General features: G+C 72.2%; 392 protein-coding genes, 2 rRNA genes, 5 pseudogenes and 3 riboswitches (1 of these 402 running past the window's edge). Of the genes and pseudogenes, 198 read left to right on the top strand and 201 right to left on the bottom strand.

Annotated elements, in window-relative coordinates; all coding sequences use genetic code 11:
- From ACZ3OF_RS15550 to ACZ3OF_RS15495, 12 genes are all read left to right on the top strand, one after another.
- Positions 1–94: ribosomal RNA gene (locus ACZ3OF_RS15550) — 23S ribosomal RNA — on the top strand; the annotation flags it as partial.
- A gap of 85 nt (positions 95–179) precedes the next feature.
- Positions 180–296 (top strand): 5S ribosomal RNA (gene rrf, locus ACZ3OF_RS15545).
- A gap of 151 nt (positions 297–447) precedes the next feature.
- On the top strand, positions 448–1,056 hold the full coding sequence (locus ACZ3OF_RS15540; protein WP_116162104.1) for a CDP-alcohol phosphatidyltransferase family protein: 609 nt from the start codon (positions 448–450) through the stop codon (positions 1,054–1,056).
- A 116-nt stretch (positions 1,057–1,172) separates the two neighbouring features.
- On the top strand, positions 1,173–3,668 hold the full coding sequence (locus ACZ3OF_RS15535) for a mannose-1-phosphate guanyltransferase (RefSeq protein ID WP_361677980.1): 2,496 nt from the start codon (positions 1,173–1,175) through the stop codon (positions 3,666–3,668).
- Between the two features lie 100 nt (positions 3,669–3,768).
- Entirely contained in the window at positions 3,769–4,698 is a 930-nt protein-coding gene (locus ACZ3OF_RS15530) for a DUF881 domain-containing protein (protein ID WP_361677983.1), read from the top strand.
- On the top strand, positions 4,695–5,027 hold the full coding sequence (locus ACZ3OF_RS15525) for a small basic family protein (protein ID WP_015032176.1): 333 nt from the start codon (positions 4,695–4,697) through the stop codon (positions 5,025–5,027). The genes ACZ3OF_RS15530 and ACZ3OF_RS15525 overlap by 4 nt, the downstream gene beginning before the upstream one ends.
- Before the next feature lie 5 nt (positions 5,028–5,032).
- Positions 5,033–5,923: a DUF881 domain-containing protein gene (locus ACZ3OF_RS15520; RefSeq protein WP_467304965.1), complete on the top strand. Its 891-nt coding sequence runs from the start codon at positions 5,033–5,035 to the stop codon at positions 5,921–5,923.
- 82 nt (positions 5,924–6,005) lie between these two features.
- The gene (locus tag ACZ3OF_RS15515; protein ID WP_361678295.1) at positions 6,006–6,923 is read left to right on the top strand and encodes an FHA domain-containing protein; all 918 of its coding nucleotides are present in this window, start codon (positions 6,006–6,008) and stop codon (positions 6,921–6,923) included.
- 29 nt (positions 6,924–6,952) lie between these two features.
- Positions 6,953–7,696 carry a transcriptional regulator FtsR gene (gene ftsR / locus ACZ3OF_RS15510; protein ID WP_361677988.1) on the top strand — a complete coding sequence of 248 codons (744 nt, stop codon included), beginning with the start codon at positions 6,953–6,955 and terminating at the stop codon, positions 7,694–7,696.
- Positions 7,697–7,749: 53 nt separating this feature from the next.
- Complete coding sequence (locus tag ACZ3OF_RS15505) at positions 7,750–8,223, top strand: bifunctional nuclease family protein (protein ID WP_158985224.1); 474 nt, start codon at positions 7,750–7,752, stop codon at positions 8,221–8,223.
- Positions 8,224–8,403: 180 nt separating this feature from the next.
- Positions 8,404–9,081 (top strand): MerR family transcriptional regulator, encoded by a 678-nt coding sequence (locus tag ACZ3OF_RS15500; protein WP_361677991.1) that lies wholly within the window; start codon positions 8,404–8,406, stop codon positions 9,079–9,081.
- 154 nt (positions 9,082–9,235) lie between these two features.
- Positions 9,236–10,615 (top strand): DNA polymerase IV, encoded by a 1,380-nt coding sequence (locus ACZ3OF_RS15495; RefSeq protein ID WP_467304963.1) that lies wholly within the window; start codon positions 9,236–9,238, stop codon positions 10,613–10,615.
- Positions 10,616–10,674: 59 nt separating this feature from the next.
- On the opposite strand, the gene ACZ3OF_RS15490 is transcribed toward ACZ3OF_RS15495, so the two are convergent.
- On the bottom strand, positions 10,675–11,043 hold the full coding sequence (locus ACZ3OF_RS15490) for a PRC-barrel domain-containing protein (RefSeq protein WP_361677997.1): 369 nt from the start codon (positions 11,041–11,043) through the stop codon (positions 10,675–10,677).
- Between the two features lie 114 nt (positions 11,044–11,157).
- Positions 11,158–11,256, top strand: a riboswitch (glycine riboswitch).
- A riboswitch (glycine riboswitch) is annotated at positions 11,257–11,374 on the top strand. It begins immediately after the preceding riboswitch.
- Between the two features lie 61 nt (positions 11,375–11,435).
- Here ACZ3OF_RS15490 and gcvP point away from each other — a divergent pair.
- Complete coding sequence (gene gcvP, locus ACZ3OF_RS15485; RefSeq protein WP_361678000.1) at positions 11,436–14,321, top strand: aminomethyl-transferring glycine dehydrogenase; 2,886 nt, start codon at positions 11,436–11,438, stop codon at positions 14,319–14,321.
- Between the two features lie 118 nt (positions 14,322–14,439).
- Here gcvP and ACZ3OF_RS15480 read toward each other — a convergent pair whose 3' ends face one another.
- Together ACZ3OF_RS15480 and ACZ3OF_RS15475 are read right to left on the bottom strand one after the other, a co-directional pair.
- Positions 14,440–14,646 (bottom strand): DUF5999 family protein, encoded by a 207-nt coding sequence (locus tag ACZ3OF_RS15480; protein WP_053648929.1) that lies wholly within the window; start codon positions 14,644–14,646, stop codon positions 14,440–14,442.
- Positions 14,647–14,974: 328 nt separating this feature from the next.
- The gene (locus tag ACZ3OF_RS15475; protein WP_361678002.1) at positions 14,975–15,574 is read right to left on the bottom strand and encodes a hypothetical protein; all 600 of its coding nucleotides are present in this window, start codon (positions 15,572–15,574) and stop codon (positions 14,975–14,977) included.
- 479 nt (positions 15,575–16,053) lie between these two features.
- Between ACZ3OF_RS15475 and ACZ3OF_RS15470 the strand changes: the two genes are divergently transcribed.
- Complete coding sequence (locus ACZ3OF_RS15470) at positions 16,054–17,553, top strand: glutamate-cysteine ligase family protein (protein WP_467304957.1); 1,500 nt, start codon at positions 16,054–16,056, stop codon at positions 17,551–17,553.
- A gap of 121 nt (positions 17,554–17,674) precedes the next feature.
- A complete protein-coding gene (locus tag ACZ3OF_RS15465) occupies positions 17,675–18,496 on the top strand; it encodes a CPBP family intramembrane glutamic endopeptidase (RefSeq protein WP_467304955.1) in 822 nt (273 codons plus the stop codon).
- 65 nt (positions 18,497–18,561) lie between these two features.
- On the opposite strand, the gene ACZ3OF_RS15460 is transcribed toward ACZ3OF_RS15465, so the two are convergent.
- Positions 18,562–19,371, bottom strand: a complete 810-nt coding sequence (locus tag ACZ3OF_RS15460; protein WP_467304953.1) for a PhzF family phenazine biosynthesis protein — start codon at positions 19,369–19,371, stop codon at positions 18,562–18,564.
- Between the two features lie 148 nt (positions 19,372–19,519).
- Here ACZ3OF_RS15460 and ACZ3OF_RS15455 point away from each other — a divergent pair, with 148 nt between their 5' ends.
- A complete protein-coding gene (locus tag ACZ3OF_RS15455; protein WP_361678014.1) occupies positions 19,520–20,149 on the top strand; it encodes a PadR family transcriptional regulator in 630 nt (209 codons plus the stop codon).
- A gap of 78 nt (positions 20,150–20,227) precedes the next feature.
- Here ACZ3OF_RS15455 and ACZ3OF_RS15450 read toward each other — a convergent pair whose 3' ends face one another.
- Both ACZ3OF_RS15450 and ACZ3OF_RS15445 read right to left on the bottom strand, forming a co-directional pair.
- A complete protein-coding gene (locus tag ACZ3OF_RS15450; protein ID WP_361678017.1) occupies positions 20,228–20,656 on the bottom strand; it encodes a type II toxin-antitoxin system Rv0910 family toxin in 429 nt (142 codons plus the stop codon).
- Between the two features lie 69 nt (positions 20,657–20,725).
- Complete coding sequence (locus ACZ3OF_RS15445; RefSeq protein ID WP_361678020.1) at positions 20,726–20,935, bottom strand: hypothetical protein; 210 nt, start codon at positions 20,933–20,935, stop codon at positions 20,726–20,728.
- A 197-nt stretch (positions 20,936–21,132) separates the two neighbouring features.
- Between ACZ3OF_RS15445 and ACZ3OF_RS15440 the strand changes: the two genes are divergently transcribed.
- The 3 genes from ACZ3OF_RS15440 (at position 21,133) to ACZ3OF_RS15430 (ending at position 23,840) form a co-directional block, all read left to right on the top strand.
- Positions 21,133–21,675: a peptidase gene (locus ACZ3OF_RS15440; RefSeq protein WP_467304949.1), complete on the top strand. Its 543-nt coding sequence runs from the start codon at positions 21,133–21,135 to the stop codon at positions 21,673–21,675.
- A gap of 41 nt (positions 21,676–21,716) precedes the next feature.
- Positions 21,717–22,703, top strand: coding sequence for an EamA family transporter (locus ACZ3OF_RS15435; RefSeq protein WP_467304947.1), 987 nt, complete (start codon positions 21,717–21,719; stop codon positions 22,701–22,703).
- 195 nt (positions 22,704–22,898) lie between these two features.
- Positions 22,899–23,840 carry a DMT family transporter gene (locus tag ACZ3OF_RS15430; protein WP_361678297.1) on the top strand — a complete coding sequence of 314 codons (942 nt, stop codon included), beginning with the start codon at positions 22,899–22,901 and terminating at the stop codon, positions 23,838–23,840.
- A gap of 19 nt (positions 23,841–23,859) precedes the next feature.
- Here the strand turns inward: ACZ3OF_RS15430 and ACZ3OF_RS15425 are convergent, their stop codons facing one another.
- Positions 23,860–24,498, bottom strand: coding sequence for an FMN-binding negative transcriptional regulator (locus tag ACZ3OF_RS15425; protein ID WP_361678029.1), 639 nt, complete (start codon positions 24,496–24,498; stop codon positions 23,860–23,862).
- A 10-nt stretch (positions 24,499–24,508) separates the two neighbouring features.
- Entirely contained in the window at positions 24,509–25,174 is a 666-nt protein-coding gene (locus ACZ3OF_RS15420) for a pyridoxamine 5'-phosphate oxidase family protein (protein ID WP_361678032.1), read from the bottom strand.
- Between the two features lie 35 nt (positions 25,175–25,209).
- Here ACZ3OF_RS15420 and ACZ3OF_RS15415 point away from each other — a divergent pair, with 35 nt between their 5' ends.
- Positions 25,210–26,541, top strand: a complete 1,332-nt coding sequence (locus ACZ3OF_RS15415) for an aminotransferase class I/II-fold pyridoxal phosphate-dependent enzyme (RefSeq protein WP_467304944.1) — start codon at positions 25,210–25,212, stop codon at positions 26,539–26,541.
- Between the two features lie 75 nt (positions 26,542–26,616).
- On the opposite strand, the gene ACZ3OF_RS15410 is transcribed toward ACZ3OF_RS15415, so the two are convergent.
- Entirely contained in the window at positions 26,617–27,723 is a 1,107-nt protein-coding gene (locus ACZ3OF_RS15410) for a DMT family transporter (protein ID WP_467304942.1), read from the bottom strand.
- Between the two features lie 73 nt (positions 27,724–27,796).
- Between ACZ3OF_RS15410 and ACZ3OF_RS15405 the strand changes: the two genes are divergently transcribed.
- Complete coding sequence (locus ACZ3OF_RS15405) at positions 27,797–28,702, top strand: LysR family transcriptional regulator (RefSeq protein WP_361678041.1); 906 nt, start codon at positions 27,797–27,799, stop codon at positions 28,700–28,702.
- A gap of 37 nt (positions 28,703–28,739) precedes the next feature.
- On the opposite strand, the gene ACZ3OF_RS15400 is transcribed toward ACZ3OF_RS15405, so the two are convergent.
- Positions 28,740–29,198: a pyridoxamine 5'-phosphate oxidase family protein gene (locus ACZ3OF_RS15400; RefSeq protein ID WP_467304939.1), complete on the bottom strand. Its 459-nt coding sequence runs from the start codon at positions 29,196–29,198 to the stop codon at positions 28,740–28,742.
- A 119-nt stretch (positions 29,199–29,317) separates the two neighbouring features.
- On the opposite strand from ACZ3OF_RS15400, the gene ACZ3OF_RS15395 reads away from it, so the two are divergent.
- A complete protein-coding gene (locus ACZ3OF_RS15395) occupies positions 29,318–29,977 on the top strand; it encodes a cysteine hydrolase family protein (RefSeq protein ID WP_361678047.1) in 660 nt (219 codons plus the stop codon).
- Here ACZ3OF_RS15395 and ACZ3OF_RS15390 read toward each other — a convergent pair.
- Positions 29,964–30,383, bottom strand: coding sequence for a Rieske (2Fe-2S) protein (locus tag ACZ3OF_RS15390; protein WP_361678050.1), 420 nt, complete (start codon positions 30,381–30,383; stop codon positions 29,964–29,966). The genes ACZ3OF_RS15395 and ACZ3OF_RS15390 overlap by 14 nt on opposite strands.
- A gap of 85 nt (positions 30,384–30,468) precedes the next feature.
- Positions 30,469–32,760 carry an alpha-N-acetylglucosaminidase gene (locus tag ACZ3OF_RS15385; protein ID WP_467304936.1) on the bottom strand — a complete coding sequence of 764 codons (2,292 nt, stop codon included), beginning with the start codon at positions 32,758–32,760 and terminating at the stop codon, positions 30,469–30,471.
- Between the two features lie 507 nt (positions 32,761–33,267).
- Between ACZ3OF_RS15385 and ACZ3OF_RS15380 the strand changes: the two genes are divergently transcribed.
- The 12 genes and pseudogenes from ACZ3OF_RS15380 (at position 33,268) to ACZ3OF_RS15325 (ending at position 53,428) form a co-directional block, all read left to right on the top strand.
- Complete coding sequence (locus ACZ3OF_RS15380; RefSeq protein ID WP_467304934.1) at positions 33,268–33,882, top strand: exonuclease; 615 nt, start codon at positions 33,268–33,270, stop codon at positions 33,880–33,882.
- A 9-nt stretch (positions 33,883–33,891) separates the two neighbouring features.
- Positions 33,892–34,002 (top strand): annotated as a pseudogene (locus ACZ3OF_RS15375) (HipA family kinase); the annotation flags it as partial.
- Positions 34,003–35,119: 1,117 nt separating this feature from the next.
- Positions 35,120–45,655, top strand: a complete 10,536-nt coding sequence (locus ACZ3OF_RS15370) for a LamG-like jellyroll fold domain-containing protein (RefSeq protein WP_467304933.1) — start codon at positions 35,120–35,122, stop codon at positions 45,653–45,655.
- 35 nt (positions 45,656–45,690) lie between these two features.
- Entirely contained in the window at positions 45,691–46,227 is a 537-nt protein-coding gene (locus ACZ3OF_RS15365; RefSeq protein WP_361678061.1) for an SMI1/KNR4 family protein, read from the top strand.
- A gap of 531 nt (positions 46,228–46,758) precedes the next feature.
- Positions 46,759–47,158: pseudogene (locus ACZ3OF_RS15360) on the top strand (DUF5655 domain-containing protein); the annotation flags it as partial.
- 247 nt (positions 47,159–47,405) lie between these two features.
- On the top strand, positions 47,406–48,248 hold the full coding sequence (locus tag ACZ3OF_RS15355; protein ID WP_361678299.1) for a HipA family kinase: 843 nt from the start codon (positions 47,406–47,408) through the stop codon (positions 48,246–48,248).
- A complete protein-coding gene (locus ACZ3OF_RS15350; RefSeq protein ID WP_361678067.1) occupies positions 48,245–48,628 on the top strand; it encodes a DUF3037 domain-containing protein in 384 nt (127 codons plus the stop codon). Before ACZ3OF_RS15355 ends, ACZ3OF_RS15350 begins: the two co-directional genes overlap by 4 nt.
- Before the next feature lie 166 nt (positions 48,629–48,794).
- Positions 48,795–49,556 (top strand): 3-oxoacyl-ACP reductase FabG, encoded by a 762-nt coding sequence (fabG, locus tag ACZ3OF_RS15345; RefSeq protein ID WP_361678069.1) that lies wholly within the window; start codon positions 48,795–48,797, stop codon positions 49,554–49,556.
- Between the two features lie 26 nt (positions 49,557–49,582).
- Positions 49,583–50,350 carry an SDR family oxidoreductase gene (locus tag ACZ3OF_RS15340; protein ID WP_361678071.1) on the top strand — a complete coding sequence of 256 codons (768 nt, stop codon included), beginning with the start codon at positions 49,583–49,585 and terminating at the stop codon, positions 50,348–50,350.
- A gap of 148 nt (positions 50,351–50,498) precedes the next feature.
- Positions 50,499–52,076 carry an ABC transporter substrate-binding protein gene (locus ACZ3OF_RS15335; protein ID WP_361678074.1) on the top strand — a complete coding sequence of 526 codons (1,578 nt, stop codon included), beginning with the start codon at positions 50,499–50,501 and terminating at the stop codon, positions 52,074–52,076.
- Positions 52,077–52,171: 95 nt separating this feature from the next.
- Entirely contained in the window at positions 52,172–52,840 is a 669-nt protein-coding gene (gene ung / locus ACZ3OF_RS15330; RefSeq protein ID WP_361678302.1) for a uracil-DNA glycosylase, read from the top strand.
- A gap of 114 nt (positions 52,841–52,954) precedes the next feature.
- Positions 52,955–53,428, top strand: a complete 474-nt coding sequence (locus ACZ3OF_RS15325; protein WP_361678305.1) for a hypothetical protein — start codon at positions 52,955–52,957, stop codon at positions 53,426–53,428.
- Between the two features lie 29 nt (positions 53,429–53,457).
- On the opposite strand, the gene ACZ3OF_RS15320 is transcribed toward ACZ3OF_RS15325, so the two are convergent.
- Together ACZ3OF_RS15320 and ACZ3OF_RS15315 are read right to left on the bottom strand one after the other, a co-directional pair.
- On the bottom strand, positions 53,458–53,913 hold the full coding sequence (locus ACZ3OF_RS15320; protein ID WP_467304930.1) for a hypothetical protein: 456 nt from the start codon (positions 53,911–53,913) through the stop codon (positions 53,458–53,460).
- 118 nt (positions 53,914–54,031) lie between these two features.
- Entirely contained in the window at positions 54,032–54,631 is a 600-nt protein-coding gene (locus tag ACZ3OF_RS15315) for a TetR/AcrR family transcriptional regulator (RefSeq protein WP_361678080.1), read from the bottom strand.
- Positions 54,632–54,711: 80 nt separating this feature from the next.
- Between ACZ3OF_RS15315 and ACZ3OF_RS15310 the strand changes: the two genes are divergently transcribed.
- The gene (locus ACZ3OF_RS15310; RefSeq protein WP_361678083.1) at positions 54,712–55,899 is read left to right on the top strand and encodes an FAD-dependent monooxygenase; all 1,188 of its coding nucleotides are present in this window, start codon (positions 54,712–54,714) and stop codon (positions 55,897–55,899) included.
- A 62-nt stretch (positions 55,900–55,961) separates the two neighbouring features.
- The gene (locus tag ACZ3OF_RS15305) at positions 55,962–56,867 is read left to right on the top strand and encodes a Gfo/Idh/MocA family protein (protein ID WP_361678087.1); all 906 of its coding nucleotides are present in this window, start codon (positions 55,962–55,964) and stop codon (positions 56,865–56,867) included.
- Here ACZ3OF_RS15305 and lnt (ACZ3OF_RS15300) read toward each other — a convergent pair.
- Together lnt (ACZ3OF_RS15300) and ACZ3OF_RS15295 are read right to left on the bottom strand one after the other, a co-directional pair.
- Positions 56,791–58,530 carry an apolipoprotein N-acyltransferase gene (gene lnt / locus ACZ3OF_RS15300; RefSeq protein ID WP_467304927.1) on the bottom strand — a complete coding sequence of 580 codons (1,740 nt, stop codon included), beginning with the start codon at positions 58,528–58,530 and terminating at the stop codon, positions 56,791–56,793. The genes ACZ3OF_RS15305 and lnt (ACZ3OF_RS15300) overlap by 77 nt on opposite strands.
- 125 nt (positions 58,531–58,655) lie before the next feature.
- On the bottom strand, positions 58,656–59,093 hold the full coding sequence (locus ACZ3OF_RS15295; RefSeq protein WP_361678092.1) for a nuclear transport factor 2 family protein: 438 nt from the start codon (positions 59,091–59,093) through the stop codon (positions 58,656–58,658).
- Positions 59,094–59,175: 82 nt separating this feature from the next.
- Between ACZ3OF_RS15295 and ACZ3OF_RS15290 the strand changes: the two genes are divergently transcribed.
- Positions 59,176–59,775 carry a flavin reductase family protein gene (locus ACZ3OF_RS15290; RefSeq protein WP_467304925.1) on the top strand — a complete coding sequence of 200 codons (600 nt, stop codon included), beginning with the start codon at positions 59,176–59,178 and terminating at the stop codon, positions 59,773–59,775.
- A gap of 31 nt (positions 59,776–59,806) precedes the next feature.
- Here the strand turns inward: ACZ3OF_RS15290 and ACZ3OF_RS15285 are convergent, their stop codons facing one another.
- The 3 genes from ACZ3OF_RS15285 to ACZ3OF_RS15275 form a co-directional block, all read right to left on the bottom strand.
- Positions 59,807–60,022: a hypothetical protein gene (locus tag ACZ3OF_RS15285; RefSeq protein ID WP_467304924.1), complete on the bottom strand. Its 216-nt coding sequence runs from the start codon at positions 60,020–60,022 to the stop codon at positions 59,807–59,809.
- 52 nt (positions 60,023–60,074) lie between these two features.
- A complete protein-coding gene (locus ACZ3OF_RS15280; RefSeq protein ID WP_361678097.1) occupies positions 60,075–60,950 on the bottom strand; it encodes an undecaprenyl-diphosphate phosphatase in 876 nt (291 codons plus the stop codon).
- Between the two features lie 109 nt (positions 60,951–61,059).
- Positions 61,060–61,521, bottom strand: a complete 462-nt coding sequence (locus ACZ3OF_RS15275) for a winged helix-turn-helix transcriptional regulator (protein ID WP_361678100.1) — start codon at positions 61,519–61,521, stop codon at positions 61,060–61,062.
- A 117-nt stretch (positions 61,522–61,638) separates the two neighbouring features.
- Between ACZ3OF_RS15275 and ACZ3OF_RS15270 the strand changes: the two genes are divergently transcribed.
- Complete coding sequence (locus tag ACZ3OF_RS15270; protein WP_467304919.1) at positions 61,639–62,808, top strand: thiolase family protein; 1,170 nt, start codon at positions 61,639–61,641, stop codon at positions 62,806–62,808.
- Between the two features lie 165 nt (positions 62,809–62,973).
- Here the strand turns inward: ACZ3OF_RS15270 and ACZ3OF_RS15265 are convergent, their stop codons facing one another.
- Positions 62,974–63,759 (bottom strand): TVP38/TMEM64 family protein, encoded by a 786-nt coding sequence (locus tag ACZ3OF_RS15265; RefSeq protein WP_467304917.1) that lies wholly within the window; start codon positions 63,757–63,759, stop codon positions 62,974–62,976.
- A 68-nt stretch (positions 63,760–63,827) separates the two neighbouring features.
- On the opposite strand from ACZ3OF_RS15265, the gene ACZ3OF_RS15260 reads away from it, so the two are divergent.
- The 4 genes from ACZ3OF_RS15260 (at position 63,828) to ACZ3OF_RS15245 (ending at position 66,984) form a co-directional block, all read left to right on the top strand.
- Positions 63,828–64,535: a DNA alkylation repair protein gene (locus tag ACZ3OF_RS15260; protein WP_361678109.1), complete on the top strand. Its 708-nt coding sequence runs from the start codon at positions 63,828–63,830 to the stop codon at positions 64,533–64,535.
- Between the two features lie 59 nt (positions 64,536–64,594).
- Entirely contained in the window at positions 64,595–64,738 is a 144-nt protein-coding gene (locus ACZ3OF_RS15255; protein ID WP_361678112.1) for a hypothetical protein, read from the top strand.
- A 94-nt stretch (positions 64,739–64,832) separates the two neighbouring features.
- On the top strand, positions 64,833–66,002 hold the full coding sequence (tuf, locus tag ACZ3OF_RS15250; protein WP_361678114.1) for an elongation factor Tu: 1,170 nt from the start codon (positions 64,833–64,835) through the stop codon (positions 66,000–66,002).
- A gap of 136 nt (positions 66,003–66,138) precedes the next feature.
- Positions 66,139–66,984, top strand: a complete 846-nt coding sequence (locus ACZ3OF_RS15245) for a spermidine synthase (RefSeq protein ID WP_361678117.1) — start codon at positions 66,139–66,141, stop codon at positions 66,982–66,984.
- A gap of 3 nt (positions 66,985–66,987) precedes the next feature.
- Here ACZ3OF_RS15245 and ACZ3OF_RS15240 read toward each other — a convergent pair whose 3' ends face one another.
- A complete protein-coding gene (locus ACZ3OF_RS15240) occupies positions 66,988–68,313 on the bottom strand; it encodes an MFS transporter (RefSeq protein ID WP_361678120.1) in 1,326 nt (441 codons plus the stop codon).
- An 84-nt stretch (positions 68,314–68,397) separates the two neighbouring features.
- Positions 68,398–69,486: a DUF8017 domain-containing protein gene (locus ACZ3OF_RS15235; RefSeq protein ID WP_361678123.1), complete on the bottom strand. Its 1,089-nt coding sequence runs from the start codon at positions 69,484–69,486 to the stop codon at positions 68,398–68,400.
- A gap of 107 nt (positions 69,487–69,593) precedes the next feature.
- Between ACZ3OF_RS15235 and ACZ3OF_RS15230 the strand changes: the two genes are divergently transcribed.
- The gene (locus tag ACZ3OF_RS15230; RefSeq protein WP_467304910.1) at positions 69,594–70,055 is read left to right on the top strand and encodes a DUF4442 domain-containing protein; all 462 of its coding nucleotides are present in this window, start codon (positions 69,594–69,596) and stop codon (positions 70,053–70,055) included.
- A 93-nt stretch (positions 70,056–70,148) separates the two neighbouring features.
- On the opposite strand, the gene ACZ3OF_RS15225 is transcribed toward ACZ3OF_RS15230, so the two are convergent.
- From ACZ3OF_RS15225 to ACZ3OF_RS15215, 3 genes are all read right to left on the bottom strand, one after another.
- Positions 70,149–71,390, bottom strand: a complete 1,242-nt coding sequence (locus ACZ3OF_RS15225) for a vWA domain-containing protein (protein WP_467304908.1) — start codon at positions 71,388–71,390, stop codon at positions 70,149–70,151.
- Entirely contained in the window at positions 71,387–72,628 is a 1,242-nt protein-coding gene (locus ACZ3OF_RS15220; protein WP_467304985.1) for an AAA family ATPase, read from the bottom strand. Before ACZ3OF_RS15220 ends, ACZ3OF_RS15225 begins: the two co-directional genes overlap by 4 nt.
- Before the next feature lie 73 nt (positions 72,629–72,701).
- Positions 72,702–74,102 (bottom strand): hypothetical protein, encoded by a 1,401-nt coding sequence (locus tag ACZ3OF_RS15215; protein ID WP_467304906.1) that lies wholly within the window; start codon positions 74,100–74,102, stop codon positions 72,702–72,704.
- 196 nt (positions 74,103–74,298) lie between these two features.
- On the opposite strand from ACZ3OF_RS15215, the gene ACZ3OF_RS15210 reads away from it, so the two are divergent.
- Positions 74,299–74,982, top strand: coding sequence for a DedA family protein (locus ACZ3OF_RS15210; RefSeq protein ID WP_361678135.1), 684 nt, complete (start codon positions 74,299–74,301; stop codon positions 74,980–74,982).
- A gap of 78 nt (positions 74,983–75,060) precedes the next feature.
- Here ACZ3OF_RS15210 and ACZ3OF_RS15205 read toward each other — a convergent pair whose 3' ends face one another.
- The gene (locus ACZ3OF_RS15205) at positions 75,061–75,588 is read right to left on the bottom strand and encodes a gamma carbonic anhydrase family protein (protein ID WP_361678138.1); all 528 of its coding nucleotides are present in this window, start codon (positions 75,586–75,588) and stop codon (positions 75,061–75,063) included.
- A 120-nt stretch (positions 75,589–75,708) separates the two neighbouring features.
- Between ACZ3OF_RS15205 and ACZ3OF_RS15200 the strand changes: the two genes are divergently transcribed.
- Positions 75,709–76,452, top strand: coding sequence for an acyltransferase (locus tag ACZ3OF_RS15200; RefSeq protein WP_361678141.1), 744 nt, complete (start codon positions 75,709–75,711; stop codon positions 76,450–76,452).
- A 167-nt stretch (positions 76,453–76,619) separates the two neighbouring features.
- On the opposite strand, the gene ACZ3OF_RS15195 is transcribed toward ACZ3OF_RS15200, so the two are convergent.
- Complete coding sequence (locus tag ACZ3OF_RS15195; RefSeq protein ID WP_361678144.1) at positions 76,620–77,489, bottom strand: DMT family transporter; 870 nt, start codon at positions 77,487–77,489, stop codon at positions 76,620–76,622.
- Positions 77,490–77,606: 117 nt separating this feature from the next.
- On the opposite strand from ACZ3OF_RS15195, the gene ACZ3OF_RS15190 reads away from it, so the two are divergent.
- On the top strand, positions 77,607–78,179 hold the full coding sequence (locus tag ACZ3OF_RS15190) for a helix-turn-helix domain-containing protein (protein WP_467304900.1): 573 nt from the start codon (positions 77,607–77,609) through the stop codon (positions 78,177–78,179).
- A gap of 44 nt (positions 78,180–78,223) precedes the next feature.
- Positions 78,224–78,781 (top strand): YbaK/EbsC family protein, encoded by a 558-nt coding sequence (locus ACZ3OF_RS15185; RefSeq protein WP_467304898.1) that lies wholly within the window; start codon positions 78,224–78,226, stop codon positions 78,779–78,781.
- A gap of 11 nt (positions 78,782–78,792) precedes the next feature.
- On the opposite strand, the gene ACZ3OF_RS15180 is transcribed toward ACZ3OF_RS15185, so the two are convergent.
- Positions 78,793–79,215: a CoA-binding protein gene (locus ACZ3OF_RS15180; protein WP_361678150.1), complete on the bottom strand. Its 423-nt coding sequence runs from the start codon at positions 79,213–79,215 to the stop codon at positions 78,793–78,795.
- 237 nt (positions 79,216–79,452) lie between these two features.
- Between ACZ3OF_RS15180 and ACZ3OF_RS15175 the strand changes: the two genes are divergently transcribed.
- The 4 genes from ACZ3OF_RS15175 to ACZ3OF_RS15160 all read left to right on the top strand — a co-directional run bounded on the left by ACZ3OF_RS15175 (position 79,453) and on the right by ACZ3OF_RS15160 (position 85,383).
- On the top strand, positions 79,453–80,079 hold the full coding sequence (locus ACZ3OF_RS15175) for a YigZ family protein (RefSeq protein WP_361437610.1): 627 nt from the start codon (positions 79,453–79,455) through the stop codon (positions 80,077–80,079).
- A 102-nt stretch (positions 80,080–80,181) separates the two neighbouring features.
- A complete protein-coding gene (locus ACZ3OF_RS15170; RefSeq protein ID WP_361678152.1) occupies positions 80,182–81,360 on the top strand; it encodes an exonuclease SbcCD subunit D in 1,179 nt (392 codons plus the stop codon).
- Positions 81,357–84,365 carry an AAA family ATPase gene (locus tag ACZ3OF_RS15165; RefSeq protein ID WP_467304895.1) on the top strand — a complete coding sequence of 1,003 codons (3,009 nt, stop codon included), beginning with the start codon at positions 81,357–81,359 and terminating at the stop codon, positions 84,363–84,365. Before ACZ3OF_RS15170 ends, ACZ3OF_RS15165 begins: the two co-directional genes overlap by 4 nt.
- Positions 84,366–84,645: 280 nt before the next feature.
- Entirely contained in the window at positions 84,646–85,383 is a 738-nt protein-coding gene (locus ACZ3OF_RS15160; RefSeq protein WP_361678156.1) for a hypothetical protein, read from the top strand.
- Between the two features lie 80 nt (positions 85,384–85,463).
- Here the strand turns inward: ACZ3OF_RS15160 and ACZ3OF_RS15155 are convergent, their stop codons facing one another.
- The 7 genes from ACZ3OF_RS15155 to pdxR form a co-directional block, all read right to left on the bottom strand.
- A complete protein-coding gene (locus ACZ3OF_RS15155) occupies positions 85,464–85,910 on the bottom strand; it encodes an Lrp/AsnC family transcriptional regulator (RefSeq protein ID WP_361678308.1) in 447 nt (148 codons plus the stop codon).
- 136 nt (positions 85,911–86,046) lie between these two features.
- Positions 86,047–87,750, bottom strand: coding sequence for a DUF885 domain-containing protein (locus tag ACZ3OF_RS15150; protein WP_361678159.1), 1,704 nt, complete (start codon positions 87,748–87,750; stop codon positions 86,047–86,049).
- Positions 87,751–88,257: 507 nt separating this feature from the next.
- On the bottom strand, positions 88,258–89,649 hold the full coding sequence (locus tag ACZ3OF_RS15145; protein WP_361678162.1) for a GNAT family N-acetyltransferase: 1,392 nt from the start codon (positions 89,647–89,649) through the stop codon (positions 88,258–88,260).
- 76 nt (positions 89,650–89,725) lie between these two features.
- The gene (locus ACZ3OF_RS15140; RefSeq protein WP_467304891.1) at positions 89,726–92,473 is read right to left on the bottom strand and encodes a DUF7824 domain-containing protein; all 2,748 of its coding nucleotides are present in this window, start codon (positions 92,471–92,473) and stop codon (positions 89,726–89,728) included.
- On the bottom strand, positions 92,470–93,915 hold the full coding sequence (locus ACZ3OF_RS15135) for an SWIM zinc finger family protein (protein WP_467304889.1): 1,446 nt from the start codon (positions 93,913–93,915) through the stop codon (positions 92,470–92,472). Before ACZ3OF_RS15135 ends, ACZ3OF_RS15140 begins: the two co-directional genes overlap by 4 nt.
- A gap of 75 nt (positions 93,916–93,990) precedes the next feature.
- On the bottom strand, positions 93,991–95,580 hold the full coding sequence (locus ACZ3OF_RS15130; protein WP_467304887.1) for an alkaline phosphatase D family protein: 1,590 nt from the start codon (positions 95,578–95,580) through the stop codon (positions 93,991–93,993).
- Between the two features lie 101 nt (positions 95,581–95,681).
- Positions 95,682–97,133, bottom strand: a complete 1,452-nt coding sequence (gene pdxR / locus ACZ3OF_RS15125) for a MocR-like pyridoxine biosynthesis transcription factor PdxR (protein ID WP_467304885.1) — start codon at positions 97,131–97,133, stop codon at positions 95,682–95,684.
- 207 nt (positions 97,134–97,340) lie between these two features.
- Between pdxR and ACZ3OF_RS15120 the strand changes: the two are divergent.
- Positions 97,341–97,697: pseudogene (locus ACZ3OF_RS15120) on the top strand (EamA family transporter); the annotation flags it as partial.
- A gap of 522 nt (positions 97,698–98,219) precedes the next feature.
- Here ACZ3OF_RS15120 and ACZ3OF_RS15115 read toward each other — a convergent pair.
- Complete coding sequence (locus ACZ3OF_RS15115) at positions 98,220–99,050, bottom strand: alpha/beta fold hydrolase (RefSeq protein WP_467304883.1); 831 nt, start codon at positions 99,048–99,050, stop codon at positions 98,220–98,222.
- Between the two features lie 114 nt (positions 99,051–99,164).
- Between ACZ3OF_RS15115 and ACZ3OF_RS15110 the strand changes: the two genes are divergently transcribed.
- Both ACZ3OF_RS15110 and ACZ3OF_RS15105 read left to right on the top strand, forming a co-directional pair.
- Positions 99,165–100,049: an RNA polymerase sigma-70 factor gene (locus ACZ3OF_RS15110; RefSeq protein ID WP_361678179.1), complete on the top strand. Its 885-nt coding sequence runs from the start codon at positions 99,165–99,167 to the stop codon at positions 100,047–100,049.
- A gap of 270 nt (positions 100,050–100,319) precedes the next feature.
- Positions 100,320–101,060, top strand: a complete 741-nt coding sequence (locus ACZ3OF_RS15105; protein WP_361678182.1) for a GntR family transcriptional regulator — start codon at positions 100,320–100,322, stop codon at positions 101,058–101,060.
- Positions 101,061–101,208: 148 nt separating this feature from the next.
- Here ACZ3OF_RS15105 and ACZ3OF_RS15100 read toward each other — a convergent pair whose 3' ends face one another.
- Positions 101,209–102,366: an ROK family transcriptional regulator gene (locus ACZ3OF_RS15100; RefSeq protein ID WP_361678185.1), complete on the bottom strand. Its 1,158-nt coding sequence runs from the start codon at positions 102,364–102,366 to the stop codon at positions 101,209–101,211.
- 143 nt (positions 102,367–102,509) lie between these two features.
- Between ACZ3OF_RS15100 and ACZ3OF_RS15095 the strand changes: the two genes are divergently transcribed.
- A complete protein-coding gene (locus tag ACZ3OF_RS15095; RefSeq protein WP_361678188.1) occupies positions 102,510–102,878 on the top strand; it encodes a hypothetical protein in 369 nt (122 codons plus the stop codon).
- Here the strand turns inward: ACZ3OF_RS15095 and mug are convergent.
- The 7 genes from mug to katG (ACZ3OF_RS15060) all read right to left on the bottom strand — a co-directional run bounded on the left by mug (position 102,856) and on the right by katG (ACZ3OF_RS15060) (position 111,205).
- Positions 102,856–103,440, bottom strand: coding sequence for a G/U mismatch-specific DNA glycosylase (mug, locus tag ACZ3OF_RS15090; RefSeq protein ID WP_467304983.1), 585 nt, complete (start codon positions 103,438–103,440; stop codon positions 102,856–102,858). The two genes, ACZ3OF_RS15095 and mug, sit on opposite strands and share 23 nt — an antisense overlap.
- Complete coding sequence (gene purB, locus ACZ3OF_RS15085) at positions 103,437–104,879, bottom strand: adenylosuccinate lyase (protein ID WP_260227254.1); 1,443 nt, start codon at positions 104,877–104,879, stop codon at positions 103,437–103,439. The genes mug and purB overlap by 4 nt, the downstream gene beginning before the upstream one ends.
- A gap of 89 nt (positions 104,880–104,968) precedes the next feature.
- Positions 104,969–105,748 carry an SGNH/GDSL hydrolase family protein gene (locus ACZ3OF_RS15080; RefSeq protein ID WP_361678191.1) on the bottom strand — a complete coding sequence of 260 codons (780 nt, stop codon included), beginning with the start codon at positions 105,746–105,748 and terminating at the stop codon, positions 104,969–104,971.
- A gap of 145 nt (positions 105,749–105,893) precedes the next feature.
- Positions 105,894–106,913 (bottom strand): hemolysin family protein, encoded by a 1,020-nt coding sequence (locus tag ACZ3OF_RS15075; protein WP_361678194.1) that lies wholly within the window; start codon positions 106,911–106,913, stop codon positions 105,894–105,896.
- On the bottom strand, positions 106,910–108,250 hold the full coding sequence (locus tag ACZ3OF_RS15070; RefSeq protein WP_361678196.1) for a hemolysin family protein: 1,341 nt from the start codon (positions 108,248–108,250) through the stop codon (positions 106,910–106,912). The genes ACZ3OF_RS15075 and ACZ3OF_RS15070 overlap by 4 nt, the downstream gene beginning before the upstream one ends.
- Before the next feature lie 142 nt (positions 108,251–108,392).
- Positions 108,393–108,830 (bottom strand): GNAT family N-acetyltransferase, encoded by a 438-nt coding sequence (locus ACZ3OF_RS15065; RefSeq protein WP_361678198.1) that lies wholly within the window; start codon positions 108,828–108,830, stop codon positions 108,393–108,395.
- 152 nt (positions 108,831–108,982) lie between these two features.
- Complete coding sequence (katG, locus tag ACZ3OF_RS15060) at positions 108,983–111,205, bottom strand: catalase/peroxidase HPI (RefSeq protein WP_361678201.1); 2,223 nt, start codon at positions 111,203–111,205, stop codon at positions 108,983–108,985.
- Between the two features lie 264 nt (positions 111,206–111,469).
- On the opposite strand from katG (ACZ3OF_RS15060), the gene ACZ3OF_RS15055 reads away from it, so the two are divergent.
- The 3 genes from ACZ3OF_RS15055 (at position 111,470) to ACZ3OF_RS15045 (ending at position 112,546) form a co-directional block, all read left to right on the top strand.
- Positions 111,470–111,880 carry a Fur family transcriptional regulator gene (locus ACZ3OF_RS15055; RefSeq protein WP_361678204.1) on the top strand — a complete coding sequence of 137 codons (411 nt, stop codon included), beginning with the start codon at positions 111,470–111,472 and terminating at the stop codon, positions 111,878–111,880.
- A 70-nt stretch (positions 111,881–111,950) separates the two neighbouring features.
- On the top strand, positions 111,951–112,178 hold the full coding sequence (locus ACZ3OF_RS15050) for an antitoxin (RefSeq protein WP_361597563.1): 228 nt from the start codon (positions 111,951–111,953) through the stop codon (positions 112,176–112,178).
- Positions 112,175–112,546: a fic family toxin-antitoxin system, toxin component gene (locus ACZ3OF_RS15045; protein WP_361437663.1), complete on the top strand. Its 372-nt coding sequence runs from the start codon at positions 112,175–112,177 to the stop codon at positions 112,544–112,546. Before ACZ3OF_RS15050 ends, ACZ3OF_RS15045 begins: the two co-directional genes overlap by 4 nt.
- Before the next feature lie 12 nt (positions 112,547–112,558).
- Here ACZ3OF_RS15045 and ACZ3OF_RS15040 read toward each other — a convergent pair whose 3' ends face one another.
- The 5 genes from ACZ3OF_RS15040 to bioB form a co-directional block, all read right to left on the bottom strand.
- A complete protein-coding gene (locus ACZ3OF_RS15040; RefSeq protein ID WP_361678207.1) occupies positions 112,559–113,224 on the bottom strand; it encodes a class I SAM-dependent methyltransferase in 666 nt (221 codons plus the stop codon).
- Between the two features lie 75 nt (positions 113,225–113,299).
- Entirely contained in the window at positions 113,300–113,644 is a 345-nt protein-coding gene (locus tag ACZ3OF_RS15035) for a VOC family protein (RefSeq protein WP_361678210.1), read from the bottom strand.
- An 18-nt stretch (positions 113,645–113,662) separates the two neighbouring features.
- On the bottom strand, positions 113,663–114,361 hold the full coding sequence (gene bioD, locus ACZ3OF_RS15030) for a dethiobiotin synthase (protein WP_361678213.1): 699 nt from the start codon (positions 114,359–114,361) through the stop codon (positions 113,663–113,665).
- Positions 114,362–114,661: 300 nt separating this feature from the next.
- Positions 114,662–115,942: an adenosylmethionine--8-amino-7-oxononanoate transaminase gene (locus ACZ3OF_RS15025; RefSeq protein WP_361678216.1), complete on the bottom strand. Its 1,281-nt coding sequence runs from the start codon at positions 115,940–115,942 to the stop codon at positions 114,662–114,664.
- On the bottom strand, positions 115,935–117,224 hold the full coding sequence (gene bioB / locus ACZ3OF_RS15020) for a biotin synthase BioB (protein ID WP_361678219.1): 1,290 nt from the start codon (positions 117,222–117,224) through the stop codon (positions 115,935–115,937). Before bioB ends, ACZ3OF_RS15025 begins: the two co-directional genes overlap by 8 nt.
- 144 nt (positions 117,225–117,368) lie before the next feature.
- On the opposite strand from bioB, the gene ACZ3OF_RS15015 reads away from it, so the two are divergent.
- Entirely contained in the window at positions 117,369–118,535 is a 1,167-nt protein-coding gene (locus ACZ3OF_RS15015; RefSeq protein ID WP_361678222.1) for an 8-amino-7-oxononanoate synthase, read from the top strand.
- Between the two features lie 158 nt (positions 118,536–118,693).
- Positions 118,694–119,152 carry an ATP-binding protein gene (locus tag ACZ3OF_RS15010; protein ID WP_467304874.1) on the top strand — a complete coding sequence of 153 codons (459 nt, stop codon included), beginning with the start codon at positions 118,694–118,696 and terminating at the stop codon, positions 119,150–119,152.
- 217 nt (positions 119,153–119,369) lie between these two features.
- On the opposite strand, the gene ACZ3OF_RS15005 is transcribed toward ACZ3OF_RS15010, so the two are convergent.
- From ACZ3OF_RS15005 to ACZ3OF_RS14995, 3 genes are all read right to left on the bottom strand, one after another.
- Positions 119,370–119,846: a C40 family peptidase gene (locus tag ACZ3OF_RS15005; protein ID WP_361678228.1), complete on the bottom strand. Its 477-nt coding sequence runs from the start codon at positions 119,844–119,846 to the stop codon at positions 119,370–119,372.
- A gap of 3 nt (positions 119,847–119,849) precedes the next feature.
- A riboswitch (cyclic di-AMP (ydaO/yuaA leader) is annotated at positions 119,850–120,023 on the bottom strand.
- Positions 120,024–120,363: 340 nt separating this feature from the next.
- The gene (locus tag ACZ3OF_RS15000; RefSeq protein WP_467304872.1) at positions 120,364–120,669 is read right to left on the bottom strand and encodes a hypothetical protein; all 306 of its coding nucleotides are present in this window, start codon (positions 120,667–120,669) and stop codon (positions 120,364–120,366) included.
- 7 nt (positions 120,670–120,676) lie between these two features.
- A complete protein-coding gene (locus ACZ3OF_RS14995; protein WP_361678234.1) occupies positions 120,677–121,300 on the bottom strand; it encodes a ClpP family protease in 624 nt (207 codons plus the stop codon).
- Between the two features lie 55 nt (positions 121,301–121,355).
- Here ACZ3OF_RS14995 and ACZ3OF_RS14990 point away from each other — a divergent pair, with 55 nt between their 5' ends.
- Positions 121,356–121,640 (top strand): type II toxin-antitoxin system Phd/YefM family antitoxin, encoded by a 285-nt coding sequence (locus ACZ3OF_RS14990; protein WP_361678237.1) that lies wholly within the window; start codon positions 121,356–121,358, stop codon positions 121,638–121,640.
- Positions 121,641–121,750: 110 nt separating this feature from the next.
- On the opposite strand, the gene ACZ3OF_RS14985 is transcribed toward ACZ3OF_RS14990, so the two are convergent.
- Positions 121,751–122,752, bottom strand: coding sequence for an ABC transporter permease (locus ACZ3OF_RS14985; RefSeq protein WP_361678240.1), 1,002 nt, complete (start codon positions 122,750–122,752; stop codon positions 121,751–121,753).
- 105 nt (positions 122,753–122,857) lie between these two features.
- On the opposite strand from ACZ3OF_RS14985, the gene ACZ3OF_RS14980 reads away from it, so the two are divergent.
- The 7 genes from ACZ3OF_RS14980 (at position 122,858) to ACZ3OF_RS14950 (ending at position 128,103) form a co-directional block, all read left to right on the top strand.
- The gene (locus ACZ3OF_RS14980; RefSeq protein ID WP_361678243.1) at positions 122,858–123,478 is read left to right on the top strand and encodes a TetR/AcrR family transcriptional regulator; all 621 of its coding nucleotides are present in this window, start codon (positions 122,858–122,860) and stop codon (positions 123,476–123,478) included.
- Positions 123,479–123,619: 141 nt separating this feature from the next.
- Positions 123,620–123,922, top strand: coding sequence for an urease subunit gamma (locus ACZ3OF_RS14975; RefSeq protein WP_361678246.1), 303 nt, complete (start codon positions 123,620–123,622; stop codon positions 123,920–123,922).
- A gap of 16 nt (positions 123,923–123,938) precedes the next feature.
- Positions 123,939–124,250 carry an urease subunit beta gene (locus ACZ3OF_RS14970; RefSeq protein WP_361678249.1) on the top strand — a complete coding sequence of 104 codons (312 nt, stop codon included), beginning with the start codon at positions 123,939–123,941 and terminating at the stop codon, positions 124,248–124,250.
- Entirely contained in the window at positions 124,243–125,964 is a 1,722-nt protein-coding gene (locus tag ACZ3OF_RS14965) for an urease subunit alpha (RefSeq protein WP_361678252.1), read from the top strand. Before ACZ3OF_RS14970 ends, ACZ3OF_RS14965 begins: the two co-directional genes overlap by 8 nt.
- Positions 125,964–126,653, top strand: a complete 690-nt coding sequence (locus ACZ3OF_RS14960) for an urease accessory protein UreF (protein ID WP_467304867.1) — start codon at positions 125,964–125,966, stop codon at positions 126,651–126,653. The genes ACZ3OF_RS14965 and ACZ3OF_RS14960 overlap by 1 nt, the downstream gene beginning before the upstream one ends.
- A gap of 20 nt (positions 126,654–126,673) precedes the next feature.
- On the top strand, positions 126,674–127,363 hold the full coding sequence (gene ureG / locus ACZ3OF_RS14955) for an urease accessory protein UreG (RefSeq protein ID WP_361437699.1): 690 nt from the start codon (positions 126,674–126,676) through the stop codon (positions 127,361–127,363).
- The gene (locus ACZ3OF_RS14950) at positions 127,360–128,103 is read left to right on the top strand and encodes an urease accessory protein UreD (protein WP_361678258.1); all 744 of its coding nucleotides are present in this window, start codon (positions 127,360–127,362) and stop codon (positions 128,101–128,103) included. Before ureG ends, ACZ3OF_RS14950 begins: the two co-directional genes overlap by 4 nt.
- A gap of 137 nt (positions 128,104–128,240) precedes the next feature.
- On the opposite strand, the gene ACZ3OF_RS14945 is transcribed toward ACZ3OF_RS14950, so the two are convergent.
- The 3 genes from ACZ3OF_RS14945 to ACZ3OF_RS14935 all read right to left on the bottom strand — a co-directional run bounded on the left by ACZ3OF_RS14945 (position 128,241) and on the right by ACZ3OF_RS14935 (position 130,766).
- Positions 128,241–128,768 carry a hypothetical protein gene (locus ACZ3OF_RS14945; RefSeq protein ID WP_361678260.1) on the bottom strand — a complete coding sequence of 176 codons (528 nt, stop codon included), beginning with the start codon at positions 128,766–128,768 and terminating at the stop codon, positions 128,241–128,243.
- A gap of 166 nt (positions 128,769–128,934) precedes the next feature.
- On the bottom strand, positions 128,935–129,969 hold the full coding sequence (locus tag ACZ3OF_RS14940; RefSeq protein ID WP_467304863.1) for an NAD-dependent epimerase/dehydratase family protein: 1,035 nt from the start codon (positions 129,967–129,969) through the stop codon (positions 128,935–128,937).
- Positions 129,970–130,034: 65 nt separating this feature from the next.
- Positions 130,035–130,766: a lysophospholipid acyltransferase family protein gene (locus ACZ3OF_RS14935; RefSeq protein WP_361678266.1), complete on the bottom strand. Its 732-nt coding sequence runs from the start codon at positions 130,764–130,766 to the stop codon at positions 130,035–130,037.
- 85 nt (positions 130,767–130,851) lie between these two features.
- Here ACZ3OF_RS14935 and ACZ3OF_RS14930 point away from each other — a divergent pair, with 85 nt between their 5' ends.
- Positions 130,852–131,880: a DUF3048 domain-containing protein gene (locus ACZ3OF_RS14930; protein WP_361678269.1), complete on the top strand. Its 1,029-nt coding sequence runs from the start codon at positions 130,852–130,854 to the stop codon at positions 131,878–131,880.
- A 66-nt stretch (positions 131,881–131,946) separates the two neighbouring features.
- Here the strand turns inward: ACZ3OF_RS14930 and ACZ3OF_RS14925 are convergent, their stop codons facing one another.
- The 5 genes from ACZ3OF_RS14925 to ACZ3OF_RS14905 all read right to left on the bottom strand — a co-directional run bounded on the left by ACZ3OF_RS14925 (position 131,947) and on the right by ACZ3OF_RS14905 (position 136,490).
- On the bottom strand, positions 131,947–132,156 hold the full coding sequence (locus ACZ3OF_RS14925; protein WP_361678314.1) for a hypothetical protein: 210 nt from the start codon (positions 132,154–132,156) through the stop codon (positions 131,947–131,949).
- A gap of 62 nt (positions 132,157–132,218) precedes the next feature.
- Positions 132,219–133,187, bottom strand: a complete 969-nt coding sequence (locus ACZ3OF_RS14920) for a cytochrome c oxidase assembly protein (protein WP_361678272.1) — start codon at positions 133,185–133,187, stop codon at positions 132,219–132,221.
- Between the two features lie 105 nt (positions 133,188–133,292).
- A complete protein-coding gene (locus tag ACZ3OF_RS14915) occupies positions 133,293–134,318 on the bottom strand; it encodes a 6-phosphofructokinase (protein WP_361437713.1) in 1,026 nt (341 codons plus the stop codon).
- Positions 134,319–134,494: 176 nt separating this feature from the next.
- Positions 134,495–135,223, bottom strand: coding sequence for a type 1 glutamine amidotransferase (locus tag ACZ3OF_RS14910; RefSeq protein WP_361437715.1), 729 nt, complete (start codon positions 135,221–135,223; stop codon positions 134,495–134,497).
- Between the two features lie 19 nt (positions 135,224–135,242).
- Positions 135,243–136,490 (bottom strand): Mur ligase family protein, encoded by a 1,248-nt coding sequence (locus ACZ3OF_RS14905; RefSeq protein WP_361437717.1) that lies wholly within the window; start codon positions 136,488–136,490, stop codon positions 135,243–135,245.
- Positions 136,491–136,616: 126 nt separating this feature from the next.
- Here ACZ3OF_RS14905 and def point away from each other — a divergent pair, with 126 nt between their 5' ends.
- Entirely contained in the window at positions 136,617–137,177 is a 561-nt protein-coding gene (def, locus tag ACZ3OF_RS14900) for a peptide deformylase (RefSeq protein WP_467304856.1), read from the top strand.
- A 14-nt stretch (positions 137,178–137,191) separates the two neighbouring features.
- Here the strand turns inward: def and ACZ3OF_RS14895 are convergent, their stop codons facing one another.
- Complete coding sequence (locus ACZ3OF_RS14895; RefSeq protein WP_361678278.1) at positions 137,192–137,839, bottom strand: TetR/AcrR family transcriptional regulator; 648 nt, start codon at positions 137,837–137,839, stop codon at positions 137,192–137,194.
- Positions 137,840–138,002: 163 nt separating this feature from the next.
- Between ACZ3OF_RS14895 and ACZ3OF_RS14890 the strand changes: the two genes are divergently transcribed.
- Positions 138,003–139,232, top strand: coding sequence for an acyl-CoA dehydrogenase family protein (locus ACZ3OF_RS14890; protein WP_467304854.1), 1,230 nt, complete (start codon positions 138,003–138,005; stop codon positions 139,230–139,232).
- 140 nt (positions 139,233–139,372) lie between these two features.
- Here ACZ3OF_RS14890 and ACZ3OF_RS14885 read toward each other — a convergent pair whose 3' ends face one another.
- The 3 genes from ACZ3OF_RS14885 to ACZ3OF_RS14875 all read right to left on the bottom strand — a co-directional run bounded on the left by ACZ3OF_RS14885 (position 139,373) and on the right by ACZ3OF_RS14875 (position 140,776).
- Positions 139,373–139,666, bottom strand: a complete 294-nt coding sequence (locus ACZ3OF_RS14885; RefSeq protein WP_361678284.1) for an SHOCT domain-containing protein — start codon at positions 139,664–139,666, stop codon at positions 139,373–139,375.
- A gap of 40 nt (positions 139,667–139,706) precedes the next feature.
- A complete protein-coding gene (locus ACZ3OF_RS14880; RefSeq protein ID WP_361678287.1) occupies positions 139,707–140,156 on the bottom strand; it encodes a DUF6325 family protein in 450 nt (149 codons plus the stop codon).
- 152 nt (positions 140,157–140,308) lie between these two features.
- Positions 140,309–140,776, bottom strand: coding sequence for a VOC family protein (locus tag ACZ3OF_RS14875; RefSeq protein WP_361678290.1), 468 nt, complete (start codon positions 140,774–140,776; stop codon positions 140,309–140,311).
- Positions 140,777–140,911: 135 nt separating this feature from the next.
- On the opposite strand from ACZ3OF_RS14875, the gene ACZ3OF_RS14870 reads away from it, so the two are divergent.
- Entirely contained in the window at positions 140,912–142,291 is a 1,380-nt protein-coding gene (locus ACZ3OF_RS14870) for a cytochrome P450 (RefSeq protein WP_361678292.1), read from the top strand.
- Between the two features lie 56 nt (positions 142,292–142,347).
- On the opposite strand, the gene ACZ3OF_RS14865 is transcribed toward ACZ3OF_RS14870, so the two are convergent.
- From ACZ3OF_RS14865 to ACZ3OF_RS14850, 4 genes are all read right to left on the bottom strand, one after another.
- Positions 142,348–143,136, bottom strand: a complete 789-nt coding sequence (locus ACZ3OF_RS14865; protein WP_467304851.1) for a putative protein N(5)-glutamine methyltransferase — start codon at positions 143,134–143,136, stop codon at positions 142,348–142,350.
- Between the two features lie 184 nt (positions 143,137–143,320).
- Positions 143,321–143,806 carry a glutathione peroxidase gene (locus ACZ3OF_RS14860; RefSeq protein ID WP_361672729.1) on the bottom strand — a complete coding sequence of 162 codons (486 nt, stop codon included), beginning with the start codon at positions 143,804–143,806 and terminating at the stop codon, positions 143,321–143,323.
- A gap of 49 nt (positions 143,807–143,855) precedes the next feature.
- Positions 143,856–144,719 carry an acyl-CoA thioesterase gene (locus tag ACZ3OF_RS14855; RefSeq protein WP_361672732.1) on the bottom strand — a complete coding sequence of 288 codons (864 nt, stop codon included), beginning with the start codon at positions 144,717–144,719 and terminating at the stop codon, positions 143,856–143,858.
- A 12-nt stretch (positions 144,720–144,731) separates the two neighbouring features.
- A complete protein-coding gene (locus tag ACZ3OF_RS14850; RefSeq protein WP_467304848.1) occupies positions 144,732–147,305 on the bottom strand; it encodes a DEAD/DEAH box helicase in 2,574 nt (857 codons plus the stop codon).
- A gap of 71 nt (positions 147,306–147,376) precedes the next feature.
- Between ACZ3OF_RS14850 and ACZ3OF_RS14845 the strand changes: the two genes are divergently transcribed.
- Positions 147,377–148,168 (top strand): metal-dependent hydrolase, encoded by a 792-nt coding sequence (locus tag ACZ3OF_RS14845; protein ID WP_361672736.1) that lies wholly within the window; start codon positions 147,377–147,379, stop codon positions 148,166–148,168.
- Between the two features lie 153 nt (positions 148,169–148,321).
- Here ACZ3OF_RS14845 and ACZ3OF_RS14840 read toward each other — a convergent pair whose 3' ends face one another.
- Both ACZ3OF_RS14840 and ACZ3OF_RS14835 read right to left on the bottom strand, forming a co-directional pair.
- Positions 148,322–150,103: an ABC transporter ATP-binding protein gene (locus ACZ3OF_RS14840; RefSeq protein WP_361672738.1), complete on the bottom strand. Its 1,782-nt coding sequence runs from the start codon at positions 150,101–150,103 to the stop codon at positions 148,322–148,324.
- The gene (locus ACZ3OF_RS14835; protein WP_361672740.1) at positions 150,100–151,911 is read right to left on the bottom strand and encodes an ABC transporter ATP-binding protein; all 1,812 of its coding nucleotides are present in this window, start codon (positions 151,909–151,911) and stop codon (positions 150,100–150,102) included. The genes ACZ3OF_RS14840 and ACZ3OF_RS14835 overlap by 4 nt, the downstream gene beginning before the upstream one ends.
- Positions 151,912–152,079: 168 nt before the next feature.
- On the opposite strand from ACZ3OF_RS14835, the gene ACZ3OF_RS14830 reads away from it, so the two are divergent.
- On the top strand, positions 152,080–153,708 hold the full coding sequence (locus ACZ3OF_RS14830) for a peptide-N4-asparagine amidase (RefSeq protein ID WP_361672743.1): 1,629 nt from the start codon (positions 152,080–152,082) through the stop codon (positions 153,706–153,708).
- Positions 153,709–153,768: 60 nt separating this feature from the next.
- Here the strand turns inward: ACZ3OF_RS14830 and ACZ3OF_RS14825 are convergent, their stop codons facing one another.
- The 3 genes from ACZ3OF_RS14825 to ACZ3OF_RS14815 all read right to left on the bottom strand — a co-directional run bounded on the left by ACZ3OF_RS14825 (position 153,769) and on the right by ACZ3OF_RS14815 (position 158,835).
- Positions 153,769–155,199, bottom strand: a complete 1,431-nt coding sequence (locus ACZ3OF_RS14825) for a Gfo/Idh/MocA family protein (RefSeq protein WP_361672745.1) — start codon at positions 155,197–155,199, stop codon at positions 153,769–153,771.
- Between the two features lie 228 nt (positions 155,200–155,427).
- Positions 155,428–158,355, bottom strand: coding sequence for an FAD-binding and (Fe-S)-binding domain-containing protein (locus ACZ3OF_RS14820; RefSeq protein ID WP_361672747.1), 2,928 nt, complete (start codon positions 158,353–158,355; stop codon positions 155,428–155,430).
- A 36-nt stretch (positions 158,356–158,391) separates the two neighbouring features.
- Positions 158,392–158,835: a MarR family winged helix-turn-helix transcriptional regulator gene (locus tag ACZ3OF_RS14815; protein WP_361672749.1), complete on the bottom strand. Its 444-nt coding sequence runs from the start codon at positions 158,833–158,835 to the stop codon at positions 158,392–158,394.
- Between the two features lie 96 nt (positions 158,836–158,931).
- Here ACZ3OF_RS14815 and ACZ3OF_RS14810 point away from each other — a divergent pair, with 96 nt between their 5' ends.
- Complete coding sequence (locus ACZ3OF_RS14810) at positions 158,932–160,767, top strand: ABC transporter ATP-binding protein (protein ID WP_361672751.1); 1,836 nt, start codon at positions 158,932–158,934, stop codon at positions 160,765–160,767.
- Positions 160,768–161,090: 323 nt separating this feature from the next.
- Complete coding sequence (mltG, locus tag ACZ3OF_RS14805) at positions 161,091–161,966, top strand: endolytic transglycosylase MltG (protein WP_467304842.1); 876 nt, start codon at positions 161,091–161,093, stop codon at positions 161,964–161,966.
- A gap of 1 nt (position 161,967) precedes the next feature.
- Here the strand turns inward: mltG and ACZ3OF_RS14800 are convergent, their stop codons facing one another.
- From ACZ3OF_RS14800 to ACZ3OF_RS14775, 6 genes are all read right to left on the bottom strand, one after another.
- Positions 161,968–163,071: an NAD(P)-binding domain-containing protein gene (locus ACZ3OF_RS14800; RefSeq protein ID WP_361672757.1), complete on the bottom strand. Its 1,104-nt coding sequence runs from the start codon at positions 163,069–163,071 to the stop codon at positions 161,968–161,970.
- Positions 163,072–163,128: 57 nt separating this feature from the next.
- Positions 163,129–164,340, bottom strand: a complete 1,212-nt coding sequence (locus ACZ3OF_RS14795) for an LLM class flavin-dependent oxidoreductase (protein ID WP_467304840.1) — start codon at positions 164,338–164,340, stop codon at positions 163,129–163,131.
- Positions 164,340–165,377 (bottom strand): ABC transporter substrate-binding protein, encoded by a 1,038-nt coding sequence (locus ACZ3OF_RS14790; protein ID WP_361672761.1) that lies wholly within the window; start codon positions 165,375–165,377, stop codon positions 164,340–164,342. Before ACZ3OF_RS14790 ends, ACZ3OF_RS14795 begins: the two co-directional genes overlap by 1 nt.
- A gap of 168 nt (positions 165,378–165,545) precedes the next feature.
- Positions 165,546–166,277: an ABC transporter ATP-binding protein gene (locus ACZ3OF_RS14785; RefSeq protein ID WP_361672763.1), complete on the bottom strand. Its 732-nt coding sequence runs from the start codon at positions 166,275–166,277 to the stop codon at positions 165,546–165,548.
- Entirely contained in the window at positions 166,250–167,116 is an 867-nt protein-coding gene (locus ACZ3OF_RS14780; protein ID WP_467304837.1) for an ABC transporter permease, read from the bottom strand. The genes ACZ3OF_RS14785 and ACZ3OF_RS14780 overlap by 28 nt, the downstream gene beginning before the upstream one ends.
- 104 nt (positions 167,117–167,220) lie before the next feature.
- The gene (locus tag ACZ3OF_RS14775) at positions 167,221–167,304 is read right to left on the bottom strand and encodes a putative leader peptide (RefSeq protein WP_351816447.1); all 84 of its coding nucleotides are present in this window, start codon (positions 167,302–167,304) and stop codon (positions 167,221–167,223) included.
- 91 nt (positions 167,305–167,395) lie between these two features.
- Between ACZ3OF_RS14775 and ACZ3OF_RS14770 the strand changes: the two genes are divergently transcribed.
- On the top strand, positions 167,396–167,815 hold the full coding sequence (locus tag ACZ3OF_RS14770) for a YjbQ family protein (RefSeq protein WP_361672768.1): 420 nt from the start codon (positions 167,396–167,398) through the stop codon (positions 167,813–167,815).
- Positions 167,816–168,189: 374 nt separating this feature from the next.
- On the opposite strand, the gene ACZ3OF_RS14765 is transcribed toward ACZ3OF_RS14770, so the two are convergent.
- On the bottom strand, positions 168,190–170,355 hold the full coding sequence (locus ACZ3OF_RS14765; protein ID WP_361672771.1) for an MMPL family transporter: 2,166 nt from the start codon (positions 170,353–170,355) through the stop codon (positions 168,190–168,192).
- A 406-nt stretch (positions 170,356–170,761) separates the two neighbouring features.
- Between ACZ3OF_RS14765 and ACZ3OF_RS14760 the strand changes: the two genes are divergently transcribed.
- From ACZ3OF_RS14760 to ACZ3OF_RS14750, 3 genes are all read left to right on the top strand, one after another.
- Positions 170,762–171,943: a sensor histidine kinase gene (locus tag ACZ3OF_RS14760; RefSeq protein ID WP_467304834.1), complete on the top strand. Its 1,182-nt coding sequence runs from the start codon at positions 170,762–170,764 to the stop codon at positions 171,941–171,943.
- Positions 171,940–172,617, top strand: coding sequence for a response regulator transcription factor (locus ACZ3OF_RS14755; RefSeq protein ID WP_361672776.1), 678 nt, complete (start codon positions 171,940–171,942; stop codon positions 172,615–172,617). Before ACZ3OF_RS14760 ends, ACZ3OF_RS14755 begins: the two co-directional genes overlap by 4 nt.
- 355 nt (positions 172,618–172,972) lie before the next feature.
- A complete protein-coding gene (locus ACZ3OF_RS14750; protein ID WP_361672779.1) occupies positions 172,973–173,872 on the top strand; it encodes a formylglycine-generating enzyme family protein in 900 nt (299 codons plus the stop codon).
- A gap of 22 nt (positions 173,873–173,894) precedes the next feature.
- Here the strand turns inward: ACZ3OF_RS14750 and ACZ3OF_RS14745 are convergent, their stop codons facing one another.
- The 4 genes from ACZ3OF_RS14745 to ACZ3OF_RS14730 all read right to left on the bottom strand — a co-directional run bounded on the left by ACZ3OF_RS14745 (position 173,895) and on the right by ACZ3OF_RS14730 (position 179,295).
- Positions 173,895–176,132 carry a sulfatase-like hydrolase/transferase gene (locus ACZ3OF_RS14745; RefSeq protein WP_467304833.1) on the bottom strand — a complete coding sequence of 746 codons (2,238 nt, stop codon included), beginning with the start codon at positions 176,130–176,132 and terminating at the stop codon, positions 173,895–173,897.
- 288 nt (positions 176,133–176,420) lie between these two features.
- Positions 176,421–176,969, bottom strand: coding sequence for a rhodanese-like domain-containing protein (locus ACZ3OF_RS14740; RefSeq protein ID WP_467304832.1), 549 nt, complete (start codon positions 176,967–176,969; stop codon positions 176,421–176,423).
- A 212-nt stretch (positions 176,970–177,181) separates the two neighbouring features.
- The gene (locus ACZ3OF_RS14735; protein ID WP_467304830.1) at positions 177,182–178,429 is read right to left on the bottom strand and encodes a PP2C family protein-serine/threonine phosphatase; all 1,248 of its coding nucleotides are present in this window, start codon (positions 178,427–178,429) and stop codon (positions 177,182–177,184) included.
- 101 nt (positions 178,430–178,530) lie between these two features.
- Positions 178,531–179,295 (bottom strand): IclR family transcriptional regulator, encoded by a 765-nt coding sequence (locus ACZ3OF_RS14730; protein WP_361672786.1) that lies wholly within the window; start codon positions 179,293–179,295, stop codon positions 178,531–178,533.
- A gap of 86 nt (positions 179,296–179,381) precedes the next feature.
- On the opposite strand from ACZ3OF_RS14730, the gene ACZ3OF_RS14725 reads away from it, so the two are divergent.
- From ACZ3OF_RS14725 to ACZ3OF_RS14715, 3 genes are all read left to right on the top strand, one after another.
- Positions 179,382–179,702, top strand: coding sequence for a S8 family serine peptidase (locus ACZ3OF_RS14725; RefSeq protein ID WP_361672789.1), 321 nt, complete (start codon positions 179,382–179,384; stop codon positions 179,700–179,702).
- Positions 179,703–179,730: 28 nt separating this feature from the next.
- Positions 179,731–179,865: a DUF8189 domain-containing protein gene (locus ACZ3OF_RS14720; protein WP_361672792.1), complete on the top strand. Its 135-nt coding sequence runs from the start codon at positions 179,731–179,733 to the stop codon at positions 179,863–179,865.
- Positions 179,866–180,267: 402 nt separating this feature from the next.
- Complete coding sequence (locus ACZ3OF_RS14715; RefSeq protein ID WP_467304827.1) at positions 180,268–182,184, top strand: FHA domain-containing protein; 1,917 nt, start codon at positions 180,268–180,270, stop codon at positions 182,182–182,184.
- A gap of 60 nt (positions 182,185–182,244) precedes the next feature.
- On the opposite strand, the gene ACZ3OF_RS14710 is transcribed toward ACZ3OF_RS14715, so the two are convergent.
- The 4 genes from ACZ3OF_RS14710 to ACZ3OF_RS14695 form a co-directional block, all read right to left on the bottom strand.
- Positions 182,245–182,916 (bottom strand): DUF4389 domain-containing protein, encoded by a 672-nt coding sequence (locus ACZ3OF_RS14710; RefSeq protein WP_361672796.1) that lies wholly within the window; start codon positions 182,914–182,916, stop codon positions 182,245–182,247.
- A 122-nt stretch (positions 182,917–183,038) separates the two neighbouring features.
- Complete coding sequence (locus ACZ3OF_RS14705; protein WP_467304825.1) at positions 183,039–183,512, bottom strand: VOC family protein; 474 nt, start codon at positions 183,510–183,512, stop codon at positions 183,039–183,041.
- Positions 183,513–183,594: 82 nt separating this feature from the next.
- The gene (locus ACZ3OF_RS14700) at positions 183,595–185,190 is read right to left on the bottom strand and encodes a mucoidy inhibitor MuiA family protein (protein ID WP_467304823.1); all 1,596 of its coding nucleotides are present in this window, start codon (positions 185,188–185,190) and stop codon (positions 183,595–183,597) included.
- Between the two features lie 6 nt (positions 185,191–185,196).
- Positions 185,197–187,329, bottom strand: a complete 2,133-nt coding sequence (locus ACZ3OF_RS14695) for a DUF4139 domain-containing protein (RefSeq protein WP_467304821.1) — start codon at positions 187,327–187,329, stop codon at positions 185,197–185,199.
- Between the two features lie 168 nt (positions 187,330–187,497).
- On the opposite strand from ACZ3OF_RS14695, the gene ACZ3OF_RS14690 reads away from it, so the two are divergent.
- Entirely contained in the window at positions 187,498–188,040 is a 543-nt protein-coding gene (locus ACZ3OF_RS14690; RefSeq protein ID WP_361672804.1) for a nitrobindin family protein, read from the top strand.
- Between the two features lie 7 nt (positions 188,041–188,047).
- On the opposite strand, the gene ACZ3OF_RS14685 is transcribed toward ACZ3OF_RS14690, so the two are convergent.
- Positions 188,048–188,866, bottom strand: coding sequence for an SDR family NAD(P)-dependent oxidoreductase (locus ACZ3OF_RS14685; protein ID WP_361672807.1), 819 nt, complete (start codon positions 188,864–188,866; stop codon positions 188,048–188,050).
- A gap of 472 nt (positions 188,867–189,338) precedes the next feature.
- On the opposite strand from ACZ3OF_RS14685, the gene ACZ3OF_RS14680 reads away from it, so the two are divergent.
- Complete coding sequence (locus tag ACZ3OF_RS14680) at positions 189,339–190,265, top strand: MurR/RpiR family transcriptional regulator (protein WP_467304817.1); 927 nt, start codon at positions 189,339–189,341, stop codon at positions 190,263–190,265.
- A 199-nt stretch (positions 190,266–190,464) separates the two neighbouring features.
- Here the strand turns inward: ACZ3OF_RS14680 and ACZ3OF_RS14675 are convergent, their stop codons facing one another.
- The 3 genes from ACZ3OF_RS14675 to ACZ3OF_RS14665 form a co-directional block, all read right to left on the bottom strand.
- Entirely contained in the window at positions 190,465–191,664 is a 1,200-nt protein-coding gene (locus tag ACZ3OF_RS14675; RefSeq protein WP_467304815.1) for a cysteine desulfurase-like protein, read from the bottom strand.
- Between the two features lie 203 nt (positions 191,665–191,867).
- Positions 191,868–193,451: a M28 family peptidase gene (locus ACZ3OF_RS14670; protein WP_467304813.1), complete on the bottom strand. Its 1,584-nt coding sequence runs from the start codon at positions 193,449–193,451 to the stop codon at positions 191,868–191,870.
- 79 nt (positions 193,452–193,530) lie between these two features.
- A complete protein-coding gene (locus tag ACZ3OF_RS14665) occupies positions 193,531–194,265 on the bottom strand; it encodes a MerR family transcriptional regulator (protein ID WP_467304811.1) in 735 nt (244 codons plus the stop codon).
- Positions 194,266–195,185: 920 nt separating this feature from the next.
- On the opposite strand from ACZ3OF_RS14665, the gene ACZ3OF_RS14660 reads away from it, so the two are divergent.
- The 3 genes from ACZ3OF_RS14660 to ACZ3OF_RS14650 all read left to right on the top strand — a co-directional run bounded on the left by ACZ3OF_RS14660 (position 195,186) and on the right by ACZ3OF_RS14650 (position 199,192).
- Entirely contained in the window at positions 195,186–196,004 is an 819-nt protein-coding gene (locus ACZ3OF_RS14660; protein WP_467304809.1) for a sensor histidine kinase, read from the top strand.
- Positions 195,988–196,713 (top strand): LuxR C-terminal-related transcriptional regulator, encoded by a 726-nt coding sequence (locus ACZ3OF_RS14655; RefSeq protein WP_467304807.1) that lies wholly within the window; start codon positions 195,988–195,990, stop codon positions 196,711–196,713. The genes ACZ3OF_RS14660 and ACZ3OF_RS14655 overlap by 17 nt, the downstream gene beginning before the upstream one ends.
- Before the next feature lie 475 nt (positions 196,714–197,188).
- A complete protein-coding gene (locus tag ACZ3OF_RS14650) occupies positions 197,189–199,192 on the top strand; it encodes an AfsR/SARP family transcriptional regulator (protein ID WP_467304805.1) in 2,004 nt (667 codons plus the stop codon).
- Here the strand turns inward: ACZ3OF_RS14650 and ACZ3OF_RS14645 are convergent.
- The 9 genes from ACZ3OF_RS14645 to ACZ3OF_RS14605 form a co-directional block, all read right to left on the bottom strand.
- A complete protein-coding gene (locus tag ACZ3OF_RS14645) occupies positions 199,179–200,498 on the bottom strand; it encodes an MFS transporter (RefSeq protein WP_361672824.1) in 1,320 nt (439 codons plus the stop codon). The two genes, ACZ3OF_RS14650 and ACZ3OF_RS14645, sit on opposite strands and share 14 nt — an antisense overlap.
- Positions 200,495–201,310 carry a thioesterase domain-containing protein gene (locus ACZ3OF_RS14640; protein WP_361672827.1) on the bottom strand — a complete coding sequence of 272 codons (816 nt, stop codon included), beginning with the start codon at positions 201,308–201,310 and terminating at the stop codon, positions 200,495–200,497. Before ACZ3OF_RS14640 ends, ACZ3OF_RS14645 begins: the two co-directional genes overlap by 4 nt.
- Positions 201,307–203,745 carry a non-ribosomal peptide synthetase gene (locus tag ACZ3OF_RS14635; protein WP_467304801.1) on the bottom strand — a complete coding sequence of 813 codons (2,439 nt, stop codon included), beginning with the start codon at positions 203,743–203,745 and terminating at the stop codon, positions 201,307–201,309. Before ACZ3OF_RS14635 ends, ACZ3OF_RS14640 begins: the two co-directional genes overlap by 4 nt.
- The gene (locus ACZ3OF_RS14630) at positions 203,742–205,211 is read right to left on the bottom strand and encodes a serine hydroxymethyltransferase (protein WP_467304799.1); all 1,470 of its coding nucleotides are present in this window, start codon (positions 205,209–205,211) and stop codon (positions 203,742–203,744) included. Before ACZ3OF_RS14630 ends, ACZ3OF_RS14635 begins: the two co-directional genes overlap by 4 nt.
- Positions 205,204–208,377: a non-ribosomal peptide synthetase gene (locus tag ACZ3OF_RS14625; protein WP_467304797.1), complete on the bottom strand. Its 3,174-nt coding sequence runs from the start codon at positions 208,375–208,377 to the stop codon at positions 205,204–205,206. The genes ACZ3OF_RS14630 and ACZ3OF_RS14625 overlap by 8 nt, the downstream gene beginning before the upstream one ends.
- A gap of 307 nt (positions 208,378–208,684) precedes the next feature.
- Positions 208,685–209,797: a pyridoxal phosphate-dependent aminotransferase gene (locus ACZ3OF_RS14620; protein ID WP_467304796.1), complete on the bottom strand. Its 1,113-nt coding sequence runs from the start codon at positions 209,795–209,797 to the stop codon at positions 208,685–208,687.
- Complete coding sequence (dapF, locus tag ACZ3OF_RS14615) at positions 209,794–210,720, bottom strand: diaminopimelate epimerase (protein ID WP_361672839.1); 927 nt, start codon at positions 210,718–210,720, stop codon at positions 209,794–209,796. Before dapF ends, ACZ3OF_RS14620 begins: the two co-directional genes overlap by 4 nt.
- A gap of 74 nt (positions 210,721–210,794) precedes the next feature.
- On the bottom strand, positions 210,795–211,481 hold the full coding sequence (locus tag ACZ3OF_RS14610) for a 2OG-Fe dioxygenase family protein (RefSeq protein ID WP_467304793.1): 687 nt from the start codon (positions 211,479–211,481) through the stop codon (positions 210,795–210,797).
- 100 nt (positions 211,482–211,581) lie between these two features.
- Entirely contained in the window at positions 211,582–212,625 is a 1,044-nt protein-coding gene (locus ACZ3OF_RS14605; RefSeq protein ID WP_361672844.1) for an iron-containing redox enzyme family protein, read from the bottom strand.
- 248 nt (positions 212,626–212,873) lie between these two features.
- Between ACZ3OF_RS14605 and ACZ3OF_RS14600 the strand changes: the two genes are divergently transcribed.
- The 3 genes from ACZ3OF_RS14600 to ACZ3OF_RS14590 all read left to right on the top strand — a co-directional run bounded on the left by ACZ3OF_RS14600 (position 212,874) and on the right by ACZ3OF_RS14590 (position 215,583).
- A complete protein-coding gene (locus tag ACZ3OF_RS14600; protein WP_467304791.1) occupies positions 212,874–214,016 on the top strand; it encodes an ABC transporter substrate-binding protein in 1,143 nt (380 codons plus the stop codon).
- Positions 214,017–214,047: 31 nt separating this feature from the next.
- Entirely contained in the window at positions 214,048–214,761 is a 714-nt protein-coding gene (locus tag ACZ3OF_RS14595; protein ID WP_361672848.1) for a hypothetical protein, read from the top strand.
- 105 nt (positions 214,762–214,866) lie between these two features.
- Entirely contained in the window at positions 214,867–215,583 is a 717-nt protein-coding gene (locus ACZ3OF_RS14590; RefSeq protein WP_361672850.1) for a class E sortase, read from the top strand.
- Between the two features lie 13 nt (positions 215,584–215,596).
- On the opposite strand, the gene ACZ3OF_RS14585 is transcribed toward ACZ3OF_RS14590, so the two are convergent.
- The 6 genes from ACZ3OF_RS14585 to ACZ3OF_RS14560 all read right to left on the bottom strand — a co-directional run bounded on the left by ACZ3OF_RS14585 (position 215,597) and on the right by ACZ3OF_RS14560 (position 222,492).
- A complete protein-coding gene (locus ACZ3OF_RS14585; protein ID WP_467304788.1) occupies positions 215,597–218,380 on the bottom strand; it encodes a fumarate reductase/succinate dehydrogenase flavoprotein subunit in 2,784 nt (927 codons plus the stop codon).
- 64 nt (positions 218,381–218,444) lie between these two features.
- A complete protein-coding gene (locus ACZ3OF_RS14580; RefSeq protein WP_361672854.1) occupies positions 218,445–219,200 on the bottom strand; it encodes an ABC transporter ATP-binding protein in 756 nt (251 codons plus the stop codon).
- Positions 219,197–220,078 carry an ABC transporter permease gene (locus ACZ3OF_RS14575; protein WP_467304787.1) on the bottom strand — a complete coding sequence of 294 codons (882 nt, stop codon included), beginning with the start codon at positions 220,076–220,078 and terminating at the stop codon, positions 219,197–219,199. The genes ACZ3OF_RS14580 and ACZ3OF_RS14575 overlap by 4 nt, the downstream gene beginning before the upstream one ends.
- Positions 220,075–221,442 carry an ABC transporter substrate-binding protein gene (locus ACZ3OF_RS14570; protein WP_467304785.1) on the bottom strand — a complete coding sequence of 456 codons (1,368 nt, stop codon included), beginning with the start codon at positions 221,440–221,442 and terminating at the stop codon, positions 220,075–220,077. The genes ACZ3OF_RS14575 and ACZ3OF_RS14570 overlap by 4 nt, the downstream gene beginning before the upstream one ends.
- A gap of 14 nt (positions 221,443–221,456) precedes the next feature.
- Entirely contained in the window at positions 221,457–221,684 is a 228-nt protein-coding gene (locus tag ACZ3OF_RS14565; protein ID WP_125741086.1) for a 4Fe-4S dicluster domain-containing protein, read from the bottom strand.
- 40 nt (positions 221,685–221,724) lie between these two features.
- A complete protein-coding gene (locus ACZ3OF_RS14560; protein ID WP_361672860.1) occupies positions 221,725–222,492 on the bottom strand; it encodes a GntR family transcriptional regulator in 768 nt (255 codons plus the stop codon).
- A 328-nt stretch (positions 222,493–222,820) separates the two neighbouring features.
- Between ACZ3OF_RS14560 and ACZ3OF_RS14555 the strand changes: the two genes are divergently transcribed.
- Both ACZ3OF_RS14555 and ACZ3OF_RS14550 read left to right on the top strand, forming a co-directional pair.
- Positions 222,821–223,750: an LLM class F420-dependent oxidoreductase gene (locus ACZ3OF_RS14555; protein ID WP_361672863.1), complete on the top strand. Its 930-nt coding sequence runs from the start codon at positions 222,821–222,823 to the stop codon at positions 223,748–223,750.
- Positions 223,751–223,879: 129 nt separating this feature from the next.
- The gene (locus tag ACZ3OF_RS14550) at positions 223,880–224,197 is read left to right on the top strand and encodes a hypothetical protein (protein ID WP_361672865.1); all 318 of its coding nucleotides are present in this window, start codon (positions 223,880–223,882) and stop codon (positions 224,195–224,197) included.
- 54 nt (positions 224,198–224,251) lie between these two features.
- On the opposite strand, the gene ACZ3OF_RS14545 is transcribed toward ACZ3OF_RS14550, so the two are convergent.
- Genes ACZ3OF_RS14545 through ACZ3OF_RS14535 form a run of 3 tightly spaced genes read right to left on the bottom strand, consistent with a single transcriptional unit; the run spans position 224,252 to position 227,087 of the window.
- Positions 224,252–224,905: a LutC/YkgG family protein gene (locus ACZ3OF_RS14545; RefSeq protein ID WP_467304782.1), complete on the bottom strand. Its 654-nt coding sequence runs from the start codon at positions 224,903–224,905 to the stop codon at positions 224,252–224,254.
- On the bottom strand, positions 224,902–226,335 hold the full coding sequence (locus tag ACZ3OF_RS14540) for a LutB/LldF family L-lactate oxidation iron-sulfur protein (RefSeq protein ID WP_467304779.1): 1,434 nt from the start codon (positions 226,333–226,335) through the stop codon (positions 224,902–224,904). The genes ACZ3OF_RS14545 and ACZ3OF_RS14540 overlap by 4 nt, the downstream gene beginning before the upstream one ends.
- Positions 226,332–227,087: a (Fe-S)-binding protein gene (locus ACZ3OF_RS14535; RefSeq protein ID WP_361672872.1), complete on the bottom strand. Its 756-nt coding sequence runs from the start codon at positions 227,085–227,087 to the stop codon at positions 226,332–226,334. Before ACZ3OF_RS14535 ends, ACZ3OF_RS14540 begins: the two co-directional genes overlap by 4 nt.
- A gap of 139 nt (positions 227,088–227,226) precedes the next feature.
- On the opposite strand from ACZ3OF_RS14535, the gene ACZ3OF_RS14530 reads away from it, so the two are divergent.
- Complete coding sequence (locus ACZ3OF_RS14530; RefSeq protein WP_467304777.1) at positions 227,227–227,967, top strand: class I SAM-dependent DNA methyltransferase; 741 nt, start codon at positions 227,227–227,229, stop codon at positions 227,965–227,967.
- Between the two features lie 409 nt (positions 227,968–228,376).
- Entirely contained in the window at positions 228,377–229,330 is a 954-nt protein-coding gene (locus ACZ3OF_RS14525; RefSeq protein WP_361672878.1) for a hypothetical protein, read from the top strand.
- A 149-nt stretch (positions 229,331–229,479) separates the two neighbouring features.
- On the opposite strand, the gene ACZ3OF_RS14520 is transcribed toward ACZ3OF_RS14525, so the two are convergent.
- Positions 229,480–229,803 (bottom strand): hypothetical protein, encoded by a 324-nt coding sequence (locus ACZ3OF_RS14520; RefSeq protein WP_361672881.1) that lies wholly within the window; start codon positions 229,801–229,803, stop codon positions 229,480–229,482.
- A gap of 203 nt (positions 229,804–230,006) precedes the next feature.
- On the opposite strand from ACZ3OF_RS14520, the gene ACZ3OF_RS14515 reads away from it, so the two are divergent.
- Complete coding sequence (locus ACZ3OF_RS14515) at positions 230,007–231,245, top strand: hypothetical protein (RefSeq protein ID WP_467304775.1); 1,239 nt, start codon at positions 230,007–230,009, stop codon at positions 231,243–231,245.
- A gap of 42 nt (positions 231,246–231,287) precedes the next feature.
- On the opposite strand, the gene ACZ3OF_RS14510 is transcribed toward ACZ3OF_RS14515, so the two are convergent.
- The 6 genes from ACZ3OF_RS14510 to ACZ3OF_RS14485 all read right to left on the bottom strand — a co-directional run bounded on the left by ACZ3OF_RS14510 (position 231,288) and on the right by ACZ3OF_RS14485 (position 238,389).
- Positions 231,288–232,115 carry an ABC transporter ATP-binding protein gene (locus ACZ3OF_RS14510; RefSeq protein WP_467304773.1) on the bottom strand — a complete coding sequence of 276 codons (828 nt, stop codon included), beginning with the start codon at positions 232,113–232,115 and terminating at the stop codon, positions 231,288–231,290.
- Positions 232,112–233,128, bottom strand: coding sequence for an ABC transporter ATP-binding protein (locus tag ACZ3OF_RS14505; protein WP_361673318.1), 1,017 nt, complete (start codon positions 233,126–233,128; stop codon positions 232,112–232,114). The genes ACZ3OF_RS14510 and ACZ3OF_RS14505 overlap by 4 nt, the downstream gene beginning before the upstream one ends.
- A 5-nt stretch (positions 233,129–233,133) precedes the next feature.
- Positions 233,134–234,012 (bottom strand): ABC transporter permease, encoded by an 879-nt coding sequence (locus ACZ3OF_RS14500; protein WP_361672889.1) that lies wholly within the window; start codon positions 234,010–234,012, stop codon positions 233,134–233,136.
- Positions 234,009–234,962 (bottom strand): ABC transporter permease, encoded by a 954-nt coding sequence (locus ACZ3OF_RS14495; RefSeq protein WP_467304770.1) that lies wholly within the window; start codon positions 234,960–234,962, stop codon positions 234,009–234,011. The genes ACZ3OF_RS14500 and ACZ3OF_RS14495 overlap by 4 nt, the downstream gene beginning before the upstream one ends.
- Complete coding sequence (locus ACZ3OF_RS14490; protein WP_361672894.1) at positions 234,959–236,593, bottom strand: ABC transporter substrate-binding protein; 1,635 nt, start codon at positions 236,591–236,593, stop codon at positions 234,959–234,961. The genes ACZ3OF_RS14495 and ACZ3OF_RS14490 overlap by 4 nt, the downstream gene beginning before the upstream one ends.
- Before the next feature lie 161 nt (positions 236,594–236,754).
- Entirely contained in the window at positions 236,755–238,389 is a 1,635-nt protein-coding gene (locus ACZ3OF_RS14485; protein ID WP_467304768.1) for an amidohydrolase, read from the bottom strand.
- A gap of 99 nt (positions 238,390–238,488) precedes the next feature.
- Between ACZ3OF_RS14485 and ACZ3OF_RS14480 the strand changes: the two genes are divergently transcribed.
- On the top strand, positions 238,489–239,184 hold the full coding sequence (locus tag ACZ3OF_RS14480) for a TetR/AcrR family transcriptional regulator (RefSeq protein WP_361672898.1): 696 nt from the start codon (positions 238,489–238,491) through the stop codon (positions 239,182–239,184).
- 116 nt (positions 239,185–239,300) lie between these two features.
- Here the strand turns inward: ACZ3OF_RS14480 and ACZ3OF_RS14475 are convergent, their stop codons facing one another.
- Entirely contained in the window at positions 239,301–239,975 is a 675-nt protein-coding gene (locus tag ACZ3OF_RS14475) for a sigma-70 family RNA polymerase sigma factor (protein ID WP_361672900.1), read from the bottom strand.
- Between the two features lie 147 nt (positions 239,976–240,122).
- A complete protein-coding gene (locus tag ACZ3OF_RS14470) occupies positions 240,123–240,773 on the bottom strand; it encodes a hypothetical protein (protein WP_361672902.1) in 651 nt (216 codons plus the stop codon).
- A gap of 144 nt (positions 240,774–240,917) precedes the next feature.
- Between ACZ3OF_RS14470 and ACZ3OF_RS14465 the strand changes: the two genes are divergently transcribed.
- Both ACZ3OF_RS14465 and ACZ3OF_RS14460 read left to right on the top strand, forming a co-directional pair.
- Positions 240,918–242,120: an MFS transporter gene (locus ACZ3OF_RS14465; protein WP_467304765.1), complete on the top strand. Its 1,203-nt coding sequence runs from the start codon at positions 240,918–240,920 to the stop codon at positions 242,118–242,120.
- Positions 242,117–243,427: a sugar ABC transporter permease gene (locus ACZ3OF_RS14460; RefSeq protein ID WP_467304763.1), complete on the top strand. Its 1,311-nt coding sequence runs from the start codon at positions 242,117–242,119 to the stop codon at positions 243,425–243,427. Before ACZ3OF_RS14465 ends, ACZ3OF_RS14460 begins: the two co-directional genes overlap by 4 nt.
- On the opposite strand, the gene ACZ3OF_RS14455 is transcribed toward ACZ3OF_RS14460, so the two are convergent.
- Positions 243,414–244,583, bottom strand: coding sequence for an acyl-CoA dehydrogenase family protein (locus tag ACZ3OF_RS14455; RefSeq protein WP_361672908.1), 1,170 nt, complete (start codon positions 244,581–244,583; stop codon positions 243,414–243,416). The genes ACZ3OF_RS14460 and ACZ3OF_RS14455 overlap by 14 nt on opposite strands.
- Positions 244,584–244,743: 160 nt before the next feature.
- Here ACZ3OF_RS14455 and ACZ3OF_RS14450 point away from each other — a divergent pair, with 160 nt between their 5' ends.
- Together ACZ3OF_RS14450 and ACZ3OF_RS14445 are read left to right on the top strand one after the other, a co-directional pair.
- Positions 244,744–246,555 carry a CoA transferase gene (locus ACZ3OF_RS14450; protein WP_467304760.1) on the top strand — a complete coding sequence of 604 codons (1,812 nt, stop codon included), beginning with the start codon at positions 244,744–244,746 and terminating at the stop codon, positions 246,553–246,555.
- Positions 246,552–248,543 carry a class I adenylate-forming enzyme family protein gene (locus ACZ3OF_RS14445; RefSeq protein WP_467304758.1) on the top strand — a complete coding sequence of 664 codons (1,992 nt, stop codon included), beginning with the start codon at positions 246,552–246,554 and terminating at the stop codon, positions 248,541–248,543. Before ACZ3OF_RS14450 ends, ACZ3OF_RS14445 begins: the two co-directional genes overlap by 4 nt.
- A gap of 55 nt (positions 248,544–248,598) precedes the next feature.
- Here ACZ3OF_RS14445 and ACZ3OF_RS14440 read toward each other — a convergent pair whose 3' ends face one another.
- From ACZ3OF_RS14440 to ACZ3OF_RS14430, 3 genes are read right to left on the bottom strand one after another with little or no spacing between them, the layout of a single operon-like run.
- Positions 248,599–249,411, bottom strand: coding sequence for a metal ABC transporter solute-binding protein, Zn/Mn family (locus ACZ3OF_RS14440; protein ID WP_467304756.1), 813 nt, complete (start codon positions 249,409–249,411; stop codon positions 248,599–248,601).
- Positions 249,369–250,232, bottom strand: a complete 864-nt coding sequence (locus tag ACZ3OF_RS14435) for a metal ABC transporter permease (RefSeq protein ID WP_361672917.1) — start codon at positions 250,230–250,232, stop codon at positions 249,369–249,371. The genes ACZ3OF_RS14440 and ACZ3OF_RS14435 overlap by 43 nt, the downstream gene beginning before the upstream one ends.
- The gene (locus tag ACZ3OF_RS14430) at positions 250,229–250,864 is read right to left on the bottom strand and encodes a metal ABC transporter ATP-binding protein (RefSeq protein ID WP_467304755.1); all 636 of its coding nucleotides are present in this window, start codon (positions 250,862–250,864) and stop codon (positions 250,229–250,231) included. Before ACZ3OF_RS14430 ends, ACZ3OF_RS14435 begins: the two co-directional genes overlap by 4 nt.
- A 181-nt stretch (positions 250,865–251,045) precedes the next feature.
- On the opposite strand from ACZ3OF_RS14430, the gene ACZ3OF_RS14425 reads away from it, so the two are divergent.
- The gene (locus tag ACZ3OF_RS14425; protein ID WP_467304753.1) at positions 251,046–256,040 is read left to right on the top strand and encodes a CHAT domain-containing protein; all 4,995 of its coding nucleotides are present in this window, start codon (positions 251,046–251,048) and stop codon (positions 256,038–256,040) included.
- A gap of 43 nt (positions 256,041–256,083) precedes the next feature.
- Here ACZ3OF_RS14425 and ACZ3OF_RS14420 read toward each other — a convergent pair whose 3' ends face one another.
- Together ACZ3OF_RS14420 and ACZ3OF_RS14415 are read right to left on the bottom strand one after the other, a co-directional pair.
- Positions 256,084–256,266: a hypothetical protein gene (locus tag ACZ3OF_RS14420; RefSeq protein WP_361672924.1), complete on the bottom strand. Its 183-nt coding sequence runs from the start codon at positions 256,264–256,266 to the stop codon at positions 256,084–256,086.
- On the bottom strand, positions 256,241–256,939 hold the full coding sequence (locus tag ACZ3OF_RS14415; protein ID WP_361672927.1) for a DUF6338 family protein: 699 nt from the start codon (positions 256,937–256,939) through the stop codon (positions 256,241–256,243). Before ACZ3OF_RS14415 ends, ACZ3OF_RS14420 begins: the two co-directional genes overlap by 26 nt.
- A gap of 337 nt (positions 256,940–257,276) precedes the next feature.
- Between ACZ3OF_RS14415 and ACZ3OF_RS14410 the strand changes: the two are divergent.
- A pseudogene (locus tag ACZ3OF_RS14410) lies at positions 257,277–258,628 on the top strand (ATP-binding protein).
- A gap of 186 nt (positions 258,629–258,814) precedes the next feature.
- On the top strand, positions 258,815–259,198 hold the full coding sequence (locus ACZ3OF_RS14405) for a VOC family protein (RefSeq protein ID WP_361672929.1): 384 nt from the start codon (positions 258,815–258,817) through the stop codon (positions 259,196–259,198).
- A 29-nt stretch (positions 259,199–259,227) separates the two neighbouring features.
- Here ACZ3OF_RS14405 and ACZ3OF_RS14400 read toward each other — a convergent pair whose 3' ends face one another.
- Positions 259,228–260,097, bottom strand: coding sequence for an ABC transporter ATP-binding protein (locus ACZ3OF_RS14400; protein WP_361672932.1), 870 nt, complete (start codon positions 260,095–260,097; stop codon positions 259,228–259,230).
- A 288-nt stretch (positions 260,098–260,385) separates the two neighbouring features.
- Here ACZ3OF_RS14400 and ACZ3OF_RS14395 point away from each other — a divergent pair, with 288 nt between their 5' ends.
- The 3 genes and pseudogenes from ACZ3OF_RS14395 to ACZ3OF_RS14385 all read left to right on the top strand — a co-directional run.
- The gene (locus ACZ3OF_RS14395; RefSeq protein WP_260227397.1) at positions 260,386–260,607 is read left to right on the top strand and encodes a hypothetical protein; all 222 of its coding nucleotides are present in this window, start codon (positions 260,386–260,388) and stop codon (positions 260,605–260,607) included.
- Positions 260,608–260,697: 90 nt separating this feature from the next.
- Complete coding sequence (locus ACZ3OF_RS14390) at positions 260,698–261,057, top strand: ArsR/SmtB family transcription factor (protein WP_361437920.1); 360 nt, start codon at positions 260,698–260,700, stop codon at positions 261,055–261,057.
- A gap of 90 nt (positions 261,058–261,147) precedes the next feature.
- A pseudogene (locus ACZ3OF_RS14385) lies at positions 261,148–262,461 on the top strand (MFS transporter); the annotation flags it as partial.
- Here the strand turns inward: ACZ3OF_RS14385 and ACZ3OF_RS14380 are convergent.
- From ACZ3OF_RS14380 to ACZ3OF_RS14360, 5 genes are all read right to left on the bottom strand, one after another.
- Positions 262,452–265,505 (bottom strand): alpha-mannosidase, encoded by a 3,054-nt coding sequence (locus ACZ3OF_RS14380; RefSeq protein WP_361672934.1) that lies wholly within the window; start codon positions 265,503–265,505, stop codon positions 262,452–262,454. The pseudogene ACZ3OF_RS14385 and the gene ACZ3OF_RS14380 overlap by 10 nt on opposite strands.
- A gap of 34 nt (positions 265,506–265,539) precedes the next feature.
- On the bottom strand, positions 265,540–266,844 hold the full coding sequence (locus tag ACZ3OF_RS14375; protein ID WP_467304747.1) for a glycoside hydrolase 5 family protein: 1,305 nt from the start codon (positions 266,842–266,844) through the stop codon (positions 265,540–265,542).
- A 17-nt stretch (positions 266,845–266,861) separates the two neighbouring features.
- Entirely contained in the window at positions 266,862–267,716 is an 855-nt protein-coding gene (locus tag ACZ3OF_RS14370) for a carbohydrate ABC transporter permease (RefSeq protein ID WP_361672938.1), read from the bottom strand.
- A 2-nt stretch (positions 267,717–267,718) separates the two neighbouring features.
- Positions 267,719–268,591 (bottom strand): carbohydrate ABC transporter permease, encoded by an 873-nt coding sequence (locus ACZ3OF_RS14365; protein ID WP_361672940.1) that lies wholly within the window; start codon positions 268,589–268,591, stop codon positions 267,719–267,721.
- Between the two features lie 79 nt (positions 268,592–268,670).
- Complete coding sequence (locus tag ACZ3OF_RS14360; protein WP_467304744.1) at positions 268,671–269,957, bottom strand: ABC transporter substrate-binding protein; 1,287 nt, start codon at positions 269,955–269,957, stop codon at positions 268,671–268,673.
- A gap of 124 nt (positions 269,958–270,081) precedes the next feature.
- Here ACZ3OF_RS14360 and ACZ3OF_RS14355 point away from each other — a divergent pair, with 124 nt between their 5' ends.
- The 3 genes from ACZ3OF_RS14355 (at position 270,082) to ACZ3OF_RS14345 (ending at position 274,723) form a co-directional block, all read left to right on the top strand.
- Positions 270,082–271,113 (top strand): LacI family DNA-binding transcriptional regulator, encoded by a 1,032-nt coding sequence (locus ACZ3OF_RS14355; protein WP_361672944.1) that lies wholly within the window; start codon positions 270,082–270,084, stop codon positions 271,111–271,113.
- A 167-nt stretch (positions 271,114–271,280) separates the two neighbouring features.
- Positions 271,281–273,707, top strand: a complete 2,427-nt coding sequence (locus ACZ3OF_RS14350) for an endo-beta-N-acetylglucosaminidase (RefSeq protein ID WP_467304742.1) — start codon at positions 271,281–271,283, stop codon at positions 273,705–273,707.
- 215 nt (positions 273,708–273,922) lie between these two features.
- Positions 273,923–274,723, top strand: coding sequence for an HAD-IIA family hydrolase (locus tag ACZ3OF_RS14345; RefSeq protein ID WP_361672949.1), 801 nt, complete (start codon positions 273,923–273,925; stop codon positions 274,721–274,723).
- A gap of 57 nt (positions 274,724–274,780) precedes the next feature.
- Here ACZ3OF_RS14345 and ACZ3OF_RS14340 read toward each other — a convergent pair whose 3' ends face one another.
- From ACZ3OF_RS14340 to ACZ3OF_RS14330, 3 genes are all read right to left on the bottom strand, one after another.
- Positions 274,781–275,233, bottom strand: coding sequence for an SRPBCC family protein (locus tag ACZ3OF_RS14340; protein WP_361437937.1), 453 nt, complete (start codon positions 275,231–275,233; stop codon positions 274,781–274,783).
- Between the two features lie 168 nt (positions 275,234–275,401).
- The gene (locus tag ACZ3OF_RS14335; RefSeq protein WP_361672952.1) at positions 275,402–276,097 is read right to left on the bottom strand and encodes an HAD family hydrolase; all 696 of its coding nucleotides are present in this window, start codon (positions 276,095–276,097) and stop codon (positions 275,402–275,404) included.
- A 41-nt stretch (positions 276,098–276,138) separates the two neighbouring features.
- Positions 276,139–276,621, bottom strand: a complete 483-nt coding sequence (locus ACZ3OF_RS14330; protein ID WP_361672954.1) for an Lrp/AsnC family transcriptional regulator — start codon at positions 276,619–276,621, stop codon at positions 276,139–276,141.
- 312 nt (positions 276,622–276,933) lie between these two features.
- Between ACZ3OF_RS14330 and ACZ3OF_RS14325 the strand changes: the two genes are divergently transcribed.
- Both ACZ3OF_RS14325 and ACZ3OF_RS14320 read left to right on the top strand, forming a co-directional pair.
- Positions 276,934–278,436: an FUSC family protein gene (locus tag ACZ3OF_RS14325; RefSeq protein WP_361673323.1), complete on the top strand. Its 1,503-nt coding sequence runs from the start codon at positions 276,934–276,936 to the stop codon at positions 278,434–278,436.
- Positions 278,437–278,760: 324 nt separating this feature from the next.
- Positions 278,761–279,807 carry a lactonase family protein gene (locus tag ACZ3OF_RS14320; RefSeq protein WP_467304738.1) on the top strand — a complete coding sequence of 349 codons (1,047 nt, stop codon included), beginning with the start codon at positions 278,761–278,763 and terminating at the stop codon, positions 279,805–279,807.
- Between the two features lie 63 nt (positions 279,808–279,870).
- On the opposite strand, the gene ACZ3OF_RS14315 is transcribed toward ACZ3OF_RS14320, so the two are convergent.
- The 5 genes from ACZ3OF_RS14315 to ACZ3OF_RS14295 form a co-directional block, all read right to left on the bottom strand.
- Complete coding sequence (locus tag ACZ3OF_RS14315) at positions 279,871–280,794, bottom strand: sirohydrochlorin chelatase (RefSeq protein ID WP_361672960.1); 924 nt, start codon at positions 280,792–280,794, stop codon at positions 279,871–279,873.
- Positions 280,795–280,881: 87 nt separating this feature from the next.
- Positions 280,882–281,859 carry an N-acetylglucosamine kinase gene (locus ACZ3OF_RS14310; RefSeq protein WP_467304735.1) on the bottom strand — a complete coding sequence of 326 codons (978 nt, stop codon included), beginning with the start codon at positions 281,857–281,859 and terminating at the stop codon, positions 280,882–280,884.
- Positions 281,856–282,533, bottom strand: a complete 678-nt coding sequence (locus tag ACZ3OF_RS14305) for a uracil-DNA glycosylase (RefSeq protein WP_361672965.1) — start codon at positions 282,531–282,533, stop codon at positions 281,856–281,858. Before ACZ3OF_RS14305 ends, ACZ3OF_RS14310 begins: the two co-directional genes overlap by 4 nt.
- A 34-nt stretch (positions 282,534–282,567) precedes the next feature.
- Entirely contained in the window at positions 282,568–283,653 is a 1,086-nt protein-coding gene (locus ACZ3OF_RS14300; protein WP_361672968.1) for a WD40/YVTN/BNR-like repeat-containing protein, read from the bottom strand.
- Positions 283,654–283,870: 217 nt separating this feature from the next.
- On the bottom strand, positions 283,871–284,953 hold the full coding sequence (locus tag ACZ3OF_RS14295) for an NADH:flavin oxidoreductase/NADH oxidase (RefSeq protein ID WP_361672971.1): 1,083 nt from the start codon (positions 284,951–284,953) through the stop codon (positions 283,871–283,873).
- A 119-nt stretch (positions 284,954–285,072) separates the two neighbouring features.
- Between ACZ3OF_RS14295 and ACZ3OF_RS14290 the strand changes: the two genes are divergently transcribed.
- Positions 285,073–285,420 (top strand): ArsR/SmtB family transcription factor, encoded by a 348-nt coding sequence (locus ACZ3OF_RS14290; protein WP_467304731.1) that lies wholly within the window; start codon positions 285,073–285,075, stop codon positions 285,418–285,420.
- 29 nt (positions 285,421–285,449) lie between these two features.
- On the opposite strand, the gene ACZ3OF_RS14285 is transcribed toward ACZ3OF_RS14290, so the two are convergent.
- Together ACZ3OF_RS14285 and ACZ3OF_RS14280 are read right to left on the bottom strand one after the other, a co-directional pair.
- The gene (locus ACZ3OF_RS14285) at positions 285,450–286,829 is read right to left on the bottom strand and encodes an FAD-dependent oxidoreductase (RefSeq protein ID WP_361672976.1); all 1,380 of its coding nucleotides are present in this window, start codon (positions 286,827–286,829) and stop codon (positions 285,450–285,452) included.
- Positions 286,830–286,941: 112 nt separating this feature from the next.
- A complete protein-coding gene (locus tag ACZ3OF_RS14280) occupies positions 286,942–287,568 on the bottom strand; it encodes a DUF305 domain-containing protein (protein ID WP_361672979.1) in 627 nt (208 codons plus the stop codon).
- A 228-nt stretch (positions 287,569–287,796) separates the two neighbouring features.
- On the opposite strand from ACZ3OF_RS14280, the gene ACZ3OF_RS14275 reads away from it, so the two are divergent.
- Complete coding sequence (locus ACZ3OF_RS14275) at positions 287,797–289,353, top strand: LVIVD repeat-containing protein (RefSeq protein ID WP_361672981.1); 1,557 nt, start codon at positions 287,797–287,799, stop codon at positions 289,351–289,353.
- On the opposite strand, the gene ACZ3OF_RS14270 is transcribed toward ACZ3OF_RS14275, so the two are convergent.
- The 4 genes from ACZ3OF_RS14270 to ACZ3OF_RS14255 all read right to left on the bottom strand — a co-directional run bounded on the left by ACZ3OF_RS14270 (position 289,305) and on the right by ACZ3OF_RS14255 (position 292,458).
- Entirely contained in the window at positions 289,305–290,003 is a 699-nt protein-coding gene (locus tag ACZ3OF_RS14270; RefSeq protein WP_361672984.1) for a TetR/AcrR family transcriptional regulator, read from the bottom strand. The two genes, ACZ3OF_RS14275 and ACZ3OF_RS14270, sit on opposite strands and share 49 nt — an antisense overlap.
- Positions 290,004–290,132: 129 nt before the next feature.
- On the bottom strand, positions 290,133–290,825 hold the full coding sequence (locus tag ACZ3OF_RS14265) for a phosphatase PAP2 family protein (RefSeq protein ID WP_467304727.1): 693 nt from the start codon (positions 290,823–290,825) through the stop codon (positions 290,133–290,135).
- A 55-nt stretch (positions 290,826–290,880) separates the two neighbouring features.
- Positions 290,881–291,816, bottom strand: coding sequence for a M56 family metallopeptidase (locus tag ACZ3OF_RS14260; RefSeq protein ID WP_361672990.1), 936 nt, complete (start codon positions 291,814–291,816; stop codon positions 290,881–290,883).
- A gap of 87 nt (positions 291,817–291,903) precedes the next feature.
- A complete protein-coding gene (locus tag ACZ3OF_RS14255) occupies positions 291,904–292,458 on the bottom strand; it encodes a DUF5134 domain-containing protein (RefSeq protein WP_361672993.1) in 555 nt (184 codons plus the stop codon).
- A gap of 144 nt (positions 292,459–292,602) precedes the next feature.
- Between ACZ3OF_RS14255 and ACZ3OF_RS14250 the strand changes: the two genes are divergently transcribed.
- Positions 292,603–293,154 (top strand): GNAT family N-acetyltransferase, encoded by a 552-nt coding sequence (locus tag ACZ3OF_RS14250; protein WP_361672996.1) that lies wholly within the window; start codon positions 292,603–292,605, stop codon positions 293,152–293,154.
- Positions 293,155–293,180: 26 nt separating this feature from the next.
- On the opposite strand, the gene ACZ3OF_RS14245 is transcribed toward ACZ3OF_RS14250, so the two are convergent.
- The gene (locus ACZ3OF_RS14245; protein ID WP_467304724.1) at positions 293,181–293,864 is read right to left on the bottom strand and encodes a glycerophosphodiester phosphodiesterase; all 684 of its coding nucleotides are present in this window, start codon (positions 293,862–293,864) and stop codon (positions 293,181–293,183) included.
- A gap of 363 nt (positions 293,865–294,227) precedes the next feature.
- Here ACZ3OF_RS14245 and ACZ3OF_RS14240 point away from each other — a divergent pair, with 363 nt between their 5' ends.
- The 4 genes from ACZ3OF_RS14240 (at position 294,228) to ACZ3OF_RS14225 (ending at position 298,386) form a co-directional block, all read left to right on the top strand.
- Positions 294,228–295,634, top strand: a complete 1,407-nt coding sequence (locus tag ACZ3OF_RS14240; protein WP_361673003.1) for a DUF6421 family protein — start codon at positions 294,228–294,230, stop codon at positions 295,632–295,634.
- 29 nt (positions 295,635–295,663) lie between these two features.
- Positions 295,664–296,422: an SDR family NAD(P)-dependent oxidoreductase gene (locus tag ACZ3OF_RS14235; protein ID WP_361673006.1), complete on the top strand. Its 759-nt coding sequence runs from the start codon at positions 295,664–295,666 to the stop codon at positions 296,420–296,422.
- Positions 296,419–297,498 carry a threonine aldolase family protein gene (locus ACZ3OF_RS14230; protein ID WP_361673326.1) on the top strand — a complete coding sequence of 360 codons (1,080 nt, stop codon included), beginning with the start codon at positions 296,419–296,421 and terminating at the stop codon, positions 297,496–297,498. The genes ACZ3OF_RS14235 and ACZ3OF_RS14230 overlap by 4 nt, the downstream gene beginning before the upstream one ends.
- Before the next feature lie 195 nt (positions 297,499–297,693).
- Positions 297,694–298,386, top strand: a complete 693-nt coding sequence (locus ACZ3OF_RS14225) for a B3/B4 domain-containing protein (protein WP_361673009.1) — start codon at positions 297,694–297,696, stop codon at positions 298,384–298,386.
- A 126-nt stretch (positions 298,387–298,512) separates the two neighbouring features.
- Here the strand turns inward: ACZ3OF_RS14225 and ACZ3OF_RS14220 are convergent, their stop codons facing one another.
- Positions 298,513–299,235, bottom strand: coding sequence for a lysophospholipid acyltransferase family protein (locus ACZ3OF_RS14220; RefSeq protein ID WP_361673012.1), 723 nt, complete (start codon positions 299,233–299,235; stop codon positions 298,513–298,515).
- A 226-nt stretch (positions 299,236–299,461) separates the two neighbouring features.
- Between ACZ3OF_RS14220 and ACZ3OF_RS14215 the strand changes: the two genes are divergently transcribed.
- From ACZ3OF_RS14215 to ACZ3OF_RS14195, 5 genes are all read left to right on the top strand, one after another.
- Positions 299,462–299,851 carry a TlpA family protein disulfide reductase gene (locus tag ACZ3OF_RS14215; RefSeq protein WP_361673014.1) on the top strand — a complete coding sequence of 130 codons (390 nt, stop codon included), beginning with the start codon at positions 299,462–299,464 and terminating at the stop codon, positions 299,849–299,851.
- Between the two features lie 198 nt (positions 299,852–300,049).
- Positions 300,050–300,565, top strand: coding sequence for a flavin reductase family protein (locus ACZ3OF_RS14210; protein ID WP_467304719.1), 516 nt, complete (start codon positions 300,050–300,052; stop codon positions 300,563–300,565).
- Between the two features lie 189 nt (positions 300,566–300,754).
- The gene (locus tag ACZ3OF_RS14205; RefSeq protein WP_361437985.1) at positions 300,755–301,540 is read left to right on the top strand and encodes an electron transfer flavoprotein subunit beta/FixA family protein; all 786 of its coding nucleotides are present in this window, start codon (positions 300,755–300,757) and stop codon (positions 301,538–301,540) included.
- A gap of 57 nt (positions 301,541–301,597) precedes the next feature.
- A complete protein-coding gene (locus tag ACZ3OF_RS14200) occupies positions 301,598–302,560 on the top strand; it encodes an electron transfer flavoprotein subunit alpha/FixB family protein (protein ID WP_361673020.1) in 963 nt (320 codons plus the stop codon).
- 152 nt (positions 302,561–302,712) lie between these two features.
- Positions 302,713–304,011 (top strand): DUF6986 family protein, encoded by a 1,299-nt coding sequence (locus ACZ3OF_RS14195; RefSeq protein ID WP_361673023.1) that lies wholly within the window; start codon positions 302,713–302,715, stop codon positions 304,009–304,011.
- A gap of 235 nt (positions 304,012–304,246) precedes the next feature.
- Here the strand turns inward: ACZ3OF_RS14195 and ACZ3OF_RS14190 are convergent, their stop codons facing one another.
- Entirely contained in the window at positions 304,247–305,227 is a 981-nt protein-coding gene (locus ACZ3OF_RS14190) for a LacI family DNA-binding transcriptional regulator (protein ID WP_467304978.1), read from the bottom strand.
- Positions 305,228–305,407: 180 nt separating this feature from the next.
- Between ACZ3OF_RS14190 and ACZ3OF_RS14185 the strand changes: the two genes are divergently transcribed.
- On the top strand, positions 305,408–306,337 hold the full coding sequence (locus ACZ3OF_RS14185; protein ID WP_361673025.1) for an ROK family protein: 930 nt from the start codon (positions 305,408–305,410) through the stop codon (positions 306,335–306,337).
- A gap of 357 nt (positions 306,338–306,694) precedes the next feature.
- Complete coding sequence (locus tag ACZ3OF_RS14180) at positions 306,695–307,732, top strand: NUDIX hydrolase (protein ID WP_361673028.1); 1,038 nt, start codon at positions 306,695–306,697, stop codon at positions 307,730–307,732.
- 227 nt (positions 307,733–307,959) lie between these two features.
- Here the strand turns inward: ACZ3OF_RS14180 and ACZ3OF_RS14175 are convergent, their stop codons facing one another.
- Together ACZ3OF_RS14175 and ACZ3OF_RS14170 are read right to left on the bottom strand one after the other, a co-directional pair.
- Positions 307,960–308,640, bottom strand: coding sequence for an MBL fold metallo-hydrolase (locus ACZ3OF_RS14175; protein WP_361673031.1), 681 nt, complete (start codon positions 308,638–308,640; stop codon positions 307,960–307,962).
- A 69-nt stretch (positions 308,641–308,709) separates the two neighbouring features.
- Positions 308,710–310,074, bottom strand: a complete 1,365-nt coding sequence (locus ACZ3OF_RS14170) for a M20/M25/M40 family metallo-hydrolase (protein ID WP_467304713.1) — start codon at positions 310,072–310,074, stop codon at positions 308,710–308,712.
- A 157-nt stretch (positions 310,075–310,231) separates the two neighbouring features.
- On the opposite strand from ACZ3OF_RS14170, the gene ACZ3OF_RS14165 reads away from it, so the two are divergent.
- On the top strand, positions 310,232–311,803 hold the full coding sequence (locus ACZ3OF_RS14165) for a geranylgeranyl reductase family protein (RefSeq protein WP_467304711.1): 1,572 nt from the start codon (positions 310,232–310,234) through the stop codon (positions 311,801–311,803).
- Here the strand turns inward: ACZ3OF_RS14165 and ACZ3OF_RS14160 are convergent.
- Entirely contained in the window at positions 311,787–312,248 is a 462-nt protein-coding gene (locus tag ACZ3OF_RS14160) for a nitroreductase family deazaflavin-dependent oxidoreductase (protein WP_361673040.1), read from the bottom strand. The genes ACZ3OF_RS14165 and ACZ3OF_RS14160 overlap by 17 nt on opposite strands.
- A gap of 146 nt (positions 312,249–312,394) precedes the next feature.
- Between ACZ3OF_RS14160 and ACZ3OF_RS14155 the strand changes: the two genes are divergently transcribed.
- The 3 genes from ACZ3OF_RS14155 to ACZ3OF_RS14145 all read left to right on the top strand — a co-directional run bounded on the left by ACZ3OF_RS14155 (position 312,395) and on the right by ACZ3OF_RS14145 (position 315,223).
- Positions 312,395–313,096: a TetR/AcrR family transcriptional regulator gene (locus ACZ3OF_RS14155; RefSeq protein ID WP_361673043.1), complete on the top strand. Its 702-nt coding sequence runs from the start codon at positions 312,395–312,397 to the stop codon at positions 313,094–313,096.
- A gap of 187 nt (positions 313,097–313,283) precedes the next feature.
- Entirely contained in the window at positions 313,284–314,561 is a 1,278-nt protein-coding gene (locus ACZ3OF_RS14150; RefSeq protein WP_467304708.1) for a sensor histidine kinase, read from the top strand.
- On the top strand, positions 314,558–315,223 hold the full coding sequence (locus ACZ3OF_RS14145; RefSeq protein WP_361673045.1) for a response regulator transcription factor: 666 nt from the start codon (positions 314,558–314,560) through the stop codon (positions 315,221–315,223). Before ACZ3OF_RS14150 ends, ACZ3OF_RS14145 begins: the two co-directional genes overlap by 4 nt.
- 37 nt (positions 315,224–315,260) lie before the next feature.
- Here the strand turns inward: ACZ3OF_RS14145 and ACZ3OF_RS14140 are convergent, their stop codons facing one another.
- The 3 genes from ACZ3OF_RS14140 to ACZ3OF_RS14130 all read right to left on the bottom strand — a co-directional run bounded on the left by ACZ3OF_RS14140 (position 315,261) and on the right by ACZ3OF_RS14130 (position 318,117).
- Positions 315,261–316,019, bottom strand: coding sequence for a maleylpyruvate isomerase family mycothiol-dependent enzyme (locus ACZ3OF_RS14140; protein ID WP_467304976.1), 759 nt, complete (start codon positions 316,017–316,019; stop codon positions 315,261–315,263).
- 124 nt (positions 316,020–316,143) lie between these two features.
- Positions 316,144–317,361: an MFS transporter gene (locus ACZ3OF_RS14135; protein WP_361673048.1), complete on the bottom strand. Its 1,218-nt coding sequence runs from the start codon at positions 317,359–317,361 to the stop codon at positions 316,144–316,146.
- 114 nt (positions 317,362–317,475) lie between these two features.
- Positions 317,476–318,117 carry an endonuclease gene (locus tag ACZ3OF_RS14130; RefSeq protein ID WP_467304705.1) on the bottom strand — a complete coding sequence of 214 codons (642 nt, stop codon included), beginning with the start codon at positions 318,115–318,117 and terminating at the stop codon, positions 317,476–317,478.
- 84 nt (positions 318,118–318,201) lie between these two features.
- On the opposite strand from ACZ3OF_RS14130, the gene ACZ3OF_RS14125 reads away from it, so the two are divergent.
- Together ACZ3OF_RS14125 and ACZ3OF_RS14120 are read left to right on the top strand one after the other, a co-directional pair.
- Complete coding sequence (locus tag ACZ3OF_RS14125) at positions 318,202–319,428, top strand: ROK family protein (protein WP_361673054.1); 1,227 nt, start codon at positions 318,202–318,204, stop codon at positions 319,426–319,428.
- Positions 319,429–319,550: 122 nt separating this feature from the next.
- Complete coding sequence (locus ACZ3OF_RS14120) at positions 319,551–320,315, top strand: SAM-dependent methyltransferase (protein WP_361673056.1); 765 nt, start codon at positions 319,551–319,553, stop codon at positions 320,313–320,315.
- Here the strand turns inward: ACZ3OF_RS14120 and ACZ3OF_RS14115 are convergent.
- Together ACZ3OF_RS14115 and ACZ3OF_RS14110 are read right to left on the bottom strand one after the other, a co-directional pair.
- Entirely contained in the window at positions 320,288–320,899 is a 612-nt protein-coding gene (locus ACZ3OF_RS14115) for a DUF4865 family protein (protein WP_467304702.1), read from the bottom strand. The two genes, ACZ3OF_RS14120 and ACZ3OF_RS14115, sit on opposite strands and share 28 nt — an antisense overlap.
- Positions 320,900–320,996: 97 nt before the next feature.
- Entirely contained in the window at positions 320,997–321,560 is a 564-nt protein-coding gene (locus ACZ3OF_RS14110) for a TetR/AcrR family transcriptional regulator (protein ID WP_361673062.1), read from the bottom strand.
- Positions 321,561–321,733: 173 nt separating this feature from the next.
- Here ACZ3OF_RS14110 and ACZ3OF_RS14105 point away from each other — a divergent pair, with 173 nt between their 5' ends.
- From ACZ3OF_RS14105 to ACZ3OF_RS14095, 3 genes are read left to right on the top strand one after another with little or no spacing between them, the layout of a single operon-like run.
- The gene (locus ACZ3OF_RS14105) at positions 321,734–322,015 is read left to right on the top strand and encodes an SHOCT domain-containing protein (protein WP_361673065.1); all 282 of its coding nucleotides are present in this window, start codon (positions 321,734–321,736) and stop codon (positions 322,013–322,015) included.
- On the top strand, positions 322,012–322,803 hold the full coding sequence (locus ACZ3OF_RS14100; protein ID WP_467304699.1) for an ABC transporter ATP-binding protein: 792 nt from the start codon (positions 322,012–322,014) through the stop codon (positions 322,801–322,803). The genes ACZ3OF_RS14105 and ACZ3OF_RS14100 overlap by 4 nt, the downstream gene beginning before the upstream one ends.
- Entirely contained in the window at positions 322,800–325,352 is a 2,553-nt protein-coding gene (locus ACZ3OF_RS14095) for an ABC transporter permease (protein ID WP_467304697.1), read from the top strand. The genes ACZ3OF_RS14100 and ACZ3OF_RS14095 overlap by 4 nt, the downstream gene beginning before the upstream one ends.
- A 137-nt stretch (positions 325,353–325,489) precedes the next feature.
- Here the strand turns inward: ACZ3OF_RS14095 and ACZ3OF_RS14090 are convergent, their stop codons facing one another.
- Complete coding sequence (locus tag ACZ3OF_RS14090; protein WP_361673074.1) at positions 325,490–326,089, bottom strand: ATP-binding protein; 600 nt, start codon at positions 326,087–326,089, stop codon at positions 325,490–325,492.
- 205 nt (positions 326,090–326,294) lie between these two features.
- Entirely contained in the window at positions 326,295–326,654 is a 360-nt protein-coding gene (locus ACZ3OF_RS14085; RefSeq protein WP_361673076.1) for a hypothetical protein, read from the bottom strand.
- 176 nt (positions 326,655–326,830) lie between these two features.
- Between ACZ3OF_RS14085 and cds1 the strand changes: the two genes are divergently transcribed.
- A complete protein-coding gene (gene cds1, locus ACZ3OF_RS14080; protein ID WP_361673078.1) occupies positions 326,831–327,967 on the top strand; it encodes an L-cysteine desulfhydrase Cds1 in 1,137 nt (378 codons plus the stop codon).
- Here the strand turns inward: cds1 and ACZ3OF_RS14075 are convergent.
- Genes ACZ3OF_RS14075 through ACZ3OF_RS14065 form a run of 3 tightly spaced genes read right to left on the bottom strand, consistent with a single transcriptional unit; the run spans position 327,927 to position 329,790 of the window.
- Positions 327,927–328,427 carry an SRPBCC family protein gene (locus tag ACZ3OF_RS14075; protein WP_467304693.1) on the bottom strand — a complete coding sequence of 167 codons (501 nt, stop codon included), beginning with the start codon at positions 328,425–328,427 and terminating at the stop codon, positions 327,927–327,929. The genes cds1 and ACZ3OF_RS14075 overlap by 41 nt on opposite strands.
- A 56-nt stretch (positions 328,428–328,483) precedes the next feature.
- Positions 328,484–328,921 (bottom strand): SRPBCC family protein, encoded by a 438-nt coding sequence (locus tag ACZ3OF_RS14070; RefSeq protein ID WP_467304691.1) that lies wholly within the window; start codon positions 328,919–328,921, stop codon positions 328,484–328,486.
- The gene (locus tag ACZ3OF_RS14065) at positions 328,918–329,790 is read right to left on the bottom strand and encodes a DeoR/GlpR family DNA-binding transcription regulator (RefSeq protein WP_467304689.1); all 873 of its coding nucleotides are present in this window, start codon (positions 329,788–329,790) and stop codon (positions 328,918–328,920) included. The genes ACZ3OF_RS14070 and ACZ3OF_RS14065 overlap by 4 nt, the downstream gene beginning before the upstream one ends.
- 137 nt (positions 329,791–329,927) lie before the next feature.
- Between ACZ3OF_RS14065 and ACZ3OF_RS14060 the strand changes: the two genes are divergently transcribed.
- Positions 329,928–332,411 carry a hypothetical protein gene (locus ACZ3OF_RS14060; protein ID WP_361673087.1) on the top strand — a complete coding sequence of 828 codons (2,484 nt, stop codon included), beginning with the start codon at positions 329,928–329,930 and terminating at the stop codon, positions 332,409–332,411.
- Here ACZ3OF_RS14060 and ACZ3OF_RS14055 read toward each other — a convergent pair.
- From ACZ3OF_RS14055 to ACZ3OF_RS14040, 4 genes are all read right to left on the bottom strand, one after another.
- Complete coding sequence (locus tag ACZ3OF_RS14055) at positions 332,381–334,795, bottom strand: right-handed parallel beta-helix repeat-containing protein (protein ID WP_467304686.1); 2,415 nt, start codon at positions 334,793–334,795, stop codon at positions 332,381–332,383. The genes ACZ3OF_RS14060 and ACZ3OF_RS14055 overlap by 31 nt on opposite strands.
- An 81-nt stretch (positions 334,796–334,876) precedes the next feature.
- Positions 334,877–335,485 carry an Rv1733c family protein gene (locus ACZ3OF_RS14050; protein ID WP_361673091.1) on the bottom strand — a complete coding sequence of 203 codons (609 nt, stop codon included), beginning with the start codon at positions 335,483–335,485 and terminating at the stop codon, positions 334,877–334,879.
- 150 nt (positions 335,486–335,635) lie between these two features.
- Complete coding sequence (locus tag ACZ3OF_RS14045) at positions 335,636–336,460, bottom strand: MOSC domain-containing protein (protein ID WP_467304684.1); 825 nt, start codon at positions 336,458–336,460, stop codon at positions 335,636–335,638.
- Between the two features lie 36 nt (positions 336,461–336,496).
- Entirely contained in the window at positions 336,497–336,967 is a 471-nt protein-coding gene (locus ACZ3OF_RS14040) for a DUF6643 family protein (RefSeq protein WP_361598041.1), read from the bottom strand.
- A gap of 265 nt (positions 336,968–337,232) precedes the next feature.
- Here ACZ3OF_RS14040 and ACZ3OF_RS14035 point away from each other — a divergent pair, with 265 nt between their 5' ends.
- A complete protein-coding gene (locus ACZ3OF_RS14035; protein WP_361673336.1) occupies positions 337,233–338,525 on the top strand; it encodes a TerD family protein in 1,293 nt (430 codons plus the stop codon).
- A gap of 19 nt (positions 338,526–338,544) precedes the next feature.
- Here ACZ3OF_RS14035 and ACZ3OF_RS14030 read toward each other — a convergent pair whose 3' ends face one another.
- Positions 338,545–339,825, bottom strand: coding sequence for a glycosyltransferase (locus tag ACZ3OF_RS14030; protein ID WP_361673095.1), 1,281 nt, complete (start codon positions 339,823–339,825; stop codon positions 338,545–338,547).
- Positions 339,826–339,883: 58 nt separating this feature from the next.
- Between ACZ3OF_RS14030 and ACZ3OF_RS14025 the strand changes: the two genes are divergently transcribed.
- Both ACZ3OF_RS14025 and ACZ3OF_RS14020 read left to right on the top strand, forming a co-directional pair.
- Positions 339,884–340,669: a glutamate racemase gene (locus tag ACZ3OF_RS14025; protein WP_361673097.1), complete on the top strand. Its 786-nt coding sequence runs from the start codon at positions 339,884–339,886 to the stop codon at positions 340,667–340,669.
- 64 nt (positions 340,670–340,733) lie between these two features.
- Entirely contained in the window at positions 340,734–341,318 is a 585-nt protein-coding gene (locus ACZ3OF_RS14020) for a hypothetical protein (RefSeq protein WP_361673099.1), read from the top strand.
- Positions 341,319–341,335: 17 nt separating this feature from the next.
- Here ACZ3OF_RS14020 and ACZ3OF_RS14015 read toward each other — a convergent pair whose 3' ends face one another.
- On the bottom strand, positions 341,336–342,403 hold the full coding sequence (locus ACZ3OF_RS14015; RefSeq protein ID WP_361673101.1) for an O-antigen ligase family protein: 1,068 nt from the start codon (positions 342,401–342,403) through the stop codon (positions 341,336–341,338).
- 236 nt (positions 342,404–342,639) lie between these two features.
- Here ACZ3OF_RS14015 and lnt (ACZ3OF_RS14010) point away from each other — a divergent pair, with 236 nt between their 5' ends.
- From lnt (ACZ3OF_RS14010) to ACZ3OF_RS13995, 4 genes are all read left to right on the top strand, one after another.
- Entirely contained in the window at positions 342,640–344,241 is a 1,602-nt protein-coding gene (lnt, locus tag ACZ3OF_RS14010; RefSeq protein ID WP_467304679.1) for an apolipoprotein N-acyltransferase, read from the top strand.
- 78 nt (positions 344,242–344,319) lie between these two features.
- A complete protein-coding gene (locus tag ACZ3OF_RS14005; protein WP_361673104.1) occupies positions 344,320–344,802 on the top strand; it encodes an NUDIX hydrolase in 483 nt (160 codons plus the stop codon).
- Positions 344,803–344,857: 55 nt separating this feature from the next.
- A complete protein-coding gene (locus tag ACZ3OF_RS14000; RefSeq protein WP_361673106.1) occupies positions 344,858–345,724 on the top strand; it encodes a 3-hydroxybutyrate dehydrogenase in 867 nt (288 codons plus the stop codon).
- Positions 345,725–345,777: 53 nt separating this feature from the next.
- A complete protein-coding gene (locus tag ACZ3OF_RS13995) occupies positions 345,778–347,670 on the top strand; it encodes a helix-turn-helix domain-containing protein (protein WP_361673108.1) in 1,893 nt (630 codons plus the stop codon).
- 61 nt (positions 347,671–347,731) lie between these two features.
- On the opposite strand, the gene ACZ3OF_RS13990 is transcribed toward ACZ3OF_RS13995, so the two are convergent.
- Complete coding sequence (locus ACZ3OF_RS13990) at positions 347,732–349,102, bottom strand: MFS transporter (RefSeq protein ID WP_361673110.1); 1,371 nt, start codon at positions 349,100–349,102, stop codon at positions 347,732–347,734.
- Between the two features lie 240 nt (positions 349,103–349,342).
- Here ACZ3OF_RS13990 and ACZ3OF_RS13985 point away from each other — a divergent pair, with 240 nt between their 5' ends.
- From ACZ3OF_RS13985 to ACZ3OF_RS13970, 4 genes are all read left to right on the top strand, one after another.
- Entirely contained in the window at positions 349,343–350,812 is a 1,470-nt protein-coding gene (locus tag ACZ3OF_RS13985; RefSeq protein ID WP_467304674.1) for an aldehyde dehydrogenase family protein, read from the top strand.
- Positions 350,809–352,356, top strand: coding sequence for an APC family permease (locus ACZ3OF_RS13980; protein WP_361673115.1), 1,548 nt, complete (start codon positions 350,809–350,811; stop codon positions 352,354–352,356). The genes ACZ3OF_RS13985 and ACZ3OF_RS13980 overlap by 4 nt, the downstream gene beginning before the upstream one ends.
- Positions 352,357–352,402: 46 nt before the next feature.
- Entirely contained in the window at positions 352,403–353,965 is a 1,563-nt protein-coding gene (locus tag ACZ3OF_RS13975) for a GMC family oxidoreductase (RefSeq protein ID WP_467304672.1), read from the top strand.
- Between the two features lie 301 nt (positions 353,966–354,266).
- Complete coding sequence (locus ACZ3OF_RS13970; RefSeq protein WP_467304670.1) at positions 354,267–356,702, top strand: polysaccharide lyase 8 family protein; 2,436 nt, start codon at positions 354,267–354,269, stop codon at positions 356,700–356,702.
- Between the two features lie 36 nt (positions 356,703–356,738).
- Here the strand turns inward: ACZ3OF_RS13970 and ACZ3OF_RS13965 are convergent, their stop codons facing one another.
- The 8 genes from ACZ3OF_RS13965 to ACZ3OF_RS13930 all read right to left on the bottom strand — a co-directional run bounded on the left by ACZ3OF_RS13965 (position 356,739) and on the right by ACZ3OF_RS13930 (position 367,492).
- A complete protein-coding gene (locus ACZ3OF_RS13965; RefSeq protein WP_467304668.1) occupies positions 356,739–358,244 on the bottom strand; it encodes an HAD-IA family hydrolase in 1,506 nt (501 codons plus the stop codon).
- A gap of 84 nt (positions 358,245–358,328) precedes the next feature.
- Positions 358,329–361,214: a glycoside hydrolase family 2 TIM barrel-domain containing protein gene (locus tag ACZ3OF_RS13960; protein ID WP_467304666.1), complete on the bottom strand. Its 2,886-nt coding sequence runs from the start codon at positions 361,212–361,214 to the stop codon at positions 358,329–358,331.
- Between the two features lie 87 nt (positions 361,215–361,301).
- Entirely contained in the window at positions 361,302–362,279 is a 978-nt protein-coding gene (locus ACZ3OF_RS13955; RefSeq protein WP_361673341.1) for a hydroxyacid dehydrogenase, read from the bottom strand.
- Between the two features lie 86 nt (positions 362,280–362,365).
- The gene (locus ACZ3OF_RS13950) at positions 362,366–363,301 is read right to left on the bottom strand and encodes a carbohydrate ABC transporter permease (RefSeq protein WP_361673127.1); all 936 of its coding nucleotides are present in this window, start codon (positions 363,299–363,301) and stop codon (positions 362,366–362,368) included.
- A complete protein-coding gene (locus ACZ3OF_RS13945) occupies positions 363,298–364,284 on the bottom strand; it encodes a carbohydrate ABC transporter permease (RefSeq protein ID WP_467304663.1) in 987 nt (328 codons plus the stop codon). The genes ACZ3OF_RS13950 and ACZ3OF_RS13945 overlap by 4 nt, the downstream gene beginning before the upstream one ends.
- A gap of 87 nt (positions 364,285–364,371) precedes the next feature.
- On the bottom strand, positions 364,372–365,679 hold the full coding sequence (locus ACZ3OF_RS13940) for an ABC transporter substrate-binding protein (RefSeq protein WP_467304661.1): 1,308 nt from the start codon (positions 365,677–365,679) through the stop codon (positions 364,372–364,374).
- Between the two features lie 126 nt (positions 365,680–365,805).
- Complete coding sequence (locus ACZ3OF_RS13935) at positions 365,806–366,897, bottom strand: substrate-binding domain-containing protein (protein WP_361673133.1); 1,092 nt, start codon at positions 366,895–366,897, stop codon at positions 365,806–365,808.
- 112 nt (positions 366,898–367,009) lie between these two features.
- On the bottom strand, positions 367,010–367,492 hold the full coding sequence (locus tag ACZ3OF_RS13930) for a hypothetical protein (RefSeq protein WP_361673135.1): 483 nt from the start codon (positions 367,490–367,492) through the stop codon (positions 367,010–367,012).
- 368 nt (positions 367,493–367,860) lie between these two features.
- On the opposite strand from ACZ3OF_RS13930, the gene ACZ3OF_RS13925 reads away from it, so the two are divergent.
- The 15 genes from ACZ3OF_RS13925 to hypE all read left to right on the top strand — a co-directional run bounded on the left by ACZ3OF_RS13925 (position 367,861) and on the right by hypE (position 382,870).
- Positions 367,861–369,594 (top strand): hydrogenase maturation protein, encoded by a 1,734-nt coding sequence (locus ACZ3OF_RS13925; protein ID WP_361673137.1) that lies wholly within the window; start codon positions 367,861–367,863, stop codon positions 369,592–369,594.
- Positions 369,595–369,652: 58 nt separating this feature from the next.
- On the top strand, positions 369,653–370,735 hold the full coding sequence (locus tag ACZ3OF_RS13920; protein WP_361673139.1) for an NADH-quinone oxidoreductase subunit B family protein: 1,083 nt from the start codon (positions 369,653–369,655) through the stop codon (positions 370,733–370,735).
- A 105-nt stretch (positions 370,736–370,840) separates the two neighbouring features.
- On the top strand, positions 370,841–372,625 hold the full coding sequence (locus ACZ3OF_RS13915; protein ID WP_361433696.1) for a nickel-dependent hydrogenase large subunit: 1,785 nt from the start codon (positions 370,841–370,843) through the stop codon (positions 372,623–372,625).
- Complete coding sequence (locus ACZ3OF_RS13910; protein ID WP_361673141.1) at positions 372,622–373,209, top strand: hypothetical protein; 588 nt, start codon at positions 372,622–372,624, stop codon at positions 373,207–373,209. Before ACZ3OF_RS13915 ends, ACZ3OF_RS13910 begins: the two co-directional genes overlap by 4 nt.
- On the top strand, positions 373,206–373,862 hold the full coding sequence (locus ACZ3OF_RS13905) for a DUF5947 family protein (protein WP_361673143.1): 657 nt from the start codon (positions 373,206–373,208) through the stop codon (positions 373,860–373,862). Before ACZ3OF_RS13910 ends, ACZ3OF_RS13905 begins: the two co-directional genes overlap by 4 nt.
- Complete coding sequence (locus ACZ3OF_RS13900; protein ID WP_467304654.1) at positions 373,859–374,497, top strand: DUF6084 family protein; 639 nt, start codon at positions 373,859–373,861, stop codon at positions 374,495–374,497. Before ACZ3OF_RS13905 ends, ACZ3OF_RS13900 begins: the two co-directional genes overlap by 4 nt.
- A complete protein-coding gene (locus tag ACZ3OF_RS13895; RefSeq protein WP_467304652.1) occupies positions 374,494–375,891 on the top strand; it encodes a hypothetical protein in 1,398 nt (465 codons plus the stop codon). The genes ACZ3OF_RS13900 and ACZ3OF_RS13895 overlap by 4 nt, the downstream gene beginning before the upstream one ends.
- Positions 375,888–376,433, top strand: a complete 546-nt coding sequence (locus ACZ3OF_RS13890; protein ID WP_361673149.1) for a hydrogenase maturation protease — start codon at positions 375,888–375,890, stop codon at positions 376,431–376,433. Before ACZ3OF_RS13895 ends, ACZ3OF_RS13890 begins: the two co-directional genes overlap by 4 nt.
- On the top strand, positions 376,430–376,570 hold the full coding sequence (locus tag ACZ3OF_RS13885; RefSeq protein ID WP_361673151.1) for a DUF6893 family small protein: 141 nt from the start codon (positions 376,430–376,432) through the stop codon (positions 376,568–376,570). The genes ACZ3OF_RS13890 and ACZ3OF_RS13885 overlap by 4 nt, the downstream gene beginning before the upstream one ends.
- 148 nt (positions 376,571–376,718) lie before the next feature.
- The gene (locus tag ACZ3OF_RS13880; protein WP_361673153.1) at positions 376,719–377,114 is read left to right on the top strand and encodes a hydrogenase maturation nickel metallochaperone HypA/HybF; all 396 of its coding nucleotides are present in this window, start codon (positions 376,719–376,721) and stop codon (positions 377,112–377,114) included.
- A gap of 2 nt (positions 377,115–377,116) precedes the next feature.
- Positions 377,117–377,812 (top strand): hydrogenase nickel incorporation protein HypB, encoded by a 696-nt coding sequence (hypB, locus tag ACZ3OF_RS13875; protein WP_361673156.1) that lies wholly within the window; start codon positions 377,117–377,119, stop codon positions 377,810–377,812.
- Positions 377,809–380,310 (top strand): carbamoyltransferase HypF, encoded by a 2,502-nt coding sequence (gene hypF, locus ACZ3OF_RS13870; RefSeq protein ID WP_467304648.1) that lies wholly within the window; start codon positions 377,809–377,811, stop codon positions 380,308–380,310. The genes hypB and hypF overlap by 4 nt, the downstream gene beginning before the upstream one ends.
- Before the next feature lie 25 nt (positions 380,311–380,335).
- A complete protein-coding gene (locus ACZ3OF_RS13865) occupies positions 380,336–380,656 on the top strand; it encodes a HypC/HybG/HupF family hydrogenase formation chaperone (RefSeq protein ID WP_361433718.1) in 321 nt (106 codons plus the stop codon).
- Complete coding sequence (gene hypD, locus ACZ3OF_RS13860) at positions 380,653–381,792, top strand: hydrogenase formation protein HypD (RefSeq protein WP_361673161.1); 1,140 nt, start codon at positions 380,653–380,655, stop codon at positions 381,790–381,792. Before ACZ3OF_RS13865 ends, hypD begins: the two co-directional genes overlap by 4 nt.
- Positions 381,793–381,796: 4 nt before the next feature.
- Positions 381,797–382,870: a hydrogenase expression/formation protein HypE gene (gene hypE, locus ACZ3OF_RS13855; RefSeq protein WP_467304645.1), complete on the top strand. Its 1,074-nt coding sequence runs from the start codon at positions 381,797–381,799 to the stop codon at positions 382,868–382,870.
- Positions 382,871–382,873: 3 nt separating this feature from the next.
- On the opposite strand, the gene ACZ3OF_RS13850 is transcribed toward hypE, so the two are convergent.
- Positions 382,874–383,110, bottom strand: a complete 237-nt coding sequence (locus ACZ3OF_RS13850) for a hypothetical protein (RefSeq protein WP_361673165.1) — start codon at positions 383,108–383,110, stop codon at positions 382,874–382,876.
- Complete coding sequence (locus ACZ3OF_RS13845) at positions 383,094–383,345, bottom strand: DUF6400 family protein (RefSeq protein WP_361673168.1); 252 nt, start codon at positions 383,343–383,345, stop codon at positions 383,094–383,096. Before ACZ3OF_RS13845 ends, ACZ3OF_RS13850 begins: the two co-directional genes overlap by 17 nt.
- A 338-nt stretch (positions 383,346–383,683) precedes the next feature.
- Between ACZ3OF_RS13845 and ACZ3OF_RS13840 the strand changes: the two genes are divergently transcribed.
- The 3 genes from ACZ3OF_RS13840 to ACZ3OF_RS13830 all read left to right on the top strand — a co-directional run bounded on the left by ACZ3OF_RS13840 (position 383,684) and on the right by ACZ3OF_RS13830 (position 385,529).
- A complete protein-coding gene (locus ACZ3OF_RS13840) occupies positions 383,684–384,247 on the top strand; it encodes a DUF7010 family protein (protein WP_361673170.1) in 564 nt (187 codons plus the stop codon).
- Between the two features lie 118 nt (positions 384,248–384,365).
- Positions 384,366–384,863 (top strand): pyridoxamine 5'-phosphate oxidase family protein, encoded by a 498-nt coding sequence (locus ACZ3OF_RS13835; protein WP_361673343.1) that lies wholly within the window; start codon positions 384,366–384,368, stop codon positions 384,861–384,863.
- Between the two features lie 120 nt (positions 384,864–384,983).
- On the top strand, positions 384,984–385,529 hold the full coding sequence (locus ACZ3OF_RS13830) for an MOSC domain-containing protein (protein WP_467304641.1): 546 nt from the start codon (positions 384,984–384,986) through the stop codon (positions 385,527–385,529).
- Between the two features lie 69 nt (positions 385,530–385,598).
- On the opposite strand, the gene ACZ3OF_RS13825 is transcribed toward ACZ3OF_RS13830, so the two are convergent.
- Complete coding sequence (locus ACZ3OF_RS13825) at positions 385,599–386,534, bottom strand: calcium-binding protein (RefSeq protein ID WP_467304639.1); 936 nt, start codon at positions 386,532–386,534, stop codon at positions 385,599–385,601.
- Between the two features lie 223 nt (positions 386,535–386,757).
- Complete coding sequence (katG, locus tag ACZ3OF_RS13820) at positions 386,758–388,947, bottom strand: catalase/peroxidase HPI (protein WP_467304637.1); 2,190 nt, start codon at positions 388,945–388,947, stop codon at positions 386,758–386,760.
- Between the two features lie 220 nt (positions 388,948–389,167).
- Between katG (ACZ3OF_RS13820) and ACZ3OF_RS13815 the strand changes: the two genes are divergently transcribed.
- Complete coding sequence (locus ACZ3OF_RS13815; RefSeq protein ID WP_361673176.1) at positions 389,168–390,646, top strand: glutamate-cysteine ligase family protein; 1,479 nt, start codon at positions 389,168–389,170, stop codon at positions 390,644–390,646.
- A 40-nt stretch (positions 390,647–390,686) separates the two neighbouring features.
- Positions 390,687–392,327: a phospholipase D family protein gene (locus ACZ3OF_RS13810; RefSeq protein ID WP_467304635.1), complete on the top strand. Its 1,641-nt coding sequence runs from the start codon at positions 390,687–390,689 to the stop codon at positions 392,325–392,327.
- A 40-nt stretch (positions 392,328–392,367) separates the two neighbouring features.
- On the opposite strand, the gene ACZ3OF_RS13805 is transcribed toward ACZ3OF_RS13810, so the two are convergent.
- Entirely contained in the window at positions 392,368–393,459 is a 1,092-nt protein-coding gene (locus ACZ3OF_RS13805) for an aromatic ring-hydroxylating dioxygenase subunit alpha (protein WP_361673181.1), read from the bottom strand.
- 531 nt (positions 393,460–393,990) lie between these two features.
- Between ACZ3OF_RS13805 and ACZ3OF_RS13800 the strand changes: the two genes are divergently transcribed.
- Positions 393,991–395,277 carry a serine hydrolase domain-containing protein gene (locus ACZ3OF_RS13800; protein WP_467304632.1) on the top strand — a complete coding sequence of 429 codons (1,287 nt, stop codon included), beginning with the start codon at positions 393,991–393,993 and terminating at the stop codon, positions 395,275–395,277.
- A 412-nt stretch (positions 395,278–395,689) separates the two neighbouring features.
- Here ACZ3OF_RS13800 and ACZ3OF_RS13795 read toward each other — a convergent pair whose 3' ends face one another.
- Positions 395,690–396,055: a GNAT family N-acetyltransferase gene (locus ACZ3OF_RS13795; RefSeq protein ID WP_361673185.1), complete on the bottom strand. Its 366-nt coding sequence runs from the start codon at positions 396,053–396,055 to the stop codon at positions 395,690–395,692.
- Positions 396,056–396,308: 253 nt separating this feature from the next.
- On the opposite strand from ACZ3OF_RS13795, the gene ACZ3OF_RS13790 reads away from it, so the two are divergent.
- Positions 396,309–400,364 carry a molybdopterin-dependent oxidoreductase gene (locus ACZ3OF_RS13790; protein WP_467304973.1) on the top strand — a complete coding sequence of 1,352 codons (4,056 nt, stop codon included), beginning with the start codon at positions 396,309–396,311 and terminating at the stop codon, positions 400,362–400,364.
- Between the two features lie 53 nt (positions 400,365–400,417).
- On the opposite strand, the gene ACZ3OF_RS13785 is transcribed toward ACZ3OF_RS13790, so the two are convergent.
- From ACZ3OF_RS13785 to ACZ3OF_RS13770, 4 genes are all read right to left on the bottom strand, one after another.
- Entirely contained in the window at positions 400,418–402,382 is a 1,965-nt protein-coding gene (locus ACZ3OF_RS13785) for an ABC transporter permease (protein ID WP_467304629.1), read from the bottom strand.
- 84 nt (positions 402,383–402,466) lie between these two features.
- Positions 402,467–403,285 (bottom strand): molybdate ABC transporter substrate-binding protein, encoded by an 819-nt coding sequence (modA, locus tag ACZ3OF_RS13780; protein WP_361673191.1) that lies wholly within the window; start codon positions 403,283–403,285, stop codon positions 402,467–402,469.
- A 104-nt stretch (positions 403,286–403,389) separates the two neighbouring features.
- The gene (locus tag ACZ3OF_RS13775) at positions 403,390–403,785 is read right to left on the bottom strand and encodes a TOBE domain-containing protein (RefSeq protein ID WP_361673194.1); all 396 of its coding nucleotides are present in this window, start codon (positions 403,783–403,785) and stop codon (positions 403,390–403,392) included.
- Between the two features lie 103 nt (positions 403,786–403,888).
- Positions 403,889–404,377, bottom strand: coding sequence for a molybdopterin-binding protein (locus tag ACZ3OF_RS13770; RefSeq protein ID WP_467304626.1), 489 nt, complete (start codon positions 404,375–404,377; stop codon positions 403,889–403,891).
- Between ACZ3OF_RS13770 and ACZ3OF_RS13765 the strand changes: the two genes are divergently transcribed.
- Entirely contained in the window at positions 404,273–404,743 is a 471-nt protein-coding gene (locus ACZ3OF_RS13765) for a hypothetical protein (protein WP_467304989.1), read from the top strand. The two genes, ACZ3OF_RS13770 and ACZ3OF_RS13765, sit on opposite strands and share 105 nt — an antisense overlap.
- Before the next feature lie 16 nt (positions 404,744–404,759).
- Positions 404,760–404,945, top strand: coding sequence for a PucR family transcriptional regulator (locus ACZ3OF_RS13760; RefSeq protein WP_467304624.1), 186 nt, complete (start codon positions 404,760–404,762; stop codon positions 404,943–404,945).
- Positions 404,946–404,962: 17 nt separating this feature from the next.
- Here ACZ3OF_RS13760 and ACZ3OF_RS13755 read toward each other — a convergent pair whose 3' ends face one another.
- Both ACZ3OF_RS13755 and ACZ3OF_RS13750 read right to left on the bottom strand, forming a co-directional pair.
- Complete coding sequence (locus ACZ3OF_RS13755) at positions 404,963–405,361, bottom strand: TOBE domain-containing protein (RefSeq protein ID WP_361673198.1); 399 nt, start codon at positions 405,359–405,361, stop codon at positions 404,963–404,965.
- A 24-nt stretch (positions 405,362–405,385) separates the two neighbouring features.
- Positions 405,386–405,871, bottom strand: coding sequence for a VOC family protein (locus ACZ3OF_RS13750; protein WP_361673201.1), 486 nt, complete (start codon positions 405,869–405,871; stop codon positions 405,386–405,388).
- Between the two features lie 312 nt (positions 405,872–406,183).
- On the opposite strand from ACZ3OF_RS13750, the gene ACZ3OF_RS13745 reads away from it, so the two are divergent.
- Positions 406,184–406,912, top strand: a complete 729-nt coding sequence (locus tag ACZ3OF_RS13745) for a DUF6215 domain-containing protein (protein WP_467304621.1) — start codon at positions 406,184–406,186, stop codon at positions 406,910–406,912.
- A 10-nt stretch (positions 406,913–406,922) separates the two neighbouring features.
- Here the strand turns inward: ACZ3OF_RS13745 and ACZ3OF_RS13740 are convergent, their stop codons facing one another.
- The 3 genes from ACZ3OF_RS13740 to ACZ3OF_RS13730 form a co-directional block, all read right to left on the bottom strand.
- A complete protein-coding gene (locus tag ACZ3OF_RS13740) occupies positions 406,923–407,537 on the bottom strand; it encodes a GNAT family N-acetyltransferase (protein WP_467304619.1) in 615 nt (204 codons plus the stop codon).
- Between the two features lie 61 nt (positions 407,538–407,598).
- Complete coding sequence (locus ACZ3OF_RS13735) at positions 407,599–408,135, bottom strand: MarR family winged helix-turn-helix transcriptional regulator (protein ID WP_361673208.1); 537 nt, start codon at positions 408,133–408,135, stop codon at positions 407,599–407,601.
- Between the two features lie 160 nt (positions 408,136–408,295).
- Complete coding sequence (locus ACZ3OF_RS13730) at positions 408,296–409,663, bottom strand: MFS transporter (RefSeq protein WP_467304617.1); 1,368 nt, start codon at positions 409,661–409,663, stop codon at positions 408,296–408,298.
- 238 nt (positions 409,664–409,901) lie between these two features.
- Here ACZ3OF_RS13730 and ACZ3OF_RS13725 point away from each other — a divergent pair, with 238 nt between their 5' ends.
- The 11 genes from ACZ3OF_RS13725 (at position 409,902) to ACZ3OF_RS13675 (ending at position 420,033) form a co-directional block, all read left to right on the top strand.
- Positions 409,902–411,386: an aldehyde dehydrogenase family protein gene (locus tag ACZ3OF_RS13725; RefSeq protein WP_467304615.1), complete on the top strand. Its 1,485-nt coding sequence runs from the start codon at positions 409,902–409,904 to the stop codon at positions 411,384–411,386.
- Positions 411,387–411,502: 116 nt separating this feature from the next.
- Positions 411,503–412,447 carry a VOC family protein gene (locus ACZ3OF_RS13720; RefSeq protein WP_467304613.1) on the top strand — a complete coding sequence of 315 codons (945 nt, stop codon included), beginning with the start codon at positions 411,503–411,505 and terminating at the stop codon, positions 412,445–412,447.
- Positions 412,444–413,247, top strand: coding sequence for an aspartate dehydrogenase domain-containing protein (locus ACZ3OF_RS13715; protein ID WP_361673216.1), 804 nt, complete (start codon positions 412,444–412,446; stop codon positions 413,245–413,247). Before ACZ3OF_RS13720 ends, ACZ3OF_RS13715 begins: the two co-directional genes overlap by 4 nt.
- Positions 413,244–414,095 carry an alpha/beta fold hydrolase gene (locus ACZ3OF_RS13710; RefSeq protein ID WP_467304610.1) on the top strand — a complete coding sequence of 284 codons (852 nt, stop codon included), beginning with the start codon at positions 413,244–413,246 and terminating at the stop codon, positions 414,093–414,095. Before ACZ3OF_RS13715 ends, ACZ3OF_RS13710 begins: the two co-directional genes overlap by 4 nt.
- Entirely contained in the window at positions 414,086–414,607 is a 522-nt protein-coding gene (locus ACZ3OF_RS13705; RefSeq protein ID WP_467304608.1) for a cupin domain-containing protein, read from the top strand. The genes ACZ3OF_RS13710 and ACZ3OF_RS13705 overlap by 10 nt, the downstream gene beginning before the upstream one ends.
- Positions 414,600–415,340 carry an SDR family oxidoreductase gene (locus tag ACZ3OF_RS13700; protein ID WP_361673220.1) on the top strand — a complete coding sequence of 247 codons (741 nt, stop codon included), beginning with the start codon at positions 414,600–414,602 and terminating at the stop codon, positions 415,338–415,340. Before ACZ3OF_RS13705 ends, ACZ3OF_RS13700 begins: the two co-directional genes overlap by 8 nt.
- Positions 415,341–415,359: 19 nt before the next feature.
- Positions 415,360–416,148 (top strand): SDR family oxidoreductase, encoded by a 789-nt coding sequence (locus ACZ3OF_RS13695; protein ID WP_361673222.1) that lies wholly within the window; start codon positions 415,360–415,362, stop codon positions 416,146–416,148.
- Positions 416,149–416,157: 9 nt separating this feature from the next.
- Positions 416,158–417,783: a thiamine pyrophosphate-binding protein gene (locus tag ACZ3OF_RS13690; protein ID WP_361673225.1), complete on the top strand. Its 1,626-nt coding sequence runs from the start codon at positions 416,158–416,160 to the stop codon at positions 417,781–417,783.
- Between the two features lie 36 nt (positions 417,784–417,819).
- Entirely contained in the window at positions 417,820–418,758 is a 939-nt protein-coding gene (locus tag ACZ3OF_RS13685) for a PDR/VanB family oxidoreductase (RefSeq protein ID WP_361673228.1), read from the top strand.
- 31 nt (positions 418,759–418,789) lie between these two features.
- The gene (locus ACZ3OF_RS13680) at positions 418,790–419,014 is read left to right on the top strand and encodes a recombinase-like helix-turn-helix domain-containing protein (RefSeq protein ID WP_361673230.1); all 225 of its coding nucleotides are present in this window, start codon (positions 418,790–418,792) and stop codon (positions 419,012–419,014) included.
- A 2-nt stretch (positions 419,015–419,016) separates the two neighbouring features.
- On the top strand, positions 419,017–420,033 hold the full coding sequence (locus tag ACZ3OF_RS13675) for a Rieske 2Fe-2S domain-containing protein (RefSeq protein WP_467304605.1): 1,017 nt from the start codon (positions 419,017–419,019) through the stop codon (positions 420,031–420,033).
- Between the two features lie 12 nt (positions 420,034–420,045).
- Here the strand turns inward: ACZ3OF_RS13675 and glsA are convergent, their stop codons facing one another.
- A complete protein-coding gene (glsA, locus tag ACZ3OF_RS13670) occupies positions 420,046–421,161 on the bottom strand; it encodes a glutaminase A (RefSeq protein WP_361673235.1) in 1,116 nt (371 codons plus the stop codon).
- Between the two features lie 115 nt (positions 421,162–421,276).
- On the opposite strand from glsA, the gene ACZ3OF_RS13665 reads away from it, so the two are divergent.
- Complete coding sequence (locus ACZ3OF_RS13665) at positions 421,277–421,765, top strand: DUF1269 domain-containing protein (protein WP_361673237.1); 489 nt, start codon at positions 421,277–421,279, stop codon at positions 421,763–421,765.
- 178 nt (positions 421,766–421,943) lie between these two features.
- Here ACZ3OF_RS13665 and ACZ3OF_RS13660 read toward each other — a convergent pair whose 3' ends face one another.
- Positions 421,944–422,510 (bottom strand): SRPBCC family protein, encoded by a 567-nt coding sequence (locus ACZ3OF_RS13660; protein ID WP_467304604.1) that lies wholly within the window; start codon positions 422,508–422,510, stop codon positions 421,944–421,946.
- Positions 422,511–422,574: 64 nt separating this feature from the next.
- Positions 422,575–423,669, bottom strand: a complete 1,095-nt coding sequence (locus tag ACZ3OF_RS13655; protein WP_361673243.1) for a baeRF3 domain-containing protein — start codon at positions 423,667–423,669, stop codon at positions 422,575–422,577.
- A 240-nt stretch (positions 423,670–423,909) separates the two neighbouring features.
- Between ACZ3OF_RS13655 and ACZ3OF_RS13650 the strand changes: the two genes are divergently transcribed.
- The 7 genes from ACZ3OF_RS13650 (at position 423,910) to ACZ3OF_RS13620 (ending at position 430,499) form a co-directional block, all read left to right on the top strand.
- Positions 423,910–424,362, top strand: coding sequence for an SRPBCC family protein (locus ACZ3OF_RS13650; RefSeq protein ID WP_361673246.1), 453 nt, complete (start codon positions 423,910–423,912; stop codon positions 424,360–424,362).
- Between the two features lie 164 nt (positions 424,363–424,526).
- Entirely contained in the window at positions 424,527–425,141 is a 615-nt protein-coding gene (locus ACZ3OF_RS13645) for a nucleotidyltransferase family protein (protein WP_467304600.1), read from the top strand.
- Positions 425,138–425,392 (top strand): hypothetical protein, encoded by a 255-nt coding sequence (locus tag ACZ3OF_RS13640; protein ID WP_361673251.1) that lies wholly within the window; start codon positions 425,138–425,140, stop codon positions 425,390–425,392. The genes ACZ3OF_RS13645 and ACZ3OF_RS13640 overlap by 4 nt, the downstream gene beginning before the upstream one ends.
- Positions 425,389–426,174 (top strand): metallophosphoesterase family protein, encoded by a 786-nt coding sequence (locus tag ACZ3OF_RS13635; protein ID WP_361673254.1) that lies wholly within the window; start codon positions 425,389–425,391, stop codon positions 426,172–426,174. Before ACZ3OF_RS13640 ends, ACZ3OF_RS13635 begins: the two co-directional genes overlap by 4 nt.
- Before the next feature lie 220 nt (positions 426,175–426,394).
- Complete coding sequence (locus ACZ3OF_RS13630) at positions 426,395–428,665, top strand: FdhF/YdeP family oxidoreductase (protein WP_467304597.1); 2,271 nt, start codon at positions 426,395–426,397, stop codon at positions 428,663–428,665.
- A 29-nt stretch (positions 428,666–428,694) separates the two neighbouring features.
- On the top strand, positions 428,695–429,678 hold the full coding sequence (locus ACZ3OF_RS13625) for a Dyp-type peroxidase (RefSeq protein ID WP_361673257.1): 984 nt from the start codon (positions 428,695–428,697) through the stop codon (positions 429,676–429,678).
- A gap of 5 nt (positions 429,679–429,683) precedes the next feature.
- Entirely contained in the window at positions 429,684–430,499 is an 816-nt protein-coding gene (locus ACZ3OF_RS13620; protein WP_467304594.1) for a family 1 encapsulin nanocompartment shell protein, read from the top strand.
- 59 nt (positions 430,500–430,558) lie between these two features.
- On the opposite strand, the gene ACZ3OF_RS13615 is transcribed toward ACZ3OF_RS13620, so the two are convergent.
- Complete coding sequence (locus tag ACZ3OF_RS13615) at positions 430,559–431,035, bottom strand: GreA/GreB family elongation factor (protein WP_467304592.1); 477 nt, start codon at positions 431,033–431,035, stop codon at positions 430,559–430,561.
- Between the two features lie 146 nt (positions 431,036–431,181).
- On the opposite strand from ACZ3OF_RS13615, the gene ACZ3OF_RS13610 reads away from it, so the two are divergent.
- From ACZ3OF_RS13610 to ACZ3OF_RS13600, 3 genes are all read left to right on the top strand, one after another.
- The gene (locus tag ACZ3OF_RS13610; RefSeq protein WP_361673265.1) at positions 431,182–431,817 is read left to right on the top strand and encodes a DUF1345 domain-containing protein; all 636 of its coding nucleotides are present in this window, start codon (positions 431,182–431,184) and stop codon (positions 431,815–431,817) included.
- A gap of 458 nt (positions 431,818–432,275) precedes the next feature.
- Positions 432,276–432,479 (top strand): cold-shock protein, encoded by a 204-nt coding sequence (locus ACZ3OF_RS13605; RefSeq protein WP_015031667.1) that lies wholly within the window; start codon positions 432,276–432,278, stop codon positions 432,477–432,479.
- 83 nt (positions 432,480–432,562) lie between these two features.
- On the top strand, positions 432,563–433,951 hold the full coding sequence (locus ACZ3OF_RS13600; RefSeq protein ID WP_467304590.1) for a DEAD/DEAH box helicase: 1,389 nt from the start codon (positions 432,563–432,565) through the stop codon (positions 433,949–433,951).
- On the opposite strand, the gene ACZ3OF_RS13595 is transcribed toward ACZ3OF_RS13600, so the two are convergent.
- Positions 433,948–434,559 carry a hypothetical protein gene (locus ACZ3OF_RS13595; RefSeq protein ID WP_361673270.1) on the bottom strand — a complete coding sequence of 204 codons (612 nt, stop codon included), beginning with the start codon at positions 434,557–434,559 and terminating at the stop codon, positions 433,948–433,950. The genes ACZ3OF_RS13600 and ACZ3OF_RS13595 overlap by 4 nt on opposite strands.
- Positions 434,556–436,202 carry a protein kinase domain-containing protein gene (locus ACZ3OF_RS13590; protein ID WP_467304587.1) on the bottom strand — a complete coding sequence of 549 codons (1,647 nt, stop codon included), beginning with the start codon at positions 436,200–436,202 and terminating at the stop codon, positions 434,556–434,558. The genes ACZ3OF_RS13595 and ACZ3OF_RS13590 overlap by 4 nt, the downstream gene beginning before the upstream one ends.
- A 385-nt stretch (positions 436,203–436,587) precedes the next feature.
- Here ACZ3OF_RS13590 and ACZ3OF_RS13585 point away from each other — a divergent pair, with 385 nt between their 5' ends.
- Complete coding sequence (locus ACZ3OF_RS13585) at positions 436,588–438,651, top strand: phosphocholine-specific phospholipase C (RefSeq protein ID WP_361673275.1); 2,064 nt, start codon at positions 436,588–436,590, stop codon at positions 438,649–438,651.
- Between the two features lie 29 nt (positions 438,652–438,680).
- On the opposite strand, the gene ACZ3OF_RS13580 is transcribed toward ACZ3OF_RS13585, so the two are convergent.
- Positions 438,681–439,481, bottom strand: a complete 801-nt coding sequence (locus ACZ3OF_RS13580) for a DeoR/GlpR family DNA-binding transcription regulator (RefSeq protein WP_467304584.1) — start codon at positions 439,479–439,481, stop codon at positions 438,681–438,683.
- Between the two features lie 116 nt (positions 439,482–439,597).
- On the opposite strand from ACZ3OF_RS13580, the gene ACZ3OF_RS13575 reads away from it, so the two are divergent.
- Both ACZ3OF_RS13575 and ACZ3OF_RS13570 read left to right on the top strand, forming a co-directional pair.
- Complete coding sequence (locus ACZ3OF_RS13575; RefSeq protein ID WP_361673280.1) at positions 439,598–440,593, top strand: SIS domain-containing protein; 996 nt, start codon at positions 439,598–439,600, stop codon at positions 440,591–440,593.
- Complete coding sequence (locus ACZ3OF_RS13570; protein ID WP_361673283.1) at positions 440,593–441,462, top strand: class II fructose-bisphosphate aldolase; 870 nt, start codon at positions 440,593–440,595, stop codon at positions 441,460–441,462. Before ACZ3OF_RS13575 ends, ACZ3OF_RS13570 begins: the two co-directional genes overlap by 1 nt.
- Here the strand turns inward: ACZ3OF_RS13570 and ACZ3OF_RS13565 are convergent.
- The gene (locus ACZ3OF_RS13565) at positions 441,445–443,181 is read right to left on the bottom strand and encodes a VanW family protein (protein ID WP_467304581.1); all 1,737 of its coding nucleotides are present in this window, start codon (positions 443,179–443,181) and stop codon (positions 441,445–441,447) included. The two genes, ACZ3OF_RS13570 and ACZ3OF_RS13565, sit on opposite strands and share 18 nt — an antisense overlap.
- 170 nt (positions 443,182–443,351) lie before the next feature.
- Positions 443,352–443,772 carry the 3' portion of a GNAT family N-acetyltransferase gene (locus ACZ3OF_RS13560; RefSeq protein ID WP_467304579.1) on the bottom strand. It continues 116 nt past the right edge of the window, so the window shows 421 of its 537 coding nt (coding positions 117–537); its start codon lies off the right edge, out of view; the stop codon is at positions 443,352–443,354.

Genomic DNA, 443,772 nt, shown 5'->3' with positions numbered 1-443,772 from the left:
AGGCTCCCAGTAGACGACTGGGTTGATAGGCCGGATGTGGAAGCCCAGTAATGGGTGGAGCTGACCGGTACTAATAGGCCGAGGGCTTGTCCTCAGTTGCTCGCGTCCACTGTGTTAGTTCTGAAGTAACGAACACGCCCCCCACTTGGTCGGGGCGCGGCGGTTCAACTTCATAGTGTTTCGGTGGTCATAGCGTTAGGGAAACGCCCGGTTACATTCCGAACCCGGAAGCTAAGCCTTTCAGCGCCGATGGTACTGCAGGGGGGACCCTGTGGGAGAGTAGGACGCCGCCGAACAATTTTTAGCCTCAACCCCCGGACCTTGTCCGGGGGTTGAGGCATTTTTGCGTTTCCAGGGCAGATCTCGGACCCCTGTGCACTCGGCCGTCGTGGCTGAGGGTAAGGTCAGGGGGCATCATTGGCACGTTCCAGCACAGGAGGCCCCCGGGTGGAGGTCCAGGAGACTCGCGTTCAGACGGACCGGGTCCTCACCATCCCCAACATCCTGAGCATGGCTCGTCTCGTGGGTGTGCCGCTCTTCCTGTGGCTGATTCTCCGACCTGTGTTCGGCGGGCCCAACAGCGATGGCTGGGCCCTGCTCGTGCTGATGCTCAGCGGTGTGAGCGACTATCTCGACGGGAAGCTCGCCCGGCGCTGGAACCAGATCAGCAACCTCGGCCGGCTGCTCGACCCCGCCGCCGACCGGCTGTACATCGTTTCCACGCTCATCGGGCTGACCTGGCGCGAGATCCTGCCGCTCTGGCTGACCGCCGCCCTTTTCGCCCGCGAGTTGATGTTGCTCGTGATGGTGGGAATCCTCCGCAGGCACGGCTATCCGCCGCCGCAGGTGAACTTCCTGGGCAAAGCTGCGACTTTCAACTTGATGTACGCCTTCCCCTTGCTGCTGCTCAGTGACGGAACGGGCTGGCTTTCGTCACTCGCCGAAGTTTTCGGGTGGGCCTTCGCCGGATGGGGTACAACTCTGTATTGGTGGGCAGGGATCCTCTACGTGGTCCAGGTCCGTCGACTCGTGAAGGCGGATACCGCGGCCGATTGAGCCCATCCGTCCTGTGCCGTGCAGCGTCGCCGGCACGATCGAGGATGCCCGAGGCCCACCGCACGGGCAGGTGAAGTCGGCTGGACCGTCGTCTCTTCAAGGAGGACGCTTCCGACATGAAGGCCGTCGTGATGGCCGGTGGCGAAGGAACACGACTTCGCCCGATGACCTCGAGCATGCCCAAGCCTCTCCTGCCGGTGGTGAACCGGCCGATCATGGAGCACGTCCTTCGACTGCTCAAGAGGCACGGACTCACCGAGACCGTCGTGACCGTGCAGTTTCTGGCCTCTCTGGTCAGGAACTACTTCGGTGACGGCGAAGAGCTCGGAATGGAGCTCACGTATGCCAACGAGGAGAAACCGCTCGGCACCGCGGGGAGTGTGAAGAACGCCGAGGAGGCACTGAAGGACGATGCCTTCCTCGTCATCTCGGGGGACGCGCTCACCGACTTCGACCTCACCGATCTGATCGCCTTCCACAAGGAGAAAGGCGCCATGGTCACCGTCTGCCTGACCCGTGTGCCGAATCCGCTGGAATTCGGCATCACGATCGTGGACGAGGAGGGAAAGGTCGAGCGCTTCCTGGAGAAGCCGACCTGGGGGCAGGTCTTCTCGGACACCGTCAACACGGGCATCTACGTGATGGAGCCCGAGGTCTTCGACTACGTCCAGGCCGACACCTCCGTCGACTGGTCGGGTGACGTCTTCCCCCAGCTCATGAAGGAGGGCAAGCCGATCTACGGCTATGTCGCCGAGGGCTACTGGGAGGACGTCGGGACCCACGAGAGCTACGTCAAGGCGCAGGCCGACGTGCTCGAAGGAAAGGTTCAGGTCGAACTCGACGGATTCGAGATCTCGCCCGGCGTATGGGTCGCGGAGGGCGCGGAGGTCCACCCCGACGCCGTGCTCCGCGGGCCGTTGTACATCGGCGACTACGCCAAGGTCGAGGCCGGCGCCGAGGTGCGCGAGCACACCGTCATCGGGTCGAACGTGGTCGTCAAGAGTGGCGCCTTCCTTCACAAGGCCGTCGTCCACGACAACGTCTACATCGGCCAGCAGAGCAATCTGCGCGGCTGTGTCATCGGGAAGAACACCGATGTCATGCGGGCGGCCCGGATCGAGGACGGGGCGGTCATCGGCGACGAGTGTCTCGTCGGAGAAGAATCGATCGTTCAGGGGAACGTACGGGTCTACCCCTTCAAGACGATCGAGGCCGGCGCCTTCGTCAACACCTCCGTCATCTGGGAGTCGCGCGGGCAGGCCCATCTCTTCGGGGCGCGGGGCGTCTCCGGGATCCTCAACGTGGAGATCACACCCGAGCTGGCCGTGAGGCTCGCGGGTGCGTACGCCACGACGCTGAAGAAGGGCTCCACGGTCACCACCGCGCGTGACCACTCCCGGGGCGCCCGTGCCCTGAAGCGGGCCGTGATCTCGGCGCTGCAGGCGAGTGCCATCGACGTACGCGATCTGGAGAACGTACCGCTGCCCGTCGCACGGCAGCAGACCGCCCGGGGAAGCGCGGGCGGGATCATGCTGCGGACCTCGCCCGGAGTTCCCGACTCCGTGGACATCATGTTCTTCGACGAGCGCGGTGCGGATCTCTCACAGGCCGGGCAGCGCAAGCTGGACCGGGTCTTCGCACGTCAGGAGTACCGGCGAGCGTTCCCGGGCGAGATCGGGGACCTCACCTTCCCGGCGAGCGTCTTCGACTCGTACACCGGCTCGCTGCTGCGGAACGTCGACACCTCGGGGATCGCCGAGGCCGGCCTCAAGGTCGTCGTGGACGCCTCCAACGGTAGCGCGGGGCTCGTTCTGCCCAGCCTCCTCGGTCGTCTCCAGGTGGATTCGCTGACGATTAACCCGGGCCTCGACGAGTCGCGGCCCACGGAGTCGGCGGAGACCCGGCGGGCCGGGCTCGTGCGGCTCGGGGAGATCGTCGCCTCGGCGCGTGCCGCGTTCGGGGTGCGGTTCGACCCGGTGGGCGAGCGGCTGTCGCTCGTCGACGAGCGCGGCCGGATCATCGAGGACGACCGTTCGCTCCTGGTCATGCTCGACCTGGTGGCCGCCGAGCGGCGATCGGGGCGGGTGGCGCTGCCCGTGACGACCACGCGGATCGCCGAACAGGTCGCTGCCTACCACGGCACGCAGGTGGAGTGGACGACGACGTCGCCGGACGATCTGACCAGGGTCGGACGGGAGGAGTCGACGATCTTCGGCGGTGACGGCCGGGGCGGGTTCATCATTCCCGAGTTCAGCAGCGTCTTCGACGGTGCCGCCGCCTTCGTGCGGCTCATCGGTCTGGTGGCGCGGACCCAGCTCACGCTGAGCCAGATCGACGCACGTATCCCGCGGGCGCACGTCCTGAAGCGGGATGTCGCGACGCCATGGGCCGTGAAGGGGCTCGTCATGCGCCGTGTGGTGGAGGCGGCCGGCGAGCGGTCGGTGGACACCACCGACGGCGTACGGGTCGTCGAGGCCGACGGGCGCTGGGTCATGGTGCTGCCCGACCCGGCCGAGGCCGTCACCCATCTGTGGGCCGAGGGCCCCGACGACGCCTCCGCGCAGGCGCTCCTCGACGAGTGGTCGAGCGTGGTCGACAGCGCAGGTCACTGAACGGAAGGGACGTGTGAGCCGGGTGGTGTCCGTCGGACGCCGCCCGGTCTCCGGTGGGGCCATTCGGCGGTAGCGGCGGCGACGTGCGACGATGTGCGGCATGTCGCAGCAGCACCCCGTTCGGAGCACCGGAACCCCACCCCCGCGTCCGGACGCGTCCATGTCGCTGCTGAACAACGTGATGGACCACGCGCTCGACGACGGCTACGCCGAGGCCTCGGCCCGGCGCGAGGCGGAGGGCGGGGGTCTGCCCCGTACGCTCCGGGCCAAGCTCGGGCTCGCTGCCGGCCTCGTCCTCGCCGCCGCGGTGGTCACGGTGGGAGCGGCGGAGGCGCGGATCTCCGCGCCGGTCGTCGCCAAGGAGCGGCAGGAGCTGATCGGCCGGATCGACGCGGAGACGTCGGCGGCCGACAGGCTGGAGCAGGACGTCGAGAAGATCCGCGCCGAGGTGGGGGAGCGGCAGCGCAAGGCGCTGGAACAGCACGGTGGTGACCAGGCCGAGCTGGTGGCTCTGCTCTCCGGTGCGACGCCGGTGCACGGTCCCGGTGTGAAGCTCGTCGTCGACGACGCCAAGGGCACCGAGGAGGGCGGCGGGGGTCCGCGCGAGAGCAGCGGCTTCTCCGACACCGGCCGGGTCCGTGACCGCGACATGCAGCGGGTCGTCAACGGACTGTGGGAGTCGGGTGCCGAGGCCGTCGCGATCAACGGGCAGCGGCTGACGTCACTGTCGGCGATCCGGGCCGCCGGTGACGCCATACTGGTCGACAACAAGCCGCTGGTGCCGCCGTACACGGTGCTCGCGGTGGGGGACGGGCAGCGGTTGAGCACCGCGTTCCAGGACAGCGCCGACGGACAGTACCTGCACGCGCTGCAGGAGAACTTCGGGATCCGCACCAGCATCTCGGCCGAGACCGAGGTGCGTCTGCCGGCCGCGCCGAGCCTGATCGTACGTACAGCAGAGCCGAGGGGAGCCGGGGCCACCAAGCCCAGCGGGCAGGCCACGGCCGACACAGGGAAGGGCACATCTTGATCGCCGTACTGGGCCTGATCGTGGGAGTCGTGGTCGGACTGTTGGTCCGTCCCGAGGTTCCGGCGGTGGTCGAGCCCTATCTTCCGATCGCCGTGGTCGCCGCCCTCGACGCGGTCTTCGGCGGCCTGCGGGCCATGCTCGACGGAATCTTCGTCGACAAGGTCTTCGTGGTCTCCTTCCTGTCGAACGTCGTCGTGGCCGCGCTGATCGTCTTCCTCGGCGACAAGCTGGGCGTCGGCGCGCAGCTGTCCACGGGTGTCGTGGTCGTCCTCGGCATCCGGATCTTCTCCAACGCGGCCGCCATCCGGCGGCACGTCTTCCGGGCGTGACACCGATGAGCGACGCAACGAACCCGGAGACCCCCGAGAACCCGGACGGCGAGCAGCCGAAGCCCGCAGGGCCCGCAGAGTCCTCCGCTCCCGCCGCCCCCGCGGCCCCCGCCGGCCCGGACGCTCCTTCCGGCTCGGACGCTCCCGCCGGCCCCGACGCTCCCGAGGCGCGGCAGCAGACCGGCCGCCAGCGGCTGGCCGCCGGGCTCTGGCCACCGAGGGCGAGTCGGGCCCAACTGATCGTGGCCGTGCTGCTGTTCGTCCTCGGCCTGGGTCTCGCGATCCAGGTCCGCTCCACCAGCGACAACAGCGCGCTGCGCGGGGCGCGCCAGGAGGACCTGGTCCGTATCCTCGACGAGCTCGACGACCGCACACAGCGGCTGGAGGACGAGAAGGCGCGCCTGGAGACCCAGCGCTCGGAGCTTGAGTCCAGCTCCGACCAGGCCGAGGAGGCGCGCAAGCAGACCCAGGAGAAGGAGCAGCAGCTGGGGATCCTGGCCGGAACCGTCGCCGCGGAGGGGCCGGGTATCACGCTGACCATTCGCGGGGCCGCCGCGGCCGTCGAGTCGGACATGCTGCTCGACGCCATCCAGGAGCTGCGGGCCGCCGGTGCCGAGGCGATTCAGGTCAACGACGTACGGGTCGTCGCGGACAGCTACTTCTCGGGAAGTGGCGCCGACATAGAAATCGATGGAACGAAGGTGACCGCTCCGTACGTCTTCAAGGTCATCGGCAAGCCCGAGGATCTCGAGCCCGCGCTCAACATCCCTGGTGGCGTCGTGCAGACGTTGGAGAAGGAGCAGGCCACCGCGACCGTGGCCCGGTCCCAGAAGATCGTCGTGGATGCCTTGCGACCTGCGAAGCGGCCTGACTACGCTCAGTCGTCCTCGCAGTGAGGCGGGGGCGCATGGCGGTCGCGCGACAAGGGGAAGACGTTGCGGGGGGTCGCCGCACCACAAGCGTGGTGCGTGGTGGAAACTGTCGGGTGGATACGGACGTTGTGAGGGTGTCCGGGTCGGCAGGTGTGTTCATTCAGGGTTCGTCCTGCCCCACGGGCGGGTCTGTTTCGGTCAAGGGGAATCGCCCGTGAGTTTTTTTGCGAAGTTGTTCGGCAAGAGCGCACGCGAGGACGGCGGCAACGCCAAGCACCGCGCGCCGCGCCACGCCCAGAGCGAGGAGCAGGGTGGCGAACGCCCGCTCTTCCGTGACGAGGTCGACGACCATGGCGCGTCGTCTGTTGACCGTGCCGGTGCCGGGCGCATAGGTTTCGGAGAACCATCAACCTCAGGTACGGGTGGAGGGTTCACCCCCGACCCGTATGCGACACAGACCTCCGCGGGTCAGCCGCGGCAGGAGGACGCGTCCATGCCGGTGTGTACGAGGTGCGGTCACCGCAACGCCGCGGACAGCCGTTTCTGCTCCCACTGCGGCACGCCGCTGCGGGGCGGGGCGCCTGTGGAGCGCGCGTCCGAGACGACGTCGACGATCTCGATCTCCGGCCTCGAGGCGTACGACGCCGAGGTCACCGGCCAGACGGCGATGCCGTCGCTCTCGCCCGAGGCCCTGGCGGCCGTCGAGGCGCTGCCGGCCGGATCGGCGCTCCTCGTCGTGCGACGCGGCCCGAACTCGGGCAGCCGCTTCCTGCTGGACGGCGAGCTGACCACGGCCGGCCGTCACCCGCAGAGCGACATCTTCCTCGACGACTTCACCGTGTCGCGGCGCCATGTGGAGTTCCGGCGGGCGCAGGACGGCAGCTTCACCGTCGCCGACGTCGGCAGCCTCAACGGCACGTACGTCAACCGTGAGCCGATCGACTCGGCCGTTCTGTCCAACGGCGACGAGGTGCAGATCGGCAAGTACCGGCTGGTCTTCTACTCGAGCCAGCGAGGCATGTGACGCCTCCGGGAAGCCTTCAGGGAAGGTCCATGCTGCGAACACCGACGGGCGGTGCCGGTCACGGCACCGCCACAGCGGGCGACCGGCTGGTGAGCATCGGGACGGTGCTGAACCAGCTGCGTGACGAGTTTCCCGAAGTGACCATCTCGAAGATCCGGTTCCTGGAGGCCGAGGGGCTCGTCGAGCCCCGGCGGACGGCCTCCGGGTACCGGAAGTTCAGCCCGCAGGACGTGGAGCGGCTCGCCCAGATCCTGCGGATGCAGCGCGATCACTATCTTCCGCTGAAGGTCATCCGGGAGCATCTCGACGCCCTCGCCCGTGGCGAGCAGATCAGGCTTCCCGCTCCCAGCCCCCAGCGGGACCTGCTCGACGGGGCGTGGGACGCGGAGAACGGGCGTCCGACCGCCGCACGCGTGGGGCGGGCCGAGCTGCTGGCCGCCGCCGAGGTGACCGAGGAGGAGCTCGCGGAGTGGGAGTCGTACGGACTCATCGCCGCGGGACCCGAGGGCGGCTACGACGCCGAGGCCGTCACCGTGGCCAGACTTGTCGCGGATCTGGGGAGATTCGGACTGGAACCGCGCCACCTCCGGGCGGTCAAAGCAGCCGCCGATCGTGAGGCCGGGCTGGTCGAACAGGTCGTCGCTCCGCTGCGCCGGCACCGTAATCCGCAGACCAGGGCCCATGCGGAGGCCACCGCCAAGGAACTCGCCGGCCTCTCCGTACGGCTGCACGCGGCACTGGTCCAGACCGCACTCGGGCTTCGATTGCAGTGATCTTGTTGGGGCCCGACTACCCAAACCGGTCGGGCACGTCCTAGGGTTGCTGTGTGAACGAGCTCGACGTTGTGGGTGTCCGGGTGGAAATGCCCTCCAACCAACCGATCGTGCTCCTGCGTGAAGTGGGAGGCGATCGGTACCTCCCCATCTGGATCGGACCGGGTGAGGCGACCGCGATCGCCTTCGCCCAGCAGGGCATGGCCCCTGCCAGGCCGCTGACGCACGACCTCTTCAAGGACGTCCTTGAAGCGGTGGGCCAAGAGCTCACCGAGGTCCGCATCACCGATCTCCGTGAAGGTGTCTTCTACGCGGAGCTGGTCTTCGCCAGCGGCGTCGAGGTGAGCGCCAGGCCGTCCGACGCGATAGCGCTGGCCCTGCGCACCGGGACGCCGATCTTCGGCAGTGACGGCGTGCTGGACGACGCCGGTATCGCGATTCCGGACGAGCAGGAGGACGAGGTGGAGAAGTTCCGCGAGTTCCTCGACCAGATCTCCCCCGAGGACTTCGGGTCCAGCAGCCAGTGAGATCCGGCCGCTGTTCACGGGGCGCCGTCAGCGCATTCGGATAGCCTTTCCCCGGAGAGGGGCACGAGAAACCACTCTCAGGGTGATTATCACTCGGCGTGCCGAGTGTGGCGATCGTTGACGCACCCCGAGCGACTGCCTACCTTCGTGTGGGCAGGTCAAGGACGGAGGGTCGGCGTGATGAGCAGCGGCGACGGTACGGCAGGGGGCTCCCTCGGGCGCGCGCCCGGGGAGCGCGGTCCGTATCCGCTTCACGGCAGTGTGGGCGACTTCGGAGCGGACACGAACGCGGGCGTGGGGGCGGCGCCGAACGCCACTTCCGGCGCGACGGCGGACGGGACGGACAGGGCGGAATCCGGTACGGACACCGTGGGATACCGCGGTCCGACGGCATGTGCGGCGGCGGGGATCACCTACCGCCAGTTGGACTACTGGGCCCGCACCGGGCTCGTCGAGCCGAGCGTGCGGCCGGCGTACGGATCCGGGACACAGAGGCTGTACAGCTTCCGTGACGTCGTCGTTCTCAAGATCGTCAAGCGGTTCCTGGACACGGGGGTCGCGCTGCAGAACATTCGGGCCGCCGTCCAGCATCTGCGGGCCCGTGGTTTCCGCGACCTGGAGCGGATGACGCTGATGAGCGACGGGGCGACGGTCTACGAGTGCTCCTCGCCCGACGAGGTCGTGGATCTGCTCCAGGGCGGCCAGGGCGTCTTCGGGATCGCGGTCGGCGTGGTCTGGCGCGATGTGGAGGCGGCGCTCTCCCAGCTGCACGGGGAGCGGATCGACACAGGCGAGACGCTGGTCGGGCACAACCCGGGCGACGAGCTCGCGCGGCGGAGGCGGGACCGGGCGGTCTGAGGGTCGGGTGGGCCGGGGGCGACAGGTCCGAGGCCGATCGGTCCGGGTGTTCCTCCGGCTCCGGGCGGCGATCGCTTCCGGGCGTGCTTCCGTCTCCGGCGCGGCCGTACGTGCGCGCGGTCGATTGTCAGTGGCGTAGGGCAGCATCGGAGATGTGAGAGCCGCGCCGACGATTCTGCATCTCGACATGGATGCCTTCTTCGCCGCCGCCGAGCAGGCGGCGAAACCCAGTCTGCGTGGAAAGCCGGTGGTCGTCGGCGGCCTCGGCCCGCGCGGGGTCGTCGCCACCGCCTCGTACGAGGCACGGCGCTTCGGTGTCCACTCCGCGATGCCGATGGCGCAGGCGCGGCGGCTGGCGCCCAACGCGGCCTATCTCGTGCCGCGCTTCGGCTTCTACCGGTCGATCAGCGAGCAGGTCATGGAGCTGCTCGGGCGGCTGTCGCCGCTCGTCGAGCCGCTGAGCCTGGACGAGGCCTTCGTGGACCTGGAGGCCGGGGGTGTGGCCGAGGACCGCGCCGGCGCCCTGGAGGCCGGTGAGCGGCTGCGCAGGGACATTCTCGCCACCACGGGGCTGACGGGGTCGGTGGGGCTCGCGGGGTCCAAGATGCTCGCCAAGATCGCCTCCGAGGAGGCCAAGCCGGACGGCCTGGTGCTCATAGAGCCGGGGACCGAGCGGGAGCTGCTGGGGCCGAAGTCGGTACGGATCCTGCCGGGGGTCGGGCCGGCCACGGGGGAGCATCTGCGGCGGGCCGGGATGACGACGGTGTCGGACCTCGTGGAAGCGGGCGAGGACGAGCTTGTACGGCTGCTGGGGCGGGCGCACGGGGCGTCCCTGTACCGAATGGCCCAGGGGTACGACGATCGGCCCGTGGTGGCCGAGAGGGACGCGAAGTCGGTGTCGGTCGAGGACACCTTCGACGTGGACCTGCACGACCGGGTGCGGATCCGGATCGAGGTGGAGCGGCTTGCCGAGCGGTGCGTGGGGCGGCTGCGGGCGTCGGGGCACTCGGGCCGCACGATCGTGCTGAAGGTGCGGCGCTTCGACTTCTCGACGCTGACGCGCTCGGAGACGCTGCGCGGGCCCACGGACGATCCGCTGGTGGTGCGGGAGGCGGCCGGGCGGCTCCTCGAGGGCGTGGACACCACGGGTGGGGTGCGGCTGCTCGGTGTGGGGGTGAGCGGGCTCGCGGACTACACGCAGGAGGATCTGTTCGCCCAGGCGGCGGAGGATGCGGGGAGTTCGGGCGGCCCGGGCGGCGCGGCGGAGGAGGTGCCCGCGGCCGAGGCCGTACCCGAGCCGGAGGAGCCGCAGGCCGCCGAGCGGAGATGGGCGCCCGGGAACGACGTACGGCATGCCGTGTACGGGGCCGGGTGGGTGCAGGGGAGCGGGGTCGGGCGGGTCACCGTGCGCTTCGAGGAGCCGCAGTCACCGCCGGGGCGCGTGCGGACGTTCCTCGTCGACGATCCGGAGCTGGAGCCGGGGGAGCCGCTGCCGCTGGTGAGGCGTGCGGGAGGTGAGGCGGCGGTCGCCTAGCGGGGTGAAGCCCGACGAAGCCCGGCCCTCAGCCGGGCTTGCCGTACCCGCCTCGGGCGTCAGCTGTCCTCCTGGCCCGCCAGGCGGCCGAAGTCGTGGTCCATCGGGGGTGGGGGTGGGAGCGCCAGGCTGTAGTGGCGGTAGAGCTGGAGCTCCTGCTCGGGGGAGAGGTGCCGGCCCACGCCGAAGTCCGGTGCGTCCTTGATCAGGGCGCGTTCGTACGGGACGTGGAGGCCGTCCTCGACGAGTTCGCTCGGCTCCAGAGGGACGAACGCGTCCCGGCTGAAGAGGCCCGTGCGGACCGCCGCCCATTCGGGGACCCCCGTCGCGTCGTCCAGGTACACCTCGTCCACGGTGCCGATCTTGTGCCCGTTGCGGTCGTACGCCTTGCGGCCGATCAGGCTGCGCGGATCGATGTCGGTCTGCACGGTCCCTCCAACTGGTCGCAACTGCTCTACAAAGACTACGAAAGTGCACATCTGGGATGTCGGCCACTTGAGCGATGAGTCCGGGAACCGCGCTGGTAGGCTGGCTGTGGCTGTCGACACCGTGCGGGAGAGTCCTCCGGAGAAACCTTTCGGAGGCGCCGAAGGAGCAAATCCTCCCCGGAATCTCTCAGGCACCTGTACCGCACGGGCGAGGTCACTCTGGAAAGCAGAGCGGAGGTCCGACGGCATTCGCTCTCACCGACGGTGAAAACCGGCGCGCCACTTCGGCATGCCGGTGAAGCTCTCAGGTTGAGATGACAGAGGGGGAGGCCGTCCGGGCACCCGCGCCGTGGTGCCCCTCGCAGGTCGTGACGACCAGGAGGCCTCCGTACATGACCGCCCACCGCATTCCGCTCTCCGAACTCGAACAGGGCATCCCGTTCGAGCAGCGGCACATCGGGCCCGACGCCGAAGCACGGGCCAAGATGCTCGCGCAGGTCGGCTACGGCTCCCTCGACGAGCTCACGGCCGCCGCCGTGCCGGACGTGATCAAGAACGCCGAGGCGCTCGGCCTGCCCGCGGCCCGCACCGAGGCCGAGGTCCTCGCGGAGCTGCGTGAGCTCGCCGACCGCAACCAGGTCCTCGCCCCGATGATCGGCCTCGGGTACTACGGGACGTTCACGCCTCCCGTGATTCTCCGCAACGTCATGGAGAACCCCGCCTGGTACACGGCGTACACGCCCTACCAGCCGGAGATCTCGCAGGGCCGCCTCGAGGCGCTGCTCAACTTCCAGACGATGGTCGCCGACCTCACCGGTCTGCCCACCTCCGGCGCCTCCCTCCTCGACGAGGGCACCGCGGCCGCCGAGGCCATGGCCCTCTCCCGCCGTGTCGGCAAGGTCAAGAACGGCGTCTTCCTCATCGACGCCGACGCGCTGCCGCAGACCATCGCGGTCATCGAGACCCGCGCCGAGCCGACCGGTGTCGAGGTCGTCGTCGCGGACCTGTCCGAGGGCATCCCCGCCGAGGTCGCCGAGCGTGGTGTCTTCGGCGTGCTCATCCAGTACCCCGGCGCCTCCGGTGCCGTCCGTGACATCAAGCCGCTCATCGACGCGGCCCACGAGCTCGGCGCCGTCGTCACCGTCGCCGCCGACCTGCTCGCGCTGACGCTGCTCACCTCGCCCGGCTCGCTCGGCGCCGACATCGCCGTCGGAACGACGCAGCGGTTCGGTGTGCCCATGGGGTTCGGCGGTCCGCACGCCGGCTACATGGCCGTCCAGGACAAGCACGCCCGCTCGCTGCCCGGCCGCCTCGTCGGCGTCTCCGTCGACGCCGACGGCAACCGGGCGTACCGACTGGCCCTGCAGACCCGCGAGCAGCACATCCGCCGCGAGAAGGCCACCAGCAACATCTGTACCGCGCAGGTGCTGCTCGCCGTCATGGCCGGCATGTACGCCGTCTACCACGGCCCCGACGGCCTCGAGGGCATCGCCCGGCGCACCCACCGGTACGCCACGATCCTCGCCGCGGGCCTGAAGGCCGGTGGCGTCGAGGTCGTCCACGGAACCTTCTTCGACACCGTCACCGTGCGCGTGCCGGGCAAGGCCGCCGAGGCCGTCGCCGCCGCCCGTGAGGCCGGCGTCAACCTGTACCTCGTCGACGCCGACCACGTGTCGGCCTCCTGCGACGAGACCACCGGCCGGGCCCAGCTCGACGCCGTGTGGAGCGCCTTCGGCGTCACCGCCGACATCGAGGCCCTGGACGCCGCCACCGAGGACGCGCTGCCCGCCGGCGTGCTGCGCTCCGACGCGTACCTGACCCACCCGGTCTTCCACGCGCACCGCTCCGAGACGTCGATGCTGCGCTACCTGCGCAAGCTCGCCGACCGCGACTACGCGCTCGACCGCGGCATGATCCCGCTCGGCTCCTGCACCATGAAGCTGAACGCGACCACCGAGATGGAGCCGGTGACCTGGCCGGAGTTCGGCCAGATCCACCCCTTCGCCCCGGTCGAGCAGGCGCAGGGCTACCTCACGCTCATCACCGAGCTGGAGGAGCGTCTCGCCGAGGTCACCGGCTACGACAAGGTGTCGATCCAGCCCAACGCCGGTTCGCAGGGCGAGCTGGCCGGTCTGCTGGCCGTCCGCGCCTACCACCGTGCCAACGGCGACGAGCAGCGCACCGTCTGCCTCATCCCGTCCTCCGCGCACGGCACCAACGCCGCCTCCGCGGTCATGGCCGGCATGAAGGTCGTGGTCGTCAAGACCGCCGACGACGGCGAGGTCGACGTCGCGGACCTGCGCGCCAAGATCGAGCAGTACCGCGACGAGCTGTCCGTGCTGATGATCACCTACCCCTCCACGCACGGTGTGTTCGAGGAGCACGTCGCCGACATCTGCGCCGAGGTGCACGAGGCCGGCGGTCAGGTGTACGTCGACGGCGCCAACCTCAACGCGCTGGTGGGTCTGGCCAAGCCGGGCAAGTTCGGCGGCGACGTCTCGCACCTGAACCTGCACAAGACCTTCTGCATCCCGCACGGCGGCGGCGGCCCGGGCGTCGGTCCGGTCGGTGTGCGCGCGCACCTCGCGCCGTACCTGCCGAACCACCCGCTGCAGCCGACCGCGGGTCCGGAGACGGGCGTCGGCCCGATCTCGGCCGCCCCGTGGGGCTCGGCGGGCATCCTGCCGATCTCCTGGTCGTACGTGCGTCTGATGGGTGGCGAGGGCCTCAAGCGCGCCACGCAGGTGGCCGTCCTCGCGGCGAACTACATCGCCAAGCGCCTGGAGCCGCACTACCCGGTGCTCTACACCGGTCCGGCCGGGCTCGTCGCCCACGAGTGCATCGTCGACCTGCGCCCGCTCGCCAAGGCGACCGGTGTCAGCGTCGACGACATCGCCAAGCGCCTGATCGACTACGGCTTCCATGCGCCGACCATGTCGTTCCCGGTGGCCGGCACCCTGATGATCGAGCCGACCGAGTCCGAGGACCTGACCGAACTCGACCGCTTCTGCGACACGATGATCGCGATCCGCGGCGAGATCGAGAAGGTCGCGTCGGGCGAGTGGCCCGCGGACGACAACCCGCTGCGCAACGCCCCGCACACCGCGGCGGCGCTCGGCGGCGAGTGGAAGCACGCGTACACCCGTGACGAGGCGGTCTTCCCGGCCGGTGTCTCGGCCGCGGACAAGTACTGGCCACCGGTCCGCCGTATCGACGGCGCGTTCGGCGACCGCAACCTCGTCTGCTCCTGCCCTCCGATGGACGAGTACGACAACTGAGCGTGAGCCGCGCCTGAGCGGCCCCCGCCGCGTATGAGTCAGGGCCGGTTCGGAGACTTCTCTCCGGGCCGGCCCTTGCGTGTTCCCTCGTACGTTGCGTGCCCGACGTGCCCCGGTGTCAGGCGGCGGTCGTCACCCGGCCCGCCGTCAGCGGGCGGTGCGGGGCGATGATCTGGCCGTCCGGCAGCAGTTCACCGGTGTCCTCGAAGAGCAGGACCCCGTTGCACAGCAGGCTCCAGCCCTGCTCCGGGTGGTGTGCCGTCAGACGGGCCGCCTCCCGGTCGGCGGAGTCGGCGGTGGGACAGGCAGGCTGGTGCTGGCACATGGATGGGTTCTTTCGCTGCGTCGTGGCTTCTGTCGTCCTGCGGCTCGATGCGGTGCTCATGGCCGCCCCCCGTTGTCGGTTCGGTTGGTCCAGTGTTCCCCTACGGAAGGCGATCCGCAGGGATTTCACGGCAGCTCTTCCTACTGCATGAAGACGTATCACCCGCGCGGGCGGTTCAACTCAACTGGGCGGTCACTTCGGGTGGTTCGGGGTAGCCCCTGTGGGCTAGTCCGTACGGGGCGGGGTGTTCGAGGCGGCCGTTCGGACAGTGTGACGCCCCGCGGCCCGTTCCCGGCCGCGGGGCGTGGGGTGCCTCGGCAGAGGTGGTTCAGGCCGGCGCCGGGGTGCCGAAGAGCGGTGGGGGAGCCAGTCGCAGGGTGAGGACGGGCAGCAGGTCGGCGACCCGGTGCGGCCGGTGGGCCGCGATGCCGGGCGGTGCCGGGGCGAGCGGGACCAGCAGATCGGCCGGGTCCGGCGAGGAGGACGCTCCGTCGGCGTCCGTGTCGCCGTGCAGCCAGAGCGTCAGCATGTACAGCTCCGGTACGGAGAGCAGCCGCGGTTGGTACATCGTGGGCAGCGACTCGGCCTGGAGCAGGGCGCGTTCGGTGGCCGTGACGTACGGACCCTCGAAGAAGTGCGAGAAGGACCAGCCGTCGGGGGTGAGCATGGTGTCGGCGGCGGCCACCGCCCGGTCGGTGCCCCGGATCAGGAAGCGCCAGCCGGCCAGCCGCGTACGCGGCGCCTGCCCGGACGGGACGACCTGCTCCCGTACGTCGAGGACGTGGACGGGCAGGGGCGCCTCGGGGCTCAGTGGCCCTTGGGCGGCTCGCAGGGCGGGAGTTCGCGCCTCACGGACGGCGGTGGGGGAACCGAGGGCCGCGAGGACACTGCGCAGGGCCGGCGCGGGGGCCGGGGAGGGTCGGAGCATGATGGGTCGCCTCTCACTCAGGAGACACGGTGACGCGTGGGCAGGTACGACGGCGCTGTGGGCTGCCGGGCCGAGGGGGCCATGAAGCCATGGCCGGGCGCCAACACTCTGCCTCGTTCGCGGAGTTTATACGAGACGTGTTCACGCGTTGTTTCCTCTAGCGGTCGCCGATATTGCCGACAAGGCGCCATCCGGCCTTGCTGTGGAGGCGATTCATCGTATTTGCGACGCACGCAGGTCATCTGCCTGCGAGGACTTCACCGATGCGGACGGCCGGATATCGACCCCATGCTTTCGATGAATATGGCCGCGGAATATGTCCTTTGCAGATGCCCTCGGGACGTGCCGGATGATTGCCCGACCCAGCCTATCGTTCAACGAAGCCGTCCCGCAGGCGTTATGGATCAATCGGGGTGGGCATCATCGTCCGTGACACGCGCGGCCGTCGCCGTGGCCGCCCGATCGGGAGGGACGCTTCCATGGGGGAGAAGGTCGTGGCAGACGGGTTCGACCTGTCCGATCGGCAGAGATACCGCAGGAAGCTCCAGCAGTGCCTGGCGGGGCTCGCGAGGCTCCTGGCGGAGAAGAGGTTCGACCGGCCGCGCAATCTGATGGGGCTGGAGATCGAACTCAATCTCGCGGGCGCCGACGGCATGCCGAGGATGGTGAATGGCGCGGTCCTCGAGCGCATCGCGAGCACGGATTTCCAGACGGAGCTGGGAATGTTCAACCTCGAAGTGAACATCGCTCCGCACCGGCTCGGAGGCCGTGTTTTCGACCGGCTCGCGGAGGAACTCAGAACCGGTCTCGGATATGCCGACCGCAAGGCCCGCGAAGTCGACGCCGGCGTCCTCATGATCGGAATTCTGCCCACGCTCGCACAGGACGATCTCGTCTCCGAGAACCTCTCGGCCGTCGACCGGTACACCCTCCTCAACGACCAGATCGTCGCCGCCCGCGGCGAGGACTTCACGCTCGACATACATGGCGTCGAGGGGCTCACCTGCACGGCCACGTCGATCGTGCCCGAAGCGGCCTGCACCTCCGTGCAACTGCACCTCCAGGTCACGCCCGCCCGGTTCGCCGCCGTGTGGAACGCGGCCCAGGCCGTGGCCGCGGTCCAGATCGCCGTCGGGGCCAACTCGCCGTTCCTCTTCGGCCGGGAGCTGTGGCGCGAGTCCAGGCCCCCGCTGTTCACCCAGGCCACGGACACCAGGCCGCCCGAGCTCCAGGCCCAGGGGGTGCGGCCGAGGACCTGGTTCGGGGAGCGATGGGTGGACTCCGCGTACGACCTGTTCGAGGAGAACCTGCGCTACTTCCCAGCCCTGCTGCCTATCTGCGACGAGGAGGACCCGCTCCTCGTCCTCGACCAGGGCGGGGTGCCGCGGCTGCAGGAGCTCGTCCTGCACAACGGCACGGTCTACCGCTGGAACCGGCCGGTCTACGGCTGGGTGGACGGCGTCCCGCATCTGCGCGTGGAGAACCGGGTGCTGCCGGCCGGTCCGACCGTCACCGACGTCGTCGCCAACGCGGCCTTCTACTACGGACTGGTACGGGCACTGGCGGAGGACACCCGCCCGATCTGGAAGCGGCTGCCCTTCGAGGACGCTGCCGCGAACTTCGACACCGCCTGCCGCCACGGCATCGAGTCGGAGCTGCGCTGGCCGCGACCGGGCCGCTCGGGCGCGGTGGCGACCGTCCCGGCCGTACGTCTCGTCCTCGACGAGCTCCTGCCGCTGGCCGCGTCCGGGCTCGACGCCTGGCACGTCGAACCGGCGGACCGGGACTTCTACCTCGGGGTGATCGAAGAACGCTGCCGGGGGCGGGTCAACGGCGCCTCCTGGCAGGCCGACACCTTCCACAAGGCGCTGGAATCCGGTCTCGACCGGGAGGCGGCCCTGGCGGCCACCACCCGCAGATACGCCGAGCTGATGCACGGCGGCGAGCCCGTGCACCGATGGCCCGTGGGGATCGACTAGCCACTCGGAACGGCGCGCGCCCGCCCGGCACCACCGGAAACGGCGCGCGCCCCCGCCCGTCGGCCACCGGGAATGGCGCGCGCCCCCACCCGTCACGCATGATCTCCGTACCCGGAACGCGATGGGGAAGTGGAGAACAGGTGTGGTGTCGGATCAACGAGTGGTGCCCGCTGCCCTTCCGCCCGACGGCCTGCCGCGCCGGGTCCTGAGGTCCGAGACGCTGATCGTGCTGGCGCTGTCGCTCGGCGCCAGCGCCCTGTCGTCCCTGATCAGCTTCACCGGCGCGCTGACCAAGGCGGGCGGGCTGAAGGAACAGGCGGCGACGCTCAACGGCTCGTACACGCCCGGGCGCCCCTGGCTCGATCTGGCCTGGCAGCTCTTCGGCATCGCCTCGGCGCTCGTGCCGGTCGTGCTCGTCGCCCATCTGCTGCTGCGGGAGGGCTCGGCGATGCGCGCCATCGGCTTCGACCGGACGCGCCCCTGGCCCGACCTCGGCAGGGGCGCGCTGGTCGCGGCGGGGATCGGAAGCGCCGGGCTCGCGTTCTATCTGGTCGCGCGAGGGGCCGGGTTCAATCTGACCGTGGTCCCCGAGTCGCTGCCGGATGTGTGGTGGAAGTACCCGGTGCTGATCCTGTCGGCGGTGCAGAACTCCGTACTGGAGGAGGTCATCGTCGTCGGTTATCTGCTGCGCCGGCTCGGGCAGTTGGGATGGTCGCCGACGGCGGCCCTGGTGGCGAGTTCGGTGCTGCGCGGCTCGTACCACCTCTACCAGGGCATCGGCGGCTTCGTCGGCAACGTCGTGATGGGCGTCGTCTTCGTCTACCTCTACCGCCGCTGGGGGCGCGTGGGTCCGCTGGTGGTGGCGCACGCGCTGCTCGACATCGTGGCCTTCGTCGGATACGGCCTGCTGGCCGGGAGGGTGGACTGGCTGCCCACCGTGTAGACGGAGGCGGGAAAGGGGCGTACGGCGACGGCCGCACGCCCCTTTCCCGCTGTTCGGAGAAGGTCTCAGGCGTTCAGCTCGCCGTCGATGACCGTGATCGCGTGGCCCGTCAGCAGGGTGCGGTCGCCGCGCAGCCGGGTGTGGACGATCCCCGTGCGCGCGCCGCCCTGGAATCCGGTGAGGTCGTCGCGGCCGAGGCGCGCCGACCAGAAGGGGGCGAGCGCGGTGTGCGCGCTGCCGGTGACCGGGTCCTCGTCGATGCCGACGCGGGGGAAGAAGCCGCGGGACACGAAGTCGTAGCCCCGGTCGGGCTGTTCGGCAGCGGCGGTGGCGATCACTCCGCGCTCGGAGAAGCCGGCCAGGGTCGCGAGGTCGGGCGCCAGGGAGCGGACGGCGGCCTCGTCGCCCAGCTCGACGACGAGGTCGCCGACGTGGGCGGCGGTGTCGTGGACGGAGACGATCTCCGCGCCGAGGGCCTTCTCCAGCCCGTCGGGGGCCGTGACGGGGGTCAGCGACGAGGTCGGGAAGTCCATGGTGATGGTGCCGTCCGGCCCCGCCGTGGTGGTGACGACACCGCAGCGGGCGGCGAAGCGGACGGTCCCGGTCGCTGCGCCCGTGGTGTGCAGGACGTGAGCGGTGGCGAGTGTGGCGTGGCCGCACATGTCGACCTCGGTGGCGGGCGTGAACCAGCGCAGCGCCCAGTCGGCCTCGCCGCCCGGGGGGAGCGGGTGGGCGAAGGCCGTCTCGGAGAGGTTGACCTCGGCTGCCACCTTCTGGAGCCAGTGGTCGTCGGGGAAGGAGTCGAGGAGGAGGACCCCTGCCGGGTTGCCGGAGAAGGGGCGGTCGGTGAACGCGTCGACGATTCGGATCCGCATGGCACGGACCGTATCGGGGCCGCAAAGCCGCAGGCCAAGGCCAATCCGGGACGACTGGACCGGTCGGGTGTTGGCAAACGAACTGTTCCGATATATCGTTGAGGCATCGCGACAGTTCAACGATGTACCCGATGGAAGGAGCGTTGCGATGCGTTCACATGGACACGAACACGGACATGGAGACTGCGGACCCGGCCCTCGTGGTCGGGGAGGCCCTCGCGGTGACTTCGAGGGGCGGCGTGCCGCCTTCGGGCAGTTCGGACCGGGCTTCGGCGGCGGACCGTGGGGCGGAGGCCCCTTCGGAGGCGGACGGGGCCGCGGAGGCGGCGGCCGGGGACGGGCGCGGCGCGGAGATGTGCGCGCCTCGATCCTCACGCTGCTGAAGGACCGGCCGATGCACGGCTACGAGATGATCCAGGAGATCGGCGAGCGCAGCGGCGGGGCGTGGAAGCCCAGCCCCGGCTCGGTCTACCCGACCCTCCAGCTCCTCGAGGACGAGGGTCTGATCACCAGCGAGAGCGAGGGCGGCAAGAAGCTGTTCACGCTCACCGACGCCGGCCGGACCGAGGCCGAGTCGGGGCCGGACGCCCCCTGGGAAGAGGCCGGGCGCGGTGTCGACTGGGAGGCCGTCAACGAGATCCGGCAGGCCGGCTTCGGTCTGATGGAGGCGTTCGGCCAGGTCTGGAAGACCGGCAGCGCCGAGCAGCGGCAGAAGGCCGTCGCGGTCATCAACGAAGCCCGTAAGAAGCTGTACCTGATCCTGGCCGACGAGCACTGAGTGCCCGAAAGCCCGTAGGGCCCCGCGGCGATGGCCGCGGGGCCCTGCGTGTCGCGTCGGCCGGAGGTGCGGACCCGGTCAGGCCACCAGACCGGCCAGGTTGCGGAGGGACTCGTTCAGCGCGGCTGTCGCCGAGTCCTTCAGCTTGCCCGCCATCAGGGAGACGGCCGCGCCGGTGAACTCGCCGTCGATCCGTACCGTGGTGGAATCCCCCTCCGGGGCCAGCGAGTACCGCGTCCCGACGACGACCCCCATCGGGCCCTTGCCCCGGATGGCCAGCACCCGGGTGGTCTCCAGCTCCTCCACCGTCCAGGTCACCTCGGCGGGGAAGCCCATCAGCTTCATGTTCTCCGCGAACGTGGCGCCCGTCTCCAGGGAAGCCGGTCCGCCGCTCGGGAAGTTGGTGTGGGTGGCGTTCCACTCGCCGTACGACGAGAAATCCGTGAGCTGCGCCCAGACCTTCTCGGCCGGCGCCTCGATCCGTGCCTCCGCGCTGACTTCGGCCATGCGACCCACCCCTTCACGCGTTCCGTCCGACTGTGGTGTCGCGGAACGTAGCCGGGTGGCCGCGAACATTCAATACTGATGAACCGTCAGTTCTTCGACGTCGCCGATCCACCAGATCTGCGCCGCGTCGAACCAGTCGGAGGCGCGCGGTCCGCCGCCCTCGTCGTGGCAGTGGAACGCGGCCCAGAAGAGATCGGCCGGCAGCGCATCCCGCGGTGCGTACACGCGATAGACGTACTGCCGCCCGTCCAGTGCGAGCAGGGCGACCATCCAGAACATGTCCAGGAGACGAAAGGAAGGAGCGCCGTGGTTGCGTTGGGGGCGCAATGCAAGGCGGCGCGCGCCCCCCGGGCGTGATGGGGCGCAATCTCCTCCTGAAGGAGGAGATACCGCTCGCCTGTGCCCAACCTCGGTGGGATGCGCACATGCTTCTCGCCGGGGATGCTCCGGCCGCCGGAGGCTGATGAGGTGGGAGGGTGCAAAACCCTGTCCCACGCGTGCCTCAGCAGCCCCCAGCCCGCCGCCCGGAGATCCACCTCGGCCGATTCACCGCCGAACTGGCGACGGTCGTGGCGAGCGCGCGCCGCCGAGCCCTGCGCGACGGGGACCGGCAGATCGACACCGCCCATCTGCTGCACTCCCTCATCGAGTCCGACCCCGAGGTGGGCGCCGCCTTCGAGGGCGGCCCGCCGCAGCTCGCGCGCGTGCTCGGCTATCTCGTCCAGCGTTCCATCGGCTACGGCCTGCGCTGGCGGGGCTCCGTCGAGGACTCCGGCGCCCTGAACGTCGTACGGGACACGGAAGCCGCGGCGGCCGGCTGGTCGCCCGCGGCGGCCGCCGCGATGGACGGCGCGTGGGAGCGGGCCGAACTCCGCGGGGACCAGCGGGCCCGTGGCCTCGATCTCCTCGCCGTCATCGCCTCCGATCAGGAGAGCCGGGCCGTCGAGGTGCTCCGCCGGGCGGGCGTCGATCCGCTCTCCCTGACCGACCGGATCGGGAAGCTGTCTCAACAGGTGTGACAGGGGTGACGCTCCTGACGTCGCCCTGTCATGATGGCCGGATGCACGCGTCTCAGGGGAGAAGCGCCGGCCTGGGACTCGCCCTGGCCTCGGCCTTCGCATTCGGCGGTTCAGGTGTGGCGGCGAAGCCGCTCATCGAGGCGGGACTCGACCCGCTCCATGTGGTGTGGCTCCGGGTGGCGGGGGCCGCCCTCGTCATGCTTCCGGTGGCCTGGCGCCACCGCGATCTCCTGCGGCGCAAGCCCGCCCTCCTCGCCGGCTTCGGTCTCCTCGCCGTCGCCGGTGTCCAGGCCTTCTACTTCGCCTCGATCTCCCGCATCCCGGTCGGCGTCGCGCTGCTCATCGAGTACCTCGCCCCCGCCCTCGTCCTGGGCTGGGTGCGCTTCGTCCAGCGCCGGCCCGTCACCCGCGCCGCCGCGCTCGGCGTCGTCCTCGCCGTCGGCGGTCTCGCCTGCGTCGTCCACGTCTGGTCCGGGCTCACCTTCGACCTGCTGGGGCTCCTGCTCGCGCTCGGCGCGGCCTGCTGCCAGGTCGGCTACTTCGTCCTCTCCGACCAGGGCGGCGACGAGTCCGACCCGGCCGACCCCCTGGGCGTCATCGCGTACGGCCTGCTCTTCGGCGCGCTCGTCCTCACCGTCGTCGCGCGGCCGTGGGGCATGGACTGGTCGGTCCTCGCCGGCAGCGCCGACATGAACGGCACCGACGCGCCCGCCTGGCTGCTCATCGGCTGGATCGTGCTCATCGCCACCGTCCTCGCCTACGTCACCGGTGTCATCTCGGTGCGCCGGCTCTCGCCGCAGGTGGCCGGTGTCGTCGCCTGCCTGGAGGCCGTGATCGCGACCGTCCTGGCCTGGGTGCTGCTCGGCGAACATCTGGCGGCGCCGCAGATCATCGGCGGCGCGGTGGTCCTCGTCGGCGCGTTCATCGCCCAGTCGTCGACGCCGAAGGCGGCCTCGGTCGAGCCCGTGGCCGGGTCCGAGCAGGGCGCCCGCGAGGCCGAGTTGTCGGCCGGGCGCACGGCCCCGTAGGGTGCCGATCATGCATTCGACCGTCCTTCCGCCTCCCGCCGCCTAGGCGCGGGCGGCACTCTCCCTGACGAAGACCGGGCTCGGGCAGTCCCCGAGCGGTTCGTCGCTGCCCGCGCGCGGAGTCGAGCGACCACACCACCCCGTCTTCACACGGAGAAGCACGTGTCGAATTCCTCCTCCGCGTCCGCGGCAGCCATGCCTGCCGTCGGGCGGAGCCTCCTCTACCTGATCGTCGCCGGAATCGCCTGGGGCACCGCCGGTGCCGCGGCCTCGCTGATCTTCCGGGTCAGCGACATGGGCCCGCTGGCGCTCTCCTTCTGGCGCTGCGTCGGCGGCCTGGTGCTGCTGCTGGGGGCGCTGGCCCTGCGCCCCCGGCCGCGCAGGACCACCGCCGCGCCGGCGGAACCGCGCCGGCGCCGACTGATCCGCATCCTCGGTACGGGGATCGGGCTGACCGTCTTCCAGAGCGCCTACTTTGCCGCCGTCGAGGCCACCGGCCTCGCGGTCGGCACCGTCGTCACCCTCGGCGCGGGCCCCGTCATGATCGCGCTCGGGGCGCGGCTCACCATGGGCGAACGCCTCGGTGGCGGCGGCGTCGCAGCCGTCGGCGGGGCGCTCGCCGGACTGGCCGTGCTCGTGCTCGGCGGCGACAGCGGTGAGGTGAGGCCGCTCGGAGTGGCTCTCGCGGTCCTCTCGGCGGCCGGGTACGCGGCGATCACCCTGCTCACCCGGTGGCTCGGGCGGGACGGCGGCGGCTCGGACGCCCTCTCGACGACCACCTGGGCCTTCGCGATCGGCGCGGTCGGGCTGCTGCCCATGGCCGCGGCGGAAGGACTGCTCCCGCACACCGGGCAGCCCGTGGAGGTGCTCGGACTGCTGGTGTACGTGGCGGCGGTGCCGACGGCGCTCGCCTACGCGCTCTACTTCGCCGGGGCGGCGGTGGTGCGCGCGGCGACCGTCTCCGTGATCATGCTGCTCGAGCCGGTGAGCGCGGCGGTCATCGCGGTCGCGGTGCTGGGGGAGGAGCTGACCCCGGCGACGGTGGCGGGCACGCTGCTGCTGCTCACCGCGGTGACCGGGCTCGCCTTCGCGGAGGCCCGGGACGCCGCCGTCCGACGCGAGGAGGCGGCGGCCTAGCCCGGGCCGCCCCCACCCCCTATGCGCGGCGGCGCACTTGGTGGGCCGCCGCCTCGGCGTCCCCTCGGTTCGCGCGGGCCGTCAGTCCCTCGACGATCCGGTCCTGGACCGGCTCCGGCTTGTGGTTCGCGTACTTGAACTTCGCCCGGACCTCGGTCACGTCGAGGCGCAGCACCCGCAGGCCCGGCAGAAGGCGGCCGAACGGGACCTCGCCGGCCGTGACCGGGGCGGTGCCGCCCTCCGGCTGGAAGTGGGCGACCTGGCGGTTCAGGAGCCGGGCCTTCTCCGCCGGGTCGTCGATCACCTGCGCCGTGCAGCGCAGCTGGACGGCGGCGTAGAAGGAGGTGGGGGTCCCCTGCTCCGGCGGGGCGCCCTCCGGGGCCGCCCACGGGCCGGGCACGAAGGCGTAGTCGTCGACCACGCTCAGCAGGACCGTCGGGTTCGCCTCCAGCGCGGGCCACAGGGGGTTGGGGCGGGCGAGATGGGCGATCACCTGCCCGTGCGGGCCGGGCTCGGAGTCGTACCGGAAGTGCATCGGCTGGACCCACGGCGGCTCGCCGGGCAGTCCGTTGACGGCGAGCTGGCCGAAGTCGTGGCGGGTCAGCCAGTCACGCCACTCGCCGGAGTCGTGGGCGGCGTCCCAGGGATGGATCAGCACGGCACGGCCCTCAGACGGCGGTGAGGTAGGCGGGCAGGGCGACGGAAGGATCGAGATCCTCGGCCGGGACCGGGGTGTCGTACGCCCTGCGTACGGGGATCACACCGGACCAGTGGGGGAGGGTCGCGTCCTCCGGCTCGTCGTTCGGACCGCCCGTGCGGACCTTGGCGGAGACCTCGTCGAGGTCGAGGCGGAGGACGGCGGTCGCGGCCAGCTCCTTGGCGTTGGCCGGGCGGGAGTCGTCCGCGCGGCCGGGGACCACGTGGTCGACGAGGGCGTCGAGGGCGGTGCGCAGCTCCTCGGGGTCGGTGACCTGGTGGGCGGCGCCGTGGACCACGACCGAGCGGTAGTTGATCGAGTGGTGGAACGCCGACTTGGCCAGGACCAGGCCGTCGACATGCGTCACGGTGAGGCAGACCGGCAGTCCCGGGGCCTCGGCGCCCGGGCCTCCCGCCATCCGCAGGGGGCGCGAGCCCGTGGAGCCGTGGACGTAGAGCCGGTCGCCGATCCGGCCGTAGAGGGTCGGCAGCACGACCGGGGCGCCGTCGCGGACGAAACCGAGGTGGCAGACGTACGCCTCGTCGAGTATCGAGTGCACCAACGCGCGGTCGTACGAGGCGCGGTGGCGGGAGCGGGTGGGGATGGTCCGCTCGGTCGGCTCGTAGGAATCCGTCATTGCGCTCTCCATTGCACTAGTGCATAATTTCTTTTGTGCTAGGAGAGTATCGGATCGAAGGCCGCCGTGCATCGGAGATTGCCGCCAGCGTCGAACGCGGGGTCGGTACGGGTGCCCTGGAGCCCGGGCAACTGCTGCCTCCCATGCGGGAGTTGGCGCTCACGCTCGGGGTGAACCCGAACACGGTCGCGGCCGCCTACCGGACCCTGCGGGAGCGTGGGGTCATCGAGACGGACGGCCGGCGCGGCAGCCGGGTGCGGCCGAGGCCCGCCACGACGGCCCGCGGCTCGATCCGGGTCGAGGCTCCGGCCGGAGTGCGGGACGTCAGCAAGGGCAACCCAGACCCGGACCTGCTGCCCGCGCTCGGCGCTGCGCTCGCCGAGGCGGGGCGGCGGGCGGCCGAGCGGCCCGGGATGTACGGGGAGGCTCCCGTCGACGAGGAGTTCGCGCGGCTCGCCCGCGCCGCGCTGGACGCGGACGGGGTCCCCGACGGGCCGATCGCCGTCACCTCGGGGTCGCTCGACGCGATCGAGCGCGTGCTCGCGGTCCACCTCAGGGCCGGTGACGCGGTCGCCGTCGAGGACCCCGGGTGGGGCAGCCTGCTCGACCTCGTGCCCGCGCTCGGACTGCGGCCCGTGCCGATCACCGTCGACGACGAGGGGCCGCTGCCCGCGGCGGTGGCGGGGGCGCTGCGGGACGGCGTGCGAGCGGTGATCATCACCGACCGCGCCCAGAACCCGACCGGTGCGGCCGTCGGCGCGGACCGTGCCGCCGCCCTGCGCCACGTCCTGGCCGCCCACCCGGACGTGCTGCTCATCGAGGACGACCACGGGCACGGCATCGTCGACCTGCCGCTGTCCCCGCTGGCCGGGGTGACCCGCCACTGGGCCTTCGTACGCTCGGTCGCCAAGGCGTACGGCCCCGATCTGCGGATCGCGTCGCTGACCGGCGACGCCGAGACCGTCGACCGGGTCCTCGGGCGTCAGCGGCTCGGGCCCGGCTGGGTCAGCAGACTCCTCCAGCACTCGGTCGCGCACCTGTGGGCGACGGGCGCCGTGGACCCGGTGGCGGTCGCTCGGGCGTACGCGGAGCGGCGCGACGGGCTCGTACGGGCCTTGGAGCGGCGTGGTGTGGAGGCGCACGGGCGGAGCGGGATGAACGTGTGGGTGCCGGTCTCCGACGAGACGGGCGCGGTGACCCGGCTGCTGGGCGCGGGCTGGGCCGTCGCCCCCGGAGCCCGCTTCCGGATGACGGCCGGCCCGGCCGTCCGCGTCACCGTCTCCGGCCTGACATCGCGGGACATCGAGCCTCTGGCCGACGCGCTGGCGATCGCGTCGGGCCCGGCGCCGGCGCGGAGTTACGGCTGAGGGTCCGCCTGGCGGAGGCGTGGTCCAGCGCCGGAGTGCGGAGCGCGGGGTGGGGTGGTCGCGCTCCGACGTGTGCTACGGGCGTGCGGCCGGGTGGTGATCCGTCGAGAGGGCCGGGGGCGTGGCCGGAGAGCCGGCCGGAGTGTCGGCGGGGGTGACGGCCGGGGTGACGGCGTGAGCTGCGGCTCGGGACGCCGTCGGTGATGTGGTGGGCGGCGCGGTCGGTGCAGCGGTCGGCGTCGCCGTCGCTCGGATCGTGCCCTGCGACTTTCTCGACGGGCCACGGCGCTGGGTCAGGGCCGCGCCCGCGAGGACGATGACGGCGCCGACCGGGGTGTTCCAGCCGAGGTGTTCGTCCAGGACGGCGACGCCCGCCGCCGTGGCGATCACCGGGATGAAGTACGTGACCATCGCCGCCGTCGTCGGGCCGACCTCGGCCACGACTCCGTACTGCAACAGCATCGCGTACCCCGTGCCCAGCGCGCCCAACGCGATCACGGCGAGCAGCGGAACGACCTCGATCGACGACGGGAGCGAGGTGAACATCGGCGTCACGACCGCCAGTTGCAGCGTCGCGATGCCGACCTGGGTGCCGGCGAGCGAGAGGTTCGACGCTCCGTTGCCGGCCAGCGTGCGCCGCACGTAGATCCAGCCGACCGCATAGCTGAACGAGGCCAGCAGAGCCAGCGCGGTACCGGTGACGTCGAGCCCCGAGAAGCCCTGCCAGGCTCCGAGCACGGTCAGGACCCCGACGAAGCCGATGCCCAGGCCCGCCGCTCGCACCCGCGTCGGCCGGTCCTCGGAGAGCGCGACCAGGGAGAGGACCATGCCCCACAGGGGTGTCGTGGCGTTGCAGATGCCCGCCAGCGTCGAGGGGATGGTCAGCTCGGCGTACGAGAAGAGGGAGAACGGCAGCGCGTTCAGCAGGAACGCGGCCACCGTCAGATGGAGCCAGGTACGCCCGCCGCGCGGCAGTCGCTCGCGCTTCACCAGCATGGCGACGGCCAGCACCGCCGTACCGAACAGCAGCCGGCCGAAGGTCACCTGGAACGGCGCGAACCCCTCCGTGCCGACCTTGATGAAGAGAAAGCTGAAGCCCCAGATCAGGGCCAGGACGCCGAAGCGGATCCGCCAGTCGACCAGACGTGGGCGGCGGGCGGCGGGGGAGGTCGCGGAGCTCATGCCCCCAGAGTGACCGCTCCCATGTCTTAGAACAAGCGAGATTAAATGAAGCCCTTCGCTTAGTATCGCTTACATGTTGAACCTGGAGCGCCTCCGGACCCTGGACGCCGTCGCGCGGCACGGATCGGTGAGCGGCGCGGCCGACGGCCTGCACGTCACCACGTCGGCCGTGTCCCAGCAGCTGTCCAAGCTGGAGCGGGAGATCGGCCAGCAGCTGCTCGCCAAGAACGGCCGGGGAGTACGCCTCACCGACGCCGGTCTGCTGCTCGCCCAGCACGCGGCACGCATCCTGTCGCAGGTGGAGCTCGCCCAGTCGGACATCGAGGCTCAGCGCGGCCAGGTCGTCGGCGAGGTACGGATCGCGGCCTTCCCGACGGCGGCGCGCGGGCTCCTGCCCGGCGCCCTCGCCGCGCTGCGCGCCGCCCACCCCGACCTCCGGGTGAGGACCACCGAGCTGGAGCCGGAACAGGGCATCCGCGAGGTGTTGCGCGGCGATGCCGACCTCGCGATCGTCCTGGACTGGAGCAACAAGAAGGCCCCGGTGCCGGGCGGGCTCGAGCGGGCCCACCTCCTCGACGACGCGGCCGATGTCGCCGTACACGCCGGTCATCCGCTGGCCGCACGGGACGAGGCGGATCTCGTCGACTTCGGCGACGAGGACTGGGTCTCCTGGCCCGAGGGCGAGTTCTGCCACGACTGGCTGATGTTCACCCTGCGGTCGCAGGGCATGGAGCCGCGCATCGCCCATCTCGCAGCGGAGCACCACACCCAGCTCGCGCTGATCGCCGCCGGGCTCGGGGTGTGCGTCACCCCGCGCCTCGGCCGCGGTCCCACGCCGGACGGGGTGGTGCTGGTGCCCGTACGGCAGAAGGTGAAGCGGCACATCTACGCGACCTGGCGCAGCGACGCCGACCGGCGGCCGTCCATCAGGGCGGCGGTCGAGGCGCTGCGGAGCGTCGGGGCACCGTTGAGCAGCTGACGGGCAGGCGCCGGGGGCCGGTCGCGCGGTCGAGAGCCTAGATCTTGCGGAAGTCCCAGGACACGACGGCGTCCGGGTTCAGCCTCAGCCAGGCGTGCCGGCCGTCGTGCGGCATTGCGTCCATGCCGAAGTTCTTGGCGGCGAAGAGCCGTTCGGGTACGTCGAGTTCGGGGCACGGCTCTCCGGTGCGCGGTGCCTCGCCGACGAAGACCGCGGTGCCCGACAGCTCCGCGCCGCGCAGCTCGCCGTACTCCTCACCGTCGTCGACGACCACCGCGATGCGCGGATCGCCGCGCAGCTCCGCCCAACGGCGGCTCCGGGTGAGGGAGTAGAGCCAGAGCGAGGTCCCGTCCCAGACGAACCAGAGCGCGCCGACATGGGGACGGCCGTCCGCGGAGACGGTCGCGACCCGGCAGGTGCGCTGCTCGGTCAGGAAGGTGTCCAGCTCGGCCGGGGTCATCATGATCCGGCGTCCACGGCGCTGTGCGACGGCCATCGACCGCCCCTTTCCAGAAGTCTGATGCAGTGTCAGAAATCATGGGGGCTCTTCCCTCCTGGGGCAAGGGTGGCTAGCCTCGCCCGCCCGGAGTACGGCGATGCGGGACAGGGGAGACCATGACCAGCGCGACACAGTGGGCCCAGCTCCAGGAGCAGCTCGAACCGTCCGGCACGGTGCTGCTCACCGTCGAGTGCCAGCAGGGCGTCGTGGGTGGCAACAGTGCCCTGCCCGAACTCGCCACCGCCGCCCGGTCGTCGGGCGCGCTGACCAACGTCGCCCGGCTCGTCGCGGCAGCCCACGAGGCCGATGTACAGGTGATGCACGCCGTCGCCGAGCGCAGGCCCGACGGGCGCGGAGCCAACAGCAACGCCCGGCTCTTCCGGGCCGCCGCCCGGCTCCCCGTCCAGCAGCACAGCGGCAGCACGGCGGTACGGATCGCCGAACCCATCGAGGTCGCCGACCAGGACATCGTCGTCCGACGGCTGCACGGGCTCTCGCCCCTCGCCGGCACCGACGTCGACCCGCTGCTGCGCAACCTCGGCTGCCGCACCCTCGTCGTCACCGGCGTCTCGGCCAACGTGGCGATCCCCAACGCCGTCTTCGACGCCGTCAACCTCGGATACACCGTGGTCGTGCCCGGCGACGCCATCGCGGGGGTGCCGGCCGACTACACCCCCGCGATGATCCGTCACACGCTCGCGCTCGTCTCCACCGTCGCCACCACCCAGGAGGTGCTGCGCTGCTGGAAGAGCCCGAGGCGCGTCACGCGAGCGTGATCGAGTCCCCGTCCACCTTGATCGGCGTCGGCGGCAGCGAGGCGGTGGCGGGTCCGCCCTTCACGCTGCCGTCCGAGGCGTCGAACAGGCTCTGGTGGCACGGGCAGGTGATGACCCCGTCGGCGACACCGCTGACGGCGCAGCCCTGGTGGGTGCACTTCGACGAGAAGGCCTTGAACTCGCCGGCCTTCGGCTGGGTGATCACCACTCCCTGACCGTCGATGACCTTGCCACCGCCCACCGGGATGTCCGCGGTCTTCGCCAGCGGTGTCCCCGCCTCCTTCGGGGCGTCACCCGAACCGCCACCCGACGACCCGCCGTCCGAGGCGCCGCAGGCGGTGAGCGCGGCCACCAGACCCATGCCACCCGCCGCCGAGACGACCGTCCGACGCGCTACTCCACTCATCGCACTCCCCTTGCGTTCCGATCACATCGACGCGATCACGTTGGTAGGAGGGAGTACGAACGGGAGCGCCGAAAGGTTCAACGAGCTACGAACCCGATCGCAGGGCCTCCAGGACCTCACCCGCCAGCGCCACCGGGTCGCCCGCCGGACGGGTGGGGTACGAGGCGTGACCGCGCGCCCAGGCGTCGTCCACCGCGAACCAGTCGACGGCGGCCGGAGCCGTACCGTTCACCAGGGCATCGTCGAGATGCGCGAAGTACGCGGCCCACCTCGGGGCGTAGAGATCCTGGATCAGCCCGGACCACTCACGGTTGGCGTAGTCGCGCAGACCCCGCTCGCTCTGCACCCGGTCGCCCCAGGTCGTCAGGATCGAGCGGGCGTCGTACTCCAGCCGGTCGCGCTCCGCGGCGTCCGCTCCCCAGGACCGCGCGGCGGCGATCCACCGCCCGACCAGGAAACGGGGATCGGAGCCGACGAGCCGGCCGAGCAGCCCCGCGTCGGCGTTCCACTCGTCGACCAGCGCCCGGAAGGCCGTCAGATCCCGCGCCTCGTACGCCGTCCTGATCCGGGGGAGGAGCACGCGGCTGCGGTTGGTGAGCGCCTGGCGTGCCACGTCGACCAGATCGAAGCGGTACGCGTCCGTGGTCCGCAGTTCCGGAGCCACCTGGAGCAGCTCCGTGAGCGCGTTCTCCACCCTCGTCGCGTCGTAGCGCATCGCCGTCGGGCTCCAGCGCGCGGCGCGCACCGCCGTCAGGCTCGGCCGCGCGGTGAACAGACTGTCCTGCGGCTCGCTCCAGCCGCTGGACGCCATGCTGTAGGGGCCGAGGCGCAACTGCTCCCACGCGGCGGCCGCGTGCGGATCCTCACCGCCGTAGCGGCGGGAGGCGTAGGCCGAGAACCATGCCGCCCGGTCGACCGGGCCCGGCTGCCAGGCGAGTTCGGTGAACAGGTCGAAGGCCGCGGGGCTGGCCCCGGTCGCCTCCGGCAGATACGCGATGCCGCGCAGCGCGCTGTCGGGCTTCGCCAGCCATGCGTGGAAACGGTCGACCCACGCGCCGGTGTTGGCCCCGACACCGGTGTGGCCGCCGAAGTTGGGGATCGTGCCGAAGGCGTACGGTGTCCCGCCCCACTGTGTCTCCCGGTCCAGGTTGTCGTACCGGTCCGAGAGCCCGTCGACGATGAGGACCCGGCTGCGGTCCACGCCGCTCAGGACGGCCGGGGACGGGTTGCGCTGCCAGCCGAGCATCACCCAGGTGGCACCGGGGCGCGCGGTCTCCAGGGCCCGTTGGACGGCGCCCGCCGCGCTGGGGACGTCCACGGAGCCCGGGGTGCCGCCCTCGTGCAGCAGGTCCATCTTGACCATGTCGGTGTCGCCGAACTTCCGCTGCTGGACCTGGTAGTAGGTGGCGGCGAGCCGGTCGAAGACCGGACCCGTCGGATCCAGCCAGTCGGGGCGGTCGAACCCGATCCATGTGCCCTGCGGGATCGTGATGGCGCCCGGGTTGCGGTCGGCGAAGCCCGGCGGGACCGTGCCGAAGAAGCCCGGCAGGACGGGCGTCATGCCCAGCGAGCGCAGCCGGTCCGCGATCCGCCGGCCGAGCGCGGCGCGTGCTTCGACCAGCTGCCGGGAGACCGGACCGGCGAACCCCGAGAGGTTCTGCAGCAGCCACCAGCCTTGATGGGCCGGGGCGGGGATCCACGAGCGCAACTCGGCTTCGCTGTAGCCGAAGTCCTGGAGCGCGCGGTAGTACGTGTACTCGGCGCCCGTCGGGACGAAGACCTCGTTCACCCCGTGGAGGGCCAGCAGATCGATGTCGCGCTGGTAGGAGGCGAAGTCGCGGTACGGGCCGGAGTAGCCCTCGTCGGTGTCGTTCAGCGCGTAGCGATGGGGCACGCTCGCCGCGCGCGTGACCTCGCCGTCGACGGCGGGGAGCCTGGCGGGCAGCCGGCCGATGCTGTCGCCCGGCCAGCCGATGTCGACACCGGCGACATGCTCCAGGTACCAGCCGACGCCAGTGAGCAGGGTGGCGGGGGAGGTGCCCCGCACCCGGATCGCGCCCGGTCCGCCGGAGACGGAGAAGTGGTCGCCGGAGGCGGTCGCCGCGACCGGGACCAGGGTGAACTGCGAGGCCCGGGAGGGCAGCAGCCGCTGCAGACTCGCCCTGGCGGGCGCGGGGTCGAAGGCGGGGGCGGTGGTATGGGTCACGGTGTGGGGTGGGGTCGTGGGGACATGGGTGCGAGGTGGGGCGACGGTGTGGGGTGGGGCGGCGTTCCGCGCGGCCGAGGCGGTCGTGCCCGGAAGCGCCAGCACGGTCGCCGTGGCCAGCGCCACGACGGCAAGAGTCCTGAGACGTCGGATGACCGGGGGGCTGCCCATCTGGCTCCCTGCTCGGAGTGGTTGACGCATGGTCCGCCCACTGTCCGACGCCCGGCCGGTCCGGCGACGCAGGCGGAGCCGGGGAAAGGAGGGCGCTCATCCGTGCGGGTGCAGGGAAGAGCTGAGCCGACGGCCTGCCGCACGAGCGCGGTGACCTGCCTCTCCACTTCGGGCGTCACCTCGTCAGGCGGCGAACCCGGCGGCCCGCATCGAGCCGCAGCCGGCCGCGAACGGTTCGTACGGCGCGAGTGGTTCGTAGGGTGCGTACGGCGTCCGTCGGTCGGACAGCCGCAACCTCCGGTCCTGTCCTGACCGCAAGGTGCAGTTGATCCTTTAGCATGACGCGAATGATGACTGGCTGATGTCCCTCCCGTACGAGCGTGATCCTGTGCCGGCCGAGGAAGCGGCAGAGGTACGCCGGAACATCGTGGACGTAGCTGCGCGCAGGGCTGACGATCACCGCCCAGCGCCCGTCGTAGCCGCGGAACGCGGAGACAAGGACAGACAATGGCGAAAGCTGAGTTCTACGTGTCGGCCGACGTGGAGGCCGACGGTCCGGTGCCCGGGCCGTTCTCGATGTCGAGCTTCGGGCTCGCGGTCGCGGGGGTCCACGACGGTGCAGTGTTCAAGGCCTGTGATCCCGCCGAGCGGACGTTCTACGCCGAGCTCAAGCCGATCAGCGACACCTACGACCCGGAGGCCCTGGCGGTCGGCGGCCTGGACCGCGGCCGGCTGGAGCGGGAGGGCCAGGACCCTGCGCGGGCCATGAACGCCGCGGCCGCCTGGCTCGTGGGCGTGTCCGAGGAATTGGACGCCGCTCCGGTGTTCGTCGCCTATCCGCTCGGCTACGACTGGATGTGGATGTACTGGTACTTCATGCAGTTCGCCGACGGCGGGTCCCCCTTCGGCCATTCCCGCTGCATGGACCTCAAGACGCTCTACGCCGCCAAGGCCGCTGTGCCGCTCAAGGACGCGACGAAGCGGTCGATGCCAGGCCATCTCCTGTCCTCGCGCCCCCACACGCACAACGCCCTGGACGACGCGATCGAACAGGGCGAGCTGTTCCAGAACCTGATGCGCTGGGACGGGGACGTCCGAACTCCGCAGCTCGGTGCCCGATAGCCTGGGGAAATGCTTTCAGAAGTGATCGCGACCCGCTACGTCACGCCCTTGCGCGAGGGCGGCTCGCTTCCCGGGATCGTCGAGGCCGACGATCTCGGTACGTACGTCATGAAGTTGTCTACCTGGTGGCGCTGACCTGCATCGATGCGGCGGCGCGCGCCCCTGACGTGGGCGGATGAGCCTTTCAGCGTCTTTCAGGGTTGTGCTGCGTTGCGCGGTCGATTCTCCCCACGCGCTCCCCAGAGCCGTCGATACTCCCCAGATTCCCCCCAGGAGGAGCTCCTGCGGCGGGCTGTGTGGCGCGGAGGTCAGCCCATAGCAAGCACCTCCTTGAGTACGGTGAGTGACTGCCCGGCGGGGCTAGCAGAAGCCTGGCCCGCTGTCGGGGCCTCATCACAGCACCCTGCTGGGCCCCGAATCCGGCCATGAACAGCCAAATGCCGATGTGGAGGCCGTGAGCGCGGCCGCCGCGCAGCTGAAGGGGCGCTGCCCCAAACTTTGGGGCGGCGGCAGGAGACGGCTCCGCGGCACGCCCCGGGTGGCGCGCCCGCCGGCGGCCCGCCGCCGCGCGGGGCACGCCACCGGAGCCCGGGTTGGCCGAGCTCGACACGGCCTGGCAGCGCAGCTTCACCCACGCCTGAGCCTGCGCTTCTCCCACCAGCGGGCCGCGACAGGAGTTTCTGCGGTATGGCACCAGCGGCGGGATCCGCCGTCGTCGCCCTATTGGACCCGTCGCATGAATGCGGACGGCATGTCTCCAGCGGCCCTCTTCCACAGCCGTGCTCCGCCGATCTCAGCCACCTGCTCGGGCTCAACGAGATCACCAGCGTCTCTCGCCCCCATCCGGCGGAGAACGTCCACCTCGCCAGGCGTGCTCGGGGGCAGCTGGCTACGAGACCGGACTCCACCTACGGGGCGATGTCATCCGCCCCTGAACGGTTGACCTGAGCTCGGCGAACAGCCCGGTGAGCTCGTGGGCGGCACGCGCACGGCCACGGCAAACCTGTCGACCCCGCAGGGTCGGGGTGACCTTCGTCACGGGTCCGGCCGTCGTCGGCGGTGAGTTCGATGAATCCATCACGACATGAGCCTTTTGGTCGCACTCCCGGCCTGGGATCCAGTTCGTCAGGTCTCGGGCGGAGTTTGTGCATTTCCTGTGAGCCCGGATAGGACTGCTCCTCTGATCAATTCTGTGGGGGCCACAGCGGTGCGTATCACCCGAACACTCGTCATATCCATGGCGATCACCATGACCGTGCTCGCGGGCACGGAACAAGCAGCGCAGGCCGTCGGCCTGTGGTCTGCTTCCAGATCCGGCCCGAGCGCCGGCGAACTACCCGAACAGGGCTGGGGGTCGGCCCGCGGGCGCGGCCACGCCGCCTCCGGCGACGCCACCGACGCGAACGCGTCCGGCGGCCGCACCGGCGCCCTGAAGGGGCGCGGCGAACTCGCGCCGGACTCCGGCACCACCCGGCTGAAGCTGGGCAAGGCGCCTAAGACGCAGGTGCCGTCCTACCGCAAGGTCCCGTCGCCGCGCCGGGCCTTGCCCAAGGGGTTCGACCCCAAGGCCAGTGCGGAAGTGCCCGGCAAGCGGGCCGCCGATGCGCGGACGTTCGCCAACCCGGACGGCACCTTCACGACCCGCTACTACAACGAGCGGGTCAACTTCCTCGGTGACGACGGCAAGTGGAAGGCGATCGACACCCGGCTGGCGAAGTCGTCGCCACTGGCGCTGACGGAGGAGACCCCGGGATCCGGCTGGCAGGCCAAGTCGACCGAGGACAAGATCTATTTCTCCGAGTTCGCCGATGCGGAAACGTTTGTCCGCCTGGGTACCGGCATCGACGACAGCACCGCGGTCGGCTACTCGATCGAGGGCGCGGCCCGCTCGCAGGGCCGTGTCAACGGCAACGTGATCACCTACCCGGACGTCCGTCCTTCGACGGACGTGGAACTGATCGCAGGAAGCGACTCCGTCAAGGAGACGCTGATCCTCAAGGACAAGAAAGCGCCGACCGAATGGCGCTTCCCGCTGGCCCTCAAGGGCCTGACGGCCAAGCTCGACGGCCTCGGCGGCGTCGTCTTCAACGACGCGGCGGGCCGTAAGCAGGGCTGGATGCCGGCCGGCTGGATGGAGGACTCGAAGAAGGCGCCGAACTCCGACGAGGGCGTCATCTCCTCCGGCGTCACCTACGGTCTCGCGCGGCAGGGCGCCCGCCAGATCCTGGTCGTCAAGCTGGACCAGAAGTGGCTGTCGGCCCCCGAGCGGGTCTTCCCCGTGAAGGTCGACCCCTCGGTGAACGGTCTGGAGGCGGCGTCCGGCACGTACGTCGAGTCGCCGTACACCCAGAACTTCTCCAGCTCCACCGAGCTCAAGGTCGGAACGTACGACGGCGGTGCCCACAAGGCGGCCTCGTTCCTGAAGTTCAACGGCCTGGACACCACCCTCAGGAACGCGTTCGTCATCAACGCGAACCTGAGCCTCTACAACACCTACTCCTACTCCTGCACCGCACGCCCGGTGACGGTCCACGAGATCACCTCGAACTGGTCCGAGGGCAGCACCAACAGCTACCCCGGCCCCGCGACCGGCGGCGCGCTGGGCTCCAAGTCCTTCGCGCACGCCTGGCGCCAGGACGGCAACTCCCCCTGGCACTGCGGCGCCGCCACGTGGGAGTCGATCCCGCTCGGCGACGCCGGCCGCAAGCTGGTCGACGACTGGACGCACGGCCGCAAGGCCAACTACGGCCTGGCCGTGAAGGCGGCCACGGACGACTCCAGGACCTGGAAGAAGTTCGGCTCCGACAACTACCCGAACGGCAAGCCCAGCCTCGACGTCACCTGGTCGAAGTACGGGGCCGCGTACGAGCTGGGCGGCTTCGTCCAGCCCCCGACGGCCACTGCCGACGGCATCTTCAAGGTCACCGTCACCAACCAGGGCCAGCAGACCTGGGGCAAGAACAGCAACTTCAAGCTGCGCTACGACCTGTTCGACGCCAACGGCAACAAGGTGGGCGGTGACTACTGGAGCAAGATCCGGTGGACGGACATGCCCTACGACGTCGGGCCCGGAGGCTCCGCCACCGTCGACGCGCACATCGCCCCGCTGGCACCCGGCACGTACACGCTCCAGTGGACCATGGACGAGTACGGCGTCCGCAGCTTCGTCGACGACGGAGTGCCGGGCCCGACCGTGCGTTTCGACGCAGTCAACGCCCCGCCGTACATCACCGGCGCAGCTCCGCCGAGCGGCACCGTCGTCGACACCCTCACCCCGACGCTCTGGGCCACGGCCACCGACCAGGACAAGTCCCCTGGCGCGCTGACCTACCAGTTTGAGGTCTGCGAGGTCGAGGGCAAGGACCTCCGCAAGAACTGCCGGGGCAACACGCACGCCGCGTCAGAGAGCTGGACCGTTCCGTCGGACTGGCTGAAGTGGGCGAAGACGTACGCCTGGTATGCCTACGCGAACGACGGCAAGGACCAGTCCTCGCGCACCGCACCGTCGATCCTGACCACCCAGGTACCGCAACCCGTCATCACTTCTCACCTCGGCGGCGCCGACAGCGGCCGCACCTTCGGCGAGCGGGCCGGTAACTACGCCACCGCCGCCACCGACGCAGCCGTACCGAGCGCGGGCCCCGAGCTCGCGGTCACGCGGACGTACAACTCGCAGGACCCGCGCCAGACGAACGCCTTCGGCGCCGGCTGGGCCACCCGCTGGGACATGCGGGCGGTCGCCGAGCCCGACGGCAGCGTCGTCGTCACCCTCGACAGCGGCAGCCAGGTCCGGTTCGGCCGCAACGCCGATGGCACCTACAGCGCGCCGGCCGGTTCCGTGGATGTCCTCTCGGAGGTTGCCGGCGGCGGCTGGACGCTGCGCGACGCGGCGGCCACGGTTCACACCTTCGACGCGACGGGCCGCCTGACGAACGTCAGGGACGGCCACGGGCGCGAGCAGACGCTCACCTACACGGCTGGGAAGCTGACGAAGGCCACGGACGCGCTGTCGAAGCGGGCGCTGACCTTCACCTGGTCGGGCGCGCACGTCGCGTCGGTGTCCACCGACGCGGTCGGCCCGATCGCTCCGGCGCTCACCTGGTCATACACCTACGACGGCGACCGCCTGGTGAAGGTCTGCCCGCCGGACTCCGCCACCGCGTGTTCCACCTACGCGTACACGGCCGGCTCGTACTACCGGGGCCTGGTGCAGGACGCGGGCCCGGTCGGGTACTGGCGGCTGAACGAGGCCGAGGGCGAGTCCGCGGCCAGCGAGGCGGTCTCCCGCACGGGCATGAACGCCGGCCACTACCGCGACGTCACCCTCGGGGCCGCGGGCGCGCTGGGCGCGACCGGCAACAAGGCGGCCTCCTTCGACGGCACCAACTCCTCCATCGAGCTGCCGGGGACCTCCCTGTCCGCCTCGACCGTCCTCTCGGTCGAGCTGTGGTTCAAGACGGACCGGGCGGGGACGCTCGTCGGCTTCCAGGACAAGCGACTGTCGGAAGGCCAGCCCATCCGCTGGAACCCGGTCCTGGGCATCAACCAGGCGGGCAAGCTGCACGGCGGCTTCGAGCTCAAGGGCATGGGGACCACCCCCGTCACCTCGCCCGGCACGGTCACCGACAACGCGTGGCACCACGCCGTCCTGACCGCCACGGGCACCGAGCAGGTCCTCTACCTCGACGGCGCGCGCCTGGGCGCCATCCCCGGAGTGGTCGACCACTTCGGCAAGACCTACACCTACCTGGGTGCCGGCTACTCCAACCCGAGCTGGGACGGCGGCCCCGCGGGGGTACGCCGCTTCACCGGTGCCATGGACGAGGTCGCGGTCTACCACCGCGCCCTCGACGCCGGGGCGGTCAAGGCCCGTTTCGAGGCTCGTGCGGGATCGTCGAAGCTGACCGGTTCCACCCTGCCGTCGGGCCGGGTGAGCGCCCAGGTCGAGTACGACGGCGACACCGGCCGCGCGACGAAGGTCACCGACGAGAGCGGTGGCCTCTGGCAGATATCCGAGCCCCGCTACGCCGCCGGCTCGCAGGCCTACAGCGACGCCGTCCGGGCATCGGGCCCGGTCAACTACTGGCGCCTCGGTGACAGCGGCGGTGCCTCGGCGGCGGACGAGATATCCGGCGGCGGCAACGGCTCTTACCGGGACGGTGTCGCGCTCGGCGGCGTCGGGGCGTTCCTCGACGGCGACGACGGCGCGGTCACCCTCGACGGGACCAAGGGCGTCATCGAAGTACCGTCCGAGTCGATCAGCGAAGCCACCGCATTCTCCGCGGAGCTGTGGTTCCGCACGGACAAGCCCAGCGGTGTGCTGCTGGGTCTGCAGAACACCGAGCTGGGCACCACCCCGACGATGTGGAACGCCAGCCTCCTCGTCGACGGCGAGGGCAAGCTGCGCGGCCACCTGTGGGACGGCCCCTCCGCGGGCTGGCCGGTCATGGGTGGCGCCAAGGTCACCGACAACAAGTGGCACCACGCCGTCATCACCGGCGGTCCCGCCGGTCAGTCGTTGTACCTCGACGGCGTCAAGATCGGCTCCAAGGCCGGCGTGGTCAAGCCGGAGACCCTGGTCCACGCCTACCTGGGCGCCGGCTACTCCAGCGAGGAGTGGGACGGCCAGGCCCGTGCGACCCGCTACTTCAACGGCCAGCTCGACGAGGCCGCCTTCTACACGAAGGAGCTGGACGCGGCGACCGTCGCAGACCACTTCAAGGCCCGCAACCGCCTGGTGTCCGGCAACGGCGACCAGTACGAGGGCGTCGTGATGGCGGACGCCCCTGCCGGCTACTGGCAGCTGGACGAGACCGGCGGCACGACCGTCGTCAACAAGGTCGCCGCCGCAGGCGCCAACGGCACCTACACCAAAGCGACGCTGGGCAACTCCGGCGCGTTCGGCACAGGCGACGGTACCGCCGCCGAGTTCAAGGGCGACGGGTGGGCCGAGCTGCCCGGCGGCCATCAGGCGAGCACCGACCTGTCGACCGAGCTGTGGTTCAAGACCACCAAGCCCGGCGTGCTCTTCAGCGACCAGGAGAAGCCGCTCCCGGACGCCTACAGCTACGCGCCGGTCCTGTACGTCGGCTCGGACAACAAGCTCCACGGCCAGTACTTCACCCGAGGTACCGAAGCGACCAACACCTCGCCGAACACGGTCACGGACAACGAGTGGCACCACGCCGTGGTGACGGCGCAGGGGTCCACCCACACGCTGTACCTCGACGGCGCCCAGGTCGCCCAGACCACCACCGTGCCGGTCACCCACGAGACCAACCAGCGCACGTACATCGGCGCCGGCTACACCAGGTGGTGGCCTGCGTCCCCGGGCGACGGCGTGCAGTACTTCACCGGCCAGATCGACGAGGTCGCGGTCTACCCGCGCGCCCTGACCGGTGACCAGGTCGCGCGCCACTACGGCGCCCGCGCCCAGGCCTCGGGTTCCTCGCTGTCGGCGACGGTGACGGTCACCGACCCGACGGGCGCGAAGACGTCCAGCACCTTCGACGCGGTCCGCGGCCAGCGTCGTACCGCCTCGACGAACGCGGACGGCGGTGTCACCACGTACGCGTACGACACCGGCGGCTTCCTGCACACGGTCACCGACCCCAACGGTCACGCGACCATCACCGGTCACGACGAGCGCGGCAACACCGTCTCGACCACGACCTGCCGGGACGCGAACTCCTGCTGGACCTCCTTCGCGGAGTACTACTACAACCCGGCGGACAAGCTGGACCTGCGCAACGGCAAGCAGACCGCGATCCTCGACGGCCGCTCCTCGGGGCCGGCAGACACCCGCTACCGGACGACGACCTCCTACACGGACCTCGGCCTGACCGACACGGTCACCTCGGTCGACGGCCGTACGGCGAGGACCACCTACACCACGGGCACCGAGCCCGCGGTCGGTGGCGGAGTGACGCCGAAGGGTCTGGTCGCCACGAAGAAGTCCACCGGCGGCGCCACCGTCTCGTACGCATACTTCGAGAGCGGCGACCTGGCCAGGACGACGGCGCCCTCCGGCGCGGTCACGACGTACACCTACGACGGCATCGGCCGGAAGCTGACCGAGACCCAGGTCTCCGACGCCAACCCCGCCGGCGTCACCACGACGTACGCCTACAACGCCATGTCCCGCGTCACTGCAGAGACCGGCCCGGGCGTGAAGAACGAGATCACCGGCGTCACCCACACCGCCCGCATCAGCCGCACCTACGACGCGGACGGCCACCTACTCACCGAATCCACGGAGGACACCACCGGCGGCGACGCCACCCGCACCACCACCTACCGCTACAACATCCGCGGTCTCAACGACAGCGTGACGGACGCGGCCGGAAACGAGTCGACGTACGCCCACGATGCCCTGGGCCGAGTGATCAGTGCGACGGACCCCGCGGGCAACGTCGTCACGACCACTTACACCAAGCGCGGCCAGGTCGCCGAAACCGTCCTGAAGAACTGGACCGGCGACCCCTCCGGCCAGACCCGCGACCTGGTCCTGGAGTCGAAGGCCTACGACCCGGCGGGCCGCCTGGCCTCGACCACGGACGCGATGGGCGCCACGACCGCCTTCACCTACTACGACGACGGCCTGACGGCCTCGACGACGGCGAAGCAGGTCACCCAGGCCAACGGCTCCAAGAAGGACATCGTTCTCGGGTCGACGGTCTACGACGGCGCGGGCAACCCCGTGTCGGCCACCGCGAGGGGCGGGGCTACGACCGTGAACACGGTCGACGCCCTGGGCCGCACCACCCGCTCGGTGTTCGACCCCAACGGTCTGAACCGGGTCTCCACTTTCGCGTACGACGCGGAGGACCGGCTCACCGAGCAGACCCAGTCCATCGACGGCACCGGCAAGAAGATCACGTCCAACACCGAGTACGACGCGGCGGGCAACCCGACGAAGCAGACCGTCACCGACGGCACCACCACCCGGGTCTCCTCCGCAACCTTCGACCAGCGGGGGCTCCCCCTCACCCAGACCAGCCCGCGCGGCATCACCAGCACGGGCCGGTTCGACGAGCTGGGCCGCCTGGTCGAGCAGACCGCGCCGCAGGTGCAGGCCGAGGAGAACGGAGGCGCGGCTGCGGCCGTCACCCCCAAGGCCCTCGTCGGCTACAACACTTTCGGCGAGACCACCGAGTCGCGCGACCCGCGCGGTCTGGTGACCAGGACGGAGACCGACAAGCTCGGCCGGACCGTCGCGCTCACGCTGCCCGACTACACCCCGCCGGGCGCCACCGCGGCCATCACCGCCGTCTCGCGCACGACGTACGACAAGGTCGGCAACACGGCCTCCACGACCGACCCGCTGGGCCGCGTCACGTACTACGGCTACGACCAGCTGAGCCAGCTGGTCAGCAAGACCGACCCGGCGATCGCCGGTACGCAGGGCCTGACGGCCCCGGGCGCCGCGAACCTCAACGGGACCTCCACCACCCTGTCCGGCGGCGGAATCTCCACCTACACCTGGACCCCGACCGGTCTTCCGCTCTCCGCGACCGACCCGACAGGAGCACGCACCGAGTCCACCTACGACGAACTGGGCCGCAAGCTCACCGCCACCACGATCGAGCGTAAGCCCGCCCTGCAGAACCTCGTCTCCCGATTCACCTGGGACGACGCGGGCAACCAGGTCTCCTCGACCTCGCCCGGCGGACGGGTCACGAGCGCGACCTACGACAAGGCCGGCCAGACCCTGACGGTCACCGACCCCGCCGGCGGCACCAGCAGCGCCGTCTACGACGGCCTCGGCCGCCAGACCGAGAGCAAGGACGCGACCGGCCGCAAGACCGTCACCGCGTACGACCTCGCGGGTCAGCCGGTGTCCGTGACGGACTACGGCACGGGCACGACCGGCCTGCGCACGACCACCACCGAGTACGACGCCGACGGCAATGTCACCGCGTCGGTATCGCCCGGCGGTGCGCGCACCAAGTACACGTACGACGCGCTGGGCCAGCTCACCAAGCAGGTCGAACCGGTCACGGCCACGGACTCGATCACGACGACCTTCGGCTACGACGCGGCGGGCAACCGCACGCGCCTGACCGACGGCCGCGGAAAGATCACCTACTACACGTTCAACAGGTGGGGCCTCCCCGAGTCGACGATCGAACCGGCCACCACCCAGCACTGGAACCCCGACGTCCGCACCTGGACGAACGTCTACGACGCGGCCGGTCAGCTCGTCACCGAGCTCCTGCCGGGCAACGTCAAGCGCCAGAAGACGTACGACGCGCTCGGCCGAATGACCGCCGAGACGGGCTCCGGGACCTCCGTGGCCACCCGCCCCCGTTCCCTGTCCTACGACCTCGCCGGCCGGCTGACCGGCGTCGGCGGCGACGGAGTCCTGGCGAACAACACCTACACCTACAACGACCGCGGCCAGCTGCTCTCCACGGACGGTCCGGGCGGCACCTCCTCCTACGCGTACGACGCAGACGGCAAGATGACCTCCCGCACCGACGCGGCGGGCGCGACGGCCTTCACCTACGACACGGCCGGACGTCTCGACACCACGACCGACCCGCTCACCGGCACCCAGGTGCGCAGCGACTACGACGCGGCCGGACGCCCGACCGCCGACGAGTACGCACGCCCCGGCGTCGGCGGCACCTGGACGATCGGCGCGAAGCGCTCGTACACCTACGACTCCCTCGGCCGCCTCGCGGACGACAGCGTCAAGAAGACCGGCACGGGTGCCGCGGTACAGGGCACTGCCTACGAGTACGACCTCGACAACCGCCTGGTCAAGAAGACCACCTCGGGCACGGCCGGGGCGGGCGCGGAGACGTACGCCTACGACCTCGCCGGGCGCATGACCTCCGAAACCAGCGGGGGCACCACCACCGGCTACGAGTGGGACAAGGCCGGAAACCTCACCAAGAAGGGAGACATCACCGGCACCTACGACTCCCGCAACCGGGTCACGGTCTGGGGCACCCAGACCTTCGACTACTCCGCGCGCGGAAACGTCCAGGGGGTCACCGACGGCGGTACCACCCGCACGATCAAGTCCGACGCCTTCGAGCGGACCGTCACCAACGGCACGAGCACCTTCACGTACGACTCGCTCGACCGCGTCATGACCCACAACGGCGCCGCCTTCAGCTACGACGGCGGCTCAAACAACCTGGTCAAGGACGGCACGTCCACCTACAGCCGCACCCCCGGCGGCACGCTGCTCGCCAGCGCCACCACCGGGACGCCCGGCTCGGCCGGCCTGACCGTCACCGACGGCCACACGGACCTGGTTGCCAGCCTGTCTCCGGACGGCACATCGGTCACCTCGTCCCGCGCCTATGACGCGTACGGCAAGGTGACCGCAAGCAACGGCTCCACCCCGTCGGTCGGCTACCAGTCGGGCTGGACGGACTCGTCCACGGGCGAGGTCAACATGGCGGCCCGCTGGTACCAGCCCGGCACCGGCGGCTTCACCAGCCGCGACACATGGCAGCTCGACCCCAGCCCCTCGGTCCAGGCCAACCGCTACACGTACGCCAACGCGAGCCCGATGAACGGGATCGACCCGTCGGGCCACCTGGTGTGGGATTGCTTCGACCTGAGGAAGAACACCAAGAGCCTCTGGGTCAAGCGGCTTGCCGGAGGACCCTACGGGATGGCCGGGTGTGTCTTCTGGGAGGCCTGGACCGCCGGGCACGACAGCGGCGGCAACGGGAACCGGTGCGGCAAGGGCGTCGCCTCGTGCTACACCCCCGATCCGCCGACGCGACGCACCGACTGCGTGCTCATCCCGTGGCAGGCCAAGTGCAAGGGCGGCGGTGGCTCCACGTCGTCGCCGACTCCACCCCGCGGCAACCACAACTACTCGGGCGGCGGACGCAACGGAGGAGGAACCACCACACGCACCCGCCCGACCGCACCCCCCAAGCCGCCCATCCCGCAGAACCCCTACGCGGGCAAGAACCCGCCGCCGGCACCGAAGCACATCCCCAAGCCGGACTGGAACCCGACCACGGCCGTCTGGGATGCCACCAAGGCCGTCGACATGGTCGTCAGCGGCGCTAACCTCCTCGCGATGCTCACAGGCGGCGCCGCCACGGTCCTCACCCCGGACCAGGTTCCGGACACCCAGACCGCCCCCGGCGCGGATCCGGGGTCAGGCGGCAGTGACGACGGGGCGCAGGACTGCAGGCGTGGAGGCAAGGGTTGGGTCGATCCCAGTCCTGTCGACAGCAAGAACGGGAATCGAGCCACCGGGGTGGAGGCATGCCTCGACCTCTCCTATGTAACCGCCAACCCCGGCACCCCCACCGAGACTCGTGCCGGAATCAAGCCACCTGGGTATGACTGGGCCCGGTCCTACGTCGGATATTTGGGAGGGAGGCCCCGCGACGTCAACGCCTGCCATCTCCTCGGCGCCCAGCTGAGCGGATCGGGGACCGACCTGGCCAACCTTGCGACCTGTGGAACTGACGCGAACTCCTACGTAGGCAAGCCCCAGTCGCCGATTCCTCCCATGGACAGCATGCTGAACTTTGAGGACACAGTCCGGTCCCTCATTGATTCAAAGCATGTTGTGCGATACAAGGTGACACCGGTCTACAAAGACGGCCGAACTGTGCCCTACGAATTCCGCATGTCCTACACGGCATGGGACAGCAAGGGGCGCTACGTGGGCTCTGATGCCACAGCAGTATCCAACCTGATTTACACCGCTGGCCGGGGTTGGAAGAATCTGGGCACCGCGATCGACAGCCGCACCGGTGGAGACGTGCCCCTCCCGGGGCAGCCATGAGATGGCCTTCCACCACCACGCGAAGGAAAACTGATATGCCTCACCGCGCTGTCGCGCGCCTGCGTGAAGTTCTCCCGCCGCCCGTCTCCGGCGGCGACTCGATCGACTGGCAGGAAATTGAGCGGACGGCAGGTCTGACGTTTCCTGTCGATTACCGCGAGTTCGTCGAGTCGTACGGAGGTGGAGAGATCGACGAGTACCTGTCCATCAGTACGCCGCCCGTCCCCGGGTCGGCGTACGGAGACCTCTTGGACAGAAGAGATTCCGTCCTCTCGCCCCCGGACAGTGAACATCTCATTGCGCTCCTGCCAGGAAGTGAGCTGCCGTCACTGCTGCCCTTCGCGGACTCGGCGAGCAGCGATGTGGCATTCTGGCTGTGCGAGGGCGCTCCCGACGACTGGCGCGTGGCCATCTTTCGGAGGCAGACGCCGTACGGGATGAACCGCTGGACCGTGTTCGATGGCGGAATGGCGTCGTTCTGCGTGGCGGTCCTGACTGGCAAGGTGAACCCGTTCAGCGAACGGCTTTCAGCGGAGGACCGGCACGAGTTCCTGACTTGGCGTCGGGTGTAAGGCCAGATCACAGTGACAGGTTCCATCCCTTCCCTGAGGGGCTGTGAGACCCGATCCACTGGGGTAGTGGCGTGACAGAGTCCCTGGATGTCGGCGGTGACGATTGCGTTGCACACCACCGACAGCCCGGGGGCTCTGTTGCTTCCGTCTCACTACAGTAAGAGCGGCTGGGGCATGCTCAACCTGAGCGGAGGTGTCGTCGCAGCCGGCAAGGAGTGGACGGACGATGGCTCGGTCCACGAAGTGCACTCCTTGAAGCGGCGAGCCGTCAAGGTCACGCGTCCCGTGCCGATACCGCCGGCGTTCGTGCACACACTGCGAAACCACATCGATCGCTTCGGCATTGCGCCAGGCGCTTTTCGCCGAAAGGCCCTATGACCTCCGGCGCGCCGGGATTTCGTTCGCCTCCAGCATGGGAAGGGTCGTGCGCTCCAAGAAGGCGCCTGACCCGGGGGCAGCGGAGAGCCGCCCGTCCAACCGGAATGACATTCGGCTGGAGGGCGGCTTTTTTGCTGTGGGCCCCCCTTGGAGCTGTTGGGGGTCCGGTTCCTGGCGTCCGAGTACGGCACGGGCCCGGTTCATGCCGGCCGAATCGATTCACTGGGACTCGACGCGAACGGGACTCCCCTGGCGAAAGCGGCGGACGAGATCCTGCTCGGTCTCGGCGACGGGATCACGAAGGTCCAGCGTAAGCAGTACAGCGCGTACCACCGGCTACAGAACTCTTGCGAGTCTCTGCCCGCCGCAGCGGACGAAAGTCCACGTGTGTCTCTCGCTCGACCCGGCCGAGGTTGACCTCGTGTCTGACTTCACCAGGAACGTTGCGGACCTGGGGCATCACGGAACGGGCGACCTGGAGGTGCGGCTGCGTACCGGACGGGACTTGGAGCGTGCCCATGACCTGTTCCGTGCAAGCTATGCGGCGGCGTAGGCGGCTAAGTAGCTCGGGCGCTCCTCACCGGCGATCACTCTCGGTTACTATGCTCACTTCATGCCGGAAGCTGGCAGCAAGGGGCGTGGCACCATCGATGGTCTGCTTGGGGGAGCGGGGATGAATGGCCCGCCGGCCGAAGCTCCCCAGAATCTCCCCAGCACGGTTGACCGGTGAACTGCGCCTCCACACTCCGGATGAGTTGCCGTGGATTGCAAGGTTGAAGAGATGGGTGGCCTGCGAAGTGTTGCAAGAGGTCGTAGCGACCCGCTATGTCACGCCTCTGCGTGAAGGTGGATCGCTCCCCGGGATCGTCGAGGCCGACGATCTCGGTACATATGTCATGAAGTTCACCGGAGCCGGGCAGGGGCGGAAGACCCTCGTCGCCGAGGTCGTCTGCGGGCAGCTCGCGCGGCGGCTCGGGCTGCGGGTGCCCGAGTTGGTGGGGATCCAGCTCGACCCCGTCATCGGGCTCTCCGAGCCCGATCAGGAGGTGCAGGAGCTGCTGAAGGCCAGCGGTGGGCTGAACCTCGGGATGGACTATCTGCCGGGGTCCCTGGGGTTCGATCCGCTGGCGTACGAGGTGGATCCCAAGGAGGCGGGGAAGGTCGTCTGGTTCGACGCGGTGATCAACAACGTCGACCGGTCCTGGCGCAACCCCAACATGCTCGTCTGGCACGGTGACCTCTGGCTGATCGACCACGGCGCCACCATGATCTGGCACCACAACTGGCGCGGCGCCCAGGCCTCCGTCGCCAAGCCCTACGACGCCTCCGACCACGCCCTCGCCCCCTTCTCACCGGACGTCGCCGCCGCCGCGGCCGAGCTCGCGCCCCTGGTCACGCGGGAGCTCCTGGAAGCGGTCGCCGCCGACGTCCCCGACGAGTGGCTCGTCGACGAGCCGGGCTTCGACAGCACCGACGCGCTGCGCCAGGCCTATGTGGACGCCCTGCTGCCGCGCGCCGCGACCATCCACGAGCGCATCACCCTCGGCCCGCGCGTCGAGCGCCGGCCCGCGCAGCCGCCCGGCTGGCTGGCCGACCGCCTCGCCCCCCGGCCGCACTCCACCCAGAAGGACCGCACCACGTGACCGACCGCGATGTCTTCGAGTACGCGCTGCTGCGCGTGGTGCCACGCGTCGAGCGCGGCGAGTTCTTCAACGCCGGCGTGGTGGTCTACTGCCGCGCCAAGTCCTACGTCGCCGCGCGCACGCACCTGGACGAGACCAAGCTCCGGGCGCTCGACCCCGGTGCGGACGTCATCGGCGTACGGGCGGCGCTGCACGCCGTCGAGGGCGTCTGCCTGGGCGGGGAGGACGCCGGACAGGCGGCGCGCGACGACGCAGGGAGGCGCTTCCGCTGGCTGATCGCGCCCCGCTCCACCGTCGTCCAGCCGGGCCCGGTGCACACCGGTCTGACCGCCGATCCCGAGGCCGAGGTCGAAAGGCTGCTCGATCTGCTGGTGCGCTGAGCCCCGGTGGGCGGCGCGGAGTGATCCGGTGCACCCGGTGGGCCGTTGACACCGGGTGCCAGGGCTTCTAGCGTCTCGTCTGCGGAAGGTACTAAGCGGTCGCTCATGTGTGGGACGCACCGTGTGAGCCGCATCCATGGATGATCCAAGGGCGAGGAGAACCAGCATGTCGACCACCGAGCAGCGCGTAGCCGTCGTCACCGGCGCGGCACGGGGCATTGGCGCCGCGACCGCCGTACGGCTGGCCGCCGAGGGCCGTGCCGTCGCCGTACTCGACCTGGACGAGGCGGCCTGCAAGGACACCGTCGAGAAGATCACCGCCGCCGGTGGCACCGCCATCGCCGTCGGCTGCGACGTGTCCGACAGCGCCCAGGTCGAGGCCGCCGTCGCGCGCGTGGCCGCCGAGCTCGGCGCGCCGACGATCCTCGTCAACAACGCGGGCGTGCTCCGCGACAACCTGCTCTTCAAGATGTCCGAGGCCGACTGGGACATGGTCATGAACGTCCACCTCAAGGGCGCGTTCCTGATGGCCAAGGCCTGCCAGAAGCACATGGTCGACGCGGGCTTCGGCCGGATCGTCTCGCTCTCCTCGTCCTCCGCGCTCGGCAACCGCGGCCAGGCGAACTACTCGGCCGTCAAGGCCGGTCTGCAGGGCTTCACCAAGACCCTCGCCAAGGAGCTCGGCAAGTTCGGCATCACCGCCAACGCCGTCGCCCCGGGCTTCATCGTCACCGAGATGACCGCGCAGACCGCCGAGCGCGTCGGCATGGGCTTCGAGGACTTCCAGGCCGCGGCCGCCTCCATGATCCCGGTCCAGCGGGTCGGCAAGCCGGAGGACATCGCCAACGCCATCGCCTTCTTCACGGGCGACGACGCCGGCTTCGTCTCCGGCCAGGTCCTGTACGTGGCCGGCGGCCCGCTCAACTGACGCCCGCGCGGGAAGAGGAGACGTACATGAGCACGAAGGAACTGCCCGAGCTGTCCGGCAAGGTCGCTCTGGTGACCGGTGCCAGCCGGGGCATCGGCTACGGCGTCGCCGAGGCGCTGGTCGCCCGCGGCGACCGGGTCTGCATCACCGGACGGGGCGAGGAGGCCCTCAAGGAGGCCGTGGAGCGCCTCGGCTCCGACCGGGTCATCGCGGTGCCCGGAAAGGCCCACGACGAGGCCCACCAGGCCGCCGCGGTCGAGGCGACCATGGAGGCCTTCGGCCGGGTCGACTTCCTGGTGAACAATGCCGGAACCAACCCGGTTTTCGGCCCGATCGCCGAGCTCGACCTGAATGTCGCCCGTAAGGTCTACGAGACGAATGTGATCTCCGCTCTGGGATTCGCCCAGCTGACCTGGCGCGCCTGGCAGAAGGATCACGGCGGCGCGATCGTGAACATCGCCTCGATCGCCGGCATCTCCGCTTCGCCGTTCATCGGGGCATACGGGATGAGCAAGGCGGCCATGGTCAATCTGACCCTCCAGCTCGCCCATGAATTCGCGCCGGTGGTCCGCGTCAATGCGATCGCCCCCGCCGTCGTCAAGACCAAGTTCGCCCAGGCTCTCTACGAGGGCCGGGAGGCGGAGGCCGCCGCCGCGTACCCGCTCGGCAGGCTCGGGGTCCCGGAGGACATCGGAGGGGCCGCCGCCTTCCTCACCTCCGCCCAGTCGGACTGGATCACCGGCCAGACGCTGGTGGTCGACGGAGGACTTTTCCTCAACTCCGGCGTCGAGTGACCGGTATCCGGACACTTTCTTGAATTCCTGACCGGTTTGACCCCGGTTAAGCATTGAATGCCTCAAGTGCCCCGTCAGGGTCGAACATTGACCTGACGGGGCGCTGCGGTATGGTCGGCCGACCCATGGCTGAACGAGGAGCGTGCACGTGTTCAACCGGACCAGTCTGCAGGCCGCTGCAGCCCTTGCGTCCATATCCCTGGTGTCCGGATGCAGCCTGTTTTCGGACAATGCCTCCGCCGGGGAGCAGAGAATCGTCGTCGGCACGACGAGTTCTCCCACCACGCTTGATCCGGCAGCCGCCTGGGACAATTCCTGGGAGCTGTTCCGAAATGTCTTCCAGACGCTGGTGAGTTTCCCGACCGGCAGCACCTCCCCGCAGTCCGATGCCGCGGACTGTCAGTTCACCGACACCGCCAGCCGCGTCTTCGAGTGCAAGCTCGAAGAGGGCCTGACCTTCTCGAACGGGAACAAACTGGACGCCAAGGCGGTCCAGTACTCGATCGAGCGCATCCGCAAGATCGACGCCGAGGGCGGCCCGAACGGGATGCTCGGCTCGCTCGACACGATCGAGACCGTGGACGACCGTACGGTCGTCTTCAAGCTGAACAAGCCCGACGCGACCTTCCCCTTCGTCCTCGCCACTCCCGCCATGTCCCTGGTGGACCCGGCCGAGTACCCCGCCGACAAGCTCCGTGAGGACGGCGGGCTCACCGGCTCGGGCCCCTACGTCCTCGACTCGTACACCGAGGGCGACAAGGCCGAGATGACCAAGAACCCCTCCTACAAGGGGTTCGCGGACCGCAAGAACGACGGCGTGACCATCCGGTACTTCAAGGAGTCCGAGCCGATGGTCGAGGCGCTGAGGAAGAAGGAGATCGACGCCACCTACCGCGGCCTCACCGCCGAGGAGGTCGTCCAGCTCCAGGACGGCAGCGACGCCAACAAGGAGCTCCAGCTCGTGGAGTCGACCGGCGCCGACATCCGCTACCTCGTCTTCAACGCCCAGGACCCCGCGGTCGCCAAGGAGCCGGTCCGCAAGGCCATCGCCCAGCTCGTCGACCGTGAGGAGCTGGTCGCCAAGGCCTACAAGGGCACCGCGGAGCCGCTGTACTCCATGGTCCCCAAGGGCATCGTCGGCCACACCACCGAGTTCTTCGACCGCTTCGGCGAGCCCAGCGTCCCCAAGGCGCGCGACATCCTGCGCGAGGCCGGGATCAAGAAGCCCGTCGAGCTCACCTTCTGGTTCACCACCGACCGGTACGGCTCCGGCACCGCGCTCGAGTTCGCCGAGCTCAAGCGGCAGCTGGACGCCTCCGGGCTCTTCGAGGTGACCCTGAAGAGCAAGCCGTGGAAGGAGTTCGCCGCCGGCTACCAGAAGGGGCAGTACCCGGTCTTCGGCCGAGGCTGGTTCCCCGACTTCCCGGACGCGGACAACTTCATCGCCCCGTTCGTCGGCAAGCAGAACGCGCTGGGCACGCCGTACCTGAGCCCCGAGATCACGGACGAGATCCTCCCGAAGTCGCGGCGCGAGAGCGACCGCGGGGCGGTCGTGGCCGAGTTCCGCAAGGCCCAGGAGATCATGGTGGAGGACGTCCGGCTGCTCCCGCTGTGGCAGGGCAAGCTCTACATCGCGGCGAGCGAGGACATCGGCGGCGCCGAGCGCGCGCTCGACCCGCAGACCGTCATGCAGATGTGGGAGCTCAACCGCCGAACCAGCTGGTAGGCGGCCCGAGCGGCGCAGTTGTCAGTGGCCCCCGGTAGGTTCTTGGCCGTACAGGAGATCGCCTACCGGAGGTTGTTGACGTGACCGACACCGACATGCTGCCCGAGTCCTGGCGCGGCGTCCTCGGCGAAGAGCTGCAGAAGCCGTACTTCAAGCAGCTGACCGAGTTCGTCGAGGAGGAGCGGGCCAAGGGGCCGGTCTACCCGCCGCGAGACGAGGTGTTCGCCGCCCTGGCGGCGACGCCGTACGACAAGGTGAAGGTCCTGGTCCTCGGCCAGGACCCGTACCACGGCGAGGGGCAGGGGCACGGCCTCTGCTTCTCGGTCCGTCCGGGCGTCAAGACGCCCCCCTCCCTCCGGAACATCTACAAGGAGATGCAGGAGGAGCTCGGCCACCCCGTGCCGGACAACGGCTATCTGATGCCGTGGGCCGAGCAGGGCGTGCTGCTGCTCAACGCGGTCCTCACCGTCCGGGCCGGCGAGGCGAACTCGCACAAGAACCAGGGCTGGGAGAAGTTCACGGACGCGGTCATCGGCGCGGTGGCCTCCCGGCCGGACCCGGCGGTCTTCGTGCTCTGGGGGAACTACGCGCAGAAGAAGCTCCCGCTGATCGACGAGGAGCGTCATGTCGTCGTGAAGGGCGCGCACCCCTCGCCGCTGTCGGCGAAGAAGTTCTTCGGATCCCGCCCGTTCACGCAGATCGACACGGCGATCGCGGCCCAGGGCCACGAGCCGATCGACTGGCGGATCCCGAACCTCGGCTGAGGGCGGTGAGCCCGCCCGGCTGACAGGCTCGGGGTACCACCCGAGCCTGTGCCGGATCGGGGGCCGCGACGGTTAGCGTCGGAGCCCCTGGACGGAGAGCGTGTGGAGGCCGCAGTGACCGAGCAGCAGCAGGTGTCGGACGACGGCGTCATGACCCGGATCGGGCAGGCGACGATGCTGCTCCACGGCGGTGACCGCGAGGAGGCCCGCAACCGGTTCGTCGAGCTGTGGGCGCAGATCGGCCCCGACGGCGACCCCCTGCACCGCTGCACGCTCGCGCACTACATGGCGGACGCCCAGGACGACCCGGACGCCGAGCTGGCCTGGGACCTGCGGGCCCTCCTCGCGGCCGAGGGGCTGAGCGAGGAGCGGCTGGCCGCGCACGAGGCGGCGGTGGCGCTCCGGGCCCTGTACCCCTCGCTCCATCTCAACCTGGCCGCCGACTATCTGAAACTCCAGCAGCCCGACGCGGCGCGGGTCCATCTGGACCGGGCCCGCGCGGCCTCGGACACCCTGGACGACGACGGATACGGCAACGGGGTCCGCGCCGCCATCGACCGCCTGGAGGTGCGGCTCCGCTCGCGGTAGCCGGCGGCCCGCCGCTTCCCCGCTGCGTCTCAGCGCCCGTACGCGTCCTTGCAGATCGTCGCCTGCACGCTCTCGGGGTGCCAGCCTCCGTACTGCGCGCCCAGCCGGCACACATCGGCCCGCGAGCGTGGCGGCTCCGGCAGTCCGGGCGGCCGTGGCGGCTTGGTCCGCTCCTTCTCGCGTGGTGTGCTCGACTGCCGCTGCGGGGAGCCCGTTCCGTTCCGTACGGTGGTCCCGTTCTGCTGCCTGGGCTTTCTCGGCGTCGCCCGGGGCGACGGCGGCGCGGGAGCCGGGAGCGCGGCCTCCAGGGCCTCGCGGGCCGGGCCCTCGACGATCTGCGGAGCCACGTCCACGTGCGGGGAGGGGCCGCTCACCTCCAGGGGCGGCGGGGGCGCGGCGGGCGGCGGATCGACCGAGACGCAACCGGAGAGCGCGGCGATCGCCGCCCCGGCCAGGAACGTCGCTGTGGTTCTCGTTGCATGCACCCGCGCAACTCTGCTGGCCGCGCGGTGATTTTCGCGCCCCTACCGGCGGGGAATGCCCCGCACGGGTGACGCCCCCGATCCGGATGACCCCGCTTCCGTCCGGCGCGCCCGTGGGGCTTCACCCGCCGAGCATGCCCCGCAGCAACTCCTCGAACCCTGTCCGCAGTTCCGTCGGACCGGGCACGGCGGAGTGGAAGGACCCGGCGGCGCAGGAGAACATCAGCCCCTCAGACCAGGCGATCAGGGACAGGGCGTGCCGCTCGGGGGCCGAGGAGCCGGCCCCCGCCATCATCGCGATCAGCGGCCCGTGGAACGCCGCCGACCCCGCCGCGTCGAAGAACGCGCGCAGCTCGGGGCGGCGGGTGGCCTCCAGGGCCAGTTCGTAACGCGAGACGAGCAGTGCCCGGTGGTCGGTCAGGTACCGGTGCAGGGCAAGAGCCAGCGCGTCCACCAGGGCGTCGAGCCCGCTGCCGGGCCCCGGCATCTCGTGCGGGGCGAGCACGCGCGATTCCAGCTCGACCTGCCGCCGTACCGCGGTCTCCAGGAGGGCCTGACGGGTGCGGGCGTGGTTGGAGGTCGATCCCTGGGGCAGTCCGGCCCGCTCGTCCACGGCGCGGTGGGTCAGCCCGCGCATCCCTCGCTCGACGAGCAGTTCGAGCGCCGCGTCACCGACGCGTGTGGTGCGGGAAGGGGCGGAGGCGGGGGTGCGGGCGGTCATGAGGACAACCTACTACCGGTCGAACTACAGCTGTAGTACCGTCGAGCCGAGTCACTACACTTGTAGTTCGAGGAGGAGTCATGGACCAGCACCGTGCCGTCGTCGTCGGAGCGGGCATCGGCGGTCTCACCGCCGCCGTCGCCCTCCACCAGGCCGGCTGGGACGTCACCGTCCTGGAGCGCGCGGCCGCCCTGACCCCCGTGGGAGCCGGCATCGGCCTCGCTCCCAACTCCCAGCGCGCACTGGACGTCATCGGCCTCGGCGACCGCGTCCGCGAGCTCTCCGCCTGGCAGGGCGACGGCGGCATGCGCGCCCCCGACGGCCGCTGGCTCGCCCGTACCAGCGCCAAGGCCGCCGCAGACCGCTTCGGCGGCCCCCTCGTACTGCTGCACCGGGCCACCCTCGTCGAGATCCTCACCTCCGCGCTCCCCGACGGTGTCGTACGGACCGGAGCCGCCGCGTCCCTCGTCGACCCCGGCGACGACGAACGGCCCGCCGTCGTCCGCACCGCGGACGGAGACATCGAGGCCGGCCTGGTCATCGGCGCCGACGGCATCCGCTCCACGCTCCGCCGTGCCCTCTTCCCCGGCCACCCCGCCCCCGCCTACTCCGGCTTCACCACCTGGCGCGTGGTCGTCCCCGCCCCCGACCGGCCCTTCGCCCCGCACGAGACCTGGGGCGGCGGCCGCCTCTGGGGGACCCAGCCCCTCAAGGACGGACGGATCTACGCGTACGCGATGGCCGCGGCCCCGGAAGGCGCCCACGCTCCCGACGACGAGCGGGCCGAACTCATCCGCCTCTTCGGCGCCTGGCACCACCCGGTCCCCGAGATCCTCGCCGCCGTCGAACCGGCCGCCGTCCTGCGCAACGACGTCCACCACATGATCGACCCGCTGCCCGCCTTCCACCGCGGCCGTGTCGCCCTGCTCGGCGACGCCGCCCACGCCATGCAGCCCACCCTCGGCCAGGGCGGCAACCAGGCCATCGAGGACGCGATCGTCCTCGCCCACCACGCCGGCCGGGGGCTTCCGCCGAGCCGTGCCCTCGCCTCGTACACCGCCGACCGGCTGCCGCGCACCACCGCGATCGTCCGCAAGGCCGCCCGCACCGGCCGGCTCACCCTGATGTCCGCCCCGCCCGCCGTCGCCCTGCGCAACGCGCTCATCGCCGCCGTCTCGCGGTTCGGCCCCGGACTCGTCCTGCGTGGCTTCGACGGCATCGCCGACTGGCGGCCCCCGCTCGCCGACGAGCGGTCCCGCGTAAGCTGACCAGCGCGAACGGCAGGTCGTACGCCGTCGAAGGGCACACCAACAAGCGCTAGGGAGACCCCGTGAAGGTCGGCTGCATCGGACTCGGCGACATCGCGCAGAAGGCATATCTCCCCGTCCTCGCCGCCCTCCCCGGGGTCGAACTCCACCTCCAGACACGGACGAAGACCACCCTGGACCGGGTCGCCGAGATCCACCGAGTGCCCGCGCCCCAGCGCCACGGCGACCTCGACTCGCTGCTCGCCGCCGGGCTCGACGCCGCCTTCGTGCACGCACCGACGGACGTGCACCCCGAGATCACCGCCCGGCTCCTCCAGGCAGGTGTCCCGACGTACGTCGACAAGCCGCTGGCGTACGAATACGCCGAGTCCGAACGGATCGTGGAGCTCGCCGAGGCGCGCCGCGTGAGCCTGGCCGTGGGCTTCAACCGCAGGCTCGCCCCCGGCTACGCGCAGTGCCTGGACCACCCGCGCGAGCTGATCCTCCTGCAGAAGAACCGCGTCGGCCTGCCCGAGGACCCGCGCACGCTCGTCCTCGACGACTTCATCCACGTCGTCGACACCCTGCGCTTCCTGCTGCCCGGGGACGTCGAGCACACCGACGTACGCGCCCGGATCCGCGACGGGCTCATGCACCACGTCGTGCTCCAGCTCTCCGGCGACGGCTTCACCGCCATCGGCATGATGAACCGGATGAACGGCTCCACCGAGGAGATCCTCGAGGTCTCGGGCCAGGACACCAAGCGTCAGGTCCTCAACCTCGCGGACATCGTGGACCACAAGGGGCAGCCGACGGTCCGCCGGCGGGGGGACTGGGTGCCGGTGGCCCGTCAGCGCGGTATCGAGCAGGCCGTGCTCGCCTTCCTCGACGCGGTACGGGACGGCAGGACCCTCAGCGCTCGTGACGCCCTCGCCACCCACGAGCTGTGCGAGCGCGTGGTGCGCGAAGCTCTGACGCAGGCCTCCTGAGGGTCCCCATGCCCTCGGCGGCACAGAGCGCGGCCAGGACGGACAGGGCGCCGTACAACACCCAGTCGCCGTACCGGACGTAGCCGGTCGTCGACCGTGCCAGGGGTACGTCGTAGACGGCGGCCGCGCTCCGGTCGGTGCCCAGGGGAGTGCCGACCCGGCCGCCGTCCGGGCCGTACGCGGCGCTGATTCCGGTCAGCGTCGCGTGCACCATCGGGCGGCCCGTCTCCGCCGCCCGCAGCGCCGCCAGCGAGGCGTGCTGGGCGGGCGCCCAGCTGTCCTGGAAGGTCGAGGTAGCCGACTGGGCGATGAGCACATCGGCGCCGTCGCGGGTCAGCCGGCGGCTCATGTCGGGGAACGCCGACTCGAAGCAGACCAGCGGTCCGATCCGCAGCGCCGCCTCGCCGTCCTTGGGCGGCAGGGTCATCACCACCGGTTCCGTGCCGCGCCGCCGGTCCTCGTTCGCCGCCTTGCCGACCGACGTCACCCAGCCGAGCACCGGGCGGGCCGGGATGTACTCGCCGAACGGCACGAGCCGCATCTTGTCGTACCGGTCGCCGGTCGGCCCCTCCGCCCCTATCAGGACACTGCTCTTGAAGATGCCCGGCCGGTCGGAACGGCGGGCGTCCACGTTGACGAGGATCGGCGCGTCCACGGCACGCGACAGGGCGGCCAGCCGGGCCGCGAGGTCGGGGCGCGCGGTCAGATCGGAGCCGACGCTGCTCTCGCCCCAGACGACCAGATCGAGGTCCTGGCCGGCGAGCTCCCGGGTGAGTTGCTCACCGCGGTCGAACCTCCGCTCGGCGCCGACCGCCCCGTCGTACACCCCTGGCTGCACGACGGCGATCCGTGCGGTGCCCTGCTCGCGCGGTGGTGCGACGCCCCACCAGACCACGCCCACGGTGAGCGCGCACACCACAAGGCCGACCAGGGCCGTCATCCGTACGACAGCCGCCGACACCACAAGGAGAGCCACGGCGGTGTTGACCGCCACCACGAGCAGGGAGACCAGCCAGACGCCGCCTACGGACGCGAGGCGGAGCGCCGGTGCGACCTGCCACTGGCTGGCACCGAGGAGTCCCCAGGGCCCGCCCAATCCCTCCCAGGAACGGGCGAGTTCGATGAGCAGCCAGCCGGAGGGCACGACGAGTATCGCGGCGGCGGCGCGCGGGCCGGTGGGCACGTCGCCGAGCATCGCGCGAACGAGCCATCCCCACGGCAGCCACAACAGCCCGAGCAGGGCGGTGACGACGAGGATGAAGACGTGCAGGCTCGGCATCAGCCACTGGTGCACGGCGAGCGTGAACCCCACGCCGCCCAGCCAGCCCTCCAGGGCGGCCCGGCGCGCGGTGGGCGCGGTGCGGAGCAGCAGCAGCCAGGGGACGAGCGCGACATAGGCGAACCACCACAGCGCGGGCGCCGGGAACGCGAGCGCGGGCAGGGCGCCGGCGACGACCGCGAGGCAGGCCCGGGCGACGCGATGCTGCGTCACGGGCGCCCGGGGCGTGCCTGCGCCGGTGCCCGTGCCGCGTGCGCCGCCGCCCGTACCGGTGCTGCCCGTGCCGGGGCCCGTGCCGTCGTCGGTGTCGGGCCCCGTGCCCGTGCTGCCCGTGCCGTTGCCGGGCGCGGCCGCGGTGTCGCGACGGCCGAACGGATTCCGCATGCGGCGTCGCCTCCAGGTCTCGCCTCCAGTGTGCGCCGGACGACCGCCTCAGCCGTACGGGCGCCACGGCCGTTCGACCCCTACGGCCGTATGCGAGCCACCGCCGCAGGAGACGCGTACCACCGTCAGAGGCGGCGCCACTTCTCCTCCACGACCACGGAACGCAGCCGCCAGCCGGCGTCCGTCCGGAGCAGCGTGAACGTGTAGCGGCCGCCGCAGACGAAGTCCTCGCCCGACTCGAAGCGCATCGGGTTCACGTAGTCGGCGCGGACGTCCGCGCCGTCGCCCGGGTAGCCACCGAGGTCCTGGATCCGGACCCGGCGGTTCACGATGAGGTGCTGGCGCACCGGGAAGATGCGCATCGTCTCCGCCAGCCAGTCGGCGACCTCGGCCGCCGGGCCCTCGACACCACCGGAGCCGCGGTAGTCGGCCCGGCCGTCGCGGGTGAACAGCGCCCGGTAGCCCGCCCAGTCGGAGTCGTCCACGGCCACCGCGTACCCGGTGACGAGGTCGTCGATGGCCATCCGGTCCATCACGGTCGCGAGATCCACGCGCTGCGTCATCGCCTCAGTGTCGGGCAGCGGAGGCGGGGCGCCAAGAGCCGTGCGACGGAGGCGTGGTCGGATACCGGTCATACTTCTCGGCATGCGTATCGACTTCGATCCCGACCGCACCGACCGGAACAGTTTCTACCGACTGCTCACCGCCACCGTCGTACCCCGGCCCATCGCCTGGATCTCCACGACCTCGGCCGACGGGACCGACAACCTCGCGCCGCACTCGTTCTTCACGATCTCGTCGGTCGCGCCGCCCGTGGTCCAGTTCACGTCGGTGGGTCGCAAGGACTCGCTGCGGAACATCGAGGACACGGGCGCGTTCGTCGTGAACCTGTCGCCCGAGCCGCTCTTCGACCAGATCAACGCGACGGCGACGGACTTCCCGCGCGGTGTGAGCGAGTTCGACGTGTGCGGGGTGGAGCGCGAGCCGAGCCTGCGGGTCAAGCCGCCGCGGGTGGCGTCGTCGCCGGTCGCGCTGGAGTGCGAGCTGCACAGCACGCTGCGGATCGGGGACTCGACCGTCGTCTTCGGACGGGTGGTGCACGCGGCGGTGGACGAGTCCGTGATGGTGGACGGTCACCCCGAGATCACGCTCATGCGCCCGCTGACCCGGCTCGGCCGGAACGAGTGGGGGACCCTGGGCGGCATCCGCGAGATCGCCCGGGTCCCGTACGACCCCGAGTCCTGACGACCCCGGGCGGCACCGGAAGAGGCGCCGCCTAGGCGGCCTCCCAGCGGTGCGGGCGGCCGCCGCGCCACTCCACCAGGTGCGGATCGTCGAGGATCATGTCGGCGTCCTCGAGCCCCGCTCGGCGCAGGAACTCGACGAGATCGGTGTCGTTGTGCGCCAGGCCCACGATCTGGCCGCGGACCGTGACGCGCCGCCCGCCGCCGGGGGACGGGCGGTGCACGACGATGGGTGGTTGCCAGGCCATGGTTCCAGGGTGCGGCGCGCACCCGAAGATCGCCCGGCGGGATCGGCCGGGATCAGCCCCCGGACTCGCCCGCGTGGGGGCTGAGGGTGTCCGTGCCGACCAGGATGAAGAGCAGGATGCCCAGCGCGATCCGGTAGATCACGAACGGCATGAAGCTCTTGGTCGTGATGAACTTCATGAACCAGGCGATGACGGCGTAGCCGACGGCGAAGGCGATGATCGTCGCGAAGATCGTCGGACCCCACGACACATGGCCGCCCTCGGTGGCGTCCTTGAGCTCGAAGACGCCCGAGGCGAGCACGGCGGGGATGGCGAGCAGGAACGAGTAGCGGGCCGCCGCCTCACGGGTGTAGCCCATCAGCAGACCGCCGGAGATCGTCGCGCCCGAGCGGGAGACACCGGGGATCAGGGCCATCGCCTGGCACATGCCGAAGATCAGACCGTCCCGCACGCCGAGGTCCTTGAGCGTCTTGCGCTCTCGTGCCGCGCGGTGCCGGCCGCCGGCCTCGTCACGGGCGGCGAGCCGGTCCGCGATGCCGAGGACGATGCCCATCACGATGAGCGTCGTGGCGATCAGCCGCAGATCGCGGAACGGGCCCTCGATGTGGTCCTTCAGCGTCACGCCGAGCACGCCGATCGGGATCGAGCCGACGATGACGAGCCAGCCCATCTGCGCGTCGTGGTCGCCGCGCATCGACTTGTCGCGGAGCGAGCGGAACCACGCCGAGACGATCCGGGCGATGTCCTTGCGGAAGTAGATCAGGACGGCGGTCTCCGTGCCGATCTGGGTGATCGCGGTGAAGGCCGCTCCGGGGTCCTCCCAGCCGGCGAACGCGGCGGTGAGGCGAAGGTGCGCGCTGGAGGAGATGGGAAGGAACTCCGTCAGCCCCTGGACGAGTCCGAGGATGAATGATTCGAACCAACTCATGGGGCTAGGGCCGTCCCGAATGTGCTCGTGCGGTCAGAAGAGGCGGTCGGATCGGAGATCGCCCGCCGGTCGTTGCGCAGCGTACCGTCCTTGGGTGACGGCCTTGATCTCAGGTCTCCACAGGGCCCTTCGTCGTCCAGCCGGCCGACCGCACATGGTGGGTCAGGCTGGCGGGCTCCGCCTCGCCGCCGCAGCAGGCGCAGATCACGCGGGGGCTGAGCACCTCGCCGCAGCTGTGCTCCAGGAGCACCGGACGGTCCTCGCTGTTCAGATGGCGGTCACCCCAGGCCATCAGCGTCAGCAGGACGGGCTGCAGCTCCTGCCCGGCGGCGGTGGCTCGGTACTCATAGCGCGCCGGGCGCTCGTTGTACTGCACCTTCTCCAGGATTCCGGCCTCCACGAGCCGCTTCAGGCGCGCGGTGAGGATGTCGCGCGGGGCGCCGGTGTTCCGCGCGATGCGGTCGAAGCGGCGGACGCCGAGCGAGATCTCGCGCAGGACGAGCAGGGCGTACTTCTCACCGACGAGCGCGAGGGTGTCGGCGATCGAGCAGGGGCGGGGGGCGGCCTTCATGCGCCCAGCCTAAGGGAGTCCCGACGAGATGGTTTGAAAATCAAACTGACTGGGCTATGTTACTCGCAGGTGTTGGTCCAGTTTTCCAACTCATCAGGTGATCGAGGAGCCGTCATCATGCGCGACGCCGTCATCGTCGAAGCAGTCCGTACGCCCATAGGCAGAGGGAAGGCCAACGGCGCCCTCTCCGAGGTCCACCCCGTCGCCCTGCTCTCCCACACCCTCGAGGCGCTGATCGAGCGCAGCGGCATCGACCCGGCGCTCGTCGACGACGTCATCGGCGGGACGGTGGACCAGGTCGGTGAGCAGGCCATGAACACCACCCGGTACGCCTGGCTCGGCGCCGGCTTCCCCGAGTCCGTGCCCGCCACCACCGTCGACCGGCAGTGCGGCTCCTCCCAGCAGGCGGTGCACTTCGCGGCCCAGGGCGTGCTGTCGGGGGCGTACGACATCGCCGTCGCCTGCGGGGTCGAGTCGATGAGCCGGGTCCCGATGTGGTCGAACGTCCCGCCCGGCGCGGACCCCTTCGGGCCGGGCGTCGCCGAGCGGTACCCGGAGGGCCTGGTGCCACAGGGCATCAGCGCGGAGCTGATCGCCGCGAAGTGGTCGATCGGACGCGAGGCGATGGACGAGTTCGCCGCCGCCTCGCACGCCAAGGCCGCGCGGAGCTGGGAGGCCGGGCTCTTCGACGCGGAGGTGGTTCCGTACGGAGACGTCCGACGGGACGAGTCGGTGCGGCCCACGACGACCACCGAGATCCTCGCCGGGCTGAGGCCCGCGTTCCAGGACCCCGGCTTCGCCGAGCGGTTCCCGCAGATCGACTGGTCGGTGACGGCCGGCAACAGCAGCCCGACCAACGACGGAGCCTCCGCCGTGCTCGTCATGGCCGCCGAGACCGCCTCGCGCCTCGGCCTGCGCCCGCTCGCCCGGCTGCACAGCTTCGCGGTGACCGGTTCCGACCCCCTGCTCATGCTCACCGGCGTCATCCCCGCGACGGAGAAGGTGCTGCGCCGGGCCGGGCTCGGTCTGGACGACATCGATCTCTTCGAGATCAACGAGGCGTTCGCCAGTGTCGTGCTCGCCTGGCAGCAGGAGACCGGGGCGGACCCGGCCAAGGTCAACGTCCACGGCGGCGCCATCGCGCTCGGCCACCCGCTCGGCGCGAGCGGCACCCGCCTGACGGCCACCCTGGTCCACGCCCTGCGCGCGCGGGGAGCGCGGTACGGCCTCCAGGCGATGTGCGAGGCGGGCGGCCTGGCGAACGCGATGATCGTCGAGGCGCTCTGAGGACGGGCGGGTCTGTGGCGCGGGCGGGCCTGTCGCGCGGGGCGGCCTTGAGCGTGGGCAGGCCCTGAGGACGGGCGGGTCTGTGGCGCGGGCGGCCCTGAGGGTGGGTGAGTCCTGAGGGCGGGCGGGCCCGTGGCGCGGGCGCGCCGGGGTGGGGCGCTCGGGCTACGGGACCTTCGGCGCTCCCGCCGGTTCCAGCGTCCGCTCCGGTGCGACCTCGGCGGTCGACGCCGCTCCACGCGCCGCCGCGCGCGCCCGCAGGCCGTGGCGCTTGCGCCAGGCAACGGCCGCCGCGACCAGGCCGGACACGACGATGAAGCCCATCGAGATCAGGAACGCGGGTGAGGTCGGCGACCCGGCCTGGCTGCCCGCCACCACGTACGCCGCCGTGTTCGGGATCGACCCGAGCCCGGTGGCCAGCAGGAACGGCGCGTACCCCATACGGGAGACCGCCGCGCAGTAGTTGGCCGCCGCGAACGGCACCCCCGGGAAGAGCCGGATCGCGAGCATCGAGCGGAATCCGTGCCGGCTCAACTGCCCGTCCGCGGCCGTCAGCCAGCGGCCCCGCAGCAGCGGCCGCAGCGCGTCCTGCCCCAGCAGCCGCCCGAGCGTGAACGAGATGCCCGCCCCGAGGACCGTCCCGGCCAGTGCGGCCGCGAGCCCGGCCTGCGTACCGAAGAGCGCGCCCGCCGCCAGGTTCAGGATCGGCCGCGGTACGAAGGCGGCGGTGCACACCCCGTACGCCAGACCGAACAGCACCACCGCGCCCGCGCCGCTCGTCTGCGGCGGCCAGCCGGCCGCGAGCAGCCGCTGTGGCTCGTACAGCACCACGGTCGTCGCCGCGGTGACGAGCAGCGCGGCGAGCAGGGACAGCCGCGACCAGGGCGAGAGCAGAGCCCGGGAGCAGCGCAGAGCGAGAGAGCCCGGCGGCCGGGTGACGGGGTCGAGCATCCGGGGAGAGTAACCGAAGCACCCATGTGATCGCCGTAATGTCCGTCATCCGCCGTACTGTGAGCCGCATGACGTCCGCGCCGCCCGCCGTCCCCGCCAGCGCCCTCGCCGACACCGTGCTCGCGCGCCTCACCGAGGTCTACCCCGCCGCCGGTGACCCGTTCCGGGCCCAGGAGATGGTCGCGTACATGAAGGGCGTCGCCCCCTTCCTCGGCATCCGCACCCCTGAGCGGCGCACCCTGTCCCGTACCGTCCTGGAGGGCACGCCACGCCCCGACGAGGCCGACTGCGCGGCCGTCGCGCTGCGCTGCTTCGCCCTCCCGGAGCGCGAGTACCACTACTTCGGCGTCGACTATCTGCGCCGCCACGTCGGGCGCTGCTCGTCCGGCTTCCTGCCCGTCGCCCGGCACCTCGTCACCACCGAATCCTGGTGGGACACCGTCGACCACCTCGCCGCCCACGTCGTCGGCGGGCTCGTGGCCGCCGATCCGGGGCTCGCCGCGCGGATGGACGAGTGGATCGAGGACGACGACCTGTGGGTCGCGCGCACCGCGCTGCTGCACCAACTCCGGTTCAAGGGCGCCACCGACGCCGAGCGGCTGTTCGCCTACTGCCTGCGCCGGGCCGGGGACACCGACTTCTTCCTCCGCAAGGCGATCGGCTGGGCCCTGCGCGAGTACGCCAAGACCGGCCCCGACGAAGTGCGCGCGTTCGTCGAGGCCAACCGGGAACGGCTCGCCCCGCTCTCCGTGCGCGAGGCGCTCAAGCACCTCTGAACTCCCCCTCGGCAGAAAATCGTTCGACGCGGAGCGCCCGTCCCGGGATGATCGTGGACATGTTCCGGTACGCCTTCCTCGCAGCACGGCCCGCAGTCGCGGCCGCGCCGAAGGCTGCCGTCTCCGATCTCACGTTCCTCGCCGCCGCAGCGCTCGCAGCCGACGCGCTCGCGGCCGTCGCACTCGACGGCGCCCGAAGCTGACCCTCCCCGGATCGTCCGGCGGACCCCGCAGGGGGAGGGTCGGTCCGGCCCCGGGGTCCCCTCACACGCTTCGAGCTCAAGGAACGAGCGAACCATGTCCAAGACGGCGTACGTGCGCACCAAGCCGCACCTGAACATCGGCACGGTCGGGCACGTCGACCACGGCAAGACCACCCTCACCGCCGCCATCACCAAGGTCCTCAGCGAGCGCGGGACCGGCACCTTCGTGCCCTTCGACCGCATCGACCGCGCGCCCGAGGAGGCCCAGCGCGGCATCACCATCAACATCGCGCACGTCGAGTACGAGACCGACACCCGTCACTACGCCCATGTCGACATGCCCGGCCACGCCGACTACATCAAGAACATGGTCACGGGGGCAGCGCAGCTCGACGGGGCGATCCTCGTCGTCTCCGCGCTCGACGGGATCATGCCGCAGACGGCCGAGCACGTGCTCCTCGCCCGCCAGGTCGGTGTCGACCACATCGTCGTCGCGCTCAACAAGGCCGACGCCGGGGACGACGAGCTGACCGACCTGGTCGAGCTGGAGGTACGGGAGCTGCTGACCGCGCACGGCTACGGCGGCGACACCGTCCCCGTCGTCCGGGTGTCCGGGCTCAAGGCTCTGGAGGGGGACCCGCGTTGGACCGCGTCGATCGAGGCGCTGCTCGACGCGGTGGACACGTACGTACCGATGCCGGTGCGCTACGTGGACGCGCCGTTCCTGATGTCCGTCGAGAACGTGCTCACCATCACGGGCCGCGGCACCGTCGTCACGGGTGCGATCGAGCGCGGGACGGTGCGGGTCGGTGACCGCGTGGAGGTGCTGGGCGCGGAGACCGAGACGGTCGTCACCGGGGTCGAGACCTTCGGCAAGCCCATGGAGTCCGCCGAGGCCGGTGACAACGTGGCCCTGCTGCTGCGCGGCGTCGCGCGCGACACGGTCCGCCGCGGACACGTGGTGGCGGCGCCCGGCAGCGTGGTCCCGCGCCGCCGGTTCACCGCGCAGGTCTACGTCCTGTCGGCGAAGGAGGGTGGTCGCACCACTCCCGTCTCGACCGGCTACCGGCCGCAGTTCTACATCCGGACCGCGGACGTCGTCGGCGACGTCGACCTCGGAGAGACGGCCGTCGCGCGCCCGGGCGACACGGTCACCATGACCGTCGAGCTCGGCCGTGACGTACCGCTGGAGCCCGGCCTCGGCTTCGCGATCCGCGAGGGTGGCCGCACGGTCGGCGCGGGCACGGTCACGACGGTGGACTGAGCGCACGCGCACGGGCGGGGCCCGCATTCCGTACCCCACGGAGTGCGGGCCCGTCGCCGTGCGCGCACGGGGCACCCACACCCCGGGCCGCCGCCCGCGGCGGAGGCGGCCGGCGCCCTGCGGGCACAATGAGAGCGTGAACGAGCAGATACCCGTCATCCGGGACGTCGACCAGGGCACCGCCCGGCTCATGCCCGATGTCGACCGGGAGCGGGCCTGGCTGCTCACGGTCGACGGCGCACCGCAGTCGTACATCGACCTGGACGATCCGACGTACCTCGAGTTCGAGTACGCGCGCCGGCTCGCCCATGTCCTCGACAGCGCCACCGGCGAGGGCGAACCGCTCTCCGTCCTCCACCTCGGCGGCGGGGCGCTCACCCTGCCCCGGTACGTCGCGTCCACCCGCCCCGGCTCCCGGCAGGACGTGGTGGAGGCCGACCGGGGGCTGCTCGACCTGGTCGCCGAGCACCTTCCGCTGCCGGACGGCTCGGGCGTCACCGTGCACGGCGCCGATGCCCGGACCTGGCTGGAGGGCGCGCCCGCCGCGTCGGTGGACGTGCTCGTCGCCGATGTCTTCGGGGGCTCGCGGGTCCCCGCGCATCTGACCTCCGTGGAGTACGCCCGCGCGGCCCGGCGGGTGCTGCGGCCGGACGGGATCTACGCCGCCAATCTGGCCGACGGAGCGCCCTTCGCTTTCCTCCGCTCCCAACTGGCCACCTTCGCGGCCGTCTTCCCCGAGCTGGCGCTGATCGCCGAGCCCGCGGTGCTGCGCGGCCGCCGCTTCGGCAACGCCGTCCTCGTCGCCTCCGGCCGGGAGATCGACACGGCCCGCCTGGCCCGGCGCGCGGCGGCGGACGCGTTCCCCGCGCGCGTGGAGTACGGCGAGACCCTCACGCGCTTCACCGGTGACGCCCGGCCGGTGAGCGACCCGGACGCGGTGCCCTCTCCCGTACCGCCGGACGGCGCGTTCAGCGTGGGGTGACGGTCAGCGGACCGTGTCCGCGCCCTGCGCCGTGGGCGCGGGCTTCGTGGGACCCGGTGCCGGGACAGCGGGTCCGGAGGCGATCTCCTTCGTGCGGCGCGTCAGGTTCCGGACGTCCGGGACGAGCAGCACCAGCGCCGTCACCACCACGATCAGGACCGCCGAACCCCACAGCGCCTGACTGCGGCCGAAGACGCTCTCCGCCGGGCCGGCGAGCGCCGTGGACAGCGGGAGCATGGCCGTCGATCCGAACCAGTCGTACGCGGCGACCCGGGACAGCTTCTCCTCCGGGATCTCCTGGTGCAGTGTCGTCATCCACGCCACACCGAACACCTCGATGGCGACCCCGCTGACGAACATCGCCGCCGAGAGCCCGACGACGTCGAGCGGCACCGCGAGCGCCGCCGAGGGCAGGGCGATCGGGAAGACGCCCAGGGTGCCGACGAGCAGCATCCGGCGCGGCTTCCAGCGCATCATCAGCAGCGCGCCGCTGAGCGTGCCGACGCCGAACGCGGCGAGCGCGAGCCCCCATGGCCTCGCTCCGCCCAGCTCGTCCCGGGCGACCAGCGGTCCGTACACCGACTCGGCCGCGCCGACGAGGGCCACGACGATCGAGAACTGGGCCACGATCGACCACAGCCAGGGCCGCCCGACGAACTCCTGCCAGCCCTCGCGCAGATCGGCGAGCAGTCCGCCGCCCGGCTCGCGTTCGCGGATGTGGCTGACGTCGAGGAAGGCGCGCAGCGCGCCGGCGACGGCGAAGGCGGCCGCGTCGATGGCGAGGACCCAGCCGGGGCCGACGGCGGCGATCATCGCGCCGCCGAGCGCGGCGCCGCCGATGCCCGCGCCGTGCATCGCCATCCGGAAGAGGGCGAAGGCGCGGCTGACCTGGTCGCCGCTGACACTGGACATCAGCATGCCCTCGGCCGCCGGGCTGAAGAACGCCTGGCCCGTTCCGCACAGCGCGGTCAGCAGCATCATCTGCCACAGCTGCGGGTCCCCGGCGAGGACGAGAACGGCGAAGGCGCCCTGCGAGACGCAGTTCAGCGCGTTGGCGGCCACCATCACGCGGTGCCGGGGTATCCGGTCGGCGACGGCGCCGCCGATGAGGAGGAAGAGGACGAGCGGCAGTGTCCGGGCCGCCGCCACGAGGCCCACGTCACCGCCGTCGCCGCCGGTCTGGATCACCGCGAACGCCGCCGCGATCAGGGCACCGTGGGTGCCCAGATTGGTGACGATCGCGGCGGCGGTCAGCAGGATGTAGTTGCGGCCGGCCCATTCGGGGCGGCGGGAGCGCGGGGGGTGGGGGGAGGCGGCGGCAGTACTCACTCCGGGACTATCCCCGGCACCACCGCCTCCTGCCAAACGGATTACCCGTCAGCTTCTCGCCGCTCGGTCGCGCGCCCCCGCTCGTCAGGAAGCGGCCGGAGCCAGCCGCACCGTCGCGAGGATCTTCTGGATCGTGGCGTCCGCCAGCTCGTCCTTGACACCGTCGGCCCCGTAGAGCACGAAGGACGAGAAGTCGCCCTTGGCGTTCTTGAAGGAGAACGCGATGGACTTGCCGTCCGACTCGCAGGTGTTCCGCTTCTTGATCCCCGGGGCGGTCGCCGTCGAGACGTGGCCGGCGAGTCCGGACGTGGTGGTGTACGGCACCGCCTTGGTGATCTTGATGGTCCCCTTGGGCATGTGCTGGGCGTAACCGGCCCACACCCAGTTGCCGGCCTCGTTGAACGCCGCCTCGGCGGTGTCCTTGGCGCCCTGGCCGCCCTTGGTGCCGGCGCTGCTCAGGCCCCAGTGCTCCTCGGAGCCGTCCTTGTTCGTGTCGAGCGTGCACCACTTGCTCTTGTAGCGCACGGGCGCGGACATGGTGACGACCGGAGTGCCGTCGCCCTTCTTCTCGTCCTCGAAGAACGTGACGGAGCCGGGCTTCAGGAGCTCCCAGTCGCCCGGCACGTCGAAGAGCGTGCCGTACTTCGGGTTGTGGACGACCTTCCAGCCCGGGATCGTCGGCTGCAGCGCGGCGTCGTCGCGCGGGTTGTCGAGCGAGGGGGACGTGGAGGGCTCGCCGGAGCCGGATCCGCCGGAGGCGGGTGCGGAGGCGGTGGGCTTCGGGTCGTCGCCCGCCTGGGTGTTCTTGTCGTCGTCGCCGAGGACCAGGAACCCGGTGACACCGGCGGCGACGACCACGGCGGTCGCGGCGACGATGGCGATCAGGGTCGTCTGCTTCTTCTTGCCGTCGTCCGGCCCGCCCTGTGGTGCTCCCGGCACCGCGTACTGCGGCACGGTCGGCTGCTGGTACGGGTTGGGCTGCTGGAAGCCGGGCTGCGCGGGCTGCTGGGGGTAACCCGGCTGCGTGGGCGGCTGTTGCGGGTACCCGGGCTGCTGCGGGTAGCCGGGCTGTTGGTAGGGGTTCGGCTGCTGGTACCCCGACTGCTGGTAGGGGTTCTGACTCTGGTCCTGCGGGTTCTGCTCGCCCCCGGGCGGCTGCTGTCCTGGCCACATGGCCAGTAACCATAGAGGTGCGGCCGGAACCGTGCTACGCCCGCCCCCGTACGGGCGGGCGGCGGACGGGGATGGCCATCGCTGCTACTCGCGGGTAACATCGGCGCATGAGCGCAGACCAGATGTCCGTCGGCGAGATGCTCGCCGCGACGGTTCCCATGGCCAGGACCCTCAACCTCGAGTTCCTGGAGACCACTTCCGAGCGTGCCGTGGTCCGCCTGCCGGACCAGGCCGACTACCACAACCACGTCGGCGGTCCGCACGCCGGAGCCATGTTCACCCTGGCCGAGTCGGCCAGCGGCGCGATCGTCCTGGCCGCCTTCGGCGACCAGCTGAACCGCGCGGTCCCGCTCGCGGTCACCGCCGAGATCGGCTACAAGAAGCTGGCCATGGGCGTCGTCTCCGCCACAGCCACCCTGGGCCGCCCGGCCGCCGAGGTCGTCGCCGAACTCGACGCGGGCGAGCGTCCGGAGTTCCCGGTCCACATCGCGATCACCCGCGAGGACGGCGCCGTGACGGGCGAGATGACGGTCGTCTGGACCCTGCGCCCGAACGGCCAGGGGAAGTAGCCCACGGCTCCACCGCGGCACGGCGGCCGGCCGGACCCGGTCGGACCGCCGTGCCGCGCCCCCGAGGCCGGCCCGCCTCGGAAGAGCTCCCGCCTAGCCGATGGTGACCACGCGGGCCCACGCCGGCGGCGTGTCCGGAACGTGGTCGGGGTCGCTCTCGTCGTACGCCCGGGAACGTCCCGCACGGGGGAAGAGCCCCACCACCGTCCGGCACGGGGGTGGGGCGCTCGGCCACGGGGTCTGGCCGTCCGTCAGGGCGACGATCACGTCCGGGCGGGGCTGCGAGCGGAGCGCCCTGGCGAAGCCCGCGCGCAGATCCGTACCCCCGCCGCCCACGAGCGGAATGCCCTCCGCACGGCACAGCGGATGCGCGACCCCGGCCGCCGCGTCGCACGACACCACGGTGACCAGATCGCGTCGGCCACCCACGGCGCGGGCGATCGCGGTGACCTCCAGGAGCGCGCTGCCCAGTTCGGCGTCGCTGACCGAGCCCGAGGTGTCGATGACCACGGTGACCCGTGGCGGCGTACGCCGCAGGCTCGGAAGCACGATCCCGGGCAGCGACGTCGAGCGCCGGGAGGGACGCCCATACGTGTAGTCGTCGCCCGCGCCCGGTCCCGAGGCCGCCGAACGGAGCGCCGCGCCCAGCAACTCCCGCCACGGCTGCGGCGGGTGGAACACCTCCTCCGCCCAGCGCTGCCACCCCTTCGGGGCATCCCCCGGCCGCCCCGAGATGCCCTGCGCCACCCGGAACCGCACCGCGTCCCGCTCCTGCGCGCTGAGACCGTTCGCCCCCTCGGGCCCCAGGTCCCACTCCCGCGCTCGGCCGTCCGCGCCACTGCCGCAGTCCAGCCAGGCAAGGCCCTGAGTCCACGGCCCGAGCCGGAACTGCCGTAGGTAGTCCTCCATCAACTCGCCCTCCGGCAGGTCCAGGGACGCCGGCACGACAGCGCCCTCGGGGCGGACGAGACCGTCACCGAACACGTCGTCGTTGATCTCCAGGTCCGCGGCGATGTTCATCCGCAACCGCTCCCCGGGACCGGTCAGACCGCGCTCCCGCGCCACCCGGTCGCCCCGCGCGTGGTGGTCGCGCAGCAGGTGGGACACCTCGTGCACCCACACGCCCGCCAGCTCCTCCACCGGGGTCCGGTCCACGAACCCGGGCGAGACGTAGCACCGCCAGTGCCGGTCCACCGCCATCGTCGGCACCTGGCGCGACTCCACCGTGTGCAGGGCGAACAGCGCCGTCGCCAGATACGGCCGGGCCCGTGCGGCATGAAGCCGGGCCGCGTACAGCTTCTCGAGGTCCAGCGCCCCCGCCACCGCGCCCGTCATCGGCTGCCCTTCGTGGCCAGGGCCGCCCGAGCCGCCCGGGCCGCCGCGTCGTCCGCCCGCCGCGACAGGGAGACCACGCCCGCGAGGCTCTCGATCGACGCCGGGACGTCCCAGTCCCCCTGGCGCAGCGAGGCGAGCGTCGTCGCGGGGACGACCACCAGGTCCGGCGCCCCGGTCTCCAGCGCCCGCACCAGAACCGCCCAGGCCGCGTCCCACCGGGCCTCGTCCGGCCGCGCGCGGACCGCGGCCACCACACCGTCCAGTACGGCCTGACGCAGATCGCCCCGCTCGGGGAGCTCGGCTGCCGACGGGTCGGCGAGCAGCACCTCGGGGTCCGGGAGGTCCAGGCGGTCCAGGCTCGCCATCAGCTCGAGGCCCGGACCGTCGCCCACCGCGCCCCGGACCAGCTGGGCCAGCACCTCGCGGGACGCGTCCGCCGCCGTCGCGAAGGCGATCAGACGGAGGGTCATCTCCCAGCTCCGGGGCGACGGCCACGGGCCGCCCCGGAGCGTCTCGCTGCCGGGCAGCCGGTGCACGAGCGCCGGCCTCGCGGTCAGCAGGCCGCACACCGCACGCCGGGCGAACTCCACGGCTCCCGGCAGCTTCTCCGGGTCCAGCCGGGGCAGGGTCGCCCGGGGCCATGTCCCGCCGAGCCCGCGGACCACGACCTCCTGGTCGTGGGACCACTGGAGATGAACGAACCGGTTGGCCAGGGGAGGGCTCAGCTCCCAGCCGTCGGCCGCCGACGACCGCGGGTTGGCCGCGGCCACGATCCGTACCCCGGGAGGCAGTCGGAGGGAGCCGATCCGCCGCTCCAGGACCAGCCGGAGCAGAGCGGCCTGAACGGACGGCGGCGCCGTGGACAGCTCGTCCAGGAACAGCAGCCCCCGCCCGGCCCTGACCAGACGCACGGCCCAGTCCGGCGGGGCCATCGGAACACCCTGTTCGGCGGGATCGTCGCCGATGACCGGAAGCCCCGAGAAGTCGGACGGCTCGTGCACGCTGGCGATGACCGTCGTCAGCGGAAGGTCCAGCTCCTCGGCGAGGCGCGTCAGGGCCGCCGTCTTGCCGATGCCCGGCTCGCCCCACAGGATCACCGGAAGGTCGGCCGCCACGGCCAGCGTCAGGGCCTCCAGCTGGGGGTCGGGACGCGGTTCGGTGACGGTGTCGTTCAGCAGGGCCAGCAACGTGCCGGCGACGTCGAGTGGGGAATCGGGGGCAGGGGCGTACGCGGACATCGTGGGCATGAGTGATCACCTTGGGGTTCGTGGGTGAGAAGTGGGTGCGGGGACGCAGCCCCGGGCGCGGGCGTCAGCGCGCGGTGCGCGCGTGGCGGGGGTGGGGGCGGTGGTCGCGGGGTCGGGCAGGCGCCGGACAGGCTCGGTGCGGGGCGGGGTCGGCCAGGCCGGCCCTGAACAGCCCGTAGGCGATCCGCCGCTCGGCCGCCGCCTCCAGCGCGTCGCGCAGCGCGCCGCCGCGGAGCATCGCCTCCGGGCCGAGCAGGCCCTCGACCACGGCCAGCGCACCGGCGATGTCACCGTGGTGCAGGCGTTCCCGGACACCGACCAGGCAGTCCGGGCGGCGGTGCGCCTCGTCGATCGCCCGCAGACAGGGCAGCGGGGTACCGCCCAGCGCCACGAGCAGTTCCTCACGGCGGATCTCGTCCGAGTCGTGGTCCAGGGCGGTCAGTGCGCCGTCGACGAGGCCGATCCGATGGCGGGCTCCCCGGCACTCCACGAACCGCGGTCCCGCGACCTCGTCCTCCCTCCGGTCGGACGGATCGGACCGCACGTGATCCGGTACGAGTGCGGAGGCGACCAGCGGGTGCAGCCGATCGGCCTCGATCGCACCGGCGCGGAGGAGGTCCAGATCGGGCAGCACCCAGGTCGCCGCGTCCGGCAGGACGGGCAGCGCGGAGCCGCCGCTCTCGGGGGAGGCCGAGACGATCCGCCACGCGGGCGCGGCGGCGGCACCGCCCCCGGACACGTCCAGGATCAGCGGGCGCCGGGGCCCGATGCGTACGGCGACGCGACCACCGGACCGGCCCTCGGCCCGGAGCAGATGCCCGGCCTCGGCGGCCCACCGTTCGACGGCGCAGCGGTAGCCCTCCGAAGCCGGAACCGGAACTTCGGGCCCCGCCGCCGGTGACCGGTCGGCCCCGGAGCGGATCCGCAGCTCGTCGGCCCTGCCCGCGTCCCACAGATGCCGATGCAGGTCGAGGCGGAACCTCCGGCTGGGCCGCGGGTGCGGATGGCCTCGGGCGGCGGTCTCGCGCGAGCCCGCGTCCCACAGGGCGAGGCTGATCCGCTGACCTCCGTCCGCCCACGCGGGCGGAGTGCGGGCGACGAGATGCACCGGGCCCGCGCGACCGGGCCCCGCCCCCTCGTACCGCGCCAGTGGGATCGTCAGCCCCGGGCGCAGCAGGCCGTGCGGAGCGATCCTCGGCAGGTGCCAGCGCAGCAGGTCAGGAGCCAGATGGCGGAGATCGCCCCGGACCCGGGTGGCGAGGTCCCGGCCATGGGTCCGGGCCACGGACCGCAGGTCGAGATCGACGTCCACGCGTGCGGCGGCGCACGCCCCGGCCCAGTCCCCGGCCTCGCGGCGGGCGGTCGCGGTCTCGATCATGGAGGGCGGCACGGCGAACTCGCGCACGCGCAGCCAGAAGGACAGAAAGGAAGGGCGGGAATCCCCGTACGCGGTGTGAGTGGACATCAGCACTCACCTTGCGCGGACGGGACCCCCCAACTCTGTACGGAGTGAGTCGTCATCGCGGCGGAGCGTATCGCGCCCCGCCGGGGCCGACCAGCCATTTACGCACTCGGCGGGCGGCCGGGGGTCTTCGTGCGACCAGGTAGGCTGCCCCGGCGCGCGCGACGCGGCGCGCGCCTCGACACGGGAGGAATCCGCGTTGCACGTCCAGGAATGGCTGGAGACGATCCCCGCGGGCGCGATCTACGCGCTGGTGGGAGTGGTGATCGGGCTCGAGAGCCTGGGGATCCCGTTGCCCGGCGAGATCGTCCTCGTCAGCTCGGCCCTGCTCGCCTCCCAGCACGGTGACATCAATCCGTACGTCCTCGGTGCCTGCGCCACCGCCGGGGCGATCATCGGCGACTCGATCGGGTACGCGATCGGCCGCAGGGGCGGGCGTCCGCTGCTGGCCTGGCTGGGCAAGAAGTTCCCGAAGCACTTCAGCGAGGGCAACATCGCGCTCGCGGAGCGGTCCTTTGAGAAGTGGGGCATGTGGGCCGTCTTCTTCGGCCGCTTCGTCGCCCTGCTGCGGATCTTCGCCGGCCCGCTCGCGGGTGTGCTGAAGATGCCGTACTGGAAGTTCCTGATCGCCAACGTCTTCGGCGGCATCCTCTGGGCGGGCGGTACGACGGCCGTCATCTACTCGGTGGGCATCGTCGCCGAGGCGTGGCTCAAGCGCTTCTCGTGGCTGGGTCTGGTGCTCGCCGTCCTCGTCGGCGTGACCTCGATGCTGGTCCTGAAGAACCGCGCCAAGAAGGCCGCGGCCCAGACCGGGACGCAATCGGGGGCGAAGGCGGAGAGCGAGACGGCCGCGGAGCCGGTGCCGGTGCCGGTGGCGGACTGACCGGGAGCACTCCGTATCTCGGCGCGGACGCGCAAGGGCGCGGTGGCCTCACGGCCGCCGCGCCCTTCTGCGTCGGTCTCAGTCCTGGAAGGCCTCGGCGTGGCCCTTGGCCAGGTGGAGGTACATCTCGGCGTTGAGGCGGATGCCCGCCTGCTCCTCCTCCGTCAGGGGGCGCCGGACCTTCGCCGGGACGCCGGCCACGAGCGAACCCGGCGGGATCTCCATCCCCTGCGGGACGAGCGCCTGCGCGGCGATCAGCGAACCGGCACCGACACGGGCCCCGTTGAGGACCGTGGCGCCCATGCCGACCAGGACGTCGTCCTCGATGGTGCAGCCGTGGACGGTCGCGTTGTGGCCGACCGTCACGCGGTCGCCGATCGTGACCGGGAAGCCCGGGTCGACGTGGACGGTGCAGTTGTCCTGGATGTTGGAGTCCTCGCCGACGACGACGGGGCCGCAGTCCGCCCTCAGCACCGCGTGGTACCAGACGCTGGCGCGGGCACCGAGCGTGACGTCACCGAGCACGACGGAGGTCGGCGCGGTGAAGGCCGTCGGATCGACCTGCGGCACCTTGCCGCCCACGGCCCTGATCAACGCCTCTGTCATGGTTCGCTCCTGATCCCTCGTGATTGCGTCGCGCCTCCACGGCACCCTAGTCGTGGCCCATGACGGACATCACAGGGCACCCCACTGATCAGGCACGACAGTGCCGACTACCGTGTGTGGGTGCCCAGGAACAGAAACACGTTCTCCTCTCTCACCGCCTGGCGGCGCCGCGTTCTCGCCCGCGCCGTGCAGGGCGGGTGGCGCTGGGTGCAGGAGGCCGGTGCCGTGACCGCCGACAGCCCGGGGCGGCTGCGCTTCAAGCGTCTCGGCGCGGGCACCCGGCTGGCCTTCCCGCAAGGGACGGTCTTCGGTGAGCGGTGGATCGAGATCGGCGAGTGCTGCATCATCGCCGAGCAGGTCACCCTGACCGCCGGGATGCTGCCCGGACTCGACCTCGGTCCCGACACGGTCCTGACCCTGGGGAACGGCGTCGTCCTGGGGCGCGGCAGCCATGTCATCGCCGACACCTCGGTGACGATCGGCTCGGACACGTACTGCGGGCCGTACGTCTACATCACCTCGACCAACCACAGTTACGACGACCCGGACGAGCCGGTCGGCAGGCAGTGGCCGCGCTCCGAGCCCGTCGAGATCGGGCCGGGCTGCTGGCTGGGCACGGGCGCCGTGATCCTGCCCGGCGCCAAGCTCGGCCGGAACGTGGTGGTCGCGGCGGGCGCGGTCGTACGGGGCGAGGTCCCGGACCACTCGGTGGTGGCCGGGGCTCCGGCGAAGGTGGTGCGCAGCTGGGACCCGGAGCGGGGCTGGCAGCCGCCGCTGCGGACCCCGGCGCCGACGCCGGTTCCGGACGGTGTGACGCACGAGCAGCTCGCCGCGCTCGCCGCCTGGGACCTCGCGGAGGGCTGACCCGACGCGGAGGCTGACCCGACGCGGAGGGCTACCCGCGGCGGAGGCCCGACCCGAGGCGTGGCTGCCCCCGCGCGTGGATGCCCCCGCGCGTGGCCGACCCGAGGGCGTGGGCTGACCCGAGGTTCCGCCCGGGCGCCGGGGAGGAGCGACGGAGTACGTCCTCGTCAGCCCGTCGCCAGCAGCACCGTGCCGACCAGGGCAAGACCCGCGCCCGCCGCCTGGACCGCGCGGAGCCGCTCCTTCAGCACCCCGCGCGCGGCCAGCGCCGTGACGACCGGGTAGAGGTTCGCCAGCACCGCCGCGACGGTCACGGGCCCGTTCTGCGCCGCGATCGAGTACGTACCGTTGGCGGCGACGTCCGCGAGGCCGACGAAGGCCAGCGCCGGGAGGGCCGCCCACACGACCTTCATCCCGCCACCGTCCTCGGGCAGCGCCCGTCCGCCACGCTTCACGGAGACGAACAGCGCGCCGCCGCCCACCGCCACGTTCGTCACCCGCTGGACGAACAGGGCGAGGAACAGGCCGGTCAGGGTCGAGGACGCCTCCGCGATCAGGGCCATCACCGAGCCGAACCCGAAGGCCGCGACCAGCGTGAGGAGCACCGCCTGACGCTGCACGGGCGCGCCGCGCAGCTCGGGCCCGCCGGCGAGGACGATGCCGACGATCGCCACACCGATCCCGGCGAACTGCAGAAGCCCGGGCCGGTCGCCGATGAGCAGGCCCACCGAGACCGGGACGACGACACCGAGCGAGCCGAGCGGGGAGACCACGCCCATCGGGCCGAGCGCCAGGGCCTTGTAGAAGGCGAGCATCGCGACCGGACCGACCAGGCCCGCCGCGACGGCGTACCAGAGCTCGGGGCCCACCTCGCGCCAGGCGCCGGTGGCGATCACGATCGCGCCGAGGACGACGACCGCGATCGTCTGCGAGACCACGACCACCGTGAGGGCGGGCATGCGCCGGGTGAGCAGCCCGCCGCCGAAGTCGGCCAGGCCCCAGAGCAGGGCGGTGGCCAGGGCGAACAGCGCAGTCATGGATCCTCGCAGGGTGGCGGTCTCGCAGTACAGTGCGGTGGACAGCTGAGTACACCGCGATAGACCACACCGTAGTTCAGTCTGTTGAACTCTGTCATTCAAAATATTGGACGGAATGTGTCGGACCTCGATCAGCTCACGCAGTCGCTCGCGCGGAATCTGAAGCGGTGGCGCAATGAACGCGGTTTCACGCTGGACGCGCTCGCCGCACGGGCGGGCGTCAGCCGCGGCATGATCATCCAGATCGAGCAGGCCCGGACGAACCCCAGCGTCGGCACGACCGTGAAGCTCGCGGACGCGCTCGGCGTCTCGATCACCACCCTCCTCGACTACGAGCAGGGCCCCCATGTCCGCCTCGTCCCGCCCGGCCAGGCCGTGCGCATGTGGTCCACGTCGACCGGCAGCCACACGACCCTTCTCGTCGGCACCGAGGCCCGCGGCCCGCTGGAGCTGTGGTCCTGGACGCTGATGCCGGGCGACGGCAGCCCCTCCGACCCGCACCCCGACGGCACCACCGAGCTGCTGCACGTCACGGCCGGGGAACTCACCCTCGTCGTCGAGGGGGAGGAGCACCGCATCCCGGCCGGCACCTCCGCCGTCTTCGAGGCCAACGTGCCGCACGCCTACCGCAACGACGGCACGGAGACAGCCGAGATGACCATGGCCGTCTCCATCCCGCCCGCACGCTGAGACGCTCCCGTCGGGGGAGCGCCCCACTTGTTAGCGTGGCCGGCGTGCGCGCACCCATCGGAGACTTCGACCACGCCGTTCCCGCCCCCGAGTGCCTGGACCGGCTCACCGAACCGGTGGCCGCCGCCGTACGCGCCTGGCGGGGAGCCGTCCCCGCCGATCAGCTGCTGTACGTCGACACGGATCCGGACATCGCCGACACGGCCGTCTTCGTCGAGACCCACGGCCGTGAACTCCTCGACCAGTCCGCGAACTGCGTGATCGTCGCCGGAAAGCGCGGCGATGTGACGACTCTCGCCGCCTGCGTCGTGCGCTCCGCCACCCGGGTCGACGTCAACGGAGTCGTCCGCAAGCACCTGGGCGCACGGAAGGTGAGCTTCGCGCCCATGGACACGGCGACCGGCGAGAGCGGGATGGAGTACGGCGGCATCACCCCGATCGGACTCCCGGCGGACTGGCCCGTCCTCGTCGACGCGGCCGTCGTCGACATCCCCTGGGTCCTCGTCGGAAGCGGCCGGCGGCGCGGCAAGCTCATCGTGCCGGGCAAGGCCTTCGCCCAACTGCCCGGCGCCGTGGTCCTGGAGGACCTGGGCGTGGCCTGACGCGCCGAGCCTTACGGGAGCAGGGGGATCTCGATGGCGGGGCAGCGGTCCATGACCATGTCCAGCCCCGCCTCGCGGGTCCGTTCGTACGCCGCCTCGTCGATCACGCCGAGCTGGAACCACACCGCCTTGGCGCCGACGGCGACCGCCTCGTCGGCGACCTGTCCCGCGTGCTCGCTGTTGACGAACACGTCGACCACGTCGACCGGGAACGGGATGTCCGCGAGCGAGGCGTAGCCCCGCTCGCCGTGGACCGTCTCCGCCTTCGGGTGCACGGGCACGATCCGCTTGCCGTACCGCTGGAGCACGGCGGCGACCCCGTAGGCCGCGCGCCTCTGATTCGACGAGAGGCCCACGACCGCCCACGTGTCTCCCGTGGTGGTCAGGATCTTCCGTACGATCTCCGACTCCGTGGCCGCCGTACCGACGCTCATCCGCTGCCTCCCGTGGCTCGTCCTCCTCCACAACGAGCCACGGCCACCGGTGATTCCCGCGGATGCGGACCCTCCCGCCCAGCCGGGCGGGCGCGGGCCGCTCCCGTGAGTCGCGTAACACTCGCCTCGGCCGGCCCCCCGCCCCCGCGGGCCCTGCCGCCCGCGGACCTCGGCGAGGAGCGGCCGGAGCGGTCGGCCGGGGGCGGAGGCGCGTTCCCGGGCGCATAGGGTGGCGGGATGCAGGAGCAGTACCGCACGCTCGCCCGCGAGGGCGTGCACGAGACCGAGATCAACCGCTCGCGCTTCATCTGCGCGCTGGCACCGGTGGCGACCGAGCAGGAGGCGCAGGACTTCGTCGCGCGCATCCGCAAGGAGCACCCGACCGCCACGCACAACTGCTTCGCGTACGTCATCGGCGCCGACGCCTCCGTCCAGAAGGCGAGCGACGACGGCGAGCCCGGCGGTACGGCCGGTGTCCCGATGCTCCAGATGCTGATGCGGCGCGAGGTGCGGTACGTCGCCGCCGTCGTCACCCGCTACTACGGCGGCGTGAAGCTCGGCGCGGGCGGTCTGATCCGGGCGTACGGCGGGGTCGTCGGCGAGGCCCTGGACGCGCTCGGCACCCTCACCCGGCAGCGCTTCCGCCTCGCCACCGTCACCGTCGACCACCAGCGCGCGGGCAAGCTGGAGAACGACCTGCGGGCGACGGGCCGCAGCGTGCGCGACGTGCGCTACGGCGAGGCCGTCGCCATCGAGATCGGACTCCCGGACGCCGACGTGGAGGCCTTCAGGGCCTGGCTCGCCGACGTCACGGCCGGCACCGCGCGCGTGGAACTGGGCGGCGAGGCGTACGGCGATGTCTGAGCGCCCGGACCGGGTGGTGACCACCGTGCGCGCGGTCCCGAGCGCCCCCGGATCTCCCCAACCCCCGGCGGTTGTCCGACCCCACCGATACGCTCCTCGATCATGAGATTCCTGCATACGTCGGACTGGCACCTGGGACGGTCGTTCCACCGGGTGAGCCTGCTCGACGCCCAGTCCGCGTTCCTGGACCACCTGGTGGCCACGGTGCGCGCGCGTGACGTGGACGCGGTCCTGGTCGCCGGGGATGTCTACGACCGGGCCGTGCCGCCGCTCACCGCCGTCGAGCTCTTCGACACCGCCCTGCACCGGCTCGCCGAGGCCGGAGTGCCGACCGTCATGATCTCCGGCAACCACGACTCGGCCCGCCGCCTCGGCGTCGGCGCCGGTCTCATCGAGCGGGCCGGCATCCACCTCCGTACCGACCCGGCCGGCGTCGGGACGCCCGTCATGCTCGACGACGCCCACGGATCCGTGGCGCTCTACGGCCTGCCGTATCTCGAACCGGCCCTCGTGCGTGAGCGGTTCGGCGCCGCCAAGGCAGGGCACGAGGCGGTGCTCTCCGCCGCCATGGACCGCGTCCGCGCCGACCTCGCCACACGGCCCGCCGGCACCCGGTCGGTCGTCCTCGCACACGCCTTCGTCGCCGGCGGCGAACCGAGCGACAGCGAACGGGACATCACGGTCGGCGGTGTGGCCGCCGTCCCCGCCGGAGTCTTCGCCGGCGTCGACTACGTGGCCCTGGGCCATCTGCACGGCAGCCAGACCGTCACCCCACGCGTCCGGTACTCCGGCTCACCCCTCGCGTACTCCTTCTCCGAGGTCCACCACCGCAAGAGCACGTGGCTGATCGACCTCGGGGCCGACGGGGCCATCGAGGCGGCCGAGCGCGTCGACTGCCCCGTGCCCCGGCCCCTCGCCCGGATCCGCGGCCGGCTCGACGACCTGCTCGCCGACCCCGCGCTCGTACGGCATGAGGAGTCCTGGGTCGAGGCGACCCTCACCGACCCCGTGCGCCCCGCCGAGCCCATGGCCCGGCTCGCCGAACGCTTCCCGCACACCCTGAACCTCGTCTTCGAGCCCGAGCGCACCGAGAGCGACCCGCTCGCCTCGTACGCCCAGCGGCTGCGCGACCGCAGCGACCAGCAGATCGCGGAGGACTTCGTGGCCCATGTGCGGGGCGGCGCCGGACCCGACGACACCGAACGCACCGTGCTGTACGGCGCCTTCGACGACGTACGGGTGGACAGCGCCGTACAGGAGCGCGAGGTGGGCGTCCGGTGAGACTCCACCGCCTCTCCGTCACCGCCTTCGGACCGTTCGGCACCACCCAGGAGATCGACTTCGACGCCCTGTCCAGCGCGGGCCTCTTCCTGCTCCACGGCCCCACCGGCGCGGGCAAGACCTCCGTTCTCGACGCCGTCTGCTACGCCCTGTACGGAGCCGTGCCCGGTGCCCGGCAGTCGCCCGGCACCTCGCTGCGCAGCGACCACGCCCCGGCCGGCACGTACACCGAGGTGACGCTCGAACTGACCGTGGGCGAGCGGCGGTTGGAGATCACCCGGCGGCCCGCCCAGCCACGCCCGAAGCGGCGCGGCGGCGGCTTCACCACCGAGAAGGCGCAGAGCTGGCTGCGCGCGTACGACTCCGGCACCGGCGCGTGGGCCGAGCTCAGCCGCTCCCACCAGGAGATCGGCGAGGAGATCACCCAGCTCGTCGGCATGAGCCGGGACCAGTTCTGCCAGGTCGTGCTCCTGCCGCAGGGGGACTTCGCCCGCTTTCTGCGGGCGGACGCGGAGGCGCGCGGCAAGCTGCTCGGGCGGCTCTTCGACACCCGCCGCTTCGCGGCCGTGGAGGAGCGGCTCGCCGATCTGCGGCGCGCTGCCGAACAGCAGGTACGGGCCGGGGACGAGCGGCTGCTCGCGCTCGCCCACCGGATCGCGCAGGTCACCGGCGGCGCGGTCGTCGACGAGCGGCCCGGCGAGCCCGGGCTCGCCCAGGCCGTCCTGAGCCTGGCGGCCGTGGCGCGCTCCGAGGCGCGCGAGGCCGTCGACATCGCCGACTCGGCCGTCCTCGCCGCCGAGTCGCGGCAGGCCGCCGCCCGCCGGGTGCTCGACGCCGAACGGGACCTGGCGGCCCGTCAGGCACGGTACGCCGAGACGCGGCGGCGACAGGAGGCGCTGGAGGCGAGCAGGCCCGGGCGGGACCGCGCGCAGGCGGTGCTCGACCGGTCCCGCAAGGCCGATCTCGTCGCGCCCGCCCTCGGCCTGCGCGCCGACGCGGAGCGCGAGCACGCGGCCGCGCGTGCCGCCCGGGAGCAGAGCCGGGGCCGCCTGCCCGCGGACCTCGCCGACGCGGGAGCCGAGCAGCTCTCCGCCCTTGAACGGCGGCTGCGCGAGGAGCTGGGCGGGCTCGAGTCCGCTCGCCGCGCGGAGCGGCGCAGCGCCGAGATCTCCGGGGAGCGCACGGACCTGAAGCGGCAGGCCCGCGCCGACGACGAGATCCTCCACGAAGCGGCCGACTGGCTCGGCGGCTGGGAACGCCGCCGGGCGGAGCTGACCGCTCGGATCGAAGCCTCCCAGGAGGCCGCCGCCCGCGCCGAGCATCTGGCCGGCCGGCTCGAACCGGCCCGGCGACGGCTGTCCGCCGCCCGCCGCCGTGACACGCTCGCCGCGCAGGCCGCCACCGCCGAGTCCCGGCTGACGGCCGCCCGCGAGCGCCGCAACGAAGCCCACGAGGCGTGGCTGGACGTCAAGGCCCGCCGCCTCCAGGGCATCGCCGCCGAACTGGCCGCGGCCCTCACCCCCGGCGCGCCCTGCCAGGTCTGCGGCTCCGCCGACCATCCGGCCCCCGCCCGCACGGGCACCGACCATGTCGACCGCGCCACGGAGGACGCCGCCTACGAGGCCTTCAGCCGCGCGGAGGAGTCCCGCACGGCGGCCGAACGGGACACGGCGGCCACCGCCGAAGCGTGGGCGGCGGCCCGCGCGGAGGTCAGGGAGGGAGCCGCGGACACCACCGAGCCGACGGTCGGCGAACTGGCCGGCGAGGTCGACGAGCTGACCCGCCTGCACGCCGACGCCCACGCTCTCGCCGCGCAGACGCACGGCATCCGGGAGACCCTCGCGCGGGCCGAGAGGGAGTACGAGAGCCGGGTCCGCGCACAGCGGGACGCCGAGCGGCGCGTCGCCGCGCGGACCTCGCAGCGGGAGGCGCTCGACCGGGAGCAGGCCGCCCTGGACGCCGAAGTGGCCCGGGGGCGCGGCGAGTCCGGGAGCGTCGCCGAACACGCCTCACGGCTGGAGCGGAAGATCGCCATCCTGGTCGACGCCGCCGAGACCGTACGCTCCGTGGAGCTCGGCGCCCAGCGCCTGAAGGAGGCCGACGACCGGCTCGCGAACGCCGCCTTCCGCGCCGGGTTCGACACCCCCGCCGAGGCTGCCGGCGCGCTCCTGGCCGACGGCGAACACCGCGCGCTCCAGCAGCGCCTGGACGCCTGGCAGGCGGAGGCGGCCGCGATCGCCGACCGGCTCGCCGAGCCGGAGACCCGGGCCGCCGCCGAACGCCCGCCCGCCGATCCTTCGGCGGCCGAGGCAGCGCACACCGCCGCCGAACGTGCCCTGCGGGACGCCACGTCGGCCCTCGCCGCCGTCCGCGACCGAGCCGCCGAACTGGCGCGGCTCTCCCGGCAGGCCGACACCGAGGTCCGCCGCCTGGGACCGCTGCGCCAGGAGTACGACCGGGTCGCCCGCCTCGCCGGGCTGACCGCGGGCACCTCCGCGGAGAACGAACGCAAGATGCGTCTGGAGTCGTACGTCCTGGCGGCCCGGCTGGAGCAGGTCGCGGCCGCAGCCACCGCCCGGCTCCAGCGCATGTCCTCAGGCCGCTACACCCTCGTGCACTCCGACGCCCGCTCCGGCGGCAGGCGAGCGGGCCTCGGCCTCCACGTCGTCGACGCCTGGACGGGCAACGAGCGGGACACGGCCACTCTCTCCGGCGGCGAGACCTTCTTCGCCTCGCTGGCCCTCGCGCTCGGCCTCGCCGACGTCGTCACCGACGAGGCGGGCGGCGTCCGGCTCGACACCCTCTTCATCGACGAGGGCTTCGGCAGCCTGGACGACCAGACCCTCGACGAGGTGCTCGACGTCCTCGACTCCCTCCGCGAACGGGACCGCAGCGTCGGCATCGTCAGCCACGTCGGGGACCTGCGCCGCCGCATCCCTGCCCAGCTGGAGGTGGTCAAGGAGCGGACGGGGTCGGTCGTCCGGCAGAAGGGGGCCGGTGCCTGACCCGCAGGTGTCGGCGGCACCGTGCCATTGCTTGAGGCGGTGGCAGCCGGCGTTCGACGACGTTGCGCCGTCGGTGAGCGGTCTTGCCGAACGTGCGGGGCGGGGGTGATCCGGTCGCGCCACGGCAACGGCCGGGCAGCGGCCCGGCGACGAGCCGGGCCCGACGCTGCCCGTCTCCGCGAGGCCGACAGAATCCTCGTGCGGCTGACGTCGTGTGGCCGAGTTCCCGGCGACAGGGGGGCCGCCGGCTTTACCCACAACTCGGATCAGGGGGCAACAGATGGACGCGAGTGTCACTTCGGCCTTGATCGGGGCCGTCGCCGTGGGCGGCACGGCTCTGGGAACGGTGCTCGGCGGATGGGTCCAGGCCCGTGGCGGCCAGGCTCAAGCCAAGGCTGCCCGGCAGGCCGCCCAGATAGCGGCGGAGGCTACGCACCATCAAGCTCTGTACGACCGCCGCTGGTCGCTCCTGGCGGCTTACCTGCGAGCCGCCAGCGAATGCATGGAGGGTGCGGACCAGCTCTACACCACGGACTCTCTGCCGGAGGCCCGGCGGCGCTGGCACGCGTTCACGCTCGCCCATGCCGAGGCCGAACTCGCGGCGCCTGCGGCGCTTCTCGATCCCATCGACGAACTCCGTAAGGGCGTAGGACGCATGTACTGGACGGCTCAGCAGTCCGCCCCCGCCAAGCGGGCGCTGAACGAGCTGCGCAGGCGGGCGAAGCAGGGGGAAGCGGCAGCGGTCCAGGCGCGGGAAGCGGTCGAGAGACTCTGGGAGGTGGATCATCACGTACCCCTTGCGCAGCGGGAATCGTCTCCGGAGTACAGGGACGCGGGGCAGGCTCTCGACGACCTTCCCGGATTCGGCAGCGAGCAGGCGGCTCTCCTGCTGAACAGGACGCAACAGCAGTGGGAGGCCGCCGGCCGCGACAGGGAGACGCGGAAGGAGGACCACCATCTGGCGCGCCGGGAGCTGGTGTCGGCCGCGCGGAACGTGTTCGGCACGGACCGCTTCTGATGAACTCTTCAGGCGCCACGATGCGCCGCGAGCCAGGCAACCGGTCGGCCTCCGTATGAACGGCCCCAGCCGGTACTCGGTCAGCGGCTGACGGCGCGTCGGGGGAGAGGTGAGGAGTACACGACGCTGGTCGTCACCGAACCCAGCGTGCCGACCTTCCCGGAGATCTCCTCCAGGTGCTTCATGGACCGCGCGGCGACCTTGAGCACGAAGCAGTCGTCGCCGGTCACATGGTGCGCCTCGAGGACCTCCGGAGTGGAGGCGAGAAGATCGTGGAACGGCTTGTAGTTGCCGTTCGGGTAGCGCAGCCGGACGAACGCGAGGATCGGGAGCCCGAGCCGCTCCTGGTCGATCACGGCCGTGTAGCCGGTGATCACCCCGGCCTCCTCCAGCCTGCGCACGCGCTCCGTCACCGCGGAGGCCGACATGGAGACGGCGCGGGCCAGCTCGGTGAAGCTGGCCCGGCCCTGGGCCTGCAGGGCGTCGAGGATGCGCCAGTCGGTGGCGTCCGGGGTGTACTCGGTCATGGCGGTCATGACCGAGATGGTGCAGGGGAATCCCCGGCCGATCAAGCGATCCCCGGGGAGTTCTCACGGTCCGGGACGCGGACCGGGCGAGATTCCTCGCCGGGCCCGCTCCCGTGCCGGGATCCTCGCCGGGCGGTCAGAGGCGCGAGATCTCCTCCACGAGGTCGTCCAGGCCCAGCGGGCCCTGCGACAGAGCTGCCATGTGCCACGCCTTCGCGTCGAACGCGTCGCCGTGCGCCGCCTGCGCGTTGGCGCGCCCGAGCAGCCACGCACGCTCGCCCAGCTTGTAGCCGATCGCCTGCCCCGGCATCGAGAGATAGCGGGTCATCTCGCTCTCGACGAAGGCCGGCGGACGGCTGCTGTGCCGCTGGAAGAACTCCTGCGCCAGCTCCGGCGTCCACTGCTCACCCGGGTGGAACGGCGAGTCCGCCGGGATCTCCAGCCGCAGGTGCATGCCGATGTCCACGATCACCCGGCAGGCGCGCATCATCTGCGCGTCCAGGTAGCCGAGGCGCCGCTCCGCGTCGGGGAGGAAGCCGAGTTCGTCCATCAGCCGCTCCGCGTAGAGGGCCCAGCCCTCCGCGTTGGCGCTGACCCCGCCGATCGTCGCCTGGTAACGGGAGAGCTGGTCGGCGACGTGCACCCACTGGGCGATCTGGAGATGGTGGCCCGGCACGCCCTCGTGGTACCAGGTCGACACCAGGTCGTACACGGGGAAGCGGGTCTGGCCGTCGACCGGCAGCCAGGTGCGGCCGGGCCGGGAGAAGTCCTCCGACGGGCCGGTGTAGTACGGCGCGGCGGCGCCGCCCGGCGGGGCGATGCGCGACTCCACCTTCCGTACCCGCTCGGCGAGTTCGAAGTGGGTGCCGTCCAGCGCCTCGATCGCCTCGTCCATCAGGTTCTGCAGCCAGACCCGGACCTCTTCGACGCCCTCGATGTGGGTGCCGTGGACGTCGAGGTGCGCGAGCGCCTCCCAGGGGCCGGAACCCGGCAGGATGCGCTCGGCCTCGGTACGCATCTCACCCAGGAGCCGGTGGTACTCGGACCAGCCGTACGCGTAGGCCTGGTCGAGGTCCAGGTCGGTTCCGTTGAAGTAGCGCGACCACCGCTGGTACCGCTCGCGGCCCACCGTGTCCGGCGCGCCGGCGACGGCGGGGGCGTACACGTCGCGCATCCAGTCCCGCAGCGCCACGACCGCGCCGGTGGCGCCACGGGCCGCCGAGGCCAGCTCCGTACGCAGCTCCGGGCCGAGGGCGTCGGGAGCCGCGGCGGCGAACTCCTCGAACCAGCCCGGGCCTTCGCCCTCCCCGCCCGACCACTCCGTCAGCTGCCCGACGAAGGTCGCGGTCGGCCGCGGTCCGCCCAGGAGCTTGCGCTCCAGGCCGAGCGCCAGCGAGGCGCGGTAGCCCTCCAGCGCCGTGGGAACCGCGCGCAGCCGCTGTGCCACGGCCTCCCAGTCCTCCTCGGTCCCGGTCGGCATCACGGTGAACACCATGCGCACGCTGTGCGCGGGGGACCGCATGTTGCTGACCGCGCAAAGGCCCTCATCGGCCTCGTGGACGGCGAGCTCGGCCGTCAGACGTTCCCGCAGCAGACGGGCGCAGCGCCGTTCGGCGTCGCTGTCCGCGCCCGGCAGCCGCTCGGCCTCGTCGAGCCGGGCGAGGGTGCGGCGGGCGAGGTCGGCCACCACTTCCTGGCCTGCCGGTGAGAAGTCGGGGAGGAGGCCCGCGCTCTCTTTGACTCCCAGGTATGTACCGGTGATCGGGTCGAGTTCGATGAGAGCGTCGACGTAGCTGTCGGCGACCTGGCGGGGCAGCGCGCTGCTGGAAGTCTCTGGCATGAGGTTCATCCTGGGCCCTCCACGGTCCTCGCGTCACCCTCAATCGATCTCACTAGGCCGACAAATGAGCGCTCGGAACGGGTGGTCCGTACCGGTTCCGTGAGGGGCCCGGCCGGGAGTCGACGCGCGTCACCCGCGCTTGCGCTCGACGGACGGGCCGATCAGTTCGCGCCGGGACGGACGCACCTGGCGGGTACGGAACCTTCAAGCCCTCGACCGACTTTGGCCGGATCCTGTCGGCGGCGGGGCTCCGGCGGGGGACGGCGGGTGCCTCGCCCACCTCGGCGGCGAGCTCGCGGTGGGCGGTCGGGTGTCGGTCGGGGAGGCGGAGAACGTACGGCTCGGGCCGGGGCCGGTGGAAGGTATCCGGCCACGTGCCGTGGGTCGCTTTTTCGACACCCCGGGTACACCCCGGCTCAGGCGTCCCCTCCGGCCCCTTCCGCCCCTCAGGCCTCCGCCCCTCCGGCCCCCTCCGCCCCTCCGGCTCGGCCTCCGGCCCTCAGGTCCTCAGCGCTCGCCCAGCGGCAGACGGCTCCGCCTCGGAGCCGAGGAGAGGCGGGCGGTGATGACCAGGGTCCCGTCCTCGATCTGGTAGTCGAGGGGGAGGTTCAGGGCCCGCATCGCGGCCACCATGCCGGTGTTGGACGACTGCGTCACGGCGTAGACGCTCTCGCAGCCGGCCTCGACGGCCATCGCGACCAGTCGGCCGAGGAGCTCGGAGCCGATGCCACGGCGCTGCCAGTCGTCTTCGACCATCAGGGCGACCTCCGTCTCGTCGCCGTCCCAGAGCAGATGGCCGAGGGCGACCAGCCGGCCGGAGGTCGTCTGCACGGCGAGGGTGCGGCCGAAGCGGGGGCTGAGCAGGTGGTCGAGGTAGCGGTCGGCGTCACCGACCGGGCCGTGGTACCGCAGGCCGAGCGTCCGCTCGGAGCAGCGGTCGTGCATGGCGCGCGCGGCGACGAGGTCGCGCTGGTCGGCGCGGCGGACGGTGATCTCGTTGCCCTCGGGCAGAGTGAGGACGTCCTGGCTGCGCGGGATGCGCGGACCGAGCCGGGCGTCCAGCTCGACGAGCGCCCGGGCGCGGGCGAACTCGGTCGGGGTGAAGGGCAGATAGGGCCGCTCGATCGTGATCACGCCGCCGTTCGGGTCGCGCAGGCGCATCACCGTCTCCTCCAGTACCCCCTCGACGGGTGCGGTCTCGCCCGTGGGGCGGCCGGTGAGGGAGACGGCGGGAAGCGAGTGGATGGAGCAGCGGCCGAGGAGCTGGCGCAGGGCGAGCGGGAGTTCGGCCGCGTCGAGCGCGGTCCTGGTGGCGAGTCCGAGCAGCCGGGTCGGGGTGTCCACGAGGTCATGGGCGTCGGCGCGCTCGATCCAGGTGTGGGTGCCGCCGGCCCTCGCGATCTCCCGGGTCAGGTCGCTCGCCTGGAGGCCGGCGGGGGCGCGCAGCAGGAACTCGTCGACGGTGCCCTCGGCGAGCGGGTGGGTCTGGAGGGTCAGGATGTCCACGTCGTGATGGGCCAGTGCCGTGCACAGCGCGGCCAGACTGCCCGGGGTGTCGCGGACCGTGGTCCGCATCCGCCAGAGGGCCGTCTCGACGGACTCACGCTCCGGTGAAGAGGCGTCCGTGGCCGCCGACAGCGGGGTCGGCCCGCTGCCGCCGGGATCACCGATGGGCGGCGCATGACTGTGGCGCCGAGCCCACCAGGTGTGGAAGGTGGCCGTGGCGATCAGCGCGATCGCCGAGAACACGAGCATGTACGGACCGTCGGCGCCGCGGACGACGGTCTTGGCGATGGTGTCGGCCACCACCACGGCGGTGAAGAGGGCGGCGAGTTCGATCAGGTCCCGCCGCCAGTGGTGCGGGCGGCGGGAGCTCTTCGCAGAAGTCACATCGGTCATGACCTCACTGTGACCCAGCGGTGTTGCGTGATCACGAACGCTTTGTGACTGACGGGTTAAGCGCCGATCTGGGGGCTTACTGGTCGTTTTCGGCCACTTGTGTCGTCTCCTGATCGGTCTCCTGAGGGGTGTCTGACGCACCCGCACGGAGTGCCTTCCGCAGCCGCCGGGCCTGGACGACGAGCTGGGAGGAACCACGCCGGTCCGCCACCGCGTCCAGTCCCGCCGGCTCCCCGCCCGCCCCGCACCGCTCCACGCAGTCGGCGGCGACGGCAAGCAGGTCACCGAGCCCTCGCACCGGCTTCCCGGCCGCGAGCAACGCGGGGAGGAGGGGCGCCAGTACGGACCAGGTCGTGCCGTACGCGCCCGTCGCCGCGGCCGTGCGGGCCGCGTCCGCGAGGCGGCTGGTCTTGACCGTGCCCTCGCCGACCAGCCCGGCCAGCGTCCCGCCGAGCCGGAGCGGATCCAGATCGCCGCGCGCCGCCAGGACGAGCAGCGTGTCCACGGCGTTCAGTCTGTCCTCCGTGTGCCGGCAGCCGAGCGCCAGCGCCAGGGCGAGGTGGGTCGCCGCACCGACCGGGCCGTCGGCCTCGGCCAGGGCCGCCATGCCCCAGGACGTGCCGCGTTCGTCCCAGTCGACCCCGCCCGCGAGCACGGGCAGCAGCCAGGTCGCCAGGGTCTCCCGGTCGTCCGGCACGACACCCGGCCAGTTCCGCCGTTCCCCGATCCAGTGGTGGCAGCGGCCGTGGGCCTCGGTCTCGGTGCCGCCGAGCCACCGGAACACGGGCGGGAACTCCTCCCGTACCGTCCGGCGCTCGCGGATCCTCAGGACGAACCGGTCCGTCAGCGACGCCGTGCCCTCCTTCACGGCCTGTCCCCGGGCGAGGAACCGCAGACCGGGGGCGAGGGAGACGTCCGCCTTCAGCCAGTCGGCGAGGCGGTCCCCGGCCCGGGTGCCGAGCACCGAGGCGCCGACCGCCGCCTCCGTGGCCGACGGGTCGCCCCTACGGACCCGCAGCAGTGCCTGCGCGAGGTCGGTGGGGGCCGGCTCGACGCCCGCGTCACGGTAGGCGCGCAAGCGCTCCACCAGTACGGAGGGCTCGATCGCCCCGGTGTGCCAGGTGGGCGCGGCGAGAAGGAACGGCAGCCTGTCCGTGCCGATGAGGGCCGCGACCTCCCACAGCCGGGCGTCGACCACCGCGTCCAGGGCGCCGTGCACGCAGGACGAGGGCGACCGGCCGCGGACCCGGGCGTCATGGATACGGGACGGCCGCACCCGGCCCATGAGCGCGGCCATCACCACGTCCACGCCGTGCGTCGCGTGGGCGAAGTGGTCCCGCAGGTCGCCCTCGTCGCCCGCCCACCAGGCATCGGCGAAGGTCCTCGCCACGGCCGCGGTCAGCTCCTCGCGGTCGCGGTGGGCATGGCGCACGAGCCCGTCGAGGGCCCGCTCGAACTCCTCCGGCGTCGCGTCCGCCCGGCCCTTGGAGACGGTCACCAGATCCTCGACCAGCTCCGCGACCGTGGCGGCCGGAGCCGCCACCCGCCTCGGCTCCGGCACGGGGGGCAGCGTCTCCTCGTACGGAAGGTCGTCGGCGAGACCCGTGGCGCCGAACAGCTCCGCGGCCGCCTCGCGATGTGCCGGGCTCAACACGGCTGCGGCGCCCGCCAGTTCCTCCCGCACCTGCTCGTCCACCTCGGGGAGGTACCGTCCGACGAGCTTCAGCGCCCGCTCCTGGATCCCCGTGTCCTCGTGCCCGAACGCCTCCGCGACCACGGGCAGCAGCTCGGCCGCCGCACCCGGGGCCTTCCGCAGCTCCTTCGTCAGAAGCGTCAGTTGCGCCCGGACGAGTTTCTTCTCCGTACGGAACAGCACCTGACCGGACATCTCGGCCAGCTCCGCCGTCGCCAGCTCGCCGACCCCCGCGAGTCCCGCCAGGACCTCCTGCGCGTACGCGGCGACCGGCGACGGCGCGTCCGCGGCCATCCCCATCCAGTCCGCTGTCCGGCCCCGCCGTTCCCCGGGTGTCAGGTCCAGGAGCTGGAGCAGGGCGAGCGGGAAGCGCAGATCCCGCGCCCGGCCGCCGCGCAGCAGCCGCGCCACGCAGCCGTCCACCAGGGACGCGCGGTCGAGCACGCCCTCCGCGGCGAGCTTCGCGAGCGCCGTCGGCCAGTGCGTGGGGGCCCCGGGGTCCACGGACCAGGTGAGCCGGTCCGGAGTCTCGATCATGTCCAGGATGCGGGGCACCAGCAGCGGTGTGTGGGGGTCGGCACGGAGCTCCTCCAGGAGCCGTCGCCCGCTCACCGCGCCCGTCCAGCCGAGGACATAGCCGTCCGTCGTCGGCACGGCACAGCCCGAGCGCGTCACCAGCTCGCGCACCAGCCGGTACTCGCCCTCCGTCACGGCCGGCCGCTCGGCGAGCCGCTGCGCGACGTCACCCAGCCAGACCGGGTCGCGGTCGGCGAGCACGTCCAGGACGAAGTGGCTCGTGCCCCGGGCCCAGTTGTTGAGGTCCCGGCCCCCGATCCAGGCGGCGGCCGCCGCCGCGCCCGTATGGCAACCAGCCCCGGCGACCCGGAGCGCCTTCTGGACCGGAACCTGCTCGTTCCACCGGCTCCAGCTCCAGCCGCGGACCTCGGTCCGCAGAGCCTTGAGTTCCACGAGGGCCGTCTTCCGGTCGTCGGCCCCCAGCTCCTTCAGCAGCCCGGGAACGTCCTGGACCCGCCCCGCCCGTACAGCGGTCAGCAGCTTGTTCACCGCACGTCCCTCCCGCGCCGCGGTCAGCCGCGCCTTCAGCGCGGTCGGGTCGAATCCGTCGCTCATCGCGCACCACCGAAGGACTCGACTCCGGCCGTCGCGGAGACGGCTGCCCCGGTCACGGCGTCGTTCACGGCAGCCGTCGCCGCCCCGGCCACCGCACTTCGCCGGGCCATCCGCACCGCGAGCGCGTGCTTGCACGGGCCGCGGCGGCCCCGGTAGTCCGCCCACCACTGGCAGGTGCAGGTCAGCGTCCCGTCCGACTCCCGCACCTGGTAGCGCCGTTCACCCGAGGCGACCGTGGCCAGGGCGCCGTCGAGGACGACCGCCCCCTCCGTCACGAGGGCGCGGGCCGCCACGAGCCGGGGGTTGTGCCGCTCGGCGCGGTCCGCGTCGTACGGCAGCTCCCGGTGGAAGTAGGCGGCGTCGGCCACGTCGTACCCCACGCGTCCGGCGGTCCCCAGCCGGGTCAGCGCGGCCCGCACGCGGTCCACGGGAAGGCCCGACCGGTCCCCCAGCTCGGCCAGGTCGATCTTCGGCTCCCATGAGAGCAGTACCGAGAGCAGCTCGGCGTCCTGCGCGGCCTCCTCCGTGGCCAGTGCTTCCAGGACCCCGCCCTCTCCGGAGAAGCCCCGCGAGGCGTCGGGCGAGAGCGTGAGCGTCAGGCGCATCCCGGGCAGCGTCACCTCCCAGGCGCTCGCCGTCGCGACACCGTCCGGAACCGGCCCGTACACCCGAAGCGCCGTCGCGTGGCGCAGCACCCGCTCCAACGCCCCCAGTCGATCGGGCCCCGGCAGACAGACCGCCCCCGCGACCGGCCGCGTCGTCGGCCGCAGCGTCCGGCCGGACTGGACGACCCAGAGCGGCCCCCGCCGCCCCGCCCCCTGCGAACGCGGCAGCGAGCGCAGGAACCGCACCGCCTCCGCGCCCGTCAGCTCGGCCCGCAGATCGAAGCCCGCCGAGGCCACCTGCGCCTCCGCGAAACCACGCAGCCAGCGGTCCGGCAGCGGAACCTTCTTCTCCACGACCGCGCCCTCGATCGTCGTCACCGCCAGCTCCTCCGGGCCGACCCGCAAGTGCAGCGGATCGCTCCCCGTCATCCGCGACAGGGCCTCGCGCAGCGGGTTGTTGACATCCACATTGGTGGTGCCGTGCCCGGTCGTGGCGCCGTCGAGCCCTTCGCTCAGGACGTCGAGCCGGGCGTAGACCCCGCCGCAGCCGGAGAACGACTCGAACCGCAGCCGGTCGCCGTTCCCCGTCACCACCGGGTCGAGTGATCCCGGCCGTATCCGCTGGTGGTAGCGGGCGGCCGCCACGTCCGCCACCGCCAGCAGACCCCGCGCGGCGATCTGCGGGGACGTCAGGAACCCGGCGAAGAAACGGGGGTGCGCCTCGGCGCCGGCGGGCGTGAGACCCCCGGAGGTCTCCAGGCCGAGGAGCTGTCCGTCCCCGGAGGAGCGCAGGGCGGACGGGCGTGAGTAGGCGAGCGCCTGTACGGATCGCGTCATGACGAAAACGCTAGGACCCACCACTGACAACGGCCCCGAACACCTGCCGGGGACAGGCACCCCGTCCCGGGCCGCCTACTGCCCGACCCGCCCCGGCCGGAGCACCTTGCTGAAGAGGACCGTCCCGCCCTCCGCGCGCAGCCGGACCGTCAACTCCCCGCTGCCGCCGTCGATGTCGACCTCCCCGAAGTACTGCGGTGACTCCATCGGCGACTGGTTCGCCCGCTCCGGCGCCCGTACGAAGACCCGCTCCGGCCCGAAGGTGGAGTCCAGGGCGTTGGCCGGGAAGCCGCCCGCGGCCAGCGGACCCGAGACGAACTCCCAGAACGGCGCGAAGTCCTTGAAGGCGGCGCGCTCCGGGGCGTAGTGCTGTGCGGAGGTGTAGTGCACGTCTGCTGTCAGCCACATCGTGCCGGTGATCCGGCGGTGCTTGATGAACCGCAGCAGCTCCGCGATCTGCAGCTCCCGGCCGAGCGGCGCGCCCGGATCGCCCTGGGCGATCGCCTCGATGTTCGCCGAACCGTCGGGGACGACGAGGCCCAGCGGCATGTCGGCGGCGAGCACCTTCCACACCGCCCGGGAGCGGCTCAGCTCCCGCTTCAGCCAGGCCAGCTGCTCCGCGCCGAGGATGCCCGTCGTGTCGTCCGCCTGCCGGCCGGGGGAGTTGGCGTTGCGGTACGAGCGCATGTCCAGGACGAAGACGTCCAGCAGCGGGCCGTACCGCACCACCCGGTGCATCCGGCCCTCGGCGCCGCCACCGCGTGCGTGGAGCGTGGAGACCGGGAAGTACTCGGCGAACGCCCGGGAGGCGCGGGCCGCGAGCACGTCCACGTCCTTCTCCGCGTAGCGGGCGTCGTCCAGGATCTGGCCGGGGTACCAGTTGTTGCGGACCTCGTGGTCGTCCCACTGGACGATCGACGGCACCTGCGCGTTGAACGCGCGCACGTTGTGGTCGAGCAGGTTGTAGCGGAAGTTGCCGCGGTACTCGTCCAGGGTCTCGGCGACCTTCGCCTTCTCCGGCGTCGTGACGTTCCGCCAGATCCGGCCGTCCGGCAGCGTCACGCTCGGCTGGAGGGGGCCGTCCGCGTAGATGGTGTCGCCGCTGCACAGGAAGAAGTCCGGGTTCAGCCGGCGCATCTCCTCGTACGCCCGGAAGCCGCCGATGTCCGGGTTGATGCCCCAGCCCTGCCCCGCGATGTCGCCCGACCAGAGGAAACGCACCCCGTCGCGCCGCCGTGCCGGGGCCGTACGGAACGTGCCGACGACCGGTTCGCCGGTACGGCGCGGGTCGTCCGGGTCCGCGAGGGTGACCCGGTAGTGGATCTGCTCGCCCGCGGGCAGCCCGCGCAGCGCCGTCGTCCCGGTGAAGTCGCTGCCCGTCCCCAGCAGGGGCCCGACATGGCGCTGCGTACGGCGGAACGCTTCGCTCGACGACGTCTCCACGATCATCCGGGCGGGCCGGTCCGAACGGACCCAGACCAGACCCGAGGAGGCGGTCACATCACCCGTCTGCACCCCCCAGGCGGCCCGCGGCCGCCCCGAGAGCGCCAGTGCAGGGGCGGCGGCCGCGGCGCCGCCGAGGGTGAGCGCCGCCGACGCGGCGAGCGAGCCGCGCAGCACGCTGCGGCGGGCGGGTGACGGGCCTTCGGGGACGGAGCTGGACATCGAGGCGCCTCCAAGTGCGGTACGGAGTAGGTGCGTTGTGCCGCCCCATGCCTAACGGCCAGGAGCGGCGCGGACACGAACCCGGGGTGAACACCCCGGAGTCACCCCCCGTTCGGGCCAGGTGCGCCCTCGGCCGGCCCGGGCCCGGGGGCCGCGCCGCACGCCTCCGCCGCCAGGCGCACTCCGCGCCCGATCTCGGACGGCGTCAGATGGGCGTAGCCGAGGACCAGCCGGACCGCGCCGTCCCTCGGCCGCGCCGTGCCGAAGTCCTCCAGGGGGCGCAGCGCCACCCCCGCGCCCGCCGCACGGGCCACGAAACGCGCCGTGGGGCCGTAGCGCTCCGGCACGCGCGCGATGATGTGCAGACCGGCCGCGATGCCACTCACCGACGTACCGGGGAAGGACTCCGTGAGCGCCGTCACCAGGGCGTCCCGCCGCTCCCGGTACGCCCGCTGGCAGCGGCGCAGCTGCCGGTCGTACGCCCCGCGCGTCACGAACTCGGCCAGCAGCGCCTGGTCCAGGGCCGGATTCCCGAGGTCCATCGTCCGCTTGCGCTCCACGACCTCGGCGAGCAGCTCCCGCGGTACGAGCATCCAGCCGAGCCGCAGCCCGGGGGCCAGCGACTTGCTCACCGACCCGGCGTAGACGACCCGCTCCGGATCGAGACCCTGGAGCGCGCCGACCGGAGCCCGGTCGTAGCGGAAGTCGCCGTCGTAGTCGTCCTCCAGGACGTACCCGTCCACCGCCCGCGCCCAGTCGAGCAGCGCGGCCCGGCGCGCCGCCGAGTACGCGATCCCGGTCGGGAACTGGTGGGAGGGGGTCGTCACCACCGCCCGTACCCCCGACGCCGTGAGCGGACCGGGCCGCAGCCCCTCCTCGTCCACGGGCAGCCACAGGGTGTCCAGGCCGGTGGAGGCGAACAGCCGCCCGTGCTCCGGGCTGCCGGGGTCCTCGATCCCGACGGTCCGCAGGCCCCGCGCCCGCAGCACGAAGCCGAGCAGCGTCGACGCCTGGGCGACCCCCGAACACACCACCAGCCGTTCCGGATCGGCCACCGCCCCGCGCCGGCGGGCGAGCATCCCCGCGAGCGCCGTCCGCAGCTCCGGCAGCCCGCGCGGGTCCGGGTAGCCGAGCGCCCGGTGGGGCAGCGAGGACAGCACCGACCGCTGGGCCGACGCCCAGGCCGCGCGTGGGAAGAGCGCGAGGTCGGGCGTACCGGGGCGGAAGTCGACCCGTACGCCTGGCGGGCGCGGCGCCGCGTCGCCGCCCGCACGGTCCGTGGCCGCCCGCACCGCCTCCCCGACCCAGGTACCCGAACCGCGGTCGCTGCGCAGGTACCCCTCGGCGGTCAGCTGCTCGTACGCCTCCGTCACCAGGCCGCGCGAGACCCCGAGATCGGCGGCCAGTTCACGGCTCGACGGCAGCCGGGTCCCGGCCGTCAGCCGCCCGGTGCGGACCGCTTCCCGCAGCGTCTCCTGAAGCGCCCGGCCGCGCCGCCGGGCCGGTGCGGCGGCCGCGGGGAGCAACAGCTCCCAGGCCGGTGTGGGTTGCATGCGCGGGGCTCCCTCCCTGGTCACGCGGCTCGGCACAGCGCGGTGGAGAGTACCGCGAGGAGGCGGCACGTGATCATGAATTCGGATGAGCGGGAGGACCTGCCTCCCGTCAGGCTGCCCCGACGTGGGGAAGGAGCGAAGTGGTCCACGAAGACGTGAGGAAAGTGGTCCTTAAACCGGACCGGCGTGCTTCCTAGCGTCGGAGGCATGAACGCGAACTCCCTGCGAGGAGCCCTCCTCGTGACCGTCGCCTATGCCCTCGTGGGCGCCTCCTTCACCGCCAACAGCCTTCTCGGCGACTATCCGTACGCGGGCGGCCAGGCCCTGCGCTACGGCGCCGCCTGCCTTCTCCTGCTGCCCCTGCTCGGCCCCGGCGGGCTCGAGCCGCTGCGGGGGTTCGGGGCCCGCGGATGGACCCGGCTCGCCGTGCTCGCAGCCGTCGGCATGGTCGGCTTCAACCTGGCGGTCCTCGCCGCGGAACGTACCGCCGAGCCTGCCGTCCCCGGCGTCCTCGTGGGCTGCGCCCCGATCGTCGTGGCCGTGATCGTCCCCCTCCTGGAGGGACGCAGGCCCAGCCGGCCAGTCCTCTACGGGGCGCTCCTGGTGGCCGCCGGAGCCTTCACCGTCCATGGCTGGGGCCGCACCGACCTGGCGGGCCTCTCCTACTCCGTAGGAGCACTGGCGGGCGAGGTCGGGTTCACGGTCCTCGCCGTACCGGTGCTCCGTCCCCTGGGGCCGAAGCTCCTGACGGCCGTCGTCTGCGGGATCGCCGCCGTCGAGTCGGCGCTGCTCGGCCTCGCCGTGGACGGCGGTGCGTTCCTGCGGATGCCGACGGCCGTGGAGACGGGCGCCCTGGTGTGGCAGGCCGTCCTGGCCACGGTCGTCGGGTTCGTCCTGTTCTACATGGGCGTCCAGCGGATCGGCATGGAGCGCGCCACCCTCTTCACCGGCGCGATCCCGGTCGCCGCGGCCGCGACCGCGGCGCTCGTCGCGACCGGCGGCTTCGGCCTTCCGCAGGCCGCCGGCGGCCTCCTCGTCGGTGCCGGAGCGGCCCTCGGTACCGGGCTCTTCACCCGCCGGAAGCCGTCAGCGGCTGCCGTCCAGGATCACCCGGGCGACGAGAGCCGGGTCGTCGCTCATCGGAACGTGCCCGCAGCCGGGCAGCCGGACGAGCCGCGCCCCGGGGACGGTCTGCTTGGCACGGACGCCCTGGCGGCGCAGCAGCAGCCGGTCGCGGGTGCCCCAGGCCACGGTCACGGGCACCGCGGTGACGTCGTCGCCGAACATCACCGTCCGGCCGGCCTCCAGGGTCTGGCGGAAGCCGGTGGCCTCCCGCAGCGCGAGCGTCTCGGCGACCACCGCCTCGGGTGAACGGCGCCCGGGGCGTGCGTAGATGGTGCTCGTCAGCGCCATCCGCCCGGCGGCGCTGCGCGACAGCCGCTCGATCAGAGGCACCGGCATCGACAGCGCGGCCGCCCGCATCGCGCGCAGCGTCCCGAAGGCGTACCGCCGTTCGCTCTCCGACCAGAACCCGGCCGGGGAGAGCGCGGTGACCGACCGCACGAGCTTCTCCCGGCCGAGCTCCAGGGCGAGCAGCCCGCCCAGCGAGTTGCCCGCCACGTGCGGCCGTTCGAGACCGAGCGCCTCGCAGAAGGCGCCCAGGACCGGAACGACCGTCGACAGGTCGTACGCGCAGCCGTCCGGCAGCGCGGGCGAGGTGCCGAAGCCCGGCAGGTCCACGGCCACGACGTCCCGCTCGGTGGCCAGGATGTCGAGCACCGGCTCCCACGCCTGCCAGTGGTGGCCGATGCCGTGCAGCAACAGGAGCGGCTCGCCGGCGCCCCTGCGTTCGTACGTCACGGAGACCGTGCCTGGACCCGCCGGGGTCTGGACCGTGAACGAGATCTGTGCGGACATACGTCTGCTCCTTGACTTAGACACCCTGTCAGCAAGAATTACCGCTCAGTAGATACGAGTTCAAGGGCGCGGACGGAACTGGACAGAGCGCGGCGCGTCGGCTGGGATGGGGGAGTGGTGACCGACACGCTGACCGACGTCTTCCAGGAACACCGGCCGATGCTCATCGGGGTGGCCTACCGCATGCTCGGCCGCGCCGCCGACGCCGAGGACGTGGTCCAGGAGGCATGGCTGCGCTGGTCCTCCGCGGACCGGGACGACGTCCGCGAACCGCGCGCCTATCTCGTACGGATCACCACCCGGCTGGCCCTCGACCGGCTCCGCCAGGTCCAGGCGCGCCGCGAGTCCTACGTCGGGCCCTGGCTGCCCGAACCCGTCGTCACCGACTTCGGGCCGTCCGTCCCCGACACCGCCGAGCGCGCGATGCTCGCCGACTCCGTCTCCCTCGCGGTCCTCGTCGTCCTCGAATCCCTCTCGCCGCTGGAGCGCGCGGTCTTCGTGCTCCGTGAGGCGTTCGGTTTCCCGTACGGGGAGATCGCCACCGCGCTCGACCGCTCCGAGGCCGCCGTCCGCCAGCTCGCCGGCCGCGCCCGCCGCCATGTCGACGAGGGCAGGCCCCGCTACGACGTCGACCCGGCCGAACGCCGTGACCTCACCGAGCGTTTCCTCGCCGCCGCGGCCGGCGGCGACCTGGAACAGCTCCTCGCCCTCCTCGCGCCGGACGCCCGGCTCGTCGGCGACAGCGGCGGCAAGGCGAAGGCGCCCCTCCGGGTCATCGACAGCGCGGACAAGGTCGGCCGCTTCCTCATCGCCGTCGCCCAGGGCGCCGAGGCGGCCTTCGAGTTCCGCTTCCTGGAGGTCAACGGCGCACCCGGACTGCTGGCCCTCGCCGACGGCAAGCCCGACTCGGTCTTCCAGATCGAGGTGCGCGACGGGCGCGTCCAGTGCGTCTACATCGTGCGCAATCCCGAGAAGCTCCACGCCGTCGACCCCGGCTGACCTGCGCCGGTGCCGAGAGGCACCGTGCAACGTGCCCCTGTGCCCCGTCTCCTCCCTGGAGGCGGGGCACTTTGCTGCGCACGGCACACAACGGTGCGAACGTCCTGTGAACGATCTACGTCAGAGGGCCGCAATCGGGGGCATCCGGGTCACGATTGGTCTTGACCAAGTACGTGCGCCGCCTTATGGTCGCAGAGTTAGTGCAGGAACCTTTAATAAACAAGGGCGCGGAAAACCGCCGCGGGACACGGCGAATTGCGGAGGATCAGGGTGGGGACCACGCAGCTGGAATCGGCTCCGGAGCCGAAGTACTGGCACCTCAAGACCGTGATCGGCGAGGCACTCGACTCCGACTTCGCCGTCGGTGAGATCCTGCCCAACGAGCGTGATCTGGCCGCGCGTTTCGGCGTCGCCCGGGCCACGCTCCGCCAGGCACTGGAGCAGCTGGAGCTGGAGGGCCGCCTGCAGCGCCGCCGCGGTGTCGGTACCACCGTCGCACCGCCGCGCATGGGCGTGGACGTCTCCACGACGCAGCACGTCTGGCCCGGCGTAGCCGAAGAGACCTGGCAGTCCGTGGACTCCGGCCGCGACACCGCCCCCGCGGCCGTCGCCCGGCTCCTGGACCTCGGCCCCGACGAGCAGGTGCACATCGTGCGCCGGCTGCGCGTCACGCACGGCCAGCCGGTCGCGGCCGAGCTCCTGTACGTGCCGTCATCCTCGGTCCCCGACCTGACCGCGATCGACACCCCGGCCGGCCCCGCCCGCGCCCGTGGCGTCCTGCGCGAACTCCAGCGCCTCGCCCTGGACGGACAGGACCGCGCCGTGGAGCTCGGCTCGGCCCGCGCGGACGACGCCAAGGAACTGGACCGCCTTCCGGGCGCCCCGGTCCTCGTCGTCACGACCCGCTACCTCTCCGAGGGCCGCACCGCCGCGGTCTCGGTGGCCACCTACCGCGCCGACACCTGCCGCCTGACCTTCGGCGACTCGGGCGACCTGGTGATGGCGTCCTGACGGGACCCCGACGAAACCTTCGTAACCGGCCGAGCCCGGATGGGACCGCCACGGCGGCCCACCCGGGCTCACCGCTGTCGACGCCCCGCGCCCGCCCGCACGGCGGCCCGCCGTCCCGACCGCCGCGGGGCGCCGGCCCCGGCCGCCCTCAGCGGCGGGCCGTCGCCGTGCCCTCCACCGCGAAGAGCTGCTCCTCCACGTGGTCCAGGGCCAGTCGCAGCGCGCCCGTGCCCACCGCCGCCTCGCCCAGCATCGACAGGACCACGCGGGGCGGGCGCAGGCAGAACCGGGCCAGCTCGTCGCGGAGGGGCTGCAGGACACCGTCCAGGCCCGCCGCCCAGCCGCCGATCACGACCAGCTCGGGGTCCAGCGCGAGGACCAGCGCCGCCACGTCGTGGACCAGGCGCTGCGTGAAGCGCTCCACCGCCGCCTCCGCGCGGGCGTCGCCCCCGCGGGCCAGCGTGAAGACCTCGGCCACCGCCTGCTCGTCCAGCGGATGAAGCGGCTCGTCCGTGGTGGACAGCAGGTGCTCGGGCGTGACCCCCCGGCCCAGCAGATGCAGCGCGCCGATCTCGCCCGCCGCGCCGCCGTACCCCCGGTGCAGACGCCCGCCGATCAGCGATCCCGCACCCGGGCTCAGCCCGGCCAGGACGAAGACGATGTCGTCGGAGTCGGTCGCCGCACCCTTCCAGTGCTCCGCGACCGCCGCCGCGTTGGCGTCGTTCTCCACCAGCACAGGGCACTTGAACGACCGCCGCAGCCGCTCCCCGAGCGCAAGGCCCGTCCAGCCGGGCAGCGCCGTACCGAGCCGTACCGTGCCGTCCGCCTCGACGATCCCGGGCGTACCCACGCCGACCGCCCGCAGGTTCGACCGCGCGACCCCGGCCCTGCGCAGCACGTCCGCCACGACCGTACGGACCCGTTCCAGGCGCTCGTCCTCAGGAGCCGTCTCCGAGACGTCACGGGACCCCGCGCCGATGATCCGGCCGTCCAGACCCGAGAGCAGCGCGGCGACCCGGTGCGGGCCGATCTCGATCCCCAGCAGATGCCCGGCCTCCGCCCGGAAGCGGAACCTCCGGGCAGGCCGGCCCTGTCGCCTCGCCTCGCCCTCCTCGGCCGCCGCCTCGACGACCAGACCTCCGACGATGAGCCCCTCCACGACGCCCTCGACGGTCGGCCGGGACAGCCCGGTGATCCGCGTCAGGTCCGTGAGCGTGAGCGCGTCGGCGCCCCGCAGAGCATGGAGTACCACCGCGGAATTGATCCGCCGCAGCAGCGACGGATCCCCGCCGGTCAGCCGCCCCACCGTGTGTCCTCCCAGCTCGTGCGCATGTCTGCCGGATGTTACTCAATGGACAGAGGTGCGGCGAGGTCCGCCCGCACTCCACTGTGGCGAACCGGGCTCCTGACGGAGCATCGGCTGTCAGAGCCTGCCGGTTTACTGAACCCATGACGCTCGCCCAGCATCTCGCCGCCCTCGATCTGCTGCGCGCCCGCGCGTTCCCCGAAGAGGGCTACCACCTCACGGAGTTAGCCGCCGAGGAGCCGACCGAGGAGCAGGCGGAGGCGGAACGGGAAGCCCTCGCCCTGCTCCTGGAAACCCGGTGGGGCCCGCCCCGGCTCGTCAGCCTCTACTCCCTGCTCGCCCGCGCCGGAGCGGGAGAGGAGATACCGGAGCCGTGGGCGCTGATCTGCGCCTCCGTGCCCGACATCCAGCTCTGGCGGGTGGACACCCACTGGATCGCGCTCGGACTCACGCGCCGTGGCGAGGACGGCCACGGACTCCTCGCCTGCGTCACGGACGTGGATCCGCCGTGACGTCGGGCCGCCGGTCCGGCACCCCCGCCGCCTCACGCAGCCGCGCGAACTCCTCCGCCATCGCGCCCACCGTCCAGTGCGCGTTCAGCCCGCTCGGATTGGGCAGCACCCAGATCCGGGTCTCCCCGATCGTCCGCTCCTGCTCCCCGACGGCCGCGCGCTTCTCGCCGAACGCCGTCCGGTACGCCGTGATGCCGACCACCGCGAGCAGGCGGGGACGCAGCCGCTCCACCCGCTCGGTCAGCAGCCGGCCGCCCTCCCGGAACTCCTCGGCGCTCAGCTCGTCGGCGCGCGCGGTCGCCCGCGCCACCACGTTCGTGATGCCGAGACCGTACGCGAGCAGCTCCTCCTGCTCCGACGGCTTCAGCAGACGGGGCGTGAACCCGGACCGGGCGAGCACGGGCCAGAACCGGTTGCCGGGGCGCGCGAAGTGGTGGCCCGTCGCCGCCGACATCAGACCCGGGTTGATACCGCAGAAGAGGACCGAAAGGCCGCCCGCCACCACGTCGGGGATGACGCGGTCGCGAGCGGCCTCCAGCTCCTGCGGCGTGAACCTGGTCAGAGGATCGACCCCGGGGTGTACGCGGCGGCCTCCGGGTGCTGCTTGACGATCTCCTCGATGCGGGAGACGACGGCGGCGACCTGGTCGGCGGCGGCCCCGGTGAACGACAGCTTGTCCGCCATCAGGGCGTCGAGCTGCGCGCGGTCCAGCGGGATCCGCTCGTCGGCGGCCAGCTTGTCGAGGAGCTCGTTGCGCTCGGCACCCTGCTCGCGCATGGCGAGGGCGGAGGCGACGGCGTTCTCCTTGATGGCCTCGTGGGCGAGCTCACGGCCGACCCCGGCGCGGACGGCGCCCATGAGGACCTTGGTGGTCGCCAGGAACGGCAGGTACCGGTCGAGCTCGCGCGCGACGACCGCCGGGAACGCGCCGAACTCGTCGAGCACGGTCAGGAAGGTCTCGAGCAGGCCGTCCAGGGCGAAGAACGCGTCCGGCAGGGCGACCCGGCGGACCACCGAGCACGACACGTCGCCCTCGTTCCACTGGTCGCCCGCCAGCTCACCGGTCATCGAGGCGTACCCGCGCAGGATGACCATGAGGCCGTTGACGCGCTCGCAGGAGCGGGTGTTCATCTTGTGCGGCATCGCGGAGGAGCCGACCTGACCGGGCTTGAAGCCCTCGGTCACCAGCTCGTGACCGGCCATCAGACGGATCGTCTTGGCGATGGAGGACGGCGCGGCGGCCAGCTGCACCAGGCCGGTGACGACGTCGTAGTCGAGCGAGCGCGGGTAGACCTGGCCGACGGAGGTGAAGGCGTGCGCGAAGCCGAGGTGACCGGCGATGCGCTGCTCCAGGTCGGCGAGCTTGGCCGCGTCGCCGCCGAGGAGGTCCAGCATGTCCTGCGCGGTGCCGACCGGGCCCTTGATGCCCCGCAGCGGATAGCGGGCGATGAGCTCCTCCAGGCGGCCGAAGGCGACGAGCAGCTCGTCGGCGGCCGTGGCGAAGCGCTTGCCGAGGGTGGTGGCCTGGGCGGCGACGTTGTGGGAGCGGCCGGCCATGACGAGCTCGGCGTACTCGCCGGACAGCTTGCCGAGCCGGGCGAGGACGGCGACCGTGCGGTCCCGCATCAGCTCCAGCGAGAGCCGGATCTGCAGCTGCTCGACGTTCTCGGTGAGGTCGCGCGACGTCATGCCCTTGTGGACGTGCTCGTGTCCGGCGAGGGCGTTGAACTCCTCGATCCGGGCCTTCACGTCGTGCCGGGTGACCTTCTCGCGCTCGGCGATGGAGCCGAGGTCGACCTGGTCGAGCACGCGCTCGTAGTCGGCGAGGGCGGCGTCCGGAACCTCGATCCCGAGGTCCTTCTGAGCACGCAGTACGGCGAGCCACAGCTGACGCTCCAGCTTCACCTTCTGCTCGGGGGACCAGAGGACGGCGAGCTCCGCGGAGGCGTAGCGGCCGGCCAGGACGTTGGGGATACGGGGCTTCGCAGTCACAGCAGTCACGTGGACAGATTCTACTGGCGGTTTCTGCAGGCCAGCGCCACGGCCGGGTTTGTCTCTTACTACGAGACGCCCGTCACGCGCGCGTCGGGTCAGGCGCTCGGCGGCTCGTACGGGAGCAGCTCCGGCCGCTTCGCCGGGCGGCCGTCGCCCGAGGACCGGCCGGTCAGGCGCCGTCCTATCCAGGGGCCGAGGTGCTCCCTCGCGAACTGCGCGTCCGCGACGCGGCGGGTCACCCAGCGCGGGGGCAGGGCCGACGGCAGCGGTGTCCGCCAGTCGGCCTCGGGCGCGAGCCCGAGCGCCTGCCACACGGCCTCGGCCACCCGCCGGTGCCCCTCGCCGGTGAGGTGGAGCCGGTCGACGTCCCACAGGCGCGGGTCGCCGAGCGCGGGTGCCCCGTAGAGGTCGACCACCAGGGCGCCATGGCGGGCGGCGAGCTCGTCGACGTACCCGAAGAGCTCCTCCATACGGGGCCGGAAACGTTCCATCACGGGTCCGTTGCGGCCCGGGCTGCGCATCAGGACCAGCTGCCCGCAGGAGGGTGCCAGCTTCTCGACGGCCTCGGTGAGCAGGCCCCGTACCCGCCCCATGTCGACTTTCGGCCGCAGGGTGTCGTTCAGGCCGCCGACCAGGGTCACGACGTCCGCCTTCATCTCGGCGGCCCGGTCCACCTGCTCCTCGACGATCTGGCCGATGAGCTTGCCCCGGACGGCGAGGTTGGCGTAACGGAAGTCGGGGGTGCGGGCGGCGAGGCGCGCCGCGAGGAGGTCGGCCCACCCCCGGTAGGTACCGTCGGGCAGTCGGTCCGACATGCCCTCGGTGAAACTGTCCCCGACCGCGACAAGACTGGTGTAGGTGGCATTCATCTCCATGGCGGAAGAGATCATACCGCGCGGTATGCGCGCGTTCCTCCTGAGCCCGGGAGGGGGCCGCGGGCGGCGGCGAGGCGACGACACGACGGGGCCCCGGAGCGCTGGACGCGCTCCGGGGCCCCACTGACCACGGCTTCCCGGCGTCCTACGGCGCTGTCTGCCGTCCGACCAGCTCCCGCAGCACGTCCTCCATCGTGACCAGACCGGCCAGCTTGCCGTCCTCGTCCAGGACCGCCGCCAGGTGCGTACGGCTGCGGCGCATCGCCGTCAGGACGTCGTCCATCGGCGTGGCCGCCCGGACCCGGGCGATCGGCCGCATGGCCGAGACCGGGAAGGGCAGGTCGCGCGGGGTCGCGTCGAGGGCGTCCTTCACATGGAGATAGCCCAGGATCCGGCGGCCCGAGTCGACCACCGGGAAGCGGGAGAAGCCCGACTCCGCGGAGAGGGCCTCCAGCTCCTCGGGCGTCGTCCCGACCGCCGCGTACACGACCTTCTCGACCGGCATGACGACGTCCCGCACCGGTCGGCGACCCAGCTCCAGGGCGTCGTGCAGCCGCTCCGCCGCACGGTCGTCGAGCAGACCGGCGACGCCCGCGTCGGTCACCATCCGGGCCAGCTCGGCGTCCGAGAACGTGGCCGAGACCTCGTCCTTCACCTCCACCCGCATCAGCTTCAGGAGTGCGTTGGCGAAGGCGTTGATCGCGAAGATCACCGGGCGCAGCGCCCGGGCGATCGCGACCAGCGGCGGGCCGAGGGCCAGTGCCGAGCGGGTCGGCTCGGCGAGCGCGATGTTCTTGGGGACCATCTCGCCCAGCAGCATGTGCAGATACGTCGCCACGGAGAGTGCGATCACGAACGAGATCGGGTGCACCAGACCGTGCGGAACGCCGATCGCGTCGAAGACCGGTTCGAGCAGGTGCGCGATGGCCGGCTCGGCGACGATGCCGAGCACCAGCGTGCACAGTGTGATGCCGAGCTGCGCCGCGGCGAGCAGCGCCGAGACGTGTTCCAGGCCCCAGATGACGCTGCGCGCCCGCCGGTTGCCGGCCTCCGCCTCGGGCTCGATCTGACTGCGGCGTACGGAGATCAGGGCGAACTCCGCGCCGACGAAGAACGCGTTGACGACCAGCGTCAGCGCACCGATGAGCAACTGGATCGCGGTCATCGGCCCGCCTCCTGGGTCGTGCCGGACTCTTCGAGCGGCGGCACGTGCATCAGCACCCGCGCGGCCCGGCGTCCGGACGCGTCGACCACGTCGAGGCGCCAGCCGGCCAGCTCCACCCGGTCACCGACCGACGGGATCCGGCCCAGCTCGTTGGCGATGACCCCGGCCAGGGTCTCGTACGGTCCGTCCGGCACGCGCAGGCCGATCGCCTCCAGCTGGTCGGTGCGCGCGGCGCCGTCGGCGGACCAGAGCTCGCGCCCGTCCGCGTCCACGCCCGCCCGTGCCAGGTCGGGGGTCTCGTGCGGATCGTGTTCGTCGCGCACCTCGCCGACGACCTCCTCGACGATGTCCTCCAGCGTCGCGACGCCGGCCGTACCGCCGTACTCGTCGATGACGACGGCCATGGTCTGCTTGCCGGACAGCCGGTCCAGGAGCCGGTCCACGGTCAGCGTCTCCGGGACCAGCAGCGGCTGGCGCAGCATGTCCCCGATGCGCCGGCGGCGCCGCTCGTCGGCCGGTATCGCCAGCACGTCCTTGATGTGGGCGATGCCGACGACGGAGTCCAGGCTGCCGCGGTAGACCGGGAAACGGGACAGGCCGGTCGCGCGGGTCGCGTTGGCGACGTCCTCGGCCGTGGCCTGCACGTCGAGGGCCGTGACCTGCACGCGCGGGGTCATCACGTTCTCCGCGGTCAGCTCGGCCAGCCTGAGGGTCCGGACGAACAGCTCCGCGGTGTCTGCCTCGAGGGCGCCCTGCTTGGCGGAGTGGCGGGCCAGCGCCACCAGCTCCTGCGGGGAGCGGGCGGAGGCCAGCTCCTCGGTCGGCTCCATGCCGAGCCGGCGCAGGATCCGGTTGGCGGTGTTGTTGAGATGGCTGATCAGCGGCTTGAAGGCGGCGGTGAAGATCCGCATGGGGGTCGCCACCCGCTTCGCGATCGTCAGCGGCGAGGAGATGGCCCAGTTCTTGGGGACCAGCTCGCCGACGACCATCAGGACGACGGTCGACAGGGCGGTGCCGAGGACGAGGGCGATCGATGAGGCGACCGAGGGGGAGAGGCCGAGGGCCTCGACCGGGCCGCGGATCAGCTTGGCGATCGACGGCTCGGCGAGCATGCCGACGATCAGGTTGGTGACGGTGATGCCGAGCTGAGCGCCGGAGAGCTGGAAGGTGAGCGACTTGACGGCCTTGAGGGCGCTCGACGCACCCCGCTCCTCCCGCTCGACGGCCTTCTCGAGCTCGGAGCGTTCGACCGTGGTGAGCGAGAACTCGGCCGCCACGAAGGCGCCGCACGCCAGCGAGAGCAGCAGCGCCACCACGAGCAGAAGCACTTCGATCATCGGTTCACCTCCGTTCCATGATCAGTCACGGACAGAGGTATCGCTCGCTTGGTACTGGGAGGCTCGCCCATGGGCGGACGCTCACACCTTTCGATCGTGCGGGGTTGAAGGCACCCATGGTAAAGGACGGGCAAAGCCGTTCTCAGCCACGGGGGGCGTTCGACAGCGGCTTCACCCAGCGGGTCCACTGCTGCTGGGGGTCGTACGCCGCCGCCCGCCAGGCGTGCTGTCCGAGCTCATTGTGGTCGAGGACCATCGCGTCGGCGCGTCGGCCACCCAGCCGTACGAAACGTTCCTCCGCCGCCGCGAGCAGCGCGCCGCCCACCCCCCGGCGGCGATGGTCCGGGTGCACGGCGAGCCGGTAGAGGTGACAGCGCCACCCGTCGAAGCCGGCGATCACCGTGCCGGCGAGTTCGCCGTCGCGCTCGGCGAGGAGCAGGGCCTCGGGGTCGCGGGCGACGAGCCGCTCGATCCCGTCACGGTCGTCGCTGATGCTGGTGCCCTCGGCGGCGATCTTCCAGAAGGCGAGGACGGCGTCGAGGTCGGCCGGCACGGCGGCCCGGATGCGCGGTTCGGTCATGAGCCGCATCCCACCACCGGCTCCATCCGTCCGTCGACCGTGTTTCGGGATGTGGGCGCGGAGCAGTCCAGGCCTGCCCGAACGGGCAGGCCTGGACATCACGGCGGGGGCCTCAGAGCCGGGGCCCGCGATCAGGGGGCCCGGGTTCCGCGTCAGACGAGGTCGAAGCGGTCCAGCTCCATGACCTTGTTCCACGCCGCGACGAAGTCGTTCACGAACTTCGCCTTGGCGTCGGCGCTCGCGTAGACCTCGGCGAGCGCGCGCAGCTCGGAGTTCGAGCCGAAGACGAGGTCGGCACGGGTGCCGGTCCACTTGACCTCGCCGGTGGCGAGGTCGCGGCCCTCGAACTCGTCCTGCGCCGAGGACGTCGACTTCCACGCCGTGCCGAGGTCGAGCAGGTTGACGAAGAAGTCGTTGGACAGCGTGCCCGGCCTGTCGGTGAGGACGCCGTGCTTGGACTGGCCGTGGTTGGCGCCCAGGACGCGCAGACCACCGACGAGGACCGTCAGCTCGGGCGCGCTGAGGGTCAGCAGGTTCGCCTTGTCGACCAGCAGGTACTCGGCCGGCAGGCGGTTGCCCTTGCCGACGTAGTTGCGGAAGCCGTCGGCGGCCGGCTCGAGCGCGGCGAACGACTCGACGTCCGTCTGCTCCTGCGCGGCGTCGACACGGCCCGGCGTGAACGGCACCTCGACGTCGAAGCCGCCGTCCTTGGCCGCCTTCTCGACGGCCGCGGAGCCCGCGAGCACGATCAGGTCGGCCAGCGAGACCTGCTTGCCGCCCGCGGAGTTGAAGGACGCCTGGATGCCCTCGAGCGTACGCAGCACCTGCGCCAGCTCGTCCGGGTTGTTGACCTCCCAGTTGCGCTGCGGCTCCAGGCGGATACGGGCGCCGTTGGCGCCGCCCCGCTTGTCGCTGCCGCGGAAGGAGGAGGCGGCGGCCCAGGCCGTGGAGACCAGCTGGGTGACCGTGAGGTCCGAGCCGAGGACCTGCTCCTTGAGGGAGGCGATGTCCGCCGCGTCGATCAGCTCGCCCTCGCGCGCCGGCAGCGGGTCCTGCCACAGCAGCGTCTCGGACGGGACCTCGGGGCCGAGGTAGCGCACGACCGGGCCCAGGTCACGGTGGGTCAGCTTGAACCAGGCGCGGGCGAAGGCGTCCGTGAACTCCTGCGGGTTCTCGTAGAAGCGCCGCGAGATCTGCTCGTAGACCGGGTCGAAGCGGAGCGACAGGTCGGTGGTGAGCATCGTCGGGAGGTGCTTCTTCGACGCGTCGTGGGCGTCGGGGATGATCGCCTCGGCGTTCTTCGCCACCCACTGGTGCGCACCGGCCGGGCTCTTCGTGAGCTCGTACTCGTACTCGAAGAGGTGCTTGAAGAAGTCGTGGCCCCACTGCGCGGGCGTGGTGGTCCAGGTGACCTCGAGGCCACTGGTGATCGCGTCGGCACCCTTGCCGGTGCCGTACGTGTTCGCCCAGCCGAGGCCCTGGGCCTCCAGCGGCGCGGCCTCGGGGTCGTCGCCGACGTTGTCCGCCGGGCCGGCGCCGTGGGCCTTGCCGAAGGTGTGGCCACCGGCGATGAGGGCGACGGTCTCCTCGTCGTTCATCGCCATGCGGCGGAACGTCTCGCGGATGTCGCGGGCCGCGGCGATCGGGTCCGGGTTGCCGTTGGGGCCCTCGGGGTTGACGTAGATGAGGCCCATCTGGACCGCGCCGAGCGGGCTCTCCAGCTCGCGGTCACCCGTGTAGCGCTCGTCGCCGAGCCATGTGGTCTCGGGGCCCCAGTACACGTCCTCGTCGGGCTCCCACACGTCGGCGCGGCCGCCGGCGAAGCCGAAGGTCTCGAAGCCCATCGTCTCCAGGGCGACGTTGCCGGTGAGGATCATGAGGTCGGCCCAGGAGATGGACTGGCCGTACTTCTGCTTGACCGGCCACAGCAGACGGCGGGCCTTGTCGAGGTTGCCGTTGTCCGGCCAGCTGTTGAGCGGCGCGAAGCGCTGCTGACCGGTGCCGCCGCCACCGCGGCCGTCGCTGATGCGGTACGTACCGGCGCTGTGCCAGGCCATACGGACCATGAGCGGGCCGTAGTGGCCGAAGTCGGCGGGCCACCAGTCCTGGGAGGTGGTCAGGACCTCCGCGATGTCCTGCTTCACGGCCGCCAGGTCGAGCGCCTTGAAGGCCTCGGCGTAGTCGAACTCCTCACCGAGCGGGTTCGCCACGGCGGGGTTCTTGGCGAGGATCTTCAGATTGAGCCGCTCCGGCCACCACTGGCGGTTTCCGCCGCCCTGGGTGGGGTGCGCGGCGCGCGCGGTGTGCGCGACCGGGCAGCCACCCGCTCCCTCCGCTTTCGCGTCGGTGACGAGTGCATCGTGGTTCTCGGACATGGGAATCCTTCCGGACGGGGCGGATCGCGGTGCTCAGCCGGGGCGCCCCGGGAAGGCGGTCGTGTCGCCCGTCCGGAGCCGTGTTGTCCCTTGGCTATTGCCGGAATCGATCCTACGATAGACAGAGTCCAAGTCAAGAAGCCCGCCAATCCTCTATCGCATCGGGAGTCCGGCCGCCCCGGGTGAACATCGCGTGCCGCCGAAGTCCGACCCGACGTCGGAGCTGATGACCGAGCCGAAGTCCGAGCTGAATGGGTGAACCGAATGAGCGACCTGCTGGAGCGACTGCGAGGACGTGGCTGGCGTATGACCTCCCAGCGGCGTGTCGTCGCCGAGGTTCTCGACGGTGACCATGTGCACCTCACGGCCGACGAGGTGCACGTTCGCGCGGCGGAACGGCTGCCCGAGATCTCCCGGGCGACGGTCTACAACACGCTGGGCGAGCTGGTCTCCCTCGGTGAGGTCGCCGAGGTCTCCACCGACGGCCGGGCCAAGCGCTACGACCCGAACACGCACAGCCCCCACCATCACCTGGTGTGCTCGCGCTGCGGCACCATCCGCGACGTCCACCCGACCGGGGACCCGCTGGCCGACCTCCCGGTGGGGGAGCGGTTCGGCTTCGCGGTGTCCGAGGCCGAGGTCACCTACCGGGGACTCTGCCCGTCCTGCGCCTAGGCGGGGTGCTCGGGCGACGCCCTGGCGGCTCCCCTTGTCGGCGCTAGCGCGGCGGCGCTAGCGTGGTGGTGTGGCCAAGACTCAGCTGAACGTACGCGTGGACGAGAACACCGCCGACACCGCGCGCAGGCGGGCACAGCAACGCGGCATGAGCGTCAACCGCTACATCGAGGAACTCGTCCAGCAGGACGCGGGGGAGTCCGGGCGCGCCTTCGTCGAGGCCGCGGCCGACTTCATGAAGCAGTACGAAGCCGTGTTCGCCGAGGAGTTCGGCACGGAGCGCGACCGCACCGCATGAGCCTCACGGTCGACCTCTCCTGGCTGCTCATGGTGGCCGAACACCAGACGCCCGGCGACCCCCAGGTCACCGACTGGGGTGCGCTCGTCGCCGCCGTCGGCCGGCACGACGCCGAGATCTTCGGCGTGCCCGTGTACAGCGACCCGCACGCCCGCGCCGCCGCCCTCCTCCAACTGCTGCTGCACGTACCGGCGTTGGAGCACTCCAACGCCATGTTCGCCTCCGCCGTCGCCTACGGCTACCTGGTCGCCAGCGGCCTGAAGGTCGTCACCTCGCCCGAACAGGTGCGGGATCTGGCCCGCTTGGTGAAGAGGGGCGAGGCCGACGTACGGGTCATCGCGGACGAGCTGCGCCAGTGGAGCCGCTGAGCCGACGGCTCCTCAGACCTTGCGCGCCGTGCCCAGCACGCAGTACGAGGAGGGGAGCCGGGGCCCGTTCTCCGGTACGTCGAAGTGGCGGTACGTGACGGGCTCGAAGCCTGCCGCCTCGATCGCCGCCAGTGGGTCCCGGGCCGTGTGGCAGCCGCCGAACAGCCGCGGCCACACCGTGCGGTCCAGGGCGCGCTGAGCCCGGGCCATTCCGGGGGACGGCGCCAACCCGTGCTCGAAGAAGCGGAGTTCGCCGCCCGGACGCAGGACGCGGTGCAGCTCGGCGAGTGCCCGGTGGACATCCCGTACGGTGCACAGCACCAGTGAGGCGACCGCCGCGTCGAAGGCCTCGCTCTTCACCGGCAGCGCCTCCGCCGCGCCCGGGACGACGTCCACGGGCACGTCGGCGCGCAGGGCGGCCTCCGCCGCCAACTGCCGCAGATGGCGCTCCGGTTCGATGGCCACGACCTCGGACACGGCGCCGGGGTAGTGCGTGAAGTTCAGTCCGTTCCCGGCGCCGATCTCGATCACCCGGCCGGAGAGGCCCGTCAGCAGTTCCGTACGGAGGGGGCCGATTCCGCCCTTCGTATCGGCCGAGACGCTGAACCGCGCGTAGAAGCGCGCGAAAAGGGGATGGTGGACGGCATCCCGGGGGACCCGGGTGGAACGCGATGACATCGCGGACCTCCTCCTCCGACGCTCGACGTCGCAGACGCGGACGGACGGAAGGATTCTGCCCCCGTTCCGCCCGTCTCAGCCCGACACGAAGCAGAACTCGTTGCCCTCCGGGTCACGCATCACCTGAAAGGCCCCTTGCGGGTCCGTGACGACGCCGCCGACCCGGGCCGCGCCGAGGGCGGTGGCCTCGTCGGCCGCCGTGTCGAGCTCCGGCGCCTCCAGATCCAGATGGAGCCGGTTCTTCACGGCCTTGCCCTCGGGGACCTGCTGGAACGCGATCCGTACGAACCCGGGCGGCTCGACGTACGACCAGTCGGGGCCGCGGTCGACCGGCTCCCCGCCGAGGATCGCGGCCCAGAACCGTACGAGACCCGCCGGATCGGCGCAGTCGAAAACGATCTCCGAAACGTGTGCGCGCATGGATCCAGCCTACGGACGTCAGAGCGTGCCGGCGTCCCAGGACCCCCCGAGCGCCGGGGCCAGCCATGCGCCCGCCCGCGCCCGGAACTCCGCCGGGTCCAGCGCGCCCGCGCCCTCCGGCACGGCCCCGAGGAGCGGCGCGCCGGCCATCTCCGGCAGTTCGGCCACGTTGCAGCGCGAGGCCAGGTCCGGAACGGCGGGCCAGCTGCCGATCACCACGCCCAGCTGCTCGATGCCGCGCGCCGCGAGCGCCTCGGCGGTCAGCTGGGTGGTGTTGAGCGTGCCGAGCCCGGCGGGCGTCACGACGAGCACCGGGGCGCCGAGGAGCCGGGCCGCGTCGGCCAGCGTTCCGCCCTCGTCGTCGAAGCGGACGAGGAGCCCGCCCGCGCCCTCGACCAGCACCAGATCGTGCTCGGTGGCCAGCTTCGCGGCCGCCTCGGCGACCGCCCGCGGCCCGACCGGCGCCATCCCGGCCCGCCGGGCGGCCGTGGCGGGCGCCAACGGCTCGGGAAAGCGCGCCAGTTCCTCGGAGGCCGCCGCTCCGGAGAGCCGTACGACCTCGTCCGCGTCTCCCCGCTCACCGGGCGCGAGCCCGGTCTGCGCGGGCTTGAGCACGGCGACCGACCGCCCCTGAGCGGCGGCCACGGCGGCCACGGCGGCGGTCACGATCGTCTTCCCGATCTCCGTCCCCGTACCGCTGACGACGATGACGGTCATGGTGTCTCGAGTCCTCTCTGTGTCCCCGCGCCCACAGGGGCCGCGGGGTGATCCGCTGCACCGACCCGCACCCGAAGCCCCCGAGGGGGCCCCGGACGCGACCGGCCGTCTGGTGAACCGGCCCGCAGCCCGCCCCGAGGGCGGACTACGGGCCGGAGTGTTCGTGCGCCGGCCACACTGGCCCCTCAGGGGCGCGTGGACGGCAACGGCCGCAGCCCGCCCCGAGGGGCGGACACGGGCCCGGAGGGGGCCCGGACACGGACCGGTCGCCCGGCGCCCCGGAAGGCGCCCGCCCGGGCCTCAGCCCGCCGTCGCCGCCGCGCGCGCCGCGGCGCAGATACGGGCCAGGTCGTCGTCGCCCGTGACGAACGGCGGCATCGTGTAGATCAGGTCGCGGAACGGGCGCAGCCAGACGCCCGCGCGGACCGCCGCCTCCGTCGCCGCGGCCATGTCGACGTCGTGGTCCAGCTGGATCACGCCGATCGCGCCGAGCACCCGTACCTCCCGGACACCCGGCAGGGCGGCCGCGTCCGCGAGGCCCTCGCGCAGACCCGTCTCGATCCGCTTGACCTCCAGCGCCCAGTCCTGGGACATCAGCAGGTCGATCGACGCGCAGGCCACCGCCGAGGCCAGCGGATTGCCCATGAACGTCGGCCCGTGCGCGAGCACCGGGACCTCGCCGCGCGAGATCCCCTCGGCGATCCGCGTCGTGCAGAGCGTCGCCGCCATCGACAGATAGCCGCCGGTCAGCGCCTTGCCCACACACATCACATCGGGCGAGATCCCCGCGTGGTCGGCGCCGAACAGCGTGCCCGTGCGGCCGAACCCGGTCGCGATCTCGTCGAAGATCAGGAGCACTCCGTGCTCGTCGCACGCCTCGCGCAGCACCCGCAGGTACTCGGGCGGGTGGAACCGCATCCCGCCCGCGTTCTGCACCACCGGCTCCACGATCACCGCGGCGACCTCGTCCGCGTGGAGCGCGATCTGCTCCCGCAGCATGTCGGCGTACGACTCCTCGTACGCGGCCGGTGGCGCGTCGACGAAGACCTGGCGCTGGAGCACGCCCGACCACAGCTGGTGCATCCCGCCCTCGGGGTCGCACAGCGACATCGGCTGCCAGGTGTCCCCGTGGTACCCGCCGCGCCACGTCATCAGCAGCTGCTTGCCGGGCTTGCCCACCGACCGCCAGTACTGCAGACACATCTTCGCCGCGACCTCGACGGAGACCGAGCCGGAGTCGCTGAGGAAGACGTGCTGGAGCGGCTCAGGGGTGATCTCCACCAGGCGCGTGGCGAGCCGGACGGCCGGCTCGTGGGTGAGTCCGCCGAACATGACGTGACTCATCCGGTCCAGCTGACCGTGCGCCGCCTCGTTGAGCACGGGGTGGTTGTAGCCGTGGATCGCGGACCACCACGAGGACATGCCGTCGATCAACTCGCCCTGTCCGTGGACGGGTTCGGCGAGCTGGAGCCGCACCCCGGACGCGGACGCGACGACCATCGGATCCGTACGGCCCGGCATGGGGCCGTACGGATGCCAGACGTGCGCCCGGTCCAGGGCGAGCAGTTCGTCGTTACGCATTCGGCGCGAGCTCCGTCCCGGCGCCGCGACGGCGTACCGCCACCAGGTCCGTACGCGCCCCCGGCACGCCCTCGGCGGCGCTCTCGGACTCCGGGCCCGCCTCCGGGGCCGTCCCGGCGACCGGCGCGTGGCCGCCGCACGGCCCGCAGCCGCCACCCGCCTCGGCATGCGAACCGCAGCCGCCACCCGCCTCGGCGTGCGAGCCGCAGCCCCCGCCCGCCGACGCCGTGGAGCCGCAGCCGCCGGCCGCAGCGGCACCCGCCTCCGCGAGCGCGTCCGCGCGGTGCTTGGGCAGCGTCGTCGTGCCCGCGCCCTCCACCTCGAAGCCCGCGTCCGCGATCATGTCGAGGTCCGCCTTGCCGGCCTGGCCCTCGCTGGTCAGGTAGTCGCCGAGGAAGATCGAGTTCGCGATGTTCAGCGCGAGCGGCTGCATCGAGCGCAGGTGCACCTCGCGCCCGCCCGCGATCCGGACCTCCACGTCCGGGCAGACGAACCGCACCATCGCGAGGATCCGCAGACACCGCTGCGGGGTGAGGTTCCACTCCTTCGCGAGCGGTGTGCCCTCGAACGGGATCAGGAAGTTCACCGGCACCGAGTCCGAGTCCAGCTCGCGCAGCGCGTAGACGACGTCGACCAGGTCCTCGTCGCTCTCGCCCATGCCCGCGATCAGTCCGGAGCACGCCGACAGGCCGGCGGCGTGCGCCTTCTGCACGGTGTCCACCCGGTCCTGGTACGTGTGGGTGGTGGTGATCTCGCCGTACGTCCCCTCGGACGTGTTCAGGTTGTGGTTGTACGCGTCGGCGCCCGCCGCGCGCAGCCGCTCCGCCTGGCCGTCGGAGAGCAGGCCGAGGCACGCGCAGACCTCGACGCCCTCGTTCTGCTCCTTGATCGCCTCGATGGTCTTGCCGACGCGGTCCACGTCCCGGTCCGTCGGCCCGCGGCCGCTCGCCACCAGGCAGACCCGCTTCGCCCCGCCCGCGACACCGGCGGCGGCCGCCTGCGACGCCTCGTCCGGCTTCAGCCAGCTGTACTTGAGGATCCCGGCCGTCGAGCCGAGCCGCTGGGAACAGTACGAGCAGTCCTCGGGACACAGCCCCGACTTCAGATTGACCAGATAGTTCAGCTTCACGCGCCGCCCGAACCACTGACGGCGCACCTTGCCCGCCGCGGCCACCACATCGAGCAGTTCGTCGTCGGAGGTCGCCAGTACGGCGAGCGCTTCTTCACGGCTCGGCAGCTCGCGCCGCAGCCCCTTGTCCACCAGCGTGTTCAGCAGGTCCATAAGGGCTGATCCTCGCCTACGGCACACCTCGCGGCCAAGGAGGATCTGAACAAACGAGCCGGTTTGAGGTGTGTGCATGGCCACACCCTGTCCCCGGGCACGGAGGGTTAGGGTCTGTGCGCTGCCTACAAAAGGATCTGCCCCATGCACCGGGACGAGGACACCCGCCGGACGCCGTTCGACTGGACCGACGCGGAGGCGCGCCGCCGCGCGGAGGCGGGGCTCGTCCGTACGCTCCGGCCACGGGAGGCCGAGTCGGAGCTGCTCGACCTGGCGAGCAACGACTACCTCGGACTGACCCGCCTCCCGGAGGTCACGGAGGCGGCGGCCGAGGCGGCCCGCCGCTGGGGCGCCGGGTCCACCGGTTCGCGGCTCGTCACCGGCACCACCCGGCTGCACACCGGCCTGGAGCGCGAACTCGCCGCCTTCTGCGGCTTCGAGGCGGCCCTCGTCTTCTCCTCCGGCTACACCGCCAACCTCGCCGCCCTCACCGCGCTGAGCGGCCGTGACGCGCTGATCGTCTCCGACGCGGGCAACCACGCCTCGATCGTCGACGGCTGCCGGCTCTCTCGCGCCGAGACGGCCGTGGTCCCGCACGCCGACCCGGAGGCGGTACGCAAGACCCTCCAGGCCCACCCGGGCCGCCGGGCCCTCGTGGTCTCCGACTCCGTCTTCTCCGTGGACGGCGACCAGGCCCCGCTGGCCGGGCTGGCCGACGCCTGCCGTGCCCACGGCGCCGGGCTCGTCGTGGACGACGCCCACGGTCTGGGCGTGCTCGGGGACGGCGGGCGGGGCGGGCTGCACGCCGCCGGGCTCGCGGGCGACCCGGACGTCGTCGCCACCGTCACGCTCTCCAAGTCGCTCGGCAGCCAGGGCGGAGCCGTCCTCGGCCCCGCCCGGGTGATCGAGCACCTGGTCAACGCGGCCCGTACGTTCATCTTCGACACCGGTCTCGCCCCGGCCGCCGCGGGCGCCGCCCTGGCGAGCCTGCGGCTGATCGAGGGCGACCCCGGCCTCGCCGAACGCGCGCGGACAGTCGCCACCACGCTGCACCGGCTGCTCACCGCGGCCGGACTGACCGCCGTACGTCCGGAGGCGGCCGTCGTCTCCGTCCGCGCGCCCTCGCCCGAGGCCGCGCTGCGGTGGGCGGCGGACTGCCGTGACCAGGGGCTCGTCGTCGGCTGCTTCCGCCCGCCGTCCGTCCCGGACGGCGTCTCCCGGCTGCGGCTCACCGCCCGCGCGGATCTGACGGACGCGCAGATCGAGCAGGCCGTCGCCACGATCGTGAGGACAGCACCTCCGGCCCACTGAGCGCAGCCCAAATACGGTCTCTCGTAGCAGAGTTCACCGCTTCGAGCGACAAATATGCACATATCTTGGTGGATCGCCATACGGGGCGCCACGATCGGTGGCACTCTGACGCGTAGCGCAATCCGGGCCGGGCCCGGTGGGAAAGGGACAGCGTCGCCATGGCAGACCACCAGGAAGCAACCGTCACTCTGCCGAGCGATCCCGCCTCGGTCTCCGCCGCCCGAAGATACGTCGCCGACGTCCTGACCGGCTGGGGGCTCGCGGAGGCCGGCGACACCGCCGACACCGTCCGGCTCATCGTCTCCGAACTGGCCACCAACGCCGTCCAGCACACCTTCGGGCAGTCGCCCACCTTCACCGTCGACGTCCGGCTGGAGCGCGAGGAGCAGCTCCACATCGGCGTCACCGACAGCCACCCCCGCTGGCCCAAGCGGCTCCCGGCGGCGGTGCAGCAGGACAACGGCCGGGGGATGGTCATCATCCGTTTCCTGACGGCCGAGGCCGGGGGTCGGCTCTCCGTCACGCCGACCAGCGAGGGCGGCAAGACGGTCTGGATCAACCTTCCCTGGACCGCCGCGCCGCACCAGGCGCTCGCCGCTCAGCCCGCCGGCTCCTAGCCGGCACGAACCCGCCGCGCGGCCGGGCGGGGTGGGTAGCCCGGACGAGTGATGACGCTCGGCCGAGGCGGTGGGGGAGCGGGCGGCAGGCGCGCCCCCCTCGGGGTGAAGCGCTCGTGTCCCCAGGGTGCCGAGGGCGAGGGGTGCGGCGGCGCCACCGCACCCACCCGCCGCGTCAGCTCACATCACAACACGGCGCGTCGGCTTCGGCGCGGCGTCAGCGGACCCGGCCGTAATACACCTTGGACGACCAGATCTTGTCGAGCTTCACCCAGGAGCCGGTCTTGGGCGAGTGCCAGATCTTGCCGCTACCCGCATAGATCCCCACGTGGTAGACCCTTCCACCCGAGTGGAAGAAGACCAGGTCCCCCTTCTGCCGGCTGGAGGCCGAGATGTGCCGGGTCTTGTTGTACTGCTGCTGCGCGGTACGAGGCAGCGACTTGCCCGCCTTCTTGTACGAGTAGAGCGTGAGCCCCGAGCAGTCGAACCTGGTCGGTCCGGACGCTCCGTACTTGTAGGGCGATCCCTTCTTGGAGGCGGCGATGTTCAGCGCCTTGCCGGCGTGCGACGTCGCGGCCTGGGCCTCCGGTGCGGCGCCTGGCGCCAGCATCGTGCCGCCGAGGGCGGCGAGGGTGAGAGCCGAGACGGCTCCGGCCCGGGACAGCATGGACGGGACATGAATCTGCGCACTCATGCGCAACCCTTCGTCAGCCGCCTGTGAAGGATGACCTGTCGGGTTCGGGCTGGCGAAGTTGCCCGGCCGCGGCTGCGGCTTCACCCCGAGGAACGGCCCTCACTGGGCGGCCGTCCCGTACTGCTCGGGTCCTCCACTCCTGCCGATCCACTCCTGTCGACCAGACATCCGGGACAGCGGCAGGACTCGGCGTCCGCCCGGACCGCCCCGCCGCGGTGGCGGGGGCTTGTCGTCGTGAGGGATCTTGACCCACAACCAGGGCGAAATCCGAGTCGAAACGGCGTTATGTGAGGCTCCTCACGACTGATCCATTCGAGTGGACAGGCAGGTTTCGTGATCTTCGGAGGTTTGGCCGACGAGTCCCGGACCAGGGGTGGAGTGGCCCGATTCCGCCAGATGCGTACACCTGTTGTGCAACTCACCCCACACATATGTCGATTCGTCGACTACGCCGAACGGGGGAGCGATTCTGCGGCTCCGCTGCTCCGAGTGGACCTCGACACGACACGGGGATATGTCAACTCGCCGGTTTCTCCGGCACGGTGACCCGGCGCGCCCGGCGCTCCCCGTCCAACAGCCGCAGCGCGCGGGTCAATGTCTCCGCGTGGACCTCGCTCTCACCGCGGACATGCATCACCGTCAGCGCGTCGCGCAGGGCGTTCGCCTTCCCCACCAGGGCCTGTGCCGCGCGCAGCGCCCCATACGTATGCGATCCCTTGGATGGATTGATCCGTCCCAGCAGGTCGACGACTTCGAGATAGGCGTCGATGAACTCGCCCTCGGCACGCGTCAGGGCGGGCAGGGGTGGCAGCTCGGGAACCATGTCCGGCTCACCGGGCCCCGGCGCCGCCCGACGCCCCGCGGTTCTGGATCACGTGGTCCACCAGGCCGTACGCGGTGGCGGCCGGTGCGTCGAGGACGGTGACGCGGTCGATGTCGGCGTCGATCCGCTCGCGGCTCTGCCCGGTGTGGGTGACCAGGATGCCGGCCAGCATCGCGCGGAGCCGGATCAATTCCCTTGCCTGGATGTCGAGATCGCTCGGCTGTCCCTGCAACGGCTCGTCCGTCGTGGGCTGCTGGAGCACGACCCGGGCGCCGGGCAGCGCGAGCCGCTTCCCGGGCGCGCCCGCCGCGAGCAGCACGGCGGCGGTCGAGGCGGCCTGCCCGAGGCAGGTGGTCTCCACGTCGCAGGTGACGATCTGCATCGTGTCGTAGATCGCGGCCATGGCGCTGACCGAACCGCCGGGTGAGTTGATGTAGAGCGAGATGTCCCGGTCCGGGTCGGCGTACTCCAGGTGCAGGAGCTGGGCGATGACGTCGTTGGCCGAGGTCTCGTCGATCGGGGTGCCGAGGAAGACGATGCGCTCCTCGAGCAGCTTGGAGTACGGGTCTAGGGTCCGGCTCCCGGAGCTGGTGCGCTCGGTGAACTCGGGCAGGACGTAGCGGGCGCGCATGAGCATCACTCCTTGTAAAAAATGTACAGGACGTACAGGTCGTAAGATGAGGAGCATGGCCTACGAGATTCCGGTGACGCAAGCACGTGCAGAGCTCGCCGACCTGATCAACCGCGTGGTGTACGGCAACGAACGCGTCGTCGTGACCCGCCACGGCAAGCCACTCGTCGCCTTGGTCTCGGCCGCTGACCTGGAACGACTCGAAGCGGAGCACGAGGCTGTCGAGGACCTCGCGGTCAGCTCGGTCTCCGAGGTCCGCCCCGTCCCGTCCGCTCCGGGTGAACAGGGCCGCTTCGGTATCGCGGCCCGCCACCGCGCCCCCGGCACCCCCGGCACATGACAGAGCCGCGTGCCCCCGTCCGCTACAGCGGGGGCACGCGGCCGTTCGAGAAGGGTGTCGGCCCAAGGGCGTCGGCCCAAGGGCCTCTGCCCTCGGCGTCGCCGCGAGCGTCAGCCCACGGGTGCCGGTGACGGCGCGGGTACGGGAGCCGGTGCGTCCCCTGCCGCGTCCGCGCTCCTGTCCCGCCGTCCGCCGAGCAGGAGCGCGGTCATGCCGGCGGCCGCCCAGACGCCGAGGACCAGCAGCGCCGGGCCCGCGCCCGCGCCGTCGAAGAAGGCGACCGAGCGCAGCGCGGTGCCGCCCGCGCCCGGCGGCAGCCACTGGCCGAGCGCGCCCGCCGGTGCGGGCAGCAGCTCCGGCGCGCTCGCCACGCCCGAGAACGGGTTGCCCAGCAGCACCATCAGCAGCGCTCCGATGCCGATCCCCGGCTTGCCGATCAGCGCGGCGAGCCCCGCGATCGTCGCGCCGATCGCGAGCACGGTCAGTCCGAGGACGCCGGCCTCGGCCCACCAGTCACCGGTGAGCGCGCCGAGCCAGCTGTCGCCCAGCGAGACACCGACGACGCCCGCGAGCGTGGCGGCGCCGATCAGGGCGAGGGCCGCCCGGCCCCGGCGCAGCTGGAGGACGGTCACCACGATGCCCGCGGCGGCGCCGGCGAGGACCAGTGGGAAGAGGCTCGCCCCGAACGCGCTGCCCCGGGGGTCGCCCGCGGGGGCGGGGACGACATCGGTCACCGTGATCCGGCTGCCGGCCGGGACCTGGGCGGTCACGGCCTCGCGCAGCAGTCCGGCGACCACGGGGCTCGCGGCGGAGGCGGTCAGCAGTTCGGGGCCCTGCGGTGTGACGACCACCGCGCCGTATACGACCCGGTCCTCGATCGCCGTACGGGCGGCGGCCTCGGAGTCGTACCGGTGGACCTCGAAGGCCCCGTCGTGCTCGGCGAGCCGCTGCTCCAGCGGGGCGGTGGCGGTCGCGGGACCCGCGACACCGATGGGCAGGTCGCGGGGGGCGATCCGGGCGGCGGGCCAGGCGAAGGCCCACAGGGCCAGGGCCACGACGACCGGGATCAGCACCATCACCGCGAGGGTCTTGCGGGTGGCGGTGGCAGACATGACGCTCTCGATTCAAAGAGAAGGATCGTTCGTTTTACGCGTGGGGCCACTGTCCCGCCGAGGGGCTCGCTTGTCAAGAATGAATGTTCGTTTTAGATTTCGGGCATGGCTCGTGTCTCCCAGGAACACCTCGACGCCCGCCGCCGTCAGATCCTCGACGGCGCCGCGCGCTGCTTCGCCCGCAACGGCTTCCACGCCACGTCCATGGCGGATGTGCTGACTGAGGTGGGACTGTCCGCCGGAGCGGTGTACCGCTACTTCCGCGGGAAGGACGAGCTGATCGCGGCCATCGCGGCGGAGGCCTTCGCCGGAATCCGCGGCGCCTTCGAGGAGGCGTCCCGTACGACCCCGCCGCCCACGCCCGACGTGCTGCTCGGCGCCGTCCTGCGCCTCTTCCTCGAAGAGCGCATCGCGGGTGCCGATCGACAGGCCTTCGCCCGGCTCATCCTCCAGGTCTGGTCGGAGACCCTCCGCAACGAGCAGCTCTTCCGGACGCTCTCCGAGGGGTACCACGGCATGCGCGAGGCCTGGGCGAAGCTCGTGGAGGCCTACCGCGCGAACGGGATCATGACGGCCGACGTACCCGCCGACCGGGTCGCGCGCACCCTCATCGCCACGGCCCAGGGCTTCATAGCGCAGCAGGCGCTCTTCGGCGACGTGGAGGTCGACGTCCTTCAGGACGGCCTGCGCGGGCTGATGTCCATGGAGATGCAAAGCCCGAGTTAACGCGTCGGAAAAACTTCCGCCTTAACGTGCAATGTCTGGCCGAGCGGCCCATCACCGCAGCTCAACAGAGTGTTGACGATCGGTAGGGTCCGCTGCTGTCCGGGGAGAGAACTGCCCGGTGGACGACTGTGAGGTGGAAGCGTGCAACTGACCCCGCACGAGCAGGAGCGACTGCTTGTTCATGTCGCGGCGGACGTGGCCGAGAAGCGCAGAGCACGCGGAGTGAAGCTCAACCACCCCGAAGCCGTCGCCCTGATCACCACACACATCCTGGAAGGAGCACGCGACGGACGCACCGTGGCGGAGTTGATGGCCTCCGGCCGCAAGGTGCTCACCCGCGACGACGTGATGACGGGGATCCCCGAGATGATCCACGACGTCCAGGTCGAGGCCACCTTCCCGGACGGCACCAAGCTCGTCACCGTCCATGACCCGATCGTGTGACGGGGGAGCGCTGCCGATGATCCCCGGAGAGACTCTCTACGGTGAAGGTCCCGTCGCCCTCAACGAGGGCCGGCCCGTCACCCGCCTCACCGTCCTCAACGCCGCCGACCGGCCCGTCCAGGTCGGCTCCCACTACCACTTCGCCGAGGCCAACCCCGGCCTGGACTTCGACCGCGCCGCCGCGCGCGGGCAGCGGCTGCACATCGCCGCCGGCACCGCCGTGCGCTTCGAGCCCGGCATCCCGGTCGAGGTCGAACTCGTCCCGCTGGCGGGGCGCCGTGTGGTCCCCGGACTCCGCGGTGAGGTCGGAGGTGCCCTCGATGCCTGAGCTCCACCGTGCCGTCTACGCCGACCTGTTCGGGCCCACGACCGGTGACCGTATCCGGCTCGCCGACACCGACCTGCTCGTCGAGATCGAGGAGGACCGCTCCGGCGGCCCCGGACGCGCGGGCGACGAGGCCGTGTTCGGCGGCGGCAAGGTCATCCGCGAGTCCATGGGCCAGTCCCGTACCACCCGGGCCGAAGGCGCGCCCGACACCGTCGTCACCGGCGCCGTCATCATCGACCACTGGGGCGTCGTCAAGGCCGACATCGGCATCCGCGACGGCCGCATCACCGGCATCGGCAAGGCCGGCAACCCCGACACCATGGACGGGGTCCACCCCGACCTGGTCATCGGCCCCGAGACCGAGGTGATCGTCGGCAACGGGAAGATCGTCACCGCCGGTGCCGTCGACGCCCATGTCCACTTCATCTCGCCCACGGTCGTCGAGCAGGCCCTCGCCACCGGAGTCACCACGCTCGTCGGGGGTGGCACCGGACCGGCCGAGGGCACCAAGGCCACCACCATCACCCCGGGCCCCTGGCACCTCGCCCGGATGTTCGAGGCGCTGGACACCTTCCCCGTCAACATCGGACTGCTCGGCAAGGGCAACACGATGTCCCGCGAGGCCATGCACTCCCAACTCCGGGGCGGCGCACTCGGGTTCAAGATCCATGAGGACTGGGGGGCCACCCCGGCCGTCATCGACGCCTGTCTGAGCGTCTGCGACGAGACCGGCGCCCAACTCGCCATCCACACCGACACCCTGAACGAGGCGGGCTTCGTCGGCGACACCCTCGCCGCGATCGCGGGCCGCACCGTCCACGCGTACCACACCGAGGGCGCCGGAGGCGGGCACGCCCCCGACATCATCACCGTCGTCTCGGAGCCCTACATACTGCCCAGCTCCACCAATCCGACCCGGCCGCACACCGTCAACACCATCGAGGAACACCTCGACATGCTGATGGTCTGCCACCACCTCAACCCGGCCGTCCCCGAGGACCTCGCCTTCGCCGAGTCCCGTATCAGGCCCTCCACCATCGCCGCCGAGGACGTCCTGCACGACCTCGGCGCCATCTCGATCATCTCTTCCGACTCCCAGGCCATGGGCCGCGTCGGTGAGGTGATCATGCGCACCTGGCAGACCGCGCACGTGATGAAGCAGCGCCGCGGCGCCCTGCCCGGCGACGGCCGCGCGGACAACCACCGGGCGCGTCGGTACGTCGCCAAGTACACGATCAACCCGGCCGTCGCGCAGGGCATGGACCACCTCATCGGCTCGGTCGAACCCGGCAAGCTCGCCGACCTCGTCCTCTGGGAACCGGCGTTCTTCGGTGTGAAGCCGCAGACGGTGCTCAAGGGCGGTCAGATCGCGTACGCGCAGATGGGCGACGCCAACGCGTCCATCCCCACCCCGCAGCCCGTCCTGCCCCGCCCGATGTTCGGCGCACTCGGCAAGGCCGCCGCCGCGGGTTCGTTCAACTTCGTCGCCGAGGCGGCGATCGAGGACGACCTCCCCCAACGAGTCGGCGTCCAGAAGGAGTTCACGCCCATCCGCAGCACCCGCGGGGTCACCAAGGCCGACATGCGGGAGAACGACGCCCTGCCCCGGGTCGAGGTCGACGCCGACACCTTCACCGTCACCATCGACGGCGAAGCGGTCGAGCCCGCACCCGCAGCGGAACTGCCCATGGCCCAGCGCTACTTCCTCTTCTGATGACGGCCACGACGACACCGGGCACCGTCGGCCGCGCCGCGCTCCTCGTCCTCGCCGACGGGCGCTTCCCGGCCGGCGGGCACGCCCACTCCGGTGGGGCGGAGGCCGCCGTCAAGGCCGGGCGGATCACGGACGCGGCGAGCCTGGCCGCGTTCTGCAGGGGCCGGCTGCACACCGCCGGGCTCACCGCGGCGGGTCTCGCCGCCGCGGCCGCGCTCGGTCACGACCAGTGCGTGCTCGACGCGGCCGCCGACGCCCGCACCCCGTCACCGGCCCTGCGCGCGGTCGCCCGCAAGCTCGGCCGGCAGATGATGCGTGCGGCCCGCGCCACCTGGCCGTGCGCCGAACTCGACGCGCTCGCCACGGCGTTCCCGCGCGGCGCGCACCAGCCGATCGTCCTCGGCGTCGCCGCACGCGCGGCGGGACTCGGCCCCGAGGACGCCGCGCACTGCGTCGCGTACGAGACGGTCAGCGGCCCGGCGACCGCCGCCGTACGCCTGCTCAGCCTCGACCCCTTCAGGGCCACCGCAGTCCTCGCCCGCCTCGCCCCCGAGATGGACCGGGTCGCCGAGCGGGCCGCCGCGGCGGCCCGCCAGGGCGTCGACGCCCTCCCGGCCGCCTCCGCACCCCTCCTCGACATCACCGCCGAACAGCACGCGGCCTGGCCCGTCCGCCTCTTCGCGTCCTGAGAAACCCCAGGAGCCGTCCCATGCACCTCGACCACTCCCACGACCACATCGGCGCGGTCTCCGCCGACGCCCACCGGCCCGACGGAACCCGGCGCGCCCTGCGGGTCGGACTCGGCGGCCCCGTCGGCTCCGGCAAGACCGCGACCGTCGCCGCGCTCTGCCGGGCGCTGCGCGACCAGCTCTCGATCGCCGTGGTCACCAACGACATCTACACCCGGGAGGACGCCGAGTTCCTGCTCCGCAACGCCGTCCTGCCGCCCGAGCGCATCCAGGCCGTCGAGACCGGCGCCTGCCCGCACACCGCGATCCGCGACGACATCTCCGCCAACCTCGAAGCCGTCGAGGACCTGGAGGACACGGTCGGCCCGCTCGACCTGATCCTCGTCGAGTCCGGCGGCGACAATCTGACCGCCACCTTCTCCAAGGGCCTCGTCGACGCCCAGATCTTCGTCATCGACGTCGCGGGCGGCGACGACATCCCCCGCAAGGGCGGCCCGGGCGTCACCACGGCCGACCTGCTCGTCGTCAACAAGACCGACCTCGCCCCGTACGTCGGCTCCGACCTGGAGCGGATGGCCCGTGACGCCAAGGCGCAGCGCGGCGACCTGCCCGTCGCCTTCACCTCGCTCACCGGCGAGCACGGCGTCGCCCCCGTCGCCGACTGGGTCCGCGAGCGGCTCGCCGCCTGGACCACGACCGTCGCCGTATGAGCCTGCGCGCCACCGCCCGGATCGTCGCCGACGCCGACGGGGGACTGCCGGTCCTGCGCGGCGACGGCCCGCTCGCCCTCCGCCGGACGCGTACCACCGGCGCGTACACCCGCGTCACCGTCGTCGGCGCGATGAGCGCCCCGCTCGGCGGTGACCGGCTGGCGATCGAGACGGAGGTACGGGACGGGGCGCGGCTCCTGGTGGACTCGGCCGCCGCGACCGTCGCCCTGCCCGGCCGCGGCGCCGAATCCGCCACCTACGACCTCCGGACGAGTGTCGGCGACGGCGCGGTGCTGCGCTGGCTCCCCGAGCAGCTCGTCTCCGCCCGGGGATCCGACCTGCGGATGCACACCGTCGTCGAACTCGCCCTCACCGCACGGCTCGTGCTCCGCGAGGAGCAGATCCTCGGCCGCCACGGCGAGGAGACCGGCACCCTCACCACCCGCCTCACCGTGCACCGCGCCGGCCGACCGCTGCTCGACCAGGAGCTGGCGTACGGACCCGGCGCCCCCGGCGGCTGGGACGGCGGAGCGGTCCTCGGCGGACACCGCGCGACCGGGCAACTCCTCGTCGTGGACCCCGCGTTCGAGGAGAAGCCGGTGGAGCCACGGCCACTCGCCGAGAACGCCGTCCTCGCCCCGCTCGCCGGTCCGGCGGCCCTGGTCACCGCCGTGGCCCCCGACGCCCTCCAGCTGCGCCGCATCCTCGACGAGGCGCTGGACATCCTCGCGCCGTCGTAGGGCGTGCGCTCCCAAGATTGGGCCCCGTGGCCCATCCGGGCCCTCTGCAGGGGTGACGTCATGGGGCGCCTGCGCGATCAGCGCAAACACCGGGGCGCCGGCAGACCCGTGCCTCGCGCTCAACCGCCTTGACCTCCCTAGAGCTGGTCCCCCCTGTTGGGTGGTTCCGGAGGATGCATCCCGCCACCGTCCTTGACGTCCGCTTCACAGGTGCGTCGGTCGTAGGACTGGTCATTGGGGATCAGCAACACTCCGGCAACCTGCTCAGGGTGCTCGACGGCGAGCCACTCGTCGCCCGTGAGGGGATCGTGGGCCGGCCCGAACGCCTGGGACGAGTAAACCGTCTGACACCCCAACGCCACACGCTCCTTGTCGACCGCGCAGGCGTCCACTGCGGGGTCGGCATATTTGTCGGCGCCGTCGAAGCGGAAGTGGAAGTGGACCCGGTCACCTTCGGAGGGCACCTGCGGGTGGGGCTCGAGGCGCCAGTCGACGACCGCGGCGGTGACGCCGAGAGGCTGCCCATCCGTGTCCACGACCTGCACCCTGACACCCGCCTTACCGCGCTCCGCCGTCGTGTCGGTGCAGCCCCAGGAAGAGCAGCCGGACAGGGCGAGAATCACCAGAGCCAGCGGGGCAACACCGATGACCCGTGCGGGGAACACTGAGATGACCTCCGGTCGGGGCTGGGCGGGGCAGTGTATCTCGGGGCCTGGCAACTGCGGGTGATGGCGACGAGCGCCTGCGGCGGCGAAGCCGAAGCGCAGAGGAGTCCTGTGAACTGGGCGGGTGCTCAAAGCAACTGCATGGGCCCAGGACGGCCCCTCGGCCCTACCGGCGGGCGGCGAGCCAGGCGTCCTCGGCCGCGTAGTCGAAGAAGTCCACCCCGTACTTCGCCAGGCCCGGGAAGACCTCCCGCCAATCCCGCTCCGCCACCCGCCGGGCCAGGTCCGCGACCGTCGCCGGCAGGGAATCGGCGTACGACACCACCGGCCGGTAGCCGAGCTCCCGTTCCGCCGCGCCCATGTCGTAGACGACCGGGTGGGCCGCGGTCCACGGAGTGAGCCCCACCGTCCCCTCCGGCGCGCCGGCCATCAGCACGGTCTCGCTCTCCACTCCGATCACCGCATCGATCGCCGCGCCGATCTCCGCGACCGTCGGAGCCTCGGGATCGCCGCCGTTGAGCACACGGGTCCCCGGCTCGGCCGCCGCGAGCCGCACCAGCTCCCCGAGGTTGTCCACGTGCACCGGGTGGAACCGCGACGCGCCGTCGTACGAGAGGACGCGCACCGGCCGCCCGTCGAGCGCGCGCTTGACGAACCACAACTCGCGCGGACCCGGGCAGTACGGCCCATGGATCGCGCCCGCCCTCAGCAGCGTCGTCGGCAGCGCCTCGCCCAGGGCGAGCAGCTCCCGCTCCAGCGCCACCTTCCGCGTGCCGTACGTCCCCTCGCCGGGCGCGACCGTCCGCCACGACTCCGGGATCGGCACCGGATAGGCGGGGAAGCCGTCCGGCTCGTCCTGGGTGTCGAAGCTGCGGCCCCGGTCGTCCTCGTAGACCGCACCGCTGGAGATGACCACCGCCGAGCCGATCCGGTCGGCCAGCGCCGTCAACTGCCGTCCGTGGCCCGCGTGGTAGGCGACGATGTCCACCAGGACGTCGCAGCCGGCGCCGAGCGCGCCGGCGAGCGCGCCCTCCTCGTTGCGGTCGAAGGCCACCGAACGGACCTCCTCCGGCCAGGCCTCGTCCCGCCCGCCGCCTCGCGAGGCGGCCGTCACCTCCCAGCCGTCCGCGACGAGCGCCCGCACGGCCGCCCGTCCCACCTGTCCTGTAGCTCCGAGTACGAGTGCGTTTCCTTGTCCCATGGGCGTGACGCTACGACGGCCGTGGCCGTCGGCCCCAGGGCCTTTCGCCGTGCGCGGATCCGCTGTCAGCGTCCCCTGCGCGGGAACTTCCTCGGCGACCGGGCGCTCCCCGCCTTCGCCTCCTGCTCGGTGGCCTTCACCTTGGCCGCGTAGTCGTCGACGTACTCCTGTCCGGACAGCGCGAGGATCTCGTACATGATCTCGTCCGTCACCGCGCGGACCGCGGCCTTCTCGCCCTCCATGCCCGCGTAGCGGGAGAAGTCCAGCGGTGCCCCGAACCGGATCGTGACCCGCTTCACCCGGGGCACGACCTTGCCGGGCGGCTGGATCTCGAAGGTGCCCACCATCGCGCACGGGATCACCGGCACCCCGGCCGTGATCGCCATGATCGCGACGCCGACCTTGCCCTTGTAGAGCCGTCCGTCGTGCGAGCGCGTCCCCTCGGGATAGATGCCGAGCAGTTCGCCCTTGGACAGCACCCCGAGCCCCTCGCGGATCGCGGCCTGCCCGGCCTCCTTGCCGGAGCGGTCGACCGGGATCTGCCCGGCGCTGCGGAAGAACGCGGCGGTCAGCCGGCCCTTGAGCCCCGGCCCGGTGAAGTACTCCTGCTTGGCCAGGAACGTGATCCGCCGTTTGAGGACGGCCGGCATCAGGAAGTGGTCGGAGAACGACAGGTGATTGCCGGCGACGATCGCCGCGCCGTCCGCCGGGATGTGTTCGAGGCCTTCGGTGCGCGGCCGGAAGACCAGTCGCAGTAACGGACCGAGCAGGACGTACTTCAGGACGTAGTAGAACAAGGGTGGCCCCCGTCTCGGTAGAGCGATGATTATTTGTAACCACTCGCGCGACCCTGGTCCACACTGGAGACGGAGAGTGGGGCCGATGGCTGCCGAACGCCGACGCGTACCGTCACGCATACGACCCGGCGCAGCCGTCACCGTGCTGCTGTGCGCGGTGATGACCGCCGGGTTGTACGGATGTGCCGACTCCGGCACCCCGGAACCCACCCCGACGCCGCCCCCCACCCCGCCGACCGCGCCGTCCACCCCCGTCCCGCAGGGCCGCTCGCCCTTCACCGGACTGCCCGCGCGGGCCGCCCCGGTCCTGGCCGTCAAGATCGACAACGTGCCGCCGGCCCGCCCGCACACCGGCCTCGGCGCGGCCGATCTCGTGTACGTCGAGCAGGTGGAAGGCGGTCAGACCCGTCTGCTCGCCGTCTACTCCACGGACCTCCCCGAGCGGATCGGCCCCGTCCGCAGCGCCCGCGAGTCCGACATCGAGCTCCTCCGGCAGTTCGGCCGGCCCGCCCTCGCCTACTCCGGCTCCCAGACCGCCCTGAAACCGCTGCTCAAGGCCGCCCCGCTCGACGCGCTGCCCCCCGAGGACGCCTCCCGCGCCTACGTGCGCGACCGCGGCAGGGCCGCGCCCCACAACCTCTACGTTCTGCCCGGACGGGCCCTCGCCGCCGCCCCGGACGCGGAGGACGCCAAGGACATCGGCTTCCGCTTCGGACCGGCCCCCTCCGGCGGCGAACCGGTCAACGAACGCACCGTGCGCTTCCCGGCCTCCCGCTACACCTTCACCTGGAACGCGACCGAGGAGAGCTGGCGGGTCGCGATGGACGGCACACCCGCCCGTACCACCGACGACGGCCCGGTCACGGCGTCGACCGTCGTGGTGCAGTACGTGACCATACGGTCGTCGCGCTTCCACGACGTCCTCGGCAGCGTCTCCCCGTACACCGAGACCGTCGGCACCGGCAGCGCCCTCGTCCTGCGCGACGGCCGCGCGTACGACGCCCGCTGGAGCCGTCCGGCCGCCGAGGACGGCACGGCCTTCACCACCCCCGACGGCACGCCCCTGAACTTCGCCCCCGGCCGCACGTGGGTCGTGCTCGCACCACGCGGATAGCCGGCCCGCGCGGGTACCTGCCGCGCACGACCGGGAGGCCGCGGATCCTCGGCGGCGGGGCCGAGGCTACGGCTGGGGGCCGGGCCTGCCGGGGCCGCGGCCGCGCGGTCCCGCGGGGACGGAGCTGTCGGCGGCCGCCATCCCGATGGTGACCACCCCGAGCACCACCCAGCCGAACCAGAGCCAGCCGCTGCTGCCGAGTGCCACCGTGTACGCCGTCGTCAGCACCAGGGCCGCGACGGTCGTCACGCTCATCGCCTTCGTGGGACCGGACATATGTCCGCCCTCCTCCTGACGGGGCCGTCCTGCTCATCGTGACCCCTGAGGAGGGCGGAGCGCTACTCCCGCGTCGAGACCTGCCGGTCGGCGCCCCGCAGCGAGGCCAGGTAGGCGTTGTACGCCTCCAGCTCCTTGTCCCCGTCGCGGTCGGCGGCCCGGTCCTTCCGGACGGCCTGCCGCTGCTCGGAGTGGTACCACTGGTAGACCAGCGCGATCAGCACCAGCACCGACGGGATCTCGCTGAACGCCCAGGCGATGCCGCCCGCCGCGTTCTGGTCGGCGAGCGCGTCGATCCCGAGCGAGGCCGGCGGGTTCTCGTACGCCTTGATCATCGGCTCGCTCGCCATCATCAGGGCGATGCCGAAGAAGGCGTGGAACGGCATGCCCGCGAAGAGCTCCAGCATCCGCATCACATAGCCCGGGCGGTGCGGCCCCGGGTCGACGCCCATGATCGGCCAGAAGAAGACCAGACCGACCGCGAGGAAGTGCACCATCATCGCGATGTGCCCGACCTTCGACCCCATGAGCGTGTCGAAGAGCGGGGTGAAGTAGAAGCCGTACAGGCTCGCGATGAAGAGCGGGATCGTGAACGCGGGATGCGTGATGATCCGCATGTAGCGGCTGTGCAGCAGCATCAGGAGCAGCTCGCGCGGACCCTTGTCGCCCCGGGGCGCGACCGGGAGCGCACGCAACGCCAGGGTCACCGGCGCGCCGAGCAGCAGCAGGATCGGCGAGAGCATCGAGATGACCATGTGCTGGACCATGTGCACGCTGAACATGACCATGCCGTAGTCGTTCAGCTTGGTGCACATCATCAGCGCCACGGACAGCACGCCCGCCGCGAAGAAGACCGTCCTGCTCACCGGCCAGCTGTCACCGCGTCCGCGCAGTCGCGCCACGCCCCAGCCGTACAGCGCGAGCCCCACGACGCACCCGATGAGGAAGAACAGGTCCGGCGAGAACTCCAGCCCCCGTCCCAGCGTGAACGGCGGCAGATCCATGGTCATGCCGTGCCCGCTGTGATCCATGTGTGTACTCCTGGAGCCCGATTCGCGCTTGATGTCCGCACCAGACTAGAACCGCCCCCGTTCGCGGATGCGACCGGGGGCGGTTCCGTGGAGTCTGTACGGAGGTCAGAGCACGCACTCGGCCTCGGCGTAGCGCTCGGCCGGGACCGTCTTGAGGGTCTCCACGGCCTGCGCCAGCGGAACCATCGTGATGTCCGTGCCGCGCAGCGCGGTCAGCATGCCGAACTCGCCGCGGTGCGCCGCCTCCACCGCGTGCCAGCCGAAGCGGGTGGCGAGGACCCGGTCGTACGCGGTCGGCGTACCGCCGCGCTGGACGTGACCGAGTATCACCGGGCGGGCCTCCTTGCCGAGCCGTCGCTCCAGCTCCACCGAGAGCTGGTTGGCGATGCCGGTGAAGCGCTCGTGACCGTACTGGTCCTTGGCGCCGACCTCGAAGTTCATCGAGCCCTCGCGCGGCTTGGCGCCCTCGGCGACGACCACGATCGCGAAGCGCTTGCCGGCCTCGAAGCGCTCGCCGACCCGGGCGGTCAGCTCGTCGATGTCGAAGGGGCGCTCGGGCACCACGATCGCGTGCGCGCCGGCGGCCATGCCGGAGTGCAGGGCGATCCAGCCGGTGTGCCGGCCCATGACCTCGACGATGAGCACACGCTGGTGCGACTCGGCGGTGGTCTTCAGCCGGTCCAGGGCCTCGGTCGCCACGCCGACGGCGGTGTCGAAGCCGAAGGTGACGTCCGTGGAGGCGATGTCGTTGTCGATCGTCTTCGGCACCCCGACGATCGGCAGTCCGGCCTGGGAGAGCAGGTTGGCCGCCTTCAGCGTGCCCTCGCCGCCGATGGGGATGATCGCGTCGAGACCCAGCTCGGCGACATGGCCCCTGGCGCGCTCGACGCCGTCGACCAGGTGCGCGGGCTGGACCCGGGAGGAGCCGAGGATGGTGCCGCCGCGGGCGAGGATGCCGGCGACCGCGTCAAGGTCGAGCTTGCGGTAGTCGCACTCGAGGAGGCCCTTCCATCCGTCGTGGAAGCCGATGACCTCGTCGCCGTGGTCGACGACGGCGCGGTGCACGACGGAACGGATGACGGCGTTCAGACCGGGGCAGTCGCCGCCGGAGGTGAGCACACCAATGCGCATAGCCCAAATACCTTTGCAACGTGGGCCGACTTCCGGACCACGTCGTCCGGTTGGATCCCCGCCACCCTATCGGTGCCGAGTGGCGGGGCCGAACCGGATGTCCGCAGTTTGGACACCGTATTTACATACGAATCCAATGGGCGTAAGGGCGCTCAGACGTGCAGTCCGCCTGACGGTCAGGCGGGCTGCGTCGCCGCCGCGATGCGCTCGGCGCGCAGCGCCTCGTACCAGCGGTCGTCGGTCGGCGGCAGCGCGTTCACATCGAGGGCCAGCTTCAGGAGCAGGTCCGCGATCTGCGGGTTGCGGGCCATGACCGGGCCGTGCATGTACGTACCGAAGACGGTGTCGTTGTACGCGCCCTCGGTGCCGTCGCCCGTGCCGTTGCCCTTGCCCAGGACGGTGCGGGCGAACGGGCGGGCCGTCGGGCCGAGATGGGTGATGCCCTGGTGGTTCTCGAACCCGGTCAGCTGGGGGAGACCGAGGCGCGGGTCGATGTCCGCGAGGACGTCACCGACGCACCGCTCGCCCTCGCCACGGGTCGAGACGACATCGATCAGACCGAGGCCGGGCTCGCGCTCGCCGAGGTCGTTGATGAACTCGTGGCCCAGGATCTGGTAGCCGGCGCAGACCGAGAAGATGATCGCGCCGTTGGAGGCGGCCCGCTCCAGGCCGCCGTCGCGCCGCAGACGCTCGGCCGCGAGCCGCTGCGGCCGGTCCTCGCCGCCGCCGATCAGGTAGATGTCGCCGGAGGTCGGCACCGGCTGGTCGCTGCGGACGTCGACGCGCTGGACGTCCAGACCGCGCTGGCGGGCGCGGCGCTCGACGACGAGGGCGTTGCCCTGGTCGCCGTACGTGCTGAGCAGGTCCGGGTAGACCCAGACCAGGCGCAGGCTGCTGTCACTCATGCTGCAAGTCCTCTACGGGTCAGTTGCCGACGCGGCGGCGGACGTCCTGGAAGGCGGTGTAGTTGGCGATCAGCTCGATCTGACCGGGCGGTGCCAGCTGGACCGCCTCGTCGAGCGTCTCGCAGACGCGGAACTCCACACCCGCGACCTCCAGGCGGACCGCCAGGTCCAGCTTGCGGTCGCCGATGACCATGATCGGGTGGCCGGCGAGCCGCCCGTAGTCGACGTCCCAGAGCCAGGAGGTGTCCGTGCCGTCGGCGCCGCGCGCGTTGACGGAGAGGATGACCGGGGTCGGCGGCTGGTCGATGAGGGAAAACGTTTCGAGCCAGCCCGCCGGGTTCTTGGCGAGCAGCAGTCGCAGGTCGCGGCCCTGGAAGGAGACCACGTCGTAGCGGCCGGCCACGGCCTGCACCTGGTACATGCGCTCCAGGGCGACCTGAGGCGGGACGCCGAAGACGGCGGCGACGGCGGCCGAGGTCGCGGCGTTGGCCTTGTTGGCGCGGCCGGGCAGCTGGAGGTGGATCGGCCAGGCCGAACCGTGCGGGTCCAGGACATGGTCGCCGTTGAGCGCCCAACTCGGCGCCGGGCGGCGGAAACCGCACTCGCCACAGAACCAGTCGTCGCCGGGGCGCTGCATCACACCGCCGCAGGAGGGGCACGACCAGGCGTCGTCCTTCCACTCCTGGCCGACGGCGACCCACACGACGTTGGGGGAGGAGGAGGCGGCCCACACGATCAGCGGGTCGTCGGCGTTGGCGATGACGACCGCCTTCGTGCCGCTCAGACCCTCGCGCCACTTCTCGGCGAGCATCCGCGTCTCGGCGGCGCGGTCGAGCTGGTCGCGGGAGAGGTTGAGCAGCGCGATCGCCTTCGGTGTGGTGTCCCGGGCGACTCCGGCGAGGTACTTCTCGTCGACCTCGATCACGCCGTACTTGGCGTCCGAGCCGCCGGCCAGCGCCGACGTGATGCCCGCGGGCATGTTGGCGCCCAGCGCGTTGGAGACGACGGGACCGCTGGCCCGCAGCGCCTCGGCGATCAGCCGGGTCGTGGTGGTCTTGCCGTTGGTCGCGGACACCAGGACGACGTCCAGATGCTGCGCGAGCCGACCCAGCAGGTCCGGGTCGAGCCTCAGCGCCACCTTGCCGCCGATCACCGATCCGCTGCCGCGTCCCGCCGCGCGCGACACCGCCGCCGCGGCCTTGCCCGCCGTCACGGCCAGCTTGGCGCGTGGCGACAGCGGCTCTGGATTACCGGGGTGTCCTGACATCTTCCTTGTTCCTCCTTGCGTCGGTCCGGGCTCAGCCTATCGAGATCAGGCCAGCGACCCGAACTGCGGCACCCCCGCACCCCTCGACGAAACGACGAGGTCACGGCGGACCGTACCCTTACGCCCATGCGAAACCGGCCGATCCCCGGCAGTTCCGGCCACGTCCGAGCGATGACCCTGCTCGGCGACCCGGTGCTGCACGCCCCCTGTGAACCCGTCAGCGACTTCGGCCCGGAGCTCGCCCGGCTGATCGAGGACATGTTCGCGACGATGTACGCGGCGAACGGCGTCGGCCTCGCGGCGAACCAGGTGGGCGTGGGACTGCGGGTCTTCGTGTACGACTGCCCGGACGACGAGGACGTGCGCCACCTCGGGCACCTGGTCAACCCGCGCCTCATGGAGGCGGACGGCGACATCGTCCGGGGTACGGAGGGCTGCCTGTCCCTGCCGGGCCTGGAGGCCCCGACGCCCCGCTTCGACCGCGCGGTCGTCGAGGGCGTACTCCTCGACGGCACCCCGGCGCGCGTCGAGGGCACGGGCTTCTTCGCCCGCTGCCTCCAGCACGAGACCGACCATCTGGAGGGCGGCGTCTACGCGGACCACGTGACCGGGTGGCGCAGGTCACGCCTGCTGCGCGCGATCCGCAAGGAGCCGTGGGGCACGGGCGTGGACGCCCTGCGCGCCTGACGCCGCGCCACCGGTCAGAAGCCCGGGGCCCCCGCGCGGTCTGCCGCCTCCGCCAGGCGGCCCCACAGCAGGTCCGCCATCGCCGTGACCAACTCCGCTCGCGAGCACGGGCGTTCGCCGAGCCACCAGTCGCCCGCCGCGTGCATCATGCCGACGATGCCGTGGCCCCAGATCCGGGCCTGCGCCTCGCCGGCCGGGCCGAGGTCGATGCGTTCCGCGATGACCTGGCCGAGCTCCTCGCCCATCCGCCGCAGCACCGGCGCCGAGTGGCGCCCCACGTCGAAGCCCTGCTCGGCCTGGTGCGTCTCCTCCGCCGGGTGCATCAGGAAGCGGTAGACCTGGGGCATCGCCTCGATCGAGGCGAGATACGTGTCGAGCGTGGACTCGACCCGCCGGCGCCGGTCGGCAGGCGCGTCGAGCGCGGCCCGCAGCGCGGCGAGCAGCGCGTCGGTGTGCCGGGTCGCCAGCGCCCGGTACAGCCCGCCCTTGTCGCCGAAGTGCCGGTACAGGATCGGCTTCGTGATCCCCGCTTCCGCGGCGATCGCGTTCATCGAGGCTTTGGGCCCGTCCCGGAGCACAACCCGGTCCGCCGCCTCCAGCAGTTCGCGGCGCCGCTGATCGGCCGGCTTCTGCTGGTCGGTGGTCCGGTGTGTGGTCTCCATAGCGTGTCTCCCCGCCCGTGCGAATTCCGTGAGGCTGTCGCAACGTAACACCCGAGCGGCACCCGGTGCCGCGCCGTCCGCGCCGCTCCGCCGCAGGTTGACAGCGCCTACCAGCCGGTAACAGACTGCTGTTACCGCAAGTAACGTACTGCTGGGAGGGAACATGGCCGAGTTCACGCTCGAACTCAACGACGACCAGAAGCAGGTCCGTGACTGGCTGCACGGATTCGCCGAGGACGTGATGCGCCCCGCCGCCGCCGAGTGGGACGAGCGTGAGGAGACTCCCTGGCCGATCATCCAGGAAGCCGCCAAGATCGGCATCTATTCTCTCGATTTCTATGCCCAGCAGTTCTTCGACCCCACCGGGCTCGGCATCCCGATGGCGATGGAGGAGCTCTTCTGGGGCGACGCGGGCATCGCCCTCTCCATCGTCGGCACCGGCCTCGCCGCCGTCGGCGTCCTCGCCAACGGCACCGAGGAGCAGATCGGCACGTGGATCCCGCAGATGTACGGCGACGTCGACGACGTGAAGGTCGCCGCCTTCTGCTCCTCCGAGCCCGACGCCGGCTCCGACGTCGCCTCCATGCGTACCAGGGCCGTGTACGACGAGGCCAAGGACGAGTGGGTCCTCAACGGCACGAAGACCTGGGCGACCAACGGCGGCATCGCCAACGTCCACGTCGTCGTCGCCGCCGTGGATCCCGAGCTCGGCTCCAAGGGGCACGCCTCCTTCATCGTGCCGCCGAACACCCCCGGTCTCTCCCAGGGGCAGAAGTTCCAGAAGCACGGCATCCGCGCCTCGCACACCGCCGAGGTCGTCCTGGAGGACGTCCGCGTCCCCGGCCACTGCCTCCTCGGCGGCAAGGAGAAGCTGGACGAGCGCCTCGCCCGGGCCCGTGAGAAGGCGAAGGCGGGCGGGGGAGAGCGCGTGAAGAACGCGGCCATGGCCACCTTCGAGGCCTCCCGCCCCGCCGTCGGCGCCATGGCCGTGGGCACGGCCCGCGCCGCGTACGAGGTCGCCCTCGACTACGCCAAGACCCGCGAGCAGTTCGGCCGCCCGATCATCGCCAACCAGGGCGTCGCCTTCCAGCTCGCCGACATGCGCACCCAGATCGACGCCGCCCGGCTCCTCGTCTGGCGCGCCTCCTGGATGGCGACCACCGGAAAGCCGTTCACCTCGGCCGAGGGCTCGATGTCCAAGCTGTACGCCAGTGAGGTCGCCAAGAAGGTCACCGGCCAGGCCATCCAGATCCTCGGCGGCAACGGCTACACCCGCGAGTACCCGGTGGAGCGCATGCACCGCGACGCGGCGATCTACACGATCTTCGAGGGCACGAGCGAGATCCAGCGTCTGGTCATCGCCCGCACGCTCTCCGGGATGCCGATCCGCTAGGCACCGGCCCGCCCAGGCCCGCACCGACCGGGCCCGCAGCGACCCGGCCCGCACCGACCGGGCCCGCAGCGACCCGGCCCGCACCGACCGGCCCGCGCCCCCTGGTGGGGGCGCGGGCCGTCGTGCGGGTCGCGTGGAGGTCAGGTTCCGAGGAGGGCGCGCTTCTGGGCCTCGAACTCCGACTCGGTCAGCACGCCCTGCGCCTTCAGCTCCCCCAACTGCTTGAGCTGCTCGATCTTGGTACTCATGTCGTCGCCGGCGGGTGCCGGAGCAGGCGCGGGTGGCTGTTGCTGGTAGGACTGCTGGTACTGCTGCTGTCCGTCGTCCTGCTGGGCCCATCGGCCCGCCTGCCGGCGTGACACGCGGTTGGACACCGCGGTGGCGGTGCCGGCGACGACGGCTGTGCGGGCGACGCCGCGGAGAAGTCCGGGCATGGTCAGTCATCTCCCAGGGGGTGCTCGGTGCCGGATGCGGTCAGGAGCCCGCCGCATCGGCGGCGTCCAGCGAGGCCAGCAGCGCCTGGACGGGAATCCGTCCGTTCGCCACGATCTGCGCGCCGCTGCCCCGCAGGGCTCGTGCGAGGGGGGCGGCCCACAGGTTCTCGTACACGATGACGCCGGCGGAGTTGCCCGGCTCCAGCGCGGAACCGGCGTCGTCGACATCGCTCTGGTCCAGGAGCCCGGAGGACGCGCCCTCGAACACGGTGAGGTCGACCTCGTCCCCGAAATCCGTCAGCTCCACGGCGGTGACCGAACCGTCCTCGTCCTTGCGGATGAACTGCAGGTCGAGGATGCGGATGATGCGCCGCTCCACCAGATCGAGGAGGAGCGGGAAACCCTCACCCGTCATCCGGTTGCCGGGAAACTCCAGGATCAGGTAGTCGACGGGGCCCATGTCCTCGACTTCCGACAGGCCGTCGCTCATGGCCACTCCTCCAGGTGCTCGGGGTTCCCGCCTCGACCGGACCGGTTGCGGACGGCCCCCGCCTCGGCGGCAGGTGGCCGCTCAGCCATTCCAGCACCGCCCGGGGGCCTCCGCATGTCGTGGGGCGTCTCGCCCCCTGAGTGCCGGGAGCGTCACACCACGCAGAACTCGTTGCCCTCCGGGTCCTGGAGCACCACCGCGTAGAAGTCCGTCCCCTCCGGCCCGTCCGACGCGGAGAGGACCGTCGCGCCCAGGCCCATCAGCCGCGCGACCTCTCCGTCCACCCTGGCGCGCCGCAGCGCGAGCGGCACCTCCCGGCCACCGCCGACCTTCAGGTCCAGATGCAGCCGGTTCTTGACCGTCTTCGGCTCCGGGACCTGCTGGAACCAGATCCGCGGGCCGACGCCCTTCGGGTCGACGACCGACTCGGGGAGCTCCCCGGCCCCCTCGGTCAGCTCCTCCTCCGGGACCCCGAGCGACGCCCAGTACGCCCGCCAGGTCTCGTACCCCTCCGGCGGCGGCTGCGGTACGTAGCGCAGGGCCGCCGCCCAGAAGCGGACCAGCCTCTGGGGGTCGGCGCAGTCGATGGTGAGCTGCAGGGTCATCTCCACGGGATCCATGGAACGAGCCTCCCAGGCGCCACTGACACCCGGGCCAACAGAACTGATCCGGCCGGGTGTTCGGCATGGCTACCGGCGAGTCGGGCCGTGGGGGAGAATCGGCGTGCCGGTGACGATCAAGGGGGCAACGCACAGATGACCACCACCCACGAGATTCCGGGTCCGGCGGGGCTACCGCTGCTCGGCTCGATGTTCGATCTCAGGAACGACGCTCTCGGCACCTTCCTCGCCTCCCAGCGTGCCCACGGAGACGTCGTCCGGATCACCGCGGGACCGCCCGGAGTGCGCGCCACGGTCTACGGGGTCTTCTCGGCCGAGGGCGTCCAGCAGGTCCTCGCCACCCAGTCCGCCAACTTCCGCAAGGACAACGCCTTTTACCAGGAGGTCCGCGAGTCCTTCGGCAACGGCCTGCTGACCAGCCAGGACGAGGACTACCTGCGGCAGCGACGGCTCGTCCAGCCGCTCTTCACCCGCCGCCGCGTCGACAGCTACGCCGAGGCCATCGCCGCCGAGGTCGCGACCGTCACCGAGGAGTGGCGCACCGCGGAGCGCTCCACCGTCGACGTCCTCGACGAGATGACCCGGCTCGCCCTGCGCGCCGTCGCCCGCATCCTCTTCGGCACGGACGTCGCGGCCGCCGTCGAGATCGTCGAGCGGGCCTTCCCGGTGATGGGCGACTACGTCCTGCGCCGCGGCTTCTCGCCCCTCAACCTTCCCCGCGACTGGCCCACCCCCGGCAACCGTCGCGCCGCGGCCGCGCACGACGAGCTGTACGCCGTCTGCGACCGGATCATCGCCGAGCGACGCGCGGCGGCGGGAGAGGGCGCGGGCGGTGACGCCGAGGCGCAGGACCTGCTGACCCTTCTCGCCGAGGCCGAGAGCGCGGAGGACGGCAGCTTCGACGCCGCCGAACTGCGCGAGCAGGTCCTCATCTTCCTGCTCGCCGGACACGAGACGACGGCCACCTCCCTCGGCTTCGCCCTCCACCTCCTCGCCCTCCACCCCGAGCAGCGCAAGCGGGCGCACGAAGAGGTCGACCGCGTCCTGGCCGGCCGCACCCCCGGCGCCGCCGACCTCGACGCCCTGCCGTACCTCACCCAGGTCCTCAAGGAGGCCATGCGGCTCTTCCCCGCGGGACCGGTCATCGGCCGCCGCGCGGTCGCCGCCACCGAGATCGACGGGCACACGATCCCGGCCGGCGCCGATGTGATCGTCGCCCCCTGGGTCACCCACCGGCACCCCGCGTACTGGGAGGACCCGGAGCGCTTCGACCCCGACCGCTTCACGCCCGAGGCCGAGGCGAGCCGCGCCCGCTACGCCTGGTTCCCCTTCGGCGGCGGCCCGCGCGCCTGCATCGGGCAGCACTTCTCGATGCTGGAGTCGGTCGTCGCGCTGGCGATGATCCTCCAGGCCTACGACCTGGAGGCGGTCGACACCGAGGTGCCGGTCACCTCGGCGATCACCCTGCGCGCCACCGGCCCGGCACGCTGCCGGATCCGGCCCCGTACGACGTAGCGGAGGACGGCGCGTCGGCCGCCCTGCCCCTGTCCCGGGGCAGGGCGGCCGACGCGTCAGCCCCGGGCCGCGACGACGACCGTCGCGTACAGCTCATCGGACGTGACCACCCTCGGCGTCAAGCCGTGCCCGGCGACCGTCTCGACGGCCCGGGCGGCCTGCCGCTCCGACGTCTCGACCAGCAGATGCCCGCCGGGCGCCATCCAGTCGGCGGCCTCGGCGGCCACCCTGCGCAGGACGTCGAGGCCGTCCGAGCCGCCGTCGAGCGCGACCAGCGGCTCGTGCTCGCGCGCCTCGGGCGGCAGCAGCGCGACGTCCTCGGTCGGTACGTACGGCACGTTGGCGACCAGCACCTCGACCCGGCCACGCAGCGCGTCGGGCAGCGCGGCGAAGAGGTCGCCCTCGAAGACCCGGCCGCCGCGCGGCTCGACATTGCGCCGGGCGCAGCGCACGGCGGCGGGCTCGATGTCCGAGGCGTACACCTCGGCGCCCTCGACGGCCGAGAGCAGCACCGCTCCCGCCGCCCCGGACCCGCAGCACAGATCGACGCACAGGGAGCCGGGCCGCGCCAGACCCACGGCGTGCTCGACGAGGAACTCCGTACGCCGCCGGGGCACGAACACCCCCGGATCGACGGCGACGCGCAGCCCGGCGAAGGCCGCCCAGCCCACGACGTGCTCGACGGGCAGACCGGCGGCCCGCCGCTCGATCATCGTGTCGAGCTCCTGGCCGCTGTGCGCCGTGGAGAAGAGGAGCTCCGCCTCGTCCTCGGCGAACACGCAGCCCGCGGCGCGGAGTCGGGAGACGGTGGTGGAACGAAGGGAGGGGGACGGGTCGATCGACATGGAACCTTCCGGGAAGCCGAGGGGCACTCCCGTGGTCACCTCTGTCGGGCGGACCACATGGTCGTCGAGGGGGAGCACCCTGCCTGCATGGCGTTGATGGGTCCCACCTCCTCGGTCGTCCTCTGCTGGAGCCGCTCAGATTACATGATCGACACGGTGTGGATCGTCCGACCGCGCCGCCGGATCAGGCGGGGAGCACCGCCTCGATGGCGGCGACGACCTCCGGGGCCTCCGGCTCGGTGCTCGGACGGAAGCGGGTGATCTGCCCGTCCCGGCCGATCAGGAACTTCTCGAAGTTCCACTGCACGTCCCCGGCCGCGCCCTCCGTGTCCGCGACCTGGGTCAGCTCCACGTAGAGCGGGTGACGGTCCTCGCCGTTCACGTCCGTCTTCTCCAGGAGCGGGAACGTCACGCCGTACGACGTGGAGCAGAAGGTCTGGATCTCCTCCGCGCTTCCCGGCTCCTGCCCGAGGAACTGGTTGCACGGCACACCGAGCACGGTGAAACCGCGGTCCCCGTACTGCTTCTGCAGCCGCTCCAGGCCCGCGTACTGCGGCGTCAGCCCGCACTTGGAGGCCACGTTGACCACCAGGACGGCCTGATCGCGGTAGTCGGCCAGCGAGATCGGGTCACCGGACAGGGTGCGCAGGGGGATGTCGTACAGGCTCATGAACAGCTCCTCGTCGAGACCGGGTATGCCTTCACCCTACGATCCCCGGCTACAGCTTCCGGAACAGTCCCTCCTGGACCACCGAGACCAGCAGCCTGCCCTCGCGGTCGTAGATCCGTCCGCGGGCCAGGCCCCGGCCGCCCGTCGCGATCGGGGACTCCTGGTCGTAGAGGAACCACTCGTCCGCGCGGAAGGGGCGGTGGAACCACATCGCGTGGTCCAGGGACGCCATGTCGAAGCCCCGCGGTCCCCAGAGCGGCTCGACGGGGATGCGGACCGCGTCCAGGAGCGTCATGTCGGAGGCGTACGTCAGCGCGCACGTGTGGACGAGCGGGTCGTCGCCGAGCGGGCCCACCGCGCGCATCCACACCGCGCTGCGCGGGTCCGCGTCCCTGACCTCGTCCTTGGTCCAGCGCAGCCGGTCCACGTAGCGGATGTCGAACGGCTGGCGCCGGGCCATCCGCTCCAGGGCCTCCGGCAGCGTGCCCAGGTGGTCGCGGATCTCGTCCGCGAGCTTCGGCAGGGTCTCCGGGTCCGTCATGTGGCGCGGCGGCAGCTGGTGCTCGAGGCCCGCCTCCTCCGGGAGGTGGAAGGAGGCGGTCAGATTGAAGATCGTCCGGCCCTGCTGGACCGCGGTCACCCGGCGGGTGGTGAAGGAACGCCCGTCCCGCACCCGCTCCACCTGGTAGACGATCGGGACGCCGGGGCGACCTGGGCGCAGGAAGTAGGAGTGCAGCGAGTGCACCGGCCGGTCGCCCTCCGTGGTGCGCCCGGCCGCGACCAGGGCCTGGCCGGCGACCTGTCCGCCGAAGACCCGTTGCAGCGACTCCTGCGGGCTCTGGCCGCGGAAGATGTTGACCTCGATCTGCTCCAGGTCGAGCAGGTCGACGAGGCTCTCGGCGGGGTTGGTCACCGTCTTCTCTCCTTAGAGCTGTCCCACGGACGTCAGGCGGACGATCGCCCGGCCCTCCTCGTCGGAGGCCGCGAGATCCACCTCCGCGCTGATGCCCCAGTCATGGTCGCCGTTCGGGTCGGCGAAGGTCTGCCGGACGCGCCACAGGCCGTGCGCCGCGTCCTCCTCGATGTTCAGCAGCTTCGGGCCGCGCGCGTCCGGACCCGTGCCGAGGTCGTCGTACTCGTCCCAGTACGCGTCCATCGCCTCGCCCCACGCGTCCGCGTCCCAGCCCGACTCGGCGTCCAGCTCGCCCAGCGCGTCCACGTTGTCCAGGGCCGCCAGCTCCACCCGGCGGAACATCGCGTTGCGGACCAGGACCCGGAAGGCGCGGGCGTTCGACGTGACCGGCTTGACCTGGTCGGCCTTCTCCTGCGCCTGCTCGGCCGTCTCGACCTCGGGGTTCGCCAGCTGCTCCCACTCGTCGAGGAGCGAGGAGTCCACCTGGCGCACCATCTCGCCCAGCCACTCGATCAGGTCCTGGAGGTCCTCGGTCTTCAGATCGTCCGGGATCGTGTGGTCCAGCGCCTTGTACGCGCTCGCCAGGTAGCGGAGCACGATGCCCTCGGTCCGCGCCAGCTCGTACCAGGACGTGAACTCCGTGAAGGACAGCGCCCGTTCGTACATGTCACGGATGACTGACTTCGGCGAGACCGGGTGGTCGCCCACCCACGGGTGGGACTTCCGGTACACGTTGTACGCGTGCCAGAGCAGCTCCTCCAGCGGCTTCGGGTACGAGATCTCCTGGAGCCGCTCCATGCGCTCCTCGTACTCGACGCCGTCCGCCTTCATCCGCCCGACGGCCTCGCCGCGCGCCTTGTTCTGCATGGCGGCCAGGATCTGGCGCGGGTCGTCGAGCGTCGACTCGACGACCGAGACCATGTCCAGGGCGTACGACGGGGATTCCGGGTCGAGCAGGTCGAACGCGGCGAGCGCGAACGTCGACAGCGGCTGGTTCAGCGCGAAGTCCTGCTGGAGGTCGACCGTGAGCCGGATCGTGCGGCCCTCGGCGTCCGGGGTGTCCAACTGCTCCACCACCCCGCCGTCGAGCAGCGATCGGTAGATCGCGATGGCCCGGCGGATGTGGCGCAGCTGCGCCTTGCGCGGCTCGTGGTTGTCCTCCAGAAGCTTGCGCATCGCCTCGAACGCGTTGCCCGGCCGGGCGATCACCGAGAGCAGCATGATGTTGGTGACCTTGAAGCGCGAGGTCAGCGGCTCGGGCTCGGCGGCGATCAGCTTCTCGAAGGTGGTGTCGCTCCAGGCGACGAACCCCTCCGGAGCCTTCTTGCGCACCACCTTGCGGCGCTTCTTCGGATCGTCGCCGGCCTTGGCGAGCGCCTTCTCGTTCTCGATGACGTGCTCGGGCGCCTGAGCGACCACGAAACCGGCCGTGTCGAAGCCCGCCCGGCCCGCCCGGCCCGCGATCTGGTGGAACTCGCGCGCGCGGAGCGTGCGCACCCGGTTGCCGTCGTACTTCGTCAGGGCCGTGAACAGCACCGTACGGATGGGCACGTTGACGCCCACGCCGAGCGTGTCCGTCCCGCAGATCACCTTCAGCAGACCGGCCTGCGCCAGCTTCTCCACCAGGCGCCGGTACTTCGGCAGCATGCCGGCGTGGTGCACACCGATGCCGTGGCGCACATAGCGCGAGAGGTTCTGGCCGAACTTGGTGGTGAAGCGGAAGTTGCCGATCAGCTCGGCGATCTTGTCCTTCTCCTCCCGCGAGCACATGTTGATGCTCATCAGCGACTGCGCCCGCTCGACGGCCTGCGCCTGGGTGAAGTGGACGATGTAGACGGGAGCCTGCTTGGTCTCCAGGAGCTCCGTCAGAGTGTCCGTGATCGGCGTGAGCCGGTACTCGTACGAGAGCGGCACCGGCCGGGTCGCGGAGCGGACCACCGAGGTCGGGCGGCCCGTGCGCCGGGTGAGGTCCTTCTCGAACATCGACATGTCGCCGAGCGTCGCCGACATCAGGACGAACTGCGCCTGCGGCAGCTCGAGGAGCGGGATCTGCCAGGCCCAGCCGCGGTCCGGCTCCGCGTAGAAGTGGAATTCGTCCATCACGACCTGGCCGATGTCGGCGTACTTGCCGTCGCGCAGCGCGATCGAGGCCAGCACCTCCGCCGTACAGCAGATGATGGGCGCGTCGGCGTTCACCGAGGCGTCGCCGGTCAGCATGCCGACGTTCTCGGTGCCGAAGAGCTTGCACAGGTCGAAGAACTTCTCCGACACCAGGGCCTTGATCGGCGCGGTGTAGAAGGTCACCTGGTCATTGGCCAGCGCCGCGAAATGCGCCCCCGCAGCGACCAGGGACTTTCCCGATCCGGTGGGGGTCGACAAGATCACGTTCGCTCCGGAGACCACCTCGATCAGCGCCTCCTCCTGGGCCGGGTAGAGCGTGATGCCCCGGTCCTCCGCCCATGAGGAGAAAGCCTCGAAGAGGGCGTCGGGGTCGGCGTTCGGCGGCAGCTGATCGATAAGGGTCACGCCCCCATCTTGCCTGGATTCCGCTCGGATGAGGGAACCGGCCACCGGCTCGAAGATCACGGACGATACGCTGTCGCGTCGACCGGCCGTCAACTGAGCGCCGGCACCGGAGGAATGGGGCGGGAACAAGCATGATGGGACCGGCGCACTCGCTGTCCGGAGCGGCGGCCTGGCTGGGCGTCGGGGCGGCGGCGGCCGCCGCGGGCCACCCGATGCCGTGGCCGGTTGTCGTCGTCGGAGCGCTCATCTGCGCGGGCGCGGCGCTCGCCCCGGACCTCGATCACAAGTCCGCGACCATCTCGCGGGCCTTCGGGCCGATCTCCAAGGGCCTGTGCGAGATCGTCGACAAGCTCTCGTACGCCGTCTACAAGGCGACCCGCTCCACCGCCGACCCCCGCCGGTCGGGCGGCCACCGCACGCTGACCCACACCTGGCTCTGGGCGGTCCTCATCGGCGCCGGAGCCTCGGCCCTGGCCATCACGGGCGGCCGCTGGGCCGTTCTCGGCATCCTCTTCGTCCACCTCGTGCTCGCGGTGGAGGGCCTGCTGTGGCGGGCGGCCCGGATGTCGAGCGACGTCCTGGTCTGGCTGCTCGGCGCCACCAGCGCGTGGATCCTCGCGGGCGTCCTGGACCAGCCGGGCAACGGCGCGGACTGGCTCTTCACCGCGCCCGGGCAGGAGTACCTCTGGCTGGGCCTGCCCATCGTCCTGGGCGCCCTGGTGCACGACATCGGCGACGCTCTGACGGTCTCGGGCTGCCCGATCCTGTGGCCGATCCCGGTGGGCCGCAAGCGGTGGTACCCGGTCGGACCGCCGAAGGGGATGCGGTTCCGCGCGGGCAGCTGGGTGGAGCTGAAGGTGCTGATGCCGGCGTTCATGCTGCTCGGCGGCGTGGGCGGCGCCTCGGCGCTGGGGTACCTCTAGCGGGTAGGGCCGGCGCCGGACCGGCCGGCCGGCGGCAGCTCGGGGACATCGCCCCGGGCGAGCGCACCGGTCGCATCGGCGTCGGCGTCGGCGCCGACCCGGCCGGTCGGACTGCGGGGCGGGTCGACCCGGCCGGTCCGACCGCCCCCCTGGTCAGCCGTGCCACGACCTCCACAGCGCCGCGTACGCTCCGTCCGCCGTCACCAGCTCGTCGTGGCTGCCCAGCTCGCTGATGCGACCCTCCTCGACCACCGCGATCACGTCCGCGTCGTGCGCGGTGTGCAGCCGGTGGGCGATCGCGACGACCGTGCGGCCGTCCAGGACCCGGGCGAGCGAGCGCTCCAGATGGCGCGCCGCCCGCGGGTCCAGGAGCGAGGTCGCCTCGTCCAGGACCAGCGTGTGCGGGTCCGCGAGCACCAGCCGCGCGAGGGCGATCTGCTGGGCCTGGGCCGGGGTGAGCGCGAGCCCGCCCGAGCCGACCTCGGTGTCCAGGCCCTCGTCGAGCCCCCGCGCCCAGCCGTCCGCGTCGACCGCGCCGAGCGCCGCCCACAGCTCGGCGTCCTCCGCGCCCGTCCGCGCGAGCAGCAGGTTGTCCCGGAGCGATCCGACGAAGACATGGTGCTCCTGGTTCACCAGAGCCACGTGCTCCCGGACACGCTCCGCGGGCATCTTCGCCAGCTCGGCCGCGCCCAGCGTGACCGTGCCGGTCCGCGGGGCGTAGATCCCCGCGAGCAGCCGGCCGAGCGTCGACTTGCCCGCGCCGGACGGGCCGACTAGGGCGAGCCGGGTCCCCGGGGCGACGTCCATCGACACCCGGTGCAGCACGTCGACGCCCTCGCGGTAGCCGAAGCGCACCTCGTCGGCCCGGACGTCCCGGCCCTCGGGGCGCAGGGCCCCGTCGCCGGCGTCCGGCTCGATGTCCCGGACGCCGACGAGCCGGGCGAGCGACACCTGGGCGACCTGGAGCTCGTCGTACCAGCGCAGGATGATCCCGACCGGCTCGACCAGCATCTGGGCGAGCAGCGCCCCCGTGGTCAGCTCGCCCACGTCGATCCACCCGCGCAGGACGAACACGCCGCCCAGCATGAGGACACCGGCCAGCACCAGGGTGTGGGTGAGGTTGATGACCGGGAAGAGGACCGAGCGCAGACCCAGCGTGTACCGCTCCCACGCCGTCCACTCCTGGATGCGCCGGTCGGAGAGCGCGACCCGGCGGGCACCGAGGCGGTGTGCCTCGACGGTGCGGCCCGCGTCGACGGTCTCGGCGAGCGCGGAGGCGACCGCCGCGTAGCCGGCGGCCTCGGAGCGGTACGCCGAAGGGGCCCGCTTGAAGTACCACCGGCAGCCGACGATCAGCAGCGGCGCGGCGATCAGCAGGGAGAGCGCGAGCGGCGGCGCCGTCGCGGCCAGCCCGCCGATCAGCAGACCGGCCCACACCACACCGACGGCGAGCTGCGGCACGGCCTCGCGCATCGCGTTGGCCAGCCGGTCGATGTCCGTGGTGATACGGGACAGCAGGTCGCCGGTCCCGGCCCGCTCGAGGACTCCCGGCGGCAGCCCGACCGACCGTACGAGGAAGTCCTCGCGCAGGTCCGCCAGCATCTCCTCGCCCAGCATCGCGCCGCGCAGCCGCACCATCCGCACGAACAGGGTCTGGACGACGAGGGCGAGCGCGAACAGGGCGACCGTACGCCCCAGTTGGAGGTCGCGCCCGCCTTCGGAGAGGCGCTCGACGAGCGAGCCGAGCAGGTACGGGCCCACCATCGAGGCGGACACCGCGACCGCGTTGACGCCGACGAGCAGCGCGAACGCCGCGCGATGGCGGCGCAGCAGATCGCGTACATAGGTGCGTACGGTCGTGGCCGTGCCGACGGGCAGGGTCGTCGCCGAGGTCGGGGCCCCCGGGTCGTACGCCGGTGGCGCCAGGCCGATCATGCCGACTCTCCTTCCAGCTCTGCTTCTTCCAGTCCTGCTTCTTCCAGCTCTGCTTCCAAGGCCTGTTCCTCGTCGGTGTCGCGCGTGACGACGGCGCGGTAGCGCGGTTGGGTACGCAGCAGTTCGCGGTGCGTACCGACAGCCACCACCTCGTCGTCGTGGACGAGGGCCACCCGGTCGGCCCGGTCGAGCAGGAGCGGCGAGGAGGCGAGGACGACCGTCGTACGGCCCTCGCGCAGCCCTCGCACCCCCTCGGCGACCCGCGCCTCGGTGTGCGAGTCGACCGCCGAGGTCGGCTCGTCGAGGACGAGCACCTCCGGGTCGGTCACCAGGGAACGGGCCAGGGCCAGGCGCTGGCGCTGGCCGCCGGAGAGCGACCGGCCGCGCTCGGTGATCCGGGTCCTCATCGGATCGCCCTCGGTGTCGACGGACGCCTGTGCGAGCGCGTCGAGGACGTCCCCGCAATGGGCCGCCGCGAGGGCGTCCTCCGGCCTGACCGTGCCCGAGGAGGGCACGTCGAGCAGCTCGTGGAGCGTGCCGGAGAGCAGGACCGGGTCCTTGTCCTGGACCAGTACGGCCGTACGGGCCGCGCCCAGGTCCAGTTCGTCGAGCGGCACTCCGCCGAGCAGGACCGAGGTGTGCCCCTCGCCCGCCTCGGTGGGGTGGCCGCCGAGCCGGTCCGCGAGCCTGCCGGCCGCGTCCGGGTCGCCGCAGACGACCGCCGTGAGGAGGCCGGCGGGGGCGAGGAGCCCGGTGACGGGGTCGTACAGGTCGCCCGTCGCCCTGCCGTGCTCGTCCGCCGTCGTGGTGGTGGTCCGGGCCAGCGACAGCACCCGGGCCGCGCGCTTGGCGGACGGCCGGGAGAAGGAGTACGCCATGGCGATCTCCTCCACATGGCGCAGAGGATGCAGCATCAGCGCCACCGCGCTGTAGACGGTGACCAGTTCGCCGACGGCGATCCGCCCGTCGAGCGCGAGCCTCGCTCCGTACGCGAGCACGCCCACGAGGAGCAGACCCGGGAGCAGGACCTGCACGGCCGCGATCAGGGCCCACATCCGGGCGCTGCGGACGGCGGCGTGCCGGACCTCCTGCGACGCGGACCGGTAGCGGGCGAGGAACAGCTCCTCGCCGCCGATGCCGCGCAGCACCCGCAGCCCGGCCACGGTGTCCGAGGCCAGCTCGGTGGCCCGGCCCGCCTTCTCACGCTGGATGTCGGCCCTGCGGGTGGCGCGGGGGAGCAGCGGCAGGACGGCCAGCGCGAGCACCGGCAGGCCCACCGCCACCACCACGCCGAGCGTCGGCTCGTATACCACCAGACCGACACAGACCACGACCATCGTCAGCGCGGCCGCGGCGAAGCGGGACAGCGCCTCGACGAACCAGCCGATCTTCTCGACGTCTCCCGTGGAGACGGCCACGACCTCGCCCGCGGCGACCCGCCGGGTCAGGACGGAGCCCAGCTCGGCGGTCTTGCGCGAGAGCAGTTGCTGGACGCGCGCCGCGGCGGTGATCCAGTTGGTGACGGCCGTGCGGTGGAGCATCATGTCGCCGATGGCGATGCCCGCGCCGAGCAGCGCGAGCAGGCCGCCCGCGAGCGCGAGCCGTCCGCCGTCACGGTCCACGACCGCTTGGACGGCTAGTCCGACCGCGAGCGACAGACCGGCGATGCTGAGCTGGAGCAGCAGCCCCCACAGGAGGGAGCCGACCTGCCCGCCGAGTTGGTTGCGGCCGAGCCAGAGGAGGAACCGGGTGCCCGAGCGGACATCGGGGACGCCTGGATCGGCATACGGTAGATCGCGAATCTTCATGTCGTCCCAGGGCTTTCCGGGTCTCTTCGCCGGTTGGCGCAAACCGTGCAAGGTTCGCGCCGTGGGACGGCCTCCTGCAATCGATTTATTCGCGAAGGCGCACAGAACGCGCCAAGGTCGCACACGCCCTCTGGACGCCTCCCACCCCCCGCGCTTCACTCGCGACCCATGAGACTTCAGAAGATCATGAGCATGATCGGTGGCCTCGCCCTGGCCGCCGGCGCCCTGCTCACGGCGCACCCGGCGGCCGCGATCGTCCCGGCCGACCGGCCCCCGGCCGCCCCGGCCGATCCGCCGCCCGCCGAGTTCGGCAGCGACTGGCACGACCCGCTGACCGCCGACCCGCCGGTGACCAAGCCGCCCACCCGATCCTGCGAGGTCCTGCTCGCGGCGGCCCAGTTCCGCGATTTCACGCCGTACCAAGGGAGTTACGCACCCCCCGAGGAGTGCGGCACGCGCTGGAGCAAGGTCGTCCTGCGCCTCGACGGAGAGGTGAAGGGACGTCAGTACGACCGGCTCGGTCATCTCTCCGTCGGCGGCGTGGAGATCCTCCGCACCTCCACGCCCCAGCCCTCGCCCGACGGCATCCGCTGGTCGGTGGAGAAGGACGTCACCCGCTACCGCGACACGCTCGCCCGCCCCCAGCCGGTCGAGATGCTCATCGGCAATGTCGTGAACGAGACGTACACCGGCGTCCTCGACGTCCGTGTCACGCTCACCTTCCACGCCGCCCGAGGCTCGGTGAAGCCCGCTGCGGACACGCCCGACCGGGTGATGCCGCTCGACTCCACGAGCCTGACCACCCCGCGCAACACCGAACGCATCCTCGCCGAGGTGTACGCGACAGGCTCCGGCGGCGGCTGCGAGGAGTACTGGTACCTGACCGTGCCCGACGCGGCCCCGTACTCCTGCAAGGCGACCGACGGGCCGTACCGCGAGGTCCGGATCTCCGTCGACGGACGGACGGCGGGCATCGCCGCCCCCTTCCCGACCGTCTGGACGGGTGGCTGGTCCAACCCCTTCCTCTGGTACGTCACCCCCGGCCCGCGCGCCTTCGACGTGCAGCCGATCGTCTACGACCTGACCCCGTTCGCGGGCCTCCTCAACGACGGTCGCGCCCACCGGGTCGAGGTGTCGGTCGCGGGCGTCCCCGCGGGGCAGACCGGCTGGAGCACCCCGACCAACATCCTGCTCTGGCAGGACGAGGGCCGAGCCGTGGTCACCGGAGGGCTCGACCGTCACCACGAGACCGCGCCGCGCAACTCCTCGGTGCACACGCCGGGTTCGGAACACCGGCTCGACACCGAAGGCGGGCACGCCCTGACCGTCGCCGGGCATCTGAACACCTCGCACGGCCGCGTCGACACCACCGTCACGCGGACCCTGGCGCACACCTCCGTGCACCGCTGGGCCGAGAGCGAGAACCCCGACGCGCTCACCGCACGGTGGACCGACGACGAGACCGTGACCGTCGGACGCACGAGCACCCGCACCCACCGCACGTACACGATGGATGGCGAGACGACCATCGGCGCGGGCGACCGCCTGCGGACCGTGCTGGCACTCGGCGACCGCGCCCGCACCGAGGTCGTACGGGGCGGCAAGCGGCTCTCCTGGTCGCACCTCGACCACAGCTACGCCGGTGACGCCACCTACACCACCGGTGTGCCGCGCGACCAGCGGCACGCGGTCGGGACGACGTCCGACCGCTACCGGCTCCACGGCTCCGACGGCTGCTACGACCGCGGCGTGAGAACGGCGCAGGGGACGGTCACGGAGGACCGGCTACGCTGCTGAGCCGCGCTGGGACCGGTGACGTGCGGCGGGGCCCGGCCTGTGCGGCCGGGCCCCGCGTCGCTACGCCGGTCGGGTCGAGTCCACGCCGGACCGCGACTTCCTCCACTCACCGCGGGTGAAGTCCGGGATCGCCTGGGGCGCGCCCTTCGCCTTGATCGAGGCGTGGCTCAGCGGCACCGGAGCCGTCCACACCGCCGCGTCGTAGACGTCGAAGTCGGGGACCAGACCGAGCTGCATGGTCTGCATCAGCCGGTAGACCATGATGTAGTCCATCCCCCCGTGCCCGCCGGGCGGATTGGCGTGCTCCTTCCAGAGCCAGTGGTCGAACTCCGTGGCGTACGCCCCGAAGTCGCCCCACTGGTGTCCCTGGTGGTCCGGCTCCAGATAGATCCGGGCCGGGTAGTCCTCGAACACGCCCCGGGTGCCGCCCAGGCTGTTGATCCTGCTGTACGGGTGCGGGGTCGAGACGTCGTGTTCCAGCCGGATCACGCGCCCCTTCGCCGTCTGGACCAGACTGATCGTCCGGTCGCTCCCGACGTACGTCTCCTTCCAGCTCGGGTCACCCGGCGGCATGTTCTCCGCCCGGTACTGGGCGAGCCCCAGTGCCGGTGTCCCGAAGCTGCTGATGCTGACCACGCGGTCGCCCCGGTTGACGTCCATGTAGTTGGCGACCGGACCGAAGCCGTGGTTGGGATAGAGATCGCCCCGCAGCTTGGTGTGCCAGATCCGGCGCCAGGGGCCCTCGTAGTACGTCGGCGAGAACATCAGTTCGCGCAGATCGTGGTTGTACGCCCCGGCCCCGTGCAGCAGATCCCCGAACCTGCCCGCGTGGGCCATCCGCAGGACCCGCATCTCGTTGCGGCCGTAGCAGCAGTTCTCGAGCTGCATGCAGTGGCGGCGGGTCTGCTCGGAGAGGTCGACCAGCTCCCACAGGTCTTCGAGCGTCATGGCGATCGGACACTCCACGCCGACGTGCTTGCCGTTCAGCATCGCCGCCCGCGCCATCGCGAAGTGGAGTTCCCAGGGCGTCGCGACATAGACGAAGTCGAGGTCCGAGCGCTTGCAGAGGTTCTCGTAGTCGTCCTCGCCCTTCGTGTACACGGCGGGGGAGGGCTGTCCGGCGGCGACGACCTTGGCCGCGGCACGCTCCGTCTTGTCCTTGACCGGGTCGCAGATCGCGACCACCCGCACCCAGGGGAGCGCGAGGAAGAGGTCGATCATGCTGCCGCCCCGGTTGCCGAGGCCGACGATTCCGACCCGGACCGTGGAGCGCCGCCCGAAGGGGACGCCGACCATGGTGGCGCCTCTGCGCCGCGGAGTCCGGGCGGCCTCGGCGGCGGCTGCGGCACCTTCGGGCGAGGCGGCCCCGGGCGAGGCGGCCTCGGCGTTGCCGGCGCCCAGGGCGCCGAGGCCGATGCCCGCTCCCGCGACCCCGGCCGTGGTCCGCAGGACGGAGCGACGGCTCGGTGGCTGCGGTGCGTTGTCGTTCATGGAACCTCCAGTAGCTGTGTGCACGGCTGGCTCATGAATCCCGCTCAGGACCCTGGCCGTTGAGACTGGTGGTGCGCAAGGGCGCGGATTGGATTCTTCCGACGGGTAGTTGGACTCTTCCATTCCGGGTCGCCGGACCATGCGGACGACGAGGGTCCCTCACCCACATGGGGTAAGGGACCCTCGTCGTACCGGACGGGTCGTCAGAGCTCCGTCGGAAAGGCCGTGTCACGTCGGCCGTGTCGCACGCTCCAGCGCCAGGAGTACGGACTGGTAGCTCCGGCCCGTGGCCCGCTCCATGCCGATCTCACACATCCGGTTCGCGGACAGATGCAGGTCGAACGGGCGTGCCGTCACCTCGGACGCCTCACGCGCGGTGGCCGAATCCGTCAGCTCCGGATGGAGCATGCCCCGGTCTCCGGCGAAGGCGCAGCAGCCCGCGTCGGCCGGCACGACGACCTCCTCGGCACAAACCCGGGCCAGCGCCGTCAGCTGTTCCTCGTCCCCCAGATGCCGCATGGAACAGGTCGGATGCACCACCGCCGAGCCCACCGTGCGGCGCACGTCGAGTCGGGGCAGCAGCTCGTCCGCCGCCCACACCAGTGAGTCGACGACCGTCAGCTCCGCGTGCAACTTCCGGTTGTCGTCGGTGAGATACGGCACCACCTCGTCGGCGATCCCGAGCGTGCAGGAGGACGCGTCGACCACCAGCGGCAGCCGGCCGCCCGCCGTCCAGCCCCAGGCCGCCTCGACGATCCGGTTGGCCATCACCTCGTTGCCGCGTTCGTACCCCTTCGAGTGCCAGATCGTGGCGCAGCACGTACCGGCCACGTCGTCCGGGATCCACACGGGCCGCCCCGCCCGGCCGGCGAGGGCCACCATCGCGTCGGGGAGGGACGGCCCGCGCACGCCCTCCGGCGAGCCGAAGATCCGGTTCACACAGGCCGGGTAGTAGACGGCGACCGCCGCAGGGCGGTGGGTGCGGGGGAGGCGGCGCGCGGCCGCGCCCGGGATCTCCGGCAGCCACTCCGGTACGAGATCGGGCCGCACCGCCCTGCGCGCCGCGCCGGTCACCGCCCCCAGGGCGCGGTCGCCGATCCGGTCGGCCGCCGCGACGGCGAGGCGGGCCGCGGCCTCCACGGCACGGAAGTTCCTGGCCGCGAGCGCCGCGATCCGCTCCTCGCGCGGCGAGTGGCGCTGATGGCGGAACTCCTTCATCAGCGCCCCGGTGTCGATCCCGACCGGGCAGGCCAGCTTGCACGTGGAGTCACCGGCGCAGGTGTCCACGGCGTCGTAGCCGTACGACTCCAGCAGGCTCGCCTCCACGGCCGAGCCGTCGCTCTGCCGCATCATCTCCCGGCGCAGCACGATGCGCTGGCGGGGAGTGGTCGTCAGGTCCTGGCTGGGACAGGTCGGTTCGCAGAAGCCGCACTCGATGCACGGGTCGGCGATCGCCTCCACCTTCGGGATCGTCTTGAGACCACGGAGGTGTGCCTGCGGGTCACGGTCGAGGACGATCCGCGGCGCGAGCACGCCGTCGGGATCGATGACCTCCTTGGTCCGCCACATCAGTTCCGTCGCCTTCGCGCCCCACTCCAGCTCCAGGAAGGGGGCGATGTTGCGGCCGGTGGCGTGCTCGGCCTTGAGCGAGCCGTCGAACCGCTCCACCGTCAGCTTGCAGAACTCGTCCATGAACCCGGCGTACCGCGCCACGTCCCGGGGGTCGGCCGCGTCGAAGGCCAGCAGGAAGTGCAGGTTGCCGTGGGCGGCATGACCGGCCACGGCCGCGTCGAAACCGTGCCGGGCCTGCAGCTCGAGGAGGTCGGCGCAGGCGTCCGAGAGCCGGTCCGGCGGTACGGCGAAGTCCTCGGTGATCAGTGTCGTACCGGACGGACGCGAGCCGCCCACCGCGGTCACGAACGCCTTGCGGGCCTTCCAGTACCCGGCGATCGTTCCCGGGTCGCGGGTGAACGCGTTGTCCACCGAGGCGACCGGGGCGACGAGCTCGAGCCCTTCGAGGGCCGCCGCGGCGGCCCGCTCGTACGCCTCCTGCGCGGCAGTGTCCGCGGCGCGGAACTCCACGAGCAGCGCCGTCGTCTCCCTGGGCAGCTCCGCCCAGTCGGCGGGGACCCCGGAGACGCTGACCGAGGCGCGCAGGGTGTTGCCGTCCATCAGCTCGACCGCGATCGCCCCCGCCTCGTTGAAGCGAGGCACGGCGGCGGCCGCGGCGGGCAGCGAGGGGAAGAACAGCAGTGCGGTGGAGACCCGCCGCTCCAGCGGGAGCGTGTCGAAGACGACCTCCGAGATGAAGCCGAACGTCCCCTCCGAGCCGACCATCAGGCCGCGCAGGATCCGCACGGGCGTGTCGCCGTCCAGGAAGGCGTCCAGGCGGTAGCCGTTGGTGTTCTTGATGGCGTACTTGGCGCGGATCCGGGCGACCAGCTCCGGATCGGCCTCGATCTCGGCCTTGAGCTCCATCAGCCCGGCGCACAGCCGGGGCTCGGCGCGCGCGAGCTCCTCGTCGGCGGCCGGGTGGCCGGTGTCGACGACGGTGCCGCTGGGCAGCACGAACGTGAGCGAGGCGACCGTACGGTACGAGTTCCTGGTCGTCCCGGCCGTCATGCCCGAGGCGTTGTTGGCGACGACTCCGCCGATCGTGCAGGCGACGGCGCTCGCGGGGTCGGGCCCGAGGACCCGGCCGTGGCGGGCGAGGGCGGCGTTGGCCCGGGCGACCGTGGTGCCGGGGCGGATCCGGGCGCGGGCGCCGCCGTCGAGGACGTCGACCCCCGACCAGTGGCGGCGCACGTCGACGAGGATGTCCTCCCCCTGCGCCTGCCCGTTCAGGCTCGTCCCGGCCGCCCGGAAGACGACCTCGCGGCCCTTGCCGTGGGCGTAGGAGAGGAGGGCGGAGATGTCGTCGATGTCCTCGGCGACCACCACGACCTGCGGCACGAAGCGGTAGGGGCTGGCGTCGGAGGCGTACCGCACCAGGTCGGAGATCTTCGAGAGGACCTTCTCGGGGCCGAGGAGCGCGACCAGCTCCTCCCGCATCAGGCGCGGTGTCCCCCGGGACTGGAGATCGGGGACCCGGTCGGGGGCCGGAGTCCGCTTCGTACCGGTGCGCAGGGCCCGTGGGTTCGGCTCCAGCAGTGGCATGTCACGGCTCCCCTCGGCGCCCCGGCGCCCGCGCGGTCAGCAGCGGCGCTCCGGCACGTGGTCGACCAGAGCGGACAGCAGACCTCCGAGCACCTCGCGCTGATCGACGGTCAATGGAGCAAGGATGTCCTCTGCGGCGGCCCTGCGCGCGCTCCGCAACGCGCGGAGCGTCTCCCGTCCGTCGTCGGTGAGCTCGATCCTGACCACACGTCTGTTCGTCGGATCGGGGACGCGGCGCACCCGGCCGGCGGCTTCCAGACCGTCCACCAGGCTCGTGACGGCGCGGGGGACGACCTCGAGGCGCTCGGCGAGATCGGCCATCCGGGGCGGGTGGTCGTAGTGCGCGACCGTGCGCAGCAGCCGGGACTGGGCGGGGGTGATGCCGACCGGCTCGAGCAGCCGCTTCTGGCTGCGCTGCAGCCGTCGGGTGAGGCGCAGCAGCTGCTCGGCGAGAAGGCCGTCGGCGTCGGGGGTGTTCATGGAGGGAACATTATCAGGACCTTGTTCATTGTGAGTATAGGTAACAATGAGCTATGCTCTGATCGACTTGACGACTCTCACCTCTCGTAGGAGCCCATGCGTCACCACGAAGAGTCCGAATGGACACCTCCACCGCGCGATCCCGCGCAGCCGAAGGAGCCCGCGCAGACGCGGCGCATCCTGCGGCTCTTCCGTCCGTACCGCGGCCGGCTCGCCGTCGTCGGCCTGCTCGTCGGGGCCTCGTCCCTGGTGACGGTGGCGTCGCCGTTCCTCCTCAAGGAGATCCTCGACACCGCGATCCCGCAGGGCCGCACCGGGCTGCTGAGCCTGCTCGCCCTCGGCATGATCGTCACCGCCGTGATGACGAGCGTCTTCGGCGTGCTCCAGACCCTCATCTCCACCACCGTCGGCCAGCGCGTGATGCACGACCTGCGCACCGCGGTCTACGCCCAGCTGCAACGCATGCCGCTGGCCTTCTTCACCCGGACGCGCACCGGCGAGGTCCAGTCCCGGATCGCCAACGACATCGGCGGCATGCAGGCGACGGTCACCTCGACCGCCACCTCCCTCGTCTCGAACCTGACCGCCGTGGTCGCCACCGTCGTCGCGATGCTCGCGCTCGACTGGCGGCTCACCGTCGTGTCGCTGCTCCTGCTGCCGGTCTTCGTCTGGATCAGCCGCCGGGTCGGCCGCGAGCGCAAGAGGATCACCACCCAGCGGCAGAAGCAGATGGCCGTCATGGCCGCGACCGTCACCGAGTCGCTCTCCGTGAGCGGCATCCTGCTCGGCCGCACCATGGGCCGTTCCGACTCGCTGACCAAGTCCTTCGCCGAGGAGTCCGAGCGCCTCGTCGACCTCGAAGTGCGCTCCTCCATGGCCGGGCGCTGGCGGATGTCGACGATAGGCATCGTCATGGCCGCCATGCCCGCGCTGATCTACTGGGCCGCGGGCTTCGCCCTCCAGGCCGGAGGCCCGGCCATCTCGCTGGGCACGCTCGTCGCCTTCGTCTCGCTCCAGCAGGGTCTCTTCCGGCCGGCCGTGAGCCTGCTGTCCACCGGCGTCCAGATGCAGACCTCCCTCGCCCTCTTCCAGCGGATCTTCGAGTACCTCGACCTCCCCGTCGACATCACCGAGCCCGAGAACCCGGTCCGGCTGGAGAAGATCAGCGGCGAGGTGACGTTCGAGAACGTCGACTTCCGCTACGACCCCGAGGGCCCCGGCCGTCCGACGCTCGACTCCATCGACCTCGCCGTCCCGGCCGGCGGCAGCCTCGCCGTCGTCGGACCGACCGGATCGGGCAAGTCCACCCTCAGCTATCTGGTGCCCCGGCTCTACGACGTGACCGGCGGCCGCGTCCTGATCGACGGCGTCGACGTCCGCGACCTCGACTTCGAGACCCTCGCCCGCGCGGTCGGCGTGGTCTCCCAGGAGACGTACCTCTTCCACGCCTCCGTCGCGGACAACCTGCGCTTCGCCAAGCCCGACGCCACGGACGAGGAGATCCGCGCCGCCGCCCGCGCCGCGCAGATCCACGACCACATCGCCGACCTGCCCGAGGGGTACGACACCCTCGTCGGCGAGCGCGGCTACCGCTTCTCGGGCGGCGAGAAGCAGCGACTCGCGATCGCCCGCACCATCCTGCGCGACCCGCCCGTGCTCATCCTCGACGAGGCGACCAGCGCGCTGGACACCCGTACCGAACACGCGGTGCAGCAGGCGATCGACGCCCTCTCCGCCGGACGGACCACCATCACCATCGCCCACCGGCTCTCCACCGTCCGGGACGCGGACCAGATCATGGTCCTCGAAGCCGGCCGGATCGCCGAGCGCGGCACCCACGACGAACTCCTCGCCAGCGACGGCCGGTACGCGGCCCTGGTGCGCCGCGACGAACACACGAACGCGGGAGCGGTTGTTCCCCAGAACGTGTGATCGTTTCCGATTCCGTTGCTCAACTCCCTTGTGACGGCTGATGATTACGGTGCGCAAGCGACGGGCTGCAGACCGCGACCGCGCACTGTCCCACGGATGTCGCACAGACGTCCCACAGATGCACCCTGCACAAGGAGAACGCACCACCATGAACGTCATCACCAACCTGCTCGCCGGCGTCTTCCACTTCCTGGGCTGGCTCGTCTGACCCTCACGCCCGACAGGAAAGCGGCGCCGTCGGCCCCCCGTCCCAGGGGGTCGGCGGCGCCGCCGCATGTGCGGGGCTCCCCGGTTTCGCGGGTGGTCCGGGTTAGCGTGCGCTCATGACGCATCGGTCCTGGCAGCCCGAACACCGTCGCCGCCGCCCCCGGCTCACCCGGCTCGGCCGGTTCGCCCTGCTCCTGGGGGCGGGCATCGCCGTGGCCGCGGCGATCACCATCCCCTTGATGCTGCTCTTCGGCGAGGACGAGCGCGCCCCGGTTCCCCTTCCCGAGAAGCAGCGGACCCTGCTCGTCCCCGAGGGCTGGCGGGCAGGCCAGGTGTATGCCGCCGTCGACCGCTCGCTCGGCCTCTCCGAGGGCACCACCCGCAGCGTCGCGGACGCCCCGGCCACCGCCCTCGGTCTGCCGGCCGCCGCCCAGGGGAACCCCGAGGGGTACCTCTTCCCGGCGACGTACCCGGTGGCTGCCGAGACGACCCCGGAGAGCCTGCTGACGTACATGGTCCGGACGGCGGGGAAACGCTTCGGCGCCGACCACATCACCGCGGGCGCCCAGCGCAACGGGGTGAGCGTCCACCAGACGGTGATCATCGCCAGCATCGTGCAGGCGGAGGCCGACACCGACGAGGACATGGGCAAGGTCGCCCGCGTCGTCTACAACCGCCTCGCCAAGGGCATGGCCCTCCAGATGGACTCCACGCTGAACTACGCCATGGGGCGCTCCACCGTCGACACCACCCACGCCGACACCAAGATCGACAGCCCGTACAACACGTACGAGCGTCCCGGCCTGCCGCCCACCCCGATCGGCAACCCGGGGGAGCAGGCGATGTCGGCGTCGATCGAACCCGCCGAAGGCGACTGGCTGTACTTCGTGACCGTGAAGCCGGGGGACACCCGGTTCACCGCCGACTACGCCGAACACCATGCGAACGTCGAGGAGTTCAACGCGCACCGCCGCACGGCGAAGCAGGGCTGACCTACGCGGTCGCCACGGGCTCCCGTTCCAGCAGGCGGCGGATCTCGGTGACGGCCGCCCGCCCGGCCCGGTTGGCGCCGATAGTCGACGCCGAGGGCCCGTAGCCGACGAGATGGACGCGCTCGTCCCGTACCGCCCGTGTGCCCTCCACCCGGATGCCGCCGCCCGGCTCGCGGAGCCTGAGCGGGGCGAGGTGGTCGATGGCGGCCCGGAAGCCGGTCGCCCAGAGGATCACATCCGCGTCGACGGTCCGGCCGTCGGCCCAGGCCACCCCGGTCGGCGTGATCCGGTCGAACATCGGGTTGCGGTCCAGGACGCCGCTCTCCCGTGCCCTGCGGATCGCGTCGGTGAGCGGCAGCCCGGTCACGGAGACGACGCTCTGCGGCGGCAGACCGCGCCGGACCCGCTCCTCGACCATCGCGACCGCCGCCCGGCCCTGCATCTCGCCGAAGGGACCCTCGCGATAGACGGGCTCTCGCCGGGTCACCCACGTCGTCTCCGCCGCGACCTCGGCGATCTCCATCAGATGCTGTGTCCCCGACGCGCCGCCGCCGACCACGATCACCCGCTGACCCGCGAACTCCTCGGGACCGGGGTAGTTCGCGGTGTGCAGCTGGCGGCCGCGGAAGGTCTCCTGGCCCTGGTAGCGGGGCCAGAAGGGCCGGTCCCAGGTGCCGGTCGCGTTGATCAGGGCGCGGGTGGCGTACGTCCCCTCCGAGGTCTCCACGAGCAGCCGCCCGCCCTCGCCCTCACGTACGGCGCTCACCTCCACGGGCCGGTGGACGCGCAGGTCGAAGCGGTCCTCGTACGCCGTGAAGTAGGCGCCGATCACCTCGGACGAGGGCCGGCTGTCGTCGGCGCCGGTCAGCTCCATCCCCGGCAGCGCGTGCATCCCGTGGACCTTGCCGTACGTGAGCGAGGGCCAGCGGAACTGCCACGCCCCGCCGGGGCGCGGGGCGTGGTCGAGGACGACGAAGTCGCGATCGGGCGCGAGGCCCGTGCGGCGCAGGTGGTAGGCAGCGGAGAGCCCCGCCTGCCCGGCACCGATCACGACCACGTCGACGTCCCGTACGTCCGGCCCGCTCTCAACCCCGAAATCGTTCACGATTCCACCAACCGAGGAGCGGGCCGGGATCTTCCCGGCACGGCGAAGGCTCGCCCGTCACCGCCCTCCGGCCACGAGCAGCGGGGCCCCACCGGGCGCCGAGGCCGGACGGCCGTTGGCCGCGGGGACACCGAGCAGCGGCGATGCCGGGATCCGCGGCAGCAGACCCCGCGCCGCCAGCTCCGGGGTGACGCCCTCCCCGAACCAGTACGCCTCCTCCAGATGCGGGTACCCGGAGAGCACGAAGTGCTCCACGCCCAGGTCGTGGTACTCCTCGATCCGGTCGGCGACATCGGCGTGGCTGCCCACCAGCGCGGTGCCGGCCCCTCCCCGTACGAGACCCACACCCGCCCACAGGTTCGGCGCGATCTCCAGCTTCTCGCGCTCCAGCGAACCGCCGCCGTGCAGCGCCAGCATCCGCTGCTGGCCGACGGACTCGCTCCGGCCGAGCGTCTGCTGCGCCGCCGCGATCGTCTCGGCGTCCAGGTCCGAGAGCAGCCGGTCCGCCACACCCCATGCCTCGCGCGCGGAGTCGCGCGAGATCGTGTGCAGCCGGACGCCGAACCGCACCTGGCGTCCGCGCTCCTCCGCGAGCCGCCGGATCCAGTCGATCTTCTCCTTGACCTGCCACGGCGGCTCGCCCCAGGTCAGATACACATCCGCGTGCGCGGCGGCGACCGGCCCGGCCGCCGCCGACGAGCCCCCGAAGAAGATCTCCGGCAGCGGGTCCGGCGGCAGCGCGGTGAGCGCGCCCTCCACCTGGTAGTGCTCGCCCTCGAAGTCGTACGGCTGCCCGGTCCACGCGCCGCGGACCACCTCGAGGAACTCGGCCGTACGGGCGTAGCGCCGGTCGTGGTCCAGATGGTCGCCGAAGCGGCGCTGCTCCACCGAGTCGCCGCCGGTCACGACGTTGAGCAGCAGCCGCCCCCGGGTGATCCGCTGGTACGTGGCCGCCATCTGCGCCGCGAGGACGGGCGAGATCACCCCCGGCCGGAACGCCACGAGGAACTTGAGCCGCTCCGTGTGCTGGGCGAGCGCCGCCGTCGTCAGCCAGGCGTCCTCGCACCACGTCCCCGTCGGCGTCAGCACGGCCTCGAAGCCCAACTGCTCGGCGGCCTTGGCGATCTGCGTCAGATAGTCGATGTCGGGGGCGCGTACGCCGGTCACGGCCCGGGACCGGGTGATACCGCCGTCGGTGTAGGCGTGCCGGTCGACGAGGGTACGGCCGTCGCCGCCGGTCGGCAGGAACCAGTGCAGATGGACGGTCATCAGGAGGAGCCCTTTCCGTAGCTGCGCGCCGGGGTGGTGGACGGCGGCAGGTTCTTGTTGAAGCGGGTGTCGACGTAGTCGGCGAAGCGGAACGTCCGTGGAATCAGCTTCAGTTCGGCGAAGGTGTCGGCGATCTTCTGCTCGGAGGCGATGGCCTCCTTGTCGAGGGCGACCGCGATCCGGGTGCCGTTGCTGCGCTTCACCGCCGCGAGCGCGACGTCGTAGGGCAGCCCGGTCTCCTTCGCCCAGACCTTCGCCCACGCCTCGGGGTGGTCGTAGACCCAGTCCTGGGCGCGGCGCAGCCGCTCGATGTAGTCGCCGATCGCCGCGGCCTTCTCCTTGTCGGCGAGCGCGGCGGGCGCGGCGACCTGGAAGCCGAGACCGTTGACGACGCCCCGGCCGTCGGTGAGCACACGGGCCTTGCCGCTCGTGAGCACCTGCGAGGTGTACGGGTCCCAGACCGCCCAGGCGTCGACCTTGCCGCTGGTGAACGCGGCGAGCGCGTCGGCGGGCTGGAGCAGGCTCACCTTGACGTCGTCGAGCGAGAGCCCGGCCTTCTTCAGGGAGGCGATCAGCTGGAAGTGGGCGGAGCTGCCTTGGGCCACGGCGACCGTCCGGCCCTTGAGGTCCTGGGGCGTGCGCAGCGGGGAGTCCTCGGCGACCAGGATCGCCTCGCCGGCGGAGTCGCCGTGGGTGGCCGCGACCACGGTGATCTTCGAGTCGGCGCCGGCGGCGAAGACGGGTGGGGTGTTGCCGACGGCGCCGATGTCGACGGCCTTGGCGTTGACGGCCTCCAGCAGCGGGGGGCCGGAGGTGAAGGTCGACCAGGTGATGCGGTAGGGCAGATCGTCGAGTTCGCCCGCGGCGCGAAGAACGGCTTCCGCACCGCCCTTCTGGTCGCCGACACGGAGGACGACGGAGCCCTTGCCGTCGGAGCTCGATCCGGATCCGGAGTCGGCGGACGAGGGGGAGGAGCAGGCTGAGGCGAGCAGAGCCAGGGGAAGAAGGAGAACGGCGGGCAGGAGGGAACGCTTCATGGCTGGGGTCTTCCGGTTCGGGTGGCGTGTGCGGTTCGAGGCCGCGTGGGTGACGCGTTCTGACGCGAGGCAGGCACGGGGTACGACGCCGCGTCCTGACGCGGGTAGAAGGCACGGGGTGCGACGAGGGGGCGCCGGTTCGGGTCGGGCGACCGGGCGGCGCGGTGGTCAGGCGGCCTGGACGGCGGGAAGTTCCGCCTCGACGCCCAGTTCGGCGAGGAGACGGGAACGCAGGCCGGCGAAGGCGGGATCGCCGGCGGAGCGGGGACGGTCGAGGGCGACGGGGGAGTCGTACGCGATGATCCCGTCGCGCATCACCAGTACCCGGTCCGCGAGCAGCAGCGCCTCCTCGACGTCGTGCGTCACGAGCAGCACCGCGCACCCGCGCCGCTGCCACAACTCGGCGACCAGCCGCTGCGCCTTGATCCGGGTGAGCGCGTCGAGGGCCCCGAACGGCTCGTCGAGCAGCAGCAGATCCGGCTCCCGTACGAGAGCACGGGCGAGCGAGGCGCGCTGGGCCTCGCCGCCGGACAGGGTCTTGGGCCACGCACCGGAGCGGTGACTGAGCCCGACCTCCTCCAACGCCTTTTCCGCGACGGCTCGTCCGGGCTTCCCTGGCAGGCCGAGGAGCACGTTGCGCCACACCCGCTTCCACGGCATGAGACGCGGAGCCTGGAAGGCGACGGCGCGGCGCTTGGGGACGAGGACGGTACCGGAGATGTCCCGGTCGAGCCCCGCGAGAACCCTCAGCAGAGTGGACTTGCCGCAGCCGCTGTGCCCGAGGAGCACGGTGAACTCCCCGGCGCGCAGGGTCAGATCGAGGTGGTCGATGACGGGACGGCCGTCGAAGGAGCGGGTCAGCCCCTGGATGGTCACTGCCCGGTGAAGGTCGGTCGCCATTGCAGCAGCAGCCTTTCGAGAGTACGGACGACGGCATCGGCCAGCAGGCCGAGGAAGGCGTAGACGACGAGGCAGACGACGATGACGTCCGTACGGAAGAACTCGCGAGCCTGGTTCATGAGGAACCCGATGCCGGCGTCGGCGTTGATCGACTCGCCGAAGACGAGCGCGAGCCAGGCGGTCGCCAGCGAGTACCGCAGTCCGGTCATCGCTCCCGGCAGGGCGCCGGGCAGCACCACGTGGCGGATCAGCCCCCCGCGCCCGAGCCCCAACGACTTTCCGGCCTCGACCAGTTGGGCGTCGACGCCACGGATACCGGCGTACACGTTGAGGTACAGATGGAAGGCGACGCCGAGCGCGATGAGTGCCACCTTGGGCGCCTCGCCGATGCCCAGCCAGATGATGAACAGCGGGATGAGGCCGACCCAGGGGACGGTCCGCAGCATCTGCACGGTCGCGTCGACGAGATCCTCGCCGAGCCGCGAGAGCCCGGAGACGAGGGCGAGCGACACGCCGACGGTGCCGCCCAACAGCAGCCCGACGGCGACGCGTTGGAGCGAGACGCCCATGGCGTACGGCAGGGTGCCGTCCACGATCAGTTCGCCGCCGGCCCGGGCGATGGTGCCCGGAGAGGCGAGGACGTCGGAGGGCAGGACGCCGAAGGAGCTGAGCACCTGCCAGGAGACGAGCAGGAGGAGGGGGCCGACGGTGCGGCGCAGCCAGCGCGGCACGGCGGTCCGGCGTCCGGAACCCGTCCGGGAGGCGGGAACAATCTCCTCGACTTCTGAAATAGGCGAAATATCGCTCAGAGTTTTGGGTGGGGCATGACCGACCGTCATGAAGGAGGCTCCGGGGGAGTGGGTACGCCTCAGCGACCGTGAGCGCGCGGAAAATGGCGCGCGAGCACGGGTGTCAGCGCAGGGGGATCAGGTGTGAGAGGGCGTCAGCAGCCGCGACGACAGGCGGCGGAGGCCACCCGCAGCAGGTCGATGTGACCGCGCGTGGTGAGCAGGGCTGTACGCAACATGGCGCGAACGTAGCGACTCGTTCAGGTGCCGGTCAACGGTGTCTCGGAGCGTGGACGCGCGATCCCGCGCTGTGAACGGCAGGATGACCTCATGTCCACCTTCATCACCCGCGTGATCACCCTCACCACCGGCACTACGGAGACGGTCACCGACCTGACCCAGGTCTGCACGGACTTCCTCACCGAGACGGCCCCGGGCATCGACGGCCTCCTCAACCTCTTCGTCCCCCATGCCACAGCCGGCCTGGCCGTCCTCGAAACGGGCGCGGGCAGCGACACCGACCTCCTGACGGCCCTCCACCACCTCCTCCCTGCCGACGACCGCTGGCAACACCGTCACGGCTCCCCGGGCCACGGCCGCGACCACGTCCTCCCGGCCCTGGTCCCGCCCCACGCGACGGTCCCGGTGATCGGAGGACGACTGGAACTGGGCACCTGGCAGTCGATCTGCCTGGTGGACACGAACAAGGACAACCCGGAGCGCCAGGTGCGCTTGAGCTTCCTGGGCTGAACCGGCTGCGGCGCGATCGGGTCGAGGGAGTCGCTGCCGGTCAGCCGGTGGGGGCCCGTCCGGCGCGCCCGATGCCGGGGGCTGTGATCCGCGGATGGCGACCGTGCGCCGCTCGTGGGTGACGTCAGGCGGAGGCTCCTGCCGGAGAACCCGGGGGGACGATGACTGACGACCGTACCCGTGTGGACGCCGGCGACCGCTGAGGTCCGCGTGCCAGGGCTGGCTTCCGTTCGCACCACGGGACGCCGGCACGGGCTCGCGACGGCCGCTCGAACCGTCCCGGGCGGAAACGGGGCGGCATCGGTGTCGGGGCCACGTTCTCCGGATCGCCTCGTGGAGCAGCGGAGGGGCCCGGCTCGGCGCCGGGCCGTGGGTCAGGTCTCGTGCCGCCGGCCTCGTGCTCCGCGCACCGGCCACCACATTCCCCGGCCCAGCAGTGCCGCGGCAGCCGGGACCAGCAGGAGCGACAGGACGAAGGCGGACAGGAGAATGCCCAGGGCCGTGGCGAAGCCCAGCTGACGGGTGGAGGGTTCGGCGTTCACCGCGAGGCTTCCGAAGGAGGCGGCGAGGACCGCGCCGGCCGTGGCGATGGCCGGCGCCGTGTGCCGTACAGCGCGGGACACGGCGGCGCGGGCCGGGCCCCCACGCGCCATCTCCTCGCGCAGGCGGTCGCTGATGAGGATGTTGTAGTCGGTGCCCAGCGCCACGACGAACAGGAACAGCACCAACGGCAGGACGAAGTTCACGCCCGGCTCTCCGCCGATGTGCTGGAAGACCAGGGCGGAGGCGCCGAACGTCGCCGCGAAGCACAGGCCGACCGCGAGCATCAGCACCACCGGGGCCGCCAGGCTGCGCAGCAGCACCATCAGGATCAGCGCGATCAGTGCCGCGGCCACCGGGAACACCGTACGCAGGTCTCGGTCGACCGCAGTCGCCACATCGGCGAACACGGCCGCCGTGCCGCCCACGTGCGCGGTCAGTCCGGCAGGCGTCGCTTCCCGTACGGCCTGGCGCAGGGGCCCCGCCACGATGTCCCGGGCGTGCTGCGACTGGGCGTCCACGGTCAGGTAGGCGTCCAGCCGGGCGGCGGTGCCGTCGGCGTCGAGCACGGGAGCCGCCACCGTGCCCACTCCGGCCGCCTTGGACAGGGCCCGGTGCAGGACGTCCAGCCCGGCGGGGTCCAGGATCCGTCCGTCGTCGGCTGTGACGTACACCGTCGTCGGGTCGGACACCCCCGGCGGCAGGGCGCCGGCGATCTCCCGCGCCGTCGCGGCGGCAGCCGTGTCGCGCGGGGTGCCGCCGGTGCCGAAGTCCATGCGGACGCCCGCCACGCCGACCGCGAGCGAGCCTAGAAGGGCCACCGACGCGACGAGGACCAGCAGTGGACGGCGCGCCACCAGCTCGCCGGTACGGCCCGCCGGCCCGGTCCGCTCGGCCTTCGTGAGAGTCCGCGACGGCCAGAACATCTTCCGCCCGGTCACCGCCAGCAGCGCCGGCATCAGGGTCAGGCTCGCCACCAGCATCACCAGCACCGACACCGCCACCGAGGGACCGAGTACCCGGAACTGGCCGAACGTCGCCACGCCGAGCGTCGCGAAGGCCGCCACGATCGTCAGTGCCGCCGAGGTCACCGCGGTGCCCACCCGTCCGGCCACGTCCGCGGCGACCAGGCGGTGGTCCTCCTCCGGGCGGCGTCGCAGTTCCTCACGGAAACGGAACAGCAGGAAGAGGAAGTAGTCGACGCCGATGCCGATCAGGACGGTCCCGATCATGCTCGGGGTGCCCGGGTCCAGGTCGAAACCGGTCAGCAGGGCCGCTCCCACGACCGTGCCGGCGGCGGCGCCGCCCACCACGGACACCGCGATCAGCGGGACGATCGCGGCCAGGACACTGCGGAACACGAGTACGTTGATCAGCACGATCAGACCGACCATCGCCAGACCGACCACGGTCTGCGTGGTCTTCTCCGCGTCGGCGCGGTCCACCACGTCCGCCAGGCCCCCGGTGAACCCCGTGCGCAGCCCGGCTTCGTCGAACTCCTGCTGGGCACGGTTCTGGAAGGCCCGGTACAGGGAGTGCATACCAGGGTCGGTGGAGTTGCCCCGCAGCCGTGCGCCGAGCAGGGCGAACGATCCGTCGGGAGCGGTCATCGCCGGTGCGACGCGGGGTACCTGGGAGTAGTCCTCGGAGAGCCCCGGTATCTGCTCGTCCGTCCACGGCATCTCCACGCGCGTGGCGCTCAGTTCACGCGCCACGTCCTGTACTCGCTTCTTGTCCGCGTCCTTCAGCGGCTTGCCGTCGCGCCGGGCCACAAGCACCGTCACGGCGTCGGCGTCGGGCTCCGCGCCGAACTCCTCCCGGGCGATCCGCAGCGCCGCGGCCGCGTCGTATTCCTGGGGCAGGAAATCGGCGCTGTCGGTGTGCGTGACGCGGAAGACGAGCGCCTGGCCCATGATCGCCACGAAGACGCCGACCACCGCCCACACGGCGATGACCCGCCATGGTCTGCGGGTCGAGAATCCGGTCAGGGCACGGATCACGGAAAGCCTCCGGAAGGGTACGGGTGAACGGGGGCCACGAGACCGTGGACGTCCGAGACGGCCCCCCGCGCCGGGCGGTCCCGGCACATGCCCAGCACATCAGCGGCGCCGGGCCCGCACCTCGGAGCAGTGGACGAGAAACCCGCTGGGAGCACGGCCCCGAACCGTCGGGCCTCTGGGAGCCTGCTCCCAGCCCCCGCTCCCGCCGGTGCCCGACGCCATGTCCGCGCTGCACCGGCACCATGGGAGACTCGGCGGACGAACCGCAGGTCATCGGGCCGCTGCGGCGGCCTGAAGGAAACGTTGATGTGCACGGGGGGCGGAGATGGGACGGCGCGCGGACGAATCGCGCCCCGGCCGGTCACGGGACGGGGCGGGCGAGTCCGGAGCCGGGCTTCCGGGCCGCGTGACGGGGACGCGTCCCCGTGGGGCCGGGACGGAGAGCCGGCACGGTGCGCGGGGGCTGTGGAGTCAGCACGACGGACTCGTCGCCGCCGGCGCCGCGGCCCTCGATCTCGTGGGCTTCACCATCACCAGCCAGATGGACCAGGGCCACGTGCCCGTGGCCGGGTGCCTGGTCGTGGTCGTCGCCGCGCTGTTCCTCCTGGCACGCCGTCAAGCACCCCTTGGCGTTCTCGCGTGCATCCTCGCGGTCAACCTGTCGCTCAACTGGTTCAGCTCCCTGGGTCAGCACTACGGAGCCGCCACCGTCGTCGCCCTCTACACGGCCGTACGTCACCACAACGCCGCGGTCGGCGCGGTGGCGGTGGCCAGCTGCGTCGCGGTGCTCCAGTTCGTCCACCCGGGACTCCCCGCGCCGTCCCTGACTGAGTTCGCCGCCAATGTCGCGTCCGCGCTGTTCGTGGTGGGCGCCGCCGTCACCGTCGGCCGCTGGCAACGCAACGCCGAGACCCAGCGGCGGTTGCTCGCCGAGCGGTCCCTCTCCGACGAACGGCGTCGCATCGCCCGGGAGCTGCACGACATCGTCGCCCACCACCTGACCACGATGCAGCTGCTCGCCGGAGGGGCCCGGGCCAACCTCGACCGGTCCCCGGACACGGCCCGCGAGGCACTCGTCACCCTTGAAGGCTCCGGTCGCACCGCCCTGCGCGAGATGCGCCACCTGCTCGACGTGCTGCGGGCCGGCGACGAGGGCGACGAGGGCGAGTCGACCGCACCGCAGCCGGGCATCGGCGACCTCGACCGCATCGTCGAGGACAGTCGCCGCGCGGGCCTCCCCACCACCCTCACCACCGACGGTGACCCGCGCTCGCTTCCGCCCGGTGTAGCGCTCACCGTCTTCCGCATCGTCCAGGAGGCACTCACCAACGCCCGCAGGCACGCGGGCGACGGCACCCACGTCGACGTCCGGCTCGCCTTCGAGGCCCGCGAGGTGCGGGTCGCCGTCACCGACGGCGGTCCGCGTCCCGGCCGTCCCGTCGCGCGCGGATCGGGCTACGGGCTCGTGGGGATGCGTGAACGCGTCGCCCTCCACGGCGGCACCCTGCAGACCGGACCGGAGGGCGGGGGGTTCGCCGTCCGCGCCCGACTGCCCCTGCCCACCGACTGTCAGGAGGCGTACGCGTGAGCGAGACCGTGAAGGTCCTCATCGCCGACGACCAGCCCCTCGTCCGCCGCGGCCTCGCCCTGATGCTCGCCCCCGAACCGGGTTTCGAGGTCGTGGCCGAGGCCGCGGACGGTGCCGAGGCGGTCCGCCTCGCGCACGAGTACCGACCCGACGTGGTCATCATGGACATCCGTATGCCGGTTCTGGACGGCATCGCCGCCACCGAACGGCTCACCGCCGAACTGCCGGGCTGCCGGGTCCTGGCCCTGAGCACCTTCGACATGGACGAGCACGTCGTGGGCGCCCTGAGGGCCGGGGCGTGCGGCTTCCTGCCCAAGGACATCTCGCCCGAGGATCTCGTGACCGCCCTGCACGTCGTCCGCGACGGGGAGGCGATCCTCGCCCCGCGGCTCCTGACCCGGCTCATCTCCACGCACGTCACGGCCCCCGGCCACCTGACGGCGCACCCTGCGCCCTCCGACACCGAGGGGCTCACCCCGCGCGAGCGGGAGGTGTGGCGGCTGATCGCCGGGGGCTCGGACAACACGGAGATCGCCGACCGCCTCGGAGTGAGCGCCTCTACCGTGAAGAACCACATCACCGGCCTCTTCGCGAAGCTCCGGGTCCGCGACCGGGCCCAAGCGGTCATCGCCGCGTACGAGACGGGCCTGGTGACGGCACGACGGGAGGCATGAGCCACCGGGCCGGGAGAGGACGGTTCGCCGACGCGAGCCGCACCGTCTCCGCCCATCTTCGCGCCCACCTGCACGCCACGCCGAACAGCGCGTTCTCACAGCCGGTCCGAGGGTTGCCTCGACGGAGGTTGGCGGACACGAACAAGGACAACCCGGAGCGCCAGGTGCGGTTGAGCTTCCTGGGCTGACCGAGCCGGTCACGACCTCCTGGGCGTGGCCGGGCGGCTATTTCATCCGCCGTACATGGAAGGACGGTTCCGCGCCGCCTACTGTCGTTGCCATGGCAGCAGCAATCCTCGTGACGCGTCGCCACGAGGCACGGGGGCCGGACACCCATCATTCCCACGGAGCCGTCATGCCCGCATGCTGCACCCCAGGTCACGCCCACGCCCCCGTACCGGCCCTCGCTCCGCCCCGCGCCGCGCTCCCGCCCTCCCAGGTGGCCGGGCAGCTGCTCACGCTGCCTGGAGGGCGCTTCCTCATGGGCACCGACGACCCGGAGGGCTTTCCGGGAGATGCCGAGGGGCCGGTCCGTGAGGCCGTCGTCGGACCCTTCCGGATCGCGGCCACGACCGTGACGAACGCCCAGTTCGCCGCGTTCGTCGAGGCGACCGGGCACGTCACCGAGGCCGAGCGCTTCGGCTTCTCCTTCGCGTTCGGGGCCTTTCTCGGCGAGGAGGTGGCCGCCGTGTCCCGGCCCGTGGCGGCCGTCCCCTGGTGGCGGGCGGTGGAGGGGGCAGGCTGGCGCCAGCCCGAGGGGCCCGGCTCCCATGTCACCGACCGGCAGGACCATCCCGTCGTCCACGTGTCCTGGAACGACGCCCAGGCCTACTGCGCCTGGTCCGGCACCCGCCTGCCCACCGAGTCCGAGTGGGAGTACGCGGCCCGGGGCGGACTGGAGCAGCGACGCTACCCGTGGGGCGACGAACTCGAGCCCGGCGGCCGCCACATGTGCAACATCTGGCAGGGCGAGTTCCCGGGCCTCGACACCGCCGCCGACGGTTACGCGGGCACCGCTCCCGCGAAGTCCTTCCGCCCCAACGGCTTCGGCCTCTACAACGCGGTCGGCAACGTCTGGGAGTGGTGCGCGGACTGGTTCACCCCCGGTGAGGAGAGCTCACGGGCGATGCGCGGCGGCTCCTACCTGTGCCACGACTCGTACTGCAACCGCTACCGGGTGGCCGCCCGCAGCTCCAACACGCCCGACAGCTCGACCGGCAACATCGGGTTCCGGGTGGTTGCCGACGCCGCTTAACACCGTCCGTCCCCCGTGGAAGTCACCCCACGGTGATGTGGGCCATGGCCCAAGAGGTGTGGTCGAAGGACGTGCGGTTGTCGGCGTCCTCGACGACCAGCCGCAGGACGCGGATGCCGCGTACGTCCAGGTCGACCTGGACCGGGCCGGTGGCCGCCCTGAGGGTGCCGGTCGTCAGCAGCAGGCGGTCGTCGCCGTAGACCTTGGCGCGGGTCGCGCCGACGGAGCTCTGCTTGGCGGAGAAGTCGTCGATGCCGACCAAGGAGGTGAACCGGGCCGCGGCACCCCCGAGATGGAAGGCGATGTCGCTGGGCGCGTGGACGCCGAGGCCCTTGGGGTACGTCGTACCACCGAAGGAGATCGACGGGCCGTCGCCGGCGGCGCTCCTGCCGTTGGAGGTGTCGCGCTCCACCGGTCCCCAGCCGTTGGTGGCACTGATCCAGGCGAGGTCGGAGAGGTAGGAGTCGCGGGTGGGGGCAGGGGGCGGGGTCGGGACCGTGCCCGTGGCCGGATAGCGGACCGGGCCGGCCGGGGTGACGGCGCTGCCTTCCACGGTGAGCGTCCACGTTGTCGCCGGGGCGGTGTTCGTGGGTGGGGTGACCTGCCAGGAGGCGGTGAGCCGGCCGCCGGCCGCGAGCTGGTCCGCGGTGGCCGGGGAGGTGGGTGCCACGATCCAGCCGCCTGGGGCGCGAAGAGCGAGCGAGGCCGCGGTCCACGGGCGGGAGGAGCCGTTGCCGAGAGTGGCCGTCACGGTGAACGCCCGGCCGGGGACGGCCAGACCGGGCAGGGCCAGACGGGTCCCGAAGGGGATGCGCGGATAGCTGTCCTTCCAGGAGGAGCGCATCAACGTGACCAGCTCCGTGGCCTTGGCCGGGTACGTGTCGACGATGTTGCGGGTCTCGCCGAGATCGGTGGCCAGGTCGTACAGCTCCACCTGCCACTGGTCGTCAGGGAGGGTGCGGTCCCGCTCGGGGGCGAAGCGCACGGCCTTCCAGTCGTCCCGGCGGACCGCCTCGGCGAGCCAGGTGGCACGCCCGCCGTCCTGCGCGTCGGCCCGGCTGGTGACGCCCCGCTCGTCACGGAACCAGTAGAGGTGTCCGTGGCGCGCCGAGTCGGCGCTGCCGGCGAGCAGGGGAGCGGCGGACAACCCGTCCACATCGGTGGGGGAGGGGGCGCCGCCGAGCTCGGCCAGGGTGGGGAGCACATCGGTCAGCGAGGTGGGCCGGTCGCTCGTGCCCTGCCGGACCCGGCCCGGACCCCAGGCGATGAGGGGGACGCGTATGCCGCCTTCGTAGAGGTTGCGCTTGTAGCCGCGCAGCGGCCCGTTCGCGTCGAACAGGTCGGGATTGACACCGCCCTCCTCGTGCGGCCCGTTGTCACTGGTGACGAGGACGATCGTGTCCTGCTCCAGGCCGAGCTCCCGGAGCCGGTCGATCACCTTGCCGACGAGCGAGTCGAAGTACGTGACCTGGGCCGCGTGCCCCTTGTTCGCAGCCGTCCAGCTCCGGTCGGCGTACGCACTGGAGTCGGGGATGTCGCTGGGGGCGTGCGGGACGTTCGGGGTGAGCAGCAGGAGGAACGGCTCGGAGGCGTGGTCGCCGATGAACTCCAGGGCACGCTGCTCCAGGAGGTCCGGAGCGTACACGCCCTTCGCGCCGCCGGCGTTGGCGGGGATGGGTACCTTGACGTCGTTGTGCCAGAGGTACGCGGGGTAGTACTGGTGCGCGTGGCCGTGGTCGATGTAGCCGTAGAACTCCTCGAAGCCCCGGGCGGCCGGGTGACTGTCCTGGCCGGCGGCCTCCGGGCCGAAGCCCCACTTGCCGATCACCGCGGTGCGGTAGCCGCGCGCCCGGAGCACCTCGGCGAAGGTCGTGTCGTGGGCGGTGAGTGAACCCTGCCCGCCGGAGGAGGGATTGGCGCGGACCGTGGAATGGCCGGTGTGAAGTCCGGTCAGCAGGGAGCAGCGCGAGGGGGCGCAGACGGCGGCGGTGGAGTAGGCGTCGGTGAAGCGCAGTCCCTCGGTGGCGAGCCGGTCCAGGCGGGAGGTGCTGATGAGCTCCTGGCCGTTGGCGCCGAGCTCTCCGTATCCGAGGTCGTCGGCGAGGACGACGACGAAGTTCGGCGGCCGCGTGCCCGAGCTCTCCGCCGCGTGGGGGGCTGTTGCCGGGGACGCTGCCTGCGCTGATCCCGCGGCGGTGTCGACGGCGGCCAGACCGAGCGCGCCGGTCGAGCCGGCCAGGAAGGTACGGCGGCTGGGCATGGCTGACGGCTCCTCGGGTGTGGGTGCGGGTGTTCTGCCGATCATGGGTGGGCGAACAACCCAAGGACCATGCACACGGCATGAAGAACATGTGACGGCACCCGGCACCCGGCACCCGGCACCCGAACCGGACGGAAGGGGAGAGAACGCGACCCACGTCGTTCCCGCGGTCCGGAACTGGCCACGGCCGGCGCCCGCGAGGCCGTCGCGGCGGCCGCCGGCAGCCACCCCTCCGGTCCGGTGAGCGGTCGCACAGCGGAACGACCACGCCGGAAGAGGCGGCGCGGATCACCCGTGAGGTGCGGCGCCGCGCCGGTTGAAGGGAAGCCGGCCCAGGACCACCGCCATGCCACAGGTGTCGGTGAGCGCCGAGAAGACCAGACCTCCGGCGATCCCCGCCGACAGCACCTGGAACGCCGGATGCACGAGCAGTCCGAGAGCCAGGCCGAGCAGCACCAGAGCGCCGGCCGTGAAGCGCACCTGACGCTCCATCCCCCAGACGGCTCGTACGGGGCCGGGCGGATGTTCGAGCCGGTGGCCCGCGGCGGCCCAGGCGCGGGTACCGCCGGTCAGGCTCGCGACCGCGATCCCGCGGGAGGCGAGGACCGCGGCCCCCTTCTCGGAGCGGGCGCCCGAGGCGCACACCAGGAGCAGTGGACCGCTCTCGGCGGCGTGCCGCAGCTCCGACAGGCTGCCTTCGATGCGCTCCAGGGGAACGTTGACGGCGCCCGGTACGTGGCCGGAGGCGAACTCACCGGGAGTGCGGACGTCCACCACGTTCAGCTCGGGCAGTCGCGGCTCTGCCTCGTCGACGCTGAGGATGCTGGAAACGGTCATGAGGAACCTGCCTTGGCAGAGACGGGGAACGGCGCCGCAACCGTCAGCGGCAGGGCCGTCCCCGGATGCTAGGCGCCGCCGGACGGCTCCGCCGGTAAGCGGAACGTATCGCCACAAGGTGGCCATGACGTCGTCACGTCGCGGCAACAAACCGAGCCTGCGCCTGCGGCCGTCACATGCCGGCCGCCTGCCGCCCGGCGAGTGGGAAAGACCTACGTCAGCCGGTCATGGGGGCACCCGATCCGGCCTGGACCGGTCCGAAGGCACTGGGCGTCGATGACTTCTCCGTCCGCCGCGGACGGCGCCTGAAGAACCGCCGCTTCGGGAGCGGCGGGCCTGCGGAGGAGGAGCAGTGCCGCGTCGTCGTGCAGACGGCCTCCCACGTGCGCCAGCAGTTCGTCGTGGAGCGCCGCGAGGGTGCTCGTCGGCTCGTCGGACAGGTGCTGCGTCAGCCTCTCGGCGAGCGGGTAGAACTGAAGGCCGCGGTCGCGGGCCTCCGTGACCCCGTCGGTGTAGAGCAGCAGCTGATCCCCGTCGGTGAAAGGCAGCACATCCAGGCCGGGGGTCTCGCCCGTGAGGGCGCGCAACCCGAGCGGCGGGGCCGGATGGGCAGGCTCCACCGGCACGACCTCCGATCCGCGGACCAGCAGCGGAGGCGCGTGTCCGCAATTGACGACTTCCAGCAGGCCGGGCCGGGGGTGCCCGGCGACCACGGCCGTGACGAAGTCGTCGCTGCGGAGGTTGCGCGCCAGACTCCGCTCGATCCTGTCGACGACGGCCAGGAGGTCGGGCTCCTCATAGGCCGCCTCGCGGAAGACCCCGAGCACCAGAGCGGCGACCCCGACCGCGGGTAGCCCCTTGCCGCGCACATCGCCGACGATCAGCCGCACCCCGTGCGGGGTGGGCACGAGAGCGTAGAGATCTCCGCCGATACGGGCTTCCGCGGCCGCGGCGCTGTAGCGGACGGCCACCTGGAACGGGCCGACCGTCGCCGGCACGGGCTGCAGAAGCGCGTGCTGGGCGGCCTCGGCGACCGAGCGGACGGCCGCGAGCACCCGCTCACGACGCCCGCGCAACGCGCTGGCCAGGCCACTGGCCAGGGTGACGGCCATCAGGGCGGACAGTACGGCTGCCAGCTCTCGGCCCGGCGCACCGTCACGGATTCCCAGCATCGCGCCCAGCCCCCCGGCGAGGAGGCCGACGCAGAGGACTCCGCGGGGCCCGTTCGTGGTGGCGGCCAGTGCGGGCCCCGCGGCGAGGAGCGGCAGCCAGGTCAGCCCGGCTCCGGCGAGGAGGTCGACGACCACGATCACGGAAACGATCAGCACGGGCAGTACGGGCGTACCGGAGGCGAGCTGCACGGCGAGGCGATGACGGGTCACCGCCCCTGCGGCGGCCCCTTGCTTCCTGGGCGGCCGGATCGGCTCGTGAACGCCACCGTGCTCTCGGGTGTGACTCATGTTTCGCCCGTAGTCCTCACCTGTGCGCGGAGTGATTACTCCGTAAATGTCTGATAAATCCAGGAAAGGGGATAGGGGCGAACGTTACAAGGGTGCGATTTTCAGATAGTGAGTGAGAGGCCCCTGGTCACGCGGCTCGCGGTCGGGAGCAGCCGCGCCCGGATCTCCGCGAGGCGGGAGAGCCGGTCCGCCCGCAGTGACACGCCGAGTGAGCCGAGCGTGTCCCCGCTGTACACCGGCACCGCGATGCAGACCGTGCCGAGGGAGTACTCCTCCATGTCCGTGACTGCCGGCGCCACGGGAGAGGAGTCGAGTCGCCGGAGCAGTTCCGGAACGTCGGTGATCGTCCGTGGTGTGAGATCTGCCAGGCGGTGCCGGGAGAGGTACTCCTTGCGGGATTCCTCGTCCAGCTCGCGCAGCACCGACTTGCCCAGTGCGGTGGCGTGACTGGCGTCCTCGAACCCCACCCAGAGGTCGACCCGGGGTGCCCGGGGGCTGTCCACGATCTCGGCGACCCGGATCTCGCCGTCCTCGTAGAAGGTGAGGTAGGCAGCGGTCGCGAGCTCGTCGCGCAGTGCGGCGAGCGTCGGACGGACCCGGCTCAGCAGCGCCTGCCCGCGGCCGGTGGTGCGGAGCGTCTGTACCTTGTCGCCCAGGATGAACCCGCCGTCGTGCAGCTTCCGCAGGTAGCCGTCGTGGACCAAGGTCCGCAGCAGGTGGTAGGCGGTGGCCAGGGGCAGCCCCGTCTCCCGGGCCAGCTGCTTCGCCGGCGCGCCGTTCTCGTGCCCGCTCACGGCCTCCAGCAGCCGGAAGGCGCGTTGCACGGAGGTGATGAGCGTCGGGGCGGGGCTGTCGCGAGAAGCCATACGACCAGCCTGCGCCGGGGGCGCGGCGCAGGCAAGATTCACCGGCTCCGCCCGGTCTGACGCCACCGGCGCCCGGCGGATCACTGGTGGGGGCCACGGCCTACGACGCCACGCTCAACAAGCGTGCGTGGTTCAGCAACTACGGCTCCCGGATCACCGTGAGCGCGCCGGGCGACGACATGCACGACGTGACCTGCGACAGCAGCGCGGACACCGCGTACCGCAACGCCTTCGGCGGCACCTCCGGCGCGACGCCCGAGGTCGCCGGCACCGTCGCGCTGATGCCGGCTGTGAACCCCGGTCTCAGCCACGCCGAGGTGCGCCAGATGCTGAACGCCTCGGGGACCGCGGTCACTCCGGACCCGGCAAGGACATCGGCGCCTTCCTCAACGCCGGTGCGGCGGTGAGCGCTGCCTCCGAGCAGGCCGGGGGCGCATGGAGATCCTCGCTCGGGGCGGCGATCAGGCGCTGTGGCACATGTGGCAGACCGCGCCGAACAACGGCTGGTCCGGGTGGGAGTCCCTGGGCGGCTGGATCGACCGGCTTGCGGTGGCCCAGAACGTGCCCTGAGTGCCACCTCTGATCGAACGATCCGCACGGCCATTCCTGTGCCTCCCAGGGCGACGCGCCCTGGGAGGCACAGACTCATGCCGGCCGCAATCCACGGCCCGTGCCGAAGTCGCGCCGGTTTCCGGGTGAGAGGGCCGCGGAAGGCCGCCCGGAGGATTCCTGGGAAATGCCCCTCGCGTAATCCGCCCCCTCATCCTTCCCATATGACTCAGCGGCCCCGAACGGCCTGCGCTGTTACATCTTCACAGAATGAGAACCGTGTGATGGTCGGTCGGTCCGGATGGCTTCTCATCGGCCTCGCGGCCGGATTAAGATTGCTCTGCGTGCCGGTCGCCTCGCGGTGTGTGATGCAGGGGGGTTGTCTGTGACCGGTCTCGCATGTCGTCATCGGATCCGTGACTCATGGAATTGGGTGACCCCATGCCTCCTCGTCTTGTTGGCCGTCAAGGCTCTCTGGCAGGACAGCAGTTCCCGATCGGCACCACACCGTTGACCCTGGGCCGCAACGGCGACAACAGTGTCGTGATCACAGGAGGAAACGTCTCGCGCTTCCACGCCGAAGTGCGTCGCGAGCGTCACGGATTCGTGCTGTACGACAGTGGCAGCAGTAATGGAACGCGAGTCAACGGGGCACGTGTGACATCGCACGAACTGCAGCCCGGGGACCTCGTCGAAATTGGAACCGAGACGTTCCGCTTCGAAGCGGCCGATGCGATGGAGACCATCCTCGACCTCTCCGTGCTGCGGCCGCTCACTCCCTCCAAAGCGGCCCTGGCGGCAGCGCCCGTCCTGAACGTCACGGTTTCGGGTGGCGGTCCCGTGGGCCTGAGTTTCGCTCTGCTCCTCGAGCACCTCATGGGGCATCGCGTGGCCATCACCGTGTACGACGGTCGGTGGGTTCAGGACGGGGCGAAGGTCGTCTGGAAGAGCGAGGGGCAGGGCAACGTCAGGCGGCAGCAGGTCGTCACCGTGCAGAGCCGGCAGTATCTGAACCTCCCCGAGGAGGTGCAGGAACGGCTGTTCCGTGGCGACGCGTACTCCGAAATGTGGCCGGTGGGCCCCGATTCGCTCCGCGGCTACAACCCGAGAAACCTTCGGATCGCCTACATCGAGGACACGCTCCTCGAATTGGCCAACGAAAAACCGGAGCGGATCCGGCTGGTTCCCGAGGTGTTCGACCCGGCCGAGTATGAGAAGGCCGAGACCAAGGGCCATGTGCTCGTCATCTGCGAGGGAGGCCGCTCCCGAACGCGCGAGTATTTCACCGACCGGTTCGGCAGCGCCGACACGTCCATCTACTCGCTGCACGGACAGCATCTTCAGGACGTCGTCCTGGGCCTGCGCGTCAAGTCGACCCTGACGGACCCCATGACGGTCCTGCTGACCGTGGCGCAGAACCGCTTCCTCCTCAACGCACTTCGCGGCGAGGGGTTCCTGAACATGCGGCTCACCGACGCCGAGGCAGTAGAAGTGATCGGAATCGACCCGGTGCGGCATGTGTTCGAGGACTGCATCGCCTCACGCCCGTGCGTCATGGGGCGGGACGATCACGGTGACTTCCAGTGCTCCACGCACAGCACGCTCTTCCTGCCCGCCATGGTCCGGAGCTCGGCGCTGTGGAAGCGGGTGCTGGAGGGGCTGGCGCTGTTCGGCGTCGCCGAGAGGGACCTGAGCGCCGTCACGGCCTTCCGGCTCGACATGGTGCAGCGGCCCAGGTTCACCACCCGGCTGCGCCCGGCCACGTCGACCACCCCGGGGACGTACGGGTTCCTCCTCGGCGACGCCGCCAACGCCATCCACTTCTGGCCGGGACGCGGGCTCAACAGCGGGCTGGGCTCTGCCATCTCGCTGGCCCGGTCCCTCAACGGCGCATGGACCGGGAGGCCGTTCCGGGACGCCGACTTCGCACGCCACGAAGCGGCCATGTCCATGCTCCAGTACCGCCACAAGAGCCGGGCCTGGAACACGATGATCACCACCGACGAGAACGGCGTCAGCTGCGCGATCAAGGACAAGATCGCCCAGAGCATCGAAGAGGCGGCGGGGAAGGACCTGGACAAGGACGCGGACATCGACGCGCTCATGGAACGGCTGCGGGGAATCCGTGACCGGTTGGCTGCACGCCTTCCCGGCATGCCCGACGACCCGACTCTCCGGACCCACCTGGAAACACTCAACTCCGCCACGCTGCGCACCCTGTTGGAGAGCGGGGCGTGGGACACCCTGATCGTCGGGGGTGAAGAGGTGGACATCGACATCTTCTACCGGCAGGACTCGCCGGCCACGACCGCCCCCGGGAAGGCCCCCGCCGCGACGTGACCGTGGCGTGCGCCGCGTGGGAGAGCCCCGGGCCTCCAGGCCCGGAGAACAGACGGGTCCTCAGCGGTTTTCGGCGGGCCAGGGCTTGACCGGGGATTCCTCTCCTCCTTGGTCGAGCCGGAAGGGCGGGTACGTGTCCGTCATCAGGCTTGCGTACACCGCCACCCGGATCACCCAGCGGTTCAGGCCGACCACCAGGACGAACAGGTCACGTGGGTACCGGTTGGTGAAGGCGAGCGCGAAGGCCGCGATCAGGGTCAGCAGGGTGGTCAGGCCGCCGCTCCACCAGCCTGCCCGCATGCCGCCGGCGAAGAAGGCGATCACCAGGTACTGCGGAATGGCCAGCAGCCACCACTTGACGAGGACGAGCCCCCGCGAGAGGCGCTCCGGGTAGGCGATGTCCAGCCGTGCCGGGTAGTCGGGCTCCGGGCCCAGGCTGAAGGGTGGGTAGCGGTCGGTGGCCAGGGCGCTGTACGAGTAGAAGGACACCCGCCAGGACCACCTCAGGACCCCCACATTGAAGTCGAACAGGGCCCGCGGATAGCGCTCGGTGAACAGGATCGCGAAGAACGCGATCACGGTCACGACCAGGAACGCGATCCAGAGGAAGATCAGCACGATCCAGTGGGGGATCACCAGAACCCACTTGACCAGCCACAACCAGCGCGACAGCGGGGTGTCGAGCCGGGCCGTCACCGTGACCGGAGGGTAGGAGGACCGGGAGCCGTCCATGATCGTCACTTCCTCGCGTCGGGTCCTTCACTCCATGATCGCGCCGTTCCGCCGTCCGGCCCACCGGGGGCGGCGCGAGCCGTGGGCCCGGCCGCCCCGCCACCGCCCCCGCTCCCGCGCGGTCAGGCCTTGTCCGCCGCGGCCAGCAGCTCCGCGACGTTCAGCTTCCCCATGCCCAGCATCGCCTTCATCGCCCGCTGGGCGCGGGCCTCGTCCGGGTCGGCGATGAGCTCGTCCAGGATCGACGGCACGACCTGCCAGCTCAGGCCGAACCTGTCCCGCACCCAGCCGCACGGGCCCTCCTGGCCGCCCTCGGACAGCTTGGACCAGTAGTAGTCGACCTCCTCCTGGTCCGCGCAGTCGACGAGGAACGACACCGCTTCGTTGAAAGTGAAATCGGGCCCGCCGTTGAGGGCGGTCACCGCGTTCCCGTCCAGGACGAAGTCGACGGTCATCACCGTTCCGGCCTCGCGGGGTCCCGCGTCGCCGTAGTAGGAGACCTTCCTGATCTCCGAGTTGGGGAAGACCGAGCAGTAGAACTCCGCGGCCTCCTTGCCCTGCGTGTCGAACCAGAGGTTGGGGGTGATCCGGGGCATGGCTCTCTCCTGATCTCGTCGGGTGCGCTGCGGCTCCGTACTGGTGAGACCGTCCGGCAGCCCGGAAATCATCGCTCCGCGCTCAGAGACCCGTGACCTTCCCGCTCGCCGACAGCTCGTAGACCAGCGTGACCGTGCGGCGGCCGCCCGGCGCGAGAGGGACGTCCCAGCGGGCGATGCCCTCGGCGTCGACCACGTCGGGCGCCGGGGCGCACGCGTCCTTGTGCAGGCGTACCTCCACCGCCGAGACCTCGGAGACCGGGATCCGCTCCCGCAGGGCCACCACCCGCTCGCCCTGCTCCCCGGGGGCGGAGAACCGGGACAGGTGCAGCCGCACCGTGCGGGTGACCACGGTCCGCTGGGAGAGCCCGACGGTGTCGCGGGACTCCTCGGCACGCCGGAGCACCCGGTAGTCGTCGCTGCTGCCGAAGGCCAGCTCGACCGGGGCGCCGACCGCGGTGAAGTCCAGCGTGCCGCGCCCGCTGAATCCGCTGCCGCGGACCAGGTCCACCGGGCCGGCGAGCAGCACGTGGCCCGACAGGTTGTCGCACCGCACCACCTGCGTGACCAGCGGGGACAGCTCGGGGGAGCAGGCGTACTCACTGCGCGCGGCCGTCGTGAACGCGGAGAGCGGCACCCGATGGGCACGGCCGTCTCCGGGCACCGACACCGGCGCGGGGGCGCGCAGCACCCGCGCCTCGCCGCCGTCGTCGACCCCCGGCAGGCCGAGCACCTCGGCCGCCGGTCCGAGGTCGCCGATCTCCTCCTCACGCAGCTCCACGTCGACCGTGCGGCGCTCCGCCGCCGAGCGGTCCGTGAGCGTCAGCCGGTCCTCGCCGAGCCGCGGCGGATCGGTGGCCAGCGCCGAACGGGCCGTCGACAGGGTCAGCCGTACGTCCGTCCAGTCCTCGCCGGTGCGCTGCCAGACCATCGCGTCGGTCTCCAGCGTCAGGGAGTCCCCGTCGAGGACGGCGCGGTAGGCGGGCCGCCACAGCGCGCACGGGGTGAGGTGGCTCAGCCGCAGCCCGGCAGGCCCGGCCGCCCCGGACTCCACGGTCAGCTCGACGTGGCCGACCAGCTCGGCGGGCTCCTCCTCGGACAGGTGCATGGCCCGCTGGGACTCCCCCAGTTCGGCGGCGAGCTGCGCCAACCGGGCGTCGACGGTACGGAGTTCCTCGCCGTACGCGTCGCGATCGCCGTCCACCCGGTCCAGTTCGGCGGCCCAGCGGTCCCGTTCGGACTCTCCGAAGCCCGCGCCCTCGCCGATCTCCCGCAGCAGATCGGTGGCGAGGCGGCCGAGCAGGCCGAGGCGGGCGTGCAGCCGTTCGCGCCGCTGCCCCAGCGCGAGCCGCTCCTCTTCGAGGGCGTGGACGTGCCGGCGCAGGGCGGAGTCGTCCTCGGCGGACGGCAGCGGCGCGCGAGGCGTCCAGCTGCGGACGATCCGTACGTCGAGCACCGTCGCGGGGTGGTCGGCGGTCAGCTCGGCGTGGAGGGTCCGGTCGACGGCGAGCGCGCTGACCGGACCGAGCCGCAGGCGCTGGACTCCGGCCTCCAGGTCGAGCACGGCGGTGCGCTCGACGTGGGCGCGGTCCTCCAGGCAGGTGACGGCGGTGACGGGGAGGGCGATCGCGGGGACGGCGGTCGCGCGGACGGCGATCGGCTTCGGGGCCGTGGACATGGTGTGTCAGCTCCTGCGGTTGCCGCCGACCAGGGCCTTGCCGGTCGGGATGCGGATCTCGTAGCTGCCGTCGAGGGCGGTGGTGGTGCCCGCCGACAGGTCCACCCGCCAGACGCGGGTGCCCGGCGTGTGGCGGTCGGGCCCCTTGTCCTCCCCGGGTGCCGTCCAGTCGGCCCGTTCCTCGATCCGTACGTCCGGCTCGGAGGTGACCGGCACCCGCTCGCGGATCTCGACGGTGACCGGACGCGCGAGCCGGTTGGCCAGCTCCACGTGGACGTGGTGGGCGAGCACGGTGGTGTTGTTGCGCAGTCCGGAGGTCGACTCCTGCACGTGCGTACGCCGGGTGACCCGGATGCCCTCGGCCGGCCCGAGCCCCACCCGTCGGACGCCGCCGGGCGCGAGCGTGGGCAGGGCCGCGGTCAGCAGGAACTCGTCGTCGACCGTGACCTCCACCGGGCCGGCCAGAAGCGCCTGGTCGGTGGCGTTGGAGAGGACGAGCGTCGCGTACACGGTCTGTTCGACGGACGGCACGCAGAGGTACTCGGTACGCAGGCCGACCGGGATCTCGCCGACGGTGACGGTGTGCCACGTGCCGTCCGAGGGAATGTCGGCGCGCGCGGTGGCGTCGAAGCGGTGGTCGAAGGAGCCCGCCGACTCGCGGGGCCGTACGGCGTGCCCCGGCAGCGGGAGGGCGGCCACCGCCTCGGCACGGCGACGGTACTCGGCCGCCAACGGGTCGAAGGAGGAGTCGGGGAACAACCGGCCCCTGCGCCCGGCCCGTTCGTCCGGGCCGCACAGGACGAGGGCGGCGTAGTCGAGCTCGGCGCCGCTCGGCTGCGGCGGACCGGCCACCGGCGCCGGAGGAGCGGGCCGTGGCGGTGCCGCCGCCCCGGGGGCAGCGGGTGCCATGGCGGCGGGCGCGGGCGCGGGCGCACCGGCGAACCCGCCGCCCGTACGCGCACGGGCGCTCGGTGGCGGTCCGCCCGGCTGCGCGGGGACGGGCATCCCGACGCTCAAGGTCTCCGGGGAGGAGCCGTACGCTCCGCCGGGGTGCGGCAGCGCTCCGGGCGGCGGCGCACCGTAACCCTGCGCGGCGGGCGCAGGGGGAGGCGGCGGTACGGCAACGGGCACCGAACCAGCCGCGCCGCCCGCGGAAGCGGCGGGCGGGACGGGGCGGGGGCCGGCCGCCTGGTAACCGGCGAACAGATCGGCGAGCCCCGCCGGCGGCTCGCGCCATCCGGAGGGGGCGGGGGCGGGCTGACGGCGTCCGATGCGGAGCGAGCGGAGCTTCGGCAGGTCGGTGCGGCGGCGGAGATCGGCCGTGGCCAGGGCGACGCGTACGCCGGTCCAGTCCTCGCCGGTCCGCTGGGCGACCGACGCGCGCAGCACCAGACGCCCGCTGCCGTCGCCCTGTCGGTGCGTGAGCCGGTACGCCGGCACCCAGACGGCGCCCGGAACCCCGTACTCCAGCTCCACCTCCACCTCCGCGCCCGCGTCACCGGAGCCGGTGCCGGTGACGTCGAGGCTCAGGACCGCGCACACCGTCGTCTCCACGTACGCGGACGACGCGGCGGTGGAGGCGCGGGACTGCCGGTCGACGGCGACGTCGAGCCGGTGCTCGACGTCACGCAGCGTCTCCTCCAGCTCGACGAGGCGGGTGTGCAGCCCCGTCAGGCGCTCGTCGACGAAGTCGGCGAGCTCCAGCCACGCGTCGGCCGGGGTACGGCGGTGCGGGTCGTCGCGCTTGCGGGCGGGCGGGACCGGGTGGAGGGCCTTGACCTCCTCGATCAGGCTCAGTTGGCGGTCCCGGCGGGCCCGGGCCGCCGCGTACGCGTCGCTCAGCCGCTCGACCTCGCGCCGCAACACGTCGGCCGATCCGTCCGTGCCGCCCGCGCCGCCGTCCGTAACGAGCGGCTCCGCCTCGACCTCCACCCGGGCCTCGGTCACGCGCACCCCGGAGGCTCCCAGGACACGGGCCCGCAACGAGCCCGGGTCGAGCGAGCGGGGCAGTCCCGTCACCCGCACCCGGCCGTCGGACGGCACCCCGCCCCGGGCCAGTCGGCGACAGACCGCGCCCTGCGCGTACACCACGACCGCGTCGAGGGTCGATTCCCACCTCTGTGCCTGCTCAGCCGTCATGTGCTCCCGCCCCCGCCGCGTTCATGCCGATCGAAGCCTACGCCGGGCGGGCCCCCGCGAACGCCTCGATCGGGAAGACGGTGTCCAGCACCTCGCGCCCCGCCGGCCGAGCGGCCGCCTCCTCCTAAGCTGCCATCCGGCACCGATCCCGACCCAGGAGCGCACATCATGTTCGACCCCGCCCGGAAGTACCCGTTCCCCGACGCCCTGCGACCGGACGAAGCTCCCGCACCCCACCCGCAGCTCGCGCCGGTGAGCGGGCTTCTGGGTACCTGGTCCGGCCGTGGCCGGGGCGGATATCCGACGCTCGACGAGGAGTTCACGTACGAGCAGGAGGTCACCTTCAGCCACGACGGACGGCCCTTCCTCCACTACGAGGCGCGCGCCTGGCTGCTCGACGCGGACGGCACCCCGCTGCGGCCGTCGGCCCGGGAGAGCGGCTGGTGGCGGCTCCAGCCGGAGGGACGTGTCGAGGCGTTGATCACCCAGCCCACGGGCATCGCGGAGATCCTCGTCGGCCGCGCCGACGCCGGTACGGTCGATCTCGCCACCCACGCGGTGGCACTCGCGCCCACCGCCAAGGAGGTCGACGCGACGCGCCGCCGGTACACCGTGGTGGACGAGGACACGCTCGACTTCGTCCATGACCTCGCGGCGGTCGGACAGCCCCTGCAGCACCACCTGTCGGTCCGGCTGCGTCGCCTCCCCTGACCGGACGTCAGGAGTGCGGCGCCCGCGGTTCGATGCGGTAGTCGAAGGCGAGCGTGCCCGGGTCGAGGGCGGTCACGCCGCCGTCGACGGTGAGCACCGCGCCGTTGACGAAGGAGGACGCGGGCGAGAGCAGCCAGGCGACCGCCTCGGCGACCTCGCGCGGCTCGCCCGGACGCCCGGCGGGCAGGACGCGGGTGACCTCCTCGTACGCCGCGTCGACACCGCCGTTCCCCAGCCCGGCCTCGTCGGCGAACCGGCTCATCCGGCGGTCCGCCATGTCGGTGCGCACCCAGCTCGGGCACACGGTGTTGGCGCGCAGCCCCGCGGCCCCGTAGTCGACGGCGAGCGAGCGGCAGAGCTGGAGCAGGGCCGCCTTGGAGGTGGCGTACGCGGCGTTGCCCACGCCGTTGCGCAGGGCCGAGACGGAGGCGACCGCGACCACCGCGCCCCGGGCGTCGAGGAGATGGGGGAGCGCGGCGCGCAGCAGGTGGAACGGGCCCGTGAGGTTGGTCCGCATCACCGCGTCCCAGTCCTCGAGCGTCACTTCGCCCACGCCTCCGCCACGCCCGATGCCGGCGTTGAGGACGAGCCCGTCGAGCCGCCCGTACGCGGTGACGGTCGCCTCGACGAGCGCGCGTACCGCGTCGGGATCGCCGATGTCCGAGGGCAGGGCCAGCGCTCCGTACTCCTCGGCGACGACCCGCAGCGGTTCGGGGCGGCGTCCGGAGACCGCCACGTGGTGGCCCGCTTCCCGCAGCAGCCGGGCCGTCGCGGCGCCGATGCCCGTCCCGCCGCCGGTCACGAGGTACACGCGCTGATCAGCCATGGTGGTCGAAGCCTCCGTCGTCCGCCGTCGTCTCCGCCGGCGCCTCCGCCGTCGTTCGTGACGATGGTTTCACGGCTTCCGGCCGGCCGGAGGGTCGGCATGGTCCCCGGCCGCTCGGCGACTCGGTGACCCGGGAGGGCAACTGGAACGCGGCGCCGACCACTTCCCGGCTCCGCCCGCCGAACCGGAGCTCGTCGGGCGTGTCCCACGGGCATGGATCGCTGCCGAAGGTGTCCGTCAGAAGCCTCTCGCGTTCCTCCACGTCGGCGTACGGCGCGACGCGCCCCCGATCGGCCCCCCGAACCCACCAGGGAACCCACCTGCCCCGGGGCACGGCGTGCGAGGGGCCACCGACGCCACGATCTCCCGGCGGTCCGACCGCGAGTGGAGCCGTCCCGCGCGTCCTGGGACCGTTCAAGGCCGGGTCGGGTGAACTATCTTGGGCAGCAGTGGGACGAGAAGGAGGCACCCCGTGCCATCTGGGCAGCAGGCGCGCGCACAGGCAGCCGCGATCACACCGGGCAGGCGCTCGTCGGACGCGGAGGTCGCTTCTCCCGCCGAGCGGGTGCGGGCACTGTTCGGCGGCCATCGGCTGTCCCCCGGGCAGCGGCGCATCGCCCAGTTCCTCATCGACCACCTCACCGAGGCCGCGTTCCTGTCGATCACCGAGCTGGCGGAGCGCGTCGGCGTCAGCCAGCCGTCCGTGACCCGGTTCGCCACATCGCTCGGGTTCAGCGGGTACCCCGCGCTCCGGGAGGCCCTCCAGCCCATCGCGCTCAGCGCGGTCGCCCGCGCACCGGAGGAGGGGGAGGAGCGGCTCGGCAACGAGCTCCAGTCGGCGGTCGACGCCGAGATCGAGAACCTGACGGCCCTGCGGCGCGCCCTCGCCGACCCCGACCAGATCCTCGAGATCGGTCGCGAGCTGGCCCGGTCCGTCCCGCTGACGGTCGTCGGCCTGCGGATCTCGGTCACCCTCGCCGAGTACTTCGCGTACGCCGCACGGCGCATCCACCCCGATGTGCGGGTGGTGACGCGGGGCGGCAGCGTCGCCTACGACGGGCTGCTCCAGGCGCGCGAGGCGGGCGGGACCTGGGTGCTGGCCTTCGCGATGCCCCGGCACGCCAACGAGACCCTCGCCGTCGTCCGGGCGGCCCGCCGCACCGGGCTGCGCGTCGCGCTGATCACGGACCTGGCGCTCGGGCCCCTCGTCGACGAGGCCGATGTGGTGTTCACCGCCGGAACGGGGTCACGGCTGGTCTTCGACTCGTACGCGGCACCGGGGGTGCTCTCCGCTGCCCTCCTCCAGGCCATGGCGGACGCGGATCCGGAGCGGACGCAGATCCGGCTGGAGAAGTACGAGCAGGCGGCCGAACAGCACGATTTCTTCCTGGACGACTGACGTACGCCTGACTTTTCATGCCCTGGAGGTGCATGTAATTTTTCATGCACCTTGCTTACTCGACGGTATATATATTTACTGTGGGTGCCCCCACGGGCCCGAACAGAACATGCGGTCGCCCCCTCCTCCTCAGACGACCCCGTGTTTGAACGGCATGGCGGCTCCGGTCAACCCCTGGGCCGGAGCCGCCGCACACTCGTCAGAGGAAAGAGGCGAGACCGTCCAGGAGACGGTCCACGTCCTCGGCCGTGTTGTACGGCGCCAGGCCCGCCCGCAGCGCGGGCCCCTCCAGCTTCAGCGCGGTGAACGGCTCGTACGCGTAGAACTGTCCGGCGGTGGCCAGGACGTCTCGGGCCGCGAGGTGGATCTGGGCCTCGCGCGCGTCACGGCCTTCGAGGGTCATCAGCAGCGTCGGAGTCCGGTCCTGGGCCCTCGAATGCAGCGTGACGGCGTCGCCGAAGGCCTGAAGACCCTCCTCGAGCCTCGTGCGCAGCGCCAGTTCGTGCGCGTGCAGGGAGCCCCAGGAGTGGGCCAGCCGCTCCCTGCGCGTGCCCCCCTCGCCCGGGTCCACCGCGGCGAGGAAGTCCACCGCGGCACGGGCGCCCGCCAGGATCTCGTACGGGAGCGTCCCGAACTCGAAGCGCTCCGGTACGGCGTCGGAGGACGGCAGCAGCTTGTCCGGGCGGAGGGTCTCGAGGAGGTCCGGCGCTCCGGCGAGGACCGCGGTGTGCGGGCCGAGGAACTTGTACGGCGAGCACACGAACAGGTCCGCACCCAGCGCGGGCACGTCCACGAGGTGGTGCGCCGCGTAGTGCACCCCGTCCACGTACAGCAGGGCTCCGGCCTCGTGGGCCAGATCGGCGATCCGCCGGAGGGGCGGCTTTGTGCCGAGGACGTTCGAGGCCCCCGTCACCGCCACCAGCCGGGTCCGGGGGGAGAGGGCCCGCTCGTACGACTCCAGGTCGACCTCGGCCGTCTGCGGGTCGATCTCGATCCAGCGGACCGTCACGCCCGCGTGCCCGGCGGCCTGGACCCAGGGGCGGACGTTGGTGTCGTGGTCCAGACGGCTGACGATGATCTCGTCACCCGGCTTCCACCCCTTGGCCAGGGTGCGCGAGAAGTCGTACGTGAGCTGGGTGGCGCTGCGCCCGTGGACGATGCCGTCCGCGGGCATGTTGAGGAAGTCGGCGTAGGCGGCACGGAAGTCCGCGACGGACTGCTCGGCGTTGAGCTCGGAGGGGCTGATCGTCCCCCGGTTCGAGAGGGGCCCGGTCAGCGTCGCCGCGATGGCGTCGGCGACGGGGCGGGGGGTCTGCGTACCGCCCGGCCCGTCGAAGAAGGCGAGGCCGTGGTCGAGGGAGGGGAAGTGGGCCCGGAGGGCGGTGACGTCGATGGCCATGGCCTCTGCTTTCTGTCGGGCGACGGATGGAGCCACGAGGTGGGGCGACGAGGTGGTGCGGCTGGTCTGTGGGCCTGCCTGGGAGCGCGGTGCCCGGTGGGGCACGGCCCCCGGTGCGTGGTGCCTGGGGGTGGGGCACCTCCCGGTGCCGGGTCCGTCGTTCCGGACGCCGGCACCGGGGGTTGCCTGGAGTCTGCGCCGGACTACTCGGTCACGCCGTACGCACCGGCGGTGGCGCCGTTGTTCGTGTCCCCGCCTGCGCTGCCGGTGGCCTCCGGGCCCGCAGCCGTCCGTGCGCCGACGGCCGGCTGCTTCACGGTGCCGATGTCGTGCGCGTACGTGCCCACCGCGTGGGCGATGACGTCGATGTTGCGGTCGAACACCGTCATTCCGACGTTCCGGAGGGTGTCGCCGGCCGCGTGGTAGTTCGGGTCGAACGCGACCCCCGCCGTGCCGCCGAACTTCTCGGCCTCGGCGGCCGTCTTGAGCGCCTCCGCGCCGGAGAAGGTACCGCCCGAGGGGATGCCGGCGTCGATGAACGGGCCGTAGTCGAAGCGGGAGACGAACGGCGTGCCCGCGTGCGGCAGGCCCTGCTTGCCGAGGAACGCGGTGATGTCCCGTTCGAGTCCGGCCGAGCCCGCCGGGGCGGCCTGCGTGTTGGCGCCGTCCGAGTTGTCGCCGTCGAAGACGAACATGCCCCCGTTGGTCGAGGAGATCAATTCGAAGTTCAGGTAGAGCTTGATCTCCTGCTTGTCGAGCGGCGTGAGGTTCGCGACGTAGTGGTGGGAGCCGACCAGACCGCTCTCGGCTGCGGACCACCAGGCGAAGCGCACCTTGTTGCGTGGGTTCTTCTCCTTCGCGGCCAGCTTCAGCGCGACATCGAGGAGTCCGGCCGAGCCGGAGCCGTTGTCGTTGATGCCGGGGCCCGTGACCACCGAGTCCAGGGAGGCGCCGAGCATCACGGTGTCGGCCGCGTTGCCGCGCTTGGTCTCGGCGATGACATTGTTGGTGGAACGATTCTCCTGGAGCTGTCGGATCTCGAGGGAGAGGTTCACCGGGCCGTTGGCGAGGTCCGCGGTGAGCTTGTCGCCATCGGCCTTGCTGAGACCGCCGGTGGGTATCTTCGCGGCGGCGGGGTCGCCGAGCGTGCCCGAGAGCGGGCCGTAGCCGGCATCGATGTTGTTGTAGATGAGGGCGCCGATCGCGCCCGCGGCCGCGGCCCGTTCCTGCTTGACGGCGAAGGCGCAGCCGCCGCGCTTGATCAGCGCGATCTTTCCGGTGAAGGTGCCCGGGGCGTAGTCGCCGGGCTCGCAGCCGGTGGTGCCGTCGGCGTCGACCGGTACGGCCGCCACCTCGGCCCTGACGCCGCCGACCGGGGTCGACCTGGTGTACGTGAGGGCCTTGACCTCGATGTCGCGCGGGGCGGGCGTGACGGTGGAGAGCTTTTCGGCCAGCGTCTGCGTGTAGATGAAGTCTAACTTCTGGTACGAGACGTTGTAGCCGGCCTTCTTCAGCTGCTGGTACACGTACGCCGCCGAGGCGTCGTGCCCGAGCGAGCCGGCGACGCGGTGACCGCCGGCCGAGTCGGCTATCGCCTGGAACTTCTGCAGATGTCGGTAGGCGTCCTCGGCCGACGCCTCGCGGACGAGCGCCTTCGAGAGCGCTGCGGCGTCCTTGCCCGGCCTGTCCTGTTGGGAGGAGGCGGGGGAGGCGGAAACCAGCAGGAGCGGGGTCGCGAGAGCAGCTGCGGTCAGGGTGGCCGCGGCTCTGCGATGTGATGCGTTCACAGAGGTCCTTCCCGGTGCGAACGATGTTGAGGGGAAGCTAGCGATCTCTGGGGTGTTCTGTGAACACATGTGCCACAACTCACTTTATTTCATGCACACTTGTGGCGATCTCATGGAGGCGGGGTGGATGGATGTCCGGCGTCGTGTCGGAGGGCGGGACGCCGGCCCGGCGGCCAGGACCGGGCTCGCGAGCGGAGGAGTGCTCGGTTCCGCTCCCTGTCGACGACAGGAAATGCTCGCGGGCGAGCCGCCGCAGCGCGGAGATGGCGACGTCGCCAAGTGCGGTCACCGCCACGAGACTTGTCGCGGCGCTTTCGGGATGGTCCTGTTCGCTGAGGATTTGCACCTCAAGCCGTGCGATGCGCTCCAAGTGTTCGGCATATGCAGGGAACAACCGTGGAATTTCATGGTGACCGAGCGATGTGCAGGCGATGGCCACCTGACAGAGCGTCTGCCAGGCCGGGTTGTCCGGGCCCACCTGCCAGCCCCAGCCCCGGATCAGGTCGGAGACCCTGGCCTGAGCCCACTCCCACTCCTCATCGGGCGAGGCGGCGCCGGGGGTGGGTAAGGCGTGCTGCATGATGCGGAGCAATTCGTTCGCCGGTGGTCGTTCGTCCTCGACATGCCTGACGAGTCGGCGTACCTCGGAGTGCGGAAGTCCGCCGACATTCAGTAGTGCCTTTACCAGTGCAACCCTGCGTACATGTGATTCATCGTATTCGGGGAGTGTGGGGAGGAGGTCCAGGTCCTGATAGGAGCGGAGTGTGCGAACGGGGACGTTGGTCCTGCGGCTCAGAGCGGAGAGCGGCGACATATTCCACCGGGATTCGATCGGATACTGGGGACGATGTGCTTCGCGGCCGTGCCGGCAATTCGAGGTCGCCGCGACCCTATGCGGCTCGAATGCGACGGCACAAGCATTCTGGTGGCTATGGTCGGGGAGTTGGCTCAAAGGGGAGTTTCGCTGTCCCATGGAAGGCGCGTGTCTTCGCGGAGCCTTCCGGGCGGCGGTGGTCCGGCCCCGGGACCGGTCCGCGCGCGTGCCCGTGGTTCGGCCTGAAACTGCTGTTGACGCCCCTGCCTCAGGGGGGCGGGGGTGGGATGATCCTCCGATGGTGCCCCGGCGCCCGCTGCGGAGTTCGGCGGCCGTTCGTCCGTCACTCGGTTCGTGTTCGGCGGCCCCTGGTACTCATGGAGAAGTAAATATGCCGGACGTTCGTGGCCGGACGAGTTCTTTCGTCGGATTTGCGTTGCCGAGCAAAGGTGACGAGGGGATGGATTCCGCAGGCGGGGCACTTGACGTCCTTTTGGTGGTACGGCATGATCATGGCGATCTCCGGCCTTTCTCGCCGTTTTGCACCGACCGCGTGACGAGGGAGCTGGTAGAGGGGGATGGGTATGGGGGAGGGCGGAGACGTGTCCGACACGTCGGCGCGGGGAAAGCCACGGCACGGTCCTGAGGTCGAAGACGGGGAACTGGCCGCGGAATTACGTGACGGTGAGTCCGAGTTGCTGGGCGTCTATCGCAGCAGGCTCATCGAGCAGCGCAATCCGCTCGTGGCGAATGTGGAAGTCTGGGATTCCGTATGTGAGCAGGCCCGAGGAATCCTCTCCGAATGCCTCGACGCCCTGGGGAGCGGCGCCGGGGCGTCGCACGAGCGCGGACCCGGGAGCGGACCCGAGCGGCACCCGACGCCAGGTCGTCCGGGTGGAGGGTGGGGCGACCGGGGAACGGTGACGGTGCACGCCCTGCGCGCGGGCTCCGTACTCGTCCAGGTCGTGGCCGAGTTCCTGGAACGGCGCCTCGCCCACCGGCCGGCGGGGGACCTGATCGGCACGCGACTGATGGCGACGCTCCAGGCGACCGTCACCCGCTCCCTGGAGGACGGCGCGGACGGACCCGACCTGCAACTCCTCGATCTCGTACGGGAGTCCACCCGGCAGGGTCGCGACGCGATGGCGAGGGAGATCCACGACCGCATCGGCAGCGCGGCCGGCCTGGCCCTGCGCCAACTGGAGCTCTACGAACTCACCCAGAACGTCTCCTCGGCGACCGACCCCCGGCTGGACAGCCTGAAGCAGGCCATCCTGGAGACGATGCACAGCACGCGGGACGTCGTGACCGAACTGCGCACCGGAGCGCACTCCGCCGGCTCCCTCCAGGTGGCCCTGGCCGCCTTCGTCACCGCCATGGCCGTCGAGAAGCCGGTCGTGGAGATCCGGATCGAGGACTTCGACGATCCGCTGCCGGACGCCCTGGGCGAGGAGCTCTTCCTCGTCCTGCGCGAGGGTCTGCGCAACGCCCTGGCGCACGCCCACGCCTCCCGGGTGTCCGTCGACGTGCGGTGTGACGTACGCCGGGTGGAGGCGCGGGTGAGCGACGACGGGGTCGGCCTTCCCCGGGACCGGACGTTCGGCAACGGCCTTGCCTCCGCGGCCGAACGGATCCGGCTCCTGGGCGGCCGGATGGAGATCGACAGCGTTCCCGGGGCGGGAACGACCCTCGCGTTCACGGTGCCGGCGGGCGAGGAGTGGCATGCGGACGCCCGATGACCCGAGACCGCCGTGGCCGGCGGAGCCGATCCGTATCGTCGCGGTCGATGACCACTCCCTGCTGCGTGAGGCCCTCTGTCAGCTCCTCGACGCGGAGGACGACCTCCGTGTCGTCGCCCAGGCGGACACGTCCGTGGGCCTCGGTGACCTGGTGGCGAGCACCGGAGCGCATGTCGTGCTGCTCGACGTGGAGATGCCCCACCACCACGCGCCCAGTGTGGTCAGCGAGTTGACCGTCCGCTTTCCGCGTCTGCGGGTGCTCATGCTGTCCATGCACGACCACGGCCCGCTCGTGCACGAGCTGCTCGCCCGCGGCGCACACGGCTATCTGCACAAGAGCTCCCCCCGCGCCTCGCTGCTCTGCGCCATCCGTGGGTCCATGGCACGTGACCCGCAGGTCATGATCGCCCTGCCGGGCAGCGCCACTCCGGAGACGGCCATCCGCGGGGCGGGGAACTCCCTCTCGCCCCGTGAACGGGAGGTCCTCACCCAGGTCGCCGGAGCACTGAGCAACCGTCAGATCGCCAACCGGCTGGGCATCACCGAGGCCACCGTGAAGCGGCACCTGCGGAACATCTTCGAGAAGCTCGGCGTCGCCTCGCGCATCGGGGCGGTGAACAAGGCGGTGGAGGCGCGGCTCATCGATCCCGCCGGGAAGGGCGGGCAGGCCGTCTCGATCCCGGAGCTGGTGTGCCGCCGCGTCATGTGACCGCGAGGTCCGTCCCGTGCCGCCGCGGTCGGCCTACTCCTTTCGGAGCATGCCCGATGCTCCCTGAAGGCCTGGTGCCGCCCCGGTGTCCGGATTAGATTCGGCGCATGCCTCGAGTGACGCCTTGCGAGACTCACCTTCCGGCACGTGACGCGGACCTACCGTCCGGCGCGTGTCATGGTCACGGCAATGGCCTGAGTGGCCCGCGCCGGCGGCCGTCGCGCGCGTCCTGAGTGACCCGGGCAGGCCTCTGCCCGCGCCGGCCGCCTCCCGCGGACACACCGGCTCTTCATGAACAACGCGATACGCGACGCAACTCGCCGCCTTCGCGCAGCCCGGGGCCCGAACGGCCACCACCGGGGACCGGCATGAACAGCACGCGACCCTGAGGGGTGAACGGGACATGACCTGCACGGGGGCACCTCTTCGCATCCAGCTCTTAGGACCCATCCGTGCCTGGCGGCACGGAGAGGAAGTGGCGCTGGGTTCGCCCAAACAGCGCGCGGTCCTGAGCCTGTTGGCCAGCCGCGCGGGCGAGGTGGTGAGCGGGGACACCATCACCAGCGCCCTCTGGGGCAGCGACACCCCGCAGACGGCGGCCAACGGCGTCCACACCTATGTGGCCCGGCTGCGCCGTGCGCTGGAGCCGGGACGCGGCAACAGGGCGGCCAGCACGGTGCTCTCCTCGGAGCCCGGAGGCTACTGCCTGCGGCTGGAACCGAGCGATGTGGACGCCACGCTCTTCGTCGAGCGCCACGGCCACGCCCGCCGATCCCGCGAGGGCGGGAGCGCCGAAACGACGTTACGGCTGTACGAGGACGCCCTGGCGCTCTGGCGGGGCGAGGCGTACTCCGGAGTGCCGGGGCCCTTCGCGGCCATGGAAGGCGTCCGCCTGCGTGACCTGCGACTGACCGCTGTCGAGGAGTGGGCGGCGGTCATGGTCGAGGCCGGCGAGCACGCCGAGGTGGTCGACGCCCTCTCCCGCGCCGCGGCGGAGGAGCCGCTTCGCGAGAAGCTCCGCTGGCTGCTGATGCTGGCGCTCTACCACGGGGGCCGCCAGGCCCACGCCCTCGCCGTGTACACGGAGACCCGGCAGCTGCTGCGCAGGGAGCTGGGCATCGAGCCGGGGACCGAACTGCAGGACCTCCACCGGCGGATCCTCGCAGGACAGCGGGAGTTACGGCTCCCCGGCGGCAGCCTCGCCCCCCGCCCCCGGGAAGGGCTCGGAGCCGGCGTTCCCGTACCGGCCCAGCTGCCGCCGGTGGCCCGTGGATTCACCGGGCGCGACACCGAGCTGAAACAGCTGGAGGGCCTCCTCGACGACGAGTTCGCCCAGCGGAGCACCCCGGTGATCGTCGTCGACGGCCCCGCCGGGGTCGGCAAGTCGGCGCTCGCCCTGGAACTGGCCCACCGGCTCTCCGACCGCTTCCCCGACGGCCAGCTCTATGTGGACCTCTGCGGCAACGGACTGCGGGGCAGACCGCTCACCGCGTCGGACGCGCTGCTCCAACTGCTCACCAGCCTCGGGGCCGACAGCACGCGCATACCCAGGGACCTCGCCGGCAGGGCCACGCTCTACCGAAGCCTGCTGTACGGGAGACGGATGCTGGTCGTCCTCGACGACGCCCTGAGCGTGGACCAGCTCCGGCCCCTGATACCGCGCGGCGCGTCCTGCGTCGTCGCCACCAGCCGGCAGCGGTTCGGCGGCCTCGCCGCCCGCGACGGGGCCCGCACGCACACCGTCCGCCCGCTCGCCGTCGACGAGGCCGCGGACCTGCTCACCGCCCTGTCCGGCGGGCGGCTCGCGGGACGGCCGGAGACCGCACGGCGGCTCGCGGCGCTCTGCGGCGGGCTGCCGCTCGCGCTGCGCATCACCGCCGAGGGGATCGCGGCGAACCCCGGTGTCCCGCTGGGCACCCTGGTGGAGCAGTACACGACGGAGAGCGGCCGGCTGGACCGCCTCACCGTCGCGGACGACGCCCTGGCCAGCGTCCGCGACGCGTTCGAGACCTCGTACCAGGCGCTGTCAGCCGAGGCGGCGCGGATGTTCCGCTTCCTCGGACTGTCCAAGGACGGGCCGATCACCGTCCCCGTCGCGGCGGCGCTCGCCGACACGGACCGCGACACCGCCCGGCGGCTGCTCGACACGCTCGTCGGCCACCATCTCCTGGAGGACCACGGCGCTCGGTACCGCCTGCACGACCTCCTGGGGATCTACGCGGCGGAGTGCGCGCAGAGCGAGCCAATGCTGAACCGGCGGGCCGCCCTGGCACGCCTCGCCGAAGCTGAGCCGGCAGAGGCGCCACAGCCAGTACCGCCAGTACCGCCGGTGCAGCCCGTCGTCGCGCACGAACGGCCGGCCGAGAAGGACCGCATCGAGAGCTACGCCGTCGTCCTGCGCCGGGCCGCGGTGCTCCGCAGGGCCGCGTTCCGCCAGTGCGAGGACGTCACGCGGCCCACGGATCTCACGTCGAGGTGAGTGCGGCGTCCTCCGGCCCGGTCGGCATGGTGCGCAGCTTGCCGACCGGGGACAGGAAGATCGGGATCAGCATCGCCGCGGAGAGCAGACCACCGATCCACAGGGCGCCGTGCAGCCCCGCCATCGCCGCCAGCAGACCGCCGACCGGTCCGCCGAGCGCACCGCCGCCGTACAGCAGCATGCGCATCGCGGCCGTCATCCGTCCCATCAGGTGCTGCGGCGTAATGGTCTGACGCAGACTCACGATGAGGACGTTGGAGACGCTGGCACCGAAGTACTCCAGGAAGAAGGAGGCCACGAACAGCCCCACCAGCAGCCAGCGCGGACCGCCCGCCGCCGGAACGAGCAGCGGGCCGAGGAAGATGATCGACACCGACACCCGGTAGGCGGTGCCCACCGACAGCCGGCGCACCACCATGCCCGACACCAGCGCGCCGAGCAGCCCGCCCACGGCCGCCGCGCCCATGACGAAACCGACCGCGGCGGCGGACAGCTCCTTGTCGCGCACCGCGTACAGCAGGAACAGCGTCTGCACCATGGTCAGCAGGAAGTTGCAGGAGCAGCCGACCAGCCCTATCGCCCGCAGCCACCGGTTGCCGAACACCCAGCGCAGGCCCTCGGCGAGTTCGGCGCGCAGCCGGCGCTTCTCCGCGGGTGGCTCCGGGGCGGGTTCCGGCTTCCTGATGAGGATCAGGGACAGCACCGACAGGGCGTACGAGAAGGCGTTGGCGGTCATGGCGAAGGGCGCCGAGAAGGCGCTCACCAGCGTGCCGGCGAGTCCCGGCCCGGCGATGTCCGCCGACGACAGCGTGGCGTTCAGCTTGGTGTTGGCCTCCAGCAGACTGCGCCGGTCCTTCACCAGGACGGGGACGTACGACATCCAGCTGACGTCGAAGAGCACCGTCGCCACCCCGATGCCGAGCGCCAGGGCGTACAGCGTCGGGAGCGTCAGCAGGTCGAACTCGTACAGGACGGGTACCAGACCGATCAGCACCATCCTGACCACGTTGGCGCCCAGCATCACCGGGCGCTTGCGCATCCGGTCCACCCAGACGCCGAAGAGCAGGGCGAGGCCGAGGAAGGGGACGAGCTGGGCGAACCGCAGCATGCCCAGCTCCCCGGCCCCGACCCCGAAGACCAGGACCGCGGTCAGCGGAAGCGCGAGCTGGGTGATCTGGGTGCCGTAGAGGGAGAGCGCCTCGCCCGTCCAGAACACCATGAAGTCCCTGTCGCGCCAGAGCGACCGAGGGGGGCCCTCCGCCTCGGCCGCGGGGGCCGGGGCGGAGGGCGTTCCGTGCTCCGTCATGCGGGAGTCGCCTCTCCTAGAGCCTCGTCGACGATGGCGCTGATGGCCGTGAGACCCGGGCCCTGCCACACGGAGTGGTGGTCGCCCGGCGCGGTGCGGACGGTGAGCCGGCTCACGTACGGACTCCAGTCGAGCAGCCGCTCCACCGAGTCCTCGGCCTTGATCAGGATCGCGGGCCCGTCGTGGACCGCGTCCAGACGGTGCTCGCGCATGGCCACGACATGCGTACGGAAGAGGGCGTAGCGCTCCAGCAGGAACTCCGCGTCGAACTCCTCCGGTACGGCGCCGTTGAGCTCGGCCGCCTCGAAGACCTCGGCCGGCTCCGCCCCCGGACGCACCCCTGCCAGCGCCTTGTCGACGCCCGGGGCCCGGTCGCGGGTCACACCGAGGAAGTCGTACAGGAAGTAGCGGGCCAGCTCGTCGTCGGGCGGTACGGACTGCGTCCCGGGAAGCGCCGCGTCGACGATGACGAGCAGCGGCACCTCCTCTCCCTCCGCGGCGAGCAGCCGCGCCATCTCGTAGGCGACGACCCCGCCGAGCGACCAGCCGAGCAGCTGGTACGGGCCGTGCGGGCGGGCCGCACGGAGCGAGGCCGTGTGCAGCTCGGCCAGGGCCCGAATCGAGGTGAGGGGCTCGGAGGCACCGTCGAAGCCGGGGGCCTCGAACCCGAACACCGGTTGCCCGGGACGGAGCCGGTGCGCCATCGCCGAGTAGCAGAAGGGTGAGCCGGAGACCGGGTGGACACAGTGGAGCGGGAGCCGGTCACCTTCCGCCCGGAGAGCGACGAGACTGTCGACGGAAGGGTGGCTCATGGTGCGGAAGCTCCGTTCGGAGTCGGAGCGGGCTGCGCGAGCCGCTCGTCGATGACAAGGGCGATGCTCCGGACCGTGCTTCCGCCGTACAGCAGACGGACGTTCACCCTGATCCCGAAGTGCTTGTTGAGCCGGGTGACGGCGCGCATGGCCTGGAGGGAGTTGCCGCCGACGGCGAAGAAGTCGCTGTCCGCCCCGAGCCGTGAGACGCCGAGCACGGCCGCGAAGACCTCGGCCACCGTCCTCTCGGTCTCCGTGACCGGTGGCGCGTAGCTCTCCTCGGGCTCGCCGAGGTCGTCGGGCGGTGCCGGGAGGGCCTTGCGGTCCACCTTGCCGTTCGGCGTCAGAGGCAGCTCGTCCAGGACGAGCACGGTGCTCGGCACCATGAAGCGGGGCAGCGACCGGGCGGCGTGCTCGGCGACCGCCGGCTGCTCCACGGCCCGGCCCGCCTCGGCGACGACGTACGCGACGAGGCGCCGGTCGCCCGACCCGTCGGGGTGCGCGGTGACCACCGCCTCCCTGACGGTGTCGTGGGCGCGCAGCACGGCCTCGATCTCGCCGAGCTCGATCCGCAGACCGTGCAGCTTGACCTGGAAGTCCGCCCTGCCCAGCAGCTCGATCAGGCCGTCCGGCCCATAGCGGGCGACATCGCCCGTCCGGTAGAGACGCTCGCCCGACACCGCGCCGCAGGACCAGTCGAAGAACCGCTCCGCCGTCTGCTCCGGCCGGCCGAGATAGTCCCGGGCCAGCCCGATCCCCGCCAGATGCAGCTCACCCGGAACGCCGGGGGGAACCGGCCGGCGGCCCTCGTCGAGGATGTACGTGCGCTGGTTGGCCATGGGACGGCCGTACGGGATGCTCGTCCAGCGCGCGTCGGTCTTCGTCACCTCGTAGATCGTGGAGTGGATGGACGACTCCGTGGCCCCGCCGAGGGCGACGAAGCGCAGGGCGGGGGCCTTCGCCCGGGCCCGGTCGGGGAGCGACACGGGGATCCAGTCGCCGCCGAGCAGGGCGAGCCGCAGGTCGTCGAGCGGGCGCGCGCCGGTGCTCTCGAGATGGTCGACGACCATGTCGAGGAGGGCCGGGGCGGAGTTCCACACCGTGACCCGGTGGTCGGCCAGCAGTTCGGCCCAGTGCTCCGGGTCCTTGGCGCGCTCCGGCTCGGTGAGGATCACCGTCCCGCCCGCGGTGGTCAGCCCCAGGAACTCGTACACCGACATGTCGAAGCTGGGCGACGACAGGGCGAGGACCCGGTCACCGGGGCCCACGCCGAAGCGGGTGTTGAGGTCCGCGATGTTGTTCATCACCCCGCGATGGCGCAGGGCGATCGGCTTGGGGGCGCCGGTGGAGCCCGAGGTGTGGATGATGTACGCGAGATCGTCGGGCGTCGCCCCGCCCGGGGGATTGTGCGCGGGGAGCGCGGCGAGGACCGCCTCGTCCCGGTCCAGGAGCAGGACGGGCGTGCCCGGGTCGATGTCCGGAAGCGGGAGGCTCTCGGCCGGACCGCTCCGGCTGATCACCACCGCGCAGGACGTGCCCGCGACCATCGTGGCCAGGCGCTCGCGCGGGTAGTCGGGGTCGAGCGGCACATAGGCGCCGCCCGCCTTGAGCACGCCCAGGACGGCGACCAGCAGCTCGGCGCTCCGGTCCAGGCAGATGCCGACGCGCCGGTCCGGGCCGACACCCAGGTCCCTGAGACGGTGGGCGAGCCGGTTCGCCGCCTCGTTGACCTCGACGTACGTCCAGGTCCGGGCGCCGCCCACCAGGGCGGGGGCGTCGGGGGCCTCGGCGGCGCGGGCCTCGAACGCGGAGTGCAGGCAGACCTCGTGCGGAAGGTCCTCCGCGGTGTCGTTCCACTCGACGAGCATCCGGTGGAGCTCGTCCTCCGGGAGCAGCCGCAGCTCCGACACCGGACGCTCCGGGTCGGCCAGGCCGTCCTCCAGGAGCGTGTCGTAGGAGGCGAGGAAGCGGACGACGGTGGCCCGGTCGAAGAGTTCGGGGGCGTACCGCAGCTCCGCGCTCGGCGGACCGTCCTCGCCCGGTGCGTGCAGCACCAGCTCGAACTCGTCCTGCCGCGCCGGCTCGTCGACGGGCTCCCGCCGGTCCTCCGCGTCGCGGGCGAGCCCGGCCAGGGTCGCCGCCCCGGGGACGGTCCGGCTGAGCCGGACCGTCCCCGAAGCGGGACTCGTGACGACGAAGCCGAACGCGGCCTGACCGGTCCAGCGGTGGAGCAGCGCGGTGAAGCCGGCCAGGAGCATCTCCTCCGGGGCCGTCCGCGCCGACGGGCCCAGCGGCAGCCGGGCGGATCCGGTGCGGTCCGGAGCGGCTCCGGGCAGTCGCGGACGGTCCGCCGGCAGCAGCGCGGGCGGCGCCGGTGCGGGCGTCGGCGCCTGCGGCTGGGCGGGAGGCGTCACGGGAGTGATGTTCCGGCTCAAGACCTCTCTCCTGGCTCGCGGTCGGAGCCCTCGGCGGGGCCGAGGCCGGCGCCGAAGGGCAGGGGATGGGTGCGGCACAGGGCGGCCACCTCGGCCACCACCCGGTCGCGCACCTCGGGGTCGGTACGGAACTCGGTGTCGCCGAGCACGGTGGTGCCCATGAGCACCTCGTGCAGCAGACCGGCGCAGACCCGCATCTCGGCCGGCCCCATGCCGCGTTGCGCCAGCACGTTCGTGCCCAGGCGCAGACCGCTGGCGACGAGCGGGGCCTTGGTGTCCTTGGGGATGCGGTTACGGTTCGTGAGGATTCCGCACTCCTCCAGGGCGCGTTCGGCGACGACACCGGTGATGCCGCGGTCGAACATGTCCAGGAGCACCATGTGGTTCTCGGTGCCGCCCGTCAGGACCCGGTAGCCGTACTCGGACAGGGCGTCGGAGAGCGCCGAGGCGTCGTCGCGCACCAGCCGCATGGTCTCCCGGAACTCCGGCTCCGCCACCAGCTTCAGCGCGTGTGCCTTGGCGGCGACCGACGCCGGGCTCGGCGTTCCCTGGGACTGCGGGAAGACCGCGCGCTGCATCAGCCGGTCCAGCGGGGTCCGGCGGGAGTCCGGGCCGGGCGCCCGGTGCTCCTCGCCCATGAGGATCAGCCCTCCGCGCGGCCCGCCCAGCTGCTTGTACGTGCTGGTGGTCGTGACATGGGCCAGATCGATCGGACTGGGGTGCTCGCCGGCCGCCACCAGGCCGGCGATGTGCGAGATGTCGGCGACCAGGTACGCCCCGACGGAGTCCGCGATCGCGCGGAACCGGGCGAAGTCCAGTGTCCGCGGATAGGCGCTGGCTCCCGCGATGAGGACCTGGGGGCGGTGGGCCAGGGCCAGTTCGGCCACCTGGTCGTAGTCGATGAAGCCCTGGTCGTCCAGGCCGTAGTGGACGGCCCGGTAGTGGTGTCCGGTCACCGAGGCGGCGGACCCGTGGGTGAGATGGCCGCCGGAGTCCAGGTCCAGGCCGAGCAGGACCCCGCCCGGAGGCAGCAGCGCCGCGAGCACGGCCTGGTTGGCCGAGGAGCAGGAGTGCGGCTGCACATTGGCGTACCGCGCCCCGAAGGCGTGCCTGGCCCGCTCGACGGCCAGTCGCTCCGCCGCGTCGAACCGCCCTGCGCCCGGGTGGTAGCGGGCCCCCGGATAGCCCTCGGCCGTCACGTTCGACAGGGCGGCGCCGCCCGTGGCCAGGACGGCCGGGTTCGCGACGCTGGCGGACGCCACCATGGCCAGGGTCATGGCCTGCTCCTCCACCTCGCGGTCGAGGAGCGCGGCCAGTTCGGGGTCGGTCCGGTTCAGGAGCGCCACTCCCTGGCGCAGCAGCACGGCCTGCGCGGAGCCGGAGAAGGAGCCGGACCCGGAGCCGTTCTGGAAGGGGACGTGCGACGCCTGTGTGGACGGGGCGGCCACCCGTGGGACCTCAAGCACGCGAGCCCGCCTTGGACTCCACCAGCGCGTCGATGGCCGTGGCGACCGAGGCGACCGTGGCACCGCCGTACAGGAGGCGGACGTTGACCTTGACGCCGAAGTGCTTGTTGAGCCGGCTCACGACACGCATCGCCTGCAGCGAATTGCCCCCCAGCTCGAAGAAGTTGCCGTCCGCGCTGACCTGAGTCATGGACAGTACGGCACCGAAGACCTCGGCCACCTTCTCCTCGGTCGCGGTCACCGGGGCGACGAAACTGGCCGTCCCGTCACCCGAACCCGACGCCGGGGCAGGAAGCTTGGCGCGATCGATCTTGCGCGCCGGGGTCAGCGGGAACTCCGTCAGCTCCACCCAGCCCGTCGGCACCATGTACTCCGGCATCGTGCTGCCCAGGTGCTCACGGAGCTCGGCGACCGTCGGCGGGGTGTCGCCCAGGACCGTGTAGTACGCGACGAGCTGCTTCTCCCCGAAGTCCTCACGCAGCAGGACCAGCGCCATCCGGACCTTCGGGTGGGTCAGCAGACCGGACTCGATCTCACCGAGCTCGATCCGAAGACCGCGGAGCTTGACCTGGTTGTCGAGCCGGCCGATGAAGTCGATCTGCAGATCGCGGGTCCAGCGCACCAGGTCGCCCGTGCGGTAGACCCGGCCCTCGCCCAGGAACGGATCGGGGACGAACTTCTCCTCCGTCAGCTCCGGCAGGTTGAGGTACCCGCGGGCCAGCCCCTCGTCGCCGCCGATCAGCAGCTCACCGGGGACGCCGACCGGCACCAGGTTGAACTCCTTGTCCACCACGTAGTGCAGACGGCTGAACTCGGGCCGGCCGATGGGCGGCGAGGACAGCCACTCCTTGTGCTCGCAGAGGTACTCGGTGGTCGCCACCGACGCCTCGGTCGGGCCGTACAGGTTCACGAACTTGCGCCCCGGCAGGTTCCACTTGTTGACCAGCTCGGCCGGCAGGGCCTCCGCGCCGCCCATGATGTACTTCAGGTCCGGGTACGGTCCCGCCTCCACCACGGACAGGATCGCGGGCGACAGACCGGCGTACGTCACCCGCTGGTCACGGATGAGCGAGCCGAGGGACTCGGGGGACGAGGCGTCCTCCGGTGCCACCAGCACCAGGGCCGAACCGCTGATCAGGCCGGCGAAGATCTCGCCCTGGGACATGTCGAAGGTCAGCGCGGGCAGCTGCAGCAGCCGGTCCTCGGTGGTCCACTCGCCGAAGCTGCGCCGGTACGCCTCGATGAACATGCGCAGGCCCCGCTGCTCGATCATCACGCCCTTGGGACGCCCGGTGGACCCCGAGGTGTAGAGGACGTAGATCAGGGAGTCGGGCTTGGCCCACTCCTCCAGCGGCTCGTCGTCCGGCAGCGCCTCGATGGCGTCCCAGTCGGTGTCGATGTTGACGCTGGCCCAGCCGCACGACTCCGGCAGGTCGCCCACCGAGCCGGCCCGCGTGATCACCAGCGGGCTCTTGGTGTCCCGCAGCATGTGGTCCAGGCGGGCGTTGGGGTGCGAGGGGTCGATGATCGTGTACGCGGCGCCGGACACCATGACACCGAGGATCGCCACCAGCGCGTCCAGGTCGCGGTCCATCGCGATGGCGACGACCTCCTCCTGGCGCACGCCCCGGGAGCGGATGTACCGGGCGAGCTTGCCGGCCCTGCGCATCAGCTCGCCGTACGTCATCTCCTTGCCGCGGCAGACCGCCGCGACGAGGTCGGGGTTCTCCTGCGCGATCCGGGCGATCGTCGCGTGCACCGGCTCCGTCGGGTAGTCGAAGTCGGCGCCGCGGCCCACCTCCAGGAGTTCGGCGCGCTCCGCCCCGGAGAGCAGCGGCAGTGCGGCGACCGGGGTCTCGGGGGCGTCGGAGGCGGCGTCGAGCACGTTCTGGAAGTGCCCGATCATGGCCTCGACGCGCCAGCGGTCGTACAGGTCGGTCGCGAACTCGACGATCAGACGCAGCCGCTCGGCGCCCTCCACGAAGCTGAAGGACAGGTCGAAGCGCGAGCGGGAGGTGGCCAGCGTGATCGACTCGGAGGCCAGCCCGGCCAGCTCCAGGGAGTCACCGGTCGCCGCCTCGCCGAGCAGCTGGCAGGCGATCTGGAACAGCGGGTTGCGCCCCGCGTCCCGCGTCGTCTGCACACGGTCCACGACGTGGTCGAACGGCACGTCCTGGTTGTCGTACATGTCGAGGTTCGCGTCGGCGATGCGCTCGAGGAGCTCGGCGAAGGTGACATCGCCCGACAGGTCGCAGCGCAGCACCGTCATGTTGATGAACAGACCGACCACGTCTTCGAGTTCGGGGTCGGTACGTCCCAGCATGGGCACCCCGAGGGCGATGTCGTCCTGCCCGCTGTAACGGCTCAGCACGACGTTCAGCGCCGCGGCGACCACCATGTAGAGGGAAGCGCCCTGCTCGTGGGCCAAGGCCCGCGCCTTCGTCAGCAGTTCGGCCGGGAAGTCGACCACGAAGGTCTCGCCGTTCTGCGTGGGCTCGGCCGGCCGCAGCCGGTCGGCGGGCAGTTCGAGCGCCTCGAGACCGGCCAGCCGCTCCTCCCAGAACTTCAGCTCCTCCTCCCACACGCCGTCGGCCCGCTGCTTGCGCTGCCGCTGGATGTGGTCGCCGTAGCCGATGGTGAGCTCCGGCAGGGCGGGCGTCCGGCCTGCGGCCAGCTCCCCGTACGCCTGGGAGATCTCACGGCTGACCACACCGCCGGACCAGCCGTCGGTGATGATGTGGTGGAAGCTCAGGCCGAGCACATGGTGGTCGTCGGCCAGCCGGAACAGCTGGAACCGGGAGATCGGCCCCGCGGCCAGGTCGAACGGCGTGTCCGCCTCGGTCTGCAGCGCCTCGCGCAGCGCGCTCTCGGCCTCGTCGGGCGCCAGCCCGGACAGGTCCCGGAGCGGCAGCGGCCGGTCCTCGGCCGGCGAGACGACCTGGTACGGGACACCGTCGGCCGCGTGGAACGTCACCCGGAGCTGCTCGTGGCGCTTCACCAGCAGGTTGAGCGCGCCCTCCAGGGCGGCCGTGTCGAGCGCACCGCGCAGTCGGTAGGCGATGGGAACGTTGTAGGTGGTCTCGCCTGGACTCATCTGGTCCAGGAACCACAGCTGCTCCTGTCCGAAGGACAGTTGAATGCGCGACTCGGCGGTGTGCGTGCTCATCGTCACAGGACTCCGTTCGGCTGTTCACGGTGGTCGCCCAGGGGGCGCGGGGGAGCGCCCCGGGCCCTGGCACCCCGGTGCGGCGGGAAGCGGGCAGGGCAGGTCAGGGCATGGCGGGGTAGGGCGAGGGCGGTACGGGAGAGGGAAGCGGGAACCGGACCCCGGCGGCCGGGTGCGGCGGCCCTGGGGCGGCGGCCCGGGCCGGGGCGGCCCCCCGGTCGGTCAGGTGACCGGGAGGGCGCCCCGGCGGTTCAGCGGTTCAGCGGTGGAGCGGTGGAGCGGTGGAGCGGTTCGGCGGTTCGGCGTGTCAGGCGGCCGGGGCCGCGCCGGCCGTGGGGGACGTGGGTCTGAGGACGCGCTCCACGCGGCTCAGCCCCTCCGTCACCGCCTCCGCGGAGCGCGCGAAGCAGATCCGGAAGCCGTCGCTCGCCCCGAGCGTCTCGCCGGGCATGAGCAGCACGCCCAGGTCCAGGGCTCTGCGGCACATCGCCAGAGGCTCCTCGCCGGTGGTGAGCCAGAGCCAGGCGAACGGGGTGTCCTCGGGTTCCACGAGGGTCACCGCGTCCGCGTTGCGCCGGGCGAACTCCCGGACGAGCTCCAGCCCCTGGCCCGTGATCTCGCGGTAGGTGCGCAGATGGTCGTCGCGGTGGGCCAGGACGTCGACGGCCAGGGTCTCGCAGAGCACCGAGTTGGAGATGGTGGACAGGAACTTGCGCCGGGCGCAGAGCTCCACGACGTCCGGAGGACCGTAGAGCCAGCCGACCCGCAGCCCCGGGAAGCCGTACACCTTGGACAGGCTGGACACCGAGATCACCCGGTCGGCGCCGACGGCCGCGGAGCGTGAGAGGTCGAGCGCGTACTCCTCGTCGAGCAGCAGATGTGCCCCCGTACGCGCCGCCAGTGCGAGCAGGCCGCGCAGGTCCTCCTCCGCGATGCGCCGACCGGTCGGATTGCACGGGCTGTTGGCGACGATCAGCTTCACGTCCGGCCCGGCCACCGCCTCGGCGGCCTCGATGTCGAAGCTGAGATCGGGCCGGAACCCGACGAGCTCGACCTTGCAGCCGAACTCGGGCGGCACGTCCCAGGACTGCTGCCAGCCGGGCCGGAAGGCGATCACCCGGGACCCGGGGGTCAGCAGCGCGGCGTACACGAGGTAGAGCGCCTGCTGTGCGCCCACGGTGACGAGGACCGATGCGGCCGAGCCGCCGTAGAGGCCGGCGACCGCCGTGCGCAGGGTGTCGAGGCCCCGGTCATGGCCGTAGTCCAGTTCGAGCCCGGGCGGCACGTTGAGCGCGTCGAGGCGTCCGGGGACCATGTTGCTGTCCCCGAGGTCGATGTCGAAGCGTCCCGCGGCGTCCTCGAAGACCCACCGCTGGATCGGATAGTCGCGCGGCTCCCGCGCGTACGAGGGGAGAGTCACCGCGCGGTCCCGGCGGTCACGGCCGGAGTGGCCGACGCGGTCCGGTCGAGGCGCGCGCGCAGGGCGGGCGCGAAGGAACCGGCCGCCACCTGCTCGGCGTCGCCGGTCATTGTGACCGCGCCGTCCTCGGCGACCGTGATCCCCAGAGTGCCGCCGGGCATCCTCACCTCCACCCGGCTGTCGCACAGCCCCAGTTCACGGGCCGCCGACACCGCGGCGCAGGCGCTGCTGCCGGAGGCCGTCACATATCCGGCGCCGCGTTCGAAGACCTCCAGCTCCATCACGGACCGGTCCACCATCCGTGCGAACTGCACGTTGGTGGCGTTCGGGAACCGTGGGTGCCGCGCGATCCTCGGACCGAGCCTCCGGGCGAGGTCCGCGGACGGGGCGTCCACGAGGACCACGGTGTGCGGATTGCCGTTGTACACACAGGTGACCGTGAACTCGTCGCCGTCCACGGCCAGCGGCACGCCCACCGCCCGGCCGCCGAACGGGGCGCCGTCCTCCCGGAGCAGGGGCAGATCGGCGGCGTCGAAGCTGGGCCGGCCCATGCCGACCTCGACCCGGCCCTCCGTCGCGTCCAGAACCCGCACGGGGCAGTCGCCGGCGGCCGTACGGAGGGTGAACTCGCCTCCGTCGGCCCAGGAGCCGGCCTCCTGCTCGGCGAGGTGGAGCGCGAACATCCGCAGACCGTTGCCGCTTCTGCCGCAGTCGGACCCGTCGGAGTTGTACAGATCGAGCGCGACCGGGACACCGGGTCGCGGTGTCTCCAGAGGTCCGTACAGGACACCGTCCGCCCCGATGCCGCGGTGGCGGTCGCAGACCAGCCGGATCGCCTCACGGGTCAGGGGGAAGTCGGAGCTGCGGGGGTCGATCACCAAGTAGTCGTTGCCTGCTGCCTGATATTTGTAGAAGTCGATCACGGATGATCTCCCTTGGCTGCTGGGCGCGGCGCCGCCCCGAGGCGTGGTGCCTCACCTCGGGGCGGCGCCCGGGATCACTGCTCGGCGAGCGCGGCGGTGTCGTGCTCCTCGCCGTACCACTTCTCCGCCCACCGGGAGAAGGCGATGATCACGATGTCGCGGTGGCCGGGACCCCCGTCGGCGGAGAGCACGTCCGTGACGTCGTGGGCCAGCGCGCGGTCGTCGAGGAGGACCGCCTGACCCGGCTCGAGCGTGCCGGACCAGAAGGGCTCGTCGGCCCCGGGGTTCCACAGCCGGGTCGTGCCGCCGGCGACGTTCACCTTGTTGAGGATCGCGATCATCACGAACTCGTGGCCGTCGTGGTGCACGCCCTCGGGGGTGAGGGGGCCGGGCTTCTCGCCGTCGGCGCGGGTCCGGTTCTGGTGGACGTTGATCTGCCAGTCCTCGGACCGGTCCAGACCGAGCTCACGGACGCCGTGCTCGATCAGCGGCGTGAAGTCCACCTTGATCGGCTCGTAGACGCGGCGGATGCCGCCGCCGACCGAGTTGAACTTCTTGTACGTCGTGTAGTCGCGGTGCGCGAGACGCTCGAACGACCAGCCGTCCTCGCCCTGCGGGCTGAGGCGGTACTGCGAGAAGCGCTTGAAACGGGTGCCGTTGCCCATGTACTCGTCGACGGGGCAGTCGTCGTAGCTCGGCAGGATGTCGGCCGAGACCTCCGGCAGGTCGATGATGAGGAAGCGTTCGCTGCCAAGGGCCATGATCTCTCCTCCAGAAAAGGGTGATGTCGTCGGACGGGCGGACGTCAGGCGCGGGTCGCCCGGCGCCGGACGTCATGCGCCGGACGTCATGCGCCGGACGTCAGGCGGCGACGGAAGGCATGCGCTCGTCCAGGTAGGCGGCAGAGGAGTTGAGCCGCCACATGATGCCGCGCGCGATGGCACGCCGCATGTCCGCGGACTCGGCGGCGGGCAGCACCACGTTGTGGAACCAGCCCTGTGCGTGCTGGGAGTCGATGGTGATGTGCAGCTTGTGGTAGACGATGCCGACCTCCGGCAGGCCCAGGCGCTCCCAGGCGTGCACGACCTGGACGAACCGGTCCGGGGCCATCCACTCGGTCATGCCCAGGAAGCCCACGGCCTCCGCGTACAGCGTGCGGTGGCGGCAGAGCATGACCGCGAGGTTGCCGTTGAGCAGCGAGGTGGCGGTGAGCGACCGGGCGAGCTCGTCCTCCGAGATCTCGAAGACCTCGTAGATCTTGTTGAACAGGTGGGTGTGGACCTCGGCGGGCTTGCCGTTGCCCATCTCGTCCCAGAAGTTGGCGGCGATCTCCATCTTGGCCGCGCCGGCGGTGCCCACCTGCATCATCGCGAGCAGGTCGTCGAAGCGACCGTCGACGACCGACTCCTGCATCACGTAGTTCCGCAGGTCGTCGTGCGTGGCCTCGTTGCGGATGAACTCGTGGTAGTAGGGGTGCTTGTACACCCGGTGGCTGCGCGCGGTGTTCTTGAGCCAGGTCAGGTACTCCCGCGGCTCGGTGGGCGCGTCCTCGAGCAGGCCCGGCTCGATCAGCCGGTCCTGGGCGGCCGCGGTGGCGGTCTCCAGAAGACGGGCTATCTCGTAGACGACGACGGAGCCCTCGGCGTTCTGCTGCTGCGGGATCTTCGTGTACAGCTGGTAGATCCGGTCGAGCAGATACTGCTGCGCGTACAGGGCGCCCATGTCACCCCCGGCGGCGGCGGTGTTGATGTCGGCCACCTCGCCCAGGACGCGGCTCCGCTCACTGCCCGACAGAGCGTCGACCTTCTCAGGCGCGGAACCGAGCCATGCGCACACCCTGTCCACGGTGGACAGGAACGGGTCACCGGATACGGTCAGACCCTTGGAGCCGCCGACTTCAGGCATGTGTTTCCCCTTGGATTCACTGGACGAAGCAGATTTCCGACACGAAGGCCAGCCGTACCAGTACTGCGGCGATACGTTTCTTTCGGACCGCGTGGGCGGCGGGCGTTGCCATTCTGCAAGGGGCCCGCTGGACGGAATATGTACGCGCTCTGTACGACCGGACGGGGCGCCGAACCAGGCCATGCCCGGCTCGGCTACTCTCGGCGCTTCGTACGGCAACCGCCCCGTCTGTCGGGAGACGTCCACGCATGAACACGCCACCATCGCCGGCCGGAGCGGCGCGGGCTGACGGAGCGTCCGTCCGGATCGGCGCCCTCGTACCGCTGACTCGTCCTGGCTGGACCGAGGCGGGCCGGCATCTGCTCGCCGGACTCGAGCTGGGCGTCGGTGACGTCAACGCGGCCGGCGGGATCGCCGGGCGACCGCTGGAGCTGGTGGTCCGGGACACCGCGGCCGATCCGCGGCGGGCCGCGGCGGCCGTGGACGAACTGGCCGGCCTGGGCGTGGCCGCCGTGGTGGGGGAGTACCACAGCGTGGTCGCCCGCGCAGCCGCCGCCCGGGCGGACGCGCTCGGTCTGCCGTTCCTCTGCTCCTCGGCGGTGCTCGACGCGCTCACCGAAGAGCCGACGGACTGGGTCGCGCGCCTCGCCCCGCCGCAGTCCCACGGCTGGCGGATCTACGCGGACTTCCTCATCGGAGCGGGCCACGGCCGCATCGCCGTAGCGGCCGAGCCGAGCGTCTACTGGACCTCGGGGGCCCGCATCCTGCGGGACCGTCTCGCTCCACGCGGCGGCACCGTCGTCGAGTTGGACATGCGCGAACTCGGCCCGACGGCCGTGTGCGACGAAGTCGTCGAGCACCGCGCGACCGCGCTCCTGCTTCTGGTCGGCAATCCGGAACCGGCCGTGTCGATCGTCAGGGCCGTCCGACGCGACGAGCGCCTCGCCGGCCTCCTGATCGGTGCTCCGGCCGGCCAACCGGAGTTCGCCGCGTGGGCGAGGCTGCTGGGCGACGACGGCGCCGCCGTCCCGTTCCTGCGCTACCTGCCCGAGCGCCTCGGCCCACTCGGCGCACGAGTCGGGACGGCCCTCCGGGAGCGACTGGCCGAAGCGCCCTCCTTCGTCGCCTTCGAGGGCTACGACACGATCGCCGTCCTCGCCGATGTGCTGCGTTCTCACGGGGAGAACGGAGCGGAGGCCGGGCACGGCGCGGGCCGGGCGCGCACGGCCGAGGCATGGCCGCGCGTCGCGGTCGAAGGCACCCGTGGGGAGATCCGGTTCTCCCGCACGCCAGGCATCGGCGTGTGGCAGTGGGACCGGGCGCCGATCCACGTCGTCGATCGAGATCCGGCGGAACCCGATCGCTTCCGGACCCTCGCCGGTGGAGCATAGAGACCGTGCCGACGCCGACGGAGGGTGGCGTGTGAACGAGGAGAGCGGGGCCGGGGCCACGTACGGACGCCTGCGCGTCGAGGAGACGGACCTCGCCCCCGCGCGCTGGCTGACCGAACGGCGCCCCGGGTACGGCACCTTCGGGACCGTGGCCGGAGTCGCCGCGCCCGGATTCGCGGCCTACGCGCGCGTGCTGCACCCCGCGAGCCTCGACGAGCGGCCGGTGCGCTGGGAGACCGTCGCCGCCGCGTACGGACGTCGCGTCGAGGCCCTCACGGACTGGCACGAGGTCATCGGCGTGGAGCGGTACCACCAGAACGCGGAGGAGTACGGCCTGCCCGGCGTATGGGACGAGCACGCCGCCGAAGGGCCCACGCCCGGCGAGGTCGCGCGGGCCCTGATGCCCGTCCTCGCCCGGCACACCGGCACGCCGGAGCGGTGCTGGTTCGGGCTGTGGGAGGGGTACGGCCGCCGGGAGTGGCCCGGGATCCCCACCTTCCCGACCCCGGAACGGGACGAGATCCTGCTCTCCGGACCGCTGGCCGACGTCCTGTCCCCGGAGATCCTCGACCCGTTCATGGAACTCCCCGACCTGTGGTGGCCGCAGGACCGCGCCTGGTGTGTCGGCGGTGACGTCGACCTGGTCAGCACCTATGTCGGTGGTTCGGAGGAGCTGATCACCGAGCTGCTCACGGCGCCCGGCCTGGAGGCGCACCGGGTGGCGGCCGGGGACGGCGTCGGCTGACCCGCCCACGCCCGGGGTGCCGCGGTGGCACGCGTGGGCGATCCTTGGGGTATGGGTGCCCAGCGTCGCGGGACCCCTAGCAAGGGCCCGCCGAGAGGCCGGGGCGTGCACCGCGCTCTGGCCGTCGCCGCCGTGGCCGTGGTCGCCGCGATCGTGGCGGCCGTCGCCGCGCTCGTCGGCGGTCCGGGCGGGACGTCCGTCGACGTCCGTAGCGCGGCGGGTACGTCCGCAGACGCCCGTGCCCCGGCGCCCGTCGTTCCTCCCGCCCCCGAGGCGGCGCCACCGTCGCCCTCGGAGCCCTCTCCCCGGCCCCCCGTCGCCGCCGAGCTGTCCATACCGTCCATAGGGGTCGAGGACCTGGACGTCCTGCCCTACGAGGGGACGACCGACGACGCGGCGGGCACCCGGATCCAGGACCGTGGCGTGGCCGCCAGCCCCCACGGCGATCGCGGTGGCGTCGGACCGGGGGACATCGGCAACTACCTGGTGACCGCCCACCGGCTCTCCGCCGGCGGACCCCTGCGGGCGCTGCCCTCGGTCGACGTCGGGGACGAGGTGTACGTCACCGCCCGAGGCACGGTCTACACCTACGAGATCGTCGAGACGCGGACCACGTCCTTCCGCTCGGCCGACTCGCTCGCCGAGCAGCGGGCCGCCGTGCCGGGCGAGCCGGGGGAGAAGCCCACCCGCGCCATGATCACCCTCTCCACCTGTGCGACGCCGGAGGACGACGCCGCGGGCAACTTCTGGCGGGACGCCCAGGGCAACCCCGAGCACCGCATCGACAAGATAGGCGTCCTGACCTCGGAGCGGCCCGCCTAGGGCAGCGGCCCGCCTAGGACGTCGCGGGGCGGGACAGCGCGCGCGAGGCGTGGGCGCGGACGTCGGCGTCGGCGTCGGTGGTGGCCGTGGCGAGCGCGGCGCGGGCCTCGGGGTCGGCCCGGTGGGGGTGCAGCGAGAGGACGGCGGCCTTGCGGACGTCCGCGTTCGGGTCGGCCAGGGCCTTCGCGAGCGCGGGGACGGCCTGTCCGGCAGCCGCCGCGCGGAGAGCGGTCGCGGCTCCGGCCCGTACCTGCCAGGCCGGGGCGGCGAGCGCGGCGACGGCCGGCTCCGCGTACGCGGGCGGGCAGCCCGTGACGGCAAGGGCGGCGAATGCGGCGCCCTTGACCAGGGGATCCGGGTCGTCGAGCAGCGGGAGCAGCGGAGCCGGGTCCGGCGTACGGACGGCTGCCAGGCCGCGTGCCACGGCGACCCGGACCTCGCGGGCGGCGTCGGCGGCGGCCACCGCGAGCTCCGCGACCGCGTCCACCGCGACCAGGCCACGGACGGCGTGGATCCGGACGTCGATGTCGGGGTCGGTGAGCGCGCCGGTGTACACCGAGGCGTCACCGAGGCGCTGCGCGCGCAGGACTTCGAGGGCGGCGGAGCGGACGACCGGATCGGCCTCGTCGAGCGCCTCCCGCAGGGCGTCCCCCAACTCGGCCTCGGCGGGCAGCACTTCGACCAGTTCGCGCAGGGCTGCCGCGGCGGCGTGCCGGACCTGGGGCGCGGTGTCCCGCAGCCGTACGGCGAGCGCGGGCCCCGCCCCGGTGGGCACGGTCTCCCCCAGGGCGGCGACTGCGGCGGACCGGACGGCCGGGTCGGCGTCGGTGAGGTAGGGGCCGAGGGCGGCCAGATCGGGGGACTCCTCGGCAAGGACGAGCAGCCGCAGCAGCGCCGGGCTCGGCCCGCCCGAAGCGGCCGCCGATTCCACCGCGGATTCCGCTGCCGGCGCCTGAGCCGCACTTCCGGCAGCCGCACTCCCGGCGGACGCTCTCCCGGCTGCCGGTGCGACGTCCCGCCGGCCCGCCGTGGCCGTCGGCACCAGCGCCACCTCCCCGAGCCACCGCTCCGGCCCGGCCTCCGGCGCGAACTCCGGGACGGGCACCACGTACGGCTCGATCGGCCGGGCCGTGAACTCCATCGCCCCGGAGGGCGACTTGCACAGGTCGATGTGGTGGAGCCAGCCCGTGTCGTCGCGCTCCGGGTGGTCGAGCCGCTCGTGGTAGAGGCCCCATCGGGACTCGGTCCTCGCCAGCGACGCCCGTGCCGCCATCTCCGCGCAGTCCCGGATGAAGGACACCTCGGCGCACCGCATCAACTCGTGTGCGGTGCGGGCGCCCAGGCCCTCGATCTCCGTCGACATCCGGTCGAACGCCTCCACCGCGAGGGACAGCTTCGCCCCGGTCTTCGGCGGCGCCACGTAGTCGTTCACGAACCGCCGCAGCTTGTACTCCACCTGCGGCTGCGGCGGCCCGTCGGGGTGGCGCAGCGGGCGGTAGACGAGTTCATGGGCCGCGGCGAGCTGGTCCTGCGGCAACTCCCCTTCGTACGACCGGTACTGGGCCGCGTCCTCGCCCGCCAGGTCGCCGAAGACGAACGCCCCGATCATGTAGTTGTGCGGCACGCAGGCGAGGTCCCCGGCCGCGTACAGCCGGGGCACGGTCGTGCGGGCGTGGGCGTCGACCCGTACCCCCGAGGCGGAGTGCCCGCCGCACAGCCCGATCTCCGAGATGTGCATCTCGATGTCATGGGTGCGGTAGTCGTGCCCCCGGCCCTCGTGGAACGTGCCGCGGGTGGGGCGCTCGGTCGTGTGCAGGATCGATTCGACGGCGCTGATGGTCTCCTCGGGCAGATGGCTGAGCTTCAGGTACACCGGGGCCCGGTCCGAGGCGAGTTCGGCCGCGAACTCGGCCATCATCTGCCCCGACCAGTAGTCCGACTCCACGAACCGCTCGCCGTGCCGGTTCACCTGGTACCCGCCGAACGGATTGGCCACGTACGCGCAGGCGGGCCCGTTGTAGTCCTTGATCAGCGGGTTGACCTGGAAGCACTCGATGCCGGTCAGGGCCGCGCCCGCGTGGTACGCCATGGCGTAGCCGTCGCCGGCGTTGGTGGGGTTCTCGTACGTCCCGTACAGATAGCCGGAGGCGGGCAGTCCGAGCCGGCCGCACGCACCCGTGGCCAGGATCACCGCGCCCGCCCGTACGATGACGAACTCGCCCGTACGGGTGTGGAATCCGGCCGCGCCGATGGCCCGCCCGTCCTCCGGGTGGGTGAGCACCCGCACCGGCATGACCCGGTTCTCGATCCGGATCCGCTCCCGCATCTCCCGTCGCCGCAACTGCCGGTAGAGGACCTTCTTGACGTCCTTCCCCTCCGGCATCGGCAGCACGTACGAGCCGGAGCGGTGCACCTGGCGGACCGCGTACTCACCGTGCTCGTCCTTCTCGAACTTCACCCCGTACGACTCCAGCCGCTGGACCATCGCGAAGCCGCGGGTCGCGGTCTGCCGGACGGTGGACTGGTCGACGATGCCGTCGTTGGCGCGGGTGATCTCGGCGACGTAGTCGTCGGGTTCGGCCCGGCCCGGGACGACGGCGTTGTTGACCCCGTCCATGCCCATGGCGAGGGCGCCGGAGTGCCGGACGTGCGCCTTCTCCAGGAGGATCACGTCGGCGCCCCGCCCGGCGGCCGTCAGGGCGGCCATGGTGCCGGCGGTTCCGCCGCCGATGACGAGGACGTCGCAGGACAGCTCGGTCGCGTCGGCGAGGTCGGGGATGGCCAGAGGGGTGTCCACGGGAAGCCTTTCGGGAGCCTTCGGGCGGGAACGGAGGGATGTCGGGATCAGGGAGAGGCCGCGATCAGAGCGATGCGAGCACGCGGCGGCGCAGCTCGGCCCTGGCGGGCGACTGCCGGGCGTCCCGTCGGCGCGGCTGCGGTACGTCGAGCAGCCGGCCGGAGGGCAGCAGGGCGACGCGATCGCCCAGGTGGAGGGCCTCGTCCACGTCGTGCGTGACGAACACGACGGTGGCGCCCGTGCCGCGCAGGATCTCCACGAGAAGGTCCTGCATCCCCGCGCGGGTGTGGGCGTCGAGCGCGCCGAAGGGCTCGTCCATCAGGACCGCGCGGGGGCTGCCGACCAGGGCGCGGGCCAGCTGTACGCGCTGCCGTTGGCCTCCGGACAGCTGGTGCGGAAGCTTGCCGGCGTGGTCGGCGAGGCCGACCCGGTCCAGCCAGTCGGCGGCGGACCGGCGTCGCTCGGCACGCGGCACCCGGCGGATCGCCAGGGGCAGTTCCACGTTGGCGCGGACGGTGCGCCAGGGCAGCAGCGCGTCGTCCTGGAAGACCAGCGCCCGGTCGGCCGCCGGCCCCTCGATCGGCCGGCCGTCGTGGGTCACCCGGCCCTCCAACGGCGGGAGCAGACCGGCGAGGGTGCGCAACAGGGTCGACTTGCCGCAGCCGGACGGGCCGACCACGGCAAGCAGTTCGCCGGGCGCGATCCGCAGTTCGGCGGCGGCGAAGACCGTCGTACCGTCCGCGTGACCGAGCCGTACGTCGTGCAGGGCGAGCTCCGCGCCGGCTCGCGCGGGCGCGACGCTCGGGGGCGCGCTGCTCATGAGACCGACTCCTTCTCGACGACGGGTGCGGGTACGGGTGCCGGAGCGACGGCCGTACGGGAGGCGGGGCGGCGGCGGGACACGGCGCGCGCCGCACCGGCCGCGGGGCGCGCGGCGGGCCGCGGCAGCCAGGAGGTGACGCGGCGGCCCAGGAGCTCCACGGCCGTGGAGGTGAGCCAGCCCAGGGCGCCGATGGTGGCCATGCCGACGAACACGCCCGGGTAGTCGACGACCGTGTAGTCCTGCCAGGTGCGGTAACCGACCCCGTACTCGCCGGAGATCATCTCCGCGGAGATCACACAGATCCACGCGACGCCGATGCCCACCGAGAGGCCGCCGAAGATCCCCGGCAGCGCCCCGGGCAGGACCACCGAGAACAGCACGCGCGCCCGGCTGCCGCCCATCGTGAGCACGGCCTCCTCCCACACCGGGGTGAGGGCGCGCACCGCGTGCCGGGTCGACACGAGGACCGGGAAGAAGCCCGCGGTGAAGGTGATGAACACGATCCCCTGCTCGTTGCTGGGCAGCAGCAGGATCGCGACCGGGACCAGGGCGATGGCCGGCACAGGCCTGGCCACCTCCAGGATCGGGCCCAGGAGGTCGGCGGCCCAACGGGAGCGGGCGACGACGGTGCCGACCGTCACGCCCGCCACCGCGGCCAGCAGGAAGCCGACCATGATCCGGCGCAGGCTGTGCCCGAGGTCCTGCCAGTACGCCTCGGTGCCGATCCGGTCGGCGGCGGCGGAGGCCACCTCGCCGACCGTGGGGAACTGCTCGAACCGCAGCCACAGGTTGACGTCGAGCGAGGTCAGCAGCTGCCACAGCCCGAGGGTCGCGCCGAGCGAGACCACCCGCAGCAGCCAGCGTCCCGCGCTCATGACGCCAGACCGACGGCGGTCGCGTGGTCGACGACCCGCGATCCGGGGTGCGCGTCGACGTACGCCTTCGCGCCGGACGGGGTGACGAAGGCGCGCAGGTCGGCGCCGTCGACGACCCACACCGCCTTGTCGGCGAACCACAGGGTGCCGGTCACCGCGTCCGGGACGTACGCGGCCCGCACGTCCTTGGCGGTCCTGGTCGCCTTCAGGAGTTCCTTCGGGCTGTCGAAGGTACGGGTGGTGCTCTGGCCCTTCAGCCACAGCTCGGGCTTCGCTGCGGTCGCCTTCGGGTACGACGGGGCCTGCGCGGCCCGCTCCAGCGGGGCCCGGTCGACGAACGCGTCCACATCGACGTCGCCCACCAGCTTGGCCGCCTTCAGCAGCGGCACGTCCTGCTTCAGCGCGTCGATCAACTCCGGGCGGAGCGCGGGGTCGAAGGTGGCGATGCCGTTCGCGCCGTTGTAGAGGTAGACGACCTCGGCGGGCAGCCCGGTCTCCTTCGCCACCGACTCGGCCGCGGCGATCGGCTGTTGCCGCAGATGGTCGGTGGCCCGCCGCTGTGCCGTGAGGAAGTCGTCGAGGATGCCCGCCCGTTCCTTGGCGAACTTCTCACGGACGGTGACCCCGTGGAAGGTCGGCAGGTTCAGCTCGGCGCCGTCGTACAGCGCCGTGGCGCGGCCCTGGTAGGCCAGCAGCCCGGGCCAGGCGACGAACTGCGACAGGGCGTCGGCGCTTCCGGCGGTCAGCGCGGACGCGCCGACGCTGGGCTGCTGGTTCAGCTTCCGTATGCCCCTGTCCGGGTCGATGCCCGCGCGCTGGAGGGCCCGGACCAGCGTCCCGTCGGCGGCCGAGCCGACGCTCGTCGACACCTTCTTGCCGCGCAGGTCGGCGAGCGACTTCAGGGGTGAACCGGGCGCGGTGACCACGGTGTTCAGGCCGCCGCGCAGGTTGTAGCCGGTGACCGAGACCAGTCGCGTCGGCTGCCGCAGCTGCTTGCCGCGGGCCGCGTTGATGAGCAGCGGGAAGTCGCCCATCGAGCCGATGTCGATCTTCCCGGCGGTCATCTGGGCGGTGATCGGCGCGCCGGTCGCGTAGTCCTGCCACGCGACCTTGTAGGTGACGCCGTCCTTCTTCCCGCGCGCCGCGAGCTCCTCCTCGAAGTAGCCGAGCGAGCGCAGCAGGGTGCCGGCGGTGACGGTGTTGATGGTCTTGGACTGGTAGCCGACGGTCACCGTGACGGTGCGCCCGCCGGGCGTGTCGTCGGCGCCCGCCGCGCCGCCGCACGCGGAGACGAGCAGCAGCGCGAGGGAGAGGGAGACGAGCCGGACGGGGGAGCGGGTCAGGGAAACGGCTGTGCCGGGCATGGGAGTCGGGCCTTTCACCGGAGCAGATAGGGCATGTTGACGGTGACCGCGCCGGTGGGGCAGCGGGCCGCGCAGGGGCCGCAGTACCAGCACTCGTCCACGTGCATGTACGCCTTGCCGTTGTCCTCGCGGATCGCGAGCGAGTCGAGCGGACACATGTCGACGCAGAGCGTGCAGCCGTCGATGCACTTGGACTCGTCGATGGTCACGGGCACGTCGGCGCGTTGCGGCACCAGAGGCATGGCTGTCTCCCGGAGGGTGGGGCGTCGGCGGTGAGGGTGTTCAGACGGAGCGGTGCAGGATGCCGCTCATGGTGATGCGGTCGCCGCGGAACCGGATGAACTCCAGGTCCACGGGCCGCCCGTCGGGCAGACAGGTCAGCCGCTCCAGCATCAGTACGGCGGCTCCGCGGGGAGCCTGGAGCACCGCGGCGGAGTGGGCGTCGGCGTTGACGGCTTCGAGGGTGATCTCGGCATGGCCCAGCGGACCGCCGGTCAGCGATTCGAGGAGCCGGAACACGTCGGTGTTCTCCAGGTCGCAGCCGAGGAGTTCACCGCCGATGTCCAACGGCAGGTACGACAGGTCCAGCGAGAGCGGCAGCCCGTTGAGCCGGCGCAGCCGCTCGATGCAGAGGACGTCCGTGTGCTCGGGCAGGCCCAGCCGGTGCGCCACCGGGCCGGAGGCGGCGACCGGTCCGACGGTACGCACCTCGTTGGTGACCCGGCCGTGCTCGTGCAGGGTCTCCGCCAGGCCCTGGAGACGGTCCAGGCCGTGTGGATACTTCTCGCACACCACGACCGTGCCCACACCCGGCTGCCGGTCGACGAGTTGCTCGCCGCGCAGCAGGTCAAGGGCCTGACGGACGGTGTTACGGCTGGCCCGGTAGTCGGTGGCGATGGTGTCCTCCAGGGGGAGGACACCGCCGGGGAAGCCGCCCGCCAGGATCTGGTGGCGCAGCAGGTCGGCGAGCTCCCGGGCCCGGTCCGCGCGGAGTCGCCGACGACGCGCGGCGGCGACCGGGAGGGAGGCGGGGGCGGGTTCGGCTGGCATGTCCGGGAACGTACCGGGGGAATCGACCGGATGGTGTTGCGGCCACATTGCGCCACCTGACGGACCGAAGACACCGCTGCGACCTGCGGTTTCCTCTGCGGGGCGAGAAGATCCGCCACCCCGTCGCCCACCAGATGGACGCTGTCTGCCCAGGATGCGGGCAGGTCGTTCCTCGCGCCCGCGGCGACGCCCGCCCCCCGGCGGCGACCCTGGGCGGCGGCCTCCCCACGCGGGGAGGCGGTCCGCGGCGGCGGCATCCTTGCGCGGCGGCGCCCCTCTCCCGTCGTACTCCGGAATGCCCGACGGCTCGCCGACGGTTGCCCCGAGCATGACTATCGGAGTGACGCTGAGCTCGACCTCTCACCAACTCTCCATCGACAGCACGGTCGACCTCGCGAGGGAGGCCCACGCGGCGGGTCTGCACTCGGCCTGGTTCGGCCAGACCTTCGCGTACGACTCTCCCCTCCTTGCCGCGATCGTCGGCCGCGAGGTGCCCGGGCTTCAGGTGGGGACCTCCGCGATCCCGGTCTTCGGCCGCCATCCGCTCGTCGTCTCCAGCCAGGCCCAGACCGCCCAGGCCGCCACCGGCGGCCGCTACCACCTCGGGCTCGCCCTCGGCACCCGGCACCTCACGGAGGAGGGGTTCGGCATACCGTACGAGCGGCCCATCGCCCTCCTCCGGGAGTTCCTCACCGCCCTGCGCCCTCTCCTGGAGACGGGCGCCGCCGACTTCCACGGAGAGCTGCTGACCGCGACCACCCCGCTCTCGGCGGCGGTGCCCGGCGCCGAGCCACCGGTGCCGCTCCTGGTCGCCGCCATGGGGCCGCAGGCCCTGCGCGTCAGCGGGGAACTCGCCGACGGCGTCCTGCCGTTCCTCGCCGGACCGCGCGCCCTCGCGGAGCACATCGTCCCGGCGGTCACCGCCGCCGCCGAGGCGGCCGGCCGGCCGGCGCCGCGGGTTGTGGCGCTCGTCCCCGGAGTGGTCACGGCCGACGCCGGGGCCGTACGCGAGACGGCGGCCGAGACCTTGTCGCTGTACGACCGGATCCCCTCCTACCAGCGGGTCATCGGCCTGTCCGGCGGCGAGCGGGCCGCCGACCTGGCGGTGATCGGCGACGAGGAGACCGTCGCCGCGGAGGTGCGGCGCTACCGCGAGGCGGGGGCCACGGAGGTCGTGTTCACGGCGACGGACCTGGGCGGCGAGGCCGACCGGCGCCGCACCTGGAAGCTGCTCGGGGAGCTCGCCGGGGCGCGATGAGGCGGCCACACGCGGGAACAGTGCCTGACCAGGGTTTTCCCGAGCCGAATGCCGGGAATCTGCCCCTTTGCCCATCGTCCCGCCCGCTCGGCGGCCGGGGCGTACCCGAGGTTCTGTCTGGAGGTCGCGATGCTGCTCAGCCACCACATCGACGCAGGAACGCTGTACGTCACGCTGCATGAGGACCTCGACGTCACGAACCGGGCCGCCGCGGCCCTTCTGCTCCAGGCGCTCGTCGACTCCCACCGGCCGGTGGGAGTCGTCCTGGAGCTGCCCGCGGGCCCGCCGACCGCCGCGACGCTGAGCGCGGTCGCGCGCGCGAAGAGGATGTGCGACAGCCTCTCGGTCCCGCTGACGCTGGTCGACGGGACGGCCGCCCCAGGGCGCACCGAGCTCACGACGGGATCCCGCGAACCCCTCGCGTCCGGCGCGGTGAGCGACGGGTGAGGCAAGGGATGAGCGAGGGGTGACCGGAGGTCCGCGCCCCACGGCCCTGACCGGTCAGTCCGGGGACGCGTCGACGAGGATCACGTCCAGCCGTCGCGGGCCGTGGACCCCCTCGACGCGGTCGAGTTCGATGTCGCTCGTCGCCGACGGGCCCGAGATCCAGGTCAGGGGGCGCGTGGGATCGAGGCGGTCGAGCGCCTGCGGCACCGAGGCGACGATCTGCGCGGGGGCGCGCACGAGGCAGATGTGATGGTCGGGTACGAGCGTGATGCGGCGGCCGCCCTGGTCCGGCCCGGCGTCGAGGACGACGGTGCCGGTCTCCGCGACGGCGACGGCGCACCCCGTCACGACACTGTCGACCTCGTCCAGGTCGTACGGGGTGAGTGCGGCCCGGTCGTCCACGACGGCCGCGTCCGTACGGCTCAGGAGCGCGCGGGGCAGCCCCGTCGGCGCGAGCACCCGGCGCGCGCCGCGCTCGGCCAACAGGCGTCCGATCAGCTCCGGGAGCGCGTCCGGGCGGCAGCGGTGGACGACCGCCCGGTACTCCGCCAGGTTCTCGGCGAGCAGGCTCACGGTCTCCTCTGCGTCCCGTTCCCCGTGCTCACGCAGGTAGTTCCGGGGGACGGCCTCCTCGTAGGGCGTGTCGTCCGGCGGTACGTCGGTCAGGGCCTCGCGGATCCGGCGCAGGATCAGCTCTCTGCCGCTCACTCGGATCCCTCCTTCCGTTCGTGCTCACGCTTCCACCAGCCGCGGAAGGATTCCGCCGGGACCTCGGGCAGATCGCGGCTGTCCGTCCACGCCCGCCCCGGACCGGGCAGGCGGGAGGGGTGGAGGCCGCGGGTGAGGGAGGCCAGCCGCTGCCCGGCCGCGTAGACGCCGGGACGGCCGAACGCCCATGCGGCCGCCCCCATGGCGGCCTTCTCCAGGCGGTGGCCCTCACCCCCGGCGACCTTCTCCCGGAGGTGGACGAGGACTTCGGGGATGTCGATGGCGACCGGGCACACGTCGTAACAGGCCCCGCAGAGGGAGGAGGCGTACGGCAGCGAGGCGTCGATCTCGCTCGCGGTGCCCCGGAGTTGAGGGCTCAGGATCGCGCCGATGGGGCCCGGGTAGACGGAGCCGTAGGCATGACCGCCGGCCCTCTCGTAGACGGGGCAGACGTTCAGGCAGGCCGAGCAGCGGATGCAGCGCAGGGCCTGGCGGCCGACCTCGTCCGCGAGGGTGTCGGTGCGACCGTTGTCGAGCAGGACGAGATGGAAGGTCCGCGGCCCGTCACCGTCCGTCGTGCCGGTCCACATGGAGGTGTACGGGTTCATCCGCTCGGCGGTCGAGGAGCGGGGGAGGGTCTGGAGGAAGACCTCCAGATCCCGCCAGGTCGGCACGACCTTCTCGATGCCGACGACCGAGATGAGGGTCTCGGGCAGCGTCAGGCACATCCGGCCGTTGCCCTCGGACTCGACCACCACCAGCGTGCCGGTCTCGGCGATCATGAAGTTCGCCCCCGAGATCCCGACCTTGGCGCGCAGGAACTTCTCGCGGAGGTGGAGCCGGGCGGCCTCGGCCAGCTCGGTGGGGTTGTCGCTCAGGTTCTCGGGCGCCGGCCGGCCCCAACGGCCCATCTCGGAGCGGAAGATGTCGCGGATCTCGCCGCGGTTGCGGTGGATGGCCGGTACGAGAAGGTGCGAGGGGCGGTCGTGGCCGAGCTGGACGATCAGTTCGGCGAGGTCGGTCTCGTACGCGGCGATGCCCTCGGCCTCCAACGCCTCGTTGAGCCCGATCTCCTGCGTGGCCATCGACTTGACCTTGACGACCTCGCGCTCGCCCGTCGCCTTCACCAGGCCGGTGACGATCCGGTTCGCCTCGGCGGCGTCCGCGGCCCAGTGGACGGTGCCCCCGGCCCGTACCACCGACTCCTCCAGCCGGAGCAGGTAGTGGTCGAGACGGCGGAGCGTGTGGTCCTTGATCCGCTTGCCGGCCTCGCGCAGCTCGGCCCAGTCGTCCAGCTCCGCCACCGCCCTGGCCCGCTTGTCGCGGATCGTGTGGGTGGCGTGCCGCAGGTTCGCCCGCAGGGTGGTGTTCCGCACCGCGTCGCGCGCGGCCTCCGGGAAGGCCGGCATGCCCAGGAACGTACCGCTCATGCCGCAGACTCCCCTTCCGTGCTCGCCAGGATCTCGGCGATGTGGACGGGCCGGACGCCGACCTTCAGCCGGCTCATCGTGCCGCCGAGGTGCATCAGGCACGAGTTGTCCGCCGCGCACAGGACCTCGGCCCCGGTGGAGACGGCGTTGCGGACCTTGTCGGCGCCCATCGCGGCCGAGACGTCGGGGTTCTTCACGGCGAAGGTGCCACCGAAGCCGCAGCACTCCTCCGCGCCCGGCAGCTCCACCAGCTCCAGCCCCTTCACCGCCGACAGCAGACGGTACGGCCGGTCCGCGAGACCGAGGCCGCGCAGACCGTGACAGGTGGGGTGGTAGGTGACCTTGTGCGGGTAGGACGCGCCGACGTCCGTCACGCCGAGGACGTCGACCAGGAACTCGGTCAGCTCGTACGTCCTCGGCACGACAGGCGCGACGGCCAGGGCGAGCCCGTCACCGCGGCCCTCGGCCCGCGCCCGCTCGCCCATGCGCGGATACAGCTCGCGGACCATCGCTCCGCACGACCCCGAGGGGGTGACGACCGCGTCGTAACCGCCGAAGACCTCGGCGAACCGCCGCGCGAGCGGCTCGGCCTGCCGCCGGTAGCCGGTGTTGTACTGCGGCTGGCCGCAACAGGTCTGGCCCATGGGGAAGTCGACGTCGACACCCAGCCGGGTGAGCAGCCGCACGACGGCCCGGCCGGTGTCCGGATACAGCGTGTCGTTGACACAGGTCAGGAACAGAGCAACACGCATCGCGGCTCCCTCACGTCACGTCGGTGATCCCTTCCCCCGGAAGGTAGCCCGCGTCCAGCCCGGCCCGCGACCGCCCGCGACCGCCCTTGGACGGTAATCGCGTCGACAGCGGCCCTCGGCGCGCGGCAGAGTGGCCGCCGTGACGAGCAGTGAGCTGTGGACCCGCGCGACCGCCGAACGCTACGACGCCGAGGAGGCCGAGATGTCCTCCGCCGCTGCCCTCGGACCGGCTCTCGCCTTCCTCGCCGACCTGGCCGGAGACGGCCGGGCACTGGAGTTCGCCATCGGTACCGGACGCGTCGGCGTGCCGCTCCGGGAACGCGGCGTGCCGGTGGTGGGCATCGAGCTGTCCGAGCACATGGCGGCGGTGCTGCGGCGCAAGGCCGACGAGGACACGCTCCCGGTGGCTGTCGGGGACATGGCCACCACCGTCGTCCCGGGCGTGTTCAGCCTGGTCTATCTCGTCTACAACACCATCACGAACCTGCTCACCCAGGACGAGCAGGTCGAGTGCTTCCGCAACGCCGCACGGCATCTCGAGCCGGGCGGCCGATTCGTCATCGAGCTGGGGGTGCCACCGCTGCGGTTCCTGCCGCCCGGCCAGGTCGCGGTGCCGTTCGCCCTCTCCGAGCAGCACCTCGGCTTCGACACCTTCGACCTCGTCGAGCAGATTCTCGTCTCGCACCACTTCACCCGCGACAGCGCCGACGGCCGCTACCGCCGCGGCAACTCCCGGCACCGGTACGCCTGGCCGGCAGAGCTCGACCTGATGGCACGGATCGCCGGTCTGGAACTCGAACGCCGCGTCGCGGACTGGGACGGGTCACCGTTCACCCAGGACTCCGCGAAGCACATCTCCGTCTGGCGCAAGCCGGCCTGAGCCCGGCCGATGGGGCGTCGCCCCTGGTGCCGGTCGCTCGCTCAACAGCATTCGGGGCCCGCAGGACGTCGACGGACACCACGTATGTCGAACTCCACAGGTATGCAGGTCTGTTGGAGTCGGATCGCCGCAACGGCATCGACACCAGTACCGGCGGGACGGACCGCGACGTCCGTTCCGGCACTCGAGGCCTCCCGTACGACACCCCGTGGGGATGCGCCGTCGCGCTGAGTCGTCTCCTGACCTCCGCGCGATGTCTTCGTCCCGGTTTGCGTCTTTTTGCCTGGCGCAAGAGAGTTGAAGGAGAGGCGCATCGCGCTCACTTCACATCCATCGGCATCCACGTGCAGGACCTCATCCGACGCGGTCCGGTCACGCTCGACCGGGCCTGCGCAGACGGAGAACCGTTATGGCCATCAACGAATCAGTGACGGGCAACGACAGCGTGGCGATCATCGGGACAGCCACCCCGGGCGAGCGAACCGTCGGAGTCGGGGGACGGGGAGACGCCGTAGGCGTCCAGGGCAGGGGCGACCGCTGGCACGGCGTCGAGGGCCTGAGCAGCAGCACGATCGGAGGGGCCGGGGTCTACGGCGCCAACTCCGCCGGCGGCGCCGGCGTGGTCGGCGAGACCTCGGGCCGCTTCAACCCCGCCGTGTACGGCAAGCACGGCGGCACCGAAGGCCAAGGCGTACTCGGTGAGGCCGAGAACGGGGCCGGCACAGCGGGCAAGTCCAAGAACTGGGTGGGAGTCTACGGGGAGTCGACGAGCACCACCGGCGGTAGTGGCGTCTGGGGAGAGCACAAAGGCGCTGGTACCGGCACGATCGGCTTCAGTGCGGAAGGCGTCGGCGTGCACGCCCGGGGAGGCCGCCTCGCGGGCTTCTTCGAGGGAGACCTCGAAGTCACCGGTGACCTCGTGCTCACAGGCGGGGATGTGGCCGAGCAATTCGACGTCGCTGAAAAAGACGGCACCGGTGAGATGGTTCCGGGCGCAGTCGTCGTCCTCGACGACGAGGGTGCGCTGGCGCCTTGCACGCAGGTCTACGACTCCTGTGTGGCGGGTGTGGTGTCTGGTGCGGGAGACCGGGTGCCGGCGCTCGTCCTGGACCGCCGGGAGCCGGCGCCGGGCCGAGAGGGCGCCTGCCGTCGAGCCGTCGCTGTCGTCGGAAAGGTCTGGTGCCGTGCCGACGCCTCGTCGCGGGCCATCCACGTCGGCGATCTGCTGACGACCTCCTCAACTCCCGGGCACACCATGGCTGCCACCGACAGGGAGGCCGCGTTCGGCGCGGTCCTCGGCAAGGCCCTCACTCCTCTGGCCTCGGGTACCGGCATGGTCCTGGTCCTCGTCGGCCTGGGCTGAGGACGTCCGCATGAGGTCTCGAGCGTCGCCGCTCCACCGCGCGACGCTCGGAGCCCATTCCGTTGTGTTCTGATCCGTGTCGAAGTGACGGGACAGCCGAAATGCCAAGACTGCGAACGGCAATTCACAGCGCCCGAGACAGAGGCGTGCTACCTCAGTACAGGCCGGATGGAAACGTGCGTCAACTCGTGCGCCGCCTCGATATGCTGGCGCCCATCTCCACGCGCCACCTCGTCGGGTTCCTGGACAGCCTCCACATAGTGGGAGAGCCTGAACATCGTCCCGATGAAGGACATCGGGAGACCCCGAAACCGGCGATCACGGTGAGGACCGAAGGGTCCGGCGATTCCGCTGTATTCCTCATCGACGGCGTTCGGTTCGCCGCCGATGCCACCGTGACGGTGAGGGTGGTCGACGACGTTCTGGCGCAGCGGAATTTCCAGCAGACGTCCGACTCCGGAGGAGAGATGCATATGCGTCTGAGCCTCCCGTGCGTATCCGGTCTCCCGTTGCACATCTCGGCGACGGACAGTCGACCGGACCGAAACGATCTCACGGGTGTTCTGTGGAGCAATACCGTCACGCTTCCCTGCCCGTAAGTCCGATTCTCCGCTTGGGGGATCACGGCCCCGGTGCCGGTCCCCGTCGGGCCGGACCGACCGATCGAGGCACTCCAATGACATCACTGACTCAGAGCCTCCGCAGGTTCCACCTCTACGCTGCCCCGCGGGTCATCAGCCTCCGCGAGGTGGCCGACAGCCTCGGGGCCGAACGCCCGGTCTCCGTGAGCGATCTGCTGCGCCGCCTCGACGAGGTGCCGGTCGAACTGCGCATGGCCGAACCCGTCACCACCGAAACCGCGCTCGGCGGGCGCGTCGAGATGGTCCTGCGAAGCGACGGCACATACAGCTCGACCGGGCACATGCGCGCCACCGGTTTCCCGTCGTTCTCCTTCCTCGTCTACCCCACCGTGGAGGGCGGCGGAGGCCGGTTCCGTGCCCTGGCGGTACATCAGGGGCGCGTCTTCGGCACCGACACCCCGGGCGATCGTCAGAAGAACTGGGCAGAGGACGGGCGCAACGAGGCCATCCGGCAGAACTGGCTCACCTTCGCCCGCGACGCCCGGCTCACGGTCCGCAAGGAATGGGAGGTGGACGGTGTCCTCGGAACGCTGGGGGACATCGCGACCGCGGTCGCCCAGGTCGTCGGCGTCGCCGCCGTCACGGGCGCCGGCGGCATGGCCGCGGCGCTGGTCATCGGCTCCCGGCTCGGAGAGGCAGCGGGAGAGCCCTGGCCGTTCCCGGCACTGCCCGTCGGAGTGACGATCGCCTCCGGCGTGCTGCTGGTCTTCGGCCCGGCAGCGATCGTCCCGGCGCTGGCAGCGGGAGCTGCCGCCGAGGGTCTCGTCGAACACCGGCCGCTGCTCGAGGAGGAGGCGGCGTTCGCCGCGAAGGTCTTCGGGCCCACGCTTCCCGATCGGGAGCAGATCATCCTCACCAACATCAGCGGTCTGGACGATCGGGCGTTCGTCGTCCCAGGCGCCGGCGGCTCGTACCTGGTCAATCTGGGCGACGACTTCGGCGACCCGATGGCAGCCAAGGGCGGGAAGTACACCGAGCGCGGACAGATGCTGATCCACGAACTCACGCACGTATGGCAGGCCAGCCGCTGGCCTGCCACGACGTACTTCTGCCAGGGCATCTTCGAGAGCACCTACGAACCCGGCAACGACCCGGGCACGCCGTGGTCGGCGTACGGAATCGAACAGCAGGCCACCATCGTCGACCGGTGGTACGCGGCCGACCCGGCTTTCCTCGGGGGTGAGTTCCAGAACCCGCACCCCGACCTCTCCCGCAAGAAGGCCCATCCCTTCGACCACTACATCCACGCCCACATCCGCGCCGGCATGACCTGATGCCCCGGCCGCTGGGGGGGGCGCTGAACCGCAGTGGTTCCCCTAGGAGTTGGGCGTGTCGTGTGGCGGGCCTCCTCTCCCCGGGTTCCAGCCACGGCGGGGGACGGAGTCCAGCAGGAGGCGGGTGTAGGGGTGCGTCGGTGCGTGCAGGAGTTTCGGCGTGGGGGCCCTCTCCACCACGCGGCCCGCCCTGAGCACCATCACCTCGTCCGTGATGTGGCGGACCACGGCCAGGTCGTGGGTGACGAAGAGGAAGCCGATGCCCGTCTCGCGTCTGATCCTGCTCAGGAGTTCGAGCACCTGCGCCTGGATCGAGACGTCCAGGGCCGCCACCGCCTCGTCCAGGACGAGGAACCGCGGCTCGGCGGCCAGGGCGCGGGCGATCGCCACCCGCTGGCGCTGGCCGCCCGAGAGCTTGCCGGGCAGGGCCGCCGCCTCCCGTTCGCCGAGGCCCACCTGGTCGAGGAGCTCGGCGACCCGGGCCCGTCGCGCCCCTGCCTCCATCGGGACATGGAGGCGCAGCACCTCCTCGACGCACCGGCCCACCGGGACGCGCGGGTCGAGGGAGAGGTACGGGTCCTGGAACACCATCTGGATCTCGCGGGCGCGCGCCAGGCGCTCGGTGCGGCCGCGGGCCGGCACTGAGCGGTCCCGGCCCCCGACCCGGACCGTTCCGCCGTCGGGCCGCTCCAGACCGACCAGCATCCGCACGGTCGTCGTCTTGCCGCTGCCCGACTCGCCGACGATGCCGAGCGAGGCGCCCGGCGCGAGGGTGAACGACACGTCGTCCACGGCCGTGTGGTCCCCGTACCGCTTGCGCAGCCCTTCGACCACGAGCTCTTCCGGCAGGTCCTTCTCGGTTCCGGTCACCGTGTGATCCCTTCGTCCGCGCGGTGGCAGGCGGCCAGGCCGTCGCCGTGGCGTGCCAGTACGGGTGTCTCCTCGACGCACCGCGCCTGCGCGTGGACGCAGCGCGCCGCGAAGGCGCACCCCGGGGGCGCCTCGGCGAGCGATACGGGCCTGCCGGGGATGGGCCGTGGAGCGGAGGAGCCGGCCTCGATCCGGGGCGTGCAGGCCAGCAGCCCCGCCGTGTACGGATGGCGCGGCCCGTCGAACAGCGCGTCGGTGTCCGCCGTCTCGACGATCCGGCCCGCGTACATCACGTACACGCGGTCGCAGATCGCCGACGCCAGCTCCAGGTCGTGGGTGACGAAGAGCAGACCGGTGCCGCGTTCGGCCTGGAGCCGGGTGAGGATCGCGATGATCTCGGCCTGCGTCGTGACGTCGAGCGCCGTCGTCGGCTCGTCGGCGACCAGCAGCTCCGGCTCGCCCGCCAGCGCCGCCGCGATCACCACCCGCTGGAGCATGCCGCCCGAGAACTGGTGCGGATAGCGGCGCAGCGCACCCCGCGGATCGCGGATGCCGACGGCGTCGAGGAGTTCCTCGGCCCGTGCGAGGGCCGTCGCCGCGGGGGTACCGGCGGCGCGCAGCCCCTCGGTGACGAAGTCGCCGATCCGGCGCAGCGGGTTCACGGAGGCGCGGGGATCCTGGTAGATCATGGCGACCTGCCGGGCCCGCAGCCGCGTCAGCTCCGCGCGGTCCATGGTCAGGACGTCGCGGCCGCCCACCCGTACCGCACCGGTGGTCCGCGCCTTGGCCGGCAGCAGGCCGAGCACGCTGCGGCACGCGACCGACTTGCCCGAACCGGACTCGCCTACCAGGCCGACGGTCTCGCCCGGCGCGACCCGGAGCGTGACGCCGTCGAGGAGGGGCCGGGCCGCCTGCCCGCCCGGCAGCCGGACCGCGAGCCCGTCGATCTCCAGCACGGAAGGCCGTTCCGATTCCGAGGGGCCGGTCGGGCCCGCGTTGTCGAGGGTGTTCATGGGGTTCATCGCTCCCGCTTCGCGATCCGGTCGGCGAGGCCCTCGCCGACGATGCTGAACGCCACCACGGCCAGGACGACACAGACCGACGGCGCGAGCGCGGGCAGCATCGCCCCCTGCTGGAGGGCCGCCTGGCCTTCGTTGATCATGGCGCCCCAGTCGGCCGTGGGCGGCTGCACGCCGAACCCGAGGAACGACAGCGCGGCGAGGTCCATCAGGGCGTACCCGAAGTTCATCGCGGACTGCGCGAACACCGTCGGGGCGATGTTGGGCAGCAGATGCCGCAGACAGATCGTCCAGCCCGACCACCCCTGCACGCGGTACGACTCGATGTACGGCCGGGCTTTCTCCTGGCGGGCGATGCCCCGCACGAGCCGCCCCACGTACGGCGTGTACGCCACCGCCATGGCGATCACCGGCGCCGTCATGCCCGAGCCGAGGACGGACACCAGGAGGATCGCGAACAGCAGCCCGGGAATCGCGAACGCCAGGTCCATCGACCGGGACAGCACCACGTCCGCCCAGCCGCCGCGCCACGCGGCGACGAGCCCCAGCAGCGTGCCCAGGAGTGTCGAGACGCCGACCACGAGCAGCGGTCCGAGCAGCCCCGTCCGCGCGCCGTGCAGCAGCCGCGACAGGATGTCCCGGCCCGACTGGTCGGTGCCGAGGAGATGGTCGCCGCCGGTGCCCACCAGGCTCGCCGACAGATCCAGCGCCTCGGGGTCGTACGGCGCGAGCACGGGCGCGAGCACGGCGACCAGGACGAGCCCGGCCAGCACGGCGACGGCGGCCGTGAAGAGCGGCCCCTGCCCGAGGACGCGCAGGGCGCGCAGTCCCGGGCGGCGGCGCAGCGCGCCGGACGAGGGGGAGAGAGTGGTGGTCATCGGGACGCCTCCCCGTGGACGGACAGCCGGGGGTCGACCATCGGAACGAGCAGGTCGACGACGAGATTGACGACGACGAACGCCGTCACGCTCAGCAGAGTGATCGCCTGGACGACGGCGAAGTCCTTGGCCGTCACCGACTGCACGAGCAGCGAACCGATGCCGGACACGTTGAACGCGGTCTCCACGATCGACGTACTGATCAGCAGACCGGCGAGCATCGTGCCGCCGACGGTCACGATCGGGCCCAGGGCGTTCCGGAGCACATGACGGCGGACGACGGAGCCGGCCGCCACCCCACGGGCCCGTGCCACCTCGACGTGCTCGCGCCCCATCTCGTCGAGCATCGCCGACCGGGTGACCCGGGCGAGCATCCCGGCGAAGGTGATCGCCAGCGCGAACGCCGGCAGCGTCAGGTGGTACACCCGGTCGGTGAAGCCCTCCGGAGTGCCACCGGGCCCGGGGAACCAGCCCAGTTGGACGGAGAAGAGCGAGACGAGCGCGATGGCGCTGACGAACGAGGGGGTCGCCGTCGCCACACCCGTGCCGAGCAGCACCGTCCGGTCCACCGCCCCGGGCCGCAGGGCCGCCACGACGCCGGCGGACACCCCGAGGACGGCGACGAGCAGCGCCGCGTACCCCACGAGCACGGCCGTGCCCGGCAGGCGCGAGCCGATGAGCGGGCCGACGTCCTGGTGGAACTGCGCGGAGCGCCCGAAGTCGCCGTGCAGGACCCCGCCCAGCCACTTCGCGTACTGGACCGGAAGAGGGTCGTCCAGGTGGTACTGGGCGCGCAGCGTCGCGATCGCCTCCGGCGTCGCGGGGCGGCCGTGGAGCAGGAAGGACACCGGGTCGCCGGGGGCGAGATGCACCGCGGCGAAGACCACGACCGACGTGACGAGCAGGACCGTCACGAGGCCGAGGAGCCGGCCCGCCAGATAGCGCGTCATGACTGTGCGGCCCCGATCGTCGCGGCCCACGGGTAGTACAGCTGCGCGATCCCGGTGGGCGCGCCGGTGACCCCGCTGCCCAGGAAGACCGAGTAGGGGGCTTCGTACAGCGGGATGACCGGGAGCTCGCGTACGGCGATCTTCTGGAGTTCGGCCGTCAGATCCGCCCTGCGGGCCGGGTCGGGCTCCGCGTTCGCCCGGTCGAAGGCGGCGTCGTACGCGGCGTTCGACCACCTGCCGTAGTTCCCGACGTGGCCGGTGCGCAGGTACTGGTAGAACTCCAGCGGGTCCGGCGTGTTGTCGTACCCGTTGGTGATGACCAGGTCCAGGCCCTTGCGCGCCTCGGGGTCGACGAAGATGCTGCTGTACGCCTCCGGGGCGACGGCCTTCAGCCGGACGTCGAGCCCGATCTGCCGCCCCGCCGCCTGGACGGCGTTGGCCACGACGCTGATCTCCGGCGCGAGCGAACTCGTCGCGAGCGTGATCTTCCGCCCGGTGGCTCCGGCCTCCTCGACCAGCTTCTTCGCGGCGGCCACGTCGTACACCGGCTCGGGCAGGGCGTCGAAGTAGGCGTCGGTCTTCTCCGGCACGAGCGCCCACGCGCCCCGTGCGGTTGGCGCCTTGGCCGGGACGCCGACACCGCCGGCCGCCGCCTTGACGATGTTCTTCCGGTCGAGGGCCATGGAGAGGGCCTGCCGGACCTTCAGATCGCCGAGCGGCCCGGTGAAGTCGAGGACGGAGAGGTCGGCGGCCGCCGTGTTGGGGCCGAAGTACAGCTTCCCCTTGGTGGTGGTGCGCAGCTGCGCGAGCGAGGTGGCGGGCACCATGTAGCCGCCGTCGGACGTGCCGGACAGGAAGGCGTTGGTGCGCGCGGCCGGGTCCTCCACGAACGTGAAGGTGACCGTGTCGTTCTTCGGCGTCAGCGACGTGTCCCAGTACGCCGGGTACTTCTTGAGCGTGACGCTCTCGCCCTGGGCCCAGTCGTCCAGTGCGTACGGACCGGTGCAGTTGACCTTGCCCTTGGGGCCGCCGTAGTCCTTGCCGGCCTTCGCCAGGAAGGCGGCGCTCTCGACGGTGCCGGGGGAGGCCGCCATCAGCTCGTTGAGCAGGACGTCGGGCTGCGTGAGCCGGATCGTCACCTCCAGCGGACCGCTGCTGCTGATCGAGGCGACGTTCCTGAACGCCGACCCCCAGGGCGACCCGGTCGCCGGGTCCATGTGGCGCTTGAGGGAGGCGACCACGTCGTCGGCGGTCATGGTCGTGCCGTCGTGGAACGTCACGCCGGAGCGCAGGGTGTACACCCAGGTCTTCGGATCGGGGTTGGCGTACTTCACGGCCAGCCCGGGCTCGATCTTCAGGTCGGGGGTGACCCGCAGCAGCTGTTCGCACACGTTGGCGAGCACGGTGTTGGGCGGGTAGTCGTACGCGAGGGCGTAGTCGAGCGTGTACGGCTCGGCGTACAGCGACCAGGTGAGTGCCCCGATCGGGCCCTTCGCCGCGGGGGAGGTGGGGGTGACGGTGTAGGCGGAGGCGCCGCCGGATCCGGATCCGGTCGCGCCGGAGCAGCCGGCGGTGGTGGCCGCGACGGCGGCGGTACAGAGGAGTAGTGCGGTGGCTCTGGAGATGCGCAAGGAGACCCACCCCTTACGGGCGTAGTGACGGGCGCTGGGGACGAGACGAACTGTGGTGCGGGCTGTGGAGCCTGCTGTGATGGGGCAGCGTGGGGGGTGGGGGTGATGGGCGGCCTGGGGGCGCGTGGGGGGTGAGACGCGCGGGCCGCGGCGGGGCGGCGTCAGGCCGTGTGCACCGGTGTGCCGCCGACGTACGTGCTCAGGACCCGCGCCTCGGCGATCTCCTCCGGCGGCGCGGTGAAGATGTCGCGGTCGAGGACCGCCAGGTCGGCGAGCATGCCCGGGCGCAGCGTTCCGGTCTCGTCGAGCCCGTTCACATGCGCGGAACCGGCGGTGTACGCGGCGACGGCGGTCGTCGCATCGAGGCGCTGCTCCGGCAGGAAGACCCGATCGTCGGCCGTGCCCGGCTCCTTCCGGTTCACCGCGACATGGATGCCCGCGATCGGGTCGGGGCTGGAGACGGGCCAGTCGCTGCCCGCCGCGAGGGTGGCCCCGGCGCGTAGCAGGGAGCCGAACGGGTACTGCCAGGAGGCTCGTTCGGGTCCGAGGAAGGGGATCGTCAACTCGTCCATCTGCGGCTCGTGCGCGGCCCACAGCGGCTGGATGTTGGCGATGGCCCCCAGGCGGGCGAACCGGTCCAGGTCGTCGGGGTGGACCACCTGCAGATGGGCGAGATGGTGCCGGTTGCCGCGCCGGCCGTTGGCCTCGACCGCGGCCTCGACGGCGTCGAGGGCCTCCCGCACCGCGCGGTCGCCGAGCGCGTGGAAGTGCACCTGGAAGTCCAGGGCGTCCAGCCGGGTCACGTACGAGCGCAGCGCGACCGGGTCGACGAAGCTGAGCCCCGAGTTGGCGGTGGCGCAGCCGCAGCCGTCGAGGTACGGAGTCGTCATCGCGGCCGTGAAGTTCTCGGCGACACCGTCCTGCATGATCTTCACCGAGCCGGCCCGGAACCGCCCGTACGTCAACTCCCGTCGTCGTACGACCAGTTCGTCGATCTGCTCCACTCCCCGCTCGCGGTCCCACCACAGCGCCCCGGTGACCCGGGCGGTGAGCGTCCCGGCGCGGGCGGCCGTGACGTAGGCGTCCGAGGGATCGGGGTGGCCGCCGTACACCCCGAGCATGGCGTCCTGCCAGCCGGTGATGCCGAGCGAGTGCAGCAGCTTCTGTGCGCGCAACAGCCCGGCGAGCCGGTCGGCGGCGGTGCTCGGCGGGACGAGCCGCGAGACCAGGCCGGTGGCGCCCTCCTGGAGGGTGCCGCTCGGGGTGCCGTCCGGCTCGCGCTCGATCCGGCCGTCGGCGGGGTCGGGGGTCTCCCGGGTGAGCCCGGCCTGTTCGAGGGCGCGTGTGTTCGCCCAGGCGCCGTGGTGGTCGCGGTTGACGAGATACACCGGCCGGTCGGGGACCACCGAGTCGAGCAGCTGCCGGGTGGGCACGCCGCCCTCGAAGCTCTCCATCGACCAGCCGCCGCCGGTGATCCACGGGCGGTCCGGGTGCGCCTCGGCGTACTCCCGGATCCGGGTCAGATAGTCCTCGACGCCGACCGTGCCGGTCAGATCGCACTCGGCCATTTCCGTCCCGGCGAAGACGGCGTGGACATGCGAGTCCTGGAAGCCGGGGAGCAGCAACTTCCCCCGCAGGTCGACGACTTCGGTGCCCGGCCCGATGAGCTCGCGTATCTCGTCATGACCGACGGCGGTGATGCGCTCGCCGGTGACGGCGAGACTGCTCGCCCGGGTGCGGGCGGGATCGCCGGTGTGGACGGGGCCCTGGGTGAAGACCAGATCGGCCTTGGTCATGCGGACGCTCCAGAACAGGAGAAGGAGGGGTGCCTGGTGAACGCACATGGAACTGGGCGAGCCGTTTACACGTCAATGGTGTTGTCATAAGGTGCCCGCATGGTCGAGCGAGTGGTTCCGGAAGGCCTGCGGCGGCGCCGCAGGCCCACCAAACAGGGCGCCGTCCTCTCGGAACGGCTGATCATCGAGACCGCGCTGCGGCTCGTCGGCGAGCACGGCGCGGACGCCCTGTCCGTACGGCGGCTCGGCGCCGCCCTCGGGTCCGACCCCAGCTCCCTCTACCGCTATTTCCGCAACACCGACGACCTGCTGCTCGCCCTGGCCGACGAATTCGTCGGGCGCGCGCAGGAAGGCTGGCGGGCGACCGGCGACTGGCGGGTGGACCTGCGCGACATGGGGCTGAGGATCCACGCGGTGTATCTGGCCAACCCGCAGGTGGCGCTGCTCGCCGCCCACCGGACGACCGGCCGCGCCCACGAGACGGCGGCGGTGGAGAAGATCCTCGGGATCCTGCGCCGGGCCGGCTTCCCCGACACCACGGCCGTACCGCTCTACCACGCCTTCGTCGACCAGGCCCTGGCCTTCGCGGCCCTGGACGCCGCCGCGCTCGCCCTGCCGGAGCCGGCGCGCGTGGCGGACGAGGAGGTGTGGCGCGCCTCGTACGGGAAACTGCCGCCGGAGACCCATCCGAACATCGCGGCGACGTTCCCGCTCCTCGCCGCCGACATGCGCGACAGCGGGTATCCCTTCGCCCTGGACCTGATGCTGGACGCGGCGGCGGCCCGGCTGCCGTAGCCGGGGCCGCGCCCCGCCTGCGGGCCCCGGGGGCGCGAGGCCGCGGTGTGGCGGGCCCGGCGGGCCGTGAGCGCCCGGTCGGGGGCTGCTCACGGCCGGGCGCTCGCCTCCGTGGCTCAGGCCACCAGGGTCGCCGCCTCCTCGTCCCGTACGCCCTTACGCGGCTCGTAGCCGGGCTCCGGGGTGGACGCGGTCGTCGACACCGTGGGCTCCTCCCTCAGCAGGGCGATCAGGGAGCCGCGGGCGCGGGCGACGCGGGAACGGACCGTTCCGACCGGACACCCGATGGCGGCGGCGGCGTCGGCGTACGGCAGCCCGAGCAGCTGCGTGAGGAGGAACGCCTCGCGTCGCTCGGCCGGAATCTCCGCCAGGAGTTCCGCGAGCGCGATCCCGTCCTCGAAGCCCGGCAGACCGCGTGGCTGGGCACGTTCCGCCGCCGTCTGCCAGTCGTCGCGGCCCGAGAGTCTCGGCCGGGCGGCGGCGTGCCGGACGCTGTCGATCACCGTGCGGCGCGCGATCGCGAGGAGCCACGTCCGCGCGGAGGAACGGCCCTCGAAGCGGTGGAGGGAGCCGAGCGCGCGGAGGTACGTCTCCTGCGTGAGATCGTCGGCGGCCTGCGGGTCGGCGCTGAGAAAGGCGACGTACCGCCAGACGTCACGCTGGGTCGCCCGCACCAACCGGTCCACGGACCGGGGGTCGCCGCTCCGGGCGGCCAGCGCCAGCTGGGTCACCGCCTCGTCGGTACAGGAGGTGTGCCGCGCGGGGCGCGGCGAGGTCAGGGCAGGGGTCATCGCCAGAGGTCCTTCGCGAAAATGGGGTCCGGCGGCGCGCGTGATCGGCGCGGCCGGTGAGTCGTACGGCCGGGCGCGTGGGCGCGCGGCCGGTGCCCGACACGGTGACGCGACGGCGTCACGACGAAGCGTCGGGAATCCGGGCTGTCAGCGGACAGCGACAGCCCGGGGAGGACCCCTGGTGACGAGAGTGTGCGCGAGGAGGAGTCGGCGGAGCGTACGGGCCGCCCGAGGCCCCCGGCGGGAGCGGACTCGGGGGCGGTGCGGCGGTGCGGGCAGACGGAGAAGCGCCCGGAGCGGGGCCAGCAGCAGGCTCGCGAGGGCGCGCAGGACGCGGAAGGCGGCCCGCTCGCCGTGGGCGAGCCAGAGACCGCAGAGCAGCGCGGCCAGGAGGTGGGCGGCGAACATGCCCGTCGACGACATGTCTCCCATGTCGTGCCCGGGCACGGAGGCGTGCGCCATCCGGTCGTGGCCCATGGCGGCGTGGCCGCTGTGGCCGGCCGGGTGCGTCGCGGCGGGCCCGCCGGATGCCGGGGGAGCGGCGGCGGACTGGGCGAGGGAGAAGAGGGAGTGCAGGGCCGCCTGTACGACGACGGTGGCAGCGGTGACGGACAGCAGGCCGCGTTCCCGGTCGGCGAGGCACCAGGCCACCCCGCCCGTCGCCCCGAACGCGACGGCCGCCGTCCACCCGGGCACGGGCGCGCCCGACATGAGGACGTGGCCGGTGGCTGTGAGCAGCACGCAGACGGCCGCGAACAGCGCGGCCCGCACACCTCGACACCATCGGCCCGAAATCATGGCGGGGGTCATCCTCGCACTCCCCCCGTCGGTCGGCATCGGTAGGTACGGAATCGGCTCAACCCCGTACTCAGCAAGGGAGTTGTGGCACACGTCACAGGCGGTGCCCGGAACTGTGACGCCCCTGGAGCCGACCACTGCCGCATGAAGACGGAGGGGGACGGGTGGGCGGCGCGCCGGCTCACCGCGCTGCTGACCTGCGCGATGGCGTTCTCGATGCTGCAGCTGTTCCTGCTCGGCGCCCTCGGCCCACGGCTGGTCGACGAACTGGGCATCTCACCCACCGTGCTCGGTCTGACCACGACGATCGGCTTCGGGACGGCCGCCGTGCTATCGCCGACCGGCGGGCGGGTCGTGGACCGGATCGGCCCAAGGCGGTCGCTCGTCCTGCTCCTCCTGATCTCCGCGGCGGCGCTCGCGCTGATCGGCGCGGCGCCGGGGGCGGGGCTGCTGCTCGGCGCGGTCGCGCTCGGCGGACTGCCCCAGGCGCTGGCCAACCCGGCGACCAACAAGGCCGTCCTGGCCACCGTGCCGCCGGACGGCCGGGGCGCGGTGACCGGGACGAAGCAGTCGGGCGTCCAACTCGGCGCGTTCGCGGCGGGTCTGCCGCTGGCCGCCCTCGCGGGCGGAGTGGGGTGGCGCGGCGCCGTGTGGACCGCCGCCGGTACGGCGCTGCTCACCGGCCTGTGGGCGTGGCGCGCGCTCCCGGCCGACCCGCCACCGCCCTCGGCGCCCGTCTCGGCCGCGGGCGGGCGCGCGTCGGTGCTGCCGCGCGGGCCGATCGCCTGGCTGGCCGTGTTCTCGCTCTTCCTGGGCTGCGGGATCGCCTCCGTGAACACGTACCTGGCTCTGTTCGGCACGCGGGAGCTGGGCCTCGGGCCGACGGCCGCCGGTGCGCTCGTGGCCGTTCTGGGCGTGGCGGGGATCATCGGGCGTGTCGGCTGGTCGCGGGCGGCCCGACCCGGGCGCGCCGAGTGGCTCCCGGGTCTGCTGGCCGCCGGAGCGGTCGGCGCGGCGCTGCTGCTCGCGGCGGCGCCGGCCGTGGAGCCGCTGGCGTGGGTGGCCGCCGCGGCGGTCGGTGTCTTCGCCGTTTCGGGCAACGCGGTCTCGATGGTCCTCGTGCTCCAACGGGCCGCGCCCGGCCGTGCGGGCCAGGACTCGGCACTCGTGGCGGCGGGCTTCTTCACCGGCTTCGCCGTCGGCCCCCCGCTCTTCGGCCTCCTGGCCGAATCGGGCCGCTACGCGACAGGCTGGCTCCTGGTGGCCGCGGAGTTCGGCGCGGCCTGCGTGGTGTCCCTGCTCTGGGCGAGCCGAGACCACGGGGCGCGACGAGGAGCGACGCCGTGAACCCCGGCGGCCCGTCGCCGGCGGACTCACCCGGGGGACCGTCGGGCTCGTCCGTACGGAAGTCGACGGGCGGCCCGTTGAGTTCGTCCGTACGGAAGCCGGCCGACGGCCCGTCGGGCTCGTCCGCTCCGGGCTGGGCCCGCGGTGCGCTGGACGAGGTGCTGGGGCGGGTCGGCGAGACCCTCGACGAAGTCGGGGACCGCTTCCCGCTGTTCGCCGACCCCGACACCGGCCGCTGGACCACGAGCGGGCGAGGATCCTGGACCGGTGGGTTCTGGGCCGGCCTGCTCTGGCTGCGGGCCCGGCACACCGGCGAGGAGCGGGACAGGGCGGCGGCCTCCGCGTGCACGGCCCGGCTCGCGGCGTGGGTGGAGGCCGACACCGCGACCCGGGGGCTCATCCTCTGGTACGGCACCGCGCTCGCCGACCGGGACCCGGGGGCGAGCGCCCTCCGGACGCGGGCGGCCCGGGCCTGCCTGGAGGCGTACGATCCACGACTCGGGCTGGTCCCCTGGGGGGCGGCGCTCGGCGGCCCCCGCCTCCTGGCCCGGGCCGACGGCGTCCCCGGCATGGTCCCTCTGCTCGCCACGGAGTCGGCCACCGCCGCCGCGTCCCATCTGCGCAGCCACCTCGACCTCTGCGTCCAGGGCGCCGCGGGGCTGCGGCCCGCGTGGCGCCGGGAGGACGAGACCGACGACTGGCGCCCGTACGAGGAGCCACCTCCCGGCTGGACGCGCGGCCGCGCCTGGCTGCTCCTCGCGGTGGCCGACGCTCTCCTAGCAGCCGCCGGCGGACCGCACGGCACGCACACCGGCGGAGACGCGGAAAGCACGGAGACCGCCACCGACCGGGCCGGTACGGACGCACTGGAGCGCCGGTCCGCCGCACGTGGCGCGCCCCGCGCGGCCGCCCCGGACGGCCCCCGACACGCCGACGAACGGCTGCTCGCCGCCCTGGAGTTCCTGCTGCCGAGGGACGGCGAGCCGCTCGTGCCGGTTGCCGACGAGGGGGTGCCCGGCGGGCCCGTCGACACCTCCGCCGCCGCGATCACCGCCGTCGCTCTGCTGAAGCTCGCCCGGCTGCCCGACGCCCGCTCCGCGCGGCACGCGGAGCGGGCCGTCGCCGTGCTCTCCCGGCTGACCGCCGCGCACATGTCCCGCGGCCGGCTCCTCGACGGCTGCTACGACGTCCGACGCGGCACCGCCGTACGGCACGAGCTCGTCTGGGGCGACTTCTTCCTGGCCCTCGGGCTCGCCGCCCTCGCCGACGGCGGCCGAGGGGGGACGGTCGACCTCACCACCGTGTAGCGGCCGCGCCCTCACCCCCGTACCCCCGCAACACCCGCCGTGCGACAGCCGTGATGTGGAGCTCGTCCGGCCCGTCGAGGACGCGGGCCGAGCGCCCCGTGCGGAACAGCGCGGGCAACGCGGTGTCCGGGCCGAGGCCCGCCGCGCCGTGCACCTGGATCGCCGCGTCCGCGACCTGCTGGAGCATCCGCGCCGCCGCGACCTTCGCGAGACCGACCTCCGTGCGCGCGTCCCGCCCCGCGTCGAGCAGCGCCACGGCCTCGTGCACCAGCGGACGCGTCGTCCGCAGCGCGAGCAGCGCCTCGAAGACGTGCTGCTGCACCAGTTGGTGACCGGCGAGCGGCCCCCGGGAGCCTGACCGCGACACCGCCCGCCCGCACATGAGGTCGAAGGCGCGCTGCGCCTGGCCCAGCCAGCGCAGACAGCGCAACGTACGACCCCACTGCAGCCGTTCACCCGCGACGGCCAGGGCCCGCCCCCGCGCCCCGACCAGATGGTCCCCGGGCACCAGGACGCCGTCCAGCTCGATCTCCCACTGACCGCCCGCCCCGAGTACGGGCAGTTCACGCACGACGCGGAACCCGGGGGAGTCCGTGGGCACGAGGAGCAGCGACAGACCGTCCCGGTCCCCGTCCCCGCCGTCCGTACGGGCCAGGACGGTCACCAGGTCGGCGTCCGCGGCCCCCGACGTGAACCACTTCCGCCCCGTCACGCGCCACCTCCCGTCCGGCTCCCGCCGGGCCCGGGTCGCGGTCAGGAACGGGTCGGTGCCGGGCACATCGGACTCGGTCATGGCGTAACAGGTCCGGGCCTCCCCGGCGACGACCGGCTTCAGCCACCGGTCCCTCACCCCCACGCTCGCGTGCCGCGCCAGCATCCGTACGTCGAGCAGAGAAGCCGAACCCAGCGCGGCGGGACCGTGGTCGCTCGCACCCTCCACCTCCGCGTACGCGGCGTACTCCGCCAGTCCGAGCCCCCCACCGCCCAGTTCGGCGGGCAGCGGCAGCGCCCACAGGCCCCGGCCCACCGCGTCGTCCCGCAGTTCGCGCAGCGCGGCGGTCGCGGGTGGCCCTCCTGCGTCGAGGACCGGCTCGCGCGGCACGACCCGGGTCCGTACGAAATCGGCCACTCGCTCCGGCACCGCTGTGTCAGGCACGTCTCTCCTCCAGTTGGCCGGGACCGATTCACCGGGAACCCGTGGGAACTGCTGTCCGACTGACTCATGCGTGGAACTGGTCGGGAGCGAGGGCCTTCGGGTTCCCGCTCACCAACAACCGCCGGGCGCAGGGCACTCACCGCGCCAGGAGAGGAGAGGCATGGCGTCATCCGTCACCACGCAGAGGGTCCGGCGGCCGCTCGACACACTTCGGTTCGAGGCCTCCGGACCGCCGGAGATCACCGAAGTCGTCGACCGGCATCTGAGGCTGCTCGGCGCCACCACATCGTGTGCGCCCGGTGAACAGCGTTCCGGTGAGCTGGAGCTGAGCGGGGGCGACACGGGCTTCGCACCCGTCACGGCGGCCATGTCCTGGGCCGGCGCGGGCGGTGCGGTCGATGGCGGCGACGACGGCGGCATCGTCGACGAGGCCACCGTCCAGGCCGCCACCGGCGTCATGGCCGTCCACGGCCGCCGCGACGGCGTACCGCGAGGCCTCGCTGCCGACTGGACCGCCGCCGCCACCGGCGTCCTCACCGTGCAGGGCGTGCTCGCCGCCCTGCTGGCGCAGGCCCGTGGCGGCACGGCGCCCGTCCGCGTGGGCACCTCCGCCGACCGGGCCGGGCTCCTCGCCGTCTCCCAGTACCTCGCCGCCGCCGGGGCCGACGAGGGCGAGGCGGCCGAACTCGCGCCCGGAGGGCCCCCGTTCACCTCGGCCGAAGGTGTCGTCTTCGAGCTGGAGACCCTCGATCCGGGGTCCTGGGCGGCGTTCTGGCGCGCCCTCGACGCCCCCGCCGACGCGATACGAGCGGGCTGGCGGCCCTTCCAGTTCCGCTACGCCACCGCCTGCGCGCCCTTCCCGCAGGGGCTCCACGACGCGACGCGCGCCCACGGCTGGGATCGCGTCCGGCAGGCCGCCGCCCTCTCCGGGGCCGAGGTCTGCGCCCTGCGCACCCTGGCCGAGCGCGCCGCGGAACACGACGGCGCGGCCCCCTGGGAGTTCGGCCTGCTGCGCCCCGGCATCCCGGTGCCCGCCGGGCCCGCGCCCACTGCCGTACGCCCCCTGGCCGGTCTGACCGTCCTGGAGGCCGGTCGTCGGATCCAGGCCCCGCTCGCCGCCCACCTCCTCGGCCTGCTGGGAGCCGAGGTGGTCCGGATCGAGCCACCGGGCGGCGACCCGCTGCGCGGCATGCCGCCCGCCTGCTCGGGTGTCTCCGCCCGCTGGCTCGCCCTCAACCGGGGCAAGCGGGCGGTCGAGATCGACATCAAGTCGGCGGCCGACCGGCGCCGGCTGCGGTCGATGGCGGCCGAGGCCGATGTCTTCCTGCACAACTGGGCCCCCGGCAAGGCGGCCGAACTCGGCCTGGAAGCCGCGGACTTCGCCGCCGCCAACCCGGCGCTCGTGCACGCCTACACCAGCGGCTGGTCCGGCCGCCTGGCCGACGCCCCCATGGGTACGGACTTCATGGTCCAGGCCCGTACGGGTGTCGGCGAGGCCGTCCGCCCCCACGGCGAAGGTCCCGCGCCCTCCCTGATGACGCTCCTCGACGTCCTCGGCGGACTCCTCGGCGCCGAGGCGGTGCTCGCCGGGCTCCTGCTGCGCGAACGCACCGGTCACGGCGTCCGCGTGGACTCCTCCCTGCTCGGCGCGGCCGACACACTGACCGCCCCGGCGCTGCGGCGCGCCGCCCGGGGCGAGGACCCGCGCCGCCCGGCCGGCTTCCGCCGTCCGCTTCCCACGGCCGACGGCTGGCTCGCCCCGGGTGACGCGTACGCCGCCGCCGCGGCCGCGTACGACCTGCGTGAGCTGTCCACCGAGGACGCCGTCCGTCAACTGCGCGGCCACGGCATACCCGCGACCGCGGTCACGACCGATCTGACCGCCCTGCACCACGATCCGCGCTTCGCCGGCTCGATCAGCCGGGACGCGCACGGCGCCCCCGCAGTCCCCGACCCCTGGAGCCTCGCATGACCGCCGACACCACGACCGCCTCCCGGCCCACGACAGCAGCCCCGCACCCCACGACAGCAGCCCCGCGGCCCACGCCGACCGCCTCGCAGCCCTCGACGGCCACCTCGCACCCCACTCCGACCGCCTCGCAACCCTCGACGGCCACCTCGCACCCCACCCCGACCGCCTCGCTGCCGGTGACAGCAGCCCCGCAGCCCACGACGGCAGCCGACACCCCGGTCAGGACTCGGAACACGCCCACCCACAGGAGCACCGTCCCGGGGTCTGCCGCCCCGGCCGACCCGCCCAGCACCCCCCACCACCCGACCCGATTCCGGGATCTGGTGCCCGCGTCGCTACGCCGCTCCTGGGTGGTGGACGGCACCTGTCCCGACCTCGACCTCTACAGCCTCTTCCGGGCCCGCCAGATCGCCGATCTGCACCGCACGGCCGTCCTGGATGCCAAGGGGAAGCTCTGTTACACCGCCCTCGACCGCAAGGTCCGATGTCTCGCCACCGGCCTTCGTGACCTCGGCATACGCGAGGGTGACGTGGTCGGTGTCCAGCTCCCCGACAACCGCAACGCCGTCATCGCCGACCTGGCTCTCGCCGCTCTCGGCGCCGTGGCGCTCCCGTTCCCGGCCGGCCGGGGCGCCCGGGAGGCCGAGTCCCTGCTCCGCCGCGCCGGTGCGGTCGCCGTCATCGCCGCGACCGCCCACCGCGACACGCACCCCGCCGCCGAACTGCACGCCCTGGCCCCCCGGCTCCCCGCCCTGCGGCACGTCGTCGCCACCGGCCCCGGCCCCGCCCCCGAAGGAACCGTCGCCTTCTCCCAGTTGCTGCGCTCCGACCCGGCCGGCTTCGTGCCGGCCCGCCCCGACCCCGAGAGCGCGGCCCGCATCCTCGTCTCGTCCGGCTCCGAGGCGGAGCCGAAGATGATCGCGTACTCGCACAACGCCCTCGCGGGCGGGCGCGGGAACTTCCTCGGCTCCCTCATGCCCGACGGCACCCCGCCGCGCTGCCTCTTCCTGGTGCCGCTCGCCTCCGCGTTCGGCTCCAACGGCACGGCCGTCACCCTGGCCCGGCACGGCGGCTCGCTCGTCCTGCTGGACGGATTCACCCCCGAGTCGGCCCTCGCGGCGATCCGGGAGCACGAACCGACCCACATCCTCGGCGTACCGACCATGGTCCGCATGATGCTCGACCGTCTCGACGCGACCGGCGAGAAGCCGCCCGCGCCCACCGCGCTCGTCCTGGGCGGCGCGCCGCTCGACGAGACGACGGCGGCCGACGCGGCGGCGGCGTTCGGCTGCGCGGTCGTCAACCTGTACGGCTCCGCGGACGGCGTCAACTGCCACACGGGCCTGGAGAACCGCACCCCGCCCACCGACGGAGACGGAACAGGGGTCGTCGCCGGCCGGCCCGACCCCCGTGTGGCCGAGATCCGCGTCGTCGACACCGAGACCCACGAGCCGCTCCCGGAGGGCGGCATCGGGGAGATCGTCGCCCGTGGCCCGATGACCCCGCTCTGCTACGTCGGCGCTCCCGAACTCGACGCCCGCTACCGCACCGCCGACGGCTGGGTCCGCACCGGGGACCTCGGCCTCCTCGACCCGGACGGCGTCCTCCACGTGGTCGGGCGCCTCAAGGACATCGTGATCCGCGGAGGCTCCAACATCAGCCCCGCCGAGGTGGAGCGCGCCCTCGCCTCGCACCCCGGGGTCCGCGACGTCGTCTGTGTCGGTGTGCCGGACGAGCTGATGGGGGAGCGGCTGGCGGCGTGCGTGGTGCCCCGCACCGACGAGCCCGTCACGCTCGCGTCCCTGGGCGAGCACCTGACGGGGCAGGGCCTCCATTCCTGCAAGCATCCCGAGCGTCTGCTGACCCTCGCGGCGCTCCCGCTGACCCCCGCGGGCAAGCCCGACCGGGCGGCGCTGCGCGCCCGGTTCGCCCCGCAGCCCCCGCCCGCTGCACAGGCCGAGAGCGACGGCGGACGACACGAGGGATGACGCGACGGTGGGGGCGGTCCGGGCGGACCGCCCCCACCGATCGGCGACGTCCCGGTCAGGGGGTGGCCGCGCCCATCGCCTTCTTCAACTCGGCGGCCGCACCCCGGTGGACGGCCAGCAGGTCCAGGTCGTCCCCCGGATAGTTGACGATCTTCACCTGCCGGGCGCCGGAGTCCGGCAGCACCGTGCCCGTCGACATGTGCGCGTTGTCGAGGACCAGGGCCGGCTTCTTCTTGGAGAGGTCCGCGAGCTGGGCGGGAGTGACGGCCTCGGGCCCGTACGTACCCACCGTCGTGGCGCCCGCCAGCTTCGCCGCCCAGGCGGTGAAGACCTGCGACACGACGTTCGGGCTCTTCCCCTCCGGCCAGGCGCCCTTCAGCTCCTGGGACAGCTTGGCGTACTCCGTGTCGAAGCCGGACTTCCATGTCGCCGCGGCGTCCTCGGTGCCGAACAGCTCGCCCAGCCGGGCGACTTCGGCGCCGACCTTGTCGGCGTCGTTGTCGAGGTTCACCTCGACCAGCTCGGCCGAGGAGCCCGCCGCCTCCTTGATCTTCGCCGCGTACGGCTCGAACGGCGCGTACAGCACGAAGTCGGCCTTCGCCACGGCGGCGAGGTCGGAGGGCTTGGGATCGTAGTCGGGGGCGTGGTGCGTGGACGAGGGCACGATGACCGTGACGTCCTCGGCGCCCGCCGCCTTGGCGAAGGCTCCCTCCCAGGTGGTGGTGACGACCACGACCGGCTTGCCGTCGCGCGGGCGGGCACCGTCGTCGGAGGAGCCCGTGTCACCGCCGCAGCCGGTCACCAGGACCAGGGCCAGGGGCGCGCTCAGTGCGAGGAGGGAAGGGATGCGGAGGCGGGTGCGCGCCATGAGCTGATTCTCCGTTCGGGGACGAGATGGACGGCGAGGACGACCGCCCCCGCCGTCAGGACGAGGACCGGTCCGGGTGGCCAGTCCAGTGAGAGGGCGATGAGGAAACCGGTCAGGTTGACGGTGATGCCGAGGGCGACCGCCCAGAGCGTGATGGACTTCAGGGAGGTGCCGAGCCGACGGGCCGCCAGCGCGGGCAGGAGCGTGAGGGCGTCGACGAGCAGGGCGCCGGTCAGTTTGATCGCCCCGGCGACCGCCACCGCGACCAGGACGAGCAGGACGAGCGTCAGCGCGCGTACCGGCACACCGGAGCACTGGGCCAGCTCGCGGTCGTACAGGAGCAGGGCGATGTCGCGCCGCTTCCACCGGAACAGGCCCGGCACGAGGACGGCGAGCAGCCCGAGCACGACGAGGTCGGCGGTCCCCACGGACAGGATCGAGCCCCACAGCAGGGCGAACGCCCCCGATGCGTTGACGCCCGACACCGCCAGGACCAGCAGTGCGGCGGCGATGGCCAGACTCATCAGGAGCCCCATCGCCCCGGAGAGACCGTCGGGCGTTCGGGCCAGGGGCGCGACCCCGGCGCCCGCGAGGGCGCACGCGACCAGCGCGCACACCATCGGGTCCAGACCGGTCAGCAGGCCGACGGCGATACCGAGCAGCGCCACGTGCATCATCGCGAAACGCACCGGCATGATGTCGAGCCCGACGATCACCACCCCCACCACCGGCAGCCCGACGGCGGCGAGCAGCAGCGCGAAGCCGGCGCGCTGCACCGGAAGCAGCTGAAGGAGTTCGCCCACATCGGCGGCGAGGTTCACCGGACCTCCCGCAGCCGTCCGGCGGCCATCTCCAGGACCCGGTCGCACCGTTCGGCGAGCGCCCGGTCATGGGTCACCACGATCAGCGTGACCGGCAGGGACGTCAGCGCGTCGGCGGCCTCGTCCTGGCCCTCGAAGTCGAGGGCGGCGGTGGGCTCGTCCGCGAGCAGCACCTGCGCGCCCGCGGCCACACAGCCCATCGCCCGCGCGAGGTACATCCGCTGCAACTGGCCACCGGAGAGGGTGTGCAGAGGCCGCTGCCGCAACTGCGCGACCCCCAGCCGGCTGGCCGCCTCGACGGCCTCCGCCGCCGCGCCGCCGCTGGTCAGCAACTCCTCGGCGAGCAGCGGGAACCGGCCGGCCGCGGGCTTCTGCGGGATCCACGCGCAGGCCCTGCGCCGCCAGGCCCACTCCGCCGGCGCCGCGGCGCCGCGCCCGCCCACCCGGATCGAGCCGCTGACCTGCCGGTGCAGCCCCAGGACCGCCCGCAACAGGGTGGACTTCCCCGACCCGTTGGTGCCGGTCAGCGCGACCCGTTCACCCGCCGCGATCTCCAGGTCCACGCCCGCCACCGCCTCGACCCGGCCATGACGGCAGGCGACCCCCCGCATGTGTACGTCAAGCCCGCCCATCCCCTGCCTTCCCGTGGTCCCTGTGGAGTCCGCCCGGGTAGTCGGACGGCGGGGCCGTCCGGTTCCCGGCGTCCGCCCGCGGGTTCCGGGGAACTCAGAGCCCGCCCCAGGAACCCCCCTTCCCCTGGGCTACGTTGGCCCCACAGGGGAGAGAACGCCGACGGGGGAGTGGCGACCGGAGATGGACGTCGAAGAGACGGCTCAGCGGATGATGGACCGCGTCCTACGGGTCGACCACGACCCCGACGCGCTGCGCTGGTTCCTGACCGACGAGGCCGCCGCGGCCGCCGACGACATACGCCGGGCCGGGACCCTGCCGGACGGGAACGTCCTGCTCGTCGCCGTCAACGCGATCGGGTACTACGACTGGTGCCGTCATGTCGCGGGCGAGGCGGCGGACATGGCGGCCCTCGGCTCCGCGGTCCTCTGCTTCCTCGACGTCCACCGCGTCTCACCCGCTCATGTACCGCCCGTCCTCAGCCCGGTGCTTGCGCTCCTCGCGGGCGAGCCCGCGGGAGCCGCCGCCGACCCCGGCGACGCCTACCAGACGGGCGCCGGAATCCTCGCCCTCTACACCCTGCGCCGCCACCCGGGCCCGCTGCCCGCCGCGGCCGCCCTGCTGCGCCACGCCGTCGCCGGGTTCCCCGACGGCAGCGCCGAACAGGGCACCTGCCTGTCCGACCTCGGCCTGACGATGCTGTACGGATTCCGGGACGGCGGCGGACCCGACATCCTCGCCGAAGCCGTCCACCACAGCCGCGCCGCCGTGGCCGCCGCACCCGGAGAGCGCGTCGAACAGGCCCGCAGAGAAGGCAACCTGGGACTCGTCCTCAAGCATGCCGCGGAGGCCGCGGCGGATCCGGCCGTCGCGCGCGAGAGCGTCGACGTGCTGCGCCGGACCGTGCGCGGAAGCCGGCCGGGCGATCCGCACCACGCCCTGCACCTCGCCCTGCTCGGCACCGCGCTCCTCACCGCCGCGGCACAGCTCCACGACCCCGCTCTCCTCCCCGAAGCCGTCGACGCCCTGCGCCGCTCCACCGCCGCGAGCCCGGACCGGCCGCCGCCCGCCGCGCACCTCAACGATCTCGGGATGGCGCTCGTCACCCTCTCGATGGCACCCGGGGACACCCCCGTCGGGCAGGACCGCACCGCGCTCCACGAGGAGGGCATCGCCACCTGCCGGCGCGCCGCCGCCGTGGCGGACAACCCCGTCGAGAGCTCCCTCTACCTCGCCAACCTCGCCCACGCCCTCAACGGCCGTACGGCCGGCACCCGGAACCACTCCGCCCTCGACGACGCGCACAGCGCCGCCCGCGACGCGCTGACCACGGCCCCGCCCGGCCACCCGGCCCACACCCACGCCCAGTACGTCCTGGCCGAGGTCCTGCGCTCCCGGTACGTCGAGACCGGCGTCCTCGCCGACCTGGAGGCCGCGATCGGACACGCCCGGAGCGCGCTGGACGCCACCGGGGCCGACGACCGGCACCACATGGGGCGGGCCTTGGAACTCGCCGCCCTGCTGCGCATCCACGCCCACGCCCTCGGCGGCGCGTCCGACGCGCTCGCCGAACCGCTCGCCCTGCTGCGCCGACTCGCGGCGGCCGCCCCGCCGCACTCGGCCGAGCGCGCCCGCGTCCTGCTCGAACTGGCCAGGACCCTGAACGCGTTGGGGGACGGCGCGGGAGAGACCGCCGAGGCCGCCGCGGCGGAGGCCGAGCGGACGTACCGGGAGTGCCTCGCCCTCACGGAGGCGACGGACGGTGACACGGCGGGAGTGGCGTACGCCCTCGGGCACGCGCTCGCCTGGCGCTCCACCGGCCGGCCCGCGCCGGACGGCACCCCGGACCCGCGCGCCGAGGAGAAGCGGAGCGAGGGCATCGCCCTGATCCACCGGGCCCTCGGCCTGCTGGGCGAGGATGATCCGCGGCGCTCGGAGTATCTGTCCGACCTCGGCTGCGTCCACCTGGAGCGCGCCACCGCGACACGGGATCCCGACGGACACACCGAGTCCGTACGCGTCCTGCGCCTGGCCGTGGCGGCCGTGCCGGGCACCGGCGGGCACGACAGGGCGGTGAGCTGCTCGAACCTCGGCGTCGCCCTGGTGGGCCTCGGCGCTCTGACCGCCGACGAGGCGCTGCTGGCCGAGGGCGTGCGCGCACACCGGGACGCCGTCGCCGCGACCGCACCGGGCGACCACTACCGCGCACACCGCCTCGGCAACCTGGGCGACGCGCTGGAGGACCTCGGCCAGATCCGCTCGGACGTCGGCCTCGTCCGGGAGGCCGTCGAGGTGCTGCGCGAGGCGGTACGGACCTCGGGGCCCACCACGCCCGGCAGGGGCGAGAACTGCTCCCGACTGGGCGCCGCCCTGCGCTCCCTCTCCCGCTTCACCGGCGACGGCGCCCCGCTCGAAGAGGCCGTCCACTGGCACCGCCAGGCCGTCGCCGTGGCGGAGGAGCCCGGCGTTCCCCGCACCGACACGTACGGAAGCGGCACCCGGCACACCTCGACGTCGCGCGCCCGGTCCGGCCTCGCCAACGTCCTCGCCGAACTCCACCAGCGCACCTACGACGAAGACCTGCGTGACGAGGCCCTGGAGCACTACCGCGCGGCGCTCGCGAGCCCGCACGATCCCGGCGAGCGCCACGCCCTCCTCACCAGCTACGGCACGGCCCTGTGCGGCCGGGCCGCCGACACCGCCGACGACACGCTCATGGGCACCGCGATCGGCGTGCTGCGGGAAGCCGCGGCCGCCGTCCCCGCCGACCACAGGGGACGCGCGGGCGTCCTCTCGAACCTGGGCTTCGGGCTCGTCCGACGCTCCCGCCTCACCGGCGACCGCAGATGGCTCGACGAGGGCGTGGACGTCCTGCGGCGCGCGGTCCGGCAGAGCCCGCCGAACTCCTTCGAGCGCGCCGCCCACCTCTCCAACCTCGCCGAGGCGCTGCGGATCCGGTACGAGGCCACGCACGACAGGACCGCCGCAGACGAGGCGGCGGAGCTCCTGCGCGAGGCGACCACCCTCGAACACGGGGAGCGGCACGGCAGGGACATCGCCCGCGTCAACCTCGGCGTCCTCCTCCACCGCACGGCCCTCGGCGGCCCGGGCGACGCCACGGACCCGGAGCTGCTCGCGGAGGCGAGGCGCGTCCTGGAGGAGGCCGTCGCCGGCCTCGACGACCTCCACCCGCGAAGGACCGTGGCCCTGATCAACCTGGCCGGCACGAGCATGATCACCGCGGAAGTGGCCGAGGACCCCGCCGATCCCGCGCTCGAGCCCATGCTCGCCCGCGGGGCGAGCGCCGCCCGGGAGGCACTCGACCGCCTGCCCCAGGGCCACCAGCACGAGGCCCATGTGCAATGGGTCCTGGCCCGCACCGAGTTGGCCCGCGCCCGGCTCGCCGCCGGGCGGCCCCACGGGCCGGGCCCGGCCGGAAGTGCTGTCACAGCCGGTCCCGGGAGCGTCGACCCGCCGGACCTCGCCGAGGCCGTCCGCCTCGCCCGGCTGGCCGCCCGGAGCCCCGTCGCCTCCCTGGCCAAGCGCCTGCTCGCCGCACGTACCTGGGGCGAGGCAGCGGCGGCCGTCGGTCAGGACACCGAGGCCCTCGCCGGGTACACGTACGCCGTCGGCCTGCTGCCCCGCCTCGCCCCGCGCGGTCTCGAACGCGCCGACCAGGAGGACCGGCTGCTCGCCGGCACGGGCCTCGCCTCCGACGCCGCCGCGCTCGCGCTGCGGCTGGGCGACCCGGAGAAGGCGCTCACGCTTCTCGAACAGGGGCGTGGGGTGCTCCTCGCCCAGGGCGTGGAGTCGCGCGGCGACCTCACCCGGCTGCGTGCGGCCGACCCCGCCCTGGCCGCCGAGTTCGAACGGGTCCGGGACTCCCTGAGCGCCGGGCCGCCCCGCCGGGCGTCGCCCACCGACCTCGGACCGGCCGACCCCACGGGCGCCGGGCACGCGGCCGGGCTGCTCGCCGAGTCACGGCACGCCCTCGCCCGCACCTGGGACGACCTCCTCGACCGGATCCGCCGACTCCCCGGCCTCGAGGGCTTCCTGACCGCGCCGCCCGTGACCGAGCTGCTCGGCGCCGCGTCCGGGGGACCGGTCGTCGTGGTCAACGTCAGCCAGTACCGCTCCGACGCGCTCCTCGTCACCGCCGACCGGGGCATCGAGGTCGTCCCGCTGCCCGCGCTCACGCCGGTCGACGTCCTCGAACGGGCCACGGAGTTCCTCACGGCCGTCGACCACGCGTACGGAGACCAGGGGGCCCGGCAGGCCTTCACCGCGATGGGGACGCTGTCGGAGATCCTGGAATGGCTGTGGACCGCCGTCGCGGAACCGGTCCTCGCCCGTCTCGGCCTGCGCACCGCCCCGCGCGACGACGCGTCGTGGACCCGGCTGTGGTGGTGCCCCACCGGATGGCTGGCGCTGCTGCCCCTCCACGCGGCGGGCCGCCCCGACTCCGGATCCCGGTCCGGCTCCGGCGCCGGTGAGAGCGTCATGGACCGGGTCGTCTCCTCGTACACCCCGACGCTGCGCGCCCTGGACCGCGCCCGGCACGCGCCCGCGAGCGCCGCCGGGGGCCTGCCCTCGCCGCTGATCGTCACCCTCGCCGACACCCCCGGCGCACCGTCCCTGCCCGGTGCGTCCCAGGAGGCCGAGCTGCTGCGCGGACTGTTCCCGGCCCACGTCGAGCTCGCGGGCCCGGACGCCACCGTCGAGGCGGTCCGCCAGGCACTGCCCGCCCACCCGTGGGTCCACTTCAGCTGCCACGGGGTCAGCGAGCCGGACAGGCCGTCCGAGAGCGGTCTGATCCTCCACGACGGACGGCTCACCGCTCGCGACGCCGCCGAGCAGCGTCCCCGCGAGGCGGTACTCGCCGTCCTGTCGGCCTGCTCGACCTCCCAGGGCGGCTTCACGCTCCCCGACGAGTCCGTACAGCTGTCCGCCTCGTTCCAACTGGCCGGGTATGCGCATGTGATCGGCACGCTGTGGCCCGTCGCGGACAAGGTGGCGACCAGGCTGACGGAGGAGTTGTACACGGCGCTCAAGGACGACCTCGGACAGGGCCGCCCGATCGATCCGGCGACGGCGCTGCACCGCCCGGTCCGCGAACTGCGCCGGCGCCTCGCCCGCGCCCCGCACCTGTGGGCCGCGCACATCCACACCGGTCCCTGACGGGGCGGGCCGAGGCCTGGCCCTGACGGGGAACGACGGAACGTCAGTCCTGTGCCGTCACCCCGTCGCCCATCGTCGTGTCCATCGCCGTGCCCGAGGGAGCCTGCGGCACGTCGTCCGGCTCCGCCGCGTCGTCGACCGGCCGGTACGTCCGGCGCGCCTCCGAGTACTCGGCGATCAGCGCCTCCAACTCTCGTTCGTCAGACTCGCTGTGATGCTGCGTCATCCCCTGCTCCTTCCTCCTGCTGCTGCCGCTGCGCGGGCGGGACCGGCGGAGCCGACGGCCGCAGCAGCACTTCCAGTACGTCGATGTCGGCGGCCCGCAGATAGACCCCGCCGGTGTCGGGGACCTTCCCGAGGAACCGGCCGTCGGGCGCCATCCGGTACTGGGACTGGAGATAGACGTCACCCGGCTGCGGATAGGCCGAGACCGCCGACCGGGAGCCCAGCCAACCACCCACCCACAGACCGTTCTTGAGCCGGGCGCGGACGAAACAGGACCCGCGGTCGCGGAACAGCGCGTCCCAGGCCGTGGGCGTCGGCTCGTACCGCGCCCGCCGTCGACGCCGGTCCCGTACCGCCTCCGCCCAGGCGATCCCCGACGGCACCACGACCACCAGAAGGAGCGCCGCGAGGCCCGCCTCCCGGGGACGCGCGAGCACCCCGGCGACCGGCCCCTGGCCCTCCCCCGAGAGCAGCCGCACCAGCCAGGGGCCCGCGGCCACCGCGTACACGGCGTCGAGCAGCGCGCCCGCCGCGATGGCCCGCACGATCCGGTTCTGCGGCTCCTGTTCGGCCGCGACGGCCCCGCGCAGATGCTCCCGTACGGCCTGGTAGAAGACCCCGGGCAGCACCAGGATCAGCAGGATCGTCAGCTGCTGCACCGTCCCCGGAACCATCGCTCCCTCTCCCGTCCCCCGCGTCACGAAGTCCCCGGCTCACACCGTACGTCGGTGATCCGCCCGGCGACACGTCAATCCGGGCCAGGGGCCCCGGCCGGGGCGGAGGGGCGCGGGAACGAGGGGTGCCCGGGAACGCATGATCGACAGGATGGCGCGGTTCGCTGCGCCTGGGGGAGGCTGCCGTCGTGAAGATCGTCCTGCTCGGTCCGGTCGAGGCCATGACCGATGACGCGTCGCCGGTCGACATCGGAGGAGTCCGGCTGCGCATGCTGCTGGCCAGGCTCGCGCTGGAGGGCGGGCGGCCCGTCCTCGTGGACACACTCGTCGACGGACTGTGGGGGGCCGACACCCCGGCCGAGGCGGGCAACGCACTCCAGGCGTTGGTGTCCCGGCTGCGCAAGGCCCTGCGGGGCATCGCCACGCTGGAGTCGGTGGCCGGCGGATACCGCCTGTCGGTACGCGACGAGGACGTGGACGCCCACCGTTTCGAGGAGTTGGCGGCGCGCGGCAGGCGCGAGCTGGCGGCCGGGCGCGTGCCGACGAAGCGGCCTCGCTGCTCGGCACGGCCCTCGGACTGTGGCGGGGGCCGGCGCTCGCCGACGTCCTCGACGCTCCCTTCGCCCGCACCGTCGCCACCCGTCTCGACGACGTGCGGGCCGGCGCGGCCGAGGACCGCTTCGACGCCGAACTGCGTCTGGGGCGGTACGCCGAGGTCCTCACCGACCTCGAAGCGGCCGGTTCCGAACGCCCGTTGAGCGAGCGCCTGGCCGGTCTGCGGATGAAGGCCTGTCCGCGGCGGGCGGCCAGTCCGACGCGCTGGCCGTGTACGAGGAGATGCGCGGGCGACTCGGCGAGGAGCTGGGCGTCGACTCCTCCGCCGAGCTCCAGGACGTCCATATGGCGCTCCTCCGCGGCGAGTTGACAACCCCGGCCCATCGTTCCGAGGCCGTGGCCCCGAGCCGTCTCCCGGCCCGCCTGACGAGCTTCGTCGGCCGCGACCGCGAACTGGACCGGGTCGCCGATCTGCTGGCCTCCTTCCGGCTCGTCACCGTCGTCGGCTTCGGCGGCGCCGGCAAGACCCGGCTCTCCCTGGAGGCCGCGGCCCGGCACCGGGCCTACGAGCGCGGCCGGGTCTGGTTCGCGCCGCTGGCCGGTGTGAGTCCCGGGGATCAGCTGGCCGACGCCGTGCTCGGCGCGCTCAGCTCCAAGGACGGACGCATCTACGACGGCGCGCGGTCCCCGCGGACGACGCCGGTCGATCGACTGGCCGAGCTCTTCGACGGCGGCGAGGCCGTCCTCGTCCTCGACAACTGCGAACACGTCGTCGAGGCCGCCGCCGGGCTCGCCGAGGAACTCCTGGACCGGTTGCCCCGGCTGAGGATCCTCGCCACCAGCCGCGAGGCCCTCGCCCTCACGGGCGAGGCGCTCTGCCCGCTCGAACTCCCCGCCCCTTCCCCCGAACCGGCCGAGGCCGGCGACTCGGCCGCCGTACGGCTCTTCGTCGACCGGGCCGTCGGTGTCCGCCCCGACTTCACCCTCGGTGCCCCGGACCTGCGGAGGCTGACCGCCGAGCTGACGGCGACGCTCGGCGAGACCGCGTACACGGAGGCCTACGACCTCGGTGCGACCCTCCCGCGACAGGACGCGCTGGCGCTGCTGACGGGTGAGGGCGCGGAGCGCACATGACGGCCGACCGCGCCGGGCCCGGGGCAGGCCGCCCCGGCCGTCCTGGCCCGGACGCCCCGGACGCCCCGGACGCCCCGCGCCGGACGCCCCGCCCAGGACGCCCCGCGCCGGCCCTCCTGACCCGGCCGTCCTGCCCGGCCCGTACGTCCCGCCCCGGACGGCAACCCGCTCCGTACACTGACGGCCATGGCATGCCGCATCAGTGAACTCATCATCGACTGCGCAGACCCCGACCGGCTCGCCGCGTTCTGGAGCGAGGTCCTCGGCTATGTCGAACTCGCCCGGGAGGACGACGGAAGCATCGAGATCGGACCGGTCGACGCCGGCTTCGGCGGCCCGCAGCCCACCCTCGTCCTGAGCCCCAGCACCGCCCCGCGTACCGGGAAACTCCGACTGCACTTCGACGTCAACGCCACCGACCGCGACCAGGACGCCGAGCTGAAGAGGCTGCTCGCGCTCGGCGCCGAACCCGCCGACGTCGGCCAGGACGGCACCGAGAACTGGCACGTCCTGGCCGATCCCGAGGGCAACGAATTCTGCCTCCTGCACGCCCGGGTCCAGCCCCTCTGACGCCCGCGGGCGCGCCTCAGGTGCCGATGTCACCCCACCCGGTGCGCGGCGGACCGGAACGTGAGCGCGTCGACGGCGTCCTCCAGGGTCGGCTGGTGCAGGCCCAGGGTCTCGGTGGCGATGCCGGAGCGTTCCAGGCGTCGCACGAGTGCGGACAGGAGCATCGGGTCGGCGGCCGGGACGGACAGGGTGCCGGTGTCGCGGTCGTGCGACGGGGTGGCGCCGGTCAGCTCCGTCAGGATCCGGGAGACCGCTTCCCCGTCCCCCGCCAGGCTGGGCCGTACCCGCAACGACGCCTCCCCGGTCCGTCGCGCGACCTCCTCCGGCCGTCCCTCCGCGACGACCCGGCCGCGGTCGAGCAGAGCGACCCGGTCGGCCGAGCCGTCCGCCTCGGCCGGGTGCTGTGTCGTGAGCAGCACGGCCGTTCCCTCCGCCGCGAGCCGCCGGACGGCGTCCCGGAGCGCCCGCCGCGCTCGGACGTCCAGGCCCCTGTCCGGTTCGTCCAGGATCAGCACCCGCGGCCCGGGGGACAGCCGCGCCGCCAGATCGAGGCCGCGCCGCTCGCCGTCGGAGAGCGCGCCGACCGGACGCCCGGCGGCGCCGGTGAGCCCGAAGGCCGCGAGGAGCCTCCCCGACCCCGCGCCTGGATCACCCTCAGGCGCCGCGAGCAGCTCGCGGGCCCGCTCCCGCCGTACGACGTCATGACCGCAGACCGTGACCCGGCCGGCGTCGGGCCGGTCGAGCGCGGACAGGATCCGGACGACCGTGCTCTTGCCCGCCCCGTTCGGGCCGAGCAGGCCCACCACCTCGCCGGCCCGCACCTCCAGGCCGACGCCGTCCAGCGCGCCCGCGCCCCCGTAGCTCTTGACCAGGCCCTCGTCCCGGATGGCGTACGTCATCGTCTCTCCTCGTGCTCGACGGACGCGTCACACGGTGTACGGCCCCGCTGACAGCACGCTGATCGCGGGGTGACAGCCGCGGGAGCCGTACGCCCGGCGGGATCACGACATGTGCCGAGACGGGCCCGGCCCGGCCCGCGGGCCCCGGGAACCGGCCAACACCGATGCCCCGTCCGGTCGTTGGCACGAGCGTCCACCGGCGCGCGGCCGTCACGGACGGCCGCCCGCGCATCCCGGGGGCGTGCGCGTCTGTGCCCCCGCCCTCCCGCACGGCATACTGGCTGGACGATGACGAACCGATCCGCGCCCCGGCGCCACCTGTCCACCAGCCCCTTCGCGGCTCCCGTCGATCCCGTGATCAAGGAGTTCGCCGTCGGTGACCGCGTCTCCCACGATCGTCACGGCCTCGGGAAGATCATCGGCACGGAGCCGACGGGTGCACTGCTCGTCGACTTCGGGGCCACCCAGGTCCGAGTCCTCAGCCCCTACAAGGGCATGCACAAGCTCTGACAGAGCTCCGAACAGCCTTCACGGGACCCGCCCCGGCGTACATCGCGCCGGGGCGGCTTCCGTTCCCGTGGCCGTGCCTACGATGACCCCATGGCAGAACGCGAGGGATCCTCACCTGCGAGCGTGGTGCATCAGCGCACTCCCGGCGCCCCTGAGCTCGCTGCGGCGGCGGGGGTGTTCGCGCTCCTCGCGGACCCGACCCGGCTGCATCTGGTGTGGCTGCTGTCGCGTGGTGAGTCGGACGTCACCGCCCTCGCGGAGGCCTGTGGCGCGGCGCGGCCGGCGGTGAGCCAGCATCTGGCGAAACTGCGGCTCGGAGGGCTCGTCCAGCACCGGAAGGACGGCCGGCGGGTGGTGTACACGCTCCCGGACGGCCATATGCGGCGTCTCGTCGTCGAGGCGATCAACCACGCCGACCACCAGGTGACCGGCGAACCCTGGCACGACTGAACCGATCACCCCACCCTCTGTCATGTGCGCAACTATGCACATGTCCGCTACCGTGGTCACGACCCCCGGAGCCGAACGAGGGCGGGCCCCATGCTGTCCGTGCTGCGTCACCGCACCTACCGTCGCCTCTTCACCGCCCAGGTCGTCGCCCTCGCCGGTACCGGCCTCGCCACCGTCGCGCTGAGCCTCCTCGCGTACGACCTCGCGGGCGCCGACGCCTCCGCCGTCCTCGGGACCGCGCTCGCGATCAAGATGGTCGCCTACGTCGGCATCGCCCCACTGATCAGCGCGTTCGCCGACCGGATACCCCGGCGCGCGCTGCTGGTCGCCATGGACCTCACGCGCGCGGCGGCCGCCCTCGCCCTGCCCTTCGTCACCGAGGTCTGGCAGGTCTACGTCCTGATCCTGCTGCTCCAGGCGGCCTCCGCCGCCTTCACCCCGACCTTCCAGGCGACGATCCCCGACATCCTGCCCGACGAGCGCGACTACACCCGCGCGCTCTCGCTCTCGCGCCTCGCCTACGACCTGGAGAACCTGTTCAGCCCGGCGCTGGCCGCCGCCCTGCTCGTCCTCGTCCCGTCCGGCCTGCTGTTCACCGGCACCGCGGCGGGCTTCCTCGCCTCCGGCGCCCTCGTCGCGTCCGTCCTCCTGCCCACCCCCGCACCGGCGGAGCGGACCGGCGGCGCGTACGCCAGGGCCGCCTTCGGCATCCGGCTCGTCCTGGCGACCCCGCGCCTGCGCGCCCTCCTCGCGCTCGATCTGGTCGTCGCCGCCGGCGGCGCGATGGTCCTCGTCAACACCGTCGTCCTGGTCCGCGAGGTCCTCGGCCGCCCCGTCGGCGACGTCACGCTCGCCCTCGCGGCGTACGGAGCGGGCTCGATGGCCGCGGCGCTGCTGCTGCCCCGCGTCCTGGAACGGGCCGGCGACCGGGCCCTGATGCTCCCCGCCGCCTTCGTGACGGCCGCGATCCTGGCCCTCCTCCCGGCCGGCCTGGCGGCGGGCCCCGGGCCCTGGGCCTGGCCCGCCCTGCTCGCGGCCTGGCTCCTGCTGGGGGCCGCCACCTCCGCCGTACTGACGCCCGGCGGGCGGCTGCTGCGGCGCTCGGCGGGCAGCGCGGACCTGCCCGCCGTCTTCGCCGCCCGGTTCTCCCTCGCCCACGGCTGCTGGCTGCTCGCCTACCCCCTGGCCGGGTGGACGGCCGCGCGCGCCGGCCTCGCGTTCGCCGCCGGCGCGCTGGGCCTCCTCGCCCTCGTCGCGGCCGCCGCCGCCCTGAGGCTATGGCCGCGCACGGACCCGGGCGAGCTGGAGCACCGCCACCCCGAGCTGGCCGCCGACCATCCGCACCTGGCCGGCGCGGGGCGGTGCCACGTGCACGACTTCCGTATCGACGCCCTTCACCCGCGGTGGCCCGCCCCCGTGAAGCGCAGCGTGACCAGCTCGAAGGGGCGCAGGGCCAGCTCCACGGCCCCGTCCTCCCCGCGCGCGGTCCCCGGCGGTACGTCGGCGAGCGGCCGCTCCAGCAGATCGCACACCGTCACCCCGTCCCAGTCGAAGTCGGTGGTCAGACGCGCCCGCACGCGCCCGCCCCGGGACTCGTAGAGCCGGACCACCACATCCCCGCCGCGGTCGTCGGCCAGCTTCACGGCGCTCACCACGACGTCGTCGTCGTCGACGGCGACCAGCGGAACGACCGCCGCGTCGCCCGGTACCCGGCGCTCCGGAAGACTGATCCGGTACCCCTCCCGCACGGCGTCCCCGACGGAGGCGCCCGGCACCAGCGCGTGGCGGAACCGGTGCACCCCCTGGTCCGTGTGCGGATCGGGGAAGCGCGGGGCACGCAGCAGGGACATCCGCACGGTCGTCGTGGTGCCGCCGTCCTCGGACCGTACGGTACGGGTCACGTCGTGCCCGTACGTCGACGCCGTGACCACGGCGACGCCCCAGCCGGGCTCCTCGAAGTGGACGAAGCGGTGGTTGCACGCCTCGAACTTGGCCGCCTCCCAGCTGGTGTTGGTGTGCGTCGGGCGGTACAGATGGCCGAACTGGGTCTCCGCCGCGTAGCGATCGGTGTGGAGGTCGAGCGGGAAGGCCGCCTTGAGGAACTTCTCCGTCTCGTGCCAGTCGACCTCGGTCTCCAGGTCGAGCCGCTTCGCGCCCGCGGCGAGCGTCAGCGTCTGCACCGCGCGCGAGGCCCCGAACGTCCGCGTCACCCGTACGGACACGGAGCCCGCGCTCTCGGCGGCGAGCGCCACCTCGTCCGCCTCGGTCAGATCCGTCACGGTGTTGCGGTAGAACGCGTCGACGTCCCACGCGTCCCACATGTTCGGGAAGTCGGGGTGGATCTGGAGAAGATTGGCGGCCGCCCCCGGAGCCAGCGTCTCCCGGCCCGCGGCATGATCGAGCACCGACACCACCAGGCCGCGCCCGTCCACCGTCACCCTCAGCAGCCCGTTGTCCAGGACGAACCCGCCGCCGGGCCGCTCCTCGGCGGTGCAGCCGCCCGGCGCTCCCGTGACGACTCGCGCCCCGCCCGCCGGCACCCCGGCGCGCTCGTGCGGGGCCGCGTTGAACACCGTCTCGCCGCCCGCCCGCGGATCACCGGCGAGCGCCCGCTGCGCCCGGCCGATGATCCCGTTCAGCTCCTCGGCGACCCCCGCGTACGTCCGCTCCGCCTCGCGGTGCACCCACGCGATCGAGGAACCGGGCAGGATGTCGTGGAACTGGTGCAGCAGCACCGTCTTCCAGATCCGGTCCAACTCCTCGTAGGGGTAAGGGACTTTGGACCGGACGGAGGCGGTGGCCGCCCACAGCTCGGCCTCGCGCAGCAGGTTCTCGCTCGCCCGGTTGCCCTGCTTGGTCCGCGCCTGGCTCGTCAACGTCGCCCGGTGCAGCTCCAGATACAACTCGCCCACCCAGACGGGTGCGTGCGGATACTCCGCCTCGGCCTTCGCGAAGAACTCCGCCGGCCGCTCCCAGCGCACCCGCGCCGAACCCTCCAGATCCCGCAGCCGGGCCGCCTTCGCGACCATCTCGCGGGTCGTCCCGCCGCCGCCGTCGCCCCAGCCGGTCGGGGCGATCGAGTGCCGGGCCCGGCCCTTGTCCTTGAAGTTGCGGACCGCGTGGGCGATCTCCTTGCCCCGCATCGAGCAGTTGTACGTGTCGATCGGCGGGAAGTGCGTGAAGATCCGCGTCCCGTCGATGCCCTCCCACCAGAAGGTGTGGTGCGGGAAGGAGTTGACCTGGCTCCAGGAGATCTTCTGCGTCAGCAGCCACTTCGACCCGGCCGCCTTGATGATCTGCGGCAGGCCGCCCGCGAAGCCGAACGTGTCCGGCAGCCACGCCTCCTCGTTCTCGACGCCGAACTCCTCCAGGAAGAACCGCTTGCCGTACACGAACTGACGGGCCATCGCCTCCGAGCCCGGCATGTTCGTGTCGGACTCCACCCACATGCCCCCGGCGGGCACGAACCGGCCCTCCGAGACCGCCTTCTTCACCCGCGCGTAGACCTCCGGACGGTGCTCCTTGATCCACGCGTACTGCTGAGCCTGCGACATCGTGTAGACGAAGTCCGGCTCGTCCTCCAGGAGCGCCGTCATGTTGGCCGTCGTCCTGGCCACCTTGCGGACCGTCTCGCGCAGCGGCCACAGCCAGGCCGAGTCGATATGGGCATGACCCACCGCGCTGATCCGGTGCGCCGACGGCTCGGCGGGCGAGGCCAGCGCCTCGGCCAGGCGTGAACGGGCCGCCTCGGCCGTGCCGTTGACGTCCTGGAGATCGATCGCGTCCAGCGCGCTCTCCACGGCCCGCAGGATCTCCCAGCGCCGGGCGCCCTCCACCGGCAGCTCCGCCATCAGCTCGCCGAGCACCTCCAGGTCGATCACCAGCTGCCACACGGTCTCGTCGAAGACCGCCAGGTCCATCCGGGCCAGCCGGTACTGCGGCTTGTCACCCGCCGTCTCCTTCGAGCCGAGCTCGGTCGGCAGGAAGGGGTGGTAGTCCAGGATCACCGGATTGGACGCGGCCTCCACATGCAGCAGCACCTCCTCGCCCCCGACCGCGGGGGAGGCGATCCGCACCCACTGGTTGCGCGGGTTGAGGCCCTTCACCGGCGACCCGTCGGGCAGGTAGACCAGCCCCTCGCACTGGAAGCCGGGCATGTTGGCGTCGAAACCGAGGTCGATCAGCGCCTCCACGGTCCGGCCCGCCCAGGCCTCCGGAACCTCCCCGGAGACCGTGAGCCAGCTCGTACCCCAGGGGGCTCCCCAGGCGTCGCCCGCCGCGATCGGGGTACGCGGCGCGGCGATCCCCTCGGCCACCGGGACCGGTTCGTCGGGCGCGGTCCAGATCCCGGCCTCCAGGGGCACCGACTCCGGATGGACCGCCGGGCGGATGCGCTCCTCCAGGACGCGCTTGAGGCGGGACTCGATCAGGGTGCGGTCGTCATGCATGCCAGTCGCTCCATCACGTAAGAGAGGGTGGTCGTCAGGGCCTGTCGACGTCGTCGACGGTGACCGTCTCGGTGATCCCGCGTGCGGTGAGATGATCGCGGTCCGACGCCCGGGACGCCAGTACGGCGGCCGGCCGCGCGCCGTCCGCGGCCAGCCGCATGAACGCCTCGAAGTACGCCCCGCCCGGTGCGCACGTCGAACGCTTCGAGGCCTCGTCCGGCAGGTCGTCCGCCGGTAGGTCGAGGATCAGCGCCGTGGTCCGCGGCTGGGGGCGGGAGGGGCGCTCACGGAACTCCGCCACGGCGTCGGCGAGCGCGCGACCGGCCGGTTTCACCTTGCGGTCGCTCGTCAACAGGCCGAGGCTGTACTCCAGTTCGGGGAAGTCGGCGAGCGCGCGGTCGACGTCGTGGGAGCACCACCAGGTGATACCCCAGAGGTCCGGGCAGTCGAGTGCCGCCGCCACGGTCGTACGGGTGAAGCCGGCGGCCCGGTCGGGCGCGATGTGCGGGGCGGGCGCCCCCACCTCCTGGAGCCACACCGGCCGCCCCGGATCCTCGGCCCACGCCTTCGACAGCTCGATCAGATATGCGGCGTGCTGCCCGGACGCCACGGACTCGGGGCCGTAGCGCTGGGCGGTGCCGTTGAAGACCCAGGAGTGCACGGCCGTCGCCGCGCCGAGCCGGGCCGCCTGGGCCGGCGTGAAGGGGTGGTCGTCCAGATACCAGGCGGCGTCGTACTCCGCGTGGAGATGCAGCCGTCCGGGCGCCGCTCGCTCGCACTCGGCGAGCATGCGCCGCAGCCAGCTCTCGGCCTCGCCCGGGGTGATCCGGTCCGGATCGGGGTGCGGGTCGCCGGAGAACTGGTTGATCTCGTTGCCGAGCGTCATGCCCAGGAAGTTGGGGCGGTCCGCGAGCGCCGAGGCGAGGGTGCGCAGATAGGCGGCCTGGCCGTCGAGCACCGCGGGATCGGTGAAGAGATTGCGCCGGTGCCAGGTGAGCGTCCAGGAGGGCCGGAAGTCGAAGCTGGACAGATGGCCCTGCAGCCCGTCGACGGCGACGTCCAGACCTCGCTCGGCCGCCGCGTCCACCATGTCGCCCAGCTGGGCGACGGCGCGCGGGCGGATCAAGGTGCGGTTCGGCTGGAAGACGGGCCACAGCGGGAAGACCCGGACGTGGTCGAGGCCGAGGGCGGCGATCGAGTCCAGGTCGGCGCGGACGGCGTCGAGATCGAAGTCGAGCCAGTGGTGGAACCAGCCCTGGCTCGGCGTGTAGTTGACGCCGAAGCGCGGGGCGCCGGGCGGAAGGCGCGGGACGTCGGGCGGAGGGGGCGTGCTCGGCATGGGGTCCTTTCCACGGGTCATCCCTTGATGGCGCCTTCCTCGACGCCCTTGAAGAAGAACCGCTGGAGCGCGGCGAACACGGCCACGATCGGCAGGAACGCGATCATGGTCCCGGCCGCGATCAGGCGCGGGTTGGCGGTGAAGGTGCCGTCGAGGTACTGGAGTCCCACGGTGAGGGTGTACCGCTCGGGGTCGTTGAGGACGATCAGCGGCCACAGGAAGTCGTCCCATGCGCCGATGAAGGTGAAGATCACGACCACGCTCAGCATGCCCCGTACGTTCGGCAGCCCCACATGGATCAGCCGCTGCCACACGTTCGCGCCGTCGACGAGCGCGGCGGCGTCGAGCTCGGGCGGAACGGCCTGGAACGCCGTGTACATCAGCAGGACGTTGAGCATGGCGATGGCCCCGGGCAGCGCCACCCCGAGCAGGGTGTCGGTCAGGCCCATGCTGCGTACGGTCACGTACTGGGAGACGATCGTGACCTCCCCCGGCAGCACCAGGGTGGCCACGAAGAGGCCGAGCACCAGCCGGGCGCCGCGGAACCGCAGCCGGGAGAGCGCGAAGCCCGCGAGGGTGGCCCCGACCACGTTGCCGGCCACCGCGACCGCCGCGACGGTCAGCGAGTTGAGGGCGTACGTCCACACCGGGATGGTGTCGGCGACCTGTGCGTAGTTGGAGAACGTCGGGTCGCGCGGCAGGAAGTCCGGCGTACGGGAGTAGACGTCCTCGCCCGGTCCCTTGAGCGAGGTGGACAGCTGCCAGAGGAACGGACCCGTGGTGAGCAGCAGGACCAGCGCGAGCAGCGCGTACCGGGCCGCCTTCGCGGCCGGGCCGGGTGTGCCGAAACCCCGTGACGCTCGTACGGGCATGGTCAGGCCGCCTTCCGGTTCAGCCGGGCGAGGAGCAGCATCGGGCCGATGGTGATCACGAAGAGCAGCAGGCTCAGGGCGGAGGCGTAGCCGATGTGCCCGGTGAAGCCTCGGCTGTACATCTGGATGAGCATGACCACCGACATGTCCCGGCCGCCCGGGCCGCCGGTGCCGTGTGAGAGGACGTACAGCTCGGAGAAGACCCGCAGCGCCGAGACCGATATCAGGACGGAGACCAGCATCATCGTGGTCCGTACACCGGGCAGGGTGACGTGCCACAAGCGGCGCACGGCGGACGCCCCGTCGACGGCGGCGGCCTCGTGCAGCTCGCGGCCCACGTTCCCGAGCGCGGAGAGGTAGATGACCATGTAGTAGCCGAGGCCCTTCCAGACGGTCAGCCCGATGGCGCTGAACAGCAGCAGCCAGCGGTCGGTGAGGAAGTCGACCGGCCGGTCCGCGAGACCGAGCCGTCCGAGCAGGCCGTTGAGGAGGCCGCGGTCGTCCAGGAGCCAGCCCCAGATCAGGGCGACCACGACCGCCGAGGCGACCACCGGCGTGTAGAAGGCGGTACGGAAGAAGGTGATGCCCGGCAGCTTCTTCTCCACCAGCAGCGCGAGCAGCAGCGGCAGCAGGGTCAGCAGCGGCAGGCAGATGAGGAGGTAGACGATGCTGTTGATCAGGGCGTCGGTCAACTGGGCGTCGGTCAGGGCCCGTTCGTAGTTGGCGAGGCCGGTGAAGCGGCCGCCGCCCAGCGGTTTGGCGTTGGTGAACGACAGGATCACGGTGTTCACGGCCGGCCACAGATTGAAGACGGCGAGCCAGACGACGGCCGGTCCGGCGAGCAGCCACGGGGTGAACCAGCGCCGGTGTGTCATGGGGTGCCTTCCGGGGAGGGGGAGCGGCGCCGGGGGAAGACGGCGCCGCTCGCGGCCGGTGGTCGGTGCGTGCCGGAGCTCAGTCCTTCAGGAGCTGATCGGCGCGTTCGACCGCCGTGTCCAGCGCCTCCTTGGAGCCGGCCCGGCCGTTGAGGGCGAGGGCGATCTGCTGGTTGACGACGGTCTTGATCGCCTCGTTGGCCTGGACGGGCTCCAGCATCTTCGCCGTCGCCAGCGACGTGAACGCCGTGACCTTGGCGTCCCCGGCGTTCGTCCCGTCGCTCTTGCTGAAGAAGGAGTCCGAGGCCGAGGCCTTGGTGGACGGGAAGATGCTGGTCAGGTGTGCGAAGGCGGCCTGGTTCTCGGCGTTGGTGACCCAGCGGGCGAGCGCGAGCGCGGTGGCCCGGTTCTTGGTCGCCCTGGAGACCGACAGGCCCTGGACGTACAGCGGCGGGGTGCCCATCGCGGGGGAGGAGACCACCTTGGGCCCGAGGCTCGGGTTGTCGGTGGCGAGCGAGGTGATGTAGTTGCCGCCCGCCGTCGTCCAGGCGGCCGTGCCGGAGGAGAAGAGCTTGGTGTTGCCCGCGTACGTCTCCGTCAGCACGTCCTTGGGCAGCAGCCCCTCCTCGAACGCGCCGCGATAGGTGTCCAGGATCGCGGCTGCCTCGGGGGTGTTGAAGGTGAAGTGCTTCCCGTCGTCGGACATCAGCTTCACCCCGGCGTCGGCGAAGTCCATCAGCCCCGGCTTGCGGCTCATGAGATAGACCTCGCCGCCGGACTTCTCCTTGACGGTCCTGGCCGCCGCGATCAGCTCGTCCAGGGTGGCCGGCGGCTTCTTCGGGTCGAGGCCGTACCGGGTGAGCAGTTCGGAGTTCCAGTAGTTGACGTCGGTGTTGAGGTACCAGGGGTAGCCGTACGTACCGTCGTGGCCGGCGAACCGGTAGGCGGCGGTGCCGCCCTCGACGTAGTCGGCGTCCAGATTCGGATCGGCGCCCGCCACGTCCAGCAGCATGTTCTGCTTCACCAGCGGCAGCGCGAAGTCCGGCGGCAGATTGACCACATCGGGCAGCGTGCCGCCGGCCGCCTGGCTGAGCACCTTCTCGGAGTAGCCGTCGCCCGGCTGGTCGAGCCACTCCACCTCGACGCCCGGGTGCTTCTTCTCGAAGGCGTCGATCACGCCCTCCATGTACGCGGTGAACTTCGGCTTCAGGGCCCAGGTCTGGAGCGAGACCCGGCCCTTCACCTCGCCCCCGCCCGCGCCGCCCGAGTCCTCCGGGGCGTTCGGGTCGCCGAGGCCGCAGCCGGCGAGGGTCGCCGCGGCGACCGCGGCCACGGCCAGCCGTTTCCAGTGGCTGCTTGTTCGCATATGAGAGGTCTCCCGGTCTGTTCTGGCGGACGAGGCAGAGCTACTAAACCGGTCTAGCGATGGGGGACTATGCTCCCGCTACACTCCGCTGTCAAGACAGTGCGCGAGAACGAAGGGGGCGCCCGTGGCCAGACCGACGATCGCCGACATCGCCCGCCGGGCTGGGGTGTCCAAGGGCGCCGTGTCCTTCGCGCTCAACGGCCGGCCGGGGGTGAGCGACGCCACCCGCGAACGCATCCTGCGGGTCGCCGAGGAGATGAACTGGCGCCCCCACAGCGCCGCGCGCGCCCTGGGCGGCGCACGGGCGGGCGCGGTCGGTCTCGTCCTGGCCCGCCCCGCGCGGACCATCGGTCTCGAACCCTTCTTCAGTCATCTCCTCAGCGGACTCCAGGCCGGACTCTCCGTGCGCGGTACGGCCCTGAACCTGCTGGTCGTCGAGGACACGGCGGCCGAGATCGAGGTCTACCGGCGCTGGACCTCCGAGCACCGGGTGGACGGCTTCGTCCTCGTCGACCTCCAGGTCCGCGACCCGCGCATCCCCGTCCTGGAGGAGCTCGGCGTGCCCACGACCGTGCTCGGCGGACCCGGCCGGCACGGCAGCCTGCCCAGCGTCTGGGCCGACGACCGCGAGGCGATGATCTCGATCGTCGACTACCTCGCCGCCCTCGGCCACCGCCGTATCGCGCACCTCGCCGGACTCCCGGCCTTCCAGCACACCCAGCGGCGGATCCGGGCCGTGCGGGACAGCGCCCGGCGCCTCGGCCTCACCGAGGCCGTCTCGCTGCCGACCGACTTCAGCGACGCCGAGGGCGCGGCCGCCACCCGGGCCCTGCTCGCCCGGCCGCAGCGGCCGACGGCGATCATCTACGACAGCGACGTGATGGCCGTGGCCGGGCTCGGTGTGGCCACCGAGATGGGTGTCGCCGTCCCGGGCGACCTGTCCGTCGTCTCCTTCGACGACTCCGCCCTCACCCGCATCGTCCACCCCTCGCTCACCGCGCTCTCCCGGGACACCTTCGCCCTCGGCGAGCAGGTCGCACGGGCGCTGCTCGCGGTCGTCGACGACCCGGCGGCGGCGCGGGACATCAAGAACCCCACACCGCGGCTCACGGTCCGCGAGTCCACGGCGCCGCCCGCCCTTGACCCCGCCAACTAAAGCCGTTTAGCCTCCCGGGCGAGACGGCGACCGTCTCGCCCCCGTACCGCCGCGGTGCACCCGTACCGCTGCACGCCATGCCGAACGGCACGCCCCACGCACGCTCGTACCGCCGCACCTCCCGTACGCCCAGCACCCCCACCCTTCCCGCTGGACCGGAGTATCGGATGAGACGACACCTCCCCCTGCTGACGGTCGCGGCGCTCCTCGCCGCCCTGTTCGGCCTCGCCCCCCACGCGCCCGAGGCGCACGCGGCGCCCCAGGCCCCGGCCGCCGCCGGCGACCAGCCCTACGCCTCGTACTGGCACCCCGACACGCTCCTGAACTGGGACCCGGCCACCGACCCCGACGCGCGGTTCAACCGCTCCCGCGTCCCGCTGCGCCCCCGTGTCTCCGACCCGGCGCTCAAGGCCAACGCCAACGCCCGCCCGGGCGAGGGAAAGATCGCCGCGCTCGTCTCCTTCGGCCCCACCTCGAACAACCCCTCGCAGGGCTCCACGAACCCGCACTACTACGCCTTCGGCCACTGGCAGTACATCGACAAGCTGGTCTTCTGGGGCGGTTCGGCGAGCGAGGGCCTGATCCTCGCCCCCAACGCGACCGTCATCGACGCCGCGCACCGCAACGGCGTCAAGGTCTACGGCACCGTCTTCTTCCCGCCGACCGCCTACGGCGGCCAGATCCAGTGGGTACGCGACTTCGCCCGGAAGTCCGGCTCCACCTACCCCGTCGCCGACAAGCTCGCCCAAGTGGCCCAGTACTACGGCTTCGACGGCTGGTTCATCAACCAGGAGACGGCGGGCGGCGACGCGGCCCTCGCCACCGAGCTGCGCAACGAGATGCGGTACGCCCGCTCCCTCGGGCCCGTCGAGTTCATGTGGTACGACGCGATGACCGAGTCCGGCGCGGTGACCTGGCAGGACTCGCTGACCTCCGCCAACGACGCGTTCCTCCAGGAGGGTTCGCAGCGGACCTCCGACTCGATGTTCCTCGACTTCGGCTGGAGCGCGTCCGGCCTCACCTCCTCCCGTACGCTCGCCCGGAGCCTCGGCCGGAGCGAGTACGAGCTGTACTCCGGCATCGACACCGAGGCGAACGGCCACAACACCTCCGTCCCCTGGGCCTCGGTCTTCCCCGCAGGTCAGCCGCACGTCACCTCGCTCGGCATCTACCGGCCCGAGTGGACCTTCACCTCCTCCACCGGGCGCGCCGACTCCCATGCCCGCGAGGCCCGTTACTGGGACGGAGCCAACGGCGACCCGTCGAACACCACGACGACCTCGGCCTGGAAGGGCCTCGCCCACTACGTCCCGGAATCGTCCGCCGTCACCGCCAAACCGTTCGTCACCTCGTTCGGCGCCGGGCAGGGCGACTTCTTCCACTCCGGCGGCGTACGGGTCTCCTCCACCGGCTGGAACAACCTCTCCCTCCAGGACGTGCCGCCGACCTACCGCTGGCTCGTCACCTCCAGCGGCTCCCGGCTGACCCCGTCCATCGACTTCACCGACGCCTACGAGGGCGGCTCCTCGCTGCGCCTGACGGGCACGCTCGACGCCGTGAACACCGTCCGGCTCTACCAGACGAAGCTGGCGGTCGCCGCCGACACCAGGCTGTCGGTGGTCCTGAAGACCCCGGCCGCCGGGCCCACCCGCCTGAAGGCCGCCGTCTCGTTCACCGAGGCGCCGACCACCTTCACCACCCTCGACCTCGGCTCGACCACCACGACCGGCTGGGAGCGCAAGACGCTCGACCTGTCCGCCTTCGCCGGCCGGACCATCGCCCAGATCGGGCTGCAGGCCGCCGGTTCCGTCCCCGCGTACGACATCCGGGTCGGCCAACTCGCCGTCCACGACGGGGCCGTGGACACCGCCGCCGCCCCGACCGGGGTCACCGTCCTCGGCGCCACCGATGTCGGCGCGGGCGCCAAGTCCCTGCGCCTGGCCTGGACCCCCTCGGCCTCCGGCTCCGTCCACCACTACGAGGTCTACCGGCGGAACGCCGAATCCACCCGTACCTTCCTCGGCGCCACCCCCAACGACGCCCTCTTCGTCCCCCGGCTCGACCGTGCGGGAACGGAGACGTCGACGACGCTCGACGTCGAGGCCGTCTCCACCGAGTACGGCCGCTCGCCGGCCGCGACCACCACCGTCGGCTGGTCCCCGAGCACCGAGTCCAACCTCGCCCTCGGCCGCCCGGCGACCGCCTCCGGCCAGTGCAACAGCGGCGAGACCCCGGCCAAGGCGGTCAACGGCTCGGTCTCCGGCGGTACGACCGACAAGTGGTGCACCACGACATCGGCCAAGTGGCTGGAGGTCGACCTCGGGGCGGGCCGATCCGTCGACCGCGTCACGGTGAAGCACGCGGCGGCGGGAGGCGAGAGCGCGTCCTGGAACACCCGGGACTTCACCGTCCAGGTCCGGAGTTCCACCGCGGACCCCTGGACGACCGTCGCGACGGTCACCGGCAGCACGGCGGCCACGACGACGCACCCGGTGAGCGCCTCGGCACGCTACGTACGTCTCCAGATCACCAGGCCCTCGCAGACCACCGATCCGGCCGCACGGATCTACGAGTTCGAGGTCTGGGGGTCTTGACGAGGGGGAAATAAGGAGGAAAATCCCTAATACACCAGAAAACCAGAGCGAGCCGCACCCGTCGGCGAAGACGTTCGCCGACCCGCGTGACCCACTCGCTGGCTCTGGCCAGGCCCCCGGCAGATCCTCCCGGAACTCAGGCCTTTCGGCGACGGCCGAGACGTCCGAGTGCGGAGACGGACTACCGGGGACTGCATGTGTGGAGGGTCCTCCCCATGCCCCGTATCGAAGCGGTCCTCATCGACATCGACGGTGTGCTCACCGTCTCCTGGAAACCGCTGCCGGGCGCCGTGGCGGCCATGGAGCGACTGCGGGAGAGCGGAACTCCGCTCGCGCTGGTCACGAACACGACCTCGCGCACCCGCGCCTCCATCGCCGCCACGCTGGCCGATGAGGGCTTTCCCGTCGCCGTCGACGACATCCTCACCGCGCCCGCCGCCACCGCCGCCCACCTGCGGGAACAGCACCCCGATGCGCGATGTCTGGTGATCAGCACCGGGGACGTACGGGACGACCTCGCCGGCCTGACGCTCACCGAAGAGGACGAAAGGCCCGACGTGGTCGTGCTCGGCGGGGCAGGTGAGGACTTCGGCTACGCGGCGCTCAACCGCGCGTTCCGTCATGTACGGGGCGGCGCACGGCTGGTGGCCATGCACCGCAACCTCTACTGGCGTACCGCCGACGGCCTCGACCTCGATACCGGAGCCTTCCTCGTCGGGCTCGAACGAGCCGCCGGAGTCGAGGCGGAGATCACCGGCAAACCGTCCCGGGCCTTCTTCGAGACCGCCCTCGCGCACGTCGGCGCCGGGGCCGCGAGCACCTTGATGGTCGGCGACGACATCGAGTCGGACGTCCTGGCCGCCCAGCGCTGCGGGATCACCGGGGCCTTGGTGAAGACCGGCAAGTACCTGCCCGAGACGCACCGCGCGGCCTCCGGAGAACCGGACCATGTCCTCGACTCGTTCGCCGATGTCCCCGATCTCATCGACGATCTCACCCGGACGAGCGAAGACTGATCGTTTCCGCAGGTCAGAGTGGGTCCCGAGCCGCACCTGCCCGATGCGACGCGCCGCTCAACGGGCGGCTCCCGACTCCAGGATGCCCTTCAGGTTCTGCTCGTTCCGGGGCAACTCCTTACGCGTGGCCGGGCGGACGACGAGAGGGACGAGCATCTTGCCCCTCCCATGGCCCTCGAAATCCAGGGAGATCGTGAGCCGGGAGCGCGTGCCGTCGTCGATCGGCTCGATCCTGCCCTGGACGTCACCGCGCACCGGGCCGTCGATGCCGTGGATGTGCCAACTCCTGGGTGGGTCCATGTCGATGACCTGCATCGTCGTGACCATCTCGCGCCGTCCCATCCGCCGGGTCACGGCGACCTTCGAACCGACGCCCAGCGGTACGTCTCCCAGCGGCCGGACCGAGACGGCGCTCTCCTGCCACTCGGGCAGATGGGTGGGGTCGGTCACGTAGGAGAAGACCTCCTCGGGGCTCCGGGAAATGTCGATGGATTCCTTGATGGCAGACATTTCGCCCTCTTTGAGTGCCTGAGTCGTGTGTTGTTACTTCATACAAATGATCCCATGTGTGGCGAAGTGTCGCTATTGATCCCAATCAACGGCACCGGGGGACCTGTCCATCCGGTCGCATGCCGCCCGGGCCGAAATCTCGGAGCGGGTCACGGGGACCCCCGCGTCTCAGCGTGTCCGGACCGGCAGGCCGAGCCACCCCAGCGCCGCGTCCGCCGTGAACTCCGCCTGGCCGCCCGGGAAGAGCAGATCGGCGGCGAGGAACGCAGGATCGTCCGCCGTGTCCGCCACGTACGGCAGCGCCACGCACCGCATGGCGGCCGCCTTCGCCGCGAGTGCGCCCGGGGCTGCGTCCTCGAACACCACGCACTGCGCCGGCTCCGCGCCGAGCCGACGCGCGGCCTCGAGGAAGACGTCCGGCTCCGGCTTGCCGCGCCCGACCTCCTCCGCGGAGACGAGCGTCGTCAGATGGGCGTTCAGACCGGTGCCGGCGAGGACCGCCTCGATCGCTGCGCGGGACGAACCGGAGGCCACGGCCATCGGCACCCCTGCCGTGTGCAGGTGCTCCACGAACGTCCGCATCTCCGGATAGACGGGGGTCGAGGCCCGCGCCAGCTCCAGATAGCTCCGGTTGGTGGCGTCGAGCAGCTCGTCCACGGGCGCGTCGATCCCGTACCGCACGGCGAGGATCTCCAGCGTCTCGCGCGTCCCGATCCCGATGAACCGGGTGTGCCGCTCCCAGTCGAAGTCCGTGGCGCCGGCGAAGGCGGTGAGGGTGCGCCGGGTGGCCTCGTAGTAGTTCGGCTCGCTGTCCACCAGTGTTCCGTCGAGATCGAAGATGACCGAGGTGGGGGAGGTGCTCATGGGTCAAGCATCTCAACGGCCGGGAGGGGGTCGGTCCGGCGTCAGCCTCTGCGGGCCGAGGCGCGCCCCACCGACTCCACGAGCGGCAGGAGCCGGTGCGCCACGCGCTCGCGCAGCGCCATCTCCGTACGGGTCCTGACCACGCCCGGCAGCTGGATCAATCGCTGGATCACGTCCTCCAGGTGCCCGTTGTCCCGGGCCACCACCCGCGTGAGGAGGTCCCCGCCGCCGGTGATGGAGAACGCCTCGACGATCTCCGGCACCGCGGCGAGCGCGTCGCCGACCTCGTCCAGATGCCCCTGGGTGACCTCGATGTGGACGAACGCGAGGACGGGGTGACCGAGCGCGGCGGGGGAGAGGACCGGACCGGTCGCCGTGATCACACCGTCCCGCTCCAGCCGGTCGATCCGGGCCTGCACCGTGCCCCGGGCGACCCCGAGGATCCGCGCGTACTCGCGCACGCTGGTGCGCGGCTGCTCGATCAGGAGCCGCAGGATCCGGGTGTCGAGCTCGTCCACCGACATGGTCCGTTGGCTCCCTTCTGGTTGGGCTCGTGCTCTCCCGACTGTACCAATGGTCCAGCATTCGGCGCGTCGGTTGAGCCACTGGGTGTCCAGGTGTTTTCCTCTGAGAACAGTAGTGAATTCATGGCGCCGCGCGAGCGCCGGACCGGCGACGAGGCCGGTGACCGGACCGCGGCGCCTTTCCCATGCCCTGGGGCCGCCACAAGCAGGCCGGGGCACGAGATGACGCGAAGAGGGTGTGTGTTCAGCAGCGGGGGCGGAACTACCGTCGTGAAGAACCTCCGGGCGACCGGTCGTCGGCTGGTCAGGCTGGTGTTCGTGGCCCCCGATCCGGGCCGCGTCCGGCTGCGCGTCTCCTCGCGCGCCGTCCTCGCCATCGCCGTCGCCGTCGCCGCGGCCGAACTCTGCGGACTCTCTCTCACGGCGTCGATCACCGGCGGCCTCGCGGCCCTGCTCGCGCTCTTCACCGTCGCCGACCCCACCGTCCGCCGTCAGGCCGTGACGACGGCGCTGCTTCCCGCGGCCGGCTTCCCGGTCCTCGCCCTGGCGACCACGCTGCACGGCGCCCCGCTGCTGCGTGACGTGTCCTGGCTCCTCGTGATCTTCGCGGGCGTGTACGCGCGCCGGTGGGGTCCGCGCGGACACGCGCTGGGCATCTTCGCGTTCATGATGTTCTTCGTCACCCAGTTCCTGCACGCGCTGCCGGCGCAGCTGCCGGAGCTGTACGGGGCGGTGGGCCTGGCTCTCGCGGCGGCGGGGGCGGTCCGCTTCGTGGCCTGGTGCATCGAGCGGCGCGTGCCGCCTCCCGCCGCGCCCGTCCAGCTGCCCGGCCGCGGTCTCGGCCGGCCCACGACGCGGCAGGCGTTCCAGGCGACGGTCGCCTGCGCGGTCGCGCTCGCCGCGGGTCAGTTCATCTCGCACGAGCGCTGGTACTGGGCCGTCGGCACCGCGTGGTGGATCTTCGTCAACACCGCGTCGCGCGGCGAGACGCTGGTCCGTGGCTTCCGGCGGGTCGTCGGGACGGTGACCGGTATCGCCGCCGGGTTCCTGATCGCGATCCCGCTGGCGGGCGCGCCCGCGCCGACGGCCGCGCTGGTCGCCGTGTGCGTCTTCGGGATCTTCTACACGGCCCCCCTCTCGTACAGCTGGATGATGTTCTTCGTGACCGTCATGGCGGGGCTGCTGTACGGGCTCCTCGGTGTGCTGCACCCGGGGCTGCTCGTGCTGCGTTTCGAGGAGACGGCGGTGGGCGCGCTCGGCGCGGCCGTGGGTGTGGCGCTGCTGCCGGTGACGACGCACGCGGCCACCAACGCGTGGATCGAGAGGGCCGTGACCTGCGTGCACGCCTGCACCACGGCGGCGGCGCGGCGCCTCGCCGGCGACCCGGAGGCCGACCCGGCGCCGCTCGCCGCGGAGCTGGAGGTGCTGCTGGGCCGGGCCCGGCTCTCGCTGGCGCCGCTGGTCCACCCGCTGAGCCCGCTGCGGGCCCGCAAGGCGCGCGCCCGCCGGGTCCTGGCGCTGCTGGACGACTGCGCCCGTGAGATCCGCGGCCTGGCGGCGGTCGCCGCGGACCCGGACGCCTCGCACGACGCCCGCCTCGCGGCCGCCGCGTGGCGCGTCGAGTCGGCGGTCCACGCGCTCGTTCCCCCGGTGGGGCCCGCGCGCCGGGCCACCGCGGAGGTCTCCGGAGCGCCGACCCACCACCCGGGCGCCGAGGCGGCACTCACGCACCTCCAGGGCCTGGAGCAGGCCTTGGTGGCCCTGGCGGCCCCGGTGCGCACCTCTCCCAGCGCCCCGCTGGTCCCCGCGGCCTGACAGCGCCGCGCCGCCGCCCGGGAGCCGGCGACCCGGTCCACGCCCCGGTGGCGGCCTTCTCGCCGCCTGGGCGGCCTTCCTCGCCGCTTGGCTGCCTCAGAGCCCTTGGCTGCCTCGGAGCCGCCTGAGCGCGCTGGAGGCGTGCAGTGTCGTCCCACCGACCCCGTGGTCACGCCCGTGGGCCGCCGACGTCCGGCGAGGCGCACGGGCCCAGGGGAGGTGCCCCGCGCGTCAGTGATCCAAGTTGGTCTAGACCGCCTGCTAACGTCTGCCCCGACTACGGGGCCGTTCGGCGAGGGCCGCGCGGCCGAGAGGGGAGATGTCATGGGTGGCACAGACGCGCGGGGACCGGTGCGGGCCTTCGTCGGGTCGTTCACGTCGGCCGGGGGGCGCGGCATCCTCGTGGCCGAGGTCGAGCCGGAGACCGGGGCCCTCGTCGTCACCGGGGCGGCCGGACAGCTCGCCGATCCCTCCTACCTCACCCTCGTCGGCCCCGTGCTCTACGCCGTCTCCGAGGCCGAGAACGGCGCCGTGGCCGCCTTCGACGTGTCCGGGGACGTGCCCCGGCCCCTCGGTGAGCCCGTGGCCGTACGGGGCGCGGGGCCGACGCATCTCGCCGTCGCCGAGGGGCACGTGCTGACCGCCAACTACAGCTCGGGCAGCGTCACCGCGCTGCCCATCGCCCCGGACGGATCCCTCCGCGCCGCCACCGTCGTCGCCCGCCACGAGGGCTCCGGGCCCGTCGCCGACCGCCAGAGCGGCCCGCACGCCCACCAGGTCCTGCCCGCCCCCGGCGGCCGCTGGGCGACCGCCGTGGACCTCGGTACCGACTCCGTACGGATCTACGCCCTCGACCCCGTCTCCGGGGCGCCGCGCCACCACGGCGAGACCAGCCTCCGCCCCGGCACCGGCCCCCGCCACCTGGCCTTCCATCCCGCGGGCAGCCACGCCTACGTCCTGCACGAGCTGGAGCCCGTCCTCACGGTCTGCCGCTGGGACGCCGCGACGGGCACCCTGGAGCCGCTCGGGGAGGCCCCCGTCGTCCCCGCCGGGACCCCCGGGCCGAGCTATCCCTCCGCGATCGTCGCGGCTCCCGACGGCCGGTTCCTGTGGGTCGCCGTACGCGGCGACGACAGCATCGCCGTCCTCGCCCTCGACCCGAGCGGCGAGAAGGCCGAACTCCGTACCTCCGTGCCCAGCGGCGGCCACTGGCCGCGCGACCTGGCCCTCGGCCCCTCCGGCCGGCGGCTGTACGCGGCCAACGAGCGCTCCGGCGACGTGACCTGGTTCGACCTTGACGCGGAGAGCGGCACTCCGCATCGCGTGGGCTCCATCGAGGCCCCGGCCGCCTCCTGCGTCGTCTTCGGCTGATCCGGCCGAAACGGGTGAGGGCCCGTCACCGGACACATCCGGTGCGGGCCCTCACCCGTCCACTCAGTGAGCCGGAGCCCCCTGCGGCTGCTGCGGCGCGATGCCCAGCGCCGCCGTGTACTGCGACAGCACCAGCTTGCCGATCGCCGGGTACGCGCCCAGCGGCTCGGCGGCGGCGCAGCCCGCCTCCTTGGCGGCCGCGTCGAGCAGGCCGTCGGCCAGCTCGGGGCCGATCAGGTACGGGGCGAGCGCCAGCTGCTCCGAGCCGGAGCCGCGCAGTTGCTCGGCGATCGCGGTGATCGAACCCTCCTGGTCGAGCGCGGCGGCCATCACCGGGACGGCCAGGCGCGCGGCCAGCAGCATGCCGGTGATACCGGCGGCCTGCACGGCCTCCTCGCCGCCGACCGTCGCGAGCACGATGCCGTCGGCGGCCGTGGCGACCGTGAAGAGCCGCGCGCGGTCCGCACGGGCCAGACCGGCCTCCGACAGACGCACGTGCAGCGCCTCGGCGAGCAGCGGGTGCGGACCGAGGACGTCCGTCAGCTCGGCAACGTTGCCGCTGTCCATCACGGCCTGCCGGATCCGGCGCATCAGCGCGCTGTCCGGGCCCGCGAGCAGCGGAACGACGACCGCGGCCGGACCCTCCGGGGCGCTGACCTCACGGCCGGCGGCCAGGGCCAGCTCGTACCGCTCGGTGCGCAGCGCCTCGGCGCGCGCCAGCACGCCCGCGAGGGTGGGGTACTCGGCGTCGTCCCCGTCCAGGTAGCCGATCGCGGCCTCCAGGCCGGGCAGCTCGGAGCGGGCGATGCTCACGACCTCTTCGGCCAGCGAGCGTATGGCGGCCGACGGCGCACCAGGAACAGCGAGAACCAGCGCGGGAGCGCCCTCGGGCGCCGCCACGGGTTCGGGGCGACGGTGTCGCCCGGGCTGGCGGGGTCGCGGCATTCGTACAGGCAGGCCGGAAGCAGGCCCAGTGGGGGAGCTCATGGCGCCGCATGCTACTGGTTTTGACCGCCGAGCACTGCGGTGAGGTGCAGCAGAGCGTTATCTGCCCCTCTTTGTCCGAACCGCGGCTTACGCGGTCACATGCAACAACTTCGGCTCCACCGGCAGCCGTAGTGAATCCGTCGCCAGCGCGGTGGCGAGGGCGAGCGCGCCGGAGAGCGGATCCCCGGCCGGCGACGCCTGCCGGGCGTGCGGCAGTTGCTCCGCCAGCTCGGCACGCAGCGGTACGAGAAGGGGCTCACCCAGCTTGAACAGGCCGCCCGTCAGTGCCACGTCGTACGCATCCGTGGCCGGGCACACGGCGGCCGCGGCCTCGGCGACGTGCCCGGCCGCCTGCCGCAGGATCCCCGACGCCACCAGGTCGCCGTCGGACGCGCAGCCGGCCACGTCCGGCGCGAACGACGCGAGCACGGCGGGTCGGTCGGTCCGGGGGTACAGCGCGCCCGGCAGACCGGCCGCCGGGCCGAACCGCGCCTCGGCACGGGCGAGCAGTGCGGACGAACCCCCGCGCCGACCGTCGTACGCCCGCATCGCGGCCTCCAGACCGGCCCGGCCGATCCAGGCACCCCCGCCGCAGTCGCCCAGCAGATGGCCCCAGCCGTCGGCACGGCGCCACGTCGTCAGATCCGTACCGAGGGCGATGAGGCCCGTGCCGCCCGCGACGACCGCTCCGGGCCGCTGCCCGAGCGCTCCCGCGTACGCCGTGACGGCGTCGGCCGCGAGCGCCAGCCGCCGTACGCCGAGCGCCCGGTCCAACGCGCCGGGCAGGACCGCCCGCAGCTCCTCGCCGAGCGTCGCCATCCCGGCGGCGCCGACGGCCAGCGCGACGACGGGTCCGGCCCCCGCGCGGCCCCGCAGCGCCTCCACGGCCGGCAGGAGCTGATCCAGCAGATGGGCCGCCTCGATCCCGCCCGGACCCGTCCGCACCGGCTCACGGGACGTCACGGTCTCCACGGCGCGCCCGTCGGAGGCACGCGCAAGGGCGATCCGCAGCCCGGAGCCGCCCGAGTCGACCCCGACGACCCAGCCCTCGGCCCCGGCCGTCACGGCAGCCGCCAGTCCACCTCCTGCGCCCCCTGGCGCAGGAGCAGTTCGTTGGTGCGGCTGAACGGCCGCGACCCGAAGAAGCCGCGGTCCGCGGACATCGGGGAGGGGTGCGAGGACTCGATCGCCGGCAGATTGCCCAGCAGCGGACGCAGATTGCGCGCGTCACGCCCCCACAGCACGGACACCAGCGGCTTGCCCCGCGAGGCGAGCGCGCGGATGGCCTGCTCCGTGACCGCCTCCCAGCCCTTGTCGCGGTGTGCCCCGGGCTTCCTCGGCGCCGTGGTGAGCGCCCTGTTGAGCAGCAGCACTCCCTGGCGCGTCCACGGGGTCAGATCGCCGTTGGAGGGCCGGGGAAGCCCCAGATCGGTGTTCATCTCCCGGAAGATGTTCTCCAGGCTCGGTGGCAGCGGACTCACCTCCGGCGCCACGGAGAAGCTCAGTCCCACCGCGTGCCCCGGCGTCGGGTACGGGTCCTGTCCGACGATCAGGACCCGGACCTCGTCGAAGGGCTGCTGGAAGGCGCGCAGGACGTTCGCTCCGGCGGGCAGGTAGGTACGCCCGGAGGCGATCTCCCGGCGCAGGAAGTCGCCCATCGCGGCGATGTTGTCGGCCACCGGCGCGAGCGCGTGCGCCCAGCCCGGCTCGACGATCTCATTCAACGGTCGTGCTGCCACGGCCGTCACTCTACTGGCGCAGTGTCCCGCCCCCTCACCCGATCACCGCCGCCCGTACACAGAGCACGTCCGGCAGATGCTCGGCGAGGAGCCGCCAGCTGTCGCCGTCGTCGGCGCTCGCGTACAGCTCGCCGTTGCGGTTGCCGAAGTAGACGCCCGCCGGATCCCCGTCGTCCGTGCACATCGCGTCCCGCAGCACCGTGCCGTAGTGGTCGCCCTCGGGCAGCCCCGCGCTCAGCGGCTCCCAGTGCTCCCCGGCGTCACTCGTACGGTAGACCCGGCAACGGCGGCCGGCGGGCACCCGGTCCGCGTCGGCGTTGATGGGGAACACGTAGGCCACATCGGCCCGATGGGGGTGCGCGATCACCGTGAAGCCGAAGTCGGAGGGCAGGCCGCCGCCGATGTCGGTCCACTTCCCGCCCGCGTCGTCGCTGCGGTACACACCCCAGTGGTTCTGCAGATAGAGCCGGTCCAGGTCCCCGGCGTCCTGCGCGATCTTGTGCACGCACTGGCCGAACTCCGGGTCCGGATCGGGCAGGAAGACCGCCGACACCCCCTGGTTGGAGGGGTCCCAGCTCGCCCCGCCGTCCCGGGAGCGGAACACCCCGGCCGTCGACACCGCGACCGTCACCGCCGCCGGGTCGCGCCGGTCGGTCACGATCGTGTGCACGGCCTCGCCACCTCCGCCGGGCACCCACCGGGACCGCGTGGGGTGCTCCCAGAGCGGGCGGACCAGCTCGAACGACTCCCCGTCGTCCTCGGATCTGAACAGGGCGGCGGGCTCCGTCCCGGCGTAGACGACGCCGGGGGAGTGCGCGGGCGCGGGGTGCAGCTGCCAGACGCGCTCCAGCGAAGCGCCCGTGTCCTGGGGGAACTTGACGGCCGGCTTCGCGGGCTCGGTCCATGTCGCACCGAAGTCGTCGGAGTGGAAGACGGACGGACCCCAGTGCGAGCTGTCCCCGCCGACGAGCAGCCGCGGCGTCGCGCGGCGCGTGTCGATCGCGACCGAGTAGATCGCCTGCGCGTTGAAGTGGGGTTCGTCGAACTCCCACCGGCCGTCGCGCCGTCGGCCGATGAACAGACCCTTGCGGGTACCTACGGTCAGTACTACGTCGGGCATGGCCGACACCTCCAGGACGCCGTTGTCGCGGATACGGGCCAGTCTGCACCCGACCACTGACAGCGGCTCCCGGAGCGGGCGTCTCCCCAGGTCGGCGGCGTGTTCCGGCCCTGGGGAGGGAGAGCCGGAGAGAGGGAGCCCCGGAGCGACGGAGACCCGGAGACCCGGAGAGCCGGAGAGGCGCAGGGACGGAGGGTGAGGGCCCCCAGGGTCCGTGTCAGATCGCCCAGGCGTACGGCGCCGGCGCGTGCGTCTCGGCTCCCAGCTCGCGCGCCGCGCGGCGGGCCCAGGACGCGTCGCGGAGCAGCTCACGGCCGAGCAGGACGGCGTCGGCCTCCCCGTTGGCGACGATCTTCTCCGCCTGCCCGCTCTCCGTGATCAGCCCGACGGCCCCGACGGCCAGACCGGTCTCGGCCTTCACGCGCGCCGCGAACGGCACCTGGTAGCCAGGGGCGAGCGGGATCCGCGCCGGTCCTCCGTTGCCGCCGCTGGAGACGTCCAGCAGGTCCACCCCGTGCTCACGCAGCAGGTGCGCGAAGCGGACGGTGTCGTCGGGGGTCCAGCCCTCGCCCTCCAGCCAGTCGGTGGCCGAGATCTTGAAGAAGAGGGGCAGCTCCTCGGGCCACACGCCCCGGACGGCGTCGACGACTTCGAGGGCCAGCCGGGTGCGGTTCTCGAACGAGCCGCCGTAGGCGTCGGTGCGGTGGTTGGCGTACGGGGAGAGGAAGCTGCTGATCAGATAGCCGTGGGCGCCGTGCACCTCGACGACCTCGAAGCCGGCGGCCAGCGCTCGGCGGGCCGCCTCGGCGAACTTCCCCGGGATCTCGGCGATCTGGTCGAGGGTCAGCTCGGTCGGGACGAGATGGCCCTCGGCGAACGGGAGGGGGCTCGGCGCGACCGGCTGCCAGCCGTGGTCGCCCGGGGCGACCGGCCCGCGGCCCTCCCAGGGGCGCCGGGTGGACGCCTTGCGGCCGCCGTGTCCGAGCTGAATGGCGGGCACGGTGCCGTGCTCCTTGAGGAAGCGGGCGATCCGGCCCAGGGCCTCCGCCTGGGCGTCGTTCCAGATGCCGAGGTCGGCGGGGCTGATCCGGCCCTCGGGGGCGACCGCGGTCGCCTCGACGACGATCAGCCCGGTCCCGCCGGTGGCGCGGGCCGCGTAGTGGGCGAAGTGCCAGTCGGTCGCGACGCCCGCGTTCGGACCGGAGGGCTCCGCCGAGTACTGGTCCATGGGGGCCATCCACACCCGGTTCGGGATGGTCAACGACCGCAGGGTGTAGGGCTCGAACAGGGCGACGGCCATCGCGGAACTCCTCGTGCTGGGGCCTTCGGGTCGCTCGTACGATACCCATCGTAGTACGTCGTCTGTCAAACTACGGCGCTCATCGTACAATGGTGGTTCCCGAACGAAGTGGAGCCGCCGTGACGACCGCGACCAGGACTCGCGTCCTCGACCACCCCGCGCGTGAGGAGATCCGCCTCGAGGGTGTGCTGCACGCGCTCTCGGACGCGGTGCGGCTGCGGATCGTCAGCGACATGGCGCACGAGGGCACCGAGGTGACCTGCTCGTTCTTCGACCTCCCGGTGACCAAGTCGACGAAGACGCACCACTTCCGCGTGCTGCGCGAGAGCGGCGTCATCCAGCAGGACTATCAGGGCACCGCCAAGTTGAACGCCCTGCGCCGGGACGACCTCGACGCCCTCTTCCCCGGCCTCCTCGACAGCGTCCTGGCAGCGGCGAAAGCCCAGTCCGCCCGTCTGGACGGCTAGGTCCGCCGGCCGGGCACGGCGCCGGCTCCTCAGTCGCGCCCGCTCGCGTCCTCGCGGGCGGCGGCCCGCAGTCCCGCCCAGTCGGGGATCTTCACCCGACCGCGTCCCAGCGCCTGACCGAGGGCCGACTCCGCCTCCTCGATCGAGAGCCAGCCCCGCCAGGCGACCGGCTCGTGACCCAGGTCGCGCAGTGCGGCGAGCGGGTCGCCCGCCACCTCACGGCCCGCCAGCTCCGCCGCGTCGGCCAGCAGCGAGGTCACCGTCTCCTTCGCGCACGGACGGTTCGTGCCGATGACGCCCGTCGGGCCGCGCTTGATCCAGCCGGCCACGTACTCGCCGGGCGACGGGGCGCCGTCCCGCAGCACGCGACCCGCCTCGTTCGGCACTGTGCCCCGGGCCTCGTCGAACGGCAGTCCGGGAAGCGGAACACCCTTGTACCCGACGGCCCGCAGGACCAGTTGGGCCTCGATCTCCTCGTAGCGGCCGGTGCCCCGCACACCCCCGGCGCCGTCCGGCTCGGTCCGCTCGAAACGGACCGCGGCCACGCGGCCGTTCTCGCCGAGGAGCTCCACGGGCCGCAGGAAGAACCGCAACCGGATCCCGCGTGTCACGTCGTCCCCGCCCGCGTCGCCCACCGCCCAGCCGCGGACGACCTCCACATTCCGCCGGTTGACCGCGGGGAGGCCCGAAGGGTCGGCGAACGACGGATCCAGGGCCAGGTCCGCCGCCTCCACCCCCACCCGCACGCCCGGGAGCGAGCCCAGCTCCCGCAGCTCCTTCGTCGTGAACTTGGCCTGCCCGGGCCCGCGCCGCCCGACCATGTGCACCTCACGCACCCGGCTGGCCTCCAGCGCATTGAGCGCGCCCTCGGGCACATCCGTCGTCCGCAGCTCGTCCACGCTCCGCGCCAGGATCCGCGTGACGTCCACCGCCACGTTGCCCACACCGATCACGACCGCGGAACGGCCGTTCAGCCCCGTCCCGGAGCCGGTGAAACCGTTGGCCGAGGCGTCGGGGTGCGCGCTGTACCAGGAGACGAAGTCCGTCGCCGAGTAGCTGCCCGCCAGGTCCTCGCCGGGCAACCCGAGGCGCCGGTCCCGTGCCGCGCCCACGCAGTACACGACCGCGTGGTACAGCTCCAGGAGGCGGGCCGGGGTCAGCCCTCGCGCGCCGATCTCGACGTCGCCGACGAAGGCGATCCGCTCGTCCTCCAGGACCGCCCGCAGGTTCTGCTGCAGCGACTTGATCTTCTCGTGGTCGGGTGCGACCCCGTAGCGGACCAGGCCGTACGGGCAGGGCAGCCGGTCCAGGACGTCGACCCGTATCCCGGGCACCACCGACTGCTGGACCAGCGACTGGGCCGTGTAGACCCCGCTGGGCCCGGAACCGACGACAGCGACACGAAGCACGTCCGTACTCCTTCCCGCCGCGGGGATGCCCGCCGAGAGGCTTCCAGCATCCCACCGGAAGCCCCTGGAGGGGAGGTGCGCGACACGGGCGGGAACGCGGCCGCCGCCCGCGCTACATCGACCGCATCCGGTTGATCTCCGCCGTCTGCTGCGCGATCACGTCGTTCGCCATCTCCTCCACGAGCACGTTGTTCCCGCTCCCCAGCACCTCCGCCGCCATCGTCACGGCGCCGTCGTGGTGGGTGATCATGAGCTTCAGGAACAGCTCGTCGAAGGCCTTCCCCTTCGCGTTCCTCAGCGTCGTGAGCTGAGCCTCGGTCGCCATCCCCGGCATCGTGTGGTGGTCGTGGCCGGTCTGCTCGCGCGGGCCGCCGTTGGTTTTCAGCCATCCCTCCATCGCGCCGATCTCCGGCTTCTGCGCCGCCGAGATCCGCTCCGCCAGCTTCTTGATCTGCGTCGATTCGGCACGATCCGGTACGAACGCGGTCATCGTGAGCGCCTGCTTGTGATGGACGATCATCATCTGGGCGTAGGTGAAGTCGGCCGCGTTGGGCCTGCCGTCGGGCAGCAGCTTGGACGCCTCGGCGGGCGATATCCTCCGCGCCGGCTCGCCGGGCTTCCCCGGTGCCACCACCACGGGCCCGGTGGAGCCCTGGCTCTGCGGCTCGCCTCCCGAGTCGGCGCCGGCGCCCGAGTCACAGGCGGCGAGCGCCAGTACGGCGACAGCGCTGAGCGCCACGGCGGCGGCTCCGCGGATACGGCGGTTCAACAAGGCGACCTCCAGGGGTGGTTCCGGGGGCAGGGCCGAGGCATGGCCGGGTGGACTGTTCCTAGCACGCTTCCACGAGAAGTCGATCAAAAACTCTCATGACATGTGTGTTGCCATCTGTTGAGATGTGCACGCTAAGGACGATACTGCCGGGGTCCATCAACCGTTCAACTACGAACGGATACAAGGGAGGACGGAGTGACTTCGTTGCGAACCACCCGCATCACGCGTACCCCGCGTGCTCGGATCAGAGGTCTGGGTGTGGCGACCGCCGCGGTCGGACTGCTGGTCAGCCTGCTCGCTGCCGGCCCGGCGGCCGCCACGCCCGACCCGGGTGACGCCGCCGCGTCGCAGGGCACCGTCTCATCGGAGCAGGCGGCCGAGGCCCGGTCCGCCATCCAGAGCGGTGAGATACCCGGTGTGGACGAGATCGTCCACAGCGACAACATCCAGCACCTCGTGAACATCCCCAAGGACGCGCTCGCGGGCACCAACTCCGACCTGGCCTTCCAGGGCAAGTACGCGTTCGCGGGCAACTACGACGGCTTCCGCATCTTCGACATCAGCAACCCGCGCGCCCCGAAGACGGTCGCCCAGGTCCTGTGCCCCGGCTCGCAGAACGACATCTCCGTCTCCGGCAACCTCGTCTTCCTCTCCACCGACTCCTCCCGCAGCGACAACTCCTGTGCCAGCGTCAGCCAGCCGGCCACGGAGAAGTCCTCCTGGGAGGGCATGAAGATCTTCGACATCAGCGACATCAGGAACCCGAAGTACGTCGCCGCCGTCGAGACCGCCTGCGGTTCGCACACCCACACGCTGGTCCCCGAGAAGCGGGACGTGTACGTCTACGTCTCGTCCTACTCGCCCAACGCGGCGTTCCCGGACTGCCAGCCCCCGCACGACGGCATCTCGGTCATCAAGGTGCCGCGCAAGGCCCCGGAGAAGTCCGCGATCGTCTCCTTCCCCATCCTCTTCCCCGGTGAGGGCCCGGACGGCGGCGGCAACCCCGGTGGTCCGACCAACCCGGGTGTCTCCAAGACCACCGGCTGCCACGACATCACCGTGCTGCCGGGCAAGGACCTCGCGGCCGGCGCCTGCATGGGTGACGGCATCCTCTTCGACATCGAGGACCCGGAGCGGCCGAAGGTCATCGACCGCGTCCAGGACAACGTCAACTTCGCGTTCTGGCACTCCGCGACCTTCAACCAGAAGGCGAACAAGGTCGTCTTCACCGACGAGCTCGGCGGCGGCGGCGCGGCCACCTGCAACGAGGCCGTGGGCCCGAACCGCGGCGCGGACGGCATCTACGACATCGTCGGCAAGGGCAAGCACCGCAAGCTCGTCTTCCGCAGCTACTTCAAGATCCCCCGCCACCAGGCCGACACCGAGAACTGCGTCGCCCACAATGGCTCGCTGATCCCGGTCAAGGGCAAGGACCTCATGGTCCAGGCGTGGTACCAGGGCGGTGTCTCCGTCTGGGACTTCACCGACTCCCGCAAGCCGAAGGAGATCGCCTACTTCGAGCGCGGTCCGCTCTCCGCCACCACCATCAGCACGGGCGGTTCGTGGTCCGCGTACTACTACAACGGCTACATCTACTCCAACGACATGGCGAAGGGCTTCGACGTCCTGAAGCTCGACGACCGTCGTACGGACCCGGCGAAGCGGGTGCGGATGGACGCGCTCAACGTCCAGACCCAGCCCGACTACTTCGACGACTTCGACGACGACCGGGGCGACTGGGACGACGACTGACGCGGCACACGGACCGGTAACACCGAAGCCGTGAACGGCATGCCGTCGGGCGGACCCCCGTCCGGCGGCATGCCCTGCTCCCAGTCCAGCCCGTACCGCTGGAACAGCTCCGCCCGCAGCCGCGTCACCGGCATCGGCGCCCCCGGCAGCAGCACCGCCACGACCGCGCCCATCAGCAGGGCACGCAGCAGCGGATAGTCCGCGTCCACGTTCGCCGAGCCGTAGCGCGTCATCGTGTCCCGCAGCAGGAACGCCAGCCGCTGCTGCTCCGGACACTGCACGAAGCCCTCCGCCTGCAGGATGCCCGCCATGTGCGTCCGCATCAGCACCGGATGGTCCACGGCCAGGCCCAGCACCGCGTCGATGGCCCGTGCCATCCGTTCGCGCCCGTCCTCCGTGCGCGGCTCGCGCTCCAGGGCCTCTTCCAGGGTGAGGTGCATCAGCCGGTGCACCGCCGACTGCAGCAGCTGGCGCTTGCCGGGGAAGTAGTACGAGATCAGTCCGCGCGCCGAACCGGCCCGCTCGGCGATGTCGCCCAGCGTCGTCGCCTCGTACCCACGTTCCGACACGAGCTCGACCGTGGCCTGGAGAAGTCGCTCACGTGAGCGTCGCCGAAGCTCTTCATTGACCTCTGGGCTACGCGGGGACATGCTGGACTCCTGCGTTGACTGGCTCGCAGCCAATATACTCAGCGCAGTCTGCTGTCGCGCCTTCGTGGCTGGTCAGTGGGTTTGCCGTCTGTTCTGGGCGACGCGGGGGATCGTCCAGAACAGGCGGCTTCACGTTGTTTCTCCCATTCTGCTCCCGTCCGGGCCCGGAGGATCCGCCCGACCGGCGCTCCTCTCGTCCCACCGGTCGCCGTATCGGCGGTACGTGACGATCGACGCGGCGACGACGCACCAGCCCAGCAGCCAGCCGGCCACGACGTCCGACAGCCAGTGCACGCCCAGATAGATCCGGGTCCACCCCACCCCGAGCACGGACACCAGCGCGGCCACCGCGAGCACGCTCCATCCGCGCCAGGTCTCCCGCCAGTGCAGGGCGAGCACCCAGAGCAGCAGCCCGCAACCCACCGTCTCGGTCATCGCGTGTCCGGACGGGAAGGCCGCGTACTGCGCCGAGTCGACCGGATCGGGCCACCCGGGCCGCGGCCGGCCGACCGCCGCCTTCAGCCCCTGCTGGACCCCCGCCGCGAGGAGGGTCGCCGCCGTCACCCACAGGGCGAGCCACCGTTCGTGCCGCCACCACAGGACGAGGACCGCCGCGGCGATCAGCGCGCGCATCGTCCATGGGTCCCACACCCAGTCGGAGAGGATCCGGTTGACATGTGTGAATCCGGGCTCGGCCAGCGCGCTGCGGTGCAGCGCGTCGGCGACCGACCGGTCCAGGGAGAGGAGCGGGGGCCAGCTCACCGCCACGAGAACGAGCAGCAGCACGGTCAGAGCACCGGAGACCACGGCGGAGGAACGCATGAGCCGATCTTCCCCGACGTTCGCGCCGGCACACCCCGTGTCCGCGCCGTCCGCGCTATCCGAGCGCCTTGAGCGCGGGCACGAACGCCACCAGGACGGGCACCACCGGCACCAGGGCCGCGGCGGCCGTCAGCCGCAGCCGCCGTCCCGCGGTGAGCCGGGGCGTGGCTGTCAGAAGGCGGTTCACCCGCCCCGGGAGGTCCGCGCCCGGCGTCGAACCCGGGCCGAACACCCCACGCTCCTCGTTCAGTTCCACGAGTGCCAGCGCGATCGTCAGCCGCCCGAACCGCCGCGAGGCGACATCGTCGGCCGCCAGCTCCACCAGCCGGTGCATCTGGTCACGGAAGGCCGCGAAGACCGGAATCCCCGGGAACCCGCCCGCGAGCGCGCCCGAGCAGTGCAGAAGCCAGTCGTGGCGCGCCCGGGCATGTCCCTGCTCGTGGGCGAGGACGGCATCGAGCTGGCGCCCCTTCAGCCGGCGCAGCGCCGCCGTCGTGATGACCAGCTGCGGCGTGGTGCCCGGCAGCCACCAGGCGTCCGGCCGCTCGCCCTCCAGGACGACGAGCCGCTCGCTTCCCGGCTCCTCACCGGGCAACAGCGGGGAGCGGACGAGCAGTTCGCAGCGCCGCCGCCGACGGCGGGCCCGCGCCCCGCGGATCTCCCGGGTCAGCATCGCGCCGGTCCACAGCCCGCCACAGGCGAGGATCACGGCGAGCGCCCCCGACCAGGGCTGGTGGGCGCCCAGTTCGTACGCCTCGATCACCCGGCGCGGTGCGCCGACGAAGACGTGGCCCCGCACGCCCTGCCAGGCGGCTGCCGCGCTGAACGTCATCGACAGCGCGAAACACAGCAGCACCGCCGCCACCACGCACTGCCACATCCACAGCGCCACCACGGGCTCGCGTTCCGCCCAGTCGGACCGCGACAGCAGTCGCGGGGCCACGGCGGCCGTCAGGACGCCGAGCGCGAGCAACGCGAGGGAGACCAACATGACGCAAGCCTATGAGGCCGCCCTACGCGCGGGTACGGCCAGGGACGTCAAGTGACGTACGCCACGGCTCCGCTCGGCGTGTTCGGCTCACAGCGTGACGAGCATGGCGAGCATCGCGAGAGCCATCGACAGCCGGCACACGAGCGTGAACTCGGGCCGTACGACCCACGCCGGCGCCGTACCGCCCGCCGGCAGCGCCATCGAGCCCGTCACCGGCACCAGTCGCGCTCCTGAGCGGAGCACGTACGCGACGTAGTACGTGAGCAGCACCACCGTCACCAGCGGGACGCTTCCGCCGCTCCCGTGTGCGCCGTGCGCCGCGCCCTGGGCGGGCCACGCCATATAGACCATCGCCAGCGACCCCACCAGATGGTGCACATGGTGACCGCCACGCCGCACCGACACCAGCGCGTGCAGCGCCGCCGCCCCGAACACCGCCGCGTACACCGCCCACCACCACGACGGTGGCGTCACGACCGCGGCGGGCAGCGCCATCGCGGCCATGCCGAAGCCCATCACCGCCTCGCCCGCGGCCGTCCTCCGCTCCTCTCCCGTGCATCGACGCGCGCGCAGCAGGCAGTACGCCCCGCTCGCCCCGCACAGTGTCAGCAGCAGCCAGGCCGACAAGGCCGGTCCGTGCACGGCACACCTCCCGAGGTCTCCCTCCCCGTCGATGCCCGCGCCCGGCCGGGCGCACGCGAGCGCACAGGCGTACGTGGGGGAGCACACGCCGGGGCGCTACGCTCGGGGGGATCGTCAGCGCCTCCGAGGGGAGACCCGAACAGCATGGACACCGCCACGCCCCGGGACATCGACCGGATCGCCTACCGCGACGCGGTCGAGGACGACGTCGCGGCCCTCGTGCCGCTCGTCGAATCGGCGTACCGCGGCGACTCCAGCCGGGCCGGCTGGACCACCGAGGCGGACATCCTGCAGGGGCAGCGGACCGACGAGGAGGGGGTGCGCGCCGTCATCACCACGCCGGGCAGCCGGCTGATGGTGGTGGAGCGGGACGCCGAGATCGTCGCCTGCTGCCAGCTCGAACACCGTGGCGAGGCCGCCTACTTCGGGATGTTCGCCGTCCGCCCCGAGCTCCAGGGCGCGGGCCTCGGGCGCCGGATCATCGAGGAGGCGGAGCGCCGGGTGCGGGAGATCTGGGGCGTGAGCGAGATGCACATGACCGTGATCTCGGTACGCGAGGAGCTCATCGCCTGGTACGAGCGGCGCGGCTACCGCCGTACGGGACGGATGACGCCGTTCCCGTACGGCGACGAGCGCTTCGGCGTCCCGCAGCGGGACGACCTGCAGTTCGAGCTCCTGGTGAAGCCGCTGGTCTGAGGCCGCGGGGGCCTCGGGCCCGCGGCTCAGGCCGTGAAGCGGCCGGTGCGGCGGATCTCCGGATAGTCGGTCGTCGCGCCGTCCAGCTCCAGGGCGCGGACCAGCCGCAGATGGTCCTGCGTGTTGACCACCCAGCCGATCACCCGCAGCCCCTCCCGGTGGGCGTGCTCGACCGTCTCCAGGGTCAGGTGCTGGATGCTCAGGACGAGCGCGCCGGCGCCGACGGCCATCGCCCGGTCCACGATGTCCGCGCCCCACTCCTCGGCGACGAGCGCGGTACGGGCGCCGGGGACCAGCCGGGCGACCTCGGCGAGCGCCTCGTCGTGGAAGGAGAGGACCTCCACGCGGCCGACCAGGTCGCGCCGGTTCATCACCTCGGCGAGCGTCCTGGCCGCCGCCACGTCCTTGATCTCCGCCTGGAGCGGGGACTTCACCGCGTCCAGGACCTCTTCGAAGACGGGGACGCGTTCCCCGTGCCCCGCGTCGAGCTCGCGCAGCTCCGCGAGGGTCTTCTCGGCGATCGGGCCGCTGCCGTCGGTGGTCCGGCCGACGTCGGCGTCGTGCATGACGACGAGCGCGCCGTCCTTGCTCAGGTGCAGATCCAGTTCGATGACGTCCATGCCGGACCGTTCGGCGCGGACGAAGGAACGCAGGGTGTTCTCGGGCTCGACGCCCATGACTCCGCGGTGACCGATGGTGAGGAAACTCAAGATCTTCTCGCTTCCGTCGATGTCCGGGCCCAGGTCCCTCCGGGCTCCCGGTGCGGCTCGGGGCGCAGCCTAATGACTTCACCGTGAGAAGGAAGCGCATGCGCGCGTGCCGTCGGAAGGCCCCCCTCCGGCGGATGGTCCGCCTGTCCGCCGGCCTGTGGAGCCCCTGGGGCGTCCGGGGTGTGCCGGACGGGCGGGTTCCGGTGCCGAGGCGGGGGATGCGAGCGCCTAAACCCCTTCACGCAGGAAAATCAGCGGTGACCATGGGGGTCGGGCAGGATAATTTCTCTTGCTCCTCTTGTCCGGAGGAACCGCCGCCGGATACGGTGTCTTGACGCGAGGTTCTCCTGTGGAGGAAGTGACATGACGGAAATTCTTGTGCAGGACGCGACCGGTGGAGGGATACTCACCGCTGCTCCGGTGATCGACCACCCTGCCTGGCCCGAGCTCAAGGATGCCGTGGAGGAGATCCGCCCCTGGCAGAGCAAGGACGGCTCCATCGACTTCGAGGCCGAGGGTGCGCCGTCCCGCGCCCACGCCGAGAGCACGGTCGAGCGGATCGTGGGCGCGGTCGAGCAGCTCTCCCCGCTGCTCCCGCACGACGCGGCGTACCACCGTGCGCTCGTCGCCGACCTGCGCACCTGGGCCAAGGGCGGCTTCGAGGTGCCGGACTTCCTGGACTCCCTGCTGGCCTTCCAGCCCGCCGCCGACCGCCAGGACGGGCTCCAGCACCTGGCGCTCTTCCCGATGTACACCCAGAACGGCAACCCGGACCGCAACCTGGAAGCGGTCGTGCTGCGCATGGTCTGGCCGGAGTGGCTCTCCGAGCTGGAGCGCACCCGCTTCGACAACCCGCTGTTCTGCGGCATCACCTTCGAGGACTTCACCGCCGGCTACGACACCAACTCGGCCGTCCTCTTCCCCGAGACCATCGCCGTGCGCGAGGCCCCCGAGCGCTTCAGCTGGGGCGGCATCTTCTGCGACCGCGAGGCCGCCCGCTTCCGCAAGGTCACCGAGGCCGCCGTGGACATCCTGGGCATCGAGCTGCCCGAGGACGTCGCGGCCATGGTCGAGGACCAGAAGCGCTGCGAGGCCGCCTTCGTGCTGTGGGACATGGTCCACGACCGCACCCACAGCCACGGTGACCTGCCGTTCGACCCCTTCATGATCAAGCAGCGCCAGCCGTTCTGGATGTACGGCCTGGAGGAGCTGCGCTGCGACCTCACCGCCTTCAAGGCGGCCGTGACGCTGGAGGCCGAGGGCAACGCCCACGGGCGTGACGTGCAGTACGCCGTCCTCTTCGACCGGATGTTCCGTTTCCCCGTCACCGGTGACCGCAACCGCAACTACGACGGTCTGGGCGGTCAGCTCCTCTTCGCGTACCTCCACAAGCACGACGTCGTGCGCTGGACCGACAACAAGCTCAAGATCGACTGGAACCGGGCCCCCGAGGTCACCAACCAGCTCTGCGCCGAGATCGAGAAGCTGTACCGCGACGGCATCGACCGCCCGAAGCTCGTCCACTGGTTCAAGGCGTACGAGCTGGTCTCCACCTACCTCGCCCCGCACCCCGGATCGCGCTGGGCCAAGGGCCCCGACGCCCTGGACCTGACCCTCCCGCCCCGCAAGCTCGTCGACGACGTGCTTCCGGACGAGTTTCCGCTCAGCATGTTCTATGAGGCCCTGTCCAAGAAGCTGAAGGACGTGATCGCCTCCACCAAGGGCATCACCGCCGCGAACGCTTCGCGGACCGAGCAGGCTGCCGCGTGAACCCAGTCACGGAGGAGGAGGGGACGACCATGAACGGCAACGGGAACGGCGGGCCGCTGGAGGGTGCCGTCATCGCGGTCGCGGGAGCGGCCGGACCGGCGGGGCGGGCGACGCTGATGCGCCTCGCCGAAGCCGGCGCCATCGTCGTCGGCTCCGACGCCGACCCGGCGCGCCTGGCCGAGGCGGTCGACGCCGCCCGGTACGCCCACGGCGGCGCCACGGTCGTCGGCGACACGGTCGACCTGTTCGACGTCGGCGCGGCCCGGGAGTGGGCCGACAAGACGGAGAAGGAGTTCGGCCGGATCGACGGACTCGTCCACCTCGTCGGCGGCTGGCGCGGCAGCGCCTCCTTCGGCGAGACCGACCTCGCCGACTGGACCTTCCTGGAGAAGCTCCTCATCCGCACCGTCCAGTCCACCACCCTGGCCTTCCGCGACGCCCTGGGCCGCAGCGACCGCGGTCGCTATGTGCTGATCAGCGCCGCGGGCGCCTCGAAGCCCACCGCGGGCAACGCGGCCTACGCCGCGGCCAAGGCGGCGGCCGAGGCGTGGACACTCGCCATGGGCGACGACTTCCGCAAGGCGGGGGGCGACGAGGGCCCCAAGGCCGCGGCTGCCATCCTGGTGATCAAGGCACTGGTGCACGACGCCATGCGCGCCGAGCGCCCGAATGCGAAGTTCGCGGGCTTCACCGACGTCAATGATCTGGCCGACGAGATCGTCGCCGTCTGGGACCGGCCCGCACAGGAAGTGAATGGACAGCGTCTGTGGCTGACCCCCAAGCCGTGACCCCGGCCCTGCCCCCGAAGACCGACGCCCGTCGTCACCACGACCCGTCCGTCCGGGGCTTCGCCAGCGACAACTACGCCGGCGTCCACCCGGAAGTGCTCGCAGCCGTCGCGCTCGCCAACGGCGGCCATCAGGTCGCCTACGGCGAGGACGACTACACCGGGCACCTCCAGCGGATCATGCACAGCCACTTCGGTCCGAGCGCCGAGGCCTTCCCGGTCTTCAACGGCACCGGCGCGAACGTCACCGCCCTGCAGGCGCTGACCGACCGCTGGGGCGCGGTGATCTGCGCCGAGTCCGCGCACATCAACGTGGACGAGGGCGGTGCCCCGGAGCGGATGGGCGGCCTCAAGCTGCTCACCGTGCCCACCCCGGACGGCAAGCTCACCCCCGAGCTGATCGACCGGCAGGCCTGGGGCTGGGAGGACGAGCACCGCGCCATGCCGCAGGTCGTCTCGATCACCCAGAACACCGAGCTGGGCACCGTGTACACCGTGGACGAGGTCCGGGCCATCGTGGAGCACGCCCACTCCAAGGGCATGAAGGTGCACCTCGACGGCGCCCGGATAGCCAACGCGGCCGCCTCCCTGAACGTGCCGATGCGCGCGTTCACCAACGCGGTGGGCGTCGACGTGATCTCCTACGGCGGTACCAAGAACGGCATGATGTTCGGCGAGGCCGTGGTCGTCCTGAACCCGGACGCGGTCAGCCACATGAAGCACCTGCGCAAGCTGTCCATGCAGCTCGCGTCCAAGATGCGGTTCGTGTCGGTGCAGCTGGAGGCGCTGCTCGCCAAGGACCTGTGGCTGCGCAACGCCTCGCACGCCAACGCGATGGCGCAGCGCCTCGCGGCCGGCGTGCGGGAGGTGGACGGGGTCGAGATCCTCTACCCGGTGCAGGCGAACGCCGTCTTCGCGCGGCTCCCGCACGAGGTGAGCACCCGGCTGCAGAAGCGGTTCCGCTTCTACTTCTGGGACGAGGCCGCGGGCGACGTGCGCTGGATGTGCTCCTTCGACACCACGGAGGACGACGTCGACGCCTTCCTCCAGGCCCTGAAGGAGGAGATGGCGCGCTAGCGCCCTCCTGAGCAGCGGTCATGAGCATGCGGCCGACCGGAAGTCATCGACTTCCGGTCGGCCGTTCTTCGCTGTCGAGATGCCGCACGGCCTCCGTGCGGGGCCGGGAGGCCGAACCTCTGCGGTCCAATGGAATGGACTTCGCGGTGTCGTATCCTGCACCATGGGTGGGAGACCTCCGACGCAAGGACGACAATGCCCCTCACCCTGACGGTGTCCGACGAGGTGCGTGCCCTCGTGCCCGGCTTCACCCACCTCGCCATCGAGGCCCATGGACTGGTCAACGGACCCAGCGACGAAGCCAGTTCGGCGCTCCTCGACGACGCCGCCCGCCGTCTCGCCGAGCGGCTCGCGGGCGGTACGCCGGACAAGGACCCGCACATCGCGGCCTGGCGCTCCGCGTACTCCGCGTTCGGCGCCAAGCCCTCCCGTACCCGCAACTCCGCGGAGGCGCTGGCCAGGCGCGCGCTCGCCGACGGCGGGCTGCCCCGGATCAGCCGGCTCGTCGACGCCTACAACGCGATCAGCGTCGCGCACCTCGTCCCGGTCGGCGGAGAGGACCTCGACCGCATCCAGGGCGCGATGAGTCTCGTACGGGCCACCGGGGACGAGCCGTTCGTGACCATGGCGGGCGGCGAGGAGACGGTGGAGCACCCGGAGCCCGGCGAGATCGTCTGGCGCGACGAGGCGGGCGTCACCTGCCGCCGCTGGAACTGGCGCCAGGGACCGCGCACGCGGATCGACGACGGCACCGTCAACGCGATCTTCCTGCTGGAGTCGCTCACGCCCATGACGCGCGACGAGCTCCTCGCCGCGGGCACGGAGCTCGCCGAGTCGCTGGAGAAGCTGAGCCCCGGGGCGCGGATCACCGTCGGCGACCCGGAGTAGCCACGGCGTCGGCGCACCGGCGTCGGCGTACCGGTTCGCTTCACCCTCGGACGGTCGGAGTGACGCTTCTTCCGGCACGGGCCGACGCGGCCCGTACCCGTGCCCCCGCGTGACGCGTGGCTGACGTCAGCCGGCGTCCTTCACCTCGGCCGGGGTCGGTGCCGTCCCGCCGAGGTGCGCGGGCACCCACCAGGTGTCGCTCGCGTCCTTGGGGCGTACGGGGTAGGCGCGCTGCGCGGCTTCCAACAGCTCCTGGCAGCGCTCGCGCAGGCGCCGCGTGATCGCGCCCGCGTACTGGTCGGAGGGAGCCTCCACCGGCTCGCCCACGCGGATCGTCACCGGGATGTGGCTGCGCTTGAAGTTCCGCGGCCGGCCCTTGGTCCAGATTCGCTGCGTGCCCCAGAGCGCCATCGGGATCAGCGGGACCCCGGCCTCCTGCGCCAGCCGCGCCGCACCCGACTTGAAGCTCTTCAGCGTGAAGGACTGCGAGATGGTCGCCTCGGGGAAGACCCCGATGATCTCCCCGGCCTTCAGCGACTCCAGCGCGTGCTTGTAGGCGTGCTCGCCCTGCGAGCGGTCCACCGGGATGTGCTTCATGCCGCGCATCAGCGGGCCGGAGACCTTGTGCCGGAACACCGAGTCCTTGGCCATGAAGCGCACCAGACGCTTCTGCGGCAGCGCGGCGAGGCCCGTGAAGATGAAGTCCAGATAGCTGATGTGGTTGCTGACGAGCACGGCGCCACCGGTGCGCGGGATGTGCTCCGAACCCTGCGTGTCGATCTTGAGGTCCAGTGCCTTGAACAGGGTCAGTGCGGCACCGATGACCGGCCGATACACGAGTTCTGCCATCTGAGAGGAGCCCCTTCTTCTGTTCCTGGGGAGGGTTCTCCCGGCGGAAGTTACGCAGCCGTAGGTTTTCGGCTTTGGGCAGATCGTGCCCCATGTGGGCCCTCGTGACCAGTCCTGACGGCTTCGTACGGGGAGATAATCGTCACGCCCGGTGGCCGTGACGGGAATCGATCGCGGGCGTGGGGCGCTGCACGGGGGAAGTGGTGGGCGACAGGAAGACGGAGACATGTCAGAACAGCCCGAGGGGCCCTGCGGGGACGGGCACGACACCGGCCGCACCGGACCCGAGAACGGACCCGACGCCCGACGCGGCGCCGGATTCGGTGCCGAGGCCGGTGTCGAGTTGGGCGCGCGGGCCACGCTCGTACAGTTCTCCACCGCCTTCTGCCAGCCCTGCCGCGCCACGCGCCGCACACTCGCCGAGGTCGCCGGGATGGTCGAGGGGGTCGGCCACGTCGAGATAGACGCCGAGGAACGTCTCGACCTCGTACGGAAGTACGACATCGTCCGCACCCCCACCGTGCTCGTCCTCGACCGGGCCGGCCGGGTCGTCGTCCGCGCCTCGGGGCAGCCCCGTCGTGCGGACGTGATCGCCGCTCTGGGGCGGGCGGTCTGACGCGGTGACACATCTCCCACATCCCGGTACGCACTTGACTGCACCTGCCACCGATCGCCAGTCTTGACGATGTGCCTTCAGAACTCCTTCTCCACGGGCGGGTCCACGTCGACCTGGCCCGTCACGCGAGCGCGCGCTGTCCGGGTGTCTGAGAAACCCAGGACCCCTCGCACGCTCCCCTCGCAGAAGGACGACTCGATGACGGTTTCGCCCGAGCTCCGCACCCTCGGCGCCCCTCGGCAGGCCTCTCCCGACCTCCTCCGTTCCGTCTTCCGGCAGCACGCGGCCGGTGTCGCGGTCATCACCGCCCGAGGCGACCGCCCGGTCGGCTTCACCGCCACCTCCCTCAGCTCCGTCGCCGCCGACCCTCCCCTCCTCTCCTTCGGTGTCGGCACCTCCTCCTCCAGCTGGCCGGTGCTCGCGGAGGCCGAGTACGTCGGCGTCCACATACTCGGCGAGCATCAGCAGGAGCTGGCCGGCACCTTCGCCCGCAGCGGTGCCAACCGGTTCGGCCACCCGACGCGCTGGAGCGAGGGCCCCGAGGGTGTCCCGATCCTGGACGACGTCCTCGCCTGGCTGGTGTGCCGCGTTGTGGCCCGTGTCCCGGCCGGGGATCATCGGATCGTGATCGCCCAGGCCGTCGCCGGAGACCCCGCCGGAGCGGGCCGGCCGCTGCTCTACCACCAGGGGCGCTTCAACGCTCTGCGTGACTGAGGGCCCCTTACCGCAGCGTTGGCAAGGTCACACGCCTGAGCGCTTGCTCAGCGGTAACGGAACGGCTGTACTGACGAGTAATATTCCGGTGGGAGCGGTCGGACGCCCCGACCGGAAACCCGCCCTTCAGGCGCCTATGCTGCGAGCAACAAGGCAGCCCAGTTATGACGATGCAGTAGGAGAGCCGGCGTGAGCTTGAGGATCGTTGTCTGTGTGAAGTACGTGCCCGACGCCACCGGCGACCGGCACTTCGCCGATGACCTGACCGTCGATCGCGACGACGTCGACGGCCTGCTGTCGGAGCTCGACGAGTACGCGGTCGAGCAGGCGCTGCAGATCGCGGAAGAGGCCGACGACGCCGAGGTCACCGTGCTCACGGTCGGCCCGGAGGACGCCAAGGACGCGCTCCGCAAGGCGCTGTCCATGGGCGCCGACAAGGCCGTCCACGTCGAGGACGACGACCTGCACGGCTCCGACGTCATGGGCACCTCGCTGGTCCTGGCGAAGGCGATCGAGAAGACCGGCTACGACGTCGTCATCGCCGGCATGGCCTCCACCGACGGCACCATGGGTGTCCTCCCGGCGATCCTGGCCGAGCGCCTGGGCGTTCCGCAGGTCACGCTGCTCTCCGAGGTGAAGATCGAGGACGGCAAGGTGACCGGCCGTCGCGACGGCGACACCGCGTCGGAGCAGCTCGAGGCGTCGCTTCCGGCCGTCGTGTCGGTGACCGACCAGTCGGGCGAGGCCCGCTACCCGTCCTTCAAGGGCATCATGGCCGCCAAGAAGAAGCCGGTGGAGTCCCTGGACCTCTCGGACCTCGACCTCGAGGCCGAGGAGGTCGGCCTGGAGGGTGCGTGGACCGCGGTCGACTCCGCCGCCGAGCGTCCGGCCCGCACGGCCGGCACGATCGTCAAGGACGAGGGCGAGGGCGGCAAGCAGCTGGCCGAGTACCTCGCGAGCCAGAAGTTCGTCTAAAGGCTCGCGCGAGCCACCTGACCCGCCCCCTTTCCGTTCGCAGGAGATTGAATCCCCATGGCTGAGATTCTCGTCTACGTCGACCACGTCGACGGAGCCGTCCGCAAGCCCACCCTGGAGCTGCTGACGCTGGCCCGCCGCCTGGGCGACCCCGTCGCCGTCGCCCTCGGCGCCGGTGCGGCCGACACCGCCGCCGCGCTGGCCGAGCACGGCGCCGTGAAGGTCCTCACCGCCGACGCCCCGGAGTTCGCCGAGTACCTCGTCGTCCCGAAGGTCGACGCGCTGCAGGCCGCGTACGAGGCCGTCTCCCCGGCCGCCGTGCTCGTCCCGTCCTCCGCCGAGGGCAAGGAGATCGCGGCCCGCCTCGCGGTCCGCATCGGCTCCGGCATCATCACCGACGCCATCGACCTGGAGGCCGGTGACGAGGGTCCGGTCGCGACGCAGTCCGCGTTCGCCGCCTCCTTCACCACCAAGTCCCGTGTCTCCAAGGGCACCCCGGTCATCACGGTCAAGCCGAACTCGGCCCCCGTCGAGGCCGCCCCGGCCGCCGGCGCCGTCGAGGCGCTCGCCGTCACCTTCTCGGCCCAGGCCACCGGCACCAAGGTCACCGCGCGCACCCCGCGCGAGTCGACCGGCCGCCCGGAGCTGACCGAGGCCGCGATCGTCGTCTCCGGCGGCCGTGGCGTCAACGGCGCCGAGAACTTCGCGATCATCGAGGCGCTCGCCGACTCGCTCGGTGCCGCCGTCGGCGCCTCGCGTGCCGCCGTCGACGCCGGCTGGTACCCGCACTCCAACCAGGTCGGCCAGACCGGCAAGTCGGTCTCGCCGCAGCTGTACATCGCCTCCGGCATCTCCGGTGCGATCCAGCACCGCGCGGGTATGCAGACCTCGAAGACCATCGTGGCCATCAACAAGGACGCCGAGGCCCCGATCTTCGACCTCGTCGACTACGGCGTGGTCGGCGACCTCTTCGACGTCGTCCCGCAGCTGACCGAGGAGATCAAGACCCGCAAGGGCTGACCTGCGGTTCTGTTCGGTCCGGGGGCCGCGTGGTGATGATCACCGCGCGGCCCCCGGCCGTTTCGGACACCCATTGACGCAGGTCCCGACGGACTACTAACTTCGCTATACGGATTGTTGATTCCGTGAAGCGGAAAACAGGAGGATGTGGGATGGGTCAGCAGGAGAAGGTGTCGACGAGCCTCGCCGGAGCGGTCAGCGAGGGCATCAGCGCCTCCCTCGCAGCGGTGGACGCCGAGCTCGACCGGCGCTACCCGGGCGACCCGGGCACCCGCCAGCCCGTCCACACCGTCTACGTCCCCGGCAACGTCTTCGACGCCGGAACCATCCGCTCCTGGGGCGACCAGGCCCTCGCCGCACTCGACGAGCACGCCCGCGACGCCTCCTCCTTCGCCGCCGTCCTCGGGCTCTCCGACGACCTCGCCGAGGACGTCTACGGCCGCGTACGCGCCAAGCTGGAGCGCGAGCCGATCGAGGACCTCCGGGTCGACTTCGAGGACGGCTACGCCGGGAAGGACGGGGCCGCCGAAGACACCGACGCCGCCCGCGCCGCGCGGCTGATCTCGGAGGCGTACGAGAACGGCACGGCCGCCCCGTACATGGGCATCCGGATGAAGTGCATGGAGGCCGCCGTCCGCGACCGCGGCATCCGCACCACCGACATCTTCCTCACCGGCCTCCTGGAGAACGGCGGCCTGCCCGACGGCCTCGTCCTCACCCTTCCCAAGGTGACCTACCCCGAGCAGGTCTCCGCCTTCGTCCGCCTCCTGGAGGCCTTCGAGAAGGCCCACGGCCTGGACGAGGGCCGCCTGGGCTTCGAGATCCAGATCGAGACCAGCCAGTCCATCCTCGCCACCGACGGCACCGCCGCCGTCGCCCGCATGATCGGCGCCGCCGAGGGCCGCGCGACCGGACTGCACTACGGCACCTTCGACTACAGCGCCTGCCTCGGCGTCTCCGCCGCCTACCAGGCCAGCGACCACCCGGCCGCCGACCACGCCAAGGCGGTCATGCAGGTCGCCGCCGCGGGCACGGGCGTACGCGTCTCCGACGGCTCCACCAACGTCCTCCCGGTCGGCTCCACCGAGCACGTCCACGAGGCCTGGCGGCTGCACTACGGTCTCACCCGCCGCGCCCTCGCCCGCGCCTACTACCAGGGCTGGGACATGCACCCGGGCCACATCCCGACCCGGTACGCCGCCGTCTTCGCCTTCTACCGCGAGGGCTTCGAGACCGCCGCCAAGCGCCTCTCGGCCTACGCCAACCACGCGGGCGGCGACGTCATGGACGAGCCGGCCACGGCGAAGGCGCTCAGCTCGTACCTCCTGCGCGGCATCGACTGCGGCGCCCTCGACACCGCCGAGGTCGACGCCCTCACGGGCCTGTCGCGCGCGGACCTCGACCGCTTCGCGGCCCCGCGCCGCGGCGACCTCACGGCGACGGCGCAGTAACGGCCCCGAGCCGAAAGCCCCGTTCTCCGTACGCACAGGGAGAACGGGGCTGCGGTGTCTTCGGGCACCGCCGGTGGAGTACCGGCGGTGGAGTACCGGCGGTGGTACACGGACGACCGGGGAGGGAACGCCGTCGCCGGCCGGCCTGCGGTCCGCCGACGCCCGGCGCGCGCTGGCGTGCTGGGCACGCGGGTGTCCCGGCCGAGCGGGGGGCCGGCCGAGCGGGGCGTCCCGGCTACGCGGGCGGCGGGATCTCGCCCGAGCCGCGGGGGATCAGCCGGGTGTCGAGGACGACGTGGGCGGGCTCGTCGTCGAAGCCGTCGAGGCGCCGGAAGAGCCGCTCGGCCGCCGTGCGGCCCAGGGCCGCCGCGTCCTGGGCGATGACGGTGATGCCGAGGAGGTCGGCCAGTTCGATGTCGTCGAAGCCCACGAGGGCCACCGGGTGGGGGCGGTCGGCCAGCGTGCGGACCGCCGTGACCGTGACGCGGTTGTTGCCCGCGAAGAGCGCCGTGACCGGCTCCGGGCCGGAGACCATCGCCGTCACCGCCTCCCGGACCCGGTCGGGGGCCGTCGGCCCGAGCGAGACCCACGACGGGTCGACGTCGAGACCCGCGTCCTCCATCGCCGCCCGGTATCCGCGCAGGCGCTCCGTCGCCGTGTGGATACGGGGCTGGTCGCCGATGAACCCGATCCGGCGGTGCCCGTGGGCGATCAGATGCGCCACACCGTCGCGCGAGCCCCCGAAGCTGTCCGACAGGACGACGTCGGCGTCGATGCGGCCGGCCGGGCGGTCCACGAAGACCGTCGCGACACCCGCCTTGATCTCCGGTTCGAGGTAACGGTGGTCCGTACCCGCCGGGATGACGATCAGTCCGTCGACCCGGCGCGCGCACAGCGCGAGCGCCAGCTCCTGCTCGCGCTCCGGGTCCTCGGCGCTGGAGCCGTTGATGAGCAGGGCCCCGTGCGCCCGGGCGACCTCCTCCACGGCGCGGCTGAGCGGACCGTAGAACGGGTCGGCGAGGTCTTCGAGGACCAGACCCACCGAGGCGGTACGGCCCTTGCGCAGCACGCGCGCGCTGTCGTTGCGCCGGAAACCGAGCGAGTCGATGGCCTCCTGCACGCGGCGCTCGGTGTCGGGGGTGACGCCCGGTTCGCCGTTGACGACGCGGGAGACCGTCTTGAGTCCGACGCCGGCCAGGGCGGCGACGTCCTTCATCGTGGGCCGATTGCCGTAACGGTGCTCGGGGCGGCGGGCGGTGTCGGCCACAGTGCGCGAATCTCCTCGGTCTCGTCTCTGTCTCGTCCGAGCATAGGCCCTGGACAACGTTGTCAGGGCGGGAGAGACTGTACGTCACAGCGATCTACACGCTCTCGCCTCTCTGGAGACACCGCGCACATGCAGACTGACCTCGTTGCCGCTCTGGACTTCGGCGGCACCAAGATCGCCGGCGCGCTGGTGGACGGCACCGGCGGCATTCTCGTACGGGCGCAGCGGCCCACCCCCGCGCAGGAGGACGGCGAGACGGTGATGCGGGCGGTCGAAGCGGTGCTGGCGGACCTGGCGGCCTCCCCCCTCTGGGATTCGGCGCACGCGGTCGGCATCGGCAGCGCGGGCCCGGTGGACGCCTCGGCGGGCACGGTCAGCCCGGTCAACGTCCCGGGATGGCGCGGCTTTCCGCTGGTCGAGCGCGTCCAGCGAGTGTCCGGCGGACGCCCCGTCACGCTCGTCGGCGACGGCGTCGCCATGACGGCGGCCGAGCATTGGCAGGGCGCCGCCCGTGGCCACGACAACGCGCTCTGTCTGGTCGTCTCGACGGGCGTCGGCGGCGGTCTGGTGCTCGACGGTCGCGTACACCCCGGCCCCACCGGCAACGCGGGCCACATCGGTCACATCAGTGTCGACCTGGACGGCGACCCGTGCGCCTGCGGCGGGCGCGGCTGCGTCGAACGTATCGCCAGTGGGCCGCAGATCGCTCGCCGTGCCCTGGAGAACGGCTGGCGGCCGGGCCCGGACGGCGACACCTCCGCCGCGGCGGTGGCGGCGGCCGCGCAGGCGGGGGAGCCGATCGCCGTCGCCTCGTTCGAGCGTGCCGCGCAGGCGCTCGCCGCGGGGATCGCGGCCACGGCGACCCTGGTCGAGATCGACATCGCCGTCGTGGGCGGCGGTGTGGCGGGCGCGGGCGACGTGCTCTTCGGGCCGCTCCGGCGCAGCCTGCGGGAGTACGCGACGCTGTCCTTCGTCCGCGACCTTGCCGTCGTCCCGGCGCTCACCGGTACGGATGCCGGGCTGCTCGGCGCGGCGGCAGCGGCCCGGAAGGTGGCCTGACCGTCAGGTCGACCGACGGTGCCGCCCCTCCGGGATGCGTCGCCGTCCGTCTCTCCGGCGTCCGCTGCTCCACGATCACCAGGAACGCGTCAGACTCCAGGTCCATCACGACCTCCGCCGGCAGCCCCTCGTCGCGGCGTTGCCTCGCGAACTCCTCGGCGGGCCAGCTGCCCCGTGGACCTCCGGCGGGAAACCTCTGCAATACCGTACGGCTCATCTCCGCACCCCCTTGCCTCGCCGGGTCCAACGAGAGTCGTACCGAAGTGTTACGCGGACATCCGCACGCCCGTTCGCGCGGGGGTTTCCATGGCAGGGTGTTGCGGGCAAGCCACTGTGGGCTACCGAAGAGGGGGAATCGTGATCGTCTGGATCAACGGTGCGTTCGGCGCGGGCAAGTCCAGCACCGCGCGCGAGCTGGTCGAGCTGATCCCGAACAGCACCCTGTACGACCCCGAGATCACCGGCGGCGGGCTCTACGGCCTGCTGCCCCGCAAACGGCTCGACGAGGTCGACGACTTCCAGGACCTGCCGATGTGGCGCCGCATGGTGGTCGACACCGCCGCGGCCCTGCTCGCGGAGGTCGGCGGTGTCCTCGTCGTCCCGATGACGCTGACGCGGCAGGAGTACCGCGACGAGATCTTCGGCGGTCTCGCGGCGCGCCGGATCGAGGTGCGCCATGTGGTGCTCGTCCAAGATGAAACGATCCTGCGGACCCGGATCGACAGCCGCGCGGCGCTCGACGACGACCTGGAGGGCGCCGAGCGCGCCCGCCAGTGGTGCCACGACCACATCGAGCCCTTCCGTACCGCGCTCGGCTGGCTCTCCGCCGACGCCCACACCGTCGACAACACGACGCTCACGCCCGCCGGAACCGCGGCTGCCGTCGTCGAGGCCATGCGCGCGGGCCTCGCCGCCCCCTGCGGCATCGTCCAGACCCCCGAACCCACCGGCGAGACGCTGGCCGCAGGTGTGCTCCTCTTCGACGAACACGACCGCTTTCTGCTCGTCGACCCCACCTACAAGCCCGGCTGGGAGTTCCCCGGCGGCGTCGTCGAACCCGGCGAGCCGCCCGCCCGCGCCGGCATGCGCGAGGTCGCCGAGGAGATAGGCATCGAACTCGACGTCGTACCGCGGCTGTTGCTCGTCGACTGGGAACGCCCGCAGCCGCCCGGCTACGGCGGCCTGCGCCTCCTCTTCGACGGCGGCCTGCTTCCCACGGCCGAGGCAGACCGGCTGCTGCTGCCCGGCGCCGAGCTGCGCGGCTGGCGGTTCGTGACGGAGGAGGAGGCGGCCGAACTCCTGCCGCCCGTCCGCTACCGACGCCTCCGCTGGGCCCTGCGCGCCCGCGAACGAGGCACGGTACTCAACCTGGAGGCGGGCGTCCCGGTCGGCTGAGGCGGCTGCCCGGAAGCCCGGCCCGGGCCTCGGCCGGGTCGCCCGAAGCGCCGCCCCAAGCGCCGCCCGAAGCTCAGTTCTGCGGAGCCGGCCCCGCCTGGCGGCCGCCCCGGGCCGTCGGGGAGCCGGGCGCGCCTGCCCGCCGCCCGTGACGTCGCCCTGCCGATCCGTACCCGCGGACGGGCGCCCACCCCCTGCCGGGGCGGGCGCCCGTCCGCGCGGCACCCCTAGGCGGCAGCGGCCGCCAGTTGGCGGGCCGTGTCGGTCGTCACCGGGTCGCCGTGGCCGCAGCACAGGATCGACGGCTTCAGCTCGGCGAGCCTCCGCATCGACTCCATGGCGCGCTCGCGGTCCACATGCATCACACCGAAGGTCACGCCCTGCACCGAGGCCACCGTGTCCCCGGGGAACAGGACGCCGTGCTCCGGAAGATGGACCGCGATCGAACCGGCCGTGTGCCCCGGGATGTGGACGGCCACCGCCCCGTCGCCGAAGCCCAGCTCCTCGCCGTCCTCCACCTCGTGGTCGACCCGCGTGGGCGGCGCCTCGGGCACGGTCAGACCGTTCTCGTACAGCGGGATCTCCCAGTCGAGCAGGTCGGGGTCGGGGACCGGGGCCTCGCCCCGGATCACCGGCGCGTCGAGGCGGTGGGCCAGGATCCGCGCGCCGAACCGGTCGGCCAGCTCCTGCGCCGAGCCCACGTGGTCGCGGTGGCAGTGGGTGAGCACGATCCGGCGGAGACGGCCCGGGTCCAGACCCGCTCCCCGTATCGCCGTCTCCACCTCGTCCGCCGAGTCCACCCAGCCGGCGTCGATCAGGGTCAACTCCTCGTCGTCCCGCCACAGATAGGCCTGTCCGATGGAGAAGTGCAGCATGTGCAGTCGGGGCGTGATCTCGATGAAGTCCATACGGCGAACCTACGTATCCACGCAGGTCCGCCGTATGGTTCTACGCTCTCGGCGAGCTTCGCCGAACGCTTAACCCTGCTTCGAGCGGGCGTAGTTCACCAGGAAGTGCGCCTCCGCCACCGCGAGCCGCTCCAGCTCCTCCGGCGACACCGACTCGTTCACCGCGTGGATCTGCGCCTCCGGCTCGCTCAGACCGATGAGCAGGATCTCCGCCTCGGGGTAGAGCGAGGCCAGCGTGTTGCAGAGCGGGATCGAGCCACCCATGCCGGAGGTCTGCATCTCCTGACCGGGGTACGCGATCCGCATCGCCTCGGCCATCGAGACGTACGCCGGGCTCGTCACGTCCGCCCGGAACGCCTGGCCCTGGCCGACCTGCTCGAAGGAGACCCGGGCGTTCCACGGCACACGCTTCTCGATGTGCGCGTACAGCAGCTTCGTCGCCTCGGCCGCGTCCTGGCCCGGCGGCACACGCAGGCTGATCTGCGCCCGCGCCGTCGACGGGATCGACGGCGTCGCGCCCGCCACCGGGTGGCAGTCGATGCCGATGACGGTGACGGCCGGACGGGCCCAGAGACGGTCGGCGACCGTGCCGCTGCCCGGCAGGCCGACGCCCGTCAGGACCTTCGCGTCCGTTCGGAAGTCCTCCTCCGGGTACTGCAGGCCCTCCCACACCGCGTCGGCCGGCAGACCGTCGATGACCGTCGAGCCGTCCTCCGCGCGCAGCGTGTCCAGAACGCGGATCAGCGCGGCCAGCGCGTCGGGCGCGGCGCCGCCGAACATGCCGGAGTGCAGGTTGCCTTCGAGCGTGTCGATCTGGACGCGGATCATCGTCATGCCGCGCAGGGTCGCGGTGACCGTGGGCAGACCGAGCCGGAAGTTGCCGGTGTCGCCGATCACGATGGCGTCGGAGGTGAGGAGCTCGGGGTGCGCCTCGGCGTACCGCTCCAGGCCGCCCGTCCCCTGCTCCTCCGAACCCTCCACGATCATCTTGACCGTGACGGGCACACCGCCGTTCGCCTTCAGGGCGCGCAGCGCGAGCAGGTGCATGATGAACCCGCCCTTGCAGTCGGCGGCGCCCCGCCCGTACCAGCGTCCGTCCCGCTCCGTCAGGACGAACGGCGGGGTGGTCCACGCCGACTCGTCCAGCTTCGGCTGCACGTCGTAGTGCGCGTACAGGAGGACCGTCGGCGCACCGGCCGGGCCGGGGAGTATGCCGTACACCGACTGCGAACCGTCGGGGGTGTCCAGCAGCGCCACGTCCTCGAAGCCCTCGGCGCGCAGCGCCTCCGCCACCCAGTTCGCGGCGCCCTCGCACTCGCTCCGCGGGGCCACGGCCTCGTCCGCCACCGATTCGAAGGCCACGAGTTCCGTGAGCTCCGCCTTGGCACGGGGCATCAGGTCGGCGACGGTCTCGGCGATCGGATTCGCGGTCATGGGCACGCTCCTGGTGGGTGCGACGTTGTCAGGATGTTGCCGTATGTCGGTTGTACGGCGAACGTATCGCCGATACTACGGCGCGGGCCCCCGAGGGCAGCGCCGTAGGATGCCCGAAGACTTGGATCAACGGCCGGATCAGGAGCAGAAGCCCATCGTGAGCAGCGAGAACGCAGACGCCGAAGAGGTACGCGCGGAAGAGTCGGAGCAGGCCACGACCGTGTGGGACGTGGTGGTCGTCGGTGCCGGCCCGGCCGGCGCGTCGGCGGCGTACGCGGCCGCGGTCGCCGGACGCCGGGTGCTGCTCCTCGAGAAGGCCGAACTGCCGCGGTACAAGACCTGCGGCGGCGGCATCATCGGCCCCTCGAGGGACGCGCTGCCGCCCGGCTTCGAACTGCCCCTGCAGGACCGGGTGCACGCCGTCACCTTCTCCCTCAACGGACGCTTCGCCCGGACGCGCCGCTCGCGCCGGATGCTCTTCGGGCTGATCAACCGGCCCGAGTTCGACGCCGGTCTCGTCGAGCAGGCGCAGAAGGCGGGCGCGGAGCTCCGTACGGGCGTGACCGTCTCCCGGGTCGAGCAGCACGGCCCGGCCGTGCCGGACCGGCGCACGGTCGCCATCGTGCTCGCGGACGGCGAGACGGTGCTGGCCAGGGCGGTCGTCGGCGCCGACGGCAGCGCGGGCCGGATAGGAGCCCATGTCGGGGTGAAGCTCGACCAGGTGGACCTCGGCCTGGAGGCGGAGATCCCGGTTCCGGCGTCGGTGGCCGAGGACTGGAAGGGGCGGGTCCTGATCGACTGGGGTCCGATGCCCGGCAGCTACGGCTGGGTGTTCCCCAAGGGCGACACGCTCACCGTCGGCGTCATCTCGGCGCGCGGCGAGGGCGCGGCCACCAAGCGCTATCTGGAGGACTTCGTCGCGCGCCTCGGGCTGGCGGGCTTCGAGCCGGAGATCTCCTCCGGGCATCTGACGCGCTGCCGGAGCGACGACTCGCCGCTGTCGCGTGGCCGCGTGCTCGTCTGCGGTGACGCGGCCGGTCTCCTGGAGCCGTGGACGCGGGAGGGCATCTCCTTCGCGCTGCGCTCGGGCCGGCTCGCGGGGGAGTGGGCCGTACGGATCGCCGAGGCGAACGACGCCGTCGACGCGCGCCGCCAGGCGTTGAACTACGCCTTCGCCATCAAGGCGGGGCTGGGTGTCGAGATGGCGGTCGGGCGGCGGATGCTCGCCCTGTTCGAGCGCCGGCCGGGGCTGCTGCACGCGACGATCACGGGTCTCCGTCCGGCGTGGAACGCGTTCACGGACATCACCCGCGGCTCGACCACGCTGGCCGGCCTGGTCCGCTCGAACGGGATCGCGCGACGGGCGCTGGACGTCCTGGACCGCCGCATGGGACCGACGGACGGGACGACGCTGCGGGGAGTCGCACGGTCTGCGCCGTCGTCGGCGCCGGCCGAGCTGTCGGACCCCGAGGGCTCGGGCGCGGAGGACGCGTCGCGTGAGGGTGCCGTGCCGGGCTCGGCGGGGTCCGTGGACGCGGCGGGCTCGGTGGGATCGTCGGGGTCCGTGGACGCGGCGAACGGCTCGGACGAGTCACGCTCCCCGGAGTCCCCGGAGTCCCCGGAGTCCCCGGAGTCCCCGGACGCCTCGGACGCCCCGGACGCCCCGGACGCCTCGGATTCTCCGGACTCTCCCGACTCGACGGGTTCCGGGGTCACGCGGTCGGAGTGATCCGGAAGACCGGGTGCTTGGGGGCGATCGCGCGCAGCTCGGCGTCCGTGGAGTCCGGGCCGACCCCGCCGAAGAAGACGCCGACCTCCGCCTTCCACCGCTTCAGGTAGGCGCGCAGCAGGACGGGCTTCTCGTCGTCGGTCAGCTCGACGGCGGTGAAGGGCTGCACGTGCCTGCCCAGGCGCAGCTCTCCGCCGCCGGCCACGCGCATGTTGTGGGTCCACTGGACGTGGCCGCGCGGCGCCACCAGGTACTGCGCGCCGTCCAGGGTCATCAGGTTGACGGGAGTGGTGCGCCACTCGCCGCTCTTGCGGCCCCGGACGGCGAGCACGCGGGAGCCCCAGACGCTGATGCCTCGACGGGTCAGCCAGGCGACGCTCCGGTTGAGCACGTTCACGGTGAACCAGCCGGGCTTCATGACGTGGGCGTTGGGCTGAGCGGACATCGCATCCTCCGAGTGAAACTGTGAGCACTGCTCTCGCTTGAGATCAGTGTGCATGGATCGGCGTTCCAAAGCAAGAGCGGTGCTCTCGTTTCGCTGCACCGCTCTCGTTTCAGTGCAGTGCTCCGAAAGATGGCACACTGATCTCCATGACCAGCGTCCAAGGAGCCCGCGCCCGCGCGCGCATCGAGATCACCGCCGCCATCAAGGACGAGGCGCGCAAACAGCTCGCCGCCGAAGGCGCCGCCAAGCTCTCCCTCCGCGCCGTCGCCCGCGAGGTCGGCATGGTGTCGTCCGCGCTCTACCGGTACTTCCCCAGCCGCGACGACCTCCTCACCGCCCTCATCGTCGACGCGTACGACGCCGTCGGCGCCGCCGCCGAGCAGGCCCTCGCCGCGGCCGGACCCCGAGGCACGGACCACATCGCCCGCTGGACGGCCGTCTGCCGGGCCGTCCGTACCTGGGCCCTCGCCCACCCCCACGAGTACGCCCTGATCTACGGTTCCCCGGTCCCCGGCTACTCCGCCCCGAAGGACACCGTCGGCCCCGCCTCCCGCGTCGCGCTCGTCCTGATCGGCATCGTCCGCGACGCCTACACCACGGACGGCATCGCCCCGCCGCCGGTCCCCGACGGCCTGCGCCCCGAGGCGGAGCGGATGGCCGCCGACTTCGCCCCCGATCTGCCGCCCGCCCTCGCCGTCGCCATGGTCGCCGTCTGGTCGCAGCTCTTCGGGCTCGTCTCCTTCGAGGTGTTCGGCCAGTTCAACCGGGTCGTCGAGGACCGCGAGGCGTTCTTCACCGCGGCCGCCGCCCGCCTCGGCCGCGACATCGGCCTTCTGCCCCGCCCGTAGCCGCCCCGGCGCCTGCGTCGCGGCCGTCGGCGTCCGGGCCGTCCGGCGCGTCCAGTCCGTCGAGCCGGGGGCTGCGGACCCCAGTGGAGCGGGAGGAGCGGTTACCGCGCCCGGCGGACGTACTCCGACGGGAGTACGGGGGATCACCACGCCCGGCTGACGCCCCCGCTGCCCGACCGCGTCTAGCGTGGCGAGCATGGACGAACAGCGCAGGCACGGGTACGGCGGTCCGCCCCGGGAGCGTGGCGCGCCGGGCGGTCCGCCCCGCGAGCGTGGCGTGCCGGGCGGTCCGCCCTGGGCCCTGCGATGGGCCGACCGCGAGCCGGGCGCCCGCCTGCCCTGGCGGTCCACCCTCCTCCTCGCCGTCTTCGTGATGGTGGGCTCCGGATTCGCGGCGCGCAACCAGCCCGACCGGGAGTCGCTCGACGCCCTCGGCCGTTCACTGCTCCTCCTCGGCGCGGCGCTGCTCCTGCTGCGCCACCGCCATCCCGTTCCCGTGGTGTTCGGGACGGCGGCGATCACCCTCGGCTACTTCGCCGCCGGATACCCGTACGGGCCGGTCTTCCTCCTCATCGCCGTCGCCTGCTACGCGGCGATCGTCCACGGCCACCGGCGGTCGGCCTGGTGGGCGCTGGGGCTGCTCTGGCTGGGGCATCTGCTCTTCGCCCACTGGCTCTACGCCTATCTGCCCCCCGACGGCGACTCCGCGGCGCCCTGGGGTCAGGAGATCCCCGTCGCCTGCTTCGTCGTCGCGATCCTCGCCGCCTCCGAAATGGTCCGCGTCCGCCGCGAGCAGTGGGCGCAGCAGCGCGCCGAACGCGCCGCGGCCGAACGGCGCCGCGCCGACGAGGAACGGCTGCGGATCGCCCGTGAGCTGCATGACGTCCTCGCCCACTCGATCTCCGTCATCAACGTCCAGGCGGGCGTCGGCCTCGCGCTGCTCGACACCGACCCCGAGCAGGCCCGCACCGCGCTGACCACCATCAAGGCGGCGAGCAAGGAAGCGCTGGGCGAGGTCCGTCAGGTGCTCGACACCCTGCGTGCCCCCGGCGAGGCCCCGCGCACGCCCGCGCCCGGCCTCGACCGCCTCCCGGAGCTCGTCGACCAGGCGGCGTCCGCGGGCCTGACCGTCGCGACGGCGACGGAGGGCGAGCCCGTGGCGCTGCCGCCCGGCATCGATCTCGCGGCCTTCCGGATCGTGCAGGAGGCGCTGACCAACGTGGTCCGCCACTCGGGGTCGCGCGCCGCGCGGGTCGTCGTCCTGTACGGGCCCGGCACCGTGGAGCTCCGCATCGACGACGACGGACCGGCGACCGGCGGCGACGCGGGCGGCAGCGGCAACGGACTCGTCGGAATGCGGGAGCGGGCCGGGGCGCTCGGTGGAACGATCGAGGCGGGCACCCGCCGGGACGGCGGCTTCCGGGTACGCGCCGTCCTCCCCGCCCGACCGAAGGAGACCCCGTGATCCGTGTGCTGCTCGCCGACGACCAGTCGCTGGTACGGGCGGGCTTCCGCGCGCTCCTGGACGCCCAGCCGGACATCGAGGTGGCGGGCGAGGCCGCCGACGGCGAGGAGGCGGCGGCCATGGCCCGCGAACTGCGTCCGGACGTCGTCCTCATGGACATCCGGATGCCGCTGCTCGACGGCCTCGCCGCCACCCGCAGGATCACCGGGGATTCCGGTCTCGAAGCGGTGAAGGTGGTCATGCTGACCACGTTCGAGCTCGACGAGTACGTCTTCGAGGCCATCCGCTCCGGTGCCTCGGGCTTTCTCGTCAAGGACACCGAACCGGAGGAGCTGCTGCGGGCCGTACGTGCCGTCGTCCACGGCGACGCCCTGCTCTCGCCGGGCGTGACACGGCGGCTCATCGAGGAGTTCGCGGCCCGCTCGAAGCCCCCGGCGGCGGTCTCCGGGCTCGACGAACTCACCGAGCGGGAACGGGAGGTGATGGCCCTGGTCGGCATCGGCCTGTCGAACGAGGAGATCGCCCGGCGCCTGGTCGTCAGCCCCCTGACCGCGAAGACACATGTGAGCCGCACCATGGTGAAGCTCGGAGCTCGTGACCGCGCCCAACTGGTCGTCCTGGCCTACGAGTCGGGCCTGGTGCGCCCCGGCTGGCTGGGCTGACGACCGTAGGGCGGCCCGGGTGTGCCGTCGCCGGCCGTCACGACCAGGTGATCGCCGACCTCTCCCGCCAGAGCCGGGCGAGCGACGCGTCCCCCGCCACGGTCACGCCCCCCTCGGGCAGCCGGTTCCAGAGCGTCAGGTAGAGACGCTCGGCGGGGCCGCTCAGCTCACAGTCCGCGGTGATCCCCCCATCGTCCTTGGCCCACTCCGCGCGCGGCGCCTCCGGCGACAGCCGTACGGTCCACACGTCACCGGCGTCCGTGGCCCGGACGCGCAGAATCCGCGGCTCCGGCGTCCGTACGCGGCTGCGCTCGCGGCCGTGGAAGGCGCGCAGCAGCTCGTCGATGCCGTCCGCGGCGAGTGCGGGATCCACCGGCCCGGGGCGTCCGGACGGCGGCAGGGCGGACTCGGCGTCCACCCGATGGACGGTCGTCTCGTGCGCCTGCCGCCGTGCCCAGAAGGCGAGTGGGGAGGGTGCGGGCAGGAACGTCCAGCACTCCAGCGACTCGGGCGCGGCTCTCAGGGCGTCGACGAGGCGGGTGTGGCCCTCGCGGAAATGGGCGAGGAGTGCCTCGCCGTCGAGATCGGGCTCGCCGCCGTCGGGGTGGTAGGAGGTGTACCCCTCGGCCACGAAACCGGTCGCCCAGCGGTGCACCATCGTCGTGTGCCGCAGGAGGTCCCGTACGCGCCAGCCCGGACAGGTCGGCACCTCCGCGTCCGGTCCCGCCTCGGCCGCGGCCTCCGCCAGCGCCCGGCCCGCCGTGTCCAGTGCCCCGATGTGCTCGTCGATCGTCATGATCCCCATGGGGCGGATTCTGCCCCGTGCGGTGCACCGGGGCACGCGGCCGCTCGACTCCGCCGCCGCGCGGGAACGGTTTCCGACGACCGCGCCTCTCGGCCCGACGTGTCGACCCGGCTTCTCAACCCGTCGTCGGGACCTGCGCGTTGCGGGCCGCGTAGCCGATCACCGCGGCCCCCGCCGCGAGGACGGCGACCGTGGTGAGGGCGACGGGCAGCGAGAACCAGTCGGCCAGGAAGCCGATGGAGGGCGGGCCGAGGAGCATGCCTCCGTAGCCGAGCGTGGAGGCGGTGGCGACCCCGCTCGGACCGGCGAGCGCGCCCGCACGGGCCACGGCGACGGGGAAGATGTTGGCCAGGCCGAGCCCGGTCACCGCGAAGCCGAGCAGCGCTGCCCAGACGCTGGGGGCGAGCGCGCCGAGCAGCATGCCGGCGGCTGCCGTCGCTCCGCCCGCGACGAGGGTGCGGGTCTGACCGAGCCGTTCGAGGAGGGCGGTGCCCGAGAGCCGGCCGATGGTCATCGTCAGCGCGAAGAGCGCGTAGCCGGCGGCGGCGACGCCGGGGTGCGCGTCGAGGTCCTGCTCCAGGTGGAGCGCGCCCCAGTCGGCCAGGGCACCCTCGCCGTACGCCGTGCAGAGCGCGATGATCCCGAAGACGACGACGAGCCCGCGCGAGCCGGTCCTGCTCCGCGGCCGGTCGGTGGCCGGAACCGCTTCCGGCGGGGCGGGGGACGGCTGCCGGAGCAGTACGGGACCGGCGACAGCCGTCAGGAGGAGCCCGGTCGCCGTCAGACCGAGGAGATGTGCCGTGGGGGACAGGCTCCCGGCCACGAGCCCGCCGAGACCCGCGCCGAGCATTCCGCCGAGGCTGAACGCCGCGTGGAAGGAGGGCATCACGGGGCGGCGCAGCGCGGCGACGAGGTCGACCGCGGCGCTGTTCATGGCCACGTTGATGCCTCCGTACGCCGCGCCGAAGACGAGCAGCACGAGGCCCAGGGCGAGTGGTGAGCGGGTGAGCGCGGGCAGGGCGATGGAGAGGGAGAGCAGGACGCCGGTGGCGACGGTGACGGCGTGGCTGCCGTGACGTCGGCAGAGCCGTCCGGTCAGGGTCATGGTGACGACGGCACCGGCCGACACACCGAGGAGCGCGAGGCCGAGGTCGCTGGCGGAGGCGCCGGTCTGCTGCTTGATGGCAGGGATCCGGACCACCCAGCCGGCGAAGAGGAAGCCGTCGAGGGCGAAGAAGAGGGTCAGGGCGGAGCGGAGGCGGGACAGGGAGGGGGCGGTGTCTCCGCCAGGTCCCCCCGGAACGGCCGTCCGTACTTTGTTTAGTAGCGGCACAAACTCAGGATAGGGGTGTGCCGGTACGGATTTCAACCGGGCGGCCACGGGCGCGGCCCGGGGAGAGGCCGAGGTGCGGGTACCCCGGGCGGAGGCCCGCCCGGAAGCGCTCGATCAGGACGTGGCGCCGGAACCCCGGCCCACGGAGGCGCGGACCAGGGCCGCCGCCATGGCCGGAAGGTCCTCGCGGGGCACCAGCCGGGCGAGCGCGTCCGGATCGGTGGGCAGGCCCGTGCGGCGGGCACCCTCCAGGACGCGTTCGTCGAGGTAGGGGGCCAGTTCCGGCCAGATTCCCTGCGCCTCGCGGAGGAAGATGTCCGCGCCCGCGGGGCCGATACCGGGCATCTCCTGGAGCGCCTCGCGCATCGCGTCCACGTCGCCGGCCGCCGCCTCCCGCATCCGGCGCAGATCGCCGTCGTACCTGTCCAGGACCAGCTCCGCCTCCTCGCCGAGCTGCGTCGCCGTCCGCTCGTCGTAGCGCCGGTATCCGCCCTCGCCCAGCGCGTCCACCCGCTGCTGCCAGCTCGCCTCCCGCATCCGCCGCGGGGTGCGCATACCGGCCGCGAACAGGGCCTCGGCCGCCGAGACGGCCGTCGCCGCACGGATCCTGGCGCTCAGCAGATGGGCGAGGACCAGCAGCTGGTACAACGGCTGCGGGGTGTCCTTCAGTCGTATGCCGGCCTCCTGCGCGTACGTCCGGGAGCTCTCGTCCTCCAGCAGATCCCGCACACGGGCCGTCGTCGCGGTGCGCGTCATGACACCTCCCGATTCCGCCGCGCCGCTACCCGACTTCGTACCGCGCAAACGGGTCCACCGCCCGATCATGGGAGACTCGCCCACATGAACGGCAAGGCGACCACGACCAAGACACGGCTGGACAGAGGGCGCGGCGCGCTCGGGCCCGCGCTGGAACTGGTGCACACGGGCCGTGCGCCGACCCGCGCCGTGCTCACCGCCGAATTGGGCGTCACCCGCGCCACCGCCGGCGCCGTCGCCGCCGAACTGGAAGCGCTCGGCCTGATCCGCGTCGACTCCAACCCCGGTGCCGCCGCCGGTTCCCAGGGCCGCCCCTCGCACCGGCTCGAGGTCGACGAGAAGGGCCCCGTCGCGCTCGCCGCCCAGGTCCACGCCGACGGCTTCCGCGCCGCGCTCGTCGGTCTCGGCGGCACGATCGTCGCCACGGCACCCGGCTGCGTCACCGTCTCCGCCGACCCCGCGCAGGTCCTCGGCGCCGTCGTCGACGCGGGCGCCGCCCTGCTCCACGCTAGCGGACGGCGCTGCGTGGGAGCCGGTCTCGCCGCCCCCTCGGCGGTCGCCGAACCCGAGGGCACCGCCCTCAACCCGCTCCACCTCGCCTGGCCGGCGGGTGCGCCGGTACGGGAGATCTTCGCCGAACGCGTCCGGGCCGCCGGCATCGAAGGCCCCGCCTTCACCGGCAACGACGTCAACCTCGCCGCCCTCGCCGAGCACCGGCACGGCGCCGGCCGCGGCGCCAGGGACCTGCTGTGCGTCGCCACCGGCCACCGCGGCGTCGGCGGCGCCCTCGTCCTCGACGGACGCCTGCACACCGGCAGTTCGGGCCTCGCCCTGGAGGTCGGGCACCTCACGGTCAACCCCGAGGGCCGCCCGTGCCACTGCGGCAGCCGCGGCTGCCTCGACGTGGAGACCGACCCGCTCGCCTTCCTCACCGTGGCGGGCCGCGACCCGGGGCCGGAGGTCTCGCTGCTCCAGCAGGCCCGCGACCTGCTCCGCACCAGCCCCGACGACCCGGGGGTGCGCGCCGCGCGGGAGGAGCTGATCGACCGTCTGGGACTCGGCCTCGCGGGCCTGGTGAACATCCTCAACCCGGATCGGATCATCCTCGGCGGCCTGCACCGCGAACTGCTCGACGCCGACCCGGACCGCCTGCGCGCGGTCGTCGCCGACCGCAGCCTCTGGGGGCGCAGCGGCGGTGTACCGATCCTCGCCTGCACCCTCGACCACAACAGCCTGGTGGGCGCGGCCGAGCTGGCCTGGCAGCCGGTCCTGGACGATCCTCTGGCGGCCCTGGGTCGACCGCTGGTCTGACGTACGAGCCGACGCTGTGCGCGCATGAGCCGGCGCCGTCCGCGTACGGTTCGGTGCCGGGCGGCAGGGTCTCGCCGAAATGGGCTCGGTCCACGGCCGTGGGCGAACTAACGTTCCGCCCCATGACCGATTCCGATCTTCCTCCCCGCCTCGGCAGTCTGACCTTCCACGGACCGCTCTCCGAGTCCCGCGCCACCCGCATGATCGCGCGCGTCGCCGACGCCTCGCCCGCCACCGTGCTCGACATCGGGTGCGGCTGGGGCGAGTTGCTGCTCCGCGTCCTGGAAGCCGTGCCGGGCGCGAGCGGTGTCGGTCTCGACATCAGCGCCGAGGACCTGGCCAGGGGCCGGGCCCTCGCGAAGGAGCGCGGACTCGCCGACCGGGTCGCCTTCGTGGAGGAGTCGGCGCTCGGCACCACCCGTGGGCCGGTCGACGCGATCCTCTGCCTCGGCTCCAGCCAGGCCCTCTGCGACCCGGAGCAGCCCCACGACCCGGCCGCCGCCCTGCGCGAACTGCGCCGCCTGGTCAGGCCCGGCGGCCGGGTCGTGCTCGGGGAGGGCTTCTGGGAGCGCGCGCCGACGGACGAGGAGCTGGCCGGGATGTGGCCCGGCGCGCACACCGGCGACCACCTCCGCCTCGGGGCGCTCGTGGACCTCGCGGTCGAGACGGGCTTCCGGCCCGCGTGGATCGAGACGGCGAGCCGCGAGGAGTGGGAGGAGTTCGAGTCCGGGTACCGCCACGACACGGAGGTCTGGCTCGCCGCCCACCCCGGCCACCCGCTCGCCGTCGAGACGCGCGACCGTGTCGACCGGCAGCGGTCGTCCTGGCTGAACGGCTACCGGGGCATCCTCGGCATGACCTACCTGACCCTCGTCCCGGTCGGCTGACCTTCCGTTCGGCCGACCAGCGACGCCCGCTCCGGCGCGGACACGTGCAGAACCTGGAAGCGTTCGCCCGCGCCGGCCGGCGGCTCGGCGCCCTCCGCCCAGAGCGTGAAGCAGAGCAACTCCCAGCGGCGGGGATCGATCGCGAGCGCGCTCGCCACCACGCCGGCCCCGCCCGCCACGCGCGCGTGGCGGGCGCGCGCCTGCGCCACGGCCGCGCCCGGCGCTTCGGCGTCCCCGAGCCGTACCCTGCGGCGCGTCGCGGTGCGCGGCACGGTGGTGGCCGCCGGACCCTCGTCGTACGCGAGCCCCGTCCAGTGCTGCACCACCGGCCGCCCGAAGTCGTTCACGATCCCCTGGAACCCTGGGCCCCAGAGAAAGGAGTTCATGCCTTCCGGCGTGGTCCAGAGGTAGAACGGCGCGTACTGGTCGACCGGCGATCCGTCCGCGCGTTCCCGGATCAGATACGCCTTGAGACCGAGCCCGGGGAAGTCATCCAGCAGATGCCCCCTGGTCGCGACCCGCCTGCGGATGATCTCCATGTCGTAGTCGGCGGGGAGGGTGATCTCGTACTGCATGGCATGCATCGGGGTCTCCGGTTCTCTGACGGGCTCGGGAGATACGTGCGCAGGAGGTACGTGTTGGGAGGTACGTGCCGCGAGGGCGTGCTCGGGAGATCCGCGCTCAGGCGGTACGGGGCGACAGCAGGGCCAGCAGGCCGCGGACGGCCGTGTCGAAGGCGGCGGGGGAGCCGGAGGCGCGGGCCAGGACATAGCCGCCCTGCACGGTCGCCACGATCGTGGCCGCGAGGTCGGCAGGCTCCAGGGGTCCCGTCAACTCCCCGCTGTCCAGACCCTCCTGGACGATTCCCGCGAGCCGGCCGCGCAGCCAGTCCAGGGTCTCGTCGACCGGGGCGCGCAGCTCCTCGCTCGCCATGACGTCCGCGTCCATCGTCAGCCGGCCGACCGGACAGCCGCGCAACACCTCCCGCTCGCGCAGCAGATACGCCTCCACACGCGCGTACGCCGACCCCTGGCCGCTCAGGACTGCCTCGGCCGTGGCCCGCATCTCCTCCGCCGTGCGGCGGATCGCCGCCAGCGCCAGATCCGGCTTCCCGGCGAAGTGGTGGTACATGCTGCCCTGGCCCGCACCGGCCGCCTGCTGGATCGCCTTGGGGCTCGTTCCCACGTAGCCGCGCTCCCAGAGCAGCTCCCGCGTGGCCTCGATCAGTCGCTCGGACGTCGTCATGAAGCGAGTGTACATACCAGTAGGTACAGAGCCCGTCTGCGCCCAGCGGGAGGCTCCGTACTCCCCACGTCGTACGGACGAAGCCGCTGGCCGTACGACGACCCGGACCCCTTTCGCGGGCGAGGCTCGAACCATCACCGCACGCGACACTTATGCATGAGGAGCTGAGAGCCATGAACACACTCGCCCACGCGGGCCCCGGCCCGTGGGTCCTGTTCTTCCCCCTCGTCTGGGCGGCCGTGATCCTCACCGTGATCACCGTGCTGCGCCGCACCGGATGGCGTGGCAGGCGCGGCCCCGGACCCCGCCCCGCCTACGACGAGCAGTCGCCGATCGCCCTCCTCGGCCACCGGTTCGCGGCGGGCGAGATCGACGAGGACGAGTACTGGCGCCGGCTGACGGTCCTGGAGGAGCAGTTCGGCCGTACCGCCGGACCCAAGGGACGTGCGTCATGACAGGCGCCGCCCCCGGCATCCTCCCGCGCACCACCCGTACCGCCGCCCGGGTCGTGGACGCCGTCAAGGTCTACGGCGGCGGGGACACCGAGGTCAGGGCCCTGGACGGGGTGAGCGTCGACTTCCCGGCCGGTCGCTTCACCGCGATCATGGGCCCCTCGGGGTCCGGCAAGTCCACCCTCATGCACTGCGCCGCCGGTCTCGACACCCTCACCTCCGGCTCGGCGCTCATCGGCGACACCGACCTGTCGACTCTCGACGACCGGCGGCTGACGCTGCTGCGCCGTGAGCGGATCGGATTCGTCTTCCAGGCGTACAACCTGCTGCCGACGCTCACCGTCGCCGAGAACATCACCCTGCCGCTCGACCTCGCAGGGGCCGCCCCGGACCGGGAGTGGCTGGACGCGCTCATCGACACCGTGGGGCTGCGCGACCGGCTCCACCACCGGCCCGGTCAGCTCTCCGGTGGCCAGCAGCAGCGCGTCGCCGTCGCCCGGGCCTTCGCCGGCACACCCGACGTCGTCTTCGCCGACGAGCCGACCGGCAACCTCGACTCCCGTGCCGGCGAGGAGGTGCTGCGGCGGCTCGGCCGCACCGTCCGGCAGACCGGCCGCACGGTCGTCATGGTCACCCATGACCCGGTCGCCGCCGCCCATGCCGACGAGGTGGTCTTCCTCGCCGACGGACGGCTCGTCGACCGTATGGCGGAGCCGACGGCCGAACGCGTCCTCGACCGCATGAAGGCCTTCGACGGCAGGCCGCGGAGCCAGGGGCCGGTGCCGTCATGAACGCCTCGCTCAGGCTCAGCCTCTCCGCGCTGCGCGCCCACAAGCGGCGGTTCGTCGGGACCTTCACCGCGATCCTGCTCGGCGTCGCCTTCCTGACCGGCACCCTCGTCATGGGCGACACCCTGCGGTCGAGCTTCGACTCGCTCTTCGGCAACGCCACCCGTGGTACGGACGCCGTGGTCCGCAGTACGAGCGTCGTGACGGTCGAGGGCGAGAGCCAGGGCACGCGCCGCCCCGTCGAGGCCTCGCTCGCCGACCGGATCGCCGAGGTGCCCGGCGTCGCCGCGGCCGTCCCGCGGATCGAGGGCGCGGGTCAGCTCGTCGGCGCCGACGGGAAGCCGATCGGCGGTCAGGGGCCGCCCACGCTCGCCGGATACTGGATCCAGGATCCCGAACTCAACCCCTACGCCCTGTCCGAAGGCCGCGCACCGGAGCGGTCCGGCGAGGTCGTCGTGAACCGGGGCGCCGCGAACACGGGTGATCTGGCCGTGGGCGACACGACGGTGCTGCGCACCCCCGACCCGGTGAAGGTCACCGTCGTGGGCCTGGCCACCTTCGGCGGCGAGGACGGCATGGGACAGGTCACGTACACCGGCATGACCCGCGCCGACGCGGAGGAGCACCTGACGCCGAAGCCCGGCGACGCGTCGGCCGTCCTCGTACGGGCAGGCCCCGGCACCTCGCAGCAGGAACTCGTCGACGCGCTCGCGCCCGTACTCCCCGACGGGGCCGAGGCGATCACCGGAGAGCAGTCGGCGCAGGAGAACACCGACATGATCTCGGGTCAGTTCCTCACCCTCTTCACCACGTTCCTGCTGGTGTTCAGCGGGGTGGCGCTGCTCGTCTCCGTCTTCTCCATCCACAACACCTTCGCCATCGTGGTCGCCCAGCGGACCCGCGAGAACGCCCTGCTGCGCGCCCTCGGAGCCTCCCGTCGCCAGGTCCTCGGCTCGACCCTCGTCGAGGCCGTGGCCGTCGGTCTGGTCGCCTGCGCGGCCGGACTCCTCGGCGGTATCGGCGTGGCGGCCGGGCTCCAGGCACTCTTCCCGGCGATCGGCTTCTCCTTCCCCGAAGGGGATCTGGTCATCAGCGGACTCTCCATGGCGCTGCCCTTCGCCGTCGGCCTGCTGGTCTGCGTCGGCTCCGCGCTGCTGCCCGCCGTGAAGGCGGGGCGTACCGCGCCGCTCGCCGCGCTGCGCGAGACCGCCGTGGACGAGTCCGGCGCCTCGCGCGTCCGGGCGCTGTCCGGTACGGGGCTGCTGCTCGCCGCCGTCGCCGTGGTGCTCATCGGCGTCCTCGCCACCCCGTCGCTGTGGCTCGCCTCCGCCGGTGCCGTGCTCGCGCTCGCCGCGTTCGTCGTCCTCGGCCCGGTGGCCTCCTCGTACGCCGTACGGATCCTCGGCGGGCCGCTGCGCGGGGTCAATCGGGGGCTCGCCCGGCGCAACGCGCTCCGCAGCCCGAAGCGGACCGCGGCGACCGCCACCGCGCTGATGATCGGCGTCGCCGTCGTCTCGCTCTTCACGGTCTTCGGAGCCTCGCTGAAGGCGACCATGGACCAGACGGTCTCGCGGTCGTTCGCCGGTGACGTCGCTGTCAGCACACCGGCGTTCGGCGCCGGTGGCAGCGGGCTCAGCCCGCGGCTAGCCCCGGCGCTCGCGGAGCTGCCCGAGGTGGAGACGGCCGTCGGGCTCGGCAAGGGCGTGGCCGAGGTCGACGGCGAGGGCCGGGCTCTGACCGTCACCGACCCGACCGCGCTCGCCCGCTCCCTCGACCTCGGAGACGTCCAGGGCTCGCTGGCCGGGCTCGGCACGGACGGTATCGCCGTCGCCGACGCGGAGGCGGACAAGTCCGGTCTCTCGCCGGGCAGCACGACCGAACTGGCCTTCACCGACGGCAGCCGGCACACCTTCACCGTCAAGGCCGTCTACGAGCAGTCCGAACTGGCCGGGGACTACGTCATCACCCGCGAGGCCTGGGCCCCGCACCGCGCCCAGGACTCCGACACGCTCGTCGCCGTGACCTTCGAGGCCGGCGTCTCGGCGGAGGCGGGCACTGCGGCCGTGGAGGACGTCACCACGGAGTACGGCAACCCGGAGGTGCAGACGCGTGACGAGTACGCCGAGTCCTCGGCCGGCGGCATCGACATGATGCTCACCCTGGTCTACGCACTCCTCGCGCTCGCCGTCCTGATCGCGCTGCTGGGGATCGCCAACACCCTCACGCTCGCGGTCCACGAGCGCACCCGTGAACTCGGCCTGCTGCGCGCGGTCGGACAGACCCGGGCCCAGCTCAAGGCCATGGTCCGATGGGAGTCCGTCCTGGTCGCGGCCTTCGGCACGGTCGGCGGTCTCGCGCTCGGCGGCTTCCTCGGCTGGGTCCTGGTCAAGGCGTCCGACGGGGCGAGCGACAGTGCGTTCGCCTTCGCCGTCCCTCCGGCGCAACTCGCGATCGTCGCCCTGGTCGGCCTGGCCGCGGGCGTGGTGGCGGCCTGGCGCCCGGCGCGGCGGGCGGCCCGCCTGGACGTGCTGCGCGCGATCGCGACGGAGTGACGCCGACACCGGATCCGTATGCCCGCTCGCGTACATCGGATCCAAGATCCAAGATCCAAGATCCAAGATCCAAGATCCAAGATCCAAGATCCAAGATCCAAGATCCGATATCCGATATCCGCCCCTCGGTCGTCCGTTCAGCCCGCCAGGGCTGAACGGGCGACCGCCGGGGCGCGGGCCGGTTCCTGGGGAGCGCCGAACGGGACGCCCTCGAGGCTCGTGGCGTGCGCACCACGGAAGCGGGTGTGGCCGACGAACGGGCCGTCGGTGGTCGCGCCGTACACGGCGTGCGAGCGGGGCGGCACGGTGACCGCGGGCAGCGGGGCCGGCAGGGTGAACCAGACGACCTTCCCGCTGTCGTGCGGGCGGATGCCCCAGCTCTCGCTGACGGCCTCGATGATGGCCAGACCGCGGCCCGAGGTGGCGAAATCGTCGATGTTGTGGGGGACCGTGCGCCCCGACCGGCAGTCGACGTCCGGTATCCGCGGGTCGTGGTCGTGGACCGAGACGGTGAGCCGGTCGAGCAGCAGCTCGATCTCGACGGTGCACATCTTGTCCGGCTGTGCGTGCCGGTGAACATTGGTCAGCAGCTCGGTCACACCGAGCGCCGCATGGTCGATCAACGCATCGAGATGCCAGTAGCGCAGATGCGCCGATACGATCCTGCGGACCTGACCGATCCGCGACGGCAGGGCCTGGAGCTCCACCGTGCAGTGCCTGCTTGGCTCGCTGATCACGGCTGCGACTCCCCGAAGTTGAGGTCCGGAAGAAGACGAAGATTCGGATCTGTCATGCGTACAGCAGGGCGGCGGGCTGGATCACAGCGTCACCGCCGGTGAACCCTCAGTGAGGTGGTTCCAGGGTGAACCAGTGGTGACCGGCCCGCAACTCGCGGAGACCTTCCGCAGGTCACCGGTGTCTCAGCGCCTCACGGCGTCGTCGTCAGCGCTTGGCCGCGCGCTTCAGGGCTTCGAGGAATCCGCCGGGCCCGGACGCACGGTCGCGGGGCCCGCGGGCGGGTCCGTCCATGGTCAGCCGGTAGCGCGTGCCGTTCACGGTCGCCACCGTCTCGTCCGGCTTCGCGAACCAGGGGCGCCCGGCCCGCACCGATGCCACGGGGGCACTGTCGATCTCACTGCCGTAACTCGTCAACAGGGAGAGTCGGCCATCCTCGATCCGGACCTCGCCGGCCCGCGTCAACGAGCGCGGCCAGCGCTCGATCCGTACGCCCGTGGCCGTGAACTCAGGCTTCGCAGTCCCGGGCTCCGTCGCCTCGGGCCAGGACGCCTCGCGCTCCGCCATTTCGATCCGCCCCCTTCGCACCGGTTGTTCCGTCCAGTGTGCCGGGCGGGCCGCGACGGCACCAGAGGCCCCTGCTGCAAGGGACTCCTATGGAGCCCCAAAGCGAACGTTTGTGCAGGTGGGGGAGTTATCGTCGGCAGTGGGGGATCTGCCGGGCCGGACGAGGAGAAGGACGTATGAGCACCACGGAGAACACGGCGCATGCCGCGGTCGCGGTCGCGACCGTCGACGTCGACCACAGCGACCCGGCGTACCGCGCCTGGCTGAAAGAGGCGGTCCGGAAGGTGCAGGCCGACGCCAACCGCTCCGCCGACACCCATCTGCTGCGCTTCCCGCTCCCCGAGTCGTGGGGCATCGACCTCTACCTCAAGGACGAGTCGACCCACCCCACCGGCAGTCTCAAGCACCGCCTCGCCCGCTCCCTCTTCCTCTACGGCCTGTGCAACGGCTGGATCCGGCCCGGCAAGCCCGTCATCGAGGCCTCCAGCGGCTCGACGGCCGTCTCCGAGGCGTACTTCGCGAAGCTGATCGGTGTGCCGTTCATCGCGGTGATGCCCCGTACGACGAGCGCCGAGAAGTGTCGCCTGATCGAGTTCCACGGCGGTCGGTGTCACTTCGTCGACGACTCCCGCACGATGTACGAGGAGTCCGCGGCGCTCGCCGAGCGGACCGGCGGGCACTACATGGACCAGTTCACCTACGCCGAGCGGGCCACCGACTGGCGGGGCAACAACAACATCGCCGAGTCGATGTACCAGCAGCTGAGGCTGGAGCGGTACCCCGAGCCGGCGTGGATCGTCGCCACCGCGGGCACCGGCGGCACGTCCGCGACGATCGCCCGCTACGTGCACTACATGCAGCACGACACGCGCATCTGCGTCGCCGACCCGGAGAACTCCTGCTTCTTCGACGGCTGGACGAAGAACGACCCCGACGCGACCTCCGACTGCGGTTCGCGCATCGAGGGCATCGGCAGACCCCGGATGGAGCCCAGCTTCGTGCCGGGCGCCATCGACCGGATGATGAAGGTCCCGGACGCCGCGAGCGTGGCCGCCGTCCGCGCCCTGGAAGGCGCCATCGGCCGCAAGGCGGGCGGCTCCACCGGCACGGGCCTGTGGAGCGCGCTGAAGATCGTCGCCGAAATGGTCGAGCAGGGCCGTACCGGCAGCGTCGTGACCCTCATCTGCGACCCGGGCGACCGCTACCTCGACAAGTACTACTCCGACGCCTGGCTGGCCGGACAGGGCCTGGACGTCGCGCCCTACGCCGCCGTTATCGACCGGTTCCTGGCGACGGGTGTCTGGCCGGAGTGAGCCGCAGGTCGAGGCGCCGCATCGCGTCGCGGAAGGACCTGCCCACGCCAGGGCGGGCCAGCCGCATCGCGAACAGGTACGGCGCCGTGCCGTCGACCGCCATCGTCCAGCGGACCCGGGTCCCCGAGCCGGCGGGGGACAGGACCCAGTCCTCCACCATGGCGCTGACGCCCGGGGCGTTGGTCTCGTCGATGCGGTACGCGTAGCGGGTGTCCGGGTCCTGGGCGAGGATCGTCTCCCGGAACGTCACCCCACCCCGCAGCCGGACCGTGCGACCCGTGCCGCCGCCGGTCGGGGCCGCGGAGGCGACCGCCCTGAACCAGGAGGGCATGGAGCCCAGTTCCACCGCGAGCGAGCGGAACACGGCGGAGGGCGGCGCCGCCACCTCGGCCGTGAACACCAGCCGTACCGGCGCGGTGGCGGCGAAGTCGAGCTCCACGAGGCTGAGTCGGCGATCCATGGACCGTCCCTCCCGAGGCGCGGATCTGAGGTCCGCACACCCTAGCTGACGTATCGTCAGTTGCCCAGGAGTCCGTCCAGAGCCCGGCCGAACACCCTCCGCCCGGCCAGCGCCAGTACGGGATCGAGCGCGCCGGGGACCCCACGGAGGCGCAACTCCTCGACCCATACGGCGCGGGCGCCGCCACCAGGGGTCTCGTACACCTCGATCTCCGCCCGACCGAGCACCACGCGCCCCCGCTTCTCCAGTCGGTACCTACCCGGCCGTCCGGGTCCGGGGGGCTCCCAGGCCACCACCTCCATCGGGTCGTCGAAGGAGAGACGCCCGACGCCGGTACGGGCCACGAACCGCGTCCCCACCCCCGTCGGCCCGGGGGAGAGCACCCGGCTCCGGGTGAGCGGAACCAGCCGGCCATGCGCGGCGAAGTCGGTCAGCCGCCGCCACACCTCCTCCACCGGCAGCTCCGAGAGGCGCTCGACGCGGAAGAGGCTCACCCCTCGTCGCCCGCCTCGTCCCGGCCCCGGTCCCCGTCCTCGTCGGTGTCCTCGCCGGCCACCACCAGGTCCGGCAGGTGCTCCGCCATGTCCGCCCGGGTCTGCCGCGACAGACCCGCGTCCGTCACCAGCGTGCCCACCTCGTCGAGCCGAGCGAACGAACTCAGGCCCACCGTCCCCCACTTCGTGTGGTCCGCGACCACCATCACCCTGCGGGCCGAGCGCATCAGACGCCGGTTCGTCTCCGCCTCCGCGAGATTCGGCGTCGAGAGCCCCGCCTCCACCGAGATGCCGTGCACCCCCAGGAACAGCACATCGAAGTGGAGCGAACGGATCGCCTGGTCGGCCACCGGCCCCACCAGCGCGTCCGAAGGGGTCCGCACCCCGCCCGTGAGCACGACCGTCGCCGCGCCCGGCCGCGTCCCCTCGCCCGCCGTGCCGGCCTGCTGCGCCGTGTGGAAGACATCGGCGACCCGGACCGAGTTGGTCACGACCGTCAGATCCGGCACGTCGAGGAGGTGCTGGGCCAGGGCGTACGTCGTCGTACCGCCCGACAGCGCGATCGCCGAACCCGGCGCCACCATCCGGGCCGCCGTCCGGGCGATCTCCTCCTTCGCGCTCAGCTCGAGCGCCGACTTGGCCTCGAATCCGGGCTCGTGCGAACTGGTCTCGACCAACGGCACCGCTCCGCCGTGCACCTTCTCGACGACTCCCTGACGTGCCAGCGCGTCCAGGTCCCGGCGGATCGTCATGTCCGAGACGTTGAGCCGCCGCGTCAGCTCGTTGACGCGGACACCACCGCGCCGCCGCACCTCGTCCAGAATGAGTGCGCGCCGCTGCTCAGCGAGAAGATTCTGATGGTCGCTCACCACAGGGGCCGATCCTTCCGAAGGGAACTGGGGGAATGGAGGGCGGATTCCGTGAGAGCCCGTGCACCGGCGCACGGCCTTCCGCGATCCTGATTGCCTGCCGTCGAATCCTCCCACCCAGAGAGTGAGACACCGAAGTGCCCCCTGCCACACCCGCCCCGAAGAGCGGTGGCGCGGCGCTCGAGCTTCTCGTCCACGGCGTGGGCGGAGCCACCCCTCAGGACATGCTGGGCGATCCGCGCACGGTACGGGTCACCGGCGACACGACCGCCGCGGTGCACCGCCGTACCGACGACGCCGACGCCGAGAACCACCCCGAGCGCTACGCCGAACGGCCGGTTCCGGAGGCGTACGTCTGGTCCAACCTCACCTCCGGCAACGGCGCCCGCGCCCTGTGGCTGCTGCTCCTGCCCTTCATGGTCGCCAACCTCGCCCACTGGATGCGCCCGCCGGCGAAGGGACACCCCCGGCTGGTCAGGGCGTACGGCATGCTGGTGCGGCTCGTGGCGCTCACCCTCACGGTGCTGCTCACGGCCGCCGCCTGCGAGGTCGCGCTCGATCTGACGGCCTGGCAGTGCGCGGGCTCGGCCGTCTGCGCGCAGGACCGTTCATGGCTCGGCTTCCTCTCGGCCGAGCGGGGCGGCTGGTGGTCGCAGCCGGGCCGCAGGCTCGCGCTCGCCGCCGTGATCCCGGCGGCGCTGGTCGGGTTGCTCTGGTACCTCTCCAACCGGACATGGAGCGCGTACGAAGCCCAGCGCCCGCCCACCGGCTACGACGAGGACGCCTACGCGGACCCGGCCGAGGAGACCCGGGGCGAAGCCGACCCCGCCGAAGCCGAGCACGCCGAGCCCGAGCACGCCGAAACCGAGGCCGAGGCCCCGGACGCCGGAAACCCCGCCGCCGACATGCGCCCCGCCCTCGGACGGCCCGGCTTCTGGTTCGGCCGGCGCCTCGTCGCGCGGCTCCGCGCCGCCCACACCGCCGCCGGGTTCCTGACCGTCGCCGCCGCCGTCACCGGAGCGGCCGCCCGCCACGACCGTGAGGCCTCCGGCGTCCTGCTCGACGCCCTCGGCCGGTCCCTCCAGACGGCCTACGTCGTCCTCGCCGCCGTCGTCCTCTGGGTCGTCTGCCGCCGCGGCCGCAGCGAGAAGCGCCTCGACCTGCGCCTCGAACGGGCCCTGGTCTCCTGGCTCCCCTGCACGTCCCTGATGCTGCTCGCCCTCGCCGTCCTGCACGCCGGCTGGTCCCGCCCCGGCTGGCGCTCCGGCGGCACGCTGCCCGGCAACGCCACCTTCGGTGTCCTGACGCTCGCCCAAGGCGGCCTCGTCGTCGCCCTCGGCGGGGTCGCCCTCCTCCTGCACCGCCGCCGCCACGATCCCCGCACCGCCCTGCACGGCCTCGGCGGCCCCGCGGTCGCCATGCTCGCCTGCGCGCTGGGCGGCGTGATGTCCGGCGGCGTGGCCCAGCGCGTCGCCGACTGGCTGGACGGGCGGCCCACACCCGGTATGGGCGCGGGCTCGACCGTCGCCCCGCCCGTGCTGCTCAGCTGGCAGGCGTCCGTCATCCCCGTCCTGCTCCTGCTGCTCCTCGCCCCCGCCGCCCTCCTCGTCGTACGGACCGCCCGCTCCGCACGCCGTCTCGGACCCGCCGTCGAGGCCGACTACGGTACGCAGGACCCGGACCCCGTCCGTACGGGACGGATCGCCGCCACCCGCGCCACCGCCTCCCTCACCGACGCCGCCCCCGCGCTCGTCGGCACGGTGTCCGGCGCCACCCTGCTGCTCGGCGCGGGCTCCGTGGCGGGAGCGTGGGCCAGTGGCAACGTCCCCGGCCGGGCGTTCGACGGCGCCCATCCCGCCCTCGCGTCCGCCGCCGCCACCGCCCAGGCCCTCGGTTCCTGGATGATCGGCTTCGGCTTCCTGCTCTTCGTCACCTGGGGCCGCCGCGCGTACAAGGACGCGTCCGCCCGCCGTACGATCGGCATCCTCTGGGACGTCGGCACCTTCTGGCCGCGCGCCGCGCACCCCTTCGCCCCGCCCTGTTACGCCGAACGGGCGGTCCCGGACCTCACCTGGCGCATGAGCTCCTGGACCCGGCACACCGGCGGCCGGCTCGTCATCTCCGGCCACTCGCAGGGCAGTGTCCTCGCCGCGGCCGCCGTCTGGCAGCTGCCGCCGGCGACCCGGAGCCGCGTCGCGCTGCTGACGTACGGATCTCCGCTGGAGCGGCTGTACGGGCGCTGGTTCCCCGCCTACTTCGGCCCCGGACCGCTGCGCGCCCTCTACGGAACGATCCACTGCTGGAGCAATCTCTACCGGGCCACCGACCCCATAGGCGGGCCCGTACGGGTGCCCGCCTCCGGGGAGAAGCCGGCCGTCGACAGCGCCGTGCTCCTCGACCCGGTCGCCTACGGCCGAACCCCCGCACACCCGCTGCCCGAACCGATTCTGGGCCACTCCGACTACCAGGCCGATCCCGCCTTCGCCGCCGAACGGTCCGTACTCCTCGACCGGTTGCCGCCCGCCCTGCCGCGCCAGCGTGACGGTGACGGTGATGGTGACGAACGAGGCGGCGCGAACGAGCGGGCGGATCAGGGGAGTTCGGGCAGGTCCTCCGGATAGAGGAGCGTCAGGTCGTCCGTGTTCGCGTCGGCGAGCGCGGCGACCCGGCCCGCGTGCCGCTCCACCATCGACTCGAACGTCTGGCGAGCCGTACGGCCGTTGCCGAACGCCGGTCCCTTGGGCAGCTCGGTGAAGTACTTCCGCAGCGCCTCGTCCGTGCCGTCGGCGAGCCGGTACTCGTGCTCGTCCGCCTGCTGCCCCACGATCCGCAGCAGCTCGTCCGGCACGTAGTCGCTGAAGGTGATGGTCCGTGAGAAACGGGACGCCACGCCGGGGTTGACCGTCAGGAAGCGTTCCATCTCCGCCGTGTACCCGGCGACGATCACCACCACCGCGTCCCGGTGGTCCTCCATCAGCTTCACCAGCGTGTCGATCGCCTCACGCCCGAAGTCCCGGCCGGAGTCCTCCGGCGACAGCGCGTACGCCTCGTCGACGAAGAGCACCCCGCCTCGCGCCCGGTCGAACGCCTCCTGCGTACGGATCGCGGTCGAGCCGATGTGCTCGCCGACCAGGTCGACCCGGGAGACCTCGACCAGATGGCCCCGCTCCAGGACGCCGAGCGAGGCGAGGATCTCGCCGTACAGCCGGGCCACCGTCGTCTTTCCCGTGCCCGGATTGCCGGTGAAGACCAGATGGCGGCGTACCGAGGCCGCCTTGAGGCCCGCCTCCTGCCGTCTGCGGCCGACCTCGATCATGTTGGTGAGCGTCCGCACCTCGTGCTTGACGCTCTCCAGGCCCACCAGCGCGTCCAGTTCGCCGAGCACGTCCTGCGAGGAGCGCGACTCGGGAGCCGGCTCGGGGGCGGGGGCGACCGGCGGGACGACGGAGGAGCGCGGCGCGGGAACCGTACCGAGCAGCCCACCCGACTGCGTCGCCGTCAGTACGGCGCCGGTGCCGGCGGCCGGCGGCGTACGCACCGCGCTCTCGTCGCTCGTGCAGTCCTCCGCGACCGGGCCGTCCTCCGGGAACTCGTACCCGCCGCGCGCACACCGCTCCGTACGGCACTTGCGCAGCGTCGTGCGGCAGCCGTCCATCACATGGAAGCCGTAGCCGCCGCTCCCGGTCACCCGGCAGCCGTGGAAGGAGCCCCGCCCCTCCGCGGACACGTAGAACCCGGCCTCGGCGGGCGAGGTGACCGTGCACCGCTCGATCGTCGGGTCGGCGCCCTTGGTGACGATCACGCCGGTCTGCACGGCGTCGATCGTGCATCCCCCGAGCGTCCCGCCGCTGCCGTGGTCCCGGAACCAGGCGCCGGTGGACGCCTCGCGGATGCGGCAGTCGTCGAGCTGCGCGGTCGCGCCGTCGCTGACCGACACCGCCGTGTTCCGCACCTGCGACAGATCGCTGTCGACGACATCGACGCGCGAGCCGCGATCGAGCACGAAGAGCGCGTCCGGCACGTCGTGCACCCGGCACGCGTCGAGGACGGCGGTGGCGCCGTCGCTGATCCAGACCGCCGGATAGTCGCCCGTACTGTCGTGGATCTCGCACTGGTTGGCGTCCACGCGCGTGCCCGGGTCCCACACCGAGAGCCCGTTGCGGCCGAAGCGGCGCACCGTCGAGCGAGTCAGCGTCAGCACCGAGCGCGAACGCAGATCGACCGCGTTCTCCGGGATGTCGTGGATGTCGCAGTCGGAGAGGGTGAGCACCGCGTCGGTGTCGAGCGTGATGCCGTCGGCCGAGGTCCGGTGCACCGAGGAGTCGGTGAGGTGCGCGGTGGCACGCGACGCGATCTGGAGACCGGTGCCCTTGATCTCGTACACCTCGCAGCCGATGCCCTCCAGGCCGCTGCCCTCGCCGGTCACGGAGATCCCGGCGCCGGAGGCGTGATGGACCCGGCAGCGCTCCAGGCGCGGATGGGCGCCGCCGCGCACCGAGACGCCGGACTGGCCGGCCGCCACGATCTCGCACTCCTCGAACACCCCGCCCGCGCCGTCGAGTACGGCGATGCCGACGCCCGCCGGATTGTCGACGGTGCAGCGGCGGACGGTGGGGCGGGCCGCGCCCCGGACCTCCAGGCCGGCGGCCGAGCGGGTCACGATCCGCAGATCGAGCAGCTCGGGGGTGCCGTCCTCGACGAGCAGCGCCGGTGCGGCGGAGTCCTGCCCCTCCACGTGCAGATCCTGGACGGTCGCCGAGGCCCGTACGGTCAGCGGCACGCCGTCCACGGGCGCGATCCGGACGGAGCCGATCCCGCCCTCGGGACCCCGCAGCGTGACCGCCCGTTGGATGACGAGGTTCTCCCGGTACGTGCCGGGCGCGACGGTGAGGACGTCGCCGTCCCCGGCCGCCTCCAGGGCTGCGGCGAGGGAGGCGTACTCGCCCGTGCGGCGCCGCCACCGCGATGTGCCGGTGTGCGTCACCTGGACCGTGCCCTGTGCCATGGGTGTGTTCTGCCCCCGCCTCATGCGTGCTGCTGATCCGATGCCCCACCGTAGCGCGCGCGGCGCCGCCGGGTTGACGGGTCAGCTGCCCGCGCCCGTACGGCCCCAGTCGGGACCGGCCTTGGCCCATGCGCGGTCGAGACGCTCGTACCGCCGGTGCGTGAGCCGGCGTACGACCAGTCTCCTCGCCGCCTCCACGAAGACCGCGGCCAGGGTCGCCGCGAGCAGCCCCACGATGATCGCGTGGGAGCGTGCGGTCTCCGGGAGCATCGGAGCGGTCGCCGGGCGCCCGTCGCGGTGGGTCCACAGCCGGAAGGTGTCGCCCGGATCGGACAGTTCACGTCGGGTGGCCACCGTGCCCGTACGGGACGTTCCGTCCGGGGCGGTCCAGGTCGCCACGACGGCGCGGCGGGCGGGCTGCTCCCCCGCGGACTCGGGGTTCTGCATGCCCGGGGACGGGGTGTCGGCGAGCCGGATCACCCGGGCCGTCGTCGCCGCCCGTTGCCGGTTCTGGGCCTGGACCGCGCGCTGGAGGGAGTCGTCGGTGCGCGAGCCGGAGATCCAGCCCGCGGCCGGGACGGCGAGGACGAGGAGCACGACCGCGGCGAGCGCGACCCATGCCTCGATCAGGTCCGTGGTCCGGCGCAGGGGGTTGTGCCGCCAGCGCCAGACTCCGATGGCTGCGCGCACGCCACACCCCCTCGTCGTTCCCGCTCTCTCAACGAGTCTGCCCCGGGGGCGGGTTCCCCGCCTGCCGGGACGCGGAAGTGTGACGCGATCGCTCGTGAGTGCGTGTCCGTGACGCTGCGTGCGGATGATGGCGGGGGTGGGCGCGTGCGGTCAGTCGAGGATCTTGACCTCGTCGCCGACGCGGATCGTGCCGGGGTGCTCCGGTACCAGGTTCTGGCCGAAGATCAGCTTGCTTCCCTGCCTGCGGTGCTCGGCGAGCGTATGCAGGGGCTCCTTGCCGCGCTCGCCGGTGAGCTGGTCGGTCGTGGTCACGACGCAGCGGCCGGAGGACTTCGCCGCCCGGAACATGACCTCGCCGATGGCGAGCCGGCTCCAGCCGTCCTCGGCCCAGGGCGCGGTCCCCTCGATGACGACGTTCGGGCGGAAGCGGTTCATCGGCAGCGGGCCCTCGTCGGCGTGATCCCCCTGGGCGATCAGCGAGTTGAGGGCGTCGAGGGAAGAGGTGGTGGTGGCCAGGAGCGGATAGCCGTCCGCGAAGCTCACCGTCTCGCCGGGCAGGGCGTAGGTCGGATCGATCGGACGCCGGCGCGCCGGGTCGTCCATGTGGACGAGCCGGACCTCCGTCTCCAGGAACGCGCTGAACCAGGCGTCGGCCGCCGGTCCGGCCGGGACCGCCTCCACCGGAGTGTCGAAGACGTCCACCCGGATCGTGGCCGACGGCCGTGGCACCTCGATCGACAGCGCGGGCAGGCCGGGCGCGGACACCCTGATGCCGGCGCCGGGCAGCGACTCCGCCGAGGCCAACGTCATCCGCGCATGGCGGCGTTGGGTCACGACCTTGCCCGACGCGTCCACGACGGTCCAGCGGCGGTCACCGGCCAGTCCCCATGGCTCGACCTCCGCCTCGGCGGGCGCGTACCCGCGCAGCGCCTTGACCGGGTGGATGTGGACGGAGCGCAGGCGAGGATTCGGCATACCGCCATCCTGCCAGCCGCTCCGCGCACGCGTCTGTCAGTACCCCTGGCCCTGGTAGGGGCGGTTGTAGGGGTCCTGGTACGGAGCGGGGGCCGGGGCGGGCCGAGCGGCCGCCGGGCGCATCGCCTCGTACCCCGTGGACATCGGCCGCTGCGGCTGCGGCTGCTGCATCCCCGGGTATCCGCGCGGCGCGGCGGGCTGCTGAGGGATGTACGGCGCCGGAGCGTGCTGCAGCGGCACGGGGGCCATCTGCGGCGTCGGCTGCGGGTAGCCGTACGAGCCACCGCCTCCGTAGGAGGGGGCGGGGCTGGGTGCCGCCGGGAGGGCGGGCAGAGCCGCGGGCAACGCCGGCAGGTAGCTGTTGCCGGTGTCGTACGCGGCAGGCACTCGGATCGGGGCGATCTGAGGCGTGCCCCGCTCCGCGACCAGGGAGTCGTAGATCGGGGTGTCGGGGAACGACGGCGCGGTGTAGTAACCGCCTCCGTAGGTGGAGCGGGGGGAGGTCATGGCCATAAGTTAAGCCCACGATGTGCTGGTTGGGGAGCCCGATAAGAGGGTTGTTTGACGGGTTCTGAGTGACTGTCGATCCACAATGCGAGCGAACGTGACAAAAACGGTCGCGCTCAGAAGCCCCGATCGGCCGTCGATCTTGAAAAGGCGAGCTGAGGAGGGGGTTACCCGCGGGTCGCCCGACGCGGCCGCCGTGTCCGGCATTAGCTTGACGTAAAGAAATCTTGATACGCGGAAGCCGGGTTGGGGGGCGAGCATGTTCATGCTTAAAGGGGCCAATGTTCCGGTGTCGGCGCGCGGCGTGCGCGTGGAATTGGGCTGGCGTTCAGGGAACGGAGTGCCGGACGTAGATGCGTCGGCGCTACTCCTTGTGTCGGGGAAAGTGCGCTCCGACGCCGACTTCGTTTTCTACAACCGGCCGACGCACGCCTCGGGGGCGGTACGGCACGCGGGCAAGTCCTCGGCGGAGGGTGCCGACGGCCTCGTCACGGATGTGCTCGTCGTCGACCTGGACGGCGTGGAGCCGGAGGTCGAGCGGATCGTCGTCGCGGCCTCGGCGGACGGCGGCGACTTCGGACGTGTGCCTGGACTGTTCGTCCGGGTCCTGGACGCGGACGGAGGAGCGGAGCTGGCCCGTTACGACAGCGCGGACGCGACCGTCGAGACCGCCTTCGTGCTCGGGGACCTCTACCGCCGCGACGGCGGCTGGAAGTTCCGGGCGGTGGGGCAGGGCTACGACTCCGGCCTCGCGGGGCTCGCCACGGACTACGGCATATCCGTCGAGGAGCCGGAGGCCGACGAGCCCGTCGGCGGGTCACCGGCGGCCGTGGTCACGGCACCGGCCGTCGAGCCGCCCGCGGCGCCCGCACCCGTCGCCGCCGGGCAGCCCGTGCGGCTCACCAAGGTCACCCTCACGAAGGAGTCCCCGACGGTCTCCCTCACCAAGGACGTCGGCACGACCGGTGGCGTGATGCGGGTGAACCTCAACTGGGAGCTGCGCGCGGAGAAGACGGACGACGCCCCCGCCAGACGCTGGGGCCTCGGCCGCCGTCGGGGTGCGGGGACGGCACAGGCCGCGGGCGGTCTCGATCTCGACCTGTGCGTCCTCTACGAGTTGGCGGACGGCAGGAAGGGTGTGGTGCAGGCCCTCGAGGGCTTCGGCGCGCTGCACGAGCCGCCGTACATCCAGCTCGACGCGGACGACCGCACGGGCGCCCGCGCCGAGGGCGAGAACCTCACCGTGAACCTCGACCACAAGGACCAGTTCCGCCGGCTCCTCTTCTTCGTCGTCATCTATCAGGGCGCGAGCGACTTCGCCGGTCTGCACGCGACCGTGACCCTCCAGCCGTCCGGCGGCGCCCCCGTCGAGTTCTCGCTCGACGAGTGCACCGTCCCGGCGCGGACGTGCGCGCTCGCGCTCATCACCCAGGAGGACGGAGACCTCGTCGTACGGCGCGAGGCCAGGTTCCTCGTGCACGAGCCCGGGATCTCCATGCAGCAGACGGCCGACGAGGCGTACGGCTGGGGACTCACCTGGACCCCCGCCGTCAAGTGAGCCGCCCGCGTCCGGCGCGTCAGCGGTCCGGCGCGGCCTCGGGGCGGGCATAGGTCCGCCCCTTCCAGGCGGCGCCCCTGCCCCGATAGTGCTGCACCGCCGAATCCACCGTCATGAAGAGGTAGAGCAGGGCGGTGAGGGGAAGGGTGGGCGCGAGCCAGAGGGGCTGCCGGTAGTAGCGGAGCATGGGGAGGTAAGTCCCCGCCATCACCGCCCACGCGATCCCGCCCGCCCACCCGGCGACCGCGTCCCCGCCGAACAGGCCGACCGCGAGGGAGACCGGGGGAACGAGATAGACGACCGCGAGCCCGGCGACCGTCCCCGCGAGCACGAGGGGGTTGTGCCGGAGCTGGGCGTACGCGCTGCGCGAGACCATCCGCCAGAGGTCGGAGAGGTGCGGATAGGGGCGGACGGAGTCCACCCGCTCGGCCAGCCCCAGCCAGATCCGGCCACCTGCCCGCCGTACCGCACGGGCCAGGGACACGTCGTCGATCACGGCCTGCCGGATGGACTCGGGCACCCGTGCCCGCTCGGCCGTCTCGGTGCGCAGGAGCACACAGCCTCCGGCCGCGGCGGTCGCGCGCGGTCGGTGGCGGCGGTTGATCCAGCGGAAGGGATAGAGCTGGGCGAAGAAGTAGACGAAGGCGGGCACGACGAGCCGCTCCCAGACGCTTGCGACCCGCAGCCTGGCCATCTGGGACACCAGGTCCAGCTCGCACGCGAGCGCCGCCTCCACCAATCGGCGCAGACTGTCCGGCTCGTGAGCGATGTCCGCATCCGTCAGAAGCAGGAACTCCGGCCGGCAGGGCCCGACGCCGCCGGAGGCCGCACGGAGGCCCTCGCGACGGACGGACTCCGCGTGGAGAGGTCCCCCGCCGCGCGGATCGGGGCCCCGGGTGCGGGCCAGGGTGATGCCGTGGCGCAGGGCCCAGAGCTTGCCCGTCCAGCCCGGCTCGGGCTCGCCCGGGGACGTGACCGTCAGCGGCAGCCCGCCGTACCGCTGGGCCAGCTCCTCGGCCAGCTTCCCGGTGCCGTCCGTACTGCCGTCGTCCACGAGCAGGACCTCCGCCTCGCCCGGATAGTCCTGGGCGAGGAGCGACGGCAGGCTCAGCGGCAGCACCTCCGCCTCGTCCCGCGCCGGTACGACGACGGCGACCCGAGGCCACGCCTCCGGCTCCACGCGCGCGTGGCCGGACGGCGACGGCAGGCGCTGATCGGTACGCCAGAAGAAACCCTGACCCAGCAGCAGCCACCCCCAGGCGGCCAGCGAACCCATGGCGATCCAGGCAATGGCGCTCATTCGCCGCAGTCTGCCCCAGATCGGCGGAGACGCAAGGGTGGTCGGCTAGGGTGATCGGGTGAAGATCGCGCTCATGGACTCCGGAATCGGCCTGCTCCCGGCAGCGGCCGCGGTTCGCCGACTGCGGCCGGACGCGGATCTGGTCCTCTCCAGCGACCCCGACGGCATGCCCTGGGGCCCGCGTACCCCCGAGGACCTCACCGAGCGCGCGCTGGCCGTCGCCCGGGCGGCCGCGGCCCTGGAGCCCGACGCGCTGATCGTCGGCTGCAACACCGCCACCGTGCACGCCCTCCCCGCGCTGCGAGCCGCGCTGGAACCCCGTATCCCGGTCATCGGCACCGTGCCCGCGATCAAGCCGGCCGCCTCGGGCGGCGGCAAGGTCGCCATCTGGGCGACCCCGGCCACCACCGGAAGCCCGTACCAGCGCGGGCTGATCCGTGACTTCGCCGACGGCGCCGAGGTCACCGAGGTGCCCTGCCCCGGGCTCGCCGACGCCGTGGAGCACGCGGACGCCGACGCCGTGCAGCGGGCCGTGGAGGCAGCCGCGAAGCTCACCCCGCGCGATGTGCGCGCCGTGGTCCTCGGCTGCACCCACTACGAACTCGTCGCCGAACGGATCCGCGCGGCCGTGCAGTCCGCCGACCTGCCGCCGGTGGTTTTCCACGGCTCCGCAGGGGCAGTCGCAGCACAGGCGCTGCGCCGTATCGGTGCCGAGCCGAAGCCTGACGCGACCCCGTCCGGCGGCCTGACCGTACTGCTCAGCGGCCGGACCGGGGAACTGACGGCCGCTGCCCTGAAGTACGCCGAAGGGCGCCTTCTCCGGGCCGCGGCCGCCGCGCGCTGACGGGCCCCCGGGGGGCGGTGTCCAAGAGGCGCCGCACGAGCGGATCGTGAGTAGGCTTCGACGCATGAGGGACGAATCCCGGCATCCACGGCATCCCCGGCAACCGCGGCCCCTGGGCAAGGACGCCCCGGTGCCGAAGGTGTGGATCGGTCGCGCCACCAACCGTATGCAGTGGGTCGCGGCCGTCGCCGGCGCCGCCTGTATGGCCCTGGGCATCACCCTGGCGGTCGACTCGGCGTGGACCTCCGGGATCGCCGCACTGCTCATGGCCGTGATCGGCTGTGTGGCGGCGGGCCTGCTCGTGCTCTTCGGCACGCTCGCCTTCGTCCACGTCGAGGTGAAGGTGGACGACGAGGCCATGGAGGTCCGCTGCGGCCACATCGGTGTTCCGCGCCGTCGCATCCTCCTCGCCCATGTCGTCGGTGCCGACTACATCCCGAGGGTCACCCCCCACGAGTGGGGCGGCTGGGGGTACCGCTGGCGGCCCGAGAAGGGCAAGGCGGTCATCGTCCGCCGGGGCGAGGCCCTGATCCTTCGGATGGACGACGGCCGTACGTTCACGGTCACCGTCGACGACGCCGAGCTCGGTGTACGGGTCATCCGTGACCGGCTCCGCCCGGGGACCCCGACCGAGCCGACGAGCGCCTGAGGCGTATCCGCCGGACGTCAGTCCGCCGGATACGCCGGACCCGCCGAATCCGCCGGGCCGGACTGTGCCGGGGCGGCGCGGGCGGTCGCCAGGCCGGCGAGGAGTCCCGCGCCCGCCGTCACCGGGGTGAAGCTCAGCGCGTTGCCGACCGTGGCCAGGGCGGCCAGAGCCGTCAGGCCGGCACCGGCCGTGAGAACGACCGCCGTGGTGCGGGGCGAGGACCACAGGCCCCAGAGCAGCCAGCCGTACGCCGCGCCCAGGAGGACCACCCCCGGCACCCCCTGCTCCGCCGCCTGCTGGAGCGCGGCCGAATGGGGCTTGCCGTCGGAGGAGAACGTCTCCCTGGCCGTCGGGCTCAGCGCGCCGAACCGGTCCGGACCCACCCCCAGTACGGGGCTCTCCTTCGTGAGCGCGACCGCGTCCTGCCACAACAGCACCCGGTGCGGGGTCAGCCGGCTCTCCAGCGAGGACGCGAGCCCCTCGGGCAGCCTCTCCTCCGCCACGGCCCACGAGGCCCCGACGACCAGACCGGTCGCCAGGGCGAGCCCCACGAGCCCGAGGAGCCTGCGCCGCATCCGAACCGCCGCGAGCGAGCAGAGCAGTATGCCGATCGAGGCCACGAATCCGGCCACCGAGCCCAGCACCAGCGCCGACCCCGCCACGGCCAGGGCGAGGGCCCGGAGCGCGAACCGGCCGGAGCTCGACCTCGCCGCCGAAGCCGCACAGCAGGCCGCGCCGGCGGCGAGCACGAGCAGGGCCACGGCCGCTCCCGTATGACCGGGAGGTACGGAGCCGAAGGGCGTGGCGCCCGGGATGCCGGGCCCGGAGGTCAGCGCCAGGCCGAGAGCGGCGAGGGAGGTCACCGCGGCGGCGGACACCGGAAGCAGCGTGCCGGAGATCCGGCCGCAGGCGTACCCGGCGGTGAGCGCGAAGACGGCGAGGAGGACGCCCTCGGGGCGCGCGTCCCGCCCTGTCGCGCTGACGAGCGACCAGAGCACGCAGGCGCCGAGGACCAGCACGCCGGCCACGTCCGCGGCGCGGCCGCGCTCGCGCACGACGGCCACCTGAGCCGCAGATGCAGCCATCCCCGTGGACCCCCCGCTCCGTCTGGCGGACACGCTAACGGTGGGGCCGGGATTTGGGGAGCGAATGCGCAGAAACGTTGCGGCACGAGTGAAGAAAGGGTGAGGGCCACCCTTGCCCGTAGCCCCACACAGGCCTGACCGGTCCCTCGGCCGGGACGTCCGGGACCGCGCGCCGGGCCGCGCGGGCCGCCGACCGGCATGCTGGGGGCGTGGGTGTGCGCCGTAGACTCCGCGACGTGAGCACCACCATGACGCCCGTCGACGCCTCCGGTCCCGCCGCCACCCCCGAGACCGGTCCCGCCCGGCTGCGACGCCTGGTGCGGCCCGGCGCGGCCGTGCTGGCCGGGGTCCTGCTCTTTCTGAGCTTCCCGCCCCGCCCGCTGTGGTGGCTCGCGCTGCCGGGATTCGCCCTCCTCGGCTGGGCTCTGCGCGGCCGTCGGGCGCGCGCGGGGTTCGGCCTCGGGTACCTCGCCGGGCTCGGCTTCCTGCTGCCGCTGCTGATCTGGACCGGAGCCGAGGTCGGCAGGTTCCCGTGGATCGCGCTCTCGGCCGTCGAGGCGCTCTTCGTCGCCGCCGCCGGACTCGGGATCGCTGCCGTCTCCCGGCTCCCCGGCTGGCCGGTGTTCGCCGCGGCCGTGTGGATCCTCGCCGAGGCGGCACGCGCGCGTGTCCCGTTCGGCGGCTTCCCGTGGGGCAAGATCGCCTTCGGCCAGGCCGACGGCGTCTTCCTGCCCCTCGCGGCGGTCGGCGGCACCCCCGTGCTCGGCTTCGCCGTCGCCCTCTGCGGCTTCGGACTGTACGAGGTGATCCGCCAGGTCCGCGCCTACCGCGCGACCGGCACCGTCCCCCGCGGCCCGCTCGCCGCGGCGGCCCTCACCGTCCTCGTCCCGGTCACCGGCGCCCTCGCCGCACTGCCGCTCGTCGACGACTCCGCCGAGGACGGCACGGCCACCGTCGCCGCCGTCCAGGGAAACGTTCCGCGTCTCGGACTCGACTTCAACGCGCAGCGGCGGGCGGTCCTCGACAACCACGTCGCCCGTACCGAGGAGCTCGCGGAGGCCGTCGAGCGGAAGGAGGAGCCGCAGCCGGACTTCGTCCTCTGGCCGGAGAACTCCTCCGACATCGATCCGTACGCGAATCCCGATGCCGCGGACGCCATCGACCAGGCCGTGAAGAAGATCGGCGCCCCGACCGTGATCGGCGCCGTCGTCGCGCCCCCGACGGGCAAACTGCGCAACACCCTCATCGAGTGGGACCCGCGGAAGGGCCCCGTCACCACCTACGACAAGCGGCACGTCCAGCCGTTCGGCGAGTACATCCCGATGCGGTCCTTCGTAAGGATCTTCAACAGCAACGTGGACCGTGTCAGCCGTGACTTCGGCCCCGGGAACAAGATCGGCGTCTTCGACCTCGCCGGTACGAAGGTCGGACTCGCCACCTGCTACGAGGCGGCCTTCGACTGGGCCGTGCGCGACACCGTCACCCACGGCGCCCAGCTGATCTCGGTCCCGAGCAACAACGCCACCTTCGGCCGCAGCGAGATGACGTACCAGCAGCTCGCGATGTCGCGGGTCCGGGCGGTCGAGCACAGCCGCGCCGTCGTCGTGCCGGTCACCAGCGGCGTCAGCGCGATCATCGCGCCGGACGGCCGGATCGTTGAGCAGACACAGATGTTCACCCCGGACGTCCTGGTCGAGCAGGTGCCGCTGCGCTCCTCCCTGACCCCCGCGACGCGGATGGGCACGCTGCCCGAGGCGCTCCTGGTGGCCGTGGCGGCGGCCGGACTCGGCTGGTCGCTGCTGCGCTCGGTCCGCGCCCGCCGGAACCGCGACGCCTGAGCGGACGGCCGCTGCGCCGGCAGCCCGGGCTGCCCGGCGGCCGAGAGAGCTTGATCCACCGGGACGTAGGGTCGGCCCATGGGTACTCCTGACTTCATCCGCGAGCTCCGGGCCGGCATCGGCCACCAGCTGCTCTTCCTCCCGGGCGCGAGCGCCGTCGTCTTCGACGACCAGGGCCGCGTCCTGCTCGGCAGACGCGCCGACAACGGCCTCTGGTCCGTCATCGGCGGCATCGTCGAACCCGGGGAGCAGCCGGCCGCCTGCGCCGTACGCGAGGTGTACGAGGAGACCGGGGTGCGCTGCGAGGTCGAGCGCGTCGTGATCGTCCAGACCCTGCGCAAGCCCGTCGTCTACCCCAACGGCGACCGGTGCCAGTTCATGGACGTCTCGTTCCGCTGCCGCGCGGTCGGCGGCGAGGCCCGGGTCAACGACGAGGAGTCGACGGACGTCGCCTGGTTCGACGTGGACGACCTGCCGGCGATGAAGCGGTTCTCGCACTTCCGGATCGAACAGGCGCTCGCCGACGAACCCACATGGTTCGACCCCATGCCCAGCAGCTGAAGTGTGGGTTCGGAACACATCGGTTGAGGCTGAGGCGCTTCATAGGGTGCGGAGCATGAGCGCCCCCACCACATCAGGGCCCGTACCGGCACAGGTACCGGCACCACCTGTCCAGGCTCCCGCGCAGAGCCCCGCAGCGGCCCCCGCGCCCGGCGCCGTGCTGCTCGACCTCGCCGGCCGCACGGCGCTGGTCACCGGTGCGGCCGGAGGCATCGGCCGGGCGTGCGCGCTCCGGCTCGCCGCGGCGGGGGCCCGGGTGAGAGCTGTCGACCGGGCGGCCGACGGACTGGAGGCGCTCGCCGAGGCGGCGGACGGGCTGCCGGGCGCGGTCGAGCCGCAGACCCTGGACCTCACGGACCTCGACGCCGCCGAGCAGGCGGCCGCCGGCGCCGACATCCTCGTCAACAACGCCGGAATCCAGCTCGTCCGCCCCATCGAGGAGTTCCCGCCGGACGTCTTCCACACGGTCCTCACCGTGATGCTGGAGGCGCCCTTCCGGCTGATCAGGGGCGCCCTGCCGCACATGTACGCCCAGGGCTGGGGCCGGATCGTCAACCTCTCCTCCGTCCACGGGCTGCGCGCCTCCGCCTTCAAGTCGGCCTATGTGTCCGCCAAGCACGGTCTCGAAGGGCTCTCCAAGACCGCCGCCCTCGAAGGCGCCCCGCACGGGGTGACCTCCAACTGCGTCAACCCCGGCTATGTGCGGACGCCTCTGGTCGAGCGGCAGATCACCGACCAGGCCACTGCCCACGGCATCCCGGCGGAGCGGGTCCTGACCGACGTCCTCCTCAAGGACTCGGCGCTGAAGCGGCTGATCGAGCCGGAGGAGGTCGCGGAAGCGGTTCTGTATCTCTGCACCCCGCAGGCGTCCTTCATCACCGGTACCTCCCTGACCCTCGACGGCGGCTGGACCGCGCACTGACGGTTTTCCACAGGGGTGGTGCTCCCACCCGTTCGGCAGGTATCCCTGTGTCCATGTCCCAAGAACAGGTCTCCTACCTGGAGCTCCTCGCACGAGGAGCCGCGGCGGAGGCGTACGACCGGCCCGTGCTGCTCGCCCGTGCGAGCGGCGCGGGCCCGGAGGCGTTGGCCGACCTGGAGCGGGCCAAGCGGCTCGCCCTGCGCGTCCGTGCCGAGCTGGAGGGGAGGCGGCGCCGCGAGGCGGAGCTCTCCGCCCTCTTCGAGACCGCCCACGACCTCGCGGGACTGCGCGACCTCGACGCGGTGCTCCGCGCCATCGTCCAGCGCGCCCGCTCCCTGCTCGGCACCGAGGTCGCCTACCTCAGCCTCAACGACCCGGGCGCCGGGGACACGTACATGCGCGTCACGGAAGGCTCGGTCTCGGCGCGCTTCCAGCAGGTCCGGCTCGGCATGGGCGAGGGGCTCGGCGGTCTCGTCGCCCAGACCGCCCGGCCGTACGTCACCGAGAACTACTTCGACGACCCCCGGTTCCAGCACACCGCCACCATCGACTCCGCCGTGCGCGACGAAGGCCTCGTCGCCATCCTCGGCGTACCGCTCAGCCTCGGCAGCCAGGTCATCGGCGTGCTGTTCGCGGCGGACCGGCGCGCCCGGGTCTTCGAGCGGGAACAGGTCGCGCTGCTCGGCTCCCTCGCCGCGCACGCCGCCGTCGCCATCGACACCGCCAACCTGCTCGCCGAGACCCGCTCGGCGCTGGCCGAGCTGGAGCGTGCCAACGACATCATCCGGGAGCACAGCGGCGTCATAGAGCGCGCCTCCGACGTCCACGACCGGCTCACCGAACTGGTCCTGCGCGGCGGCGGCGTCCATGACGTGGCCGAGGCCGTCTCCGAAGTCCTCGGCGGAAGAGTCGAGTTCACCGACACCGGCCTCGACCCCGCCCGGCACGCGGACGGCCACGCACTGCGTGAGGGCGACCGCTGGGTGGCCGCGGTGTCGGCCGGCGGCGAGTCCTTCGGCGCCCTCGTCCTGCACGGGCAGCCCGACCTCGACCCCGTCGACCAGCGCACCCTGGAGCGCGCCGCCCTGGTGACCTCGCTCCTGCTGCTCGCCCGCCGCTCGGCCGGAGAGGCCGAACAGCGGGTACGGGGCGAACTGCTCGACGACCTCCTCGACGCCCCCGACCGGGACCGCCGTCTGCTGCGCGAGCGCGCCGCGCGGCTCCGTACCGACGTCGACGCGCCCCATGTCGTGCTCGCCGCCCGGATCGACCGGGGCGGAGCCGGGGGAGAGGCGGACCACGCCGGAGTACGGGAGAGCGCGGACCGGCAGCGCCTCTGGTCGGCCGCCTCGCACCTGGCCGCCACCCGCCAGGGCCTCGCCTCCGCACGCGACGGCGGAACGGTCCTGCTGCTGCCGCTCGGGCCCGGCGAGGACGCCGCCGAACTGGCCCGGCAGACCGCCAAGCACCTCGGCGGCGCCGCGCGCGAGCCCGTCACGGTCGGCGCCTCCGCCCCCGTCGCCTCCCCGCTCGCCCAGCCCGGCCAGGTCGCCACCGCGTACGAGGAGGCCCGCCGTTGCCTGGACGCCCTGCGCCTGCTGAACCGCTCGGGCGAGGGCGCCGCGGCGGAGGACCTGGGCTTCCTGGGCCTGCTCCTCGCCGACACCCGGGACATCGAGGGCTTCGTCGACCGCACGATCGGCCAGGTCGTCGCGTACGACCGGCGCCGCGGCACGGATCTGGTGCGCACGATGGACGCCTACTTCGCGAGCGGCATGAGCCCGGCGCGGACCAAGGACGACCTCCACGTCCATGTGAACACCGTGGCGCAGCGCATCGAGCGGATCGGACGCCTGCTCGGACCCGACTGGCAGTCCCCGTCCCGCGCGCTGGAGATCCAACTGGCCCTCCGGCTGCACGCGATGGCGGCGGCCGTCGCCCGCTGACCACGTCGAAGGCGCCGGCCCCTTTCGGGACCGGCGCCTTCGACGTGTGGTGCGGCAGGGATCAGGCGTCGGCGCGCACGGGGGCCGGGGCCTGGGCGGCGTCCTCGGCGACCTCCGACAGATCGCGGTTGCGGGTCTCGCGGGCGCAGGCGATCGCGACGACCGTGAGAAGCGCGGCGGCGATCACATAGAGGGAGATCGGGGTGGAGGAGCCGTAGTCGGAGAGGAGCGCCGTCGCGATCAGCGGCGCGGGGGCACCGGCGGCGACCGAGGAGAACTGCGCGCCGATGGAGGCGCCCGAGTAGCGCATCCGGGTCGCGAACATCTCGGAGAAGAACGCGGCCTGTGGTGCGTACATCGCCCCGTGCAGGACCAGACCGACGGTGACGGCGAGGAGCAGCGCGCCGAAGGTCCCCGAGTCGATGAGCATGAAGAACGGGAACATCCAGGCGCCGACCCCGACGGCGCCGATCAGATAGACCGGCCGGCGGCCGATCCGGTCCGACAGCGCGCCCCAGGCGGGGATGACGGCGAAGTGGACGGCGGAGGCGATGAGGACGGCGTTGAGCGCGGTCTGCTTGGAGAGGCCGACCTGGGTCGTCGCGTAGACGAGGATGAACGCGGTGATCACGTAGTACGAGATGTTCTCGGCCATGCGGGCGCCCATCGCGATCAGCACGTCCCGCCAGTGGTGCTTCAACACGGCGACCAGCGGCATCTTCTCGACCTGAGCGGCCGATGCCTTGCGCTCCTCGGCGGCGGCCAGCGCCGCCTTGAAGACGGGCGACTCGTCGACGGAGAGTCGGATCCACAGACCCACGATCACCAGCACACCGGAGAGCAGGAACGGTATGCGCCAGCCCCATGCCAGGAACGCGGAGTCGGAGAGCAGCGCGGTCAGCGCGGACAGCACACCGGTCGCGAGCAGCTGCCCGGCGGGCGCCCCGGTCTGCGGCCACGAGGCCCAGAACCCGCGCCGCCGCGCGTCCCCGTGCTCGGAGACGAGGAGCACGGCCCCGCCCCACTCACCTCCGAGCGCGAAGCCCTGCACCAGGCGCAGCGCGGTGAGCAGCAGGGGAGCGGCGGACCCGACGGTCGCGTGCGTCGGCAGCAGACCGATCGCGAAGGTGGCCCCGCCCATCAGCAGCAGGCTGAGTACGAGCAGCTTCTTCCGCCCGAGCCGGTCACCGTAGTGCCCGAACACGAGGGCGCCGAGCGGCCGCGCGGCGAACCCGACCGCGTAGGTGAGGAAGGAGAGCAGCGTGCCGACGAGCGGGTCGGAGTCGGGGAAGAAGAGCTTGTTGAAGACCAGCGCGGCGGCGGAGCCGTAGAGGAAGAAGTCGTACCACTCGATGGTGGTGCCGATGAGGCTCGCGGCGACGATGCGCTTGAGATTCGACTCGGCCGGTGGAGCCGACGCGGGGGAGGCCATGTGCACCACTTCCAGGCGATGAACGGGGACGTTGACGTGTCGCCACACCGTAGAAACATGCAGGTCACCGTCGTATGTGGTGGGACACCATAGTTCGCTCGGCCGGAGTGCGCGTGACCACCATGGGGGCGGTCGCGTTACCGGCCCAGAGCAATCGTTCTGCGGGGTCGGCCAAGGCTGCCTAGTGTCATGGGGTGGAGCACACAGACAGTGCCCGGCCCATCGACCCGGAGGTGCGCGATGCCGGAGCTGTTCATCGGAGGCACCTGGGCCGCCGCTGCCGACGGGCGCACGCGGGAGATCCGCTGCCCGGCGGACGGCACCCTGGTCGCCACCGTGGACGAGGCCGGTCCCAAGGACGCGGCAGCGGCCGTCGCCGCCGCCCGTGAGGCGTTCGACAGCGGGCCGTGGCCCGCCACGCCCGCCGCGGAGCGCGGACGCCTGCTGGTGCGCGTCGCCGATCTGCTGGAACGTGACAGGGCGACCTTCGCCCGCGCCGAGTCCCTGGACACCGGCAAGCGGCTCGTCGAGTCCGAGTACGACATGGACGACATCGCGGCCTGCTTCCGCTACTTCGGCAATCTGACCGCGTCGGGCGGCACCGACCGGATCGTCGACACCGGCAACCCGCAGGCGGACAGCCGGGTGGTGCACGAACCCGTCGGGGTGTGCGCCCTGATCACCCCATGGAACTATCCGCTGCTGCAGACCGCGTGGAAGGTCGCCCCGGCGCTCGGGGCGGGCAACACGTTCGTGCTGAAGCCGAGCGAACTGACCCCGCACACCGCGATCCTGCTGATGCGGCTGCTCACCGAGGCGGGGCTGCCGCCAGGGGTCGGAAATCTGATCCTGGGGACGGGCGCCGAGGCCGGCGCGCCGCTCACCGAGGACCCCCGCGTGGATCTGGTGTCGTTCACCGGCGGCCTGGCCACCGGCCGCCGGATCATGGCGGCAGCGGCGCCCACGGTGAAGAAGGTCGCCCTGGAACTCGGCGGCAAGAACCCGAACATCGTCTTCGCTGACGCGGATTTCGAGGCGGCCGTCGACCACGCGCTGATGGCCGTCTTCCTGCACTCCGGGCAGGTTTGCTCGGCAGGCGCCCGGCTCCTCGTGGAGGACTCCCTGCACGACGCCTTCGTCGACGAGATCGTCACCCGCGCGCGGGCCATCCCGATGGGCGGCCCGTTCGACGAGAACGCGCGGACCGGACCGCTGATCTCGGCAGCACACCGCGACAAGGTGGAGGCCTACGTGGCTGCGGGCCTGGCCGAGGGCGCGGTGCTGCGCTGTGGCGGGGCGCGGCCGACGGACCCGGAACTCGCCCAGGGCTACTACTACCCGCCGACCGTGCTGGACGGCTGCACGCCCGGGATGTCGGTGGTCCGCGACGAGTCGTTCGGCCCGGTGCTCACGGTCGAGCGGTTCGGCAGCGAGGCCGAGGCCGTCGCAGTCGCCAACGACACCATGTACGGCCTCGCGGGTGCGGTCTGGTCGCAGGACACCGGCCGCGCACACCGGGTCGCGTCCCGGCTCCGGGCGGGCACCGTGTGGATCAACGACTTCCACCCCTACGTGCCGCAGGCGGAGTGGGGCGGCATGAAGCAATCCGGTTTCGGCCGGGAACTGGGGCCGGCGGGACTCGCCGAATACCAGGAGACCAAGCACATCTGGCGCAATCTTGCCCCCAAGGCCCAGAGGTGGTTCGAGTGACCGTCCAGCCGACAGGCCAGGACCGGCCCGGCGCCGGCGACGGCGCCCCGCACGACGACGACTCGGTGACCGAGCTCGGCTACCGGCCCGAACTGAAGCGCACGCTGGGCAACTTCCACACGTTCGCCGCGGGGATCAGCTACATCTCGATCCTGACCGGCACGTTCCAGCTGTTCTACTTCGGAATCGCCTTCGGCGGCCCGGCGTACTGGTGGTCGTGGCCGATGGTGTTCGTGGGCCAGCTGATGGTGGCGCTGTGCTTCTGCGAGCTGGCGGCGCGCTACCCGGTCGCGGGCTCGGTCTACAACTGGGCGAAGAAGATGGGCGGCCCGCACGTGGGCTGGCTCGGCGGCTGGATGATGATGACGGCCACCATGGTGACCCTGTCGGCCGTCGCCCTGGCGTACCAGATCACGCTGCCGCAGATCGACCCCTGGTTCCAGTTCGTCGGCGACGGCAGCGGCGAGAACGACGCCGCGGCCAACGCGGTCCTGCTGGGCTCGGTGCTGATCCTCTTCTCCACGCTGGTCAACGCCTTCGGCGTCCAGCTGATGGCGCGGATCAACTCGGCGGGCGTCTTCATCGAGCTGATCGCCGCCGTGGCTCTGATCATCTTCCTCGCCGCGAACATCACCCGTGGACCCGCCACGGTGCTCACCGACACGTACGGTCTGGGCAGCGGGGATCCGCTCGGCTACTTCGGGGCGTTCCTCACCGCGTCCCTCGCGTCGGCGTACGTGATGTACGGCTTCGACACGGCCTCCTCGCTCGGCGAGGAGTCCCACAACCCGAGCCGGAACGCGCCGCGCGCGATTCTGCGGGCGCTCATCGCGTCCTTCGTCCTCGGTGGTCTCATCCTGTTGTTCGCGCTGATGGCGGTGCCGGATCTGCAGGCGAAGGAGCTGAGCACGGGCGGCCTGCAGTACGTGGTGCTGGAGACGCTCGGGGCGACGGTCGGTGAGATCTTCCTGTGGTGCGTGGTCGTCGCGATCACCGTGTGCGTGCTGGCCGTCCAAGCAGCGGGCATCCGGCTGATGTTCGCGATGGCACGGGACAACAACCTGCCCGCCGGATCGGTGCTCGCCAAGGTGAGCCCGCGCTTCCGGACCCCGGTGATTCCCGCCGTCGTGATCGGCGTGGTGGGTGTGGTCATCCTGGTCATCAACATCAACCAGCCGCAGATCTTCTCGGTGATCACCAGCATCGCGATCATCATGATCTATGTGGCGTACCTCCTGGTCACCGTCCCGATGCTGATCCAGCGGCTGCGGGGGAACTGGAAGCCCCGCGAGGGTGCTTTCTCGCTCGGCCGTCTCGGACTGCCGATCAACATCCTGGCGGTGCTGTGGGGTGCCGCCATGTCCCTGAACCTGGCCTGGCCCCGAGCCGCGGTCTACAACGCGACCCCGCCCCAGCACTGGTACCTGCGCTGGGGTGCGTTCCTGTTCGTCGGCATCGTGGCGCTCGGCGGCTTCGCCTACTACTGGTTCGTTCAGCGGCACCGTACGGGCGTGCTGGCCGAACACCGCGCAGACGTCTCCTGATCCGCGCGCCCTCCCCCCCACGGGGACATCTCGTACTGGAGAGACCATGCCCGCACAGCCCTCTGAGCCCGAGTTCGACTACGTCGTGGTCGGCGGCGGCACCGCCGGGGCCGTCGTCGCGGCCCGGCTGTCGGAGGATCCCGGTGTCAGCGTCTGTCTGCTGGAAGCGGGGCCGTCCGACGAGGGCGACGAGAGCATCCTGAGGCTGGACCGGTGGATGGCGCTGCTGGAGTCCGGCTACGACTGGGACTACCCGGTGGAGCCGCAGGAGAACGGCAACAGCTTCATGCGCCACGCCCGTGCCAAGGTGCTCGGCGGTTGCTCGTCGCACAACTCGTGCATCGCCTTCTGGGCGCCGGCCGAGGACCTCGACGAGTGGGGCACGATGGGGTGCTCGGGGTGGAGCGCGGCCGACTGCTTCCCGTTGTACCAGCGGCTGGAGACCAACGACGGCCCCGGCGACCACCATGGCCGCTCCGGTCCCGTGACGATCCGCTCGGTGCCGCCCCGGGACCCGTGCGGCCGGGCACTGCTGGCGGCCTGTGCGGCGAGCGGCATCCCGACGGTGCCGTTCAACTCCGGCCGCACGGTGGTGCGCGGCGCGAACTGGTTCCAGATCAACTGCCGCGAGGACGGGACCCGCTCGTCCGCCTCGGTGTCGTATCTGCACCCCGTGATGGGCAAGCGGCCCCAGCTGGAGGTACGCACCGGGGTGCAGGCGAGGCGGTTGCTCTTCGACGGCGCGCGCTGCTCGGGGGTGGAGTACCTGCAGCCGGACGCCGTGCACGTCGACTCCGTACGGGCGCGGCGCGAGGTGATCGTCTCCTGCGGGGCGATCGACTCGCCGAAGCTGCTGATGCTGTCGGGAATCGGGCCCGCCGCCCATCTCCGCGACAACGGAGTGGACGTCCGGGTGGACTCCCCCGGCGTCGGCTCGCACCTCCAGGACCATCCCGAGGGGGTGATCATGTGGGAGGCGAAGCAGCCCATGGTCACCTCGTCCACGCAGTGGTGGGAGATCGGAATCTTCGCGGACACCGAACCGGGTCTCGACCGGCCGGATCTGATGTTCCACTACGGCTCGGTCCCGTTCGACACGAACACCTACCGGCGCGGCTATCCGACCACCGACAACGCCTTCTGCCTCACCCCGAACGTCACCCGTGCCCGCTCGCAGGGCACGGTCCGGCTGCGCAGCCGTGACTTCCGGGACAAGCCCAAGGTCGACCCGCGCTACTTCACCCACGAGCACGACATCCGGGTGATGATCCACGGACTGCGGCTGGCGCGGGAGATCGCGGCGCAGGCGCCGCTCGCCGACTGGAAGGGGGCGGAGCTGGCGCCCGGGCGGGACGCCACGACCGACGAGGAGCTGTTCTCCTACATCCGCCAGACGCACAACACGGTCTACCACCCGGCGGGCACCGTGCGGATGGGTGCCGAGGGTGACTCCGACTCCCCCCTCGACCCGCAGCTGCGGGTCAAGGGTGTGCAGGGGCTACGGGTGGCGGACGCCTCGGTCATGCCGTTCCTGCCCGCGGTCAATCCGTGCATCACCACGATGATGATCGGCGAGAAGTGCTCGGACATGATCCGGGCAGGACACTGACCGCAACCCGGGTGCCGTAGGCCCTCCCCGCGTCGTGCTTCGTCAGGTCGCGCAGGGTGGGTCTTCGTCTGTCCGGGCCGGGGGTGGCAGTACCACGGCATCGACGAAACGATCGAAACGCTCAACTTTGCCATCAGTATGGATCGTTTGAGCGTGCGCGTGCTAAAAACCAGCCAGGCATGACTGGTTCCCGCGCACCCGGAGCCTTCTCCGATCTCGGTCGTGGGACCGTCGCACCCGCCACGCGCCACCCCCTCCGGGCACTCGCCGCAGTGTCCGCATCACCCAGCAGGAGCCCGCAATGACGCGATCCTGGTCCCGCCGCACCTTCATGCAGACGACCGGCGGTACGGCGCTCGCCCTCGGCCTCGTCGGAAGCCCGCTGCTGACCGGACAGGCCCTGGCCGCCGACGAGTTCAGCGCCCTGCGCGCCAAGTGGCGTACCCTGATGCTCGGTGAGGGCTTCAGCCCCACCGCCGAGTCGTTCAGGACCATGCTGACCAAGCTCGGCACCCGCGCCGCCGAGTTCCGGTCGACGATGGCTCCGGCCGCGGGGTCCCTGTGGCCCGACCTGGTGTGGGCCGACCCGGAGCCGGACACCGACCAGGAGTCGTACGGCTACTCGCAGCGCATGAACGACAGTTACGGCCGGCTGAGCGTGATGGCCCAGGCCTACTGCCAGCCCGGCACCGGTCTGACCGGGAACGCCTCCCTCGCGGCCGACATCGTCGCCGGCCTCGACCATGTGTACGCCGGGATCTACAACGAGGGCCAGACGCGCTTCGGGAACTTCTACAGCTGGCAGATCGGCGCACCACAGGCGCTCCTCGACACCAGCGTGCTCATGTACGACCAGCTGTCCGCCACGCAGATCGCGAACTACTGCCGCGCCGTCGACCACTTCGTCCCCGACTCCGCCGTCGCCAGTTACACGGGCACCAGCACCGGAGCCAACCGTGTCGACCTCTGCCGGGTGCTGATCCTGCGCGGCGTCGTCGGCGGCAGCTCCGCCAAGATCACCGTCGGCCGGAACGCGCTCTCGCCCGTCTTCCCGTACGTCACCACCGGGGACGGCCTCTACGCCGACGGGTCCTTCATCCAGCACACCTCCGTCCCCTACGCCGGCACGTACGGCGCGGTCATGCTCGGCGGCCTCGGCACGCTCTTCGCGCTCCTCGCGGGATCCGCCTGGGCGGTCACCGACCCGAACCGGCAGATCGTCTTCGACGCGGTCGAGAACGCCTGGGCCCCGTTCCTCTACAACGGGCTCATCATGGACAACGTCTCCGGGCGCGGAATGAGCCGCGGTATCTCCCTCAACGACCCCGGCCAGGTACAGGCGGACGACCACCTGCGCGGCCACGGCATCCTCTCCGCCATCGTGCTGCTCGGGCAGGGCGCGAGTGCCGCCGAGAACGCGCGCTGGCGGGGCCTGGTCAAGGGCTGGATCCAGCGCGACTACTACAGCCCGCCGCTGAGCGACCCCTGGCTCAGCCTCGTGGGTCTCGCACGGCTGAAGTCCGTGGCGGAGGACACCTCGGTCTCCGCGATCGCCGAGCCCACCGGGCACCGGCTCTTCCCGTCCATGGCGCGGGCCACCCACCGCCGCCCCGGCTGGGCCGCCTCGATCAGCATGGCTGGCAAGCGCATCACGCACTACGAGACCGGCAACGGCGAGAACCTGCGCGGCTGGCACACCGGCTCCGGAATGCTCTACTGGTGGGGCGACACCTACGCCAACGGGCAGTACAGCGACGCCTTCTGGCCCACCGTCGACCCCTACCGACTGCCCGGCACCACCAACTCCCGCATCCCGCTCGCGGACGCCACCGGCGGCGACTGGGGCGCGCCGAAGCCCGACGTCAACTGGGTGGGCGGCGCCACCGACGGCAACCGGGCCGCCGTCGGTCAGTACCTCAAGGGCCTCCAGAGCACCCTGATGGCCAAGAAGTCCTGGTTCTGTCTGGACGACTCCATCGTCTGTCTGGGCGCGGGCATCAAGAGCACCGACGGTGCCCCGGTCGAGTCCGTCGTCGAGAACCGCAACCTGGGGGCCGTCGGCACCCACGCCCTCACCGTCGACGGCACCGTGAAACCGGTCGGCCACCCCTGGTCGGAGACGCTGACCGGGGCCACCTGGGCGCACATCGGCGGCATGGGCGGGTACGTCTTCCCCGGCGGCGCGACGGGGGTCAAGGCGCTGCGCGAGGAGCGCACCGGCAGATGGAGCGACATCAACCGGGGCATGGCCACCACCCCGATCACCCGCCGCTACCTGACCCTGTGGACCGACCACGGAACCAACCCGACCAACGGCACGTACTCCTCCATCCTGATGCCCGGCGCGAGCACCACGCAGACCGCGGCGCGCGCCGCCGACACCGGCTGGGTGCAGATCCTCGCCAACACCGACAACCAGCAGGGCGTACGCGTGCCCTCGCTGGGCTTCACCGGCGTCAACTTCTGGTTCGGCGGCGCCGTCGGGGCGCTCACCGCGAGCGCGCCCTGCTCCGTCATGATCTCCGAGAAGACCGACGGCACCGCGGTGATCTGCGTCAGCGACCCGATGCGCATGCAGACCGCTCTCACCCTCACCTGGAACCGGGCGGTGGCCTCCGTGACCTCCAAGCCCTCCACGGTCACCTCGGCCACCACCGGCTCCTCGCTGAACCTCACGTTCGGCGACCTCAGCGGCACCATGGGCGCCACCCAGAAGATCACCGTCAGGCTCGGCTGACGGGAAGGGACACCCGGCCGTCCGGCCGGGTGTCCCTCACCCCTCCTGCGATCCGCGGGGCGCCCGGCCCGCCTCCAGGAGCTCCACCAGCTCCTGGAGGCCGGTCAGGACCCGCCGGCCGGGGCCCGGCCCGACCGGAACGAGCGAGGGGACGGCGACGACCCGGCAGCCCGCGGCCTCCGCCGCGGCGATGCCCGCCGGGCTGTCCTCCACCGCCAGGCAGCCCGCCGGATCGACGCCCAGCGCACGGGCCGCGGCCCGGTACGGCTCGGGATGCGGCTTCGTCCGGTCCGTGTCGTCCGCGGTCACCGTCACCTGGAACGACTCGGCGCCGAGCAGCTTGAGCACCGACTCCACGACGGGCCGGGGCGAGGCGGTGACGAGCGCCGTCGGGATGCCCATGTCCCCGAGCGTGCCGAGGAGTTCCCGGGCGCCCGGGAGCACGACGGCCTCCCCCTCGACCGCCGCGAGGAAACGGGCGTCCAGCTCGGCGACCAGGGCGTCGAGCGGCCGATCGGTGCCGGAGACCCGCAGGAGATGGACCGCCGTGTCCTCCACGCAGCGACCCACGACCTCGGAGGTGTCCGCGTCGGTCAGCCGGTGTCCGATCCCTTCCGCCACCTCCCGCGCGGTCCGCCACCACAGGGCCTCGGTGTCGACGAGCGTGCCGTCCATGTCCAGCAGTACGGCCCGCGGTTCCGCGGCGAACGGGCGCCCGTCCAGGGTCCAGTGCGAGTCGGCGGGACAGTCCAGCGACGCGAACACCTGGGCGGCGACGTCCTGGTGACGGAGCTCGCCCACCCGCGCGCCCGCCGGGACGTCCGGTCCCGCGCACGCGATCCAGGCGGTGCGCTCCAGCTCCGAACGGCCGCCGTGACCACCCTCGTCACGGTGGCCGTGATCCGTGACGACGATGAACGTCCAGGCCTCCTCGCCGTAGGCGGCCCGGTCGCGCACCGCGGTGAGGAGGCGCCCGAGCCGCTCGTCGGCGCGGACCACCGCCCGCTCGTACTCCTCGCCGCAGCCCAGGATGTGGGCCGTCTCGTCGACCGCCCCCAGATAGACGAAGGACGCCTCGGGGTCGTCCTCGGCGAGCACCCGCACGGCCTCGGCGGTGACCAGCTCGTCGGCCTCCTCCCAGCCCTCGCAGTCGTCGGCGGCCGGGGCGACGTAGCTCACCCGTCCCGGGCCGCGGAACAGGGGGCCGCCGTTCGCCACCGTCATCAGCGGTTCCCAGGCGGCCGCGACATAGGTCCGCCGGCCGGCGTCCCGCAGCCGGGTCGTGAAGTCCGGGAAGACGGCAAGGCGGTTGCCGCCGAAGTCGTTGCTCCAGACGGCGTGCTTGTCCACGGTCACCCCGGTCACGATCGTCGCCCAGCACGGCCCGGACATGGTCGGGGTGCCGGGCTCGACCACGAGCGGTGCCAGGAACCCGGCCGCAGCGAGGGAGTCCAGGTGGGGGGTGTCGAGCCGCCTCAGCGTGTCGAGGCGCACCCCGTCGATGCCGACGACGAGGACGCGGCGGCGAGCGGCAACGGGCATGGGTTTCCTCCGGATCGGACGGTGCGGGGCGAGGTGGTGATGCGGCCCGCACCGACGGTGTGCGGGCTGTGCTGCCGGGTCCGCTCAGAGAGCACGCAGGACCAGTCGGAGTGCGACGCGTCCCGCCCCCAGCGCGTGCTGCGGCAGCGGACCCGGACCGCAGGACGCGGTCCCGATGCCGTGGTGCGCCACGTCGAGGTTGACGTGCACCCGTTCGCCGGGCACCAGGTCGGTGGTGTGCCGCGCGGCTTCCAGTTCCGCACTCGTCCAGCGGCGGACCGTGAGGTCGTACGAGGGAACGCCGCCGATCAGCAGCCCGCCGCGCGCACCGGTGAGCAGGGCCCGCCGCACCGCCCGCCGGTTGCCGTTCTCCTGCGGGCGCACGTAGGGCGTCTGCAGCGCGTCGACCGAGTGCCGGTAGCGGCCGAGCCGCGCCGCCGCGGTCGTGTCCCGGTACGCCTCACCGGGCCCGAGGCCGTACCAGTCGACCGTGTCGATCCAGCCGGGCAGGGAGAAGGCGAGCCCGATCCTGGGCAGCGGACACGGCCACTCGCCCTCGGGAGCGATGTCGACGTCCAGCCACAGCGACCGGCCGTCCGACCGCCAGTGGTAGGCGGCCCGCACGGCGTGGTCGGCCCCGGCGGGCGCCGTCCGCGTGCGTACCGTCAGTCCCTCGCCCGTCGCCCCGATGTCGAGCACCTTGGTGGTGAGCCGATGCAGACCGGCGGCGCGCCAGCGGTCGGCGACCCGGTCACCGAGCCGGTCGTTGTCGGTCGGCGCCCGCCACAGGTCGAGCCGGAGCGCTCCGACGTCCAGCCCTCCGAGGGCGAGCAGCCGCCCGTTGTGGGCGTCGAACGCGGCAGGTCCGAGGGTGAGCCGGCCTCCGCGGCCCGGTACCGCCGGAAGGACACGGGCAGGTCCGGGAGCCGGTGCGGCGGGGGAGAGGACGGTCTGGCCCCAGGCGATCTCGTGGCCCGCCGGCGCCCAGGGTTCAGCGGCGGCGAGCTCTGCGACGACCGTCAGGGCACGCTCGGCGTCCTTCCGGGGCGGGAGCTCCGGCAGAGGGAGGCTCGCACGCTCGCCGGGCGCGAGGACCGGGACGTCGAACACGCCGTCCCCGACGCGTTCGCCGCCGTCCTCGGCCCACCAGCGGAAGCGCAGATGAGCCGTGTCCCGGAAGTCGTGGCCGTTGCGTACCTCGACGCCCTCTCCGGCCACGCCGAAGCCGATCGTCACCGGCTCGACGACCTTCTTGTACTCGACGAGTCCGGGGGAGGGGGTGCGGTCGGGGAGGACCAGGCCGTCCGCGACGAAGTTGCCGTCGTGCACCGGCTCACCGAAGTCGCCGCCGTAGGCGTGGAACACCCGCCCGTCCGCGGTGCGCCGCGCGATGCCGTGATCGATCCACTCCCAGACGAAGCCGCCCTGGAGCCGCGGGAACCTCTCGAACAGGCGCTGGTACTCGCTCAGTCCTCCCGGTCCGTTGCCCATGGCGTGGGCGTACTCGCACAGGATGAACGGCAGCCCGCGCCGGTGCGCGTCGAGCGACGGGTCCTGCGTCGGCGGTTCCTCGCCACGGCCGATGAGTTCGGTCTCGGCGTGGTCGGCGTACATCCGGCTGTAGACGTCGACGTAGCCGCTGTCCCGGTCGCCCTCGTAGTGGACGGGGCGCGAGGGGTCGCGGGTACGGGCCCACTCCGCCATCGCCGCGAGGTTGTCCCCGGTGCCGCTCTCGTTGCCGAGCGACCACATCAGGATGCTCGGATGGTTCTTGTCACGCTCGACGACCCGACGCATCCGGTCGAGCATGGCCTCCCGCCACCGCTCGTCGCCGCTCGGGTTGCCACGCCAGCCGACCTGCTCGAAGCCGTGGGTCTCCAGGTCGCACTCGTCGACGACCCACAGCCCGTACTCGTCGCACAGGGCGAGGAACTCGCTGCTCGGCGGATAGTGGCTGGTGCGCACGGCGTTGATGTTGTGCCGCTTCATGAGCAGCACGTCGCGCAGCATCGTCTCGTGGGAGAGTGTCCGGCCGGTCTCCGGATCCCACTCGTGCCGGTTGACTCCGCGCAGCAGCAGGGCACGGCCGTTGGCCTTCAGCAGTCCGTCCTCGACGACGACCCGCCGGAAACCGATACGCACCGGGATCCGCTCCCCGGCCGCGGTCAGCTCGCCCTCGTACAGGCGTGGCTGCTCGGCGTTCCACGGCTCGACGTCCGCGAAGGTGTGCGGGCCGGTGGGGTCGGCGTCGACGAGGCCGAGTTCCGGTACGGAGAGCCTGGCCGGGCCCGAGGTGTCGACGGCCAGCGTGCCGGTGCCGGTGGCGTGGTCGTAGTCCGCGTGGACGAAGAAGTCCTCGACGCAGCCCCCGGGCCGTGCCAGCAGCCGTACGGGACGGAAGATCCCGGACAGCCACCACATGTCCTGGTCCTCCAGATAGCTCCCCGCCGACCACTGGTGGACGCGTACGGCGACGACGTTGCGGCCCGGCCGCAGCGCGTCCGTCGCGTCGAACTCGGTGGGGACGCGGCTGCCCTTGCCGTCGCCGAGCCGGACGCCGTTGAGCCAGACCGCGAAGCAGGAGTCGACGCCGTCGAAACGCAGCACGCTGCGTCCCGCGGGCCACTCGTCGGGGAGCGTGAAGTCCCTGCGGTACTCGCCCGTCGGGTTCTCGTCGGGCACCCGCGGAGGGTCGAGGGGGAAGGGGTAGGTGACGTTGGTGTACGCGGGGGAACCGACGCCCTGGAGCTGCCAGCAGGACGGTACCGGCAGCCGGTCCCAGGCGGCGTCGTCGAAGGCGGGGTCCTCGAACCCCGCGGTGAGGTCCCCGAGCCCGGTGGCGGCCCGGAAGCGCCACGCGCCGTCCAGACCGACGGCCGGGGCGTCCGAGCGGAAGGCGGCCCGCGGCGCCAGCCGGCCGCTGCCGGGGGAGCGGTCCTCGACGTACCGGGTCTCGTACGGCTGGCGCATGGCTCTTCCTGTGGGTCTTCGGGCCGGGCGGCTGTGGGGCTTCGGGCCGGGCTGCGGGCGGCGGCCGCCCGGCCGGAACGGCGATGGTCAGGCCGAGCGGGCGAGCTCGTCGGGGCCCACGCCATGGGCGAGGGGCCGGCCCTCGGCGAAGCGCTCCACCTCGTCGGTCGCCCAATGAGCCATCCGTACGAGCTCGTTGCCGAGCGAACCCGCGATGTGCGGGGTGAGCAGCACGTTGGGCAGCGTGTAGAGCGGCGAACCGGGAGGCAGCACCTCGGGCTCGGTGACGTCGAGCACGGCGTGGATCCGGCCGGCCACCAGCTCGTCGGTGAGCGCCTCGGTGTCGACGAGGGAGCCGCGTGCGGTGTTGATGAGCGTGGCACCGTCCCGCAGCAGCCCCAGCCGCCGCCGGTCGAACATGTGCTGAGTCTCCGGGAGCTGCGGAGCGTGGATGGAGACCACGCTGCTGCGCCGCACGAGTTCGTCGAGGCCGACGGAGCGCGCGCCGAGCGTCTCGGCCTCGTCCGCCTCCACGTACGGGTCGTACAGCAGGACCTCGAAGTCGAAGGGGCGCAGGAGCTGGAGCACGCGGCGGCCGATCCGGGACGCGCCGACGACGCCCACGGTACGGCGGTGGTTGCCGTGACCGGCGAAGTACGGCAGCAGGGACACCTGGTCGCGGGCCTCCCGGTAGACCCGGGCGCTGTCGAGGATCCGCTTGCCGGTGAACAGGATCGCGGCGAGGGTGAACTCGGCGACCGGCAGGGCGTTGGCCCCGGCCGCGGTGGACACGGCGATGCCGCGTTCCCACACGGCCTCGGTCACATGGTGTTTGACGGACCCGGCGGCATGGATGACGGCCCGCAGCCGGGGCATCGCGCGCACCGCGTCCGCGGTGAGCAGCGGGGCGCCCCAGTGGGTGAAGAGCACCTCGGTGTCGGCGAGGGCGGCCGGGTCCGCGTCGCTGAAGTCGCTGACGAACCGGCCGGTGTCCACGGCCGCGACGCCGGCCAGCCGGTCGAGGGCGCCTTCGGCGAGCAGCTGGGCGTGGATGGCGGCGCCCATGGCCAGCAGGGTGCGCGGGCGATGCGCGGAGGCCGACGGGTTCGTGTGGCCGTCGTCGAGGACGGAGCCTTCCGGTACGGACACGGTCACTTCACCGCGCCCGAGGTGAGGCCCGAGCGCCAGAAGCGCTGCAGACAGATGAAGGCGATGACGAGCGGGACGACGGCCACGAGCGAACCGGTGATCACGAGGGAGTAGAACTCGGGCTGGAGCTGTGTGGTGCTGTTCCACATGAACAGGCCGAGGTTGACCGGGTAGAGCTTGTCGTCGTTGAGCATGACCAGCGCGCCGAAGAAGTTGTTCCAGCTGCCGGTGAAGGAGAAGAGGAAGATGGTCATGAAGCCGGGCGACAGCATCGGCAGCGCGATCCTCGTGAACGTGCCCAGTTCGCCGGCGCCGTCGACGCGGGCGGCCTCCAGCACCTCGTTCGGGACGTACCCCTCGGAGAAGACCCGGGCGAGGTAGACGCCGAACGGGTTGACCAGTGCGGGGAGCAGCAGCGCCCAGTACGTGTTGACCAGGCCGACCTTGGAGGCCAGCAGGTACATCGGCAGCTGGATCACCGTGGCGGGGACGAGGAGGCCGCCGAGGACGATCCCGAACAGCTTCTCCTTCCCGCGGAACTCGTACTTGTCGAAGGCGTAGCCGGTGGCGACGCACAGCAGCGTCGAGGCGGCCGAACCGATCACGGAGTAGATGACGCTGTTGCCGAGCCAGCGCAGGTAGATGCCGTCGTTGAAGGTGAAGACCGCGGCGAGATTGGAGAAGAGGCTGAAGTCGGCGAAGGCGAAGCCGTCGCTGGCGAAGAGATCGCCGTGGTCCTTGGTGGCGGCGAACAGCAGCCAGCTGACCGGCATCAGCATGTAGAAGGAGGCGAGGAGGAGCACGCCGTTGACGGCGCCCTTGGAGAGCAGGGTGCCCGGGCGTTTCCGGCGCGGGTCGCGGCGCCCGGCCGATGCGGCGGCTTCGCCGGCGCGTGCTTCGGCGGCCGCGGGTTCCTGGATGACCGTGTGAGTGCTCATGCCGCCTTCCACCGGTTTCCGATCTTGGTGACGATGTACGAGAGCACGACGCCGAGCGCGGCGAGCAGGAGGGACGCGGCGGCGGCGAGGCCGTAGTCGTGCTGGAGGAAGGCCGCCTTCCAGATGTACATGGTGGGCGACCACTCGGTGTCGACGGCGGCGGTGCCGCGCTGGCCGAGGAGCTTGGGCTCGGTGAACAGCTGGATGGCGCCGACACAGGTGAACAGGACGGCCATCACGACCGCGGAGGCGATCATGGGCACCTTGATCTGCAGTGCGGTGCGGATCGGCCCGGCCCCGTCGATGTCCGCGGCCTCGATGAGCTCGCGGGGGATGGCCTGCAGGGCGGCGTAGAAGATGATCATGTTGTACCCCATCCACTGCCAGGCGGTGAGGTTCACGATGGACGAGTACACGTGGTCGGAACTGAAGAAGTCCCACGAGCCGCCGGCGGCCTCGATCCAGTCGAGCACCGGGCTGAGCCCCGGGGTGTAGAGGTAGATCCACAGGATCGAGGCGATCAGCCCGGGGATGGCGTGCGGCAGGAAGAGCGCGAGCTGGAAGAAGCGCTTGGCGCGTGCCACGGCCGAGTCGACCAGCAGCGCGAGGGCGAGCGCTCCGCCGATCATGACCGGGATGTACAGCGTGCAGTACGTGGCGATGTGCAGGAAGGACTCGCGGAAGCCCGCGTCCGAGAGCGCCCTGAAGTAGTTCTCTATGCCGGTGAACGCCCGCTCGCTGCCGCCGAAGCCGAGCCCGGACGACTGCTCCGTGAACAGGCTCATCCACACCGCGTAGACGATGGGCGCGGCCGTCATGGCGGCGAAGAGCACGAAGAACGGGACGATGAACAGGGCGGCCGTGGCACGCTGGTTGCGCTTCAGCTGTGAACTGCCGTTACGGGTACGGCCGGTGCGCGGGCCGCCGGCACGGCTGCCGCCGGCCGTGGGCGGGGGTGCGGCCTTCGCGAGTGGTGCTGCCACGGGTGCTCCTTGGCGGGTGGGCGCTGCGGTCCGGGGATGGGACGACGGGGCCCGGCCGGGGTCAGGAACCGGCCGGGCCCCGTCGGGTCACTCGGCGAGCTTCAGCCCGCGCTCCTGGATGCCCGTCCTGGCCTTGGCCTGGCCGGCGGTGACGCCGCCGGTGAAGCCGGACGTGGCGCTCGCGTCCTGGATTGCGGTGTAGACGTCCATCTGGTTCGGGCCCCAGGTCCAGCCGGGCACGATGGTGTCGACCTGCTCGGAGGCCAGCTTGTAGAGGTCCTGGCCGTTGAAGTACGCGGTGTCGAACTTCGCGGCGGCCACCGCGCGCATCTCCGGGTTGGCCGGCAGGGCGCTGCTGGGCTTCGTCGGGTCGCTGAGCCGGGCCTCGACGGCGTCGCCATGGGTGGTGATCCACTTGATGAACTCGGCCGCGGCCTCGACGTTCTTGCTGCCCTTCAGCACGCCGTAGGAGCTGCCGCCGTAGTTGCCGCTGGCCGGGGTGCCCCAGTGCGGCATGGGCGCGGCGGCCCACTTGCCCTTCAGATCCGGCAGGTTGGTCTTCATGCCGGCCGCGGACCAGGAGGCGCCGAGGATGGAGAGGGTCTTGCCCTCGATCCGGGCCTTGGTCTCCTCCGGGCTCCAGCCGGTGTAGGTCTGCACGAGGTCGTTCTCGACCAGGTCGTCCCAGTAGGCGGCGACCTTCGTGGACGCGGCGTCGTCGACACCGGGCTTCCAGGCGTCGCCCTCGGTGCTGAACCACTTGCCGCCGGCCTGCCAGGAGAGCGCCGCGAGCAGGGCCGGGTCGGACTTGGTCATGTTGGCCAGACGGACGTTCTTGTCCGCCTTCTTGACCTTCTCGGCGGCGACTCTGAACTCGTCCCAGGTCTTGGGGACCTCGATGCCGTACTTCTTGAACAGGTCCGTGCGGTAGTAGTAGACCTGCGGCGCGGCGTCGAACGGAACGGTCCAGGTCTTGCCGCCGAAGATCACCAGGTCCTGGATGGCCTTGGGGAACTTCTCCTTGACGGTGTCACCGGCGTGCTCGGTCAGGTCGACGAGGTTCCCCTGGCTCGCGAACTCCGGGACCATCTGGTACTCGATGGTCGCCACGTCCGGCGCGTTCCCCGCCTTCACGCCGTTGGCCAGCTTGCCGTAGCCCTCCGCGCCACCGGGGATCTCGGTGAACTCGACCTGGATGTCCTTGTGGGTCCGGTTGAACTCCTCGACCGTGGCCTTGGCGCCACCTGTCCAGGTCCAGTAGGTGAGGGTGACCGGCTTGCCGTCGGAGGCGGCGTCGGACGAGCTGTCGCCGCCACCGCACGCGGTGGCGAACAGGCCGAGAGCGGCGAGGGTGGCGGTGGCAGCTATGCGGAACGAACGTGAACTGCGCGACATGGCACGGCTCCTACGGAGACCTCGATGGGGAGAGAGGCGAACGAGGCATATCTTTTTCGCCAACTCGATCACCGTCAAGAGCAAACGCACAAGACAATCAAAATGATCGAGTAGCGATCAATATGATCACTCGGCGTCCGAAGGCTCCTGAAGAGCTCCGCAGGAGGCCCGTACCCTCAACTTCGGCAGCAGGTCCATGTGCTGGCGCGGCTCCGGCTCCCTGCCCGCGCTCCGCTCGGTCAGCCGCTGGAGCAGCAACTTTGCCGCCAGCTCGCCGACCGCCTGCTTCGGCGGGGCGATCGCCGTCAGCGGTACGTCCGCCAGCGCGGCCACCTCGTCCTCGTACGCGATCAGGGCGAGGTCCTCGGGAACGCTGATGCCGCGCGCCTGCAGCCGGGGGACCAACACGATCGCGTCCTCGTCGCTGTGCACCAGGGCCGCGGTGACCCCGTGCCGCTCGACCGCCTCGACGAGGTACTCCGCGACCTCGTCGTACTCCTTTCCGGGCGTGCGGACGGACGGTGAGCCCGGGACGGTCTCCAGGCCGAGCGACCGCACCGACTTCAGGAACCCGGACGTGATGCCCGCCGCGTGCGGGCCCTCCTGGAGCACGGCGGCGACCGATCGGTGGCCGAGCGACGCGAAATGGCTCACCGCCAGCGCGGCGCCGTGGGCACGGTCGGTACGCACCCGGTCGAGCAGGGCCGCCGGATTGATGGCTGGCGCCGTGCGCTCCACCAGCACGGTCGGCGCCTCGCAGGCCATCAGCCACTCCTCCTGGCCGTCGGCGGGCGCCCCGCCGAACCAACTGGGCGCCACCAGCAGGCCCTCGGCGCCGCTGCTCAGCAGATGCTCGGCCTGGACGGGGTCCTCGCTGTCCACGTACCCGGACACGCCGAGCACCAGCCGGCCCCCCTGCGCCTCGACGACCTTGCGGGCCCCGCTGACCACGTCCCCGAAGATGTATCGGGTCGTCGGCACGATCATTCCGATCACCCGGCCGCCGGCGTCCGGCTCCTCCGCGCGGGCCTCGCCCGGCCAGACCACCGCGCCGTGCAGGCGCTGCACCTTGCCCTGGTTGGCGAGCGCGTCCACGTCCCGCCGCAAGGTCACCGGGGAGACACCGAGCTCGGCCGCGAGCTCGGTGACCCGGATGCTGCCACGCGCCCGGACGAGCTCGAGCACCCGATCATGGCGATGGTCGACATGGTGTCGCATGGCTCCCCCTGGAGCGTCACGGAGGCGTCACCGTACGCCTTTGGGCGCTAGCGTATCGATCGATTGCGATCGAATCGATCAGAATGGGGAGTGAATCAGGGGCCGGGGACGGTCATCGACCGGTGTCATGCGCGTCATCGTAGGAGCCCTGCGGTCTTCCGGGCGGCGGGGGCGGAGGCGGCTCGACCGCCGGGAGCAGCTGCCCGCCCTCGCGCAGCCGGGCGATGGTCAGCTCGCTCCTGCGGCGCGCCTGCGGGCCGTCGTCGCGGTCGTAGACGAGGCGCACCCCCGCGAGCCCGAGTTCCTCGACGGCACGCAGCCGGTAGCCCAGCGCGTGCGCGATCTCGTCCATGCGACGCCGCTTCGCGGCGGAGACCCCGCCGGGCAGCAGTTCGACACAGCCGCGGCCGTCGAACCGCGCGCGTATCTCGTCGTCCGTCACCCGACTCCGCTCCCGTGAACCAGGGGCGGCCGTCCGGCCGCTCCGCACGGCGATCGTCGTACGCGGGCACATCTCGCGCGCGGACGGCCGTACGTCCGGGCCGAGCGTGCCGGTCCGCACGTACCTGAGCAACCACAGGGCCGTGGATCCCATCACCCAGACCGGACCACCTCAGCGGTCCGACCTCTCCGGACCGTCTTGTCGGGGTCGCGCATCAGGGCCATGTTCGTCGCAAGGGTCATGTCCATGGAGGGGCCCTTCGCTCGGGAGACCGGCCGGTGCACGATCGATGCCCTCAGTAGAAACCCTGACGTCGCGTCAAGGTCAAACAGCGGCGCATCCGACGCCCGGTCCGGCCGCCGACGCGCGCGCCCCGCCAATCGGTCGGACGCGCCCCTCGTACGGGTGAGGTGCGGGCTCCGTCGTCCGTCTCCGCCGCCCGTGGTGCTCGATGATCGCTGGCGGTCGGTCGACCCGCGTCCCCGGGGCCGTACCGTCCACCGCAACCCGGAAGGGACGCCATGCGCATTCTGCTCATCGCCGGCAGCTTCAACAGCCTCACCCAGCGCGTTCTGGTCGAGCTGCGCGACCGCGGGCACACCGTTCCCGTTGAGGTCACGCCCGACGGGCCCGCCATGCGCGACGCCGTCGCGCGCCACGCGCCCGACCTGATCGTCGCCCCCATGCTGAAGGCCGTCGTGCCCAGGGACGTGTGGGGTGCGCACCGTTGTCTGATCGTGCACCCGGGGCCGGTCGGTGACCGGGGGCCGTCGTCGCTCGACCGGGCGATCCAGGAAGGCGTCGCCGAGTGGGGCGTGACCGTCCTCCAGGCCGAGGAGGAGATGGACGCCGGTGACGTCTGGGCGTCCGTCTCCTTCCGGGTCCCCGAGGTCGGCAAGAGCGATCTGTACCGCAACGAGCTGTCCGACGCCGCCGTGACCGCCGTGCTCCTCGCCGTCGAGCGGGTCGCCGCCGGGGCCACACCGCAGCCGCAGACCGGCGCGATCCACGCCCGTCCCACGCTCCGTCAGGAACAGCGTGCGATCTCCTGGGCCGACGACTCGACGGAGACCGTGCTGCGCATCCTGCGGGCCGCCGACTCGCAGCCCGGAGTCCGCGACCACCTGCTCGGAGCCGAATGGTTCCTGCACGGGGGCCACGCCGAGGACGGCCTGCGCGGCCGGCCCGGCGAGCTGCTCGCCACCCGGGCGGGCGCCGTCTGCCGCGCCACGGCGGACGGCGCGGTGTGGATCCCCGAACTCCGTGCCCGTACGGGTCCCGGCCGGCCGCGTGCCTGCAAGCTCCCCGCCGTCCTGGCCCTCTCCGGCCGGCTCCCGAAGCTGCCCGAACTGCCCGCGCTTCCCGAACTGCCCGCGCCCGCCGAACTCCCCGCACAGCCGGCACCGAGGGGCGGGCGGACCTGGTGCGACATCCGGTACCGGGAGCAGGGACCGGTCGGGGTCCTGTCCTTCGCCTTCCCCGGCGGCGCGATGAGCACCGACCAGTGCCGCCGCCTGCTCGACGCCTACGAGGCCGCCCGCACGCGTCCCACGTCCGTGCTCGTGCTCGGCGGGCAGCGCGACTTCTTCTCCAACGGCATCCATCTCAACGTCATCGAGGCCGCGGCCGACCCGGCCGCCGAGTCCTGGGCCAACATCAACGCCATGAACGACCTGGTCGAGGCGGTCCTGACCACGACCGACCGGCTCGTCGTCAGCGCGATCGGCGGCAACGCGGCCGCCGGCGGGGTGATGCTCGCCCTCGCCGCCGACGAGGTCTGGTGCCGGTCGGGTTCGGTACTCAATCCGCACTACCGGCGCATGGGCCTGTACGGGTCGGAGTACTGGACGTACACCCTGCCCCGCAAGGTGGGCGCGGCCCTGGCGGCACGGCTCACCGAAGAGGCCCGGCCCGTCTCCGCGGCCGCCTCGCTCGCCATGGGCCTGGTCGACCGGGTCGTCGACTGCGGACCCGCGGACTTCGACGGTGAGATCACCCGATTGGCCGCTCACCTGGCGTCCCGTGGCGGCGTGCAGCCGCGCATCGCCGCGAAGAAGGCCGAGCACGAGCGTCGGGAGTCCGTCACTCCCCTTGCCGCCCACCGCGAACAGGAGCTCGCCAGGATGCGGGAAATCTTCGACGACCCCGCCGCGGCCTACCACCGACTGCGCCGCGCCTTCGTCCGAAAAGAGGTCCACGGCGCGCGTTCCCCGGACGGCCCAGGTGCGGGCGCGGCCGGACCGGTCGACTGTTAACAAAGACCTGGGCCCGAAATCGGGTCTTTGCCCCATCCCTCCTCAGGAGGCGCGACTCATGAGCGCAGCAACGCCGGCACCGGTCGAGGACCAGGGCGCCGCCCCCGGCAGCGAAGAGAAGCCGATCCACATCCTCTGGATCAACGCGGGTCTGAGCTGTGACGGCGACTCCGTGGCCCTGACCGCCGCCATGCAGCCCAGCATCGAGGAGATCGCCCTCGCCGGGCTGCCGGGCCTGCCCAGGATCGCGGTCCACTGGCCACTGATCGACTTCGAGTGCGGCCCGGTGGGCGGCGCCGACACGTTCATCGAGTGGTTCTTCAAGGGTGAGCGGGGCGAGATCGACCCGTTCGTCCTGGTCGTCGAGGGCTCGATCCCGAACGAGGCCATCAAGCAGGAGGGCTACTGGTGCGGCTTCGGCGACAACCCGGAGACCGGTCAGCCCATCACCACGAGCGAGTGGATCGACCGGCTGGCCCCCAAGGCCCTCGCGGTCGTCGCCATCGGCACCTGCGCCACGTACGGCGGCATCCACGCCATGGCGGGGAACCCGACCGGAGCGATGGGCGTGCCGGACTACCTGGGATGGGACTGGAAGTCCCACGCGGGCATCCCGATCGTGTGCGTGCCCGGCTGTCCCATCCAGCCCGACAACTTCGCCGAGACGCTGACGTACCTGCTCTATCAGGCGGTCGGCTCCGCGCCCATGATCCCGCTGGACGACAAGCTCCGCCCCACCTGGCTGTTCGGGGCGACCGTGCACGAGGGGTGCGACCGGGCCGGCTACTACGAGCAGGGCCAGTTCGCCACGACGTACGACTCGCCCAAGTGCCTGGTCAAGCTGGGCTGTTGGGGACCGGTCGTCAAGTGCAACGTCCCCAAGCGTGGCTGGATGAACGGTATCGGCGGCTGCCCGAACGTCGGTGGCATCTGCATCGCGTGCACGATGCCCGGCTTCCCGGACAAGTTCATGCCGTTCATGGACGAACCTCCCGGCGCCAGGGTCTCCGTCTCCGCCAGCGGCGTGTACGGCTCCGTCATCCGTCGCCTGCGGACCATCACGGCCAGGACCGTGGACAAGGAGCCGAAGTGGCGGCACACCGGCGAGCGGGTCACCACCGGCTACCGGCCGCCCTGGTGAACGTCGCGTCATCGCCTCCGGCTGCGGCGTCCGTAACCCGCCAGACCCCCCATCCAAACCGCTGTTCGCGAAGTCGAAGAGCTCACGAAGGGCACCACAACAACCATGGCATCTCCGGCGAAGACGACGGGTGACGGCTCCGGACTGGTGGAGATGGCGTGGGACCCCATCACCCGGATCGTGGGCAGCCTCGGCATCCACACCAAGATCGATTTCAAGCAGAAGCGCGTCGCGGAGTGCTACAGCACGTCCTCAGTCTTCCGCGGCTACAGCGTCTTCATGCGGGGCAAGGACCCCCGCGACGCGCACTTCATCACCAGCCGCATCTGCGGCATCTGCGGTGACAACCACGCCACCTGTTCCGTGTACGCGCAGAACATGGCGTACGGAGTGAAGCCCCCGCACCTGGGTGAGTGGATCATCAACCTCGGCGAGTCCGCGGAGTACATGTTCGACCACAACATCTTCCAGGAGAACCTGGTCGGGGTCGACTACTGCGAGAAGATGGTCCGCGAGACCAACCCCGGGGTCCTGGAGCTCGCCGAGCGCACCGAGGCCCCGCACGCCGGCGAGCACGGCTACCGCACGATCGCCGACATCATGCGCTCGCTCAACCCCCTCGAAGGCGAGTTCTACCGGGAGGCGCTGCAAGTCAGCCGCTACACCCGGGAGATGTTCTGCCTGATGGAAGGGCGCCACGTCCACCCCTCCACGCTCTACCCCGGAGGCGTCGGCACCATCGCGTCGGTCCAGCTGTTCACCGACTACATGAGCCGGCTCATGCGCTACGTGGAGTTCATGAAGCGCGTCGTCCCGCTCCACGACGACCTCTTCGACTTCTTCTACGAGGCCCTGCCCGGGTACGAGGAAGTCGGCCGCCGGCGCGTGCTGCTCGGCTGCTGGGGTGCGCTCAACGACCCCGAGCACTGCGACTTCACCTACGCCAACATGACCGACTGGGGACGGAAGATGTTCGTCACCCCGGGCGTCGTCGTCGACGGCAAGCTGGTGACCAACGACCTCACCGAGATCAACCTCGGCATCCGCATCCTGCTCGGCAGCTCGTACTACGAGGACTGGCAGGGGCAGGAGCAGTTCGTCACCCACGACCCGCTGGGCAACCCGGTCGACCCGCGCCACCCGTGGAACCAGCACACCATCCCGGCGCCGCAGAAGCGGAACTTCGACGACAAGTACAGCTGGGTCATGTCCCCGCGGTGGTTCGACGGCAAGGACCACCTGGCCCTGGACACCGGCGGCGGCCCCATCGCGCGTCTGTGGTCCACCGCTCTGTCCGGCCTCGTCGACATCGGCTACGTCAAGGCCACCGGACACAGCGTCGTCATCAACCTCCCCCGCACGATGACCAAGCCGGAGACCACCTTCGAGTGGAAGATCCCCCAGTGGAGCAACGCCCTGGAGCGCAACCGCGCCCGGACGTACTTCCAGGCGTACGCGGCGGCCGTCGCCCTGCACTGCGCCGAGAAGGGCCTGGAGGAGGTCCGCGCCGGACGCACCCAGACCTGGGAGAAGTTCGAGGTCCCCGACGAGTCCATCGGTGTCGGCTTCACCGAGGCCGTCCGCGGTGTCCTCTCGCACCACATGGTCATCCGCGACGGCAAGATCGCCAACTACCACCCGTACCCGCCCACGCCGTGGAACGCCTCCACACGGGACACGTTCGGGACCCCCGGGCCGTACGAGGACGCCGTGCAGAACACGCCGATCTTCGAGGAGAACACCCCGGAGAACTTCAAGGGCATCGACATCATGCGCGCCGTGCGCAGCTTCGACCCCTGCCTGCCGTGCGGCGTCCACATGTACACGGGCAATGGCAGGACCGTGAAGCAGATGCACGTCCCCACCGGCCTGAGCGGTCTCGCCGGATGAGCGCGACCACCGCCGAGCAGGCGGGCCGACGGGTCGAGGAGGTCCTCGACCGACTGGCGGAGAACGGGGACGCCGAGGCCTGCGCGGCGGCCGAGGAAGTCGTACGCGTCCTCATGGAGTTCTACGGAAGCGGCCTCGCCCGCGTCGTCGACCTCCTCGGCCGCCCCGCCACCCGTCCCTCCGGCGACGCGGCGGGCGGACAGCCCGCTGACCCGCTGGGCCCGCTGCTCGGGGACGAACTCGTCGCGAGCCTCCTCACGCTGCACGGACTGCACCCCGAGGACGTGCCGACCCGCATCGACCGGGCCCTGTCCGCGCTGGCGCAGCCCGTGGAGAACGCCGGATTCGACGCGGCGAGCGGGGTGTTGCGGCTCCGGGCCACCGCCTCGTCCTCCGGCTGCGGCTGCCCGAGTACGCAGGAGTCCGTCCGCCAGGCGGCCGTGGACGCCCTCGCGTGCTTCGCCCCCGAGGTGACCGACGTCGCGCTGGAGCCCGCCGCTCCACGCGAGCCGGCGCTGCTCCAGATCGGCACCCGTCCGCCGCTCGCCGGCGCGGACGGCCGCCGATCGGCCGCCGTCTCGTGAACGGCTTCCCGAACGGTACGGCGCGGCCTCCGCAGCCCACGGGCCTGCGCCGGTTCACGACCCCACGTGCACCGCGCGAGGAACGCTGCGAACTGTGCGGGGCCCGACTGGCCGACGAGCGCCACCGGCACCTGGTGGACATCGACAAGCGGGCCCTGGCCTGCGCCTGCGGCCCGTGCGCGCAGCTCATGGACCGCTCCGGCGGCTCCCAGGGCCGCTTCCGGGCGGTCCCCGGCCGCTTCCTCGGCGACCCGGGGCACCGGATCGACGACCAGGCGTGGGAGTCGCTGCGGATCCCGGTCTCGGTCGCCTTCTTCTTCCGCAACTCCGCGCTCGACCGGCCCGTGGCGCTCTACCCGAGCCCCGCAGGTGCCACCGAGAGCGAACTGGAGGAGGCCTCCTGGCGGTCCGTCCTCGACGCCACCCGGCTCGCCGCCCTCCTCGAACCCGACGTGGAGGCTCTGCTGCTGCGCCGCCACGAGGGCCGCACCGAGTGCTTCCTCGTGCCCATCGACCTCTGTTACGAACTGGTGGGCCGCATGAGACTGCTCTGGCAGGGCTTCGACGGAGGCGCGGAGGCGCGCGCCGACCTCGACGCCCTCTTCACCCACGTACGCGGCCGGGCGCGCGAGCCGCAGGGGAGCCGGTCGTGACCGAGTTCTCCTTCAGCTGCACCGACGTCCGCGCCGACCCCTACGCGGCGGGCCCGACCCTTGTGTTCCGGCTGCGCGTCACCGCCTCCGGCGGAACGCGGGTCCACGCCCTCGCGCTGCGCTGCCAGATCCGTATCGAGCCAGCCCGGCGCGGTTACGACGACGCCGAGGCGGAGGCCCTCGGTGACCTGTTCGGCGAACGCTCAAGGTGGGGCAGCAGCCTCAACCCGGTCCAGTTCGCCCAGGTCTCCGTCATGGTGCCCGGCTTCACCGACGAGATCGAGACCGATCTCGTCGTGCCGTGCACCTACGACACCGACATCGCCGCGTCCCGCTATTTCCGGGCGCTCTCCGGCGGCGACGTGCCGCTGCTCCTGCTCTTCTCCGGCACCGCGTTCACCGGTGCCGGGGGCTTCCACGTGGAACCCGTGCCCTGGGACAGGGAGATCTCCCACCGGATGCCCGTGAAGGTCTGGCGGGAAATGATCGACCAGCACTTCCCGGGCTGCGGATGGCTCCGGCTGCCCGCCGACACGATGGACGCCCTGCTCGCCTACCGGTCGCGGAAGGCCCTCCCGTCCTGGCAGGCCACCGTCGAGACCCTGCTCGATGCGGCGGGGGAGAGGACACGATGACCACGGTCGCCTTCACCCCCGGCACCGAGGCGCGGTTCGCCGTCGCCCGGCACGTCGCCGACGCCGTCCTCTTCGAGGGGTACGTGCTCTACCCGTACCGCGCGTCCGCCGCGAAGAACCGGCTCCGCTGGCAGTTCGGGGTCCTCGTGCCGCCGTCCTGGAGCGCCGCCGCCGAGGAGCACGACTTCCAGCACACCGAGTGCCTGATCGAGCCCAGGACCGGTGCCGAACTCGCCGTGGAGGTCCGCTTCCTGCGCGCCCAACGGCGGACCGTCGAAGAACTCCGTACGGACGGCACCTTCGCCCCGACGACCGAACTGAGCCTGCCCGACCGGGTCCTGGTGGCCTGGGACGAAGGCGTGGAGGAGCGGGTCGCCCTCGTCGTCCCCGTCGGCGAACTGGCGGGCGACGGCACCACCCTGCCGTTCACCCGCCCCGCCGCCGAGGAGACGGAGGACGTCACCGACGCCGACGGACGCGTCCTCGGCCGGCTCGTCCGCCGACGTGAGGAGATCAGCGGCAACCTGCGGATCTCGGCGACCGAACTCGACGGCCCGTACCGCGTCCAGAGGCTCTCGGTCACGGTGGAGAACACCAGCACCTGGACCGCCGAGCCGGGCGGGGACCGCCATGCGGCGCTGCCGTACTCCCTGGTCGCCACGCACACGCTGCTCCGCCTCGACGGCGGGTCGTTCCTGTCGATGACCGACCCGCCGGAATGGGCCAAGGGAGCCGTCGCCACCTGCCGCAACCTGCACACGTGGCCCGTCCTGGCCGGGGAACCGGGGCGCGACGACCTGATGCTGTCGTCACCGATCATCCTCGACGACCACCCGGCCATCGCGCCCGAGAGCCCCGGGGCCCTCTACGACGCCACCGAGATCGACGAGATTCTCGCCCTGCGCACCGCCGCCCTCACCGACGAGGAGAAGCGCGAGGCCCGGGGGACCGACGCCCGCGCCGCGGCCGTGATCGACCTGGCGGACACCATGCCGCCCGAGGTGCTCGAGCGCCTGCACGGAGCGGTACGCAGCCTCCAGAGCGTCACCGGACCGAAGGAACCGGCCCGCGACATCCTCGAACCGGACACCCCCTGGTGGGACCCGGGCGGCGACACCGGCGTCGATCCGGGGCGCGACCACGTCCTCGTCGACGGCCACGCCGTCCGCGCGGGCAGCAGAGTCGTCCTGCGCCCCGGCCTGCGCCGCAGCGACGCCCAGGACCTGTTCCTCGACGGGCGCGCCGCGCTGGTCGAGGCGGTCCTGCACGACGTCGACGGCGGGGTGCACATCGCCGTGACCGTGGAGGACGATCCGGGCGCCGACATCCGCCGCGAACAGGGCCGGTACCTCTACTTCCAGCCGGACGAGGTCGAAGTGGCGGGGGACGCGTGAACGGCCCCGCGCCCGGACCGGATGCCGCCGGCGCCCCTGCGGCCCCGACGGCCCGCACCCTGGTGGCCGGGGTCGGGAACATCTTCCTCGGCGACGACGGCTTCGGGGTCGAGACCGTGCGGCGGCTCACCCGGGAGGAGCTGCCCGCTCACGTCGAGGTCGCCGACGTCGGAGTCCGCGGCGTCCACCTCGCGTACCAGCTTCTCGACGGCTGGGACACCCTCGTCCTGATCGACGTCACCGCGCGCGGCGGCGAACCCGGGACGCTGTACCTGATCGACGCCTCGGCGGCCGCCGAGCGGACCTCCGGTCAGGAGCCCGCACCCCTCGACGGCCACCGGATGACACCCGACGCCGTCCTCGCCCTGCTCGACACCCTGTGCGCGGGGACCGGGGCCGCGCCACCACGGCGGATCTTCGTCGTCGGGTGCGAACCGGCCTGCCTCGACGAAGGCATCGGTCTCAGCCCGCAGGTCGCCGCCGCGGTGCCCGAGGCGGTGCGCACGGTGACCGACCTGGTCCGCCAGGAAGCCGTCGTATGAACACCGAAACGGAGAGCACCATGACCAAGAACGTCGCCGGCACCGCAGCCGCCGTCACCGCCGCCCTGGCCGCCCTGGCCGTCGCGGTGGCGGTCCTCCCCGACATCCGGCGCTACCTGCGCATCAGCAGGATGTGACGCAACGCGGGATGCCGTCGCGGTTCGGGCGGCGGCTGCACCGAACGGACGACACCGCCGTACGATCCCGGCGCGCCGGGCGGCCGTCGCTGCCCGCCCGTCCTCTAATGGCGCCCGAGAGACACCCCCGCGCCCAGGACGGAGACCGATGCACGAGATGTCCGTGGCGGTCGCCGTCGTCGACCAGGTCGAGGCGGCGGCGCGGTCCCGCGGCGCCGTCGGTGTCAGCAGCATCCGCCTGGACGTGGGCGAACTGGCCGGCGTCGTCGGCGACGCCCTCGCCTTCTGCTTCGAACTCGCCTGCGCGGGAACCGTCGTCGAGGGCGCCGAGCTGATCACCCGTACCGTCCCGGGCACGGCGCGCTGCGCACCGTGCGACGAGGACTGGGCGGTCGGCATGCCACCGCGGCTGCTCTGTCCCGGCTGCGGCGTCGCGGCCGAAGAACTCGTCTCCGGCCGCGAACTCCAGATCAGGGAAGTCCGCTGGGCCGACCCCGAGGCGGCCGGCGAACGACGCCGCCAACCGATCACCGAGGAGAGCTGAGCATGTGCCGAGCCGTCGATCTCCAGCGCGCCGTACTCGCCAAGAACGAGGCCGCGGCACAGATCCTGCGCACCGAACTCACCGCCCGCGGCACCACCGTCGTCAACCTGCTCTCCAGCCCCGGCAGCGGTAAGACCGCGCTCCTGGAGCGCGAACTGCGCCTCGCCGGGGAGCGGGGCGTCAGCGCCGCCGCGCTCACCGCCGACCTGGCGACCGAGAACGACGCCCGACGCCTGGCCCGCTCGGGCGTCCCCGTGAAGCAGGTGCTCACGGACGGCCTCTGCCATCTGGAGGCCGACATGGTCGCCCGGCACCTGCACGACTGGCTGCCCGAATCCACCAGGCTGCTGTTCGTCGAGAACGTCGGCAACCTCGTCTGCCCCGCCGGCTACGACCTGGGCGAGTCCCTCCGGGTGGTGCTCGCCTCCGTCACCGAGGGCGAGGACAAACCGCTCAAGTACCCGACGGCGTTCGGCCTCGCGCAGCTGGTGATCGTCACCAAGACCGACATGGCCGACGCCGCGGAGTTCGACGAGGCGGCCTTCCGCCGGAACGTCGAGCAGGTCAACCCCGGTGTCGAGGTCGTCCTCAGCTCCGTGCGCGACGGCCGGGGCGCCGGCGCCCTCCTCGACCGGGCCCTCGCGGCGGCCGGGGGGAACCGCGTCCACACCCCGGTGATGGCCCAGGCCGGCGCGTGACCACCGCGCGGCCCGTCACCGCACCCGACACGGCCCCGCGGCGCAGCCGGGTGGTCGTCCGCGGTGTCGTGCAGGGCGTCGGGTTCCGGCCGTACGTCTACGCCCTCGCCACGGGGCTCCGCCTGTCCGGCCATGTGACGAACACGGCCGACGGCGTCGTCGCGGAGGTCGAGGGCGACCCCGCGGACGTGGCGGCGTTCTGCGCGCGCCTCGCGCCCGACGCGCCGCCGCTGGCACGGGTGGAATCCGTCGAGGCGGCAGAGCTGGCCGCGAGCGGAGGCAGCGGCTTCACGATCGTGCCCTCCCGGCAGGGCGGCGCCGTCCGCACGCTCGTCCCGCCGGACACAGCCACCTGCGCCGACTGCCTCGCGGAGCTCGCGGACCCGGCCGACCGGCGGTATCTCCACCCGTTCGTCACGTGCACCCACTGCGGCCCCCGGTTCACCATCGTCACCGGTCTGCCCTACGACCGGGTCCACACGACCATGGCCGGCTTCCCGATGTGTCCGGACTGCGCCCGGGAGTACGGAGACCCGGCGGACCGGCGCTTCCACGCCCAGCCCGTGGCCTGCCCCGCCTGCGGCCCCCGGCTGAGGCTGGTCACGGCACGGGGCGATGGCGGCGAGGACGGGGTCGGCGCCGAGTCGCGTACGGCCGCCGGGTCCCGTACGTGCGCCGATTCCCGTACGGAGTCCCGTACCGATTCCCGTACCGATCTCGACTCCGGTGCCGAGGCCGACGATGACCCCGTCGTCGCCGCGCGGCGGATGCTCGCGGCGGGCGCGATCCTCGCCGTGAAGGGCCTCGGGGGCTACCACCTGGCCTGCGACGCCACCAACGCCGACGCGGTGGCCGAACTGCGCCGCCGCAAGGCGCGCGGCGACAAACCGTTCGCGATGATGGCGGCGGACCTCGCCGACATCGAGCCCCTCGTCCACCTCGGCCCGCTCGAACGTGAGCTGCTCGTGGGCAGCGTTCGCCCCGTCGTCCTGCTGCGGCGCCGTCACGACGCCCGGCCGCGCCACGGTGCCGCCCCGGCGAAGGCGGTGGCACCGGGCAGCCCGGACCTCGGCTTCATGCTCCCGTACACCCCCGTGCACCACCTGCTCCTCGGCCTCGGCGCACCGGACCGGGAGGGGCCCCGGCTGCTGGTCATGACCAGCGGCAACCTCTCGGGCGAGCCCATCGTCACCGACGACGCGGAGGCTCTGACCCGGCTCGCCGGTCTCGCGGACGCCTGGCTGCTGCACGACCGCCCCATCCATGTGCCCTGCGACGACTCCGTCGTCCGTGTCTGCGACGGCGAGCAGCTGACGCTGCGCCGCTCCCGGGGGTACGCCCCGCTGCCGGTCACGCTGCCCGTCGAGGTCGCCCCCGCCCTCGCCGTGGGAGGAGACCTGAAGAACACGTTCTGCCTCGGCGAGGGACGCCAGGCATGGCTCTCCGCCCACATCGGCGACATGGACGACCTGGCCACACAGCTCGCCCTCGCCTCCGCCGAGCGGCAGTTGGAGTCCGTCACCGGCGTACGCCCCGGGCTGCTCGCCGCGGACCGTCACCCCGCCTACCGGTCCACCCGCTGGGCGCGGAGCCATGCCGCGGGGCGCCCCGTCGTACCGGTGCAGCACCACCACGCGCATGTCGCGGCGGCGATGGCCGAGAACGGCGTCGACGGTACGCGGCCCGTGATCGGGGTGGCCTTCGACGGCACCGGCTACGGTCTCGACGGCGCCGTGTGGGGCGGCGAGTTCCTGGTGGCGGACTACGCCGGGTTCTCCCGGTTCGCGCACCTGGCCTACGTACCCCTGCCCGGCGGGGACGCGGCCGTTCGGCGGCCCTACCGCATGGCCCTGGCCCATCTGCGGGCCGCCGGTCTGGCCGCCGAGCCCGGGCTGCCGTGCACCCGCGCCTGCCCGGTCGGAGAACTCCCCGTACTCGCAAAGCAGTTGACCCGCGGACTGAACTGCGTGCTCACGTCCAGCATGGGGCGCCTCTTCGACGCGGTCTCCTCCCTCGCGGGGATCTGCCACCACGCCGGATACGAGGCGCAGGCCGCGATCGAGCTGGAGGCCGCGGCACTGCGCGAACCGGCCGTGGCGGAGGACGGACGCTATGTCTTCCGGCTGGGCTCGCGGCGGGCCGGTGCCCCGCTGACCGCCGACCCCGCGCCCCTGCTCGGCGCGGTGGTCGAGGACGTGCTCGGCGGCACCCCGGCCGCCGTCGTCGCGGCGCGGTTCCACCGTGCCGTGGCGCGCCTGGTCCGTACGGTCTGCGCAGCCGCCCGGAGCGAGACCGGCGTGGAGACGGTCGCATTGACCGGGGGAGTGTTCGCGAACACCGTGCTCTCCTCCGCGTGTGCCCGTGGGCTGCGGGAGGACGGCTTCACCGTGCTGCGCCATCGGCGGATCCCGCCCAACGACGGCGGTCTGGCCCTCGGCCAGCTCGTCGTGGCCGCCCGCGCCACGGACCAACCAGCGGCCGTCCCCGGCACGCCATGACGAGAGCGACAGTGAGGAGACACCCATGTGCCTGGCGGTACCCGGAAAAGTGTTGGACGTCGAGGACCGGGACGGCACCCGGATGGCCACGGTCGACTTCGGAGGCGTGGTCAAGGAGGTGTGCCTGGAGTACCTGCCGGACCTGAAGCCCGGTGAGTACGCCATCGTCCATGTGGGATTCGCCCTGCAGCGTCTGGACGAGGAGTCGGCCAGGAGGACGCTGGAGCTGTTCGAGACCCTCGGCATGCTCCAGGAGGAGTTCGGCGACCCGTGGGAGTCGGCCGCCGGAGCGATGGTGGACGAGCGGCCGGCGCACGAGGGCGTGGCCGGAGAGGTGCGGCAGTGAAGTACATCGACGAGTTCCAGGACCCCGAGCTCGCCCGGCGGCTGCTCGACGAGATCTGCGCGACGGTGACGCGGCCCTGGGCGCTGATGGAGGTCTGCGGCGGTCAGACCCACACCATCATCCGGCACGGTATCGACCAACTGCTTCCTCCTGAGGTGGAGTTGATCCACGGTCCGGGCTGCCCTGTGTGCGTGACGCCGCTCGAGGTGATCGACAAGGCGCTGGAGATCGCGTCCCGCCCCGGCGTGATCTTCTGCTCCTTCGGGGACATGCTGCGGGTACCCGGCAGCGACCGCGACCTGTTCCAGGTCCGCGGGCAGGGCGGCGACGTCCGGGTCGTGTACTCGCCGCTGGACGCGCTGCGGATCGCCGAGCAGAACCCGGACCACGAAGTGGTCTTCTTCGGCATCGGGTTCGAGACGACGGCGCCGCCGAACGCGATGACGGTCCATCAGGCGCGCAAGCTGGGCATCCGTAACTTCAGCCTGCTGGTCTCCCACGTCCGGGTGCCCCCGGCGATCGAGGCGATCATGAACTCCCCGGACTGCCGCGTCCAGGGATTCCTCGCGGCGGGGCACGTGTGCAGTGTGATGGGCACGGCGGAGTACCCGGAACTCGCCGAGCGCCACCGGGTGCCGATCGTCGTCACCGGGTTCGAACCGCTGGACATCCTCGAAGGCGTACGGCGCACCGTCCTCCAGCTGGAGCGCGGGGAGCACACCGTCGAGAACGCCTATCCGCGTGCCGTGCTGCCGGAGGGCAACCCGGCCGCGCGGGCGATGCTGGACGACGTCTTCGAGGTCACGGACCGTGCGTGGCGCGGGATCGGGGTCATCCCCGACAGCGGTTGGCGGCTCTCGGAGCGGTACCGCGCGTACGACGCCGAGCACCGGTTCTCCGTCGAGGGGATCACCACACGCGAGCCGGCCGAGTGCCGTAGCGGCGAAGTGCTGCAGGGGCTGCTCAAGCCCCACGAGTGCGAGGCGTTCGGTACGACCTGCACTCCCCGTTCCCCGTTGGGCGCCACCATGGTCTCGAGCGAGGGGGCGTGCGCCGCGTACTACCTCTACCGGCGGCTCGACCTCGGCACCCCGGCGCAGAAGTCCCCGACCCTGGAAGGCAGTTCCGTTGTCTGAGCTGATGCGCGAGACCGCTCGGGACGAGGCGCCCGACATGCTCGCCTGGACGTGCCCGGCGCCGCTGCGGGACCAGCCGCGTGTGCTGATGGGCCACGGCGGGGGCGGCGCGCTCTCCGCCGAACTGGTCGATCAGATCTTCGCGCCCGCCTTCGGCGGACCCGCCCTCTCGGTCACCACCGACGCCGCGACCGTCGAACTCGGAGGCGCCCGGCTGGCGTTCTCCACCGACTCCTTCGTGGTGCGCCCGCTGTTCTTCCCCGGGGGCAGCATCGGCGACCTGGCCGTCAACGGCACGGTGAACGACCTCGCCATGAGCGGGGCCCGCGCGGCCTACCTGTCCTGCGGCTTCATCCTGGAGGAAGGGGTGGAGACCGACGTCGTGACCCGCGTGGCTCAGGCGCTCGGGGCGGCGGCGCGTGCGGCGGGCGTGGAGGTGGTCACGGGTGACACCAAGGTGGTGGAGGCCGGCCACGGCGACGGCATCTACATCAACACCTCCGGCATCGGCCTGATCGCTGCCGGGGTCGACCTGCGGCCGCAGCGTGTCGTACCCGGCGACGTGGTGATCGTCAGCGGCCCCATCGGCGTCCACGGCGTGGCGATCATGAGCGTGCGCGAGGGCCTGGAGTTCGGGGTCGAGATCGAGAGCGACTGCGCCGCGCTCGGCGGCCTGGTCGAGGCGATGCTCGCCGTCACGCCGGAGCTGCACGTGCTGCGTGACCCCACGCGTGGCGGGCTCGCCGCCTCGCTCAACGAGATCGCGGCCGCGTCGGGCACCGGCGTCGTCGTCCAGGAGCGGGCCGTCCCCGTACCGGCCCCCGTGGCGAGCGCCTGCGCGGTGCTCGGTCTCGACCCGATGTACGTGGCGAACGAGGGCAAGCTGGTGGCCTTCGTCCCGCGTGAGCACGCCGACGCCGTACTGGCCGCGATGCGCGCGCACCCGCTGGGCGCCGGGGCGGCCGTGATCGGGGAGGCCGTCGAGGCGCATCCGGGCATGGTGGTGGCCCGTACCGGCCTCGGTGGTACGCGTGTGGTGGACATGCCGCTCGGGGAGCAGCTGCCGCGGATCTGCTGAGGGTCAGCCCCGCGCGCCGTCCCGGCCGCGGTGGCGTGAGGTGTCGAGGGTCCAGGTGTGGGTGCAGTTCGGGCACTGCAGATGGACCCGAGGCCCCTTGTTGGAGATCAGGTACCGCCAGTGCTCGGCACAGTTGCGGCGCTCCGTGCAGGTCGCACAGTCACGGGCGTCGTCGCACCCCGGGCAGGCGACCCAGGCGCGGCGGGCCCGGTCGGCGTGGGGATCAATGGGAAGCCGCACGGCCCGGCTCCTGTCCCGGCAGCACACCCGCCGCCACGAGCATGGTGTGGATCCGCTGCTGCTCTTCGTCCAGGCCGGAGTAGAGCAGGGCGTGCGCCGCCTCCTCCTCCCGTAGTACGGCCACCGGGTCCCAGTCGGGCCCCAGAGCCGCCACGACCTCGGCCCGGCGGCGGGCCTCCTCGATGGTGAGGTCGATGGTGAAGGTGACGTGGTCGGGATCGGAGCCCTGGTTCATGGCGGATGCTTTCGATGGTGCTTTCGGCGGAGATCCGAAATCGAACAGGTTCCGCCACGTGTATCAGAGGGGGCGGAGGGTGCGGAAGGGCGGGCTTGCCCGGTGAGATGCGAGCGGAGTGCGCGTACGGCGCGGGAATCGGTCGACGCAGGCCCCGGAACGGTGCGAATGAAGGGGTGCGCGGCCCGGGAGGCCGCTGGTGGTGGCTCTCCACGCTGTCGAACGCTGTGGCGCATCTCATGCGAAACCGGTCAGGCGGGCTGAAGTGATCAGGCCGTCGAGCACTCCCTGTCGAAAAGCTGCCGAAACGGTCGGATCATCGTTGTAGTGTCCGCGCCATGACTACGGAAACCGCCGACGCCGAGTGTCTTGCCCTCACACGCAATCTGCGCCGCCGAGGCGCGATCGTCCTCGCCGTCTTCGCCCTGGTCTGGGCCCTCGCGGGCGGCTCGGGGATCGCGGCGGCGCCGGTGTCGGTAGCGATCGGCGTCGTCGCGGCCTGCGTGACGGCCGGCGCGGTGGTCCTCGCCTTCCGGGGCGCGGCGGGTCCCGTGACGCGACCGGTGCGGTTGCCGGAGAAGTGGAACAGAGGGGTCGGCCTCGTCAACATGGCCGAGCTGGTGGCGATCTTCGCGGTGATCGCCGCGTCGAACGCGTCGGGCCACCCGGAATTCATCCCGGTCGGCATCTGCCTCGTCGTGGGGCTGCACTTCTTCCCGCTGGCCCGGCTCTTCGACCAGGACCAGTACAAGTGGACCGCGATCTTCCTGACGGTGGTGTCGGTGGTGGGGCTCGCCGTCCTCGCGGCCGGAGCCACCGCGGAGACGATCCGTACGGTGGTGGGCCTGGGAGCGGCGGCCGTCCTGTGGGCCTCGTCCTTCCACGTAGCGCTGCGCGGCTGACGCCCAGGCCCGTTCGGCGCAATCCGCGGCCGTGTTCGCGTCGTACGGGCCGCCGGCAGGGCAGCGTGGGCGGTCGGTGCCTGTCGAGGCGACGACCCAGGGAAGGGTGGCTCCGACCGTGCAGCCGAGCGAGATCGCCGAGGTCCTGAACCGTCCGCTCAGCCAGGAGCTCCTGGCCCGCGACCTGACCCGGCTGGCGTACGTGGGCAAGGACGACGCGCCCCGGGTCGTCCCGATCGGCTTCACGTGGAACGGCACGGAAGTCGTGATGTGCACACCGAAGAACGCCCCGAAGCTCCCGGCCCTCCGCCGCAACCCTTCGGTCGCCCTGACGATCGACACCGAGGCGCACCCGCCGAAGATCCTGCTGCTCCGCGGCCGGGCCGAGCTGGACGTCGTGGAGGGAATCCCGGACGAGTTCCTCCAGACGAACGGCACCTACGAGATGACGCCCGAGCAGCGGACCGTATGGGAGACCGAGGTCCGATCGCTGTACGACGGCATGGTCCGGATCGTCGTGACCCCGACATGGGCGAAGCTGATCGACTTCGAGACGACGCTGCCCACGGCGGTCGAGGAACTGGTGCGGCAGCGCGAGGAACGCCGACGCGCGTGACGCTCCATGCCGAGATTCCGTAGCCGGTGGGTGGAGACCGGTATGGACCGTCCGAGTCGGGCGGCTTCCTGAGTAGGATCTGCCGGCGGTGGCGGAGCGGAGAACAGGTGGGGGTGGGCGATGGCCGGTCGGGTCACGGCGGTGAGTCGCAACGGGACGTACGCGTTCAGCAAGCCGAATCGGGAGGTCGTCACGCTGCTCGCCGGGCTCGGGGTCGAGGGCGATGTGCATGCGGGTGAGACGATCCGGCATCAGTTCCGCATGACCTACGAGCCGGACCTGCCCAACCTGCGCCAGGTCCACCTGATGCACGAGGAACTCTTCGACGAGCTGGCGCTCAAGGGCTTCGAGGTCTCGGCCGGTCAGCTCGGTGAGAACATCACCACGCGCGGCGTGGACCTCCTGGGTCTCCCCACCGGCGCCCTGCTCCACCTAGGAGACGAGGCCGTGGTCGAGGTGACGGGCCTGCGCAACCCGTGCGCGAAGATCAACGACTTCCGCAAGGGCCTGCTCGCCGAAGTCTTCGCCCTGGACCCCGACTCGGGCGAGTTCACCTTCAAGTCCGGCATCATGGCCGTGGTCCGCCACGGCGGCCGGGTCCGCCCGCACGACCCCGTAGAGGTCGAACTCCCGCCCGCCCCTCACCGCCCCCTGGAGCGCGTCTAGGCGGGCTGAAGCCCGGCGCGGTGGTGCCCGGTCGGTCGGGCGGGTCCCACCGTTCGTTCGCCGTGCCGGTCAGACCTCGCAGCCGATTTCCGCGTCCGTGCCGCCCTCGCCGTCGCAGTCGTCCGTGCCCGCGCCGCCGTTGAGGGCGTCGTTGGCCGGGCCGCCCCGGAGATTGTCGTCGCCCGTGCCGCCGTTGATGACGTCGGTGCCGCCCGCGGTGCCGGCCGAGCCGCCCTGGCTGTTGAAGGTGTCGCCGACGATGCGGTCGTTGCCGCCGCGCCCGTCGATCACGTCGTTGCCCGCGGTGGAGCCCGTGGGGTCGCCGAAGGCGCTGTCCCCGATGATGAGCTCCTCGTTCGCGGAGCCGCCGGTGATGCGGTCGTTCCCGGAGCCGGCCGCCCGGCCGAAGAACGTCGTGTGGTCGCCGTTCGCTCCGACGCCGCCGTCCTCGCCGAGGTCGATGACGCCGTCACCGCCCGCGCCGCTCACATTGCCCAGGAGCGCCTCGTCGTCCCCGCCGGAGAGCAGGTCGGTGGAGGCGCCCCGCGGGGTGCCCTGTACGGCGACGTGGTCGCCGGTCAGGGAGTCGAGGCCGGCGCCTCCGGAGAGCCGGTCGCGGCCCGTGGGGCCGGTGACGTCGCCGGTCAGGGCCCAGTCGTCGCCGACCAGCGAGTCGTCGCCGACGCCGCCGTCGAGCTGGTCGTCGCCCGCGCCTCCGGAGAGCTGGTCCTCGCCCACCCCGCCGATCAGGGTGTCGCTGCCACCCATCCCGCAGATCGGGTCGTTGCCGCCCCCGCTGTCGATCACATCGCGGCCTGCCGTCCCGATGATCACGTCGTCGCCGGGGGTCCCCGTGGTGGTCGTGGCCGTGGCGTCGCAGCAGGTGGGTGCCGCGGCGACGGCGGGCAGGGCGCAGAGGCCGAGGAGGGCGGTGGCCATCGCGGGGGCACAGAGAGCGGCCAGGGCGCGGCGGCGGTAGGTGGTGGTTCTTCGGTCCCCGGGCAAGTGGGCTCCTTCGGCTGCGGGAGGGATCGGCGAGAGAGGTCACCGAGCGTGATCGTCGTCACGGAGAGCGATCACCGCGCGTGATGCCTGCCAGCAACCGGGGTGCGCGTCGCGGAGCCTGCGATGTTTTCATCCGATCGGAATTTCATCAGGTCCGGTGCGCATGGCGATGTCCCGGTCCGCCGCCGTGCGCGGCAGACCGGGACATCGGGATCCGTCGGACTCAGGCGAGCTCGAACCGGTCGAGGTTCATCACCTTGTCCCACGCCGCCACGAAGTCACGTACGAACTTCTCGCCCGCGTCCTCGGCGGCGTACACCTCCGCGATCGCCCGGAGCTGGGAGTGCGAACCGAAGACGAGGTCGACGGCGGTGGCGGTCCACTTGGCGTCCCCCGTGGCACGGTCCCGCCCCTCGAACACGTTCTCCGTCGAGGTCGACGGCTTCCACTCCGTGTCCATGTCGAGCAGATTGACGAAGAAGTCGTTCGTCAGAGCCTCCGGCCTGTCGGTGAACACACCGTGCGCCGACCCCTGGAAGCCGGTGTTCAGAGCCCGCATGCCGCCCGTCAGCACCGTCATCTCCGGAGCGGTCAGCGTCAGCATGTTGGCGCGGTCCAGCAGGAGGGTCTCCGGCGACAACTTCTCGCCCGCCCGCAGGTAGTTGCGGAACCCGTCCGCCTTCGGCTCGAGCAGGGCGAACGACTCCACGTCCGTCTGCTCCTGCGAGGCGTCCGTGCGTCCCGGCGCGAACGGGACCGTCACGTCGTGCCCGGCGTTCTTCGCGGCCTGTTCCACGGCCGCGCAGCCGCCCAGCACGATCAGGTCGGCCAGCGAGATCTTCTTCCCGCCGGACTGCGAGCCGTTGAAGTCCTGCTGGACCTGCTCGAGGGTGCGCACCACCTCGGCGATCTCGGGCAGGTCGTTGACCTCCCAGTCCTTCTGCGGCGCGAGCCGGAGCCGCGCCCCGTTCGCCCCGCCGCGCTTGTCGGTGCCGCGGAAGCTCGCCGCCGACGCCCAAGCGGCCGCCGCCAGTTGGGAGACGGAGAGCCCCGTGCCGAGGATCCGGCGCTTGAGGTCGGCGATGTCCGCGTCGCCGACGAGCTCGTGGTCGACCTCGGGCACGGGGTCCTGCCACAGCTGCGGCTCGGGAATCCACGGGCCGAGGTAGCGCGAGACGGGTCCCATGTCACGGTGCAGCAGCTTGTACCACGCCTTGGCGAACGCCTCCGCGAGCAGATCGGGGTTCTCGTGGAAGCGCTTCGCGATCGGCGCGTAGACCGGATCCATCTTCAGCGAGAGGTCCGTCGTCAGCATCATCGGAGCGTGGCTCTTCGACCGGTCGTGGGCGTCGGGCACCGTGCCCTGCGCCGCGGGATCCTTCGGCGTCCACTGCTGGGCGCCGGCCGGGCTCGTCGTCAGCTCCCACTCGTACCCGAACAGGTTGTCCAGGTACCCGTTGTCCCACCGCGTCGGGTTCGAGGTCCAGGCGCCCTCCAGGCCACTGGTGAGGGTGTCGGCTCCCTTGCCCGTGCCGGCCGTGTTCCGCCAGCCGATGCCCTGCTGCTCGATGGGGGCGGCCTCGGGCTCGGGACCGACGTACGCGGGGTCGACCGCGCCATGGCACTTGCCGAACGTGTGGCCGCCGATGATGAGCGCGGCCGTCTCCTCGTCGTTCATCGCCATGCGTCCGAACGTCTCGCGGATGTCGCGAGCCGCCGCGATCGGATCCGGATTGCCGTTGGGCCCCTCCGGGTTGACGTAGATCAGGCCCATCTGCACGGCGCCGAACGGACCGGTCAGTTCCCGGTCGCCGCTGTAGCGCTGATCGCCGAGCCAGGTGTCCTCGGGCCCCCAGAAGATCTCCTCCGGCTCCCAGATGTCCTCGCGTCCGAAGCCGAAGCCGAACGTCTTGAACCCCATCGACTCCATGGCGCAGTTACCGGCGAAGACCAGAAGGTCGGCCCAGGAGATCTTCCGGCCGTACTTCTTCTTCACCGGCCAGAGCAGACGGCGCGCCTTGTCCAGGCTCGCGTTGTCCGGCCAGCTGTTGAGCGGGGCGAAACGCTGAGCGCCGGAGCCGCCACCACCCCGGCCGTCCTCGATGCGGTACGTGCCCGCCGCGTGCCAGCTCATCCGGATGAAGAGCGGCCCGTAGTGGCCGTAGTCGGCGGGCCACCAGTCCTGCGACGTCGTCATCACGTCGAAGACGTCCCGCTTCAGTGCCTCGACGTCGAGGGTCGCGAATTCCTTCGCGTAGTCGAAATCCTCGTCCATCGGATTGGACTGGGGCGAGTGCGTGTGGAGGACCTGAAGGTCGAGCTGATTCGGCCACCAGTCCCGGTTCGTCCTGGGGCGATCCGGCGTAGGGGTGGGGGAGTCGATTACCGGGTTTTCGCTTTCGCTGCCGGACACGTCCGTCCTTCTTCCTGTCTCGTCATTTCCTGCGGGTGGCGTCCGTATGGTCGCGCACGGGGGACCGCACCGCACGGGAACACGCAGAGCACCCCGGGCGAGGCACGCGAGAAAAGCGGCGTCGTGGGGGCGGATCGCGCCTTCGGTGGTTGGGCCGCCCCGGGAGTGGGACGCTGATAGGTAGGTGGGGGCCCGTGCCGACGAGACTCGGGAGGGCCGAATGGGACGTGATGTCCCGGCGCTGGAGTTCACCCGTGAAGACCGTCGCCGGTTCCGGAACAAGATGCACTCGTGCCTCGACGTGTTCGCGCGGATGCTGCGGGAGTCGCGGTTCGATTTCGAACGGCCGCAGGTCGGTCTCGAAATCGAACTGAATCTCGTGGACGGAAGCGCCGAGCCCGCCATGCGCAGCACGGACGTTCTGGAGGCGATCGCGGATCCCTCCTGGTCGACCGAGCTGGGCCGGTTCAATCTGGAGATCAACGTGGAGCCGCGGCGGCTCACCGCGGGCGGTCCCGACTCCTGGGAGCAGGAAATCCGCGACGCGCTCAATCACGCCGAGGAGAAGGCCGCGGCGATCGGCGCCCATCTCGTCATGATCGGCATTCTGCCGACGCTGGAGCTGACCGACGCGGGCCCGGACTCGCTGTCCGAGAATCCGCGGTACCACCTGCTGAACGAGCAGATCTTCTCCGCGCGGGGCGAAGACCTGCTGATCGCGGTGGACGGGGTGGAGAGACTGCGGACCTACGCGGAGACGATCACGCCCGAGGCGGCGTGCACCAGCACGCAGTTCCACCTCCAGGTCTCGCCGGACGAGTTCGCGGACTACTGGAACGCCGCGCAGGCCATCGCCGGTGTGCAGGTGGCCCTCGCGGCGAACTCCCCGTTCCTGTTCTCCAAGGAGCTGTGGTGCGAGACACGCATCCCGCTCTTCGAGCAGGCCACCGACACCCGGCCGGACGAGATCAAGGTGCAGGGCGTACGGCCCCGGGTCTGGTTCGGCGAGCGGTGGATCACCTCCGTCTTCGACCTCTTCGAGGAGAACACGCGGTACTTTCCGGCCCTGCTGCCGCTCTGCGACGACGAGGACCCGCAGGAGAGGCTCGACCACGGCGGGATCCCGGGACTGGGCGAGCTCACCCTGCACAACGGGACGGTCTACCGCTGGAACCGCCCCGTCTACGCCGTCGTCGACGGCGTACCGCATCTGCGGGTGGAGAACCGGGTCCTGCCCGCCGGTCCCACGGTGGCCGACGTGCTGTCGAACGGCGCCTTCTACTACGGGCTCGTCCGCGCTCTCGTCGACGAGGACCGGCCCGTCTGGTCGCGGATGTCGTTCGTCGCGGCCGAGGACAACCTCCACGCCGCGGCCAGGCACGGCATCGACGCGCAGCTGTACTGGCCCGGCATGGGCGAGGTGCCGGCGACCGAGCTGGTCCTGCGGCGGCTGCTGCCGCTGGCGGACCGCGGCCTCGAGCGGCTCGGCATGGACGCTGCCTGGCGGGAGCCACTCCTGGGAATCATCGAACAGCGCTGCGTCACGGGCCGTAACGGCGCGGTGTGGCAGTCCGAGATGTTCCATCACATCCAGGACATCTCCCACGCCGACCGCCACCAGGCGCTGCGGCGGATGACCCAGCAGTACATCGAGTACATGCATCTGAACGCTCCGGCGCACACCTGGCCGGTCGAGTGATGCCCGCCCGAAGACCTCCCGAGGGGCACGGGGGACCACCGTGAGGCCCGACGACGTGACGCGCGCGGAGTGGCTCCTCGGCCCCGGCGAGCGCGGCAACAGCGCCACGCGCCTCGACAGCCGCCGTCCGGACGGAAAGGCCTGGTCCGAGGGGAATCAGGCGCGCCCCCTGGTGCACGGGGCCGTGTACTTCCGGGAACTGCTGGCGGCCGTCCGCGTGATGCGCGCCGGCGACCTGCTGCTCTTCACCGACTGGCGCGGCGATCCCGACGAGCGGCTCGCCGGGGAGGGCACCGAGATCGGCACCGTGCTCTGCCGGGCGGCCCGGCGCGGCGTCGTCGTGAAGGGGCTGCTGTGGCGCTCCCACCTGGACAGTCTCCGGTTCAGCGAGGAGGAGAACCGTCACCTCGGCGAGGAGATCGAGGAGGCGGGCGGCGAGTGCCTGCTCGACATGCGCGTACGGCCCGGAGGCTCGCACCACCAGAAACTGGTGGTGCTGCGGCACCCCGGGCGCCCGGAACTGGACGTGGCGTACGTCGGCGGCATCGATCTCTGCCACAACCGGAACGACGACGCCACCCACCGGGGCGACCGCCAGTCCCTGCCCATGGCCGCCGCCTACGGTCCGCACCCGCCGTGGCACGACGTCCAGCTCGCCCTGCGCGGCCCGGTCGTCGGCGACGTCGAAGCCGTGTTCCGTGAACGGTGGGAGGACCCCGCTCCGCTCAGCCGCAGCCCGCTCACCCGCCTGCGCCAGCTGGCGCACCGGGAGGACACGGCCGCGGGCAGGCTGCCGCCGCAGGCACCCGATCCGGAACCGTGCGGCACGCACGCCGTACAGCTCCTGCGCACGTACCCGAATCGGCTGCTGCGCGGCTATCCCTTCGCACCCGACGGCGAACGGAGCATCGCCCGGGGGTACCTCAAGGCGCTGCGCCGGGCCCGTGCGCTGATCTACGTCGAGGACCAGTACCTCTGGTCCCCGAGGGTGGTGGCCGGCTTCGCCGAGGCTCTGGCCGGTCAGCCCGGCCTGCTGATGATCGGAGTCGTCCCTTCCGCGCCGGAGCAGGACGGCAGGTTCTCGCTGCCGATGAACCTGATCGGACGGATCAAGGCGCTGGACGAGCTGCGCCGCGCGGGCGGCGACCGGGTCGCGGTGTACGGCCTGGAGAACCACGCGGGGACCCCCGTCTACGTACACGCCAAGGTGTGCGTGATCGACGACGCCTGGGCCTCCGTCGGCTCCGACAACATCAACCTCCGCTCATGGACCCACGACTCCGAACTCACCTGCGCCGTCGTCGACGAGAGCCCGGACCCGCGGCAGCCGCGGGACCCCGGCGGGCTCGGAGACGGCGCGCGGGCCTTCGCCCGCGAACTGCGCCTGGAGCTGATGCGTGAGCACCTGGACGAGGAAGGGACCACCCGGCGGCGGGCGGCGGCGATTCCGGACGCGCTGTGCGACCCCGCGGTCGCCTTCGACGCCTTCGCCAGGGCGGCCACCGCACTGGACGCCTGGCACGCGCGGGGCCGCCTTGGACCACGGCCGGCGGGCCGGCTGCGGCGGTACGTCGTCCCGGACCTGCCGGTGGCGCAGCGGCTGTCCGCCGCGCCGCTGCACCGCGCTCTGATCGACCCGGACGGGCGCCCGCTGAGGCTGCGGCGCCGCAGCACGTTCTGATCCCGGCGACGGGCGCGGTCGTACGGGTGTACGGGCCCGGCTAGGGGGCGGTCGTGCCCGCCGTGATCGGTACGCCGTTCGTACGCAGCACGTCCCGGACGTCGAGGATCAGCGGGAACACCTCGTGGTTCCGGTCCTCGCCCTGTTCGTCCCAGGCCCGCTGCTCGGCCTCCACCGCCATCCGGTCCTGGGCGAACACCCGTTCCGTGAAGCGGCGGATGAACGGCCAGGCGAGGTCCAGCGCCCCCGGGATCGACGGCTTCGCGATCATCAGGAGGCCGTACGCGTGATTGATGCGCTGCTCGGCGTCCTCCGGCACGTAGGCGACCCAGAGGGAGAACGCGGGCAGTTCGGAATGCGTGGGCACCGCCTGGAGCGTCTGGTACGGATATTCGGTGCGTACGGTGACGACATCGGGGGAGTCGGTACCGCCGATCCCTTCGGCGGAGAGCAGTCCGGCGCCGCGGTCTTTCCTGCCGCCGCCGGGAACGAAGAGATAGCGCGCCTCGACGAACCGCGGTCCGGTGTCATAACCCAGGAGCTTGGGCTGGATCTTGCCCAGGACGCCCCGGTGGAGGAACTGGTGATTCATGTCGAGCAAGTTCTCGTGCATGAAGGTGTAGTGACACCGCACCGTGCGCGAGAACGTCATGGTCTTGTGCCGGGAGGAGTAGAACTCCGGCAATTCCGGAAGCGGTGTCGCCGCCGCCTTCTCCGGGTCCCCGGGAAAGACGAACACCAGTCCGTACATTTCGCGGACCGGATAGGCGCGCACGCCCCGCGGTGGCCGGTCGACTCCTTTGGGGAGATAGGGGATCTGTGAGATGCGCCCGTTTCCGCGGTACGCCCACGCGTGATAGCAGCATCGGAGCGTATCGCCCTCGACGACTCCCATGCTCAGCGGTACCTGACGATGTGCGCACCGGTCCTCCAGGGCGAAGACCTCACCGCTGGCACCGCGGTACAGCGCGATCCGCCGGCCCGCGAACACCGCGGCGAACGCCTTTCCCTTGGGGACCTTCCGCGACACGGCGACCGGATACCAGAAATCGGGGTGGATTCCGATTCTCCGGAGGTCGGTGAGGGCCCTGGACTCTTCGGCGGTCGTACGCCGTGGTTGCGCCTCGGTCATTCACCACTCCCTCGCCGGGCAGGCCATCGCTGCGGAACGGGCTCTTCTGCAGGGTGGCAGCGGGCGGGTGGTTCAGCCACCGCGTACCGAGCCGTCACCGCCGGTACCCCGCCCTGCGCGTCGCACCCGCGACGAGGTCTCTTCCAGCTCACGGCGGGTGTCCGGCCGGGCCGGGAGGGCGGCGGCCGGCGCCGTCGGCCGCAGGGCCGGCGGGGTGACGATCGCCGGCCGGACGTGGGCGACGGCCGCCCGGCCGCCTTGCGGCGCGGCGGGTCGGATACCTCCAATCTGACCCCCCCGCCATCCCCGGCGCATGTCGACGGCACGAGCCGGTTCGTGCCGCGAAGGCGAGGAGGGGGCGGACGGAGTGGAGGACTCCGGATCATGTGTGCCCGTGTCAGGAACCGAACCCGTCGCGTTGGCACTCATGATCCATGGGTTCCGGAGACGGCATGCGCCGCGGCCGGGTCCTTCGGAACCTCGCGGCACACCCCAGCCCGTGTGCCGTGTCGAACGAGTCGAGGAATCAACGTGCCCCTGTCGTCGCATCGACGCCTTGCCATCAGCACCACCCTGCTCGCCGCGCTCGCTGCCGGAATCGTTCCCGCCACCGGCGCGGTCGCCGCCCCGGCCGCTCCCGTCGCCACCGCCACCGCCGACGCCGCCGCGGCGGCCGCGGCCGCCCGCCCCACCAGCCCCGCCCCCGACATGGAGGGCGTGGCCGCCGCGCTGAACGCCGCCATGGCCAAGGGCGCACCGGGCGCCATGGCCCGGTTCACCGGACCGAGAGTCGTCCGCACGGAGGCCCTCGGCGTCCGCGACCGCGTCTCGGGCGCGCCGATGGACACCGCCGCGCGCTTCCGCATCGGCAGCGTGAGCAAGACCTTCTCCTCCGTCGTCCTGCTGCAGCTGGTGGACGAGGGCAAGATCGAGCTGGACGCGTCGGTCAACCGCTACCTGCCCGGCCTGCTGCCCGACGACAAGATCACCGTGCGTCATCTGCTCACCCACCGCAGTGGGTTGGCGGACTACACCGACAAGATGTTCAACCAGACCGTCCCTGGCTTCGAGGCCGTCCGGAAGCGGGTCTTCAGTTACCAGGAGCTGGTGGACCTCTCCCTGAGCGAGCCCCGCACCACGCAGCCCGGCGTGGCGTACAAGTACTCGAACGCGAACTTCGTGGTCGTCGGCATGCTCATCGAGAAGGCCACCGGCGGTCCGGTCGCCCAGGAGTACGAGCGCCGCATCATCAAGCCGCTGGGGCTGCGGAACACCTCGTACGTCCACCCCGACACCCTGATCTCCGGGCTGCACGCGCGCGGCTACCTGCACCCCGACGAGGCCGGCGGGGCGCTCGTGGACTCCACGGAGCAGACCGTGTCCTGGGCGCAGTCGGCCGGGGCCGTCATCTCCAACCCGGCGGACCTGAACACCTTCATGACCGCGCTGATGCGGGGCAGGCTGCTGTCGCCGAGGATGCTCGACGCGATGACGACCGTCACCCCCACGGACGCCACCAACACCCGGTTCTACGGCCTCGGCCTGCGCCGCTACGACCTGTCCTGCGGCACCCAGGTGTTCGGCCACACGGGGACCGTGCAGGGCTTCTACACCTACGCCTTCGCGACGCGTGACGGCAAGCGCAGCCTCGCCGCGATGGCGAACACGTCGAACCGGGGCGAGGCCAACACCGCCCTGGGCGGAACGCTGGAGGCCGCGTTCTGCGGCAAGAAGCCGGCGACGGCGAAGTCCGCGTCTCCCGCGGAGCGCGGCTTCTCGACGCTCCCGGCCGAGAAGGACCTGCCCGAGCGCGGCTGACCCACCACCCACCGACCGCGGGTCGGACGGGAGTGATCAGGGGCCATCGGTCGAGCGGACCGGTGGCCCTTCCCCGTGCGGTGTCGTCACTCCGTACGACGGGGCGGTCGTGGGCGGTTCGCCGGCCACCGCGAGGTTCGACCCGACGTGCGGCCACGGCCGCGAAGGCCGCCCACGCCCATGCGCTCGCCGCTCGGGGGACACCGGCGCCCGGCCGCCCCGCCCGCGCGCAGTCGCGGACGGGGCCGGGCGCGATCCACCTCGGGGGCCAGGGCGAGGACCGCGTACCCCCAACCCTCCCACCGGCCATCCGCCCGCAACAGGGTCGTGCACGAAAGAACCGGGGGCATATTCCGTGACGACCGGGATGCGGCTCCCCGGGCGCCGGGTCGGCCCCGCCGTCCGCCGCTCGTCACGCGCTCGTCGTCGCGCCGCGGTGTTTCACGAACTCGGCCTTCGGCGGCGTCCCGGAGTCCAGGAGCCCGGCCACGGACCAGCCGCACGCCGCATAGAAGGCGTTGGCCGCGCCGTTGCCGGCGAAGCTCTCCAGCCGGAGCTCCGCGTACTCGGCGAAGAGCATCTCCTCGGCCCGTGAGAGCAGCACCCTGCCCAGGCCCTGACGATGGCTACGTACGTCGATCATCATCAGATCGACGGTCGCACCGTCGAGAATCATGAGCCCCGGCACCTCGCCGTCCGCCTCCAGGCACTCCTGGAGGACCGGGAGGTCCTCTCCGCGAGCAGGGCGCACCACGGTGCGGGACGGCGGCAACGACACGTCGACTCCAGGCTCTCATCCACCACGACCAGGCAATTCTGCCGGTCCGCCGGCTCACACCGCCGGTCCGGCCGGTGTGTGACGAGCGTTACCGTGCATGATCGCCCGCGGTCACATCGGCGCAACGGGCGTTCCGTACCGTCGAGGCCACGCTCGATCGACAGAGAGGCCCCAGCCCGTGCCCCCACAGGACTCGTCGGCCGCCGTCGACCAGGTGCGGACCGTCTGCTCCTACTGTGGCGTGGGCTGCGGCGTGCTCCTCGACATCGCCTCCGGCCCCGACGGCCGCCGCACCGTCCTCAAGGCCTCGGGCGACAAGGCACACCCCGCGAACCGCGGCCGGCTCTGCACCAAGGGCGTGACCACGGCCGACATGCTCGCCGCGCCGGGACGGCTGACCACCGCCCTCGTACGCCCGGAGCGCGGGGCCGGACCCGTACCGGCCCCGGTGGGCGAGGCGATCACGGACACGGCCCTGCGGCTGCGGGCCGTCATCGACGAGCACGGGCCGGACGCCTTCGCGATGTACGTGTCAGGGCAGATGAGCCTGGAGGCCCAGTACCTGGCGAACAAGCTGGCCAAGGGCTACATACGCACCAACCGGATCGAGTCCAACTCACGGCTGTGCATGGCGAGCGCGGGCAGCGGCTACAAGCTCTCCCTCGGGGCCGACGGACCGCCCGGTTCGTACGAGGACTTCGAGCGGGCCGACGCCTTCCTCGTCATCGGCTCGAACATGGCCGACTGCCACCCCGTCCTGTTCCTGCGCCTGATGGAGCGGGTGAAGGCGGGCGCCCGGCTGATCGTCGTCGACCCGCGGCGCACCGCCACCGCCGACAAGGCCGGCCTCTTCCTCCAGATCACCCCCGGCACCGACCTGGCCCTGCTCAACGGACTGCTGCACCTGCTGCACGAGAACGGGCACACCGACGCCGACTTCATCGCGGAGCACACCGAGGGCTGGGAGGCGATGCCGGCCTTCCTCGCGGAGTACCCTCCCGCGAAGGTCGCCGAGATCACCGGTGTGCCGGAGGCCGACATCCGGCGGGCGGCGGAGTGGATCGGCACGGCGGGGGAGTGGACGAGCTGCTGGACCATGGGGCTCAACCAGTCCACCCACGGCACCTGGAACACCAACGCCCTGATCAACCTGCACCTGGCGACCGGCGCGATCTGCCGCCCGGGCAGCGGGCCGTTCTCCCTCACCGGCCAGCCCAACGCCATGGGCGGGCGCGAGATGGGGTACATGGGGCCGGGCCTGCCAGGACAGCGCTCGGTGCTCGTCGACGAGGACCGAGCCTTCGTCGAGGAGCTGTGGGGGCTGGAACCCGGCACCGTGCGCCAGGACGGCTCCGGCACGGGAACCGTCGACCTGTTCCGCCGCATGGCCGACGGCGAGATCAGGGCCTGCTGGATCATCTGCACCAACCCCGTCGCCTCGGTCGCCCACCGCAGCACCGTGATCGAGGGACTGGAAGCGGCCGAACTCGTCATCACCCAGGACGTGTTCGCCGACACCGAGACCAACGCCTACGCCGACGTCGTACTCCCCGGCGCCCTGTGGACCGAGACCGAGGGCGTACTGATCAACAGCGAACGCACCCTCACCCTCGCCCGCCCCGCGGTGGATCCGCCGGGGGAGGCGCTCGCCGACTGGCGGATCATCGCGCGGATCGCCTGCGCGATGGGGTACGAGGAGGCGTTCTCGTACGACAGCGCAGAGGAGGTCTTCGAGGAGATCAAGCGCGCCGCGAACCCGAGGACCGGGTACGACCTGCGGGGCGTGACCTACGAGCGGCTGCGCGCCACGCCCGTGCAGTGGCCCGCCCCCACCGCCGACGGCCCGGACCGCAACCCGATCCGCTACCTCGCGGACGACGGCGGTCCGGTGTTCCCGACGGCGAGCGGACGGGCGGTGTTCTTCGCCCGCCCCCACGTCCCGGCGGCCGAAATGCCCGACGACGACTATCCGTTCGTCCTCAACACCGGGCGGCTCCAGCACCAGTGGCACACCCTCACCAAGACCGGCAAGGTCCCCGCACTCAACCGGCTCGCCCCGGGGCCGTTCGTCGAGATCCACCCGGACGACGCGGAACGCCTCGGCATCGGCGAAGGCGACTCGGTGGAGGTCGCCTCCCGGCGCGGCCGGGCCGTGCTGCCCGCGGTCGTCACCGACCGGGTGCGGCCGGGCTGCTGCTTCGCGCCGTTCCACTGGAACGACCTGTTCGGCGAGTATCTGAGCATCAACGCGGTGACCAACGACGCCGTGGACCCGATCTCCTTCCAGCCCGAGTTCAAGATGTGCGCGGTGACGCTGGCGAAGGTCGCCGCACGCCCGGACGAGCCGTCCGTGATCGCGGAGCCGTCCGTGATCGTGCCGTCCGTGATCGTGCCCTCCGCCGTTCTGCCAGGCGCCGCGGCCGTCTTCGGGCTGGAGGGCACACCTCCGCCCACGCTCGCCGAGCACGAACGCCAGTACCTGGTCGGCTTCCTCGCCGGGCTGGCGTCCGGCGTGCCGGGTGTTCCCGTCCTGCCGCCGGGCGCCCCGTTCAGCGACGAGCACGCGCGCTGGGTGAACGGGGCGCTCGCGGGCCTGTACTCCCGAGCGCCGCAGGCCGTCATGGACGACACGCCCGGCACCCCGACCGCCTCCGGCCGTGAGGTCGTCGTGCTCTGGGCCTCCCAGACGGGCAACGCCGAGGAGTTCGCCGCGTCCGCCGCGGAGCGTCTCTCCGCGGCGGGCCACCGCCCTGCGCTCCTCGGCATGGACGGCACGGATCCGCGGTCCCTGCCGCCCGCCGCCGACCTGCTGCTCATCACCAGCACCTTCGGCGACGGCGACGCCCCGGACAACGGCTCCGGGTTCTGGGACGCGCTCACCGCCGCCGACCCCCCGAGCCTTGAGGGCAGGCGGTATGCCGTACTCGCCCTCGGGGACTCCTCGTACGACGACTTCTGCGGCCACGGGCGCCGCCTGGACCGGCGCCTGGACGAGCTGGGTGCCGTCCGTCTGGCACCGCGCACGGACTGCGAGCCGGACTACGAGCACTCCGCCGACGCCTGGCTGGCGCATGTCCTCGACCGGCTCGCCGGAGAGCCGACGGCCGAAGTCACGCCTGCCGCTTCCCCGCCTGCCGCTTCCGCGCCGGGCGCCGCCCCTTCTCCGGCTGCCGCGCCGGTCCGTACGAGCAAGCCGGCCCAGGCCACCGCACGGCTGACGGGCAACCGTCTGCTCAGCCTGCCGGGGGCGGGCAAGGAGGTCCGCCGGTTCACCTTCGACACCCGGGACAGCGAGACCCCCCTCCTCTACGAGGCCGGCGACGCCCTCGGCGTCCACCCCGTCAACTGCCCCGACCTCGTGACCGAATGGCTGGCGGTCACCGGAGTCGACCCCGCCGCCACGGTCGAGATCGCCGGCATCGGCGCGGTCGGGCTCGCCGACGCCCTGCACCGGCACCTGGACATCACCCGCCTCACCCCCGCCCTCCTCGCCTTCGTCCACGAACGCACCGGCGACCGCGACCTGAGGAAGCTGCTGCGCCCCGACAACAAGGGCGAACTCGCCCGCTGGTCCTGGGGCCGCCAGGCCGTCGACGTCATCGCCGAGCACCCGGTCCGCGCCTCCGCGCAGGAGTGGGCGAGCGTCCTCAAGCGCCTCCAGCCGCGCCTGTACTCCATCTCCTCCAGCCCGCTCACCGTCCCCCACGAGGTGTCCCTGACGGTCTCCGTCGTCCGGTACGAGAACCTCCACGGCCGCCCCCGCAAGGGAGTCTGCTCGCCGTACCTCGCCGATGCGCCGCCCGGCGCCCCCGTGCCCGTCTCCGTCCGGCGCTCACCCCACTTCCGGCCTCCGGCCGACCCCGGCACACCGATGGTGATGGTCGGCCCGGGGACGGGAGTGGCTCCCTTCGTCGGCTTCCTCGAAGAACGCCGGGCCCGCGGCCACCAGGGCCCGAACTGGCTCTTCTTCGGGGAGCAGCACCGTGCCACGGACTTTCTCTACGAGGACGAGCTGACCGCCTTCCTCGCCGAGGGCACCCTCGCGCGGCTCGACACCGCCTTCTCACGCGACCAGCGCGCCAAGGTCTACGTCCAGGACCGGATGCGTGAGCACGGGCACCAGCTCTGGTCCTGGCTCCAGGACGGCGCGCACTTCTACGTCTGCGGCGACGCCTCTCGGATGGCCGAGGACGTCGACCGGGCGCTGCGGGACATCGCCGTCGCCCACGGCGGTCTCGACGAGGAAGGGGCGGGGCTGTACGTCAAGCGGCTCGCCGCCGACAAGCGGTACGTCCGCGACGTGTACTGACGCCCGACGCGCCCTCTGTGCGCCCCCCTGCGCCCGCACGCGCCCCCCGGGTGTCAGAGGGCCACGGCGGTCGCCTCGGTGGCCTTGACGCTGGTCCAGACGGGCGTTCCGTCGGCGAGGCCGAGTTCGGCCGCGGCCTGCGGGGTGATCTCGGCGACGAGGTCGGGCGCCTCGTCGGAGGTGATCAGCACGCGCAGCCGGCTTCCGCTCGCCGTGATCTCCCGTACGGTGCCCGGCCAGACGTTACGGGGGCTGCCACCCGGCCGCTCGCGGTGGACGGAGACCGCCTCGGGCGCGATGACGGCGAGCGCCTCCGTACCGGCCGGGAGCGTGTCGGCGACGACCAGGGTGCCGCCGGCTGCCAGCGCGAGGCCCTCGGCCGTCGCGGTGCCGGGCCAGGCGTTGCGGCCGAGCATCCGGGCGACCCAGGGGGAGCGCGGGTGGCGGCTGACCTCGGCCGGGGAGGCGTCCTGGAGGGCGCGGCCCTCGTCGAGCACGAGGACCCGGTCGGCGAGGGAGACGGCCTCGACTGGATCGTGGGTGACGATCAGGCAGACGCCGCCGAAGCCCTGGAGATGCGAGCGCAGGGTGTGGCGGACATGGGCCCGCGTGGTCTGGTCGAGGGCGGCGAGCGGCTCGTCGAGCACCAGGAGCCGGGGGCGCGCCGCGAGCGCCCGGGCGAGTGCCACGCGCTGGGCCTGGCCGCCGGACAGCTGCGCGGGGCGGCGGTGGGCGAGGTGCCCGACGCCGAGGCGGTCGAGCCACTGCTGCGCGGTGCGCCGTGCCTCCGCCCGGGGAACACCCTGGGCGCGCAGCCCGTAGGCGGTGTTGGCGAGCGCCGACAGGTGGGGGAAGAGGGCGCCGTCCTGGGGGACCCAGGCGACGCGGCGACGGTGCGGCGGAAGGCCGGTGACGTCGACGTCACCCAGGCGAAGGTCCGCGTGGGCGCGCGGGGTGAGGCCGAGGAGGGCGCGCAGGAGGGTCGTCTTGCCGGCGCCGTTGGGGCCCACGACGGCGATGGTGGTGCCGGGCTCCGCGTCCAGGGTGAGCCGGGTGAAGCCGGTGACCTCGGCGTGCAGCGCCCAGTCCTCCCGGGGAACGGAGGACTCGGCGCCGGCGGAGACGAAGGGGCCGTCGGGAAGGGCACGGGCCGAGAGGGGCCCGTCCGGCAGGGTCCCGTCCACCGGCCGCGGGGGCTGCTCCGCACGGCCCGACGGGGTGCCGGTCCAGCGCCCGCGCAGCGCGATCAGCACGGCCATGGCGATGACGAGCAGCAGCAGGGAGACGGAGGTCGCCGCCTCGGGCTCGTCCTGGAGCAGCAGATACACCTGGAGCGGCAGGGTCTGCGTGGTGCCGGGCAGGTTCCCGGCGAAGGTGATGGTGGCCCCGAACTCGCCGAGCGCCCGCGCCCACGTCAGGGCCGCGCCGGCGATCAGCCCGGGCGCCACCATCGGCAGGGTGACGGTGAGGAAGACCCGTACCGGCGAGGCACCGAGGGAGGCAGCCGTCTCCTCGTACCGCGGCCGCAGCCCGGCCAGCGCGCCTTCCAGGCTGATGACGAGGAACGGCATGGCGACGAAGGTCGCCGCGAGGACCGCGCCCGAGGTGTGGAAGGGGAACGTGATGCCGAAGGTGGACTCCAGCCAGGGGCCGAGCAGCCCGCGGCGGCCGAACGCGAGAAGCAGCGCCACACCGCCGACGGTGGGCGGCAGCACCATCGGCAGCAGTACGAGGGAGCGTACGAGGGCCTTGCCCGGGAACGACACCCGGGCCAGCAGCCAGGCCAGCGGGACTCCGAGGACCAGGGACAGGCCGAGCGACCAGAACGACACCACGAGGGAGAGGCGCAGCGCCTGCGTCGTCCCGGGTGAGCCGAGGTGGTCCGCCAGCTGACTCCACTGCGTCCGCGCGAGGATGCCGATCAGCGGCAGTACGAGGAAGGTCACGGCCAGCAGCGCGGGAATCGCCAGGGCGAGGGGCGCGCGGGCGCCCGGGGCGCGACGGCCGGTTCTCTTCATCGGTGGTCCCTGGGGGTCGGGTGGGGAATGAGGGAGGGGCTGTCCGTCCCCCCGGAACGGGCAGCCCCTCGGGGATCGCTCCGGCTACGGCTTCTGGAACCCGGCGTCCTGGAGGATCTTCTGGGCCTCCGGAGTGGACAGCCAGGCGACGAACGCGGCGGCGGCCTCGGCGTTCCTGGACTCCTTGAGCGTGGCCGCCGGGTATTCGGCGATCGCGTTCTGGGCGTCGGGGATCTCGACGGCGTCGACCTTGTCGGGGGCCGTCGCGGCGTCCGTCCTGTAGACGAGTCCGGCGTCGGCCTCACCGAGTTCGACCTTGCTCAGGACGGCGCGGACGTTCGGCTCCTGGGAGACCGGCTTCACCGTGATCTTCTGGGCGTCGAGGACCTGCTTGCTGTACTTGCCGGCCGGCACCTCGGGCGCGGCGAGCACGACCTTGAGCTTGGTGTCCGCGAGGTCCTTCAGCTCGTCGACCTTGTGCGGGTTGCCCTCGCCGGTGGCGATGACGAGCCGGTTCCTGGCGATCACGGTCGGGGTGCCGGTGTCCGCCTTCACCTTGGCCATGCTCTTGGTGTCGGCGGTGACCAGGGCGTCGGCGGGCGAGCCCTGCGCGACCTGGGCCACCAGCTCCTGCGAGCCCGCGAAGGAGAACGTGATCTTCGTGCCGGGGTGCGCCTTCTCGTACGCGGCGCCGGCCGTCTTGAACACGTTGGTCAGGGAGGCGGCGGCCAGGACCGTCAGGTCGGCCTTCGGGGCACCCGACGCGGACGTGGACCCCGAGGTCGAACCGCCGGTGGACTTCTTGGTGTCGTCGTTGCCGCAGGCGGTGAGAGGAACGAGCAGCGCGGCCGTCACGCCGGCGGCGGCGACACGGCGCCCGGTGAAGGTGCGGGACAGGGACATGCGGTGGGGCTCCTTGGGCGTGTGGTCGGCAGGACGCCGTCCGTCGCGGATGGTGACGAGCCGCGCCGGTGACGGACGCCGCCGCTCGGGAAATGCGTGAGGGGTCAGGTGCGGTCGATGTGCACGCTGGTCGACTTCACGCGGGCGGTGGCCTGCATGCCGACTTCCAGTCCCAGCTCGTCCACGGCCTCACGGGTGAGGAGCGAGACGAGCCGGTGCGGGCCCGCCTGGATCTCCACCTGCGCCGCGATGTCGCCGAGCTTGATCGCGGTGACGATGCCGGGGAAGGCGTTGCGCGCCGAGGTGTAGGACGCGTCTTCCTCGCCGCTGCCGCCCTGAGCGATCTCCACGGAGAAGGCGGCCAGATCCCGGCCGTCGATGAGTCGACGGCCGCTCTCGTCGCGGTGGGTCGAGACCCGGCCGGCGTCCGCCCAGCGGCGGGCGGTGTCCGGGCTGACGCCGAGCAGACGTGCCGCCTGCCCGATGGTGTAGGACTGCATAAGCGACACCGTAGAGCGATTGGCCTGGCAGCTGCAACAAGTCCGTAGGACTGTCCATGGCGAATGCGAGGTCGCATGGAGGAAAGGCCGAACGTCGGCGCGCTCAGTCGGTTCCGCAGGGCTCCGGGGCGGTGTCGGGCAGCCTGCAGGTGCCGATCCAGATCCTGGTGACGGTGCTGATGCAGCGCGCCCCGCACCGGTCGGAGGGCATGACCAGCTGCGTGCCGACCGCGTCCAGGTCGGTGTCGTCCATGCGCGTGGCGAGCAGCATGGGCGCGTTGCCGAAGTCGGCGTCGATCTCCGCCCAGGACAGCACCGTGTGGTGGCCGTCGCCCCCGTTCACGGCCAGCAGGAACCGGGAGCGCTCCTTGCGGCGCGCCGGGTCGAAGGCGGGCCGGGCACCGCTCACCACCTCGCGCAGGAGCGGACCCTCGAAGCGGTGGTGCTGCGGTCCGTTCGTGGCGCAGTCGAAGACCACGTCCGCCCGGTGTCCCTCCCACCCCTCGCGCAGCTCCGCCACGGAGAGCGTGACCGGCTCCGCGACGTCCCCGCACACGAGGGGCCGCGACGCCCCGCGGAGGGGCTGAGCCACCTCCGGCCCGCCTCCTTCGCCGTCGCGGAGCGCTCGGACGGTGAGGCCGTCGGGGTCGTCGGCATCGGAGGCGGGCACGACATCCAGGCCCGGCTCGCGGAGGTGTGGCCGCTGATCCACGCGTGCCGTCCGGACGCCGTCCTGCACTGCGGAGTGAGTGCTCCCGTGGCGGAGGCGGCCGGCCTTCCGGCGGCCGTCACCCAGGCCCGCTACGCACGGGCCGCGGCACGGGTCGCGTCCCCGCGGAGCGGCCGTGTCATGGCCGTCGACGAACTCTTCGGCCTGGACACCCTGCTGGCCGGCGTTCCCGCCGACGTGAAGGACGTGTACCGCACCAGGGTCCTGGGCCCGCTCCTGCCCGAGTGAGGGGTCCTCGAACGCCATGCTGCTCGAGACGCTGGAGGTGTTCCTGGCCCACGACGGGTCCTGGGCGAGGACGGCCAAAGCCCTCCATCTCCATGTGAACACGGTCCACTACCGCATCGAACGCATCGAGGCCCTGACGGGACGTGACCTGTCCCGCCTCGACCACAGACTCGACCTGCGGACCGCGCTGCTCTGCGGCTGAGGGCGGGCGGCCGGTCGTCAGCGCAGGTCGACATGGACGTTCGTCGACTTCACCCGCGCGGTCACCGTGACGCCGACGGAGAGGTCGAGTTCCTCGACGGACTCCCTCGTCACCAGCGACACGAGCCGGTGCGGACCGGACTGGATCTCCACCTGCGCGGCGACGTCGTCGAAGCGGACGGCGGTCACGATCCCCACGAACGAATTGCGCACGGACGTCGGCAGATCGTCCTCCGGCACCGCGTACAGGCCGGCGCCCCGTTCCTTGGCGAAAGCCGCGAGGCCGGCACCGTCGATGACCCGGTTTCCCGAACCGTCACGGTCCATGCGCAGCCGACCGCTGTCGGCCCACCGACGGACGGTCTCCGAACTCACTCCGAGCAGCCCCGCTGCCTGCCCAATGCTGTACGACGGCACACCCGCACTCTAGCCCGCGGCGGGTCAGCCGCCGTCGGGCGTGGAGTCCATGGAGCGCATGGTCTCGTCGGCCCGCTTCCTCATCTCCTCCGGTGCGACGTCCTCGATGTGCGTGGCGACGCTCCAGCGGTGGCCGAAGGGGTCCTCGAACTGCCCGGTCCGGTCGCCGTAGAACTCGTCCTTGACCGGCGACACCTCCGTGGCCCCGCCGGCGAGGGCGTCGGCGAAGACCGCGTCCACGTCCTCCACGTACACGTGCAGGGTGACGGGCGTGCCGCCCACCGCCTTGGGCGAGCGGAATCCGATGCCCGGGAACTCGTCCGCGAGCATGATCATCGAGTTGCCGAGCGCCAGCTCGGCGTGGCCGATCCTGCCGTCGGGGGCCGGCATCCTCATCCGCTCGTCCGCCCCGAGCACGGAGACGTAGAAGTCGATGGCCGCAGCGGCTCCGTCCACACAGAGGTACGGCGTGAGGCTCGGATAGTCCTCGGGAACGGGCTTCACACTCACTGGTCCTCCACCTTTCGCAGCGGAACGGTCACCGCCGACCGTCGCCTGCGACCACTGATATCCCGAACCCCGGGGCACCCGACCACGCCGCGCGGCGCCCTGCGACCGGATAGCCCGAAGGGCCGCCCGGGTCCAGGCGCACGGACGGGAAACGCGAGCAGGCGGCGCGCGAGATCGTCGGGGAGGCCGAGCGGCTGCTCACCGGCCCCTGGCCACCGCGGAGCTGAGAGGAATTCCCTTGTCCGCCCGATGATCACGGGTTAGTGTGCCCCGGCCCCGGCACCTGTCGGGCGGTCACAGCAGGTGGGGGACATGGCGGAGGACATCGACGCGCTGCCGAAGGGCGCGGGCATGTGGGGGCAGGTCGTAGCCGGTCTGTTGCTCGTACCGGCACTGGGGCTCGGCGCGTGGGCCCTGGGGGAGACGGCGGACACGGGCGGCGGTCCGCCACGGCCCGCCACGTGCTCGGACGGGGAGTCCGAGGAGACGCGTCGGGAGACCGCCGAGGCGCGCGGACGGCTCTCCGGCGACCAGCTCTGCGAAGCGTTGAACCGCCCCGATCTCGCCCGGCTCCTGGGCACGCCGGCGGAGAGGGCGACGTCCGCCCACGGCAGCGACGGCTCCCTCAAGCTCGCCGGCGCCGCCAGGGACATCGCCACGCCCACGTCCGAGGTCGAGTTCGCGACCTACACCGTCACGCTGGCGGCCACCTACGACGGCCGCCCGGTGGCCGGGTTCACCCCGTTCGGCGGGCACGGCGCCGAGGAGCGAACGGTCCTGGGACGCCCGGCGGTCCTCTACTCGGACCAGACCATCAGCATCCGTTTCCGCCTCGACGGGAGCGACGCCGAGACCGGTCCCGGCGTCCCGGCCCGCACCCTCACCGTGGCCCGGGACGCCAAGGACAGCGGCGGCTCCTACGAGGTGACCCTCTGGCGCCAGGACGGCGCGGAGCCGGACGACGCGGTACTGCTCCGCGTCGCCGAGACGGTCCTGCCGACGCTCCCGGGGTGGAGCCCCGCGAGCGCCGTACGGCAGTGACCGGAATCCGCTAGGCGACCGGGTCGCGCGGCTCGCGCCACATCGCCCACAGCACCGGCCCGCCGCCCGGGAGGCTCAGCTCCTCGCGCACGCGGAAGCCGAAGTGCTCGTAGAAGGGCAGGTTGTCCGGCTTGGACGACTCCAGGTAGGCGGGCTGCCCCGCCGCGTCGGCCTTGGCCAGCCCCGAGCGCAGCAGTGCGGCCCCGTGCCCCTGGCCCTGGGCGGCCGGGTCGGCGCCGATCAGCGCCAGGTACCAGTGCGGCTCCTGTGGCGTGTGCTGCGCGGCGGCCTCCACGGCGGCGCCGAACACGGGCGCCCGGTCACCGAGGATGTTCTGGAGCTCCTGGATCGTCTCCGCGTCGGGAACGGCCTTGGCCTGCGCCTCCGGCGGCACCCAGAAGGCGGCCGCCGCCGCGGTGCGCTCGCACACCGCGTGGTGGACGTACTGCCGGGTGAACAGGGTCGTGAAGTAGCGGCCGAGGGCCGCCTCGCGCGAGGTGTCGTCGGGGAAGAACCAACGCATCATCGGGTCGTCGTCGAAGGCGCGGGTCAACGCGCGACCGATCATCGGAGCGTCGTCGAGCGTTGCCGTCTGCGGAATGTTCGTTATCGACATACGGGTCATTCTGCTCCCCGATGATCTTGGACCGCGCAGCGGGGGTCCGGTTCGCCCGCTTCCGCTCCCGTCACGCCGGGGCCGCCTCCGGCTCGTCCGAGTCGAGGATCGAGGTCTCCAGCTTCCGGAGGAGGCGGGCGAGTTGCCGGCGCTCGGCGGGCGACATGGCGTCGAGCATCCGGCGTTCGTTGTCGAGGTGCTCGGCGAACACCGTGTCCACGGTGGCGAGGCCGTGCTCGGTGAGGCGGGAGTAGACGACCCTCCGGTCGTCCGCGTCCCGCTCGCGCACGATCAGACCGTCCTTCTCGAGCCGGTCGATCCGCAGGGTCACCCCCGCCGAGGAGACGAGGCCGGAGTCGGCGAGCTGCCCCGCCGTCAGCCGGTACGGCTCACCCGAGCGCCGCAGCGCCGTCAGTACGTCGAACCCGGCCACGGAGAGGCCGTGCCGCTCGATCGACGCGGTGATCCGGGTGTTGTAGCGGAGGAAGGTGCGGTGCAGCCGGGCGAGGACGTCGAGGGGGCTCGTGTCCAGCTCCGGACGTTCGCGTGCCCAGTCCTCCATCACCTTCGCCACCGCGTCGCGGCTCGCCGGCTTCGATGCAGCCATGTTCCATCCCCTCGTACGGCTCCGGCCGGCGTCCCCTCCGGCATCTCACAGCACTGAGAATCTTACCGCTCAGGCATTCGAGCCCGGGGGCGGCGGGACGCCGACGGCCCGCCGGCGGTGGCGTTTCGCCACCCGCCGGCGGGCCGTACGGCGTGCGGTGTCAGCGGTTGAGCTCCTCCAGCGTCCGGCCCTTGGTCTCGACCGCGAACCAGGCGATCACGGCACCGACCAGGGCCATGGCAGCGAGCTGGGCGAAGACCAGGGACAGGCTGCCGCCCGCGCCGATGATCGTGCCGACGACGACCGGCCCCAGGATGACGCCGAGCCGGTTCCACAGACCGCCGAACGCCGCGCCCTTGGCCCGGTTGGCCGTCGGGTACAGCTCGGGGGAGTAGAGGTAGAGGCCCGCGTTGATCGCGTAAAGGAAGAAGGTCGTGCAGGAGGCGAAGACGGCGACCTGGCCGCCCGACGTCGCGCCCGCCAGGGCCAGCACGCCCAGCGAGAGCGCGCCCCCGACGAGCGCGGCCATCAGCGCCGGCCGGCGGCCGATGCGGTCGATCAGCATGGCGACGAGGAACGTACCGAGCAGGCCCGTCACATTGCTCAGCAGCGTGTAGACGAGGGCCGTGGTCAGATCCAGGCCGAACTGCTTGGTGTAGAGCGACGGCAGCCAGGTGGAGATGCCGTGGTTGACGTAGTACGCGACGAACCACAGCCCGGAGAGGACGGCCGTACGGCGCAGGTAGCGACCCCGGAACAGGTCGCGCAGCCGGCCGGCCCGTGCGACGTCCTCGGGGACCCCGGCGGCCGGTGCCGGCAGCGGCGCGGCGGTGGCGCGGGCGACTTCCGCCTCGATCCGGGCGATGGCCGCCTCGGCCTCCTGGGTGCGGCCGCGGGCCAGGAGCCAGCGCGGGGACTCCTCGACGTGGCGGGGCAGCGCGGCGGCGATCAGGACCGGGAGGGTTCCGATGACGAACATGGCGCGCCAGCCGAGGTTGGGGACGACCCAGACGGCGACCAGCGTCGCCGCGGCGAGGCCGGCCGGGAAGATCATCTCGTAGAGCAGTACGAAGCGGCCGCGCTTGTCGGAACGGGCGATCTCGTTGATGTACGTCGCGGCGACGGGGACCACTCCGCCGATGCCGAGGCCCTGGACGAACCGGAAGAGCGAGAAGGTCTCGATGGAGCCGGAGAAGGCGACGGCGAGGCTGGCGAGCCCGGTGACGGCGACACCGAGGGCGACCGTGCGCACCCGGCCGATCCGGTCGCCCAGCCACCCGGCGGCGAGGGCGCCGAGAAGCATGCCGATCGAGGCGGCGGTCACGGCGAAGGTGGCCTGCCCCGTGGTCAGGTTCCACTCCTTCATCAGGACGGGCAGTGCGGAGGCGGCCAACAGCTGGTCGAACGCCTCGAAGAAGGTGACGGCGCCGATCAGGAAGCGCACCTTGACGTGCCAGCGCGAGTGCGGCAGTCGTTCGAGTCGCGCGGCTATCGAGCCGAGGGCCTGCTTGCCGGCCACAGTCGTCATGGAGGGGTCCTTCCGCGAACAGAGAAGTTGCGGAGACAGTAGGTTCAGCTATCTAAGCGGTCAATGGTTAAGGGCTTAGTAATCTGGAACCCGCCGGCTCGACATACATCCTTTCGGTGGGCCCACTCCACGCTCAAGACCTGTTGGGCAACGATTTCGAGCCGGAGGTCTTGCCCCGAGATAGTTAAGCGCTTAGATTTCAAGCACTTCGAGAACTGCATCGCCAGGAGGTTCCCCCGTGCCCCACCACCCCACCGACATCCTGATCGCGGGCCAGTGGCGGCGCGGTGCCGGCGAACCGCTCGACACCGTCGACCCGGCCACCGGGCGTCTCCTCGCCACCGTGCACTCCGCCTCCGCCGAGGAGGTCGCCGAGGCCGCGGAGGCCGCCGCCGAGGCCGCGGCCGACCCACGGTGGCGGGAGCTGCTCCCGCACGAGCGCGCCCGTCTCCTGCACCGGATCGCCGCGCTCACCGAGGAGGCGGCCGACGAGCTGGCGGCGCTGCAGACCGCCGACACCGGCAAGACCCTCACCGAGACCCGCGCCCTCGCCCTCAGCGCGGCGGGCACGTTCCGCTACATCGCCGCCGCCCTGGAGACCGCCGAGGACTCCCTCACCCCCTCCCGTGGCGCGTACGTCACGATGAGCGTGCACGAGCCCATCGGGGTCGTCGGGGCGATCAACCCCTGGAACTCGCCCATCGCCAGCGACGCCCAGAAGATCGCGCCCGCCCTCGCCGCGGGCAACGCGGTCCTCCTCAAGCCGGCCGCCTGGACGCCCCTGGTCTCCCTCGCCTTCGGCAGGCTGATCACACGTGCCCTGGAGGAGTTCGGCCTGCCCACGGCGCTGCTCTCCGTGCTGCCCGGCAGCGGCCGGGTGGTCGGCGACGCCCTCGTACGCCATCCCCTCGTGGCGCGCGTCGGATTCACCGGAGGCACCGCGACGGGCCGGTCGATCGCCGCCGTCGCGGCGGAGAAGCTGATTCCCGCCTCGCTGGAGCTGGGCGGAAAGTCTCCGACGATCGTCCGGGTCGACGCCGACGCCGAACAGGCCCTGGCCGGTGTGCTGTTCGGGATCTTCTCCTCCAGTGGCCAGTCCTGCATCGCCGGCTCACGGCTCTTCGTCGCCCGGGAGATCTACGACTCCTTCGTCGGAGAACTCGTCGAACGTGTCCGGAAACTGCGGGTCGGCCCCGGAACCGACCCCGCCACCCAGGTCGGCCCCCTCGTGCACCACCGCCACCGCGACGCCGTCGCCGCCTACGTCGACCTCGCCCGGTCCGAGGGCGGACGGGTCCTGTGCGGCGGATCGGCGCCGGAGGGAGAGCGGTACCGGGACGGTGCGTACTACCTGCCGACCGTTCTCGACGGCCTGCCGAACTCCTCCCGCACCTGCCAGGAGGAGATCTTCGGCCCGGTCCTGGTGGCCCTTCCCTACGAGGACGAGGACGACCTGGTCCGCCAGGCCAACGACTCCGTCTACGGCCTCGCCTGCGGCATCTGGACCCGGGACGCGCGCGCCGCGTGGCGGCTCGCCCGCCGGATCGACGCGGGGACCGTCTGGATCAACACGTACAAGCAGTTCAGCGCCTCCACGCCGTTCAGCGGCTGGAAGGAGAGCGGCCTCGGCACGGAGAAGGGCCGCGACGCGATCCGCGCCCACCAGCGCCAGAAGTCCCTGTACTGGGGCACCTCCGACGCACCCCTTCCCTGGGCCGGCTGACCCGGCACGCCCCGCGCCGCCCGCCCGGCGCCGCCCGCCCCCGGGTCCGCCCCCGCCCCGGGTCCGCCCCCGCGCCGCCCGCCCGCCCCGGCACGCCCGCCCGTCTGGAGAGACCTATGCACCCCTCACCGCCCGGCCCGATCGCCCGGCTCCGCTCGCTGCGCTACGTCGAGCTGCACACCCCCGCCTTCACCGAGGCCGCCGACTTCTACGAGGAGGTGTGGGGGCTCGAGACCGTCGAGTCCGACAGCGGTGCGCGCTGGCTGCGCGGCACCGGCGACGAGCACCACGTCCTGCACCTCACCGAGCGCGAGCGCGTGGGACTCGGCCGGCTCGCCTTCGCCGTCGCCACCCCCGCCGAGGTCGACGAGGCCGCCCGTCGCCTCGAAGCACGTGGCATCGCCCCCGTCTTCGGCCCCGGCCCCCTCGACCAGGCGGGCGGCGGCTACGGCCTGCGGTTCACCGACCCCGAGCGGCGACTCGTCGAGATCAGCGCCCAGGTCGAGGCCGTCGCCCCGCGCGGCCGGGACGGCGCGGTGCCCGTCGGGGTCACGCACGCCGTGCTGAACACCACCGACATCGACGCCGCCGTCGCCTTCTACCGCGACGTCCTCGGCCTGCGCGTCTCGGACTGGTCCGAGCACCAGATGGCGTTCCTGCGCTGCGACGCGGACCACCACTGCATCGCCTTCAACCAGGCCGAGTGGACCTCGCTGAACCATGTCGCGTACGAGATGAGCTCGGTCGACCACTTCATGCGGGGCCTCGGGCGGCTGCGCCACCACGGCATCACCCCGCAGTGGGGCCCCGGACGGCACGGCCCCGGCAACAACACCTTCTCCTACTTCACCGATCCGTCCGGTCTCGTCTGCGAGTACACCTCCGAGGTCGCGCAGATCGTCGAGGACACCTGGATCGCCCGCGTCTGGCGGCGGGTGCCGGAGCTCTCCGACCTCTGGGGCACGGCCGGCCCGCCCTCGAAGGAGATCCGCTGCCACATGGCGGGCACGCCGGACCCCGGCCCGCTCGCGCCCGTCGACGCCCGGAAGGACACCGCATGAGCACCGCACGCGTACGCAAGGTCGGGGTGGTCGGCTGGGGAGCGATCGGCCGGATCGTGGGCACCGCCCTCGCCGAGGGGCGGGTGGACGGCGCTGCCCTGGTGTGCGTCGTCGACAACCGACCGCTCGGCGATACGGCACCCGCCCCGCAGGTCCCCTTCGAGGAGGCGCTCGGCCTCTGCGACCTCGTCGTGGAGGCCGCGGGCCAGGGCGTCGTACGGGAGTGGGGCGAGCGCGTGCTCGCCTCCGGCACCGACCTGCTGATCGCCTCCAGCGGGGCCATGACCGACGACGAGCTCGCCGAGCGGCTGCTCGCGGCGGGGCCGGGGCGGGTCTACTTCACGGGCGGCGCCGTCGGCGGACTCGACCTGCTCCAGGCGGCCCGCGCGCTCGGCCCGCTGGACGAGGTCCACCTGACCACCACCAAGCTGCCGTCGACCCTCGAACAGCCGTGGATGGACGAGGAGTTGCTGACCCTCATGCGGACGGCGACCGGACCGGTCGAGGTCATGGCCGGGACCGCTCGCGAGGTTCCGGTGAAGTTCCCCAAGTCGACGAACGTGGCCGCGTCGGTCGCGCTGGCGGTCGGCGACCTGGACGCTGTGCGGGTCCGGGTCGTCGCCGATCCGGCCGCGCACCACACCCGGCACGTGATCGAGGCGTCCGGCCCGCACGGCGCTTACCGCTTCGAGGTCGCGCATGTGCCGGACGCGGACAACCCCGCCACCAGCGGGGTCGTGCCGTACGCGGTGCTCCGCAGCCTCGCGGCGCTCGCCGGGCGGACGGGACAGATCCTGTGACCGCCCGCGCCGAGGTCCGGGGCGACGCCCGCGCGGAGCGCGGTGTGCGAGCGGACGTCCATGTCGAGGAAGCCGGCGAGCGCGGTCCGCTGCTGCTGTGCCTGCACGGCATCGGATCGTCCTCTGCCGCCTTCGCTCCGCAGCTCGCCGAACTCTCCCCGTACGTACGGGTGGTCGCCTGGGACGCCCCCGGCTACGCCGCCTCTCCCGACCCCGAAGCCCCCCTCACCCTCGACGACTTCGCCGACGCGGCCGCCGCCGTCATCCGTGAGCGCGCCACGAGCGCACACGTCCTCGGCGTCTCCTGGGGCGGGGTGATCGCCCTGCGGCTCGCCACCCGCCATCCCGAACTCGTCGACTCCCTCGTCGTCGCCGACTCCAGCCCCGGCTCGGGCACGGACGCCACGAAGGCCGCGGGCATGCGGGCCCGCGCCGGCGAGCTGGCCGAACTCGGCCCGCGCGCCTTCGCCGAGGCCCGAGGGCCGCGCCTGGTGTCGCCCGGCGCCCCGGACGCGCTGGTCCGGCGGGTCGTCGACACCATGGCCGCCTCGGTACGGCTGCCGGGCTACGCCTACGCCGCCGAATCCATGGCCGCCGCCGATCTCCGCGCCGAACTGCCCTCGATCGCCGCGCCCTCCCTCGTCCTCTGCGGCGACCAGGACACGGTCACCGGCGTCGAGGCGAGCCAGGAGATCGCCGGGACCCTCCGCAGGACCGCCTTCGTGATCGTCAAGGACGCCGGTCACCTGGCCAACCAGGAGCAGCCGGGCCGCTTCAACGCCTGGCTCCTCTCCCACCTCCGTATCACCGCACGTATCCCCGAACAGGAGTTGTCACCATGCCTCTGACCACCACCGCGTACGACAACGGCGACGACCTCGCCGCGTACACCGACTCCCTCATCGCCACCAAGGCGTCCCGTGTGGCGGACTTCGACACCCTCTCCTTCCAGGAGAAGGCCGGTCCGCAGTACCGCCGCGGTCAGATCCGCTACGTCGGCTCGGGCGCCACCGGCAACCACGAGGGCGACAGCCGCATCATCCCGTCCGGCGGCTTCACCTTCTCCAACATGCTGCTGCCGCCCGGCGCGGAGGGCCCCGCCCACACCCACCACGACGTCGAGGAGGCCTTCTTCGTCCTGGAGGGCGAGGTCAAGGTCGGCATCCACCGCGGCCCGGACGAGGCCGAGTACCGCACCCTCGGCTACCGCGACATGATCGTCGTACCGGCCGGTGTGACCCGCTCGCTGAAGAACGAGGGCGACACCGACGCCCTGTTCTGCGTCGTCATAGGGACACAGAAGCCGCGGGTGCCGTCGTACCCCGAGTACTCCCCGATGCACGGGGTCACCCGTGACTGACCTCCGGGTCGTCGTCGTCACCGGGGCGGGCCGTGGCCTGGGACTGGCCATGGCCCGCCGGGCCGGCGCCGACGGCTTCCGGGTCGTCGTCGCCGAGCTGGACGCGGACCGGGGTGAGCGCGCCGCCGCCGAGCTCCGCGCGGAGGGCGCCGACGCCCACTTCGTACGGTGTGACGTCGCCGACCCGGCGTCGGTGGACGCGCTGGCGACCGCCGTGCGCGCCCTCGGCCCGCTGTACGGCCTGGTCAACAACGCGGCGCTCGCCAACGGGGTGGGCGGAAGCGAGTTCCAGGACATCGACGTCGAGGTGTGGGACCGGCTGATGACGGTCAACGCCCGCGGCCCCTGGCTGGTGTCGAGGGCGCTCCACCCGCTCTTCGCCACTCCCGGACGGATCGTCAACATCGCCTCGGACGCCGCTCTTTACGGCTCTCCCCGCCTGGCCCACTACATCGCGTCCAAGGGGGCGGTCATCGCCCTCACCCGGGCGATGGCACGCGAGCTCGGCGACAGGGGAATCACCGTGAACGCGATCGCCCCCGGGCTGACCGAGGGCGAGGCGACCGAGACCGTGCCCGCCGAGCGCCACGACCTCTACCGCGCGAACCGGGCCGTCACCCGCCCGCAGCAGGCGGAGGACATCACCGGGATCGTCTCCTTCCTGCTCGGCGAGGAGTCCCGCTATCTGACCGGACAGGTGATCGCCGTCAACGGCGGCTTCACCATGAACTGAGCTGTAGGAGTCACGCGTTATGGATCTGGGCCTCGCCGACCGCACCATCGTGGTCACCGGCGGCAGCTCGGGTGTCGGCCTGGCCACGGTCCGCGCCCTGCTCGACGAAGGCGCCCGTGTCGCCACCTGCGGCCGCGACGCCGAACGGCTGAAGAACGTGGCCGACACTCTCGGCGCCGGACACGACCGGCTGCTGACCGGGGTCTGCGACGTACGGGACGCCGACGCAGTGGACGCGTTCGTCCGGGGCACCGCCGAGGAGTTCGGCGGCGTCGACGGGCTCGTCAACAACGCCGGGCAGTCCCGGATGAAGGGGCTCGACGAGGCGACGGCCGAGGACTGGCGCGACGAACTGGAACTCAAGTTCGCCGGGGTCCTCAACCCGCTGCACGCCGCCCGCCCCCATCTCGCCGCCTCCGACGCGGCGAGCGTCGTCAACGTCAACGCCGTTCTCGCCAAGCAGCCCGAGACCCGGCTGATCACCACCAGCGCCGCCCGCGCCGGAATCCTGAACCTCTCCAAGTCCCTGTCGGTCGAACTCGCGGCCGACGGCATCAGGGTCAACTCGGTCTGCCTGGGCCTCGTCGACACCGGCCAGTGGACCCGCCGGTACGCCGCCGCGGGCTCCGGCCTCAGTTACGAGGGGTGGCAGGCGGAGCTCGCCGCGGACCGCGGGATCGCGCTCGGCCGGCTCGGCCGGGCCGAGGAGGTCGCGTACGCGATCGTCGCGCTGCTCTCGCCCCGCGCCTCGTACATCACCGGCACCAGCATCGACGTCTGCGGCGGCGTCGGCCGCTCCATCCTCTGAGGAGACACCATGCGTCACGACAACGGAGGCGATCTCCTCGTCGCCGTCCTGCGCGAACTCGGCATCGACACCGTCTTCGGCATCGTCAGCGTGCACAACCTGCCGCTGGTCGAGGCCGTCGACCGCGACCTGCGGTTCGTGCCCGTACGCCACGAGGCGTCAGCCGTGAACGCGGCGGACGCCTACGGGCGGGCGCGCGGCTCGATCGGCTGCGCGCTCACCTCCACCGGCACCGGTGCGGGCAACGCCGCGGGCTCGCTCGTCGAGTCGCTCAGCGCGGGCAGCTCGGTCCTGCACGTCACGGGCCAGGTGGAGAGCGAATTCCTCGGCAGCGGACGGGGGTTCATCCACGAGACCAAGGACCAGCTGGGCATGCTGACCGCCGTTTCGTCGTACGCGGCAAGCGTCCCCGACACGGAACAGGCGGGACGGATCCTGCGCGAGGCGGCGCGCGCGGCGCTGTCCACGCCGGGCGGGCCGGCGAGCGTCGAGTGGCCGATCGACCTCCAGTACGCGGCCCAGACCGATGCCCCGTGCACCTTCCCCGCGCCCGTCCTCCCGACCCCCACGGACGGTGAACTGGACTCGGCCGGCGCCCTGCTGGCCTCCGCACGCCGCCCGGTGATCTGGGCCGGTGGCGGCGCGGTCCGCGCCCGCCGTGAGCTGACCCGCCTCCTCGACGCGACCGGCGCGGCCCTCGTCACCTCCAACTCCGGGCGCGGCACGGTCCCCGAGGACGACGAGCGGGTCATCGGCAACTTCGCCACCACGCCGGTCGTCCGGGCCCTGCTCGCGGACGCGGACGTCCTCCTCACCGTCGGCACGCACTTCCGGTCCAACGAGACCGCCGACTACACGCTCGAACTGCCCACGGCACACATCCAGATCGACGCCGACGCGGCCGCTCTCGGCCGGGTCCACCCCGTCACCCACCCCCTGCACGGCGACGCGGGCGCCGTCCTCGACGGGCTGCTCCCGCACGCCCGGCCGGCCGAGGACGGCTGGAGCGCACGCGCCGCCACCGTACGCGCCGACGTGCGGGCCGCCCTGCACGACGCCATCGGCCCCCAGGCCGCGATCTGCGACGCCCTGCGGGCCGCCCTGCCCCGCGAGGCGGTCGTCGCCCGCGACGTCACGATCCCGTCGAGCAGCTGGGGCAACCGCCTCCTGGAGATCTACGACCCCCGGGACAACGTCTTCCCGCGCGGCGGCGGGATCGGACAGGGCCTCGGGATGGGCATCGGCGCGGCACTCGCCCGTCCCGACGCACCCACCGTCGTGATCGCCGGCGACGGCGGACTCGCCGTCCACCTCGGCGAACTCCTCACGCTCGCCCAGGAGCGGCCGCGCCTCACGCTCCTCGTCTTCAACGACGGCGGCTACGGCGTCCTGCGCAACATGCAGGACCGGTACGCCGAGCGCCGCTCCGGCGTCGACCTGGTCACCCCCGACTTCGCCGCGCTGGCCCGCGCCTGCCATCTGCCGTACCTGCGCATCGCGGCCGAGGAAGAGGCGGAGCCGGTGATCGCGCGGGCCGTGGCCGGCGACGGACCGGTGCTCGTCGAGGTCGACCTCACGGCGCTCGGTCCCATGAAGAACCCGTTCACCCCGCCCGTACGGATCCCGGGCCAGTAGGCCCCTTCCCCCAAGACAGTCAGGAGGCAGCAGATCATGAGCGAGAATTCGCTGCGGCTGGTCGTCCACCGTATGACGTGGGAGGCGGACGGCGTCCTCTCCGTCGAGCTCGTCCACCCGGACGGAAAGCCGCTGCCCGCGTGGACGCCGGGCGCCCATGTCGACGTGCACGTCGGAGGATTCGTACGGCAGTACAGCCTGTGCGGCGACCCGCGGTCGGCCGGCGTCTACCGGATCGGCGTCCTCGACGAGCCCGCGTCCCGCGGCGGTTCACGCCATGTGCACACAGCGCTCCGCCCCGGCCAGCAGATCACCGTCTCCGAACCGCGCAACCACTTCGCCCTGGAGGACGCCGGGCGCTACCTCTTCGTCGCCGGCGGCATCGGCATCACCCCGCTGCTCGCCATGGCGAGGGAGGCGGAGCGCCGCGGCGCCCGGTGGCGGCTCGTCCACGGTGGTCGCACCCGTGCCTCCATGGCCTTCACCGCCGAGCTCGCGGCGCTGGACGGCGGCGCCCTCACCCTCGTACCCCAGGACGAGGCCGGGCACATCGACCTCGACGCGGCGCTCGCCGGTCTGGACGAGGACACGCTCGTCTACGCCTGCGGCCCCGGGCCGCTCCTGGCCGCCGTCGAGGAGCGGTGTCCGCCCGAACGGCTGCGGCTGGAACGGTTCTCCGCCCCGGTGGTCGAGCGCGGGGGAGAGGACGAGGGCTTCGAGGTCGAGTGCCGCGCCTCCGGACTGACGCTCGACGTCGGGCCCGGTACCTCGATCCTCGACGCCGCCGAGGCCGCGGGTCTCGCCGTACAGAGCTCGTGCCGGGACGGCATCTGCGGCTCCTGCGAGACCCGGGTGATCGAGGGCGTCCCCGACCACCGCGACTTCCTCCTGAGCGAGGCCGAACACGCCGCGAACGCCGCGATGATGATCTGCGTCTCGCGGTGCGCCTCCGGCCGGCTCGTCCTCGACCTCTGACCTTCCTCCGCCCGAACCCCCTGGAGACACCATGACCGACTCCTGGCCGTACCTGGAGATCCACCAGAGCCGTACGCGTGAGCCGAGCCCGTACGAGTACAAGCTGGCCGCCACGCTCGAGGAGGTCTTCACGAACGAAGGCCACGAACTGCCCGACGTCGTCCGCGGGCTCAACACCCGCAAGGTCCACGCCCCGGACGGGCAGCCGTGGACCGAGTCCTCCTTCCGCGCCGAGATGCACCGACTGGGAGCCTGACCATGACGCTGTCCACGACCGCTTCCGCGGACCACATCTACGCCCACGGCCTGCGCAACCAGTGGCACCCCGTCGTCCCCTCGGACTTCGTCGCCCCCGGCGCGATGCGCAAGGTCACCGCCCTCGGCGAGCAGTGGCTCCTGTTCCGCCGCTCCGACGGCACCCTCGCCATGCTCGCGGACCGCTGCCCGCACCGCGGCGCGCCGCTCTCCCTCGGCAAACACCTCGGCGACCGGGTGGCCTGCTGGTACCACGGCGTCGAGGTGGAGACGGACGGCACCGTCTCGTCCGTGCCCGGTCTGCCGGGCTGCAACCTGGAGGGCAGGAAGCTGGTCACCTCGCTCCCGGTGCGCGAGGTGGTGGGCGCGGTGCTCGCCTACTTCGGCGACGAGGAGCATCCCGAGCCGGTGCCGCTGGAGCTCCCCGACCCGCTCGTCGACCCGCAGACGGACGCCTTCCTCTGCTACGCGGAGTGGGACGTGCCGTGGCGGTACGCGGTGGAGAACCTGCTCGACCCGATGCACGGCGCCTTTCTGCACCACGAGTCCCACACCATGTTCGACGGTGACACCACGGCCAAGTTCCGCATCCGGGAGACCGACCGCGGCTACTTCTTCGAGAAGACGGACCAGCGGGGCGTCAACTTCGACTGGGTGGAGCTGTGCCGCACCGGTGTGGACTGGGTGGACCTGTCCATCCCGTACCCACCCTCGGCGGGCCCCGGCGGCCCGTTCGGCATCGTCGGCATGGTCTGCCCGGTGGACGCCGAACGCACCGGCGTCTTCTTCTGGCGCTACCGGACGGTCCAGGACTGGCAGCGCGACTCCTGGCGCTTCCTCTACCGGACGCTGATCGAGAAGCGGCACTGGGAGGTCCTGGAACAGGACCGCGTGATGCTCGAAGGCATGCCCGCCGACGCCGACCAGCGGGAGAACCTGTACCAGCACGACCTCGGTGTGGTGCGCCTGCGCCGGCTGTACCGCGCGGGGGCCGAGTCCCAGTCCTCGGCGGAGGTCTGACGACGCATCGGGCTAGCGGGTCTCCGGCTGGGCGTCCCGTGGCGCCGCGAAACGCTCCACGGGAGTCGAGGCGAAGAGGTTGAGGCCGAGCACCCGGGACAGATGGCGTGCCGCGCGCTGACCGCGCACGCTGTTGCCCGCCGAGTCGAGCGGAGGGGAGAAGGAGGCCAGGGCGCACTTCCCCGGCGCCACGGCGACGATGCCGCCCGACACGCCGCTCTTGCCGGGCATGCCGATGTCGTACAGCCAGTCGCCCGACCGTTCGTACAGCCCGGAGGCCGCCATTGCCGCCAGTGCCCGGCGGCAGGTGCCGGGCGTCACGACCTGGACGCCCGTCAGCGGGTTCATCCCGCCGCCGGCGAGGGTGGCGCCCATGACGGCCAGGTCCCGTGCGGTCACCTTCAGGGAGCACTGGCGGGTGTAGAGGTCGGTGGTCTCCAGCGGGTCGAAGGCCAGCCGGCCGTAGCTCTCCAGCAGACGGGCGATGCCGCGGTTGCGCTGGTTGACCGCCGCCTCCGACTCGTACACCGTGACGTCGAGTTCGAGCCGCCGCCCCGCGAACGCGGACAGGCCGTCCTGGAGGAACGTCCACTTGGCCGGCGGGTCGGCACCGGGCACCAGGCTGGTGGTCACCAGGGCGCCCGCGTTGACCATCGGGTTCATGGGGGATCCGGCGTTCAGCTCCAGTGCCATGACGGAGTCGAAGGGCAGCCCCGTGTTGTTCGCCCCCACGGCCTCCCACACACCGAGGTGGCCGAGCTCCTCGCAGACGAGCGCGAAGACGAAGACCTTCGAGACCGACTGGATGGAGAAGAACCGGTCGGCGCAGCCGGCCGTGTGCACCCGGCCGCTCGTGTCGGCGACACTCAGCGCGAACCACGAGGGGTCCGCCTCCGAGAGCGCCGGAATGTAGTCGGCCACCCGTCCCTCCGTCGACGGAAGGTAGCGGGCGTGCGTCTCCCGCAGCAGCGCGTCCACCACGTGCGCCTCCGGCAGGAACCCGGTCGAGACCGCCGCCCGGCCGATCTCGTCACCGAACTCCGTGTCGCTCCGCTCCAACTCGGGCGGCACCGGCTCTCCGGGAGGGCGGGGAGGGTCGCCGGGGGTTCCTGGGTCGCCGTTGCGCATGCACGTCACTCTCCCCGCGCTCCACAGGGGCTCCGCGCGTCCGCGCGCCTGATGCCCTCGTCCGAATGTGAGCATATGGTGCGAAGTGACTGGTTTGGCGACAAAGGAGATGATCATGTCCGAGCTCATCGTTATCGGCTACGACGACCCTGCCGTCGCGAAGAAGGCCTTCAAGGCCGTGCAGGAGCTCAAGAACAACCACGTCGTCGAACTCAACGGGCTCGCCGTCGTCTCGGTCGACCAGGACGGTGAGACCCACGTCGACACGCCCGCCAAGACCGAGAAGGTGGCCGTCTCCGCCACCGCGGGGGCGCTGTGGGGCATGGTGTTCGGGATCCTCATCCTCACCCCCGGCATCGGCGTCGTCGGCGCCGCGCTCGGGGGACTCATCGGCAAGCTGAACCAGATGGGTGTCGACAAGGACTTCCGCAGCAAGGTCGACTCGCTGCTCCAGCCCGGCTCGGCGGCGGTGGTGATCCTGGCCTCGAAGATCACCGAGGACAAGTTCGCCGCCGCCATGCAGTCCTTCGGCGGGACCGTTCTCAAGACGTCGCTCTCGGAGAAGGACGAGCAGGCCTTCGTGGAGCAGCTGGCCGGCGCGTAGGCCCTTTCGCGACGGGGCGGCCCGGCGGCCCCGTCGCGACACCTGCCCGGTGCGCGGCCCCCGGGCCGGAGCCCTGCCGTCCGCTCCGCCCCGCTGCCACAATCCGCTGCATCTTCACCGCCGAACGAAGGGAGGATCGACACGCCACGCCGTCAGACGCCTGACCAGTTTCGTCAGATCAGTCCGTCGCTTCGCGGACGTCCTCTCCCTGCTCGGCGAACGCCTTGAAGTCCCGCATGTGCTGTTGCGACTGCTTGCGGAAGGCGCCGGGCATCAGAAGTCCCACCGTCTTCATCAGAAAGCCGCTGAACCGGTATTCGTTCTCGCTCTCCCAGAGCGTCGTTTCCGGGCCGGCTTCCGTCAGCCGGTCGCGCACGGCGCTCCACATGCCCTCGCCCACGATCTCGCGGTCGAAGTGAACGACGCTCGTTCTCGGGATCTCGCGCAAGTCCGCCGGTTCCCGGCGTGTGATGGTCTCGGTGCACTCGATCTCCCGCTGACCCATCTGCATCACGACGCGCGACGTGGTGCCGAGCTGCCCGTGCTCCCCGCTCAGCGGCTCGTGCCGCACCAGGCCCCGCAGCCATTTCGGCAGGTGTGCCGGGTCGGCGAGCAGCTGGATCACCTTCTCCCGCGGCAGGGCGATCTCGATGGAGACGGTGTATTTCATCTCTTCCTTCCAGGACAGCGGCGACCATGGGGCATCGCGGCCTCGACGTCGAACCCGGCCGTCACATCGGCCCATGAGGCGTTCGCCTGTTCCGTCGGCAGCGGAGGGAGCGCACCTCGGAGTGCCGGGCACCTGTGGCTCAGTAGCGGAGGGCGGCGGCGATCCGGCCCGAGCCGGACAGCGTCCCGTCCGGGACGAAGCGCACCGCCGCTCCGGTCGCGAGCGCCTGCTCGACGATCTCGTCCACGATGTCGTCCCGCGAGTCGAGGTCGGAGGGGTCGGCCGGTTCGAGGTGGTCGCCGTAGTCGCGGACGACCGTCCGGAAGTGCTCCTCCACGGCCAGCAGACGGACCCGGCCCTCCTTCGCGGCCACCCAGACCTCGTCGAGGCCCCCGGCGAACTCGCGGCGGCCCTGCGCCGCGTCCAGCTCGGAGACCACGGCGGCCGTGTCGGCCGCCTCTCTCGCCGTACGAAGCGGCTCCAGCGCCTTCCACACGTCCGCCGCCGGGCCGGAGGCCAGGCCGCTGCTCCGGACGGTCGTCGTGTCCTTGCCGAGCTGCCCGAGGTCCTCCAGAAGGGCGATCGCCGCCGCCTCACCGAGCACGTACAGGGGGCGCGGGGAGGAGCTGAGCACGACGCGCATCGCCTCGTGCGCCTCGCGCAGGAATTGGCGGGTCCGCTCGTCCTGGAACGTGCTCGGCAGGTCCCCGATGCGCTCCTTGCGCTCGGCGTCGGGGTCCTCCAGGCTCCGCGTCCGCGGGAAGCCGTCCGAGGTGTGCTCACGCACGCGCTCCGCGTCGCCGTTCCAGAGGGCGACCCGGTCGGCGGCCACGGTCAGCGCCCAGAAGGGCTGCTCGGCGGCCTGGGCGGCGACGAGATTGCGGGTGAGGAAGGTGTCGGCGACGACGACGCGCTCGGGAACCGTCCGGGCCACCGTCCACACCAGGTGCTCCCCGGGGGCCGCGTAGATCACGAGACCGTCCTCGGCGCGGGCGAGGTCGATCTCGGCGAGGGCCTGCTCCAGCTGGCTCAGCACGTCCAGCCGCCGCTCACGGGTCACCGCCGGGTCGTTCTCGATCATCGTTCCGGCCCGGGCCACGAGATTGCGGAGCCGGACGGGGTCCTGGGCGTTGTCGGGCTCCCGGCGGTGGGTCGGCATGACCAGCGACACGGCCGGATACGGGCGCGGCTGACGCAGCTTCGCGAGCAGTTCGGTGCTGAGCGCAGGATGCATGGGAGCAGGCCTTTCGGGTGCGATCGCACGGGCGGGGGCGGGGCCGCGACGCGCGAGCTCTCCTGGGAGTCCGGCCCATCCGAAAGCACGATATGCCCGGACATACGTGTCGGCGCGTCGTGCGATCGCGAGCTGCCCCACCGGGGTGCGGCGGGAGGCTCCGTTCGGGCCTGCCGAACTGCGCCGGCGTGTGTGAGACGCCAGGCTGGGAGGTCGAGACCGTGAAGGAGCGTGACCAGCGTGGCCCGGAACCGCCGTCTGATCCTGAGCTCACCGTCCGAGGTCTGGCGCCTCCTGTCCGACGGCCGCCGCTACGGGGAGTGGGTGACGGGCACCCAGGAGGTCCTCGCCGCGGACCCCCACTGGCCGGACGTGGGCGCCCGCCTGAAGGTCCGCGTCGGCGCCGGGCCGCTGACCCTCGACGACACCTGTGTGGTCCGCATCTGCGAACCGGAACGACGCCTCGAACTGGAGGCGAAGGCCGATCCCTTCGGCGCGGCCCGCATCGCCATGCACCTGACGCCCTGGGGCGAGAACACCCTCTTCACCCTCGACTGGCACCCCCTCCGCGGCCCGGGCACCCGGATGCACGGACTCCCGGTGGACTACGTCGTCGCGGTCCGCAACGGCATGATGCTGACGAAACTGGCCCAGATCGCGGTCCGCGAACACACGGCGAGTGTCCGGGCGTGACGACGGCGATCGGGGGTACTCGCGGTTCCACACGCAGGACACGACGGCCCTGACGCTCGCAGCCGGTGGTGCGCGACCACGTCGGCGTATCGCGGGCATCCGCGCCTCGCGGCGCCGGACCACTCGAAGGCCAACCCGCCACAGGCGCGGGACGGAGAGAGGCGATGGACGCAACCCCAGCCACGGCCCGCTCGCGGGATGACGCTCTGCCCGCCGACCACACACAGGCGATCCTGGAGGCCACGAAACTCGTGGGCTCCCTCCTGAAGGCGTCCGGTCGCCCCTTCGCGCTGGTCGGCAGCGTCGCGGTCTACGCGCACGGCGTTCCCCTCGCGCTCCAGCACGACACCGACTTCGCCGTACGCCGCGAGGACGCCGAGGATGTCGTGAAGGCGCTGGCGGACCACGAGGTCGAGATCGTCGAGCCGCCCGAGGACTGGCTGGTGAAGGCCCGTACCAAGGGCGAGGAGATCGACCTCATCTTCGCGCTCGCCAACCGGCCGGTCACCACCGAGCTCCTCGAACGCGCCGAGTCGCTGCCTGTGGACTCCGTGCACATGCCCGTCCTCGCCCCCACCGATCTCCTCAGCAGCCGCCTGGCGGCGCTGTCGGAGCACCACTGCGACTTCGGCGCCCTGCTGCCCGTCGCCCGCGGGCTGCGGGAGCGCGTGGACTGGGCGCGGCTGCGCGCGGAGCACGGCGCGGAGCCCATGCCGGACGCCTTCCTGTACCTGCTGGAACGGCTCGGCGTGATCTCGAAGGAGGGTGAGGCGCCATGAACGGACGCGACGCCGGCGAGTACCGCATCGCCCGCCTGCGGGAGCGGCTGGCGAGCGGGGGCATGGCCGAACTCGGCGTACGGATCGAGATGCGCGGCGAGTCCGTACTGCTGTTCGGCACCCTGCCGACCGCGGACCACCGGGAAGAGATCCTGCGGATCGCCGTGGCCGAGCTGGGCGACCTGCCCGTCCTCGTCGACCTGGGCGTCGCGAGCTCCGATCCTCCCGAGGGCCACGAGGACCTGCCGTGAGCGCCCCCGTCGACCGCGCGGACCCCGGGGCCGGCCCCGTCGTACGCGTGGCCGCGGTGGGTGACATCCACCTCGGTCACGACTCCCGCGGACTGCTCCGCCCCTCCTTCGCGACGCTCCCGGACCGCGCGGACCTCCTGCTCCTGGCGGGCGACCTGACCCGCCACGGAACCGTCGCCGAGGCCGAGGTGGTGGCCGGCGAGGTCGCCGACGTGGGTGTCCCCGTGGTCGCGGTGCTCGGCAACCACGACCACCACTCAGGGGAGGAGGCGGAGGTGTCCCGCGTCCTCGCGGACGCCGGCGTCGCCGTCCTGGAAGGCACGACCACCGTCCTGTCGCTGCACGGGGAGCGGACCGGCGTCGCCGGGACGAAGGGATTCTGCGGCGGGTTCGCCGGCCGCAGCGCCGGTGAGTTCGGGGAGCAGGAGATGAAGGACTTCGTACGCGTCACCCGGCGCAGCGCGGACAGCCTGCGGCGCGCGCTCACCGAGCTGGCCGACGACGGCTGCGCGCTCCGGATCGCGCTGACGCACTTCGCGCCCGTGCCGGACACCCTGGCGGGGGAGCCTCGCGAGATCTATCCCTTCCTCGGCAGCTACCTCCTCGCGGAGGCGATGGACGAGGCCGGTGCCGACCTCGCGGTCCACGGCCATGCGCACCTCGGGACCGAACACGGCATGACGGCGGGCGGCATCAGGGTCCGTAACGTCGCCCAGCCCGTGATCGGCAAGGCCTACGCGCTCTACCACCTGCCGCTCACCCCCACCGCGAAGGCTGCGTGACCGGTACGCCGGTCGCGTGACCGGCGTACCGGCCCCGCACGCCCCTCGGCCTCCCACACCCGCTGCCCCCTCCCACCCGGTCGAAATGCCATGATCTGCCCTGTATGCCTAGGCTGGCAGGGACGTTGCCGGCCCCCGGGGGCCCACGCCCGCACGGCGGAAGGTCAGGACCTTGAGCGCCTCTCCCGAAGAACAGGCACAGGAACAAGCGGAATCGCGGGTGGGCCCCGAGCCCGCCGCGGAGCCCGAGTTCCACCCTTATCGCCACCCGGCCGCCGGGTGGGGCGCGGCGAAGAGCGTGACCCGGTTCATGATGCGTGAGGGCGCCGTGCGGGACGGCCCGCGGGCGATCATGAAGATGAACCACGAGAACACCGGGTTCGACTGTCCCGGCTGCGCGTGGCCCGACGACACCAAGGGTCTCCACCTCGACATCTGCGAGAACGGGATCAAGCACGTCACGTGGGAGATGACGCGCAAGCGGGTCGACCGGGCGTTCTTCGCCGCCCACTCGGTGACCGAACTGGCCGGCTGGAGCGACTACGACCTGGAGAACCAGGGGCGGCTGACCGAGCCGATGGTCTACGACCCCGACACGGACCTCTATGAGCCCATCAGCTGGAAGGACGCCTTCGAACTCGTCGGGCGTACCCTCCGCGAGCTGGACTCCCCGCACCAGGCGGCGTACTACACCTCAGGCCGGCTCGGCAACGAGGCCACCTTCCTCTACCAGCTCATGGCCCGGGAGCTCGGCACGAACAACCTGCCCGACTGCTCCAACATGTGCCACGAGGCCAGCGGGCGCGCCCTCCAGGCGGCCCTGGGCACCGGAAAGGGGACCGTCGACCTCAAGGACTGGGAGACCACCGACGCCCTGTTCATCATGGGCGTCAACGTGGCCTCCAACGCGCCCCGGATGCTCACGGCCCTCTCCGAGGCGTACCACCGCGGCGCGAAGATCGTGCACATCAATCCCCTGGTCGAGGCGGGCGCCACGCGCACGATCATCCCGCACGACTTCAAGGACATGGCCACCTTCCACGCGACCCGGACGAGCACGCTCAATCTCCAGCCGCGCATCGGTGGCGACATGGCGCTCGTACGAGGGATGGCCAAGGCGATCCTGGAGCAGTCGTCCTCCGATCCCAAGGCGCTGGACCGGGAGTTCATCGACCGCCACACCGCGGGCTTCGAGGCGTACCGGGCCGTGTGCGAGGCCACGCCCTGGGAGGAGATCGAGAGGCAGTCCGGCGTGGGCCGCGCCGACATCCTCGAAGCGGCCCGTGTGTACCGCGAGGCCGACCGCTCCATCGTCAGCTGGTGTCTCGGCGTCACCCAGCACGAGCACGGCGTCGACACCGTACGCGAGATCGTCAACCTCCTGCTGCTGCGCGGCAATCTGGGGCGGGAGGGGGCCGGGCCGTCCCCGGTGCGCGGCCACAGCAACGTCCAGGGCAACCGCACGTGCGGCATCGACCACCGCCCCGGCACGGAGTTCCTCGACCGGCTCGCGGACGTCTGCAAGATCGAACCGCCGCGTGAGCACGGCCTGGACACGGTACGGACGATCGAGGCGATGCAGCGTGGTGAGGTGAAGGTCTTCGTCGGCATGGGCGGCAACTTCGCCCTCGCCGCACCCGACACCCCGCACACGTACGCGGCCCTGCGCGCCTGCGAACTCACCGTCCAGGTGAGCACCAAACTCAACCGCAGCCACATCGTCCACGGTCGCCGGGCGCTCATCCTGCCCTGCCTCGGCCGCACCGAGAAGGACCACCAGCGCAAGGGCGTCCAGAGCACCTCCGTCGAGGACTCGATGAGCATGGTGCACCTGTCCGTCGGCATGAAGCGCCCCGCCTCGCCGCACCTGCTCTCCGAGGCGGCGATCGTCGCCGGCATGGCCCGGGCGGCCCTGCCCGACAGCGAGACGCCCTGGGAGTGGTACATCGAGGACTACGACCGCATCCGCGACACTATGGCTCAAGTCCTCGACGGCTTCGAGGACTTCAACCGCCGTGTGCGGCTGCCGCTCGGCTTCCGCATCAAGCAGCCCGCGCGGGAGCTCGTCTTCCTCACGCCGTCCGGGCGCGCCCAGTTCTCCACCGCCGAACTGCCCGACGTGGTCCCCGCCCCGGGCATGCTGGCGCTCGGGACGATGCGCTCCCACGACCAGTGGAACACCACGATCTACTCCGACAACGACCGCTACCGCGGCGTCAAGAACCTGCGCACGCTGGTCTTCATGAACGAGGACGACATGCGCGAACGCGGGATCGCGAAGTTCGACCCCGTCGACATCACCAGCACCGCGGGCGACGGCACCCAGCGCCGTCTCCATCGCTACCAGGCGATTCCGTACGACATCCCGCGGGGATGCGCCGCCGGGTACATGCCCGAGATGAACGTCCTCTGCGCGCTGGGCGATCACAGCACGCAGAGCGACCAGCCGATCATGAAACACCTCAAGGTCACCATCACCCCCGCCGCCTGACGGGAACCGCATCGTCCGCCGGGAGTCCCATGGTCACCCCACAGCCCGTCGTCGTACCGCCCCCCAAGGCCGCCGTGTTCCTCGTGGCCACGCTCAACCCCGGCGGTGAGGCCGCCGTACGGGAGGCGCTCGCCGATCTGGCCGGATCGACGCGCTCCGTGGCCTTCCGCTCGCCCGACTCCACCCTCACCTGCGTCGCGGGAATCGGCTCGCACGCCTGGGACCGCCTCGTCGGCGGGCCGCGCCCGCGTGAGCTCCATCCGTTCGTCCCGCTGACGGGCCCCCGGCACCGGGCGCCCTCCACGCCGGGCGATCTGCTCTTCCACGTACGCGCCCGCCGTATGGACCTCTGCTTCGAGCTGGCCCGGCTGATCGTCGAGGCCCTGGGACCCGCCGTGACGGTCGTCGACGAGGTGCACGGCTTCAGCTACTTCGACGAGCGCGACCTCCTCGGCTTCGTCGACGGCAGCGAGAACCCCGAGGGCGGCCAGGCGGCCGACGCCGTGTTCGTCACCGACGACGAGCCGCCGTTCCAGGGCGGCAGTTACGTCATCGTCCAGAAGTACGTCCACGACATGGAGGCCTGGCAGGCGCTCACCACCGAGGAGCAGGAGCACGTCATCGGCCGTACGAAGGCGGCCAACGTCGAACTCGCCGACGACGTCAAGCCCGCCGACTCGCACGTCGCGCTCAACACGATCGTCGACGACGACGGCACCGAGCAGAAGATCGTCCGCGAGAACATGCCGTTCGGCGACATCGGCCGCGGTGAGTTCGGCACGTACTTCATCGGCTATGCGCGGACGCCCGCGGTCACGGAGCAGATGCTGCGCAACATGTTCCTCGGTGATCCGCCGGGCCTCACCGACCGCATCCTCGACTTCTCCACGGCCGTCACCGGCGGCCTCTTCTTCGTTCCCAGCGCCGACCTCCTCGGCGACCTGCCCGCCCCGCCCTCCGGGACCGTCCACCGCGGCGACTCCCTGCGCATCGGCAGCCTCAAAGGAGCCTGAGCGTCATGACGAACCCCGCCGCGACCGACAACCTCCACCGCGAACTCGCCCCGATCACCCCCGGGGCCTGGGCCGAGATCGAGGAAGAGGCCCGCCGTACCTTCCGGCGCCATCTCGCCGGCCGTCGCGTCGTCGACGTCCCCGACCCGGCGGGCGCCGGGCTCGCCGCCGCCGGCACCGGGCACCTGTCCGAGATCGACCCGCCCGCCCCGGGTGTCACGGCGCGGCTGCGCGAGGCACGGCGGCTGGTCGAACTCCGCGTCCCGTTCACCGTGAGCCGGGCCGCCGTGGACGACGTCGAGCGCGGCTCGCACGACTCCGACTGGCAGCCCGTGAAGGACGCGGCGCGCGCCATGGCCTTCGCGGAGGACCGGGCCGTCTTCGACGGTTACCCGGCTGCGGGCATCGAAGGGCTGCGGTCACGCTCGTCCAACCCCGAGCTGAGCCTGCCCGCCGAGCCCCGCGACTACCCGGACGCGATCAGCAGGGCGCTGACGTCGCTGAGACTGGCCGGCGTCGACGGGCCGTACGCGCTCCTGCTGGGCGCCGACGCCTATACGGCGGTCAGCGAGACCTCCGACCACGGCTACCCGATCGCGGCGCACCTCGGCCGGATCCTCGGCGGCGACCCGATCTGGGCGCCCGCGCTGAGCGGCGCCTTCGTCCTGTCCACACGGGGCGGCGACTTCGAGCTCCTCCTCGGCCAGGACCTGGCGATCGGCTACACGGCGCACGACGCGAAGGGCATCGAGCTGTACTTCCAGGAGACGCTGACCTTCCTGACGTACACCGACGAGGCGGTCGTCGTCCTGCGGGCCTGAGCGCGGCACGAGGGCGTGAGGGCCGAAGGGCCCGAGACCTGCGCGGCGCGCCGACCGCCCTACTCGGCGCCCTGCCTGTCGCCGAGGGACAGGACGACCGCGTTCGTGCGCCCGTCGGGAGTCTCGTACGTCACCGTGTCACCGGCGCGGCGACCGAGCAGCGCACGGCCGAGCGGACTACCGGCCGTGACCAGGGTCCGGTCCAGCTCCTCGGCGACCTCGCCGACCTGAAGGGTCGCCTGCGACCCGTCCGCGAACCGTACGGTGACGGTGCTGCCCACCCCGACCACGTCCGCGGACGGCGGACCGGCGACGGACGCCTCACGGATCCGGCCCTCGACCTCGTCGATACGCCGGTCGAGCCGCGCGAGATCCGAGGCGCGCTGGAGCTCGTCGGCCTCGTCCGCCCGGTCGCCCACGGGATCCTCGCCCCGCAGGGTCGCGGCCACGGTGGCCCGTTCGGCGCGCAGCTCGGAGAGGTCCTTCCGCAGCGCGTTCAGGGCGTCGGCGCTGATGGGCTCGGGTCCACCGGTCATTCCTGCTCCCGTGACACGCGTGCGAATGAGGCTGCCTCAGCGGCAGTTCAATTACCGCATTCGCCGGGAGGCCCGGCAAATCACCGCGCCCTCGCGGCGGTCGAAATGCCGGGGCGACGGTCGACGCGCCGCTACGGTAACGGGCCATGACACAGCGGTTGCCGCAGTCCGCGGTTCCCCGGCTCGCCGGATCGGTCATCGCGGGAGCGGCGATCGGCACTGCCATCGGCGGACTGACCGACGCCCCCCTGGGAATTCTCGCCGGTATCGCGCTGACGGAGACGTTCTTCGTCGTGGCCGGCTGGATCGTCCTGTGGCCGATGGACGCGGACACCACACGGCGAGCCGCCCGGCGCGAGGACTTCCGGCCCGTGATCGACGAGATCATCACCGTCGTGGTCGCCCTGTGCGGACTGGGCAGCATCGTCGTCATCCTGCTGCGCGGCGGGTCCGACCCCGGCCACGCGGCCGCCGCGACCGGGCTCAGCGGGGTCTTCATGGCCTGGGCGGCACTGCATCTGATGTACGCGACGCGCTATGCGTACCTCTACTGCGGGACCACCGGCGGCGGGATCGACTTCAACTCCGACCAGCCGCCCGCGTACCGGGATTTCCTCTACTTCAGCTACAACCTGGGAATGACCTATCAGGTCTCCGACACCGATGTCTCGAGTTCGCGGATCCGTGCGGTGGTGCTGCGGCATTCGCTGCTGTCGTACGTCTTCGGTACGAGCATTCTGGCCACCGCCATCAACCTCGTCGTCGGCCTCGTCACCGCCTGACGATTCACCGGGCGGAGTTCCCGGGCCGGTAGGCCGAACGGACGGTGAATTTCACCGTCCCGGGGGTTCGGGGCGGAATTCCTGCCCCATGGGCAGGGCGGGGGCGACTCGGGGCCGTGAGGGCACGGGCACGGCTCGGACGGACCTGCTTCGCGCAGGCGAGCGCCCCTTCGCCGGACCTTCGAGCCGGGCGGGAGCCGTGCGGGGCCCGGGCACGGGCGGTCGCGGCGCGCCCCGAAGGGACACGGAGTGACGAATTCCGTGCACGTTCGACCACGCCGTGCTACAGTCGACTCAGTTGCAGTTGTGGTTCCCATAAACTTCAAGTGCCTTGGGTGGATTCATTCCGCCGGGCACTTTTTGTATTTTCGGTGCTGTTTCCGGACGGGGCAATCGCGCGGCGACGCCGGGATTCACACAGTGTGGATCCCCGGGTAGTGCCTCGAAGGAGATTTGACATGGCTAATGGCACCGTGAAGTGGTTCAACTCGGAAAAGGGCTTCGGCTTCATCGAGCAGGAGGGTGGCGGCCCGGACGTGTTCGCCCACTACTCCAACATCGCGACCTCCGGCTTCCGTGAGCTCCAGGAGGGCCAGAAGGTGACCTTCGACGTCACCCAGGGTCAGAAGGGCCCGCAGGCGGAGAACATTCTCCCCGCCTGACGCCGAGCCTTCCGACGCAGCTGGGGTCCTCACCGTCGAGGTGAGGGCCTCAGCTCGTCGCATTTTCGGACGAGGTCTCTCTGATGAACGAATTCGCATCCCCGGTCACCCACACCCCGGCCCTTCCCGCGGTCGCCGCCTTCGGCGAGCTCGACCTGCCCGCCGAGGTGCTGGAGCTGCTCACCGAGCTCGGTGTCGACACGCCGTTCCCGATCCAGGCCGCCACCCTGCCGAACGCCCTCGCCGGACGTGACGTCCTCGGCCGCGGACGCACCGGATCGGGCAAGACCCTCGCGTTCGGCCTCCCCCTGCTCGTGCGCACCGCCGGCCGCCGGGCCGAGGCGCGCAAGCCGCGGGCACTGATCCTCGTCCCGACGCGCGAGCTGGCCCAGCAGGTCACCGACGCGCTCACGCCGTACGCCCGTGTCCTGAAGCTGCGCCTCGCCACCGTCGTCGGCGGCATGTCGATCGGCAGGCAGGCCGCCACGCTGAAGGAAGGCGCCGAGGTCCTCGTCGCGACCCCCGGCCGCCTCAACGACCTCGTCGAGCGCAAGGACTGCCGCCTGGACCGGGTGGACATCACCGTCCTCGACGAGGCCGACCAGATGGCCGACATGGGCTTCCTGCCGCAGGTCACCGAGGTGCTCGACCTCGTACGCCCCGACGGCCAGCGCATGCTGTTCTCCGCCACCCTCGACCGCAACGTCGACCACCTGGTGCAGAACTACCTCCACGACCCGGTCGTGCACTCGGTCGACCCCTCGGCCGCCGCCGTCACCACCATGGAGCACCACGTCCTCCAGGTGCACGGCGCCGACAAGTACGCCACCGCCACGGAGATCGCCGCCCGCGACGGGCGCGTGATCATGTTCCTGGACACCAAGGCCTCCGTGGACCGCTTCACCGCCCATCTGCGCGGCAGCGGCGTCCGCGCGGAGGCCCTGCACGGCGGCAAGTCCCAGCCGCTGCGCAACCGCACCCTGGAACGGTTCAGGAGCGGTGACATCACCGTCCTCGTCGCCACCAACGTGGCCGCGCGCGGCATCCACGTCGACCAGCTCGACCTCGTCGTCAACGTCGACCCGCCCGCCGACCACAAGGACTATCTGCACCGAGGCGGACGGACCGCCCGCGCCGGCGAGTCCGGCAGCGTGGTCACGCTGGTCGTCCCCGACCAGCGCAAGGACGTGGTCCGCCTCATGGGCGAGGCCGGGATCCGCGCGCGCGTCACCCAGGTCCGTTCCGGCGAGGCCGAGCTGAGCCGTCTCACCGGTGCCAGGGCCCCGTCCGGCCGGCCCGTCGACGGCAGCGCGCCGAGCACCGAGCGCGCCAAGCGCGGCGGCGCGCCCTTCCGGGGCATCGGAACCGTCCCGGGCAAGCCCGGCCGCGCCAAGAACGAGTCACGGCGCTCCGCGGAGGCCCGTAGGACCGCCGAGGCCAAGCAGGCCGCGCGGATCCGCCGAGGACGCTAGACCGGCTCGCAGCGGTACGTGAAGCGGGTCTCCGCGGTGTGCCGGGTGGGGGAGACGACGACGAGTCGTGCCGTCGCCCGGTGCTCGCCGGGGCCGTGGAACGTCCACAGCAGATGCAGGCGTGCCTGCGTCTGATGGCGGGCGAGCCGCTCCCGCAGCAACCCGGACGTGGTGCCGTCGCTCCGCTCCCAGCGGTACGTGACGGTGCCGGGCCGCCCGTCGGTCTCCAGGAGCGCCACGACATCGGCGGTGCCGTCGCAGCCTGGCGGTCGTGCCGGGGCGGCGACCGTGACCCCGCGTACCGCGACCTCGGGCCCGAGCCGCTGCCAGGCGAGGAACGCGAGTACGGCGAGCAGGACGGCGCCGGGCAGGGCGTACCGGCGCAGGGCCCTGCGGCGGCGCGGCGGGGGCTCGGGCGGACCGCCGTGCCAGATCTGAGCGGTCGTCGGGCCACCGGCCATGCGGTGCCGGGTGGCCGGTGTCACCCCGGGCCCGAACCGCAGGACCTCACCCTCCACCCGGTCCGGCTCCACATCCCGCGCCGGGCCCTCGAACCAGTGGCTGCCGAGCACCGTGGCGCTGTACTCGTCGGGGTCGTCGCCGCTCATGAGATCGTGCACCTCCTCGTGAGGATCTGCTGGGTGGAAGCGCCGTTCGCGGCGGCCGGGTCCGTCGTCGCCCGGACGCCCCAGTAGCAGCCTCCGGTTCTCGGGAAGGTGTGCGGGAGCGTGATCGCGTACCGCGTCGCGCCACTGCGCCGCACGCTCTCGGAGCCGTCGGGTACGCCCGTCCCGCCCTTGCCGTCCGCCGTGAACCAGGAGAGCTGGAGGACCACCGGGCCGGTCCCGTCGGTCACGATCTCGAACGACGCCTCCGCCGTGGTCGTACCCGTCTGACGCAGCGCGGTGACGGAGACCGCCTTCACCCCGACCGGACGCGTCGTGGGCGGTGTGGTCGGCGGTGTGGTGGGCGGTGTGGTCACCGGGTCCGTCGTCGGCGCGGTGGTCGTCGGGGTGGGCACCGACGTGGGCGTCGTCGTCGGGGGTACGGGGAGCGTCGAGGTCGCGGTCGCCGTCGGAGTGCTCGACGGGGTCGCCTCCTGTGAGGCCGAAGGCGTGGCTTCGGGAGTTGTCGTGCTGGTGGACGGCGCGGCCGTCGGCGACACCTGGGCGGTCGGCAGGGCGCTCGTGGTGGCGAAGGCCTCCGCGGTCGTACCGCCCCCCTCGTCACCGGCACGGGCCGCGACGGCCGCCAGGAGGGCGAGGATCAGCGCGGTGACGCCGGCCGGTGCGACGATCTCCGGCCACAGCCGGCGCCCCCGGCCGACGCGTCCGGGCAGCCTGGTCGTCGCGAGCGCGGTCGTCCCCGTCGCCGGACCACCGCCGGAGGAGGGGAGGAGCAGCGGCAGCAGCGCGGCGAGCGCGGCCAGCCTGCGCCGCCCCCGCTCCTCCCAGCCCGGCCCGTAGGCGGCCGTGGCGACCGCCTCCAAGTCCGCCACGAAGGCCGTCGCGTGCGCCGGGCGCTGCCCGGGGGCCTTCGCGAGACCGCGCCGGATCAGCGGCCGCAGGGGCTCCGGGACCTCTGCGTCCGGCACGGGCGCGTCGAGGTGCTGCAGCGCCAGCTCGGCGATGTTCTGGCCGGTGAACGGCTTGCGTCCGGTCAGGCACTCGAAGAACGTCGCCGTCGCCGCGTACACGTCGGCGGCCGGGGAGGCGGGCTCGCCGTTCCACTGCTCGGGCGCCATGTACGCCGGGGTGCCCGCGACACCCGGCGTGCTGCCCTGGTCGGTCGCGATGCCGAAGTCCACGAGCGTGGACGAGCCGTCGGCCGCGACCAGGACGTTCTCCGGCTTGTAGTCGCGGTGCACGACCCCGGCCCGGTGCGCGGCGGCCAGACCGAGGAGCGAGCCCTTGAGGACCACGAGCGCGGCCTCGGGGCCGGTGGCGCCCTCCCGGGCGAGCAGCGCGCGCAGGGGGACGCCGTCGACGAGCTCCATCACGATCGCGGCGCCCCACGGCGCCTCCACGTACTCGTACAACCCCACGACGTGCGGCGATTCGAGTGCGGCGAGCCGCTGTGCCTCCGCCCGGAACCCCCGGACGAAGCCGGGATCGGCTCGCAGGCGCTCGCCCAGGTACTTCACCGCCACCGGCAGCCCGGTCACGTCGTGGACGGCGAGCACCACCCGCCCGCTCGCGCCCGCGCCCAGTTCCCGGGACTCCGTGTATCCGGGCACCACCCATGCGTTCATCCGGCCCCCCCTTCCGCCTCTTCAACGGGGACAGATTCCGGCCACGACCGGTTCCCGGCAAGGGCGCGCGCGTGGAGTGCGGGCGGCGCGACGACGGCGTACGGGCGGCGCATGGACTTCTTGCGCGACCCATTGGACTCTTCGCGCACGGCCCCCGCCGGGCGGCGCCGGACCCTACGGTGAACCTCGGCCGTGGGGACGCCCAGGCCGCAGGGACACCCCGGCCGCGGCGGCGTCCCGGCAATTTCGCGATCATGTGCCCCGCGTTCACGTCCTGTACCGCGCCCGCACGCGTCGACGACACGTCCACGCCCTCTCACCCACTGATCTTGGGCTCGCTCGGACCACCGTCCTCCCCCGGAATCCATCAGAGGTGCTCAGCCCCATGACCGAACTCAACAGGCGCCGCTTCCTGCAGATAGCGGGCGCCACCGCCGGCTTCGCCGCGCTCGACAGCAGCATCGCCCGGGCCGCCGCCATCCCCGCCGCCCGGACCTCCGGCACTCTCGCCGACGTCGAGCACATCGTCGTACTGATGCAGGAGAACCGCTCCTTCGACCACTACTTCGGCGCTCTGAAGGGTGTCCGCGGTTTCGGCGACCCGCGCCCCATCACCCTCCCCAGCGGCAAGTCGGTCTGGCACCAGCAGGACGGCTCCAAGACCGTACTGCCGTACCACCCCACGGCCGAGGACCTCGGCATGCAGTTCATCGCCGGCCTGAACCACGACTGGGCCGGCGGGCACAGGGCCTTCAACAACGGCAGGTACGACCAGTGGATCCCCGCCAAGTCCGCGGGCACCATGGCGTATCTGAACCGGAACGACATCCCGTTCCACTACGCGCTGGCCGACGCGTTCACGATCTGCGACGCCTACCACTGCTCGTTCATCGGCGCCACGGACCCCAACCGCTACTACATGTGGACCGGTCACACCGGCAACGACCGTACGGGCGGCGGCCCCGTCCTCGGCAACGAGGAGGCGGGGTACAGCTGGAAGACGTACCCCGAGCGGCTGGAGCAGGCCGGGATCTCCTGGAAGATCTACCAGGACATCGGCGACGGTCTGAACGCTGCCGGGCACTGGGGCTGGATCAACGACGCCTACCGAGGCAACTACGGCGACAATTCCCTGCTGTACTTCAACCAGTACCGCAACGCACAGCCCGGCAACCCGCTCTACGACAAGGCCCGCACCGGCACCGACGCGTCGAAGGGCGACGGCTTCTTCGACATCCTGCGGGCCGACGTCGCCGCCGGCCGGCTGCCGCAGATCTCCTGGATCGCGGCTCCCGAGGCCTTCACCGAGCACCCCAACTTCCCCTCGAACTACGGCGCCTGGTACATCTCGCAGGTCCTGGACGCGCTGACCTCCAACCCGGAGGTGTGGAGCAGGACGGCGCTCTTCATCACGTACGACGAGAACGACGGCTACTTCGACCACGTCGTCCCGCCCTACCCGCCGGCCTCCGCCTCCCAGGGGCTCTCGACCGTCGACACCTCGCTCGACCACTTCTCCGGCAACGCCGGTTACGCCGCCGGCGTCTACGGTCTCGGCCAGCGTGTGCCGATGCTGGTCGTCTCGCCCTGGAGCACGGGCGGTTACGTCTGCTCCGAGACCTTCGACCACACCTCGATCATCCGGTTCATGGAGCGCCGCTTCGGGGTGACGGAGCCGCAGATCTCGCCCTGGCGCCGGGCCGTCTGCGGCGATCTGACCTCCGCCTTCGACTTCGGCCTCGAGAACACCGCTCCGGCGGCGCTGCCCGACACCTCGGCGTACAAGCCGCTCGACAACGACCGGCACCCCAGCTACGTACCGAAGCCGCCGACCAAGCCGGCTCTGCCCGTCCAGGAGGCGGGCGCGCGCCCGGCCAGGGCGCTGCCGTACGAGCTGTACGTCGACGGAACCGCGACGCCCTCGACCGGTCGCTTCACGCTCACCTTCGGTGCGGGCGCCAAGGCCGGCGCCTTCTACTACATCACCGCCCCGAACCGTACCGACGGGCCGTGGACGTACACGGTGTCGGCCGGCAGGAACATCGCCGACACCTGGAACACCGCCTACTCCTCGGAGGTCTACGACCTCACCGTGACCGGCCCCAATGGATTCCTGCGCGGCTTCCGGGGACCGGGCAGGACGGCGGGTCCGGAGGTGACGGCCCGTCATGATGCCGTCGCCGGCAACGTCGTGCTGACGATGACGAACACCGGGACCGCCGCCGTCACCCTCACGGTCACCAGCGCCCCCGCCTACGGCGGCCTGTCACAGCGCGTCGCCGTCGCCAAGGGCGCGACCGTGACGCACACGGTCGATCTGCGCGGCAGCAAGCGCTGGTACGACCTGACGGTCGTCTCCAGCGGCAACAGCACCTTCCTCCGGCGCTTCGCGGGACATGTCGAGAACGGCACGCCGGGCGTCAGCGACCCGGGGATCATCACCGGCTGAGGCCCGCCGAGGGGCGGCGCGGCGGCCGGTCAGACGGTGACGACCCGCACGCCGGCGTCGGTGAGCCGCCGTACCGCCTCCGCCGGGACGGCCGCGTCGGTGACCAGCACGTCGACGCGGTCGAGTCCGCAGATCCGGGCGAAGGCGCGCCGCCCCATCTTCGAGGAGTCGGTGACCACGACGACCCGGCTCGCGCGCTCGGCGAACAGCCGGCTGATCCCCGCCTCGTCCTCGTGGTGCGCCATGATGCCGAGCTCCGGGTCGATGCCGTCGACACCGAGGACGACGACGTCGAGCACGACCTCGTTCAGGACCCCCGCGGCCAGCGGACCGACCAGCTCGTACGTCTGCGCGCGGGCCACACCCCCCGAGACGACGATCTTGATCTGCGGCCGGACGGCGAGCTCGCCGGCGATGTTGAGCGCGTTGGTCACCACGGTGAGCGCCGGGGCGGGCGGAGTGCCGGGCGATTCGGACCTGCCGCCGCCGAAGCGCAGGGCGAGGGCGCGCGCCACCTCGGTCGTCGTCGTACCGCCGTTGAGACCGAGCACCTCGCCCTCGTGGACCAGGTCCGCCACCGCGGCGGCGATGCGCTGCTTCTCCGAGGCGTGCCGGGAGGACTTGTAGCGCAGGGGCAGTTCGTACGAGACACCGTGTGGCACCGCCCCGCCGCGGGTACGGACGAGGAGCCGCTGCTCGGCCAGCTCGTCCAGGTCCCGGCGGATCGTGGCGGGGGAGACGTCGAGCGTGGCGGCGGCCTCCTCGACCTCCAGCCTGCCGGTGGAGGCGAGGAGTTCGAGGAGCGTGTTCCAGCGCTCGTGCTTCGACATGATCGCGATTTTAGCGCCGCGCCGAAGCCGTGGGCCCTGGACCGTACGCCCCGGCTGATGGATACTGCGCACAGTGATCGATGCTCGAAGATGCTCGAAAATAATCTCTTACGAGCATGAGTGAGCAGCTTCTGTCTGTGAAGGAGTCGCACGTGCCCCCTACGGGACCCTCCCGCACCGCCGCCGAAATCACCTCCCAGCCCGCCTCCTGGCGCAAGGCCGCAGAGACCCTGCCCCAGCACCGCGCGGCGCTGCCGGTGCGCGACGAGCGCGTCGCCGTCGTCGGCTGCGGCACCTCCTGGTTCATCGCCCAGGCCTACGCCCAGCTCCGGGAGACCGGCGGCCACGGGGAGACCGACGCCTTCGCCGCCTCCGAGTTCCCGCTCGGCCGGCGCTACGACCGGATCCTGGCCATCACCCGCTCCGGCACCACGACCGAGGTCCTCGACCTGCTCCGCCGCGTCCGGGGGACCGCCGCCACCGGCGCCCTCACCGCCGACCCGACCACCCCGGTCATGGCCGCCGCCGACGCCGTGGCCGTCCTCGACTTCGCCGACGAGGAGTCGGTGGTGCAGACCCGCTTCGCCACCACCGCCCTCGCCCTGCTCCGCGCGCACCTGGAGGCCGAGGACGCCCTCCCGGCCGGCGTGCGCACGGTCGAGCGGGCGGCCAAGGACGCCGAGCGCGCCGTCGCCGAACCCCTCGCCGCCGCCATCACCGGGGCCGAGCAGTACACCTTCCTGGGTACCGGCTGGACCTACGGCCTCGCCCTCGAAGCCGGCCTGAAGATGCGCGAGGCCGCCGGCGCCTGGACCGAGGCCTACCCGGCCATGGAGTACCGCCACGGCCCCATCAGCATCACCGCGCCCGGCCGGGTCGCCTGGTCCTTCGGCCCGGTGCCCACCGGCCTCGCCGACGACGTGGCCCGCGTCGGCGGCACCCTCGTCGCGGAGTCGGGCGACGCCGACGCGGCGCTCGACCCGATGGCCGACCTCATCCGCGCCCAGCGGCTCGCCGTCCTGCTTGCCGAGGCCCAGGGACAGGACCCGGACCGGCCGCGCAACCTCACCCGGTCCGTCGTCCTCACCCCCGGCGGGACGGAGGAGAGCTGATGCCGCTCACCAGCACCGGCGAGATCGTCCTCGAAGCCCGCGAACGCAGCGCCGGCGCCGGGGCGTTCAACGTGATCCAGATCGAGCACGCGCAGGCCATCGTCGCCGGCGCCGAGGCCGCGTGCCGTCCCGTGATCCTCCAGATCAGCGAGAACACCGCCCGCTACCATGGCTCACTGGAGCCCATCGCGCTCGCGACGCTCGCCATCGCCCGCCGCGCCGCCGTCCCGGTCGCCGTCCACCTCGACCACGCCGAGTCGCCCGACCTCGTCCGCGAGGCCGTCGCCCTCGGCTTCTGCTCCGTCATGTTCGACGCCTCGACCCTCCCGTACGAGGAGAACGTCGCCGCCACCCGCGAGATGACCGACTACTGCCACCGTCAGAGCGTCTGGGTGGAGGCCGAACTCGGTGAGGTCGGCGGCAAGGACGGCGCCCACGCGCCCGGCGTGCGCACCGACCCCGACGAGGCACGCTCCTTCGTCGCCGCCACCGGGGTCGACGCCCTCGCCGTCGCCGTCGGCAGCTCCCACGCGATGCTCACCCGGGACGCCGTCCTCGACCTCGACCTCGTCTCCCGACTGCGCGAGGCCGTGGACGTACCGCTCGTCCTGCACGGCTCGTCGGGTGTCGGGGACGTCGACCTCGGCCGGGCCGTCGGCGCCGGGATGACCAAGGTCAATGTGGCCACGCACCTCAACAAGGCGTTCACCGGCGCCGTACGGACCCACCTGGGGGAGAACGCCACGACCGTCGACCCGCGCCGCTACCTCGGCCCGGCGCGCACGGCCGTCGCGGAGGCCGTCTCCCATCTGCTCCAGGTGCTCGGAGCCGAGGCGCCCCTGGTGCGCAGCTCACTCGCCGGTCCCTGAGTCCTGCGCGGTCCCTGGGCTCACGTCGGCCTCCGGCTCCTCCGGCTCCTCGCAGGTGACGCGGTCGCGCGGGGTGTAGTGCGTACGGAAGGTCTCCCGGCCGACCTCCGCCCCGCCGTCGCGGAATACCCGGTCCACGGTGATGTCGAAGCCCTCCAGCGGAGTCTGCGGCTCGCACTTCGGACCCGTGCCGGTCCGCTCGGAGGGCTTCGTGAGGTTGGTGCGGGGACCCTCCACCGCCTCCACGGCGTCGTACTTCTTCGTGCCGAGGAAGCTGATGGTCACCGAGGAGTCGGTGGAGCTCGCCTTGATGTAGATCCAGGCGTCGGAGTTGTTGCGGAACTTCAGGTCGAGCGTGCCCCAGGCCACCGTGGCCTCCCGGCCCGGCGGGTACCGCTCGATGTAGAAGGAGTGCGCCCCGTACTCGACGGGCTTCACCCCGGCGAAGAAGATCGCGTTGAAGACCGTGGTCGCCACGGCGGACACTCCGCCTCCCGGCGCCGAGTGGTACTGCCCGTCCAGGATCATCGTGCCGTCCACGAAACCGTTGGCCTTGGTGCGTTCGCCGACGGTCCGGTTGAAGCTCCACACCTCGCCCGGCTTCACCAGGGAGCCGTTGATCAGCTCGACCGCCCGGCCGATGTTGATCGTCCGGTAGGGCGCGGTGGGGAAGTTGACCGTGAACGTCGACATCTGCTCCTTGATCCCCATCTCCGCCACCGACTTCCGGGTCAGCACCGGCTGGATCAGCTCCGTGGCCACGGGACCGGTCCGCGCGGCGTCCCCGCGCTTCGGCAACAGCGGGAGGACCGCCGCGCCCAGGGACTCGGCCGTCACCTCATGACCCGGCCGCCCGTCCGCGAGGACCACCACCCGGCCGTTCTCCACCCCCAGGCGTGCCTCGACCGGACCGGTGGCGACCCTGGCGAGCGGACGCGCCACGGCCGGGTCGCTGATCAGCCCCTTCGCGTCGAGCGCCGGGACGAGCCGGCCCTCGTCGTCCGCCTTCACCGTCAGGTGGGCGCCGAGCGTCGTCGGCGTGATCCGCAGGCTCTCGCCGTCGACGGTGAGGGTGACCGGCCCCGACATCGCGGGCGTCCCGAAGTCGTTGAGGAAGCGGGCCGTCTCCGCCTCGCCTACCTTGGGCCGGGAGACGGCCGTCGGCAGCGTCACCGGGCTCTCACCCTCGGGCTGCGGATAGTTCGCGCGCAGGGTGTCCACGGCGGCGTCGACGTCCAGCTTCTGCCCGATGCGGGGCTGGACGGTCACCGCCTGGCCGTCCTCGAAGGAGACGGCTCCCTCGACGGTCGTCCGGTCGTACGTGCGGGCCGCCTCCGTCATCGCCGTACGGGCCTCGGACTCGTCGAAGGCGACGACCGGTTCGACGTCGCGCTCGTCGGAGGAGAACAGCCGGCCGATCACGGTCACCGGATCACGCGCGGGGTCCGCCGCCTTGTCGACGGTCTTCGCCACATCGACGCTCAGCCCGGCCGCGGCCGGATCGACGGTGCCGGTGCTCGCCCCGGTCCGCACCGGTATCGGGGACGTCCAGGACGCGGGCGCCTGCGCCGTCAGCGTCGCCCGGGCCTCCTGACGGCTCATCCCGCCGATGGCCACGCCGTCCACCCGGGTGCCTTCGGATATGTCGTCCCCGGTGGCCAGCAGTCCCGCCGCGTACAGTCCGCCCGCGGCGAGAAGGGCCACTCCGGCCGCCGTCACCCCGATGCGTATACGCCGACCGCGAGAGGACGACGGCGCCGCGTCGTCCTCGTGCCTGGAGTCGCTGGAGTCGCGCACACGGCCTCCCGGTGGGTCGGCTTACCCGAGATCCATCCGTGACGTTACGCCGGGCGGGTGGCGCACGCACGTCGGACGGCCCCGACCTGCGCTTATGCCGCCGAACCACGCCTGTGGAGGCGGGACCGGGGCATCGCCGGAACATCGAACGAGATCCAGGTGTCGGGAGGTACGTCCGGCCGGCCCGGCACCGGCCTGCGCTCCTCGGTCCACGCCTCACCCGCGATGTCGGTGGCGACCCGGCGCCAGAACCGCACGCCTCCGGTGTTGTCCTCCTGGAAGGCGACCTCCCAGGAACCCGGGTGCGCGGCCATGACCTCCCGCACCGCCCTCAGCCCGATTCCCGCCCGCCGGGCGGCACGCACCACGAAGAAGCTGTTGAGCACACGCGTCGGAGCGGTCAGGCCGCGGACGAAGGCGAGACCGACCGGGTGCTCGCCGTTCGTCACGAGATACGGAGCCCAGTCGGGATCCGTGAGGGCCGAGTCGAGCCGCTCGCTGCGGAACGTCCCG

The sequence above is a fragment of the Streptomyces sp. NPDC022552 genome (assembly GCF_055561875.1).
This window is presented reverse-complemented; position numbering and strand designations above follow the sequence as displayed.

Coding starts and splice junctions, on each gene's coding strand:
- ACZ3OF_RS15535 (WP_361677980.1), top strand. CDS start 1,173: ATGAAGGCCGTCGTGATGGCCGGTGGCGAAGGAACACGACTTCGCCCG.
- ACZ3OF_RS15530 (WP_361677983.1), top strand. CDS start 3,769: ATGTCGCAGCAGCACCCCGTTCGGAGCACCGGAACCCCACCCCCGCGT.
- ACZ3OF_RS15520 (WP_467304965.1), top strand. CDS start 5,033: ATGAGCGACGCAACGAACCCGGAGACCCCCGAGAACCCGGACGGCGAG.
- ftsR (WP_361677988.1), top strand. CDS start 6,953: ATGCTGCGAACACCGACGGGCGGTGCCGGTCACGGCACCGCCACAGCG.
- ACZ3OF_RS15500 (WP_361677991.1), top strand. CDS start 8,404: ATGAGCAGCGGCGACGGTACGGCAGGGGGCTCCCTCGGGCGCGCGCCC.
- gcvP (WP_361678000.1), top strand. CDS start 11,436: ATGACCGCCCACCGCATTCCGCTCTCCGAACTCGAACAGGGCATCCCG.
- ACZ3OF_RS15480 (WP_053648929.1), bottom strand. CDS start 14,646: ATGTGCCAGCACCAGCCTGCCTGTCCCACCGCCGACTCCGCCGACCGG.
- ACZ3OF_RS15475 (WP_361678002.1), bottom strand. CDS start 15,574: ATGCTCCGACCCTCCCCGGCCCCCGCGCCGGCCCTGCGCAGTGTCCTC.
- ACZ3OF_RS15470 (WP_467304957.1), top strand. CDS start 16,054: ATGGGGGAGAAGGTCGTGGCAGACGGGTTCGACCTGTCCGATCGGCAG.
- ACZ3OF_RS15465 (WP_467304955.1), top strand. CDS start 17,675: ATGGGGAAGTGGAGAACAGGTGTGGTGTCGGATCAACGAGTGGTGCCC.
- ACZ3OF_RS15460 (WP_467304953.1), bottom strand. CDS start 19,371: ATGCGGATCCGAATCGTCGACGCGTTCACCGACCGCCCCTTCTCCGGC.
- ACZ3OF_RS15455 (WP_361678014.1), top strand. CDS start 19,520: ATGCGTTCACATGGACACGAACACGGACATGGAGACTGCGGACCCGGC.
- ACZ3OF_RS15450 (WP_361678017.1), bottom strand. CDS start 20,656: ATGGCCGAAGTCAGCGCGGAGGCACGGATCGAGGCGCCGGCCGAGAAG.
- ACZ3OF_RS15445 (WP_361678020.1), bottom strand. CDS start 20,935: ATGTTCTGGATGGTCGCCCTGCTCGCACTGGACGGGCGGCAGTACGTC.
- ACZ3OF_RS15435 (WP_467304947.1), top strand. CDS start 21,717: ATGCACGCGTCTCAGGGGAGAAGCGCCGGCCTGGGACTCGCCCTGGCC.
- ACZ3OF_RS15430 (WP_361678297.1), top strand. CDS start 22,899: ATGCCTGCCGTCGGGCGGAGCCTCCTCTACCTGATCGTCGCCGGAATC.
- ACZ3OF_RS15420 (WP_361678032.1), bottom strand. CDS start 25,174: ATGACGGATTCCTACGAGCCGACCGAGCGGACCATCCCCACCCGCTCC.
- ACZ3OF_RS15410 (WP_467304942.1), bottom strand. CDS start 27,723: ATGAGCTCCGCGACCTCCCCCGCCGCCCGCCGCCCACGTCTGGTCGAC.
- ACZ3OF_RS15405 (WP_361678041.1), top strand. CDS start 27,797: ATGTTGAACCTGGAGCGCCTCCGGACCCTGGACGCCGTCGCGCGGCAC.
- ACZ3OF_RS15400 (WP_467304939.1), bottom strand. CDS start 29,198: ATGGCCGTCGCACAGCGCCGTGGACGCCGGATCATGATGACCCCGGCC.
- ACZ3OF_RS15395 (WP_361678047.1), top strand. CDS start 29,318: ATGACCAGCGCGACACAGTGGGCCCAGCTCCAGGAGCAGCTCGAACCG.
- ACZ3OF_RS15390 (WP_361678050.1), bottom strand. CDS start 30,383: ATGAGTGGAGTAGCGCGTCGGACGGTCGTCTCGGCGGCGGGTGGCATG.
- ACZ3OF_RS15385 (WP_467304936.1), bottom strand. CDS start 32,760: ATGGGCAGCCCCCCGGTCATCCGACGTCTCAGGACTCTTGCCGTCGTG.
- ACZ3OF_RS15380 (WP_467304934.1), top strand. CDS start 33,268: ATGGCGAAAGCTGAGTTCTACGTGTCGGCCGACGTGGAGGCCGACGGT.
- ACZ3OF_RS15370 (WP_467304933.1), top strand. CDS start 35,120: ATGGCGATCACCATGACCGTGCTCGCGGGCACGGAACAAGCAGCGCAG.
- ACZ3OF_RS15365 (WP_361678061.1), top strand. CDS start 45,691: ATGCCTCACCGCGCTGTCGCGCGCCTGCGTGAAGTTCTCCCGCCGCCC.
- fabG (WP_361678069.1), top strand. CDS start 48,795: ATGTCGACCACCGAGCAGCGCGTAGCCGTCGTCACCGGCGCGGCACGG.
- ACZ3OF_RS15340 (WP_361678071.1), top strand. CDS start 49,583: ATGAGCACGAAGGAACTGCCCGAGCTGTCCGGCAAGGTCGCTCTGGTG.
- ung (WP_361678302.1), top strand. CDS start 52,172: ATGCTGCCCGAGTCCTGGCGCGGCGTCCTCGGCGAAGAGCTGCAGAAG.
- ACZ3OF_RS15315 (WP_361678080.1), bottom strand. CDS start 54,631: ATGACCGCCCGCACCCCCGCCTCCGCCCCTTCCCGCACCACACGCGTC.
- ACZ3OF_RS15310 (WP_361678083.1), top strand. CDS start 54,712: ATGGACCAGCACCGTGCCGTCGTCGTCGGAGCGGGCATCGGCGGTCTC.
- lnt (WP_467304927.1), bottom strand. CDS start 58,530: ATGCGGAATCCGTTCGGCCGTCGCGACACCGCGGCCGCGCCCGGCAAC.
- ACZ3OF_RS15295 (WP_361678092.1), bottom strand. CDS start 59,093: ATGACGCAGCGCGTGGATCTCGCGACCGTGATGGACCGGATGGCCATC.
- ACZ3OF_RS15290 (WP_467304925.1), top strand. CDS start 59,176: ATGCGTATCGACTTCGATCCCGACCGCACCGACCGGAACAGTTTCTAC.
- ACZ3OF_RS15285 (WP_467304924.1), bottom strand. CDS start 60,022: ATGGCCTGGCAACCACCCATCGTCGTGCACCGCCCGTCCCCCGGCGGC.
- ACZ3OF_RS15280 (WP_361678097.1), bottom strand. CDS start 60,950: ATGAGTTGGTTCGAATCATTCATCCTCGGACTCGTCCAGGGGCTGACG.
- ACZ3OF_RS15275 (WP_361678100.1), bottom strand. CDS start 61,521: ATGAAGGCCGCCCCCCGCCCCTGCTCGATCGCCGACACCCTCGCGCTC.
- ACZ3OF_RS15270 (WP_467304919.1), top strand. CDS start 61,639: ATGCGCGACGCCGTCATCGTCGAAGCAGTCCGTACGCCCATAGGCAGA.
- ACZ3OF_RS15265 (WP_467304917.1), bottom strand. CDS start 63,759: ATGCTCGACCCCGTCACCCGGCCGCCGGGCTCTCTCGCTCTGCGCTGC.
- ACZ3OF_RS15260 (WP_361678109.1), top strand. CDS start 63,828: ATGACGTCCGCGCCGCCCGCCGTCCCCGCCAGCGCCCTCGCCGACACC.
- ACZ3OF_RS15255 (WP_361678112.1), top strand. CDS start 64,595: ATGTTCCGGTACGCCTTCCTCGCAGCACGGCCCGCAGTCGCGGCCGCG.
- tuf (WP_361678114.1), top strand. CDS start 64,833: ATGTCCAAGACGGCGTACGTGCGCACCAAGCCGCACCTGAACATCGGC.
- ACZ3OF_RS15235 (WP_361678123.1), bottom strand. CDS start 69,486: ATGTGGCCAGGACAGCAGCCGCCCGGGGGCGAGCAGAACCCGCAGGAC.
- ACZ3OF_RS15230 (WP_467304910.1), top strand. CDS start 69,594: ATGAGCGCAGACCAGATGTCCGTCGGCGAGATGCTCGCCGCGACGGTT.
- ACZ3OF_RS15225 (WP_467304908.1), bottom strand. CDS start 71,390: ATGACGGGCGCGGTGGCGGGGGCGCTGGACCTCGAGAAGCTGTACGCG.
- ACZ3OF_RS15220 (WP_467304985.1), bottom strand. CDS start 72,628: ATGTCCGCGTACGCCCCTGCCCCCGATTCCCCACTCGACGTCGCCGGC.
- ACZ3OF_RS15215 (WP_467304906.1), bottom strand. CDS start 74,102: ATGTCCACTCACACCGCGTACGGGGATTCCCGCCCTTCCTTTCTGTCC.
- ACZ3OF_RS15205 (WP_361678138.1), bottom strand. CDS start 75,588: ATGACAGAGGCGTTGATCAGGGCCGTGGGCGGCAAGGTGCCGCAGGTC.
- ACZ3OF_RS15195 (WP_361678144.1), bottom strand. CDS start 77,489: ATGACTGCGCTGTTCGCCCTGGCCACCGCCCTGCTCTGGGGCCTGGCC.
- ACZ3OF_RS15180 (WP_361678150.1), bottom strand. CDS start 79,215: ATGAGCGTCGGTACGGCGGCCACGGAGTCGGAGATCGTACGGAAGATC.
- ACZ3OF_RS15175 (WP_361437610.1), top strand. CDS start 79,453: ATGCAGGAGCAGTACCGCACGCTCGCCCGCGAGGGCGTGCACGAGACC.
- ACZ3OF_RS15170 (WP_361678152.1), top strand. CDS start 80,182: ATGAGATTCCTGCATACGTCGGACTGGCACCTGGGACGGTCGTTCCAC.
- ACZ3OF_RS15160 (WP_361678156.1), top strand. CDS start 84,646: ATGGACGCGAGTGTCACTTCGGCCTTGATCGGGGCCGTCGCCGTGGGC.
- ACZ3OF_RS15155 (WP_361678308.1), bottom strand. CDS start 85,910: ATGACCGAGTACACCCCGGACGCCACCGACTGGCGCATCCTCGACGCC.
- ACZ3OF_RS15150 (WP_361678159.1), bottom strand. CDS start 87,750: ATGCCAGAGACTTCCAGCAGCGCGCTGCCCCGCCAGGTCGCCGACAGC.
- ACZ3OF_RS15145 (WP_361678162.1), bottom strand. CDS start 89,649: ATGACCGATGTGACTTCTGCGAAGAGCTCCCGCCGCCCGCACCACTGG.
- ACZ3OF_RS15140 (WP_467304891.1), bottom strand. CDS start 92,473: ATGAGCGACGGATTCGACCCGACCGCGCTGAAGGCGCGGCTGACCGCG.
- ACZ3OF_RS15135 (WP_467304889.1), bottom strand. CDS start 93,915: ATGACGCGATCCGTACAGGCGCTCGCCTACTCACGCCCGTCCGCCCTG.
- ACZ3OF_RS15130 (WP_467304887.1), bottom strand. CDS start 95,580: ATGTCCAGCTCCGTCCCCGAAGGCCCGTCACCCGCCCGCCGCAGCGTG.
- pdxR (WP_467304885.1), bottom strand. CDS start 97,133: ATGCAACCCACACCGGCCTGGGAGCTGTTGCTCCCCGCGGCCGCCGCA.
- ACZ3OF_RS15115 (WP_467304883.1), bottom strand. CDS start 99,050: ATGTCCGCACAGATCTCGTTCACGGTCCAGACCCCGGCGGGTCCAGGC.
- ACZ3OF_RS15095 (WP_361678188.1), top strand. CDS start 102,510: ATGACGCTCGCCCAGCATCTCGCCGCCCTCGATCTGCTGCGCGCCCGC.
- ACZ3OF_RS15080 (WP_361678191.1), bottom strand. CDS start 105,748: ATGGAGATGAATGCCACCTACACCAGTCTTGTCGCGGTCGGGGACAGT.
- ACZ3OF_RS15075 (WP_361678194.1), bottom strand. CDS start 106,913: ATGACCGCGATCCAGTTGCTCATCGGTGCGCTGACGCTGGTCGTCAAC.
- ACZ3OF_RS15070 (WP_361678196.1), bottom strand. CDS start 108,250: ATGATCGAAGTGCTTCTGCTCGTGGTGGCGCTGCTGCTCTCGCTGGCG.
- ACZ3OF_RS15065 (WP_361678198.1), bottom strand. CDS start 108,830: ATGACCGAACCGCGCATCCGGGCCGCCGTGCCGGCCGACCTCGACGCC.
- katG (WP_361678201.1), bottom strand. CDS start 111,205: ATGTCCGAGAACCACGATGCACTCGTCACCGACGCGAAAGCGGAGGGA.
- ACZ3OF_RS15055 (WP_361678204.1), top strand. CDS start 111,470: ATGAGCGACCTGCTGGAGCGACTGCGAGGACGTGGCTGGCGTATGACC.
- ACZ3OF_RS15045 (WP_361437663.1), top strand. CDS start 112,175: ATGAGCCTCACGGTCGACCTCTCCTGGCTGCTCATGGTGGCCGAACAC.
- ACZ3OF_RS15040 (WP_361678207.1), bottom strand. CDS start 113,224: ATGTCATCGCGTTCCACCCGGGTCCCCCGGGATGCCGTCCACCATCCC.
- ACZ3OF_RS15035 (WP_361678210.1), bottom strand. CDS start 113,644: ATGCGCGCACACGTTTCGGAGATCGTTTTCGACTGCGCCGATCCGGCG.
- bioD (WP_361678213.1), bottom strand. CDS start 114,361: ATGACCGTCATCGTCGTCAGCGGTACGGGGACGGAGATCGGGAAGACG.
- ACZ3OF_RS15025 (WP_361678216.1), bottom strand. CDS start 115,942: ATGCGTAACGACGAACTGCTCGCCCTGGACCGGGCGCACGTCTGGCAT.
- bioB (WP_361678219.1), bottom strand. CDS start 117,224: ATGGACCTGCTGAACACGCTGGTGGACAAGGGGCTGCGGCGCGAGCTG.
- ACZ3OF_RS15015 (WP_361678222.1), top strand. CDS start 117,369: ATGCACCGGGACGAGGACACCCGCCGGACGCCGTTCGACTGGACCGAC.
- ACZ3OF_RS15010 (WP_467304874.1), top strand. CDS start 118,694: ATGGCAGACCACCAGGAAGCAACCGTCACTCTGCCGAGCGATCCCGCC.
- ACZ3OF_RS15005 (WP_361678228.1), bottom strand. CDS start 119,846: ATGAGTGCGCAGATTCATGTCCCGTCCATGCTGTCCCGGGCCGGAGCC.
- ACZ3OF_RS15000 (WP_467304872.1), bottom strand. CDS start 120,669: ATGGTTCCCGAGCTGCCACCCCTGCCCGCCCTGACGCGTGCCGAGGGC.
- ACZ3OF_RS14995 (WP_361678234.1), bottom strand. CDS start 121,300: ATGCGCGCCCGCTACGTCCTGCCCGAGTTCACCGAGCGCACCAGCTCC.
- ACZ3OF_RS14990 (WP_361678237.1), top strand. CDS start 121,356: ATGGCCTACGAGATTCCGGTGACGCAAGCACGTGCAGAGCTCGCCGAC.
- ACZ3OF_RS14985 (WP_361678240.1), bottom strand. CDS start 122,752: ATGTCTGCCACCGCCACCCGCAAGACCCTCGCGGTGATGGTGCTGATC.
- ACZ3OF_RS14980 (WP_361678243.1), top strand. CDS start 122,858: ATGGCTCGTGTCTCCCAGGAACACCTCGACGCCCGCCGCCGTCAGATC.
- ACZ3OF_RS14970 (WP_361678249.1), top strand. CDS start 123,939: ATGATCCCCGGAGAGACTCTCTACGGTGAAGGTCCCGTCGCCCTCAAC.
- ACZ3OF_RS14965 (WP_361678252.1), top strand. CDS start 124,243: ATGCCTGAGCTCCACCGTGCCGTCTACGCCGACCTGTTCGGGCCCACG.
- ACZ3OF_RS14960 (WP_467304867.1), top strand. CDS start 125,964: ATGACGGCCACGACGACACCGGGCACCGTCGGCCGCGCCGCGCTCCTC.
- ureG (WP_361437699.1), top strand. CDS start 126,674: ATGCACCTCGACCACTCCCACGACCACATCGGCGCGGTCTCCGCCGAC.
- ACZ3OF_RS14950 (WP_361678258.1), top strand. CDS start 127,360: ATGAGCCTGCGCGCCACCGCCCGGATCGTCGCCGACGCCGACGGGGGA.
- ACZ3OF_RS14940 (WP_467304863.1), bottom strand. CDS start 129,969: ATGGGACAAGGAAACGCACTCGTACTCGGAGCTACAGGACAGGTGGGA.
- ACZ3OF_RS14930 (WP_361678269.1), top strand. CDS start 130,852: ATGGCTGCCGAACGCCGACGCGTACCGTCACGCATACGACCCGGCGCA.
- ACZ3OF_RS14925 (WP_361678314.1), bottom strand. CDS start 132,156: ATGTCCGGTCCCACGAAGGCGATGAGCGTGACGACCGTCGCGGCCCTG.
- ACZ3OF_RS14920 (WP_361678272.1), bottom strand. CDS start 133,187: ATGGATCACAGCGGGCACGGCATGACCATGGATCTGCCGCCGTTCACG.
- ACZ3OF_RS14915 (WP_361437713.1), bottom strand. CDS start 134,318: ATGCGCATTGGTGTGCTCACCTCCGGCGGCGACTGCCCCGGTCTGAAC.
- ACZ3OF_RS14910 (WP_361437715.1), bottom strand. CDS start 135,223: ATGAGTGACAGCAGCCTGCGCCTGGTCTGGGTCTACCCGGACCTGCTC.
- ACZ3OF_RS14905 (WP_361437717.1), bottom strand. CDS start 136,490: ATGTCAGGACACCCCGGTAATCCAGAGCCGCTGTCGCCACGCGCCAAG.
- def (WP_467304856.1), top strand. CDS start 136,617: ATGCGAAACCGGCCGATCCCCGGCAGTTCCGGCCACGTCCGAGCGATG.
- ACZ3OF_RS14895 (WP_361678278.1), bottom strand. CDS start 137,839: ATGGAGACCACACACCGGACCACCGACCAGCAGAAGCCGGCCGATCAG.
- ACZ3OF_RS14890 (WP_467304854.1), top strand. CDS start 138,003: ATGGCCGAGTTCACGCTCGAACTCAACGACGACCAGAAGCAGGTCCGT.
- ACZ3OF_RS14885 (WP_361678284.1), bottom strand. CDS start 139,666: ATGCCCGGACTTCTCCGCGGCGTCGCCCGCACAGCCGTCGTCGCCGGC.
- ACZ3OF_RS14880 (WP_361678287.1), bottom strand. CDS start 140,156: ATGAGCGACGGCCTGTCGGAAGTCGAGGACATGGGCCCCGTCGACTAC.
- ACZ3OF_RS14875 (WP_361678290.1), bottom strand. CDS start 140,776: ATGGATCCCGTGGAGATGACCCTGCAGCTCACCATCGACTGCGCCGAC.
- ACZ3OF_RS14870 (WP_361678292.1), top strand. CDS start 140,912: ATGACCACCACCCACGAGATTCCGGGTCCGGCGGGGCTACCGCTGCTC.
- ACZ3OF_RS14865 (WP_467304851.1), bottom strand. CDS start 143,136: ATGTCGATCGACCCGTCCCCCTCCCTTCGTTCCACCACCGTCTCCCGA.
- ACZ3OF_RS14860 (WP_361672729.1), bottom strand. CDS start 143,806: ATGAGCCTGTACGACATCCCCCTGCGCACCCTGTCCGGTGACCCGATC.
- ACZ3OF_RS14845 (WP_361672736.1), top strand. CDS start 147,377: ATGATGGGACCGGCGCACTCGCTGTCCGGAGCGGCGGCCTGGCTGGGC.
- ACZ3OF_RS14840 (WP_361672738.1), bottom strand. CDS start 150,103: ATGATCGGCCTGGCGCCACCGGCGTACGACCCGGGGGCCCCGACCTCG.
- ACZ3OF_RS14835 (WP_361672740.1), bottom strand. CDS start 151,911: ATGAAGATTCGCGATCTACCGTATGCCGATCCAGGCGTCCCCGATGTC.
- ACZ3OF_RS14830 (WP_361672743.1), top strand. CDS start 152,080: ATGAGACTTCAGAAGATCATGAGCATGATCGGTGGCCTCGCCCTGGCC.
- ACZ3OF_RS14825 (WP_361672745.1), bottom strand. CDS start 155,199: ATGAACGACAACGCACCGCAGCCACCGAGCCGTCGCTCCGTCCTGCGG.
- ACZ3OF_RS14820 (WP_361672747.1), bottom strand. CDS start 158,355: ATGCCACTGCTGGAGCCGAACCCACGGGCCCTGCGCACCGGTACGAAG.
- ACZ3OF_RS14815 (WP_361672749.1), bottom strand. CDS start 158,835: ATGAACACCCCCGACGCCGACGGCCTTCTCGCCGAGCAGCTGCTGCGC.
- ACZ3OF_RS14810 (WP_361672751.1), top strand. CDS start 158,932: ATGCGTCACCACGAAGAGTCCGAATGGACACCTCCACCGCGCGATCCC.
- mltG (WP_467304842.1), top strand. CDS start 161,091: ATGACGCATCGGTCCTGGCAGCCCGAACACCGTCGCCGCCGCCCCCGG.
- ACZ3OF_RS14795 (WP_467304840.1), bottom strand. CDS start 164,340: ATGACCGTCCATCTGCACTGGTTCCTGCCGACCGGCGGCGACGGCCGT.
- ACZ3OF_RS14790 (WP_361672761.1), bottom strand. CDS start 165,377: ATGAAGCGTTCCCTCCTGCCCGCCGTTCTCCTTCTTCCCCTGGCTCTG.
- ACZ3OF_RS14785 (WP_361672763.1), bottom strand. CDS start 166,277: ATGGCGACCGACCTTCACCGGGCAGTGACCATCCAGGGGCTGACCCGC.
- ACZ3OF_RS14780 (WP_467304837.1), bottom strand. CDS start 167,116: ATGACGGTCGGTCATGCCCCACCCAAAACTCTGAGCGATATTTCGCCT.
- ACZ3OF_RS14775 (WP_351816447.1), bottom strand. CDS start 167,304: ATGTTGCGTACAGCCCTGCTCACCACGCGCGGTCACATCGACCTGCTG.
- ACZ3OF_RS14770 (WP_361672768.1), top strand. CDS start 167,396: ATGTCCACCTTCATCACCCGCGTGATCACCCTCACCACCGGCACTACG.
- ACZ3OF_RS14750 (WP_361672779.1), top strand. CDS start 172,973: ATGCCCGCATGCTGCACCCCAGGTCACGCCCACGCCCCCGTACCGGCC.
- ACZ3OF_RS14745 (WP_467304833.1), bottom strand. CDS start 176,132: ATGCCCAGCCGCCGTACCTTCCTGGCCGGCTCGACCGGCGCGCTCGGT.
- ACZ3OF_RS14740 (WP_467304832.1), bottom strand. CDS start 176,969: ATGACCGTTTCCAGCATCCTCAGCGTCGACGAGGCAGAGCCGCGACTG.
- ACZ3OF_RS14735 (WP_467304830.1), bottom strand. CDS start 178,429: ATGAGTCACACCCGAGAGCACGGTGGCGTTCACGAGCCGATCCGGCCG.
- ACZ3OF_RS14730 (WP_361672786.1), bottom strand. CDS start 179,295: ATGGCTTCTCGCGACAGCCCCGCCCCGACGCTCATCACCTCCGTGCAA.
- ACZ3OF_RS14720 (WP_361672792.1), top strand. CDS start 179,731: ATGGAGATCCTCGCTCGGGGCGGCGATCAGGCGCTGTGGCACATGTGG.
- ACZ3OF_RS14715 (WP_467304827.1), top strand. CDS start 180,268: ATGGAATTGGGTGACCCCATGCCTCCTCGTCTTGTTGGCCGTCAAGGC.
- ACZ3OF_RS14710 (WP_361672796.1), bottom strand. CDS start 182,916: ATGGACGGCTCCCGGTCCTCCTACCCTCCGGTCACGGTGACGGCCCGG.
- ACZ3OF_RS14705 (WP_467304825.1), bottom strand. CDS start 183,512: ATGCCCCGGATCACCCCCAACCTCTGGTTCGACACGCAGGGCAAGGAG.
- ACZ3OF_RS14700 (WP_467304823.1), bottom strand. CDS start 185,190: ATGTCCACGGCCCCGAAGCCGATCGCCGTCCGCGCGACCGCCGTCCCC.
- ACZ3OF_RS14695 (WP_467304821.1), bottom strand. CDS start 187,329: ATGACGGCTGAGCAGGCACAGAGGTGGGAATCGACCCTCGACGCGGTC.
- ACZ3OF_RS14690 (WP_361672804.1), top strand. CDS start 187,498: ATGTTCGACCCCGCCCGGAAGTACCCGTTCCCCGACGCCCTGCGACCG.
- ACZ3OF_RS14685 (WP_361672807.1), bottom strand. CDS start 188,866: ATGGCTGATCAGCGCGTGTACCTCGTGACCGGCGGCGGGACGGGCATC.
- ACZ3OF_RS14675 (WP_467304815.1), bottom strand. CDS start 191,664: ATGGCCATCGACGTCACCGCCCTCCGGGCCCACTTCCCCTCCCTCGAC.
- ACZ3OF_RS14665 (WP_467304811.1), bottom strand. CDS start 194,265: ATGTCGCCGCTCTCCGCTCTGAGCCGCAGGACCAACGTCCCCGTTCGC.
- ACZ3OF_RS14655 (WP_467304807.1), top strand. CDS start 195,988: ATGCGGACGCCCGATGACCCGAGACCGCCGTGGCCGGCGGAGCCGATC.
- ACZ3OF_RS14645 (WP_361672824.1), bottom strand. CDS start 200,498: ATGACGGAGCACGGAACGCCCTCCGCCCCGGCCCCCGCGGCCGAGGCG.
- ACZ3OF_RS14640 (WP_361672827.1), bottom strand. CDS start 201,310: ATGAGCCACCCTTCCGTCGACAGTCTCGTCGCTCTCCGGGCGGAAGGT.
- ACZ3OF_RS14625 (WP_467304797.1), bottom strand. CDS start 208,377: ATGAGCACGCACACCGCCGAGTCGCGCATTCAACTGTCCTTCGGACAG.
- ACZ3OF_RS14610 (WP_467304793.1), bottom strand. CDS start 211,481: ATGGCCCTTGGCAGCGAACGCTTCCTCATCATCGACCTGCCGGAGGTC.
- ACZ3OF_RS14605 (WP_361672844.1), bottom strand. CDS start 212,625: ATGCCTGAAGTCGGCGGCTCCAAGGGTCTGACCGTATCCGGTGACCCG.
- ACZ3OF_RS14600 (WP_467304791.1), top strand. CDS start 212,874: ATGAACACGCCACCATCGCCGGCCGGAGCGGCGCGGGCTGACGGAGCG.
- ACZ3OF_RS14580 (WP_361672854.1), bottom strand. CDS start 219,200: ATGAGCAGCGCGCCCCCGAGCGTCGCGCCCGCGCGAGCCGGCGCGGAG.
- ACZ3OF_RS14575 (WP_467304787.1), bottom strand. CDS start 220,078: ATGAGCGCGGGACGCTGGCTGCTGCGGGTGGTCTCGCTCGGCGCGACC.
- ACZ3OF_RS14570 (WP_467304785.1), bottom strand. CDS start 221,442: ATGCCCGGCACAGCCGTTTCCCTGACCCGCTCCCCCGTCCGGCTCGTC.
- ACZ3OF_RS14565 (WP_125741086.1), bottom strand. CDS start 221,684: ATGCCTCTGGTGCCGCAACGCGCCGACGTGCCCGTGACCATCGACGAG.
- ACZ3OF_RS14560 (WP_361672860.1), bottom strand. CDS start 222,492: ATGCCAGCCGAACCCGCCCCCGCCTCCCTCCCGGTCGCCGCCGCGCGT.
- ACZ3OF_RS14555 (WP_361672863.1), top strand. CDS start 222,821: ATGACTATCGGAGTGACGCTGAGCTCGACCTCTCACCAACTCTCCATC.
- ACZ3OF_RS14550 (WP_361672865.1), top strand. CDS start 223,880: ATGCTGCTCAGCCACCACATCGACGCAGGAACGCTGTACGTCACGCTG.
- ACZ3OF_RS14540 (WP_467304779.1), bottom strand. CDS start 226,335: ATGAGCGGTACGTTCCTGGGCATGCCGGCCTTCCCGGAGGCCGCGCGC.
- ACZ3OF_RS14535 (WP_361672872.1), bottom strand. CDS start 227,087: ATGCGTGTTGCTCTGTTCCTGACCTGTGTCAACGACACGCTGTATCCG.
- ACZ3OF_RS14525 (WP_361672878.1), top strand. CDS start 228,377: ATGGCCATCAACGAATCAGTGACGGGCAACGACAGCGTGGCGATCATC.
- ACZ3OF_RS14520 (WP_361672881.1), bottom strand. CDS start 229,803: ATGCATCTCTCCTCCGGAGTCGGACGTCTGCTGGAAATTCCGCTGCGC.
- ACZ3OF_RS14515 (WP_467304775.1), top strand. CDS start 230,007: ATGACATCACTGACTCAGAGCCTCCGCAGGTTCCACCTCTACGCTGCC.
- ACZ3OF_RS14505 (WP_361673318.1), bottom strand. CDS start 233,128: ATGAACACCCTCGACAACGCGGGCCCGACCGGCCCCTCGGAATCGGAA.
- ACZ3OF_RS14500 (WP_361672889.1), bottom strand. CDS start 234,012: ATGACCACCACTCTCTCCCCCTCGTCCGGCGCGCTGCGCCGCCGCCCG.
- ACZ3OF_RS14495 (WP_467304770.1), bottom strand. CDS start 234,962: ATGACGCGCTATCTGGCGGGCCGGCTCCTCGGCCTCGTGACGGTCCTG.
- ACZ3OF_RS14485 (WP_467304768.1), bottom strand. CDS start 238,389: ATGACCAAGGCCGATCTGGTCTTCACCCAGGGCCCCGTCCACACCGGC.
- ACZ3OF_RS14480 (WP_361672898.1), top strand. CDS start 238,489: ATGGTCGAGCGAGTGGTTCCGGAAGGCCTGCGGCGGCGCCGCAGGCCC.
- ACZ3OF_RS14475 (WP_361672900.1), bottom strand. CDS start 239,975: ATGACCCCTGCCCTGACCTCGCCGCGCCCCGCGCGGCACACCTCCTGT.
- ACZ3OF_RS14470 (WP_361672902.1), bottom strand. CDS start 240,773: ATGATTTCGGGCCGATGGTGTCGAGGTGTGCGGGCCGCGCTGTTCGCG.
- ACZ3OF_RS14465 (WP_467304765.1), top strand. CDS start 240,918: ATGAAGACGGAGGGGGACGGGTGGGCGGCGCGCCGGCTCACCGCGCTG.
- ACZ3OF_RS14450 (WP_467304760.1), top strand. CDS start 244,744: ATGGCGTCATCCGTCACCACGCAGAGGGTCCGGCGGCCGCTCGACACA.
- ACZ3OF_RS14445 (WP_467304758.1), top strand. CDS start 246,552: ATGACCGCCGACACCACGACCGCCTCCCGGCCCACGACAGCAGCCCCG.
- ACZ3OF_RS14440 (WP_467304756.1), bottom strand. CDS start 249,411: ATGGCGCGCACCCGCCTCCGCATCCCTTCCCTCCTCGCACTGAGCGCG.
- ACZ3OF_RS14430 (WP_467304755.1), bottom strand. CDS start 250,864: ATGGGCGGGCTTGACGTACACATGCGGGGGGTCGCCTGCCGTCATGGC.
- ACZ3OF_RS14425 (WP_467304753.1), top strand. CDS start 251,046: ATGGACGTCGAAGAGACGGCTCAGCGGATGATGGACCGCGTCCTACGG.
- ACZ3OF_RS14420 (WP_361672924.1), bottom strand. CDS start 256,266: ATGACGCAGCATCACAGCGAGTCTGACGAACGAGAGTTGGAGGCGCTG.
- ACZ3OF_RS14415 (WP_361672927.1), bottom strand. CDS start 256,939: ATGGTTCCGGGGACGGTGCAGCAGCTGACGATCCTGCTGATCCTGGTG.
- ACZ3OF_RS14405 (WP_361672929.1), top strand. CDS start 258,815: ATGGCATGCCGCATCAGTGAACTCATCATCGACTGCGCAGACCCCGAC.
- ACZ3OF_RS14400 (WP_361672932.1), bottom strand. CDS start 260,097: ATGACGTACGCCATCCGGGACGAGGGCCTGGTCAAGAGCTACGGGGGC.
- ACZ3OF_RS14395 (WP_260227397.1), top strand. CDS start 260,386: ATGACGAACCGATCCGCGCCCCGGCGCCACCTGTCCACCAGCCCCTTC.
- ACZ3OF_RS14390 (WP_361437920.1), top strand. CDS start 260,698: ATGGCAGAACGCGAGGGATCCTCACCTGCGAGCGTGGTGCATCAGCGC.
- ACZ3OF_RS14380 (WP_361672934.1), bottom strand. CDS start 265,505: ATGCATGACGACCGCACCCTGATCGAGTCCCGCCTCAAGCGCGTCCTG.
- ACZ3OF_RS14375 (WP_467304747.1), bottom strand. CDS start 266,844: ATGCCGAGCACGCCCCCTCCGCCCGACGTCCCGCGCCTTCCGCCCGGC.
- ACZ3OF_RS14370 (WP_361672938.1), bottom strand. CDS start 267,716: ATGCCCGTACGAGCGTCACGGGGTTTCGGCACACCCGGCCCGGCCGCG.
- ACZ3OF_RS14365 (WP_361672940.1), bottom strand. CDS start 268,591: ATGACACACCGGCGCTGGTTCACCCCGTGGCTGCTCGCCGGACCGGCC.
- ACZ3OF_RS14360 (WP_467304744.1), bottom strand. CDS start 269,957: ATGCGAACAAGCAGCCACTGGAAACGGCTGGCCGTGGCCGCGGTCGCC.
- ACZ3OF_RS14350 (WP_467304742.1), top strand. CDS start 271,281: ATGAGACGACACCTCCCCCTGCTGACGGTCGCGGCGCTCCTCGCCGCC.
- ACZ3OF_RS14345 (WP_361672949.1), top strand. CDS start 273,923: ATGCCCCGTATCGAAGCGGTCCTCATCGACATCGACGGTGTGCTCACC.
- ACZ3OF_RS14340 (WP_361437937.1), bottom strand. CDS start 275,233: ATGTCTGCCATCAAGGAATCCATCGACATTTCCCGGAGCCCCGAGGAG.
- ACZ3OF_RS14335 (WP_361672952.1), bottom strand. CDS start 276,097: ATGAGCACCTCCCCCACCTCGGTCATCTTCGATCTCGACGGAACACTG.
- ACZ3OF_RS14330 (WP_361672954.1), bottom strand. CDS start 276,621: ATGTCGGTGGACGAGCTCGACACCCGGATCCTGCGGCTCCTGATCGAG.
- ACZ3OF_RS14320 (WP_467304738.1), top strand. CDS start 278,761: ATGGGTGGCACAGACGCGCGGGGACCGGTGCGGGCCTTCGTCGGGTCG.
- ACZ3OF_RS14315 (WP_361672960.1), bottom strand. CDS start 280,794: ATGAGCTCCCCCACTGGGCCTGCTTCCGGCCTGCCTGTACGAATGCCG.
- ACZ3OF_RS14300 (WP_361672968.1), bottom strand. CDS start 283,653: ATGCCCGACGTAGTACTGACCGTAGGTACCCGCAAGGGTCTGTTCATC.
- ACZ3OF_RS14295 (WP_361672971.1), bottom strand. CDS start 284,953: ATGGCCGTCGCCCTGTTCGAGCCCTACACCCTGCGGTCGTTGACCATC.
- ACZ3OF_RS14270 (WP_361672984.1), bottom strand. CDS start 290,003: ATGTCCCCGCGTAGCCCAGAGGTCAATGAAGAGCTTCGGCGACGCTCA.
- ACZ3OF_RS14265 (WP_467304727.1), bottom strand. CDS start 290,825: ATGCGTTCCTCCGCCGTGGTCTCCGGTGCTCTGACCGTGCTGCTGCTC.
- ACZ3OF_RS14260 (WP_361672990.1), bottom strand. CDS start 291,816: ATGTTGGTCTCCCTCGCGTTGCTCGCGCTCGGCGTCCTGACGGCCGCC.
- ACZ3OF_RS14250 (WP_361672996.1), top strand. CDS start 292,603: ATGGACACCGCCACGCCCCGGGACATCGACCGGATCGCCTACCGCGAC.
- ACZ3OF_RS14240 (WP_361673003.1), top strand. CDS start 294,228: ATGACGGAAATTCTTGTGCAGGACGCGACCGGTGGAGGGATACTCACC.
- ACZ3OF_RS14235 (WP_361673006.1), top strand. CDS start 295,664: ATGAACGGCAACGGGAACGGCGGGCCGCTGGAGGGTGCCGTCATCGCG.
- ACZ3OF_RS14225 (WP_361673009.1), top strand. CDS start 297,694: ATGCCCCTCACCCTGACGGTGTCCGACGAGGTGCGTGCCCTCGTGCCC.
- ACZ3OF_RS14220 (WP_361673012.1), bottom strand. CDS start 299,235: ATGGCAGAACTCGTGTATCGGCCGGTCATCGGTGCCGCACTGACCCTG.
- ACZ3OF_RS14215 (WP_361673014.1), top strand. CDS start 299,462: ATGTCAGAACAGCCCGAGGGGCCCTGCGGGGACGGGCACGACACCGGC.
- ACZ3OF_RS14210 (WP_467304719.1), top strand. CDS start 300,050: ATGACGGTTTCGCCCGAGCTCCGCACCCTCGGCGCCCCTCGGCAGGCC.
- ACZ3OF_RS14200 (WP_361673020.1), top strand. CDS start 301,598: ATGGCTGAGATTCTCGTCTACGTCGACCACGTCGACGGAGCCGTCCGC.
- ACZ3OF_RS14195 (WP_361673023.1), top strand. CDS start 302,713: ATGGGTCAGCAGGAGAAGGTGTCGACGAGCCTCGCCGGAGCGGTCAGC.
- ACZ3OF_RS14190 (WP_467304978.1), bottom strand. CDS start 305,227: ATGAAGGACGTCGCCGCCCTGGCCGGCGTCGGACTCAAGACGGTCTCC.
- ACZ3OF_RS14185 (WP_361673025.1), top strand. CDS start 305,408: ATGCAGACTGACCTCGTTGCCGCTCTGGACTTCGGCGGCACCAAGATC.
- ACZ3OF_RS14175 (WP_361673031.1), bottom strand. CDS start 308,640: ATGGACTTCATCGAGATCACGCCCCGACTGCACATGCTGCACTTCTCC.
- ACZ3OF_RS14170 (WP_467304713.1), bottom strand. CDS start 310,074: ATGACCGCGAATCCGATCGCCGAGACCGTCGCCGACCTGATGCCCCGT.
- ACZ3OF_RS14160 (WP_361673040.1), bottom strand. CDS start 312,248: ATGTCCGCTCAGCCCAACGCCCACGTCATGAAGCCCGGCTGGTTCACC.
- ACZ3OF_RS14155 (WP_361673043.1), top strand. CDS start 312,395: ATGACCAGCGTCCAAGGAGCCCGCGCCCGCGCGCGCATCGAGATCACC.
- ACZ3OF_RS14140 (WP_467304976.1), bottom strand. CDS start 316,019: ATGACGATCGACGAGCACATCGGGGCACTGGACACGGCGGGCCGGGCG.
- ACZ3OF_RS14130 (WP_467304705.1), bottom strand. CDS start 318,117: ATGACGCGCACCGCGACGACGGCCCGTGTGCGGGATCTGCTGGAGGAC.
- ACZ3OF_RS14125 (WP_361673054.1), top strand. CDS start 318,202: ATGAACGGCAAGGCGACCACGACCAAGACACGGCTGGACAGAGGGCGC.
- ACZ3OF_RS14120 (WP_361673056.1), top strand. CDS start 319,551: ATGACCGATTCCGATCTTCCTCCCCGCCTCGGCAGTCTGACCTTCCAC.
- ACZ3OF_RS14115 (WP_467304702.1), bottom strand. CDS start 320,899: ATGCATGCCATGCAGTACGAGATCACCCTCCCCGCCGACTACGACATG.
- ACZ3OF_RS14110 (WP_361673062.1), bottom strand. CDS start 321,560: ATGACGACGTCCGAGCGACTGATCGAGGCCACGCGGGAGCTGCTCTGG.
- ACZ3OF_RS14105 (WP_361673065.1), top strand. CDS start 321,734: ATGAACACACTCGCCCACGCGGGCCCCGGCCCGTGGGTCCTGTTCTTC.
- ACZ3OF_RS14100 (WP_467304699.1), top strand. CDS start 322,012: ATGACAGGCGCCGCCCCCGGCATCCTCCCGCGCACCACCCGTACCGCC.
- ACZ3OF_RS14095 (WP_467304697.1), top strand. CDS start 322,800: ATGAACGCCTCGCTCAGGCTCAGCCTCTCCGCGCTGCGCGCCCACAAG.
- ACZ3OF_RS14085 (WP_361673076.1), bottom strand. CDS start 326,654: ATGGCGGAGCGCGAGGCGTCCTGGCCCGAGGCGACGGAGCCCGGGACT.
- cds1 (WP_361673078.1), top strand. CDS start 326,831: ATGAGCACCACGGAGAACACGGCGCATGCCGCGGTCGCGGTCGCGACC.
- ACZ3OF_RS14075 (WP_467304693.1), bottom strand. CDS start 328,427: ATGGATCGCCGACTCAGCCTCGTGGAGCTCGACTTCGCCGCCACCGCG.
- ACZ3OF_RS14055 (WP_467304686.1), bottom strand. CDS start 334,795: ATGGCACAGGGCACGGTCCAGGTGACGCACACCGGCACATCGCGGTGG.
- ACZ3OF_RS14045 (WP_467304684.1), bottom strand. CDS start 336,460: ATGCCGAATCCTCGCCTGCGCTCCGTCCACATCCACCCGGTCAAGGCG.
- ACZ3OF_RS14040 (WP_361598041.1), bottom strand. CDS start 336,967: ATGACCTCCCCCCGCTCCACCTACGGAGGCGGTTACTACACCGCGCCG.
- ACZ3OF_RS14035 (WP_361673336.1), top strand. CDS start 337,233: ATGCTTAAAGGGGCCAATGTTCCGGTGTCGGCGCGCGGCGTGCGCGTG.
- ACZ3OF_RS14030 (WP_361673095.1), bottom strand. CDS start 339,825: ATGAGCGCCATTGCCTGGATCGCCATGGGTTCGCTGGCCGCCTGGGGG.
- ACZ3OF_RS14020 (WP_361673099.1), top strand. CDS start 340,734: ATGAGGGACGAATCCCGGCATCCACGGCATCCCCGGCAACCGCGGCCC.
- ACZ3OF_RS14015 (WP_361673101.1), bottom strand. CDS start 342,403: ATGGCTGCATCTGCGGCTCAGGTGGCCGTCGTGCGCGAGCGCGGCCGC.
- ACZ3OF_RS14005 (WP_361673104.1), top strand. CDS start 344,320: ATGGGTACTCCTGACTTCATCCGCGAGCTCCGGGCCGGCATCGGCCAC.
- ACZ3OF_RS14000 (WP_361673106.1), top strand. CDS start 344,858: ATGAGCGCCCCCACCACATCAGGGCCCGTACCGGCACAGGTACCGGCA.
- ACZ3OF_RS13995 (WP_361673108.1), top strand. CDS start 345,778: ATGTCCCAAGAACAGGTCTCCTACCTGGAGCTCCTCGCACGAGGAGCC.
- ACZ3OF_RS13990 (WP_361673110.1), bottom strand. CDS start 349,102: ATGGCCTCCCCCGCGTCGGCTCCACCGGCCGAGTCGAATCTCAAGCGC.
- ACZ3OF_RS13985 (WP_467304674.1), top strand. CDS start 349,343: ATGCCGGAGCTGTTCATCGGAGGCACCTGGGCCGCCGCTGCCGACGGG.
- ACZ3OF_RS13975 (WP_467304672.1), top strand. CDS start 352,403: ATGCCCGCACAGCCCTCTGAGCCCGAGTTCGACTACGTCGTGGTCGGC.
- ACZ3OF_RS13970 (WP_467304670.1), top strand. CDS start 354,267: ATGACGCGATCCTGGTCCCGCCGCACCTTCATGCAGACGACCGGCGGT.
- ACZ3OF_RS13965 (WP_467304668.1), bottom strand. CDS start 358,244: ATGCCCGTTGCCGCTCGCCGCCGCGTCCTCGTCGTCGGCATCGACGGG.
- ACZ3OF_RS13960 (WP_467304666.1), bottom strand. CDS start 361,214: ATGCGCCAGCCGTACGAGACCCGGTACGTCGAGGACCGCTCCCCCGGC.
- ACZ3OF_RS13955 (WP_361673341.1), bottom strand. CDS start 362,279: ATGGGCGCCGCCATCCACGCCCAGCTGCTCGCCGAAGGCGCCCTCGAC.
- ACZ3OF_RS13950 (WP_361673127.1), bottom strand. CDS start 363,301: ATGAGCACTCACACGGTCATCCAGGAACCCGCGGCCGCCGAAGCACGC.
- ACZ3OF_RS13940 (WP_467304661.1), bottom strand. CDS start 365,679: ATGTCGCGCAGTTCACGTTCGTTCCGCATAGCTGCCACCGCCACCCTC.
- ACZ3OF_RS13935 (WP_361673133.1), bottom strand. CDS start 366,897: ATGCGACACCATGTCGACCATCGCCATGATCGGGTGCTCGAGCTCGTC.
- ACZ3OF_RS13930 (WP_361673135.1), bottom strand. CDS start 367,492: ATGGGATCCACGGCCCTGTGGTTGCTCAGGTACGTGCGGACCGGCACG.
- ACZ3OF_RS13925 (WP_361673137.1), top strand. CDS start 367,861: ATGCGCATTCTGCTCATCGCCGGCAGCTTCAACAGCCTCACCCAGCGC.
- ACZ3OF_RS13920 (WP_361673139.1), top strand. CDS start 369,653: ATGAGCGCAGCAACGCCGGCACCGGTCGAGGACCAGGGCGCCGCCCCC.
- ACZ3OF_RS13915 (WP_361433696.1), top strand. CDS start 370,841: ATGGCATCTCCGGCGAAGACGACGGGTGACGGCTCCGGACTGGTGGAG.
- ACZ3OF_RS13910 (WP_361673141.1), top strand. CDS start 372,622: ATGAGCGCGACCACCGCCGAGCAGGCGGGCCGACGGGTCGAGGAGGTC.
- ACZ3OF_RS13895 (WP_467304652.1), top strand. CDS start 374,494: ATGACCACGGTCGCCTTCACCCCCGGCACCGAGGCGCGGTTCGCCGTC.
- ACZ3OF_RS13885 (WP_361673151.1), top strand. CDS start 376,430: ATGAACACCGAAACGGAGAGCACCATGACCAAGAACGTCGCCGGCACC.
- ACZ3OF_RS13880 (WP_361673153.1), top strand. CDS start 376,719: ATGCACGAGATGTCCGTGGCGGTCGCCGTCGTCGACCAGGTCGAGGCG.
- hypB (WP_361673156.1), top strand. CDS start 377,117: ATGTGCCGAGCCGTCGATCTCCAGCGCGCCGTACTCGCCAAGAACGAG.
- ACZ3OF_RS13865 (WP_361433718.1), top strand. CDS start 380,336: ATGTGCCTGGCGGTACCCGGAAAAGTGTTGGACGTCGAGGACCGGGAC.
- hypE (WP_467304645.1), top strand. CDS start 381,797: ATGCGCGAGACCGCTCGGGACGAGGCGCCCGACATGCTCGCCTGGACG.
- ACZ3OF_RS13845 (WP_361673168.1), bottom strand. CDS start 383,345: ATGAACCAGGGCTCCGATCCCGACCACGTCACCTTCACCATCGACCTC.
- ACZ3OF_RS13840 (WP_361673170.1), top strand. CDS start 383,684: ATGACTACGGAAACCGCCGACGCCGAGTGTCTTGCCCTCACACGCAAT.
- ACZ3OF_RS13830 (WP_467304641.1), top strand. CDS start 384,984: ATGGCCGGTCGGGTCACGGCGGTGAGTCGCAACGGGACGTACGCGTTC.
- ACZ3OF_RS13815 (WP_361673176.1), top strand. CDS start 389,168: ATGGGACGTGATGTCCCGGCGCTGGAGTTCACCCGTGAAGACCGTCGC.
- ACZ3OF_RS13805 (WP_361673181.1), bottom strand. CDS start 393,459: ATGACCGAGGCGCAACCACGGCGTACGACCGCCGAAGAGTCCAGGGCC.
- ACZ3OF_RS13785 (WP_467304629.1), bottom strand. CDS start 402,382: ATGAAGAGAACCGGCCGTCGCGCCCCGGGCGCCCGCGCGCCCCTCGCC.
- modA (WP_361673191.1), bottom strand. CDS start 403,285: ATGTCCCTGTCCCGCACCTTCACCGGGCGCCGTGTCGCCGCCGCCGGC.
- ACZ3OF_RS13775 (WP_361673194.1), bottom strand. CDS start 403,785: ATGCAGTCCTACACCATCGGGCAGGCGGCACGTCTGCTCGGCGTCAGC.
- ACZ3OF_RS13760 (WP_467304624.1), top strand. CDS start 404,760: ATGCTGCTCGAGACGCTGGAGGTGTTCCTGGCCCACGACGGGTCCTGG.
- ACZ3OF_RS13745 (WP_467304621.1), top strand. CDS start 406,184: ATGGCGGAGGACATCGACGCGCTGCCGAAGGGCGCGGGCATGTGGGGG.
- ACZ3OF_RS13740 (WP_467304619.1), bottom strand. CDS start 407,537: ATGACCCGTATGTCGATAACGAACATTCCGCAGACGGCAACGCTCGAC.
- ACZ3OF_RS13735 (WP_361673208.1), bottom strand. CDS start 408,135: ATGGCTGCATCGAAGCCGGCGAGCCGCGACGCGGTGGCGAAGGTGATG.
- ACZ3OF_RS13730 (WP_467304617.1), bottom strand. CDS start 409,663: ATGACGACTGTGGCCGGCAAGCAGGCCCTCGGCTCGATAGCCGCGCGA.
- ACZ3OF_RS13720 (WP_467304613.1), top strand. CDS start 411,503: ATGCACCCCTCACCGCCCGGCCCGATCGCCCGGCTCCGCTCGCTGCGC.
- ACZ3OF_RS13715 (WP_361673216.1), top strand. CDS start 412,444: ATGAGCACCGCACGCGTACGCAAGGTCGGGGTGGTCGGCTGGGGAGCG.
- ACZ3OF_RS13705 (WP_467304608.1), top strand. CDS start 414,086: ATGCCTCTGACCACCACCGCGTACGACAACGGCGACGACCTCGCCGCG.
- ACZ3OF_RS13695 (WP_361673222.1), top strand. CDS start 415,360: ATGGATCTGGGCCTCGCCGACCGCACCATCGTGGTCACCGGCGGCAGC.
- ACZ3OF_RS13690 (WP_361673225.1), top strand. CDS start 416,158: ATGCGTCACGACAACGGAGGCGATCTCCTCGTCGCCGTCCTGCGCGAA.
- ACZ3OF_RS13685 (WP_361673228.1), top strand. CDS start 417,820: ATGAGCGAGAATTCGCTGCGGCTGGTCGTCCACCGTATGACGTGGGAG.
- ACZ3OF_RS13680 (WP_361673230.1), top strand. CDS start 418,790: ATGACCGACTCCTGGCCGTACCTGGAGATCCACCAGAGCCGTACGCGT.
- ACZ3OF_RS13675 (WP_467304605.1), top strand. CDS start 419,017: ATGACGCTGTCCACGACCGCTTCCGCGGACCACATCTACGCCCACGGC.
- glsA (WP_361673235.1), bottom strand. CDS start 421,161: ATGCGCAACGGCGACCCAGGAACCCCCGGCGACCCTCCCCGCCCTCCC.
- ACZ3OF_RS13665 (WP_361673237.1), top strand. CDS start 421,277: ATGTCCGAGCTCATCGTTATCGGCTACGACGACCCTGCCGTCGCGAAG.
- ACZ3OF_RS13660 (WP_467304604.1), bottom strand. CDS start 422,510: ATGGGCCGATGTGACGGCCGGGTTCGACGTCGAGGCCGCGATGCCCCA.
- ACZ3OF_RS13655 (WP_361673243.1), bottom strand. CDS start 423,669: ATGCATCCTGCGCTCAGCACCGAACTGCTCGCGAAGCTGCGTCAGCCG.
- ACZ3OF_RS13645 (WP_467304600.1), top strand. CDS start 424,527: ATGGACGCAACCCCAGCCACGGCCCGCTCGCGGGATGACGCTCTGCCC.
- ACZ3OF_RS13640 (WP_361673251.1), top strand. CDS start 425,138: ATGAACGGACGCGACGCCGGCGAGTACCGCATCGCCCGCCTGCGGGAG.
- ACZ3OF_RS13625 (WP_361673257.1), top strand. CDS start 428,695: ATGGTCACCCCACAGCCCGTCGTCGTACCGCCCCCCAAGGCCGCCGTG.
- ACZ3OF_RS13620 (WP_467304594.1), top strand. CDS start 429,684: ATGACGAACCCCGCCGCGACCGACAACCTCCACCGCGAACTCGCCCCG.
- ACZ3OF_RS13615 (WP_467304592.1), bottom strand. CDS start 431,035: ATGACCGGTGGACCCGAGCCCATCAGCGCCGACGCCCTGAACGCGCTG.
- ACZ3OF_RS13610 (WP_361673265.1), top strand. CDS start 431,182: ATGACACAGCGGTTGCCGCAGTCCGCGGTTCCCCGGCTCGCCGGATCG.
- ACZ3OF_RS13605 (WP_015031667.1), top strand. CDS start 432,276: ATGGCTAATGGCACCGTGAAGTGGTTCAACTCGGAAAAGGGCTTCGGC.
- ACZ3OF_RS13600 (WP_467304590.1), top strand. CDS start 432,563: ATGAACGAATTCGCATCCCCGGTCACCCACACCCCGGCCCTTCCCGCG.
- ACZ3OF_RS13595 (WP_361673270.1), bottom strand. CDS start 434,559: ATGAGCGGCGACGACCCCGACGAGTACAGCGCCACGGTGCTCGGCAGC.
- ACZ3OF_RS13590 (WP_467304587.1), bottom strand. CDS start 436,202: ATGAACGCATGGGTGGTGCCCGGATACACGGAGTCCCGGGAACTGGGC.
- ACZ3OF_RS13585 (WP_361673275.1), top strand. CDS start 436,588: ATGACCGAACTCAACAGGCGCCGCTTCCTGCAGATAGCGGGCGCCACC.
- ACZ3OF_RS13580 (WP_467304584.1), bottom strand. CDS start 439,481: ATGTCGAAGCACGAGCGCTGGAACACGCTCCTCGAACTCCTCGCCTCC.
- ACZ3OF_RS13575 (WP_361673280.1), top strand. CDS start 439,598: ATGAGTGAGCAGCTTCTGTCTGTGAAGGAGTCGCACGTGCCCCCTACG.
- ACZ3OF_RS13570 (WP_361673283.1), top strand. CDS start 440,593: ATGCCGCTCACCAGCACCGGCGAGATCGTCCTCGAAGCCCGCGAACGC.